Origin of the sequence: Marinomonas sp. MED121 (assembly GCF_000153025.1) — a bacterium.
GTDB lineage: Bacteria > Pseudomonadota > Gammaproteobacteria > Pseudomonadales > Marinomonadaceae > Marinomonas.
Genome location: NZ_CH672433.1, coordinates 222799 through 548860, shown reverse-complemented (window position 1 = coordinate 548860; position 326062 = coordinate 222799). Strand labels below are relative to the sequence as shown.

Sequence of the window (326062 nt, the reverse complement as noted above, 5' to 3'; positions counted from 1 at the left end):
TTACCTACTCTTGACATCCATAGAATTTGGCAGAGATGCCTTAGTGCCTTCGGGAACTATGAGACAGGTGCTGCATGGCTGTCGTCAGCTCGTGTTGTGAAATGTTGGGTTAAGTCCCGTAACGAGCGCAACCCTTGTCCTTATTTGCCAGCGAGTAATGTCGGGAACTTTAAGGAGACTGCCGGTGACAAACCGGAGGAAGGTGGGGACGACGTCAAGTCATCATGGCCCTTACGAGTAGGGCTACACACGTGCTACAATGGCGCATACAGAGGGCTGCGAACTTGCGAGAGTAAGCGAATCCCATAAAGTGCGTCGTAGTCCGGATTGGAGTCTGCAACTCGACTCCATGAAGTCGGAATCGCTAGTAATCGTGAATCAGAATGTCACGGTGAATACGTTCCCGGGCCTTGTACACACCGCCCGTCACACCATGGGAGTTGATTGCTCCAGAAGTAGCTAGCTTAACCCTTCGGGGAGGGCGGTTACCACGGAGTGGTCAATGACTGGGGTGAAGTCGTAACAAGGTAGCCCTAGGGGAACCTGGGGCTGGATCACCTCCTTAAACGATATGAAGCTCTGGTGAGTGTTCACACAAATTATCTGGTAACTCTTTTTAAGACAGGCTTTTTAAAGTCGAAGCAGAAAACGCTAAGCAAGTTACTGTTCAATTAACTATTAATTGATAAAACAGTGTCTGACTTAGCGCTTTGCGCTAATTGCTCTTTAACAATTTAACTTTTTGAATAGATCGAAACACAGAATCTGATTGTATTTATATGATCTTATTTTTGTGTTTCAAAGACGATAATCAAGCGTCAAACCGGTGGAAACACTCTTTAACCTAGAGTGATTTTCAAATCGTAAATCCAGCGAGAGACAAAAGCTCGTTGGTATATAGACCCTTTTGGGTTATATGGTCAAGTGACCAAGCGTGCACGGTGGATGCCTTGGCAGTCAGAGGCGATGAAGGACGTGGTAATCTGCGAAAAGCTCGGGGGAGTTGATAAACAAGCGTTAATCCCGAGATGTCCGAATGGGGAAACCCACCCGCTTGCGGGTATCGTATGGTGAATACATAGCCATACGAGGCGAACCCGGGGAACTGAAACATCTAAGTACCCGGAGGAAAAGAAATCAACCGAGATTCCCTAAGTAGCGGCGAGCGAACGGGGATTAGCCCTTAAGTTAGATTGGTGTTAGTAGAAGGCTCTGGAAAGTGCCGCCGTAGAGAGTGAAAGCCTCGTATACGAAAATGCCCTTTTAATGAAAACGAGTAGGACGGGACACGTGGTATCCTGTCTGAATATGGGGGGACCATCCTCCAAGGCTAAATACTCCTGACTGACCGATAGTGAACCAGTACCGTGAGGGAAAGGCGAAAAGAACCCCTGTGAGGGGAGTGAAATAGATCCTGAAACCGTGTACGTACAAGCAGTGGGAGCGGACTTGTTCCGTGACTGCGTACCTTTTGTATAATGGGTCAACGACTTATTTTCAGTAGCAAGGTTAATCGAATAGAGGAGCCGTAGGGAAACCGAGTCTTAATAGGGCGTATAGTTGCTGGGAATAGACCCGAAACCGGGCGATCTATCCATGGGCAGGTTGAAGGTTGGGTAACACTAACTGGAGGACCGAACCCACGTATGTTGAAAAATGCGGGGATGACTTGTGGATAGGAGTGAAAGGCTAATCAAGCTCGGAGATAGCTGGTTCTCCTCGAAAGCTATTTAGGTAGCGCCTCGTATCTCACCATTGGGGGTAGAGCACTGTTTGGGCTAGGGGGTCATCCCGACTTACCAACCCCATGCAAACTCCGAATACCAATGAGTGCAATTACGGGAGACACACGGCGGGTGCTAACGTCCGTCGTGGAAAGGGAAACAACCCAGACCGTCAGCTAAGGTCCCAAAGTTACAGTTAAGTGGGAAACGATGTGGGAAGGCTTAGACAGCTAGGAGGTTGGCTTAGAAGCAGCCATCCTTTAAAGAAAGCGTAATAGCTCACTAGTCGAGTCGGCCTGCGCGGAAGATATAACGGGGCTAAACTGTACACCGAAGCTACGGATGCTTAGTTTACTAGGCATGGTAGAGGAGCGTTCTGTAAGCCGTTGAAGGTCAAGCTGTAAGGCAGGCTGGAGGTATCAGAAGTGCGAATGTTGACATGAGTAACGATAAGGGGAGTGAAAAACTCCCCCGCCGGAAGACCAAGGTTTCCTGTCCCATGTTAATCAGGGCAGGGTGAGTCGGCCCCTAAGGCGAGGCAGAAATGCGTAGTCGATGGGAAACAGGTTAATATTCCTGTACTTGCATATATTGCGATGGAGAGACGGAGAAGGCTAGGCCAGCACAGCGATGGTTGTCTGTGTTTAAGGCGGTAGGCTGGTGACTTAGGTAAATCCGGGTTGCCTTTAAGGCCGAGAACTGATGACGAGCCCTCTTTTGGGTGAAGTGGTTGATGCCATGCTTCCAGGAAAAACTTCTAAGCTTCAGATATATGGGAACCGTACCCCAAACCGACACAGGTGGTCAGGTAGAGAATACCAAGGCGCTTGAGAGAACTCTGGTGAAGGAACTAGGCAAAATGGTACCGTAACTTCGGGAGAAGGTACGCCGATTTTGGTGATGGCACTTGCTGCTTAAGCTGAGATTGGTCGAAGATACCAGGTGGCTGCGACTGTTTATTAAAAACACAGCACTCTGCAAACACGAAAGTGGACGTATAGGGTGTGACGCCTGCCCGGTGCTTGAAGGTTAATTGATGGGGTTAGCTTAGGCGAAGCTCTTGATCGAAGCCCAAGTAAACGGCGGCCGTAACTATAACGGTCCTAAGGTAGCGAAATTCCTTGTCGGGTAAGTTCCGACCTGCACGAATGGCGTAACGATGGCCACACTGTCTCCACCAGAGACTCAGTGAAATTGAAATCGCAGTGAAGATGCTGTGTATCCGCGGCTAGACGGAAAGACCCCGTGAACCTTTACTATAGCTTCACAGTGAACTTTGAGCCTACTTGTGTAGGATAGGTGGGAGGCTTTGAAACCCGGACGCTAGTTCGGGTGGAGCCACTCTTGAAATACCACCCTGGTATGTTTGAGGTTCTAACTCAGGTCCCTAATCGGGATCGAGGACACTGTGTGGTGGGTAGTTTGACTGGGGCGGTCTCCTCCCAAAGAGTAACGGAGGAGCACGAAGGTGTGCTCAGCATGGTCGGAAATCATGCGAAGAGTGTAAAGGCAAAAGCGCGCTTAACTGCGAGACAGACACGTCGAGCAGGTACGAAAGTAGGTCTTAGTGATCCGGTGGTTCTGTATGGAAGGGCCATCGCTCAACGGATAAAAGGTACTCCGGGGATAACAGGCTGATACCGCCCAAGAGTTCACATCGACGGCGGTGTTTGGCACCTCGATGTCGGCTCATCACATCCTGGGGCTGAAGCCGGTCCCAAGGGTATGGCTGTTCGCCATTTAAAGTGGTACGCGAGCTGGGTTTAGAACGTCGTGAGACAGTTCGGTCCCTATCTGCCGTGGACGTTTGAGATTTGAGAGGAGCTGCTCCTAGTACGAGAGGACCGGAGTGGACGAACCTCTGGTGTTCCGGTTGTCACGCCAGTGGCATTGCCGGGTAGCTACGTTCGGACGGGATAACCGCTGAAAGCATCTAAGCGGGAAGCCTCCCTCAAGATGAGATCTCACTGGAACTTTAAGTTCCCTAAAGAGCCGTTGAAGACTACGACGTTGATAGGCAGGGTGTGTAAGTGCTGTGAGGCATTGAGCTAACCTGTACTAATTGCTCGTGAGGCTTGACCATATAACGCCAAAATGGTTTAGCGTTATATTACGATTTAAGAAGATGGTAAGACATCGCAAGCTGGTTTGAGGCTTGGTTATCGTTAACTTCTCTAATAAAGAGAAGACTATTCAAAAAGTATTGTTAAAGCATAAGCAAATTCGAGTATGAATGAGCCGTCTAAAGAGACACTAAGACTCAAACATCTCAAACAGAATTTCTTGATAATCATAGAGTCATTGAACCACCTGATCCCATCCCGAACTCAGCAGTGAAAAGTGGCATCGCCGATGGTAGTGTGGGAGTTCCCATGTGAGAGTAGGTCGTTATCAAGATTAAAATACGAAAAGCCTGATCTATGATCAGGCTTTTTTTTGCCTAAAATTTATCAAAACATTTTTTATAACTCATTAATTTAATTCGGTTTTGAAATTTAGTATAGGCAAGCCCCTAGGATATTAATGAGAGAGTTTTCTTGATAATCATAACGTCATTGATGATCCCATCCCGCTTCCTAACCCAAATACAGTAGTAAAAAGAGGCATCGCCAATGGCAGTGTGGGAGGGTAATCCCCCCGAAAAATAATAGAGGTCAGTCGTAGAGTTTTCTAATAAGCTAATTACTAGGAGATCACGATGAAAAATAAAACCTATTCAGACAGTCAAATCATGGGCATCTTAAACCAAGCCGAGGCAGGTGTGCCGGTGGCGGAGCTGTGTCGCGAGCATGGCATTGGTAATTCGACCTTTTATAAATGGCGAGCCAAGTACGGTGGTATGGATGCCTCTTTAATCACTCGAATGAAAGAACTCGAAGAAGAAAACCGTCGTCTTAAAAAGATGTATGCCGAAGAAAAACTCAAGGCAGAGATCATACAGGAAGCCATGGCAAAAAAGTGGTGAAGGCTGCTGACCGTAAGCCGATGGCCAAACAGGCTGTGGTGACTTATCACCTCAGTATTGCATCTGCCTGTCGGACGTTTAAGATCAGCGAGACCTGCTACCGTTATCAGCCTAAACTTAATGATGAGAATCAGTTGATTGCTGAGCAATTAATCGGGCTGACCCAAAATCAGCGTAACTGGGGCTTTGGGCTATGTTTTCTCTACTTCAGAAATGTCTGTGGTTATCCATGGAACCATAAGCGTGTTTACCGTATTTATCGTGAGCTACAGCTCAACATGCGCATCAAACCTCATAAACGCTTAGTTCGTGAAAAGCCTGAGCCCTTAGCGGTACCAGAACAAATCAATGAATGTTGGTCAATGGATTTTATGCATGATCAACTTTCAGATGGTCGACGTTGCCGTTTGTTTAACGTGATTGATGACTTTAATCGAGAAGGGCTAACGATTGATGCCGACCTATCCTTACCGGCAGAACGTGTCATACGCTCACTCAATCAGATTATTGAGTGGCGAGGTAAACCTAAAGCGATACGGTGTGATAATGGCCCTGAGTATATCAGTGATAAATTGGCAAGTTGGGCACAAGAAAACAGCATTGAGCTCAGTTTTATCCAACCGGGCAAACCACAGCAAAACGCTTACATAGAGCGATTTAACCGTACAGTGAGATATGATTGGCTGAGTCATTACTTGTACGAAGATATTAAAGCGCTTCAAGATAAAGCAACGCACTGGTTATGGACTTACAATAACGAGCGACCTAACATGGGCATTGGTGGCATTACACCGATACAAAAAAGGCGTTTAACGCAAACTTTAAAGTCTACACCTGAACTCCATTAAAAATGGGGGGATTACCAAAGCACGCGGATTTGGTAAAGTTGTCATCTTTTTTGCGTGCGCAAAAAAACCGCCATCTTCACCAAACCGGTGTTTGAGGCGTTAGACGCTCATAATAATTATAAATAGACGCTACTTTTGCCTGAAAAAGAAGCCAATCCCCGAAAAATAATAGCGTTCAGTCGTAGCGTTTTCTAATAAGCTAATTACCCTAGGATGGGTAACATTTCCCTCGAAATTAGCAGGTGACTTGTTGGTTTTTAGGGTAACTTTATTTGCTCAATTGTCCTTAATGGTAGCTTTGTTGCTTGAGTCATTCTATAAAGAATGAATCTCAATTCATTAATGGGCGGCATGAGTGAAGTACGTTTTTCTGTTATGGCTTTTTATCTTACCTCAATTAGTTAATGCTAAACCGCTTAAAATATGTGGTTCAAGTTTTCCACCTTCAACTATAGTAGAAGACTCTAAGTTAGTAAGTGGTTACTCTGTTGAACTTATTATCGAGTCATTTAAACGCTTAGGTCTTGAATATCATCTTGAAGTACTGCCTTGGAAACGCTGTTTATGGCTGGTTAAGACGAATGATTTCGATGCTGTTATAGATACGAGTATTTATAATAAGCCCATTGTTACAGGTAAGCTGCCTATTAGTTTTAACCAATTAGCGATTTATGTTCGTGATGACTTTGAGTTGGAGCTTTACTCTGCCCAAAAGCTAAAAGGGAAATTGATCGGAATACCTAGGGGGTATACTAGCTACGCTAAAATTGCTCAGGAGCGTGACTGGGAAGTGGAAGAAACAGACAATGAAGAAAATATGTTTACCATGTTAAAAAATAAGCGCTTTGACTATGCGCTTTCAGATACTTCGACAGCGTTAAGTATGGCGGCAAGCGTCGGTGCAAACGTAAGGCCTCTCAACCCTATGGTGACATCTGAACAGTATTACTTAGGCTTTAGTCCGAATAATGCAAAACTCGCGGATGCTTTTGATAATACCTTGATAGAAATGATTCATGACGGTAGTTTGGATAAAATTTATAGTCAGTATTTACCGTATACTTATACTCAAATGAAAAAAGCATCTCAGTTTTCTCCAGATTAGTGTTTAGCTTCTATCTGATTAGCACATAATCAATCCAATTAATTATTGGTCTCTAAAGAATTAGGTTAATTCATGTCTCAAATTGAAACGGCGTTAGCGATTGCCTTAAAGGCTCATAAAGGCCAGTTAGATAAAGCGGGTGTTACTTATATTCTGCACCCACTTCGTATTATGGGAAAAATGCTAAATGATAGAGAGCGTGTTGTTGCCATCTTACATGATGTGCTTGAGGACTCGGCTTATACTGCAAAAAATCTGCTTGATGAAGGTATCAGCTCAGAGGTTGTTGATGCTGTACAGGCGTTAACGAAAGAAGCTGATGCAAAGGGCAACACTATGAGTTATCAAGATTACTTGATAAAAGTTAAAGCTAACTCTTTAGCGCGTAAAGTGAAGTTAGCGGATCTTGAGGATAATATGGATTTGTCTCGTCTTGATACGGTCACCGAAAAGGACCTTAAGCGGTGTGAAAAGTACCAAAAAGCAAAAGCCTTCCTATTAAGCTAAATCATTAAATGCCATTGTTTGGCAGTGGCTTTAGTCTAATAAAACATAAAACCACTGCATCTCTCATGTTTGAATAAAGCCTTATCTTGTTTTAGTGAGAGGGAATTCAAACTGAATGAGAAGGCCGCCCCACTCGGATTCATCTAAGTGCCAATTAGCATCGTGAATTTGTACGATTTTATCAACAATGGACAGACCTAATCCAGAACCCTGTTGGCCAGAACCAACCACTCGATAAAAACGTTCTTTAATACGACTTCTAAGTTCGGGCTCAACTCCAGGGCCAGAATCAGCAATACTCATAATGGCTTTTTGATTAATGTGATCTGCTTGGCAACTAAGTTTTATTTTTCCTGCCTGAGGTGTGTAGCGGATAGCATTATCAATAATATTTCGTAGCAGGCTTTGCATAAGAGGTGAGTTGATTTTTAAGTTGATCACCTGCTCACTGATATCTAGGGTAAGCTGCTGTTGCTTTTGATCCAATTTTAGCTCTTCTAACTTGGCTGCTTGATAGCAAAGTTGAGTGATATCCGTTGTTTCAAATTGACTCTTGTCTAGTTGACCTTCTGTTCGACTTAAAGCCAGAAGTTGATTCACAAGGTGAGTCATTCTGGAAATGCCTTTCTTCATGCTATAAAGGCTAGTCTGGAGCTCTGCTTGAGCGTGTTTTTGTTGATCAATATTTAGACTGTCATCGAAAATACTTTCATCAATGGCGTTTTCAGCATGGATGAGCAAAGAGGCAAGGGGTGTTCTTAATTCATGGGCAGCATCACCCACAAAACGCCTTTCCCTATGGTGAGCCTCATCTAAACGGTCAAACAGACTATTTAGCTCTAATAAGAGCTCATTGACTTCTATTGGCGCTTTATCATCTTCAAGTTTTTCTAAATTACGATAATTTCGTTTTTTGACCGTTTCGCTTAAGGTGTTTAATGGCATTAGGCCTCGTTTAGTAATGAACCAAACAAAAACAATGAGAATAGGAACGAAAATAACGATAGGTATAATATTGCTTTGGGCTATTTCTTTAACTAATTCTTGGCGAACTTCTGTTTCTTCTGCGCCAACTAACCACCATTTGTCTTGGCTAGAGTAAAGGGTATAAGTGCGCCATTGTTCACCTTCAATCTGTGTGGTACTGAAACCTTCGCTAAGGGCAGAAAGGGGAGTGTTAGGTGCATAAGGTGAATTAAATATAAGCTTGTCATTTTGCCATATTTGAAAGGCTAGTTTACGTTCATACTCATGGGAGTCCCTAGAACCTTTTACATTCTTTAGATCTAAGCTCGCGAGAATATTTTGTTTGTTATCTATGGTTTCTCGAGTGATGACACCATGTAGTACTCGGCTTGATTGGGCTAAGTTTGCATCAAAAATCTCTTCTATTTCATGGGCCGCTTCATAATATACAACGAGGGCCGGAATGCTGGTCATTACCAGCGCCCAGAAAGTTAAATTTAGTGTGAGGTAGCGGCGAATTGAGTACTGTTTTTTACCGGGGCTAAACCCTAAAATTCTCATGCTGGTTTTTCTGCCTTGTATCCCATTCCTCTAACAGTTTTAATAAATTCAGGGTAAACTTTTTTACGTAAGTGATGAATATGCACCTCTATGCTGTTTGACTCAACATCTCCATCCCATCCGTATACAACATCTTCAAGTTTTGCTCTGGAGAGTATCTGACCTGGATGATTAACAAATTCCATCAAAAGAGTGAACTCTCGGCGGCCTAATGTTAGGTCCTTGCCATCCAAGGTGACTTGCATACTAGCTGGGTTAATGTGCAAACGCCCAAACTGTATAGTCGGTTCACTATGACCATGATGACGTCGACTTAAGGCACGCATACGGGCTTTTAATTCTGCAATTTCAAATGGTTTGGGTAAGTAATCATCTGCCCCAAGATCAAGGCCTTGTATTTTGTCATCTAAGCTATCATTGGCTGTGAGAATTAAGACAGGTGTATTTAACTGCTGCTTGCGAATGGCGCTCAGTATGTCTAATCCCCCCATTCCAGGTAAATTGAGGTCTAGCAATAATAAATCAAACTGCTCTGTATTAAGGGCTGCTAAACCTTGTTTTCCATCCATTAACCAATCTACTTGATAGCCTTCTCGGGTAAGGGACTTTTTAATCCCTTTCCCTAAAAGCTCATCATCTTCTACCAGTAAAACTCTCATACTAAGTCCCTAATCTTTATTGGTTTTTGGTTATGCTAAGTGGTTTTTAGGCTAACGGCTAGTCTTGACCACATAATACTTTATCAAGCTCAGGTTTGTGCTTTTAGACTAGGCCTGCATAGCGTCTAATAGTAGGTAGTTGCTTAATAATAGCTTTGCTAACCAGGCTTGGCATAACTTGATTAAGTTTGCTAAAAATCTTTTCAGGTAAGCCGATAGCAAGCTCACTTTTATCACTGCTAAGTAGGTGTAACAATTGTTGGGCCACGTCATCAGGTGAATCCATCGCTACATTTAGCTCTTTATTCATGGCAACAATGTTATCTGTGTTTAACTGAGTATTTGTTGCTCTTGGTGACAGGTATTTCACTTTTATATTTGTCTGAGATAGCTCTCGACCTAATGCTTCAGAGAATCCTCTCAGGGCATATTTACTAGCACAATAACTACTAAAGCCTGGATAGCCTATGCTACCAAAGGTGGAGCCGATATTAACGATTTGAGCCTGGGGCTGTTTTTCTAAATGAGGTAACAAGGCTTTGCTAAGTAAAATTGGTGTGAGGGTATTGAGCTTAATAATCTGCTCGATTTTACGTTCAGGTATGTCCTCTAAAAAAGAAAACTGATTATCTCCCGCTGCATTGATGAGAGTATTAACAGGAGTCGACATTTTTTCAATATAAGTAATTAATCTGGCTCTTTGCTCTGAATCGATTAAATCACAACTAAAAAAGTTTACTTGCTCCTCATTGATGTCTGATTGGTTAACTAATTGCTGCTTAAGCACTATTAGCGCTTGTGTATCCCTTGCTACTAATAAAACACTGGCCCCATTTTCAACTAGGTGTTGAGCAAAGCGCTGACCAATACCGCCTGTGGCACCAGTAATAATGGCATGTGTATGTTCGATTTTCATATGAGTACCTATTTATAAAATTGATTGTTAATCTAAGTTCAGTATGCAAATTGATTCTTAAACCAAGCTTAAGGAAACGCTATAAAGCAGATTAAATTCATTTATATTTGACGCTTCTTTAATGCTAACTTTTTATTAATTTCTGCCCATAGCGATAACTAATTTGCGTTGCTTAGGGTCACCTTCAATTGCTCTTCTACCATGCATTATTCGTGTGTTATCAATGAGAATAATGTCGCCATCTTGCCATTGAAGTTCATAGGTGTGCTCTTCTGCATAAGCCGCTAATAAATCAAGCTCGGATTGGCTGACATAGCTGCCGTCGGCGAATTGATAGCTGGGTTTTTCATAATTAAAAGAAGGGCCTAGAAGCGCATTAGCAAATGCTATTTTCCCGTTTTTAATTTGTAGCGGAGACACAACTAGACTGTATTCAAGTTCGCCCTGTGCGTTTAGCTTGCCACTTTGACCTGGGACCATATTCAAAACATCTTGAAGATGATGAAAGTTAATCTCTTGGCCTGGTGCTAACTCAGGATGCTCATTTGCCACATAGGTTTGCCATAACTCCTTCGGTAAAGTTCGAGTCACGCTGATAGGGTAACTAAAGCGTTTTTGCAGAGGCTCAGGTAGTGAGTGATAAAAAGAGACACCATCGCAAAGGGTGGTTTGTGATCCTGTTAAGGCACTTTTTTGACTATAAAAGGCAACAATATGGGGCGGAAATGGTGTATTACCGTTTTCTGTATGAAGCCCTATTGCCAAGGTTCCAGCATCGACTTTTTGGCTCATATTACTGCTGAATTTTCTGGCAGGGTCAAACGTCAGCTTATGACAAAAGTTTGAAACCACCTGGTTGAAAATGTCTAGATTATGTTCAAAACCACGAAAAAGTGCCCAGCCTTGTTCCTCTAAACCAAGTTGGGCTTGAGCCATGTGATGTGCTTCTATGGTCCGATTTTGTTCAGTAGACAATAGAAAATAGGGGTTGTCAGAGGTAAGGGTTTTAGTGTTATTTTGCATTTGAAAAAGGCTATCTGCTTGCATTGTGAATCCTTTATATTGTTTGTGTATGGGATGTCAGCAAGTATGAAGACGTTAACTTAAGCAAAGCTTAAATTTGTGAATGAAACTGTTAGCGTGCGCTAAAATTCCTTCCTTTAAGTTGAGGGCCTTATCAATAACATCTCGATTGATAAAGCCCTTGCCATAAATCTAGGCACTGCTATCCACCGCTTAGGCGCTTAGGTTCAGTCGTCTGCTCACGAGTATTCGCTTGATGTTATTGCGCTTTTTAGTCCTAGTTTGAAAGGGGTAGGGTATTAGGTGATCACTTATGAAGAATATAAGTTAGCAAGTTGCTCTTTATATTGATTAAAAATAAAGTCTCTGCGTACTCTTCCATTGTCTGTTAATAATTGATTTTTAGTAGAAAAGGCTTCATTAGAGCTTACCCAGGCTTTGATTTGCGCATAGTCAGGCAGGCTTGCATTAATTTGGTCTAGTCTAGATTGCACTGCTAACGCATTCGTATTTAACGCGGGAGTAATCACAGCAGAAAGGAATGGCTTTGCATCGCCAAAGACCGCAACCTGAGTAATTTCATTTGAGTGCACCAACTCTGATTCAATCCACTCTGGCGCTATATTACGGCCAAAGCTACTCACTAAAAGATTTTTTCGGCGGCCAGAAATATATAAGTAACCTTCCTCATCTATATAGCCTAAGTCGCCTGTATAAATGTCATTATTTTGCTGACCTTGGCTTAAATCTTTTTGGTGTAAATAACCTAACATGGCTTGGCCTGAGACGATGATCTCACCTGTATTATCAATACGTATTTGGGTATGAGATAGCACTTTACCAACACTACCTAGCTTATTGTATTTTGGGGTATTGAGGCTGACACATGAGGCACATTCTGATAAGCCATAGCCTTCATAAACAGGCAGTCCTAAAGAGTGAGCTTGCTCTAAAGCAGATTGAGCACTTTTCCCCCCACCTACAGCCACGTATTTAAGGCTATTAAAGCAATCAGGATTGGATTTTTTCAATTGAATTAGGCTCTTAAGTAACTGAGGCAGAAGGATTAAACTGTCAGATTGTGTGCGTTCAATACAGGCTGCGAATTGTTCTGAGTTGAACTGAGAGCTTTGTTTAAAGCCTAATTCTGATAAGGGCTCAACTTGTATACTATTACCCATAAATAGGGGTAAATAGACCCCTGTAATGTTTTCTAATAATGTAGCTAGAGGCATCACACAAAGGTGATGCTTGATACCCAAATTTGACAATGTATCAGCTAATGCGAGGCATATGTTTTCAATATTTTGAGAGGATAAGCAAACCCCTTTAGGTTGTCCTGTTGAACCTGATGTATAGGTGATCTTGGCAACATGTTTGAGTTGCTTATGATCTGGTTTATTTGGATTGTTTAAAAAAGAGAGTGAGATGCCTTTAAACTCAAGTGTGTTTTTTATATCAAATGCATGAGGCTGGCTCGTCTGAGATAATACTGCTTCAATACCTGCATCTTGAACTAAATGCTGTATCTGTCCTTGGCTAAAAAATAAAGGGATAGGAATAAGCGTAATGCCTAATTTCATCGCGGCAAGATCTGCGATTATCCAATTAATTGAGTTATCCATATAAAGCGCAATGCATTTAAAGTGAAAAGTTTTTAACGCCTGTGAAAGGTTATCAACTGCTTCTAAAAGTTGTTGATTTGATACTGTCTCAGAGCCAGAAATTAGGGCCGTTTCAGTAGGGTTTGAGCGCGCAGCTTGTTGTAATTTCTCAAATAAAAAATTCATATGATTACCTTAAAATTGATAGATTAATGTGGATAGTCAGCATGGTTTTTGCTGTTTAAAGCTTGAAAGCATTGTTTGGCTTGCTCGATATTAATCAGAGTGATTTTGGGTTGGTTTTCATAGTAGCTTCCCCAACTATGCTGATCTTTACCTAAACGTGTTTTATCGACATCATGGATAACGTGAGCTTTGATGCCTAAGCGTCGATATAAAACCCGAACGACCTTGGTACTGGATGAAACAAGCCATTCAAGGTTTTGTTGGTGAAGGTGTTCTGTGACTTCAGCAAAGAGGGCTTTGCAACTAGAGGCATCGGTTGAGGCGAGATTACCTGTTTCAGCGATGGCATTACGCGAGACGCTCTGGCCAAGATAATGAGAAACAAGGGATTCAATATTTTGCTCTAGGTACGTTTCTATAAAAAGGGGCGAATCACCTGCTAGTCGGTAGCCAAGTGCTGCATCTATCTCATTTTCTTGATTGAAATTTGCTAACAAAAAAGGCGCGAAGGTTTTTAGTTCAGCCCCATGATGTTTTTTGAAATTGCATCTAATAAAATCTTCAACTTGGGAGCGGTGTTTATCATTAGGTAAAACCACTAGGCTTCTATTAGGTTGAGTATCGTTATTTATCCTGCCTAGCTTATTGATAAGTTTTGGCGCTCTGTTTGTCATCGCTAATGACATAGTCCATTGATCAGTATTAGCTTGGCTATTTTGGTTCAATATGGTGTGCTTGCTCATGGCTTATAATCCCTTACAGGTTAACTTGCTGAGCAGAATAGAGATCGAACCTTATATGAAGCTTAAATTGTGTATAGCTAGGAAAATTAGGATTAAATTTATCGTCTTGAAGGAGCTGGAGAATGAGAGTAGGTGGTTAAAGCCCAGCTTTATTTAGTTAGGAAATGGTTTTGATAGGGATTTAGTTAGAGTGCTTTAGTTAGAGAACTTAAGTTAGAGTGCTTTAGCTGAGATGGAGCTTGAAATACCTAAGGTATTATAAGCTTTCTAAAAAAGCTTTTAAGTCAGACTTCTCTTTTGATGAAAGCTTTAACGGCTTAACTATCGCCACACCATCAGAATGCAATCTTTCTTCATCTAGTTCTGAATAATGTTCTATTACTTGAGCTAAATTGCGCAAGCTGCCTTGATGCATGTAAGGAGCTGTCGCTTTTATGTTTCTAAGGGATGGCACCATGAACTCTCCAAAATTTCTATGTTTAAGTACCAAATGTTGAGCCAATACCTTACTTTCACCTGTGTTGTCATCGTTGTAGCGGCCTAGGCTAGAGAAGGGTGATGATTTAATGTTTTTAATGCCTGCATATCTGCCTTTGTCTATTTTTCCTTGATGATCAAAGTAGGGCATACCAATATCTCCGAATTCACCATTACTAAAGTTTGGCCCCATATGACAAAAGTGGCAGTTTCCTTTCCCAATAAATAGCTTTAATCCACGCCTTTCTGCTTGGCCATACTTCGCCATTTGTGTGGTGTTTTTATTAAGTAGGGCTTGTCTAAATTGATCGAATGCACTGGGAGGGGAAATAAGCTGTTCTTGATAAGCGGCTAGCATTTTGCCCACTAAAACCAATTTTCCTTGTTCAGACGAGGTGTTTTTCCAATCTGCTAACTCAGTGAGTGATTGATAAGAAGGGGATTTTTCTAGGTAAGTGACCAGATCTTTGGTGTTAGCCCCCATCTCTTTTGGATTAATAATCGCTCTAATGCTTGCCCCCCAAAGGGTGTCGATATCGCCTCCCCAGCCATACCAATGTTTGAATCTGACATTTAATAAACTAGGTGTATTACGCGAACCTAACTTGAGACCTATTGCTACTGGGATTTGATCTGTAAAAGCATGATTAGGCTGGTGGCAGCTTGCACAAGACACCCCTTTTTTGGCAGAAAGGTTTGAATCAAAAAACAAAGTCTTACCAAGGGTTTGAGCTAAAGCATTTTCAGAATATTTGTTGGTTTTATCTTTGTCAGAGGTAAGGGGCCAAGGGCCAAAGCGACTAATGGTATTTATTTCACTATGACTTAAGTGAGTACTTTCATTACTAACGGCATTGCTTGGGTAAATTAGCACTAATAAGGTCAAGAAAAGTAAGGTTTGGATAAGAGGCCGTTCCTCACTGAAACCGTGATGTTTAAGGTAGGGCATAATGATAAAAAATAGGTTGTTTAAGAGAATCTAAAGTAAAGCTAAAACGCCATAAACCTGGCATATGCAATAGACTGCCTTGTATTAAGTATTGGCCATTGTTTTGGTTGGTAATGCTCGCTTGATAGTTCATGCCGTGCTTATGCATTGGCATTTGGGCATCAAATTTTAGACTACCAATATAGGCTTGTTTGTTATGACAAATATTGACGATTAGATCAAAGGGCTTACTGGTATTGATCTCTTTAGGCTGACTTCTAGCGCTTAACTCAAAGGAGCCAGATGTCAGTAATATCCACGCATTATCAATGGGCTCACAAGTCTCTGCTGCAACAACGCAATGGGAGCTTATCAAGCTAATACTGAATAATAAAAAGCGAAAATGCATCTGAGTCTCACACTGCTTGTTTTGCTAATAGTCTTTATTTTTTAGAGCCCAGCTAGCTAAAGCATGAGCATTTTTATAGGCAATATTCGTTCTCAGTGTCTCTGGGAGTGAATTTAGCCAATCTCTAGACCAATCAGCATGATCGATCACATAATACCAACGTTCAGGTGCATAGGTATCTGTGCCTATCATAAAGCGTAGTGGATATTTATTAAATAAGTTCAACCAGTCTTGTTCAACCGTCCCGTTAGAGGCGTGTTCATATCGAAAGGCTAAGTCAGTTGATAGATTGGGATATGAGGCAAGCATTTCATCAATAACCTCAGGTCTTTCAAAGCCAGAATGGGCCCATAAAATCCGAGCATTAGGGTCTTGGGCGAATAAATTTCTTACCGCTTCAGCATCAGAATGAGCATGTAGAAATATTTTATATTGGGCAGCGAGTCGTACTAGTGCTCGCATGACAGGTAAGTTCGCATCATCACCAAAGATATGAAATTCACCAATCCCAGCATAGGTATTTTGAGCCAATTTTTGTTCTAGCAAATCAATTACCGTTTCATCTTTAAACCAGGTACTGAGTTCTCCTCGTTTTCGATAAGGCCTTAAGACTGGCACAATTAAATCAGGCGCTGCTTGATAGAGTAATTGAGTTCCTTTATCGCTCGAACTAGAGACAAAGGCTTTTTTTAAGCCTGCATCTTTTAGTACTTGTACTGCTTTTTCTGGCGGTAGCATATCCCAAGTATCGTGGCTGTAATGTATATGGGTATCTATTATGGGCAAGCTTTCAGCAATTAATGACTGTGTTTGCATTAATAGAAAAAAGCTTAATAAAGGGGTTGAAAGCCTGCTTAAGGTTAAAGGTTTCATAAAACGGCCCATGTGGTTGAATAAGAATTATTAATACTAAACAAAGCCAAGATAAAATCAATAATCAAATATATTTCAATGAAATATCGATATTTATATGTGTTTTTTGCGTTGCTAAGCCCGATTCAGGCTTAATGAATCGTTATCTTTCAGACTCAAGGCTATGCTATTTTAATGTTTATTTGAATCGCTTGAGGTAGAAGCTTTTATGGGCCATCAGTCTGGGCAAGATGTCGATAACTTTGATCGTCATATTTTAGACATTATGCAGCAGTCTAACCGCACCACATCAGATCATATTGCAGAGCAAGTTGGGCTTTCGCCAGCAGCGGTTCAGCGTCGGATTAAAAGAATGCGTGAGCAGGGTATCATTCGTGCAGATGTTTCAATTGTTGATCCAAAAGCCGTTGGTAAACAGATTAGTTTAATTGTACAGGTGAGTTTAGAGCGTGAACGCATGGATCTGTTAGATAGCTTTAAAAAGAGCATGGCAGATCATCCTTCGGTACAGCAATGTTATTATGTGACGGGTAGCGCAGATTTCATTTTATTAGTGTGTGCTGCGGATATGGAAGAGTATGAAGAATTTACACGACAAGCATTTTTCAGTAATGACAATGTACGTGGTTTTGAAACCAATGTGGTGATGGATTCGGTGAAGTCTGGTTTGTCCGTACCTGTTATCAACAAAGAGAATAAAGTGATTCGATAGCTTTATTCTCTTTGCAAATATCTTAGATTAACCTTGAACGAGTTGCTGATAGAGTTCTGGGTCAGTTGCCCCCTCTGTTCCTATGACCAACACTTGGCTATCTTTATTAAGTCCTAGGGACAATGCTAGAGAGGTATCTTGGTTTGCTAGTATGGCTGCGGCTAATCCTGGTACCGCAGATTCACCGGCTTCAATGGGGGCTAAATCAGCACTGCCCTTTGCTAAGAACTGCATCATTGGCGCGATGGTATTTTCGCTTAAGGTTAAAAAGTCATCGGCACCATTATTGAGAATTTCCCAGGCGAGAGCGGATACCTCTCCACAAGCCAGACCCGCCATCAAGGTTTCCAAGTCCCCATCGACTACAATCGGTTTGCCAGCCTTTGCGCTAAGTTGTAAGCAGTTAGCTTGTTCTGGTTCGACGATAATAATGCGAGGACGCTTGCTTCCCCATAAATCCCAGAAATAACCGGTTACGGCAGAAGCGAGGCCACCCACACCACCTTGAATGAAAATATGGCTCGGAATGGCATTGTCTAGTTGTTCGACAATTTCTGACAGCATGACGGTATAGCCCAAAGCGACATCTTTAGGGATTTCCATATAACCTTCATAACTTGTGTCTGAAACGATAATACGACCTTGTGCCTTGGCTTCACTGTCGGCTAAACGAACCGACTCATCATAGTTACCTGAGATTCGTACTACTTCTGCTCCAAAGGCCTGCATCGCCTGCTTTCGGCCTTCTGAAACATCTTTATGAATATAAATGACGCAGCCACAACCAAACATTTGTGCTCCCCAAGCAACAGAGCGGCCATGGTTTCCGTCGGTCGCACAACTAATGGTAATCGTCGCTAGTTCTTCTTTTAAACTGCCGTTTAATAAGGCGTCTATGCTCGGTTCCGTACCGAGTTTTGTCGCCATTGTTTGTTGAAGTTGACGAGCAACAGCATAAGCCCCCCCCAACGCTTTAAAGCTTTTTAGGCCAAATCGTTGAGATTCATCCTTATAAAAAATGGACTTAAGTCCCTGAGCTTGAGCTAGCTCATCAAGAGAAAGAAGCGGTGTCTCATTATAAGCGGGCCAAGTTTTAATATCGGCTATGGCTGATACAGAGTTAGCCACACTTAAGATGCTTTTTTGTGCTGCACTATAGCGATTATCTTTATGGGCCAATGGATTGGCAAAATGTGTAAGCGTACCCTGTAGTTTTATCATAAGACTAAATACCTAAACCGTAATTGATAGGGTAAATATTACGGCACATGAGTGAGGTTAAACGTTAAACATAAGTCGGGATTTAAGGATATTCTTTAAAATTTGATGAGATTTCTCATTTTGTCGGCATTCACCTAAAACTTAGGCTGAATCGACCGACTAGGGTTTTAGATTTAAATAAAATCTGTGCTGGGCTCGCTAAACTGGTGTCTTTTTTTTATCATGGCCTACAAATTCAAATATCTGCTTTACCATGGCGATCTGCCATCTAGATTAGAAGGACAAACAAATGCTTTTTCATAAAGCGGGATTCTTGCTGACAAGCGCTTTTCTGCTCGCTGGTTGCAGTGGGACTTTTTATATTGATGTAAAAAATATGACAAATGAGCCTGTCTCTTACCTAGATGCAAAAGGAGAGAGCTCAAAAATAGAGCCAGATGCATCAAGTAAGGAAATCTACAGCTTCAATTGTATTCGCTTTGAGCGTGGTGGGCAGATGTACGAGTTTAATTCAGATGTTGCCTTCCCACTTAGGTACGATGATGTCGATTTAATTGCCGATACTTTTCATGCCGCGATAGTCGAAAGCGAGGCAAGCGCCAGTAAAGGAGATAAAAAACCATTACGTTTTTTAATGGATGACGGCCTTGGCGGTACGATCGAATTAGAAGCTGGTTGTAAAAAGAGCATTCGAAAATCTGTGTTTAGTGGTGATTTAGCGAACTTTTAAATAGGCTAAGCTTATCGGTGAACTAAAGAGCGTGCTCTTGCTTGCTTTAATGATATTACGCAGGCTCTTTTGTTTTCCTAAGTTAGCTCAAACGTTATAATGCTAATAACTAAGCATGAGGTGCAGCAATGAGTGAAACAGAACAGTCTATCGGTTTTAAGCGTCTTAAATGGCATTGTCGTCGTGGCATGTTAGAGCTAGATGTCTTGCTTGAACCTTTTTTAGAAGAAGAGTTTGAAAAACTTGATGAAGAAGATAAGCGTCGCTTTTATAAGCTGATTCAAGTCGAAGATCAGGAAATGTTTGTTTGGTTTATGCAAAGAGAAGTACCAAGTGACCCTGATTTAGCCCGCATTGTTAAGATCATTCTTGACCGTGTACAGCCTGAAAACTACAAGGCTTAGCACCTCTCTTTATGACTCAGTACCTTGGCTCTGCTTTTGTTGGGGTTTGGTACTGACAGCTCATATCAAACTTGTGCCTGAACTTTATAACGAATTAAGTTTAGCCCTCGCTATTTTAGCCAGTCTTTTTACCTTGTTTAGGCGATATTATGCTTCTGAAAAAGGTCGGATAAGCATAGTCAATAATCAAGCTCGTTTTGAAACCGCAAACGCTTGCTATCAGGTAGAGTTTGAAGGTTTTAATGGTTGGCGCTTATTAGCAAGAGTTTCATTAGATGCAGATACCGGTATGGCAGCATCTAGTTGGCGTACTGTTACTCTGCATTCTGTTCTAAAGAAGGTAAAGCAGGTTTTTACCTCACCTTCCTTCCTCAGTATCTACCACACGAGTTTAGCATCAGAAGACTATGCATATTTACGCTCTTTTGCCGCTTACCAATGTCAAATGAGTAAGCTTAAGCAAAAGTACGAGGGGCCCAAGGCTAAAAAGAAGTAATGGTTTTCTACTCTTTTTATTAGAAGGCTCTAGCGATTGTAAGTGTTCACTTACTGTGTTGTTTAGTCATGGGGAGAAAGAATCGTAGGACTTGACTCTTGTGCTAAGTCTGGGTGATCCAAAGTGTAATGCAAGCCACGACTCTCTTTACGTGTCATCGCTGATTTAATGATAAGTTGCGCAACCACAGCAAGATTTCGAAGTTCTAATAAATCGTTACTGACTCTGTAATTACTGTAAAACTCATCAATTTCAGACAGCAGCAGGTCAACCCTGTGTTTTGCTCGTAATAAACGTTTATCCGTTCTTACAATACCCACATAGTCCCACATGAAACGGCGTAGTTCGTGCCAGTTGTGGGCAATCACCACATCTTCATCAGAATTAGTGACTTGAGTTTCATCCCAAGCTGGAATCTTATCTTGGCAGGAAGTCAGCTCGCCTTGAGCTAGAATATCTTTTGCTGCTGACCTTGCATACACAATACATTCTAATAATGAGTTACTGGCTAATCGGTTGGCTCCATGTAGGCCTGTATACGAGGTTTCTCCAACTGCATAAAGGTTACGTAAATCGGTTTTTCCTGACTGATTAACTAACACACCACCACAGGTATAGTGAGCGGCCGGAACCACAGGGATCGGCTCTTTAGTCATATCATAGCCATAGCTTAGGCAACGCTCATAAATAGTAGGGAAGTGGGATTTAACAAACTCTGGCCCCTTGTGAGATATATCAAGTAAGACATGATTTACCCCCAAACGTTTGATTTCGTGATCTATTGCTCTGGCGACCACATCCCTGGGTGCTAGTTCTTTTCGATCATCAAAACGAGACATAAAAGGCTCGCCATCAGGTAGCAATAGTCGACCACCTTCTCCACGAACGGCTTCGGAGATTAAAAAGGTTTTGGCTTTTGAATCATATAAGCAAGTTGGATGGAATTGATTGAACTCCATATTTGCAACACGACAGCCCGCTCGCCATGCCATCGCAATACCATCACCCGATGCTGTGTCTGGGTTACTTGTGTAGAGGTAAACTTTACTAGCGCCGCCTGTTGCTAGTGCGACTTTTGCGGCCTTAAATACATCGACTTCACCGGTTTTATGGTTCAGGCTATAAAGACCTATACATTCATTTTTTGTTTGGTTATTGCTATTTACTTTTTCTTTAGTAATAAGGTCAATGGCGACTCGGTCAGGGTAAAAACGAATATTCGGATGCTGACAGGCATTTTTAATCAGGGTGTTCGAAATCGCTTGGCCTGTGGCATCTGCACTGTGAATGATACGCCTATGACTATGGCCCCCTTCTTTTGTCAGGTGATAATTTTCTGTGTCCTCAAAGCGGGTAAAGGGAACCCCTTGCTCTATCAGCCAGTCAATACTTTGTTTTGAATGCTCAACGGTAAAACGTATCGCATCTGAGTCGCCAAGATCGGCACCGGCTATCATGGTATCTTTAATATGAGAATCAACCGTATCCTTATCGGATAAAACAGCCGCGACGCCACCTTGAGCATAAAGGGTTGCGCCTTCATGAATATCGCCTTTGGTTAAAATGGCAACTTGATGATGATCGGCAAGCTCTAATGCTAGGGTGAGTCCAGCTGCGCCAGCACCTACGATTAAAATGTCAGTTTGATATTCACGACTCATTATTTGTTCTAATTCAACAGTAAAAGATTAATGGTACTATTGTTAACCTCGCTATGGGAATACTTGTGTGTTTTGAAAACGACTAGTTCGCTTTTTTTTGCGTAACTTGGGAGTCAATAGGGTTAAAAATGACTGCCTTAGATTGATAATTGGACGTACGCCCTTATCTCTAAGGATTACTTTATCTGCAATTTTCTTTAAAGTGACTGGCTAGACAGTTTAAGTCAAAATTTATATGAACTAGTTATGATTCCAGTGGTCAACCTATAACAATGAGGTTGTTAAGGGCGCTGGAAAATAATGGTTTTGAATGAGGTGCCTATGCAGCACAGTTCATCTTCCGACCAAGAGTTGGTTGAAAGAGTTCAAAATGGTGATAAAAGAGCCTTTGATTTATTGGTTTTAAAGTATCAATACAAGGTGATGGGCCTTATTGGACGATATGTTTCTGATAAACACGAAGTGATGGATGTGGCCCAAGAAAGCTTTATTAAAGCTTATCGTGCCATAGGTAACTTTCGTGGAGACAGTGCTTTTTATACCTGGTTGTATCGTATTGCTGTTAATACAGCGAAGAATTATTTGGTTGGGCGCAATCGTCGTCCCCCCAGTTCTGATGTGGCCTTAGATGACGAAGAGGAATATACCGCTTTCGATGCCTTGGCTGATGTTGATACGCCGGATGCGACCCTGAACAAGGATCGTCTTGAAGCAGCCATTTATGAAACCATTGAACAATTGCCTGAAGAGCTAAAAACAGCGATTCGATTAAGAGAGTTTGATGGTTTGAGTTATGAGGACATTGCCCAAATTATGGAATGTCCAGTTGGAACAGTACGGTCACGTATATTTAGAGCACGTGATGCGATAGAAAAACGCATTCGTCCTTTTATGGGCGGGGGAGATTAAAATGGTGAGCAAGCAAGAGCAGAATGATCGTTTAGCTGAAAGCTTATCAAGCTTATTTGATGATCACTGTGATGCGTCTGAGATCGATGAGATCCTAGAACAAGACGCAAAAGAGTGGCAAATGAAAATGCAATCCTATGCATTAACTAGCTCGGTTTTACACTCAGATAATCATCAAGATTTTGCCGAAATGGATTTGGTGTCTAGAGTAAGAGACGGCATAAATAAACTAGACAATGACGACGCAAGTCTGGGTGAGAATGTTGTTGCTTTAGATAAGTTTCAGGTACCTGAGCAGCCACAAATAGCAACACAAAATAATGCTGCCAATGAACCTAAGGTACATTTTCTTAAGCAAGCGGTTACTGGCCTGGCAATGGCTGCTAGTGTGGCCTTTGTTGTGATAGGTGGCGGCTCTTATTTACTTGAGGGTGAGCCTCAAGAAGCGGCGCCGGCATTTGCACAAGCTCCTAATCTGGCCTTACCTATTGATGTTAAACCTTTGCAACAAGTTAATGTGGAATTGAATTCTGACAATAAACGCTTGCAAAGTTATTTACGCCAACATGCAGAGCAATCAACCATGGCAGCGGGCCAAGGTATGTTGCCTATGGCACGTGTTGTTAGTTATCCGGTAGAGCAGAAGTAAGGTGCGTTTTATATGCTTTTAAGACGCATTAGTTTAGTAACAATCACCCTTGTTAGCTTATTGGTAACCAGTGTTAAGGCCCAAGAAAATCCAGGCTTAGTGCTAATGAACCGTATGGTTGAGGCGTTTTCAACACTAAGCTATGAAGGGGTGTTTGTGCGCTCCCATGACTCTCATATGAATAGTATGCAAGTACGTCATAGTGTGATTGATGGGGTTGAATACGAAAGCCTGTTAGATCTTGATGGTGAAAAGATTGAAGTGATACGCATAGATGACAGCGTGATTTGTGTTTATCCCAATATGTCATTTGCCAATAATGCTGATCCTATTACGACCCCATTTAAACGATTTGAAGAGTTTAATGGTGAAAGGCTGCTCAAGGGTTATAACTTTGTGGTGACAAAGCAAGGCTTAGTGGCAGGTCGTCGTGCTCAAAAGTTAGAGTTAAGACCAAGAGATCAATACCGTTATGGGCATGAGTTCTGGTTAGATATCGAAACGGGCTTTTTGTTAAAACATGACACTTTAAAAAGCAGCGGTAAGATACTTGATCGAGTGCAATTTACCTCTTTAAATGTATCGCCAAATTTAAGTAAAAATGACTTTGTGCCACGCATGGGAACCTATGCAGAGCATGTGATTGAAGTCACCCCTAAGTCAATTCCAAGTCACTGGGTTTTTGATTGGTTACCTGCAGGCTTTGCACCTGTTTGGCGTGGCGCTAGGCAAATCAATGATAATGCTTCTATGATGCTTTTATCTGATGGTATGACTTCCGTTTCTATTTTTATTGAGTCAACAAAGGAAAGTAAACCATTAACGGTAATGAGCATGGGCTCTACCATTGCGGGTGAAAAAACCAGCATGATGAACGGCAAGCCATTTTTGTTAACCGCTGTGGGTGAAGTGCCGGACGCTACTATTCGTAAATTGCTGAGTGTGATTATGCCGAGGCAGAAATAATGGTTGAAGAAAGTGGCATAGTGCTTTCTGTGAGCGAGGGTTTTGCTGAAGTAGAAACAGTTCGTACGAGTAGTTGTACTGCTTGCCAAGCAAAATCAGCCTGCGGACATCATGCGATAGCTAAGGTTTCGTCCTCAAACCGGATGCGTATGATGGTGCAGGACTCTTTTGCCAGTGAAGTCGGCCAGGAAGTCGTTGTAGGAATACCCGAAGATACTTTGTTAAAAGCCTCTATTTGGATGTACTTTGTGCCACTCGTTGGCTTGATTCTAGGTGCCGTTATCCCCAGTGTATTTGACGCCCATTCTAGCGTGTCAGCAGTGGGGTCGATATTAGGGTTAGGAGCGGGTTTGTATTTTGCGAGACAAGCTTCTCTTAAACACGTTAATGATCCAGATTTTCAACCTAAAATTTTGTCCTTAAAAGCTAAACCATTTCAAAATATTGATGTCGTACAACTATAAGCAATTGTTTTTATGGTTGAAACTTGCCATCCATTGATAATTGCTATTCTTAAAAATTTAATTTTCACTTAATAAAAAAGTGCTTTACTCTTTTTTAATATTTAATAAATAGTTGAACTGCTTTGAGGTTATAAAGGAGACTAGCTAATGATAAAACGTTTACACCCTTTTTCTATTGGATTGCTGGGGTTACTTGCTTTAATAAGTATGGGAGCCAAAGCAGTACAGTTACCAGATTTTACTGAGCTGGTGGAAGATTCATCCCCTGCCGTTGTTAATATTAGTACCGAACAGCTTCCTGCAACAGGGCAGGGCCAGGGGCAGTTAAACCCAAATGCAAAAGAATTAAATGAATTCTTTCGTCACTTTTTTGGTCAACAGCCATTAGATAAGCAACCTCAGCGAAAACAACGTAATTCGCTCGGATCAGGTTTTATTATTTCTCAAGATGGTTATGTATTAACGAATAATCATGTCATTGATGGGGCCGATATTATTCATGTTCGTTTAAATGACAGACGTGAATATCAAGCTGAGTTAGTAGGGACTGATAAAAGAACTGACTTAGCCTTATTAAAAATTGAAGCGGATGACCTTCCTACTGTCAAAATTGGTGACTCAGATGATATGAAGCCGGGTCAATGGGTATTGGCAATTGGCTCTCCTTTCGGTTTTGATTACACAGTAACGGCTGGCATCGTCAGTGCATTAGGCCGCAATCTGCCTTCTGATAATTATGTCCCTTTTATTCAAACTGATGTGGCGATTAATCCAGGAAACTCGGGTGGCCCCTTGTTTAACTTAGACGGTGAAGTGATTGGAATTAACTCTCAAATCTACACTCGTTCAGGTGGTTTTATGGGGGTGTCATTTGCGATTCCGTCTAACTTGGTGATGTCAGTGGTAGACCAACTTAAGAGTGAAGGGCGTGTTACCCGTGCTTGGTTAGGTGTGATTATTCAGGATGTGAGCAATGATTTAGCGGAATCTTTCGGGTTAGATCGTCCAAGTGGCGCTCTTGTTAGTCGTGTTATTCCTGACTCTCCCGCCCAAGCTGCAGGCTTAATGGATGGTGATATTATCCTTGAGTTTAATGGTGAATTGATCGAACAATCTTCTGAATTACCTTATCGTGTAGGTGCCCTTAAAGCAGGTGATCTTGCGGAATCTGTGATTTATCGAAATGGTAAAAAAATGGATTTAAGTTTTACCTTGGAAAATTACCCAAGTGATCCCGATCAATTGACACAAACTCAGCAACAAGAAAATCGTTTAGGTATGGTTGTTGGTGAGATTCCAGAGGACATGTTACGTCGATTTAAAATTAAGAATGGTGTTGTTGTTGAACAAGTTCTTGGTGGTTCCGCTGCCCGTAACGGCCTGCAACAAGGGGATGTGATTACTATGCTTAATGGCACTAGCATTGACTCTGTGGAGACATTTATGAGCAGTGTGAGCGATATTCAAGCTAATCACTCTGTGCCAATGCGTGTTATTCGTGATGGTTTCCCTATGTTTATTCCCTTTAAAATTGTGGAATAAAATACAGAGCGATTAAATAGATCTAAAAAAAACCTAAGCAGAGTAGTCTGCTTAGGTTTTTTAATGTCTTTTTTAGTTGCTAGCTACTATCTAATACTCGCTCGCTAAAGTTTTTTGATAAAAATCTTAGAGTTTCTTTGATAGTTATAAAGGCTCTGCTTGGCATTGGGGATAGCCGTTAAACTGTCCGCTTTAAAGCCTCGCTCAATAAACCAATGGGCAGTACGAGTGGTTAGCAAGAAGAGCTTAGTTAAGCCTTGTTTTCGCGCCGTTCTCTCTATGCCTTTTAACAGGCGATCTCCGCGACGACCACCACGATAGCTAGGGTCAACTGCCACACAAGCAAGCTCTCCTAAACTTTCATCTTCAAAGGCATATAAAGCGGCACAGGCGACAATCGCATTGTCTCTTTCAATCAAGATAAAGCGGTCAATTTCGTTCTCAAGTAATTCTCTAGAACGTCTGACTAAGGTGCCATTGTCTTCAAGTGGTGCCAGCAGTGCCATCATGCCACCCACATCGTCTATGGTGGCTTGTCTTAATTGCTCATAGCTGTCTTCGTCTATCATGGTGCCAGCCCCTTCTCGGGTAAACAACTCCCGAATGAGGCCGCCATTTTCATTAAATGAGATAAGGTGTGCTCTAGGCACTGAGTTGCGAACCGCTTGAATGCAGGCTTGAAGCGCTAACTTACTGCCATTATTAGAGGCTAACTTATCAATTAACCTTTCTGCATCTTTGGCTAAAAGTTCAGAAACTAATTCCCCTTTATCAGAGAAAATACCTTCTTCACCATTTAGCATGATGAGCTTGTCAGCCTTTAGTTGGATTGCAGCCTGAGTGGCAACGTCTTCACCTTTAAGGTTGAACACTTCACCTGTTGGTGAATAACCTAGATGGGAAAGGAGCACCATATTATCATCATTGAGAAGACGGTTAATGGCATCCACATCAATTCGTCTCACCTCACCTGAATGGCCATAATCTATGCCATCAACCACGCCAAGAGGTCTGGCGATCACATGATTGCCACTGCATATTTTTAAACGGGCGCCGGCCATGGGCGTGTTTGCAAGTGCCATGGATAGCTGGGCTTCAATTTGAACCCTTACCCCAGCAGATGCTTGAATAATCGGCAATAGTTGCTCTTGAGGCGTAATGCGACAAGCATTATGTAGCTTGCTTTCAAGTTGTTCTCTTTCAAATATTCGGTTTATCTGTGATCGGGCACCGTGAACTATGACGAGGCGAATGCCAAGTGAATCCATTAGTGCAAGGTCACTAATGATATTGGAAAATTGGGCTGATTCAGCCGCTTCACCGGGAATAAAAATAACGAAAGTTTTATCCCTGTGAGCATTTATATAAGGCGATGAATGGCGAAACCAATCAACGTAACTCAAGTCAAAGTTCAGATCGTCAGACACGTTAAACCTCTAGGTCTGGAAGTATTAAATAAAGCGGTGCTAAGTGTAACTCTTTTGATTCATAAATTATGCCTCTAGACAGTATCGTCGGACTAAGGATCGAATTAAATCCTGCATAGGATTAATTTGATCTAAGGCTAAAAACTCATTGGGTTGATGGGCCTGATCAATAGAGCCCGGCCCTAATACCAAGGTTTCCATTCCCATTTGGTTTAAAAAAGGTCCTTCAGTCGCAAAGGCAACGGTATCGGCTTTTTTATTAGTCAGCTTTTCACAGGCTTTGACTATGTCTGACTCTAAGCTAGTGGCAAATGAAGGCACATCTGGAAATAAATGCTCCAATTGTATTTTGGTTCCGGTTTTCTCTGCAATAGCGGGTAGCCTTTGTTGGATCTCTGCCACTAGGGCTTGATTACTCATGCCGGGTAAAGCACGTAGGTCAAAATCGATATCACAACCGGCACAAATGCGGTTTGGGCTATCGCCCCCATGAATACAGCCCAAATTGAGAGTGGGGTAATCTATGGCAAAGTCCCCATTGCTATATTTTTGTTTTAACTCTTGGCGAAAAGCCATCAACTCTGACATAACCGCATGCATAGCATCCATCGCGTTTGTGCCTAAGTTGGGGTTAGATGAATGGCCGCTTTTACCCGTAACTCGGATGCGTTCCATCATAATTCCCTTGTGGGCATAAATAGGTGTGAGCGAGGTCGGCTCGCCAATTAAGGCATATTTAGCCTTTAATTTGTCGCTTTGAACTAGGGCGCGGGCGCCATTCATTGAGCTTTCTTCATCGGCGGTAGCGAGCACAATCAGCGGCTGCTTGATAGGGCTATCACACATGTCTTTGATGGCATCCAGCACAATGGCGAAAAATCCTTTCATATCACAGGTGCCAAGGCCAAAAAGCTTTTGTTCGCGCTCAGTTAAGGTGAAAGGGTCAGATTGCCAACGACCTTCATCATAGGGAACCGTATCTGTGTGACCAGAAAGTACGAGGCCACCTTCGCCTTCACCGAGTGTGGCGATCAGGTTGTATTTTTCCAAAGGGCCGGCGAGCTTGATCACCTCACATTTAAAACCTAAATGACTGAGCCAGCCTTCGAGTAATTCGATGACGGCTTTATTGGACATATCCCAATGGTTTTGACTACTGCTAATTGATGGTGCTTTGATTAGCTGGCCCATCATATCGATTAGTGTTGGCAATGACATAAGTTTCTCCTTGAAGATAATTATTTTGCCTGAACCAAGGGTGAAAGCTACTGATTCTGATAAACTGCCAAAACTTTTTTTATATTTCTTTCTTATTGGGCTCAAATCCGTCTGCTTCAATAAGAAAATTTGGCACTTAACGAGGCTTTACCGTGGCAACTGAACTTGAACTCAAATTGATGATTCAAAAAGAACACCTCAATTTAGCATACGAATTTTTAAATGCTGTGTGTGGCAACCAAGTAGATTGTAGTGCCGAGCCAAGTTTACAGCTGATGAATGGTTATTTTGATACGCAGGATAATATCTTGATGCAATCTGGCATTGCTTTACGTATCCGAGCCATTAATGAACGTTATATTCAAACCCTCAAAACACGCGGTTCTAATCGAATTGGTATGCATGCCCGTGGTGAGTGGGAATGGGATATTAAAGCAGATGTGCTTGAGCTTGAGCGACTTACGGATGAGATGCTGCCACAAAACTTACATGACAGGGCTTGGGTTAAGGGTCTTTTACAAGTTTTCCGAACGGATTTTGAACGTCAAATTTGGTTGATTAAAGAAGCGGATACCCTGATGGAAGTAGTATGTGATCAAGGGGAAGTGACGTCGCCTTATGGTAAGGATCAAATTAGCGAATTAGAACTTGAGTTAAAGCAGGGTGATGAAGTTACCCTGTATGATTTTGCAAGCCGTTTGGCCAAAAGTGTGCCGGTGCAAGTGAGCACAGTGAGTAAGGCCCAAAAGGGTGTGCGACTTAAAAATAAACAGATTGAGCTGCCAGACCCTCTTACTGATGGTGCCAACCTAGTAGATCAGGGCGCTTATTGGTATGAAACCTGGTTAGTTTATTGGGAAGCCATGTGCTTTTATGATGATCTTGCTTATCTTAAGCCAATATATGAAGCCATGGATAAACTAGAGGCCTTTATTAGCCCAGCCCTTGCACAAGAACTCAGTGACTTGGTTAATAAAATGAAAGCCATCAGTAATACAGAAGAGGTTGTGATTGCTAACCTAACGAGTATTTTAGAAACGGGGCAGATTATGCTCGCCATTGCTCGTTGGTTAAATCAGCAGAATAATCACTAGATATCCGTTGGATGGTTTAACTTGATTTTGCTTATTTATTTAAAAGCAGCCATCCATTAAAAATAGTAACGCCTGAAGTTGTTTTAGAGGTCGAGGTGAGAATGCCAAGTTTGTTGCCCCAGAATAATCCAAGTTTGAACTCGTTTTACCAGACATTAACATTGCCGAGTCAAGAATCACGTTTAGCTCAATTGATTGAGCTAAGACCTGAACTCTCTAGTTTCCCTCAAAAAGAGGCGCTAGAGGCTGTTTTAAGTTTAAGTGATTATGTTTTTCAGCAGGCTGGACGTTTTCCTGAGTGGGTTGATGGCTGGGCTAATTTGGATGCTGAGAGCCTGCTACAAGTATCACCTAAGCAAGAGCCCCCCATTCTAGATGACACCTTATATACCCTTGATGAGAAAAGCTTGATGTCTCAGTTACGCTTATTTCGCCATCAATGGATGTGCCGACTGATTTATCTAGATCTATTGCAGCAGATTGACTTAAAAGACCTCACTAAAATTTTAAGCGAGCTGGCTGATGTGTGTGTGCAAACCAGTCTGCGTTGGTTAAAGAATCACTATCAAAATCTTTATGGTGATGCCCTTGATAGTGAAGGTGAGCTGGTTTCCATGATAGTCATTGGTATGGGAAAGCTCGGGGGAGGTGAGCTAAACCTTTCTTCTGATATTGACCTGATCTTTGCTTTTCGTGAGCACGGGGAGACGCAAAATGGTAAAAAATCCATCTCTCACCAAGAGTATTTTACCAAAATAGGGCAAAAGCTGATTCAGCATTTAGACCAAATTACCTTAGATGGTTTTGTGTTTAGAGTGGATATGCGACTTCGTCCTTATGGGCAAAGTGGTGCCTTGGTGCTCAACTTAGATTCGTTGGAGAACTATTACCAAGACCAAGGGCGAGACTGGGAAAGGTATGCCATGATCAAATCTCGCGTGATGGCGGGTGATGAAGCAGATGCCCTTGCGTTTGAGCAGTTAAGGCGTCCTTTTGTTTATCGTAAATATTTAGATTTCTCTGCTATTACTGCCCTGCGTGATTTGAAAAAAATGATAGCTAAAGAAGTCCAGCGCAAAGGTATTGAGCACAATATTAAACTCGGCCAAGGTGGCATTCGTGAAATTGAGTTTATTGTTCAAGCGCTGCAAATACTGCATGGTGGTCGTGACACGGGGTTGCAAACGCAATCTCTTTATCAAGTCTTACCTTATTTAGCGAAACAAGGTTATTTAGAGTCTGAGCAGGTTGATGTTTTATGGTCAGCTTATCAGTTGTTACGCCGAACAGAGCATGCCCTGCAAGCGGTTAAAGATGAACAAACGCAATTGCTTCCTGAAGATGCTGAGCAAAGGTTACGTATTGCCATCATGCTGGGTTACACCGAATGGGCTGCTTTACATCAGGCATTAAGCCTGGCGAGAACTAAAGTGCATGAGGCTTTTGTTGATCTGATTGAAGACGATAACCAAGATGCGAGTGAGACCTCAGACCGAGATGCTTGGCGTTTATTATTTAGAAGTGGTCTGAGCCAAACCTTAGCTCCCCTTAAGAATACTGAGTTTAAAACGGATAAAACGAGCAGCAGTGCTGCTAGCCAGCCGCTTAATCAAGAACATGTTGTGGATCTTATTGCGGAGGTAGATTGGGATGATCAAACTAAGGTTGTTGCTCAGATAAGTCGCTTTTTAACCTCTAAAGCGGTGGCTTTCATGCAACCTATTGGCCAAGAAAGGTTGGCAACTTTTTTTGCGGATTTTACCTATGCATTAAAAGACGAAGCTCACCCTGATGTCATACTAGAGCGGGTTTTCCCTATTCTAGAAGCCATTCTAAGGCGGACCTCCTACCTCGTTTTGTTGATTGAAAACCCAACGGCCATTTCACATTTGATTCGATTAAGTAGAGACAGTGCTTGGTTTAGTGAGTCTATCTCTAACAGCCCTATGTTGTTAGATGAATTATTAGATGGCAACACTCTGTTTTCACCGCCAGATAAAGCCATGATGGAAGATGAGTTAAGGCAAATTCTATTGCGTTTGCCTGAGGATGATGAAGAAGCTCATATGGATGCTTTACGTCGTTTTCGCCGTTCTATCATCTTAAGAATTGCTGCTTGTGATATCACCGAGGTATTACCTTTGATGAAAGTCAGCGACCACCTGACTTGGTTAGCAGAGGTGATAGTCGAGCAAGTGTTACAAAAAGCTTGGTATTACCTTATCCATCGCCATGGTTATCCAACTTATAAAAATGACCAAGCAAAAGTCGAGGCTGTGTTAAGCCCTGAATTGGTTGTGGTTGGCTATGGAAAGTCTGGAGGGTTAGAGCTAGGTTATGACTCTGATCTTGATTTGGTGTTTATCCATAACAGTGATAGAAGCGCTTATACCAATGGTGATCGTAGTATTGATAACCTCACCTTTTACACCCGTTTAGGCCAACGTATTATTCATATGCTCACGAGCTTTACATCTTGTGGGCGCTTATATGAAGTCGATATGCGACTTCGACCATCTGGGAACTCAGGGCTCTTAGTAACAAGCTTAGAGGCGTTTAATGATTATCAGAATAAAGAAGCTTGGATTTGGGAACATCAAGCCCTGACACGCGCTCGTGTTGTCTCAGGTAATCAGGCCTTGGCTCTAAAATTTGAGCAAAGTCGTCAGCAAATTTTGGCAAAAGAAAGAGACCAATCTGTGTTAAAAGGAGAGGTGATTAAAATGCGTGAAAAAATGCGTAAGCACCTAGATACAGGCAAAACCAATACCAGTTTTGATCTAAAACAAGGGGCTGGTGGCATTATTGATATTGAGTTTATGGTGCAGTTTATGGTGCTTGCTTGGTCTCATCGTTACCCAGAGTTAATGCGCTATTCAGATAATATTAGGCAAATCGAAGCCAGTGTTGCTGCCGGTATTTTAACGGCGGATGATGCTAATGTGATGACTGAGGCTTATAAATTATACCGTGCTCAGACCCATAGGCTGACCTTGCAAAAACAAACCCGTGTAATCCCTAAAGAGCAGTTGCAAGCCAACCAAGAAGAAGTTAATAATCTGTGGCAAGCATTTGTCTTAAAAGAGAGTTAACCTCTCTTATTAGGACGCTAATCAATATAAAACAATAATAAGGCTGCTAACTGGCAGCCTTTGCAAATGTATGAGATAGGAGAAAGAGTATGGCAATGCCAACCATGGCAGATAGAGATGGTTTCATCTGGTTAGACGGTGAAATGGTAGATTGGCGTGATGCAAAAATACATGTATTAACTCACACCTTGCATTACGGCATGGGTGTTTTTGAAGGTGTTCGCGCATACGAAACCCCAAAAGGCCCAGCGATTTTTCGATTAGAAGAGCATACTGACCGTTTATTCCGTTCGGCTCATATTCTGAATATGCCAATGCCTTGTACTAAAGAAGAAGTGAATCAGGCGCACATTAAGTCTATTCAAGAGAATAAGCTTGCGTCAGCTTATATTCGTCCTATGTGTTTTTATGGCTCTGAAGGCATGGGCTTGCGTGCGGATAACTTGCAAACTCATACCATGGTTGCTGCGTGGGAATGGCCTTCTTATATGGGCGAAGAGAACCTGGCTAAAGGGATTCGAATTCGTACCTCTTCTTATACTCGTCACCATGTCAACATTACCATGTGTAAAGCCAAGGCCAATGGTAACTACATGAACTCCATGTTGGCATTACAAGAAGCCTTACAATCGGGTTGTGAAGAAGCCTTGTTGCTGGATAACGAAGGCTATGTGGCTGAAGGTTCAGGTGAAAATATTTTCGTTATTCGTGACGGTATTATTTACACCCCAGAACTGACATCTTGCTTAGATGGTATTACTCGTCGCACTATTATGCAGTTGGCTGAAGAGCTGGGTTATACAGTCAAAGAAAAGCGTCTAACACGTGATGAAGTCTATGTCGCTGATGAAGCTTTCTTCACTGGCACCGCAGCAGAAGTTATGCCAATTAGAGAGCTTGATAATCGTCAAATTGGCAGTGGTGCCCGTGGCCCTATTACTGAAAAACTTCAAAGCTTGTATTTTGATATCGTAAAAGGTCGTAATAGCCAATATGAGCATTGGTTAACCTACTGTTAATCAAAGCAATCTTCACTTTCGTGTGAAGAAGAGCGAAAGCATCTTGAATACAAAGCCAACCTTAGGGTTGGTTTTTTTTATGGCTGAACAAAAATAAGGGTTATTTAATTAGGAGACACTCATGTTAAAAAAGTGAAAAAAATAAAGTGAACACCTTTCAGTTTTCTTAATCATGCATCATATTTAAGGAGTTGTATAAAATTTATACAGAAGTTCAGCTATTAATGCTGAAAACTTAATAGGATCACTGTATGCAAGGGAATCGCTCTAAGCTGAGATTTATCGTGGATTTTTGCTTATGAATGCGATTCTACTGCGAATTATTGATCTTCACTTATTCGACTTCCCTGCTTTTAAAAAAATTCTGCGGCGCTGGCTACCTAACGCAGTATCTTCCATTGGCCTACAAAGCTTAACCTTGGTTGACTTGTTAATTATTAGCTCCCTTGGCGAGCAAGCGCTCAGCGCTGCTTCGAGTATGAGTTTTGTCTTTTTATTGCTGCAATCAATTTTTATTGGCTTTTTTATTGTGGTGAGGACCGAGTGCTCCCATGCAATGGGGGCTAAAAACCTTAAGCAAGCCCATATCTGCTTTTCTACTTCTGTTCTTACCTGTACCTGTATTAGTTTGGTTTTAATGACCTTATTGTTGAGCATGGCAAGTTTTATTGCCCAAGGCTATGTTGTCGAAAGTGGTCAGTCTGATTTTGCAGAGGATTACTTGGTATCACGTATTTGGGGTTTACCCTTTATGGCTTTGGGTCTTTGTTTATCTGGGTATTTAGTCTCTTGCGGGCTTTCTACGGTTAACATGTACCGTAACATTAGTATTAATGTGTTTAATCTAGTCACAACATTTTGGGCCGTAGATCAAGGCTATGGTGTTGCCGGTGCTGGTTTTGCAACCGCTTTAAGTCATATCTTGGGCAATGTGATTTTTGCACTTTATTCCGTGTCACGTTTTATTCGATTAGAGAAAATTCAGCTAGAAGGTGTCACTCCCATGCTGATGAAAGCGGTCACTGTGGGGTTAAGCCAGTTCTTATTTATTGGTTACAGTGTGGTCCTACTCGCCATGCTTGCCAATGTCTCTGCTACAGCCTTATTAGTGGCCAGTTTGGTCATGCGTATTTCCCGTATTTATGTGATTCCTATTAGAGGTTTGGGCAGTGTGACAGGGGCAGTTACCGGTGAAGCTGTGGGAGCAGGGAATAAAATGAATGTACGTCGTATTTTATATACAGCATTAGCCACAGGTGTGATGACTTATCTGCTATTAGGTTTGGCTTTAATGCCGTTTTTAAATTCAATTTCCGCTTTATTTATCAATGATATCAGCATGATTATCAGCTTAAGTGAGCTCTTGGTTTTGGTACTGTTAGAAGCACCGCTAGCTGTGTTTATGTCGTTATTTACCCAAACCTTGTTTGGTATGGGGTTGCATAAAACGGTGTTGAAATATACAGCTGTTTATCATTGGCTCATCCTACTGCCTTTGATGGCTATCTTGATTTATTTGGGGATGGACACTTTGATATTGCTTTGGAGTGTTCAGCTGGTGGCTGGGGTTGGGTATTCTTGTTATTTATTTTTTTGTATTAAAGGGCGTCTTTTTGATTAATTGCTTGGCTTTTATTTTTGGCATTAAAAAAACAGACGCAAGGTCTGTTTTTTTATAGTGAGGCTTAACTTTATTGCTTGGCTATTTGCTAGCTATCTATTAGCTATCGGAGGCAGGTTTAGTTGGCCTGCGACGACGTGGTTTACGCTTAGGTGCTAACGGCTGAGTTCTAAGGCCTGGCTCAAGTAAGATTGGCTTTTTGCTTTTAGCGCTGGACTTTTTACCTGACTCATCATTGTGAGCGGGTAAATCCTTTTTAGGCTTTTTAGGTTTCTTCGTTTTAATTGGTCGCGTGTCTAAGCTGGTTTCGGGCACCACATGGTTGGGATCAAACCCCACTAAGGTTTCCCTAGGAATCAACTTTTTAATAAGGCGTTCAATGTCTTTTAACTGATCTACTTCATCAGCACTTACCAAAGAAACGGCTTTACCGGTAGCGCCAGCACGACCGGTACGGCCAATACGGTGTACATAATCTTCCGCCACATTAGGTAAATCAAAGTTAACTACTTGTGGGAGTTGTTCGATATCAATACCACGGGCTGCGATATCTGTCGCAACGAGAATTCTAATATCACTGTTTTTAAAGTCAGCTAAGGCCTTGGTTCTTGCTCCTTGGCTTTTATTACCATGGATTGCAGCAGCACTAATACCAGCATCATTTAATTTTTGTACGATTTTATTAGCACCATGTTTGGTACGACTAAACACCAGTGCCTGTTGCCAGTCTTGGGTCACAATGAGGTGAATCAGTAAGGCTGTCTTCTCTTTTTTGTCCACTGGGTGCAGTAGATGCTTAACCGTTGGCGTTGCCGCATTAGCAGGAGACACAGAGACTTCAACAGGGTTGTTCATCAAGCCTTTGGCAAGCTGTCGAATATCATCCGAAAATGTTGCTGAGAACAGCAGGTTTTGTCGGCGCTTAGGAAGTAGGGCCAACACTTTTTTGATGTCGTGGATAAAGCCCATGTCTAACATACGGTCAGCTTCATCAAGCACTAATACTTCTAATTGATCAAAGCGAATAGCTTTTTGATTATAAAGGTCTAACAGGCGACCTGGTGTAGCCACCAAGATATCAGTGCCTTTGCGTAGGCGCATCATTTGTGGGTTGATTTTTACCCCACCAAAGACCACATCAGAGCGCAAATTAAGGTGCTGACCATAGGTTGCTACACTGTCAGCCACTTGTGCAGCAAGTTCTCGTGTTGGCGTTAATACTAAGGCTCTCACTTGGTTTGCGTTGGCTTTTGCGCCACGACTCAAAATCTCCAACAAGGGTAGAGTGAAGCCAGCTGTTTTACCTGTCCCTGTTTGTGCAGCTGCCATAATGTCATTACTTTCTAGAATGGCAGGAATTGCTTGCTGCTGAATAGGAGACGGCTTGCTATACCCTGACTCTTTAATGGCAGTGAGAATGGGTTTAGAAAGGCCTAGTTCGGCAAAACTCATAGTGCTTACTCGTATCAATGATTATGAATTACTAACGCTTATGTTAGAAAGCGCGCAGCTTAACCTATGTAGGGAACTAGCGCCATGTAAACTCATTATCTTGGATGAAAATTATTAGCAAATTAGAATCTTTAAATGATAGTGATTATCATTTATATTTGTTATAATTTATTTTTGTGAATTATTTAATCTTGCATTTAAGAAGAGATGAATGGCTGACTTACCCGTGTCGATACCAGAAGATAAATTAGCACTTAAGTCCTGTTTAGTGACAGTGCTAAAAGATGCTAATAATCAGGGCTTTAATGAAAACGATATTGATGAAGAAGAAAGCCTTGTTTATTACGGTATGCGCTCCCTGCAAATAATGAACCTCAGCACCTATTGGCGTAATGCGGGCTTAAGCGTTAGCTTCATCGATTTGGTAAGTGTCCCGACACTTTCTGCTTGGTGGCAACTGATTGAGACAAGACGCTGATGCTTTAGTTTTGTCGGGCATCCCTCTATTCTGCCTCTGGGGTGCCCGGCACTTTTGTTTTTAATGCTTACTTGGATTGTGTATCTGCTCAAGATCAGCGAAAATAGCGCCCATTCAAATTTAATGCTCAGATGGCCTTCTTCATACAGCCCTCTTGAAACCAAAGAAGATACTTATTCATGTCAAATGCCGAGTTTATTAAGGAAGTCGATCAAAGACGTACCTTTGCTATCATATCCCACCCCGATGCGGGTAAAACCACCATTACTGAAAAGCTGTTGTTATTGGGTCAGTTGATTCAAACAGCGGGTAGTGTGAAAGGCCGTAAGGGCGATAAGCATGCAACCTCAGACTGGATGACAATGGAGCAGCAGCGTGGTATTTCCATTACCTCTTCTGTGATGCAGTTCCCGTATCGTGATCGCATGGTTAACCTTTTGGATACCCCCGGGCACGAAGATTTCTCGGAAGATACTTATCGTACTCTCACGGCGGTTGACTCGGTATTGATGGTGATTGACGGCGCGAAAGGTGTCGAGGATCGAACCATCAAGTTAATGGAAGTCTGTCGTTTACGTGACACACCTATTCTTACTTTTATCAACAAAATGGACCGAGATATTCGTGATCCGATTGAATTGTTGGATGAAGTGGAGGAAGTGTTAAAAATTAAGGCAGCCCCTGTTACTTGGCCAATTGGTATGAGCACCTTCTTTAAGGGGGTTTATAACCTTTACACAGATACGATTCATGTTTATGAAGGCGGTCGTGGCCACAAATTAACAGATGATGTGCAAATTCAGGGAATCGAATCTGAGGAAGCTAAAGCGCATCTAGGTGACTTGTATGATGACTTCTTAGAGGAGATTGAATTGGTTCGTGGTGCTAGCCATGAATTTGATCATGATGAATACCTAGCGGGTCGTATCACACCGGTTTTCTTTGGTACTGCCTTGTCTAACTTTGGTGTGCGTGAAATGCTGGATGGTTTTGTTAAATGGGCGCCAGCCCCTAGTTATCGTGCTGCTAAAACACGTGATGTTGACGCCCGTGAAGAGAAGTTCTCTGGCTTCGTGTTTAAAATTCAAGCCAATATGGACCCGAAACACAGAGACCGTGTTGCCTTTATGCGTATCTGTTCGGGTACCTATAATCGCGGTATGAAGATGAAACACTGTCGTTTAGGGAAAGATGTCAAAGTCACTGACGCAGTATCCTTTACGGCAGGTGATAGGGAAGGGGTAGAAGAAGCTTTCTCGGGCGATATTATTGGTTTACATAACCATGGCACGATTCAGATAGGTGATACCTTTACCGCAGGTGAAGAGCTTAAGTTTACCGGTATTCCTCACTTTGCACCTGAGCTGTTTCGTCGAGTGCGTTTGAAAGATCCCCTTAAGATGAAGGCTTTGCAAAAAGGTTTGCAGCAGTTGTCTGAAGAGGGGTCAACCCAGCTCTTTATGCCGCAAATCAACAATGATTTGATTGTGGGGGCCGTGGGTCAGTTGCAATATGAAGTGGTCGCTTATCGTTTAAAAGACGAGTATAAAGTTGAGTGTATCTATGAACCAGTTAACGTAGCAACAGCGCGTTGGGTTGATAGTGAAGATGAGAAAAAGTTTGAAGAGTTTAAACGTAAGAACTCAGCTAACTTGGCCATTGATGGTGGCGGACATTTGACTTATATTGCTCCTACAAGAGTAAATCTTATGATGGCTGAAGAGAAATGGCCAGAAGTACGCTTTAGATCGACACGTGAACATTAATTGAAGTGATTGGCCTGCTTGATATACATGCTGGCTAATTGAATGGCTTCACTGGAGTAGTAATGACAGTACAATCTGTAGAACCTTTTGAGTTTACTTTCGCTGCGGCGGCAAAGCTTAAAAACCTGATTGAAGAAGAAGAGAATAATCGCTTGATGTTACGTGTTTACGTGACAGGTGGGGGGTGTTCTGGTTTTCAGTATGGTTTTACCTTTGATGAAGAGTTTCAAGAAGATGATACTACCGTTGAACGTGAAGGCGTAAAAATGGTGGTGGATCCTTTGAGTTTTCAATACCTTGTTGGCTCTGAAGTTGACTATCAAGAAGGTTTAGAGGGGTCTCGCTTTACGGTGAAAAACCCAAATGCAAGTTCCACTTGTGGTTGTGGTTCATCTTTTAGCATCTAACGCACTAAACCTGATTTATATGAAAAGCCGTCTATTATGTCGGCTTTTTTTGTTTTTATTGAATTGTTTTTGGAGGTGTTGTGGATATTGGCGAAAGATTGTTGACGATTCGACGCAACAAGGGTTTGTCACAACGAGATTTGGCGAAACGTGCAGGTGTTACCAATAGCGCCATCTCCATGATAGAGACTAATAGGGTGAGCCCTAGTGTTAGCTCGTTAGAAAAAATCTTGGCGGGTATGGGAATGTCCCTTACAGAGTTTTTTTCTATAAAGCAGAAAGATAAATTGGACTATCAGGTGGTGTATCGTAGTGATGAGCTGCTGGACGTGAGCTTAGATGAAGTGACCACCAAGTTAGTGGGTAAACATTTTTTAAAAGAAAGAAGTATGGGGCTCACGCTTCAAACTTATCCTGTGGCCTCACGGGCTGAGGTTAAGGCGACGAGTCAAATCAGTGAAAAAGCAGGGTATGTGATAAAAGGTGAAATGACCCTAGAAATACAAGGTGAAGTTCACCCTCTTGTTGCTGGAGATAGTTTTTATTTTGAGTCTCATTTTGCCCATCGTTTTATTAATCAGGGGCGAGGTGAAGCCTTGCTGCTAAGTGTCCAAACAGTCACAGACGTTGAGTAGGTTAGTGGCCTTAATGGGTTAGGTTTTAAGGTTCGCAACGTAAACTGCGCCAAGACTAGGCTCGCCAATTAAAATAATTTTTAACCTGTCTCTTTCATTTCGCCATACTCTTAAACCGCTATAAAAGCTATTTTCATTGTCCTTATTTAAGAGAGTTTGATTTTGCATAGCGTCTAAAATAGGGGTTGTTTGATTTTCATCTCCGTCTTGATCGAAGAAATAAAAAAGTGTTGTTTCAAGGCTTTCAAGAAACTGACCGCTATAAGGGCTGCTGATGGCTTCTATGGTTACAGGCTCTATATCTGGAAAGTTCCAATTATTTGCCCTTTGCGTAAAGCGCGCAGCACGCAGTTCTAATCTAAATTCAAACGTTTTTCCGGCTGTGCTTGTGACCGGCATGATGAATCGATAATTAATGATGTCTGTTGGGCTTTGCTTTATGCCAAGGCCGTATTGATTTTTATGACGAGGGCTGGTGTGAGGGGGTTGTTGTAACGCTAGGTGCCATTTATTAGAGGTGAGTTGAAGCTCATCTAATGAAAAAATGGGGAATATAGCTTGTGTTAAATATTGAACCGCGGCTTGTAATAAGCTGGCTTCGATACTCATGTTGGCATCGAGCTTGGTGTAGGTGTCACTGGTAATGTCGATTTCAGTGGCGTGATTGGCAGCGTCACTTAAAAAAACACTGTCATTATCAGGTTTATTAATCTGCACAGAGGATCGGCTTCTGATTTTAACCTTATTACTTGTTTTCGTATGAGGCTTTTCAAGTGCTTGAATAAATATCACGACATTAATCCTAATAACACTAATGGATAATGTATTTATCGGCACTTTGTGGTTAAAGTTTAATCAGAAATGGCTTTTGAGAGGAGAAGGCTGATGAATAAGTTTCACCAGCCTTGAATACGCTAGCGTAGAAGGTTTGAAAGCTTAGGATTTGGTTCTAATGCTTTGCGGTAAAAAAGGGCTACTTTACCGATAGTCTGAACAATTTCACATTTCATGATCTTGCTAGTTTCAGCAATAAGATCACTGCGTACTTCACGGTCCATGATGCTAAAACGGACTTTAATAAGTTCGTGATCTTCTAAGGCGCGGTCGATTTCAGTTAATACAGCTTCTGTTAAACCATTACCTGCAATCATAACAACAGGGTTTAATGCGTGACCAATTAGTCTATATTGCTTTTTTTGAACGTTTGATAGGCTCATATTTAAATTTTCTCATGTTTAGTTGCTCCTCTTTGATGGAGGCTTTAGAGGTTACGAGATATTATAACGGAATATTGTTGAATTTAGGTATGAAGAAACCGTGGCAAGATCAAAAAGTAGCGAAAGCTGGATGAAAGAGCACTTTGATGACGTTTATGTTAAACGTTCTCAACAAGATGGGTATCGTTCACGGGCTAGTTATAAGCTTATTGAGATAAATGATAAAGATAAATTGCTAAAATCTGGCATGAAGGTGGTGGATTTAGGTGCAGCCCCTGGAGGCTGGTCACAAATTGCCGGAAGATTGATAGGTGACAAGGGCCGTGTAGTCGCCTCTGATATTTTGGAAATGGCGCCTTTGCCTGGCGTTACCTTTGTTCAGGGTGACTTTACAGAGGACGATGTGTATCAAGAAATCCTAAAAGCGATAGGAGATGAGCACGCAGATCTTGTAATTTCAGATATGGCCCCCAATATGAGTGGTAATAGCGCTGTTGATCAGCCGCAATCTATGTATTTAGTAGAGTTGGCTTTGGATATGGCTTCTCAAGTTTTACGACCCGGTGGAAATTTTCTCGTTAAAGTTTTCCAAGGTGAAGGCTTTGATGAGTATTTAAAGACGATGCGCGGTATGTTTACTAGTGTTGTAACACGTAAACCTGAGTCCTCTCGAGCGAGAAGTCGTGAAGTTTATTTGTTAGGTAGACAATTTAAAGGTTAATTAGGGAAGGGCTTAGAGCTAGTATATACTAGCGCAAGGTCATTTATTTAAACGTTAAGAGGTGTGCTCTTGAACGATATGCTTAAAAATATTCTGTTGTGGTTAGTTATCGCAGCCGTTTTATTAACTGTATTCAAAAATTTTAATACCACTACTGAAACAAGCAGAATGACATATTCTTCGTTTGTTAGCTCAGTACAAGACGGCAATATTGCCCGTGTTGTGATTGATGGTTATACCATCAGTGGTTCCGACAAAAACGGTGTGCCATTTGAAACTGTGCGCCCTGCCGCAGCTGATCCAAAAATCATGGATGATCTGTTGAGCAATAATGTGGTTGTTGAAGGTCGTATGCCTGAACAACAAAGCATTTGGACTCAACTGTTAGTGGCAAGCTTCCCTATCCTTCTTATTTTGGCCATTTTTATGTTCTTTATGCGCCAGATGCAAGGCGGTGGCGGTGGTAAAGGCGGTCCAATGGCATTTGGTAAGTCTAAAGCCAGACTGCTGCCAGAAGATCAAATCAAAACGACCTTTGCAGATGTTGCAGGTTGTGATGAGGCGAAAGAAGATACTAAAGAGTTAGTGGACTTCTTACGTGAGCCGAGCAAGTTTCAACGTTTAGGCGGTAAAATTCCTCGTGGTATTTTGATGTGTGGACCACCAGGTACAGGTAAAACCCTATTGGCGAAAGCTATTGCGGGTGAAGCGAAAGTGCCTTTCTTTACTATTTCTGGTTCTGACTTTGTTGAAATGTTTGTCGGTGTGGGTGCGTCCCGTGTTCGTGATATGTTCGAACAAGCTAAAAAACATGCACCTTGCATTATCTTTATTGATGAGATCGACGCCGTTGGTCGTAACCGTGGCTCAGGCATGGGTGGTGGTAATGATGAGCGTGAACAAACATTGAACCAACTATTGGTTGAAATGGATGGTTTTGAAGGTAACGAAGGTATTATCGTTATCGCCGCGACTAACCGTCCGGATGTATTGGATCCTGCGCTATTGCGTCCTGGTCGTTTTGACCGTCAAGTACAAGTAGGCTTGCCAGACATTCGTGGCCGTGAGCAAATTCTAAAAGTGCATTTGCGCAAAGTGCCTTGTGATGAAGATGTGAATCCAAAAAATATCGCTCGTGGTACACCTGGTTTCTCTGGTGCTGACCTTGCTAACTTAGTTAACGAAGCGGCATTGTTTGCTGCACGATCTAATCGTCGCTTGGTAAATATGGAGCAGCTAGAGCTAGCTAAAGATAAAATCCTCATGGGTGCTGAGCGTAAGACCATGGTGATGAAAGAAGATGAGAAGCTAAATACGGCTTATCATGAAGCTGGTCACGCTATCATTGGTTATTTGATGCCTGAGCATGATCCTGTCTATAAAGTGACCATTATTCCTCGTGGTCGCGCCCTGGGTGTGACCATGTATCTTCCTGAAGAAGATAAATACAGTATCAGTAAGCGTGGTCTAGAATCGCAAATCTGTAGCTTGTACGGTGGTCGAATTGCGGAAGAGATGATTCACGGTTTTGACGGTGTATCAACAGGTGCCTCTAATGATATTGAGCGTGCAACAAGTATTGCTCGTAATATGGTTACTAAATGGGGCTTGTCTGCTGCATTGGGGCCGTTTGCTTACGAAGAAGATGATAATAACGGTGGTTTTATCGCGACTTCGACTGGCAGCAAGGCAAACTACTTCTCACCTGAAACAGGTATGCGTATTGACGCTGAAGTAAAAGACATTATTAATACTTGCTATCAGAAAGCGACTCAAATATTGGTCGATAATCGCTCTAAACTGGATGTAATGGCTGATGCCTTGATGCAGTACGAAACGATTGATGCTAAACAAATTAAAGAAATTATGGATGGTAAAACACCATCTGCTCCAGATGGTTGGTCTGACCCGAGTGGTGATGAGCCAACACCAGGTGGAGATTCTGCTGTAAAAGAAACCGTTGATATTAATACGGGTGAAATTAAAGATGAAGGTGGTTTTTCTGATGCGCCGGATGCGGCAAACCCGAAAACCAGTGGAGAGAGCTAGGCTCTCTTCTCTTTTCTATTAATCGACTTTTTAAGGCGAATAGGAAACCGATGACAGTGACTGCTTTTGGGGATAAGTCGCTCGACTTATCCCGCCCTCAGATCATGGGTATCTTAAATGTTACCCCTGATTCTTTTTCTGACGGTGGTTCTTTCTCTAATTTAGATGATGCCCTTTTTCAGACTCAAAAAATGTTGTCTGAAGGTGCTTCAATTATTGATGTGGGGGGAGAGTCAACTCGCCCTGGTGCCTTGCCCGTTTCATTACAAGAAGAGATAGACCGTGTTATTCCGGTTGTCAGTGCGATTAAGTCTCGCTTTGATGTGGTGGTGTCGCTAGATACAAGCTCTGCTCAAGTGATGATTGAAGGCGCCACACAAGGTGCTGGCCTAATTAATGATGTAAGGGCTCTGACAAGGGCTAATGCTTTGGATGCAGCAATCGGGACGGGGCTCCCTATTTGTTTAATGCATATGCAAGGTAGTCCACAAACCATGCAACAGAACCCTGATTATTCAGCTGTTTATAATGAAGTCATTAGCTTTTTGTTAGAGCGTGCAAGCATCTGTCAGGGATTGGGTTATGACGCAAATAAAATCTTCCTTGATCCAGGGATTGGTTTTGGAAAAAACCTAGAGCACAACTTAGAACTGATTAATAACATTGACCAAATTGCGAGTCATGGTTTTGAGGTGCTAATTGGTGCATCTCGTAAAAGCATGATAGGTCAGGCTTTGAATCTAGATGTTCAAGAAAGGTTATATGGCACCTTGGGTGCCCATGCAGCAGCATATTCAAAGGGAGCAAGCATTTTTAGAGTGCATGATGTGAAACCGCATTATGAGATGCTTGAGCTTATGTATCGAATTAAGAGAGAAAAATAAATGCGTAAATATTTTGGAACAGATGGAATTCGTGGTCGTGTAGGTGAAGGAGCTATTACTCCAGAATTTATGCTTAAACTTGGATGGGCTGCGGGCCAAGTGTTCAAAGAAAATGGCAATAAAGTGGTTATTGGTAAAGATACGCGTATCTCTGGCTATATGTTTGAGTCTGCGTTAGAGGCAGGCTTAGTTGCAGCAGGTGTTGATGTGCGTTTAGTTGGGCCTATGCCCACGCCAGCAATTGCATATTTGACCCGTACTTTCCGCGCTAGTGCGGGTATTGTTATTAGTGCGTCTCATAATCCTTATACGGATAACGGCATTAAGTTTTTCTCTGCAGCAGGCGCAAAGTTGTGTGACGAGATGGAAGAGAAGATAGAGCACTATCTTGATCAACCTTTAGTTGTCGTGCCTTCAGATAATATTGGGCGAGCAAAGCGTATTGATGATGCTGCGGGGCGTTACATTGAGTACTGCAAAGGTACTTTCCCCATCGGTATGCAATTAAATGGTCTGAAGATAGTGGTCGATTGTGCCGATGGTGCGACTTATCATGTTGCTCCAAGAGTTTTTTCTGAACTCGGTGCAGAGGTTGTGATTATTGGTGATAAGCCTGATGGGCTTAACATTAATGAAAATAGTGGTGCGACTAAGCCAGAGCTATTGCGTGAGACAGTGTTAGCAGAAAAGGCAGACATTGGTATCGCGTTGGATGGTGATGGCGATCGTCTTATCATGGTGGATGCCGAGGGTGGTGTTCGTGATGGTGATGACGTGCTTTATGTGATTGCCAATCATATGAGGCAGACAGGTAAGTTTAGTGGGGGTGTGGTCGGCACCTTAATGAGTAATTTTGGCTTAGAGTTGGCTTTTTCAGAGCAAGGTATTGGCTTTGGTCGAGCTTCTGTTGGTGATAGGTTTGTTAACGAAAAGTTGACTCAGCTTGGCTGGGTGCTGGGTGGTGAGCCTTCTGGCCATATAGTCTGTCGTTCAATTACGACGACTGGTGACGGGGTTGTGGCTGCATTACAAGTATTGCAGGCGATGGTTGAAGGTGAAAAAACCTTACTTGAATTGCTTGAAGGTTTTACTAAATTCCCTCAAAGACTTAAAAATATCAGGGTTAAGTCGCGTTTTTCTCCAACGGAAGTTCCTCAATTACAGCAGGCGATTGCGCATGCAAACGAAAAATTGAATGGTTCTGGCCGTGTTTTATTAAGGGCTTCGGGCACTGAACCCTTGATTCGAGTGATGGTGGAGGGAGATAATTCTGATCTAGTTGACGAATTAGTGACTTCTCTAGCAACACAAGTTGAAGAGTACTCTCAATCCCTTTAATGCTTGTTTTGTCTCTCGAAATGAGTACGAAATAAATCATATTAAACAAATACTTGAAAACAAGGCGGCATTTCATTAGAATTGCCGCCTCAAAATAAGAGGTGCAAGAATGGCTCGCCAGAAAATTGTTGCAGGAAATTGGAAGATGAATGGTTCTTCGGAATCGATTGATCAGCTTGTTGTTGGCTTGAACGCCGCAATAGATAATGCTCCTGTGGAAGTTGTGGTTGCCCCATCTTTCCCTTATTTAGCGCAAGTGGATAACTTGCTAGAAAAAAGCCCTATCAAAATGGCTGCTCAAAACGTATCTGAACAAGGTTCTGGTGCGTTTACAGGTGAAGTTAGTATCTCAATGTTACAAGACTTTGCGGTAGATTATGTTTTGGTTGGGCACTCTGAGCGTCGTTCGGTTTACGGTGAAACAGATCAGGTTATAGCTGAAAAAACGAAAGCGCTTTTGGCATCTGAAATAACACCGGTTCTTTGTATTGGAGAGAGCCTTGAGCAACGTGAGAAGAATATCACTTTAGATGTGTGTTTTTCTCAAATTGATGCGGTACTAAACCTTGTTGGTGTTAATGCGTTTGAACAAGTTGTCATTGCATATGAGCCAGTTTGGGCAATAGGTACAGGACTTTCTGCTTCAGCGGAGCAGGCTCAAGAAGTGCATAAAGCAATTCGTGAGCATATTGCTAAATCTGACGAAGTGGTGAGTGAGAAGGTAAGAATTATTTACGGTGGTAGTGTTAAGGCGAGTTCAAGCTCAGAGCTTTTCACTATGCCGGATATAGATGGAGCCCTTGTTGGGGGCGCATCTTTAAAAGTTGAAGAATTTATTGGTATTGTGAAATCTGCAGGTTAAATGATGGAAGCTTTGGTTTTAGTTGTACACGTGTTAGCCGCTATTGCGATTATTGGTTTGGTGTTACTGCAACAAGGTAAAGGTGCAGATGCCGGAGCGTCTTTCGGTGGTGGTGCCTCACAAACAGTATTTGGTAGTCAGGGGGGCGGTAGCTTCTTTGGTAAACTGACTGCGCTTTTTGCATTAGTATTTTTCTTAACAAGTTTTGCGCTTGCTTATGTGGCAAGTCAGCAAGCGAAACAGGTTTCTGGTCAATTAGACTATGTGCCTGCAGTGGAAGAAATTCAAGATACAGTAACTGTTCCTGATTTAGTTGAGCCTCAAGCCTCTGAATCTGATGTTCCTGTAGTAGAATAATTCAATCTTAACGGATTGGGTTTTTGGTATGCCGATGTGGTGGAATTGGTAGACACGCCATCTTGAGGGGGTGGTGGCCTAAGGCTGTGCCGGTTCGAGTCCGGCCATCGGCACCAATGTTGATTTGTAGTGGTTATGTGTGTATGATGTGCACACTTTGACGCGGGGTGGAGCAGTTTGGTAGCTCGTCGGGCTCATAACCCGAAGGCCGTAGGTTCGAATCCTGCCCCCGCAACCATTGTGTATTGATCTTTCTAAAGGGGTCTATTTACACATAGGAATTCCAACTTAGTTAGTATGAAAATACTAATTAAGGCAATGAGTTAGATTTATATCTGATTCATTTCGAGAACCCCTTTATGGGGTTTTTTGTTATCTGGATATAATAAAATGGGCCTAGTGCCCGTTTTTTGTTTCTGAACTTTAGCATTAGTTAAATCGGAGAAAGTGATTGTCTAGCAAAGATACCATATTAGAGGGCCATATCCGTCCTGTAGTAGAAGGGCTTGGCTACCGTTTTTGGGGATTGGAATATATCTCTCAAGGTAAAGATTCGGTATTAAGAGTATTTATAGAGAGCGACTCCGAAAATGGCACTGATATCGAGGATTGTGCCAAGGTCAGTCGACAAGTGAGTTCAATATTGGATGTTGAAGACCCTATTACAGGTGAATATAACCTTGAGGTTTCTTCGCCAGGTCTTGATCGTCCATTATTCGAGTTAGCTCAGTTTGAGGAATACATCGGAGCGATAGTGTCGCTGCGTTTACGTGTGCCATTTGATGGAAGACGTAAGTTCAAAGGTCAGTTGACAGCCGTTGAAGGGGAAGACGTTGTATTGCGTGTAGATCAAGAAGAGTACTTGTTACCAATTGATCTAATTGATAAAGCCAACGTTGTTCCAGTATTTTAATTTACCCTTTAAAGAGAGGCTAAAAGGATGAGCAAAGATATTCTTTTGGTAGTGGAAGCAGTTTCCAACGAAAAAGACGTACCAAAACAAGTTATTTTTGAAGCGGTTGAAATCGCTTTGGCAAGTGCCGCTAAGCGTCGCTTTGAAGAAGAGGCAAAGATTCGAGTATCGATTGACCAGCGAACAGGTGATTACACTACCTATCGCCAATGGGATATCGTTGCTGACGAAGATTATGCTCAACCTGCCCATGAACTTACTATTGATGACTCGGTAGAGCAAAACTTAGGTTTAGCTATCGGTGAGATCTTCGAAGAAGAAGTCGAGTCTGAAGCATTTGGTCGTATTGCAGCGCAAACTGCAAAACAAGTAATTGTTCAAAAAGTACGTGAAGCTGAGCGTGCTAAAGTGGTTGCCCGTTATAGCGAAAAAGTGGGTAAACCTGTTCATGGACAAGTTAAGAAAGTGACTCGTGATAGTTTGATTGTTGATCTAGGTGAAAACGCAGAAGCGGTATTGCCTAAAGATCAATTGATTGCGCGTGAAACTTTCCGTATGAACGATAGAATTCGTGCTTTGTTGCTTGAAATTCGTGATGACAGCCGTGGTGCTCAATTAATTCTTTCACGTAATGATCCTGCTTTCATGGTTGAACTTTTCCGCCTTGAAGTGCCAGAAATTGCTGAAGAAATGATTGAGATTCGTGGTGCTGCACGTGACCCAGGTCTACGAGCTAAAATCGCTGTTAAAACTAACGACCGTCGTATCGATCCTATCGGTGCTTGCGTTGGTATGCGTGGCGCTCGAGTTCAAGCTGTATCAAACGAATTGAACGGTGAGCGTGTTGATATTGTGCTTTGGGATGATAACCCGGCACAACTTGTTATCAATGCTATGTCACCTGCAGAAGTGGACTCTATCGTCATCGATGAAGATACTCACTCTATGCAAGTAGCTGTGAATGCCGATAATTTAGCTCAAGCGATTGGCCGTAACGGTCAAAATGTTCGCTTGGCATCTAACCTAACCGGTTGGCAGCTAAACGTGATGACAAGCGAAGATGCTGTCGCAAAACAGCAAGAAGAATCCGATAAGCTTATTAATCTGTTCGTAAATAGCCTTGATATCGATGATGACTTAGCCGGTCAGTTAGCGGATGAAGGTTTTGCAACTCTTGAAGAGATTGCTTATGTACCTATGGAAGAAATGCTAGATATTGATGATTTTGATGAAGATCTTGTCAATGAATTGCGCTCTAGAGCAAAAGAAGCATTGTTGAATTTGGCGTTGCAAGCTGAAGAACAGCTAGAAGAAGCAACACCTGCTGAAGATTTGTTAACAATGGAAGGTATGGACAACCATCTTGCATTGGTTCTTGCTTCAAAGGGCATCTGTACAATGGAAGATTTGGCTGAACAATCTGTTGATGATTTGATTGATATTGAAGAAATCAATGAAGAACGTGCGGCGTCACTGATAATGACCGCTCGTGCACCTTGGTTCGCTGAATCTGAATAAATCTGAGTAGAATAAAGGGGGAACTTAATGACAGTTCAAACCGTAAAAACACTATCCGAACTGGTAAATACACCAGTAGAGAAGCTGCTGACTCAGATGAAGGAAGCAGGGCTACCACAATCAAGTGAGAGCCAAGAAGTTTCAGATGCCGAAAAGCAAGTGTTATTGAAACACCTTCAACGTGCGCATGGTGGTGAAGAGTCAGGTGAGAAATCATCTCAACGTATCACTCTACAGCGTAAAAAAACCTCCACTCTTAAAGGTGGTGACAATAAAACCGTGAATGTAGAAGTACGTAAAAAGCGTACCTATGTGAAACGTAATGATGCCGAAGATGAGGCCGCTAAGCAGCAAGAATTGCAAGCTCAGCGCCAAGCTGAAGAGCAAGCTAAATTGGTTGCCGAAGAAAAAGCCAAATTAGCGGCTGAAGAACAAGCTCGCCAAGAAGCGGAAAGAAAATTGGCCGAAGAAAAAGCGGCTGCAGAGCTTGCAGAGCAAAAAGCAAAGCAAGACGTTCAACCTGCTGAAAAGAGTTCATCGGAAGGTAAGAATTCCAACGTAGGAGCGAAAGAGTCCTTGGAACCTGTAAAACAAGCTAAACCAGCACCGAAGAAAAATCATCACATGACTGCCGATAAAGAACCATCAAAAGGTAAAAAAGCAGCACCACAAAAACAAGATGGTAAGCCTAAAAACCGTTTTGGTGCTGATAAGAAGCGTGGCAATAAAAATATCATGGGTGATGATGAGTTCGGTCGTCGCAATAAATTAGGTAAGAAAAACCGTAAAGCTGCACCGCAAGAACACGGCTTCCAGAAACCGACTGCACCGATTGTGCATGAAGTTGCTTTGCCGGAAAGTATTACGGTTGCTGAGCTTGCTGAAAAAATGTCAGTAAAAGCGGCTGCTGTTATAAAGATTATGTTCAAAATGGGCGCAATGGCGACTATTAATGAAGTGATTGATCGTGATACGGCAACCTTGGTGGTTGAAGAAATGGGTCATACTGTTAAGTTCCTTGATGAGAACGCAGTGGAGAATGACATCATTGAAGCGATCGACTACAAGGGTGAAGAAATTAAACGTGCGCCAGTTGTGACTGTAATGGGTCACGTTGACCACGGTAAAACATCGCTACTTGACTATATTCGTACAACACGTGTTGCTGCGGGTGAGTCTGGTGGTATTACCCAGCATATTGGTGCTTACCATGTAGAAACACCACATGGCATGATCAGTTTCCTTGATACACCTGGACACGCAGCCTTTACTTCTATGCGTGCACGTGGTGCTAAAGCAACCGATATTGTTATCTTGGTATGTGCGGCGGATGACGGTGTTATGCCTCAGACTATCGAAGCGATTCAGCATGCTCGTGCTGCTGAAGTGCCTATGGTTGTTGCTATCACTAAGATAGATAAAGATGGTGCTGACATTGATCGTGTTAAAAACGAGCTTGTTGCACAAGAAGTCGTGCCAGAAGAATGGGGCGGTGACGTTCAATTTGTTGGTGTTTCGGCTAAATCTGGTGAAGGTATTGAAGAACTTCTTGAAGCCCTATTGCTTCAGTCTGAAGTACTAGAGTTAACGGCTGTGCCAAGTGCGCCAGGTAAAGGTGTTGTGGTTGAAGCACGCCTAGATCGTGGTCGTGGTTCGGTTGCAACCTTGCTTGTACAAAACGGTACCTTGAAGAAAGGTGACATTGTATTGGCTGGTCTGCAAATGGGTCGTGTACGTGCCCTTCTTGATGAAAACGGCAAGCCAATTGAAAGTGCTGGTCCAGCTATTCCGGTTGAGATCTTGGGTCTTGATGGTACGCCTGATGCGGGTGAAGAGTTCTTGGTAGTATCTGACGAGCGTAAAGCCCGTGAAGTGGCTAACTTCCGTCAAGGTAAATACCGTGAAGTACGCTTTGCACGTCAATATTCAGCTAAGCTAGAAAACCTATTCTCTGAAATGGGCAAAGATGAAGTTCGTACTTTGAACGTTGTCTTAAAAGCAGATGTTCGCGGCTCTCTAGAAGCATTGAATAAATCGCTGCTTGACCTGAACACTGATGAAGTTCGTGTCAACATCATTTCAAGTGGTGTGGGTGGTATTACTGAAACTGACGCAACGCTAGCTTTGGCTTCTGATGCGGTAATCTTTGGTTTCAATGTACGTGCTGATGCTTCCGCTAAGATCTTCATTGAGCGTGAGTCTGTAGACCTAAGATACTACAGCGTGATCTATAACATCATTGATGATGTTAAGCAGGCGCTTTCTGGTATGTTGTCTCCTGATCTTCGTGAAGATATTAAAGGTACAGCTGAAGTGCGTGAGATCTTCCGTTCACCTAAGTTCGGCCTTATTGCAGGTTGTATGGTGGTTGAAGGGACGGTTTACCGTAACAAACAGATTCGTGTATTGCGTGATGATGTTGTTATTTATGAAGGCGAACTTGAGTCACTACGTCGCTTCAAAGATGCAATTAATGAAGTTAGCAAAGGCATGGAATGTGGTATCGGTGTGAAGAACTATACCGATGTTAAAGTTGGCGATAAGATCGAAGTCTTCGAGACTGTTGAAGTCGCCCGTTCTTTGTAAGAGGCTATAATGGCAAGCGAATTTAGTCGTACTAGTCGAATAGGAGACCAGCTTCAAAAAGAGCTGGCTTCTATCATACAGTTTGAAGTGAAGGATCCTCGTTTAGGGATTGTCACTATCAATGAAGTCAGGGTGGCCAAAGATCTTGGCTACGCTGATGTTTATTACACTGTGTTAGGTATGGATGACAAGCCGGAAAAACTGGCTGAGAACCAAACTGCATTAGACAGTGCTAGTAATTTTTTACGCCGTCGTGCATCACAGGAAATTAAACTTCGTGTGATGCCATTACTGCGCTTTCATTATGATGATAGTGTGGTAAATGGTGCAAAAATGTCAGCTTTGATTGATGAAGCAATTAAAGCAGATGCTAAGCACAATCCAGAAAATGACAGTGAATAAACTGCTTAAGATTTAGGTTAAAAGTAAAATGACAAAACGCACATGGCGCCCAGTTCATGGGGTTGTCTTACTAAATAAACCTTTAGGCTTGAGTTCTAATCAGGCTTTGCAAAAAGTTCGACGTCTATTTCAAGCTGAGAAAGCGGGGCACACAGGTGCACTTGATCCTTTGGCAACAGGTATGTTGCCATTGTGTTTTGGTGAAGCAACCAAGTTTTCTCAGTTCTTATTAGATGCGGATAAGCGCTATATCACTAAAGTGGCCCTTGGCGTGAGAACGACCACGGGTGATGCTGAAGGTGATGTTTTGACAACAGAGTCTGTGCCTGACTTAACGGATGAAGCATTGGAATCCATACTTGATCGCTTTCGTGGTGATATAGAGCAGATTCCTCCCATGTATTCGGCGTTGAAGCACGAAGGTAAACCGCTTTATGAATATGCTCGACAAGGTATTGTCATTGAGCGGAAACGTAGAGCGGTCACTATCTCTGATCTGACTATCATTGAAAGAACAGAGAATAGTTTAACCCTAGATATTTCTTGCTCGAAAGGAACCTATATTCGCACTATTGGTGAGGATGTTGGAGAAGCGTTGGGTTGTGGTGCGCATTTATCTGCACTGCATCGCGTTTCGTCGGCAGGTTATGATCCGCAAGATATGTTGACATTGGAAGAGTTTGAGGCGATTGCTGAGGGTGGTTATCCTGAATTGGATAAACATTTATTGCCTATGGACTCTGCCGTTATGCATCTTAATAGGGTAGAATTGTCCGAGGCTGATGCAAGGGACATTCTTTTTGGTCGTGCATTAGCTAATGGCACTGAGTTTGAAGAAGAAAGTTTGGTACGTTTGTTTGCTCAGGCGGATCAAAGATTCTTTGGCTTAGGCCAAATTAGAGGTGAATTTATTAAACCTCACAGATTAATAAATACGAGTGAACAGCAGGTTTAACCCCGTTTTTTACTGTATCTAGGGTGCCTGAAAATATGCTCGGCCACCCTATATTTTTAATAGCATATTATATCGGAGATAAGATAATGGCATTAACTGCAGAATCAAAAGCAGCATTGGTAAAAGAGTTTCAAGTAGCTGAAGGCGATACAGGTTCACCTGAAGTTCAAGTTGCTTTGTTGACTAAGAACATCGAAGGTCTACAAGGTCACTTTAAAGCTCATATCCATGACCATCATTCTCGTCGCGGTCTTATTCGCATGGTAAACCAACGTCGTAAGTTGTTGGACTACCTTAAGCGTAAAGACGCAGCACGTTACACTGGCTTGATCAAAAAGCTAGGTCTACGTCGCTAAGACTGAAGAAAGGCCATAGTTTACTATGGCCTTTTTTTTAGCCTAACTTAGAAAGTTTCATCCCCAAGGGACAGCCTGTACTTCAAATTATTTTTTGCAAAAATTAAATTTAACCCTAGATTTGATTGAGAAATAATCTGAGTACTGGCTCTAAAAGAATGTCTTTGGGTGAAAACAGTTTTTAAATTTAATAAGGAATACTTGTGAGTATTACGACTAAAACTTTTCAGTTCGGTAAAGATACCGTAACACTAGAAACAGGCCGTGTTGCACGTCAAGCAACAGGTTCCGTACTTTGTACAATTGGTGATGTGCAAGTGCTTGCTACCGTTGTTGGTGCTAAAAGCGCACAAGCTGGTCAAAGCTTCTTCCCACTTTCAGTTCATTACCAAGAACGTGCTTACGCTGTTGGTAAAATCCCTGGTGGCTTCCTTAAGCGTGAAGGTCGTCCTTCAGAAAAAGAGACATTAACTTCTCGTCTAATCGACCGTCCTATTCGTCCTTTGTTCCCTAAAGGGTTCATGAACGAAGTGCAGGTTGTAATCACTGTTATGTCGACTAACACAGACACTGATGCTGATATTGCGGGCATGCTAGCGACGTCTGCAGCGCTTTCTGTTTCTGGTATTCCATTTAATGGTCCTATCGGTGCTGCTCGTGTTGGCTTTAATGATGACGACGGTTATGTACTTAACCCTTCTTACTCAGAATTAGATGGTTCTTTGTTGGACATGGTTGTAGCTGGTACTAAAGATGCTGTTCTAATGGTTGAGTCTGAAGCACAAGAGTTGACTGAAGATGAAATGCTTGGTGCAGTATTGTTTGCACATAAAGAATTGCAAGCTGCTGTTAGTGCTATTACTGAGTTTGCTGCAGAAGCTGGCAAGCCTCGTTGGGAATGGTCTGCAGAGCCAGAAAACGAAACACTTAAAGCGGCTATCACTGAAGGTTTTGCTGATCAAGTTGAAGCAGCTTACGGTATCAGTGAAAAAATGGCACGTTACAGCAAGCTAGACGAAGTTCGTACAGCTGCAGTTGAAGCGTTAGTTTCTGAAGAAGCGGGCGTTGAAGAAGCTGATGTAACCAAAGCATTCGCGAAACTTGAGAAAAATACAGTTCGTCGTCGTGTCATCGAAAGCAAGCCTCGTATTGATGGTCGTGACAACAAAACAGTTCGTCCTATCGAAGTTGAAGTTGGCCTACTGAGCAAAACTCACGGTTCTTCTTTGTTCACTCGTGGTGAAACTCAAGCAATTGCAACTTGTACGCTAGGTACGAGTCGTGATGCACAAATGAGCGATGGCCTTGCTGGTGAAAACAAAGATAGCTTCATGCTGCACTATAACTTCCCTCCATACTCTGTAGGTGAATGTGGTCGTATGGGTGGTGTTGGTCGTCGTGAGATTGGTCATGGTCGTCTAGCACGTCGTGGTGTTCAAGCGGTATTGCCTTCAGAAGAGGAATTCCCATACACAATCCGTATCGTATCTGAGATCACTGAATCTAACGGTTCAAGCTCAATGGCTTCTGTATGTGGCGCTAGCTTGTCTATGATGGATGCTGGTGTTCCTCTTAAAGCGCCTGTTGCGGGTATTGCAATGGGTCTTGTAAAAGAAGACGACGGTTTTGCTGTTCTTACTGATATCTTGGGTGATGAAGATCATCTAGGTGATATGGACTTTAAAGTAGCGGGTACCGAAGAAGGTATTACTGCACTTCAAATGGACATCAAAATTGAAGGTATCAACGAAGAGATCATGGATATCGCCTTGAGCCAAGCGCTTGAAGCTCGTACTCATATTCTACGTGAAATGTCTAAAGTGATTGGTTATGCTCGTCCTGAAGTATCACCAAATGCACCTTCTATGGCTTCTATCAAAATCGATCCAGAGAAAATTCGTGACGTTATCGGTAAAGGTGGTGCAACAATCCGCTCTATTACAGAATTAACAGGTGCGTCTATCGACCTTGATGATGATGGTACTGTACGTATTTACGCTGCTGATAAGGCGTCATCTGATGCTGCTTTGGTTCGTATTTACGAAATCACAGCAGAAGCTGAAGTAGATAAGATCTATAAAGGTACTGTCGCTCGTCTAGCTGAGTTTGGTGCATTTGTGACTATCTTGCCTGGTAAAGACGGTCTAGTTCACATTTCTCAGATTGCTGAAGAGCGTATCCGTGCAGTATCTGACTTCCTAGAAGAAGGCCAAGAAGTTTTGGTTAAAGTTCTAGATGTTGATGCACGTGGTCGTATCAAGCTTTCTATGAAAGATGTATCAGAAGAAGAGAAAGCTGCTTTTACTGAATAAGTAAGCACTCAGCTTGTGTTATAAAAAAGGGAGGGCTTGATGTCCTCCCTTTTTTGTTCTTGCCTGATGCTTGTATTACTTTTAATATTCGCTAAGACTTAATTAATTATTTGAGCAATAAAATGTAAATAAGGTCAGTACTGACGCTTATTAATAGGGAGATCTTATGAAATATCGCTTAATTGGTACCTTGATGGCTTCGGCATTTCTTGTTGCTTGTGGTTCATCACCTGAAAAGACAGAAACTCAAGCTGTTGCGGCTCCCGTTGCTTCCTGCTTGTTTGCCGACGGTTCTGGTGGCGCAGCCCCTGATTGGGTTTGTGGTGCACCTATGCCTGGTTATGATTTATCTGCTGTTGGTTATAGTGATAAGTCAGGCGCTGGTCCTAACTTTATGAAGCAGATGGCTGCAACCGCTGCTCGTGTTGAGTTGGCTCAAGTACTTAGTCTAGATATTCAGAATATGATTAAGCAGTATGCTGAAACAACCGGTGCTGGTGATGCTGAAACCGTTGATCGTGTAAATACTTCTGTGACAAAACAGATTACAGATCAAACCCTCGTTGGTTCTAAAATCATTCGCCAAATGCCGACACCAACAGGTGGCATTGTTGTTTTGGTCGCTCTAGATCCAGCTGGTGTTGAACAAGTGACTAAAGACTTGCTGAAAACATCCATGAATAATGATCAAGCTTTATATCAGCAGTTTAAAGCGGGTAAAAGCTTTGATGAATTAGCGGAAGAAATCGCTAAATCTCGTCAATAATATTGCCTTGCTACAAAAAGGCGGACCTAAGGGTTCGCCTTTTTTATGGCTAAAGCAAATGAGTTACCTGTTATTTGGTTAGAATGGCTGAAGGCAACTAAGCTAATGATTAGGTAATTAATTAAACTAGGTTGTTGAAAGTGCTTAAAAAAGCGTTGAAACTAAAAGTTAAGAAAAGCTTTATTTATAGTCGAGTCTTATGCGTTTTTATAATCTCATTGCTAGTGGGGTGTGGCGGCACGACAGACCTTTCAACCAGATTAGATGATTATCTTAAAGATTTAAATCGGCTAGAAATCTTGTCTATTTCTGCTCCTGAAAAACGCTTTCCTCAGGTTTTACTCCCTTCTCATAGTATGAAGCAACAAGTGCTCACTCAGTTTGATATTGGGTTAATCGAATTTTTGTCTTTGCAGCAATGTGATCTCGGGCTTCTAGTTGGTAAGAAAAATAGTGTTTTGGGTAAGGTTATGTCTGATAGTCAGCGCTTGTTATATGAAATAAGTGTGATTAAGGCTTTAAATGAATGTGAGCCTGAGTCATCAGAGCTTAAGCAAAAACTATCTAGTGTTTCTGCTATAAAGCGACGTGAGCTGGCTAAGGCATATGCAAATGCTGTGTATAACTCTCAAGAAGCCGATGTGTTTTTTAGTGTATCAAATGGTTATTTGCCTCTTTCAGAGAATCAATCTGGTTATCAGTCTTTACGTATTTCATTGGATGTCATTGCGCAGTTAGGGAGAGTGATAAATTCAGAGAAAAGTGCGGCTTTTATTTTAAACTCGGGCATTCTTGTTGATTTTGAAAGTCATTTTAAGGCTATAAATGATAGTGAATATGCAGGTAAGTTATTGTTAAGTCTTATTATCTTAACTGACTACCTTAATGTTGTTGCGGATAATCTAACGTCTTTAACAACGGATCCAGGCTTTTGTCGTGGGCCTATGGTGTTTTTAAAGCAGCAGTTTAAACGTCATTATATTGAACTGATTCAACCCTATATGGCACGAGTTAATCGTACCGCTTATGAGGTGTTGGCAAGTCTTGCTGTAATTCGATTAAGTTCGGCAAAAGCGAGTACTGAATTAACGGCTTTTTTGAATCAATTTTCTTTGGAGGATGAGAGTCAAATATGGTCTCTTTATCAGGTAAGCGCAAAACGACATGCCGCTCAATGGAATCGATTGTTGAGGGCGTGTCAGCTCTTTTAGCTAAGCGCTGGCAATGAGGTTGTTGACGCTTTCAACTGCATCATACGGACTTGAGCCCGCTTCCATCAAAGGTTCAGACCCTAGTGCTTTTAATAGGGCAATATTGGCTTGAGGATTATCATTAATGGGCTGATTGAAGCTAATTGGTCGATTAACGGCATGATAACTGTGCTGATTTAAGGTGTCTTCTTCATTGTAAAGCGAAGGGCCTGGTTGAGTGAATAGACTCATTAAAAGTGCAAATTGCGCATTATGAGACACAGAGTTTCCTGGCTGTGTTCTTTGCGTAATTTGGCTTTCAACAATATTAATTATATTCATTCAAACACTCATATTTTCTTTCCTTATCTATCGAGCAATTCTCAGAAAGCTTTAGCCTAATCTATAAAATAACCCTTACTAATTGTGTTTATTTGTTTTAAAGACAAGTATTTGCAGAAAGTAAGTTTATTAATTTAAGGCTAGAGATATACTAGGGGTATGAGAGTAGTCGCTTTTTAATAGTTTAAACTGCTAGCAATATCTGATTGATTTGAAAGCTTGTTAGTTTAATGAATTGTTCATAGCAATCTTTTATAGTGCCTTTTGTAGAGGTTTATAGCTGGAAGCATAAATGCAAGATATCAACCAATTGATTGAAAATGTTAGAGAGAACGAGTTAATCGCTCGTAAGTTCTTTGAAATAGAGCGCTGCATTTTATCGATTGGACGTTGTGATCAGTTTGTTTCTACTTTAACAAAGGAGGTGCAAAAGCAATTTAATGTGCCTTATGTGTGGGTGAACTTAATTAATGAAGCGCCCTTATCACATTTGATGGAAAGTCTTGAACGCACTCCAAACTTGCGCGATCGTGTTATGTTCTCACGCCGAGTACATATGATTGATGTGATTAAATCCTCCGCTAAAACCATTCTGGTGAATGACGATATTAGTGTTTGTCAGGCGATCATTCCACCTATCTATCGTGACATAGTGCACTCCTTAGCTATTTCTCCACTTACCATAGATGGTGCTTTGGTTGGGTTGTTTTGTCAGGCTGACGCCACTAAAGAAAGATATGACCCTCTGCTTAAAGATACTTTTTTGCTAGATCAACTCGCTATAAAAATATCAATCTGCTTAAGTAATGTGACAGCGAGAGAGAAGCTGGAATATCTAGCAACTCGAGACTCTTTGACCGGTTTGCTTAACCGTCGACAATTGGAGCTTATGTTAGATCGAGAGTTTCAGCGGGCAAGGCAAGAGTCACGCGACCTTACTGTTGTTTTCCTTGATTGTGATGCGTTTAAATCTATTAATGACACTCTTGGTCATAACTGTGGTGATGAAGTGTTAGAATATATCGCGAAGCGTTTGCTTAAACATGTGCATAAGCAAGGCTTAGCTTTTCGATTTGCTGGCGATGAGTTTGTATTTGTTTTGCCAGGAAAAGCATTGGATCATGGTTTGCAAATAGCTGAGTCTCTGCACGAATATCTGCAATCAAATCCTTTGCACTATAAATCGAATCTAGTGCCAATCACCATAAGCTTTGGTGGTGCGAGTGTGCATTCAGATAAAGTGAGTAACTATAAGCAGCTTTTGAAACTTGCTGATGAGCGCTTATATGATTATAAAAACAACCGTAAGCGTTCGGTGCCGACGAAAGTTTTCAAGTTTTTAAATCGTCTTAAATAAATGTAATTTTATTACATTATTCTTGTCAATATTCCTTTTTTTGTATGTTTTTTAATGAAATTGTGTAGTAAAATTTCATTAAATTTAGATCGAGTCAAGTTATGTCTTATGCACTTATTGCTGATTTAGGTGGAACGAATGCGCGTTTTGCATTATCTCCTATTGGTGACACCTTAGTACAAGAGATTCAAGTGTTGCCCTGTAAAGAGTTTGACACTTTATTCTTAGCGTTAGATAAATACCTCTCCAAAGTCAGTGTTTCAATCGAGTCACTATCCGCTATTGTGCTTGCGATTGCAGGCCCAGTTAATCAGCCCGTTATTCGTTTTTCAAATAATAATTGGCAGTTCACTCGTGATGATCTGGTTGCTTACTTTGGCCCAGAGAAAAAACTGGCTCTGTTAAATGATTTTGATGCAATAGGTCATTCATTAGATGTATTAAAGCAAGATGATTTAGTGGCTGTTGGTGAAGGCGTTGTGGATACTCAGCAGCCTGCTTGGGTGGTGGGGGCAGGTACCGGACTTGGTGTAGCCTGCGTTGTTCCTCAAGCAGATATTAGCTATGTATTGCCAGGGGAGGGTGGTCACGTTGATTTAACTAGCTGTAACGAACAAGAAGACTATATCTTATCTTATTTGCGTGAGCGCCATCATAGGGTGTCTGCAGAACGTGTTCTATCCGGTATGGGGATGGAAAATATCTATGCTGCGTTAGCGCATAAAGCCGGTAAAGAAGAGCGTTTATCTGCCCCGCAAATTGGCGAGGCGTTTAACGCAAAAGAACCTTTAGCGGTTGCTTGCATGGAGCAGTTTTTCGTTTACTTGGGTCGTGTCATTGGTGATTTGATTTTAAGTGTGGAATCACGCGGAGGGGTATACATCGCCGGTGGTATTATCCCTCGATATATTAACGCTTTTATAGAAAGTGGGTTTCGTCAAGCATTAGAAGAAAAAGGGCGTATGCGCCATCTAGTGAGTGCCATTCCGACATTCGTCGTGACAGCTGAGCACCCTGGCTTAATTGGTTGTGCAAAATACGCTTCATATCTAGTGAAAAGCACCAAATAATGGAGAAAGTAATGAGTAATTCCCGTTTGAAAGATTGTGATGTGGTAATTTTTGGTGGAGGTGGTGACCTTGCCATGCGTAAATTACTGCCTGCACTCTATCACCTAGATATGGATGGTCTATTAACACCAACAACACGTATTATTGGTGCTTCTCGTCGTGATATGACTGCGCAGGATTATCAAGCAAAAGTCAGAGAGGCACTTGATGAATTTGTGCCTTCAAGTATTGATGATAATGAGACTTGGCCTAGATTTAAGGAGCGTTTAAGTTATGTTTCTGTAAATGCACAAGAAACCTCTGATTTTTCTCGATTTAATGAACATGGTGTTGGCGAAAATAAAAAAGATGTGGTGTTTTATCTGGCAACATCCCCAGATCTATTTGGACCAATTTGCTCGTCGCTTGCGAGTGTTGGCTTAAATGAAGATCGTATGCGTGTCGTGCTTGAAAAGCCATTAGGTAGAGACTTGGTTTCTTCACGAGCAATTAATACTGAAGTGAAGTTGAATTTCACCGAAAGCCAAGTTTTCAGGATAGATCATTATCTAGGTAAAGAAACCGTTCAGAACCTGTTGGCTATTCGTTTTGGTAACACCTTGTTTGAACCGCTTTGGAATAGTGCCCATATTGATAATGTACAAATCACTGTGTCTGAAACCGTAGGAGTTGAAGGGCGTTGGGGTTATTACGATAAGGCGGGTGCGCTACGTGATATGGTGCAAAACCATCTAGTTCAGCTTTTATGTCTTGTCGCAATGGAGCCTCCAGGCAGAATGGATGCAAGCTCTGTACGTGATGAAAAAATTAAAGTGCTCAAGGCGCTGCGACCAATTACTGGCGCCAATGCTTATACTAAGACGGTGCGTGGTCAGTATGCAAAAGGTGTGGTTAATGGTAATTCTGTACAGGGTTACTTTGATGAGGAAGGAAGCAACCCTAATTCAAGAACGGAAACTTTTGTCTCCCTAAGGGCTGATATCGATAACTGGCGTTGGGCTGGTGTTCCTTTTTACTTGCGAACAGGTAAGCGTCTTGGTGAGCGTTATTCTGAGATTGTTATTCAATATAAAGCGGTTCCTCATAGTATTTTTAGTGATGAAAGTAATCGCCAGATGCAACGAAATCAGTTAATTATTCGCTTACAACCGGAAGAAAAAATCTCTTTAACTGTGATGAATAAAGTGCCTGGAGCAAGCGAAGGTATGAATCTGCAGCCAGTTGATCTTAACTTAAGTTTGACTGAGGCTTTTCATAATAAACGTAGCCCTGAAGCTTATGAGCGTTTATTGCTTGATGTTATGCGTAACGATGCAACACTCTTTATGCGTTATGACGAGGTGGAAGCTGCTTGGAAATGGGTGGATGGCATTATGGAAGCTTGGAGCCAAACTAGCGAGCGACCTAAAGAATATGCGTCAGGCTCTTGGGGGCCGGCAGCCTCTATGGCATTGCCAATTCGAGATGGTCGTAATTGGCATGATTATTAGTCCTTGTTGTAAATAATGGCTTTGATATTTAACAAACAATTTTATATAGGATAGAGATAATGGCGAGTCAATTAACACCTAGAGAAGTAATGACTTCTACTCCAGTTGTACCTGTGATTGTGGTTGAGAATGTAGAGCAAGCCATTAATTTGGGTAAGGCCTTAGTGGCAGGTGGCGTGCCTGTATTAGAGGTGACTCTTAGAACCGAGGCTGCGTTGGATGCGATTGCAGCTTTGAGAGAGCTGGTACCAGAAGCAATTGTAGGTGCTGGTACGGTTTGTACTCGTGAACAATACGTTAAAGCGGTTGAAGCTGGCTCTCAGTTTATTATTAGCCCTGGAATGACGCCTGATCTATTGGCTGTTGGTAAGGAATACGATGTGCCTTATTTGCCTGCGGTTGCGACTATTTCAGATATCCTTTTAGGGATTGAATATGGCTATGATCACTTTAAGTTTTTCCCAGCTGAAATTAATGGTGGTGTGAAAGCGTTGAAGGCATTTGCTGGTCCTCTTTCTGATATTAGCTTTTGCCCTACTGGTGGTATTAGCCCTGCTAATTATAAAGAGTATTTGGCCTTGCCGAATGTTCTGTGTGTGGGCGGATCATGGATAGTGCCAAAAGACCTTATTGAAGCAGGTAAGTGGGATGAAATAACGGCTTTGGCTAAACAGCTTTAGTATTATTTTTTTTACTAAAAAAGGGAGGCCAAATGGCTTCCCTTTTTTATGGTTTACCCGTTATATTGGTTATAGATTTTCTTCCGCAAATTCAGCTAATCGACTCCTTTCAATACCATTAACATGCATGACGCTGGCGTAATTAAAGTGTTTACACTTCTCCACTAGGTAGGTTAGTCCTGATGTGAGTGGTGTTATGTATTTGTTGTCAATTTGAGCTAAGTTGCCAAGGACAATAATACGAGAGTTACTGCCTATTCTAGTGACGATAGATTTTAATTGGAACTGAGTTAATCCTTGAGCTTCATCTACTATGATGAGCGCATTATTAAAAGATCGGCCCCTCATAAAGTTAAGTGATTTAAATTGAATATTGGCTTTTTGTTTTACATAGTCAATGCTGCTAATTGAGTGTTCATCTGCCCCATGTAAAATTTCTAAATTATCATCAAATGCCGCTAACCAAGGTGCCATCTTCTCTTCTTCCGTACCTGGTAAGAAACCTATATCTTCTGCCATTGGAGGGGTTGAGCGAGCGACAATGATCTTGCTAAAGCGCTTTTCTTCCATGCTAACCTGCAAGGCATAGGCAAGTGCTAGTAGTGTCTTACCTGACCCTGCGGGTCCTGTCATTATCATTAAGTCTGAGTTTTCATGGCGAAGTAAATAGAAGGCCATGGCTTGCTCTAGGTTGCGAGGGTTGATGCCCCAAAAGCTTTGATGCATAAGTGATGCACGATTAAGGTCGAGTAAGTAGATGTATTTCTCGTCAAGGTTGCATATGAATCCAACAAACTCTGAGTCATCAATAATGAACATATTGGTAAAGACTTGTTCGATGGCATCCCTTGGTAGAAGGTGAATGGTGTGTCTGCCATGGTTTTCAGTTTTTACTTTTTCTATAGTGTCCCAAAATTGACCTTCATAGTGGACATAGCCTTTGCTAAGTAAGTCGACATCATCGAGCACTTTATCTTTTTTGTAATCCTCAACTTTTTCAAGTCCAGAGCCTTTGGCTTTGATGCGCATATTGATATCTTTAGTGACAAGGCATACCGAGTCCCTAGGGTTTGTTGCTTGTAAGCTTAAGGCGACATTGATGATGCGATTGTCGTTTGCGTGATCGTGATTGCCGTTTAAAAAAGGAATATTGTCATTTTGCTTGATTTGCTGATCAGGATAAATGGCGAGGCAGCCTGAGAATTTTGATTCGTTGGCGGAAGTGGTTTGAATGGAAACGCCTGCTTGTAACTCTTTGGGACTGGCGTCACCGACAATTTTATCTATGGTGTTTATGGCAAGTCTGGCTTCTCGACTGACGTCTTTATCACGTCTATCTTTGATGATGTCCAGTTCTTCCAGAACTGTCATTGGGATTACGACTTTATGTTCAGCAAAGGCGTATATGGCAAGTGGATCATGAAGTAGAACGTTAGTGTCTAATACAAATACTTTTTCCATATGCATGACTCCTATTGAATCATTATTTAAATGTATCGATGTGTTTAGTTTATCCTTGAAAATTAAAATTGATTGATCAACTAGTCATTTGTGAAATTATTAAAGTGTATAGATCTTTGATATTAAAGATTAATTCACTTTTTATATAACTCAACTTAACGACTAATCTTGTTTTATTATGTTTTAAGTTTAAGACAAATTTGTGACAAATGCCTAGCTTTATCTATTAAAAATCAGATATAAAAAAACCGCAGACAAGCTGCGGTTTTTTGAATGCCTTTACAGATTACTCATCAAGGAAGCTGCGCAAATGTTCTGAGCGGCTTGGGTGACGCAGTTTTCTAAGGGCTTTGGCTTCAATCTGACGAATACGTTCACGTGTTACGTCAAACTGCTTACCTACTTCTTCAAGCGTGTGGTCAGTGTTCATGTCGATACCAAAACGCATGCGTAAAACTTTCGCTTCACGTGCTGTTAGGCCAGATAAAACACTGGTTGTTGCTTCTCTAAGGCCTTCAATTGTGGCTGTGTCAATTGGAGACTCAGCACCATCATCCTCAATGAAGTCGCCTAGGTGAGAGTCTTCATCATCACCAATAGGGGTTTCCATTGAGATAGGCTCTTTGGCAATTTTGAGGACCTTGCGAATTTTATCTTCAGGCATGTCCATGCGAACGGCTAGTTCTTCAGGTGTTGCTTCGCGTCCCATTTCTTGCAGCATTTGGCGAGAGATACGATTCAGTTTGTTGATTGTTTCAATCATATGAACTGGAATACGTATTGTTCTTGCTTGGTCTGCAATGGAGCGAGTGATTGCCTGTCTGATCCACCAAGTAGCATAAGTAGAGAACTTATAACCGCGACGGTATTCAAATTTATCAACCGCTTTCATTAAGCCAATATTACCTTCTTGGATAAGGTCCAAGAATTGTAGGCCGCGGTTTGTGTATTTTTTCGCTATAGAGATTACAAGACGCAAGTTTGCTTCAACCATTTCTTTCTTGGCACGACGAGCGCGGGTTTCGCCAATTGAAATGCGTCGGTTGATCTCTTTGAGTTCAACAATAGTGAGGCCTGTATCTTTCGAAATGTTACGAAGTTTACGTTGGCTACGCATGAACTCAGCTTCGTTTTCCTGTAATGCAGCAGCATAGCCTGCACCTGATGCAATTTGATCAGGGAACCATTGGATATTGGTTTCATTATTTGGGAAGCGTTTTAAGAATTCTGTACGAGGCATGCCTGCTTTACGAACACATACTTGCATTATGATGCGTTCTTGTTCGCGTACTTTATCCATGCGGCTACGAACACGATCAACCAGATCGTCAAAGATTTTTGGAACAAGTTTGATAGGAGCAAAGCAGATGCTTAGCTCTTCTTGCTTTTCTTTAACAATAGAATCTTGGCGTGAGTGATTTTCAAGCAGTGCTAGAAGTTCTGTGTGATTACGTTCGATCTCACCAAAACGACGTGCTGTTTCTTCTGGATCAGGGCCGTTATCAGTTTCTTCTTCGTCTTCGTCATCATCACCATCTTCACTTTCTTCAGTAGACTTATCTAGTTCTTCTTCAGAAACTTCTTCTACAAGTGGTGCATCTTCAAAAACAGGTTCTTCGCCATCACCATCGATAAATCCACTAAAGATATCGCTTAAACGACCTTCCTCTTCTTTGGATTTCTCATAAGCGTCAAGTAGGGTTTGTACTGCACCTGGATAGTAGGACACAGCCGCCATTACTTCACGTGTGCCTTCTTCAATACGCTTTGCGATTGCGATTTCGCCGGCACGAGTTAGTAGCTCGACTGTGCCCATCTCGCGCATATACATACGAACTGGGTCTGTAGTACGAGCGACATCGCCTTCAACAGCGGCAAGTGCGGCGGCAGCTTCTTCTGCTGCAGCTTCATCAGTAGAGTCGCCTTCTTCCATAAGAAGGTTTTCTTTATCTGGAGCATATTCACCAACCACTATCCCCATGTCATTAATCATGGCGATAATTTGTTCAACCTGTTCTGGATCTGAAAGGTCATCAGGGAGGTGGTCGTTAACTTCGGCAAAGGTCAAATAACCTTGCTCTTTACCTTTTGCGATCAGCTCTTTGAGGCGTGATTGTTGATTGTCTGACATTAGACGACCTATGTTAGAATGCGTTAGAAAGAATTAGCCGTAAATTATAGCAAAATCAATGAGATTTATCTAGATTTATAGAGTGTTTACTGAGCAAAAAATCGCAAGTTTTACTTCTTCTTGCGCATTTGCTCAATAAGCCTTCTTAGTTCTTCGCGGCTGTTATTATCCTTTATGGTTTCATTACCCTTACTTTTCAAGCGTGAAATTGCGTTATTTAAACCTAGGCTTTCTTCTTTGCTCGCAATCATGTCTTTAACCTCTTGTTTTGCATTGATTAATTTAGATTTTGTGTGAGCGTCTTGGTGGTTTAAAAGGTAATAAATTTTTTCTGTTTGTTCTTGGTTTTGCCAATTTCCAAGTAAGTGTCCTAAGTTCTTGTCGCTATGTTTGTTAAAAAAGCGCCAAACTTTACTAAAGATCTGCATGTCTAAATCAGGTTGTCTTAGTAGTGGTTCGCTCACTTCAATATCGGCTGCAACATTAGGGTGTAGTAAGAGGCATAAAATAGCGTGTTCTGTTTGGGTTAGTGCTATGGCCATGGGGGGAGGAAGTTCCTCCTGGTCTTGCCATTTTCCTTTACCAAAAGATTTTTTGCTGTTTTTTTTCTTAGTTTGATAACCTGTCTCTGCAGGTGTGCTTGAGTAGTCGTAATGAGGCTCGTCATGATCGTATGCTAGATGCTCTGGTAATGGAATATCATCGTAATCTGTATACTGGGCTTCATCATAATGCTGTTGTTGGGCTGGTTCTGCTGTTCTTTGATATTTGGGCTTTTGTGCTGAGAGTTTGCTGGTATCTATGCCTGCTTGTTCTTCTAATTGCTTAAGAAGAACGGATTTATAGGTGATCTCTGGTAACGCTTGAATTTGTGACATGACGTTTTGGGCAAATTGCGCTTCGCCTTCTTCATCTGCCAATGTTACTTGGTTGCGTGCATGCTCGAAAAGAACATGGGAAAGTGAGCTTGAATCTTCAAGTTTCTCTGTAAACGCATCCTTACCTATATCTCTTACTAAGGAATCAGGGTCTTCGCCTTCAGGTAAGAATAAGAAGCGTACTTGCTTGCCGTCTTGCATCACTGGCAGTGTTGCTTCTAGACCTCTAATCGCTGCGGCGCGCCCTGCTTTGTCACCATCGAAACAAAGCGTAACCTTACTGACCAGTTTAAAGAGCTTTTTAATGTGATTACTGTTGACAGATGTGCCAAGGGTTGCAACGGCATTGGTGATGCCATGCTGCGCTAAAACAATGACATCCATATACCCTTCAACAATAAGAATATGATCCAACTGTTGTGTATTTTGTTTTGCTTCATAAAGGCCATACAGCTCTTGGCTTTTCTGAAAGACAGGGGTTTCAGGAGAGTTTAAGTATTTTGGTTTTTCATCGCCAAACGCACGGCCTCCAAAAGCAATAACTCGCCCTCTAGAGTCACGGATAGGGAACATAATGCGATCACGAAACCGGTCGTAAAAGTGTCCTGCTTGATCCTTCTTTTCAATTAGCATTCCAGCTAATAAAAGTTGTTCTTTTTGATCGCCACTTTTACCCAGTGTTTGTAATAAATTGTCCCAACCAGGTGGTGCAAAACCCAGGCCGAAAACTTTCGCAATTTGTCCTGAAAGACCTCGCTCTTTTGCTAAGTAATCTGTTGCCTTGGTCTTTTGTTCATTTTCAATGAGTTGTTTTTGAAAGAAGCTAGCGCTTTGGGTTAATTGATTAAGCAGGTCTGCATTTTGTTCGTATCTATCAGGGGCACCCTGCTCTCTAGGGACTTCCATACCAGCATCTTTTGCTAATAGCTCTATGGCTTCGACAAAGTCTAGATGGTCATTCTCCATGACAAAGGAGATAGCATTACCACCAGCACCGCAACCAAAGCAATAGTAGAATTGTTTCGCTGGATTGACACTAAATGATGGGCTCTTTTCGTTGTGAAAAGGGCATAAGGCACTGTAATTTTGACCTGTTTTTCTTAAAGTGAGGCGCGATGAAATGATGTCTGTGATATCGACACGTGCGAGTAGCTCATCAATAAACTGATCTGGAATACGTCCTGCCATAAAACAAAGCTCACTTTAGGTTGCTGACCCCAAAATAGCATGAATCAAACTAGTTTGGGGGGAAGACTTAATGGGGGGTTATCCTAAAATGGATTTAACTAGTTTGCTGGCTTGGCCCATGTCGCCACGACCTTGAACTTGAGGTTTAACGATGGCCATGACGCTTCCCATTCCTTGCATTGAGCTTGCGCCTGTTTCGGCAACGGCTTTCTCAATAATGTCTTTGATTTCGTCTTCTGTAAGTGGTTGTGGCAGAAACTCTTGAATTATGCTGATTTCAGCTGTTTCAACATCGGCAAGATCTTGGCGTCCACCTTCAATAAATTGCTTTACAGAGTCCTTACGTTGTTTAACCATTTTATCTAAGATAGCGAGAACTCTCGTATCATCTAATTCGATGCGCTCATCCACTTCAATTTTTTTGCATTCAGCTAGCATGGTGCGAATTAAAGTGACACGAGCCTTTTCTTTGGCACGCATTGCGACTTTAAGTTGAGTTGAGATCTCTAATTTTAGTGCTGACATGGTTTAGCTCCAAAGGGATTGTAAATAAAATTGAAAAAAAAACGGCTAGTAAGAACTAGCCGTTTTTTTAACTGTAAATAACTGAGTCATTTACAGATCAACATTTGTTGCTCTATGCATTGCATAAAACGCAAGCAAAGGCCTAGTACAAACGTTGGAATTTTTTCTGCTCACGAGAAACTTTTTTCGCGTGACGTTTAACTGCAGCAGCAGCAGCACGTTTGCGAAGAGTTGTTGGTTTTTCGTAGCATTCACGACGACGAACTTCAGCAAGAACACCTGCTTTTTCACAAGAACGCTTGAAGCGACGTAGAGCGATGTCAAATGGTTCGTTATCTTTTACTTTTACAGCTGGCATGTATTTACCTATTTTAAAAATGTTTTAAATTTTGTTCACAAAAAACGCGAAGATAATACTCTCATTTGTGCAAGCTTTCAAAAGAAGAATGCGAAATCTTTAAAAGAGCAAAAACTCATGAAAAGCGTTCTGTGAAGACATAATGATTGGTCTCTAATTTATAGATTGACCTAACTTCATCTCTTTTATCTACCTGTTAAGGTATAGCACTAATTTTTAGCGCTTATATATAATATTTGACCTAATAAAGAGTGCTTGGGCTTTGCCAAAGCGAAGAAAAATCACCTGCCTTTTAATTTAATCTATTTAAAACGGTGCGCATTTTATGCCCATTAAGAGTCAAAGTCCAGTTTAATACTAGTTGGTTAAAGCTTAATAACGACAAAAGTGAGATTTTTAAAGCGTCTAAGGATTCATACCTGTATGAGATAAGGTACAATGCGAGACAACTGATTATTGAATGTAAAAGAGAAAAAGCCGTAATGAAAGTGTTAGGTCTTGAAACCTCTTGTGATGAAACTGGTATTGCAATTTACGATACTGAGAATGGCTTATTAGCTCATAAAATCTATTCTCAAATTGCGCAACATGCAGAGTATGGTGGTGTTGTACCTGAACTTGCTTCCCGTGACCATGTTAGAAAAACCATCCCATTAATTGAAGAGGTCTTAGCAGAAGCAGGCCTTAATAAGCAGCAATTAGACGGTATTGCTTTTACCTCAGGGCCGGGCCTTGCTGGGGCTTTAATGGCGGGAGCAACAATTGGTCGTGCATTAGGTTTCTCACTCAATGTACCTACTATTGGTGTTCATCATATGGAAGGGCATCTACTCGCACCAATGTTGGAAGAGAAGCAGCCTGAAATGCCTTTTGTTGCCTTGCTTGTATCTGGAGGGCACACACAGTTAGTTCGTGTTGATGAGATTGGTGAATATAAATTACTCGGCCAATCTCTTGATGATGCGGCTGGAGAGGCTTTTGATAAAGCCGCAAAAATGATTGCTTTACCTTATCCTGGTGGTCCTCAAATAGCCGCATTAGCTGCTAAAGGGAAAGCGCGTGAAGGGTTGAAGTTTCCTCGTCCCATGACTGATAGACCTGGCTTAGATTTTAGTTTTAGTGGTTTGAAAACGGCTTTTTTAACGGCCGTACATAACGCTATGGATGATGGGGAGATGAACGATGAATTTAAAGCAGATGTTGCTTTGGCTTTTGAAGAGGCTGTTGTTGATACACTAGTGATTAAGTGTAAGCGAGCTTTAGAACAGGAAGGGTTGAAGCAGTTAGTTATTGCAGGTGGTGTAAGTGCTAACAAAAGACTACAGGCAAATCTTCAAACTAAGCTGGGTAAAATTAAAGCGAGTGTGTTTAATGCAAGGCCTGAGTTTTGTACAGATAACGGCGCTATGATTGCCTACGCAGGAGCTCAGCGATTGTTAGTTGGACAAACCTCTGATTTAGCCTTGGATATTAGGGCCAGATGGCCGTTATCAGATCTCACATCAATCTCAAAAAAGAATCTATAACCATGATGGATGCAGTATTTATTGAAGGTTTACAGACACAAGCCGTTATTGGGGTTTATGACTGGGAAAAGAAAATCAAACAAACCCTCGTGTTTGACTTGGTGATGAATCATGATAATCGTTTGCCCGCTGCGACCGATGATCTAGAAAAGACGTTAGATTATGAAGCCATTTCAAATTATATAACTGCTTATTGTCAAGAGCATGTGTTTGAGCTAATTGAGACCTTGGCTGAGCGTTTGCTTGAGTCTTTGATGGCGAAATTCTCGTTAACTGAGGTTGAATTAACCTTGAGAAAACCCGGGGCAGTACCCGCAGCAAGCGCGGTTGGTGTAAAAATTAGGCGACGTCTTAGTTAGCTTTTATTTATAAGTAATCTAAAAATGCCCAAGTCTTACTTGGGCATTTTTTTTGTATTAGTTTGTCTCTTCTACTTTTACCAAAGGGTTAAGGCTGCTTTCCAGTTTTGCTATTCGGGTCTGTTTGATTGCTTGCCCTAACTCTGCCCCTTTATGACCTTGTTTCATCATATCTTTAGCGCTAACACTTGCAATATGAGACCTAAGATCATGCCAGTCATTTGAGCAGGTGTCTGTTAGTAGGCTTAAAAGCTTGACGAACTCATTAAAGACTTGAGGTTTTTTGATTGCGGTCAAGGATGTTAGCCACTGATCCCATGCTTCAGCAGTCATCGGCAATCTTGTGTTATGCATAAACTCACTGACAAGGTTTGCATAGTGTTTAAATTGATTGGGACAGGTTAATTGATCAAGTGCAGATGCAAGCTTATTAGGAGGCGTTTGGTGGCAAATATAAGCCCAAACTAAATACTTGTTATCAAGAGTGGGCAATAAATCTTGATTTGCTTGCTTTAATCGCGCAGCGACAGCAGGCCATTCAAAATCAGCCAAAATATGATCAAGTGCTTGGCAACTTTCTAATACGTTAAAAAAGCTTTCAGGGTTAGGGTAGCTAAGTGACTTTTCAAGTTCCCGCCAAATTCGTTCTTGGTTGAGACTTTCAAGTTCTCCTGACTGGCTGATTTTTGTCATTAACGCTAAGGTTTCTGGGGCGATTTTGAATCCAAATTGTGTAAAGCGGGCACTAAAACGCGCTACTCGTATCACTCTTAGGGGGTCTTCAATAAAGGCGTCAGAAACATGACGGAAAATACGATTTTTTAGGTCTTGCTGACCTTGATATGGATCGATTAGATTGCCGTCATTGTCTTTAGCGATAGCGTTGATAGTTAGGTCTCGCCTTGCTAAATCTTCTTCTAAGCTAATGTTTGGCGAGAAGTCACAAATAAAGCCTGTGTAGCCTTGTCCTTTTTTTACTTCTGTGCGAGCCAGTGCATACTCTTCCTTTGTTTTAGGGTGTAAAAACACAGGGAATAGCTTGCCAACTTGCTGAAAATTATACGACAGGAGGTCATTTGGAGTGGCGCCAGTAACGACCCAATCTCTGTCTTTGATGGGGAGCTTTAAAAGCTCATCTCTCACGGCACCACCCACTAAATAGTGAGTAAAAGGAAGTGTTTGCTTTGTCATTTAGTTTTCAGATTGGCAGCGTTCAGGATGCAAGGCTTGCCATTGGGTGAAGCCGCCATTTAATGAATATACTTCTTTGAAGCCTTGCGTTGCTAAGTATTCGGCTGCGCCTTTACTGCTGTTTCCATGATAGCAACAAACAATAAGGGGTGTATCGCTGTCGTGTTCTTTGATATAGCTTTCAAGGTTGTCATTACTTAGATGAACGGCGTTTTGCATATGACTATTTTGGAAGCTCATAGCATCTCGAATATCAACAATGTTTGCTTGTTTATCAATAAGTGGAAGTGCGTCGTGAATGTCTATGCAGGTGTACGTCATATTAGGGGCCTATTAATGGGACATTGTGTGCTGTAGGTTTGCCAATTATCTAGGCATAAAGCGGTTAGGCTTCCACCCCAAACACAGCCTGTATCAAGTGCGTGAATGCGTTTCTTTTTTACGTTGCCTTCTAATGCTGCCCAATGTCCGAATACAATTTGATAATCTTTGGGTAGCTTGGAAGGGAATTTGAACCATTTTTTATAGTCTTTATTGCCTGATTTATTTTCTGCTTCTTTTGATTTTAAATCCAGTTTTCCATTCTTATCGCAAAATCGCATACGTGTTAAGTAATTAACAATGGTACGAATACGATCAAACCCAATTAAGTCTGCTTGCCATTTATTTGGCTTGTTTCCATACATAACTTTGAAAAAATCGTTGGCGTATCCTGAGGTCAATAACTGGTTGACTTCATCTGCATAAGACAAGGTTTGTTCTAAATCCCAGCAAGGAGGAATACCGGCGTGGGTCATGACTACTTTACGTTCCGGATCATGATGGCAAAGTGGCTGAGCCTGTAACCAATCTAAAAGCACATCCCTATCAGGTGCATTTAAAATGTCTGCTAAGGTATCATGGCGCTTCAAGTTAGAGTGCCCGCGAGCTATAGCGAGAAGGTGTAAGTCATGATTGCCAAGGACAACTTTAAGATTATCTCTAATTGAGTATAAGAAACGAAGCGTTTCGAGGCTTTCAGGGCCCCGATTGATTAAATCGCCCGCAATCCAAAGAGTGTCATTTCTTTGATCAAATGAAATCTGCTTTAACAAGCTAAGTAAAGGTTGAAGGCAGCCTTGAATATCACCAATAGCATAGGTAGCCATAGGGTTTCCTAATGAATAATGTTGGGAATGGCAAGTTTGAAAGCGGGTATTTCAGCTTCAAAGTGTTGACCATTCTCATCTAGCATTTGATAGCTACCTTGCATAACACCAACTTGAGAATCTATTACAGCACCGCTTGAATATTGGAAGCTTTCTCCGCTTTCCAGTTGCGGTTGCAGGCCGATAACTCCAGAGCCTTTTACCTCTTGTACTTTATCGTTGCCATCGGTAATTATCCAATGGCGCGAAATAAGTTGTACCTTGTTACTGCCTTCATTGTGAATACTGACGTGATAAGCAAATACGTAGCGTTCATCTTCAGGCGTTGATTGTTCTGGGAGGTATTCGGTTTGAACCTCTATTTTAACACTATGCTTTGACACTGCTGGCTTCCTTGTTATCAAGGTAATTGGCAATTTTAACAAAGTCTGGCACATCTAATCTCTCAGGTCTAAGGCCTGGGTCGATATCTAGTGCATCAAAGTCATCATTGTTCAGAATGCCTTTATAATTATTTCTCAAGGTTTTTCGTCTTTGTTGAAAGCCGAGCCTAACTGCACGCTCTAAGGTTTCTAGACTATCTGCTAAATAAGGTTTTTCTTGATAGGGCGTCATGCGAACAATGGCTGAGTCTACTTTAGGTGCAGGATCAAAGGATTCTGGGCCTACAACAAATAAAGACTCAACTTGGCAATAATATTGGGCCATGACACTAAGGCGACCATATAGGTTGTCTCCTGGCCTTGCAGCTAACCTGTCGACAACTTCTTTTTGTAGCATGAAATGCATGTTATCAATGATGTTAGCTTGGCTTAAAAGATGGAAAATAAGCGGTGTAGAAATATTGTAGGGTAGATTACCTACGACGCGAATATTGCCTTCGGTTGCGAGCTGAGAAAAATCAAACTTCATTGCATCAGCTTCATGAATTCGTAGTTCAGGATAGCGAAATAGATTCACTTTTAAGATTGGAATTAAATCTCTATCCAGTTCGACCACGTCCATGGATTCTGTTGCCGCAATAATACCTTGCGTCAGTGCGCCTTTACCTGGGCCAATTTCAACAATGCGCTGACCTTTTTTAGGGGCAATACATGCCACGATATTTCTGATAACACCGTGGTCATGAAGGAAGTTTTGTCCAAAGCGTTTTCTCGCCTTGTGGGGTTGTGTCTTGCTCATTTAGGAAACTTTTTCGCATTATTTGCCATTTCTATGGCGTGGTTGATCGCAATAATTAAACTGCCCTCGTTGGCATCGCCAGTACCAGCAAGCTCAAGTGCTGTGCCATGGTCAACTGAGGTCCTGATGATAGGTAACCCAAGTGTGATATTGACGGCGTTGCCAAAACCTTTGTATTTTAACACAGGTAAGCCTTGATCGTGATACATCGCCAGTACACAGTCACAGTTTTCTAGGTTTTTAGGCGAGAAAAGTGTGTCGGCAGGGAGTGGGCCTACTAGATCCATACCTTGTTTTTTTAATGTGTCTAAAACAGGAATGATTGTCTCTATTTCTTCCATGCCAAGATGGCCATCTTCTCCTGCGTGTGGATTTAAACCACATACAAGTATTCTTGGGCGTTGGTGGCCAAATCGCGTTTTTAAATCTTTATTAAGCGCCTCAATAACTTGGGTGAGCGACTCTTTGGTAATGGCGCTGCTGACGTCTTTTAAAGGTAGGTGAGTGGTGGCTAATGCCACCTTTAGTCCTTCTGTCGCCAGCATCATTACAACTTGTTCTGAGTTGCACTTTTGCTGAAAAAACTCTGTGTGTCCACTAAAGTGGATGCCGGTTTCGCATAAGACCCCTTTATGTACAGGGGGGGTGACGATGGCATCAAATTGTCCTGTTAAACAGCCCTCGGCTGCAAGCTCTAGCGTTTTTAGCACATAGGGAGAGTGTTGCTTATCAAGTTTGCCTGGAATGACTGCATGCTCATGCTCAAGTGCTAGTAAATGAATCTCTCCTGCCTTATGGGGAGAGCGTGCATCTTCAGCACTATGCTGGATAATATTTGTCTTTATATTTAGGGCTTTAGCTCTTTCTTCTAATACTTTTTTTGAACTGAGTACAACAATGTGAGCGTTAAAGTTTTGTTGTAAAGCCTTTAAGATAATGTCTGGCGCTATGCCTGTAGGTTCTCCACCAGTAATACAGATAGTCGGTAAATTTGAGCTCACTTTTTGGCTCCCTAAAAAGAAGTGCCTACTTTTGAGTAGGCACTTGTTATGAATCTAATTTGTAGAGTGTAACTAAGGCTGGCTCTTTATATCAATAAAGGCAGTGCTTTTTAGTTCATCCAGCCATTGGCTTAAAACTAGATCTTGTTTTCTTGCTATTAAAGTATTCTTTGCATTGACCTGTTTTATTTTATCGCTAATGTCTTGGCTTCGACGGCCTTCCACTTTTAGGATGTGCCAGCCATATTGAGACCTAAAAGGTTTGCTTATTTCTCCAACGGATGTTGCTTTCATAACGGCTTCAAATTCGGGAACCATGGTGCCTTTTGCCGTCCAATCCAAATCTCCACCTTTTAATGCCGAGCCTTTATCTTCACTAAACTCCTTGGCAAGAGTCGCAAAGTCTTGACCCTTCATGAGGCGCTGATAAATTGCTTCCAAAGCCGCTTTTGTTTGAGTCTGATTTCTGATCTCATTTGCGGATAATAGAATATGGCGAGATTTTGTTTGCTCTTGTAGCGCGTTGCTAGCCGTTTTTTTCTCTTTTAGCCAAAGAAGGTGTTGTCCAGCACTGCTTTCAATGGGTCCATATAGTGGACCATTGTTTGCGTTGAGAGATTTAATAAATAACAAAGGCAACTGATTTAGAGGGCGCCAGCCTAAATCGCCTCCTTCAAGTGCAGCTTGTCCACTTGAATAGGCAATGGCTTGATCAATAAAGTCTTGCTCGTTTGTGATTTTTTCTTTAATCGTGAGGATTTGATCTGCACTTTGGCTGCTTGCATTATCTCTGATTAAAATATGCCTAAGATGGACTTGATCATTGTTTTTTGCCAGAGCTTCATCTGAGTTAAGGAAGTCCTCGATCTCTTGGTCACTGATGATGATTCTTTGTCTAACAACTTGGCCTTTAACCTTACCTAATAGGATTTCGTTTTTGATTTGATTGCGGTAGATCGAGTAATCAATACCTTGTTGAGCGAGTGCTACTTTTAGACCTGCTAAATCCAATTTCATTTTTGCAGCCACATTTAAGACGGCTTGGTTCGCTTCTTGCTCACTAATTCTTATGCCTAAGCGGTTTGCATAGTTTGTTTGCAGGGTTTCATTAATCATTTGATTAAGAATCTGGCGGCGAACATTATCGTTGATTTTTCCACCAGGCACTCTGTCCTTGATAATGCTAAAGCGAGTGTTGATGTCACTGTCTAGGATCGCTTTAGAGTCAATAATGGCAGAGATACCATCAACTTTTGTTGCTGCGACACTGAAACTGCTCGCTATTAAAAGGCTTGAGCAAAGTAAGGTGGCAATTTTATTCATTATTCGTATCCAATTTTTCCTGAGTTCCAGTAAGTATCACTTATGCTGCTTGTTTCATTGTCTTTGCCAATGGTGCTTAAGCTGCGTAAGATAAATTTTAGATATAAGCCTTTTTGAAAGTTTTCGTCGTCATCACGCCAGTGTTGATAATTAAATTGTGCTTTGACACAGCAGTTTTCAAACCCAATGCCAGCGACTTTTTTGCTTCGTACATCATCAACTAAATCGTAATCCTCTTGATACATAAGGGTCCAGTTTTGGTCGATAGGAACAATGGTCGAGAACGAGGTTTGCTTAGTATCAATTGCGCGTGTGTCATCATCTATTTTGTATAAATAACTGGCATTGAATCTGACGCCATTTGAAGGTGAGTAACTTGTCGATACTTTTCCTAACTCTAGATCATCTTCTTTTATATCGTAGTTAAGAGACAAAGAAGCATTAAAAAGTTCATTATGTTGATAATTTAATTCAGTGAGGATGGGGCTTTCGCTAGATGTGTCGACATTAGAATAATAAGTGCTGTCATCATCATCGTTATCACTCCCATCGTCTATATCAATTCTTCTATCTGCAAGGTAATAAATTTGTCCTAATTTAAAGGCCCAGCGCTCGTTATTATTTTGATCATAAACACGGCTTTCAACACCAAGGGTAATTTGTTCTGTGTCACCTATCCAATCATTGCCGCTAAAGCGGGTATGGCTAAACGCTTGGGAGTAAGTGAGAGACTTTTCGCTGGTATCAAAGTCAGGGATATCACTCTGATCTTTAAAAGGGGCATTTAAATAGCTAAATTTGGGTTCAAGAGTTTGACGCCACCTTTGTGAGTTGATATCTAAAGTGCGTTCAAAGCTAATGCCTGAGTCCAAGTAATAAGTTAAATGGTTAACACTTGCTGTGTAGTCTGAATCGCTAGAATAGCTATGTAAATCATAGGACCTATATTGGTGTAATACACCTGGTGTTATAAAGCCCCATTGATTGCTCTTTTCAAAATTTATATCTTGGTTGATAACACTTCTTTGGCCATCAACATCACTGCCATCTGGGTCTTCATAATCAGTGAATTGAAATTTCGGTTTATAACTTAGCCAGTCATTATCGTAATTATATGAAGACTCAATTCTAGGTGCCCATTCGAAAGGTTTGTTATTGCTACTTAAAGGGGTTTGATAGCGCTTAATCGCAATAGACGTAGCGAAACTATTTTTTTGATAACTCAGTTTTGCGCTGCGCTCATAGTTATCTTCTTCACCTAAACTAATTGTGCTGACTTCAGGGATTTTGTTTTCAGTTGGATTGTCTTCAAATAGCAAGTAAGCGCTCAGTGATGTGCCAAAAGTTTGGGTAGATTCAAGCTTTCTTAAAGTTTGCTGGTTTTCTTCATCTTGAATGAAGGTTGATTCTTCATAAGTTGTTAGTCCTCTCTCATTTAAATATCTCATTTCCAGATCAAAGCCTTCACCTTGATGTTCGATGAAATGCGGTGTTAGCGTGGCATCTAGCTGAGGGGCAATGTTTAGGTATATAGGAGTGGAAAGGTTTACCCCATCATCACTTGAATAGCCAAAAGTAGGAAATAGAAAACCTGTTTGTCTTCTGCTATCTAATGGGAATCTCATCCATGGGAAGTAAAAAACAGGTACACCGCTGATGCGTATTTGTACATGTTTAGCAGTACCAAAACCTGTATTCGAATCCAGTTCAATGGAGCTACCAAACATTTGCCAACTTATAGAGCCTGGTTCGCATGTTGTATAGAAGCCTTCTTTGATGAAAATGACACCATTTTTAGTTTTTTGAATGTTATTAGCTTCACCTCTGATTTTGCTTTTGTGAAAAAGAAAGGTGGCATCTTCAAATTCCACTTCGCTGCCTGAGACGGAATCACTCATTTCTGCGTTTGACGCTAAAATCAATTGGTCTTTTCCACGGCTTACAACATTACCTGATAGTTGATAATGTTTATTTAGCTCACCATCTATTTGATCTGCTTTTAGCGATTGCTCTGGCTGTAAAATTTCTGCGCCACCTTGAAGGCGCATTTTACCGTCGTTTGTTCTGATAATCAGGTCAGCGAAAACTTTTGTATTGCTTGTATCACTTGCTTGCCATTGATCAATGTAGGCACCTTGACAGTATTGGTTTACTGAGGCTTGTTGCTTTTGGGTAAGTGCTTCTCTCGGAAACCAGTCTAATTCGGTTGCAGAAACAGAGGAAATAAAGAAAATACTGTGTAAAAAAATGAACTGGGTACAAATCTTTTTAGTCATGCGATGTATACTGGTTGCTTCAAACAAATTGTGCATAGCAAGGTAAAAATCCCTTTAGGGGTAATAAGTTGAGCTAGATGATAATCTAACCTGTGCTATTGGGGCTACTGATTCTGGAGAAAAGTTGACATGTGGAAGCTGATTGCGGCTGTTTTGGGGTATTTATGGATGGGGCCACTGGGAATATTGTTAGGTTTAGTGGTCGGGCACTTTGTTGATAGTGGTAAATCCAGTATCGCAAATCTGAATATTAAACGAGGATCAGTGCGTCAACAGCAAGCTGCTTTTTTCCAAACTTTATTTTTATTAATGGGGCGAGTTGCAAAAGCGGATGGTGTGGTTTCAACCGAAGAAATTAAATTAGCCTCTGATGTGATGGATAGAATGGGGCTTGTTGGTGAAGCAAAAAAGCAAGCCATTGAATTATTTAATCAAGGTAAAGAAGCTTCGTTCGATCTGGTTGACGTGCTGTCTAGTTTTCAGCAGGTGGTGGGCGAAAAAAGTGTGCTTACTCGGACTTTAATCGAAATATTGTTGGTGTCTGCTTATGCCGATGGCGACTTTAGCTTACAGGAAAAATCGCTTGTTTCTCAGGTGTGCGCACATTTAGGGATTAGTGTTGCAGAATTTGAACAGCTACACCTCCAGATTAAACAGCAGGCCCAGTTCCGTCAAAATGGTGGTGCGGCTAACCATTTAAATGATAAAGAAATGTTGCAAGCTGCATATGACGCTATTGGGGTAGAAGCAAGTATGAGTGATGCTGAGATCAAAAAGGCTTACCGTAAACTAATGAGCCAAAATCATCCTGATAAAATGACAGCAAAAGGCTTGCCAGATGAAATGATTCTGATTGCGAAAGAGCGTACGCAGGAAATTCAAGCAGCATATGATCTTATCAAAAAAACGCGTAAATCAGTTTCCTGATTCTATTGGGGAGTTGTAAAATAGAGCTTTTTGGGTTGATGGGAGTTGCTTACGTTGCTCCCTTTGTTGAGTGTTTTGTTTGAGAAAACCTCTTACTCTTTGAATTAATTGATTACTGTTAATGTCGTATTGAGTGTTGCTGCTAGCTTTGATTTGAGTGTAAAGAGGCACTTGGTTTTCTCTTTGGGACATGGCTAAATATCTAGCGTCGGCAAATTGCTTATCAAACTTATTTGGTCGAATGTAATAATCTAAAACAGCTTGTTGGCTGTTTTTTAGTAATTGGGCAATGGGAAAAGGGCTCATCTTATTGGGCATGCTGGCCGAAACTAAAAGAAGCGCACCTGATGATAGGTTGTTATTTATACTGTACTTAATTGCATAACTTGCCCCTGTGCCATAACCCAATAAACTTACATTGGGTACTCCCTTATCGCTCGTAAAGGCAATACTGGCTTCTATGCGAGCAAAAACACTCTCCTCATTAGGGAGTTTGATTTCTCCTTCTGTTGTCTCTTCGCTTGCTGGCTCTGTTGGAACTGTTATGGCTTCCTTTGTCATATTGTCAGGTACCTCTATTGATAAGGTGCACCAGCTATTTTGGGTCATACTCATTCGAATGGGTTTTATCACTCTTGGCCAATCAGGGTGCTCATTATTACCGTGGATGAGGATGATGCAGCCCTGCGTGTCATTGCCTTGCGCTTCTCGATATAAGGCAAGAAACGTTTCTCCTTGACTTTCTAATGTTTCAATTTCATTTGGGGTTCTTTGACTTATTTGCTCTGTCAGGGTTTGTATTCTAATTTGTTGTGACGGCGTAAAGCTTCTAGGGATGACTTCTCTTGGCGTTGTTGTCTTTTTTTCCTGAACTGCTTCTGTGTTGTCAGTTTGAGCGGCATCTTCTGTTGTTAAGTCAGATGTTTGGGGGCTTTCTTCTTCTGCTTCATCAGCAGAAAACGCTATGGCAGGAAGGATAAATAAAATAATAAGAAGTCCGTGAGTGATATTTTTAGGTCTCATAAATACTTATCTTTAAAGCCTTGTTAGAATAAGCCAAATTTTAATCTGGAATTAGTGACATGAATGATTTTGTAATAGCGCCATCCATACTTGCTGCCGACTTCGCACGATTAGGTGAAGAAGTCGATTCTGTTCTTAATGCCGGGGCCGATATCATACATTTTGATGTTATGGATAATCATTATGTCCCTAATCTAACGATAGGGCCAATGGTATGTAAAGCATTACGTGATTATGGCGTTACGGCTGAAATTGATGTGCACCTTATGGTTAAGCCTGTTGATGGCATGATTGAAGAGTTTTTAAAAGCAGGGGCGAGTTATATTACCTTCCATCCTGAGGCAACAGAGCATATTGATCGTTCTTTACAAATGATTAAGGATGCAGGCTGTAAAGCGGGTCTTGTTTTTAATCCTGCTACTCCTTTGCATCATATGAAGCATGTAATGGATAAGTTGGATATGATAATGCTGATGTCAGTCAACCCAGGCTTTGGTGGCCAGAAGTTTATTCCCGCAACCCTTGATAAGTTAAGAGAAGCGAGGGCACTTATAGACTCAAGTGGATACAATATTCGCTTAGAAGTTGATGGTGGCGTGAGTGAAAAGAATATTGCTGAGATTGCTGTTGCTGGTGCAGATACCTTTGTCGCTGGATCCGCTATTTTTGGTAAACCAGATTATAAAGTCGCTATTGATTCTATGCGTTCAGAACTTGCTAATGTGGTGCGTTGATGAGAACGCCTAAACATTTCAAAAAGTGGTTTGATGCTTGGCCGCAACTTGTCTGCTTTGATTTAGATGGCACCTTAGTCGATAGCGTCCCTGATTTGACTAATGCGGTAGATGCCTTTTTGCTAGAGCATGGAAAGCAAGCTGCAGGTGAGGGTAACGTTCGTGAATGGGTTGGTAATGGTGCAGCCAGTTTAGTGCAAAGAGCTATGAACTGGGCTTCGATTGATGAAATGCACTATCAGGCTTGTTATAAAACGTTTCTTGTAACCTATAAGGGGGCGTTGACAGAAAAAACACAGCTTTACGCAAATGTATTAGATTTACTTAAAGCGCTAAAACTGAATCACGTACCTATGGCTCTGATTACTAATAAGCCGAGTGCTTTCGTGCGACCTATTCTTGATCACTTTGAGTTAAGTGATTACTTTTCCTGGATTTTAGGGGCGGATACGCTAGAAGAAAAAAAACCTTCGCCCATGCCTTTGATTTACTGCGCTGAAGCTATTGAAGCTGAGGCGGGCCAATGTGTCATGATTGGGGACTCGCAAACGGACAGTCGAGCAGCAAATGCTGCAGGCTTTAAAAATGTATTGGTGACATATGGTTATCATCAAGGAGTTGATCTTAATTCATTAGAGGCTGACCTATTAATTGATGATCTTGTGGAGCTGCTTCTTTAGCTGAAACTTAGGTTAATTGCCGTCAAAATGATTCTGACGGCAATTTTCTTGATGTTTCTGATTCTTCTTTAACCTTCTGGCTGTATCTGTGTTTCCGTCTGAACCTTTAGTGTTTGCGTCGGAAAAGCGAGCTCTGCTTTATGATGGGTAATAATGTCCATTATTTTTAGTAGGACATCTTGTTTAACTTCATGAAAGCGAATCCAGTTTGTTGTCTTTGTAAATGTATATACAAAGAATTCAAGAGATGAAGGTCCAAACTGATTAAAGTTGACTATCATGGTTTGATTTCCGTCTATATCTTGGTGAGCTTTAAGCATGCTTTTTACTTCGGCCATTATGCTGGGAAGTGCATCCACATCATCGTATCTAATGCCTATTTTTTCGTAAATTCTTCGGTGCGACATGCGTGAAGGGTTTTCTACAGAAATTAAAGAGAAAGTAGCATTGGGTACATATAGTGGGCGCTTATCAAAGGTTCTTATTCTCGTTTGACGCCAGCCGATATGTTCGACAGTCCCTTCTATTTCCTTATCGGGTGAGCGAACCCAGTCTCCCACAGAGAAGGGACGGTCTAGATAAATCATCAAGCCGCCAAAAAAGTTAGCCAGTAGGTCTTTTGCTGCAAAGCCGACGGCAATACCGCCAATACCACCAAAGGCTAATATTCCTGAAATACTTACCCCAATCGTTTGTAAGACAACTAAAGTAGAAATAATAAATAAGCTAGCTTTTATTAGCTTGCCAATGGCTGACACTGTTGTGATGTCCATTGGGTGTTTCATTTTGGTGGGAGAAGTAAGAATTTGCTCGCTACGTTTGGATAGTCTAAAAATAAACCATGTCAAAAGCGCAATTAACCCTACTTTTTTGAGCGATTCGATATTGGTATTTGAGAAAAAACCAATTTCATTGCTTGAAGACTGAGAAACGATAAGTATTCCTAGGCCCCAAATAAAATATTTAATGGGCTGTCTTGCTGCGAGTAATAGTGCTTTGTCCCATGGGTTTCTTGTTGATTGTAACTTAAGCTGAATACGTGAGAGTAATTTTGATATGAGAAAATTTGCGAAAAAAGTGATGGCGAGTATGCCGATTATTTTTACAAGCCAGTGCATTTTGGATTGTCCAAGGCCTGTGTAGTCGATAAATATTTCCCAGTACATTTTAACTTACTTCTTTAATCAATTTGATGTTTAAAACCCGATCAATATATAAAAACTTTGCTTATCATGAGTTGTGCTTTGAATAGAAAGGGCCTTTTAGTAAGGTCCATTATTTATGGATACCGTCAATTTTTTAATATTATGTTAAATAAGGATGTCAAATGTCACGTTTTTTTGAGGAATTGTGATTAAATGGCGTTTTTATGAAAAAAAATTGTGAATTACACGCTTTCTACACAATGGTTCAATAAGATAAAAAGTATCTAATTCAGAAACTGTTTATATAACTGATTGGTTTCTATACTAGTATTTTAAATTTTATGTGTGCTCGATAGATAGATCTATCTTTTTTGGAATACGGAATTGCTAGCGAGTTTTTCATCGTTTATGCATGGAGATAGTTGAATAATGAAAATTTTTATTGAGATTCATCTCAGGTTTGTGGCAACGGTCTGGCTGATTCTTATGGCTGTTCTAAGCCTACTTTACCTGATCAATTACATGAAGTTTGATAGTTTGATGTCAAATGTCGTGTCATCGAAATTAGAGGTGATATCGTCTTCACTTGAGACCTCCATTATAAAGGCTGAGCGCTTAGGCATTCATTTAAAGTCCGCTAATAATCTTCCCGATTTGATGGATAGGGCTAAATCTCGTGATGTGAATGTGAAGCTTATTCATATTATTGGGAATAATGGTGAAATAATTTTCTCGACTGACTCGCAACGGGTAGGAGAGCTAGTAGACGAAAACATATCCAAGAGAGCGCTTCGTTCAGCTGAAGCTAATTGGCTTTTGGCCACAGATAAAGACCTTTATAGCGGTTTGCAATTAACGAATGGTTTTGACGAGTTAATTGGTAGTGTCGTGATTCAATATGACAAGTCATCATTCTCAGGCACCTATGCTCAGGTGCGTTTACATTTGTTGGAAATGACTGTCGGAATATTCTTAATCTTCTCTCTTATCGTGTTTCTAGTTATTCGTTTATGTTTTGGTGACATTAGTGGTGTGATTCATTTGATTGAGCAATATACAGGAGGGGAGAAGCGTGTAAAAGAATTCGACGCCCCAGAAGGTACGCTTGCTTTTAAATTGGCTGAACAAATGAAACAAGGCGAGCAAATGAAGGCTCAGGTTGCTAATGAACTAGATGCTATTCAAGCCCTTAAGGGTAAACAAGATGCAGAGGGTTTACCTAAATGAATGAAGTTAAAAGTATGTCAGGCTTTATTAATAGCCGCCTAATTTTGGTAACGGTTTTAAGTGCATTATTCGCTTCTGTTTTGAGTACCTTATATACCCTAATAGAATTTGATTTTGCTTTAGAGCCTGAGCTTTTGAAAAAGGCAAACGCAGTCGCTGAAGTCATACATGATGATGTTCAGTTGGCGACCAGTGTTGGTATACCTTTTGATCAAATTGAAGGGATGGATTCTTACCTCTCAGATACGCTTTATAAATATCCTGAACTGACTTTTGTTGCGATTGTTTCAGAAGAAGGAAGATTACTTTATAACGCAGGTAATACACCAAACTTAAGTCGTATAAAAGCTGAATCATTTAATGTTGAAGGTTCAAGTTTTCTGAATGAAAGTCTGGTAGAAAGACTAACACAAGGGGGGAAAGAGCTTTTTGATATCTTCTTTAGTCAAGCAACATCAGAACATGATCATAGTCGTAATTTATTTAAATTAGATATGACCTTAGAACAAGAGGCCCTTGGTTATGTGGTGGTGGGCTTAGATTCTGGTTTTATACAGTCGCAGTTGACCGATGTCTTTTTTGATGTGGTGATCGTCCTTGTTGCCGTTTTACTTGTGTGCTTTGAAGTGGTCATGGTTGTCGTTATGTTCTATGTCTCGGAGCCATTGAAAGAATCAGAAAGCCTTTTGCAAAGGCAAGCAGAGGGTGACTTCTCTGTTAATGAAAAAGTAGTGACTAAGGGGGTGTTTGGCAATTTCATTGGTAAATTGAACCAAGACTCTAAAGATCTGCAAGCTCAGTTTCAATCAGCAGTGCAAATTGTTGAACGTGAAAACGTGCAAAAAATAGAGGAGGAAGTTTCTGCTAAATCGAGATTGCAAAAGGTTGCGGAAAAATTTCAGTTACAGAATATCCTGAATGTGAAAAAAGGCGATATTGTTGATGCGCGTATTCCTTTGTTTGTTTTCTCGCTAGCGGAGGAATTGCAAAAATCATTCATGCCTTTGTTTGTCTCTGAGCTTTATGACAATGACTCATGGATTTCTAGGGATGTGATGTTGGGTCTACCAATATCTGTGTTTATGTTAGTTATAGCGTTGGCAACGCCTTTTGCTGCCAGTTGGGTAGATAGGTGGGGACAGAAACCTCTGTTTTTAATTGGTCTTATTCCGGCTATTTTAGGATATCTTGGATGTTACTTTGCACAAGATGCTATGGATATCGTAATTGCAAGGGGTATGACTGCTCTTGGTTACGCTGTGATTACTATTAGTTGTCAAAGTTATATAGCGGCTGTTGTGTCTTCAGAGAACCGCGCTAAAGGTATGGCAATATTCGTCGGAGTGTTAATGACGGCGACCATGTGTGGTACAGCATTAGGTGCGATTATCGCGGATCGAGTGGGATATCAACCAGTATTTCTTTTGTCCGCTATCCTATCTAGTTTTGCTGGTGTGCTTGCTTGGAGAATGTTCTCAGGCAAAGTTAGTGCAGCATCTTCCGCAGCAAATAAAGCGGCTAAAGGTGGGTTAATGTTGCTTGCTCGTAATACTAAGTTTGTTTGTATTATCATTTTTTGCGCCATTCCAACCAAAATTATTTTGACGGGCTTTTTGTATTTCATGGTGCCTTTGTATCTCGTTTCTCTTGATGCAAGCCAGTCTGAGATTGGTCGTGTAATGATGGTTTACTCTCTAATTATTATTCCTTTAAGTCCTTTAGCTTCTGGTATAGCGGATAAAACAGGCAAGATGAAGGAGTTGGTTTTATTAGGAACAATTCTGTCGGGTGGTGTCTTGATATCACTTTATGGAGAAGAGTCTTTCTATAAGGTCTTGTTGGCAGTTGCTTTAATGGGTGTTGCGCACTCCATTTTAAAAGCGCCTTTGATCGCGTCCGCTTTAGAGGCTGCAGAAGCTACCCCTGAAGTTGGTAGAACTAAGGTGTTAGGTATTCTTAGAACCTCGGAACGTATTGGTAGTGTTTTAGGGCCTGTGTTAGTTGCAACATTATTAACCATTTACGACTTTGGTGAGGCTATGGCTTTTGTCGGCATGGGAGTATTAGTTTCTGCCTTGATGATGTTTATTTTCTTAAGAGTGCCTGATGTTAAACCTAACTTGGAGACGGAATAATGAAGCTATTATTTATTGCTTTTTTAACTAGCTGGTCTCTTTTTGCCTCTGCCGCTCAAAGCTTTAATGCCAGTAATCCTGCCACTATCTATATGGTGGTATGGAGGGGCTGCGAAGATGCCTGTCGAGGATTTAAAAACTATATTGAAAATAATGATTTGCCTGTGAATTTAATTATTAGGGATGTGGCTAGGGATAAAGGTCGTATTGCTCAATACCTTAATGAAGCTAAGCAGTTGAAGCCGGATCTCGTGGTGACTTGGGGTACGACAGTATCAAAAGGCATTATAGGTACCATGGGTGAATATGGTTCTCAAACAAAATTGGGTGATATCCCTGTTATGTTCATGATAGTGGCTGACCCTTTAGGTGCGGGAATTGTTTCTTCTTATCAGGCGAGTGGTCGAGAAACGGTAACAGGTATACGTAATAGGGTCTCTGAAGATGTTCAGATAAGAGCGATACGTGAGTACTTTCCACTCCTTAAAATGGGTGTTGTTTACTCCAAAAGTGAACTTAATTCTGAATTGAATACAGAGAAACTTCGTAACTTATCAACTGAGATGGGGTTTGAGCTGGTTGTTAGGACGTATGAGCTTGATGACAATAAAGTCCCTTTACCGGATCAGTTTGATGGTGTTATGGCTGAAATGGCGAAAGAAAAAGTTGATGTTGTCTATGTAGGCTCTAGCTCATATAACCTTGAAAACAGAGATGCTTTTACTCAAGCAGCTGTAAGGTATAGATTGCCAGTCGCCAGTGCTTATGACGTTATGGTTTCTGATTCAGACGGTTTAATTGCTGTGGCTAATAAATATTATAATGTTGGGCGCTTGGCAGCCAATCAGGCAAATAAAGTGTTATTTGAAAACGCCAGTCCAGGTACCTTGCCTATTGCTGAATTGAGTCGTTTTTCTATGTTTATCAATATGGATGTTGCTCGAAGTTTATCGTTATACCCTCCTATTCAGCTATTAAGATTTGCTGAATTGATTAATCCAGATTCACATAATGAAGATTAGACTATGGATGAATTACTAGAACCGCAAAGCAGTAATTTGGTTGTCGCCAATAGTAGTGGTGATGAATTTGTCGTAACTAGCATGACAGTAACCGAAGGTTTGTCTGAGCTATCTGTGATAGAGGTTGAAGTGCTCTGTCAGGATGTTTCTCCGGAAGACTGGGTGGGAGATCAGGTGACTTGCTCTCTTTATTCTGCCCCTGGAGATAGTCGAAGCTCTGAACGAGAATACTCTGGTTATGTTGTTGCTGTTAATGGTTTGACTCAATCTATGCAGTCCCGAAGTCGAGGGATGCGATTGACCATCAAGCCTTGGCTTGCGCTATTAGAATACAGTAGTAATTGTCGTGTATTCCAGGAAGTATCGACTCAGGATATTGTTACCTCAATTTTTGATGAGTTAGGTTTCAGTGGCTGTTACACGGTTAATAGTATGCCGTCTTCAACTCGTGCTTACTGTTTACAATATAATGAATCGGACCTTGCTTTTGTGACGCGATTACTTGCTGAGGAAGGTGTGCATTACTACTTTGATGCTGATGCAAGCTCTGGACAAATGATTCTGCAAGATGCCTCAAAGCCTTTTTCTAAAGATGATAAAGCAACACTCGATCATATTGCTAAGCCAAGTGGTGATAATGATCTGGCATCTTTGTGGGAGCTGCAAAATCAAATACATAGTGCCAGCATTGAGCTTGCTGCTTATGATTATAACCAATCAAAGCTGGTTACGAGTAAAGCGCAGTCATCCAAATACAGTTTGTCGGGTAATACTAAGCTAACGCAATATCGCTTTCCTGCTTCAAGTATTACAGGTTTGATGGATGATTTTTCTAGTCCATTGGCGACAACGGAGCGTGCCCAATTAGATTCGAATTACACTATGGTGAAAGCTCGAACCGATACTATTTCGATTGCTGCTGGCCGTTATGTCGATATGAATTCTCATCCAAATAGCGACCAAGAAGGAAGTTACTTGGCGACACGCGTTCGTTATCAATTTGATGCAAATGGATCTTCTGCGTTTGATAAAGAGGCTGAGTTTATTTGTGTGCCCGAAGATCATTTGCATTATCCAAGCATTAAGGAAAAGCCAGTTATTCATGGGTTGCAAACTGCTGTAGTGGCTGGAGCAACAGATGATGAGCCTGCAGCTGATGAGTCTGGGCGAGTTCGTATTAAGTTTCCTTGGGATACTGAAACAGGTGATAAGACCAGTTGTTGGGTGCGTGTTGCCCAGCCTATGGCTGGTAACGGGTATGGTTTTCAGTTTTTGCCTAGAGCCGGCCATGAGGTTCTAGTGAGTTTTATTAATGGCGACCCGGATCAGCCTGTGGTTGTTTCAAGTGTTTATAATAGTACTCACAAGCCTCCTTATCCTACTTTAAATACGACTGAATCAGGTATTAAAACTCAGCAAAAAGGTGAGTCAAATGAGATTCGGTTCGATGATAAGGCTGACTCGGAAACTTTCTATACCCATGCAGCAAAAGACTACACCAATGAAGTGGTAAATGACTCTTTTGAAATTGTCGGTAATGAAAAGTCAGTGGCTGTTACTCAGAGTATTACTCAAACAGCAGACGTGGATTTCTCTGTTACTGCGAAAGAAAATATCGCACTTGCTGCAGATAAAGCTTATACCCTCACCGCTACGGACTCTATTTCTGAAGACAGTAAAGAAATCACTTTAACGGCCTCAGACACACTTAAGTTGGTGGTTGGTGACAGTGAAATTGTTATGTCGAGTTCTTCAATAGATATTAGTAGTGGTAGTGTCACTATTTCTGGCAGCTCAAGTATCTCGATTGAGGGTGGAAGTCTATCTCAATCAGGTACTTCTGTTTCTATTGATTCAGATGCCTCTATGGATTTAAGCGCTGGAGCAAGTCTAACTGCTAAAGCAACCGCCACTCTTACTGCGCAAGGATTGAATGCAACCCTTCAAGGTGATGTTGGTGCAACGGTAACAGGTGCTGCAACAGCTGAAATTTCAGCAGATGGTATGACAACCGTTAAAGGCGGTATAGTGATGGTGAATTAGATGTTAAAAAAGATACCGCTAACTTCATGTGAAAAGATATGGGAAAGATTTAAATCCTCTGATGAAGCAAATGAGATTGTTGATTTAAGCTCTGAGCCAAGTGTCATTATTAACAGTTTACTCGAGGCTGGGCTATATCAAGATTTGGTGCACTTTTATTGTCATGCATTGCCAATGAGAGAAACAATTTGGTGGTGTGTGTGCTCAATAGAGTTAAGGCAAGATGTCCTTACCAAAGCTGAGCTCTCTTTATTTGATGTTTGTAAGGACTGGGTGAGAGAGCCTCAAGAGCCTAAGAGACGTTATATAGAAAAACAAATGCAGCAACTTAAGAATGAAAGCTTTGTTCGTTGGTTGGCTCAAGGCGTTGTTTGGAATGGTAGTGGTAGTATTGCAGAAATTAGTTTGCCTGTTGTAATGCCAGCAGAATTTTTATATTCCAAAGCCATTGCTGGCGCTATCAATACGGCAGCCGTTTTGCCTGAATGGAAAGGTCGAGATAAATTCTATAAACAGGCGTTTGCCAGTGCGTTTGATATCGCGCAAGGTGGCAAAGGCATTATAAACTAGGAGGTTAGTATGGGGTTGGCTGCAAGATTAACTGATACTCATGTGTGCCCTATGGTAACAGGTGTCGTGCCTCATGTCGGGGGGATTATTTCTGGTCCTGGCCAAGCAACTGTTCTTATTGGTAGCCTGCCTGCGGTGTGCTTGGGTGACATGGCTATTTGTGTTGGTCCGCCAGACACTATTGTAATGGGAAGTGCAACCGTATTAATTGGAAGTGTTCCCGCTGCTCGTATGGGTGATACAACCTCTCATGGTGGTTCTATCGTATTGGGATGTCCAACTGTCATGATTGGTGGCTAGTGCGCGCCATTGTTTGGCTCACTAGTGAATAAAAATTAAATATAATTGAGATGATATTTTATGACCCAATTATTGGAAGCGATTTCAGAAGAAGCTCCTTGCGGTGAATATTTAAAAGATAATCGTACTTTGTACCGTGGTTTGAGAAACTTTTTTAATCAGGCGCAATCCTCTTATCGACAATTAATGGAATCTCCAGATGCCTTAAATGATGAAGAGCTGTTAACACAAAATGCATCAAACTGGAGCCAATTATCTGCTGAATGTGAGAAAACCATTGCGACTGTCTCTAAAGATGTTGAAGTAATGTGTTGGTTTGCATCAGCACAGCCTTTTTCCGGGCAGCCGCTTGAGAACTTATCGAATGTTTTGGCTAGTTTTGCTGATTTACTGGTTCAATACTGGGATGACCTCCACCCTAAGCCACCATTGAAAAAACTCAAGTCAGAAGATGAAGCGGGTCAGGCGAAAGAATGGGCTGAATTTAGGGTTAAGCCGTTTCTGCAGTTGGTTGGTGAAAGGGATGGTACTGGCTTGCTTTCAATGCCATTACAAAGTATCGGCTTGATAGGGGCGATAGACTATAGTCGTTATTATGCCGCTGAGCGTGATGGTCAACTGGATAGTTTGAAATCTGAAGCTGCTCAGGTGATTGCATCGGAGAAGAGCCAAGTAACCGCAACTATCTTGTTATTGGGTGAAATTAAACGGCAACTCGTTCTGATTGAATCGACGATGGCTGAAAAATGTCGTGCAGTTGGTGCTCAACCCGTCAGTTTCAGGTTTATTAATCAAACAGTAGATCGCTTGATTAATGCTACCCATTATCTCGTTGGAAATCTCATAGTGCCTTGGCCTCTGGATGCTAAAGTTGAGAGTGCCACTGAGGCAGACGTAGATGCAGCTGCTGATGCGGTGAATGATGTGACTCAGGCTCAAGGTGCTGGAGAAATAAGTATGCCGAATGTTAATACAGTTACAAATGATGTTGTAGCCTTGCAATCGGGAGGGGAAATTTATACCCGTGATCAGGCTTTTCAACAATTACGACAAATTTCTGAATATTTTAGCCGTACCGAACCTCACAGTCCTGTATATATGCTTTTAGAGCGAGCTATTCGTTGGGGTTATATGTCTTTACCTGATCTATTGAATGAAATGGTAGGCGAAGATGACAAGATGATGGGAAGGATGTATCAGTTAGCGGGTTTAGAAAGTGTGGACAAAACCATTATTCCAGATCCGACAATTTCAGCTTCAGAGCTTAGGCATAAACAGCAGGCCGCTCCAGTGAGCTATAATGCACCGCCTGTTTCGGTCCCAAAACCACATGCACCAGAAGCCCCTGTTGCTTCACAGGGTGAGCCAAAAAGTGAGCCTAGCTCAAATGATGGCGAGAGCTCAGGCAATTTGTCTTCATTTGAATGGTAATAAGCGTTTGCCTATGGTTTATCGTGTTGCATCATTTTTTGGGCTATAAATCCTAGTATTAGAAAAAATTGAAATATGAAGAAGTGGTGGATCTTTGGTTGGTTAAATTTACAGTCAATCAATATAGAAGTAATCTGTTTACCAACAAAGCAAAGAAGACGAGAAAATTAGATAAATAATATTAGTATCAATGAAATACTTGTTAGTTAACTAAAGACTTTCGTTGAAATGTTATCAGATAAGACTATTGTTAACTCTCCTTGTAACAGGGTTAGCCTGTAAGAGATAAACTGGCAATAGACTCGATGATTAATTCAAAAAAATTGAAAAATAATTTCAAATAGAGGAAATAAAAGATGGCTACTATTTACATGCGTATTGACGGTGTTGACACAATTAACGGTGCAGCAACAATTGGTGAAGTAGGTGGTAAGAAAGGATTCTTCGCAATTGATTCTCTTTCTTGGGGTGCGGTTCGTGGTGTAACTGTTGACGTGGGTAATGCTAATAATGCTGACCAAGGTATGGTTGGTTTAGGTGAGCTAAGTGTTTCTCGTAGTTCTGATGGCGCAAGCCCACTACTAACGACTTTCTTGTTCTCACCAGGTGCTGAAGGTAAAACATGTGAAATCATGATTACTAAGCCATCTCGTGAAGGTAACGGTGCTGATCCTTATCTAGTAATTACTGTTGAAAAATCTCGTATCGCTAGCTACAACGTAGGTTGTGGTGACGGTTCTTTACCAAGTGAGTCATTCTCTCTTGCTTATGCAACTATGAGCTTAACTTACTACTATGAAGATGATGCAGGTAAAATCCAGAAAGGTGACGTTATTAAATATGATGTTCCTACTGCAACATTGGCTTCTAAAGCAGCTTTATAATTCTTAGGCCTCTCTTGGGGGTTATGATTAAGCTTGTATAGAGATTTTCTTTGCAGGCTTAATTTGCTTTTACTTAATATCAGTTTTGTTTGTTATTAGGAAAGGTTTTTTAAATGACCTTCCCAGCTAATAAAATAGTAATAATGAACTTAGTAATGCTTATTACTAGCGTACCAATAACGGAGAAAAATTATGGCTTTAAACTCACAGCATAAACGGGTCAGTAAAAACCGTGTCAGCATTACTTATGATGTTGAGACAAATGGCGCGGTAGAAAATAAAGAATTGCCTTTTGTGATCGGTGTTATCGGTGACTTCTCGGCTCATAACGATGATAGAGAAGATCTAGAAGATCGTACTTTCTATCAAATTGATAAAGATAATTTCGACACAGTTATGAAGCGTGTTGGGCCTGAGCTTAAGCTAAAAGTAGACAACACTCTTGCTGATGATGATAGCCAATTTGAAGCTGAATTGAAGTTTAACTCAATGAAAGACTTTGAGCCTGACTCTTTAATTGAGCAGGTTGAGCCCCTGAGCAAACTTGCTGAAACAAGACAGCAGCTTAAGACCTTGTTATCTAAAGCTGATCGCTCAAGAGATTTAGAAAAATTACTTAAAGAAGTGCTGCAAAGTGCAGACACTATTAATGCTTTATCAAGTGAACTTGGACTTGAGTCTGATGGAGGAGAAGAATGAGTACTGAATTAGAAAATCAAGCTGGTGCAGAAGGCGAAGAAGGTTCTCTTAGTTTTCTAGATCGTGCAATTGCTGCCACTACGCAGACTCCAGAAGATACAACCAAAGAGCTGTTCTCTGTTCTTGCTGAGCAAGCATTAGGTGGTACTGTTGTTTGGGACAAGAACCTGACAAAAACTATTGAAAATGCAATTGCTGAAATTGATAAGCAAATGTCTCGTCAGCTTTCTGAGATCATGCAGCAGGATGACTTCCAGCGACTTGAAGGGTCTTGGCGTGGTTTGGGTAAACTTGTTCGTGAAAGCGAAACAGGTCAAAGCCTAAAAATCAAATTAGTTGATTTCCAAAAAGATGAGTTGCTTGAGCAGTTTGAAGATGCGCCAGCAGTAGATCGTAGTCCACTGTTTGATGCGCTATACCAAAAAGAATTTGGTACAGCTGGTGGTGAACCTTACGGTTTATTGCTTGGTGATTTTAACTTCTCTCATAAAGATGAAGATGTTTCTTTGTTGCGTTACATGGGTGAAACTGCAGCGGCAAGTCATGCTCCATTTATTGCAGCAGCTAACCCTGAAATGTTTGAAATTGATTCCTTTACAACATTTGATGAAGGTAAGCCTGTCGCTGCAGGTTTTGACTCTCCTACTTATGCTGCTTGGAATGCATTTAGAGAGAGTGATGATGCGCGCTATGTAAGCTTAACTTTGCCTCAAACTTTGGCGCGTCTACCATACGGTGAAAAAGGTCTAGGTACTGATTCATTTAGCTATGAAGAGCTAGGCACAGATGCTGAGGGTAATCCGCTTCCAGAAAGCAATGATCAATTGGTTTGGTCTAATGCTGCCTTTGAGTTAGGTTTGAAGATGAGTCAATCTCATACTGCCTTTGGTTGGTGTACAGCTATTCGTGGTTTAGAGAATGGCGGTAAAGTTGAAAATCTACCTAACTTGACCTACCTGTCTGATGGTGGTGATATTCAACAGCAATGTCCAATTGAAGTTAACCTGACTGATGAGCGTGAGAAAGAGCTGAGTGATCTTGGTTTCTTACCATTAGTGCATTATAAAAACACTAACTTTGGTGTCTTTATTGGTGGTCAGACAACGCAAAAACCTAAGGTTTATGTTGATCCCGATGCGACTGGTAACGCTGCAATTTCAGCGCGTCTTCCTTACATCATGGCGAGTAGCCGTATTGCGCATTACCTAAAAGTAATGGGTCGCGATATGCTTGGTTCTAACTTAGAGTCTGCTGATATTCAAAAAGACTTACAAACTTGGATAGACCAATATACAAACTCAGGTGCTGTTGGTAACGCAGAAAGATCTAAAACACCACTTTGTGAGTCGCGTATTCAAGTTGTAGAGCAGCCTGGTCGTCCTGGTTCCTACTCTGCGGTTGCGCATTTGCGTCCTTGGTTACAACTAGAAGAGCTTACAACTTCTGTTCGAATGGTAACTAAAATACCTGGTTAAGCTTTATAAGTGGTAGTCGATAATGTTGCAGAACGGTTTTCAGGAAGGGTTGAATCGACTTGATACTAAGGACGATGATTTTTTAAGGAAAGCTTTGGCTTTACTTGTTCAATTTGATGAGCATATTTTATCTAACCCTCGTGTATTAAGGGCTTCAATTCAGTATCTGATTACTGAGATTGATAAAAAACTTTCTGAGCAACTTTCTGTGATTTTGCACCATGAAGACTTTAAGCGATTAGAGTCTTCATGGCGCAGTGTTGACTCAAGTGTCCGATTACCTATTAACAAACAAAAAGTAAAAGTAAGACTAATTGATATTTCGTGGGATGAATTATCCCATGATGTAAATTCATCAGTTTCTTTAAAACGTAGTCACCTTTATAACTTGCTAGGAAATAAAGAGTTAAACACATCAGGTGGTCAGCCATTTGGCATGATAGTCGTGGACCATTTCGTTTCCATTGATTTTGACCAAGATTATGATGATGTTTACACCCTAGAGTTATTAGCCAGCTTAGGTGAGGCTTGTCTTTGCCCTTTTGTACTCTCTCCTTCTAATAACTTTTTTGGAGGCGGGGATGCAGATTGGTTATCTGATACTGATAGAGTTGAAAAAATCTTAAATGGGCCTGAGTTTCAGGCTTGGCAACGATTGAGAAAGCTGCCAGCGTCTCGTTTTTTAGGTTTAGCTATGCCTAAAGTTAAGCTTCGAGATAGCTATCAAAACTACTATTCCAATTTTGTTTTTAATGAAACATACCATAAGGATAATGGGCTCTGGGGGAGTGCAGCTTATCTTTTTGCCACTGTTGCAATGAGAGAGTTTCACCGTATTAGTTGGTTTGGTTTTATGAAGTCCCGTTGGCAAGACCAATACTATGGCGCTCTTGTTAATGTGCCGCCAGCGGGGATTGGATCATACAGTACAAAAACACCCATAACCCAAGTGAATTTTATTACTGGTATGGGGGCTTTTTATGCGGATCAAGGTTTCGTGCCAATCTGTCATAGTTTGATGACTGACAAATATTATTTGAGAGGAAATAACTCTATTTGGGATTCTGGGGGTAACGAAACCGATAAAGTGATGGGGCAGTTACAAACAACCTTAATGGTTTGTCGTATTTCTCATTATTTGAAAGTTCAAATTCGAGGCATGATTGGTAACTTTCAAACCGCACAAGAGTGTGAGGTCTATCTTAATAATTGGCTCGATAGGTATTCGAGTAATTTATTTAATGCAGATGAAAAAACGTTAGCAAAATTTCCTTTAAGTAAAGGGAGCGTTACTGTTCGAGAGCTAAATGGTCAGCAGGGGCGTTATGTATGTGATGTACTTGTTCAGCCTCAATATCAATTTGACCACGTTTGTGGAGAAGTTTTGTTATCGACTGATATTGGCCCAGAGGACTTAACGGCTAGAGGAGGTTTGTCATGATTTTTTGGAAAACATTTTTGCAAGAAGAGGGGGTTCCTTATCATGATGAAACTTTGGAAGCAATTCGCTATCAATTAGGTGTTTTACTTAATTCAGAAGCACCTATGTTAAGCCTACCAAAAAATCTAAAGCAGGTTGAAAAATCGACAGTTAGATTTGGCTTAGACAGTATTTACAGCATTAGTAGCCAAATGGACAATGATCAATTCTCACGCTCTATGGAAGGGTGGATTCGAGATTTTGAACCAAGATTGACTGATGTTCATGTAGAAATAGAAGAAGCTGAGACCCACAAAAATATTATTAGTTTTTCATTAATGGCGCGAGTAAGTACGGAGACAGGCAACCATTCGCTTGTATTTGATTCTAATATTTGTCTTGCTAATCAAACTGTTAGCTTAGAGGGTCAAGAAGTTGTCTGATCAATTAATGCGTTATTATGAGCGTGAGCTTGCTTACGTACGTAAATCCCTTGACGAGTTTGTTAGTCAATTTCCTGATCAAGCGTCAAGTTTGAGGCTTAATCAAAGTGCTAATGAAGATCCAAATATTAGCCGTCTAATTGATGCTATGGCATTGCTTACCGCTAAAACTGAAAAACGTATTGATGAGCAGTTTCCTGAAGTTGTGCAAGGTATCTTCTCGCTTCTTTATCCAGGCTACTTGCAGATTTCACCTAGCTATACAGTTTTAGAATTAGAAGCAGATCTTGAAAAATTGACTGATATCGTGTCATTACCGAAAGGGAGCACCTTATTATTACCTGTTAAGGCGGGTGATGAATGTGAGTTTACTTCCGTGAGTGACTTACAAATTTTGCCTCTGGACATTACAAAGGTTAAAGCTCAGGCCGCCCCCTTTAATTTTATTACTCCCGCTCAATTAAAGCATTCTGATTCTGTCATCCAAATAGAACTTTCATCTTTAGAGTGCTTATTTAGCCAAATTACGATGAATCACTTTGATTTCTATGTGCGTGGTTTTGAAAATAACGCCGCTAGCGTGATTGAATTGTTACTACTGCAAACGGAAGTAATCAGTATTTCTAGTGGCGATCAACAAAAAGTGATTGAAACAGAGCGTCTAGAATCACGCATTGCCGATGAAGATTTTCAATGGTTGCCTAAGTATTCAAGTCACTTTAAAGGTTATGATTTACTAAGAGATTATTTTACCTATCCTGATAAATCATCATTTTTTAGACTTAAAAGTCTCGGGCGTGAATTATCTGATTTTGCCACCGATAAGGTAACTGTTAACTTTTTTGTGAAACAGTTACCTGCAGAATTTTTAAGGCTATTTGATAAGAGTGTTTTTGCATTAAATGCTGTCCCTAGCATTAATTTATTTGAAACTCGCGGAGAGCCTCTTAATTACGATTTTTCTAAACTGGCTCTGCCAGTTGTTGCTGATGTAAATGCTGGTAATAATTTAGAAATAGTTACGGTTGAAACCGTGAGTGAAGTGCTGCCAACGGGGGAAATTAATTTAAGCCCTGTTTATGAATCGGGTTATTGGCATGATGATAAATCACCCCAATGGCAGGCTAAACAGTACTGGGATGAGCAAGGCAAACGACATATAGATTTATCTATTAGCTACCCTTATAGCCAGCCAAGCGACTCTATCGTGTTATCTATGATGCTTAAGGTATGTAATGGCAGAATGCCATGTTTAATTCCCGCAGGAACACAAGCGGAGTCTTTAGCTGCAATCGATTTGCCTGGTGTGCTTAAAACCTTGACTGCACCAACCGCCCCCCATTATCCAGACTTAGATAACAGAATGAACTGGCGATTTATTGCGCTATTAAATTCAAACTTTTCTTCACTCTTGCAAGCAGATGACCCAATTAAAGCCTTGCAGCATGCATTAAGGCTTTGCTGTCCTCAAACACTTTGTCCGCAAGCGGATTCAATTAAAAATGTTGAATATCAGCACCTTGTTTCACCTATGACAGTCATGAAACAGACGATTTTTGCTTCTGGTACAGAAGTGACTATTACGCTTGATGATGAATTAATTCCTAATCAGGTCGCGGTGTTTGCTAATGTTCTTAATCAGTTTTATCAGCAGTTTTGTAGCTTTGACCGTTTTATTCAGTTAAAAATTAAACGCTTTGGTAATAGTCAATCAAGCATTGAGTTTGACAAGGTGCATGGGAGTCAGCTGTGTCTGTAGCCACGGCAATGCTAGCCCAACCAAGACGCTATGACTTTATTCAGGTCATACGTCTTTTGCGTCAAATAGCGAAAGAAAAACAATTGCGTTTTATCCCCGAACCTATGCCTGAAGGGGATAGTGAAGATGTTATTGCAATTGAATTAGGTGTTTCTACTTGTCAGGTAACCTTAGGGTTAGCGGCGTTATCAGGTTGTCGAGGTTTTATACCAGACTACCTTTATCAAGAGTTGTTGAATGCATTGCATCAAGAAGAGTACTCATTACAAGTATTTTTAGATGTGTTTAATCATAGATATTACCAGCTTTTTGCCAATGCAATGACTAATAGTCTGCTGTTAAAAGAAGAGCAGGAAATCGTTCAGCCAGCAAATGTTACCGGTCTTAAGCAAAAAGATGCTTTGGCTCAATTGTCTGCTTTGCCACAAAGTCTGACTGATAAATCGACAACAAGTTTATTGCGCTTCAGTGTATTGATTGGCTTGAAAGCGCGTAACTTAAAAACACTGAAACAGTTACTGAGTGCTTACTTTGATTTAGATATTCAAGCCAAAGTAACGGAAGAAAATATTTATAGAATTCCTGCAAATTGCCTAACTAAATTAGGGCAGTTTGATGGACAAAATCAACGACTTGGTCGTGGTTTCTTGCTAGGCAAGCAAGGCGCTCAACATTTTCAATCTTTAGAAATATTAGTGAGGCCTAGAAGCCACCAAGAGTTTCTTGGATTACATGCTAACTGGCATTTTGCTCGAAGCCTTAGGGAGCTGGTGTCTGTTTATTTACGAGAACTAACAGATGTAAAGGTCTATTTATACGTAAAGCGAGCTTATATAAATGAACCTAAACTATCTGCCATAAATGGTGGTATTCGGCTGGGTGAGGCGAATTGTTTATTACCTAAGTATGCACCAGAAGAATATCGAAAAATCCTTCTACAACCAGAGAGATAAATTATGTCCCACGTCAAACTAGGAAATTTAGTTGGTAAGCTAGAGCCAGAATTAAGAAGTGCTTTGGAGCAAGCTGCTGGTGTAGCAATGAAACAAAAAGTTGCAGCCATCGAGGTTGAGCATTGGTTAGTACAAGTGCTTGCCGTAAGAGATCAAGCTTTTGAAACCTTCTTAAAAGTTCAAAATGTTGATTCAAGTGCTTTGTTAAGTGAGTTAACCTCGCGCCTTGATCGCATTCCAAAAGGTGCTGAAGGCCAACCAACAGTCAGTGCTGGATTGAGTGAGCTTATCGAAGCCGCTTGGATGCAGGCATCTGTTAACTTTGGTCATGGTCAAGTTAATGCTCTCCATATTTTATTAGTCTTGGTACAAGCCGACGCTTTTGGGATGAAAAAGGTCAACTTGCCAAGCTTACAAACTGTTTCCGTTGAAAGTCTGCAAACCAAAATTAGTCGACTTCAGCATGTTACTGGTTTAAGTACGACTGCAGCGGGTGAAGCAGGTGCTGCAGCGCAAGGCGGTGGTGAAGGTGGTGCACTTGATAAATATACTATCAACTTAACTCAACAGGCGCGTGATGGGAAAATTGATCCTATTTCAGGCCGTAATGCAGAAGTCCGTCTTGCTATCGATATTCTTTGTCGTAAGCGTCAAAACAACCCTATCTTAGTTGGTGAGCCTGGTGTCGGTAAAACAGCTGTTGTTGAAGGTTTGGCATTAAGAATAGTGAGCGGTGAAGTTCCTCCTGTGATTCAAGGTGTTGAGCTTCATACACTGGATCTAGGCTTGCTTCAGGCGGGTGCGAGTATTAAAGGTGAATTTGAAAACCGCCTTAAAGACGTTATAAACGAAGTTAAAAACTCAGAAACGCCTATTATTGTTTTCATTGATGAAGCGCATACTTTGATTGGCGCTGGCGGTGCAGCTGGACAAAATGATGCGGCAAACTTGCTAAAACCTGCTCTTGCTCGTGGTGAATTTAGATCACTTGCAGCGACAACTTGGGCTGAGTATAAAAAATACTTTGAAAAAGACCCTGCTTTGACTCGTCGATTCCAGGTTGTAAAAGTAGAAGAGCCTAATGCAGTTGATGCTTTGCAAATGTTACGTGGTGTGGCTAAGTCGTTAAAATCTCACCATGGTGTCTTTATAAAAGAAGATGCGCTAGATGCTGCTGTTAATCTATCTATTCGTTACCTTCCTGCTCGTCAACTTCCTGATAAAGCAATTAGTTTATTGGATACCGCGTGTGCACGAATTGCATTAACGCAGGGTGCTAAACCTGAAAAAATTGAAAGTTTAGAGCAAAAAATTCGTTATTTTAATAGCGAGTTGTCTGCCTTGAATGTTGAAGATGCTGTCTTTACTGAAGCAGCTGAAGATAGACAAGCCTTGTCTGATCAGGTCGTTGAGATGGAGGCTGAGCTAGCTAGTCTTAATGATAAATGGAATAAAGAGCTGGATTTGGTCAATCAAATTACAGGCCTAAGTGACACGATTCAAACTCAATTTAAAGATGATGAGATTGATGAGAAAGAGCAAGAGGCATTGCAAGAGCTGCTAAATCAGCTAGAGGAGGTGCAAGGTGAAGAGCCATTAGTTTTCTCTATGGTAGATTCTGGTGTCATTGCAGAAGTTATCTCGAGTTGGACTGGCATACCAGCAGGCAGCATGGTTAAAGATGAAGTTGCCAAGTTGTTGAACTTAGAGAACGCACTGCATGACAGAGTCATTGGTCAAGATGCTGCGATTGGTGAGTTAGCTAAAAGCATTCGAATTTCACGTGCTGGGTTAACCGATAATCGTAAGCCTGTGGGTGTGTTCTTGATGTGTGGACCAAGTGGTGTTGGTAAAACAGAAACTGCGATGGCCCTTGCGGATCAAGTATTTGGCGGTGGTGATAACCTTACTGTTATTAACATGACTGAGTTTAAAGAAGAGCATAAAATCTCTATGCTGTTAGGCTCACCAGCAGGTTATGTTGGTTTTGGTGAAGGTGGTGTATTAACAGAAGCTATTCGACGCAACCCTTATTCTGTGCTTTTGTTGGATGAAATGGAAAAAGCGCATCCTGGTGTGCATGATCTTTTCTATCAAATATTTGATAAGGGGCATATAAAGGATAGTGAAGGTCGCAATGTCGACTTTAAAAATACCATTATCATCATGACCTCAAATGCGGCTGACCAAGCAATCTGTGATATTTGTGATGAGCAAGAAGAACGCCCATCGACGACAGATTTGGTTGAACAAATACGTCCAGATTTACAGGGATTCTTTAAACCTGCTTTCTTAGGTAGGGCGACAATTGTGCCTTATTATCCTTTGAATACGGAAGAGTTGACTAAGATTGCCGAAATTAGCCTTAGACGTATCCAAAATAAACTGGATGAGCAATATAAAGCGACATTTGAATGGGATCAGAGTTTTATTGATTTTGTTGTTTCGCGTAATATTGATCCAACGACAGGTGGTCGTGCGATTGAGCAAATCATTAATCGCTCACTGATGCCAAGGCTTGCTGAAGAATGTATTCAGCGTCTAAGTGAAGGCTTAGAAATTAGCGATGTTAAAGTGAGTGTTACAGAGGGTAGCGGTGAACTTGCGCTAACCATAGACTAAGTAAAGAGGTAACTGTGCAGATTGTTAAAACAAGGTATTCTATTACCAAGTTGTTTCTCAGTTTTGTCATGACTCTTACAACTGGTTCGGCGCTTGCGCTGGACCGTTTGTATTTGGCAACACAAGATTGGCCTCCTTATCAAACCGTAGAAAAAGGTGAGATAGGGGGCGTTGCGGTTGAGCGAGTACAATGTACATTGCGTCGTATGGGGCAACCTTACGAAATAAGAATGATGCGTTGGGATAAAGCTCAGTTGTTAGTTGAAGCTAACAAGATGCATGGTTATTTTTCTGGATCACGAAGCCCATCAAGAGAGCTTTACGCGGATGCGTCAGATCCTGTTATATCAGAAGAGTTATCTTGGTTTGTTTCACCCAATGTGACACTAGATCTCGATGATGAAAGTGCGAAGTATAAGGCACGTTTTAGTGCCAAGTTTAATACAAATAAATGGCTTAATTTGAAAGAGCAGGGCTACAACGTTATTAAAAAGCCCCGTGACTCTGATTCTTTGTTACAAATGTTGTGGCAAGGAGATATTGATGTTGCTTTAGAGTATCGTTTAGTGTTTGAACATTCTATGCAGCAAAAAGATATTCCATTAGATTACTTTCGACGTGTTGCTTATGGCACACAAGATTTGATGGTGCATTTCTCTAAAGATTTTTTACGTAAAAACCCTGTTTTTTTAGGTAACTTTAATAAAGCCTTAAAACAGTGTCTTTGATAGCAGACATGTAAAAGAGCAAATTTATGTCAATAAGTTTACAGCTCGTAGAGCTGCCCGAAAATGAGCAAGTTAATAGCCGACAAATGTCTCTTCCTGATAATGGTGGGACCATCGGGCGATCTTTCGACTGTACGATTCAGCTCCCTGATTTTAATCGTACTTTATCCCGGGTGCATGCTGAGATAGTAAAACACCCTAAGGGTGCGTATCAGATTATCGATCGCAGTGTGAATGGGGTTTATGTCAATAGCCAACTATTGGGCAAAGGATCTCGCCACTTCTTAGCTGATGGCGATACTATTGTAATGGGAGCCTATACCCTATTAATTAGCGATATGGAGTCTTTATTTTCCGAGGAAGAAGAGCCTCCTATTTTGGATAATGTGTATTCTGAGGTGGATGAGCAAAGCTTTTCTGTTGATAGCCTGGATATAGGCAAAGAGAGTAAGCAAACGTCGTCAGCCCATGGTGTGGGTGATTACTTTGAGCAAACTGAAAACGACCCTTCAGAGGAGGCAAATCTGTTTTCCAAGAAGAATGTCTTAGCCGATGATGAGTTTGGCTTTGATCCATTTGAAGATACTGCTTCAGATTCTGAGTTCGAACTTAATGAAGAAAAGCCAGAAAAACTAGTCGATGAAGATGAACATATCGTAATGATTGAAGAAACTGGCGTCAGCTTAGAATCTAATCAAAATTCAAATCTTCTAAACGAACATCAAGTGTTGAATGACAGCATCATGGCTTTAAGCCAAATGGTTGAGCAACAAAAGTTGAGCCTTTCTAGTGCTGTTGCACATGAACGTTTGATGGAATGTTTGGATAAAACCGTTGATCGCTTTTTAGAAGAGCTCGAACCTGATCACTTAGAAGATGTTTTTAATGACTACCTAACGGGCTGGGGTAATCGAGATAAAAAATATTGGAATTTATACCGGAAAAACTTTATCCGAAAGCAAGAAAGACGTGAATTTCACCGTGCCTTTTCTGCATTATTTTTAGAAGAATTAAGAGGCAATAAGTGACACTTTTGAAATTTCCTATCGTCCTAATCGGTATCGCATTATCTATATTAATCAGTGGTTGTAGTAGCAATAGTGCTTCGAGTGCTAATGCAAATGCATTTGTCGCGCCGAATCAGATTGAGTTCAATATAGAGACATTGGATGATATTAATGCCTACGGAGATCAACAGGCGCGACCCATAGTTATTCGAATTTATCAGTTAAGTGAATCGGGTGTTTTTGAAAATACTGAATTTCTTGATTTGTTTTCAAAGGATAGAGAGTCTCTCGCTGAAACCCTTATTGATGTCACTTCGCTAGCACCAATGTTACCAGGCAAAGTGCAGCAGCTTACTTTAGATGTACAACAAAAATCTCGCTTTATCGCTGTGTTAGGTGAGTTTGCAGATTATGCTAATGCAGAAGTAAAAGCCTATGTTGCCTTAGTCGAAACCCCAGAAAAATACCCTGTTTATATTCGTGTCAGTGGTAAAAAAATTGCAATTTCACAACCTGTTGATGAAGCATGGTGGAAAGTATTTTGAGGAGTCTAATTTGAGACGTCATCGCAAGGTAGTTTGGAGTGAAGGGATGTTTATTGCCCCTCAACACTTCCAGCAACAAGAGCGTTATAACCATCACCACCTAGAGCAATATGTATCTTTAACACAAGGTGGTCATAAATATGGTTTAGCGACACTCGAAATTGATCAGCATAGATTACAAATTGGTAAAATTGCTGTTACTCAATGTCGCGGACTTTTTCCTGATGGTACTTATTTTGAGAGTACTAGAGAGTTGTTATTAGATGTTAAGCAAGGTGCATTAGAGAAGTGCGTTTACCTTGCGTTGCCAATGACGATAGAAGGTGAAAACGAATACGGCCAAAGAGAAGAAAATAAGCGTTACTTAAAAGAAAGCGTTAACTTATTTGATGCCAGTGATTCGGGACAAAATTCAGTTGAAACAACGGTCGCTGAGCCAAATGTTAGACTGCTGTTAGAAGGTGATGAAACGGCAGGTATGACTCTCATTCCGGTGGCAAAGATTTTAGAAAGCAGAGAGAGTGGTCAGCTAGTTCTTGATCAAAGCTATATACCTGCTTGTATTCAATATGGTGCATCCTCTTTATTGAAAGAAAGGGTTAAAGAGCTACTAGTGTTGACACAAACTCGTGCTAACTCTGTTGTTCAACGTATTGGAGCGGGCCAAAACCGTAAAAGCGAACAAAGCTTGATGCGTGAATACTTGTGGTTGCAAACACTGATCGCTGGTTACCTTGGTTGCATTTAACGGCAAATAACCCTGAGCTAAGTCTTGATGAGTTTTATGAGGGCTTAGTTAGATTCTCTTCTGAGCTTGCTAGTTTTAAACCAAGTGTTGCTGATGCTCCAGATCCGTTAATTCGAGATGACCTGCAATTGGTGCTAGGTAAACTCTTTACTCGCTTACGTGATCAGCTCTCTATGGTTCAAAGTGATAATGTGGTTGAGTTTGCTTGGGATACTAAGTTATTTGAACGTCGACGCTTATTGAGAACTTCGGTCAAAGACATTCACCTAATGGACAATCGTCGCTTTGTATTGGCGGTGGAGTCTAGTATTGGCACGTCTGCATTAGCGCAGATATTTCCAACCGCCTGTACCTTATGCGGTTTAGGACAAGTTGCAGAATTAGTTCGTAATGGCTTGTCAGGTATTAGTTTGAATGTACTGCCTGTAGCGCCTAATGAGTTAAAACCCAGGGCTGATATTTGTTATGTCGAAATAGATACGCGACATATATATTGGCAAGAAATTAAGGAAAAACGTGAAGCGCTAGCGATTCATGTTGATAGTCGTATTCCTGATTTACACTTGCAACTTTATGTTCTTGGTTGATTTTTATGAATAATTATCTTGATGAAGCAACGGTTGCCGTTGCATCTACGTCAGCAACCGCTAGTAATTCAAACTTCAAAGATGCTGTCTTTTTAGAAAGCTCAAATGCGCTTAAGAATCAAGCGCAGGATGCTGTTGAACTGCAAAACTATGCACACTTTGATAATGCTATTTTAAGTGCTAGTTCTGAGCTTTTAGCTTTAGCTGTGACGGTTGCACGTATGCAGAAACCTGATGATTTGTTTCTGTTTAAAAAGGGTATCAAGCGAATTATTTCTGATTTAAAGCATAAAATAGCAGCTTTAGATTACCCGCCTTCTGTCGCAGATAAGACCTGTTTTTTATTTTGCATTGTGATTGATGAACAAATTCTACACAGCGCATGGGGTGAAGAGTCTAGTTGGGAAAACCAAACCTTAGTCAGTGAATTGTTTGGTATGAGAAATGGTGGTGAACAATTTTATATTGTTGCCGAAAGGGCTTTATCTCAACCTGCTATGTTGATTGATTTGTTAGAGCTTATTTATATTTTTTTAAAAATAGGCTTTCGTGGACAATATCGAGTACATGGTAGCGATAAATTAGAAGAACTTCTAAAGCGTTTAGAAAAAAGTATTTTTGAACATAGAGAAAAACCAGAGTTAGACTTGTTTAAAGCCTCTGATGAAACGAATAAAGCCTTTTTTCATCGTGCTAAAAAGCCTCAGCGTCCAGCAAAATTTTGGCGTCAAGGCGTCTTATGTGCTGTCTCTATTGCTTTGGTATTTGGCGGTATTTCTTATTGGTATCAAACAACTCTGCCACAAAAAGCGCGAAATTTTATTCAGTTAGGTGATTTTACACAAGCCTATTTTAATGAAAATAATGGGCAAGATATTGAATATGTTTATACCAGTACTAGTGAGGAAATGTTAGCGAGTAACAAACCTAATACCTCATCTTCAGTGCCCGTTATAACCCCTGAGTCTGCTGGTCAAGAAAAAGCAAAAACGACATGGCGTTTACAGCTTGGAACCTTATCTAATAAGGCGGCTGCCCAAACTTTTATCAACGAATTAACCTTATACAGCAGCTCTGCTGAGATAGTCGAATGGCGTTCAAAATTTAGAGTTGTGATTAATTTTAATGATAGAAGTGATGCATTTAGTGCATTGGACAAAGTACGTAAAAATGGCATTCCTGATGCCTTCATTGTCACTCTTAAATAAGTCAGTATCAGGCCATAAGGTAGGTTGTAGAAATGATAAAGAATAAAAAAGCTATTTGGTCTTTTATTGGACTATTATTTTTATTCGGTACGTTACAGGCATCATTTGCGTGGGGATTTGGCCTTTTGGCGATGACGCCTTGGTGGCAAGGTGCACTGGCTGTGATAACGATTCTTTTCACTACGATTGTGTCTAGTTATTTGGTCGTTAAAAGTCTGTTTAAAGTCAAAGACCCAAAAAAAGAAGAGTTGAAATTTCAGGCAAACTTTTATCGCGCTTATTTCAAAAAAAGTTTTGATGCACTTTGGCGTATCCAAGCTAAAACCTCTGCTAACCCTTATCATACTCCTTGGTATCTTTACTTAAATGAAAACTATGATGATGATAGAGAGTTAATTCAACAAATGGGCTATGAGCCTATTGAGTTAGAAGAAAAGTACAATAATGAAAATGCTCCTATTAGCTTTTGGTTAAATGAAACCAGCGTACTTGTTTGTGTTCATCAAACAAGTCCTACTGAAAAGCTTCAACAAGCTACAGACTTATTAATAAAACATTTGTTAAAAAAACGCCCTAGGCAGGCTGTAAATGGAGTCATTCTTGGTGTGAGCATCAGGGATTTGCTAGCCAGTGATAGTGGTGGCGTTTCAAACAAAGGTAAGAAAGATAGAAACTTAATTAGGCACTTTAACCAAGCGTTTGGGTTAAATTTACCTATTTATTCTATTTTTACTCATATGGCAGAACTACGGGACTTTTGTGAGATTTTTTCTACTTTAGATGAAAGACAAAGAGACCAAGCTTTTGGTGCTTTGGTACCCAATGTTAGCCAATTAGAATTTGATAAAAAGTGGTTTGATGAATCCTTTGAAAGCCTACAAAAAAGCATATCTGACTGTTTAAGTAATGCCCTAAAGAGCCAGCTGAATACAGACTACCGTGATGCGATTGTTGCGGGTACCTTTCAATTTTCAATTTTAAAATCGACCCTAGAAAATTATTTTAATAGTTTGTTTATTGACCATCAGTTTGAAGGTAAGGCGCTATATTTTAGGGGGTACTTCTTTGCTAATGCGGGTGGAGAGGCCAGACCTATTGACCCTCTTACCATGATGCAAGCCTCTGATCTAGGTTATGAGCAATTAGCTAAACAAGAGTTGGTGAAGAAAAACCTAAGTTTGTTTGGTAAGCGTTTAATGCGTTCTATTTTAGTGAAAGAAGCCGCGATTGTAGGGGTGCAATCAAGACGTGAGTTTACCTATCGTATTACTCGTGTTTTTGTAACGGGTGGACTTCTTGTTATCTTTGGTGGCGTGCTTTGGATACTTAAATCTAGCTTTGATTTTCAGCAGGAAATTGATCAAAAAGCCATCGTTCAGCTGGATAGATATGAAGAGAATTTAGAATCTAATGGCCCTATGCCTGATGATTTATCTTCACCTATTTTTAGCTTGTCTGAAATTAGGGATATTTACCTCTTATACCGAGTTGAAAAGCCTTGGTTCTTATTCTCTTGGCTGCCTGACTCTAGTATTCAAGTTGAGGTAGATAAAGCTTATTTTAAAGAGCTAGAAGATGTTTTATTAGTGCGGATGAGGGATTATCTGCTGAAAGACTTGTTTGTTTATAATAAGTTAGGGGACAAGGTAAAGACGCTTGAACTCTTTAATTTACAGCAGATTCTCTATAGCCCTATTCGTGATAATAGTGAAGTGCTGGTGGATTATTATGTCAGCGCATTAAAAGAGGAAGGAGAAGGGGATACCGTCATTCTTTCTCGTTTTAGAGAGCTTGCTCATGATTTACTGGCAACTTCAGCGGTCCCGCTTCAGGACAATCAAGAGTTAGTGGATTTGGTTAAAACATCTCTTTCTACGGAAGATGTGAGTGAACTCTTATATCAACATATCTTGCAAGAAGAGAGTCTAGCCCAACGTATCGATTTGCGAGAAAAGTTAGGTCAGTCTTATACAAAAGTGTTTAACTTTAAGTCTGGTTTTAATCAATATGTTGTACCTTTCATCTTTACCCGAGATGGTTTCCAAGAATTGATGGCAACTACAGGTTTTCAACTCGCTGATGATGCCATTAAGGGTTATGAAGGGGTGATGGGACGTGTGGGTGAAGCTGAACTCAACCGTATTAATCGTCAGCTTCGCCAACGTTATATTGATGATTATATTAATTTTTGGCAAAACTTTGTTTCAAATATTGAATGGGTGGATACCAAATCTTGGGCAGATTCTAAACAGCAATTGGCATTGGCATCAGATCCTATCTTCTCACCTTTAGTTAGGTTGTATGGCCTGATTGCGAGCAATACAAATGTGAGTACTGTATTGGCACCTAAAGCGGCAAGTAAAGAAGGTGAAGAAGCACCAGCAGATGATGCTAAGCCAAATGAAATGGTCACTAATATTGCTAACGCAATTGAATTGCCTTTTGTGAGTTATCAAAAGCTGATCGAATTAGATGATGCGGGTCAAAGTCGTTTGGATATTGCTTTAACGCAAATGACAAACACCTTGAACTGGGTTTTACAGTCTGATGAGAGCCAATCAAGAGAGCGCTTCTTCTTAGATCAAGTTGCCAAGATAGATACTATTAGCCCAATTGCGCAAATGGATACCTTGAGCCACAGTTACTCAGATCCAATTTTGCCCGCTATGTTAAGAGGTATTGCAACCGTATTTAATCAATTAGCGTTAATTGATATACGCTCGCTTATTAACACGGATTGGGCAGTTGTGAGTAACTTCTATAAAACAAAACTGGTCAATAAATACCCTTATAAGAAAGCAGCGACTGCTGATGTTAGCCTTAAGGACTTTCAAGAGTTTTATGGCCCACAAGGCACTATGGCTAATTTTGTAAATAATTATGCCCAGTACTTTAAGAAAGGCAGTGATGGCCGAACGATGATGCCAAGCTTTCTATCAAGCAGACATCTCATTTTAAACTCAGGTTATGCTGATTCTGTTGATAAAGTGACGAAAGTCAGAGATTTGTTTTTCCAAGATAATGCAGTACAAATTCCGTTCTCAGTGAAAGCCCAGTCAATGACGCCGACCTTAACTGAATTTACTATCCGTGATGATGGTTTGTTATTTTCTTATCGAAATGGACCAACCTTATGGCAAAACTTAACTTGGCCTATGCTAGATAATCAATCTTTCAATCTTGATCTGCAGATGAAAAATGCAGATGGTATTGTTAATCGTAAGCGTTTTGAAGGCTTCTGGAATTGGTTTAGATTAGCTGATTCATTAGATGGCTCAGCGATTACTGGCACGCAAGATGTTTCCCTGCTTTATGAAGACAAAGATAATCAGGTGCGCTTTATCCTAAGAGTCGATAGCGATATCAATCCTTTTGTCGCAAACTTTTTTGCAGGGACTCGTATCCCAGTTAGCTTATAGTGTTTGAAATTACTGACTGGCTAAAGCATCAAACTGCTTATGGCCAGCAAGTAATAGTCTTGGGAAAGAATGTATTTTTAATCCAAGAAATAAAAAGTGCGAACTGGCACAAGCTAAAAATTGCGTTTGATGAAAGCGATAAATACCTTTTATCACAAGAAGCCTTATGGCTAAGACGCAGTGCTCAAAGTCAGTCGGTAAAGTGTTATTTGTCGCAAACCAATTCTGACTTTCATCTACTAGTGATGGATTATCTTGATGGTGAGAGCCTGTCTGACTTTCTAAAAGGTAATCGACAGCTAGATATGCGATCTATTATGTCTTCATTGTGTAATAAACTTAATCAGCTGCACGAGCAGGGGATAGTTCATAACGATATTAAACCTAGCAATATTATTGTTATGGAGAATGAGTCACACCTTATTGATCTTGCAAGTGCGGGTTGGATTAATCACAATTACAGTTCAAAACGTTTTAAATCTTATACCCCTGCATTTATTTTACCTGAGCCCTATTTACCTGAAATGTATATGACTAAGGTGGATTGGTATGCCTATTTTCTGATTTTAGACTTGTTAAAGTCGGGCACAGTTTTAAGCTTGAATGAGTCTAATCAGCGTGCTTTTTTCGAGCATCAGCAAGTGCTTATTCGCTCATATTTATTTGAGCGTAAACTGGAAGTGTTTTTATTTAAGCAACTTAATTCAATTGTTTAAGCTGTTTTTATGTATTTACTTTAACTGTAAGTGAGTACTTACATATATTGTGGAGATGTAGTGAATTTTAATCAATTTATTGGGCAACGGCTGGAGGCATAATTTTTGAAAACATATAATGTATGGATGGCTTTAACAGTATTTCAAAAATTAATGCTAACCCTATTAGGGCTCACTGTTGTGATATTAATTGCAACTTTGGGATTAGCAAGATGGAGCTTCGAAAGAGGCTTTTTAGACTATGCTAACGCATTGGAACAAACTCGCCTTGAGGTTGTATCAGGTAAGTTAACAGAACTCTATTTTGAGGCGGGAGGTGATTGGAATAAAATTCCCACTGAAGTCCTTGAAGCAAATTTGCACCTTTTACCTAAGCGTGAAAATGGGAGACCGCTTCCCCCTTCTAGGAAGGATAATGCTAAGGAAACAAGAGACGATGATAAAGCGAAGTTAGATAATGAAGAAGGCCTTTTTTCTAGTGAGTTTGGCTCTGCCAAAATAGAGGATAAAGACTATTTAACGAATAAGCCTTCTTTAACTGATTCGTCCCATCATATCGGCCAAACTAAGCCACCTAAGCCTAAAGGGGCCAATCAAGCGCAAGGGTCTGGCAGACCAGAAACTTCGCCAACCACAGCGCTTTACGATGAAAATCACCGTTTTGTTGCAGGGGACTGGATGGATGAAACGGAAAATCTAAGTATTGCGATTCCAATTATTGCACTAGGTAAGCAAATTGGTGAGCTGCATAGTATTCCACCACGCTTTTTCCAAAGCCCTTTAGAAACGGAATTTTCTAAGCAGCAATTAATGCGAAGTATCGTTATTGGTTCAGTTGCTTTAATTTCTGCCGGCTTGCTCTCTTGGATGCTTGCGACTCTGTTTTTAAATCGACATCGCTATGTCTTAAAAGCAATTAAATCTCTAACACGTGGTGATTATTCTCCTAAAAAGCTTTTAGTCGGACGTGATGAAGTCGGATTATTAATGGAAGATATTAACTATCTTGCTAAAACCTTAGAAGAAAACCGAGATTCTCGTAGGCGCTGGTTAGCGGATATTTCCCATGAATTAAGAACCCCTCTTACTATCTTGACGGGGGAGATTCAGTCTCTAAAGGATGGAATTAGAGAATTTGATTATGCGCAGATTTGTTCTTTAGAACAGGAAATCAATTTTATGCGCAAGTTAACCGACGATTTATATGAATTGTCAGTATCTGATATTGGCGGTTTAAATTACGAATTTAAAAAGATTGATCTAGGCAATGTGCTGACAACAACGTGTGCGAGTTATAAAAACAGGGCCTTGGCAAATGATATCAAATTTGATGTCTCTTCTTTTGCTCAAGTTTTTAGTGGCGACTCTGCCCGTTTAGCTCAACTTTTTAAGAATATGCTTTCTAATTCCTTAGCTTATACTGATAGTCCAGGCTTAATTGAAATTAAGATGTTGGAGCAGGATGAAGCCGTCACTATTATTTTTGAAGATAGTGCACCGGGTGTAAAACCAGATGACTGTGAGCGTCTGTTTAACCCATTACACAGGCAAGATGAGTCGAGAACTCGACGCCGTGATGGTTCCGGTTTAGGATTAGCAATAAGTCGAAATATTGTGGAAGCCCATCGTGGCACCATTGTAGCGTCTCCTTCTAAACTTGGAGGGCTAAAAATAACAATTACGTTCCCTATTATGAATGGATATAAAAGATGAGCTCCGGGCTAATTTATATTGTTGAAGATGAAATTAAAATTGCACAGATCCTAGTCGATTATCTGGTTAAAGATAATTACGACGTGAAGGTTCTGTATCGTGGTGATGAAGCGGTTGAGCGTATTTTAGAGAGCAAACCAGATCTTGTTATACTTGATGTGATGCTACCAGGTAAAAGCGGTATCAACATATGTAAGGAGCTAAGAGAGCACTCTAATGTACCTATCATGATGCTAACAGCACGTATTGATGAAATGGACCGCTTGGTTGGTTTGAAAGTGGGTGCAGATGATTATGTTTGCAAACCTTTCTTGCCAAGAGAAGTGGTTGCGCGTGTTAATGCTATTTTGCGTCGTGTTAACCGTATTGATGATGAAGAGGAGAAATCAAGCGAATTGGTTTACCGCTCTATTACATTGGATCTTGAATGTTTTAAATGTCACGCCAATGGTCAATATGTGGAGTTAACACCGGTTGAGTATCGCTTGCTGCAAATCATGGTATCTCGTCCTAAACGCGTTTTCTCTCGCGAGAGTTTGATGCAAAAATGTTACAAGGATGATCGTATTGTTAGTGATAGAACAATCGATAGCCATGTGAAGAATTTACGTAAGAAGCTTGCAGCAGCGGATCCAAGTGAAGAAATTATTCATTCCATTTATGGTGTTGGCTATAAAGTAGAATGATATTTACTTTATAGCGTATTAGCCCAAATTGTTATTAGGGGTCATGGCTTAATTCGTCATGACCCTTTTTTATTGAAAGTGAGTAACTTTTTAAAATGAACTCACTTTTCTTCCGCGAAAAAGTACTATTAGTTTATATTCGCTATTTTAACGAGACACTTTTTGTAAAACGGAGTGCTTAGAGTAGTACTGAATACCAGAATACTCGTCCAATTACCCTAACATCTAAAGCGCTTTCCCCACTTAGTTCTTCATCATGGTGATCCGGATTAGCAGAACGAATTCTTAAACCATTAAAAGGTAAGCGATAAAGATATTTTACTCTTAGCATGCCACCGTGTTCTATCGCATACATCTTGCCATCTTGAATCTTAGTTTGACTAATATCTAGTCCAACCGTTGAGCCATTTGGCAGTATAGGCTCCATGCTGTCGCCATTTACTTTACAGCAGGCAACCGTATCACTTGAAACACCAGCTTTATTAAGGGTTGAGACATTAAATCTAAGTTTCTGGGTAGCAATATCTAGCACGTTGTTAAATCCGTTTCCTGCTGACAACTCAATTTCACTGAAAAAAGGTATTTCGACTTCGTTTGGGTTTAAAGGGGTATCACTGTCCCAAGCATCGATGTGTCCAAGGTTAAGATGATTATCTTGTTTGTTTTCTTCTTGAGTTGTCTGCATTTCCCCCATGCCGTATTCGAGCCACTCAGTTCTGACGCCTGTCGCAATTGAGATGGTGTGTACTTTTTCACGACGAGGTTGTGATTCACCATTAAGCCACTTATTTGCAGCTTTAACAGTTGTGCCTGTTTGTTTTGCTAGCCAAGCGCCAGCGCCATGACGCTGTATGCCGGCTTTTTGCAGTGCTATGAGAAGCCGATCTGAAAAAGACAAAGCGATTACCTTCAATTTATGAACCAAGAGTTCAATTATGATTTATTCTTGCAGAACTTTCAGTTCATATGTACTATGTACTTAAAGTACATAAATGATCTTTTAAATGTACTTAATTGGGATTATGAATTAATAGGTTGTCTTTAGTTCATATACCTTGATCAATTACATTTTAGATATGGCAGTTGCAGGCTGCTAGGGGAAGATAGATGACAACTCAGACGGCTCAAGTTGCTTATCCGAAAACACTCTTATTTTCTTTTACAGTAAGTGAAAGAAATCTATTGAAAGAAATAGCAGGTCACTGGATGAAAATGTATGCCTGCCATGAAGTGGATCGTGGCAATTTAGTGGGGCTGCATTTTCTTACTGTTTGGGACCCTTTAGTAAGTCTTGAAAAACTCAGAAAACAGCCCTGTTTTAAAACTGATTCCATAAGAAAAGGCGGTTACGAATTTGATATTGGTAAACAAAGAGATATTCCTTTGTGTGTCTTTGAAATCCAAATGCTGTGCGAAATGGTTAAGGCGGCCGTGGAATGTCGATTAAATCGATTCTTGTTAATAGATAAAGGTTCGATGGCTGATGTTGTGGGAAGGCGCTTAACTTGGTCTTGGATGAATAGTCAGGTCACTATTGCCTTGTCGCATAAATTAGATTTACTGGATCAGGTTGCTGGTTTGTTTTATGGCCATAGCGCTTATCACTCTAGCTGCTTAGAAGTTGAAAAGTTAGTCGGGGTCGAATATGTCTAAGCTGACACCTGATCTTAACCCCCGTGCGATAGCAACAAATGAATGTCAGATATGGCGTCAATCGTTATTAAAAGGTCTTCATCCAGACGATGCAAAATTGCTTAATCTCAGGTTGGCTGAAAAAGATCAAAGCCTGGGTTATTTTGCCGCCAATACATGGCTGAGACAGGTGATAGGGCGTTATCAATTACTGGCAAAACTTTCTGTGTTAAGGCCTCAAGTGGCAAAAGAGGTGAATCGATTAGCTAGCATTGAAAATGAAACGTTGGCCTATACATGGCTGAAAAGTGTGGTTGAGCGCCTAGAGTATTGTGGTTCATTAATTACTGAATTGAGTGGCGATACGTTAGCGGCTTGGGCTTGGAAAAAAAGCCATGATTTTGAAGTGGCACTGATAAAATTGGGTACACAGTCAAACGCCCAAGCGGTGAAAGCCTTTATAAATATTCATCTGCTACAAGCGGGTGGACGTTTTAATGATTGGCAAGATAATGACAAGGTCGCAGGACTGGCTGCGCGCATGATTACAGCTAAGTGGTGGGTAAGGCAGGTAAGGCGGCAATGGGTCATGGTCGAGCAAGTGCTTAGAGAGTGTGGTCAGGTACACAAATATGCCTCACCTTATGTATCCCATTGGACTTTACGAAAAGAGGAGCAAAAACAAGCTAATCAAGCCGCTTTTTTAGAAGGCTGGGAAGCCGTCAATGATCAAGGCCAAGCCTTTACTTTGGCTCAGTTAGCTGAAAAAGGAGTGGCTAATCCTGATAATCGTTTTGCCGAATTAATGGTTCGAAGCAGAGGTTTAGAGGAAATCGCCCTAGAGCAAAATCATGACGCCTGGTTTATTACCCTTACTTGTCCCTCAAAATACCATCCTATTAGTCAGGGAAGACGCAATCAAAAGTATCGATTGGCTAAGAGTCCTTCTGTGCAAGTCGCGCATGCTTATTTAAATCATGTTTGGCAATGCTTTCGAGCTTGGTGTCACCGTCATGGCATTGCTTTTTATGGCTTTAGAACGGTTGAACCCCATCATGATGGCACACCTCATTGGCACCTAATTGTGTACTTAGAGAAATGGCAATCAGAGCCCTTTCTAGCCGCATTCAAACGTTATGCTTTAGCGGAAGATGGTGAAGAGGCAGGAGCAGAAAAATATCGATTTAAAGCGGTAAAAATTGTGCCTGAAAAAGGTACGGCTACAGCTTACATTACAAAATATATTGCTAAAAACATCCATGGTAAACACCTTGATACAGACCATGAGACAGGGCGAGCGGGTGCTGATGCAGCTAAGCGTATCGTGGCTTGGGCAAGGCTAAACCGAATCAAACAATTTCAATTTATTGGCGGTGTCTCTGTCACCGTATGGCGGGAATTAAGGCGTTTGAACCTTGCGGCTGCACCTAGTGCATTTGCGGCGATTTATCATGCGGCAAACCGTGCTGATTATGCTTCTTTTATCAAGCTTATGGGGGGCGTTTTTGCTGGGCGAAAACAAACCTTAGTCACTCATTACAGTGAGCCAGAAGAAAACCAATATGGAGAAATGGTAAGAAGTATTAAAGGTGTGGCAAAAGGTATTGAGGTTGTCATTACTCGTCTTTATGAATGGCGAGTACAGCGTAAGCAGTTGGAGGCTATCGAAGAAACTGTCTCTGAACTTACTTGGACTAGTGTCAATAACTGTACGCCAACCCAATTACGCAAGCATGCTCACATGACTAATCATGCATTTTAAATTTTATCTAAATATAACCTTTTAATTAAACAAACCAATTTAAGTAAAGTAAGGAGAGTTACATGGCATTTCGTATTGAATGTCCTAATTGCCAATCTAAGGCCGTCATTTCTAACAGTAATAATATCGCTAAAGATATTGACCAGGTCTTTATGAAAGAGCTGTATTGCCGCTGTTTGAATATAGAAACCTGTGGTTGTACCTTTGTGGTCTCGGCCTCATTTTCCCATTACCTGAACCCACCGCAACAAGATATTGTGGCTATGGCTAAGGCGATCTTAGAGAAAGAGCAGCAACTTAAGCTGGAAGAAGGGAGGTGTTAAACTCTCATTTAATTTGATGTGAATCGGTTAAGTTTATTGAATAAGCATGAGAACTAGATTTAATGGCAAACTTTGATAAAGCGTTTAATTTACGAAGGCGGCATCCAACTGGCATGTTGCATTTGGTTGCTAACGAAGTGCAAAGCAGACTTACTCGGTTAAGTTATCGTGCAAGCTTAGATGTGAGCTATGGACCAAGCCCTGGTGAAAAACTGGATATCTTTCCTGCGGCCAAGGCGAATGCCCCTGTGTTTATTTTTATTCACGGCGGTTACTTTAGGGCGTTAGACAAAGCTCAATATAGTTATTTGGCACAAGCTTTTGTGAAAGCGGGTTGTACCTTGGTACTGGTTAATTATGACTTAGCGCCAAAAGTGACGGTTAAAGAAATAGTTGATCAAAACGTAAAAGCCTTTGCTTGGGTGCATAAGAATATACATAAGTGGCAAGGAAACCCTGAACACCTTGTTGTTGGTGGTCATTCTGTGGGTGGTTTTTTAACCGCTAAAATCCTTGCTCATGATTGGCCTCAAGAAATAAAACAGAGCATCAAGGGGGCTGTTATGTTAAGTGGGCTTTATGACCTTAAACAAATGCAGCAGTCCTTTTTAAATAAAGTGTTAAACCTGAGTGATCAGGAGGTAGCTGAATTAAGCCCTATCTTGGAAACAGGTGTATTTAACTTTGTTCCTCACATCATTATGGCAGTGGGAAATGATGAAACGAACGAGTTCATTCGACAAACCCAGGTTTATAGTGAGAAGCTAAAAAAAGAGAATTGTAGTTTGGACTGTTTGTTTTTAGAGGGTAAAAATCACTACACAGTGTCGCGCTTATTAAGTCATAAAGAGAATACCTTAATGGAGAAAATATTCACTTTGTTGGTTTGATCCTAAGTTATTCACTCAGTGTTTTTTGAAGATGGATTGCAAAAAGGATGTTGATATTTTGAAGTTGGTTTTATCTATTTTGCTGCTTTGTACTTCGCTACAAATACAAGGGAAAGAAGCTATGTCTCAGGAAAAGGTGTCAAAGGAAAGTGACTTGAAAGCAGCCATATTCATGGAGAGCATGCCAACAGGCTTTGTTGTTCCACCTGCAGAAACACAGCAAGATAGTCTGATATTAGAGCAAATTAATAAAGTGGGTTGGTACAACCTGCATATAGGGCAAGAGGATAATCAAGCTGCTTTCTCATTTAGCATTGGTCATTTTCAACAACATAATCACCCTGAGTTAATTCTAGTTGGCTTGCCTGCCGAAGTCGCAAATCAGCTATTAAATATTGCTGTCGTCAAAATCGTCGGTGCAAAAGAAAGGCTTGAGCCCTATAAAAAATATGATGACTTTACTGAAGGCCTTGCTGTGGCTTTTATTCCTGTTGAGTTAGATTTCTATCGGAACTATCTAGGTTATGCAAACTGGTATTATGGTGACTTACCAAAACCTTACCCTGTCTTGCAAATGGTGTGGCCTGACCGAGAGGGTTATTTTCCTTGGGATGCTGAATTTGATACGAGTTTTAAACAAGCTCAGCCTCTATTAGGTTTCGGGCCAAACAAACCCTAATTAAGTTAGGATTAGTCTGTATTAAGACTAATCCTATGGCTTCTGATTATCTTTCTACCTAATTATCTAGCGTATTAACCGCTTCTTCTAGATTTGCTTCTAACGTTTGAGTATTAGCTTCAATTGCTTGGGCTAACGCTTCCATCGCCTGGCTAAGTTCTGTGATAGCTGAATTTGTTTCTTCCTCAAGTTCAGTAAGAGCGAGCATAGCCTCTTGCTTGAAATTAACCGCGGCATTTTCAATATTAGCCACCAGTGCCAGCTTATTGGCTAAATCATTTGATAAACTTTTTAATAAGCTATCAAGTGTGTTTGATAGGGTATCTGCTTGCTCCTCTAGTTCATTACCCAGGTCATTAACCGCGGTTTCAAATTGGCTTGAGAAGGCTGTCGCCTGATTCTTTACTTGATCGACTAGATCATCATATTCAGAAATAAAGTCGTCTATGTTTGACTCTATTTCTTCAATTGTCTCGTTAAGCTCTGTTTCTACCTCTTCTTTTGCTGCCTCATAATCATCAATTAAATCGTCTGCATCAAGGTCTTCCTCAAGTGCTTGAACAAGGTCATCTCCCAATAAGTTTTCGACATTGCGCTCGATGGCAAATTTAAGTTTGTCATCAGCAAATTGACTGATAAGCGAACCCACACATTCGTCTTTGATTAAGCTTTGTAAGCTAAAAGCATTTGCCATCTGCTTATGGGCTAAATACATTTGGCTTAAATTGTTTACTTCGGTACTGACTGTGTTTGCAAGATAAACCACTTGTTCATCTAATACGCTTTCTAAACTTTTTAATTGGCTACTAAAGCCATTGGCAAACTGTGTGAGATCATCCGTAATGGGAAGCAAGATAAGGTTTTTAATTTCAGTAAGCTTAATTTCATAGTCATTAAGCTTAGTTGTCAGGCTCGTTTGATAGGCTAGTAGCTGAGTTTCTGTACTGCTTATGTTTTCCATAAGGTTTGCTTGATACTCATCCAGACTCGCTTTATAGCTTGCAAGACTTAAATTCAGCTCTTCTTCATATTTGGCTGTGCTAGCGGCAATGCTGGCTTCATAGTCGTTAACTTCATCTTGGTAACTTTCTAAACTGCTATCTAAACGACTGTCTAGGTTTTCAAGATATTCATTCTTACTTTGAGTGATCTGCGCTTGGTAATTCGCAAGGCTGACTGCTTGAGCTTCGTGATAGGCCGCTAAACTTTCTTCTGCTGTTTGTTCGAATTGGGTTAAATCCGTTTTAATCTTGTCTAGTTTGGCTTCTGCCTCATTAATGTTTGTTTCAAGCTGTGTAAGCTCTGTTTCTAAGCTTTCAAGGCTGCTTTTAAGCTCATTAACTTCCCCATTAATACCCTCTTCAAGATGGGTTAGCTCAGATTCAAGTGCCGCTAGGTTCTGCTCTAAAAAATCTAGGCTTTGTTCAAAACTCAACATAAGGTCATAAGTGGCATTTAGATTTGAGTCTGCAACGCCAGCTAAGGTGCCTGAAATACTATTAATATTGGTACAAGATGCGGGCAGTTCTGCAAGGTAACTATCCACTTCTTTAATCGCTGAAGCCACTTGCATATCCTCTAAAAAACCACTGATACGAGATTCAATATGCAGTTGTAAATTGAGTACGCCATCTTGATAGCCTAATAAACTTGCTTGGGCTATTAATAAGTCGCCGGCATAACTGGCACTCAAATTTGGGGTAAGTTCGTCTGATATTTTCGCTAAAGTAGTTTGTATTTTAGCGTCTACTTGTGCTGCTTTTTCTTTAACCTTGGCGCTGATTGCAGTGGTACTACTTTCAAAGCTACCGCCTTGGCCAAAGGCGTTAAAAATATCCTTATTAAAATTAAGACTCATGTCTTTTTCCTTTTATCTATCCGTGATTTTTAAATTGTCTGTTTAATCTCTCTATCAGTTTTCTCTCTGATAAGCGCATGTTACCTCTCAAAAAACACTTAAATAATGCTTTTTAGGACAGGCTTTTGTGATGGATTAAAAATCGCAATTTAGCGGATTTTAGCCGCTGGAACCCTATCTCTGACTGGCTTATTCTGCACCTATCGACAAGGCAAGGACGTCTTAAGGGGCCAACAGGATGGCCCAGGGGAGTAATAAACTTTTCGTCGATCGCTCACAAAGCAATTAGCCAAATGGCTCAATTTTTTAATTAGTAAAAAGGAAGGGAAGCAGAGTTATGCAAAAGCTTGAAGCACTAACACTCTATATCACAGACAAAATGGATTTGTCTGCAGAAGCCATTAGTGCCCAAGTAACAAGCATGGTGCTAAAGCCAAAAGGACGTGATGAAGGCAATCAGGTGTTATTACACAGCCTTTGTTATCAGGCGACATTAAATCTAATTGGTTTTCCATATCAAGCTGAAGAGATTGCTCGCTTTAATGCCCATCTGATGACCTGGCTTGCAGATCATGATGATAGAGAGGCATTAGATGATGCTTACCCAGCTATCTCACTAGATTTACAGGATACACAAACTGCCAATCTAGGGCTGAGTTTAGCCTTTGAGGAGTGGGTGTATATCACTTCAAGCGCTGATGGTGAGCTTGAATATGGCGGTCAAAATTGGTCATTGAGCACTGCTGAAATGGATTTAGCTTTAAGTGCAGAGGTGGCAGCAAGTTTGGTGAGTTTGGCAGATTAAGGGAATCGCTTAAAGGGTCAGGAAGACTCATTAGCCAAGCTCTCTAACCACATGTTGTCGCTAATAAGTTGCCTTCTTTTTAAGGATAAGAAGAAGTTTAAACGTGAGTTGAAAGGAGAAATGGATAGGTCCGAGGATGGTGATCTGACATTTCTAAGGTGTCAGCGTTAGGGCTGGGATAGCCCTAACGTTATGACTAATAAGTGAAATAAAACAGGAAGTTAAAATGGCTTTAGGACAAGTAAGCGTAAGTGACGTCGATTCTGGACAAGGAGATTTTTCCTCACCAGAGCGTCAATTCTTATTTATTGGTAAGGCAGAAGCGAACCTAGATAGTGTTTTATATCTGGATCAAAGCTCTGACTTGGATGTGCTTTTAGGTGCCCCAGCAAGTGCTTTAAAAACCACTTTGGCTGCTGCCAAAGCAAATGCTTCGGCAAATTGGACCGCAGTTGTTATGCCTCGCACTAATGAAGGTGAGTGGCAAACGGCATTTGATATTGCCATGGCGCAGAACATTGTTTGTGAAGCCGTAGTGGTAACAGATGCAATCGCTGCTCAAAGTGAATTAGATGTAATGGCGACTGCGATTGCTGCAACAGAAAACACATTTGGTCGCTCACTCTTTTTTGTGGTGGCAAATGAAGCACCAGATGCCGCAGATAAATGGGATGCTTTTATTAGCGCATTTGAAGCGTTACAGGATGGCGTAGCGTCAGCTGACATTATGCTGATTCCAGAAGTATTTGCAGGTTGGATGGGAACCGTTTGTGGTCGCCTTTGTAATGAAGCTGTGACCATTGCGGATACGCCAATGCGCACACAAACCGGTGCCATTGTGGGTCTTTCTACCTTGCCTTCGGATGTGGATGGTACGGTTTTCAATATGGCTCATGCGAAAGCACTGAATGATGCCAGAGGCACAGTGCCACAGGTTTACCCTGATTATGATGGTATTTATTGCAGTGATGGTATGACGCTTGCGCCTGAGGCCAGTGATTATGCTGTGATTGAGAACCTAAGAGTAGTGAATAAAGTGAAACGCCAAGTACGTATTTTGGCGATCAAAAAAGTCGGTAACCGTGAGCTAAACAGCACACCTTTGTCTATTGCCGCCCATGAAACTTACTTTATGCGCCCCGTTATCGACATGAGTAAGAGCATAACCTCGAACGGTATTTATAAGCCTGGTGAAGTAAAACCACCTGTAGATGGCGATATCACCATTAGTTGGGCGTCCCGTACGAAAGTGCAAATTGCACTCTTGGTTCGACCTTATAACTGCCCTAAAGCGATTCAAGCTTATATCGCTCTTAATCTAACAAGCGAGGTTTAGTATGCAACATATTTCAGGATCAGATATCAATATTTCCATTGGTACTCAGATTGTTAACGTTAAGCAATACACACTTAATGTGGAAGATGGCATCAAACCAACCACAACACGTGGTGTTCCAGATGGTTTTGTACGTGGTGTGGTATCGGCAAGTGGTGAAATCACTCTAGATACTCAAAGTTATAACAAGCTGGTGGAAGCGGCTAAAACCGCAGGTTCATGGCAGCAACTTGGCGTGTTCGACATTGTTGGCTTGGGTAAAACCCTAGACCAAGAATTCAAAACAGCTGCCTATGGTTGCAAGCTGCGCCTAAGCAAAATTCTGGATGCCAGCGGCGAAGGTGGTGACAAGTTGGAACATACCATTGCTTATGATGTGACGGATAGTCGCTTTATCGAAATTAATGGCGTGCCTTATCTAGATCAAAGCTTTATTGAGACTCTAGGTTAATGACGCATATCGACTACCTAGTGGTGCATTGCTCAGATACGCCTAATGGCCGAGAAACTCACGCCCAAGACATCCATAGATGGCATTTAGAACAGGGCTGGGACGGCATAGGTTATCACGCAGTGATTACGTTAAAAGGCGAGGTGCAATGGGGGCGCCCAAGGTATTGGCAAGGAGCCCATGCAGACCCTTTTAATCAGGCGTCACTAGGCATTTGTTTGATTGGACGAGATGATTTTAATTGTGCCCAAATGCGGGCATTAGAAGGCCTTTTGTTGTCGCTGAAATTAGATTATCCAAAGGCAAGTGTCGTCGGTCATAGGGATCTTAATCCTGCTAAAACCTGCCCCAATTTTGATGTTAAAACCTGGTGGTTAGACGTTGAACGAAAAGGGTTGGATTAAGTGATCAGATAAAGGCGGTAGTGGAATGGGATTAATCTCGGGATTTCAAAGCCTTTTGGGTGCCTTAGTGGCACCCATTTCCAAGGCATACCAGGCAAAACAGACCAGAAAAATGGCAGCCGAGTCTGCTCAAGCAAAGCTCAAGTTAGCCGGTCAAGAAAAGCGTTTTGATTTGAATTTGAAAGAAGCTGAATGGGAAGCATTGGCCAAGCAACAAGAGCCTGCTTCTTGGAAGGATGAATACGTGACCCTGATTATCACCTCACCTTTTGTACTCCTTTTTGTTGCGGCTATGGCCAGTGGCTATAGCGGGGATATGCGTTATCTGGACTCAGTAAATTTAGGGCTAGAAAGTCTTAAGTCCTTAGGCGTGGAGTTAGGTGAATTATTAAAAATAGTCGTACTGGCGGCGGTCAGTATTAAGGGCATGGGATTGTTAAGGAAATAGGGAGGCAAACATGGAGAAGTCCACAGTAGCCACCGCTTATGGGGCGTCAATAACCACGACGCTTGCAGGTTTTTCAATGAATGAATGGGTTGCCATGGGTGGCTTGATCATTGGTATCGCAACATTTTTAACCAATTTTTGGTTTAAACGAGAGCACTTAAAACTGGCTCAGAAACAAGTACAAGGAGAGTAATAGTGGCACAGCTAATTGAAATCACCATAGGTGATACGGATTTTGAATTTAAGGTGACAGATAAAGAATATAACAAGTTTGTGGATGCGATGGCCAAAGGTCAAACCGTTCTGCCAGCCTATAACCTTTTATCGTCAACCGTAAAAAGTGAGCAGCACTCAAAGCTAAAAGCTTTGATGGTGAATGAAGACTCTCAGCCTAAAGCCAAATTAGTAATGGATGTGATGGGCATTCTAACCGATGAATTTTCCAGTGACCTGCCTACGGTGGTAAAGCTGCGCAGGCGTTCCGGGACAGCATCGACAGAAACGGCTTCGAGCAACTCGTAACCCTGAGAATGCGTTGGCTTCCTCATGAAGATGATGAACCGGAAAGCCTAGGACGGGCGCTTTGGTTAGAAGAGCGAGAAATGAATAGGGAAACGGCAGCCATTGCTAATGGTATTGCCAAGGCCTTTGCAGGCAAATAGGGAAGTAGCTAGAGGTAAAACATGGAAGCTCTCGAAAAATTACAGCTAAGCCTTGGCAAGCTAAACCAGTTTTCGAGCTCTCTTGGGGGAGTTCAAAACGGGATTCAAGCGTTAGTGAATCAAATGCAAACTGTCTTTGAAGCACCTTATCAAGCGGTTTTAAGTTTAACCACAGGTTTAGAAGACTTAACGCTAGAAGTGCAGAATCTGATAGCAGGCATAGGTGTGGCTGGCCCGACAACAAGTGTTGTCGGCAATTCAAGTATTCCCCGTGATTCTGCAACAAGTTCACTTGTTGCCTCTGTCGAAATTGCGGGCGAGCCAGCCTCTAAATTGCAAATTTTGCATGACAGTCTAGGTCAGATTAAAGGGCAAGTTGCCAGCCTTAAAACCTTAAGTGGTGACAATGTTATGGGCCGTGTATTTGGTGAATCTAATATCTCAGCTTACACGGACTCCTTTTCCACATTGAAGCAAGGCTTGAATGAGCAGCTGGCCCTTTGGCCAGCATTGGATACGAAAGTCCAGGCACTCTCAAATAATTTAATGGCGGAGCTATCACCTAGCTTTGAACCTTATATTGATGAGGTAAAAGCCATGGGAAATAGCCTTGACGGTTGGGCAGATAAATACCCAAACCTCGCGCAAGGCGTTAATACCGCTGAGCAAGCATTAGGCTCCATGATGGAAGTGATCAAGATGGTAGGGGTCGCGCAGGAAATGCTGAACTTGGCCAAAAGCCACGCGATTAGCTTGTCGCAAAATTGGCTGGTTAAAAACCTGATCATTACGCCTCTACTGAAATTACAAGCCGCTGGGGTTTGGATCTTGAATGGTGCAATGAAAGCCATGGTGGCGAGTGGGCCTTTATTATTGGGGCTATTTACCACGCTAAAAGCGGGTGTGCTTACCACCCTACCGGCTATTTGGAGTTTTACCGCTGCTTTATTGGCGAACCCGATTACTTGGATTGTGATAGGGATTGCGGCTTTGATCGGTGCTTTGGTCGCTATGGTGGTGTATTGGGATGAAGTGAGTGCTGCCATTGGGCGATTTACTGACTGGGTATTCTCCGCTTTAAGTCAGGGTTTTAGCTTTATTAAAGGGCTGTTTGCTGACAATGAATGGCTCAAAATGGCCTTCTTTCCCCTTTACGCTGTGATTGAAACGATTGATCTCTTAATTGGGGTATTTGAAAAAATTCCCCAATGGTGGGGCGAGTTTCAAGTCTGGTTGGGTGAGTTGTCTTTGATGCCTGACATGAGCTTTGATTTTACCTTGATTGAAACCATAAAAGGCGCTTGGAGTGAACTGAAAACCTGGTTAGCCAATTTGAATCCTTTTGCTTTTGTTGGTGAATCCGCCGATTGGCTTAAAAACAAATTCAGCTGGCTACCTGGTATGGGAGCAAGTGCAGAGGTTCAAACGACCCAAGGTTTGTCGCAAAAGGTGGCAGAGCAAGGTATCGCACAAGATGCGGCGTTAACTTTGCCAGGCTCAGACCCAGGACAAGCAGGTGAGCAGGGTGGCTTATTTCAGACTATCAGTAATTTATTTGCGAATAGCAGTAAGCAAAACCATGTGGAAAAAATTGAAGTAAATAATTATGGCCAAGGGGTACGCGGGGATGAATTGGCCCATGAAATGGAAATGCAGGTGGGCTAATGGACAGCATAGATTTAAGCATCATAGATGATGACTTGGTATTAAACCAACTGGGTGAACCTGAGTTAAGGGCAGAAGCAGACTGTATTGCACAGGATCTAAGGCACATGCTCAGAGAAAAGGGTTATGCCTTTAGCATGATAGGTGAAAGGAGTCAGGTTAAGTTGGCAACCCTTACCACTCAAGTAGAAATTGAAATGGAAAACGACATACGTATTTATCCAGGGACGGCCAAGGTGGCGTTAGTGGGAGAAGCACTTAACTGTAGTGCGCGTACGTTAAATAACGAGGCGATAGAGGTAACCCTATGAAGGATTTTGAGAACCTACTCAAGGATGAAGGCGTCCCTATAACAGAAACTGAAATCAGCGATGTTTTTAAACAAACTGTCACTGATTCGGGCTCTAAAATCAGTAACGATTCAGCCTATAGCCCTTTTTGGCGATTAATTTCGGCGATTGCGGTGCAGCCAGTAACTTGGCTGGTTAATGCTTTGGTACAAAATGTGATGCCACAGTTTTTCTTAAAAACGGTCGGAGAGGGTTTTATCGACCTGTGGGGCAATAATTATGGCGTGGAGCGTAAGCAAGCACAAAAGCTAGAAGGACGAATTTTATTTACTCGGGCAGATGCCCAAGGGGATGTTGACATTCCACTGGGCACAGTGATTCAAACAGAGCTTTTAAATGACATGGTCTATGGGCTAGAAACCACGTCTGCAGCGGTGCTTGAAGCAGACCAGACGTCTATCAGTGTTGCTGTTCAGGCCTTGGCAGAGGGCAAGGACTATAACCTAGAAACAGGCCATTATGTGAAGTGTGATATCGAAGGTATCACAGTCACTAACCCAGATAGTTGGATTGATGTGGTCGGGGATGACTATGAAGACATTGAAGATTATCGCCTACGTATTCGTAATGCCTTTAACTCCCTAAGTCATTATCACACAGACGGTGTTTATCGTTATCTCATTGCCCAGTTTGCTGGTGTTTCTACCGATATGATCTGGTTTGAACACGAGGTCACACGAGGAGGCGATACGGTTATTCCAGGTGCTGCGGATGCCTATGTTTTGTTTGAGCTTGATGCCCCAGCAGACAGCTATATCGAAATTATCAATCGCATGATAAATGACGAGGGCTATCACGGTCACGGGGATGATTTACAGGTGTTTAAGTTGCCCGAATTGTATGTGGATCTGAGTGTCACGGTTTATTTACCTACCGCTCTACTTGATAGTGAAAGGATGGTTATTTTAACCGGTGTTGAACAGGCTATTGAGGCGGCTTTTCGATCAAACTCAGCTTATGTGATGACACAAACACAGCCTTATTCACGCTTTTCCTTTACCCGATTAGCCAGTGAGGTTTATCAAAACTTTCCAGAAATAGAGAGTATTGAGTTTGATCAAGGGGACATTGTCACTGAGCTTGAAGTACCACGCTTGAACTCCCTTAACGTGCAGGAGGGCTAAGTATGGTGGCTAAATTTGAATTGCCTGTTTGGATTCGAGAGGGAAAGGAGGTTACTAAGTTAGCTGATGCTTTTGGCTCTTTTTGGGACAAGACTGAAGCCTGGATTAAAACACCACTTAATCAACTGGATGCCGAGACTTGCCATGTCTATGTGCTAAAGCTGCTGGCTTATCAAAACGATATTGATCGATTTGCTAATGAGCCTGATGAGCTTTTTCGAAAGCGAGTCAAACATGGGGTGAAAAATGCCATAGATGCCGGCAGTAAGGGAGGCTTTAAAGAGGTTCTCGCACGGTTTGATGTGCCTTTATATGGCCAGATTGAGCGAGCGTCTGAAACCGATTGGGATGTAATTACCCTTTGGTTAGCTGACTCTAGCATGACTCAAAATCCAGAGCTGGCTCATCACATTATTCGACAATATGGCCGAACGTGTCGGCGTTATGAATTTTTGATGCTGGATAGGTTAGATGACGTCAGCATAGAAGGGCTGAGTTTTGGACTTGATAAGAGTATCGAGCAGTTAAACCTAGCGGCGGATTATGTGTTTATGGATAAGGCTGGGGCAGCTCAAGTGAGCCTAGCGCAGCATTTTATTGAACGAAGTGAAGATAGGATAACAGTAATTTAAGGACGAATTATGACAGACATAGTAAATGGAACAGTAACAGATGCTGGGGCGCGTTATATCGCCCAAAAAGCAGCCAGTTTGGAGCCAGTAGTAGTTACTCATTTTATTCTGGCAAATATTCCTGGTGTGGATGAAACTACCCCAGCCGATGCAACGGCGGGCATTCCAGATGAAAGCTATTTAGTGGGTGGCAACATCCTGGTGCAAGACCCCCATTATAACGATGACAATGCGGTGACTTACTCATTGGTATTGGATAGTAGCGTAGGCGATTATGATTTTAACTATTACGGTTTAGTCACTGATACGGGGGAGCTTTTAGCTTACTCCAATATCCCGCTCAATAAAAAACGGGTTGGAATAGGTCAGGTTATTAACCGCAATTTAGTGGTGCCTTTTAGTAATGCCAAACAACTCACAGGGGCCGATTTACCTCTAGCATCTTGGCAGTTTGATTACGAAGCAGAAATGCTTGCTATGCAAACTAGCATAATGCAAAACAGTGCGGCGACCATTTCCGCCTTATCGAGTGCCATTAAAAATCATGAAAGATTATTAACTTTGGAAGGGAAACTATGAGTGAATTAAGCACTGCCACAGCAGCTTTGACATTGGCTGCAAGTGAAATGAAAGGCGCGAAAGAATCGTTTGAATTAGTTAGGCAAGATGCGGATGCTGCGATTGATCAAGTACAGCAGGAGATGGTCTCTACCAAGGCAGAAGTACAAACACACTCTGACGTATTTAGCACCCATGGACGTCGAAACCTATTAATCAATGGTAAACCGCAAGTCTGGCAAGCGGGTGAAACATTTACTGAGACGGGTTATTGCGCCGACCAATGGTTTGCAAATTTGTCAGGGGCTGTTTGTACAAGAGATCCTAACCCAGAAAAAGGAATTATGTTTGCAATTAATCAAGATCAAGGTTTTGGTCAGCTTCATCAATTAATTGAAACGGCTGTCGTTAAGCAGCTAAGGGATAAGCAACTTACATTTTCAGTTGAATTTGCAATAAATAGTGAATTTGATGGTGACTTAGTACTAGAGATTTTTTATTCCAATGCGGGAGATTCTGAAGCAGAGGTAACAAACTCACTAACCTCTAAAAGGTTTACTCCAACTAAAAGTGAAGTCGGGGTTGAAGCTCTGACCTTTACTGTGCCAAGTGATGCACTCGGGCTAAGAGTCGCTATTTTACCTGCTAATGGACAGCCAATTAACTCACAAATGGGGCTTTATAATGCTCAATTAGAAATTGGCGCATCAAATACGGCATTTGAGTTTACAAATTATGCCGATGAATTTTTGAAATGTTGCCGCTTTTTTTACATCTCAAAAGATTCTCATTTTACACGCTATTACTCCGGCGGGAATTATAACGCAGATGTGTATTATCTAGTGCCTATGCGTACTTTACCTTCAATTATACCTGTGTTTTTTGGAGGCAGTTTTAATGTTGCACAATGGCCTTACGAAAATGATACAGAAACAAAATTTCATATGAACTCAGGTGATAGTGCTAGCCCTATATTGGGTTATACCGCAGATGCGAGGCTTTAAAAAATGAAGATAGAAACAGTAAAAACAGTCGGTAATAGTTACTTAGTTAATGAAAAAATTGTTGTCCCTAATGTTAGCGAAAATACTATTTGCCGGAAAGTTCAGGCTTGGCTAGACGCAGGAAATACCCTTATTCCTGAGTTTACAGACACTGAATTAATGGCGTTAAAACTTGTTGAAGCAAATGCTGAATGTACTCGTCGTATTGAGCTTTATTGGAATCAAGTTGGACAGCTAAATGCCGCTCTTGGGGTGTATTCTGATGAAAATGTGGAAGCGTGTAAAAGCTGGATTGCCTCAAATCGTAATGCTAGAGCCGCGTTAGTGGATCGTGTTGATATTTTAACCATTGATGTCACTGATAATACGTATTGGCCTGAGTTGCCATAACTTATGCCCATTTTAATTATGGAAAATCGATCTTAGATTAATGGGCATAGGTTAATAGGCATAAGTGGATAGGTTTAGATTGATAGGTATGAGTGGATAGGTTTGGTTTGATAGGTTGAGTTAGCCTTTTAACTCAATATTTAAGAAATAAGGATAAGCACTTTATTGAGTGTTTTAAGTTTGATCAGCTGTAATGGCTTGATAGTAAAAAAGGAATTTTAACATGAGTGATTTTACAGACTCTTTAGTGGCGATGAAGGATGCAACAGAAGAGCTAGTGCAAGCAAAAGAGGTATTTGAATCCATCTATGAGGGCTATCAAGGTGCCTTAGATGAGTCGATACAAACCCTTCGTAATTTGGAGCGTTATGCACAAGCGGTGGGTAAAAATACCTTGAGCGTGACTGCTGAGGCCATTGTCTCTGATTTAGCTGTGGGTGATGAAATAAGTCTCATCATATCAAATACAAATGATGAGGCCTTGGTATCACTTGATGTGAATGCACAAGGGGCAAAAAGTATTGTTAATGTGACCGCTGCTAATCAGCTTTTTGCGGGAGCTTTAGTTAAGGTACGCTATGACGGCACGGCTTTTTATGTGATTGAACAGATTAACCCTAAGACAGGTAATGCTGTGGCAGACATTGGCAAGCTAGTTACCGATACCACGGATCTGCTTAGTATCGGGGAGGTGGCATTAAATGGTGCAGAGCTTAATCGAACTGAATTCGCGATTGCCTGGGCTAAAATCAAAAACACCTCAAACCTCATTGATCAAGCCACCAAGGATGCTGATCCGATTACTTACGGTGGTTACTGGGGAGAAGGTAATGGAGTCACCACCTTTACTTTACCCATAGTGGGCGGTGAATTTATCCGCATGTTCGATGATGGCCGTGGTGTCGACGCGGGTCGTGGTTTTGCTGATTATCAAAGTGACTTAACTAAAATACCAAATGGAGTCATTTTGAGAGTAAGCAACTTTGGTAATGGTGATGGGTCATATGATCTTAGCGGAACATCGACTTCAGCTAACGGAAATGACTTGCATACTGCACCTCGAGGAAACTCTTCAGAAGTTTATTATGAAACACGTCCTCGAAATATCGCTTATTACGGTAAAACCCGCTTATAAAACGTTATAAGTTGCTATTAAACACACCTAGGCTAATTTGAGCCTAGGTTAATTCAAGGATGAATTATTATGAGTGAAATACTTGATGCCATTAGTGCATTAGGCGATGCCACTGCGGATATGACAGTCGCAAAAGAATCGTTTGAAGCGGTGCGACAGGATGCTGAGCAAGCCATATCGGATCACTTAACAGAAGATAATGCTCACAGCCAATATGTCAAAACCGATAGGTTTGAGCAAGTTAAAAAACTGCCTATTTACCCTGAAGTCATGTCGGACGATAACAGGCTAAATATGATGCTAGAGAATGGTCATTTGATCATTGAAGATGACCAAATAATCAGGTTATACGGCTGGTTAGAGGTTAATACGTCCGATTATGCTGTTAAATCTTTTCCTATAGCAGAAACGAAAACCTACCACTTGAGGTTTAATTTAACAGATGGTTTTTATCTTAAAGATGTGTCAGATGTTGAATATAACCCTGATTCATTGGATGAATCAGATGCCACTTTTGATACCAACTACGATGATATGAACTTGGCGCTCGTTTATAACGGGCTATTAATGAGATGTATTCATACCCATCAACTATCAAAGACAGCTTTATTTAGTGGCGACGGTAGTTTGCTAGTACCTGTTTGCCCAAGGTTAAGAAGTATGCGTTTATTATTTAGCAACCTTGAACCAACGGGAAGTGAGTCCCAAGCATTAAGAATTCCTGCTTCTGTAGAAAATTCTGGACAAGGTTTTTTCAAAACCAATAGCTCAAATAATACATATGATAGCTACTGGACTGACGCAACAGCTATTGCTCTAGATACAAATAATAATGGGAATGACACAAGTGTTTGTGAAAATACGATTGCATTTTCTCCGCGTCTACAAAGGTTTCAAACCAATCAATGGTTTACTGAATTGCATGATTCACATACACATGAGTTCTTATTAAGATCGGAAAGAGGAGTATGCCTGCCTATTTGGCAAACCCATGGTATGAGTTTGAATTATACCAATATCGTTTCTGCAAATATCACAGTGGAGTATCTAAGATGAAAATGTTTAAAGGTGTTTTTGCTTCTCATACAGGTGAATACTTTTCAAAAGATCTAACTGAGTTTTATGTGGACTCTGTGGGTGCTAAGCATGCTTCTCGCCAAAATGCAGCAGATCAAGTTATGTCTTGCCATTTCAATGATGTGTTAGTTAAAGATAATGATGTTTGGCGTGTTAAAAATGCTAATGATGATTACCAAGATGCTTATCAGGCGGTTGATGATGCGAGGCAAGCGGCTTATACCGCGAGAGTGCGCCCGCTACTTGAAGAAGCCGAAATAAAAGCACATCTTGGCGAAAGTGATGAATATGCCCGTTTAATGGATCTTGCAGTGGTTGAGCGAGCGAGTATTCAAGCTGAAAACCCTTGGCCAGAAGTTTTGCCGGATGAAGCCGAAGCCGTCGTTAGTATGGATGAAACCCCATGATTACCCTTATTCTCAACGATACTAAAATCTCAGGTTATGGGGTGAAGGTGACGTGTGAATTAGCTTTGCCAGAGGAGGATCTCTCTGGCCAGAGCTCTTCTTCTGCCACGGCTGAGATGGGCTTTAAACCTAAGCGTTTACGGGTTGCCATGAAGGTAAGGTATGAAGACGCTGCCGAGCTTGCCAATATTGTGCTGTTAAGCACGGCGACAGATGAAGATAAGGGCACTCGTTTGGTTTACAACATTGAAAATCAGACTGCCAAAGCCTTTGCTGTTCGCCAAGTGCGCTTTAGTGACAAGGTTGCAGCACAGGAGCTGGACGATGATCAGGCCTGGTCTGTGTCTTTTGTTTTGGTTGAGCACCTTTCTATCCCAGAAAAAATTGAAGCAAGGAAGCTTGCACAAACTGAACCTAAGGTAGCTACGGCGGATACAAGTGTTGCCTCGGAAGCTCAAAGCAGTGAAACCAGTAATTGGCTCGATAATGTGCTCAAGTATTTGGATTCTGCCCTTGGGGATGAAGGGGCATCAAATGAAATATGACTTTGTGCTTATGGTAAATGGGGAGCGAGTTAATCTCGTTTCCCATGATGTTGCATTGGATGCCATGGCCGCTGGCCGCGCATCTTTTGTGGTGCAGTCAGAGGTAGCGTTAAGTGGCGCAGTTTATTTTAGTTTTGGCATTAATAATGGACAGGAACACGGCCATTTTTATGGCTATATCGAGCGCTCAACGCCAGCCTCGAATCAGTCTCAAACCTTATTTTGTCGAGAAAAATCGAATGTGCTCAGTATGCGAGTGCCATTGGCTTTGCGTAATAAAACGCTTAAGGATTTACTGACAGAGGTAAAAGCGATTACCGGCTGTGGTTTTAGTTTGCCGCAATCTAGTTATGCTTCGACACCTGTGCCTTATTTTGTCAATACAGGTTCTGGTTTTCATTTGATAAATAAAATCGCCCAAGTATTTGTGATAGAGGATTTTACCTGGCAGCAAAAGCGAGATGGCCTTATTTATATCGGCGCTTGGTCTGATAGCCATTGGATTGATGTGCCTGTTGAAGTACCAACGGCGGTATTGGATAAGCAGCTTTCTACTCAAAGTGCTGAGCTAATGGCCATCCCAGGTTTAAGGCCGGGTTATCTTTTAAATGGTCATCGTCTTTATAGTGTGAGATTGCAAGAAGCAAAAATGGTGGTGTCATGGAAAAAGCCTTAACGCGATTAATGCAAAAAAAATATCCAGAGCTTGCTTCAGGTTGGCATTTGCCAATGTGGGCGAAAGTGACGGATATATTATCCCCTTTGGCTAGTGAGGTAGTGACAGAAGAAACCCCAGTTTATTCTGTTTCTGTACAGCTTTTGGATGTAAATGGTGAGGAAGATACTGACTTGCCGATTCTTGAAGAGGTACTTTTGCCAGTGAATGCGGGTGGTGAACAAAGAGGTTTCTGGTCAAAACCTAGTATTGGTACCTTGGTTGAAATTGCTTTTATGTATGGCTCGCCGGCGCACCCTTTTGTGCGTTCTGTTTTCCCCCATGGTTTGAAGTTGCCAAATATGGCGGAGACAGATCAAAGGTGGCAGCAGTCTGAGCAGGCTTATATTCAAGTCAACCAAGATAATGAATGGGAGGCGAAAGGGAAAAATAGCAAGCTTACGATAGAGGAAGATTTAACCGAGCAAATCGGCAAACTGCGTGAAATTATTGCCGCCAAGCACCATGTGGGTGATGAGTCGACCAATATCTATAGCCTTTTGCATGATCTAATGAATACCGTCGCTGACCTTGCCAACGTGGCAAGCTCTCATAACCATTCGTATTCATGGAGTGATCCAGGTGGTGCCGGTACTACCTCGCCACCAATGCAATCCTCAAGTTATAGCCAAGCAAGTACTCAAGCCAGTGAGCAAGCAGGTAAACTGGCTCCGCTGCTAAAGTAAGGTGAGTAGATACAGTTGGAACTAAAGCGAACTTATTTCGCTTTAGTTCTTATGACAAAGTGCGCTTCCTAATGCTACATTGCAGAAAGTCAGATCCTAAAGAGTGCTCACCTTATGAAAAGGCTTGATATTAACCAGTTAGCCACCTTTGTCACGATAGTCGATGCCGGTAATATTACTAAGGCTGCTATTGCCTTGCATCGCACTCAAGCGGCAGTGAGTATTCAATTAAAGAAATTAGAAGAAGTGGCCGGCAAGTCACTGTTAAATCGTGGGTATAACCAATTTACCTTAACTCGTGAAGGGGAAGTATTGCTCTCCTATGCTCGTAAGATTCTAAGCTTATCCGAAGAAGCACTTAATTTAATTAATGATGATGATCTAGAAGGCGTCGTCCGCTTTGGTATTCCAGATGGCTATGCTCGGGCCTTTATTCAGCGTCCATTACGTCAGTTTATTGATCGCTTTCCTAAAGTGAAAATCCAAATCAAAAACGATAACAGCCATAACCTTTATAAGAGTTTACATGCCGGCGAACTAGACTTGATTCTCGTCACTCATGATCCATTAGCATCAGGTGGTGACTTGATTCGACGAGAAAAAATCTGTTGGGTAAAAGCCAAAGATTTAACGCTGGATATGAACAAACCTTTACCGCTTGCCTTGTATGAGCAAGGTTGCTCATACCGCAAAGGAATTATTGATGCGCTCAATCATGTGGAGTTAGATTGGTTTGTCTCGTTTGAATGCCAAGGGGTAACGGGGTTTGATATTGCAATATCAAACGGGTTAGCTATTTCTGCCTTAGCGGAATCTTTGGTAAAAGATGAGTGGAGTATAATTAAACCCGCTTCGAATTTACCAGATTTGGGCGAAGTGGAAATTGCACTACATACACGGCCTGGAGAAATTGATGATGCCATTCGTTGCTTCTCTCAGGTATTAGTTGAGAGTATCAGTAATATCGCTATAAAAAGCTAAACAGCCATCTATTTGAATGGCTGTTTTACGTGATTATATTTAATCAGACAGATTATCTGGGCGGTTACCTTCACGTTCAAAATGAATAGGTAAGGCGCGTCCATAGAATTGCTTTGAATGTTCAGGACGATTAACCGTATCTGGATCTGTCATATAAGTAGGTAGAGCCGTGATCCAAGCACGAGGCCCTTTTACTTGTTGGACTCTATGTAGAGAGTAGCGTCCTTTGAATAATTGTAAGTATCCAGGTTTCCATTCCAATTCATAGACATCTGTTTTATCTCCATTTATCACTCTTTTTACACCTTCAATGTTCTCGTTCTCGATAGAACGAATATTGGGCGCATATTCAAAGGTGCCTCCTTCATCAGGCTGCTCAACTGAGACGCTGACAGTAAACTCGTTGCCATCAAAGTGCCAAGGAAAGTAATCGCCATCTTCAAGTACACCATAAGGGCAACGTGCTAAAGGATCTGCCCAAGGGTATATGGGCCAAATTCCTAAGCATTCACCAATAAAGCGAGTCATGATGTCATTATCATACATAGCCAACATATCTGATTCTTTAGGGATTATGTCAGTATTAATAAAACCAGCGGTGCGATGCTGCAAATAACGATTTGGGTGTTGTTCTGCTAATGCTTTGTCTTCCTTCGTCATATATGGATTATGTTTTTGCTCTGAGCGAAAAATGCAGGGCAATAGTTTTCTTGCCTCTTGTCGCATTCTTTCTTGTGCTTCTGGAAGGACAAAATCTGCAATAACACTGCAGCCAATATCATCCAATTGCACTTTACAGCGTGCTATCAGTGCTTTTGTGGCTGGGTGTTCTAAATCGTGGATAGGGTAGGTTTCTAAATCTACTATGTTAGCTAACTTTGTAAGCTGCTGATCATAGGTTTGTTGTGTCGTATTCGCTTGGGTCATCTTTTTCTGCCTCATAGGTTTTATTTTTTTCTGAGTGCATCTTAGGCATGTGAAAGGGATCGCAGCAAACAAAGAATCTTGCAGTTAACTATCGTAATTTTGAATGTATTTATTAAAACTTCACGTATCGAAAAAATCGATATTCACCATCTGAATAATTCGTTATTCAACTGCCTATAAATTGACTAAATTGTCTGACATGGCCTTAGGCCAAGTCTTAAAAATATGTTTAATATTAGGTGCGAATATGTCTAAAGTTGTTATTGATCAAGCCGCTGTTAGCAAAGAAACCATGAGTGTGGAGGCATCTTTCGCACCATCAGGCAAACCCTCAAACAAGCCCTCTTTAGAAGCCTTTATCGATCTGGAACAGTACCCAATTCATGATCTAACCTCTCCTAAGCGACACGCTTTAGTTGAGAGGTGTAAAGAGGAATTAGACAGGTTAGGCTGTTGCCATATTCCAGATATGATTCGTCCAGAATCAATTGAACGTATGCGTCAGGAAGTAGAGCGTTTACGGGATCAAATCTATCGTTCTCAAAACAGTCATAACCCTTATATGACGAAAGAAAATACGGCTTTACCAGAGGCTCATCCAGCTAGATTCTTTGAGAAACGATCTAGCGGTTTTGTTAACTCAGATATCCTTGAAGAAAGCTCTGATCTAAGAGCTATTTATGATCATGATGTGGTTGTTCAATTCGTTTCAGATTGCTTGGGAGTCGGGCCTATTTACCGTTGGGCTGATCCTTTAGGAAGAAATCCCTACAGTGTTATGGATGAAGGTGATTACTTTCCTTGGCACTTTGATGGTAACGAATTTACCGTCAGTATCTTGGTGCAAGAACCAATAAAAGGAGGTGAGTTCCAATATTACCCAGATCTACGCTCTCCTGAAGAAGAGAATCTTGAAGAGGTTTCTAAGGTATTAGGAGGCGATTTATCTAAAGTGCATTCTTTGGTGCTAAGGCCTGGTGATATGCAAATATTTAAAGGGCGTTTTTCTATGCATCGTGTGACTCGAGTGGAGGGAGGCCAGTCTCGTTATATTGCTTTGCCAACTTACATGCGTGACCCGGATACGGTTAATCGCCCAGAGCATGCTCGCCAATTTTATGGTCGTGCTTTACCTATTCACTTTCAGCGTGAAGCCAATCGTCCCGATGACCTACTGGACTAATCTATAAAAGATAGTGTTGTGCTTCACTTTAGGGTGTTCTCAATTTGAGAGCACCTTTTTTTTTTTGCTGCAAAAAAACATATCTAGAAACGACGACCTAGGTTTAAGTTGTTGATCAAAAAATCGAATATAACTAACTTTAATAGAAAAATAACCAATGGCTGAATGATATGAATATCAATCACATGAGAGCTTTTTTAGAAGTTGCACGTAATGGCAGCTTTCAATTAGCCGCTGAAAACCTTTTTATTACTCAATCAACTGTGAGTGCTCGCATTAAAGTGCTCGAAGATCAGCTCAATACACGGCTTTTTAACCGTAAACGTGACGGCTCAGAGCTCACGCCAGCGGGCCGTAATTTTATTCGCTATGCAACCAAGGTAGTCAAAGCATGGGAGCAAGCGAAACAGGAAATCGCCTTACCCCAAGATATGGAAGGTATGGTGGCTTTAGGTGTGCAGTTAAACCTTTGGCAACAGATTACCCCGGCTTGGATTGAACAAATGCAGAACAGCTCACCAGAGGTAGGCACACGTGTTGTGATGGACTATTCGGATAGCCTTTTAAGCCAATTAGTAGAAGGGGAATTAGATCTGGTTCTGACCTATGTAAATAGGCAGAATGCTGAGTTACGAACTGAATTACTGATGGAAGATATATTGGTTTTAGTCGCATCTGAGCAGCGCAAGGTTCGAACAGATTGGGTAAAAAATTATGTGTTTGTTGACTGGGGTGATGAATTTCGTGAGGCTCATACATTGGCCTACCCTGATGCTCAAGCGCCCAGACTTTCTGTAGGCTTAGGTATGGTTGGTTTAGACTATATCCTTAATTATGGCGGCGCAGGCTATTTCCCTGAGCGTATGGTGAATGAGTTAATTGCCAGCCAGCGCCTATTTTATGTTGAGGATGCGCCCAAGTTTAAGCGCCCTGTTTTTTTGTCTTATTCTAAGGACCCTATTAATCCTGAGCTGGTATCTATGGCGAGAGAGACTTTGCAGTCTGTGCTCTAGGGCTTTAGGTTAGGGGTAAGAATCCTTGAGTAGCTCATCTTCAAATGGGAAGTCTGTTAAGGGAGTAATGCCCTTTGATGTGACACGAACCATCTCTTCAAGCTTAACGCCGACTGAGCCTCCTTTAATACCTGAGTAGCTTTCAACACATAGCACCATGTTCTCTTGGACTAGGCCATCATAGCCACTTCGTGCCCAATCTTCTTGATAATAGATTTTAGGATATTCGTCACTGAGACCGGCCCCATGAAAGGAGCAAACATAACGATTGTCTCTATATTCTGCTTTACGAATAAAAGCCTGCTCACTTAACTCTCTAAAACTGATTCCGGGTTTAATCAGTTGCATATTGTGATGTACTTCGTCATAGGCATGGCGATAAGCATCTCGTTGAGCCTGATTGCCCTTGCCGCCTCCGCATATCCAAGAACGAGAGATATCGGCAATATAGCCTAATGGCCCTATCATATCCGTATCAAAAGCGACCATGTCGCCTTTTTCAATAATGCGATGGCTCGCTTCTTGTAGCCAAGGATTTGTTCTTGGCCCTGATGCCAGCATATTCCCTTCAATCCAGTCTCCTCCATGTGCGGCATTGACCTGATGCATAATCGACCAAAGTTGGTTCTCTGTGATACCTGGTCGTAAGGCTTGGTACATTAACTGCATTCCGTATTGAGCAACTTGAATGCTATGTTTTAAACAATCTATTTCTAACTCACATTTGATGAGCTTGGCTTGTTCAATAATGGGTTCTGCATCATAAACTTGGATAGCTTTATCTGTTAAGCGTTGGCTAACTTGAGGAGACATACGTTCTAACCCCACAGACTCAAGGGGTTCATTAAGTTGCTGGGAAAATGCCTGTAGGTTACTGATTAAGTGCTGTGTATTCGTCGATAAGTCTAACCCGCCATCAAAAGGGGTGAGAAAATCTGAGCCTTGATAGTGAGTAACATTGGGGAATTTTCTCCCTGTCGCTCCGTGTAATTGAATCGGACCTTCGAGTGATAAAAATAAATAACAAGTCGGTATATGTGATTGAAAAAGCTGATATTCATCAAAATTCACCGCATAGCGTAAGCTAACAGGACTGGTCAGAATTAAGACAGACACTTGCTTAAGGCGCATGACTTCGCGAATACGGCTAAGCCTATAACTGAAGAGTTTATTCAGTGATTCATCACTCAAATGAAGGGGCGGAATAATATCAATCACGTAAGGCTCCTATGTTTATTTTGCATCATAGGTGGCTGATGAGATGGCAACAAATCGATTGTTTAATGTCATCCATTGAATAATTTAATACAAGTATGAAAAGCGCCCGTCACGATAATATGAAATGTCTTTGTTAGTTGTAATATGACGGTTTACTGGCATAAAAATAATTTAATGATCTGTTAAAAATTATAAAATATTTTTTAAATGTAACGCCCTCTAAAATTGGTTTATGTTCTGCTCCTAATATTGAGATAAACCAAAATGAAAATAACAAATGTACAGACTCAAAAAGTGCTCGTCCCTCTAAAGAAACCTTTAATTACAGCCATTCATAAAACAGACTCTGTGGGTGTTGTGATCGTTAAAATAGAAACGGATACAGGGCTGGTGGGTGAGAATTATGTGTTTGCGTTAAATAAAGATAGGTTAGATGTATTTGATGCCATGATCAAAAGCCTCACACAATTTTTGATCGGTAATAATCCTGTTTATGTTGAGAAAATTTGGCAACAAATGTGGCAAGACTGTAACCCTGTTGGACAAAAAGGGATTGCCATTTCAGCTATCTCTGCCATAGATACCGCGCTTTGGGATCTCATTGGTAAGCAGGCAAATATGCCACTTTATCAAGTATTTGGTGCCTGTCGTGACAAAGTAAAAACCTATGCAAGCAGCGGCCTTTGGCTTTCTTCAAACATAGATGAATTAATCGAAGAGGCCCATGGCTTTATTGATCAGGGTTTTAGATCTATGAAGCTGAGGTTAGGTAAGCCCGACTTAAAAGAAGATGTAGAGCGTGCGCGTGCGCTAAGGGCGTCTGTTGGTGATGATATTGAAATCTTAACCGATGCGAATCAGTCTTTAACGCCAAGGCAGGCGATTGCGCTGGGCCGTCAATTAGAAGACTTAAATATCGCTTGGTTAGAAGAGCCTGTTCCTGCTCATGATCTAGCCGGCCATAATCGAGTGTTAGAAGCCATAAATATACCTGTGGCAAGTGGTGAAACCGATTACACACGTTTTGGTATGAAAGATATGTTGGATCATAAGGCCGTGGATATTTTAATGCCTGACTTACAACGTATTGGGGGGCTAAGTGAATTTCGCAAGGCTGCCGCGCTAGCATCGGCTTATCATATCCCTGTATCAAGCCACATTTTTACGGAGCAAAGTTTGAGTATCGCTGGGTCTGCTGATAACTGTATTTCAGTTGAGCATGTTGATTGGTTTGCACCGCTTTATCAGGAAAAAATAGTGATTAATGATGGTTTTATTGATATGCCAATGGGTGCTGGGATTGGTTTTAATTTTGACTATGACTTTATCGATCAGAATCTAATTTAGTCTAAAAAGCAGATAGGTGAAAAGGGCTTCAGTGCGTTAATCACTGAAGTCTGATTTAGTTATTGTCTATTAAACCTGCTTCTACTTTAAATCTGCTGCTAAATAACGCTATCTTAAGAGGGAAGCTTTTAAGAAAGGCTTTTAAGTGTGTGATCTTGAATAAAGCTGGTGGCTTTCAAACCCTCAATGGCCGCAATAATGGCTGGGTCTTGTTTCTTATTATCTAAGACGGCCAAATGAATTGTGATGGCAAATTCTTTTGCACCTTCTACACGAAATAACTTTCCATCCTTGATAAAAGGTTCTGCTGTTGAAGACGCAAGATAGGCAGAGCCCCCACGTTCAATAATTTGCACGAGTGCCTGCGACTCTAAAGCGAGTGTAATACGATGATGGGGAACATTTGGGTACTCTCTATTATGTTGTTCTTGAAACTGATGTCCCCAATCAATATAGATATAACCTTGTGTATGGCCATCATTCACATGTCTGGCTTCATTTGACACCATGAGGAGTTGTTCTGAAAATAGCGGTTCGAAATGAAGGCCTGGTGTAAGTTCTGGGTAGAAAACTAAAGCTAGGTCCAATAAGCCTTCTCTTAGTTCATGCAGTAAAAAAATTGAATAATCAGATTGAATTCGGGTGGCTGTTCCTGGCGCATTTTCATTCATCCAATTAAGCCAATCCGAATAGAGTTTATTCCAATAATGAACCGGTATGCCTAAGCTGACGATATTATCTATATCGGGCGGAAGGGAAACTTCCTGCTGTGCTTGTTGCCACGTTTTTACAACCGATAGGGCGTAAGGGTAGAAAGCTTTGCCGCCATTCGTTAAGGCAACGCCATCTCGTTTTCGAGTAAAAAGCTCTCTATTGAGTCTGTCTTCTAATGCTTTTATACGGGCGCTGACTGAGGATTGAGTTATATGTAGGCTTTCAGAGGCTTTTTGAAAGCTACCTGTGGCGGTTACTTCTAGGAATGCACGTAGATTTTCGATATTCATATTATAGGCATCAGTAATTATTGCGATTCTAATCTGTTGAATAATAAATCATATATCAAATGTTATCGAAAGCACCTAGCGTTTAAACTAGGTGCTTTGTTTTAGTTTAGAAATTAAACCTCTTCTTTGGATAGCCCTTTATAGAGGCTAAAGCACATAAATAATAAGACGATAGCAAAGGGGAAACCTGTCGAGACAGTGGCGGCTTGAAGTGAGCCGAGACCACCGCCTAATAGAAGCGCGATCGCCACAAGTCCTTCAAAAGTACACCAGAAAACACGTTGTGGTACTGGCGGATTAAGTACTCCACCTGCTGTGATGGTATCAATGACTAATGAACCGCTATCTGACGAAGTCACAAAGAAGATGACAATCAGAATGAGAGAAATAAATGACACTATGAAGCTCATAGGTAAACCATCTAATAGGCGATATAGTGCAAGTTCAGGTGTCCAGTTGTTCACTACGTCTCTTACGCCATCATAACCAGATGCCATTTGTTCGATGGCGGTGCCACCAAATACGACCATCCATAATAAGCAGAAAAGTGTTGGTGCGATGAGAACACAAAGAATGAACTCTCGAACGGTACGTCCTTTACTGATACGCGCAATGAACATACCAACAAATGGAGACCAAGCTATCCACCAAGCCCAGTAAAAGGTTGTCCAACCATGGTAGAAGCCAGTATCTTCACGGCCAACAGGGTTAGACAGAGGCACACTGTAGTAGAGATAATCGCCAAGACCGATCACGAATTTACTTAAAGTATCTAGCGTAGGGCCAGCGAATAATACGAACAGTAATAGCAGTACTGCCATAATCATATTAATTTCACTAAGACGCTTAACCCCTTTATCAAGCCCTGCGACAACTGAACAGATAGCAATAGCTGTGATGATTAGAATAAGAACCACTTTTACAATTGCCGTTGGTTCAATATTAAAGAGTTCATTTAGACCTGCTGCAACTTGTTCTGCGCCATAACCTAAAGAGGTAGCAAGGCCAAATACGGTTGCAAATACGGCAAGAATATCAATGATATGGCCAGATACTCCCCAAACTCGGTCACCTAATAGAGGGTAAAACGCCGAGCGTAAGGTTAAGGGTAAACCATGGTTAAAACTAAAGTATGCCAAAGAAAGGCCAACGACGGCATACACAGCCCATGCACTTAGCCCCCAGTGGAATGCTGCGGCAGCAATACCAAGTCTGGCAGCTTCTTCACTTTCAGCGACGACGCTAAGAGGAGGACTTAGCATATGAGAGACGGGCTCTAATACGCCAAAGAACATCAAACCAATGCCTATTCCAGCAGAGAAAAGCATAGCCAGCCAGCCAGGGAAACTAAACTCGGGTTTAGCATCGGCGCCGCCAATTCTTACTCTGCCCATTTTAGAGCCAGCAAGAAAGAGGCAAAAGAGTACAAAGAAGTTTACGCTGATGACAAAAAACCAGTCTAATTGAGAGGTAAGCCAAGGTCTTAGTTCATTAAATAGTGTCCCAGCTTCTTCAGAAAAAATGAGCGTGAAAGCAACAAATATAATAATACTCAATGCTGAAACGGGGAAAACCAAGTTATGAATATCCATACCAAATGGTTGGATATTATCCTGCCCTACCTTATAGCTTGTGCTAGATGATAAAGGGGCCGAATTTGCCCCCACATTATTTGGGGCAGTGTTACTGCCTGAATTTTTCATTATAAGAACCCTCGATCGTGTTATTGTTTTTTAGTATTAAGGTTTCGCTATGCCTGCCATGCATGGCATAGTTTTTATTCTTGCGAGTAAGTGAATACAAACTAACTACGGAGTAATTGGCCTGTTTGTTCTTCTATGAGTTTAAGCACACTTAAATGGGGTACTTCTGGACCGTATTTTTCAGTGGCCTCTTGATAGGTGTGATAGACCTGATTGCCTAGTTGCATATCTATGCCTAAGTGGCTGCCCAGTTCAGTAATCAAGCGCATGTCTTTTGTTGCTAAGCCTAATGCAAAAGATTGGTCATAACTGCCATCTAGTACTTTAGGAATATAACTATCTACGACGTAGCTTTGAGCGCAGCTGTTTTGCAAAATCTTGTGTAGTACATCAAGGTTCAATTCAGCCTTTGCTCCCATCATTAAGGCTTCACCTATGCCTTGGGCAACCAAGTAATTCAGGTGAAGCTGAGCAAGCTTGGTCACGTAACCCGCGCCAGAAGGCCCCATACGTATCGCATTTTTTGTGAATGCATTTAGCATGGAGGTAAATTTAGTGAGTATTTGCTCATCAATACCTAATAGCATGGTGAGAGTCCCTGCTGCCGCTCCTTCAGCGCCGCCTGTGACGGGGGCATCAATTAAAGACAAATGTGAAGGCGCAATGGCTTTGACTTTCTCCCATTCAGATAGCTCGTTAGTACTGGTTTCGAACCAAGTGGCTCCAGCTTGGGCGTTTTCTAAGATACCTTCTTCACCAAATGCAATATGGTTTACCTGAACAGAGCTAGGCAATGAAGTGAAAATAACGTCACATTCTTGCGCGACATGTTTAACTGAGTCTGCTTTTCTAGCCCCTTTATCAACAAATTGGCTAACCACTTCTTGATTAAGGTCTAATACAAGTAACTCGTTATGATTTGCCTTACAGTACTCAAGCAGGTTTGCAGCCATGCCTGATCCCATATTACCTAGACCAATAAAACCAATTTTCATGAGTCTGTCTCCTATCACTAGGGTTAGAATTTGTAAGAAGGATCAAGCCGATCACACTTACGTAATAGACCTGGCCACTCATATAGACCGGGTGAAAAGGCTTCGTATTGCTTGGATGCTAGTTTCCATAGTTCAGGGTCACCATGTTCAAGTTCGTATCCAGAGGCTGTTGCTTGTAAGGCAACTTCACAGGTACGAATCAAGTAGTACATGTTCATAAAGCATTCGCCTGCTGTTTCACCAACGGTCAAGAAACCATGGTTTCGCATAATTAGGCAGCTGTTATCTCCCATATTTTCTGCAATACGATGACGTTCATCAGGATCAACAGATAAGCCTTCCCAATCGTGGAATCCTACCTTCCCGTAAAGCATTGATGAGTCTTGAACTAAAAATGGCAGCTCTTTAAAAGCGGTGGCTGCTGTACAGGACTTTGGATGAGCGTGAAATACAAACTTGTTATTGCGGTGGCTATCACTCAGATGAATTGCTCCATGAATGATAAAACCTGCCGTATTTACATCACTTGGCCCTTCTAAGACGCGGCCTTCTTCGTCTACTTTGATTAGGTTCGATGCTGCTACTTCTTCGTAATTAAGGCCAAATCTATGCATATAAAAGTGATGATCCGAACCTGGAACTCTGGCTGTTATATGATTCCAAATGGTGTCGTCCCAACCAAACATATTGGTAAGGCGAAACATGGCTGCTAGGTCAATACGAACTTGCTCTTGCTGTTTCTCAAGTGAGAGTTCTTGGGCTGTGATTGTCATGGTTGTCTCCTGCCATTGTGACTATATGATCTAGAACCTACCCGGTTAATTGGTGAGTTCGAGAAGGATGCTGGTGCAAAGGAAAAGCGTGTTCGCCATTTTCAATGCGCTGAATGTTGCTTGCGATAAGTTTTGCGGCTGAGCGAGCGTAAGTTGCACCGGATATATGGGGCGTAATTGTGACTTTATGGTGGTGCCAATAGGGTGAATCTTTAGGTAACGGCTCCACGCTAAATGTGTCTAATACAGCATGGCTAAGGTGCTCAGAATCAAGCGCTTCAATTAAGGCGTTATCATCAATAATGTCGCCACGACTGATATTGATGAGCATTGTGCCGTGAGGTAGTAAATTGATAAGTTCTTTATTAATAAACTTATGTGTTGATGTATTAAGTGGTAAACAATTTACTAAAATATCTGCTTTTTTTAACGCTGTTTTCAATTGTCTGTGTTCAAAAAAACATGAAATGCCTGTTATTTTTTTTGGGAAAATATCCCAACCACTGACATTAAAACCATTGATATGTAATCGATTTGCAACTTCTTCTCCTACTGCCCCTAACCCAAGTATCGTAATATTAAAGTCCGTTGGTTGAGGAGAGTTATGGCGTTGCCAATGTTGCTCTAATTGTTGCTGACGATAAGTATCATATTGACGATGTTGATTCATAACCCAATAAAGGGTGTAGCGTCCCATATCTTTTAAAACTTCTGGATCGACTAAGCGGATAATCGGTACATCCGGAACGATACTGGCTGCGTCAATGTGTTCAGTGCCAGCGCCTAAAAGCAGTATTCCTTTTAGGTTTTTGTAATTTAAAAGGTCCTCTACGGGATGGTTCCAAATCACAGCATATTTAATGTCATCTCGAATCAAATCTATATCTTTGGTTTTTTTGTAGATATGAATGAGCTTTTTAGGAAAGTGTCTAGATAACTCTTGAAACCATGAAGAGTCATCATAACCATGATTATTTAATAGAATGGACATGATCCGACTCCGCTTTAACTGTCTTGGTGCTAACTTGGTGAAGGCCAAACACCCCAATTAATATCAATGAAATGAAGGCAAACTTTGCCAATGAGAACTGCTCTGCAAACCAAATAGTGCCAATAAACGTAATGATAACGATGCCAGCGCCCGACCAGACGGCATAGGCAATGCTAATCTCTAGGGTTTTAACGCTCAGGTTTATCATGCTCAAGGCAAGTGCAAAAAAGAAAAAACAAAATATGGTAGGCACAAAGTTTTGAAAGCCATGAGATAACTTTAGACATAATGAGCCTGCAACCTCAAAAGCAATACCGATTATTAAAAGTGTCCAACCAGACATTAAACTGCTCCAAAATGAATGAACTCTGTTCAATATCCTCGGAGTAAGAGGGGCTGTAAAACGGAAAAAATAGATGGGGGTTATCGAATAATTTAGTGGCTTTAATCATTATTTCTTTAGCGTCCACTTTTTGAGCTTTCTTAGATATGAATTTACAGAGGGATGTCCTTTAAAATGGAGTGCTTGCAGCTCCAAACTTTGAGAAAGGGCTTTAGCAGAACTTAAGTTACAGACAGACAAGCTATACAGGCTTTCTGGAATTTTTGATAAATGAATGTCGTTTTAAAAGAAGGCGTGAATTTTAGTCTTAGCAGCTATATTGAAATACAAATCTAGTGTTAGAGTTCGCTCGTTAAATAAGATAAAATCCGCGCCAGTACGTCGTTAATTATCTGTGTTCAAGTGTTTGAAAGGGTAATAATTGGGGTAACTCAAACGTTTTATTTTAGTAACGCCTTTGTTTCAAGGACTTGATCTATCTATGCTATTAATGATCGATAACTATGATTCCTTTACGTATAACCTTGTTCAGTATTTTAGGGAGCTTGGTGCGAAGGTAGAAGTCTATCGTAATGATGAAATTACTTTGAATGAGATTGAGGCATTAAAGCCGAGCCATTTAGTGATTTCTCCTGGGCCTTGTACGCCTAATGAAGCCGGTGTTTCCTTAGCTGCAATTGAATATTTTGCTGGTAAAATTCCCATTTTAGGGATTTGTTTAGGACATCAGAGCATTGGCCAGGTGTTTGGTGGTAAAGTAGTCCGTGCCAAACAAGTAATGCATGGTAAAACATCTTCTGTTCATCACACAGATGCATCACTGTTTCAATCATTACCCAACCCTCAGCTCGTTACGCGTTACCACTCTTTAGTCGTGGAGCAAGCATCTTTACCGGCGTGTTTAGAAGTGACCGCTTGGACTCAAGATAGCGAGGGGGCGTTAGATGAAATTATGGGACTTAGACATAAAACCCTTCCGATCGAAGGGGTGCAGTTTCACCCAGAATCAATATTAACGGAAGCAGGTCATGACCTGCTTGCTAACTTTTTAAAGCGATAGGAGACATAATGGATATTCAAAGCGCCATTGCCACTGTCATCGAGCAGCAGCATTTAAGTGCAGAAGAAATGCATGAAGTCATGCATGCAATTATGACTGGAGAAGCGACACCTTCTCAAATTGGTGGCTTTTTGGTTGGTCTGCGCATGAAAGGTGAAACGGTTGCCGAGATTGCTGCCGCTGCCAGTGTTATGCGTGAATTGTCTTCTAAAGTTGAATTATCAAATGTTGATAATATTATCGATACCTGTGGAACGGGTGGCGACGGCGGCAAGTTGTTTAATGTCTCGACGGCATCCTCATTTGTGGTTGCTGCTGCTGGTGGCAAGGTGGCAAAACACGGTAACCGCTCGGTTTCATCAAAATCAGGCAGTGCTGATTTACTTGAAAAAGCGGGTGTTAATTTAGCGCTTTCATCCGATCAAGTTAAAACCTGTGTGGAAGAAGTGGGTTTAGGCTTTATGTTTGCGCCTAACCATCATTCTGCAATGAAGCATGCGATTGTGCCGCGTAAAGAAATGGCTGTGCGTACTATTTTCAACTTACTTGGACCATTAACAAACCCAGCGGGCACCAAACGCCAAGTCATGGGCGTGTTTGATAAAAAATGGGTACGACCTATGGCGGAAGTACTTCAGCGTCTAGGCAGTGTGCATGTGATGGTTGTTCATTCTGAAGATGGTCTGGATGAAATCAGTTTAGCGGCACCGACTTATGTAGCTGAACTTAAGAATAATGAAATTCGTGAATACAGTATCCAGCCTGAAGACTTTAACATTGAGACCCAGTCTATTGCGCCTTTACAGGCTGAGAATGTTGAGCAAAGTCTTGAATTAGTGACGAATGCATTAGAAGGGAAAGGGGTGGTTAACCCTGCTCGAGATATTGTAGCGTTAAATGCGGGTGCAGCCATTTATGTTGCAGGTATCGCGGATGATCTGGTTGAAGGTGTCGCTATTGCAGAAGATGTGATTGGTGGTGGCTTAGCGCGTGTAAAACTAACTGAACTAGCTGCATTTACGCAATGCTATCTAGATAACTAAATTTTAGGAATTGTGGTTAATATGCAAATTGAAACGCCGACAATATTAAAGAAAATTGTTGCTAGAAAGTATGAAGAGATTGAAGAGCGTAAAAATCATACGCCTTTGGATAAATTAAAGGTAGCTGTATCGGCGGCTAATTCTCATAACCGCGCAAGAGGCTTTGCTGCTGCTTTAAAAGCAAAAGTGGCGCAAGGTGATGCGGCTGTTATTGCTGAAATTAAAAAGGCGTCGCCAAGCAAAGGGGTATTAAGAGAGATTTTTACCCCTGCTGAAATTGCGAAGTCTTATGAGAAAGGTGGCGCAGCGTGTTTATCTGTTTTAACTGATAGAGATTTTTTTCAAGGTCATGAGGACTTTTTAGAAGAAGCTAGAAATGCGTGTTCACTACCTGTTATTCGTAAAGATTTTATTGTTGATGAATATCAAGTGTATGAGGCCAGAGCAATTGGTGCGGACTGCATTCTATTGATTGCTGCGTGTTTATCGGGTGAAAAGTTAAGAGAGCTTGACCAATTGGCTCGTGAATTAGGTATGGATGTACTAGTTGAAGTACACAACCAGGCCGAGTTAGATTTAGCGCTTGAGTTCACTAAGACCGAGTTATTAGGTATTAATAATCGTAACTTACATACCTTTGAATTGAGTTTAGAGAATACGTTTGCTTTATTACCTAATATTCCGGCGGATCGCTTTATTGTGACGGAAAGCGGTATTCATAGCCGTGAAGACGTTGAAGTAATGAGAGAAAAAGATGTTCATGCCTTTTTAGTGGGTGAAGCTTTTATGAAGGCAAATGAGCCAGGTGCAAAACTCGCAGAATTATTTGAAGGATAGAAAATGAAAACAAGTGTTGAGTGGAATCAAGACGTACATTTTACCGCTAAAACGGGTTCGGGTTTTACGATTGAAATGGATGGCAGCCAAGAGAAAGGCTCAAGGCCAATGGAGCTATTGCTTGCGGGGCTGGGTGGCTGTACCTCTTATGATGTTGTTAATATCCTTAAAAAAACACGCCAAGATGTGATCTCTTGCGTGGCTGAAATTGATGCTGACAGGGCTGATGAAGTCCCTTCTGTGTTTACTGAGATTCGCGTTAAATTTATCGTGACAGGTCGAGGCTTAAAAGAGTCCGCTGTAGCCAAAGCGGTGAAATTATCTGCTGAACAATATTGCTCTGCTTCTCTTATGCTTGAAAGAGGTGGTGTGAAAATAGTTCATAGCTTTGAGATTAAAGAGGCTTAATTGAGTCGCTTTATTCCCAGGCTTACTAGCTAATAAAAAAGGCCATTAGGCCTTTTTTTGTGTCTTTTATTTATGCTCTCAGACTCGTTTTGTTTATGCCGTTTCTGACATTAGACTGTTTCTACTCAAGCTAATAGAAGCGGTTTTGGCACTCTTCTGACAAGGTGAGCCGTCAATATAGTGAAAGCTGCTGCTAAATTCTTGAATAGACATATGGCTAAAGCTCACTGTGCAGGCATCTTCTCTATGCATGCACACCGACCATTTGGATTTCTCTGGGTAGTGGGATGAATGGTAAGCTTTCAATTGTTCAATACAGGCTTGTTTATCTTGAAAATATTGCCTAAAGGTTTCTTGCCTTGCTTGGGATACTTGAGGAAACTCCACACCGGATGAGGTATAAGGAGATTCAATAATCAAATCGGTTAATTGAACGCCATCCCAGCAAAAACTGATTGGGTGGTGTTGTTCAGGGTTAAATATCACCAAGGTAAAAGGCGCATAATGTTGGCAGTTTAAATGCTTTATATGATCGAGTACCTTGTCTGCCTTGCTAAGACCAAGAAGATCTTTTACAAGCAATCCACGGCTGATTAGTTCTGTGCTAGGGGTGATACCTTGATAGAAATTTAATAGGCAGATACCGACGCCAGAGTCTGTCACACCTATCCAACTGCCACCGGAGTTAAGGTCCGTTGGCATAATATACTGGTTTCCTGAGGTGGTTTTATAACATTCAGGCAATGAGGCAATTAATCGTGTTCTTTGTTCATCACGATTAAAAAACACTTCAAATCCTGTGTTTGTTTTAAGCCAGCTTAGGGTGCACATTGATGATTTCCTGAGTTAATTATCTTGTTGACGTAAAAAGGTAGCAGTGGCAGGTGCAAGACCAAAATGAGCTGGCACTTCGATATCTTGTAAGCGCATATTCATGCTAATAATGGCAATATGATGAATGCTATGACTTGCCACAAAAATGAGTTCTCTGTGTAAATTTGATGTTGCAAAATCTGATTGTGTTTCTGCTAAGCAAACTTCAGAAACAAGGCTCAGTTTTTGCTCAATATCTGATTCATTTAGGTTGATAAGCCATTGGTACAGCTCATCTATTTCTGCAAGTGCTGTGTTTCTTGAGTGCTCAACAGGAGCACCTCTACGACGCCAGTTATAATCAATATGACCCTTTTCTAACCCTTGAATTAAAGCAAAGTAATTATCTATGATGTGTCTTAAATGTTGGCCGATACTGCTTTGCATATAAGGTTGATGTACATGTGTATAAGCCGCATCAGATAAGCGTTCTACCACTTCTTTTGCCTGTTTTAGGCTTTCTAGATTTCCTTTAATGATAGGTAACATCTGACTTACTCGCTTTTCTCATAATGGGATAAATAACTTTTTGCTTGCTCACTGCCCATGTATTTACCAAGCATACGATGTGGCACATCCGGTAAATTTACTAGAATTAGACCATCAACCGTTTGATTGAAGTCTGGATCAACATTAAAACTAACAAATCTTCCTTTTAAGGCGAGATATTGACGAATTAAAACGGGTAAGCCTTTTCCTTTTTCAAGGCGTGCTACTAGGTTAGACAGGAGTTGCAGATCACCTAGACCACTTAATAAACTTAATGACCAAAAAGGTTTTTTACTTGAAGTAAGCGGATTTGTTGCTTTTACAAGCTTGGCCGATTCAATATCATAATAGTGGGTCGTTAAGCATTGAACGATAAGCTGGTGGGTTAGAATTTGATACTCACCACTGATGCTGACAGGGCCAAATAGCGTTTGGTAGCTTGGGTTACGAGCAACGAAAGTACCTATGCCTTTCCATAAAAGTAATAGTGCTGAAAGACTGCGTTGGTAGGGTGCATCTATGACAGAGCGACCCATTTCGATCGACTTTCCTTGTAGTTTAAGAAAATTGTTATCAAAATCGAAGAGAGTGCGGCTGTAAAGGCCTTCGATCGATTTCTTTTCTAATATCTTGTCAACAAGACCTAAGCGGTAGGCGCCTGCGATGGCTTCTTCTTCTTTATCCCAAATAAAGAGGTGCATGTAGTCTTGATCGAAACCGTCTAAATCAACCGATTTGCCTGTGCCTTCTCCCACGACACGAAAGTTACGTTCTCTCATGATACCAATTTGTTGCAGTATAGGTCCCATATTGTCGGCATCACTAATAAAGACACTAAATTGTTTTTGCTCAACCAATAGGCTGTCTTTTGGTAGCGCTTCAATCGCTTGCTTTAATATCTGTGAGTTAATATCAGCTTCTATTGCTAATGGGTTATCAAGCACATTAAGCGGCACATCTTCTGTTTTAGTGCTTTGCTCAATTAAATAAGTGTTAAGACGTAAATAGTTTGTGATGTCATCGGCATTACTTAGCTTGGCAAACTCTGCACTAGGGATGAGATTGCCACCTGTAATAGGAATCTCTTTGCCTTTTTTATTTAATAACTCTCTACCTAATAAAAGTGTTCTAAAACGAGGATGAAGTTTGCCCGCTAGATAAAAAGATTTTGAGTTTTTACCACCAATGAAAATGGGTAAGCAATTTGCCTTATGTTTTTGAGCTAGCTTTCCGACTAACCGATTCCATTCTTTATCTTGTAGCTGATTTGTCTCCTTGTCATAAACTGAAACTTCTCCCGCTGGAAATATTAATAATGCACCTTGGTTCTCTAGGTGTTTATGTGCTTGTTTGATTGCTTTTAGGTTAGCTTTAATGGCTTCCTGACCTTCGAACACATCAACGCCAATAAAGAGGGAGGATAACTCTGGAATGCGTTTTAAAAAGTGATTTGCCATTACCAATAAATCAGAGCGGTATTCTAAAAGAATTTTAGCGAGTATGACGCCTTCCACTCCACCTAATGGGTGGTTTGCAACAATCAATAAAGGGCCTGATTCTGGAATATTGTCTTGGCTAAGTTTATGGGTTTTATAACGAATGCCGAGCGCATCTAATGTATGAGTTAAAAACGTTTCAGTAGAGGCATTAGTGGGTCTATCTAAATAATGCTTATGTAGGTTTTTTAGCCCAGTTACACTTTCAATAGCGGGTGCGAACCACTTTAAGGTTCGTGATCTTGGTAGCAAAAAAGGACTACTCTGCCTATTGGTAATCATGTCATTAGTTGTTGTCATAAAAACGTCTCAAATCAAGTTTTTAGCCCTAGCCAAACGGTGACTAGATAAATAAAAGTTAGTCAGTAGAAGGGTAGTCTTTAACCCAGCGTTTTTCTTCTTGCCATGCTTTATATAATGCTAATAATGACGGCGGTTTATGACCTTCTTTACGTTGTAGATAGCCAATTTTAAAAAGAATTTGATATTGTTCTAATAAAGTTTTGAACGCTTCAAATAAACTGGTTCTGCTGTCCCAAATATGAGTTGCCTCACTACTTGCGCCATTCATTTCTAGAATTTGATAATTTTTACCTTCCATCAGGTCATCAATGTTTTTAAATTTTAAATCTAAACGGCCAAAGTGGTAACCAGGAACACCATCATAAAATTCATCTAATGATTGGGTGAGAGCATCGGTAATATATTCATTTCCGTTTCTGAATATGCTGCCCCGGCTATGACTGCCGGCAAAGGCTAATCTAAAGGCTTCACCTTCAGCGAGTATGGTATTTAACTTGTCCTCATGTCGATCAAGGTAAATGTGGGACAGTTTACCTGCCCGTTTATCAGCCATGATGAGTTGTTTTAAATTACTGACGCCATCACCTATTACCCAAGGGGTGTACTTTAGGGTGATAGAAATGATTTTTCCTTTTTTATGACCTGGGTATCGAATATAGAAAATGCCAGCTTCAGCTTGATATTGAGACCTTTCTTGTAATAAAAATTTTGCTCCCATAGGGAAAAGGGAGAGATAGTCTGTTAGCTGATCTTCATTGTTTATAAGACGTACACCGGCACCGCGACAGCCTAAATCGGGCTTAGCGACTAAAGGGAGTGAAAGGCCTTTTTGATAATATTTGCTTAACGCGGCATTGGCATCTTCTTCTATTGACGCTGTCTCAGTTCGTATATGAGTAATATAGGAGCAAATAGATTTAGCTGATGCTTCTGATGCTAAATCTAATATGTCAGCTTTAGACTCACCAACCATACCTGATAGGGGAATGCTGGGATTGGCAATAAGCGGAAGGCTTAAGCTTCTATATCTAGCACTTAATAATAACCATTGAATAATAACAGGAGTGTACATAGCCCAAGCAGGCCAGAACTCAAAAAAAGAGGTGATGTTGTCGCTCACCTCTAAAGGAGGCATGCCTTCATTAATACCTTTTGGTAGTGGAATGCTGTGTGTTTTCAAACTGAAGGCTCCTTAGACATAGCCTGGCTAACGCGTTTATTTGCAAAATAAAGAATCATAAGTAAAACCGGTGCAAGAGCCCAGCGCCAAGCGGATTCGGTAAGCCAAAGGGCGTCACCAATAAAGAAAATGGCACTATAGATAAAAATACACCATAGAGCTGTTGCGCTCATTACGGAAAGGAAAAAGACTTTCAAATCAATTCTTAATGCCCCACAAGCTAGATAACTGATACTTCTTAGACCAGGAATAAAGCGAATAATAAAAATTGACCAAAAAGCGGTTTTTTGAAGGCGACGACTAATTTCTATTCCTGTTTTTGAATCGAGTCTTTTCTTAGCCCATTGTATTTTATGACTCGACTTCCCTAAGTAATAAAGAATAAGGTCGCCACTGGCAATACCAATAAAAATAGAAAGAAGGCCTGCAGAATAAGAGAGGCTTCCTTCAACACCTAAAAGTGCAGCGCTGATAATAGCGGCATCTTCTAAAATGTATGACATGAGAATAATGCCAATAAAGAGTAATGCTGGGTTTTGAGTCCAGTTAATGAGCATTTCTATCATTAAGTTGTCCGCATAAATTAAATAACTTCAATTAGGACATTGTGGTATATAAAAAGTTCAGTGAAGTGTAAAGAAAGTGAAAGATTTATTGCTCTGTGAGCTGAAGGGATGGTGTCCTCACCAGGACTCGAACCTGGAATAGCCGCTTAGGAGGCGGCAGGTATATCCTGTTTACCTATGAGGACAAATGATTGCGATTTTATACCTTAAATCAAATCTAAGTTCAATCATTAGTCATTGATTACAAACACTTAAATTAGGCGCTACCTATAATATGCTTACTGCTTATTGGACGACTGTCTCCAGAGGCAGTATAAACGCGGTGTTTTTTATTCTGGCCTTTAAGTATTTCTAGCATGGCTTGGTTGCGGCGGCGTACCGAGTTAAGAATTTTTTCATTAGCAAAATTCTTGCCTTTACATTCAACTAACAGGGCTTCGCATTCTTCGACAAGAAGTCGTGTGTCATCGTCACTTGCTTGTTCTGATAGCCAGGTTTTAAATGCGCCAGGAACTGGCTTTCTTGGGTTTATCACCCCAAACTTACAAAGGATTTTGTGTTGTTTTTCACCAAGTTGATCTAGTTCATCAATTGCAGATTGTTTTGCATCTGATATTTCTTGGATTTTTTGAGTGTTGAGTGAACCAAACGCCACTCTTTCTTGCGTGAGTAATTCAAGAAGAAGTTCAAGCAACTCTTTATTACGCTTAAGAACAGGGATAAGAGGCAGCATGGCAGGCTTATTATATTAGGCTAAAACATTGAGTCCATAGCAACCATATTACTTGCTAGTTTCTCAGAGTCGACCTTGTATTGGCCAGCAGCAATGGCTTGCTTAATTTGCTCCACTTTTTCCATATCCATATCTGGCATATTTTGAATTTTGCTTTGATGAGTCTGCATTGATTGTGCTGCACCACTTAACTTTACTGTGTCGTCAGCAAGTGTTCCGCTTTTTTCAGCGGTTATAGAAGTACTCGACTTTTGTTCGTCGTCAGCTTTTTGTAGCCTGTCGTTTTTTGTCACACTGGGTTGATTGCCATACCCATTGATATTAAATGCCATTTTGTTCGCCTCTAAGTTTTGCCTAAAACTTTTTACCTGCCTAACATTTTAATCGGCACACTTCCCTATAACTTTAGGTATTTAATAAATAAATACAAAGTAATTTTAAAGCCTAACCTGATTTACTAATAGTTTACTCGAATCTCACCCTCAGAGACAACTTTACCGTACACAAAACGACCAGAGCTTATGTTTTTTACTTTAATTTGTTGTCCTAATGTACCGTCTTCGGCGGCAATGCCGTTCATTCTTACATTAATTTGCCCACTCTGGGCTGAAATAAGGATGTTTTGACCCCTTTTAACGATAATTGGTAGCTCTGTTAATTGTTTGGTTATAAAGGTATTTATATTTATGTTACGTTTTGCAATGAGTCCATAAGGGGCTTGATTGGGAGAATAAATCTGACCTCTTACTTGAGTTAAATCTACTTTAGCTATGACGGTATTGCTCTCATTGATTGTTTGTTTTCGTCTGATGGGTGTAATTGCTTTAACCGCAGAAACTAAGATTTTTTGCGACACAGGCAGAAATGATTGCCATACTGGTTGATCACAGGATATCGCGTAAGTTGTTCTTTTTTTAGAATTTAATCTTTGGTTTTTGACTGTTATGTCATGTTCGCACTTGGGCAGATAATTGAGACCGCTTTTGTTTTCTAAATTGATTATTATTTCTGCATTGGGGTAGCTTGATGCTAGCCTTGGCAGCTCAACGTTTTTAATGTAAAAATTAATTTGTTCCTCGGTCGATGCAGCAAAAACATTGCAATTTACCAAAGCGAATATGATAGAAAGTAATTTGTATCGCTTCATAGTACTGTTATTTCCATAAAAATTTAAAAGTGGCACCATAAGGGATTAGTAAAATAACAGAATTCACTCTATCATTGGACGATATATTCTAGTTAAGACTTTAAACTTAGATTGAGACATCACAAGTAGGAGGCATTTATGGCCGGAGTTCTCGAAAGCGTTAATCAGCGTACCCAACTAGTTGGGGAGAACCGCCTTGAGTTATTGCTATTTCGCTTGAATGGAAAGCAAGTGTATGGAATTAATGTTTTTAAAGTAAAGGAAGTCTTGCAATGCCCTAAATTGACAAGCATGCCGCATAGTAGCCCTGTTGTTCGTGGTGTTGCTCATATTCGGGGTGGAACAATACCCATTCTTGACCTAGGTTTGGCGACGGGTGCGAGTCCAATTGAAAATATTGATCAATGCTTTGTCATAATTACCGAGTATAACCGACGTATTCAAGGTTTTTTGGTAAAAGGTGTTGAACGTATTGTTAATATGAATTGGAGTGACATTCAGCCACCGCCTAAAGGTTTGTCAAATGACAACTATTTAACAGCGGTTTGTCAGGTTGAAAAGGAAATGGTTGAAATTATTGATGTAGAGCAAATTCTTTCTGAAGTTGCACCAACTAAACAAAATATTTCATCCGGTATTGTATCTGACGACTTCCAATCTGTTGCTGTTAAACATCACATTTTGATCGTTGATGATTCCAGTGTGGCGCGTAAACAAATTAAGCGCTGTATGGAAGATGTAGGCTTTGCAACGACAGTTTTGTGTGATGGTCGAGAGGCAATTGACTTCTTAAGAAACATGGCGGATGACGGCGGAGATGTAACCAAAGAGTTCTCTATGATTATTTCTGATATAGAGATGCCTGAAATGGATGGTTATACCCTCACAACAGAAATTCGAAATGACTCTCGTTTACAAGAATTATTTATCCTCTTGCATACGTCGTTAAGTGGTGTATTTAACGAAGCAATGGTGAAAAAAGTTGGCGCGGATGGCTTTTTGGCAAAATTCCAACCTGATGAATTAGCTAAAATTGCGATTGAGGCAATTGAAAAGCAAGTTGAAGCCAGTTGAAGTGTAAGGGCATAACCTTTGCACTGTTAACTGAATTGGAAGGATATGGTGTCGGGGGCTAGATGCTAAGTAGTACAAATGCTATTACTCCTCAGGGGTATGAACATTTTCGCAATTACCTAGAAAAAGCCTGTGGCATTTTGCTTAGTGATAATAAGCAATACCTCGTGGCGAGTCGTTTAGGTAAGTTGTTAGAGAGAGAGGGGTTCACCAAGTTAGAGCAACTGGTTGAAGCGCTTAAAAAATTTAGCAATGCGAAACTAAAAGAAGAAGTAATTAATGCGATGACCACGAACGAAACCCTATGGTTTCGAGATGCTCATCCATTTAAGATTCTTAAAGAAAAGATATTACCTGAAAAGAATAAAACGGCATTAAGGATTTGGTCCGCTGCAGCATCAACAGGGCAAGAAGCCTACTCGATCAGTATGATTATTGATGAGTATAAAGCTGTAAATCCTGGCTCTTTAAGAGCTGGGGAGAAAATTATAGCGACAGATATTTGTACTAATATTTTGGCCCATGCTAAGCAGGCTGAATATGATCACCTTGCTATTGCTAGAGGCTTGGCAGTTGATAGACAGAATAAGTATTTTGATAAGCTTGAGAATGGGTCTTGGAAAATTAAGTCAAGCATCAGTAGTCGTGTAGACTTTAGGTATTTGAACTTGATTGAAAGCTACAATGCTTTGGGTAAATTTGACGTTATTTTTTGTCGTAATGTTCTTATCTATTTTTCGGCTGAATTAAAACTAGATATTTTGACTCGAATGCATAAAGCCTTGAATCCAGGTGGTTATTTGTTTCTAGGTGGCTCAGAGGCGCTTAGTGGTTTGTCTGATATGTTTGAGATAGTACAGTGCCATCCTGGTATTGTTTATCGTGTTAAATAGACTTTAGTCTTTACTGAAAAGGCCAGCTAGAAATAGCTGGCCTTTTTTTGTTGCTTCTTTCCTTTGCCGTGTCTGCTGTTTCTTTTTGTTGCCGCTTTTTGCCGTTTCGTTCGCCTGCTGTTAATACAAGCCCCCTATTTAGTGTGTTTGATGTGTTTTTTTTAGTTGGCATCATAATTGCTTTTACTAAGAATCCTTTTAATTGTAAGAAGTCTGGGGCGCGTACATGGCTATATCGTTTGAATCTGCTTTTGCCGGTCATGATAAATTTTTAAAATTTCGAAGTGATCGTTCTGCTGTTCTTGCAAACAATATAGCGAATGCTGATACGCCAAACTATAAGGCGCGGGATATTAGCTTTTCTTCTGCTATGTCAAAAGCTCAAAATGATGCTTTAAAAATGCGTTCCACTAACACAAAACATTTTGAACGGGCAACAAAATCAATTAAAGAAGAGGAAAGTCTTTTTTATCGAGTTGCTTCACAGCCTTCCCTTGATGGGAATACGGTCGATTTACAAAGAGAGCAAGCTGAATTTGCGCAAAACTCTCTTAAATTTGATACCAGTTTTATGTTTCTTGACCGGAAAATAAGTTCAATGAAAAAAGCCCTTAATGGAGGCCGATAAGCATGTCTTTAAATAACATTTTTGCTATTTCTGGGTCGGCGATGAGTGCTCAAACAATTCGCTTAAATACAGTGGCAAGTAATATTGCTAATGCTGACTCAGTTGCAAGTTCAGAAGACCAGACTTATAGAGCAAGAAAACCTGTGTTTTCAACCATGATGCAAGAATCTATGCGAGGTTATGGTTGGAATGATGTTTCAAATGATGAGTTTGGGGCGGGTGTGGGTGTTGAAGTTAAGGGGATTGTTGAGTCTGATGCACCATTGCAACCAAGGTATGAACCTGATCACCCAATGGCGAATGAAAGCGGCTATGTCTACTATTCTAATGTGAATCCTGTAGAAGAAATGGCTGATATGATGTCTGCATCTAGGTCATTTCAAACTAACGTTGAAGTGATGAATTCTGCTAAGAGTATGATGCAAAAAATGCTTACTCTTGGTCAGGCGTAGAGGTAGATTATGGCAGATTTTGATGCTGGCTTAAGTGGTCTTATTTCTCAATATGGTACAGATAATGCCAAGGTTAAGGCTGGTGTTGATGTTGAGGCTAAAGAAGATTCGAAGGCCTTAACAGATACCGATGTCTTTATGACGCTTTATATTGAGCAGTTAAAGGCTCAGGATCCAACGGATCCACAAGATACTAATAAGATGGTATCCCAGATAGCAGAAATGAGCTCTTTGGAAGAGCTTTCAACGATTTCCACTCAGTTAGAGTCAATGACAAGTGCTTTGACGTCGAGCCAAGCAATTTCAGCATCCACCTTAGTGGGTCAGAAAATTATGGCAAATACGAATACAGCATCATTGGATGAGGGCGGAACTGTGCCGATTAAAATGACGATTCCTGAAGTTTCTTTGTCAACCACATTAGAAATTAGGAATGCGGATGGTGAGCTGGTGCGTGAAATGGGTGTAAATGAAGAGTCGTTTGTTTGGGATGGAAAAGATAATGACGGTAATGCGCTAGCTGCCGGTGAATATAATTTTAAAGCGCTTTCGATTGATGGTGAGGGTGTTAAAACATCTTTGATGACAATGCTGCCAGCGAAAATTGAAGGTGTAACGATTAGTGGTCCGAACGGTACAGAGTTGAATGTCTCTGGCGTGGGTAAAATTGGTTTAACTGAAGAGCTTGATATAGTTGGCTAAGTGAGAGGGTTATGGGTTTCAATACAGCATTATCTGGTATTAAGGCATCTGCCGATGCGCTAAGCGTTACCGGTGACAACATTGCTAACTCGGATACAACGGGTTTTAAGCAGTCACGAATTGAATTTGGTGACTTGTACAATACAAGTGTTGTTGGTGCAGGTAGTAACAATACAATTGGTTCTGGTGTGAGTGTTAATAATATCGCCCAGGCTTTTTCGGCGGGTAATATTGCCTATACAGATAACAACTTAGACCTTGCTGTAGATGGTACAGGCTTTTTTGTTTTAAATTTAGGTGGTACTCAGGCTTATACTCGAGCAGGTGATTTTAAGCTAGATGCTGATGGCTTTTTGGTGACTAATGATGGCGCAAATGTTGAGGGCTATAATGCTGTAGACGGTATTGTTGGTGGTAACCTTGAAAACCTTCAGGTTCCTACTGATAGGATTGCCCCGCAGGCGACATCTGATATTCAACTCCAGATAAACTTAGATTCAGAGTCGAATGATGTTCCTCCTTTTATTGAGGAAGACTTTGATCCAAACGATCCAGAAACGTATGACTTTACCCAGACTCAGGCTGTTGCTGATGCTGCCGGTAATAATCATATTGTTACCTACTACTATGCTAAATCAGATCTACCAAATACCTATCAAGTTCATGCCAGTGTTGATGGTGCGGCCACTGATGATACCGGGGCTGCTTGGATTCCTGAGCAATATGTAACCTTTAATGGTCCTGAAGAAGGTAAAGATTTTAACTTGGATGGTATACCTGAAGATCCTTTTCAATTGTTGTATATGGGGGCTGCTAAGCCTACAACAGCGGGTGTAACAGGTCTAGTTCAGACGCCGATTGCGGTTACAGGAACATTAAATGGAGTTGCGATTACTGACACTATGCAAGGAGCAAATGTTGTTTCGCCTATTAGTGTTGCACGAGAAGCGTTTGACCCATCTGATCCTGCTACTTATACCTATGGTAATACCAAAACACTATATGATGCCTTAGGTGAAGAGCATACGCTGGGTTACTACTTTATCAAGCAAGGTGAGAATAACACCTTCGAAATGGTGGTAACGGTAGATGGTAAAACCGAATATGAAGATCCTATTACGGGTGAAATGACCTCTTATATTCCAGATGATGTCGTGGTTACCTTTGATACGGCAGGTAATATCTCTAGTGTTGCACAGGGCTTTCCGCCTTTTGCCGTTACACAGCCTATTACATTAGAGATTAAAGGGTTTGATCCGACTAACCGAGAAGCGGTTATCCCTATTGATATGAATGGCTCAACCCAGTTCGCACTAAGCAGTAGTGACGTATTTATGCAAGACGGTTTCACAGCAGGTGAATTACAAGGTGTAATGTTTGATGAAGATGGATTTCTGATTGCGACTTATACTAACCAGCAGACTTCTGTGTTGGGGCAAATTGCATTGGCAACGTTTGATAATACAGATGGGTTAACACCTTCGGGTGATACGTCTTGGGTGGCAAGTTCAGACTCAGGGCAAGCGAATGTTGGTAAGCCTAATACCGGAACCTTAGGAAGTGTGCAGGGTGCTGCACTTGAAGAATCTAACGTTGATTTAACTTCTGAGCTGGTTGCTTTGATAGAGGCTCAGCGAAACTATCAGGCAAACTCGAAAACATTGGAAACAGAAAATACAGTAACACAAACTATTATCAACCTCAGGTAATAGTGATTAAGCCTAGTATCTTCTACTAGGCTTTTATCCGAATAAAAGGGGCGGGCTACACTTGGCATGATGTTTGAATGCTAAGTGTAGTCTTTTTATTTGGAGAGCAGAGAATGGATAGAGCCCTGTATCTAGCAATGAGTGGTGGTAAGCAGATAATGCATGCCCAAACCGTTCGTGCAAATAACCTTGCGAATGTAAATACTACTGGTTTTAGGGCTGATTTTGAGCAAGCTAGGGCCATGCCCGTTTATGGTGAGCACTACGCTAGTCGTGTCTATTCTATGACTGAAAATCCTGCTACACGTTATGAATCAGGTGCCTTGATACAAACCGATCGTCCTTTGGATATTGCTATGCAAGGGGATGGTTTTATTGCTGTATTAGATCACCAAGGTGCAGAAGCTTATACCCGTTCTGGTGATTTACAAATTACGGCTAATGGCCAATTAGTGAATGGCAGTGGTTTGCCTATTATGGGCGCTAGAGGGCCTATTTTTTTGCCTCCTATCGATAAAATTTCAATCGGAGAGGATGGCACTATTTCCATTGTCCCTGAGGGGGGCTCTGCAGCAGAAGTGGCCACAATTGGTCAGATTAAATTGGTTAATCCAGATACTCAATTGATTGAAAAAGGGACAGACGGTTTGCTTAGGGCAAAGGCGGGTACTCCTTTTGAGCAGGATTTCACCGCAGCGCTTAAGTCTGGCTTTTTAGAAAGTAGTAATGTGAGTGCGGTTGAAGAGCTTACTAAAATAATGAGTTTATCTCGTCAATTTGAAATGAATATTAAAGTGATGGATACGGTGCGAAATAATGGTAATGCGTCGGCCCGTATTTTGCAGAGAAATGCTTAATCCTAGTTTTATATTAAGAAACAGATTTTAGAAGAGAGTGTAATATGCATCCAGCATTATGGGTCAGTAAAACAGGTTTATCTGCGATGGATAAACAGCTGTCTGTTATTTCCAACAACTTAGCAAATGTCTCAACAACAGGTTTTAAAAAAGACAGAGCCGTTTTTGAAGACTTGCTTTATCACACAGTGCAGCAACCAGGCGGATTACAGTCTCAAAACACGCAATTACCTTCTGGTCTTCAAATGGGAGCGGGTGTAAGGGTATCTGCTACGCAAAAGGACTTCTCAGAAGGCGATTATAATGTTACTGACCGTGATCTTGATGTTGCTATACAGGGGCAGGGCTTTTTCCAGATTCTAATGCCTGATGGCAATATGGGTTATACCCGTGATGGACAGTTTCAGTTGAACTCTGAGGGAGACCTTGTGACCTCTTCTGGTTTTTTGGTTGAGCCTCAAGTTACGATTCCACAAGATGCTATGTCTGTCACCATAGGTGATGATGGCACAGTGTCAATTGTGAGGCAGGGTGCGTCCGAAAGTGAAGGGGTTGGTCAGCTCTCTTTAGCAGGCTTTATTAACCCTGAAGGTTTGTCATCCATAGGTCAAAATTTATTTGTTGAAACTTCAGCCAGTGGGGCGCCCATTATTGATGTGCCTGGTACATCTGCATTGGGCAATGTTAGGCAGAATATGGTGGAGACTTCAAATGTCAATTCTGTTGAGGAGTTGGTTAGCTTGATTACTGCTCAGCGTGGTTATGAAATGAACTCAAAAGTTGTCTCAGCAGCAGATGGCATGATGAGTTTTGTTATTCAGCAGCTTTAGGTTTAATTCATATGGCTATGGTTCGATTTGCGCTTTTATTTGTTCTCTTTTTAACGGGTTGTGCTTCTTGGGAGCCAGAAGAAACAGCAGAAGAGGCTGTTGAGGAGCCCGTTGTTGAAGAGGTCGTAGAAGAAGACGCTCCAACCGAAGAAGTGATTGAGGAAGAAGAGCCTGAAAAAGTATTTGAACCTGCTCCTGAGCATGCTTATGTACCAGAAGAAAGCGACCCTTTTAATGCGCCAGATATGAACTATGGCCCAAGATCCGATGATCCTTATTATGCGCCTGTTATCAAGTATGAGGCTCAACCTGCTCAAAATGTGACAGGTGGGATTTATAAAGTGGGTATGGGTGATGTGTTTTTTGGTAGCCAAACCGCAAGTAGGGTAGGGGATATACTAACCATTAACTTAAGTGAGACAACGAGCTCAAGTAAGTCTAATGATGCAACACTTTCTAAGTCTTCATCTGCAGAGGTGCAGAACCCAAGAGTTGTTGGGACTGAGGTAAATATAGACTCTGTCTTGCCCGATGGGGGAACAAACTTTGCCGGTAGCGCGGGTGCCAATCAGAGTAATAGCTTAAATGGTACTATTACTGTGACGGTTTATGATGTTTATCCAAATGGTGTTCTCGCAATTCGTGGTGAAAAGTGGGTAACACTGAACCGTGGTGATGAGTATATCCGATTGACGGGCATTATTAGAAAACGGGATATTAAGCCGAATAATACGATCGACTCCTCTCGCGTTGCTGATGCTAGGATTACTTACTCTGGATCAGGTGAAATCGCCTCAGGTAGTGAACAAGGTTGGGTAACACGTCTCTTGAATCGTGGCGTTGTACCGAATTAATTCTGTTTTATGAGCTTTGGATTAAAAACAATGAAATATTGGCTATTGGTGTGTGTGTGTTTGCTATCAGGGCTTGTTAATGCCGATAGGCTAAAGGATATTTCATCTGTTGAAGGTGTGCGTGATAACCAATTGTTTGGTTATGGTTTGGTGATTGGTCTTAATGGTACAGGTGATAACAGTAATTTTACGGATCAGAGTTTTACCGGTATGTTGGCTCAATTTGGCATTGTGCTACCTGAAGGTGTGAATGCCAACTCTCAAAATGTTGCGGCGGTTTCACTAACGGCGACCTTACCTCCTTTTTCAAAGCCTGGGCAAAAAATTGATATTACCGCTTCTTCTATTGGTAGTGCTAGTAGCTTGCAAGGTGGTACTTTGTTGTTATCTACCTTGAAAGGTGCTGATGGCCAAGTCTATGCAATTGCACAAGGAAATCTTGTGGTTGGTGGTTTAGGGACGCAAGGTAATGATGGTTCTAAAACCTCATTGAGCATACCCACTGTAGGGCGTATTCCTAATGGCGCTAGTGTAGAAAGAACCGTTCCTAATAGTTTTAATCGAGGTGATACTTTAACCTTTAATTTGAATCGCCCAGATTTTACAACGGCAAAGCAGGTGTCTGATAGCATTAATGCTTTATTGGGGCCAGGTGTTGCTAAGACGATGGATGCAACCTCTATTCGTGTCTCTGCACCAAGAGATCCTAGCCAAAGGGTAACCTTTTTATCAATACTGGAAAATCTTGAAGTTGAGTTAGGACAAGAGAGGGCAAAAATTGTCATTAATTCTCGTACGGGCACCATCATTATCGGTCAGCATGTAAAGGTTTCTCCTGCTGCTGTGACACATGGTAGCTTGACTGTGACCATTAAAAATCCTCCCTTGAATCAGGCAGCAGTCGAAGCGGCATTGACTGGTGGAGAAACGATTTATGCTCCTAGAGAAGAAATAGTCGTTAATGAAGATAGTGGTCATATGTTTTTGTTTGGCCCTGGTGCTTCTTTGAATGATATTGTTCGTGCAGTCAATCAGGTTGGGGCAGCGCCTGGAGATGTGATGGCTATTTTGGAAGGCCTTAAGCAGGCAGGAGCAATTAACGCAGATTTGGTGGTTATCTAATTGATTCTTTTTGATTAGTATAGGCTCTTCACTATATAAAATGGCTGGATGTTGATATGAATAAAGTTGGTTCAAATGAGTTCTATGCTGACTTTACGGCCTTAGCTAAATTAAAAACCAGTGCTAAGAAGGACCCTGAGGCAGCCTTAAAAAAAGTTGCACAAGAATTTGAATCCATCTTTATCAATATGATGTTAAAGAATATGCGTCAATCAAATGAGGCGATTGGATCGGACTTATTTTCCAGTAATGAGTCAAAACAATACCAAGAGATGCTCGACTCTCAGATGTCACAGTCCTTATCTAAAGCGGGTGGAATGGGGATTGCGGATGCACTTATCAGGCAATTTCAGGGACAAGGTTCTGTTAATACGGCAAGGCCAGGTTCAGAAACCGCTTTTTTAAATCAGGTTGCAACTCAAGATCTTGCTCGTATTCAAATGCTCGCCAAGCATGCTTCTAATGATTTAATTTCCCAAGCTCAAGTTGCCTCGAAAAATGAAGATATCGACTTATCAAAAATTATTGAGAATCTTCAGTTAGATTTAAACTCGGATCAAGCTCCTGTCTCTGCTCAAGAGGTTGCCTTTGCATCACCCAGTGAATTTATCCAGTCTCTTTGGCCTTATGCGCAAGCTACTGCTGAAAAATTAGGTGTGAATCCAAAAGCTATTTTGGCTCAGGCTGCGCTTGAGACGGGCTGGGGAAAGTATCCCATTGCAAAAAATGATGGCACAGCAAGTTATAACTTATTTGGTATTAAAGCAGATGCTAGGTGGCAGGGAGAGAGGGCGCTAGTCACAACGTTAGAATACGAGGATGGTATTGCGAAAAAGCAAGTGGCTCCCTTTCGCGCTTATGATTCTTTTTCTGACAGCTTTAATGATTATGCTGACTTTTTAAGTTCAAGTGATAGGTATAAAGATGCCTTACGTGCGGGTGATGATGTGTCAACATTTGCCGCTAACCTGCAGCAAGGAGGTTATGCGACTGACCCTAAATATAGTGAAAAAATAAAAGGGATTGCTGAAAGTGATTGGTTTAAGTCACTTTAATAAAAAATGCTAATGCTCTCAATTTTTGGTCAAGTTTTTGCATCATAAGTCGATATAAACTAAATAGGAATATTATTTAGTCATAGTTTAGTTCTGACTTAGAGGTGTAAAAAAATGGCTGGCGATCTTTATTCGATTGGCTTATCTGGCGTGTTGGCAAGCTCTGCCCAGATCGTAACAACCGGTCAAAATACCGCTAATGTTAATACTGAAGGTTATAATCGTCAGTCAACTAATCTGTCTACTTTACAAAATGGTGGTGTGCAGGTTGGCTCGACCAAAAGAGTTGTTGATGAGTTTGTTAATACTCAAATGCGAGCGGACACCTCTAATTTTAATTACTTCGAAAGCTACTATCAGCAAGGTACGATTGCTGATGAAATTTTTTCAGATAAAGCGACCTCTTTAAATACCTACCTAAATAATACTTTTGATTCTTTGCAGTCGGTGAATAGTGACCCAACGGATATAGGTACACGAAAAATAGCGCATACCGATTTAAAAAACCTAGTTAGTCACTTTAATGAGTTAGCTAGTTTCTCTCAAGATCAAACGAATTTAGTGAATGAACAGCTAACATCCAATGTTGATATTATTAACGAATATGCTTCTCAAATTGCTGATTTGAACGGAAAGGTACTTGTTCAAGAGACCGTCGGTGGTTCTAAAGCGAATGAGCTAAGAGACAGTCAGGAAGAGATAGCGCGTCAAATTAGTGAGTATTTGGACGTTAAAATTAGTTATGATGATAACGATCTGATGGAACTGCAGCTGGGTAATGGTCAACCATTAGTCTTACAAAATAGCGTCAATAAACTCAGTCTGTCTCCAAGTGAATATGATTCAACCACTTATGATTTAGTGTTGGATTTTGAAGAATATGAGTTGGGTATCGATACGACTGACTTGGGTGGATCTATTGGTGGTTTGATGGACTACCGGGCAAACTTTTTAGAAGAGTTAGATAGGAATTTAGGGCAGCAGGCGATCGTTATCTCGGATAGTGTGAACCAACAAAACCGTTTAGGTTTAGATGTAAATGGAAATTATGGTAAAAGCCTTTTTGACCTTGCTGAAATTAAAGTGAGTCAAAGTCAAAAAAACTCAAGTTTGATTCATCAGGTTGATGTCAGAGTGGAAGAAGGTAAGGCTTCTGAAATTTCGACTGATACTTATGAAATTATTATGACGTCGTCAACTTCTTTTGAGCTAAGAAGTTATGATGTTGATGGTTCTTCAACAGCACCTGCGCAATTTTATGATATGAATCAGGTGGAAAGAACGCCTGATGGCTATTTTTCTATTCCTGGAATTGGTCTCGAATTTAATTTACAGGCCGATGAAAAAATCGGCTTTCGCCCTGGGGATACCTTTCAATTTTCTCCAACAAGTCTTGCTGCAGCGAATATCACGCTTATTTCAACCAGTGGAGATGATTTAGCTATGAATGCGCCTATTCAAGTTGGGAATAGCTCAGACAATTTATCGGATGCGAAAATATCAATTTCATCTGTATCAAATACTGATGCAGGTTTTTCTGCATTTGACCCTGAGGGTGGTTTATATCAGTTTGCTCCTCAAGCTATTCGCTTTACTAGTGAAGATAGCTTTGATGTGTTGGACCAAGATGGTTTGATATTGGCTAAGGTTGCTGGTGCTGAGACCTATGTGGATTTACTGGCTCAGGCTGGGTTAGACGAATCAGGTTATGATGTATCTTTATCGAGCCGTCCAGCTGCAGGTGATACTTTTACTATTTCTTTTAATGAGTCTGGTCGACATGATAATTATAATGGTCGTGCGCTAGCTGATTTACAAAACAAATCTTTAGTCGCAGGCAGTCAGAGCTTTGCAGATGCCTATACTTCAACAGTGGCACGTATTGGTAATCTAACAAATACCGCAAAAACTAATATGGAGTCGAGTGAGGTGATGATGGAGCAAAGTATTGCGCGAAGAGATGAAGTCTCAGCGGTGAGCTTAGATGAGGAGGCGGTAAACTTAATTCGTTATCAAAACTCCTACGCCGCATCGTCTCAAGTAATCTCTGCTGCTGAGAAAAGCTTTCAAACACTATTAAATTCGCTTAGGTAAATGATATGAGAGTCTCTAATAATTTTATCTATGACCAATCGTTAACCGATTTGACTAAATCAAATGAAAGGTATTTGCATACGCAAAGACGTATTGCTGAGAATACGGATATCATGAAAGCCAGTGATGACCCTGTTGGTGCTGCTCAAGTCATGCGTTATGAGGCTGTTAACCTTTTGCTTGATCAGTATTCTGAGAATGCGGTGATGGCTAAAAATAGCCTTGAATATGAAGAGGTTGTGCTTGATGGTATAACTGACATCTTTAATCGCGCCAATATTCTTTTAATTCAAGCAGAAAATGGTGCCTATGGTGATGATGACCTAGGGGCGATTGCGGAAGAATTGCAAATGCTAACTTTGGCCGCTGCTGATTTGATGAACTCAACAGACTCTAGTGGGAATCATATTTTTTCAGGGCATGAGTCAACACGTACGGCATTTGAACTGAAACCGGACGGCCGCTATGAATTTGCAGGTGATGAAGGCCGTAAAAAATTACAGATATCTGATAATGTGACAGTATCTGGTGCGGACTCTGGTAAAACTGTTTTTGAAGATGTTTGGACGCGTAATAATTTTAGTTATTTGCCTTTGGTAGGTGAGGCTGATGTCAGAACTGAAGTTGCAGATCAAGACGTGTATGATGACTTCTTGCAAAAGAATTACAGTGCGATTGATTCTACCCAGAATGTGTTTGCGTTTACGACAGTTGCTGGGGCTGGCCTAGGTGATACTTTTGCTTTGACAAACTCGGCAGGAGAGGTTGTCGCAAGCGGTCCATTTGAAGCCGGTAAACCTATTGATATGTTTGGCATGCGCCTCACAATAGAGGGGGCTGCGGGAACAACAGGTGTCATTTCATTCGATAAACCTGAACGTGATAACGTACTAAATGAAATGAATAAAACGCTTAAAGTATTGTTAAATCCTGAAACCGGTTTTTATGAGCGAAAAGCCGCTTTGCGTGATGCCAGTGTGAGTGTGCGAAACACGATGAATTCGGTTGATACTGCAAGATCCGAGGTGGGAGCGAACCTTAATACCATTGCTCAGGTGGGGTCATATGGAGAAATGAAATCTATTTCTAATAGAGTTGCTCAGGATGAGATTGCTGGACTTGATATTGCAGAAGCTGCATCAGAGTTAGCGCAAGAAGAAGCTGCCATTAGCTCTTCACAGAAGCTGTTTAATCGTTTGTCTAATTTGTCTCTTTTTGATTCTATGTAGTAAGTAGAGGTTTATGAAAAAGTTTGATGTTGAGCGTTGTTTTGGAATAGATATTAATTTTAGTTACTTTGAAATTGATAAGATTATTCAAGTGCTTCAACTTGAGTCCGAAATAACCTCTACATCAAAAATAAAGCGTCTTACAAAACTGCATGGGGATAGGCACAGAATTGTTTCTATTGTTAAGCGTCAAATGCTATTGGACTGCGTGAAACCTGCTTTAGCCTCTAACCTTCTTCCCTATGATCCTTACTTTTATGATAAAAATGTCATAGCCAATACCAAAGACCGTTTATATGATGCGCAAGAACGCCTGTTAGAGGTTTGTTTATCTGTCGCTGTGGGAAAATCTGTCAAAAGCCTTCGAAAGCTTGATGGTCGCTATGATTCTCGGGATGTCAGAACCCGTTATGAAAAAGGTCAAAGTGCTTTTAAGCACTTTCGAAATATCCTTAATGACTATACTCGTGATTACATTCTTGATTTTAAAGAAGGTAAATTAAACGAGCATGGTGAGCAAATAAAGCCTCAGTCTGATACCGACTCTAGCGATTCCAGTGACACATCAGAAAGTGCTTCACCTAATGCAAACCAACCAAGAACTGGCTTGTCCTTACGTCAAAGATCTTTAATGGCACGTGCTGAAAAAAAAGCCAGTGTTGTCACTATTAATGATGAAATCAAAGATGCATTACCTTTATATGAGGATGCGATCGCCATAGTAGAATCACAAGTTGTAATGTTTAAGCAAGGTAGGCCTTTTGAAGAGTCTGTGATCACTGACTTGGTGAATCGTTTAATTGCGTCTTATAAACGAAATCCTAGTGCACTCTTGTGCTTGCGTTTCGTACGTTCACCAGAGACTTATCTAGTGCAGCACCTCGTTGGTTGTTGTGTGTTATCTATACACTTTGCAACGACGTTAAATATGTCTGATGCCTATATTAAGGCAATTGCAATAGGTGGGCTATTATTTGACTTTGGCCGCTTTAAATTGCCGACACCTATGATTAATAAGGCGGGTAAGTTGACTGATTCTGAATTTGAGATGTTTAAAAAGCATATTAACTTTAGTATGAGAGCCATTAAAGCATCAGATTGGTTAGTTAAAATAGTCTATCAAATGGTAGATGATCATCATGAGAAAATTGATGGCACAGGTTACCCTAATGGGAAAGCTGGAGAGGAAATTTCGATTTACGGCAAGGTTGCCGCCATTGTTGATGCTTATGATGCAATGACATCTTCTCAGTCCCATAAAAAGCCAATGAGTCCAGCTCAGGCTTGTAGGAAAATTGCCAGTGAGTCTGATCTAGCATTTGATAAGAGTCTCGTGAAGCAGTTTATTCAGTGTATCGGGCGTATTCCTATCGGAACCTGTGTGGAGCTTTCCAATGGGCGTGTCGGATTTGTTATTACTTTAAATAAAGCGTTAATGCCAAAACTTATTAGGCAGGTTTATTTATCTAAGCAGCAAACTGCTATGGTGCCTCAAGATATTGACCTAGAAGTTACAGCTGGTGATGTATCTATTAAAAAAATCATTGCTGCACAAAATATCAAATTAAAAATGAAAGACTATTTGTTTATATAGGGAGGGTTTCTTTTATAAGTTACTATTCCCTTTATCCCTTTATCCCTTTATCCCTTTATCCCTTTATCCCTTTATCCCTTTGCTTGTCTTTATTTTTTAAGTTGTTGTTTTTAATGGTTTTAATTTTATTTTTAAATTTATTTAAAAATAACTCTAAAGCTTTTTTGATATTGAACGATAAGTACTATCCCTCTTAATTTATATAATGATTGAGTTTAAAAACTTATTAAAAAAATAATAAAAAAAACTAAAGTAAAATCTAATAAAGACGATAACTAATATATCAAGCAAACAACCAAATAATTAAATAATACCAAAGGTTGTTGGGTGAATATCTTGTTTTAGGAGAGAAAGCAATGGCACTTTATGTAAATACAAATACAACGTCATTATACGCTCAGCGTCAATTGGGTACATCAGGTGATATACTAGATAAATCTTTTGAACGTTTGGCGTCTGGTAAGCGAATTAACAGTGCCGCAGATGATGCGGCCGGTCTTCAAATATCTAACCGTTTAACATCTCAGACAAACGGTCTAAACCAAGCGATGCGAAATGCAAATGATGGTATCTCCCTAGCGCAAACGGCTGAAGGTGCGATGGATGAAACTACAAATATGTTGCAACGTATGCGTACCTTGGCAATTCAGTCTGCTAACGGCTCGAACACTGATGAAGACCGTTTAGCGATTCAACAAGAGATTGCGCAGTTAGCAACTGAGATAGATCGTGTTGCTGATACCACTACATTTGGTGGACAAAACTTACTTGATGGTACTTATGCTACCGGTAGTTTCCAGGTAGGTGCTGATGCGAGTCAAACAATCAGCTTTTCTTTGGCAAGTGGTGGTACTAATAATAGTGTTGATATTTCAGCGGCCGGTGGCTTTAACGTACAAGGCCTATCAACTGCAGCTGGCACAACAATTATTACTTCCCTTACCGCATCCGTTTCTTCTGTTGCCAATGCGCAAAGTATGATTGAAATGTTGGGTAGCATGATTGCTGCTGTAGATACCAAGCGTGCTGAGCTTGGTGCGGTACAGAATCGATTCTCTTCTACCATTAGTAACCTGGGTAATATCAAAGAAAATGTGGAAGGTGCCCGTTCACGTATTCGTGATGCAGATTTTGCTGAAGAAACAGCGACAATGACAAGTAATCAGATTCTCCAGCAAGCAAGTACAACTATCTTGTCACAAGCAAACCAAAGACCACAATCTGCGATGTCCCTACTAGGGGGCTAATAAGCCTTAGATATAAGGTTAACCAATTTTAAAGTTTAGTTAGGCTGCTCTGCGAAGGGCTTATCAGCTAGAGGTTTATTGGTGAAGGTTGATAAGTAAGCAAAGTCACTTTTGGCTTTTTGGCAAAGGCTAAGAGGGTTTACTAAAGGCTTCTTTTTAAGAAGTGATTGGCAAGCCATTGATTTGTTAATGGCGTAAAAAAAGCGGCTGATCAGGCCGCTCTACGAAGGACTTTCAAATGCCGGAGGCAAGAGGTTTGGCGATGGCACTTGAAAATATCGCTTCTCTCTCCTAGAAGTGATTTCAGCCAAACATTCGAAGTGTTTGGCTTTTTTTTGTGAGATTGGCAGTCCCACATATATTTATAAGCAATCACTATGCCAAAATAACAAAGGTTTTCGTAATTGTTTGCTCAATAAAAACAGATAATAAAAAGCTAGAACAAGTGATTGTTTTAGTCTTTTTTCGTTTTCTTTCTAAAATAAAAAAACCTTTTAACTTATTGATTAATATAGGTAAGAGGTGTTTTTTTGCCTTTCTTGAGGCGCTTTATTTCCGGTTTAGGAAAAAAAAGTCTCTTTTTTTCTAAAGCTTTCTCTTTTTACGCCGAAAACAATTTTAAGAGGTTTTACGATTATTGGAATCGTGTTTGGCGACACGTGGTCAATATCGGAAAAAAGCGTTTACCTGGCAGGTAAACAATTAGGCGAAACTAGGAGGCTATAATGTCTGTATATGTAAATACAAATACAACGTCTTTGTATGCACAACGTCAGTTATCCAGTTCAGGTAATAACTTGGATACATCTTTTGAACGTTTGGCATCGGGTAAACGTATTAACAGTGCTGCAGATGATGCAGCTGGTTTGCAAATATCTAACCGTTTGACTTCTCAAACAAACGGCTTAAACCAATCTATTCGAAATGCAAACGATGGTATTTCTTTGGCGCAAACTGCTGAAGGTGCGATGGACGAAACAACAAACATGTTGCAACGTATGCGTACTTTGGCAATTCAGTCTGCAAACGGTTCAAACACCGATGAAGACCGATTAGCGCTACAACAAGAAATCAAGGCTTTAACCACAGAGATTGACCGTGTTGCTTCTGATACTACCTTTGGTGGACAGAATCTACTTGACGGTTCATATTCTTCTGGTGTGTTCCAAGTCGGTGCTGATGCTCAGCAAACTATCAGTTTCTCTTTGGCTTCTGCTGGTGTAAACAACAGTGTTGATGTATCAGGATTAGGTGGATTTAATGTCCAAGGCCTTTCTTCTGCTGCGGGTACTACCGTTGTTACTTCTACTACTGCATCTATCTCATCCGTTGCCAATGCGCAAAGTATGATTGAAATGCTAGGTAGTATGATTGCCGCGGTTGATACTAAGCGTGCTGAATTGGGTGCGGTTCAAAACCGTTTCAGTTCAACCATTAGTAACCTTGGTAACATTAAAGAGAATGTTGAAGGCGCGAAATCTCGTATCAGTGATGCTGACTTCGCACAAGAAACAGCTACTTTGACAAGTAACCAAATCTTGCAACAAGCAAGTACCACTATCTTGTCTCAGGCAAACCAAAGACCGCAAACTGCATTATCGCTATTAGGCTAATTCAGTGCGTGATAAAAGCTGGGGGCCACCTCAGCTTTTTGGGTTTTGGAGGGTGTAGTTATGGCAATAGGTTCGAGTGATTTATTTAAAAACTCCATAGATCTGGGTGTTGGGCAGCAGCTTCAACATGCTAGAACCGAGAGCTTTGCGCAAGAAAAAACGCGGGAAACGAAAACAGTCACTCCTCTTAATGAAAGTCAAAATGTTCAAGCGGACGCTAGAAACAAACAAAGGGAAGTGAGGGACAAAAGAGAAAAAGTAGACTTTCAGCAATTAATGGACTCAACTAAGAGTATGGCACAACTAAATATTAAGCTTTCCTTTGATGTTTCAGGCGCAAGCAAAGATAATGTTGTTAAAGTACTTGATCAGGAAACAGGTGAATTAGTCAGGCAAATACCTACTGAAGAGTTTGTTGAGATGTCAGAACGAATTCAAGCTTTATTGAGTGAGTTAGGTGACATTAAGGGTGCATTAGTTAATAGAGAAGTATAGCAATTTAATGTGAAATGTAGGGGCATTGTATGAGTGTGGGAGCCTTAGGTACAGGTTCGGGTATGGATTTAGAGTCTCTTGTTTCTGGACTAGTTAGTTCTCAAAGAGACTCTAAAATCGCTGCTTATGAGCAGAAAATATCTGACTTATCTGTTGAGCTTTCAGCTGTTGGCTCAGCTGAGTCAGTTGCCTTTTCTTTTCATGAGGCCGTTAAAAAAGTAAATGACCCTCGTTTGTTTAATAGTCGGATTGCAGATATTGAGCAACCCGATACGGGTGATGCTTTAGCTGTTGAAGCAAGTGGCAGCGCTAGAAACGGGCAATATAGCTTAGGCGTTGATCAAGTTGCATCTGGTAGCAGGATGGAACTATTACCCAATGTGTTTGAATCCCCTGATGATGTTTTAACTGCATTAGGCGGCACCATGACATTTGCCGCAGGCAATGAATCTTTTACCATTAATCTTGATGGTGGTACCACCTTAGCTGAATTATCAGGCATCATAGCTCAAGCTGAAAAAAACTTTGGTATCTCAGCCAGTATTATCGATACTGGTGAAGGCGATGTTCGCCTTATTATTGAATCTGATAAAACCGGTGATGGGAACGATCTCAATATCTCGGTTAATGAAAGAACACTCGTCGATATCATGGGCACAGACACCCGCTATGATTTCGCATCGCTTCCTCAAAAATATACTGATCTGCTTAAATCGACAAAAAATAACTTAAGCATGATTCCAGATAATCTTATTTCAACTCAGTTTGCTCAAAATGGCATCATTAATGTAGATGGTGTTGAGATTGAGGGAGACAACAATACCTTTGATAAAGCGGTTCAAGGTTTAGAAATTGAAGCTTTGAATAAAACTGAAGGACAAGTTGCCGCCTCTATTTCTACGGACTCAGAAACAATTAAAGAGTCTATTAAGACCCTAACTGACTCCTATAATAAAATGGTGTCTACCTTTAATGATTTAACTCAAATGGGTGGCACGTTACAGGGGAATAGTTTGTTAAGAAACTTAGAATCATCCCTTGTCAGTACCTTAGGTAGAACCTTCGAAGGTGGTGGTGAATTTAGAACCATGTTCGATTTAGGGATAGAAGTAGAAAGAAGTGGCTTGATAAAAGTCGATAGTTATAAATTAGATAACGCAATTAGTTCAGGTTTTAAAAATTTTGCCGATATGTTTACTGGAGAGCGCGGTGTTGCAAAAGCTTTTGATGAGTTGATGCAACCCTATATGGGCGCAAGTGGACTATTTCGCAGTACAGAAGATTCCATTCAGTCTCAAATTACTTCTAATGATGAGTCACGAGAAGCATTTGATTTAAGAATGGAACAATATGAAAAAACATTGCGTAAACAATATTCTTCACTTGATAGTTCCATTGCTGAAATGAATGCCAGTGGTGCCTACTTACGTAGTCAGTTATCTGCATTAGAATAGACTAGAAGAATTGGAGTTAATGTATGTACGTAAACAAGGGTATTCAGGCTTATAAAAAAGATTCGTTAAAGTCTGACCTTGCCGGTGCAGATCCTCACCGTATCATTCAACTTTTGATGCAAGGTGCGCTTGAAAGATTAGCGCTTGCTAAAGGTTGTATAGAAAGACGTGACCTTGAAGGAAAAGCAAACGTATTAACTCGTGCTATTGAAATTATAAATGCCCTAAAAGACTCTCTTGATCGATCTTATAATCCAGAGCTTGCGGATAACCTTGATGCTCTGTATGACTATATGACTTTTAGAATTACTGAAGCCAGTTCAAAACTAGATAACTCTATTATTGATGAAGTTATGGGGTTAATGCTTCAGATTAAAGGCGCTTGGGATCAGATTTCAGAGCTTGATAAGCAAGAAGCCTACCTAGAAAAAGAGAATGAACGATTAGGAAACGGCTAATATATGGAATATCACCAAGCATTAGAGGCTATTTCTAACGATATTGACCGTGCCATTGAGCAAGTGGATATCACTCTAGTGCTTTCATTATGCCAACAAGGTGTGGCACTCATAAAAGAAAATGAACCCTCGCAAAAAAAAGATCTCCCTGCCCTAAAAAGATTTCAAAAAAGTCATGATGACGCTCAAGTTTTGATTACAGATGCTCGTGACAAACTTAAAGCCGCTCTTAGTAAATCTAAGCATGCGAGAAAAAGCATTAAACAGTACAAGGGAGTTTCATCTAATGTCTGATGAACTAAATGAATCAATCGCCTCAATCGAAGCAAGATTACGCTTAAAAGAAGAACGACTGGCTGCGTTGAGGCAGAAAGATGATTTTTTCACCCAACGTTTTCAGCAGAATATGCAGGCACTTGCTGAAATAATGCCGCATATATATGAGAGCTTTCAGGCTTATACGCCAAAGAATCAAGAGCTGTTTCTTGACCAAAATGGTGACTTGAATATTGATTTAGCTCCTGAGAAGCCTCTTTACCAAGGCGATGTGAAGGCTAAAGCACTCGCTAAGATAAAACAGGTAATTGCAGAACCCAACAAAACTGTATTGGATATTACTCGCAGTAAAGATCATCCTGCTAGGCATGTGTTTTATAATAATTTGATTCAGGATGAGTTGGATAAAGGGATTGAGGGTTTGACGCCTCTTACTGAGATCCCTGATTTTGCAGGTTCAGTATTTTTCTTTGGTATTGAATTAGGTTATCAGCTGGAGGCTTTTTTAAGCCTTAAAGAGGTAAAGCACTTATATCTTTACGAAGCGGATGCGGATCTTTTTTATTACTCTCTTTTTGCGATAGATTGGCGTGGTATTCTTGATAAGTTTAATCAAGACGGCAAAACTATTCATATTATTATTGGTTTGAGTCCAAAAGAACTTAGCCAAAAGTACGCCCAGCAATTAACTGAAAATGGCCACTTTATGGCAGGTATGACCTACCTTCATGTTGCCTATATCAGCCCTGAGATCCAAGCCGCTTTAGACTACTTTGTTAAGCATTACTCTACTCAAATAATGGGTTGGGGCTTTTTCGATGATGCCTTGATGGGGCTTGCCCATGGTTTAAAATCTTTGCCCAAATCTAAGTTAGCACGCATTACCCGAGATGAATCAGGTACAGCGAAAGCTTTACCAAACTGGATGAAAGATATCCCTGTTTTTATTTTAGGTAATGGCCCGTCTTTAGATAATTCGATTGAACTGATTCGTGAAGTCAAAGACAAAGCCTTATTCATTTGTTGTGGTACGACCATCAATACTTTGAGTCGTTTGGGCATTAAACCAGACATGCATGTTGATGTTGAACGTATGATACATACTGCGCAAAAGTTCGAATTTCTTGAGGCGGACTATCTTGAAGATATTTTGGCTTTAAGTGTGGATGTAATGCATCCTGACTTCTTTAAATATTTTAAACGAAGTGGGATGGGGTTAAAGCCTGGCGAAGCCATTACCTCTTTGATTTTATCCAAAGCAAGGGCAAGTGGTGATACTAGCGAATACGTCCAAATGAATCACTCAGGTCCCATTGTTGCAAACCTTGCATTATCCTTTGTTAACTTATTTGGCTTTAAAAATGTCTACTTCGCTGGGGTGGATAATGGCTTTAAAGACAAAACAGTGCATCACTCTAAACATAGTGGCTACTACGGTAAAGACGGTAAAGAGACGGGTTTTCAAACTTTTATGGAAGAAAAGTTAGTCGCTAGACCTGGCAACTTTGGTGGAGAAGTTCATACGACTAATATTATGGATGCTTCTCGAGTGCAGTTGGAGTTAATGCTTAAACAGCTTCATAGAGAAAAAGGTTTTACCTGCTATAACCTTTCTGATGGCGCCAAGATTGAAGGGAGCATTCCTGTTCAGCCTGAAGACGCTATGATATTGGATCCAGATATTAATAAAGAAAAAGTGTTAGATGTTTTATACACGACTTTTTTTGATAAAGCCCCTGAACAGATTACAAGTACAGACACTAATAGCCTGATTTCTAAAGATGCTTTTAACGAAGTTGTTGCGTTTTTACAGCAAGGTTGGGATGAAAGTATTCGTACTCGTGAAGATGTTTGTAGGTTATTTTGGACACAGTATCGAACCTTGTTTCTGTTAAAAACAACTATTCATAATCATCTGTATGATATTTTTGTAGGGTCTTTTACCTATTCTGCTTTTGCCATCATTAAATCGATTTATACCTATCAAGAAGAAACCGAAGCAGTCCTTCACAGTAAGGCCATTTTTGATATTTGGTGTGAATTTTTACAAGAAATGCCAGAAATGGCAGATGATGTAAGCCAATTTGTCGATGGTGGATCTGACAATATGCGCTTGTTATATAACGGTTAATTCCTGCTAATGAAAAATCAAAATATGTCTAAATCGCCTTTTATTATTGCCGAATTATCGGGTAACCATAATCAGGACTTTGCTTTAGCTAAAGCCATGATAGAGGCGGCGGCTAAAACTGGTGTGGATGCGATTAAGCTGCAAACTTATACCGCTGATTCTATGACGCTAAATGTCAGAAACGAAGAGTTTATGGTATCTGCTCAAGGCAGCTTATGGGAAGGAGATAATCTGTATGATCTTTATGCAAAAGCCTCCACGCCCTACGAGTGGCATCAACCTTTATTTGATTATGCAAAGTCATTAGGACTAGTTGCTTTTAGTTCTCCTTTTGATATTAATGCGGTTAATTTTTTAGAGTCATTAGATGTACCTATTTATAAAATTGCTTCTTTTGAGTTAACAGACTTGCCATTGATTGAAGCTGTTGCAAGAACAGGCAAGCCTATGATTATGTCAACCGGCATGGCGACAAAGTCTGAAATCGAAGAAGCAGTAAGCCTAGTAAGGTTAATCGGTGATAATGAAATTACCCTACTTAAATGCACCAGCACTTATCCAGCTAAAATAGAGGATTCAAACTTAATTACCTTGTCTGATCTAGCTAGCAGTTTTCACTGCAAAGTTGGCTTGTCAGATCATACGCAAGGTATTGCTGCTGCTGTGACAGCGACCGCATTAGGGGCAAGTGTCATAGAGAAACATTTTGTATTGGATCGAAGCGCTGGTGGGGTTGATGCTGCTTTTTCAATGGAGCCGGATGAAATGTCTTTATTAGTCGAAACTTGTCGTCAGGCATCTTCATCTTTAGGCGCTGTTACCTATGGTGGAACAGCTGCAGAGCAAGATTTTAAAAAATATCGACGTTCGATTTATATCGCGCAAGATTGTAAAGCGGGTGATCAACTCGATAGTTCAAATATACAAATCATTCGCCCTTCTTTGGGTTTAGCACCTAAACATTGGTCTGATGTTCTTGGTCAAACATTAGTGCAAGATGTTAAAAAAGGTGAAGCTTTAACCTGGTCTATGATTCAAAACCAAAATGGCTAATCCTTTAGCATTAATTCGTGCCGATGCATCTCCTAGCATTGGTATGGGGCATAGGGTGAGATGTCAAATATTAGCTGATTTACTTTTAAGCCAGGGTTGGCAGGTTCAGTTTGTGTGCCATATCAGTTGCCAAGAAATGAGTGCTGAAGGTGATCGTATTATTGCTAATGAGAGTGAGTTCCTTACGCTGGCTTTAGAAGCGAATTTAGTGATATTGGATCATTATCAATATGATTCCAAGATGATTGAAGCTCTATATAACACCCAGCCAAGGCTTTTTCTGATCGATGATATGAATGATAGAGGGGCTTTATATTGTCGTTGGTTGCTTAATCCTATTTCTCTAGACTATAGCGCCAATTTGGCGAATTTAATTAACGACTATCAAGAAACACCGAATCTGTTTTTGGGTTTAGATTACGCTTTGCTAAGGCCTCAGTTTAGACAAAATGACAACGCCTCACTCGACAAGTTGCTTATTACTTTAGGGGGTACAGACCCACTAGCGTTAACTTTACCCATTCTTAAAAGTTTAAATTCAATAGGTTTTCGTTCTGTAGATATGCTGGTTATGCTGGGTCAAAATGCAAAGCACGCTGATCAGGTTATTCGTTATTGTCAGCAGCAGAATATTGAATATCATCAGGGTGTAAAAGATGTTGCTAGTTTGATGCGACGTGCAAAAATGGCTCTTTCTGCTGGAGGCAGTACCTTATTTGAATTGGCAGCTATTGGTGTGCCAAGTAGCTTTTTCCAGGTGGCAGATAATCAAACCGAGTTATTAAAAGAGCATGAACAGCAGGGTTGGTGCAGAGTAAATGCTATTAACCTATGCTCTGATAATCAAAGGCAGTTAGTGATTCTACAAACATGTCAGCAATTATTAATTGATTGGTATGATTTAGATTATTTACAAAAAGCTGGGCTTATCTTGTCGCATATGTCAGTTGGAGCCAAAGCTAAGCAGATTGGCGATCATTTATCTGCATCCTTTAAACCAGTTTAAGTTAGCTTTATTAGCTGTTTTAACACGGCTAAATCTTCAGGTGTGTCTAAGTCTTGAACTAGGTGTCTAGGTAACATTACAGGTTTAGATTCTGGGCCAAAAAAGACTGGTGAGTCTTTTAAGTCTTTTGCTCTGGCCCAATAAAATTGGCCAGCATCATGAATCGCCTCCTCTAAGTCTTGAGACCTTGATTTTATATGTTCAGGGTACATAGGTGTGACTTTTCCAGTCTGGGTTATTTTAAGTGCTCTTTGGACAGGAAATGCGAAACTGGTTGCCGAAAAGCTAAATTTAGCCTGAGATAATTTGTGAAAACCTTCAATAAGAAATTGGCTTTTTAACAATGGACAGGTTGCGTAAATTAAGCAGGCTCTGTCTATATTTTCGCCATTATCTTCTAGCCATGTTACCGCATGTTGAAATACGTCCGTGGTTCCCGTGTAGTGGTCCGCTAAGGATGCTGGTCTGATGAAAGGTGTTTCAGCGCCATAATCCCTCGCAACTTGGGCAATTTCTTCGTCATCTGTTGAGACAATAATACGATCAAATAACCCTGATTCTTTCGCTGTTGCAATTGAATAGGCAATAATAGGTTTGCCCTCCAACTCTAAGATATTCTTTCTTGGAATTCTTTGTGATCCACCTCTAGCTGGAATAATCGCAACATTAATCATGGGCTAATCCAAGTCGGTAAAATGAGATAAAGTTTGACCCAAGGTTTGTTTTACACTTTCTTGTTGCTCAAAGCTTAGGCTTGAATATAGAGGAAGTGATAAACAGCATTCGTAGTAGTTTTCAGCATTTGGAAAATCTCCCCTTCTAAAGCCCAGATTTTGATAATAGGGTTGAGTGTGAATGGGAATGTAATGTATTTGTACGCCTATACCTTGAGATCTTAAAGATTGAAAAATTGCCTTTCTATGGTGTGTAAGTTTTGTACTGAGACAAATTGGGTACAAATGAAGTGCAGAATGCAGGCCTTCTTTAAGCTTTGGCAAGTGGATATCTAGGTCAGCAAGTAGTCTTGAATAGTTCTCAAATAGCTGATGCCTTAAGGCAATAAAGTGGTCTAACTTAGCTAACTGGGATAAACCTAAGGCTGCTTGCATCTCAGTCATTCTATAATTGTAGCCAAGAGACTGCTGCTCATAATACCAGCTACCTTGGCCTCTATCAGACAGCTGATTTTCTTCGCGAACGGTCCCATGACATGCAAATTTACGCATTTTGTGGGCCAGCGCAGGTTTGTTTGTAAGGGCTAACCCTCCTTCCGCTGTCGTAATTATTTTGACTGGATGGAAGCTAAAAACACAAATATCAGAATACTCGCAAGCACCTATCTTTTTGTCTCGGTATGAGGCACCAACGGCATGTGATGCGTCTTCAATAATTGAAAAATTATACCTGAGGGACAGGGCGTGAATTTCTTGCATGTCACACGGTTGGCCAGCAAAATGAACGGGAATAACGACTTTGGGTAGCTTTCCTTCTCTTTCTGCAAAGGCTAACTTTTCTGCCAATTTTTTTGCACATAAGTTATAGGTATGTGGATCGATATCGACAAAATCTATTTTCGCATTACAAAAAAGTGCACAATTTGCCGATGACAGAAATGAGTTTGGGGAGGTCCAAACAAGGTCATTTTCCCCAATTTCAAGTGCCAAACAAGCGATATGTAAAGCGGCAGTCGCATTCGCTACGGCGATTGCGCTGTGAGCGCCAGTATAATCACAAAATGCTTTTTCAAAAGCGGGTATTACAGGGCCTTGAGTTAAAAAGTCAGACTTTAATACCTCGACTACGGCATCAATATCAGCACTATCAATACTTTGTTTACCATAGGGGATAAATGACGCTTCTGTGGCTTTATTTAATGTCATAGTTCACCCGTTATTGAAGTGCTTAATTTCATCAATACTTAAAAAGTGTGGGTTAGTACCAGAGTGATATTCGAAACCTGTTTCTACTAACGCACCTTTTTCTTCGAGCTTGTTTTTGTTAAAGCCAATATCATCATGATAAAACTTAATGCTTGGAGCGATGACATAATGATCATGGTATTCAAAGGTGTGATAAGAGTCGTCAGTAGGGCACATTATCTCATGCAACTTTTCACCTGGTCGTATTCCAACTTCTTTAATTGGTGTATTCGGTGCGTAGGCTTTTGCCAAGTCAATAATTCGAACAGAAGGTATTTTTGGAATGAAAATCTCACCCCCATGCATGCGTTGAAAGTTTTTTAGAACGAAGTCGACACCCATTTGTAATGTGATCCAAAAGCGTGTCATTTCTGTGTGAGTCACAGGAATATGTTCAGCTTTGTCTGCCACAAGTTTTTCGAAGAAAGGCACAACAGAGCCGCGAGAACCCACTACGTTACCATATCGTACAACCGCAAATCGTGTTTGGCCTTTACCTACCATATTGTTAGCAGCGACAAAAAGCTTGTCTGATGCAAGCTTAGTTGCGCCATATAAATTAATTGGCGCAGCGGCTTTATCTGTCGAAAGAGCAATGACTTTTTCAACATCATTGGCTATCGCTGCTGCAATGACATTTTCAGCGCCATGTATATTGGTTTTAATACATTCCATTGGATTGTACTCTGCAGCAGGCACTTGCTTTAATGCGGCGGCGTGTATGACAAAATCTACATCTTGCATCGCTTGCATGAGTCTATCTTTATCTCTCACATCACCGATGAAGTAACGCATGCAATCTGCATTGTACTCAAGTTGCATTTCATATTGCTTGAGTTCATCTCGAGAAAAAATGATTAGCCTTTTGGGTTGATAGTTTGCTAATAAGGTTTTTACATACTGTTTGCCAAACGAACCAGTACCACCAGTGATTAAAATACTTTTATTATCAAACATGTGTTTTACCAAGGCTAAAAAAATTACAGAAAACAAATTTATATAATAGTTATATCGGCAATTTTTTTAAGAACATTAACTAAATCAAAATCTTGCCGTTTTTTATTCTGACTCACTGTGTCTAGCACTACATTCTTTAATATGGTCATTTACCATGCCAGTTGCTTGCATAAATGCATAACAGGTTGTTGGTCCAAAAAACTTAAAGCATCTCTTTTTCATGTCTTTTGAAATAGCTTTAGATAGTTCTGTGCTACTGGGAACCTGACTGATAGATGCGGGGTTATTATCTATGACTTTATGATTGCTAAATCCCCAAAAATATTGGCTAAAGCTGCCAAATTCTTTTATAAGTTTTTGAATTTGTTGCGCATTATTAATGGTGGCTTGTATTTTTCCTTGGTGGCGTATGATGTCTGGGTTGGTCAGTAATTTGGCTGCTTCTTCATCGCTCATATTGGCGACTTTATCAATATCAAATTGATAAAAGGCTTTGCGAAAACCCTCACGCTTATTGAGTATGGTGATCCAGCTAAGTCCTGATTGGGCACTTTCTAAGGTTAAGTATTCAAATAGTTTTTGGTCGTCATAAATGGGCTTACCCCAGTCTTGATCGTGATATTCAATATATAGATCAGAAGACAAGCACCAAGAGCAACGCAAAAGTGACATAATAACAACCCAAGTAATAAAGTAGGCCTATATTCTGCCTTACTTTTGTCTTGAGTGAAATTCAACTTGTTCGCCTATGATAGGGTTATCTATTTTATATGTTTACAGATATTGCTTATGAATATATCCGCTAGCTTATTAACTTTAGGGCAAATGTGGTTCTTTAATTTACTGCTATTCCCCCTCATCTATTTATTGCTAAAAAAACTTGATTGGCATGCATTGGTTAATGATAAGGGGTTGCAGCACCGGTTTTTTGCGGTGTGTCTACTGCTGCTTTTGATTTGGCAGGTAAATATCAGCCTTAATCTTGATGTCACCATCCACTTTTTGGGCATTACTACCTTGTGTCTAATGTTTGGCTGGCAACTCGCTTTACTTGCAGGGTTCATCGCACAATTTGGGTTTTTATTTACAGGTGCGGGGCAATTGGAGAGTTTTGGGCTTAATTACTTTATTAATGCTGTTTTTCCAATTCTTTTCACTTGGCGAGTTCATGTGTGGATAGAGTCTTTAAAACCGCAAAACCCCTTTGTTTTTATTATGGGGGCTGGCTTTATGAGTTGCTTGGTATCGAGTGTCTTAGTAGCCATGTTTGCTGGCATTATGTTGTATATGGGTGGTGAGTTTCTGTTTGCTCTAGATTTGCTTGATTATATTAGTTTTTTACCGCTTTTTATATTTCCTGAAGCGGTTGTTAATGGCATGTTTATCTCAGGGTTCAGTATTTTACACCCCCATTGGATGTATGCTTTTAATGATGAGCGTTATTTTAGAAGGCCAGAAGTAGGGCATGAAGTAACCTTTAAAAATACACCAAAAGCATTGGACTTAGATGCACAAGAGATGCAAAACGATAGGCATCAAGAGGATGAAAAGAAAAAAAATGAAAGGACACAAGAAAACTTGGATCTAGATAAATATCGCCCGCCAGCAGGTTGGCAAAATGAGGCGCTTGATAAAGATAAAAAAGAGCAAGACTTGATTGAAAAGGACAATAAAAAGCATGACTAAATTTACACAGAATGATGTACTCATTGAAAAAGAAGAAACGCTTTATGATGGTTTCTTTAAAATGAAAAAGGTCAGGCTAAAACATCGTCTTTTCCAAGGGGGCTGGAGTGCATCCATTGAACGTGAAATGATGGTGAGAGACGATGCTGTATGTGTTTTGCTATATGACCCACGATCAGATCAGGTGTTATTAATTGAACAGTTTAGACCTTGTGCTGTTAAACATGAAAGCCCTTGGTTGCTTGAGTTAGTTGCAGGCATGGTGGAGCCCGGTGAAAAAGATGAAGACGTGGCAAGACGAGAAGCATTAGAAGAAGCTGGTGTTGAAATAAAACGATTAGAGTATATGTTTAAGTTTGTTCCTTCTCCTGGAGGCTTAGTTGAGTATTTACGCATGTATGCGGGGGAGTTTGATGCAAGTCAGGTCGATTTAAGCCAGAGTTTTGGGCTTGAAGAAGAAGGAGAAGACATACGTTTACATCTAATGTTGGCTGAAAATGCCATTGATTTATTAGATTCAGATATAGACAATGCAAGTACCATTATGGGACTCCAATGGCTAGCTTTAAATAAAGACCTATTACGCCAGAAGTGGACATAAAAAATATAATATAAAGCGCTTCAAAACCCCATAAATTAGCTGACTTGCTTCATGAATGGGTAATTATTTCCATGTTTAAAATATTTGTACCTTTTATCGCCCCCTTTAGACCACTATTGGGGCTGATCTCTCTTTTATATCTATGTGTGGTTACATTAGTCCTCGCTGGATTATTACATCTTTTTGCTTTGTATTATTGGTGTTCTAACGGACTGATAAATAAATCGAATGAAGATGCCTTACATCAACTTTATGAAGCCTGGTTTGCGTGTATTAATTTTTGGTTAAAGCATGTCTTAAATGTGCATTGGGAACTTGATGAGGAGCAAGTAAGCCAAGCTAAAAGCTGGAATTTAGTCATTGCTAACCATCAAACTTGGGTTGATGTTTTTGTCGTTTTTGCCCAAATACAAGGGCGAATGCCTTTGCCAAAAGTCTTTATGAAACATTCACTTATATGGTTTCCCTTGATTGGAAGTGCAACCTATATAATGGGGTTTCCTTTTATGCGACGTTATAGCAAAGCCTTTTTAGCCAGGTATCCTCATCTTGCAGGTAAGGATATAGAAACTACACGTCGTTCGTGTAAGCGATTTATGCAAGCACCGAATACAGTGCTAAGCTTTGTGGAAGGAACGCGCTGGAGCAAGGCAAAGCACTTAAAACAAGGATCACCATACCAGCACCTGTTAAAGCCTAAATCTGGTGGTATTGCATTTGTCTTGCAAGCCATGCCAAATAAATTTAGTTCAGTTGTGGATATGAGTGTTATTTATCCACAAGAAAATATTTCATTTTGGGATTTGCTCTGCGGACGTTTACAATCTGCTAAAGTGGTGGTTAGGGAGATCCCATTACCACAGGATGTTTTAAACTCACCAAATTTTGAGCCTGCAGGGATAAATAGACCAGAGTTTAATGATTGTTTTAATCAATATTGGGCTGCTAAGGATAAGCGTATTGGTCATTATAAAGAGGCACTGGAACAAGACGCTAAAGTGCCAAAACAAGCCGTGATTAAAAGTAACTAAAGTATGATAAAAGATGCATATGTTCCCGATTTAAGCAGCTTGCAAATGCTAGGCGAATTAAACTATCGCCGAATTGTACGTATTACACGTGGCAAAGAAGCAGATGCACAATGGCACTTTTCAGTTCACACCATAGGTGGGCAAGAAAGTCGCTTAAGCTTAGTGCTGACCGAGGAAAGTCAATACACTAGCCAGCTGCAATTAAATTTTGGTCAACAAAAAAAGTCAGATTTATTGTTTGATCATGGTGTTGAAATGACAGTACGCTTATATCATGACGTTAAAATAGCGGAAATTACAGATGGTCATCGCCAATACCAGGGGGTTTACCCTTATCCTAATGATGCCATGTTGCACCGAGATGAAAAGTTTCGCTTAAATCAGCAGTTAGCAGATTTATTAGAGCTGTGTTTAAAACATGGATATCGTCTCAATCAAGATGACCTAGTGGCTTTTGCTTAAACCATTTCTATCCTTCCTATTCTGTTAAATTCAAAACGTTTCTAACCGAGCCAAATACCATGCCTTATCTTATTTACCTCCATGGTTTTAATAGTTCTGAGAATGCCCATAAAGCCAGTTTACTTAAGCAACGCTGTGATGCCTTAGGCTTGGGGGAATCATTAATTATTCCAAGACTTAATTGGCAGCCAGAAAAGGCTATTCAACAACTCGAAGCTATCATTGAGTCAAAACTGTCCTTGGGAGTGACACTTTTTGGCAGCTCCTTAGGGGGATTTTATGCCACTTATTTAGCGCATAAGTATCAAGTGAAGAGTGTGGTGCTTAACCCGGCGGTTGGCGCGCCTGTATTACTTGAAAAGCATCTAGGTGTACAAAAAAATTATCATACAGGTGAAGAGTACCATCTCACTGAGCAGCATATTCATCAATTAACCGCCTATGATGTCGCATTAACTCGGCCAGATTTATTTTGGTTAATGCTGCAAAAAGGAGATGAAACTTTAGATTACCAACACGCTCTTGATTATTATCTGGGGGTTAATACGCTTTTAGAGGAGGGGGGGAATCATAGTTTTGAGGGCTTTGAGCGCTATCTTGATCAGCTAATATGCTTTGCTAAGCTTGAATCAAATTAAAGTATTCAGCCTTATATTCCTTTCTTCTTACTTGTACCTTTCTCGACTGTAATCTATCACATGGCAGTGTTAGACTGATGCCCAATATTTTAAACCTTATTCATATATGCTTGTTTTTATAACGTTAACCTGGTGTGTATTAAGATGAATAAGAAGAACCCTTTAGAAGTTGGAATGAAGAATGTCTGCCAATCAATATAATGCGGATTCCATTGAAGTCCTAAGTGGCTTAGAGCCAGTTCAAAAACGTCCTGGTATGTATACAGACACCAGTCGGCCAAACCACTTAGCACAAGAAGTTATTGATAACTCAGTAGACGAAGCGCTAGCTAAGCATGCTGATAAGGTTGAAGTAACCTTACATAAGGATGGATCTTTAAGTGTCGAAGATAACGGTCGAGGCATGCCGGTTGATATTCATCCTGAAGAAGGCATATCAGGCGTTGAACTAATTTTAACCAAGCTACATGCGGGTGGTAAATTCTCTGGAGATAACTACCAGTTCTCAGGTGGTTTGCACGGTGTGGGTGTGTCAGTTGTTAATGCCTTGTCAACCCAGTTAGATGTGTGGGTGAAGCGTGACGGAAAACAATTTCATATTGCCTTTGCCGATGGTTTAAAAACACAAGATCTAACGGAAATCGGCACCTGTGGTAAAAAAAATACTGGCACCAAAGTTAGCTTTAAAGCTGATCCAAAATACTTTGATTCAGCAAAAATCTCTGTCACCAGATTAAAACATTTATTAAAAGCCAAGGCGGTACTTTGTTCTGGCTTACATATGATTTTCATTGATGAATCCGGTGCTGAAACAGTCAAAGAAGAATGGTTCTTTCAAGATGGTTTAAAAGATTATTTAGCTCAGGCTAATGCTGGCTTTGAACTCTTACCTGAATCGCCTTTTGTAGGCGGTATGACGGAAGTAACGCAAGGGGTTGATTGGGCAGTACAGTGGTTGCCAGAAGGAGGGGAATTAGTGACAGAGAGTTATGTCAACTTGATCCCAACCGCACAAGGCGGTACCCATGTGAACGGCTTAAGAACAGGGTTGCTAGAAGCGATTAGAGAGTTTTGTGATTTCCGAAATCTATTACCACGTGGTGTAAAGCTGACTGCTGAAGATGTTTGGGAAAGGTGTAGCTATGTCTTATCCGCGAAGTTGCAAGAACCACAGTTCTCAGGTCAAACGAAAGAGCGTTTGTCCTCGCGTCAAATTGTTGCCTTTATTTCTGCCACTGTAAAAGATGCCTTTAGCCTTTGGTTAAATAAACATGTTGAAGACGGGCAAAAAATTGCTGATATCGTCATCTCTAGTGCGCAAAAGCGTATGCGAGCAAGTAAGAAAGTGGTGCGTAAAAAAATTACGCAAGGTCCTGCTTTACCTGGAAAATTGGCAGACTGTGCTGGGCAAGATACCGTGCGAAGCGAACTTTTTCTGGTGGAGGGTGATTCTGCGGGTGGATCTGCTAAACAAGCCAGAGATAAAGAGTTTCAAGCTATCATGCCACTAAGAGGTAAAATCTTAAACTCTTGGGAAGTGGATTCTTCTGAAGTGCTTGCTTCTCAAGAAATTCATGATATTTCTGTTGCTTTAGGTGTTGATCCTGCTGACGAAGATTTGTCTCAACTTAGATATGGGAAACTCTGTATCTTAGCGGATGCTGACTCTGATGGGCTGCATATTGCGACTTTATTGTGTGCTTTATTTGTTCGTCATTTCCCAGCATTGGTTAAAGCGGGTCATATTTTTGTCGCCATGCCCCCCTTGTATCGGATCGATGTGGCAAAAGAGGTGCATTATGCCCTTGATGATGAAGAGAAAGATATTATCTTACATAAGCTAGCGGCTGAACATAAACGCTCGACGCCAAACGTACAGCGCTTTAAAGGTTTGGGTGAGATGAATCCATCTCAATTACGAGAAACGACTATGGCACCGGATACTAGGCGTTTGATTCAGCTAACCATGGAAGATGCAGATACAACAGGTGAAGCCTTAGATAGATTACTATCTAAAAAGCGGGCTGGTGATCGTAAAATTTGGTTAGAAACCTACGGTAATCTCGCAACCATAGATTAATAACTCCTTTCCAATTGGTTCACCCATTTTTTATTTAGATTTGGGTGAACCTAGTGCCCTTCATTTTGTCCTAATAGCTATATTTTATTCGTGGTAATAATGCCATCTTCGCTGACATATCATAGGTAGTTTTATGAGCTTACTGAGTAAGGTTAATCAATGGGTTTCGGGTGCACCGGAAAAGTCTCAAGTGAATGGCTTAAATAATACTCATGTAACCCATTTATTATCTAGCTTGATGACCATGGCATGGTTTGTAGAAGCTAGAGATCCCTATACAGGGGGGCATTTATGGCGTGTGGCGAAGTTCTCCGAATTAGTTGCCTTAAAGGCAGGTCTCTCAAAAGATGATGCAGCCAGAATTAGTTTGGGTGGTTTTCTACATGATTTAGGCAAGGTAGGGATTCCTGATGCAATATTACGAAAAGCAGACAGGTTAACGGATGAAGAATATGATGTGATTAAAACTCACCCTAACATTGGCTTTCGTATGTTATCAGGCCACCCTTTAGCTGAGCTGGTGAAAGATGCGGTGTTATTACACCATGAGAGGCCCGATGGCCTTGGGTACCCGCAAGGGTTAAAAGCCGATGAAATTAGCGATATGGCGAAAATAGTTGGCTTGTGTGATGCTTTTGATGCGATGACTAGCTCTCGTCCTTATCGTGCTGGCATGCCTCAAGAAAAAGCGTTATCAATTATTGCTAATAATAAAGGCACACAGTTTGATTGTGTTTTTGCAGACGCTTTAATTGCTTTGGGTGAAGAAGGAAAGTTAGCTCATATTATCGGCCACAGTGATGAGGGCATTCCGCTGCAATCTTGCCCTACTTGCGGGCCAACGATTGTCGTGCAAAGTGAGCATAAAGCAGGAGATCACTTACATTGTCCCAAGTGTGCTGGCAGCTTTGAGCTTGCTAAAGACAATGATGAGATTCAACTTAATCAGCTGGGGGTGATGGCCAGCGCCAAAGAGTTAGAACCTAGTTTAGATAATGGGCTTATTGCACGACAACTAGATAACGTGATAACAGGCTTAAGCCATGAAACAATTGAACAGCACCTGCTTTAATGCTGTTTATCGTTAAATAAGAAGACGAGATTTTTTCTCTTTAAATAGAAAGAGAACAGCGACTGGAATGGCACTTAATACGGCAACGAGATGAACATTTTTTGCAATCACTATGCCTTGTTCAGCAATAAAGCTGGTGGTTTCAAGCCAAGGTTGTAGCTGGAGAACAAGTACTAAAATAATTAGGTTGCAGATAAGCGGATTCGACTTCCAATAACGAATCGAACCAAATGCGAATAAGCCGTATAAAATACCAGAGAAGCCCGCATAAGTTGCTAATTTATAGCAGGTGAGTAAGTAACTATCACTAATCACTAAAATGAAAAGAATGCTAACTGACTGTTCTTTGAAGGCTGATTTATGATTCATATCATCCATAAAAAGCCAAATATAGATCATTAAACCCGCCATATTCATTGTTAAATGGCTTAGATTCCAATGTGTAAAGTGAGCACTTACATACCGCCAGAGATCTTGATTCCAGTCGCAAGTCGTGAGCCATAGTGCTGTCCATGACTCACTATAAGGTGCAAAAAATAACATGAGTAGAAATAAGCTTGAGTACAAAGCTTTTAAAGGTGTGCCCAAGCGATTAGATACGTTAGTTTTTATAGATTCAGATGTCTGCATAATATTGTGTCATTGATCACTCAATAGCCCATGGTAAGTACCATAAACACTTACACAATATTACATTAAAAAAGACGATAATTTGACTTTTTTTTACAAATAACGAGATCTTTCAACAAACCTTAAAACGCATAAGCTTGAAAATACCATAATTATCCACCATCCAAAGCTCCCTGATCCGTCACTTGAAGAGCTTGAAGCGCTTATGTTACTAATGCTTACCTTATTATTAAGTACATTAAAAAATCTTAAGTCGTCGCAACGTAACATTAAGTTGCTATCAGATGTAAATGAGGATGGAACGATAACGGTTGCAGAACCGTCGTTTACTATACTGTCTGCAAGCACCACGCTGAAATCTCCGTCATTCGATGGCGATAATAAAATATCAACACTTGAGCATGATATTGGTGAAATGTCTGTGTTTGCTACTTCCCAGCTGATAGATTGGCTTTCGCCAATGGACCAGGAGGATAGGCTAGAGGGTGAAGTGAATTCGAAAATATTATCAGTTGTGACTACTGTGATAACAAGATCATCATAAGCTGTTCCATTATTTTGATCTCTCACTGTTAACCTAAAGTTTAAATCCCTATCACTTGCAGGGTACGCTTCCCCGATAGAAGTCGTATTTTCAATGACATCTTCCAAACGTGGAAGATATCTAATTGAAGAAGTTGTTCCTTCCCATGTTCTGAAGATAGGTCTAGAGCCATCATCTTCCATTGTAGCTTGACTTGAAGATGAATCTCCTAAATCCATTTGCTCCCATGTATACAGAATAGAATCTCCATCATCATCACTTGCAGAACCTTGAAGAATAAAAGGAACACGAGAAGGTATTGTGAAGTCGGACCCAGCATCAGCTGTGGGTGGAGTATTACTTGAAGTTGTTGATGAACTGCATGTTGCACCATAACCTGTTGTAATATATGTGGTTATTTCATCAATTGAAGCTGCGTGAAAATACGCATCGCTATTATCTTGTAAGCTTTCATCTCCACAAATACCTGCATAAGCCATGATGCTAGATCCACTGCCTGGTTCATAAGCGGTGGTTGATGATCTATTTCCACCTCCACAGCTACTTGTTGTGCCATTAAAGGTATGATTTGCATTGAATTGATGGCCAATTTCATGCGCTACATAATCAATGTAAAAACTATCACCTGTTGGAGAGCTAGAACCTGTTAAGCCCTGCGCTTTGTATGTGCTATTACATACGCCTGCGTAAGCTACACCACCACTCGTGGTCGAAACTAGGTGTCCAATATCAAACTTACTAGAATCCCCTGCAGTGGTATCTGCATTTGCTTGAAGGTCTTGTAACCAACCATCGTCTGGGTAGGGGTCTGTATCTGAATCAGTAAATATGTAATCTTCAGTTTCATCAATGAGCTCTAAAGTAATGCCTAAATCTGACTGATAAACCTCATTAACTCTATTAACCATGGTGACAATTGCGGCAAGAGCGGCTGTTTTTGATCCAAAATATTCTGTATATAAACCTGACGCGCTTATAAGTAACTCAAATGTCACTTCATTACCTGAAGAGCTTGCTTTAGCAGAAGGGGTAATACTTGAGGCGCCTTCAGTGTTATTGTTAATTGTTTCTAAAAGGGTATCAGCATTGTTTTTATTAAGTGGAGTCGCATCTTTTGCATAATAACTGGCGTAATCAGACGTGTTACCTATATATTCAGGGTCAATATAAATTAGCTCTCCCTTGTGCCTAAACATTCCGTGAAAACCTAGTTCATTAACATCAAAGCGTCCATTGTTATTTACATCGCTAGTATCAACACCTTTAAACGTTTTGATTTCAGGGTAATTAGCTGCGATGCCTGACTGCATAATGCTGGACTCAGTAAATCGGTAAGTGCTGAATTCACCATTTGGTAATGGAATTTGCAAATCAATATAGCCTAGACTTTCATCTATATTTAGGAGGGCTTGACTGATACCGTCAAAATCTACATCCACTTCTTGCTGACTATTTGCTGAGAAAGTTTGCTTTAGCGTTGTTGCCGACTTTGCTGAAAGAATGCTGGTTTCTTGTGTGCTCATTGTCCAAAAGTTCTGAGCCTGTAACGGAAGTGAAAAAATACTGATGATGAATAGTAAAAAATATGAGGGACGCATAAATCCTTTGCTCTTTAGGCTTGAAATAATTAATTATAATGTTTAATGCATAAGGCTTTAATTTGCTGATTGTATTCGCTTGCAAATTGAAAGGCCGCTTTTCGAGAATCTAAATTTTCTCCTTGCTGGATGAAATCACTTGTATTTTCAATGATACGTTTCCCGCAAATGTTAAGTAACATCTCCAGTTCTTTTGGTTCAACGCCTGGAAAATTAGGAACACGACCACCGAGACTTAAGAGTCGAAAGTCTTTGTTAATCTTTGCTTCAGTTATAGCTTTATTTATTTCCTTTTCTCCAGAACATGCACTGATAAAAAGTAAAACAAATATACTTAAAAATTTCATATAATGACTTTCCAACAAATGAGAAAAAATCTTTTAGCTGCTTATACTAATGTAAGCAAAGTATCATATATCCCAGTATCTCAAAAAAGAAAAAGATAAGAAATTAACTTGCAGCAAGAATAGTGATTTAGCGTTAAAATAGATAAATAAGTGCATTATAAAATGTAGGAAGTAAGTTGTTGTATCCTACTAAGGAATCATTATGACAGAAGAGCAAAATCAAGATGTGATTGATGAAGACGCTCTTTATAATCGTCTTGATCATTATCTTTCTAGCTATGGCTGTGAGCGTTCTCTTATGTGCGTATCTGAGCTGGATGGTTATTTCACCGCTTTGGGTTGTACTAAGGAAAGCTTAGAGCCCGATGCTTGGATATCGGGCATTTGGGGGGTTGATGAAGATCAGCCTAACTGGGCATCACCTGAAGAAGAAGAAGAGTTTTTAAGTCTCGTGTTGCTTATGTATGTCAACACCATGGACTGCCTTGTCAAAGGCGAATTACATCCTGTTTACTTACAAGTAGAAGTGGACGGTGATCAAGAAATCGTGATTGATGAGTGGTGCGTTGGCTTTATGCGAGGGGCACGTTTAACAGGTCTAACTAGAAAAGGCGATAAAGCTTTCTTGGATGAAGTGCTGGCATCGGTCCGCTTATTTGGTACTGAGGCAGGTTGGACTAAGTTAGATAATATGAGTCGTGAAGAAATTTCTTTCTGGCAAGAATTAATTGAGCCATCCATTATGCGTCTTGCTCAGTTTAATCATCCTGAGATTAGTTTGGCTGAATCCAAGAATCCGCCTGTATTGCATTAGAAATCCTTAAATTCAGCGTATAAAAAAGGGAAGCCAGTCGCTTCCCTTTTTAGTGTCTTTAAACGCTGTAAAAGCAATTAGCCCACAACAGTTGCGATAGACTCCGCAAGGTACTCAAGGTTATCGTCTGTGATACCGGCGATATTCATACGGCCCGTATCTGCAATATAGATGGAGAACTCATTACGTAATCTAAGTACTTGCTCAAGCGTTAGACCAGAATACGAGAACATGCCTCTTTGATCTTTAATAAAGCTAAAGTCTTTTGTGCATGATGATTTTGCTAGGCTTTCTACTAACTTATGGCGTAGGTCGTTAATACGATCACGCATAGTCGCTACTTCCGCTTCCCACTCAGCATGCAATGCTTTGTCTTGCATTATGGTATAAACCACAGAGGCACCGTGAGCGGGTGGCATAGAATAGTTGGCACGAATCGCCATACCCACAATAGAAAATGCATTGCTTGCTTCTTCAGTAGTTTCAGCAATGATGCTCATACCACCGCAACGTTCGCGATATATGCCAAAGTTCTTAGAGAAGGAATTAGCAATTAGCATGCTAGGCACACGCTCCGCCATGTATCTTAGGCCTGCCATATCTTCATCAAGACCATCACCAAAGCCTTGGTAAGCAGCGTCAACTAACGGAAGCAAACCTTTCTCAAGTACGAGATCTGTAAGAGCATGCCAGTGTTCGATTTTCAGATCGATACCCGTTGGGTTATGGCAGCAAGCGTGAAGCAAAATGGTATCACCTGCTTTTACTTCTGCTTTAAGCGTTGCCATCATATCGTCAAAACGAAGGCCATTCGTTTGTGCATCATAATAAGGATATGCGGCTATCTCTATGCCAGAGCTTTTAAAAATAGGTAGATGGTTGCCCCAGGTCGGATCACTTACCCAAATTTTAGGATTGGCTAGGTTAGCCCCAATAAAATCTGCCGCGACTTTTAGTGCACCAGTGCCGCCTGGTGTTTGTGCAGAGAAAATACGCTTGTCAGCAATTATCTTGCTGTTTTCACCTAAAAGTAGTGTTTGTACAACAGGTGCAAATTCAGGAGCGCCATTAATGCCAATATAGCTTTTAGAGTCTTCTTGCTCTAATAAAATTGCTTCGGCTTTTTTAACACTATTTAAAATCGGTGTATGGCCAGAATTATCTTTATAAACACCCACACCCAAATCAATCTTTTTAGGATTTGGATCATTACGGTGAGCTATGATGAGAGCTAATAAAGGATCGCCTGGAACCGCTTTTAAGTGCTTAAACATGGTGCTTGAGTCCTATTTTTTAGAGGGCTGGAAAAGCTTGTCTCAAGGGAGTTTTAGAATATTGAGACAAGTTAAAAATCGTCTTTTATTCTGCCGTATTTGCATTTAATTACAATCATTAAATAGGGAATTTTAAATTGAATAAAATTCTATTCTGTAAAGAATTCAATACAGATTATAAAAAGGTGAATAGGGTTTAAATAAAAGTTAATGACTTCTAAGGGAACCTGCTGATTGATCGCATCACGAGAGATCAATGACCCCTCTTGATGTGATCAATAGAAGCGTTACTTTTTGCTTCCATAAAGATGAAAACTTATTCTAATCCTTTAATGATGCCGCTATCGAGTAATTCAATATTATTAGCCGCAGGCTTTTTGGGTAAGCCTGGCATACGCATTATATTGCCAGTTAGTACCACTAAAAAACCGGCTCCAGCATTGATCTGAATAGCCCTTACTGTGACTTCAAAGTCTCTGGGTCTACCATGAAGAGTTGGGTCATCAGATAAAGAGCTAGGTGCTTTGGCAATGCAAACAGGCAAGTGTGTGAGTTCGAGTTGTTCCACATGCTTTAGGTCTTTTTCGGCTTCTTTAGAAAAGGCGACATCAAATGCCCCATACATGGCTTTGCAAACCGCTTTCACCTTTTCAATCACAGGTAAATCTAATTGATAGAGGGGTTGGAAAGGACGATTCTTACTGACCGACGCCATCACAACTTTCGCTAACTCAATCGCACCTTTACCGCCATTGGCATGGTGTGTGGTTTCTGCAAAAGACACATTATGTTGTGCGCATCTGGCCCGAATTAAGGCAATTTCTTCATCTGTATCGGTGGCGAAACGATTCAGTGCAACTACTGGATGCTTATTAAATAACTCAACGCTTTCAATATGTTTATCAAGGTTCTCTAAGCCCTTTTTAACCGCTTCTAAATCCTGTTTGGCTAAGTCATCTTTAGCCTTTCCTCCATGCATTTTCAGTGCTCTGACCGTGGTCACCAATACCACGGCATCAGGGTCAAGCTCTGCAATACGACATTTTATATCGAAGAACTTCTCAGCTCCTAGATCAAAGCCAAAACCTGCTTCGGTAATGGCCCAATCTGCGTGATGCATGGCCATGCGCGTGGCAATAATACTATTACAACCATGGGCAATGTTGGCAAAAGGACCACCATGGACAAAAGCTGGCGTCCCTTCAAAGCTCTGTACCAAATTAGGCTGCAGTGCATCTCTTAATAACGCCATCATAGCGCCAGTGATTTCTAGCTGTTTTGCTTGTACTGGCAGACCTTCAAAGGTGTAACCAATTAAGGTACGATCAAGGCGTTTTTTTAAATCGCTTGCATCCGTTGCTAAGCAGAGCATGGCCATTACCTCAGATGCAGCCGTAATATCAAAGCCCCCTTCGCGAGGGATGCCCTGCATTTTACCGCCTAAGCCAAGTACAATATTTCTCAGGCTTCTGTCGTTCATGTCCATGACTCGACGCCAGACAATTTGCCTAGGGTCTATGTTCAGCAAATTTCCTTGGTAGATGTGATTATCGATTGCGGCTGAAAGTAGGTTATTGGCACTGGTTATGGCATGAAAATCACCGGTGAAATGCAGATTAATCCTGTCTCCCGGCATGATCTGACTATAACCGCCCCCAGTTGCACCGCCTTTCATGCCTAAACATGGCCCTAAAGAAGGTTCTCTTAAGGCTAAACACACAGATTCATTTAATTGAGTAAAAGCTTGGCCTAAGCCGATTGTGGTGGTGGTTTTGCCTTCGCCGGATGGTGTGGGGGTTGTGGCTGAGACGAGAATGAGTCTGCCTTGTTTGTTGGACACTTTATTGAGTGCGGCAAGGTCTACCTTGGCGATGTCTCGTCCATAAGGTAGTAAGTGGTCAGCTTCAATACCTAAATGGTCACTGATTTGGGTAATGGGTTTAGGGGTGAACTCTTGTGCGATTTCAACGTCTGTTGCCATGATTGGCTCCTTGTTGGTGAGTAACGCGCTTAAGTGAGGTTCATTGCCCATTTGTCTAAGCAATCACCTGGCTTTGTCGTACCTATAATCTAACCTCTAGGTTACTTTCTTGATTTGATCTCACTCTCGTTTTGAGGTGAAAGTGCGATCATGCTGCCTGATGACTTAAATTTGAAATGAAGTCCTACACGAAAATCGGCTGTTCGCACATCTTATTAAGCTACAACTCATAATGCTGCTTGTCAAAATCTAGGGCCTTGTTTCTGCTAAATAATAGACTGACTAACCTCATGACCTAGCTAATATTTTAGGCCGTTTTACCAAAGAGAATCAGGCAGAGTAAAGCCTTTACTTGAGCTGGTCTTGTTTTGTTCTTGCCTAATTATGATTTGCTTTTCTAAGCTGTTTCTTCTTTTAATACAGACCAAGAATCAATAATTCCCTCTTGGTCGTAAATGATTAGATTACCAAATTGCAAAAAGACAAATTCGCTTTGTGTTGGCCTTAAAAAAATCCAATCATCTGTATTAAGCTGAATATGCTCAGAACCATTGAGCATTTCTTGATTTGTTGAGTGTCCCCAAACGGGATTAATGCTAAGTCCTTTTGGTGAGATAGGATGGGCTTTCCAGTTACCGCCATAGGTATAAAAAGTTTTACTGCGATTAGGGTTCCAAATTGTCATCAATCGACCTAAGCCATCAACGCCAGGAATTTGAGTATCTTGCATCACTTTGAGTACAGGTGTGGCGATAAAGGCGGCGGCTTCATGGTCAGACAGAGTATCTAAATCAAAATCACTGGGTTTCACTAAGCAAGAGCCTGCTGCGACTTCATTATGTGGGTAATCTCCTTCATCATAATAGCGATAGGTAGGGCTACCTGCTGAGTTTAGTGTGAGTTCATCTGTATGCTTGCCTGAAATTTTGAGCGCTATGGCAAGCTTATCTCGATAGCTTTGCATGGCAGCATCTCTTAGTGCTAGCTTGCTCCCAGGCACTTTCGCTACATGGGGTTCGTATCCCATCAGCCCTGAAAAACTGAGTGCTGGATCGGCGTCAATTTGCTTCAGCATTTTCTCAAAGATAATATCATCGGCGACACCACCACGATGAAAGCCGATATCAAGCTCAATATTAATGAGCATGTTTATTTTTAAAGAATGAGCCAAATTCTGATATTGGTTAAGCCTATGGGGGGAATCGATTAGCCACTGTAATTGTCGTTCTGGTTGAAATTGCTCCTGAGTATTCTTCTTGGGTTGGCGTTCAAATACTTGATAAAACTTTGCCGCGGCATTTACCGGCAGGGGTTTTCCTAAAAGCACATCTGAATGGGGGAGCTCTGTGGCAACTTGATTTAAAAATGGCTGGTGGAAAACCATGAGCTTTTGAGTATTTGCTGTTTCCATTATCAATTTGAGTAGTGGAATTGAAGGCAGAGACTTGGCCACTATACGATAATCAAAGCGTCCAGAAATATGCTGTTTTAATACTTTTATATTTTCAAGTAAGAGGCTTTTATCTATCACTAAACTGGGCTTGGATTGTTGGGCCTTATCTAGGGCAAGACTCATTTTTTTAAAATATTGGCTATGGTTCTCTCCCATATCGTTTGGTTTGAGAAAGCCAAGGCCGGTCAAAGTGGCTAGGCCTAACCCTCCAAGGATAAAGCGACGACGTGATGATTTAACTTGATCAGACATGATGCGCTCCTATGCAATATCAAACAGGCTTTTTAAATAAGGGTTCAAAAATTTACCTTCTGGATCCAATGATTGCCTGATGTCTTTAAAGTTTTGCCAGTTAGCGTAATGGGCGGCAAATTCCTGGCTTTGCATGCTGTTGAGTTTGCCCCAGTGTGGACGCCCGCGATATTTCTTAAAAATAGGTTCTACCGCTTTGAACATGGCTTGATAGTCTTCGTTATAAAATCGATGGACAGCGATAGAGCAGGTTTCACGACCATTAAAAGGGCTTAACCAAATATAATCACTTTTGACGAATCGAAACTCGAACGGGAAGAAAACTTCATCAAAATGCTTTTCGACCATGTCTCTAATTTCTCTGAAAGCTTGAACTGCGAATTCTCTTGGTAAGTGATATTCCATTTCGTTAAAGCGAACATTGCGTTCTTGCGCATAGTTTTGCCATGAGTTGGCTATGGTGACTTCCTTCTCAATTTTTTGCATTTCATGACTTAAAATATACTCTCTAATTCTGGGTGACCAAGCTAACCAATCTCTTAGTTGTTTTAGGGTTTCAGTGCCATCATTTTGGTCTATTTTATCTGTGACAGAGATCGCTTCGTCTGTGATGTTATGGGTATCCAGTAAGCCATAGCCAGAAAAAGGGATATAGAAAAATTCGAAGTTTCGATTCGCCTGAGCAATTTGCTCGGCATTATCGAGAATCTCATCAATAGGTAAGCAAGTTGTTTCACGTCTAAGACGATACTTGGGCATATTTTGTAAACGAATTTGAGTGACTATGCCTAACGCGCCAAGGTTGACTCTGGCAGCTTGGAAAATGTCTGAGTTTGTCTGTCTATCGCAAGACAAAACCTCACCATTGGCTGTCATTAACTCTAAGCCTTCAACAAAGTCAGATAAGCAACCTAAACTCGCCCCTGTGCCATGGGTCGCAGTGCCGAGTGCGCCTGCCAGTGTTTGCTCATCTATATCTGGCATATTTATCATGGCTTGGCCTCGCTCAGCTAATGGTTTACCTATGTCTCCTAAACGTGTGCCAGCCATAATAACGGCTTGATTAGTGCTTTCATCATGTGAGATAACCCCTGTCATACGGCTAAGAGACAGTATGGTATCTTGAGTGGGGACAAGGGGGCTAAAGGAGTGACCTGCGCCAACGGGGCGAATATGGCCTTTGGTTTGAGTAATAATTTGCTGTAACTCAGTAAGGTTTTTTGGGGCAATGCGCGATTGAGGGAAGCACTCTTGAGAGCCTGACCAATTGCGCCAAGGAAGACTTTTTCTGGTGGCTTTCTCTAAATTTTCCCCAGATGTAATTGTGTTGGTTTCTTCTGCTATGCTGATATTAGGGCTTAAGCTAGCACCGACTGCTGTACCAATTAATGAGCCTAATAAGTTACGTCGACTAATCATATTTTGCGTCCTTTTTTGTTCTTACTCTTGCTCTTAGTCACACTTTTAGAAAAGCATGTGAAAACTCGTTTGGTCGTGATTTAACTGCTATTTACTTTGCGCCATAAATTCAATGAGTTGCTCAAACTCTTCAGCGCTGCAATCCATGCACATACCAAATGGCGGCATTCCACCAAAACCATTGACCACATGAGTCAGTAGGGTTTCCATGCCTTTATCGATTCTTGGTTGCCAAGCAATGAGGTCGCCTGTAAGAGGGGCTTGTGTGTCTGGGTTGGCATGGCAGGTCACGCAACTGCGTTGATAAATATCATTTAGATCTTTATTTGAAGGTGCGAGAGATCTTGCTTGTTCAAGCCTGATTGCATCATCTTGCACCTGCTCACAGCCTGTTATGAAAAGTGAGCTAAGGCAGGTTAATAGAAATAAAAAGTAGGGTTTAAGCATGGCTTTTTAACCTTTTTCAAGTTGCTAATTAGAAAAAAACTACTGACTAAAAGGCAGAATGTCTGGGTAAGTAATATGCGCTTGAGTAATTAATTTCTATTTTTGTTGTCAATTACTGAATATCGGATTTAAATGTTAGGTAGTTTTAACGGCAAGAAAAACCACATATGAGGCCAGACCCTGACAATCTCGGCCAATTGTAGAAAAATAAAAATAACGATAAGACCTATGACTCAGACTTTGCGTTCGCCTTTGGCGCCCTTTGCTCGACAAGATTGCGCGATACCCACTTATTTATTTCATTTAATCACCAGCCTTTTTTATCAAAGGGGTTTAAATACGGTGGCATTGACGCTAGATGCTGGTATTAAAGAAGAAGAGTTGACCCATGAAGGCACCTTAATTTCATTCGATCAAAGCATGGTGATTATTGATAATGCGCTAACGCTCAGTGGTGATTCTGCGCTTGGTTTAGCGATCGGTCGTCAAGAAAGTTTGAGTGATTTAGGTATGTTAGGTTATGCCATTGCCAGCTGTAAGAATGGATGGGATGCATTACGTATTGCAGAAAGCTATTTTCAAACCACCACTAACCTGACTCATGTGCAAATGAATTTTGGGGAAAATGAATGCAGGCGTTATTCTCGTCCTACCCATCAAGTCTCTGAGCATCTTTTTAGGTTTTTAGTGGATGAAGATTTATCAGGCCATGTGAAATTAACCCGTGATTTTCTAGATGAGTCTTATGCGCCACTTGCCGTACATTTTGCCTATCCAGAACCTGATAATTTGAGTCTATACCAAGATTTTTTTCGCTGCCCTTTAGTTTTTGATGCACCAGTGAGTCAGGTTCTGATTCAACAAACAGATTTAGAGCGAACGAATCAGTCCTATAACCCAGTTACCGAGAGTCTAGCGATTAAACTTTGTGATGAGATGTTATTGCAGCAAGACTCTAATCGCAGCCTTGTTGGCAAGGTGCATTTAGCATTATTAAGAACACCCGAAAAATACCCCTCTATTCAAGAAGTGGCCGAACAATTAGCAATGAGTGAACGTAGTCTGAGACGACGGCTGACTGAGCTCAACACCTCTTACAAAGAGATCTTCAATACAGTCCGCCAAGAGCTTGCCTTACGCTACTTACAGGATTCGAATCTCGCAATGGAAGATATTGCGCAACTTGTTGGCTTTAGTGATAGCACTAGCTTTTATCGTTCTTTTAAAAAATGGACAGGTAAAGCGCCTTCCAGTTATCGCAGTAACGCTATTTACTCAAGTTCTAACTCAGAATTGAATTAGTCCGATTTTGTCAGGATATGGCCGAGCTGGTTATTCTTCTCTTCAAAAAGATCATGATAGTCTGAAAATCAATGCTTTTAACCACATTTAGTTTGAAATTCGACACTTGAGGCGACTTTTATGAATCTGTCTCAAAGGGCTTGATTAGCCATATTTTTCACTAGAAAGGCTTAAAAGTAGTCAAAACAATAATAAAAAATTAGGGACTATCCATGAATAAATTCAACAAGCTGTTGGTGTGCTTAGCATTATTAGCACCTTTCGCTGCAAGTGCTGCTGTCTATGAATTCACACCTTATGATTTAAGCTTGGTTTACAGTAATAAAGATAAGGTAAGCCTTGCCTATTCAAGCTATCGCTATAACTTTAATGGTGATTATAGCGCTAGCTTAGGAGGCGGGCAGACAGGTGAATCTTTTGCTGATACGAATGTGTACACTTTAGGCTTGCATAAGCAGCTTACCGACAAGTTGGATATCAGTGCACAAGTTTACGATCCCTATAATTTAAATGTTTCTCACCAAGAGGGCTTTTATGACGGCACCAAGGCTTTAATAGAAACTCAAAGTTTGGCACTTACTTTTAAATATCAACTTAATGAAAGTTACTCCCTGATCGCCGGCCCTACCATTAATAAAACATCAGGCAATATGACGATAAATAGTAATATTGCTTCAGTCTCCGCTAACCAAACCCCTGGCAGTGTACCCAGTATCGAAGCTGATTTTGGCTCGGATACCGCGCTAGGTTATCTGGCTGGTGCCGCTTTGGAAATCCCCGATATTGCTTTACGAGCAAGCCTTGTTTATCAAAGTAAGGTGGATCACAGTTTTGATGTAACAGAGACAAGTGACATTATTTTATCGAATACGGGAGGAGCAACAGACACGGCTAAAAGTGGCAGTGATTTTAGTTTACCTCAGGCCATTATATTTGATTTTCAAACGGGTATTGCAGAAGGTACCTTGCTGACTTTCAGTGCCCAGTGGCGTGAATGGAGTGATCAAGTGATTAGCACCTCTGTCGCGGGTGAGTTGGCAAGTTATGATAAGGATGCTATGACCTATAAATTAGGTATCGCTAGGCAGTTTAATGATGAGGTGGCAGCTTACATTCAATATGTTCATGAAGAGCGCCTTGAAGATGACGTAAATCCTTTAGCGCCTAATGATGGCTATCGAGGCATTTTCCTTGCTAGCTCATTTTTAGTGAATGATATTAATCTCATTGCTGCCTATGAGTATGCAATGGCAAAAGATGTGGTCGATGAAATGGGAACTGAATTTGAAGATAATGTCATTCAAGGGGTGACCTTGATGGCAGAATATTACTTTTAATATGCCACTAAAAAGCACTCTTTCGAGTGCTTTTTAGTGGCAGGTTTTACAATTAGGTTTGTTTTTAATAGTCTTTGGCGAAAGACAAACCTTAGTTTAAATAATTTTTTTCTAGGTAACGCTTTAAACTTCTATAACGTTTAAATTGGCTGTGTGTTTCGGTAATGTGGCCAATTCTATGTAATGCATCGAATGAGATATCCACCATATAATGTGTTGGACCTTTATCTTTCATTACTTTTAAGGCCGTTTGAATGATGTTCATGTTCAAACCTGGGTGACTGGGTGAAAACTTTTGAGCTTGTATCAAGCAGTCAATGGCCTCAGAGAACATTCCTTTTTCAAAAAAGTCTAAGCCTTTTTGGTTTTCTTCTTTGGCACGTAAGCGCGCTTTAATGCCAATCGGTTCATCGATAAAGGCATTAACCTTTGCCACTAGGATTCGGTTGTTAGCGTTTTCCTCGATGATTTTATTAAACAAGTTTTTTGCTTCGTCTTGGCGGCCTGTTATGTAAAGGGTTTTTGCTAATTCAAATTCGATTTTAGGGCTTAGTAATTCAGGTTGCTTTTCAATCAAGTCCTGTGCTTTTTGTAATGCATCTTTAGCTTGATCGCGTCTACCTTGACTATTAAATACCTGACATTCCACCAAGCGTCGTTGAAGATTTGTCTCATCTTTATCAGGAAAACGCTTATTAATTTGGCTTAAAATCACGAAGGCTTCTTGCGCTCTTTTTCGTGCCTCAGGTGAATTATCATCAATGATGGATTCAGCCACAATCTGAGCGAGCTGTAAGTGCTGACTTTCAGAAGCATAAATAGAGTTTTTGCTTAATTTTAAGGTGTGTTGACCTGACTTTAGTGCCGTACTCAAATCACCATTAGATAAGCTAAGGTCAACGAGCGACTGCTGCCTAGTTATCACATAGGGCGAGATTTTAATGGCAGACTCTAAGCTATTTTGAGCTAGTTGAGTGAGCCCCATCTGCTTGTAATACACAGCTAATAAATCATAAGCCGCGGTATTATTATGAAAGATAGATACCATTTTATTTAAATGATTAATGGCTGACTCGGTAGAGCCTTCTTCATAGAGTGCTTTGGCTTCAATTAACATTGCCCAATCGAGGTTTCTAGTTTCTTGTAAGCTAAAGCAATAATCCAATACTTCTTTATAACGACAAGATTCAAATAAGGCATCAGCTAATTGTTTTTGACACCAAGATTTATAATGGGTGTTTTGCTCGATTTGCTCATTACAAAGGGCGATGACCTTATCGTGATCGTTTTGTTCTATCGCATTTTTAATATCAAGAAGCTCAGTGTTTTTATTAAACAAATGCTTAATACGCTTGATTAACTCTGACTGATTAAATGGTTTAGTTAAAAACTCATCTGGCTTAGATTCCATCAAGCTCATAATGACATCACGGCTTGTTTCAGCGGAAATAAAGATAAAAGAGGAGGTGGCTTTTAGGTAACCGAGCTTGCGTATTTCTTCTAATACCTGCTGCCCATTTTTACCCTTTCCTAGGTTATAGTTACATAGAATGAGATCAAAAGCCGTATTACGACATGCATCGATGACACCTTTACCATTAGATGTCACACTCACTTTATTAATGTTTAATGAAGCAAGTATCTTTTTAATAGACTGTCGTGAATTTTGAAACTCATCGGCAATAAGCACTTTTAGTGAATGCATAGTAGCCCCCTTACCTTATCTCTAACACCCTAAGCTTTAGTTACAATGTTTAACAAATAGTTTGTTTTTGCTTAGGACTTGATGAAAAAATATTCTTTTTAAAGCAAATCTAAGGCTAATTATTAGATTAACTTCAACAAATGTCAGCAAATGTGAACGAAAAAGCTGGTAAACCCACATTTGGTTACAGAGTGTAAGTAAGAAAAGTTGCAATTAAGTCGATAAAAATGCTGCTATGGTAAAATTAATTCTTTGATTATCAATGATTAATCTATCATTGCTTCATCTGATACTTTTTTATGTTAAGGAAAAAAGTTGAGCTCTTTGAAAGGCGTAAATACTGGCTTAAAACCAGATTGTGAAGTACTTAAACTAAAAGATTTCACTCAAGAGAGTATTCGTGAGTGGCTTAAACTTGCTTTTAATCTGAGTTCTGTGAGTCAGGGGAGGCAATTACAGCCTTTATGGTCTGGCTATGGTGATCTTGTTCAATTCGACTTATTAGTAAATATAAATGAATATGATTCACTTTTATCTGTTGTTGCCAAATGGGTTAAGCCACCTTTAGAGGTAAATCACCCCCGAGGTTGGCAAAGTAATTTAGCTCATCAACGCAAAATAACCTCTTATCAAGTGGAAAAAAATGCTTATGCCTTGTTTAACCAAACGCAAGTTTTAGAAAACTGGCCAACAGGGTTAAGAATGCCGTATTGCTACCATGCTTCTATTGATAATGGGAGTCAGCAACAATTGTTGGTGTTAGAAGATTTGAATCAATCCGGTTTTAGCCAACGTTTTGATCGTTTACCTGTGCCCATGACTCATGGGTGTATTCAGTGGTTGGCAGACCTTCATGGTTATTTTCTAATTGATCGTGAAAAAGGCAAAAATACCCCATTTCATCTTGATAACTTTTTGACCTTGGATAAGTCACTGACTTTTGCACAGGGTTTATATGAACCATATGGCTCTTGGCCCATTGGCAGTTATTGGCATTTAGCAACGCGCCCAGATGAATGGCAAGCAATGCCTAATTCAAAATTAAAAGAACAGGCTGGGTTATTGGATAAAACCTTGAATGAGCTGAGGTTTCAAACCTTAATTCATGGGGATGCAAAAGTGGCTAACTTTTGCTTTTCTAATCCTCAACAAGGAGAAGCATACAAGGTTGCTGCTTTGGACTTTCAATATCTTGGTATGGGCTGCGGTATGAAAGATGTTATTTATTTTTTGGGTAGCTGCTTAACCGAAACAGAATGTGAACAAAATTGGCAAACCTTGTTAGACCTTTATTTCTTTCGCTTGAAAGAGACACTTGCTTCATTAAACTCAAGTATTCCAGTTGATGAATTAGAAACCGAATGGCGTTTTGCTTTTGAGTTGGCTTGGGCTGATTTTCAGCGTTTCTTGGAAGGCTGGTCTCCTACTCATAAGAAAAACACAGGTTTTAGTCGCGCATTAACTGCCAGTGCTTTAAGCAAGCTTTAAAGCTTGCTCTTCCCACTAAACCATTTTAAAGGTACTTAATTTCTAAGTATCTCGATTTAGCGCCTTTTTGGTTTTGGCAGAAGCAATAGCCTCTAAAGGATTATCTGGCCAAGGGTGTTTTGGATAACGGCCTCGCATTTCTTTTTTCACCTCATGGTAGGCATTTTGCCAAAAGTGCTCTAGGTCCTGAGTGATAGCCAGAGGTTTTTGAGCTGGGGATAACAGCTCAATTTTCACCTTGGTGCCTGCAATTTCAGGGGTTTTCAATGTGCCAAACATCTCTTGTAGTTTGACTTTTAAGCTAGGGGGAAAGGCTTGATAATCTAATCGAATCTGGTTTCCTGAAGCGACTTTTAAACTCTCTGGCGCAAGGTTTGCTAAGGCTTGTTGCTGGTTCCAATCCAATTGGTTTAGCAAAATATCCGCAAGGGGAAGCTGGCTTAATTTAGCATGAGTGCTGACACTAGCCAGATAAGGTGCTAACCAAATTTCTAGGGTATCCAGCAGGCTAGTATCATCCACTTTGGGCCATTGGAACTGAGTAATCTGAGCAGGTAAGTTGGGCTGATCTGATTCAGCCATTTGGTGAATAAAGGCAAGTCTATGTCTTATTCTCAGGGCGGCTTTATCCCAGTTTAAAAGGTGTAACCCTAAGCTTCTTATATGTTGACAAACAGCATGTGTTTGAGCCTCTTCAGAAATCTGAGAAAGTGTTTTAGAAACAATGCATAATCCACCAACCATAGTGTCTTGACTAGAAAGTAACCGCTCACTATTTTTAGGCCAGCTAACCTTTTCAACGACGCTGGTGAGCTCATGAAGTGCATCTTTAAATAGGTGAGGATTCAAAGGACTTGCTAGGAAAACCTGATCCTTATTAAACTTGCTGTTACCACCAGTTTCTAAGGCAATGATAAAACCTGCTTTCGCAACGGCTTGGCTTTTATGTAGTTGCGCTAATCGACCATTGGCTAACTTATAATCTTGCCACTGGCTGCTGTTATCTAACCCTTGTTGTTTGGCAATGCGATCTGGATAAGCACAGGCAAGCAGGTAGCTTATTTTGTCTTCTTGTGTAAAGTTTGCTAGATCAGATGCGGCAAGATGGCTTGAGGTTTGCTCAATCTTATTCACTAGGCTTTGCGCCAATTTATTCATTTGTTGTAACAGTTGCTGCTGGGTTTTAGCGACCTTTTGGTTTGTTTTAGTGTGAAAACCTAGGGCTTGTTCACTCAAATCTATTTGCTGAGTTTGGCCGCTATTGCCTTCCATAATAAGCGCACCTAAAAGTGTGCTTAATGTGTTTTCTTTAATCGCGATCCCTGCAAGGATTAATCGACCAATACGGGCTGAAGCGGAGAATTGAGACATGGCATCACCTAGCGCGGTTAGCTTTAAAGCGTCTTGTTTCTCTAAAGCACCTAGTTCTTGTAGAAGCCCAACCGCTTGTTGCCAATGACCTTCTGGAACTGGGGTTAACCAGGTCAAATCTTGGTGGTGGCTGGCTCCCCATTTGGCAAGCTCTAAGGCGAGATTACTAAGGTCTGCTGTGATGATTTGAGGCTGAGCTTGTTCCATGAAGCGGTTTTGTGCATCTTCGCTCCACCATCGATAACAGACACCTTCTGAGGTACGGCCGGCACGGCCAGTTCTTTGAATGCTTTCAGCTTGGCTTACCTTTCTGGTATGAAGACGAGTCAGGCCTGTATTGGCATCAAATCTTGCTTCTCGACTTAAGCCCGAATCGATCACAACCTTCACGCTGGGAATGGTTAAACTGGTTTGCGCTATGGCTGTGGCAAGTATGACTCGTCTCTTATTCGCTTTATTTGAGGAATCATCTGAGTGCTTGTTAAGTGCTAATACTGCTTGCTGAGCTTTAAAGTCTAATTTGCCATAGAGAGGAAGCACCTCACAATGATCCGCCAGTTGATCTTGCAGGCTTGATTCCAGTCGGTTGATTTCACTTTGACCGGGTAAGAAAACAAGAATATCCCCTTCATCATGGCCCAGTGCATGACACACAGTACGACTAAGGTGAGGCAGTATTTCATCTTGTTTTAGACTTAAGTTTTGATAATTGACCGTCACAGGAAAGCTTCTGCCAGGGCAAAATAAACGACGACAACCTAAGGCTTTTTCTAAAGAGGCTTGCTCCAAAGTCGCCGACATGACGAGCAGTTTAAGCGGCTCTTCTTCACGAAGAAAATCACGACTTTCAAGGCACAAAGCTAAAGCTAAGTCTGAATCTAGATTACGTTCATGAAACTCATCAAAGATGATTAAACCTACACCCTCAAGGCTAGGGTCATCTTGCAATAATCGAACTAAGATTCCTTCGGTAATCACTTCAATTCGTGTTTCTTGACTGACTTTCTGCTCGTGGCGAATACGATAACCCACAGTTTTACCTAAGGGTTCTTTAAGTAATTCTGCCATGCGAGCTGCGGCATGTTTTGCTGCTAATCTTCTTGGTTCAAGTACGAGTATTTTCTGCTGCTTTAACCAAGGTTGATCTAATAGGGCTAAAGGCACACAAGTGGTTTTACCTGCCCCAGGTTCCGCTTCTAAAATGGCTTCATCATGATGGTTAAGCTGTTGACGTAAAGGCTCAATAATTTGAGTGATTGGCAGATCTAGAGCAGTAAAATCAAATGACATACAGATTGTTAAATATAACTAAGATAGGGCTATGTTAACTGATTCGCCCTAGCCCTAAAAGAAAGCTGAGGTGGAATTAATAGGATAGGCAAGAGTGATTCTTGTTGTGAAGAGTAAAACAGACAAGGAGCTCTAGGGGGCGCTCCTTGTCTGTATCAAGTATCATTTTACCTATGATTAAGGCTTATGCTTGAGTGACTTTTGCAAAGACCTGATCAAGTATTGCTAATATCTGCATGATTTGATCTCTTGAGATACACAAGGCAGGGCTAAAATTTAGAATATTGTTGTGAGTGTCAAAGCTTCGGTTAGTTCTTCCTATTAAAAGTCCTGCCTTCTTACACTCCGCAAAAATATTAATGGCAACTGACTCATCAACAGGGGCTTTTGTAATAGGGTCAGTGACCAACTCAATACCACATAAAAGTCCTTTTCCTCTTACATCGCCAATGATCTCGTATTTGGCTTTCAAATTTTCTAAACCTGTTAATAAAAGGTCTCCTAACATGGAGCTATTTTCGATTAAGTTTTCATCTTCAATGATTTTCATGTTGGCAATGGCAGCGGCAGGGCCAGCTAAGCAACCGCCATAAGTTGAAATATCTCTGAAGTAACCGAGCTTGTCTTGGCTAGAATTTTCTTGCAGGCTTTGGTAAAGAGCTTCTGTGGTGACAGTGCAAGAAATAGCGGCATAACCAGACGCAACGCCTTTTGCCATGGTGACGATATCTGGTTGGATATCATAGTGTTGGTAGCCAAACCATTTACCTGTTCTACCTAGGCCGCAAACCACTTCATCTAAAATCAATAAAATATCGTGTTTTTTACAAATTTGTTCAACGGCTTTTAGATAGCCTTCAGGGGGGGGAATGATACCGCCGCCTGCGGTGATGGGTTCGATAATGACAGCGCCAACTGTGTCTGGGCCCTCACGAAGAATGACCTCTTCCATTAATTTCGCCGCTTTTATGCCATAGTCTTGATTGTTTTCAAATTGACTGCGATATTCAAAACAATGGGGGAATTCAATAAAACCTGGAACAAAGGGACCATACTGATCACGACGTTGTGATTGGCCTGTGGCACTCAGGGCTGCGAGTGTTGTGCCATGATAATCACGCTCTCTATAGAGAATTTTATATTTCTTGCCGCCATATTTTTTTGCGGAAAGTTGGCGTACCATTTTAAAGGCTTTTTCGTTTGCTTCTGAGCCTGAGCTTGAGTAAAAAACGCGCTGCATACCAGGCATTTTTTCTAATAAATGGCTCGCGAAAATTGCCGCAGGCTTGTTTGCCATAGCACTGGCAAAGAAATTGAGATTCAGTAATTGCTTACTCATAGCTGCCACAATTTCTTCACGACCATAACCTGTATTAGTCACCCAAACTCCCCCTGCTGATGCATCAAGGTACTGGTTACCGTCAATATCCCAAAGGTCCAAGCCTTGGCCTTTTACAAACATAGGGAGGCCATTTTGCACTGCTGCGTCTGGTGCTAAATGGTGCCAAACCTTTTGCTTGTCAAAAGTTTGAATTTCTTCATTAGTATATTCATTCAACTGTGACATGGAGTATCTCCTATTTTATTGGGTTAGTGTCTTGGCGGCTAATTGCGAAAGGTGACCAGCTTTGACTGACAGGCATCAGCTCAAGGCTATTAATATTCAAATGGGCAGGTTGCTGGGCAATCCATAACAAGGTTTTTGCAACATCTTCCGGTTGGATTGCTTGAGTGCCTTTATAAAGGGAGTCATAAGCATCTTGATTTCCACCTGTTCTAACTAGGGTGAATTCACTTTCGGATAAGCCTGGCGCTAAACAAGTCACTCGCACACCTGTGCCAGCAAGATCACAACGTAAATTAAGCGAGAATTGTTCGACAAAGGCTTTTGTGCCGCAGTAAACATTACCGCCTGGATAAGGCCATCTGCCGGCAATAGAGCCAAGGTTAATAATGGATGCGCCTTCTCCTGTTTCGATGAGCTTAGGTAATAGCGCATGAGTGATACTTGTGAGTCCTTTAATGTTGGTATCTATCATGGTGTGCCATTGGTCTAGATCTGAGTGCTGAGCTGCATCTGTACCTAATGCAAGGCCGGCATTATTAATCAACAAATCGATTTTATGAAAAGGCTGCTCAAGCTCATTCATGGCCTTTATGACAGCATCTGTCTCATTCAAATCTAAAGTGATTGTGAGTAAATGACAGCGAGTAGATAGCTCATCACTAAGGCTTTGTAGTCGCTCTTTACGTCGTCCGATTAGAATAAGGTTCCAACCTGCAGCAGCAAAAACACGAGCTGATGCGAGTCCAAAGCCTGATGTTGCGCCTGTAATAACCGCGGTTTTTTTCATACGAATTCCTTATTTAAAAATATGCATGCTGCTGAAGTAGAGGCTAATGCTGGAGAGGGTGATTAATATGGGTAAAGCGATAGGGCGAAAGGATTGAGGTGGTTTGCGTGTGAAGAACCACTGTCCCACTTGTACGCCAATAAGGGATGGTGCTAATAACCAAAGAATAGGTGAGATTAAAGCGGTCGTTAAAATCTCATTAAATGCCATGAGTCCCACAGAAAAAACATCGGAAGCGGTTAAGAAAATAACCAAGGTCGCTCTTTGTACCGATGCTGAAATCCCTGTCATTAATAAAAAGCAGACAACGGGTAAACCGCCGATAGAAGCGGCGGCGCTAAAGCCACCCGATAATACGCCAACACCTGTTGTTAAGACTTTTGAGAAAGGTAAGCTGATGTTTGATGAGTAAATTAAGCCCACAATCATGATGATAATGGTCAGGCTTAAGGCAAACTTTAAAATAGGATCAGGTACCTTTATTAAAATCATTAATCCAATAGGAATGCCAATCAGTGCGCCAAGGCTAAGGTGCTTTAGTAGAGGTTTATGAGCATGGTGCCAAGCACCAGATATTAAGCCGATAGAGCTGATTAAATCTAAAGTGAGAATAACGGGAACATTGATTTGAATGGGCCAGATGAGACTTAAACCTGAAATAGCAATCGCAGCAAATCCAAAACCTGTATAGCCCCTTATGAAGGCGGCTATAAATATCAGGCAGATGGCGAGTTCTAAATGAGGCATCAAATCTTATCTCCGTATTAGGTGTCAGAGAAGTAAGCTGATCTGACGTGCTAATACGGTATAGGGGAAAGAGAGGATGCTGATAGGGCCAGCTTAGAGGGAATATAGTACCAAGGATTAAAAGTGTTCAAATACGGTCTTTAAAGCATGGATGCCTGGCTCTATTTTATGATTCTCTATTGCTGAAAAACCGAGTCGAAAGAAATTCTTAGGGGGTGTTTCATTAATAAAATGCACCGCGCCAGGTTCGATCAAAATACTGTTGCGAGCGGCAAGCCAAGCCACTTCTTCCGTGTTAATTTCTGTTGCTGCTTCTAACCAAAGGGAGGTGGCGCCTTCGCTGACGTTTTTGACCGTATACATGTGCGGAAGGTGGTGGGTAACCGCATCTCGCATGCGTTTAAGTTTAGACGAGTTAATAACGCGTAATTTACGCAGGTAGGTATCGTAATACCCAAGAGAAAGGAATAAGGAGAGCTGGCGCTGAATATTAACCGGTGGGTGGCGATACATAAGGCGTCTTAATGCTCTTATTTCTGAAATCAGCTCTTCATCGGCAACCATGTAGCCAATTCTTAGTCCAGGAGAAATAGACTTTGACATGCTGCCTATATAAATAACTCTATTGTTCTGATCCAAAGCTTTTAACGCGGGTTGTGGGTTTTCTTTCATGTTTATTTCAGCGTCATAGTCATCTTCAATAATCACAAAATCATGTTTTACCGATTTCTCTAATAGGGCTTTTCGTCTATCTTCACTCAGTTCTACGCCGGTAGGAACTTGTGTGCTTGGCGTGATGTAGAGATAGTCGCTTGTATTTAGCTTGTCATCGACGATTATGCCGTCATGATCAACATCCTGCTTTTGTATCTTGCTATCAAACAATGAAAATATATTTAACGCATCACGAAAACCTGGGTTTTCCATACTGACTTGTGTTGTGTTACTACATAAAAGATTGGCTAGTAGGTATAAGGAGTTCTGTGTGCCAATGGTAATGATGATTTCACTTGGCTCCACATAGATGCCTCGTCTTGGAAGTAAGCGGGTGCGGATTTGTTCGATTAAAAGAGGGTCATCAGTATCCACCATGTCATTTATCCAGTATTTGTTCCACTGGCCTGACATGCTTTTTCTCACCGAGTCTCGCCATTGCTCCAAAGGAAAAAACTCTCTCTGAATCTGCCCATAGATAAAGGGATACTCAAATCCTTGCCAATCATTTGGCTTGACTATGTTGCGTTCGTTGCTGGGTTGTTTTTGAAATCTATGTGACCAGTTGGGACAAATCTTTTTTTCTTTTTGCACAATATTAGTGCCGATTGTCTCAGGACTATCGTAATTTGCCGTGATAAAAAAACCTTTACGTGACTTAGCTTCGATATAGCCACTATCAACAAGGCTTTCGTAAATGAGGACGATAGTGTTACGTGAAACCCCCAACATATGGGCTAAATTACGTGATGAAGGCAGCGGCTTATCCACGGGGAAGCTGCCTGTTAACACAAGATCAACTAGGTATTCTCGGATCTGGTCTTGAAGTGTTCGCTCGGTATCAAACTCGATATGAAAGTAGTGTTTAAGCAAGGCCAATCCCCAAATTTAGGTTTCTATTGCTCCAATCTAATGCAAGTTTTAGTCCACAGGCCTTAACTGGACTAATTCTTTTAACTAACTGGATCTATCGCTTTATGGGTCTGTGCTTTTACTGTTGAAACCTACACATCGATTTCATCTTCAAGAGGATTCACAATGAAAGTACAAAGTATTAAGCGAATGATTAAGAAAACCTTAGGCTTATCAATGCTTGCTGGTGGTCTTGTTGCCTCTCAATATGCAAGTGCTGAGACAGTTACGATTGGCTATCAGGGGATGATGAATCCTTGGAAGTCGGTGATTGCAGAGAAGCAATTTGAGAAAGCGACAGGTTTTGCAGTCAAATGGCGTCGTTTTGATTCTGGTGCCAAAGTTATTACGGCTATGGCATCGGGTGATATCGATATTGCGACAGCGGGTTCAAGCCCAATTGCTGCAGCGGTTAATAAAGGTTTAGACATAGAGCTTGTTTGGATTTTAGAAAATATTAATGATGCCGAAGCGCTTGTTGTTAGAAACGGGTCTGGTATCTCATCACCACAAGATCTTAAAGGTAAAAAAATTGGCGTTCCTTTTGTTTCAACGACTCACTTTCATATGTTATTTGCATTGGAGCAATTTGGCTTAACAGATAAAGATGTGAAGCTAATTAATATGCAACCTAATGCGATTGCTGCTGCATGGGAGCGAGGAGATATTGATGCTGCTTTCATTTGGGACCCTGCTTTAGGTCGTATTAAGCAATCAGGTCAAGTCATGATTAGCTCAGGTGAGCTTAGTCGCTGGGGCAAGGCAACATTTGATGGCATGGTGATTAACAAGTCATTTGGAGAAGAGCAGCCTCAAGCGGTAGCGCAATTGATCAAACTCATTGCAGATGCGGATAATGAGTACCGTCAGAATAAAGCAGTTTTATCTGAAAGCTCTACCATGATTAAAAATATTGCCAAAATGACGGGGGGCTCTGCCGCCTCTGTTCCTGGTGTATTAGCGCTTTATCAATTCCCTAATTTATCAGAACAAACCAGCTGTTCTTGGTTAGGTTGTGGTGCAGATGGCGGAGCGGCGAAAGCGCTTAAGTTCACTTCAGAATTTCTTAAAAAAGAAGGTAAGGTGTCTAGTTTAGCAAATGATTACAGTGTCTTTGTTAATCCGAGTTTTGCGTTAGAGGCTTCCAAACTTTAATCGGCTTTCCCCTCTCTATTTCTTAATAGAGAGGGCTTTCCCTATGCAAGAGATAAAACGCAAGCCGGATCTTAAGACCTGCTTGAGTCCTTAAATTTAAATCTCACTTAATTTATTGGAGTATGGTATGAGCCGATTACAAATTCATGATGTATCCGTTCAATTTCCTGGTATGAATGGTGGCGAAAGTGTGACAGCTCTTTCAGAAATTAACTTTCAAATAGAACCAGGAGAATTTGTCGTCGCTCTTGGGGCATCTGGCTGTGGCAAAACCACCCTATTAAACCTTATGGCAGGCTTTATCCAACCCAGTAATGGATACCTTACTCTGGGTGACAGTGATATTTCAGGGTTACCCCGTGTTGCTTGCGGATTAGACCTACAAGACCAGATAACAGGGCCAGGTAAAGACAGAGGCGTCGTGTTTCAAAAGCATGCTTTACTGCCTTGGCTAAATGTATTGGAAAACGCTGCCTTTGGTTTAAAGCTACAAGGTGTTGGCAAGAAAGAGAGAATAGAGCGAGCAAGCTATTTTTTAAAACTAGTAGGTTTAGAGGACTTTCATAAGCATCCCGTTTATCAATTATCTGGCGGTATGCAACAAAGAGTTGGTATTGCGAGAGGGCTAACAAATGATCCCCAAATGCTGCTATTAGATGAGCCTTTAGGTGCGCTAGATGCTTTAACGCGTGAAGTTTTACAAGAGCTCTTGTTAGACGTGTGGCGTAAGACGCAAAAAATGATGTTTTTTATTACGCATAGTGTTGAAGAAGCCCTGTTTATGGCGTCACGTTTAATTATTATGTCGCCAAGGCCCGGTCGTATCACTCACGACTTCTCGCTTGATTTTAATAAAATCTTTCTAGAAACAAGAGATGCTCGACAAGTTAAGTCTATGCCAGAATTTATTGCTATGCGCGAAAAGGTGTTAGGCATAATACATGGTGATGAAGTGTTGAATGGAGGCGCTCACTAATGAAAAATCAAGAATCCATTCATGCATTAGATTTAGCGCCTGTCTCTAAAGCTGAATCAGCACCCAAAACCAAATCAAATTTGATGCAAACGTTTTTATCTATATTTGCGGCAGGTCCAGTTAAACCGGGAGAATCTTACGGCGCACCAGGGCAGGGTAAGAGCTTAGCTATTAGTCTATTTACGACGGCTTTTTTAATTCTTATTTGGCATATTGCCACTTACTTGCAATGGGTTAAACCGCTATTTTTGCCTTCTCCGGTTGCTGTTGTGCAGCGGTTTTGGGAAGTGGCAACCGAAGGCTTTGCAAATGCGACCTTATTGGAGCATACGGGGTGGAGTATGATGAGGGTTTTCTCTGCCTTTTTCTTAGCCTTTTTAACCGCAGTTCCCATTGGTATTTTAATGGGCGTTAATCGCATTGTTAGAGGTCTATTCGATCCTATTATCGAGTTTTATCGCCCTTTACCTCCGTTAGCTTACTTGCCCTTAGTGATTATTTGGCTTGGGATAGGCGAGGTTTCTAAAGTTGTTCTTATTTACTTAGCGATTTTTGCTCCTATGGCGTTAAGTGCGCGGGCTGGTGTAAAGTCTGTGGCAATCGAGCAAATTCATGCGGCTTATTCGATGGGGGCGACCCGTTGGCAGGTGATTCGACATATTATTTTAATCAACGCGTTACCTGAAATTCTCACTGGCATGCGTATAGGTATTGGCTTTGGTTGGACAACTTTGGTGGCAGCTGAAATGGTGGCTGCTCAAGCCGGACTGGGTTTTATGGTGCTAAACGCAGCTGAATTTTTGGTAACCGATGTTGTTATTATGGGCATTATTGTGATTGGAATCATTGCTTATTTATTTGATCTCTTCATGCGATATTTAGAAAGGAAACTAGTCCCATGGAAAGGAAAATAAAGCAGGTCTTTATCTAACTAGAAAATCCAGATACTGCATGGGTAATAGCTTCAGTATCTGGAGTTGTCTTAAGGCCGATTACGCTTTGGCCTTGGCGCTGGTGGCGCTTCAATTTCGATATCGGTTTTACAGTGTGCGATACAGGGCAGAATATAGCCTTGCTCTCGTTCTTTCTGGTTCAAACCAAAAGGCTCTCGTAAACCATAGTCAATCTCACCTGCATAGAGCCTTGTTAAGCACACGCCGCAAGCTCCGTTGTCACAGGCTTTTCGTACCTCTCGACCTTGCCTCGCTAAGCTTTCAATAATGTTTTCTTCTGGGATGCTTTGATAGCTTATCCTTTGGTCGGATTGACTCAAGGTGATCTTAAAGGTTTTATCTTCCATTATCTTTTCTTGCATATGCTCTATTTAGCTCTTGATCAAACTAGCTTGCGGTTATTTCTCATTAACTTTAGCATGCGCATCTGCAAAACCCATGCTTTTAATAGAGTGACGTTATCAGCATAAGAAATGAGTCTAATCGACAATTTGCCAATTTAAAGGGATAAGAATGGAACAGTCCGAATTATTATCACGAACTTTTGATACGGTATTTCCTCTGGTGTTTGTGGTGCTAGTTGGTTTTTTATATGCAAGGTGGCGTGACACGGACATGACGATTGCCAATCGCATCAATATGGATGTGTTTGTGCCCGCTTTGATTTTTTCAGTGATGGCCTCTGGCAGTTTTCATGTGATGCAGTACAAAGGCCTGATTTTAGGCGCGGCTGTTATTGTGGTCGGTTCTGGATTATTAGCTTGGCCCATTGCCAAGTTTATGGGGGTTTCAACAAAAACCCTGTTACCTCCTATGATGTTTAATAATAGTGGTAACTTAGGTATACCGTTAATGGTGCTGGCTTTTGGCGAGTCTGTTTTACCTATTGCTGTGGTGCTCTTTTTAACAGAAAACCTGCTTCACTTTACCTTAGGTATGTATCTTATCAACCCTAAAACTAAGCTGAAAAGCATACTCACCATGCCCATGGTGCTGGCGACTATTTTTGGTTTACTCTTTAGCTTCTCAGGTTGGAGCATGCCTGTCTCCTTATCTGTTCCGATTGATATGTTAGGACAAATCTCAATTCCATTAATGTTGTTTGCTTTGGGTGTGAGAATGAAGGATGTGGATTTAACCAATTGGCGCTTGGGGTTATGGGCTGGTGTTTTATGTCCGTTAACAGGTTTGATTGCGGCTTTAATTTGGCAACAAATTTGGCCGGTAAAAGCAGAGTATTTTGCCTATCTTTTAGTGTTTGCCTGCTTACCGCCAGCGGTATTGAATTATATTGTGTCTGAGTTGTTTCAGCAGGAGCCAAATAAGGTGGCTTCTATGGTGCTGATTGGTAACCTGATTAGTCTGGTTACCATACCGAGTATCTTGCTTTACGTGTTATAGCATTATCTACTATCGAATTAATTGCTATGGCTTTGATTCTTGAGGTATAAGATTCAAAGCTCTACTTAAGAAAGTGTCTTAAGATTGATTAAGCATTTGCTGCACGCTTTTTCGATCTTCAAATACCAGTTTTTCAAACGCCTCTGCATTAATAGGTTTTGAGAAATAAAAGCCTTGATAGAACTCACACCCCAACTCTAATAGCGCACTCATTTCTTCTTGGTTTTCAACCCCTTCCGCCACCACTTTCATGTTTAATTTTTGAGCCAATGAAAGGATGCTGTCGGTAATGTCTTTATCTATTTCATTTAGGTGTAAATCTCTAATTAAAGATTGATCTATCTTGATAACATCGAGCTTTAGCTCTCTTAAGTGGCGAAGAGATGAATAACCTGTACCAAAATCATCAAGAGAAAGGCTTAGCCCCATGTCCTTTAGTTGCTCTACTTTTAATTTGGCAAGATGCTCATCTTTAAAGAGGCAGCTTTCTGTGATTTCAAGTTCGATTAATTGAGGAGGACATTTGCATTCTACGAGTAACTCTTGAACGCGTTCAACAAAATTAGGGTCTTGAAATTGAATCGGACTGATATTAATCGCGAGACGTGTAAATTTGTGAGGCAGTCCCTGATGAAGCCACTTAGTGACTTGTAAGAAGGCAGTTTTTAAAACCCAATCCCCTAATTGGTATATTTGGCGGGTTTCTTCACTGATTGGAATAAAGTCACCGGGGGATATTTCCCCTAGAACAGGATGCTTCCAACGGGCAAGGCATTCCGCTCCTATAATGTCTCCATCCTTGTTACATTGGGCTTGATAAGCAAGGTAGAACTCATTATTTTCGATTGCGCTGTGTAAACCTTGTTCTATGCTAAGACGTTGTTCTGCCTGAATATGCAGCTGGTTCTCATAAAAATGATAAGTATTGCCGCCTTCAGCTTTTGCTTTGTATAAGGCGATGTCTGCGTGTCTAAGAACATCTTGTCCCGTATTTGAATCCTGACGAATAATGGAAATACCAATACTGGCTGAAGTATATAAAAGGTGACCAATGAGAGTATGAGGTTCGGCTATTGAGGTAAGTATTTTATTGGCTAATTGAGTGGCGGCTTCATGGGCTTTTTCTTCAGTATCTGCGATATCTGGAATGAGAATCACAAACTCATCTCCGCCTAAACGTGCCACGCTGGTATCGTCATTTTTAAATTCACTTAAACGTTTTCCTATGGTGACTAGTAGTGCGTCACCAACGGCGTGTCCGAGTGAATCATTGATGTGTTTAAACCTATCGAGATCCATATAAAAAAGCGCCCCGATAGTGGGCTGGTGCTGAATTTTGATAATGGCGTTATGCAGGATATCAGAAAGGTGTCGGCGATTGGATAAGCCAGTGAGTAGGTCAAAGTAGGCATACTCTCTAAGTTGCGCCTCTGCACTTTCTCTTTCTTTCCAAAGTGCCATAAATTGTTTTATTAGTAATCCGAACTCATCTTTTTTAATCTTAATCGGCGGGTTATCTATCGCCTTGTTATTGTACTTAATTGAGCTAATCCAAATGGTGAGTTTTGTTAGAGGATGAGTGAGAACCTTGTAGAAAAATGCTAATAATATCAGTGATAAAATTAAGTTTTTTATCAAACTTAATAAAAAAACATTGGTCGCTCTACCGATAAAGCTTTTGGCCACCGCTTGGGAGTCAAGGGTGATACTTAAAGAGCCAACATTGATATTTTTAGGTGAGAAAATAAGGGGGATGGAAAGGTGGCCTTGCTTACTAAATAAATAATTTGCAAGAAATTGAGTAAACTCATTTTCATCACTAGGCTGATCAACATCACTGGCCAGCTGACTATCAAAGTCATCCATAATTTCAGCTTGGATAATATCAGGGTGAGAGAGCAGCCCTTTGATTACTTGCTTAGCTAGAGGCGAATTGAGTTGGTAAGCTGCCTGGGCTGCCGGATCATGTGAAAGCAATAGAATACTACTAAAGCGATTATGAATTTGTTGCTTTTCACTTTCGAGGTCTAAGAAGGCTTGTAGCACACCAAATACCAAGCTCAAAATTAAAGAGGCTATGATAATTGTTTGTGCATGCTTAACGGACGCTCTGTCTTTAATACGAATAGCCACTTTATAGTCTTTCCTTTGACGCTACATACTGAAAATACAAAATATAAAAGATCAATAAGAGACAAAAATCTGAAATTAATCATACGCCTTTAAAACGTCATTTTACAAGATGATATGTTAGCGTTTTCGAATGTTCGCTTTAACCTAAGATTTTGCCATAGTATCAGCTCACTTCAATCGGATAAAAAATTATCAATCTAGTAAATATAGTTTATATGTCATACTAATGCCTTAGCTCACACTATCAAGGAGATCCTTGTGCAATCTGATCCAAAGGCATTATTGAAGAAGAACAAAGAATTGATTCAATCTAATGACCTAAAAGTAACATCTCATGTTCAAAGGCCTCAAGAAGATTGGTTTTTACATACTGTTATGATTGAAGGTTACGAGGTTCCATTTCGTTTTAAGCGCCAGGGAAAATATCAAAACTTAAAGGGCGCGAGAGTTAACCTTACCTATTACCCCAGTACAGAAAATGTTGCGGGTATTTCCCTAGAAGTTATGAGAGTCGTAAGAATTAAAAGAAGTTAGTACTTACAAACTTTATTTTATTAAATTGATAAAAACCTTTTTGTTACTTTATTGTCTATAAGATGAAGCATACTTCTTCGGGCGAATGTTAGTGAGTTTGATTGTGTAAACAAAATGAAATGAATGGATTTTGTTAAATTTCAGACTGGTTTCATGATCAAATTTATGTCAGCATTCGCAACAAATTTTTTAGGTGATAATTATGAACTCAGTGAAACAAGGAATAATCTTCAGCATTTTTGCTGCTTTATTCTTGCTGCAGTCCATTTCTGAGTTATTGCCTATGCATGAAGATGCGAATTCTCAAGTGATGTCGTCACTTACTTTCCAGTCGTTACACACAACTTCTTCTGATGAGATTCAGTTTAACTCTGCCAGTCCTATGCTTGAGCATAATAATATGGCGAGTATGTCTGTTTCACCTCATTCTGACATGACAGGAAACTGTGAAATTCATTGTCAGATCATGGGACAAGATTGCGCTGAAATCATGTGTGCCAGCTTGGTTTATGATGCCCTTATCAAGCCCTCTTTGCAGTCTTCTGCCATGCAAAGTGTTAACTTCTATTCTCATTCAGAGCATTTCAGCTTTAGGGCTAACTCCCTCTATCGGCCTCCGATTAACACACTTTCTTAATCATTATTTGTGATGCAATAGCGTATTTGATTTGGCCTCAGGCTTGTCTTAGATAGACGACGCTTGCCAAAAATCCCACTGCTCTAATGTATCGCATTGTTTTTGGCCTTATTTCGATGAAATACGCCAAGTTCTTCAATGTTAAGAAAGGAGCCTGGTTAATGTATTTAGCTAAGCGTCTGAGTATTCAGTTACTCGTTTTAATGTCTGCTTTTACCCAGCAAGTAACAGGGCAGACCCTATCAAATAACCGTTTGGAAGTGAGTGAAAAACACCTTCTAACGGAGTTAATTACAGAGGCGATTAGTCGTGATGAATGGCTGGATGCCAATCAATTATTTGTCTCTTCTTTACAGGCCGAATCCATAAAAAGTGGTGAACTAGCTAACCCTAAATTGAGTTTAGGTTTAGCCAATATGCCTTTAGATAGCTTGGACTTTAATCAAGAGGCAATGACTCAGTTAAAGTTCTCTATTAGCCAAATGCTACCAAGGGGCGATAGTCTGGCGCTGAAAAAAGAAACTTGGCAACAAAAGGGTCACCTTGCTCAGGTACAGCAATACCAAAGAGCGGCACAAATAGAGCGGGATGTGTCCTTATTGTGGTTGGCCATATTTGAAGCCAAGCAAAGCATTGCCTTGATTGAGGCTAATCGTGGTTTGTTTGAACAGCTGTTGGAGGTGTCTCAAGCGAGCTACTCGTCAGCATTAGGACGGACTAGCCAAGGGGATATCATCAAGGCTGAATTAGAGTTAATACGCCTTGAAGATAGATTAACGAGTTTAGCCCTGACCAAACAAGCGAAATATGCGCAATTAAGCCATTGGCTAGGTGATCTTGAATCATGGCCAAAGCCGAAAAATTTGCCGCAAGTGAATCTCAAACAAGCGCGCTTTTATCCTGCTGATCCAGTTTACTTAGATAACAAAGGCCACTTAGATGACAAAGGCCACTTAAAGAAGAAAGAGCACACGCTTAATCGCTCAATATCGGATCAAACTCTGATTAAACAGCTTAATCAGCATCCAAGTCTAGTGGCGCTAGATGAGAAAGCTCAGCTTGCTCAAGTGAATATGTCATTGGCTAAACAAGCTTATCAGCCACAATGGGGGCTAAACGCAAGTTATGGTTATCGAGATGATGCAGACAATGGCATGTCTCGCAGTGACTTTCTTTCACTTGGTGTCACCTTAGATATGCCTATCTTCTCAAAAACGGCACAAGATGCGGGAGTGAAGTCGAAGCAACTGGCGCTTAATGCTATTGCCTTTGAACAAGCGTTAGAGCTCAAACAAATGCTAGCAAAATACCGTGTCATTCAGTCTAAAGTTGCCAAATTAAATCAGCGTGATCACTTGTACCAATCCGCCTTGATACCTCAATTAAAACAGCAAGAAGACATCTTATTAGCCGCTTATAAGAGTAATGAAGGGCCATTTTCTGATGTGATTAAAGCTCGCATTGAAAGCTTAAACGCCAAGATTCAAGCCCTTGTTATCTCTGTTGCTCTGCAAAAACAAAAAGTCGAATTCAATTATTTATTTGCCACAGCCAACGACTTTGGGCTGGGTGCAGGTTTAGCCGCCTCAACGTCTTCTTACTAGGAAATAGCATGAAACCTTTTTTAAAAAATAGCCTAATCATAGGCGTGAGTTTATCCATTGGGGCCGTATCAGCGTTAACCGCTTATACATATTTTCAACCCCTTAACGCTATTGATAGTTCTTTAGCTGAAATGGCGATAGACGAGCCCTTGTATTGGGTTGCCCCTATGGACCCAAATTATCGTCGTGATAAACCAGGCCAATCGCCGATGGGAATGGACCTGATACCTGTTTATGCCAATGAGGCCAATCAAGATTCAGGTGCTGGGACAGTGCAGATCTCCCCCGAAGTTATCAACAGTTTAGGCGTACGTACTGGCGTGGCGAGTCTTAATCGACTCAATCTAAATGTGAGTACGGTTGGTTATGTACAATATGATCAAGATAAAATTCAGCACCTTCACCCTAGAGTCGAAGGCTGGATAGAAGAAGCCTATATCAAAGCCAGTGGTGAAAAAATCACTCAGGGTCAGCCTTTATATCGTCTTTATTCTCCTGCATTAGTGAATGCCCAAGAAGAGTATCTTTTTGCGTTAGGGCGCAAGGATAAAAGCTTAATCAAAGGCGCTAAAGAAAGGCTACTAGCGTTGAACTTCCCGCCAACAGAAATTAAACGATTAACGCGAACGTTAAAAGTACAGCAAAGCGTTACCTTTTTCGCCCCTAGTGATGGTGTAGCAGACTACCTAAATATGGTTGATGGCATGTTTATTAAGCCTGGCATGGAGCTGTTATCAATCGCTTCATTGGATGAGGTATGGGTCGAAGCTGAGGTGTTTGAAAAGCAAACCAGCTTAATTAAAGAAGGTCTTGCTGTGCAAATGTCATTGGATTATCTACCCGGTAAAAGCTGGTTAGGTGTGGTGGATTATGTTTATCCAACACTGGACCTTGCTAGTCGGACTTTAAGAGTACGCATGCGTTTTGATAATCAAGAACAAGCGTTAAAGCCTAATATGTTTGCCAAAATTAACATCCTTATTGATGAGGCTGCACCAAGCTTACAGGTGCCAAAAGAAGCTGTTATCAGAGTAGAGCAGTCTAACCGTGTGGTGCTAGCGCTTGGTGAAGGTCGCTTTAAATCTATTAATGTGGAAATAGGTCGTACAGATAAGGATTCTATCGAAATCGTTTCAGGTTTGTTTGAAGGGGATGAAGTTGTCACCTCAGCGCTCTTCTTACTGGATTCTGAATCGAGTAAAAGCTCAGACTTTAAACGCTTTAATTACCCTTCATCGTCTGTCATGGACATGAGTGAAATGGATCATGGCTCAATGGATCATAGTCAAATGCAAATGACCTCACCTATGAATATGTCAGAGGAGGGGAATAAACCATGATCAAGTCCATTATCTATTGGTCGATCAGTAATCGATTTATGGTGCTGCTAGCCACCTTATTATTATTGGTGTTAGGTCTTATCTCCTTAAAAAATACGCCTGTAGATGCGATTCCTGATACCTCAGATGTACAGGTGATTATTAAAACCAGCTTTGCAGGGCAAGCGCCACAAGTGGTGGAAGACCAAGTTACTTATCCACTGACAACCGCCATGCTTTCTGTACCCGGTGCGCAAACTGTCAGGGGTTACTCCTTCTTTGGCGACTCCTATGTGTACGTGATTTTTGATGATGATACGGACATGTATTGGGCTAGAAGCCGGGTATTAGAGTATTTGAGTCAGGTTGCCCCCTCTTTACCTGCGAATGCCAGATCCCAATTAGGTCCAGATGCTACGGGTGTTGGCTGGATTTATCTTTATGCCTTGGTGGATAAAACAGGTCAGCATGATCTTAGCCAATTAAGAAGCCTGCAAGATTGGTTCTTAAAGTATGAACTGCAAACCGTCCCTGGTGTGTCAGAAGTGGCGACGGTAGGCGGCATGGTGAAGCAGTATCAGGTCAAGGTAGATCCAGATAAATTAAGGGCCTTTGATATGCCCTTAGCCCATATTCAGCAAGCGATTAAACGAGGCAATCAAGAGGTTGGTGCCTCTGTGATTGAAATGGCTGAAGCAGAATATATGGTTCGCACCTCAGGCTATATTCAAGGGGTTAAGGATTTAGAGCTTTTGCCGCTAGGCGTAAACAAGCAAGGAACACCACTTTTATTACGTGACGTGGCGGATATTCAGGTTGGGCCGCAAATGCGGCGCGGTGTGGCTGAGCTTGATGGTGAAGGTGAAACCGTTGGCGGCGTCATCGTCATGCGCTTTGGTGAGAATGCACAAACCACAATCCAAGGCGTTAAGAGCAAACTCGAGAGTCTCAAGGCAAGTCTCCCTGATGGGGTAGAAGTCGTGACTGTCTATGATAGATCTGGCCTGATCGAAAGTGCGGTGCAAAACCTTTGGGAAAAACTTGCCGAAGAGCTGGCTGTAGTTGCTATTGTTTGCGTCATTTTCTTATTTCATGTGCGCTCTTCTTTAGTGGCTGTGTTTAGTTTGCCCGTGGGTATTTTAGCGGCTTTTATCATAATGAACCTGCAAGGCATTAATGCCAATATCATGTCTCTTGGCGGTATCGCCATTGCCATTGGCGCCATGATAGATGGGGCCATCGTCATGATAGAAAACATGCACAAACACATGGAGAAAACCCCGTTAACGAAAGAGAATCGTTGGCAAATAGTGGCACAATCTGCCAGTGAAGTGGGTCCCGCTCTATTCTTTAGTTTGCTCATTATTACTGTGAGTTTTGTACCGGTTTTCACCTTAGAGGCGCAAGAAGGCAAGATGTTCGCGCCTTTGGCTTATACCAAAACCTATGCCATGGCGGCATCGGCCTTATTAGCTGTGACCCTAGTTCCTGTGCTCATGGGCTACTTTATTCGCGGCAAGATATTACCTGAGCATAAGAACCCGGTTAATCGACTACTTACCTTTTTGTATTTGCCCGTGCTTAAGACAGTGTTGGCTTACCCTAAATCGACCTTGGCCTTAAGTCTTGTGGTGTTTGCTGTGGGGATCTGGCCCCTAGATAAGTTAGGCAGTGAATTTATTCCCCCTTTGGATGAAGGGGATCTTATGTATATGCCGACCACTTATCCTAGTGTGTCTATTGCCCAAGCTAGGCAAATCTTACAACAGTCGAATAAGTTAATTCGCACAGTGCCAGAAGTGGAAAGGGTGTTTGGCAAGGTGGGCCGCGCGGATACGGCAACAGATCCAGCGCCGCTGACCATGATAGAAACCTTTATTAAGCTCAAGCCAAAGACGCAGTGGCGTGAAGGTATGACAACGCAAAAGCTCAAAAAGGAGCTGGATGGTCTGATTCAATTTCCGGGCTTAACCAACGCTTGGGTCATGCCCATTAAGACACGTACCGATATGCTAGCAACTGGCATTAAAACCCCTGTGGGGATAAAAATAGCAGGGCCAGAGCTCGCGGTTATCCAAGAGATAGGCCAGCAAATAGAGCGCATCATAAAAGATGTCCCTGGGACAGCATCGGTTTATTCCGAAAGGGTTGCGGGTGGCCGTTACATCAAGGTGGATATTCGCCGTGAAGAAGCCGCAAGATACGGCATGAATGTGGCCGATATACAGGCAGTCGTTGCAACCGCTGTGGGAGGCATGAATGTCTCTCAGACGGTGGAAGGGCTAGAGCGTTATCCGATTAATGTGCGTTACCCGCAAGACTATCGTGACTCACCTGAGCAGTTATCTTTGTTGCCCGTGATTACCCCATCAGGTCAGCGTATTGCTTTAGGAGAGTTGGCCCATGTGTATGTGCAAGATGGACCGCCTGGCATAAAGAGTGAAAATGCCCGCTTAAATGGCTGGGCCTTTATCGATATTGAAGGCATGGATATTGGCCGTTATGTGGAGCAGGCTAAAGGCGTTCTTGCTGATGAACTGAGCATACCTGCTGGCTATTCCATTAGTTGGTCTGGCCAGTATGAGTATATGCAAAGGGCGAAAGCCAAGCTGACTTATGTGGTGCCTTTAACCCTGCTGATCATAGTCGTGCTGCTCTATTTGAATTTTAAAAATATGGTGGAGGTTGCCATCATAGTGGGCACCTTACCAATGGCGATTATCGGTAGCCTTTGGTTGATGTACCTTGAAGGTTATAACTTTTCTGTTGCTGTGGGAGTCGGCTTTATTGCCTTAGCAGGGGTCGCGGTAGAGATAGGCGTCATCATGCTGGTCTATCTCAATCAAGCCTATCAAGCCATGTTAACCAAGCATGCAGAGCAACAGCAGAACCCAAGTGTCCTTGCCTTACGTCAAGCTGTACTTGATGGCGCGGGTCTCAGAGTTCGACCTGTGATGATGACAGCTGCCACCATCATTGTTGGCCTGCTACCCATTATGTATGGCACAGGTACTGGTTCAGAAGTGATGAGCCGCATCGCAGCACCTATGGTTGGTGGCATGATCAGCGCCGTTATTCTCACCTTATTAGTCTTACCCGTTGTCTACTTTTTATGGCGTAAGCACAGCATTCAAAAACTTGAAAAAGCTTAATTTTAATAACCCTTGGAGAAATATATGAAAAACATCTTATTAGCCCTAGTGATCAATATCTTTATGACAAGTCCATTGTGGGCCAATGTAACCTTGGAGCAGAGCTTTCCTAAAAATGGTGCCATGTTTATGCAATCACCTGATAAGGTGCAGCTAAAATTTGCCAAAATGGTCAATCTTAAATCAATTCGTTTATTTGATGCGGCGGGTAATGTGAGTGTGTTAGCCGTGGGTGATGGTCGCCATAAAACTTTTTTTAGTGCTCCTATGATGCCGCTTAACAAAGGTAATTATCGAGTGGCTTGGAGTGCTGAAAGCCATGATGGCGAAGCGAAAACAGGCACATTCGATTTCATGGTGCATTAGGCTTAAGCTGATTTTATTAGTTGTCGCTTATCTAGAATGATAAATAACTAAAATCATAAATATAAAAACAAACAAAGAAGGGCACCTACTTAGGTGCCCTTCTTTGTGTTAGCACTGATTGTTTTGTTATTAACCATAAAATAAAGACATAAATATTCATTAAATTCAGGGTTTGACCTGGGTCTTACTCCAAGCTTTATAGTGATATGAGTTTTAGCTTAATTGTGAGGAGGAGTGATGGAAAAGTTAAGTCAAAGCCCAAAAATCATTCAAGAATTTATTATTGAAGGTGCAGGGTGTGCAAGCTGTGTGGGTAAGATAGAAACGGCCATTGCTAAGGTGGCTGATGTGGACTTTGTTGCCATGAACTTTGTCGATAGGAGCGTGCAAGTAAAAGGTAATGCAAAAAGTGATCTGATTGTAAAAGCGGTGGAAGATGCGGGCTATCACGCTAAGGCTTCTAACGCTCAAACAGCACAGGCTAGCCAAGAAGAGAAAGAGCAAGCAGAGGCACTTTATTATAAAAAGTTGATGAAGCAGTGCTACCTCGCCTTATCGCTAGGTGTGCCATTAATGTTTTATGGTTTGTTTATCGGCGAAATGACAGTCACATCAAGCACAGAGCAAATCGCTTGGCTGCTTGTTGGTTTACTGACGTTAGCTGTAATGCTTACCTCAGGCAGGCACTTTTATCTTGGGGCTTATCGCTCTTTTAAAAATCATAATGCCAATATGGATACTCTGATTGCTTTGGGTACAGGCACGGCTTGGCTTTATTCTATGGTGGTGGTGCTAGCACCTGATATTCTGCCTTTAATGGCACGTCATGTGTACTTTGAAGCCAGTATGATGATTATCGGCCTGATTAACCTTGGATTAGCATTAGAGCTTAAAGCCAGAGGAAAAACCTCAGAAGCCGTGAAGCGTCTAATCGGTTTGCAGGCTAAATCGGCTAGTGTGATTCGTGATAATCAAGAGATAAAAATAAGCCTAGAAGACGTTAGACTAGGCGATAAAATCAAAATCAGACCCGGTGAAAAAATTCCTGTAGACGGCATTATCCTTGAAGGTAATTCAAGTCTAGATGAGGCTATGCTAACGGGTGAACCTATGCCTGTGGCAAAAGGGCCAGATGATGAGGTTGCAGCAGGTACCATCAATACCAAGGGAAGTTTTATTTTTAAAGCCACGCGTATTGGTAAAGACACGGCCCTAGCGCAAATCATTCAAATGGTTAAACAGGCGCAAAATGCTAAACCGGCAATTGGTCGATTAGCGGATACTATCTCCGCTTACTTTGTGCCAAGTGTGATGATATTAGCGGTAGTCACTGGGCTTATTTGGCTTAACTTTGGACCTGACCCCGTGGTGGCCTTCGCTATAGCCAGCGCCTCTACTTTACTCATCATTGCCTGTCCTTGTGCCTTAGGTCTAGCGACGCCCATGTCTGTCATGGTAGGTGTCGGTAAAGCCGCAGAAGCAGGTGTCTTGATACGCAATGGTGAAGCCTTGCAAACCGCTTCTGATTTATCTGTCGTGGTATTGGATAAAACCGGCACCATTACCCAAGGTAAGCCTGCAGTCACTGATATTGAATGTTTTGACGACTTCACCCAAGAAGAGATTTTAAGGTTTGCAGCAAGTTTAGAGTTAAATTCTGAGCATCCTTTAGGCACGGCAATTGTTAATTCAGCCAAAGAGAAATCCATTTCTCTTGCTAGTGTAGATAGCTTTAATACTATGAGTGGTAAAGGGGTTGTGGGTCGAGTAGAGCAGCATTCTCTGGTCTTAGGTAATCAGCGCTTTTTGTTAGAGGAAGGGGTCGATATCAGCTCAGAGCAAGACTTAGCTAAGGCTTATGCAAGCTTGGCAAAAACACCTTTGTATTTTGCGATAGATGGCAAATTAGAGGCCATGATTGCAATCTCTGACCCCATTAAATCTGATTCGATTTCGGCGATAAAAACGCTGCAAGGGCAAGGCCTTAGAGTCATCATGCTAACGGGAGATAATACTCATACGGCAGCTGCAGTCGCTAAACATGTGGGTATTGATGAATACTTTGCCGATGTTTTGCCAGCAGATAAGGCTGACATTATTAAAAAGCTTCAGGCTCAAGGTGAAACTGTCGCCATGGTGGGTGATGGTATTAATGATGCTCCTGCACTGGCGTTAGCCAATGTTGGTTTTGCCATAGGCACGGGGACAGACGTGGCAATAGAAAGTGCGGATATCACCCTAATGCGTGGTGCGCTAACCAGTGTGGTGGATGCGATTGATATCAGCAAAGCCATACTGAAAAATATTAAGCAAAATCTATTTGGCGCTTTTATTTATAACTTAATAGGCATTCCATTGGCTGCAGGTGTGCTTTATCCCTTTTTTGGTATTTTACTAAGCCCAGTGATTGCAGGCGCTGCTATGGCCTTATCGTCAGTGACTGTGGTGACGAACGCTAATCGATTACGTTTGCTGAAGACCTCACAGACAACCTTACAAAGAGGAGAGATAGCATGATACTGGTGAATTTAATTGGACTTGTACTCATTGCATTTATTGTTTGGTGGTTCTGGTTATATCAGCCAAAACCACAAGTATTTGATACCCAGCATCAGGTGATTAAGGTTAACTCTGGCGTTTATCTTCCGGCTAAATTGATGCTTAAAGCGAATCAGGCCGTGCAACTTAGATTCTTAAGGGAAGATGAGGCTGCTTGTTCTCAAACCCTAGTGATACCGGATCTAGGCATCAGTGTTGATTTGTCGCTGGGCAAAGAGACACGGGTCGATTTGCCGCCGTTAGCGAAGGGAGAATATGCTTTTCATTGTCAGATGCAGATGTATCGTGGCCAATTGCTGGTGGCTTAACCTTACTTTTACTTAAATTAGCCAGTTTCTCATTAGCCTAGCTTCTAATATCTTAGTTAGTAAGAAGGAGAGTAAAGTGAAAACTTCACTCTCCTTTTTTATTAATAACTAAATGCTTTAGGGGCTACGCTTTAGGGGCTAATTAAGGTACTCAAAAAAGCACTTAAACTTAAAATCCCCAAACCGAGATAAATCTCAATTTTTAAAGAAGAGGCCATCTTCTTTGTACCATGCTTTGTCTGAAAATCAGGTACCAGCTTAAATTTATGCCACGCCGCGAGCGCTAAGATCGCCAAGACTAAAACGAGTTTGATAGCCAATGCTGCTCCCCAATTAGAGATTAATAATTCCAATTGAAAACCAGTAATGACATACACCAGAGTGACGCCTGCTAGCAGCAAGAAAGGCATGATAAAGCTGGCGTAATAGCCAAATCTTTCTAGTAGACCTTCGACAAAATGTGCTTTTTCTAAGTTAACCAAACACCATAAAGGGTAGAGGCTGCCTAACCAGAGAAAAGCAATGAGGATATGTAAACTCAAGATACCTTTTTCAATCAGACCCAACTCAGCAATATGGCCTGTAAAAGCAAAGGATAAGCTGATGCTGGCTAGCATGCAGACTAACAATATTCGGTTGATGAAAAGGTAATATAAAGCTGCAAAAAAACAGGTTAGTAACCCATAATTTAACGCCATACCTAAGCCAGAATCATACAAGATGCTTATCATCAGGGGGTCGAATAATCCTGCTAAACCTTCTTCTGCAAAGGCGCCAACCCTCACCCAAAAGAAGCCCAGGCTAGCAAACAGCAAAACGAGTAGGCTAATTAAAAAATAAGATTTTAAGCATTTGATAAAATGAGTAGATAAGGTCTTTTTGAACGAGCTTGTTTGGCTCAATAAGAGTCCAAATGCGGATCCTACAAGGCCAGATAACGCAAGATATAGGGCAAGTCTGAAAATTAAGCTAATGCTTTCCCACATAATCGTCTCCTTTAAAATTTAGTTAAGTCCAAGGTGTGTTTTAAGGTATCAAACATACCTTGGGCGTTAGTAAGGACTATTATTTTTGGTTAAAGCTAATCTTGCTTTTCATTTTATGACCATCATTTCCTAGGGAAATCCATTCTAGTTTGTATTGGCCCTCTTCTAATTTGGGAAGCGGAATGGAGAAATAAGTATTGGCTTTTGCACTTGGCTTAAAGCTAAGTGGAATCTTTTGTCCTTGATACTTAAGGGACAACTTAATTAAGCGGGAAGGTTTTTTAAAGTTTAATTCAATGGCTGTAAGAGGTGTGTCATAGCTGGCATTGTCAGCAGGGATAGAGGTTAGCATTTTGGCATGGGCAAGTAGGTTGCTGCTTGCAAATATGATGCTAAAGCCAAGCATTAAAGAAATTAGTGTTTTCATGGTATTTATCTCGTTTGAATAAAAAAATTAGAACTTATATTTCATAATGAATTAAACAAATGAGACTTTGGGTGGCCGTATAAGGCGGGATAAAGGCGTGTCAGGCCAATGTATGAAAATGGTCTGACTATCTGAAAGAAGCGGTAACCCTGTGTTTTTCTCAAGATCTAACATCAGGGCTGAACAGGTGTCTATATGGCAGCATTCAAGCTTAGCCGAAATGGTTTGGCTTTTTCTACATTCGGTTTCTAAAAATGCTTGCGAGTACAAAGGATTAAATGTGCGATCAGAAGAAAGCTGAACATCTTCTGAATTAAGAGCGTTAGCATGACCAAAAGGTGACGCTTGGGCACTCAAGGATAATAAGCATAATATCATTAAGCTCAATACCTTAAACCACATATAGACACCCTCATTTCATTAGACCTTAAATATAACAGCTCACTCTCTTTATAACTAGGTTTCAGGGTCTTTGATCGTCGCTGAGTTTGGCTCAGAATAATCGATATAATCTCTTTTCTTTCTGTGTCGAGACTTTTATGATGGCGCAACTTAGAGTCACATGCCTAGCATCTTTTTGATATGAATGGCTTGAGTAAAATCACATGTGGCCTTTAAATCAGACCTTTAATCTAGACATTAAGAGAGACAAGACAATGCAAAAAACTGACTCGAAAAGTTGGTTTAGCCTAATAAAGTTAGTGGAGTCCAGTGCTTGGTTCCAAGGCTTTATCATTAGCATCATTATTATTGCTGCGTTAACCGTAGGTGCAAAAACCTATGCTCTGCCGCCAGCGGTTGAAATAGCCATTAATTATCTTGATAGCTTTATTACTATCTTTTTCTTAGTCGAAATTATTTTGCGCTTTGTGGCCTGTGATAATAAAAAAGCCTTCTTCAAAGATCCTTGGAATATTTTTGACTCTATTATCGTAATAGGTAGTCTTTTACCTATCTCGGAAAGTGACATGGTACTCGTTGGACGCTTGTTAAGAGTATTTCGAGTATTGCGTCTGGTGTCCATCATTCCAGACCTGCGCTACCTGATAAATGCCTTATTAAAGGCTATCCCAAAAATGGGTTATATCGCCCTGTTAATGTTTATCATTTTCTACCTATTTGCTGCGGTAGGTGCCATCTTCTTTGAAGATGTTAATCCGACGCTTTGGGGAGATATTGCCACGGCTATGCTGACGCTATTTAGGGTGGCGACCTTCGAAGACTGGACGGATGTCATGTACGAAACCATGGCGGTTTATCCTTTTAGTTGGATCTACTACATCATCTTTATCTTCTTAACGGCTTTTGTATTCTTAAACATGATGGTGGGTGTGGTACTTGATGTCATGACGCAAGAAACCAATAAACAAGAGCATGATGCCCAAGAACAAAACCATGCTGAGTTGATGAATCAGATGCAGCAAATGCAACAACAGATTGTCGCGTTAAATGAAAAGCTTGATGACAAATTGAATGAGAAAAGCGATAAAAGCTAGTATTTAACTGGCTTTGATTAGTTAAATAAGAAGAGGGCGAAAGCCCTCTTTTTTTGTTCTAATTGCTCATTAAAACTAAGCCTTGGCCCTAAAGTTCCAATGCTCATTGGGGCCTTGATTATTGATCATCTCTTGAATAGCTTCGTCTATATCCTTGTCATGTGGCTCGTAAAATCGGCACATGGCGAGCGCTTTGCGTAAGTTAATATTAGTGCCTAAATATTCCATCAACACTCTTGAGCTAGTAGGCATACGCTCATCACTGGCCGATACGCCTAAGCGCAAACCATGTAGCCAGCTGATGCGATTTTTAAAGGTAGGGAACATGATGGTTTGGGTAATTTCATTAAAGGTGAGTGATTCATAATCCATCATAAAAATACGGTCGGAGAGGTAATACGCTATGCCGAGATATTTGCAATGGCACACCTCTTTATCCCATTTCTCTTTGCCTTCTATTAACCTTTCTGTGCGTTGAAAAACGACCTTCTCTCCTTGTTTCTCAAGACACACAAGAGACCTTAGGATTTTGCCTGGATTGCCCATAGAGTAGTAATACTCAAAATAATAACCTAGGTATTTTTCTAGTTCAGGGCTCGACTTTTGTTGCAGCTGATTAAGGTGATCCAATTCGATACTTTCATCTGTATGAGTTACTTGCCTTGGACTGACCTGTACTAACCTTTCGAACTGGCTATGGGGTAAATGTAACTCATGTTCGGCCACATCAAAAAACTCACAAATACGACGCAAAGTGTTGGCGGCGGGTTTGTGTTTGCCGCTTAAGTATCGATTGAACTGAGGTCGGCTTATTCCTAAACGTTGGGTTACTTCGCTTATGGATTTGTAATAACTACAGAGCAGTCTCAAGTTTTGAGCAAAATCTTCATTCATGATTTACCGACCTAAGCGAATTCAAACATCAAGGAGTGAAATAAGCATAGCAGGGCAAGGAGCGACTAATAAAGACGCACTTTGGTGTACTAGTTGCGCCAAAGTGCGCCAATTAAGGTCAAGGTGTCAAATACCTCAAGCGAAATCCATTTGTTTTACTAAACCTCAGCAGCTGATTTATCTGCCCTTTAAAGGCATAGAGAAATGAGCGCCAACTTCCTAAATAAGAAAAAGATCGAGGAAAAGAGTATGACAAATCAACCAAAACTGAGCTTTTATGGCGGCCCTTGGACGTCATTTTTACCCATATTAAGCTTTGTTATTGTCGCAATTTATGTTGCTACTGCGCTGGAAGAAGCGACTATTCAAGGTATGTGGGTGGGCATCTTAGGCGGGCTTTTAGGGACCTTCTTATTAGCTAAAGATAAATCCCTGTATAGCGAAACTATTATGAAAGGCATGGCGAGTAAGGTGGCGATCGCCCCTGTCGCCGCTTGGATTTTTGCAGGTATCTTTGCCACTGTTTTAAGGTCATCGGGTCTAGTGGATGGCATTTTGTGGGCGGCTTATCACACTGGCGCAACAGGCACTGTCTTTGTGGCAGTGAGTTTTATGGCCAGTGCGCTTTTTGCTACCGCAGCCGGAACGGGGTTTGGCACCATTGCCGCAGGTATGGGTGTCTTGTATCCAGCGGGTGTTTTGTTAGGTGCTGATCCTTTCTTGATGGCAGGTGCTATCGTTGGTGGTGGCGCTTTTGGTGATAACCTTGCGCCTATTTCAGATACCACAATTTCTTCTGCAGCCAGTCAAAATACAGATATCGGCGGCGTGGTTCGTTCTCGTCTTAGATACTCCTTAACCGCGGGTGCGATAACGTTAGTTTTACTTGTTGTTTTTAGCCTCTTAAGTACAGGGTCGTCTGTTGGTGTGCCTTATGAGCAACTGGCGGATCATATGGACCCTAAAGGCTTAATCATGCTGATTCCTGCTTTAGCCGCTATCTATGTGGCGATGAAAAAGGGCGATGTGATTTTTGCCACGACCATAGGTATTTTACTTGGCATGCTGGTGGCTGTGCTATCTGGTCTTAATACCTTAGAAGCCTTTGTCTCCGTAAAAGATGGTGCTTTAATTAATGGTGTCGCTGGCTGGATGGCAGACTTATCTATCTTAGTTTTACTGCTCGCGGGTGGTATTCGCCTTATGTTAGATGGCGGTGGTAGCGATCGATTAATCAACTTATTAAAAGGCATGGTAAATAGCCCTCGTGGGGCCGAGGCATCATCGGCGGGTTTATCCCTTTTCTTGTCTTCTATGATGAGTATTAATGCCCCTGCCATTTTAGCGGTTGGCCTTTCTTATGCTAAACCTGTGGGCGAAAAATTCGGTCTGCACCCTTATCGTCGTGCCAATATTATCGATAGTATGGCCTGTACTTTGGTTTACTCATTGCCTTGGTCTGCTGCCCTGTTATTTGCTTCAGGTTTATCTTTTAAAGCCGCAGAATCTTTTGAAGGTGTCCCTGCATTAACACCAATCGAAATGACACCATGGATCATCTATGCCTGGGTGCTATTAGTTGTTATGACTTTCTCTATTATCACGGGTTGGGGGCGTCGTTTTGCTGATGAGAAATCAGACACTGAGCTTGCGCTTGAGAAACAAGCGAATGAAGAGAAAGCGGCTTTAGCTAAGCAATCCTTTGAAAAGAATGCCAAGGCTTAAGCATGATGAAAAATAGCAAGAGAGCCAGCTTAGGCATTATCACAGGGTCAGGGCCAGAAGCTGGCTTGGACATGTGGAATAAGGTATTAAAAGCCAATAAAAACCTAATGGGAGAGGCATTTAAAGGGGATTTAGATGCGCCTATGGTGAACATTATCTCAGAGCCCTTATTAGGGCTCTCTATGGAACTTGAAAAAAATGATGACAAGGTATGGAAGACCTTGTCTCAAGTGGCAAATGAAGTGGCACAACAGGTGGATTACTATGCCATTGCTTGTAACACCTTAAATTACTATCAACCGCAACTAGAAGCTTTAGCCTTGAACTCAAAGTTGGTGTCTTTTTGTGATGTCATCAAACAAAAGCTAGAACAAGAAGGCATTAAAAAGGTCGCTTTATTAGGCGCAGATTCTGTGACTGATCTTGGCGCTTGGTCTCCTTATCGACAGCTTAAAGAGGTTGCTGAGGTGGAAGTGCCAGACCCTGAGCTAGGTTTACATCAACTGATTTATGATGTGAAAACCTATGGTGGTGACATGCCTTTCATTGTTAATTCATTTACTAAGCTGGTGGATTCTTTAGATGCAGATTTAGTGCTACTTGCTTGTACCGAGCTGCCTTTGATTCCCATTAAAACGCACAAACAACTTATCGATGTGACAGACCTAGTCGCACAAGAGTTAGCTAAGTTATCACAAGCACAATAGCCATGTGGCTTTGATGTTAACAGGCTGTCACCCACATGCCTGTTAACATGTTTTGGGGCCTTATTAGGCCTCTTTTTTTATTGTGGCAAAATATTATTAGGGCTTTAACCAATTCAAATATTTTGGATTGGTTTCCTTCATATCCCGATACAACCACACCATGCGATCCACAAACCAAGCTTTGAAAACCATAATCCAGAGGTTTCCTAGCATGAGTGCCCAAATATTTAAGCTGTATAAACCATAGAAAAAGAAAGGCAAACCAAGGCCTGATAAAACTTGTAATAAGAGGGCTGGGGTGAGGTGATAATGAGGAATCGCCACCTTGTTTCGTGCTAGATAGATACGTTCACCAAAGGTGCCCATAGAGGCCCAGTTGTTGGTGTTAGTTGGTGCGTTAAATAGCCTTGGGTTTAGCCAAACCCAAATAAAAGAAAGCAATATGGGGATAATGCTGTAATAGCCAATCCACTCTCTAGACCAAAATGCGATAGAGATAAGCGGAAGAATTGAAAACCTTGTATAAACACTCCAAGGATTCGAATGACGCTTCCATGTCTCGTCATCCATGCTCATCAAGCGTTCGGTTAAGCGGGTTAAATCCATTTTCTCTCAGCTCGTCTTGTTAGCAGGGGATAATCAAGGTTTTATTTTAAGCGCAATGATCTGCTCTGAAAGCTTTCACCATTTCTGGAAAGTTATCATAATGTGGGTTGTTAATCTCAAAGCCAGATTCTGGTTCAAGTGCTAGGCCTTTTTCATAGTTAATAAGGCTCTTGTCATAAAGCTCGCAGCCCTGTGTGATCTTGCTGGTGGAGATATAAAAATTCGCTAATACAAATTCGGCTTTTGCCACTTGGGTTAAATGCTCAAGCTGAGAAAATAGCTCGATAGAGTGCTCAGCGTGAAAAACAGCTTTACCCTTTTGTGGGTCAAAGTCTGGAGCTACCGAGTGGAAGTTTGGGTTAGTCGGGTTCGCATGTTTTTTATATAAGCTAGACAGAAAAATGTGAGATTCAGCCATGCCAAATTTATCATTAAGCGCGGTGAAGTCTTCTAACGCTTCTTCACCCAAACGTTGGGCTGCATAGACCCTATCTTGATTCATTAAATAGTAAGCATAAGAGAGTTTTTGATCTGGGTTATCAGTATAGGGGGTTAATGCGCTAGAACAGCCCACTAAAAAGCTTAAAACGCTGACTAACAGACAGACTCGAATTAACATGCTTTTACCTTCCTTATGTATTGAATTTAAGCAGAATACGACACTAGGTGTTTGAAGTGAGACAATCAAGTTTCTTTTTGAGGCTATGCTAAAACTAATAAGCAGCTTGTCCTAGGTAAGATAGAGGTAAAATCTTGTATTAGGCTAAGGTAAATTACTCGGTGTAAAAGAAAGGCTAATGTATTGATGACAAAGATTTTGTGTTTTGGTGATTCAAATACTTGGGGTACAAAGCCCGAGGGTGGGCGTTATGATGACCATGAACGTTGGAGCTTTCTGCTCGGGGTTTATTTGAACATGCCATCTTCTGACTCTATTAACCAAGAAACTGAGAGTAAATACCTTGTCATGGAGGCAGGCCAGCCGAATCGCACCTTGATTAAAAATGCTCCGTTTGATGGGGATAAATCAGGGCTTACTTACCTCAAACCTCTGTTAGCCATCCATGAGCCTGAACTTGTGATCATCATGCTAGGTACCAATGATTTAAAAGCTAAGTTCAACTTGTCTCCAGCAGACATTGGCGCAGGCGCGGGTACGCTTATTGAACAGATTCAAGCCTTTAGCCAAGAGGCTATCTCTCATTCATCTGCAACTAAGATCTTACTAGTTTCGCCGCCAGAAATTAAAGAAGTGCCACCTTATGTCTCTGTTTATGCTGGAGGTGCGCAAAAATCCCAATTATTAGCCCATGAATTTGCTACTCAAGCAAAGCAGTATCAATGTGATTTTCTTGATGCTAACCAAGTGATTAAAAGCTCTGATGTGGATGGTATTCATTGGGGTGCTCAAGCGCATGAAAGCTTGGCCTTATCCATTGCTGAATATATAAAACAGAGGATGTCGTTTAGTCATTCTTCGAACTAATTGTTGTTTATAAGGCTAGTTGTGTTTAGAAATAGCCGTGTTAAGAATTGGCTGTGTTTAAAAAGATATCAGGTGCCAATAAATAATCATTCACCGTCTTAATATTCAAGGCATCATTATTCTGTACCTTAGATAAGGCGGTTTTTTCATCTAAGCCTAAATCTAACCAACGCCTAGTTAAGCGCGTAATAAGCGTACTTTCATCCACTTCTAAAAAGAGAGATAAATCAAAGTCTGCTTTAAGGTCACGCCAGCCTTCTTGATCTAAAAGCAGGTAATTCCCTTCGATCAGAATATATTTGTCTTGGCTTTCAATGGCTACAGCAGAGCCAATAGACGCATCTAATTCACGATCAAAGCGCGGGGCATAAATGCTTTCCTGAGAATCTGAGCTTCCCTGTTTTAGTCTCTGTATCAGGTGTTTTAAACCTGAAAGATCAAAGCTAGCAGGGGAGCCTTTTCGTGAGAGTAAACCTTGGTCAGAAAGCACCTCATTACTTAAATGAAAGCCATCCATCTGTACGATTTTAGCCCCTTGTAAATGCGACAATAATTGCTGGGAGAGGGTCGACTTTCCTGCACCAGGGCAAGCTGATATCGCGATCATAAAGCGTCGCTTATCGGCTGACTTTTCTTTAATAATCTGGATGACTTGATCTAAGTGATTGAGTGAAATAGGCAAGATAAAGACCTCCCTTTATTAGGTGTGATATGGTTTTTATAAATGTAGGAGCTGAGCTCTATCATTTTGAGAGAGGAGAAATTGGTATGTACTTTGAATCAGTCTTGAGAGCTATTTAACTGTGTATTTTACCATATGTTGAAAGCTCTTCTCGAATACGTTTATTGATATGCTCCAATGGAGCTAAGTTGTCGTTATGCCTTTCACACATTAAATAACGGTGTATTGATAAATCGTAACGAGTTCTAAAGCCTATGACTCCTAGAAGGCACTCAACATCTTTGGGTTCAAAAAAAAGGGATAGAGGTATTCTAATTTTTTCGTGATAGTCGAACCCTGATAGTGAGGTTAGGAATTTAATAGCAGACTTCTTTTGTTTATCCGAACCAATAAGTCCAAAAGCAGTTGCTGTTAATAGCCATATATCTGTATAAAAATATTTAACATTTACTGTTTCATTTTCTAAGTGTACCTGCTGAATTACAATGCCACCTTCAATACCTGGCGTGTCTATATGAGACCAAGTATTTAGCTTTCTTTGATTTTCCATCGATGGTTTGATTAAACCCTTAGAAATATCCCATGAATTAGTTGAGCTGTGAGCCATTACAGACTTGACTTGTAGTTTTATTGTTGTCATTTCTGAATCAATAATTACGTCATAACCGTTATCATCAACATCGGATATATAGACTTTGAGGTAATAATTTCGAAAAGCAGCAGCTAACTGAAAGTCATATGAAAGTCGATTCAGCAATAACGCCTCTCGACGAGTAGAGTTCTTTGGTTGATTGAAAAACTCTTCTAATTGATTTTCAAATACTTTCATTGCGATTACCTGACTAAATTTTTGTGTGGTTTTATTTCAAGAAAATCAATTTTTTAGTCTTTTGATTAAATTAACGTTATTTTTTAAGGTAGGCACCCTTTTAACAAAGAAATATTTTTATATCGAATATCACAAACTAAACTGTCAATCAAAAATATCACCGTATATTACTAAGAGCTCCGTTTATGCTTAGATTAATACTGAAAGCATTTTCCCATTCTTGGTTGTTTTGTTTAACTAAAACAACAAATTACTATCATGTTTTTTTCATATCAAGAGAACTTTATTGTGATATAAATGAGTCTTTGGCAAAAGGTTTTTTTATTAAAGGCCTGCTAATTTTATAGCCTTACCAATCATCACTGCTATTCTCGATCTCTTGTGCTGCAAGCTCTGCGGGAATCAGAATATAGTTAGGCTCGACCTTCTTTCCTTGTAATAACTGGTAACCAATTTCGACGGCTTTTTTGGCCATCAAGCTAGGTTTTTGCATGGCTGTGGCAGCCCAATTGCTATTGCCCGATTGAATTAGTTTAACGGCAAAAGGTGCGCCGTCCACAGAGGCAAGAATAAAGTCATCACGACCTGCTTGTTTAGCAGCACGCACAGCGCCTAATGCGGTTGGGTCATTAATACTAAATACACTGTCAATCTTTGGATAAGCTTCCATTAAATAGGTCATGGCTTTCATGCCGCCATCTATGCTGCCTGTGCCATTTAGCTGATCATTTAACAGCACTATCTTTGGATAGGCGTGGATCGCTGATTTACAGCCAGCTACACGCTCAACAACAGAAGAAACGGCTACACCATTAATAATGACCATATTACCTTGGTAGTTCATACGCTTGGCGAGATATTCACAGGCAATAACGCCCGCTTGAATATTATCTGTGGTGATAGTGGCATCAGCACCACGTGCTTTAACGTCTACTGCAATCACCTTGATACCGGCTCTTTGTGCTTTGGCTATGGTGGGGGCTATGCCTTCTTCATCTGCGGCTGTAAGCAGAATCAGATCGACGTCTTGCTCGATAAAATAATTAAGCTGGGTAATTTGACGCTTGAGATCATAAGCGTCTGAGCGAATCAACATTTTTACTGGCTGACCCACAAGGGATTCGGCGCGGCTGGTCGCAGACTCAATCAATTGCACAAAATAAGGGTTACCTAAATCCGCCACACTGATGCCGATGGATTGTAATTTGGCTGGGTTAGAAGCAGTTGCGGAAAAACTGGTAAAGCCAAGGGCCATTAAACAAACAAGGAGAAAGCTACTGATAAGTGTCAGTCTTGTTTTTATCTTACTGGCAAAACTTAGCATTAAGTCTTTGGCATGTGTGTCCAGTTTCATCTTGTTTCTCATACTATTTAAACGAAGGTCCTGTTTTATATTGCAGTAAAGTTAGGCCCTGATCTTGTCTCATTAGACGACGAATCAAGGCCTATGCCAAGGTTTCTGCTATTTAGTTTTTTTGTTATTTAGCTTTCTGCTATTCAGTTTTTATGGTGGCTAGGCGGCTTCAATTTCCATTGCCCCCGTCATAATAGCAACCGCATCTGACATACTATGGCTTTGTGGCGTGACGATACCCGCACACTTGCCAAGACGATGGATGTGGATACGATCGGCTACTTCAAACACATGGGGCATATTGTGGCTGATAAGCACAATGGGTAAGCCTCTATCACGTACTTCCTTGATTAAGTTTAGGACGCGACGAGATTCTTTAACCCCTAACGCTGCAGTTGGTTCGTCCATGATAACCACCTTACTACCAAAGAGGGCAGAGCGAGCGACGGCGACCCCTTGGCGTTGGCCACCAGAAAGAGACTCAACTGCCTGACTCATATTCTGAATCGTCAACAGACCAAGTTCGGTCATTTTTGCTTTAGCGTTATGTTCCATGGCTTTTTTATCTAGCATTCTTAGATACTTACCTAAAAAACCGGGCTTGCGAATTTCACGGCCTAAGTAGAGGTTATCCGCAATATTTAGGGCAGGAGAGACGGCCAAATTTTGATAGACGGTTTCTATGCCTAATTCGCGGGCTTCCATAGGGGTATTAAGCACAACCTTTTGCCCATCTAACCAGACCTCGCCTTCATCAGGCACCAAGGCACCTGAGAGGGCTTTAATCAAAGACGATTTACCCGCACCGTTATCACCGATAACAGCAAGAATTTCTCCTGGGTAAAGCTCGAAATCTGCATTATCTATGGCGGTCACACTGCCATAACGTTTCACTAGACCTGAGGCTTTTAACACGGGTGTTTGTTGATAATCTATGCTCATTATGCCGTTCCTCTTCGAATCCATTGGTCAACGCCAACGGCTAAGATGATTAATATCCCCACGGTAAATTCTTGCCAAAGTACATCGACACCAGCAAGGGCTAATCCGTTTCTAAATACACCGACTACTAGGGCGCCAATCAAGGTGCCATAGATTGAACCACGTCCACCAAAGAGACTACAGCCACCTATCACCACAGCAGTGATACTGTCTAAATTGGCGGTGTAACCAGCTTGTGGGCTGATCGAACCAATACGGCCAATTAACACCCAAGCTCCGACGGCACAGACAATACCTGCAAGCACATAGACTGACATTAGGATGCGATTGGTTTGAATACCGGCTAAGCGCGCTGCATCTGGGTCATCCCCTGTGGCATAAACATGTCGGCCCCAAGAGGTCCAGTTAAGGGCGTACCAGATTAAAAAGAAGAGCCCCAACATGAGCAAGGAGCCGTAGGTTAGCCTTGCGCCAAAAAAGTTAATGGTTTCTCCTGTCCATTGTAGAAGCGGGGCGATAGAGGAGATGTCTTGCGAACGAATGGTTTCACTCTTGGAATACCAAAGGTTAATGGCGAAAAAGACATTCCAGGAACCTAGGGTGGCAATGAAGGGGGGGATTTTTAATCGAGTAATGAGCAGGCCATTAATAAATCCCGCTAGGGCACCGACAGAAATACCAAGGGCTAGGGCTAACCAAGCTTCTAGGCCTAAATCTATGGCCATACGGCCCATCACCACAGAGCAGAGCACCATGATAGCGCCGACGGATAAGTCGATACCTGCGGTTAAAATAATCAGGGTTTGAGCGACCCCAATAACACCGATTATGGTTACTTGTTGCAGAATAAGCGACAAGTTAAAAGGGTGTAAAAAGCGGTTACCAATTAACAGGCTAAAGCCAAAAATCGCTAATAATAAAACGATGCTGGGAGCCGCAATAGGGTAAGTGTGAAGAAGCTTTTTAAGCCGCAATATAGGGCTTTCTTTCACCGAAAAATTTGCCACATACCCAGCGGTGTTATCTGCCACTTGATCGTGTTCAAGGACTGGCGTTGAGGTATTGGGTTTAACAGAACTCATAGATTACTCCGAGCAGTAAAAAGGCCTTTAGTCGGGTATGCATTACCTGACTAAAGGCAAGGAGATGGCTTTCAATTCAAAATGCTATTTGATCTAAGGAAAGTTAACCCCAGCACATGGCAAGGCCAGTGTTTGAGTTAATTGATTGAACATTCTGAGTTGGATTGTCTGTCACGAGCTGCACCCCAGTATCGAAGAAATCTAACCCGTCAGAAGCACTAGGGCGTGTACCTGTTTTAGCGAACTCAACAATAGAGGTTACTCCTTGTGATGCCATCTCTAATGGGAACTGCATGGAGGTTGCGCCAATTACATGGTCACGTACGTTTCGTACACCAGGGCAGCCGCCATCGACAGAAACTATGGTGACGTCTTTCTCAAGCCCAAAGGATTTCAAGGCTTCATAAGCACCCGCTGCGGCAGGCTCATTGATGGTGTAAACCAGATTAATACCAGGATCTTTTTGTAGTAGGTTTTCCATGGCGCGGCGACCGCCTTCTTCAGAGCCTTGAGTCACATCATTGCCGACAATTCTTGGGTCGGTTTCATCCCCAATACGGCCTGCATTTTTAATGTCGATACCAAAGCCTTTTAAGAAACCTTGGTCACGGGCAACATCCACAGTAATTTGGCTAGTGCTAAGATCCAGCAGTGCAATACGGGCATCTTTGGCTTTCTCGCCCATTCGCGCTTTTGCCCATTGGCCAATCATTTCACCTGCTTTAAAGTTATCTGTGGCAAAGGTCATGTCTGCAGCATTGGCTGGACTTAGTGGGGTATCTAGGGCAATAACCAATAGACCTGCATCACGGGCTTTTTGGATGCTAGGTACAATACCTGCTGGGTCACTTGGGGTAATGAGAATGCCTTTTGCGCCAGAGGCAATGAGGTTTTCAATGGCTTGAACCTGTGATTCATTATCGCCGTCATAACGGCCTGCAAAGGTTCTTAATTCAACTCCAAGCTCACTGGCTTTTTGTTGTGCACCTTCTTTCATTTTGACAAAGAAAGGGTTGGTATTGGTTTTGGTGATAAGACCAATAATATCGCTTTCAGCGAGTACGCTGGTGGATAGACTGGTAAGGGCGATAACACCTGCAAGCTTGCGCAAAGAAAATTTCATGATAGTGACTCCAAAATTGTTTTTGTTGTTTTATGACTGACAATGGTTGCCAGTGACAGCGGTTTATTTGGCTGCTTAATCACTATGTAAAACAAAAACTAATGGCGAATTTCAGAATGAAAATTTCTTTGTAATAATTGAAATATAAGCTTAACCTAGCTGAAATATTTCCTTTAGAGTATTGATATTAAAGGGCTTTTGAAGGAATTGGTCTGACGCTAATAAATGATACTCTTGCTCTAATTGGACTTTTGGTAAACCGGACATTAATAAAATAGGTTGGCCTATTTGATGGGCAAGGCTGATGCCGTTTATCTCGCCTGCTAAATTGATGTCCGACAAAATAAGGTCGGCGCTGTCATACTCCAGCATATCCAACACATCTTCTGCGCTTTCAAAATGGCTTACCGATAAGCCTAAACTTTGTAATTGATCTGCAAGCACATTGGCGACTTGAAGGTCATCTTCCACAAGCCAAATTCTTTGCCCTGCTTGCATTGGGAAAGATGTTTTTAAAGGTTGTTCTAGGGGGGGGGCTGACGCTTTTTTTGAAGGTTGTTCTAGGAGCTTTTCTGACGCTTTTTTTGAAGTGAGGTCTGAATAATTATCATTAAACAGATCTGTATTTCTGATTGTTTTGTCATTAAGAGAGGAAGTCTCATTTAATGGCTCGGCTTTCATCAAGGGCAAAATAAGGCGTACTTTAGTCCACTGATTAGGTTCTGATGTGATCTCAAGCTCTCCGCCACTTTGTCTAATAAAGCCATAAATGGTACTTAATCCTAACCCACTGCCTTTACCTATGGGTTTAGTGGTAAAGAAGGGTTCGATAATTCTGGGGATAAGTTCAGGACTTATCCCAAGGCCTGTGTCTTTTATCTCTATCATGATAGCTGCTTGAAACTTCTGGCTTGACTCTAGGCTTTCATCTGTCTTGATGAGTTCGCATGATTTGGTCTCAAAGCTAAGCTCGCCGCCGTTTGGCATGGCGGCGCTACTGTTCAGGGCGAGATTTAATAACGCATTTTCAAGTTGGGAGGCATCGATCAAACAATGGGCATTTGGGCAGTTAAGTTTTTGTACCACCTTGATGTTTTGACCAGCACTATAGTCAATAAGATCTAGCATGCCTTCAATTAAAACATCTATTTGAGTGGCTTCAGGAAAAAGCGGTTGGCGGCGACTAAAGGCTAAAAGCCTTTGTACTAGGTTGCGACTTTTCTCTGACACTAACTGGGCTCTATCTAAATACTTTTGCTGATTAGGGTTAAATGGGCCGGAATCTGAAAGCATTTCAAGGTTGCCCATAATTGCCGCTAAAAGGTTATTAAAGTCATGGGCGACACCGCCTGTGAGTTGACCAAGCATATCCATTTTTTGTGCTTGATGTAGTTGTTGTTCGACATTCTTACGTTCAGTGAGATCGCTATAGAGGGTCACGAAACCGCCTTCTGGCATGGGCTGGCTACGAAACTCAATCACCTTGCCTGAACTAAAATGCTGCTCAAACTGCTTGCTTGTATGGTATCTGTCTTGGGTTAAGTCTTGTACTAGAAAGTCTGGATCTGAGCTTGGGTTCTGTTGATGAAGTAAGGCTTGTACTTGTGTGATCGGCATTCCTAAATAAAGCTGGTCTGGCTGAAATGAAAATAAGCTTTCGTATCTTGGATTCCATGCCACTAATAAACCTTGGGAGGAGAATACACTCAGACCATCATTGATATTATTGAAGATGGTTTCTAATAGGTCTTTTTGCTTGGACATCTCGGCGGTCATTTCTTGGCGGCGTATCGCATCTTGGCGGAACACATCAAAGGTATCAGCGAGCGTGCCTATCTCATCATTACGTTTAATCTTGGCTTGCTTTGAATCGATACTGCCTTGGGCCAACAAGGACATTTCGGCTGTAACAACCCCAAGATCATGGGTGATACCACGGCTATAAAAATACAAACGCGCTAGGCCTAAAAGCAAAAAGATAGAAATGCCTAAGATCCAACTTTGGCCATAGCTCACTACATCTGCCACTGACTGTCTTTGCTGACTCACTTTCTTCTGTAAACCACCAACAAAGTGACTCACATGCTGGCTAAGTTGTTCAGATTTGGCTCTGACAGAAATCAGCAGATAGTTTTTTCTTTCCTGTATGGCGGCAAGCCTCATATGGGCTTGGTGCAAGCTTTGGGCGGTTTCGACCACTATGGGTGAGGGATGATTTAAAAAATCGAGCTCATCAATAATGAAAGAAGGCGTGAGTTTAGGTCGCTCGATAAGATCCAGTAGCCAGCTTAGACCCACGTCTGATTCAATGGTAAGTGGCAATTGAGATTGAGCCAGTGCTCGAATTTGAAACTGAAGGGCTAGACTATCTTCTCGAATAAAGAGCTCTTCTTCTACCAAGGAAATAAGCTCAGTTAGGCTAGCTTGAAGTACCTCAAGTCGAGTAAAAATATCCTCTTTAAACTCTGTGTCAGCTAAGGTTTGGGCCACTGTGCTTAGCTCATAAAAGCGCTGTTCTATTTTCTTTGCTTCACTTTGTAGCTGAAAAGGGCGGCCCGATTCTGCTGTGTAAGGGGCAATGGCGGCGAGCTGGGCAACCCCTTCCGCTAAGGTGAGTGCTGTGCTTATCTCGGGTAAGGTTTGTGCTTCAAATTCAGATAAGGTGGCTTCACTTAAACGCATGGCTTGCCAACCAATCGCCACCATAAAAAAGGCCACCAGACTGATCGCTAAGACGGCGATGGTGGTTTTATGACGTAAACTGGTTAGTCGCATTTTTGCCCCTGCTTTAAGTTGAAGAGAGCTAAGTTAAAAATTTTAAGCTGAAAAGTGCTTCGTTATACAAATTCTATATTGGATAAAATAACTAGGACGTCATGGGTTCATTCGTTCGTACAGGCCCTTGGAATAAATAGCCTAGCCCTCTTTGAGTTTTGATAAATTCTGGGGTTTTAGGGTTCGCTTCTATTTTTCGACGTAGACGTAAAATCAAAACATCTATGGTGCGATCGAACACCTCGGTTTCTAACCCTCGGCTCATATCTAAGAGCTGTTCTCGAGTAAGGATTCTATCAGGATGAAGCGCTAAGGCTTCTAACAGTGAAAACTCACCTAAAGTCAGCACCACTAAATTGCCTTTATTATCCTGTAATTGGCGTGCGGTGAGATCTAATAACCAAGGGCCAAAACTCAAACATTGATGTGCTTCTTCTAACGTATGGGAAAGTTGATTGGCAATTGGAGGTGTTAGCTGAGTAGAACGTCTTATCAGTGCATGAATACGTGCCATGACTTCGCGCATGCTAAAGGGCTTCATCATATAATCATCAGCGGCCAGCTCTAGTCCGAGAATACGATCTGTTTCATCGCCTATGCCGGTTAGCATCATGATGGGGACTTGATGTATTTCTCTGACTTCACGAGCCAGTTGTAGCCCATCTTCATCTTGTAGGTAAAGGTCCATGATGATGAGGGAAACAGGCTCGGCTTCAAGCTGTTGCCACATTTGTTCGCCATTCTCTGCTAGCAAAGCAAGGTAACCTTTTTGCTGTAGTGCATCAGATAATAAGGTGCGGATATCAGCATCATCATCCACAACTAATACTGTCTTTTTTAGGGTCTCAGACATGCCCAGAGTCTCTTCCTTTTTTATCATTATTATGAAGTACTTATTATTTAAACATTATCAATTGAGCTTAGGGAGCCTGCGAATAAGCCCTCCCGCCTCAGCGTGTGGATAAAAGCCCCTAGATTTATAGCGAGGAGCGCAACTTAATAGTGATTCTATTGATAAGCTCTTCAACATAAAGATAGGTCTTTTAGACCACGCCCTTCGGGTCTTTCAGAAAAAGTCACACCCTGTGTTGTCACTTCTCGAAAGGTACCTACATTACGTCAAAGTAACGCCTTGTGTGATACTTTTTCTGAAAAGACTGAGAAGAGGTGACTTAATCGCAGGCTCCCTTAGGCACAGTATTTGTTTATTGTCTTATCATTAACATGGTTAAGTTAATGGAAAATGAACAGATGTCTTTAAGTTTATTCAATTTCACATATTTATGACGAATTTTATTATTGAGGTGAGTTTGGCTTTCTAGCTTAAAGAGATTGATTCTCTAAACGAAAAATAGAAGGGGCTTGTTGAAAGTAGCGTGACCAAAGGCGTCTGAACTGACGGCTATCTTCAAAGCCGCACTGGCTAGCAATATTTTCGATAGGAAGATCTGAGGTTTGTAGTAATTGCTGAGCCAGATTTAATCTCAGTTTATAGGTGTATTCTTTAGTGGTGACCTTGGCTTCTTTTTTAAAAAGTCGCGCTAGGTGTCTGGTACTGCAATGGGCGATTTGAGCCAGTTCATGCAATGACCAATTTTTAGCAGGGTTAGATTGAATAGCATTTTGTACTAGGTGTACTTTTTGATGGAGATGATTCCTGTGTTCAAGCCAAGGAGAAAAGCTAGGGTCTTGGCTGCCACGTCTTGAAAATAGCACCATGTATTGGGCTATATCCGCTGCTAATTGCGCTTGATTATCTTCTTGTACCAGATAGAGGGCGAGATCTATTCCAGCGGTCACACCAGCACTCGTATAGGTATTATCATCCACAACAAATAGACGATTTTCCAATACTTGATTAGGTGTTACGAGTGCTCTTAAATCATCAAGATGAAGATGGTGTGTGGTGCACTTTTTATCTTTAAGTAGACCTGCTTTTGCCATGATAAGAGAGCCCGCACAAACACTGATGTAACGCTCAAACTTATGTTGCTTTAGCCATTGGCAGGCAGAACGAATTGCGGTTGTTTCAAGAGGGATTTCATCACCTACTAAACCTGCAATAATCAACCAAGCATTGGCTTGGATTGTATCCGGCAAAGGGGCAAGATTTAGAGGTAAACCTAGTGAGTTGCTCGCACCGCTTTCTGGTCCGACAAAATGCAATTGATATAAGGGGTCTCCACCACGTTTTTGATGAATACGATTGGCATATTGAAAGACTTCGGCTGGCCCAATCGCATCTAATAAGAGGGTATTGGGCAGCACCAAGATATAAATAGGTGTCATCTTAGTCGCTCTATTAGGTAACAGGTTTGGTTTTAAATAAGCTGGCTAAAAGTTTAGCGCCAAAGGTATTCACCAACAGGCCTATAACGACCAAGCTAATGCCTATCCACTGGGCTTGGCTAATGCTCTCATTCAAAATTAATGCAGCTGAAGATAAACCAACAACAGGTACGCCTAAGGTTAAAGGGGCAACTTGTGCTGCTGGGTATTTCTTAAGTAGATAGCTCCACAAACCATAACCCACCACAGTGGCTAGAACGGATAGGTATATCAGGGCAATGGCAGATTGCAGGCCAAAGTGACTTAGGCTGTCAATAATCAGGCTTGGACCTTCAATAAAGTAGCTGGCAATAAAGAAGGGAATAGGTGGAATCCAAGCGCTCCAGATAATGAGGTTTACATTCGCCGCATGGCCTTTTTGTGAAATGGCTTTATTGGCAATGTTACCCATGGCCCAGCTAGCAGCGCCTGCTAAGGTAAGGGCAAAACCTAATACTGTCATGGTTTGAGAATCATGGCTTTGGGCGATAAAGATAAGACCTAGGGCAGCAATGAAGATGGCTAAAACTTGATAGCCTTTGATACTTTCTTTAAGAAATAGCATGGCAAAGACCAAGGTAAATAGGGCCTGTGACTGTAAGGCAAGGGAAGCAAGGCCAGCTGGCATGCCGTTATCCATGGCGGTGAATAAAAACGCAAACTGTAAAAAGCTTATTGGCAAAGCATAAGCAAACCACCACTTGATTGGTGTTTTAGGGCGTTTAAAGAAAAAGGAGCCGACTAAAGCAACCAGTAAGAATCTTAGTCCACCTAATAAAAGAGGGGGGATACCTTCAATTCCCCAGGCAATGACGACAAAGTTAAAACCCCAAATAAAAATGATGGCGAGGGCTAGTAAAATGTCTTTGCTGGTCATGGGGAGATCCTTTTAAATATAAATGACACTAAATTCACTTTATCACAGAGTTTTGCCTTTAAAACCCATGGGGCTAACAGAATCTGCTGTATGGTCGTATCTGTATGGTTTTAAACATACCCTGTGAATAAAGGACGAGTTTAGCTTTTATGAGGGCTTTAAATCAGGTGTGATTGGGCTTGGTAGCGGGTCAATAAGGACATATTTTTAAGGATATAGAAAGAAAAAACTACCTCTCCCATTGGGTGATCAACATGGGAAAGGTAGGTTAAACCGAAATGGGTTTATAAAAAGCTGATCAAGCCTTTTAAGCTGAAAGAGATGATGGTTAAAGTAATCAGGCCTAAAAGATACAACCTAAGAAACCAAAACCATTGCTTTTGTTGTTTCATACTTAGCTCCCTATGCTATCAGTCAAAATGTTTCTCATAAGATTAATAACCCTCTTCGTAATCTTCTACCTTGCCGGAAAAAACACGGTATCCCCATAAGGTATAAGCGCAGATCAAAGGCAAAAAAATGACGATGCCATACACAAGAAAGCTTAGGCTTGAATCTGGTGCCGCCGCTTCCCAAAGTGTCATTTGTCTTGGCACTAGATAAGGGAATAAGCCCACAACTAACCCTGCAAAGCCTAATAAGAAAAGCCCTGCGCTACACCAAAATGGCCAGCTTTCGTGCTTGGCTTTATGGTCACTGGCAAAGCATTTCCAAGCAATATAACTTAATACCGCAGAGGCTAGAGGCAGTGGGCTTAACCAAAGGAAATTAAGGCCGTCAAACCAGCGAGCACGGATTTCAGCTTGGTCCAGAATTGTCCAGATACTGACTGCTCCCATGGCTAGGATAACGAGTATGAGAAGCAAACGTCCTTGTTTGGCGACTCTGAGTTGAATCTCGCCACGGCTTTTCATATAGAGGTAGCTGGTGGCGAGAAGGGCATAACCTGCCATTACCGCAAAGCCTGTTAATATGGCAAAAGGGGTAAGCCATATTAAACTATTGGCTTCACTGGCGTTGGCAGGAATGCCTTCTACAACCGCACCTAGGATTAAGCCTTGGCAAAATGCCGCTATGGTTGAGCCACTGCTAAAGGCAATATCCCACCACTTTTTAGAGGTATCAGACTTAAAGCGATATTCAAATGCCACACCCCGAAAGATTAAGGCAAATAACATCAGCATGATGGGGAGGTAGAAAGTCGATGTAATCGTCGCATAAGCACTGGGGAAAGCGGCAAACAAAATGACACCCCCAAAGACTAACCAAGTTTCGTTACCATCCCATACATGGGAGATAGAGCGCATTAAATGGTCTCTTTCTTCATTGTTATCAAACCAAGGAAAGAGAATACCTATGCCCAGATCAAAGCCATCTAGCAGTGTGTACATAAAGATGGCAAAGCCCAAGATGAGAAAATAGAAAAGTGCGTAATCCATTATTTATCTCCTTGTTCTTGGTGTTTAAGGTTTTTAACCCACGCTAGTGCATAGCCAGGTGCTTTCATACCAATGAGCTGTCTTTCTAAATCGGCCATTTTTGGCGGCCCTTTCTTGATCAGTTTACCCATAAAGTAGAGATACACACCTAATAACAAACTATAGATGACAACAAACATGATTAAGGAGAAGAGGACTTTTTCAGCGGGTAATAAGGACGTCACATCCATGGTGCGAACTAGCCCATGAATTACCCAAGGCTGACGCCCCGTTTCGGCCACATACCAACCTGCTAGCACTGCAATGACGCCCATGGGAGTAAAGGCTGTGGTGAGTAATAAAAAGGCTTTGTTCTCGTAGAGCCTATCTTTATGGCGCAGTAATAAGCCACATACGGCGATAAAGAGCATACCAACACCAATGGCGACCATGACTCTGAATGACCAGAAGACAAGCGGTACATAGGGCCTGTCTTCAGGGGGAACAGACTTAAGGCCTTGCACACCGCCATCGAGACTATGGGTAAGTATGATACTACCTAGGTGTGGAATCCCAATTTCATAGTCGTTTCTCTCTTCTTCCATATTTGGCATAGCAAATAGGAGCAATGGAACCGGTGCCTCCCATTCGGGCCAGATACCTTCCATCGCCGCCAATTTAATGGGTTGATGTTTAGCGACATTAAGGCCATGTAAATCACCCACGTAAGTTTGCAATGGGGTGAAGATCAACGCTGACCAAAGTGCCATAGATAGGCCTTTTTTAGCGAAGTTAATATGCTGTTTTTTCAATAAATAATAAGCGCTGATGCCTGCTACTAAAAAGCTTGCAGTGATCATGGTTGCCAATAGCATGTGGGCCAATCTATAGGGCATAGACGGATTGAAGATGACTTCGAACCAGCTAGTGACATGAAATTTTCCAGCGACGATTTCGTAACCTGCAGGGGTTTGCATCCAAGAGTTAGCGGCAATAATCCAAAAAGCTGAGATCCAAGTGCCGATCGCAACGATCAAGCTGGCACTAAAGTGCATCTTAGGGCTCACCCTTTGCCAACCAAATAGCATGACTCCCAAAAAGCCTGCCTCAAGGAAAAAGGCGGTTAATACTTCGTAGGCCATTAGTGGGCCTATGACAGGCCCCGCTATATCTGAAAAACGTGAGAAGTTAGTGCCGAACTCATAGGAAAGCACTATGCCAGACACGACACCTGTACCAAAGGTAATAGCGAAAGGTTTGATCCAAAATTTAGCTAATTGCAAATAATAGGGATTATGGGTTTTAAGCCATAGACCTTCCCAAATTGCAATCAAGGTGGCTAGACCGATTGTGATACTGGGAAAGATAATGTGAAAACTCACGGTAAACGCAAATTGAATCCGTGAGAGTATTGCGACATCAAGTTCCATAAATACCTCAAGTAAAGAGTTAACTAACTTTCTTTATTTTCTGACTTGCTTGTTTCAAAAGGCTTGGCATTAGGGCTAACCCAGTAATAGATAGTAGAGTTATGACTTCGATCAGTAAAAGATTATTATTCATAGCTAATGCCTTATTTGATTAATTTAAATAAAAAATGTTTGAGTTGGATCAAGTTTTGCTATTGATTAGCCATACTTATAGCAATACCAATGCCAAGAAGTTATCAGATCTATAAGTCTATGAATTTAAAGGTTTAATGTGTTTTTATGAGCGCTTTGAAAAAATAACTGTAAACTAGGTTTACAGGTTTAAATTGAAATATGTTAATCAGGTTGACAGTGTGCCGACATTAAATGTGATTTTTGAAATGGTTATCTTGCTCACCAGTGTTTGTGGTCTGATGGCAGGGTGTTGGCTTTATTGGCGTGCTGCTGGTAAGCGAGACCTAACGGCTTTATCGGCTTTTGCCATCATGATGGCACTTTGGTGTTTTGGTCATTTGGCCATTGCCCACGATATGCAATCTCTTGGTATCTTTCTCATTTTAGCTAACCCTTTGATGCCAACCTTCTTTCTTGATTTTAGTGTGCGCTTTGTGTCTAGTAGCCAGATTCAGGGTGAATATAGTCATAAATTTAAACCTTGGTTAGCCTTACTAAGTAACAATCTCAATAAGGTTTATTTAGTTAGCTTTCTTGTTTGTATGACTAGCTGGTGGCTAAGTGGTGCCATTGTCATAGAAAAAGCAGGGCTATTTCTCTTTGTTTTTACTGACTATGGTTGGTTTAACCTGGTTTATACCGTCTTGTTGGGCGTACTTGGTCATGCGGTTTTACTTTACGGCTGGCTGATTCATAAGGGCAATAAACGCCGTTCTATCCTTGTGCTCTTTATGGTGAGTGCTTGGGGTCTATTATTAGCCACCAGTTTTATTTTCCCATCGGTTGGTGTAGATGCCTTCCCTTATCCCATGATGCTCTTGCCGACTTACATTTTGCTGCTTGTTTATGCTGTGGTGCGCTATCAAATCTTAGCGGTCAATGCGTTCGCCAACCGTGCCTTGCTTTGGTTGGCTATGATGTTGAGTCTCTTGATACTCATTGCTTTCATCAGTGCCACCGCCGCACCTTTAGGGATGCAAGCCTTAGCTGAGGTGCCTGCTTGGCAGTTATGGTTATATTCTTTAACGGTTCTTCTATTAAGTGCCCTTATTTATCCCCCGCTTTCTCGTTTGGTGGAGCGTTTGATTTACCCCGGCTCTCGTTTGAATGAAGACCTTTTAGATATTTGGAGCCAAGCCCTTAAAGGCGCGAAGGATTGGCCTCAGTTGATTCAAATTGGTGAAACCTTGTTGAAGCAACAGCTTGGGCAGTCGGTAGACGTCTCAATCGAAATTAATAAAGATCAGATTATTACGCTTGATACAAACTCAAATGCTAACCAAACAGCGCTGCAAAAAGAGGCTCAAACAAATGAAATTAAGATGCAACTTTTAGTGCGAAACCTGTATCAAGGTTGGCAGTTTGAGTTGATTGCTTGGCAAGATGTAAGTCCGGGGATGCGCTTGTCAGGCGAAGTATTTGCCTCTTTGTTTACGACTCGTTGTGGCTTGTTGCAGCAAAGCCTTGAACTTGCTGAGGCAGAAAGGCAAAGGTTAGATGAGCAGCATTTGGTAGAGCTTGGTGGTTTGTCAGCGGCAATGGCCCATGAGTTACGTAATCCGTTAAATATCATTTCCATGGCGTCTATGAGCACAGATGATACCATCAAGCAGCATATTCAAACACAGGTGCAAAGAGCGGATAGGTTGATCAGTGATTTACTCTTGTATTCGGGCAGTCTGAATTTGGACTATTCCCCTTTGTTATTAAAACCCTTGTTATTGAGCTTAGAGCATCAGGCTGAGCTTGATAATGTTCAAGTGAATTTAGACATGCCAGATGAGCTCACCTTAGAGGTTGATATACAAAGAATCCAACAGGTGTTTATTAACTTGATGGATAACGCCGCTGCATTTTTACGTAATCAGCCAGATGCCAAGCTCAGAATAGAAGCAAAACGCTATGACGCCAGTAATCTAGTGCAGATTCGGGTGCATAATAATGGGCCTGAAATTGCTGCAAATATGGATGCTCAAAGCTTGTTTCAACCCTTTGTAAGTAAGCGTTCTGGTGGACATGGCTTAGGGTTAGCGATAGTAAAACGTATTATTGATGCTCATCAGGGGGAGATACGTTGTCGTAGTGACCTCAATTGGCCTGTTAGTTTTGAAATAGATCTGCCATTACATGCAAATAAAAGCCAAAAGCAACTATCAAATCAATCCTTCATGCCTGATCAATAGTGGCTTTAGAAGATGTTTTGCCAGTAATAAGCATTAAGTAGAAAGAATTAAGTAAAAGGTAAATAAATGGATACTGGGGCAAAGATTTTATTAGTGGATGATGAACCCGCGTTTTGTCAGCTGGCACAAATTTGGTTGGAAGGCTCGGGTTATCAAGTAAAAACCGCGGCTGATCTTGCTTCAGCTAAAGCCAGTTTAGCTAGTTTTGATGCGGACCTTGTCTTGCTAGATTTAGCCATGCCACCTCATTTTGACCCTCACCAAACTTTGGCTGCCATTCCTGACCTTATTTCACGCCCTGTTATTGTGATTACAGGAAATGCCGAGCGAGACCTTGCGCTTAAAGCGATCGAAAATGGTGCTTGGGATTTTATTGCCAAACCCCTAGACCCTGAAATGCTAGCGATTGTTGTTAAGCGAGCCTTGACTAAGCATGGGCTGGATAAAGAAGTTCGAAGCCTTAAACAGCTTAAACTAGCTGGGCCAGTGAAAAGTGCAGCAGAGTCTTATATTGGCGTGTCGACTTCGGCGATTAATATTCGCGCTTTGATTGAGCGTATTGCCCCTACTGAAGTTCGTGTTCTAGTGACAGGCCCTTCTGGTACGGGTAAAGAAGTGGTCTCCAAAGCTATCCATGATATGAGTTTGCGCAAAGATAAGGCGTTTATTTCTGTGCATTGTGGGGCCATTCCTGCGGACCTTTTAGAAAGTGAGTTATTTGGTTATCAAAAAGGCGCCTTTACTGGGGCGGATAAAGATAAAGTTGGGCTTTTATCTTTAGCTGATGGCGGTACGTTATTTCTGGATGAAATTGGTGAAATGCCAGCACCTATGCAAATTAAATTGTTAAGAGTGCTGCAAGAAGGGACTTTCTTTCCTGTGGGGGGAAGAGTGCAGCAATCCATCGATGTGCGAGTGATTTCAGCCACCAATGCTGATTTGATGGAGAAAGTGAAAGAGGGCGAGTTTAGGGAAGACCTTTATTATCGTATTAAAGGCATCACGCTTGAGACTCAGGCTTTGGATCAACATAGGGAAGATATTCCTCTCTTGATTCAAACGTTTCTCGCTCAAAAAGAAACGACTCATGCGGATTTAAAAACAGGCTCTTTATTATCAGCTCAGGCGCTAGCTTGGTTTGTAGCCCAGACTTGGCCTGGCAATGTGAGAGAGCTTAAAAATGCTTTAGAAAGCGTTGCCTCTATTGCTCAAAGTGCTGAAATTAAAATGGAAGACATAGCTTTGCTTTTTCCTATGGGACAAACGGAGAGTGTGCCTGCTTCTAACCCTCTGATCTCTTTGGATTCCAGCTTGGATGAACAGGTTAAACAACTGGAAATTGCTTTAATCAAATTGGCTTTGCAAGAAAGCCTAGGAAATCGCAGCCAAGCGGCAAGGCAGCTTGGTATTTCAAGACAAGGCTTATTGAAAAAGATTGAAAGGTATCAGTTGGGCTAGAAGTGTTGATTAAATGTATTGAGAGCAAAGAAGGGGCTTTAAGAACCTTCTTTGCTCTTATCTCTCTTTAACGCTTCTTATTTAGTTGCTTTTCTTCTTACTAATAACTTCGCAATTCAACTCGCCATTTTCGACTCTGACTTTTAATTTCTCGCCTTTTTTCGTTTGGCTGATGTTTTTAATGACGCCTTCTTCATTGCTAGCAATCGCATAACCACGAGACAGGATTTGTAACGGGCTAACCAAGTTGAGCTTTTCCACTAAGGAGGCAAAGGTTTGCGTTTTTTGTTCTAGGTTTTGCTTTAGTGCTTGCGATAACCGACGTTGATAATCTTCTAATTGCTGATTTTTAAGTTTGAGGGTTTGTGCTGGGCTTGCATTACTTAGCCTAGTATCTGAGTGCGTTAGTTTTACCTTATGCTTATTGAGCAGGGCTTGCATGCTTTGTTGCATACGTTTTTCTAGCTGAGTTAACTTATCTTGCTGTAATTGAATGCGCTCACTTGGATGACGCATTCTTTGGACTAAATGATCGAGCTTTTGTTGTTGTGTTTGTAACTGACGTTCAAATGATAAAGTTAAGCTATTTTCTCGTGATTGAATTTGTCTAATCAACTGATCTGAATCTGGGCTTAACAGCTCTGCTGCTGCAGTGGGTGTTGCAGCACGGACATCGGCAACAAAATCAGCAATGGTGAAATCTACCTCATGGCCGACGGCTGAAATAATGGGGGTTTTAGCATTAAAAATGGTTCTGGCTAAGGTTTCATCGTTAAAGCTATAAAGATCTTCTAGTGAACCCCCACCACGACCAATAATGATGGCATCAAAATGATCGCTAGCATCCATTCTAATCAATTGTTTGGTGAGATTTTGCGCTGCGCCTTGACCTTGTACTAAAGAAGGGATGATGGTGAGCTCGGTTAAAGGGAAGCGGCGCTTAAAGGCGCTGATCATATCTCTTACCGCAGCGCCAATAGGTGAGGTGATAATTGCCACACGTTCGGGTGTAACTGGGAGAGGTTTTTTATGCTCTTGTTTGAACAGACCTTCGGCTTCTAGTTGTGCTTTTAGTCTTTCGTAGGCCTGTTGTAAGGCGCCTTCGCCACCAGATTCCATGGATTCTACGGTTAATTGACAATCTCCCCTTGGTCCGTAAAAAGTGACCTTGGCTCTGAGTTTGACTAAATCACCATCTTTAGGCTTAAAACCTACAGAATTATTACGGTTTTTGAACATGGCACAACGAATTTGCGCCTTGCTATCTTTTAAAGAAAAGTACCAATGACCAGAGCCTGGGCGGGCTAGGTTGGATATTTCCCCTTCGACTAAAACCCAAGGTAAGCTGGCTTCTAATAGGCTTTGTATTTGACGATTTAATTGAGAGACACTGAAGGCGACCTCATTTTGTTTCTCGGCTGTAAAAAAATTCATCAATCTCTCATTGTTTTGATTTACCGCGAGGGCTTTCTCCGTTAGAATTACTTGCCATCTAAATCTACCCCAGTTGGCATTGGAAACCCTCCCATTATGTTACGAATCGCGCAAGAAGCTCTAACGTTTGACGACGTATTGCTTATACCAGGCTATTCCGAAGTTCTACCCAAGGATGTTAGCCTTAAAACCCGCATAACAAAAGACATTGAATTGAATTTACCGCTTGTTTCTGCGGCGATGGATACGGTTACAGAACACCGTATGGCTATCGCGCTAGCGCAAGAAGGTGGTATTGCGATTGTTCATAAAAACCTTTCTGTTGAAGAGCAAGCAGCTGAAGTACGTCGTGTTAAGAAGTACGAAAGCGGAATTGTTCGTGATCCGGTTACTATTAACCCTGAAGCCAGTGTTCGTGAGTTGGTTAAATTAACTGCCAGCCATAACATTTCCGGCGTACCTGTTGTTCAAGGCGATGATCTAGTAGGCATAGTGACTAGCCGTGACGTACGTTTCGTGAAAGATTTCGAACAATCTGTTGCTGATATCATGACGCCGAAAGAGCGTTTGGTAACAGTTGAAGAAGGCGCTTCAGCGGGTCAGGTTCGTAAACTATTACACGAACACCGTATCGAAAAAGTACTGATGGTAAATGCTGAGTTCGAACTACGCGGCATGATCACAGTAACGGATATCGATAAAGCAACGGCTTATCCTAATGCATGTAAAGATGACCAAGGTCGTTTACGTGTGGGTGCTGCTGTTGGTACGGGTGCTGATACTTCTGATCGTGTGACGGCTTTGGTTGAAGCAGGTGTTGATGTGATTGTTGTTGATACCGCTCACGGTCATTCTAAAGGTGTTATTGATCGCGTACGTTGGGTGAAAGAAAACTTCCCTCAAGTGCAAGTTATTGGTGGCAACATCGCTACAGCAGAAGCTGCTATTGCCTTGGCAAAAGCGGGCGCGGATGGTGTTAAAGTCGGTATAGGCCCTGGCTCTATTTGTACTACCCGTATTATCTCTGGTGTCGGTGTACCTCAAATTTCTGCTGTTGCCAATGTTGCAGCGGCGATGGCTGAGTATGATGTGCCTGTTATTGCTGATGGTGGTGTACGTTTCTCTGGTGATATTGCGAAAGCAATCGCAGCCGGCGCAAGTGTGATCATGGTTGGTGGTTTACTTGCAGGTACTGATGAAGCGCCAGGCGAAATTGTACTGTACCAAGGTCGTTCATTTAAATCTTACCGTGGTATGGGCTCTTTGGGCGCTATGGCACAATCTCAAGGTTCAAGTGATCGTTACTTCCAAGATGCGAAAGACGGTGTTGAGAAATTAGTGCCAGAAGGTATTGAAGGTCGTGTCCCTTGTAAAGGTCCTATGGTTGCGGTTGTTCACCAAATGATGGGCGGACTGCGCTCTTCAATGGGCTACACAGGTTCGGCTGATATTGAAGAAATGCGCACTAAAACGCAATTCTCTCGTATCACAGGTGCAGGTATTCGTGAAAGTCACGTACATGATGTGACTATTACTAAAGAAGCGCCGAACTATCACGCCGGCTAAGCGTGAAAGAAAGTTAAACTGAGATGGGGCGAATTAATCGCCCCATCTTTATTTTAAGAAGCTTAGGTTTTTATCAAAAACTCATTCAAAGACCTAGCTCAAAGACCCTAATGTCTATTAAAGAGTTAAAAAATTATGTCGCAAAATATCCACGCTCATAAAATTCTTATTCTTGATTTTGGTTCTCAGTACACTCAATTGATCGCCCGTCGTGTGCGTGAAATTGGTGTTTATTGTGAAGTCCGTGCTTTTGACATGGAAGATCAAGAAATTATCGAATTCGCTCCAAAAGGCATTATCCTAGCGGGTGGTCCAGAATCTGTTACTGAAGCAGGCTCTCCCCGTGCACCAGAATCTGTTTTCACCTTAGGTGTGCCAGTTCTAGGTATTTGTTATGGCATGCAGACTATGTCAGAACAACTAGGTGGTAAGGTTGAAAGTTCAGAATTACGTGAATTTGGTTACGCACAAATTCGCACACATGGCGATACTGGCCTATTAACTGACATTGTTGATCATGTTGCTAACAATGGTGTTCATCTTCTTGATGTGTGGATGAGCCATGGTGATAAAGTGACTGAAATGCCGACTGATTTTGCTTTAATGGCATCAACAGAAAGTTGCCCAATTGCAGGTATGGCAAACGAAGCGAAAAAATTCTACGGTTTACAGTTTCACCCTGAAGTAACACACACGAAGCAAGGTGGCGCTTTATTATCTCGTTTTGTGGTTGATATTTGTGAGTGTGAAACACTCTGGACACCCGATAATATTGCCACCGATGCGATTGAACGCATGCGCGAGCAAGTGGGTGATAAACAAGTATTGCTTGCGCTATCTGGTGGTGTTGATTCCTCTGTTGTTGCTGCGCTTCTTCATAAAGCCATTGGCGATCAGCTGACCTGTGTTTTCGTTGATAACGGCCTATTGCGTTTGAACGAAGGTGATCAAGTAATGGCTATGTTTGCAGAAAACATGGGTGTGAAAGTGATCCGTGTTGATGCAGAAGATCTTTTCTTATCTCGCCTTAAAGGTGAAGCAGATCCCGAAGCTAAGCGTAAGATTATTGGTAATAGTTTCATTGAGATTTTTGATGAAGAGTCATCAAAACTCAATGAAATTGAATTCTTAGCGCAAGGTACTATTTACCCTGATGTGATTGAGTCTGCTGCGTCTAAAACAGGTAAGGCACATGTTATCAAATCTCACCACAATGTGGGTGGATTACCTGATGATATGAAGATGGAGCTCGTTGAGCCACTACGTGAATTGTTTAAAGACGAAGTGCGTAAATTGGGTTTAGCCTTAGGCCTACCTTATGACATGGTTTATCGTCATCCTTTCCCAGGACCTGGCCTCGGTGTTCGCATTTTAGGCGAAGTTAAAAAAGACTATGCTGATATCCTGCGTCGCGCAGATGCTATCTTCATTGAAGAATTACGCCGTTCGGGTTGGTATGATAAAACAAGCCAAGCATTTGCTGTATTCTTGCCTGTTAAATCGGTAGGTGTCGTGGGTGATGGTCGTCGTTATGAGTATGTTGTTGCACTTCGTGCGGTTGAAACCATCGATTTTATGACTGCGCGTTGGGCGCACTTACCATACGAGCTACTAGAGACTGTGTCAGGTCGTATTATTAATGAGATTGAGCACATTTCACGTGTGACTTATGATGTTTCATCTAAGCCACCTGCAACAATCGAATGGGAATAATTTTCAATCGGTTGATGTAAATGCTTAAAAAAACGGCCCCCTTCTAATCTAAAGGAGGCCGTTTTTTCTGTGTGTAGAAAAAATGGATTTATTGTGTTGAGGTGGGAAGGTTTGTTATTTAAAGGTATAATCTTCCGAATTTTTGACAGTTAATAACTTAAGTATAAAATCAAGGGCTATAAATGGAAGACGTAACATTACAAATTGACCGGATTACAAGTATCTTCATACTGATTGGTGTATCTGTGTTTATTCGATTCTTACTTGAGCTTTTAGGGCAGCGTTGGATAACCACAATTGCTCATACTGCAACATTAGTATTACTCCCAATTATTACATTTGTTATAACAAAAGTAATTTCAGGCAATATTGCTTTGTCTCTTGGTATGGTTGGTGCGCTTTCTATTGTTAGATTCCGTAATCCAGTACGTTCGCCTTTAGAGTTATCAGTTTACTTTGGTGCTATCACAATGGGGATAGCAGCATCTGTTAATATTAAATGGCTGATCCTTTTAGTCGGTGCAGTAATTGTATCTGCTTTAGTACTTACTTGTATTCACTATATTAGCCGCTTTGTTTTTAATAGAAACTTCTTTAATGCATCATTTTCAGAAGGAAATTCATTAAGTACATTAGAGCTCACTATGTCTGAAGATTTAGATGTTTTGGATGAGAGCCAGTATTTAAAAGTGAAGCGTTTTTCAGGTGATGAATTTCATTATGTTCTTGTAGCTAGAAAACTAAGTGACTTACAAGGCATGCTATCTAAGCTTAATGGGTCAGATAGTTTGAAAAATTACCAACTGCACAAGTAAGGATTTAATTTAATGCTTAGGCTTATATTCACCTTTGTTCTGCTTGTTTTTGCAGTTAATGCAACAGCTGCCTGCAATTTTACAACAGCCAATTTTTTGTCTGAGCTTAATAACCCTAAATCGATTGAAAAAATTGAGGTGAGGGTTCCAAAAAGTGCAAAATTTGCACGGAACTTTACCAAAATACTAATTTCGAAATCTAAGAATATTCCGCCAGAACTTAAGAAAAATTTTAAAGCTATTGTGACTGTTAAGTATGAGTTTGGTAGTTGTAGTTATGACGCTAAAGTCAAGCAAAATGGTGACTGGAAAGACCATGTTAGCTTTATTGATGGCGGCCAACCACTTCGTTCTTTAAATGTAAAATTAAAAGAAGGTAATATCCTCAACGCTGTAAAGTTTAAACTTTTATTGCCAGAAACGCGTAATAACCTTAATGAAGTTCTCGGTTCAGTTTTTATGCGGGAGCTTGGTTTTATTTCACCTGAAACATTTCAAGTAAATACTGAAGTGAATGGAGTGAGGTCTCTTATGTTATTTCAAGAAGACCTTCGTAAAGAGCTTCTTGAACGCAACAACCGAAGAGAAGGGCCCCTATTTGAAGGTGATGAAAATCTGCTATGGTCTTATGAAGGGTTTGAAAATTTCGAGCTCGAATCGTTGGCTTTATCTCGTGTGAGTAATGATAAGTGGTTTCTAAAAGGTGGGAGCTCTCAACAAATAACATTGTCAGCATACTCTCTTCTACAAACAGCTTATTTAGACTACTCTCAGAATATTGAGGCCAGAAAAGATCATATTATTTTTCCAAATAATAGAGAGTCGAGCGTTTTTGATGATTATTTCTTTGCCCTGTTTGCTATGAATGGCATGCATGCGCTTCGTCCACATAATAGACGCTATTATTTCAATTCTTTTACCAATTTATTTGAGCCTGTTTATTATGATGGGAATATAAATTTACATGAGAAAGTAAGCTCTAAAAAAGCTGAGGCTTATATTATAAATGCTTTTAAAGTGGGTTATAAATTTCCATATCGAAATACATTTCTTGATAAAAAGTTTGCTAACACTTCTCTTGATGAGTTTAAAAATAGAGTCGTTATAAGTGATGAAGAGGCAAAACGTTTTTTTGATAAAGCACTTTCTCAAACAAATATTAGTATTGAAAGTTACCAAAAAAAAATTGATAAAAGAGCTGTTTTTTCTAGCGAATTTGAAGTTTCAGTATCTATTCAAGATAGTTATTTGAAGAAGCAGAAAGAGTTTGGTGTAAAGCAAACGAATATCACACTGTCTGAAATTACAGAATCAGGTTTTAACGTATTAAACGTTAATGGCGAAAAACATTCGCTCACAGTGGAAGAACTTGCATTAGTTGTTTCTGATAATGAGCTTAAGGACTCTCGATATACCCTATTTCCTAATACAATATCAAATGTTGAAAAATTAGATTCAGAAGTAACACGATTGCAATTGTTTGGTGGAGATATTTTGCATTCTAAAAACCTTTCCCTTGAAATAGATCAAGTTGCTAAGAAAATTCAAATACAACAACAGACTTCTAAGGATTGGGTATTGTTTCGTCATGTTAGTCTAAAAAATTGGAGTATAAGTTTTACTGGATCTAACAAGAGTCTGCCATCAGATGAAGCACAAACTCAAAGGTTCAATCGATATGGCATGACTGGTTGTTTGAACTTTTACCAAACTAAGTTTGAAAGTGTAAAAGTCAGTGCAGTTGATGGGGCATGTGAAGATAGCGTTAATATTGTGAATTCAAACGGAAATTTGGATTTAATTAGGATTACACGAGCCTATGCTGATGCTATAGATATTGACTTTTCAGAAGTAAAAATTGATAAGGTTGAGGTGAGCGGTGCTGGTAATGATTGCTTTGATGTTAGTGGTGGTCATTACAACCTTAATCAAGTAACACTCTCGAATTGCGGTGATAAAGGCATTTCCGTGGGTGAGAAATCACAATTAAATGCTAATAACCTTGTTCTTGATAATGCAGTATTAGGAGTCTCATCCAAAGATTTTTCTGAAGTGAAGATTAATCATGCAATATTTAACTCAGTGGGTGTGTGCTTGGAGGCAATGCAGAAAAAGCAAGAGTTTGGTGGTGCCCGCTTACTGGTAGAGTCATTAGAATGTGAAGGAGAATATATTCAAGATTCGAATTCAATAATCCTTCGAGAGGTACTATGAGTTTTCGAAAAGAGAAAAAGTATCGATTAACATATAGTGATATGTTGACTTTAAAGGCAAAATTGAAAGGTCATGGTATGACTCCCCTTTATCCAGCGAGGTTAATTAGTAGTTGTTATTTTGATACTCATGACCTTAGGCTTTATGAAGAATCAGAAGAAGGTGTATTACCTAGAAAGAAAATTAGGGTTAGGTGGTATAATAAGAACAATTCTTTTACTAAAGAGGTCAAAGTGTCATCGATAGAAGGCCGCTTTAAATATACTGAGAGACTAAGTTCATTATCGTCATTCTCAGAGCTAAATGATATGACCTTTTTTGATCAAGTGTATGGTAGCTTAAAGCCTGCTATTGTAGTTTCATATGAGAGAGAATATTACTCTTTGGGGACTCTAAGGGTAACTTTTGATTCTCAGATTAAGTATACAGATTGTCGGCTTCAGACTTTACCTAGCTATAGAGATGATGAGTGTGTAATGGAAGTAAAGGTGCCGATTGATTGTGAAGATGATTATATTGAAAGTATCATTTCCCATTCAACAGCTCGGTTTTCTAAGTACTCAAGAGGGTTACTTTTTTCTGATGGATCTATGTAAGCTGGATTAGACAAATCTATCTAAAGGTCTAAATGACTTTCCAATTTATAAATAAAACGGCCCTCTTCTAATAGAAGGGGGCCGTTTTTATTTAGACTTTAGTCAGTAATTAACAACAAGGTGTTTTATGAAATTCCCTAATCCTTTAATCGAAGCCAAGCTTATAAAGCGCTATAAGCGTTTTTTAACCGATGTTATTTTGCCTGATGGCAGTGAGATAACGGTTCATTGTCCTAATACGGGTTCAATGAAGCGGTGTATGCCTGAAAATGCACGCATCTGGATTTCAGATAGTCAGAATGACAGGCGTAAATATCGCCATACCTGGGAGTTGGTTGAAATTGATAATCAGCATCTTGCCTGCATTAATACGGGTTTACCGAATAAGCTAGTAAAAGAAGCCATTGATAATGGTGTGATTGAAGAGTTGCAGGGTTATCAAAACATTAAAGCAGAAGTGAAATATGGTGAGGCTAGCCGTATCGATTGGTTGCTATCCAATAATGAGGGGAAAGAGCTTTGTTATGTGGAAGTGAAAAATGCCACTTTATTAGAAGAAGGGGAGCTTGGTGAGGGCGGGCATGGTTATTTTCCTGATGCAGTGACTGATCGTGGTCGTAAGCACCTTTTTGAATTAGTCAATATGGTAAAACAGGGGCATAGAGCGGTACTTTGTTTTTGTGTGAGTCACACTGGTATCAATAAAGTCTCACCAGCAGCGCATATAGATGAGAAATACACTCAAGCATTGAAGGAAGTGATGGCGCAAGGGGTAGAGGTTATCGCTTATCGTGCACGAATCACTCCTGAAGAGATTGAATTAACACAAAAACTGCCTGTTATTGTTTAATAAATAAACAAATAGAAAAATAAATGCAATTATTTGCCTAAACGGTCAAAAAGCGCTTGCCATAAAAACTGAGATGTATATTATACGCATCCACTGACACGGGGTAGCAAACAAGACTACACCGACAAGCTACCAAGTAGCTAACTACAAACGTTCACTCTTATTTAGAAAATGTTTAGTAAGTCAGACGCTCTTTAAAATAGTTAATCAGATAATTTGTGTGGGCACTCGCTAGAGACTTCAGCAAGTTACTCGAGTTGTTAATTGCTACGGTAATTGATGTTCGAATGACTACAAAAATTTAGAAGTCTTACGAGAGTCGATACTAAAACGCTTTATGTTTGATTCATTAGTTTGGATCAAGTTTTAAAGTCAGCAGTAAAGATTTGAGTGAGCAATGATTTTAAACTGAAGAGTTTGATCATGGCTCAGATTGAACGCTGGCGGTAGGCTTAACACATGCAAGTCGAGCGGAAACGATGTAGCTTGCTACAGGCGTCGAGCGGCGGACGGGTGAGTAACGCGTAGGAATCTGCCTAGTAGTGGGGGACAACCTGTGGAAACGCAGGCTAATACCGCAAAAGCCCCTGAGGGGGAAAGGAGGGGATCTTCGGACCTTTCGCTATTATAATGAGCCTGCGTGAGATTAGCTAGTTGGTGAGGTAAAGGCTCACCAAGGCGACGATCTCTAGCTGGTCTGAGAGGATGATCAGCCACACTGGGACTGAGACACGGCCCAGACTCCTACGGGAGGCAGCAGTGGGGAATATTGGACAATGGGCGCAAGCCTGATCCAGCCATACCGCGTGTGTGAAGAAGGCCCTAGGGTTGTAAAGCACTTTCAGAAGGGAGGAAAGGGTGTTGCTTAATACGTAATATCTGTGACGTTACCTTCAGAAGAAGCACCGGCTAACTCTGTGCCAGCAGCCGCGGTAATACAGAGGGTGCAAGCGTTAATCGGAATTACTGGGCGTAAAGCGCGCGTAGGTGGTTTGTTAAGTCGGATGTGAAAGCCCAGGGCTCAACCTTGGAATTGCACCCGATACTGGCAGGCTAGAGTACGATAGAGGAGTGTGGAATTTCCTGTGTAGCGGTGAAATGCGTAGATATAGGAAGGAACATCAGTGGCGAAGGCGACACTCTGGATTGATACTGACACTGAGGTGCGAAAGCGTGGGGAGCAAACAGGATTAGATACCCTGGTAGTCCACGCCGTAAACGATGTCTACTAGCCGTTGGGTTGTAATGACTTAGTGGCGAAGCTAACGCGATAAGTAGACCGCCTGGGGAGTACGGCCGCAAGGTTAAAACTCAAATGAATTGACGGGGGCCCGCACAAGCGGTGGAGCATGTGGTTTAATTCGAAGCAACGCGAAGAACCTTACCTACTCTTGACATCCATAGAATTTAGCAGAGATGCTTAAGTGCCTTCGGGAACTATGAGACAGGTGCTGCATGGCTGTCGTCAGCTCGTGTTGTGAAATGTTGGGTTAAGTCCCGTAACGAGCGCAACCCTTGTCCTTATTTGCCAGCGAGTAATGTCGGGAACTTTAAGGAGACTGCCGGTGACAAACCGGAGGAAGGTGGGGACGACGTCAAGTCATCATGGCCCTTACGAGTAGGGCTACACACGTGCTACAATGGCGCATACAGAGGGCTGCGAACTTGCGAGAGTAAGCGAATCCCATAAAGTGCGTCGTAGTCCGGATTGGAGTCTGCAACTCGACTCCATGAAGTCGGAATCGCTAGTAATCGTGAATCAGAATGTCACGGTGAATACGTTCCCGGGCCTTGTACACACCGCCCGTCACACCATGGGAGTTGATTGCTCCAGAAGTAGCTAGCTTAACCCTTCGGGGAGGGCGGTTACCACGGAGTGGTCAATGACTGGGGTGAAGTCGTAACAAGGTAGCCCTAGGGGAACCTGGGGCTGGATCACCTCCTTAAACGATATGAAGCTCTGGTGAGTGTTCACACAAATTATCTGATGTAACCTTTTTTAAGACAGACTTTTTTAAGTCGAAGCAGAAAACGCTAAGCAAGTTGCTGTTCAATCATTAGATTGAAATAACAGTGCCTGACTTAGCGCTTTGCGCTAATTGCTCTTTAACAATTTAACTTTTTGAATAGATCGAAATAACAACACTCTCGTGTATTTATATACGTTAGTTTGTTATTTCAAAGACGATAATCAAGCGTCAAACCGGTGGAAACACTCTTTAACCTAGAGTGATTTTCAAATCGTAAATCCAACGAGACACAAAAGCTCGTTGGTATATAGACCCTTTTGGGTTATATGGTCAAGTGACCAAGCGTGCACGGTGGATGCCTTGGCAGTCAGAGGCGATGAAGGACGTGGTAATCTGCGAAAAGCTCGGGGGAGTTGATAAACAAGCGTTAATCCCGAGATGTCCGAATGGGGAAACCCACCCGCTTGCGGGTATCGTATGGTGAATACATAGCCATACGAGGCGAACCCGGGGAACTGAAACATCTAAGTACCCGGAGGAAAAGAAATCAACCGAGATTCCCTAAGTAGCGGCGAGCGAACGGGGATTAGCCCTTAAGTTAGATTGGTGTTAGTAGAAGGCTCTGGAAAGTGCCGCCGTAGAGAGTGAAAGCCTCGTATACGAAAATGCCCTTTTAATGAAAACGAGTAGGACGGGACACGTGGTATCCTGTCTGAATATGGGGGGACCATCCTCCAAGGCTAAATACTCCTGACTGACCGATAGTGAACCAGTACCGTGAGGGAAAGGCGAAAAGAACCCCTGTGAGGGGAGTGAAATAGATCCTGAAACCGTGTACGTACAAGCAGTGGGAGCGGACTTGTTCCGTGACTGCGTACCTTTTGTATAATGGGTCAACGACTTATTTTCAGTAGCAAGGTTAATCGAATAGAGGAGCCGTAGGGAAACCGAGTCTTAATAGGGCGTATAGTTGCTGGGAATAGACCCGAAACCGGGCGATCTATCCATGGGCAGGTTGAAGGTTGGGTAACACTAACTGGAGGACCGAACCCACGTATGTTGAAAAATGCGGGGATGACTTGTGGATAGGAGTGAAAGGCTAATCAAGCTCGGAGATAGCTGGTTCTCCTCGAAAGCTATTTAGGTAGCGCCTCGTATCTCACCATTGGGGGTAGAGCACTGTTTGGGCTAGGGGGTCATCCCGACTTACCAACCCCATGCAAACTCCGAATACCAATGAGTGCAATTACGGGAGACACACGGCGGGTGCTAACGTCCGTCGTGGAAAGGGAAACAACCCAGACCGTCAGCTAAGGTCCCAAAGTTACAGTTAAGTGGGAAACGATGTGGGAAGGCTTAGACAGCTAGGAGGTTGGCTTAGAAGCAGCCATCCTTTAAAGAAAGCGTAATAGCTCACTAGTCGAGTCGGCCTGCGCGGAAGATATAACGGGGCTAAACTGTACACCGAAGCTACGGATGCTTAGTTTACTAGGCATGGTAGAGGAGCGTTCTGTAAGCCGTTGAAGGTCAAGCTGTAAGGCAGGCTGGAGGTATCAGAAGTGCGAATGTTGACATGAGTAACGATAAGGGGAGTGAAAAACTCCCCCGCCGGAAGACCAAGGTTTCCTGTCCCATGTTAATCAGGGCAGGGTGAGTCGGCCCCTAAGGCGAGGCAGAAATGCGTAGTCGATGGGAAACAGGTTAATATTCCTGTACTTGCATATATTGCGATGGAGAGACGGAGAAGGCTAGGCCAGCACAGCGATGGTTGTCTGTGTTTAAGGCGGTAGGCTGGTGACTTAGGTAAATCCGGGTTGCCTTTAAGGCCGAGAACTGATGACGAGCCCTCTTTTGGGTGAAGTGGTTGATGCCATGCTTCCAGGAAAAACTTCTAAGCTTCAGATATATGGGAACCGTACCCCAAACCGACACAGGTGGTCAGGTAGAGAATACCAAGGCGCTTGAGAGAACTCTGGTGAAGGAACTAGGCAAAATGGTACCGTAACTTCGGGAGAAGGTACGCCGATTTTGGTGATGGCACTTGCTGCTTAAGCTGAGATTGGTCGAAGATACCAGGTGGCTGCGACTGTTTATTAAAAACACAGCACTCTGCAAACACGAAAGTGGACGTATAGGGTGTGACGCCTGCCCGGTGCTTGAAGGTTAATTGATGGGGTTAGCTTAGGCGAAGCTCTTGATCGAAGCCCAAGTAAACGGCGGCCGTAACTATAACGGTCCTAAGGTAGCGAAATTCCTTGTCGGGTAAGTTCCGACCTGCACGAATGGCGTAACGATGGCCACACTGTCTCCACCAGAGACTCAGTGAAATTGAAATCGCAGTGAAGATGCTGTGTATCCGCGGCTAGACGGAAAGACCCCGTGAACCTTTACTATAGCTTCACAGTGAACTTTGAGCCTACTTGTGTAGGATAGGTGGGAGGCTTTGAAACCCGGACGCTAGTTCGGGTGGAGCCACTCTTGAAATACCACCCTGGTATGTTTGAGGTTCTAACTCAGGTCCCTAATCGGGATCGAGGACACTGTGTGGTGGGTAGTTTGACTGGGGCGGTCTCCTCCCAAAGAGTAACGGAGGAGCACGAAGGTGTGCTCAGCATGGTCGGAAATCATGCGAAGAGTGTAAAGGCAAAAGCGCGCTTAACTGCGAGACAGACACGTCGAGCAGGTACGAAAGTAGGTCTTAGTGATCCGGTGGTTCTGTATGGAAGGGCCATCGCTCAACGGATAAAAGGTACTCCGGGGATAACAGGCTGATACCGCCCAAGAGTTCACATCGACGGCGGTGTTTGGCACCTCGATGTCGGCTCATCACATCCTGGGGCTGAAGCCGGTCCCAAGGGTATGGCTGTTCGCCATTTAAAGTGGTACGCGAGCTGGGTTTAGAACGTCGTGAGACAGTTCGGTCCCTATCTGCCGTGGACGTTTGAGATTTGAGAGGAGCTGCTCCTAGTACGAGAGGACCGGAGTGGACGAACCTCTGGTGTTCCGGTTGTCACGCCAGTGGCATTGCCGGGTAGCTACGTTCGGACGGGATAACCGCTGAAAGCATCTAAGCGGGAAGCCTCCCTCAAGATGAGATCTCACTGGAACTTTAAGTTCCCTAAAGAGCCGTTGAAGACTACGACGTTGATAGGCAGGGTGTGTAAGTGCTGTGAGGCATTGAGCTAACCTGTACTAATTGCTCGTGAGGCTTGACCATATAACGCCAAAATGGTTTAGCGTTATATTACGATTTAGAATGATGGTAAGACATCGCAAGCTGGTTTGAGGCTTGGTTATCGTTACTATTCAAAGAGTTATTGTTAAAGCATAAGCAAATTCGAGTATGAATGAGCCGTCTAAAGAGACATTAAGACTCAAACATCTCAAACAGAATTTCTTGATAATCACAGAGCGTCTGAACCACCTGATCCCATCCCGAACTCAGAAGTGAAAAGTCGCATCGCCGATGGTAGTGTGGGAGTTCCCATGTGAGAGTAGGTCGTTATCAAGATTAAAATCTAAAAAGCCTGATCTTATGATCAGGCTTTTTTTTGCCTAAAATTTATCGGTAATCCCCCCATTTTTAATGGAGTTCAGGTGTAGACTTTAAAGTTTGCGTTAAACGCCTTTTTTGTATCGGTGTAATGCCACCAATGCCCATGTTAGGTCGCTCGTTATTGTAAGTCCATAACCAGTGCGTTGCTTTATCTTGAAGCGCTTTAATATCTTCGTACAAGTAATGACTCAGCCAATCATATCTCACTGTACGGTTAAATCGCTCTATATAAGCGTTTTGCTGTGGTTTGCCAGGTTGGATAAAACTGAGCTCAATGCTGTTTTCTTGTGCCCAACTTGCCAGCTTCTCACTGATATACTCAGGGCCATTATCACACCGTATCGCTTTAGGTTTACCTCGCCACTCAATAATCTGATTGAGTGCGCGTATAACACGTTCTGCTGGTAAGGATAGGTCCGCATCAATAGTTAACCCTTCTCGATTAAAGTCATCAATCACGTTAAACAAACGGCAACGTCGACCATCTGAGAGTTGATCATGCATAAAATCCATTGACCAACATTCATTGATTTGTTCTGGCACCGCTAAGGGTTCAGGCTTTTCACGGACTAAGCGTTTATGAGGTTTGATGCGCATGTTGAGCTGTAGCTCACGATAAATACGGTAAACACGCTTATGGTTCCATGGATAACCACAGACATTTCTGAAGTAGAGAAAACATAGCCCAAAGCCCCAGTTACGCTGATTTTGAGTCAGCCCGATTAATTGCTCAACAATCAACTGATTCTCATCATTAAGTTTAGGCTGATAACGGTAGCAGGTCTCGCTGATCTTAAACGTCCGACAGGCAGATGCAATACTGAGGTGATAAGTCACCACAGCCTGTTTGGCCATCGGCTTGCGGTCAGCGGCCTTCACCACTTTTTTGCCATGGCTTCCTGTATGATCTCTGCCTTGAGTTTTTCTTCGGCATACATCTTTTTAAGACGACGGTTTTCTTCTTCGAGTTCTTTCATTCGAGTGATTAAAGAGGCATCCATACCACCGTACTTGGCTCGCCACTTATAAAAGGTCGAATTACCAATGCCATGCTCGCGACACAGCTCCGCCACGGGCACTCCTGCCTCGGCTTGGTTTAAGATGCCCATGATTTGACTGTCTGAATAGGTTTTATTTTTCATCGTGATCTCCTAGTAATTAGCTTATTAGAAAACTCTACGACTGACCTCTATTATTTTTCGGGGGGATTACCGCATTACACCGATACAAAAAAGGCGTTTAACGCAAACTTTAAAGTCTACACCTGAACTCCATTAAAAATGGGGGGATTACCATCAAAACACTTTTTATAACTCATTAATTTAATTGGGTTTTGAAATTTAGTATAGGCAAGCCCCTAGGATATTAATGAGAGAGTTTTCTTGATAACCACAGAGTCATTGATGATCCCATCCCGCTTCCTAACCCAAATACAGTAGTAAAAAGAGGCATCGCCAATGGTCGTGTGGGAGTTCCTCTTTGTATACTTCAACATCCCCTAGTTGGCATTAAAGACAATAAATACTTTATGTCTAATACAGCTAGTTATCAAGATGACTTCAGCCACTGAATTAATCTAGGTAACCCCGCTTCCTATTCCAACTACAGAAGTCGCTCTTTATTAGCCAGGCTACGCATAACATCGCCAATGCTTTTTATAGAGAATGAGGGGGGGCTTCTTTGTAGTTTTAAACATCGCCTAGCAGGCATGAAAGATCATAAATACTTTATGCCCAATACAGCCAGTTATCAAGATGACTTCAACCACTGAACTTATCTAGGTAATCCCGCTTCCTATTCCACTACAGAAGTAGCTCTCTATTAGCCACGCTACGCATAACATCGCCAATGCTTTTTATAGAGAATGAGGGGGGTCTTCTTTGTAGTTTTAAACATCGCCTAGCAGGCATGAAAGATCATAAATACTTTATGCCTAATACAGCCAGTTATCAAGATGACTTCAGCCACTAAACCTTATCTATAGCCATGATTAGCATTTCTTGATAATCACAGAGCCGTTGATTGATGACATGGGTTGCTTATCGTTCAAAAACAATCTTACCGCTGGTCATTGTCATGACAGGGGATATGCTGGCAATTTCTGTTTCTGGGATGCTCATAATATCCTTGTCTAAAACCACAAGATCAGCGAGTTTGCCGACTTCGAGAGAGCCTAACTTGTCTTCCATAAAGAGAAGCTTTGCATTGCTTATTGTGTGGGCAATGAGAGCGTCTTTGCGTGAAATACGTTGTTTTGTATTCCAGCCAGTGCCGCCTGCTATGTTCTGGCCTGTGACTACCCAACCTAAAGTGAGGAAGGGGTTATAAGGCGCTACGACAGCGGCATCAGAGCCTAGCCCCCAAAGAACACCAGAGCGTTGAATACTGCCAAGAGGCGGTGCATTGCGTGTTGAGGATGACATCATGGATTGGGAGTGAACGGCTAAGGCAATGCCCAGTTTATTGGCTTTTTCTAACAAGCCTTCATCCATGCCGTTTGCATGGGCGATGGTCCAACGAAGATTAGTGACATTGGGTGTCTCTTCAGCGATATCTTCTACTAGGTCTATAAACTGCTTAGCGGTGGTTTTACTCTTTATATGTTCATGTATGGGCCAGCCAGATTTAGCGCCTGCTATGGCAATATCGCTAAAGGGCCCCCAAGTGCTATTGTTCCACGATTTTTTGGTTCTAATGGTGTCGTAAACAGGGTTATAGATGTGCTCGCCTAAGCCGATCAAGCCAAACTGATCGCTATTTGATAATGGCTTGTGATGGCTTGATTTAATTAAAGCGATAGCGTCTTTAGCCGTTTTGCTGTTTCTAGCGGTATAGCGAAGAGAGTGAAATACCCTAACAGGTAAAAGACCTTGTTGAGCGAGTGCTCCAACTGGGGCTAACTTGCCATCGGATTCTCTACCAACATCATATACCGTGGTAATTCCCATTTGGTTTAGCACCTTCATATAAGTGAGGATAGCTTTCGGGCTAGAGCTTTTGTTGTACCAGCTGACTTCATTTGTGAAGACTTTGACCTTGTCTCTGCCTTTAACTCTAGCGCTGCTTGAGCTGATATTGACTGCTTTTAATGCTGCGGTGTTGGCATAAGCTGTTGAGTAGGTTTGCATTAAGAAAATGGGGTTATTTGGTGCTGCTTGGTCTAGCTCAGCTAAAGTGAAAACCTTGCTATCATCTAAAAATTGTTCATTTGTCCAGCCACCTATTACCGTAATCCATTGGCCTTTGGCGATGGATTGGCTTCTTTTGTGAATTAAATCCAAAGCTTCTTGTTTACTACGAATACCATCTAGCCTGACTTCATATTGATAATTCCATACACTTCGAACAAAGTGGAAGTGATTATCTATCAAGCCAGGAATAACCGTTTTTCCATTGAGTTGAATGGTCTGTGTATTGGTGCCTTTATATTGATTAATTAAGTCAGAACTACCAACAGCGATAATTTTCCCGTTAGCAATAGCAAGGCTATTAGCGCTGGAAAAATCTTGATCCAGCGTTAATATCTTACCGTTTGTGAGTATGGTATCAGCATAATTTGCTAGGCTATGTGAGCTAAATACAAGGTTAATTAAGAAAATCAAAGACAGTCTTTTAACTATTGTGATCATCATGTAGCTGCTTTTTCATTGGACGAGCTTTTAATGATAGCTGGAATTAAACTTTTTCAATATAAATAAGGATTTCTCCCACTTTAAATCCAAATTTCGTCATATCTGTTTTATTGAAAAGACGGTTTTGATCCAGTAAAAACATCCAATCATCCAATGTGACAGTATAGTTTTCGCCTTCAACCTCAATCTCAAGGTCATATTGCCAATAAAGTGCCGAGCCTTGGGTGCGACCTTGAGCGATACCAATAACATCAGCAGCTTGTCCTGTGTATTGGTTGTCAGCAATCTTCTCTAGTTGCCAGATTCTGATAGACTTCTCACCATCATCAAACTCAAACCATTCTTTTATTTCACCTTTGTTACCTTGCCAATCCGCTAGCATTTTTACATCAAAGCGTCTTAATAAGTTCCCTGATCTGTCTAATACCATGCCATAAGCAACAAGCTCACCTTGAAAAAAAGTTTCTAATTTAAGCTCAGGAGAACTGCCGATATGCTTATCTAAACTGGGTGAACTACAGGCTATGATGGTCAGACTTAGAAAAAGGAAAAAGGCTGTTTTAATTAACGTCATTACTGTGATGCTCCCAATAGCTGTTGTCTTAATTTAGGCTCCGAGGTGTTTTCGGATAGCCAAATTGCCATAAAGGCTGGGCCAAATGTTGTGTCTTGAATCTCGCCTATCGGTTCAAGGTTAAAATAAAACTGACTTATTCCTTGTGAGTCTAATTTAAGAATCAAGCTGTCTTGTTTCTGCACGTCTGGAAATAAGCTGGCTAAGGGCTTAAGCCATTTAGCAATCTCTTCATTTTGGTAATCAAGGTGCTCCCATTGGTCCTTGGTCGCTTCGACTAAGGCTTTACTTGATATGTCTTTTTGATAAATCAGCTTTAGCGCAATTTCCTCTTGGTCATTTAAATCTGCTTGCTGATTGGTAGCGTAGAGCTCAGCTTGATATAAGGTCCAAAATAAATAGGTCATCTCCCCTTGGCCTAATTTTGTTAAATGCTCAATGGGAGTGGCATAAGCCTTTGTACTGATGAGTAAGAGTAATAACCAATATTTCATAAATCACCTAGTTTGATAAAGCCCCAGACCTATTAAGGCGCCGATAAGTCATGACAAGCAGCGGAAAAGTGATACTCCAAGTAATGGCTAAGCTGGTTAAGGTTTCGCTTGCTGATAGATCGCTTGTTAACGCCCCTGTTTTTATTCCACCCCAATAACTTAAGCTGCCTCCAATCGCCCCTATTATGGCTAGCAGCCAATAGGCTTGTTTGGTAAACCAAGCAAAGCTGTGATTAAAGCTGATGCTAAACATCCCCCAAAGCAGGATCAGCCAAAGAGGAAAAAAGTGTCCATTGGCTTTAAAGGTGCCAAGATAAAAATGCAGGCTATCAATGCAAACCCCAATAACAATCAGTATGAGTAATCTCGCATCAGCCTTAGGGCTGGGTGATAAATAAAAATTCAAGCAAATGAAAGCAAAAATAATGGGGGCAGCATATGGGGTGAAAAAAGCGGCTGCCAACCAACTTGCTTGAAATAAAACGAGATTAATAAGCCAAAACAACTTCATCTTCAGCGCCCTGATATCTTGGTTTTCTCGCGACGATATGGTGAGTACTAATGACTCTTTCTAGGAAAGCGCCTTCACAATAACTAAAATAAAATAACCAGAGGCGTTTAAACTCTTCGTTATAACCCAGTTTTTTTAGATTATTCCACTCTTCTTCAAAGGCTTTTCTCCAGTCATCTAAAGTGCGCGCATAATGTAAGCCGATATCATTAATTTGGTGAACAACCATGTCGGTGCTTTTTTCAAAGTGACGCGACATTTCAGCAATAGAAGGCAGGCAGCCTCCTGGAAAAATATATTTTTGGATGAAGTCCACGCCTTTGCGATATTGGTCATAGCGAGTATCAGCAATGGTAATAGATTGCAGTAACATCTTACCGTTAGGCTTAAGCAGGTTTGAGCAAGTGGAAAAGAAAGTCGGTAGGTATTCATGGCCTACTGCTTCAATCATTTCAATAGAGACTAGCTTGTCGTATTGGCCATCGAGTTTACGGTAGTCTTTTTTAAGTAAAGTAATCTTATCTTCTAGGCCAAGTGCACTCACTTTTTTCTGAGCAAAATCAAACTGGGCATCTGAAATAGTCGTAGTCGTGACTTTGCAGCCGTAATTTTGTGCCATATAAATGGCAAGGCCACCCCATCCCGTTCCGACTTCAATTACATGGTCTTTTTCAGTTAAGCTAAGGCGTTCGCAAATGGTTCGCATCTTGTTATCTTGGGCTTGGCTGATAGTTTGAGCCTCTTCACTATAGATGGCTGAAGAGTATTGCATTGATGCATCTAAGAAGCGCTCGTATAAATCATTACCTATATCATAGTGAGCCAAAATATTGCGTTTAGAACCCTGCTCTGAGTTAGTGTTTTTACGTCTTAGTAACAGGTTTTTAAACTTAGAAAGCCACTTCATTTTGCTTTCTATCTTATCTAATTCTTGTGAGTTTCTAGCCATCACCTGAATCACCTTGGTCAGATTGGGGCTAGTCCATTTAGCATCGATAAATGCTTCAGCCGCACCTATACTGCCTCCAATGAGAATATCTTGATACAAGCTCGCATCATGAATAATCATTTGGCCTTTCAGCTTTGAATTCGTGTCTCCAAATAGATGGCTGTTGGACCCTTCAACCAATTCTAATTGCGCCCCTTCTAGGTGTTTGAGTAGACCAAAAACAATTCCTCGATAATGAGAAAGCTTGCTACCAGTTAGATTGACACTGGGTGAATTTTTACTAAATTCTTGTCTTTGTTTAATAATATTTTCCATGTAAAGCCTCATATCATAATCATTAAATTAGGTCTTAGAGCTTGAATCTGGGTGTGAAACAAAAGGTACGCGTTTGATAAAAAGCTTGAGCGCTTGCCAATAAATACTGACAAGAATTTTGAGTGTCATTGAGGGTAAAGACACTAAGGTTGCTCGTAATTGTTTTGCTTCTAACGCCTGTTTTTTTAGGGTTAAGGTGGCATCAAATACCTTGCTTGTTTGATGATTTTCAATGTGTACCATGGCTTTATTTTCAGGTGGTGTAATTTGCCAATGGTAGTCCATATCCATTTCCATAAAGGGTGATACATGAAAGTCTTTTTTTACCTTCATCTTTGAACCTATTGGAATGAGATAATAGTGCCTTTCACGCCATGGGGTATTACTGACTTCAGCCAACATATATTGGCACTCATTCTTTTTGTTGTAGCAAAAGTAAAAATTGATTGGACTAAAATAGAGACCAAAACAGCGACATTGTGCCAGCATCATGACACGCTGTTGTTGTGACCAATCACCGCCTAAGCTTTTAATCTTGGTTTCAATGCGTTGCTTTAAGCTGCCGTTTTCGTATTTGATATAATCTTTTTCTTGAAAGCGAATGGCATGAAACCAATGCTTACCAAATAACCGGCTCATTTTATTCGCTTGTTCTAATTCATCTAAGTCTAATCCCATCATATAAATACGATAGCTAAACTGATGAAAGATTTTGGCATAGCGTCTATGACGAACGCTGCCAGAATAGATACCACTGTTAAGAGGCGCCTTTTCGCTGCTTGTCATAGTGATGCTCCAAAGCGCTTTGTCACATCTATTGCACTTTTTACGCCATCTTCATGGAAGCCGTTGTACCAATAAGCGCCAACAAAATGGGTATTTTTTTGACCGCATATAAGGTGTCTTTGGTTTTGCGCATTCACACTTTGAGTGTTAAGTACTGGGTGGTGATAGGTGAAGGATTGAATAACTTTATCTGCATCAATTGCCGCGTCTTGATTAAGTGTGACGCAGAAAGTCGAATCGCTTTTGATGCCTTGTAATATATTCATAATATAGGTGACACAAGCAGGATGATCTGAGGCTTTATCAAGCCTGTAATTCCAACTTGCCCATGCCAGTTTTCGTTTAGGCAGTAGCTTGGTATCAGTATGTAAGGTCACCTGATTTTGACTATATGGAATACCTGCCAATATTGCTTGTTCGTCTTGACTAGGGTCGCCCAGTAGCCCTAATGCCTGATCTGAATGGCAAGCAAAGATAACCTCGTCAAACGTTTTCATCTCACCATTATTAAAGGTGATATGCACTGCATCTGTCTCACGGATAACTTGACTAATCTGGCTATTTAACTGGATTGGCTGTTTTAGCTTACCTATGATTTTGGTTACATAGCTACGTGATCCACCTTCGACAACATACCATTGAGGACGGTCGACAATGTTTAGAAGTCCATGATGAAAGAAAAATTGAACAAAGAACTTAAGCTCGAACTGTTCCATTTCTTGTAAACTGGTTGACCAAATGGCAGCGCCCATTGGCAAAATGTAATGCTCAGCAAAAAAGTCTGAAAAATCGTGCTTTGCTAAAAACTCACCTAAAGTCTTTGCTTGGCTAAAATCATTAGCATGAAAAACGCTTTTGCAAAGGCGATTAAACTTCACAATCTCAAAAATTAGCTTCCAGAATTTAGGTTTTAGTAGATTACGTCTTTGTGCAAATAGGGTATTAATTGTGTGTCCATTATATTCAAACCCTGATTTTGGGTTATGGACACTAAAACTCATTTCTGTCTCTTTTTTGTTGACTCCAAGTTTGGTGAGTAACTTGATGAAATTGGGGTAGGTTCTGTTATTGAAAACAATAAAGCCCGTATCAATCGCGAATTTTTCACCCTTGTGCTCGATATCTATGGTCGCTGTATGCCCACCAACATAATGGTTTTTCTCATAGACAGTCACATTGTGTTCTGAATCGAGTAAATGAGCACAAGTAAGTCCCGAAATTCCAGAGCCTATAATGGCAATATTCTTCATTTTTTATACCATCCTTGCTGCAAGTCGTTGCCAAAGTGTAAGAGGGAGAAAGCTTAAGCATTTCATTAGGAACACAAAGAAGAAGGGAAAATTAATTTCTGCTTTGCCCTTTGCTATTCCCTGAATAATTTTGTCTGCTGCTTGTTTGCTATTAACTAACATAGGCATAGGAAAATTATTCTTTTGGGTTAAAGGGGTGTCTACAAACCCAGGGTGAACCGTGGTGACCTCTATATCATGCTCTTTAAGTGAGATTGAAAGGGTTTTACCTAAGTAGGTTAAGCCTGCTTTTGACGTGCCATAGGCTTCGGCTCTTGGCAGAGGTAAAAGTGCGGCACTTGAGCTTATGAGCACTAAGCGCCCCTTTTTATTGACTTTTTTGAGCCACTTTTCTAGCCCATGTGCGACCGATATAAGATTGATATTAATAACTCGCTCAAACATTTTTGCATCAAAATTCAAACTGTCATCTATGTATTCGCAATCGCCTGCATTAAAAATCAGCATGTCTATCTGTGAGTCTAAATCGGGGTAATCTTGATACTGAGTAAGGTCAAAACATAGGCTTGTGATATTTTGATTTAGTGATATTAATTGCTTTAATTTAGAGGGATTTCGGCCACAAGCGATGACCTGATGACCAAGGTTTGCATAAGCGATCGCGAGTTGGTAACCAATACCTGAGGTTGCGCCTGTTATCATAATTTTCATGCTTGGCTCGCTCTATTTTTAATGCTTGTAATCAAGCGTCCTAAAAGAGGGATTTGCTCGTATAACATGGCACCAAGGTCTAAATAATCTCGATGAAAAATAACCTTGTCGTCTTGGCTTTTTATGTGTGAGTGTCCTTGTACCTTGATCGGTCTTTTCTTATTTAATTTTTGATGGCAAAAGGTCATGGTCCAATAAATAGCGGCCTCATTTTCTGCCTCCAATACTTCTTCAACCACAAATTGACAGTGACTCACTTTGGTATAGAGTTCGTCAAAATAATTAAGAAGCTCATCTAAACCCTGTAAATGGTGCATAGGGTCGATAAACTCTATGTCTTGGTGATACACCTCTTTTAGCAAGTGCAGGTTATTTGTGCCGAGTTTGCTATAAGTTGTTATAAAGTTATCTAGCCACAAGGTGCTTGCCATTATGAGTGCCTTTTTATTTATTGCGGTTTTAGATTGTCTAATTACCAATACGGGACGAAAGGTTATTTAGATCACTTTATTTGTATTATTTTTTGCAGAAGAGCATTTAATTAATCGTCCTAGATAGCAAGATGAATCACGTCTAGTCATAACGAAAAAATGAGAAGTTTTTAGGCTTCTCATTTTATAACTTATTTCTAATATATTGTTTTAATTAAGATTAGTTAATTTTTATAAATTTGCATCTGTTATTGCTAGTAAATTAACTTACCCAGAGGGTTGAGCAGTTTTGAAAAGCCTTGGGTGAAATACAATGAGTCACTGACAAGGGTTAAACACACACATCCTTCTTGGGTGATGGGGGAGTGGGTATGATCTTTATCTAACCAGATAAAGTCACCTTTTTGGTAGCGACCCATATCGTCTTCAAAGCTGCCTTCTAATAAGAGGGTAATTTCAATACCAGTATGAGTGTGTTGAGGGATCTGCCCCCCCTTATCAATTTTTAGTAGGCTTAAACGTCTCTCATCGTCATTAAATTGAAAACGTGCACGGGATACTTTTCCAACTCCTTGCCAAGGCGCTGCATTTAATGAGTTAAGTGCTCTTGGTAGAGGGAGTTCTCCGTCTTTATGACTGATAATTCTGGCATTCTGAGATACTATATTTGACTGATTTAAAGCGTCTTCATAGGAATCATTATGCTGATTTAAGTGCTTTAATCCTTCCGTCAATGTCTCTTCTTTGAAATTGCTTTGTTCAGCTGTGCCATCAACATCAAGTGACATAATGTCATCTAACATTTCGATGGATAGGGCCATATTAAGGCTTGAACTTGTTGTCTCTTTAAAAGGTTCTATGTCTTCCAAGTTATCTTGCTCAAAGACTTGCTCTGCTGCCGCTTCGGTAAGTTTTGCGACCTCTTGTTGACAGTGTTCGCACATTTGAACATGACTTGCCACGATTAAAGAAATGGAGTCTTCAAGGTCCCCTTGGGCGAAGGCAGTTAAAACAGCGAGAGTGGGGTGGTAGTTAATCATGGTATTTATCTCCCATTTGCTGTTTTAGTTTTGACAAGGCGAGTCGCAGGCGTGATTTAACTGTACCTAAGGGAATACCTAACTGCTTGGCAAGTTGCTCTTGGGTTAACTCTTGATAATAAACCCCTTTGATAATGGACTGTTGGGCTAAGGGTAAATTATCGACATAGCTTAATACTTTTTCATTTAACAGGTGGTCTTTGAAGTCAGCTTCATCAGCTAAGGCTTCTTCCGCGTCTGTCGGCCAAATATCATCCGACAGTGAAATCTCGTCTTTATGCTTAATTTTTCTTAGGGTATCAAAACAGGTGTTTCGCATTAGAGTGTAGACCCAAGTAGTGGCAGCACCTTTACTTGAATGAAATAAATGTGCCTTTTTCCAAACGAGTGTCATGGTATCTTGTACCAGTTCATTCGCCATGGCATCACTGTTTAATTTGCTCAGACCAAAGCGTTTTATCTTGGGCGCAAAAAAATGAAAAAGCTCAGTAAAAGCTTTTTTATCTTTATGCTGGGCGACCAAGTCTAGGCAAACGCACAGGTCTGTAGCTAATTGGGGTTGGGTAGCGATAGAGTTTTCCTTATCTGTCCCAAAATTATTTATGCTTAGTTGCATAGTAAACCAGCCATAGTGATCATTTATAGTCCAATACGTTGTTATTGAAGATTTGGTTCACTTTTTTATTCTTTTTTTCCTTGAATATACGTCATTAAAAAAGTTGTCAGTGCTGAAAAGCTATCTGGTTGAATAAAATTGGCTTTAACCTTGTACGGAACAGGGAGTATTTCCAACAGCCTAGCATTGACCCATTGAGCACTTTCAAAGTGAGGGATGGGGTAAAGTAGGTTTAAATCTTGATATTGATAAAAAAGTTCTTTTAAGGTGGCTGCAAGAATGGGCTTTGGTGGTTTTTTGCTGACCTCAGGGCTAAGGGGCCAATGCTGCCTTGGTAGGCACTCACCTTGAAGCAATCCGTCTTCTTGATAAGAAAAACTTTGTAAGCTGACAAGAAATTGCCCTTCAACATCAATAAGTAAAACGCCATCTTCCCCTTGGTCAAAATCCACGACTTTAACCAAGGTGCCCCAATGGCTAACAGGAGATTGTTTAACGGCTTTTTTTTCTATTTCAAGCGAAACGTTTTTGTCGTCTGATAAATATGAGTAGGGCAAGGCAATAACAAAGCCTGAACCATCTAATGATTGGGTGACCATGGTGAGATACTTTGCTTCAAATATTCTTAGCTTTTGTCTGCCATTTGGCAAGATAAACATTTGCAGAGGAAAAATCGGCATTGTTGTGAGTGGCATACTGGGATGAGCAAGATTGGATGATGACATAGACATAGTGACACTCTTATGGGCTTTTAGCTTAATACGAGCGAAATAGAAAAATGGATCACTTTTATAGATAAAGAGGGTTATGATACTTTTGTGAAATTAAATACAGTGTTAAGGAAACTGTGATTAAGTCACTTCTTATCAGAAAAATTGTCAAACAAGGCGTCACTTTGACGTAATCTAGGTACCTTTCGAGAAGGGACAACACAGGATGACACTTTTTTCTGAAAGACGCAGAAGGGCGTGGCCCAAAAGTCTTATCTATAAGTTGAGAGCCTGATCAATAGAGTTACGATTAAGTTGTGACTCTCGCCTTAAATATCAGGCGTTTTATCAAGATGCTGAGGCGGGAGGGCTTATTCGCAGCTTTCCTAAATAATCATTAAGGTTTGCATGGGCGTATTAATAGAATATTTCACTAGTACAACGGGTATTGTGATAAATTTTTTTATACTGATTAACTTTTGTCTTTGTTCATATGAAAAATATGTAAAGAGGTGGGGGGCGTTAACAGGAAAGTATACAACTCAGGGGCGTATTACTTGGTCAGAATATAGTGGATCTCAACCAAGTAGTTTTTTTGGTAATGGTAATACGGGTGTTCATGCGATTATTACTTATTCCTACCGAGTGAAAGAGCAACTTTATACAGGTACTGTTTTTTCTTTCTTCTTCCCTAAAAAGTTAGCAGAATACTACCCAAAGGGAAAAAAGATAACGGTTTATTATGCCCCTAAAGATCCAAGTTTTTCACGAGCAGATAGACCCCCACATCATTTTGTTATAGTCATAAAAACCGTATTTCTATATTTTATTGTTCCTGTAACTCTGATTGATAGCGTTTCTTTTTATATATATTGGCTTGTAACACAAACGCCATAAGTTATGGTATTTATAAGTTTAAACTAACTCATTATTTTTCTAAGTATAAGGACCTCACTTGGATATTAAAATACGGCATTTAGACAAAGCAGATCTTCCGGCAATCAGAGAAATATATCGCTATCCTAGCGTGCTAGAAAATACTTCCCAAACCCCTTATATAAACCCAGAATTCATTGATGTCATATGTGAACGTGAGAGCAGCTACAACCTTGTTGCTGAGGTGGATGACGCTAAAGTGTTAGGTCATGTGTCTATTATGACGTCAAATAAAATGCGGATGAAGCATGCGGCAACCTTGATGATTGCTGTACATCCTGACGCCCATGGTAGAGGGATAGGCAAAGCTTTGTTGGCTGAGATGCTGAATCAGGCGGATAACTGGCTCAATCTCGTTCGCTTGGATTTAGAAGTTCATAAAGACAATGAAGCGGCTATCACGTTATATCAAAAACTAGGGTTTGAAATTGAAGGGGAAAAACGTTTTAGTGTGTTTAAAGACGGTAAACTATCAAACCTATTATTAATGGCGCGAATTCGACCCAATTTTAAGCAGTAAAATCTCACTTTTAATACTCAAGGACACAATGCAAGATTTAGAAACACTGTTAAAAATAGTGAAACGTAAAAGTGCTTTAGATCAGGGTAATACTTGGTCAAATGGTTCTTCGACCTATTTAGAGGAAATAAAAAAAGAAGTCGATGAAGTTATCGAAGAAATGCCTAAGCAGCGTGATTGTTATTTGCAGGATGAATTAGCTGATGTGCTATGGGACTATCTAAATGTCTTGCAAGCAATTGAGCAAGAAAGAGGTATCAGCATAGACTCAGTTTTAGCGCGAGCATGCGATAAATATGAAGAGCGTATTTCTGGTTTAGAGTCTGGTAAAACGTGGGCAGAGGTTAAGCAGGGACAAAAGCTCGCCTTGGCCAATGCTCAAGCAAAGTGCCATAACTAATTTGATAAAGCTAACAGAGCTCATGGAGGAAAAATGTTACTAGAAAATCCGATATTAGAAGTTGCAGTATTAGATGTGAAATCAGGTCAAAGTGAAAATTTTGAAATGGCTTTTGCGAAAGCGCAATCCATCATTGTGAGTATGACTGGCTATCTTTCTCATCAGTTACAACAATGCATCGAAAACCCGAACCGTTATATTCTATTCGTTAATTGGCAGACTCTTGAAGATCATGAGGTGGGCTTTCGTCAGTCCCCTGAATATCAAGAATGGAAGGCTTTATTACATCACTTTTATGACCCTTTTCCTGTGGTAGAGCATTATCAGTCTATCTTCGAAGGAGACGCTGAGTGAAATTAGTTCTATTAGAAGAAAAACATCTGACTCATTTGTTTGACTTTGAGCTCGAAAATCGTGCTTATTTTGAAACCTTGATTGAATCTAGAGGTGATGATTTTTATCGTAAGCCCGCTATTCTTGAGCATATTAAGCAACTTATTGCCGACTACAATATCGGCGAGAAGTATTCTTGTCTGATTTTAAAAGATGAAAAGGTACTTGCTCGAGCAAATATTAAAAGTATTGATGATGAGCGTGCTACCGCAGAGGTGGGTTATCGTGTTGCTGAAATTAGCGCTGGTCAAGGTGTCGCTAGTTTTGCGTTAAAAAGTTTGATTCATGTTGCGAAAACGCAACTTGGTTTAAAAAGCTTAACCGCTTGGGTGATGGGTAATAACCCAGCTTCTGCCAGAGTGCTAGAAAAACAGGGCTTCCAGCCTCAGCAAAAAATACAAAATGCTTATTACTTTGATGGTCGCTATTTAGCAACGACTGAGTATTGCCTCCAACTCGATGAGTGATTGGCTACGGCTCTCTGATTGCTTTGATCGTCACAAGGCTTTGATCGCATAGGGTTTTGCTTATTCATCCCCACGCTTTTTATCTCATAAAACAAAATCGCCCAGCATAGCTGGGCGATTTAACAAGGTGAGGCCGCTGTTAGAATTGGTTTTTAATCATCACCCTAGTGTTTATGGTGATGATGTTCATGGTGATGCTCTTCGATGTTATCTTCATGAATGTCCGGATCTTGTTCATAGACTACGCCCATATCTTGGCGGATTTCATCCATGGTTTGCACCAATTCAATGGTGTGTTGCCAGGTGTAGTTAGGGCTTTGAATCAGCTCTTCTTCAAGACAACGATTGACTTCATCAACTTCAAATTGATAACCCATGCCAGGAAAATCAAAAGCGACAGCTCTTTCTTTATTGTCATTTGACATTAGGCGGCACGACTTGGCTTTATGCCAGTCCGTGTCTATTTCTATATAGCCTTTGCTACCACTCAAGACGGCTCGATTAGGGCCATGAGAGATAATAGAAGATTCTAACATGGCAAGTCCGCCATGATCCCAACCTAGGAGAAGCTGACTAATAACATCCACGTCAGTTTCACTGAGCACTGCCTGGTTTTGTATGAAATCAGGTTTACCCCAGAACAGTTGGGCAAGGAAAATAGGATAAATGCCTACATCAAGTAAAGCGCCGCCGCCTAATTTATGATTGTTGACCCTGTGTTCTGGATTAGTTGGCGCAACAAAACTAAGGCTGGCTTGAATGCTGTTTACTTGGCCAATTTCTTCATCAGCCACCCAGTCGATCACTTGCTCAATCACAGGGTTGAAGCGCGTCCACATGGCTTCCATGACAAATACCTTCTGCCTTTTAGCTAGAGCAAATAGCTCTTGGGCTTGATATTCGTTCATTGCAAAGGGTTTCTCACATAAGACAGCTTTACCTGCCAGTATGCAAGCCTTGCTCAATTCATAATGATGGACATGGGGAACCGCAATATAAATAGCATCAACTTCATCACTATTAATAAGTGAGTAGTAGTCCTGCAAGGCTAATTCAATATCAAACTCTGTGGCAAAGGCGTCTGCCGTATCTTTATTGCGAGATGCTACTGCTCTTAGCTCTCCAGACTTGGTAAAGGAGAAATCTCTGGCAAAATGATGGGCAATTTTTCCTGTGCCTAATATGCCCCAACGAATATTTTTCATATGTTTCTCCTCAAGGGATAAAGCGCATCCTTATTAAAGAATTACGCTAGAGTGTTATCTTTTATACTAGTTTAAAGCGTCTTCTAATGCTGCTAAACGACTTTCTAAATCAATCACCTTATCTTCAAGGTAACCTACTTTTTCTTCTAATTCTTTATTATTACTTTCAATTACTTGAGGATGAGCTTCAAACTCTGCTGTAACAGATTGGGAGACATGTTCACTAAAGCAGTGACTAAAGCGTGACTCACGTTTTCCAGGCTCCCGCGGGAGTTGTTGTACATATTGGACACCTGCTTTATCACTAAGATTCTTTAAACAGGATTCAACTTCAGCAGAGTTTTCAAACTGACATAAACGGCCACTGCGAGACTTTAATTCACCGGGTGTTTGTGGCCCACGTAAAAATAAAAGACAAATGATGGCAAATTCTTGCTTATTAAATTGTCTATCTGAAAATTCAGTATTACAAAATCTATGCTGAAGCTTAGCGCTTCGGCTATTGAAGTCTGAGCTATCTATCACCATGGCTTGATTAATTAAAGTATCAATTGCAATTTGAACCTCACCTTGTTCATAGTTTACAACAGGGTCTCGATTAGACTTTTGATTACAAGCATTTGTTAAAGCATTTAAAGATAAAGGATATTGATCCGGCGTGGTAACTTGCTTTTCCATCAGGCTACCCAGAATTCTAAGTTGCATATCATCAAGTAAAACTATGCTCATACTTCATCCTTATAAATTATGTTCTTTAGCCTCTATTTTATTGTTTTTAAATGAAAAAGGCATTTTTATTAAAAACAATAAAGTGAGTTTTTCAGGTTTTTTTTCAAAAAAATTAGCGTATTGGGGATGACCTGTTTTTAAGTTTTGTTCTCCTTCTTTAGCGTCATGTGTATAGCTATTAAAAAGACGATCCCACAAGCTTAAGAAAAAGCCGTAGTTTGAATTAGCCTCCTTTGGATTTTGTGAATGGTGAATTCGATGCATATCTGGTGTGACAAGAAAGAGGCGAAGGTAAGTGTCCATGACTCTGGGGAGACGTCCATTTGAGTGATTAAACATAGCGCTTGCGTTTAGTAAAATGTCAAAAATCAAAACCGCCTCATAAGGGATTGAAAAAACATATATAACCACTGCCTTATATAGTAAGGATAAAAATATTTCAATTGGATGAAATCGAACGGCTGTTGAAATATCTATTTGAGGGTCGGTATGGTGCACCTGATGAATACGCCATAAAAAAGGCGAAATATGACTAACCCTGTGCTGCCAATAAATCGCCAGATCCAATAACAGAATCGCCAGAACAAGGCTAATAAAAGGAAAAGCATCTAGAGCGATGATATGTAAAAAAGCGCCGTCATGTGCCGTAATGGCAATGAAAGAAAGAATGACAGGCTGTGCTATGCGCACCAAAAGGGTGTCTATAAAAAATAAACTAAAATTATGGCCCCAACGGGGGGCTAATTTAAGGGGGATGACCTTGGGCTTGATACTTTGCCATGATAAGAAGCTTGTGAAGCACAATAGAAAAATGAGTACTCTTAAATCGTAATCTGTCATGGTATTTTGCATATAGCCCTAAGTCGATCCCTTTCTCTTAAGTGCCAATAAGTCAGAAAAAGTTCCACTGAATCTATTGGTAAAGGGTTAGAGAAAGGGTAAAGCGAGTATCTTAAATAGGTTTAAAAGCCTTTTTAAGATAGTGAACTTAGTTATCTACAGGATCAATGCAGATGGATTTTTTTATGCTGAATCTTATGTACTAGGTCACTTTTTACACGTCCTAGCAGCTCGGCGATTACATTTAGATTCATTTTATCAAGGTTTTGAAAATGAAAACAATCACTGCCAATTTGCGCAGGAAGTAGTCGTTCTGCAAAATGCGTTAATAATTCTGAATCAGGAATATAGAGGCTAATATAGCCAGGCCTTGCGGCTAAACCAAAAAGTCCCTCATGATCAATTTCAAATAACGGGATACCAGATTTAAAGCTAAGTGTGGCATCAGGAGCGATTAGGCTCATTAATGACACTATCTCCTGGAAATCATCCTGAACTTGAATCGGTAACTTATCGAGATAGTCTTGCAGTATTACACTTGGTGGGAGCTCTTGCATACTAACCTCTCTTTCGATTAACACACAAAACTTTAGAGACTAAAAAAGATAAAAAAGCCCTTTGAAACAAGGGCTTAATGATCTTTTATCTAATTGGGAAAGGCACTTAAATGAACTTATAGTACCTTTAGCAGTCTTGTCAGTGCTTGGTCGAGTTGTTGATGGGAACAACCAAAGTTTAGGCGAATAAAGTTAGAATTGCCAAACTGTTTTCCATCCGAAATCGCGACACCAGCCTTTAAAAAGTATGCTTCAGCATCCTCTAATTTAAGGTATGAGACATCTATCCAAGCCAAATAAGTGGCTTCAATTTTGCTGATTTTACATTGGGTATGGGATAATTTTTGATAGATTAAATCTCTGTTTTTTCTTAGGTATTTAATTAAATCTTGGTGCCAATCTTGGCATTCTGTATAGGCCGATTTAGTCGCATTAAACGCTAATAAATTTGGATCTGGCATGATGCCAGAACGGGCTAAATTGAAAATGTTACGTAATGTTAAGTTTTGTATTACAGAATAAGCTAACCCCAATCCTGCCACATTATAAGTCTTACTCGGCGCCATTAAGGTGACGGTGCGATTGGCTGCATCTTCATTTAGGCTAGCAAAAGGAATGTGTTTTAAGCCTTCATCTAAGATAAGGTCACAATGAATTTCATCAGAGACAACCGTTAAATCGTGTTGCTTTGCTAAGGCATGTATTTTCGTTAATTCTTCTCTATTAAAGACGGTGCCACCTGGATTGTGGGGGTTACAGAGTAAAATAAGTTTTGACTTGCTGTCAGCACAAGCTTTTGCAAACGCATCCATGTCTGGTAGCCAACGATTTTCTTCTAATGTCATTGGGATTGCATGAATGGTGCGATTCGCAAGTTGTGCGGCTTTCGTTAAATGAAAATACACTGGGCCTGGAATAATGACCCCTTCATCTTCTTTGGTAAAGGCTCTGACGGCCACATGTAAAGCACAGACTAAGCCAGGAAGATAATTAATGTCTTTTGATTTTATCTGCCAAGTGTATTGTTTATATGCGTTATCAATAATGGCTTGATTTAATGAGTCATCCGCTTTGGTATAACCAAACACGCCATCACTGACTCTTTCTTGTAGGGCTTGAATAATGGGTTTTGGCGATTCAAAGTCCATATCTGCAACCCACATAGGGATGATGTCCCCTGGGAATTTCTCCCACTTAATACTTTGTGTATTTTGTCTGTCTTTCGCTTTAATCAGTGTTGTTTCTTGTAGGTCAAAATCTGACATTAATAGCTTCCTTTCAAAAGGGGAAATTAGATAGGATATAGCGTCATTAATTGGCTATTTTAGTTATTTACTAAGCCTTGTTTTTGTTAACTTTTGTCTGCTCATCAATCTACTGCCTTGTTTGTTATGGAGCAAGTGTTATAAATGCATTTAGCATGAAAAAACTTAAGTGCGATTGGAGGTATTTGCCTGTATTGGTAAATATAAGTTTGATGAAAATTTACACAACTTATACTAAACCGACATATACCAATACAAAAAATCCTTGTCCTAAAAATGTGTTATTATAAAAATCATTAATAAAAACAAATAGATAATTTATTTCTTTAATATTTAGTTAAGGATCAGCTTGCTTGACCCTTTTAATCATTACGTCCTAGTATGCGATTATTGAACGCGCATTTAATAAAAAGGTAATTTGATGCCTAAAGTTGGAATGCCAGAGATTAGAAAACCGCAGTTAATCAAGGCGGCTATTGAAGCCATTGATGAGTTAGGTTTTGCTGGAGCAACCGTCAGTGTTATTGGTAAAAAAGCGGGCGTTTCGCCTGCTATCATTAACCATTATTTTGGTGGTAAGAACGGTTTATTAGAAGAGACTATGAGGAGCTTGATTCGCGAATTCTTTGATATTTTGAATAGCGAATTGAAAGCCAATGAGTCTTCGTCTTGTAAGCAACAGGTTATTGCCATTGCGAATACTTGTTTTAGTCAGTCACAGACCAGTGCCCAAGCGATGAAAGCTTGGATAGGTTTTTGGGCTTCTGCCATGCATACAGAAAATTTGGCGCGTTTACAAAAAGTATATGCTCGACGTTTAAATAGCATCTTGGTTGTGACCTTAAGGCAATCCTTTGATGTTGAAGAAGCGAGGCATATTGCAGCCACTTTAGCGGCTTTAATTGATGGAATGTGGCTTAGAAGTTGCTTAGCAGGAGATGAAAAGCATTCATCAGAAAGTTTGATTGAAGAATATCTAGAAGTTGTTTTCAAGCGTTAAATACAGAATAGAAAAGCGTTAACACGTTAGAAGTACATATAAACACTACTCAATAAATTCGGTTGTATTTTTAGAGGGCACTCGCCTTGTCTGAAATGCTATCAAAGCCCAATGGGCATATAAAGAAGAGAGGAAATTATGTTATCTAAAGTTAGTAAGTCTCTACTTGTAACCTCAGCTGTGGTTGTCTCTAGTGCAAGTCTCGCAGCTAATTGTTCAACTGTTCGTTTCTCAGACGTAGGTTGGACTGATATCACAGCAACCACTGCTGTTACTTCTGAAGTACTTCAGGGTCTAGGTTACAACACAAAAACTCAACTTTTATCCGTTCCTGTTACTTATACATCTCTTGCCAATGGCGATATTGATGTTTTCTTGGGTAACTGGATGCCAACTATGGAAGCGGATATTGCGCCTTATTTAAAAGCAGGCACAGTTGAAGATTTAAGAGCTAACTTGAAAGGCGCGAAATACACACTGGCGGTTAGTAAAAATGCTTTTGATGCAGGTGTAAAAACCTTTGCCGATCTTGCTAAGTTCAAAAAGAAATTTAATGGCCGTATCTATGGTATTGAACCAGGTAATGACGGTAACCGTATTATCCAGGACATGATTAACTCAAATGCGTTCGAATTGAGTGACTTTCAGTTAGTCGAGTCAAGTGAAGCTGGCATGCTTTCTCAAGTTGCACGTAATACACGTCGTGATAAATGGATTGCTTTTCTTGGTTGGGCTCCACACCCAATGAATGCCAACTTTGAGATGGAATATCTAGCCGGTGGCGATGACTATTTTGGACCTAACTACGGTGGTGCAGATGTACATACTAATGTGCGTAAGTCTTACACTCAAGAATGTCCAAATGTTGGTAAGTTCCTAAACAACCTAGAGTTTTCACTCGCAATGGAAAACGAAGTGATGGGCGCTATTCTTGATGATGGGAAAAAGCCTAGTCTAGCGGCAAAAGAGTGGCTAACAAATAATCCAGGTACATTAGATGCATGGCTTGAAGGTGTTAATACTCAATCAGGTGGCAACGGACTGAGCGCGGTTAAAAGCCACCTAGGTCTTTAATAACTAGAATAATAATATAAAAAAGGCCCAACTCATTTTTGATGTTGGGCTGATTATTTAGAGGGTAAGAGAATGAATTGGGCAGAGGTAATAATATGAACTGGCTTACGGAGAATAAACTACCACTCGGAAGCTGGATGGAAGCCTTTGTTGATTGGCTAATCGATGTGGCGGGTGTATTTTTTGACTTTTTATCTGAGGTTCTTGAGACCCTTATTTTAACCTTGGTTGGTGCAATTGAATGGATGCATCCACTGGCCGTCATTGCTGTTGTATTAGTGGGGGCTTGGTTTTTACATAGAAGTATTGGCCTATTAGTATTCATTAGCTTGGCTTTACTGCTCATTCTGAATCTGGGGTATTGGGTCGAGACGATTCAGACCTTAGTGCTGGTGGTTTCTGCAACCTTTATTAGTGTCTTGATTGGAGTGCCTTTAGGGATAGCTGCGGCTCATAGGCCATGGTTGTATACCATCATGAGGCCAATACTCGATTTGATGCAGACAATACCGACTTTTGTTTATTTGATTCCAACCCTTATTCTATTTGGTTTAGGTTATGTGCCTGGTCTTATTTCAACCATTATTTTTGCGGTCGCAGCGCCGATTCGTTTAACTTATCTTGGTATTAGTAAAGTGCCGAATGAGTTGATTGAAGCGGGTTTAGCTTTTGGTTGTACAAAATCAAAACTACTTTATAAAGTTGAATTACCAGCCGCTATGCCAAACATCATGGCAGGTATTACTCAATGTATTATGTTGTCTCTTTCTATGGTGGTAATTGCTGCTTTAGTAGGCGCTGATGGCTTAGGTAAACCTGTTATTCGTGCTTTGAACACGGTAAACATTTCGCAAGGTTTTGAAGCGGGGATTGCAATCGTATTGGTGGCAATTATGCTTGATCGAATTTGTAAATCTCCATCCAGTGGTAAAGAGGTATAAGCATGGCTGTTATCAGTATTCAAAACTTAGATGTTGTCTTTGGTGATAACCAAGCTGCTACTTTAAGTTTGATGGACAAGGGTAAAAGCCGTGAGCAAATTTTAGGCGAAACCGGTGATGTGGTAGGTGTTCAAAATGCCACGATTGAAGTTAACGAAGGCGAAATTTGTGTGTTAATGGGTCTTTCTGGCTCAGGGAAATCGACCTTATTAAGAACCTTAAATGGCCTTAATAAGGTTGCTCGTGGCAAGTGTTTGGTGCGAGACGGTGACGAAATGGTTGATATGGCCACCTGTAATGAAACAACTATGCGTCATATGCGTACACATAGGGTCTCAATGGTATTTCAAAGTTTTGCACTTATGCCTTGGCTAACCGTGCTTGAGAATGTTGCCTTTGGGCTTGAAATGCAGGGTATGCCAAAAGCTGAACGTCTTGAAAAAGCCATGCAGCAACTAAAAATGGTGAGCTTAGATAAATGGGCTGATAAAAAGCCGGATGAATTATCCGGTGGTATGCGTCAGCGTGTTGGGCTTGCTCGAGCATTTGCCATGGATACCGATGTTCTCTTGATGGACGAGCCTTTTTCAGCTTTAGACCCTCTGATTCGAACTCAATTACAGGACGAATTGATTGAACTGCAAAAAAGCCTGAATAAAACGATTGTATTCGTGAGCCATGATTTGGATGAAGCTCTTAAAATAGGGACTAAAATTGCCATCATGGAATCTGCGAATATTATTCAAGAAGATATCCCAGAGCAAATAGTACTAAACCCAGCAACGCCTTATGTGGAAAAATTTGTTGCCCACACGAATCCTCTTAATGTGCTTAAAGGTGACTCTTTAATGACACCTATAAGCAAGCTTGAGAAGGAGGGTGAATTTTATCAAGCAGAAAAAGGGCTTAACCTAGAGTTATCAATCACGGGAGCCCTTAATGCGATAAGCAGTGCAAAAGGTGATCATTTAGTTGTTGATTGGTCTGAAGGGCTTGATGTTAGGCAGTTGGCATTAGATTCCATAGTGCTTGCACCGTCTGATATTAATATGCGCGAAGCCGTGGAAATAAGATATCAAACACAACAATCATTAGTCTTACAGAAGGATGGTGCCGTAGTCGGTGTATTAGGAGATCATGATTTTTATCATGCTCTTTTAGGTAAGCACTTTGCAACCAGTGAGAGTTAAAGCAAGCTCCCTTTTGACATAGTTAAAAGCATAAGTTTAGCAATGAACTTATGCTTTTTTTTATGGCTAGCCTAGTTAACTACATTAAGTCGATTCAAAGTGAGCAAGCCTTTGAAACCTTTATTTAGGTAGCGTCATCAAGGTAATTTGAATTGCGATAATAAGTACCAAGCTGCCGTTAAAGCGATTTAGCCAGCGCCAAAAACTCGCTTTTTCTAAATAGGGGGCGAGTAAACGGCCAACTAAAGTTAAACTTAAAAACCAAATAATCGATGCGCTAATTCCTCCCCAAATAAAATGATAGGTATTGTCTTGCCATTGGTTTGCCAAACTACCCATTAGGATGAGAGTGTCTAAATAAAAATGTGGGTTGAGCCAGGTGACCGCCATCGCGCTAGCAAAAAGCAGGCTAATGGGGAGTTTACTTTTTGCTTTTGTCAGCAATAAACTCTCATCTGCAAAGGAAGCTTTAATACGAGATAAGCCAAAATAGGTTAAAAATAATACGCCTGCAATTCGCGTTATTTCGAGAAGAATAGGGTATTGCTGAATAAGCATGCCTATTCCGAATGCGCCAAGCGCAATAGAAACAGCATCACTCACCATAAATAACAAAGCAATACTGAATGCCCAATGCCTTTTTAATGCTTGTTCTAAAAGAAACGCATTTTGAGCGCCAACGGCAATAATTAAGCCCCCTCCCGTGATAAAACCACTCATAAAAGCTGCATTCATTTAATAACTCCAAAGTATCTAGTAAGTATCTAGGTGAAAAACTGGTAGCAGAATATCAGTGAAAGATTTATAAATATAATTAATGAAAATAATATAAAAGTAATTTTTTTAATTTTTTATCTGGTGAAATAATGGACTATAAAGCAATCGAATGTTTAAGGCAGGTTGTTGAATCCCAAGGTTTTGAAAAAGCAGGAGACGTATTGGGTTTAACTCAGTCTGCGGTTTCGCAAAAAATTAAGCGTCTAGAGCAAAGTTATAATAGTGTTCTGCTGATACGTGATAAACCTCTGCGTCTCACCGCTCTTGGTAAAAAACTTAATATGCATTACATCAAGGTTCAACTGATGGAGCAGGCGCTGGTTAGTGAAAGTTCAGGCGATCAAAGCTTACAATGCCTCCCTATTGCGATTAATAATGACAGTTTAGCGACTTGGTTTATTCATGTCATAAGCAAATTCTCTAAAGATGAGAACCGACGTTTACAGTGTAAAATCGCTGATCAAAGCTTAACAAGAGACCTATTAAAAAAAGGTGAGGTAGTGGCTGCGCTCAGTGATACTGGTGCATCTATTGCGGGGGGAGAATCTCTCTATTTAGGTTCGATGGATTATATTTTGGTGGCGAGTCCTAAGTTTATTGCAAACTATTTAGGCCGTCGCTTTACTGCTTTAGATATTGCTAAGGTTCCCGCACTAATTTTTGATGAAAACGACCAGCTTTGGTCCAGTTACCAAACGCAAATATTAGGCTTAGAGGGCAATGCTAGAGCTTGTCATTGGCTACCTTCATCGCAAGGTTTTGTACAAATGCTATTAAGTGATAATGTGTGTGGTCTGGTTCCTAAAATACAAATTGAACAAGAACTTAAAGAAGGGCGTTTGGTCGAATTAATGCCAAAGAAAAGGTTAAAAGTGCCTCTTTTCTGGCATTGGTGTGGTTTAGATTCCGCACTGATTTCTGAATTAACAGATACTGTAGTACGTCAAGCTAAGCTTAATTTAAGCTAATTCATGTTTAGTGGCTTTGACACTTTAAATAACCGGCTTGATATGTATTTTTATTCTAGTTTTGTTAGACTTTCTGCAACACATTAAAAGGACTCACCATGATTCGTAAATGCTTATTTCCAGTGGCAGGCTATGGCACACGCTTTTTACCTGCAACTAAATCTATGCCTAAAGAAATGCTGCCGATAGTGAATAAACCACTAGTGCAATATGGAGTTGAGGAAGCTGCCGAAGCGGGTCTAAATAATGTGACTTTTGTAACAGGTCGAGGAAAGCGCGCTATTGCTGACCACTTTGATACAAGTTATGAATTAGAGCATCAAATAGCAGGAACTAGTAAAGAAGAATATTTAGTCGATATTCGCCACTTGATTGATAATGTTAACTTTTCTTATATTCGACAGAATCAAATGCTGGGCTTAGGTCATGCCATTTTAACCGGTGAGCCGTTAATCGGTGATGAAGCCTTTGGTGTGGTTTTAGCTGATGACCTTTGTATTCAGGAAAATGAAGGTCAAGAAGGTGTATTAGAGCAAATGGTGAAGCTCTATAACCAATTCCGTTGTTCTATTGTTGCTATTGAAGAAGTGCCTGTTGATGAAGTAAATAAATATGGCGTTATTGCAGGGGAGAGTATGGGGGATGGACTTTATCGGGTAACAGATATGGTGGAGAAGCCGGCTGTTGATGAAGCGCCTTCCAATCTTGCTATTATTGGTCGTTATATTTTGACGCCGGATATTTTCGAAAAACTAAGAACAACACCCCCTGGACGAAATGGAGAAGTGCAAATCACAGATGCTTTGATGCAGCAAGCTAAAGAAGGCTGCGTGATGGCTTACAAATTTAAAGGTCGTCGTTTTGACTGTGGCAGTGTTGACGGCTTTGTTGAAGCAACTAACTATTGCTATGAGAATATTTACAAGAAAGGTTAATTTGATTTAGATTAAATTAACACAAAAAAACCAGCATTTAGCTGGTTTTTTTGTCTAAATAGCGCTTTTTTACTTTAGCGTCTATTTTAGAAGTGCTTATTCAATACGGGCAATAATGTTTTGAACAAACGTGGATTAGCACAGATTACACTATCACTCACATCAGGTGAGCCATTGAAGTCAGCAAATAAACAACCTGCCTCTTTTGCAATAAATAGCGGTGCTTGTGTTTCCCAGTCGTAAAGTTTCATCGCCCAAACCGCATCTAATTTACCTGCTGCAACGTTTGCTAGCATTAGTGCTGGAGAGTCCTGCATCATGACGCGGGCACCTTTCTCAGCAACCTCTTTAAGTGCATTGAATTGGCTATTGGCTAGACCAGAAAGTTTATCTGTCCCAGGAAATTGGCTACCTAGCGTACTATTTGCGAGTGAATTTACTGAAGATGTACGAATACGAGAATTATTTAAATAAGCACCACGACCTTTACTTGCGTAAAACTCATCACGAGTTGATGAATTGATCACGAGTGCATGCTCTACTTTTCCATTTTCAACATAGCTTATGCTTAATGCATGACCTGAAAGGTTGCGTGAAAAGAGATGCTGGCCTTGAATGGCATCAATTATCCATTCGCCTTTTTCACCGCTCTGAACTTCACCTTGAAGGCGAGTTGAAATGGTTTCAGTTGGGTAGGCTTTTGCTAGAGAGTGCACAATTGTTTTTTCTGCACCAATACAAATATCTTTGTATGCTTGTTCAGGGTTTTGCCCCTGTTCTTTATCAAACAAGATTTTATCTTGTACGTGAAGGATAAAATCAACTGCAGCACGGGCTGCTTTTAGAGCGACATTAATTCGAGGTTGCATACAATACCATTACATTAAAATAGGCATCAGTCGTAAACTGATACTCATAAGCTATCGGAAAAGTGTTAAAGAGCGTTTCAGACTTGCTAACTGTATTTATATACTGAGCATGGAGTCTGAATGATGGCGCGGATTCTATCCGATAATGGCTTAAATGACTAGGTTATTTTGATTAAAAAGTAACCGCTTAATGGTTTAATTTAACTTTGCTATCGCTTACCCGACGTTTGATGATCTGTTATTATGCGGCCTTTAATCTCATCAAGTAGAATTGGTGAATAATTATCTATTGAAAAGAGCATATTCCTAACATGAATAAGGTACGAATCGTATTAGTTAACACCTCTCATCCAGGTAACATTGGCGCTGCTGCTAGGGCGATGAAGAATATGGGGTTAGCTAGACTCTACCTAGTAGCACCTAAGGTTTTTCCGAGTGATGAGGCAGATAGTCGTGCTTCAGGTGCAACAGACATTTTAGAAAACGCGGTTGTGGTTGATACCCTTGAAGAAGCAATTGCCGATTGCCAACTTGTTGTAGGTACAAGTGCAAGGGAGCGACATATCCCTTGGCCTTTAGTTGATCCTAGACAAGCAGCTGAAATGGTTCACGAAGAACAGCTTGAGTCAGCTTTTGTTTTTGGTAGGGAAGATAGAGGGCTCACGAACGAAGAGCTTCAACGTTGCCATTATCATGTGCATATTCCCTCTGTTGAAAGTTTCAGTTCTCTCAATCTGGGTGCCGCTGTGCAAGTATTGGCTTATGAACTTCGTATGCGTCACCTTGCTCTACAAGATGCGCCGATAGTTGCCTCAAAATGGGATGTGCCAGCCGCCACTGCAGATCAACTTGATCATATGCTAACCCATTTAGAATCAGTATTATCAAAAACGGAATTTTTAGATCCAAAAGCACCAAGGCAAGTCATGACGCGCTTTAGACGTTTATTCCAGCGTGCTCAATTAGATCAACAGGAAGTAGGTATGTTACGAGGGATGCTAACCTCTGTTGATAAATTGGATGATAAAATTAAATAATTAAAAAAGGCGCCAAGGGCGCCTTTTTTATTACTATCTTTTTCAATAAGTTAGAGTTTAGTTTACTTTGGTTTCAGGGCGACCAGCCTCTTGCCAATGGGTGTGAAACTTCTCTCCACGAGTTGTATCTGCTCTTTCATAAGTATGGGCACCAAAGTAGTCTCTTTGTGCCTGTAGTAAATTAGCAGGCAGAACTTCAGAACGGTAACCATCAAAATAGGCTAGGGCAGAGAAGAAGGTTGGTGCTGGAATACCTGATTGTGCTGCTAATACCACCGAGTTTCTTAAGCCAACTTGTCTTTCTTCTAACTGATCTGCGAAGTAATCAGACAGTAACAGATTATCTAGTTCAGGCTCTTCAGTAAAAGCGTCTGCAATTTTCTGCAAGAAAGAAGCGCGAATAATACAGCCACCGCGCCAAATTTTTGCAATATCGACAAAGTTAAGTTTCCAATCATATTCTGCTTGCGCTGCACGCATAATCTGAAAACCTTGAGCGTAGGCACAAATCTTTGCACTATAGAGGGCATCATGAATACTGGCTTCGACATGCTCTGCATTGACATCAGCAAGGTCTGTGATGCCAACAAGAGTGCTCGCAGCTTGGTACCTTTGGCTGGTAAGTGTGCTTAATGCTCTTGAGTAAACGGCTTCACTAATGATGCCTGCTGGTACACCCATCTGAGTTGCACTAATAGCTGTCCAGCGGCCAGTGCCTTTTTGCCCTGCACTATCTAATATTAGATCGACCAGAGGTTCACCGGTTTTAATGTCGTCTTGTTGGAGTATATCTGCTGTAATTTCAACCAGATAGCTATTTAAAACGCCTTGATTCCACTTTTCAAACAACTTGCCAATTTGTTTAGGGCTATAGCCCAAAATAGAACGAAGAAGGTGGTAGGCCTCACAAATAAGCTGCATATCAGCATATTCGATGCCATTGTGAACCATTTTCACATAATGCCCTGCTCCATTTGGCCCAAGATAGGCTGTACAGGGTTCTCCCTCAAAAACAGGTTTGCCAGGTGTTCTTGTTTCTATTGGGTTACCATTAGCATCTACTTTGGCTGAAACTGCTTCCCACATAGGTTTTAAATACTGCCAAGACTCAGCGTCACCACCTGGCATTAGAGAGGGGCCAAAACGTGCACCCACTTCACCACCAGAGACAGCGGTACCAAAGAATTTAAGCTGCTGCTTGTATTCTGCTTCTCTTCTAATGGTATCTGTCCATTGGCTATTACCGCAGTCGACGACGATATCATCTGGCTCAAGTCCTGCTTGAATCAAATTCTGACATACGTCATCCACAGCTTGCCCTGCAGGTACTAAAAGTACAATCACTCTAGGGGTTACTAGATGTTCTAGCATCTCAGTGAGTGAATTGCAGCCAATGATTCTTGCTTTTTCAACATCTGCTGGTCGTTCAGCAATTTCACTAGAAAGTACATCCTTTACTTTCTTAGTGTCTAGATCGAAGCCTGCAACACGATAGCCATGATCGGCTAAATTGAGGGCAAGATTTTTGCCCATAACACCTAAACCAATAAATCCTATATTGCAGTCCTGAATCATCTTAACCATAAATTTTGATCTACTTTGTGTGGAGGGAGGGGGATTCAGGTGCAAATTTTACCACGAAGATGTGCTGATATACGTCATATATCAGGTGTTGAAACAAAAAAAACTTCATTTAAGTGAAATTTTAAGAAATTAAGCGATTTTAACCTCTCAATCCTGACTTTTAGGTCAAATAAAAGGTAATAAAACATCAAAAGTGTAAAACTTTAAAGAAATAGCAAAGAAAAGTAATAAAACAACAAAAATGATAAATATTTTTATCTTTTTATTGGTTTAAGATCTATTTATTTATCTATTGACTGTGCCTATATTCTTCATTTAGTGATTTTTTTTGTTAAAAATCAAAAGCTTGAATATAGGTTTCAATTTTTTTAATGAAATTGAAATAAAATAACAAATCGTTATAACAATATTTTTTTTTATATTGATTTGTTACTATAAATGCAAATTAGCTTTTGCAAATAAAAAAGACGAAATTCAATTCGTATTTGTTCATAGAGGAAAACTAAAAATGAGTTCGGCAACTGAGCTTCCAAAGATTCACAAAAATATAAATACGCCGGCGCTTGTTGAGCAAGCCTTGGCAAATGGTGAAGGGCAACTAGCAGACAATGGCGCATTAGTCGTTGAAACGGGTGCTCGTACTGGACGTTCTCCAATGGATCGCTTTATTGTGGAAGAAGCATCTAGTAAAGATTCTATTCATTGGGGACCTGTAAACCGTCCTTTCCCTGAAGCGAAATTTGCGCCGTTATGGGAACGTGTAGAAACTTATTTAAATGCCAAAAACTCTTATGAATCCAACATTCATGTTGGTGCAGGTGAAGAGCATTATTTACCTGTCATTATGCGAACTGAAACAGCATGGCACCATTTGTTTGGCCGTAATCTTTTTATTCGTCCTGAGACTTATAACTTAGCCAATAAAGATGAGTGGCAAATCATCAATGCGCCTGGATTTGTATGTGAACCTGAGCGAGATGGAACCAACTCTGAAGCGTGCGTTATTTTAAACTTTGCGGCTAAAAAAGTACTGATTGCTGGCATGCGTTATGCTGGTGAAATGAAGAAGGCCATGTTCTCTGTACAGAACTACTTGTTGCCTGCCAAAGATGTATTGCCTATGCACTGTGCTGCTAACGTGGGGACAGAAGGTGATGTAACCTTGTTCTTTGGTTTGTCAGGTACAGGTAAAACAACCTTATCAGCTGATCCAGAGCGTTTTTTGATTGGTGATGATGAGCATGGTTGGGGTAAAGATACCGTATTCAATATTGAGGGCGGTTGTTATGCAAAATGTATTGACCTGTCTGAGAAGAATGAACCTTTGATTTGGAAGGCTATTAAGTTTGGTACCATAGTTGAGAATGTTGTTCTTGATGCAGAAACACGTGTAGCAGATTATGCCGATACCTCTTTAACTCAGAATAGCCGTGCTGGCTATCCTCGTGAGCATATTGAAAAGCGTGCAGCGGGTAACCGTGCGGGTGAGCCAAATGCTATTATTTTCTTAACTTGTGATTTGACCGGTGTTCTTCCGCCAGTTTCTGTACTCACAAAAGAAGCTGCGGCGTATCATTTCTTAAGTGGCTACACTGCTTTGGTTGGCTCAACTGAAATGGGTGCTGGAAGTGGTATCAAGTCTACTTTCTCTACTTGTTTTGGTGCGCCTTTCTTCCCACGCGCAGCGCACGTTTATGCGGAGCTACTGATTAAGCGTATTGAAGAGTTTGGCAGTAAAGTTTACCTAGTCAATACTGGTTGGACTGGTGGTGCTCACGGTAAAGGCGGTAAGCGCTTTAGTATTCCAACAACACGTGCTGTTATTTCTGCAATCCAAACTGGTGCGCTAGAAAATGCTGAATTAGAGCAACTAGATAAATTGAATCTTGCTGTTCCTAAGCAAGTTGAAGGTGTTGATTCTGTATTATTAAATCCAAGAAATACATGGGAAGATAAAGCGGCATACGACGCTCAAGCGCAAGATCTTATTGGTCAATTTGTAGATAACTTCGAGAAATTTGAAGGTGTCTCAGAGACGATTGTGGCCGCAGGGCCAAGTCGCTAAGACGCTATATCGATTTAATCAATGATCTGATTAACGAAAAAAGCCGCTTTTGCGGCTTTTTTCGTTATCAAAACCTCGAAAGCATCTAGTTGTTAAACTCAGCTTGGGTTAGTCTAGACTGATGTTTATTGATAGTCATTGCCATTTAGACTTCGTTGATTTTAATTCAGATCTTGATGATGTTATTGTCAGGGCATATGCTGAAAAAATTCAATCCTTTATTGTCCCGTCAACAACTTACGTAAGTTGGGATAAAGTTCGTCAGCTGGCGCTGGAGCGTTCTTCTGTGCGAGCAGCGTATGGCATTCATCCTTATTTCTTGGCACAAGAAAAGTATGCCAGTTTGGATGAGCTGGAGGCATTTTCAGAATTAAATAAGGCTTTGGCCATAGGTGAAATTGGCTTGGATTATTGGCCTGGCAGCGTGAATTATGAGATTCAAAAGCGCTTTTTAATAAGGCAATTAGACATAGCGCAAAATTTAAAGCTCCCTGTTATTCTCCATGCGCGCAAAAGTTATGATGAGCTTGCAGGCATATTAAAGAAGTTTTCAGTGCAAGGCATTGTCCATGCATTTACGGGCAGTGAAGTACAAGCGAAGCGCTTTATAGAGCAAGGTTTTTTGCTGGGAATAGGAGGCAGTGTTACCTATCCTAGGGCGCAAAAAGTAAGACGGATGTTAAAGAATCTTGCTGATAAAGACTTTGTACTCGAAACAGATTCGCCTGACATGCCTTTGTCAGGTTTTCAGGGCCAACGAAATGAACCGGCTCATTTAGCTAAGGTCGCAGCGATTGTGGCAGAGATCAGAGAGCAAGATATTAGTAAAATAGCAGACTATACATCTGTTAATATTGTTAAGTTATTTAATAATTGGAATTAGAGGAAAACATCTTGCCTAACGAACAAGACATCAATGCACCCATTAAAATCTTATTGCTAGGAAGTGATACAAATATTGGTCAGGAGTTTTTACAGTTTTCCAGCAATCTCGCAGAATTTTCTCTAACACCTTGTTCGCAACAAGCTTTTAACCAAGATGATTTTTGGAGTTTAGAATTATCGCAATTCGATGTGGTACTTGATGCGTTAAGTTTGGATACGGAGCCAAAGAAAGCCTATCTTGAACAAATACTTGCCTGTAACAAAGCTTTGTTGGGTTTAGATACTAATATGTTTATGTTAAGCGATGTTGAAGTCTTTTCTGGCTTGAAAGGCACAGCTTATGATGAGAGTGAGTTACCTGATAGTGAGACAGCTAAGGGAAGGCAGCTCACTCAAATTGAAAGTGCAGTATTAAATGATGAGGTAAATATTGTTTTAAGAAGCAGTTGGTTATTTGGTGGTAAAGACGAAGACTTTGTCGCCAATATTCTTACCTCGTTTAAGGCGGGAGAACAAATTCTTTTACAAGATGATGTGATAGGTAACCCGACGCCTATATCTGATTTAGTTAGGGTTGCATTCTCTTTGATAAAGCAAAGGTATTATGGTGCAAAAAATGCGGGTGTTTATCATTACTCTTGCGCTGAAGAAATTAGCTGGTTTGGGTTTGGTGAAGCAGTATCAGTGAATGCTACTCAGTTTAATTCTCAATTGCAGGTTTTCTTACAGCCAATAAATGAGTATCAAGCTGAATCAAGCGATCTTGCTTCTTTACGTAAGCATTCTTTGTCTTGTCGAAAGATTTTTAACCATTTTGGTGTAAAACAGCGTCCTTGGCGTGCAAGTTTAAGGAACTTAGTGAAAGAACTTTATCAAATGAATTAGATCTGGCAGACTGAAACTGATCCATAAAGAAGGTTTAATGGGGCTTGTAAGGTGTATAAAATAAATCATAAGGTAATATTTATTAGTGTTTTGACCCAATTAGCGTTTGGCTTTTTTTGGTTGACTGCAGCACCTACGCCTTTTATTTCTGATGAGCCTGATGTGAGTTTGGGGGTTATCGCCTTCTTTTGTGTACTCTCATTTTCATATTTCTACGCTTGGCTGATTAGTAAGATGCGTTCTACGTCACGATGGCAAATGGGTGGCATTGCCATCTCACTTTGGTTGTTTTGTGTTATGCCAAATATTTTAATTACTCAGTTTTTGTTTGATTTGAATTTTGATCAAAAAATCTACTTGCTTGCATTTAGCATGATTGCCTCTTTATCGAATGCAATTATTTTGCCTTTCTCTCGGTCCTCTAGATCTATCTTTAAAGGCTAATCTTAAAAGCTAAAAAAAGAGTATAAAAAAACCAGCTATATGCTGGTTTTTTTATACTCTTTTTTAATCTTAGCTAGACGTTAGTTTGTGTCTGTTAATCTGTAAGGTCACTAAATTCATTATCTACATCAAGATCAACCGCTTTAAGGTAGCCCGGCATTTTGATCTTATTACTGTCAATTTCCAAATCATAGCCTGTCAGAACGCCCTTACCAAAATGGTAAATCGGTTTACTTTCACCATGAATAGCTGCTTGGTTGTAATCCCTTGCCGCTTCTTGTGTCTTGGCTAGCTTGTCATGATAATTACGCATGGTTTCTTCATCATAACGTTTTGTTAGCATTTTCAGTGTTTGAGCTGGTGATAATAAAACCGCAGTTCCGTTATTACCGCCAAACCCTTTTGAGTTTAACAATGCACCTTTAAAGTGCTCTTTACCGTAAACTTCATGTTTTAACTGGAATTTTAAGCCATCAGTGTAGACGTCATCTGCAATGCTCTGTGTGGTTGTAAAGCCAGGTAAAATGCCGTGTTCCCAAACACCTAGAGACAAGTGAAGTTGGTCACCACCTGCTGTGCCTTGGGAGTGGCCAATAAAGGCCTTCATGGCTGTCACAGGGATGCTCTTTGCATTGAAGCTGGTTGCTGCTTGGCTAAGAACATGTGATTCGGTAATTCTATTTTGTGGGGTGCTAGTACCATGGGCTTGGATAAAAGTATGGTTTTTTAGGCCATCTTCGCCAATGATTTTCTTCAAATATCCCATGGCTTTACCCATGGTTAGATAATTACCAATACCTGGTGCTGAGATAGATTTTTTGTGTCCATCGGCATAGGCATATACGGCAGGTACGGAACCAAAAATTTGTGCGCCTAGTTCAATTGCTAATGCATCATCCATAATCAGTGTCCATTGGCTAGACTCGCCAATAGTAAAACCTGCATTATTGCCGAATGGTCTGCAGCTTTGTGTATGATCAGGCTCTTTTTGATCTTTAATCGCATCAAGTGCGAGAAGGGCGCTGTCTTCAGCTAAAGCCCCCATTGTTCTAAAGCCTTCAATGATTTCTGGCGTAATGGGCGCATCGCTGCCACCGACAACGGCGACACGAGTTTTACCTGATTTAATTCCCTCAACGGCTTTTTCTAGATTGAAGAAATAAGTGGCACAAGCTCCAATTGAGGTGCCAATAGACCCTACGCTACCTAGCACATAAGCATTAACAAAATCGGCTGGCATTTGAGCGTAGCCAAGTGGAAGATGCTTAGAGGTTGTACGTTTACCCATTAGCGCAGACTTAAGCATGCCACCAAAGCCCAAATCATCCATTTGACCAATTGAGTTAGCAGCATAAACGGCCACTTGATCAGGGGGAACAATATCCTTAATGCTTTGCCAAGGAATACCACTACTTGATAGTGCATCTGATGCACCGTATACCGTCATTTGTAGGCCACGAGGATGGTTACGAGATTGATATAACTTTGCTGGATCAAACCCTGTTGGTAACTGTCCGGCGGCTTTAACTGATAGGGATTTGGTATCTTTAACAAATGCCTCAAGGTTACCCTTTACAACGACTTCACTGAGAGTTTCAGACAGTTTAGTTACTTGCCATTGCTCAGGCAGGTTGTCAGGCAAAGAGCGTGTTTTGATAGTGAACTGAATGCTTTCTTCTGCGCCGCTGGGTAATAAGGATGTACTCTTATTAATTGACACATTATCAACATCAAATAATGAAGGATGGATTCTTCTAATAAGAGTTTGAGCCAGAACCTCTTCGCTGATTTGCTCAACAAGTTCTTCTGGTGTGGCTAGCTGAGTATCGCCTTTATACCAATGCCCATGATGGAAGTAGGCTGTATTGGTCAAATTTGCGAGATCTAATAATACCTCTTGCTGAATTGGCTTTGGTAATAAATCAAAAACAATACGGCGGTATGCTTGGTGTGAAGATGTGCGACCAGCCGGGTTAATTCCGCCAAATCCAACAATTACAGGTAAACGTGCCAATTCAATTTCCTCGATTCAAATATGAATTAAAGTGGTGTCATTGTAATAAAGCCGATAATGCTTAGCCACCTAGAATTCAAAAATAAGTTAATGAATTTAATGGTTTATAATTTACCTGCATTTTATTTTTTTCTATTATGTTTTGGGGTTATTTGCTAGCCCCGGCAACGACTATTTCTTGATCAAAGCGCCATAATTTGTTGTAACTGATGAGGGACTTTATTTCTTCAACATACGCTTGCCCACGTTGTGAATACGATAGGAGTCCTTTAGCTAGATCTAAACCAGATATGTTTTTCTTCTGCTCTCGTAGACTTGCACGCTCTTTTCTTAAGGCTCTATACGCCGCGTTAGAATTTAAGTTATCGATATAAGCAAAAACAGATTCCCTCGCACTTTTGAATTTTTGAACTTCATGGTCAGCATCTTCATCGCGGGATTCTGGTACTAACCCACAACCAATTTTAAAGCACCATTGGCCAAAGTAGTTGTTACCTTTTAGAGCAAAACGTGAGGTTCCCCATGCTGACTCGTTGGCTGCCTGAGCAAGTACGAGAGATTCTGGGATGATATCAAGGTGTGGGTAGAGTTCAGCTAGATTATCCGGTGTATATACCCCCACTTTTTTTAATTTAAAGATTTTTCTTAGTGCGGCAAGCCACCTTTTTTGTTCTCGTGTTGGAGGCTCTGAGCTTTCAATAATACGAGTTAGCTCATTTCTATCTCTGATAAGTAAGGCATTTTTTTCTGCAGCAAAAGGTACCAAGTATTGGAAAAAGGTTTCTTTCCTTTGCTTGATATCCGAAATTTCAGCAAAATTCGGCTTGATTGGCATAGGCTGAAAAGGCGTTGCTTTAGTAATTTTAAGCTGATTTTCTAATAAGGTTTCTGTCTCAGAAGATTGAGTCGGTTCAAGTTCTTGCTCATCAGGGTGTTTTGGGTCGAGTTTAAACCAAAGCACGATAATGACAGCAAAAGAAATCAGCCAAAGAATTTTTCTGTCCATAAAGATAAAAACCTATTTAAGCAAATTTGAACGAATTAATTGATGTATGAGTCAATTCTGTAAACTTAGAAAGTCTATTATCTCTAAAAAGCGGTAATTTTTACAGACTTGTTTCTTTGAAGTGAGAAAACTTCATTTTTCTGTCATTAAGGATTAGATAGCCAAGGACTACCTTGGTATTTGTAGGAGGTGAAACTGGGCTTTTATTCTGAATAAAGAAGAGAGGGTTCACAATTTGTAACTTATTTAACAAGTCAATTGCCTGCTTCGTCCGTGCTTATCTTTGGTGTGTATGGTTAAATTCATTTAATCAATTTTTACCGTTAAGACGTTAGCTTTAGCCTCTCAGAGCGAAAGCTAGTTACAAGAGCAATTATGTCATCACGATTTGTTAGTCTATTTATCCCATTAATGGTGGCTCTAGCGAGTTTGTATCTGAGTGTTTATGTCGAAAAAATCCCTCCTGTTTGGCAGGCTTTATTAGAATGGTTACCTTATATTTTTGTTAGTGTGGTTATGCTTCTTGCCTGGCATTTTAATAAGGGCTTAATTCTATTAGTCAGCTTAATCCTCATTTTGCCTCTATTGCCCTTCGATAGTCTGGGCAACAGGGGAAATGCTTCAATCTATTTATTAGTCAGTACGATTAATCTCACCCTAGTTAGTCAGTTGCAAGAAAGAGGTTTTTTTAATCGATTTGCCTTTAATCGTATTGTTTTTGTGGTTATGCAACTGCTTTGGTGCTTTGCTTTAGCTAAAGAATGGATTCATCTTCCTGGCATTAATTTATATCTGGTTAGCCTTCATCAATTGAGTTTTGCGCTGATATTATTTGCTCTAATTTATGTTTCCTGTTTTATCTTTTTAGCCTGCAAATGGTGGTTTAAATCCGATACTTTTAGCGGTGCAATATTAGTCTCTTTACTGTTACTTAGTTTAATGCACTTCTTGGCGCTAACGAATAAACAAATAGCCTTATTGCACACGGGCATTTTTCTTATTTGGAGTATTTATTTATTAATTGACAGCCACAAAATGGCTTATGTTGATGAGCTTACCCAATTGCCTGGTCGCCGGGCTTTAAACGAAAGGCTACTAGGGCTCTCAAAAAATTATGTTATTGCCATGTTGGATGTTGATCACTTTAAGAAATTTAATGATACCTATGGGCATGATATGGGAGATTTGGTGCTAAAAAGTGTTGCTTACAATATGGATAAGGTAGCAAGTGGTGGGAAGGCTTTTCGTTATGGTGGTGAAGAGTTTGCGGTTGTTTTTGCTAATCGTAAAAAAGACGAGGTACTGTCTGCATTAGAACAGGTTAGAGAATCCATAGAGGCTGAAAAAGTAGCTGTGTATGAGTGTAAAAAAGAGGCTTATAAAGATGTCTCTGTCACTATTAGTATAGGTGCTGCTTTATCTAACTCTGAGCGAGATGCCCAAGAGGTGATTAAGCAAGCCGATCAACTTCTTTATAAGGCTAAGAAGAAAGGACGTAACTGCGTTGTGATGGAATAATCAAATTGATTTAATTTGTCTCCCCTAATTTATTTCTTATCAGGTTAATCTCTAAAGTCTAAAATAAAACTTGACCATACGGTTCATTTTTCTTGATCTGTGTGAAATATAAGCATATACTCCCAAAGATTGAAAATAATGTTTCGCTAGTCAGTTTATTGAAACTTAGTGTTGATCTCGCTAGTGGTCACTTGTAAGTGGTGTCAGTATTAATAAACATTATTCAAACAGAATATTTCATGATGCTTAATGTTTTAAAGCATGTGAGACAAAAGAGCCAACGTGGTGCAACAGAATATTCATTAACGAATGCCTATAGTTATTGTTTGATTCTGTTGTAGGGGTAAAAGGGGGAGCAGCCAAGCTTCCCCTTTTTTTATGCTCCAAAACGAATTCTGCCATTCCTATTAGTATTTTTCTCCTTACATAATCCGCCTATGGTAAGATCTTTTTTTAACAAGATTCAATTTTAGTTTATTGCTTGTATCATCTGACAGAGGGCATCGCTTCGTGGAAGAAAAACGCGCAAAAGATCAACTTAAAGCTCATATCCGTGCGCAAAATCAAGAGCTTATTTTATCAACTGCAGAACGAGTATTTGCAAGGCAAGGTCTAGCGAAAACAACGACGCAAATGATTGCCAATGAAGCCGGATTACCTAAGGCAAACATTCATTATTATTACCGTTCTAAAAAGGATCTATTAGAGGCTGTGCTGGGAAATATCTTGCAGCTTTGGCTTGAATCGGTAAGTTGTTTTGTCTTAGAAGATGGTCCTAAAGCCTGCCTAACACGCTATATCAGTGAAAAAATAGATCAGTCTCGTATTAATACGAATGCATCTAAAGTTTTTGCAATGGCCTTGATAGGGGAGGAGCCTTTTGTTTTAGACTATTTAAATGCGCATTTTGTTGCTGAGCTTGCCAGAGAGAAGCAAACGATAGAAACCTGGATTAAGCAGGGGAAAATGAAATCAGTTTCCGCAGAACACCTATTTATTAGTTTGTGGGCTTTAACTCAAACTTATGCAGATTTTGATGCGCAAATTAAAATTGTATTGAATAAGTCAGAGCTCGAAGAAGAAGATTATGAGCAGGCTAAAGTATTTGTAACCAATATGATTCTCAGTAGCTGTGGTATTGCTGATTAATTTTTAGATTGGAGTGAGGTCTTGATATGACGCTAGAGAGTGGCATTACATTTTTTATTGCGATATTTATTTTTGGTATTACGCCAGGCCCTGGTATTTTTGCTATTTTGGCGAAAAGTATGACTCAAGGCGCTAAATCTTGCTGGTGGCTGTCAGTGGGGATGAGCATCAGTGATATTTGTTATCTCATCATGGCATGCTTTGGGCTTGCTAGCCTTGCCTATGCATGGGAAGAAGTATTCTTGGTGATTAGAGTGTTAGGGGGGGCTTATCTCATTTATCTAGGTTGGAAAATGTGGACGAGTGTGCCAGCTCTAGCACAAGAGTTAGCTGACCCTAACTTAAAAGTTGAAAAAAAGACGCATCTATCTTCTTTTGTACAGGGCTTTATGATTTCTGCCTCCAACCCAAAAGTCATTTTATTTTATATCGCATTTTTACCTACTTTTATGGATGTTACCCAGTTAGGCGCTCAAGATATAGCGATTGCAAGTGTACTGACATTTGTTGCACTAATGTTGGGTTTAACCATGATTGCTTTGATGGCAGCTCAAGCAAGAAAACACTTAAACTCACCAAAATCTTTAAAAATAGTTAACCGTACTGCGGGATCTATTATGGCCTCAGCGGGTCTTTATGTTGGTTTAAGGGGTTAGGGTTAGTTGTATTAAAAAAGGCGGCTAAATCTTTTGATTTAACCGCCTTTTATTTTTCATGTGAGTTCTATCGAGTGCCGTAGATACGGTCACCAGCATCACCAACACCCGGTCTAATATAGGCGTGGTCATCTAAGCACCTGTCGATAACACCAATATACATAGGCACATCTGGGTGCTCTTCTTTAAAGGCTTGAATCCCTTCTGGCGCAGCAAATAGACAAATGAATCGAATGTTTTTTGCCCCTAAGTCTTTCATTTTTTGAATCGCGGCTGCAGCTGAATTGCCCGTCGCTAACATTGGGTCAACCACTATGATGGTTCTTTGGTCTATAGAGTGCGGCATTTTTAAATAATAATCGACAGGCTGTTTCGTCTCAGGGTCACGATACATACCAATATGACCAACACGAGCAGATGGTGAGAGTTTCAGCACTCCTTCGGCTAATCCGTTGCCCGCACGCATGATAGTGACGATACAAAGCTTTTTGCCTTTCAAAACAGGGCTCATTGCTTTTTCAAGTGGTGTTTCTACTTCAACTTCTTCTGTTTCAAGGTCGCGTGTTGCTTCATAACCAATAAGTGTGCCGAGCTCTTCCACTAACATTCTAAATTCACGTGTTCCAGTGGTTTTGTCCCGAAGGCTGGTCAGCTTATGCTGTACAAAAGGGTGATTAATAAGGTGAATATCTGAATAGTTTTCTAGAATTTTGTGGCTGCTCATAACGGGGTCCTTATGCTATTTAGGCTTATAAAACCAAGCGCTAAATTGTATGGCTGTAAAGAGGAAAAGCGCTAAACGCTTTGCGGCAAGATTATGAATTAATCCTGACCTAATAGATAGATCAATCTCTTGATTCGTGTCTTGGCTTATCATATCTCTTATCTGGTTTGATTCTCCAGTATGTCTTGTATTTGTTTTATTTGGCATTACATAAAGAGATAACTAACTTAAACATCATGAGAAAAGTAGATGACTCGCTAGTATTAAATCATGATTAGCATGTTTCTACAGAGTCTCAATATTGAGTAGATTGAGAAGAGAATGAGCAACGAAGATAAGATTCAAGACGATATTGATATTATAGAAAAGCAAGATGTTAGCCTAGATGAACTAGATAATGACGAAGTCACTTTAAGTGATCCAAAAACCTTGGCATTACCTGAAGATGTGCTGCCAGAAACCATTTATATTTTGCCTCTGTCTAGTCGCCCATTTTTCCCAGCACAGGTTCAGCCTGTGGCTGTTGATCTTGATCCATGGGAAGAGACACTTGAAAGAATCTCTCTAGACTCACAATCGACTGTTGGATTGGTTTATACCGAAAGCGTTACTGATGGGGCGCCGCTTACACAAGATTTTAAAGAAATTGGCTGTGTGGTGAAAGTGCATAAACCCACCCCAGAGTCAGGTAAAATGACCTTCTTAGCGCAAGGTTTAAAGCGTTTCGAGATTGTTGAATGGTTGGATAAAGAAGCGCCTTACCGCGCTAGAGTAAAATATCTAACAGATAGTAAGGTGAATGACGATGAGTCAAAAGCCTATTCGATCTCCATTCTTGACTCTATTAAAGAGTTGATCAGAGTTAACCCGCTTTTTAGTGAAGATTTAAGACAATACCTTGCTCGTTTTTCATTTAATCAACCAGGTCTTTTGGCTGATTTTGCTGCTTCAATTACCTCTGCAGAAGCGGATGAGCTGTATCAAGTATTAGAAACTAGACCCGTACATGCTCGAATGCACCTTTCTCTTTTGCTGCTAAAGCGTGAACTTGAGATTGCGCGCTTACAAAATGAAATTAGCGCAGAAGTAAATGACAAAATCAGTAAACATCAAAGGGAATTCTTTTTAAAAGAACAACTTAAGGTGATACAAAAGGAACTGGGTCTATCCAAAGATGATAAAACCTCTGATATTGATAAGTTTAGACAAAGGTTAGAAGGTAAAACCTTATCGGAGAAACAATGGGCAAAAATAGATGAAGAGTTTGAAAAGCTTAGCGTTCTAGAGTCGGGTTCCCCTGAATATGGTGTTACCCGTAACTATCTTGATTGGGCTACAGCCTTACCTTGGGGAATTTGCTCTCAAGATAATATGGATATTGTGAAAGCCCGCCAAGTGCTAGAAGATCACCATACCAGTTTGGATGATGTAAAAGATCGTATTATTGAGTTTTTAGCTTTGGGTGCTCATCGTGGTGAGATGGGGGGCTCTATTATGTTGTTAGTTGGGCCGCCTGGCGTCGGTAAAACCTCGATTGGCAAATCTATTGCTGCTTCTTTAGATCGTGAGTTTTATCGCTTTAGTTTAGGTGGAATGCGTGACGAAGCAGAAATTAAGGGTCATAGACGTACTTATATTGGAGCCTTGCCTGGTAAGTTTGTGCAGGCATTGAAAGATGTCAAAGTGGAAAACCCCGTCATCATGCTAGATGAAATTGATAAAATAGGGGCGTCACATCAAGGCGATCCAGCCTCAGCCCTGTTGGAGGCGTTGGATCCAGAGCAAAATGCTGAATTTTTAGATCATTATTTAGATATGCGAATTGATTTGTCTAAGGCGTTATTTGTTTGTACGGCCAATCAACTTGATACTATTCCAAGTGCTTTGTTAGATCGGATGGATGTGATTCGCTTATCTGGCTATATAGCAGAAGAAAAGCTTGCTATTGCCAAGCAACACCTATGGCCAAAGCTACTTAAGAAAAATAAATTACTTAAAAAGCAATTAAATATAACCGATGCAGCATTAAAGCTATTGATCGAAAATTATGCCCGAGAAGCCGGTGTCCGTGGCCTAGATAAGCTCTTACAAAAAGTATTGAGAAAGTGTGTTGTCCAATTGATGACTGAAAAAGTTGACAGTATTAATGTGGGTATCAAAGACATTGAAGCCTTATTGGGAGCACCTTATTTTAAAGCAGATTCTTCAATTCGTGGTGTCGGTGTCGTGACTGGCCTCGCTTGGACTTCTATGGGGGGGGCGACCTTACCGGTAGAGGCAAATCGAGTACATGAATTAAATCGTGGTTTAAAGTTAACAGGAAAGTTAGGTGATGTTATGAAAGAGTCGGCTGAAATTGCTTATTCTTATGTCGCTTCACATACTAAAACTTTTAATTTACAGCCAGAATATTTTGATAAAAGTATGATTCATTTGCATGTGCCAGAGGGTGCTACACCTAAAGATGGACCGAGTGCGGGTGTAACTATGGCAACGGCCCTTATGTCTTTGGCAAGAAATGAACCGATTAAAAAAGGCTTAGCTATGACGGGCGAGCTAACACTGACGGGTCAAGTGCTGGCCATTGGTGGTGTAAAAGAAAAAATTATTGCGGCTAAGCGAAGTAAAATATTTGAGGTGATTTTACCTGAGCCAAATAGGCGCGATTTTGATGAACTTCCTGAGTCAATTAAAGAGGGTATGACAGTGCATTTTGCTCAGCGCTTTTCGGATGTGGAAAAAGTCGTTTTTGTGAAGGCGAAGAGTGCTGTTCACTAATTTGCTTCGTTAATACCGCGCTTAAATCTCCTCCTTGGCTTCTTCTTGTTGCCAATTCATGAGAAAATCTCGCTTCTAGAAAGGCACTGACTTTTGTGAGTGCCTTTTATCCTTATTAAAATGCGCTCCATAGCTTGTATTTCAAGCAATACTGCATTTTCTAACTGCAAACCTTTATACCAACGGAGCACACTGAATGCCGCTTGAGGCAAGTTTTACTTCTGGATCAACCTTACGCCATGTCGTTGTTATGTCTGCAACGGGAGCTTTAGGTCTCATCTCCATGTTTATGGTGGACTTGATTGATATCCTGTTCTTGTCCATGTTGGATCAAAAAGAAGTCGTTGCTGCAGTGGGCTTTGCTAGTTCCATCATGTTTTTCACCATTTCAATTGGCATTGCTGTATCTGTTTCTGCAACCGCGATGGTATCTCGAGCTGTTGGTCGTGGTGATAGGGAGCAAGCGCAACGTCGAGCGACGAATGTGCTGGTGTTTGGTGTGCTGCTGTCTTTGCTGATTGTTTATTTTCTCATGCCTCGTATTCCGCATTTGCTCTATTTCTTAGGGGCGAACGGAATAACTTTGGATCTGGCGACAAGCTATTTAGAAATTTCTATATTAGGCATGCCAGCTATCATGGTAGGAATGATTGGTTCTGGCATTATGAGAGCGCTAGGTGATGCAAAGCGCGCTATGTATGCCACATTAATCAGTGGCCTTGTTAATGCTGTGCTAGATCCAATATTTATTTTTGCATTAGGTATGGGGTTAGACGGTGCTGCGATTGCGTCATTAATTGCACGTTGCTCCATGGTGGCGATTGCTTATTATGGCTTAGTTCATGTGCATCAAACTTTGTCGCGATTTGATTGGCTTTATTTTTGGCAAGATTTAAAAAAGATTGTCTGGATTACCTTTCCTGCCATGCTAACGAATATGTCTTCACCCTTAGCGAATGCAATTGTTACTGAGCATATGGCGACTTTTGGTGATGACGCTGTGGCTGCTTATTCCATAATAGGTCGTATTATACCAGTCGTCTTTGGTGGTTTGTTTGCCTTATCTGGCGCTGTGGGGCCAATCTTAGGGCAAAACTATGGCGCGAATAATTTTGCCCGCATGCAGCAAACTTTAACCAGTGCGGTGATTTATAGCCTGAGCTATTGTTTGCTTTTGTGTTGGCTTTTATATGCCTTACAGTTTTGGTTGGTGGATGTTTTCAGTGCAGGTCCAGAAACAGCTAGCTTAATCTCATTTTTTGCCACTTATATTTCTTTTAGTTTCTTTTTTCAAAGTTTACTTTTTATTGGGATTGCGACCTTTAATAATTTAGGTAGCCCTAAAACTTCAGCATGGCTTAACTTTGCTAGGGCCACTTTAGGTACCTGGCCCTTGATTATATTTTTTGGTTGGTTTTTTGACGCTAGAGGAATATTTATTGGTCAAGCCTTAGGCTCTATTATATTTGGTTGTATCGCCTTTACTTTGGCAAGGCGCTACATTGTTGCCTTAGAGGTTAGTTCAAAATAGGTGCGCTTAGTGTGCCTCTAAACTAGCCCATACAAGGTATTCTTGGTTGCCATCCCCACCTTTTATTGTGCTTTCAATATAACAATGTAGGGTAAAGCCAAGATCTTGAATAAGCTTTGTCATTTTTTCTTCTAGTTCACTGACGGCTTTAAGATCTTTGACGATACCGCCTTTGCCAATAGCCTGTTTGCCAACTTCAAATTGTGGTTTGATTAATGTAATAAGGTGTCCGCCTTGTTTTAGCAGGGCTGGAAAGTTTTGCAGTATTTTGGTTTGTGAAATAAAAGATACATCCATAACAATGAGGTCAAACCCTGTATCTGGTAAGTGAACACCTAGATCTTGTTTACTTAAGTTACGAGCGTTGACGCCTTCGATGCAAATGACATTAGGGTTCTCTTTTAACCTAGAATCAAGTTGGTCATGGCCAACTTCTATCCCTACGACTTTCTTTGCTCCTGCTTGTAAAGCGCAATCGGTAAAGCCGCCTGTTGATTGACCAACATCGAGAACATTAAAGTTCGAAATATCCAGTTTCGAATGTTTAAGCGCACCTTCTAATTTTAAGGCTCCTCTTGAAACATAGCGATCAGAAGCATCAAGCGTCAGTTTGACTTCGGTATCTTGTACAACTTTTAAACTGGCTTTGTTAGCGATTTGCCATTGACCATTAAGTAATATCGAGACCTTATTTCCTTTTATAAAGGCTTGGGCTTGAGCACGAGATTTACATAATTGCTTTTGAGTAAGTAGTTGATCAATTCGAATCATTAGATGGACTTAAGTGGATTAATTAAGCCTGTGATCTTATCAAATAAGTAAAATTAACCATAGGCTTACATCCTGATTGTTGAAGGCATAAAATAGGGGATATATGGAAGTTTAAGAGGCATATTATGCAAATTTCAGATTTATTCGATCAGATAGAACAGCTGCCTATGGTGCCTGAAGTTGTACAAACTCTTATTATGGAGCTGAATGATCCTGATATTGACTTGAATGCAGTGGCAAGTGATGTCGCCAAAGATCAGGCGATTTCGTTAAAAGTTTTAAAAATTGTTAATTCAGCTCATTTTGGTTTGAATCGTAAAATCGCTTCAATTGATGAAGCGGTTGTTATGATTGGAATGGCTAAGTTAAAAAATATCGTAGTGGCCTCTGGGTTAACAAGTAGTATCCAGCATGTTGTTGGAATGGATATGAAGAAATTTTGGCAAGAGTCCATATATATTGCGGGCATAGCCAAAGAGTTAGCCATTTTGACAGAGGAATCTGACCCTGATACCGCCTTTACCGCAGGCCTATTATCAACAATAGGGAATTTGTTAATTGTAATGGGTGCACCTTCTTCTTCCATTTCAATTAAAGAAAAAGTTGATGCAGGTCTTAAAATATATCAAGCTGAGCTGGATGTTTTAGGTTTTTCAAGCGGAAAGCTTGCTTCAAAACTCATTGAAAAATGGCAGTTTCCTGAAGTATTAAGTCAAGCGATCAATGCGTACCAAGATCCTAAAAATTTAGCAGAAGAGTCACGCCTTGCCTATATCTTAAATTTAGCAAGATATCTTGCTGAAGAGAATCTCAAAGGCAGTGATTTTGATACTATTATGCTAGGTTTTCCACATGAAGTTGCTAATGAAATTCAGGTGACCCATCAATTAATGGAATGTCATCTTGATAGTATTTTTGTTGAAATTTCAGGCTTAGATGAGCTACTAAATTAATTAAAATGGTGCCAATAGGGGAGAGGATGCAAACACTTATTTCTGCAAAAGACTTGCTTAAAGAATCTGATAATCAAGATTTAATTATATTAGATAGTCGATTTTATTTAACTGATTTAGCTAAAGGGAAAAAGGAGTATGATTCAGGCCATATTCCAGGGGCTATTTTTATTGATCTTCATCACGATTTAGCCTCCCCAGAAACGGAATTTAGTGGGCGACACCCACTGCCTGCAAACACTGATTTTAGTGCTTTTATACAGTCACTTGGTATTGATTCAGATTCTAAAGTCATTGTATATGATGATATGGCTGGTGCTATTGCCGCTAGAGCTTGGTGGATGTTAAGCCAAAATGGCATTGAAACAAGAGTGCTTGATGGTGGTATTCAAGCTTGGTTGTCAGTAGGAGGAGAATTAGAGTCTAATGCGGCTTTTCCTCAAGCTACAGCGAACAGAATAGACGTACACTTTCCATGGGCTGTCAGTGAAGAAGACGTGCTTGAAAATATGGAAGCTGAAATCTTTCAGCTGGTGGATGCTAGGGCAAGTGATAGATACGAAGGTCAAAATGAAACAATGGATCCATTGGCTGGTCATATTCCCGGAGCGATAAATAGACCCTTCGCAAACAATCTAAACAAAGATGGATTGTTTTTAGCGTCTAAGGAATTAAGCTCTGAGTTTCAATCTTTAAAAGAAAATATTGAGTTAGTACATTATTGCGGTTCAGGTGTCACGGCTTGTCATAATGTATTGGCTAGTGTTGAAGCAGGGTTAGAAGATAAAAGAGTTTTTGTAGGCTCTTGGAGTTTATGGTCAAAACGTATGTTAAGGCTCATGTCTGAGCAAACAGAATAAAAGCTTACTCATTAAATAGATGAGAAACGATGTAATAAGGCGTCTCTCATCTATTTATGATTCATTAGATAAAAGCTAAAACTATTTAACTTGATATCTATGTCGAATATAGCTTACTTCGGTGTCACTCCAGCGATAAAAATTTGAACCTCTTGGGTCTTTTCACCAAAGATATGTTCTTTTACCAAGTGAAGAAATAAATCCGCTTCTTTAGCTGTGACTATACCGTCTATTAGCTGAATCCCAATACCTTCTTGGGTAAAGAAAAAGTGCCAAGTATGGCCTTCTATTCTAGCTTCTCCTTCGCCATTTTCGAAAGATACCTGCTCCCACTTATAATCATTTGGGATAAAGCAAGATAGCTCCTTTCCCTGGTCTCCGTAATTTAAATCTGGAATGTAACCTTGGCGATCAACAAGTTCAAATTTCATAATACATCTCCTTTAAGACTTACTTGAGAGTACTCCTAAGTTAGTAACTAAGCTTGTGTTTTTTTGAAACGCTTATTCTTTGTTTACTTAGATCAAAGAAGCTGTTGCTTCAGAATTTGATAGAATGAAGCGTTTAGAATGCTTATAATCCCTCCATTAATTAATAATTTTAGCGCTTAATTGTTTCTTCATTTAAGTGTGTGAAGGATGCAGAATGAAAATTGCGGTTGCAGGCACAGGTTATGTTGGTATTTCAAATGCTTTATTGCTGGC

At 41.0% G+C, this 326062-nt stretch carries 300 protein-coding genes, 3 tRNA genes and 6 rRNA genes (1 of these 309 cut by a window edge); 193 read left to right on the top strand and 116 right to left on the bottom strand.

Features of this window, described 5'->3' with window-relative positions:
* The 6 genes from MED121_RS21025 to MED121_RS20995 form a co-directional block, all read left to right on the top strand.
* A 16S ribosomal RNA gene (locus MED121_RS21025) occupies positions 1-565 on the top strand; the annotation flags it as partial.
* Between the two features lie 353 nt (positions 566-918).
* A 23S ribosomal RNA gene (locus tag MED121_RS21020) occupies positions 919-3807 on the top strand.
* A gap of 199 nt (positions 3808-4006) precedes the next feature.
* A 5S ribosomal RNA gene (gene rrf / locus MED121_RS21015) occupies positions 4007-4121 on the top strand.
* Between the two features lie 301 nt (positions 4122-4422).
* A protein-coding gene (locus MED121_RS21005) for an IS3 family transposase (RefSeq protein ID WP_085987767.1) occupies positions 4423-5537 on the top strand; the annotation gives its coding sequence in 2 pieces (ribosomal slippage) (positions 4423-4675 and positions 4675-5537; 1116 coding nt in all).
* 355 nt (positions 5538-5892) lie between these two features.
* Positions 5893-6642 carry a transporter substrate-binding domain-containing protein gene (locus MED121_RS21000; RefSeq protein ID WP_009835798.1) on the top strand — a complete coding sequence of 250 codons (750 nt, stop codon included), beginning with the start codon at positions 5893-5895 and terminating at the stop codon, positions 6640-6642.
* Between the two features lie 72 nt (positions 6643-6714).
* On the top strand, positions 6715-7149 hold the full coding sequence (locus MED121_RS20995; protein WP_009835797.1) for a hypothetical protein: 435 nt from the start codon (positions 6715-6717) through the stop codon (positions 7147-7149).
* A gap of 81 nt (positions 7150-7230) precedes the next feature.
* Here the strand turns inward: MED121_RS20995 and MED121_RS20990 are convergent, their stop codons facing one another.
* From MED121_RS20990 to MED121_RS20950, 9 genes are all read right to left on the bottom strand, one after another.
* Entirely contained in the window at positions 7231-8589 is a 1359-nt protein-coding gene (locus tag MED121_RS20990; protein WP_165474634.1) for an ATP-binding protein, read from the bottom strand.
* A gap of 83 nt (positions 8590-8672) precedes the next feature.
* A complete protein-coding gene (locus MED121_RS20985) occupies positions 8673-9335 on the bottom strand; it encodes a response regulator transcription factor (RefSeq protein ID WP_009835795.1) in 663 nt (220 codons plus the stop codon).
* Positions 9336-9438: 103 nt separating this feature from the next.
* Positions 9439-10251 (bottom strand): SDR family oxidoreductase, encoded by an 813-nt coding sequence (locus MED121_RS20980; RefSeq protein WP_009835794.1) that lies wholly within the window; start codon positions 10249-10251, stop codon positions 9439-9441.
* 135 nt (positions 10252-10386) lie between these two features.
* A complete protein-coding gene (locus MED121_RS20975; RefSeq protein ID WP_009835793.1) occupies positions 10387-11298 on the bottom strand; it encodes a TauD/TfdA family dioxygenase in 912 nt (303 codons plus the stop codon).
* A gap of 287 nt (positions 11299-11585) precedes the next feature.
* Positions 11586-13064 (bottom strand): AMP-binding protein, encoded by a 1479-nt coding sequence (locus MED121_RS20970; RefSeq protein WP_009835792.1) that lies wholly within the window; start codon positions 13062-13064, stop codon positions 11586-11588.
* Positions 13065-13087: 23 nt separating this feature from the next.
* Complete coding sequence (locus MED121_RS20965; protein ID WP_009835791.1) at positions 13088-13807, bottom strand: thermostable hemolysin; 720 nt, start codon at positions 13805-13807, stop codon at positions 13088-13090.
* A 256-nt stretch (positions 13808-14063) separates the two neighbouring features.
* Positions 14064-15233, bottom strand: a complete 1170-nt coding sequence (locus MED121_RS20960; protein ID WP_009835789.1) for a cytochrome c peroxidase — start codon at positions 15231-15233, stop codon at positions 14064-14066.
* Complete coding sequence (locus MED121_RS20955; protein WP_009835788.1) at positions 15220-15621, bottom strand: hypothetical protein; 402 nt, start codon at positions 15619-15621, stop codon at positions 15220-15222. Before MED121_RS20955 ends, MED121_RS20960 begins: the two co-directional genes overlap by 14 nt.
* Positions 15622-15645: 24 nt before the next feature.
* On the bottom strand, positions 15646-16494 hold the full coding sequence (locus MED121_RS20950) for an amidohydrolase (RefSeq protein ID WP_207382844.1): 849 nt from the start codon (positions 16492-16494) through the stop codon (positions 15646-15648).
* 208 nt (positions 16495-16702) lie between these two features.
* On the opposite strand from MED121_RS20950, the gene MED121_RS20945 reads away from it, so the two are divergent.
* Positions 16703-17206 (top strand): Lrp/AsnC family transcriptional regulator, encoded by a 504-nt coding sequence (locus tag MED121_RS20945; RefSeq protein ID WP_009835786.1) that lies wholly within the window; start codon positions 16703-16705, stop codon positions 17204-17206.
* Between the two features lie 27 nt (positions 17207-17233).
* Here MED121_RS20945 and MED121_RS20940 read toward each other — a convergent pair whose 3' ends face one another.
* Entirely contained in the window at positions 17234-18427 is a 1194-nt protein-coding gene (locus tag MED121_RS20940) for a diaminopropionate ammonia-lyase (RefSeq protein WP_009835785.1), read from the bottom strand.
* Between the two features lie 289 nt (positions 18428-18716).
* Between MED121_RS20940 and MED121_RS20935 the strand changes: the two genes are divergently transcribed.
* From MED121_RS20935 to MED121_RS20925, 3 genes are all read left to right on the top strand, one after another.
* Entirely contained in the window at positions 18717-19157 is a 441-nt protein-coding gene (locus tag MED121_RS20935) for a hypothetical protein (protein WP_009835784.1), read from the top strand.
* Positions 19158-19285: 128 nt separating this feature from the next.
* The gene (locus tag MED121_RS20930) at positions 19286-19561 is read left to right on the top strand and encodes a succinate dehydrogenase assembly factor 2 (protein ID WP_009835783.1); all 276 of its coding nucleotides are present in this window, start codon (positions 19286-19288) and stop codon (positions 19559-19561) included.
* Positions 19533-20057, top strand: a complete 525-nt coding sequence (locus tag MED121_RS20925) for a hypothetical protein (RefSeq protein WP_131471011.1) — start codon at positions 19533-19535, stop codon at positions 20055-20057. The genes MED121_RS20930 and MED121_RS20925 overlap by 29 nt, the downstream gene beginning before the upstream one ends.
* A 62-nt stretch (positions 20058-20119) precedes the next feature.
* Here MED121_RS20925 and nadB read toward each other — a convergent pair whose 3' ends face one another.
* Entirely contained in the window at positions 20120-21718 is a 1599-nt protein-coding gene (gene nadB / locus MED121_RS20920; protein ID WP_009835781.1) for an L-aspartate oxidase, read from the bottom strand.
* 321 nt (positions 21719-22039) lie between these two features.
* Between nadB and rpoE the strand changes: the two genes are divergently transcribed.
* The 5 genes from rpoE to MED121_RS20895 all read left to right on the top strand — a co-directional run bounded on the left by rpoE (position 22040) and on the right by MED121_RS20895 (position 26248).
* Positions 22040-22627 (top strand): RNA polymerase sigma factor RpoE, encoded by a 588-nt coding sequence (rpoE, locus tag MED121_RS20915; RefSeq protein ID WP_036181450.1) that lies wholly within the window; start codon positions 22040-22042, stop codon positions 22625-22627.
* Position 22628: 1 nt separating this feature from the next.
* Complete coding sequence (locus MED121_RS20910; RefSeq protein WP_009835779.1) at positions 22629-23276, top strand: RseA family anti-sigma factor; 648 nt, start codon at positions 22629-22631, stop codon at positions 23274-23276.
* A 12-nt stretch (positions 23277-23288) separates the two neighbouring features.
* The gene (locus MED121_RS20905; RefSeq protein WP_009835778.1) at positions 23289-24242 is read left to right on the top strand and encodes a MucB/RseB C-terminal domain-containing protein; all 954 of its coding nucleotides are present in this window, start codon (positions 23289-23291) and stop codon (positions 24240-24242) included.
* A complete protein-coding gene (locus MED121_RS20900; protein WP_009835777.1) occupies positions 24242-24706 on the top strand; it encodes a SoxR reducing system RseC family protein in 465 nt (154 codons plus the stop codon). Before MED121_RS20905 ends, MED121_RS20900 begins: the two co-directional genes overlap by 1 nt.
* 147 nt (positions 24707-24853) lie before the next feature.
* Positions 24854-26248: a DegQ family serine endoprotease gene (locus MED121_RS20895; RefSeq protein ID WP_009835776.1), complete on the top strand. Its 1395-nt coding sequence runs from the start codon at positions 24854-24856 to the stop codon at positions 26246-26248.
* Positions 26249-26352: 104 nt separating this feature from the next.
* On the opposite strand, the gene argA is transcribed toward MED121_RS20895, so the two are convergent.
* Together argA and argE are read right to left on the bottom strand one after the other, a co-directional pair.
* On the bottom strand, positions 26353-27675 hold the full coding sequence (gene argA / locus MED121_RS20890) for an amino-acid N-acetyltransferase (protein WP_009835775.1): 1323 nt from the start codon (positions 27673-27675) through the stop codon (positions 26353-26355).
* A gap of 66 nt (positions 27676-27741) precedes the next feature.
* Positions 27742-28893 (bottom strand): acetylornithine deacetylase, encoded by a 1152-nt coding sequence (argE, locus tag MED121_RS20885; RefSeq protein ID WP_036181301.1) that lies wholly within the window; start codon positions 28891-28893, stop codon positions 27742-27744.
* A gap of 152 nt (positions 28894-29045) precedes the next feature.
* On the opposite strand from argE, the gene MED121_RS20880 reads away from it, so the two are divergent.
* The 4 genes from MED121_RS20880 to MED121_RS20865 all read left to right on the top strand — a co-directional run bounded on the left by MED121_RS20880 (position 29046) and on the right by MED121_RS20865 (position 35719).
* Positions 29046-29987 (top strand): CYTH domain-containing protein, encoded by a 942-nt coding sequence (locus MED121_RS20880; RefSeq protein WP_009835773.1) that lies wholly within the window; start codon positions 29046-29048, stop codon positions 29985-29987.
* Between the two features lie 101 nt (positions 29988-30088).
* Positions 30089-33079, top strand: a complete 2991-nt coding sequence (gene glnE, locus MED121_RS20875) for a bifunctional [glutamate--ammonia ligase]-adenylyl-L-tyrosine phosphorylase/[glutamate--ammonia-ligase] adenylyltransferase (protein ID WP_009835772.1) — start codon at positions 30089-30091, stop codon at positions 33077-33079.
* A gap of 89 nt (positions 33080-33168) precedes the next feature.
* Positions 33169-34098: a branched-chain amino acid transaminase gene (locus MED121_RS20870; RefSeq protein WP_009835771.1), complete on the top strand. Its 930-nt coding sequence runs from the start codon at positions 33169-33171 to the stop codon at positions 34096-34098.
* A gap of 298 nt (positions 34099-34396) precedes the next feature.
* On the top strand, positions 34397-35719 hold the full coding sequence (locus tag MED121_RS20865; protein ID WP_009835770.1) for an MATE family efflux transporter: 1323 nt from the start codon (positions 34397-34399) through the stop codon (positions 35717-35719).
* Positions 35720-35818: 99 nt separating this feature from the next.
* On the opposite strand, the gene MED121_RS20860 is transcribed toward MED121_RS20865, so the two are convergent.
* Positions 35819-37171, bottom strand: a complete 1353-nt coding sequence (locus MED121_RS20860) for a DEAD/DEAH box helicase (RefSeq protein ID WP_009835769.1) — start codon at positions 37169-37171, stop codon at positions 35819-35821.
* A gap of 211 nt (positions 37172-37382) precedes the next feature.
* On the opposite strand from MED121_RS20860, the gene MED121_RS20855 reads away from it, so the two are divergent.
* From MED121_RS20855 to MED121_RS20840, 4 genes are all read left to right on the top strand, one after another.
* The gene (locus MED121_RS20855; protein ID WP_009835768.1) at positions 37383-37649 is read left to right on the top strand and encodes an isochorismatase; all 267 of its coding nucleotides are present in this window, start codon (positions 37383-37385) and stop codon (positions 37647-37649) included.
* A gap of 179 nt (positions 37650-37828) precedes the next feature.
* Positions 37829-39415, top strand: a complete 1587-nt coding sequence (locus tag MED121_RS20850) for a peptide chain release factor 3 (RefSeq protein WP_009835767.1) — start codon at positions 37829-37831, stop codon at positions 39413-39415.
* Positions 39416-39477: 62 nt separating this feature from the next.
* Positions 39478-39822 (top strand): iron-sulfur cluster insertion protein ErpA, encoded by a 345-nt coding sequence (gene erpA, locus MED121_RS20845; RefSeq protein WP_009835766.1) that lies wholly within the window; start codon positions 39478-39480, stop codon positions 39820-39822.
* A gap of 80 nt (positions 39823-39902) precedes the next feature.
* Positions 39903-40457 (top strand): helix-turn-helix domain-containing protein, encoded by a 555-nt coding sequence (locus tag MED121_RS20840; protein ID WP_009835765.1) that lies wholly within the window; start codon positions 39903-39905, stop codon positions 40455-40457.
* Positions 40458-40475: 18 nt separating this feature from the next.
* Here the strand turns inward: MED121_RS20840 and MED121_RS20835 are convergent, their stop codons facing one another.
* The gene (locus tag MED121_RS20835; protein WP_009835764.1) at positions 40476-41249 is read right to left on the bottom strand and encodes a hypothetical protein; all 774 of its coding nucleotides are present in this window, start codon (positions 41247-41249) and stop codon (positions 40476-40478) included.
* A gap of 122 nt (positions 41250-41371) precedes the next feature.
* The gene (locus tag MED121_RS20830; RefSeq protein ID WP_009835763.1) at positions 41372-41674 is read right to left on the bottom strand and encodes a YhbY family RNA-binding protein; all 303 of its coding nucleotides are present in this window, start codon (positions 41672-41674) and stop codon (positions 41372-41374) included.
* Between the two features lie 100 nt (positions 41675-41774).
* Between MED121_RS20830 and rlmE the strand changes: the two genes are divergently transcribed.
* The 17 genes from rlmE (at position 41775) to MED121_RS20745 (ending at position 58904) form a co-directional block, all read left to right on the top strand.
* Positions 41775-42395 (top strand): 23S rRNA (uridine(2552)-2'-O)-methyltransferase RlmE, encoded by a 621-nt coding sequence (gene rlmE / locus MED121_RS20825; protein ID WP_036181298.1) that lies wholly within the window; start codon positions 41775-41777, stop codon positions 42393-42395.
* 69 nt (positions 42396-42464) lie between these two features.
* Positions 42465-44444 (top strand): ATP-dependent zinc metalloprotease FtsH, encoded by a 1980-nt coding sequence (gene ftsH / locus MED121_RS20820; RefSeq protein WP_083789432.1) that lies wholly within the window; start codon positions 42465-42467, stop codon positions 44442-44444.
* Positions 44445-44494: 50 nt separating this feature from the next.
* Entirely contained in the window at positions 44495-45328 is an 834-nt protein-coding gene (folP, locus tag MED121_RS20815; RefSeq protein ID WP_009835759.1) for a dihydropteroate synthase, read from the top strand.
* Positions 45329-46666, top strand: a complete 1338-nt coding sequence (gene glmM, locus MED121_RS20810; RefSeq protein ID WP_009835758.1) for a phosphoglucosamine mutase — start codon at positions 45329-45331, stop codon at positions 46664-46666.
* Between the two features lie 109 nt (positions 46667-46775).
* Positions 46776-47528, top strand: coding sequence for a triose-phosphate isomerase (gene tpiA / locus MED121_RS20805; RefSeq protein ID WP_009835757.1), 753 nt, complete (start codon positions 46776-46778; stop codon positions 47526-47528).
* 3 nt (positions 47529-47531) lie between these two features.
* Positions 47532-47885, top strand: coding sequence for a preprotein translocase subunit SecG (gene secG, locus MED121_RS20800; RefSeq protein WP_083789435.1), 354 nt, complete (start codon positions 47532-47534; stop codon positions 47883-47885).
* 30 nt (positions 47886-47915) lie between these two features.
* Positions 47916-48001, top strand: a tRNA-Leu gene (locus tag MED121_RS20795).
* Positions 48002-48046: 45 nt separating this feature from the next.
* A tRNA-Met gene (locus tag MED121_RS20790) sits at positions 48047-48123 on the top strand.
* 213 nt (positions 48124-48336) lie between these two features.
* Entirely contained in the window at positions 48337-48798 is a 462-nt protein-coding gene (rimP, locus tag MED121_RS20785) for a ribosome maturation factor RimP (RefSeq protein ID WP_009835755.1), read from the top strand.
* A gap of 27 nt (positions 48799-48825) precedes the next feature.
* The gene (nusA, locus tag MED121_RS20780) at positions 48826-50316 is read left to right on the top strand and encodes a transcription termination factor NusA (RefSeq protein ID WP_009835754.1); all 1491 of its coding nucleotides are present in this window, start codon (positions 48826-48828) and stop codon (positions 50314-50316) included.
* Positions 50317-50343: 27 nt separating this feature from the next.
* Positions 50344-52902, top strand: a complete 2559-nt coding sequence (infB, locus tag MED121_RS20775; protein WP_009835753.1) for a translation initiation factor IF-2 — start codon at positions 50344-50346, stop codon at positions 52900-52902.
* A gap of 9 nt (positions 52903-52911) precedes the next feature.
* Positions 52912-53304, top strand: coding sequence for a 30S ribosome-binding factor RbfA (gene rbfA, locus MED121_RS20770; RefSeq protein WP_009835752.1), 393 nt, complete (start codon positions 52912-52914; stop codon positions 53302-53304).
* 28 nt (positions 53305-53332) lie between these two features.
* A complete protein-coding gene (truB, locus tag MED121_RS20765) occupies positions 53333-54259 on the top strand; it encodes a tRNA pseudouridine(55) synthase TruB (protein WP_009835751.1) in 927 nt (308 codons plus the stop codon).
* 86 nt (positions 54260-54345) lie between these two features.
* Entirely contained in the window at positions 54346-54615 is a 270-nt protein-coding gene (gene rpsO, locus MED121_RS20760) for a 30S ribosomal protein S15 (protein ID WP_009835750.1), read from the top strand.
* 203 nt (positions 54616-54818) lie between these two features.
* Positions 54819-56927 (top strand): polyribonucleotide nucleotidyltransferase, encoded by a 2109-nt coding sequence (gene pnp / locus MED121_RS20755; RefSeq protein ID WP_009835749.1) that lies wholly within the window; start codon positions 54819-54821, stop codon positions 56925-56927.
* 166 nt (positions 56928-57093) lie between these two features.
* On the top strand, positions 57094-57693 hold the full coding sequence (locus MED121_RS20750; protein WP_009835748.1) for an LPP20 family lipoprotein: 600 nt from the start codon (positions 57094-57096) through the stop codon (positions 57691-57693).
* A 140-nt stretch (positions 57694-57833) separates the two neighbouring features.
* Positions 57834-58904, top strand: a complete 1071-nt coding sequence (locus MED121_RS20745; protein WP_050764631.1) for a DUF3080 family protein — start codon at positions 57834-57836, stop codon at positions 58902-58904.
* On the opposite strand, the gene MED121_RS20740 is transcribed toward MED121_RS20745, so the two are convergent.
* The gene (locus MED121_RS20740) at positions 58905-59225 is read right to left on the bottom strand and encodes a hypothetical protein (protein WP_009835746.1); all 321 of its coding nucleotides are present in this window, start codon (positions 59223-59225) and stop codon (positions 58905-58907) included.
* Positions 59226-59517: 292 nt separating this feature from the next.
* Here MED121_RS20740 and MED121_RS20735 point away from each other — a divergent pair, with 292 nt between their 5' ends.
* The 4 genes from MED121_RS20735 (at position 59518) to MED121_RS20720 (ending at position 63822) form a co-directional block, all read left to right on the top strand.
* Positions 59518-60582 carry a GGDEF domain-containing protein gene (locus MED121_RS20735; RefSeq protein WP_009835745.1) on the top strand — a complete coding sequence of 355 codons (1065 nt, stop codon included), beginning with the start codon at positions 59518-59520 and terminating at the stop codon, positions 60580-60582.
* A 101-nt stretch (positions 60583-60683) separates the two neighbouring features.
* Positions 60684-61652, top strand: a complete 969-nt coding sequence (gene glk, locus MED121_RS20730) for a glucokinase (RefSeq protein ID WP_009835744.1) — start codon at positions 60684-60686, stop codon at positions 61650-61652.
* Positions 61653-61663: 11 nt separating this feature from the next.
* On the top strand, positions 61664-63142 hold the full coding sequence (zwf, locus tag MED121_RS20725) for a glucose-6-phosphate dehydrogenase (protein ID WP_036181294.1): 1479 nt from the start codon (positions 61664-61666) through the stop codon (positions 63140-63142).
* Positions 63143-63201: 59 nt separating this feature from the next.
* Positions 63202-63822, top strand: coding sequence for a bifunctional 4-hydroxy-2-oxoglutarate aldolase/2-dehydro-3-deoxy-phosphogluconate aldolase (locus MED121_RS20720; RefSeq protein WP_009835742.1), 621 nt, complete (start codon positions 63202-63204; stop codon positions 63820-63822).
* Positions 63823-63891: 69 nt separating this feature from the next.
* Here MED121_RS20720 and MED121_RS20715 read toward each other — a convergent pair whose 3' ends face one another.
* The 5 genes from MED121_RS20715 to rpsU all read right to left on the bottom strand — a co-directional run bounded on the left by MED121_RS20715 (position 63892) and on the right by rpsU (position 70363).
* Positions 63892-65283: a PhoH family protein gene (locus MED121_RS20715; protein WP_009835741.1), complete on the bottom strand. Its 1392-nt coding sequence runs from the start codon at positions 65281-65283 to the stop codon at positions 63892-63894.
* 286 nt (positions 65284-65569) lie between these two features.
* Entirely contained in the window at positions 65570-67414 is a 1845-nt protein-coding gene (gene rpoD, locus MED121_RS20710) for an RNA polymerase sigma factor RpoD (protein WP_009835740.1), read from the bottom strand.
* A 110-nt stretch (positions 67415-67524) separates the two neighbouring features.
* A complete protein-coding gene (dnaG, locus tag MED121_RS20705; protein WP_009835739.1) occupies positions 67525-69480 on the bottom strand; it encodes a DNA primase in 1956 nt (651 codons plus the stop codon).
* Positions 69481-69558: 78 nt separating this feature from the next.
* Positions 69559-70005 (bottom strand): GatB/YqeY domain-containing protein, encoded by a 447-nt coding sequence (locus MED121_RS20700; RefSeq protein WP_009835738.1) that lies wholly within the window; start codon positions 70003-70005, stop codon positions 69559-69561.
* A 142-nt stretch (positions 70006-70147) separates the two neighbouring features.
* Positions 70148-70363, bottom strand: coding sequence for a 30S ribosomal protein S21 (gene rpsU / locus MED121_RS20695; RefSeq protein WP_009835737.1), 216 nt, complete (start codon positions 70361-70363; stop codon positions 70148-70150).
* 482 nt (positions 70364-70845) lie between these two features.
* Between rpsU and tsaD the strand changes: the two genes are divergently transcribed.
* On the top strand, positions 70846-71889 hold the full coding sequence (gene tsaD / locus MED121_RS20690; protein ID WP_009835736.1) for a tRNA (adenosine(37)-N6)-threonylcarbamoyltransferase complex transferase subunit TsaD: 1044 nt from the start codon (positions 70846-70848) through the stop codon (positions 71887-71889).
* A 5-nt stretch (positions 71890-71894) separates the two neighbouring features.
* Positions 71895-72248, top strand: a complete 354-nt coding sequence (gene folB, locus MED121_RS20685; RefSeq protein WP_036181433.1) for a dihydroneopterin aldolase — start codon at positions 71895-71897, stop codon at positions 72246-72248.
* Between the two features lie 57 nt (positions 72249-72305).
* Here folB and MED121_RS20680 read toward each other — a convergent pair whose 3' ends face one another.
* The 8 genes from MED121_RS20680 to lptD form a co-directional block, all read right to left on the bottom strand.
* Positions 72306-73439: a tRNA nucleotidyltransferase gene (locus MED121_RS20680; protein WP_009835734.1), complete on the bottom strand. Its 1134-nt coding sequence runs from the start codon at positions 73437-73439 to the stop codon at positions 72306-72308.
* Entirely contained in the window at positions 73440-73760 is a 321-nt protein-coding gene (glpE, locus tag MED121_RS20675; protein ID WP_009835733.1) for a thiosulfate sulfurtransferase GlpE, read from the bottom strand.
* Positions 73757-74587 (bottom strand): symmetrical bis(5'-nucleosyl)-tetraphosphatase, encoded by an 831-nt coding sequence (locus MED121_RS20670; protein WP_009835732.1) that lies wholly within the window; start codon positions 74585-74587, stop codon positions 73757-73759. Before MED121_RS20670 ends, glpE begins: the two co-directional genes overlap by 4 nt.
* A gap of 8 nt (positions 74588-74595) precedes the next feature.
* Complete coding sequence (apaG, locus tag MED121_RS20665) at positions 74596-75024, bottom strand: Co2+/Mg2+ efflux protein ApaG (RefSeq protein ID WP_050764630.1); 429 nt, start codon at positions 75022-75024, stop codon at positions 74596-74598.
* The gene (gene rsmA, locus MED121_RS20660; protein ID WP_009835730.1) at positions 74957-75769 is read right to left on the bottom strand and encodes a 16S rRNA (adenine(1518)-N(6)/adenine(1519)-N(6))-dimethyltransferase RsmA; all 813 of its coding nucleotides are present in this window, start codon (positions 75767-75769) and stop codon (positions 74957-74959) included. Before rsmA ends, apaG begins: the two co-directional genes overlap by 68 nt.
* On the bottom strand, positions 75766-76770 hold the full coding sequence (gene pdxA / locus MED121_RS20655; protein ID WP_009835729.1) for a 4-hydroxythreonine-4-phosphate dehydrogenase PdxA: 1005 nt from the start codon (positions 76768-76770) through the stop codon (positions 75766-75768). The genes rsmA and pdxA overlap by 4 nt, the downstream gene beginning before the upstream one ends.
* 72 nt (positions 76771-76842) lie before the next feature.
* Positions 76843-78093: a peptidylprolyl isomerase gene (locus MED121_RS20650; RefSeq protein WP_009835728.1), complete on the bottom strand. Its 1251-nt coding sequence runs from the start codon at positions 78091-78093 to the stop codon at positions 76843-76845.
* Positions 78093-80405, bottom strand: coding sequence for an LPS assembly protein LptD (gene lptD / locus MED121_RS20645; protein WP_009835727.1), 2313 nt, complete (start codon positions 80403-80405; stop codon positions 78093-78095). Before lptD ends, MED121_RS20650 begins: the two co-directional genes overlap by 1 nt.
* 93 nt (positions 80406-80498) lie before the next feature.
* Between lptD and djlA the strand changes: the two genes are divergently transcribed.
* A complete protein-coding gene (gene djlA / locus MED121_RS20640) occupies positions 80499-81296 on the top strand; it encodes a co-chaperone DjlA (RefSeq protein WP_009835726.1) in 798 nt (265 codons plus the stop codon).
* Here djlA and MED121_RS20635 read toward each other — a convergent pair.
* Positions 81285-82319 carry a DUF3530 family protein gene (locus MED121_RS20635; RefSeq protein WP_009835725.1) on the bottom strand — a complete coding sequence of 345 codons (1035 nt, stop codon included), beginning with the start codon at positions 82317-82319 and terminating at the stop codon, positions 81285-81287. The genes djlA and MED121_RS20635 overlap by 12 nt on opposite strands.
* Before the next feature lie 59 nt (positions 82320-82378).
* On the opposite strand from MED121_RS20635, the gene rpe reads away from it, so the two are divergent.
* Both rpe and MED121_RS20625 read left to right on the top strand, forming a co-directional pair.
* Positions 82379-83053, top strand: coding sequence for a ribulose-phosphate 3-epimerase (gene rpe, locus MED121_RS20630; protein ID WP_009835724.1), 675 nt, complete (start codon positions 82379-82381; stop codon positions 83051-83053).
* Positions 83053-83733 (top strand): phosphoglycolate phosphatase, encoded by a 681-nt coding sequence (locus MED121_RS20625; RefSeq protein WP_009835723.1) that lies wholly within the window; start codon positions 83053-83055, stop codon positions 83731-83733. The genes rpe and MED121_RS20625 overlap by 1 nt, the downstream gene beginning before the upstream one ends.
* A gap of 68 nt (positions 83734-83801) precedes the next feature.
* Here the strand turns inward: MED121_RS20625 and MED121_RS20620 are convergent, their stop codons facing one another.
* Complete coding sequence (locus tag MED121_RS20620; RefSeq protein ID WP_009835722.1) at positions 83802-84899, bottom strand: mechanosensitive ion channel family protein; 1098 nt, start codon at positions 84897-84899, stop codon at positions 83802-83804.
* A gap of 408 nt (positions 84900-85307) precedes the next feature.
* Here MED121_RS20620 and MED121_RS20615 point away from each other — a divergent pair, with 408 nt between their 5' ends.
* From MED121_RS20615 to MED121_RS20500, 25 genes are all read left to right on the top strand, one after another.
* A complete protein-coding gene (locus MED121_RS20615) occupies positions 85308-86105 on the top strand; it encodes a hypothetical protein (RefSeq protein WP_009835721.1) in 798 nt (265 codons plus the stop codon).
* Positions 86102-88240: an MFS transporter gene (locus MED121_RS20610; protein WP_009835720.1), complete on the top strand. Its 2139-nt coding sequence runs from the start codon at positions 86102-86104 to the stop codon at positions 88238-88240. Before MED121_RS20615 ends, MED121_RS20610 begins: the two co-directional genes overlap by 4 nt.
* Positions 88240-89262 carry an ABC transporter substrate-binding protein gene (locus MED121_RS20605; protein ID WP_009835719.1) on the top strand — a complete coding sequence of 341 codons (1023 nt, stop codon included), beginning with the start codon at positions 88240-88242 and terminating at the stop codon, positions 89260-89262. Before MED121_RS20610 ends, MED121_RS20605 begins: the two co-directional genes overlap by 1 nt.
* Positions 89263-89265: 3 nt before the next feature.
* Positions 89266-91305 (top strand): type VI secretion system tip protein TssI/VgrG, encoded by a 2040-nt coding sequence (gene tssI, locus MED121_RS20600; RefSeq protein WP_009835718.1) that lies wholly within the window; start codon positions 89266-89268, stop codon positions 91303-91305.
* Entirely contained in the window at positions 91306-91875 is a 570-nt protein-coding gene (locus tag MED121_RS20595; protein WP_009835717.1) for a hypothetical protein, read from the top strand.
* Between the two features lie 9 nt (positions 91876-91884).
* On the top strand, positions 91885-92175 hold the full coding sequence (locus tag MED121_RS20590; protein WP_009835716.1) for a PAAR domain-containing protein: 291 nt from the start codon (positions 91885-91887) through the stop codon (positions 92173-92175).
* Between the two features lie 60 nt (positions 92176-92235).
* Entirely contained in the window at positions 92236-93606 is a 1371-nt protein-coding gene (locus tag MED121_RS20585) for a type VI secretion system ImpA family N-terminal domain-containing protein (protein WP_009835715.1), read from the top strand.
* Positions 93607-93962: 356 nt separating this feature from the next.
* Positions 93963-94490 carry a type VI secretion system tube protein Hcp gene (locus MED121_RS20580; RefSeq protein ID WP_009835714.1) on the top strand — a complete coding sequence of 176 codons (528 nt, stop codon included), beginning with the start codon at positions 93963-93965 and terminating at the stop codon, positions 94488-94490.
* Positions 94491-94682: 192 nt separating this feature from the next.
* On the top strand, positions 94683-95189 hold the full coding sequence (gene tssB, locus MED121_RS20575; RefSeq protein WP_009835713.1) for a type VI secretion system contractile sheath small subunit: 507 nt from the start codon (positions 94683-94685) through the stop codon (positions 95187-95189).
* Positions 95186-96664: a type VI secretion system contractile sheath large subunit gene (tssC, locus tag MED121_RS20570; protein WP_009835712.1), complete on the top strand. Its 1479-nt coding sequence runs from the start codon at positions 95186-95188 to the stop codon at positions 96662-96664. Before tssB ends, tssC begins: the two co-directional genes overlap by 4 nt.
* Positions 96665-96686: 22 nt before the next feature.
* Positions 96687-98105, top strand: a complete 1419-nt coding sequence (locus MED121_RS20565) for a type VI secretion system contractile sheath large subunit (RefSeq protein ID WP_009835711.1) — start codon at positions 96687-96689, stop codon at positions 98103-98105.
* A complete protein-coding gene (tssE, locus tag MED121_RS20560) occupies positions 98102-98527 on the top strand; it encodes a type VI secretion system baseplate subunit TssE (protein WP_009835710.1) in 426 nt (141 codons plus the stop codon). The genes MED121_RS20565 and tssE overlap by 4 nt, the downstream gene beginning before the upstream one ends.
* Entirely contained in the window at positions 98520-100286 is a 1767-nt protein-coding gene (gene tssF / locus MED121_RS20555) for a type VI secretion system baseplate subunit TssF (protein ID WP_009835709.1), read from the top strand. The genes tssE and tssF overlap by 8 nt, the downstream gene beginning before the upstream one ends.
* A complete protein-coding gene (locus MED121_RS20550; RefSeq protein ID WP_009835708.1) occupies positions 100277-101239 on the top strand; it encodes a type VI secretion system baseplate subunit TssG in 963 nt (320 codons plus the stop codon). Before tssF ends, MED121_RS20550 begins: the two co-directional genes overlap by 10 nt.
* Positions 101240-101242: 3 nt before the next feature.
* Positions 101243-103861, top strand: a complete 2619-nt coding sequence (tssH, locus tag MED121_RS20545) for a type VI secretion system ATPase TssH (RefSeq protein ID WP_009835707.1) — start codon at positions 101243-101245, stop codon at positions 103859-103861.
* 14 nt (positions 103862-103875) lie between these two features.
* Positions 103876-104589: a transporter substrate-binding domain-containing protein gene (locus tag MED121_RS20540; RefSeq protein ID WP_242603229.1), complete on the top strand. Its 714-nt coding sequence runs from the start codon at positions 103876-103878 to the stop codon at positions 104587-104589.
* Between the two features lie 26 nt (positions 104590-104615).
* Positions 104616-105617, top strand: a complete 1002-nt coding sequence (locus MED121_RS20535) for an FHA domain-containing protein (RefSeq protein ID WP_009835705.1) — start codon at positions 104616-104618, stop codon at positions 105615-105617.
* Positions 105614-106141 carry a type VI secretion system lipoprotein TssJ gene (gene tssJ, locus MED121_RS20530; protein WP_009835704.1) on the top strand — a complete coding sequence of 176 codons (528 nt, stop codon included), beginning with the start codon at positions 105614-105616 and terminating at the stop codon, positions 106139-106141. The genes MED121_RS20535 and tssJ overlap by 4 nt, the downstream gene beginning before the upstream one ends.
* Before the next feature lie 10 nt (positions 106142-106151).
* Positions 106152-106889: a type VI secretion system baseplate subunit TssK gene (gene tssK / locus MED121_RS24805; RefSeq protein WP_347372389.1), complete on the top strand. Its 738-nt coding sequence runs from the start codon at positions 106152-106154 to the stop codon at positions 106887-106889.
* A complete protein-coding gene (gene tssK / locus MED121_RS24800; RefSeq protein ID WP_347372388.1) occupies positions 106847-107476 on the top strand; it encodes a type VI secretion system baseplate subunit TssK in 630 nt (209 codons plus the stop codon). The genes tssK (MED121_RS24805) and tssK (MED121_RS24800) overlap by 43 nt, the downstream gene beginning before the upstream one ends.
* Positions 107477-107481: 5 nt before the next feature.
* Entirely contained in the window at positions 107482-108684 is a 1203-nt protein-coding gene (gene icmH, locus MED121_RS20520; protein ID WP_009835701.1) for a type IVB secretion system protein IcmH/DotU, read from the top strand.
* Positions 108685-108716: 32 nt separating this feature from the next.
* Complete coding sequence (gene tssM / locus MED121_RS20515; RefSeq protein ID WP_009835700.1) at positions 108717-112103, top strand: type VI secretion system membrane subunit TssM; 3387 nt, start codon at positions 108717-108719, stop codon at positions 112101-112103.
* Positions 112103-112819: a protein kinase gene (locus tag MED121_RS20510; protein WP_009835699.1), complete on the top strand. Its 717-nt coding sequence runs from the start codon at positions 112103-112105 to the stop codon at positions 112817-112819. Before tssM ends, MED121_RS20510 begins: the two co-directional genes overlap by 1 nt.
* 105 nt (positions 112820-112924) lie before the next feature.
* A complete protein-coding gene (locus tag MED121_RS20505) occupies positions 112925-114532 on the top strand; it encodes an ATP-binding protein (protein ID WP_131471010.1) in 1608 nt (535 codons plus the stop codon).
* Positions 114529-115218 carry a response regulator gene (locus MED121_RS20500; RefSeq protein ID WP_009835697.1) on the top strand — a complete coding sequence of 230 codons (690 nt, stop codon included), beginning with the start codon at positions 114529-114531 and terminating at the stop codon, positions 115216-115218. The genes MED121_RS20505 and MED121_RS20500 overlap by 4 nt, the downstream gene beginning before the upstream one ends.
* A 178-nt stretch (positions 115219-115396) precedes the next feature.
* Here MED121_RS20500 and MED121_RS20495 read toward each other — a convergent pair whose 3' ends face one another.
* Entirely contained in the window at positions 115397-116116 is a 720-nt protein-coding gene (locus MED121_RS20495; protein WP_050764629.1) for a helix-turn-helix transcriptional regulator, read from the bottom strand.
* A 209-nt stretch (positions 116117-116325) separates the two neighbouring features.
* Here MED121_RS20495 and MED121_RS20490 point away from each other — a divergent pair, with 209 nt between their 5' ends.
* The 5 genes from MED121_RS20490 to MED121_RS20470 all read left to right on the top strand — a co-directional run bounded on the left by MED121_RS20490 (position 116326) and on the right by MED121_RS20470 (position 120504).
* Positions 116326-116871 (top strand): hypothetical protein, encoded by a 546-nt coding sequence (locus MED121_RS20490; protein ID WP_009835695.1) that lies wholly within the window; start codon positions 116326-116328, stop codon positions 116869-116871.
* Entirely contained in the window at positions 116864-118612 is a 1749-nt protein-coding gene (locus MED121_RS23925) for a replication endonuclease (protein WP_009835694.1), read from the top strand. The genes MED121_RS20490 and MED121_RS23925 overlap by 8 nt, the downstream gene beginning before the upstream one ends.
* A gap of 62 nt (positions 118613-118674) precedes the next feature.
* Entirely contained in the window at positions 118675-118935 is a 261-nt protein-coding gene (locus MED121_RS20480) for an ogr/Delta-like zinc finger family protein (protein ID WP_009835693.1), read from the top strand.
* A gap of 62 nt (positions 118936-118997) precedes the next feature.
* A complete protein-coding gene (locus MED121_RS20475; RefSeq protein WP_009835692.1) occupies positions 118998-119825 on the top strand; it encodes an alpha/beta hydrolase in 828 nt (275 codons plus the stop codon).
* Positions 119826-119883: 58 nt separating this feature from the next.
* On the top strand, positions 119884-120504 hold the full coding sequence (locus tag MED121_RS20470) for a DUF4262 domain-containing protein (RefSeq protein WP_165474633.1): 621 nt from the start codon (positions 119884-119886) through the stop codon (positions 120502-120504).
* A gap of 58 nt (positions 120505-120562) precedes the next feature.
* On the opposite strand, the gene MED121_RS20465 is transcribed toward MED121_RS20470, so the two are convergent.
* Positions 120563-122362, bottom strand: a complete 1800-nt coding sequence (locus tag MED121_RS20465) for a hypothetical protein (RefSeq protein WP_009835690.1) — start codon at positions 122360-122362, stop codon at positions 120563-120565.
* A 337-nt stretch (positions 122363-122699) separates the two neighbouring features.
* On the opposite strand from MED121_RS20465, the gene MED121_RS20460 reads away from it, so the two are divergent.
* From MED121_RS20460 to MED121_RS20360, 22 genes are all read left to right on the top strand, one after another.
* A complete protein-coding gene (locus tag MED121_RS20460; RefSeq protein ID WP_009835689.1) occupies positions 122700-123167 on the top strand; it encodes a phage tail protein in 468 nt (155 codons plus the stop codon).
* A gap of 226 nt (positions 123168-123393) precedes the next feature.
* The gene (locus MED121_RS20455; protein ID WP_009835688.1) at positions 123394-124503 is read left to right on the top strand and encodes a DUF2586 domain-containing protein; all 1110 of its coding nucleotides are present in this window, start codon (positions 123394-123396) and stop codon (positions 124501-124503) included.
* 1 nt (position 124504) lies between these two features.
* The gene (locus MED121_RS20450; protein WP_009835687.1) at positions 124505-124954 is read left to right on the top strand and encodes a phage protein; all 450 of its coding nucleotides are present in this window, start codon (positions 124505-124507) and stop codon (positions 124952-124954) included.
* Positions 124954-125358 (top strand): N-acetylmuramoyl-L-alanine amidase, encoded by a 405-nt coding sequence (locus MED121_RS20445; RefSeq protein ID WP_009835686.1) that lies wholly within the window; start codon positions 124954-124956, stop codon positions 125356-125358. Before MED121_RS20450 ends, MED121_RS20445 begins: the two co-directional genes overlap by 1 nt.
* Positions 125359-125383: 25 nt before the next feature.
* Positions 125384-125806 carry a hypothetical protein gene (locus tag MED121_RS20440; RefSeq protein ID WP_009835685.1) on the top strand — a complete coding sequence of 141 codons (423 nt, stop codon included), beginning with the start codon at positions 125384-125386 and terminating at the stop codon, positions 125804-125806.
* 10 nt (positions 125807-125816) lie between these two features.
* Positions 125817-125999 carry a phage holin gene (locus tag MED121_RS20435; RefSeq protein WP_009835684.1) on the top strand — a complete coding sequence of 61 codons (183 nt, stop codon included), beginning with the start codon at positions 125817-125819 and terminating at the stop codon, positions 125997-125999.
* 2 nt (positions 126000-126001) lie between these two features.
* The gene (locus tag MED121_RS20430; protein ID WP_009835683.1) at positions 126002-126328 is read left to right on the top strand and encodes a putative phage tail assembly chaperone; all 327 of its coding nucleotides are present in this window, start codon (positions 126002-126004) and stop codon (positions 126326-126328) included.
* 8 nt (positions 126329-126336) lie between these two features.
* Positions 126337-126468: a hypothetical protein gene (locus tag MED121_RS24760; protein WP_009835682.1), complete on the top strand. Its 132-nt coding sequence runs from the start codon at positions 126337-126339 to the stop codon at positions 126466-126468.
* A 21-nt stretch (positions 126469-126489) separates the two neighbouring features.
* Positions 126490-128133, top strand: a complete 1644-nt coding sequence (locus MED121_RS20425) for a hypothetical protein (RefSeq protein ID WP_009835681.1) — start codon at positions 126490-126492, stop codon at positions 128131-128133.
* On the top strand, positions 128133-128444 hold the full coding sequence (locus MED121_RS20420) for a DUF2590 family protein (protein ID WP_009835680.1): 312 nt from the start codon (positions 128133-128135) through the stop codon (positions 128442-128444). Before MED121_RS20425 ends, MED121_RS20420 begins: the two co-directional genes overlap by 1 nt.
* Positions 128441-129607 carry a baseplate J/gp47 family protein gene (locus MED121_RS20415; protein WP_009835679.1) on the top strand — a complete coding sequence of 389 codons (1167 nt, stop codon included), beginning with the start codon at positions 128441-128443 and terminating at the stop codon, positions 129605-129607. Before MED121_RS20420 ends, MED121_RS20415 begins: the two co-directional genes overlap by 4 nt.
* Before the next feature lie 2 nt (positions 129608-129609).
* Positions 129610-130239, top strand: coding sequence for a phage tail protein (locus tag MED121_RS20410; RefSeq protein WP_009835678.1), 630 nt, complete (start codon positions 129610-129612; stop codon positions 130237-130239).
* 9 nt (positions 130240-130248) lie between these two features.
* Entirely contained in the window at positions 130249-130818 is a 570-nt protein-coding gene (locus MED121_RS20405) for a phage tail protein (RefSeq protein ID WP_009835677.1), read from the top strand.
* Positions 130815-131801, top strand: a complete 987-nt coding sequence (locus MED121_RS20400; RefSeq protein WP_009835676.1) for a hypothetical protein — start codon at positions 130815-130817, stop codon at positions 131799-131801. The genes MED121_RS20405 and MED121_RS20400 overlap by 4 nt, the downstream gene beginning before the upstream one ends.
* A gap of 3 nt (positions 131802-131804) precedes the next feature.
* Complete coding sequence (locus MED121_RS20395; protein ID WP_009835675.1) at positions 131805-132191, top strand: hypothetical protein; 387 nt, start codon at positions 131805-131807, stop codon at positions 132189-132191.
* Between the two features lie 223 nt (positions 132192-132414).
* A complete protein-coding gene (locus MED121_RS23920) occupies positions 132415-133326 on the top strand; it encodes a hypothetical protein (RefSeq protein WP_009835674.1) in 912 nt (303 codons plus the stop codon).
* Between the two features lie 69 nt (positions 133327-133395).
* Entirely contained in the window at positions 133396-134382 is a 987-nt protein-coding gene (locus MED121_RS20385; RefSeq protein ID WP_009835673.1) for a hypothetical protein, read from the top strand.
* Positions 134379-134810, top strand: coding sequence for a hypothetical protein (locus MED121_RS20380; RefSeq protein ID WP_009835672.1), 432 nt, complete (start codon positions 134379-134381; stop codon positions 134808-134810). Before MED121_RS20385 ends, MED121_RS20380 begins: the two co-directional genes overlap by 4 nt.
* Positions 134807-135355, top strand: coding sequence for a hypothetical protein (locus tag MED121_RS20375; protein ID WP_009835671.1), 549 nt, complete (start codon positions 134807-134809; stop codon positions 135353-135355). The genes MED121_RS20380 and MED121_RS20375 overlap by 4 nt, the downstream gene beginning before the upstream one ends.
* The gene (locus tag MED121_RS20370) at positions 135345-136031 is read left to right on the top strand and encodes a hypothetical protein (RefSeq protein WP_009835670.1); all 687 of its coding nucleotides are present in this window, start codon (positions 135345-135347) and stop codon (positions 136029-136031) included. The genes MED121_RS20375 and MED121_RS20370 overlap by 11 nt, the downstream gene beginning before the upstream one ends.
* Complete coding sequence (locus MED121_RS23915) at positions 136016-136756, top strand: hypothetical protein (protein WP_009835669.1); 741 nt, start codon at positions 136016-136018, stop codon at positions 136754-136756. Before MED121_RS20370 ends, MED121_RS23915 begins: the two co-directional genes overlap by 16 nt.
* A gap of 114 nt (positions 136757-136870) precedes the next feature.
* Positions 136871-137737: a LysR family transcriptional regulator gene (locus MED121_RS20360; protein ID WP_009835668.1), complete on the top strand. Its 867-nt coding sequence runs from the start codon at positions 136871-136873 to the stop codon at positions 137735-137737.
* Positions 137738-137776: 39 nt separating this feature from the next.
* On the opposite strand, the gene MED121_RS20355 is transcribed toward MED121_RS20360, so the two are convergent.
* Positions 137777-138664, bottom strand: coding sequence for a hypothetical protein (locus MED121_RS20355; protein WP_009835667.1), 888 nt, complete (start codon positions 138662-138664; stop codon positions 137777-137779).
* Positions 138665-138911: 247 nt separating this feature from the next.
* Between MED121_RS20355 and MED121_RS20350 the strand changes: the two genes are divergently transcribed.
* Both MED121_RS20350 and MED121_RS20345 read left to right on the top strand, forming a co-directional pair.
* Positions 138912-139847 (top strand): hypothetical protein, encoded by a 936-nt coding sequence (locus MED121_RS20350; RefSeq protein ID WP_207382843.1) that lies wholly within the window; start codon positions 138912-138914, stop codon positions 139845-139847.
* A gap of 170 nt (positions 139848-140017) precedes the next feature.
* Complete coding sequence (locus MED121_RS20345; RefSeq protein ID WP_009835665.1) at positions 140018-140860, top strand: LysR family transcriptional regulator; 843 nt, start codon at positions 140018-140020, stop codon at positions 140858-140860.
* A 9-nt stretch (positions 140861-140869) separates the two neighbouring features.
* Here the strand turns inward: MED121_RS20345 and MED121_RS20340 are convergent, their stop codons facing one another.
* A complete protein-coding gene (locus MED121_RS20340) occupies positions 140870-142078 on the bottom strand; it encodes a Xaa-Pro peptidase family protein (protein ID WP_009835664.1) in 1209 nt (402 codons plus the stop codon).
* Positions 142079-142342: 264 nt separating this feature from the next.
* Here MED121_RS20340 and MED121_RS20335 point away from each other — a divergent pair, with 264 nt between their 5' ends.
* Entirely contained in the window at positions 142343-143425 is a 1083-nt protein-coding gene (locus MED121_RS20335; protein ID WP_009835663.1) for a mandelate racemase/muconate lactonizing enzyme family protein, read from the top strand.
* 128 nt (positions 143426-143553) lie between these two features.
* Here the strand turns inward: MED121_RS20335 and MED121_RS20330 are convergent, their stop codons facing one another.
* From MED121_RS20330 to MED121_RS20305, 6 genes are all read right to left on the bottom strand, one after another.
* Complete coding sequence (locus MED121_RS20330; RefSeq protein WP_009835662.1) at positions 143554-144429, bottom strand: LysR family transcriptional regulator; 876 nt, start codon at positions 144427-144429, stop codon at positions 143554-143556.
* 113 nt (positions 144430-144542) lie between these two features.
* Positions 144543-146132, bottom strand: a complete 1590-nt coding sequence (locus tag MED121_RS20325; RefSeq protein ID WP_009835661.1) for a BCCT family transporter — start codon at positions 146130-146132, stop codon at positions 144543-144545.
* Positions 146133-146233: 101 nt separating this feature from the next.
* Positions 146234-147127: an NAD(P)-dependent oxidoreductase gene (locus MED121_RS20320; RefSeq protein WP_009835660.1), complete on the bottom strand. Its 894-nt coding sequence runs from the start codon at positions 147125-147127 to the stop codon at positions 146234-146236.
* A 23-nt stretch (positions 147128-147150) separates the two neighbouring features.
* The gene (locus MED121_RS20315) at positions 147151-147900 is read right to left on the bottom strand and encodes a class II aldolase/adducin family protein (RefSeq protein ID WP_009835659.1); all 750 of its coding nucleotides are present in this window, start codon (positions 147898-147900) and stop codon (positions 147151-147153) included.
* Positions 147901-147937: 37 nt separating this feature from the next.
* Positions 147938-148891 (bottom strand): glyoxylate/hydroxypyruvate reductase A, encoded by a 954-nt coding sequence (locus MED121_RS20310; RefSeq protein ID WP_009835658.1) that lies wholly within the window; start codon positions 148889-148891, stop codon positions 147938-147940.
* Complete coding sequence (locus MED121_RS20305) at positions 148872-149234, bottom strand: multidrug efflux SMR transporter (protein ID WP_009835657.1); 363 nt, start codon at positions 149232-149234, stop codon at positions 148872-148874. Before MED121_RS20305 ends, MED121_RS20310 begins: the two co-directional genes overlap by 20 nt.
* Before the next feature lie 481 nt (positions 149235-149715).
* Here MED121_RS20305 and MED121_RS20300 point away from each other — a divergent pair, with 481 nt between their 5' ends.
* The 4 genes from MED121_RS20300 to MED121_RS20285 are packed head-to-tail and all read left to right on the top strand — an operon-like array spanning position 149716 to position 152582.
* On the top strand, positions 149716-150294 hold the full coding sequence (locus MED121_RS20300) for an aminodeoxychorismate/anthranilate synthase component II (RefSeq protein ID WP_009835656.1): 579 nt from the start codon (positions 149716-149718) through the stop codon (positions 150292-150294).
* 8 nt (positions 150295-150302) lie between these two features.
* Positions 150303-151337, top strand: coding sequence for an anthranilate phosphoribosyltransferase (gene trpD, locus MED121_RS20295; protein ID WP_009835655.1), 1035 nt, complete (start codon positions 150303-150305; stop codon positions 151335-151337).
* 21 nt (positions 151338-151358) lie between these two features.
* Positions 151359-152174 carry an indole-3-glycerol phosphate synthase TrpC gene (gene trpC, locus MED121_RS20290; protein WP_009835654.1) on the top strand — a complete coding sequence of 272 codons (816 nt, stop codon included), beginning with the start codon at positions 151359-151361 and terminating at the stop codon, positions 152172-152174.
* 3 nt (positions 152175-152177) lie between these two features.
* On the top strand, positions 152178-152582 hold the full coding sequence (locus MED121_RS20285) for an OsmC family protein (protein ID WP_009835653.1): 405 nt from the start codon (positions 152178-152180) through the stop codon (positions 152580-152582).
* Positions 152583-152675: 93 nt separating this feature from the next.
* Here MED121_RS20285 and MED121_RS20280 read toward each other — a convergent pair whose 3' ends face one another.
* The 9 genes from MED121_RS20280 to flgA form a co-directional block, all read right to left on the bottom strand.
* Complete coding sequence (locus MED121_RS20280) at positions 152676-153413, bottom strand: NRDE family protein (protein WP_009835652.1); 738 nt, start codon at positions 153411-153413, stop codon at positions 152676-152678.
* Positions 153414-153428: 15 nt separating this feature from the next.
* The gene (locus MED121_RS20275; protein WP_009835651.1) at positions 153429-153944 is read right to left on the bottom strand and encodes a DinB family protein; all 516 of its coding nucleotides are present in this window, start codon (positions 153942-153944) and stop codon (positions 153429-153431) included.
* A gap of 5 nt (positions 153945-153949) precedes the next feature.
* Positions 153950-155740 carry a GNAT family N-acyltransferase gene (locus tag MED121_RS20270; RefSeq protein ID WP_009835650.1) on the bottom strand — a complete coding sequence of 597 codons (1791 nt, stop codon included), beginning with the start codon at positions 155738-155740 and terminating at the stop codon, positions 153950-153952.
* A 58-nt stretch (positions 155741-155798) separates the two neighbouring features.
* Positions 155799-156923, bottom strand: coding sequence for a hypothetical protein (locus MED121_RS20265; RefSeq protein WP_009835649.1), 1125 nt, complete (start codon positions 156921-156923; stop codon positions 155799-155801).
* Complete coding sequence (locus tag MED121_RS20260) at positions 156920-157489, bottom strand: VTT domain-containing protein (protein ID WP_009835648.1); 570 nt, start codon at positions 157487-157489, stop codon at positions 156920-156922. The genes MED121_RS20265 and MED121_RS20260 overlap by 4 nt, the downstream gene beginning before the upstream one ends.
* 109 nt (positions 157490-157598) lie before the next feature.
* Positions 157599-157674, bottom strand: a tRNA-Arg gene (locus MED121_RS20255).
* 71 nt (positions 157675-157745) lie between these two features.
* Complete coding sequence (flgN, locus tag MED121_RS20250) at positions 157746-158222, bottom strand: flagellar export chaperone FlgN (RefSeq protein ID WP_009835647.1); 477 nt, start codon at positions 158220-158222, stop codon at positions 157746-157748.
* Between the two features lie 20 nt (positions 158223-158242).
* Positions 158243-158554, bottom strand: a complete 312-nt coding sequence (gene flgM / locus MED121_RS20245; RefSeq protein WP_009835646.1) for a flagellar biosynthesis anti-sigma factor FlgM — start codon at positions 158552-158554, stop codon at positions 158243-158245.
* A 125-nt stretch (positions 158555-158679) separates the two neighbouring features.
* The gene (gene flgA / locus MED121_RS20240; RefSeq protein WP_036181287.1) at positions 158680-159369 is read right to left on the bottom strand and encodes a flagellar basal body P-ring formation chaperone FlgA; all 690 of its coding nucleotides are present in this window, start codon (positions 159367-159369) and stop codon (positions 158680-158682) included.
* 138 nt (positions 159370-159507) lie between these two features.
* On the opposite strand from flgA, the gene MED121_RS20235 reads away from it, so the two are divergent.
* The 23 genes from MED121_RS20235 to pseG all read left to right on the top strand — a co-directional run bounded on the left by MED121_RS20235 (position 159508) and on the right by pseG (position 184195).
* Complete coding sequence (locus MED121_RS20235) at positions 159508-160443, top strand: chemotaxis protein CheV (RefSeq protein WP_009835644.1); 936 nt, start codon at positions 159508-159510, stop codon at positions 160441-160443.
* 62 nt (positions 160444-160505) lie between these two features.
* Positions 160506-161336: a protein-glutamate O-methyltransferase CheR gene (locus tag MED121_RS20230; protein WP_009835643.1), complete on the top strand. Its 831-nt coding sequence runs from the start codon at positions 160506-160508 to the stop codon at positions 161334-161336.
* A 226-nt stretch (positions 161337-161562) separates the two neighbouring features.
* On the top strand, positions 161563-161964 hold the full coding sequence (flgB, locus tag MED121_RS20225; protein WP_009835641.1) for a flagellar basal body rod protein FlgB: 402 nt from the start codon (positions 161563-161565) through the stop codon (positions 161962-161964).
* A gap of 2 nt (positions 161965-161966) precedes the next feature.
* A complete protein-coding gene (gene flgC / locus MED121_RS20220) occupies positions 161967-162416 on the top strand; it encodes a flagellar basal body rod protein FlgC (RefSeq protein ID WP_009835640.1) in 450 nt (149 codons plus the stop codon).
* 9 nt (positions 162417-162425) lie between these two features.
* A complete protein-coding gene (locus MED121_RS20215; RefSeq protein WP_009835639.1) occupies positions 162426-163118 on the top strand; it encodes a flagellar hook capping FlgD N-terminal domain-containing protein in 693 nt (230 codons plus the stop codon).
* Positions 163119-163129: 11 nt separating this feature from the next.
* A complete protein-coding gene (locus tag MED121_RS20210; protein ID WP_009835638.1) occupies positions 163130-164827 on the top strand; it encodes a flagellar hook-basal body complex protein in 1698 nt (565 codons plus the stop codon).
* Positions 164828-164940: 113 nt separating this feature from the next.
* A complete protein-coding gene (gene flgF / locus MED121_RS20205; protein WP_009835637.1) occupies positions 164941-165684 on the top strand; it encodes a flagellar basal-body rod protein FlgF in 744 nt (247 codons plus the stop codon).
* A 44-nt stretch (positions 165685-165728) separates the two neighbouring features.
* The gene (flgG, locus tag MED121_RS20200; RefSeq protein ID WP_009835636.1) at positions 165729-166514 is read left to right on the top strand and encodes a flagellar basal-body rod protein FlgG; all 786 of its coding nucleotides are present in this window, start codon (positions 165729-165731) and stop codon (positions 166512-166514) included.
* Between the two features lie 11 nt (positions 166515-166525).
* Positions 166526-167368, top strand: coding sequence for a flagellar basal body L-ring protein FlgH (locus MED121_RS20195; protein ID WP_009835635.1), 843 nt, complete (start codon positions 166526-166528; stop codon positions 167366-167368).
* Between the two features lie 30 nt (positions 167369-167398).
* Positions 167399-168490, top strand: coding sequence for a flagellar basal body P-ring protein FlgI (locus MED121_RS20190; RefSeq protein ID WP_036181284.1), 1092 nt, complete (start codon positions 167399-167401; stop codon positions 168488-168490).
* Between the two features lie 56 nt (positions 168491-168546).
* Complete coding sequence (gene flgJ / locus MED121_RS20185; RefSeq protein ID WP_009835633.1) at positions 168547-169545, top strand: flagellar assembly peptidoglycan hydrolase FlgJ; 999 nt, start codon at positions 168547-168549, stop codon at positions 169543-169545.
* Between the two features lie 114 nt (positions 169546-169659).
* Complete coding sequence (flgK, locus tag MED121_RS20180) at positions 169660-171639, top strand: flagellar hook-associated protein FlgK (RefSeq protein ID WP_009835632.1); 1980 nt, start codon at positions 169660-169662, stop codon at positions 171637-171639.
* Between the two features lie 5 nt (positions 171640-171644).
* Positions 171645-172868 (top strand): flagellar hook-associated protein FlgL, encoded by a 1224-nt coding sequence (gene flgL, locus MED121_RS20175; RefSeq protein ID WP_009835631.1) that lies wholly within the window; start codon positions 171645-171647, stop codon positions 172866-172868.
* A gap of 13 nt (positions 172869-172881) precedes the next feature.
* Complete coding sequence (locus MED121_RS20170) at positions 172882-174462, top strand: HD domain-containing phosphohydrolase (protein WP_009835630.1); 1581 nt, start codon at positions 172882-172884, stop codon at positions 174460-174462.
* 356 nt (positions 174463-174818) lie between these two features.
* Positions 174819-175709: a flagellin gene (locus MED121_RS20165; protein ID WP_009835629.1), complete on the top strand. Its 891-nt coding sequence runs from the start codon at positions 174819-174821 to the stop codon at positions 175707-175709.
* Positions 175710-176434: 725 nt separating this feature from the next.
* Positions 176435-177322, top strand: a complete 888-nt coding sequence (locus MED121_RS20160) for a flagellin (protein WP_009835627.1) — start codon at positions 176435-176437, stop codon at positions 177320-177322.
* A 60-nt stretch (positions 177323-177382) separates the two neighbouring features.
* A complete protein-coding gene (locus tag MED121_RS20155; protein ID WP_009835626.1) occupies positions 177383-177817 on the top strand; it encodes a flagellar protein FlaG in 435 nt (144 codons plus the stop codon).
* A gap of 29 nt (positions 177818-177846) precedes the next feature.
* On the top strand, positions 177847-179271 hold the full coding sequence (fliD, locus tag MED121_RS20150; RefSeq protein WP_009835625.1) for a flagellar filament capping protein FliD: 1425 nt from the start codon (positions 177847-177849) through the stop codon (positions 179269-179271).
* A 23-nt stretch (positions 179272-179294) separates the two neighbouring features.
* Entirely contained in the window at positions 179295-179729 is a 435-nt protein-coding gene (gene fliS / locus MED121_RS20145; protein WP_009835624.1) for a flagellar export chaperone FliS, read from the top strand.
* Between the two features lie 3 nt (positions 179730-179732).
* The gene (locus MED121_RS24485) at positions 179733-180023 is read left to right on the top strand and encodes a hypothetical protein (protein ID WP_009835623.1); all 291 of its coding nucleotides are present in this window, start codon (positions 179733-179735) and stop codon (positions 180021-180023) included.
* A complete protein-coding gene (locus MED121_RS20135) occupies positions 180016-182136 on the top strand; it encodes a 6-hydroxymethylpterin diphosphokinase MptE-like protein (protein WP_009835622.1) in 2121 nt (706 codons plus the stop codon). The genes MED121_RS24485 and MED121_RS20135 overlap by 8 nt, the downstream gene beginning before the upstream one ends.
* Before the next feature lie 9 nt (positions 182137-182145).
* On the top strand, positions 182146-183189 hold the full coding sequence (pseI, locus tag MED121_RS24230) for a pseudaminic acid synthase (protein ID WP_009835621.1): 1044 nt from the start codon (positions 182146-182148) through the stop codon (positions 183187-183189).
* Complete coding sequence (pseG, locus tag MED121_RS20125; protein WP_009835620.1) at positions 183182-184195, top strand: UDP-2,4-diacetamido-2,4,6-trideoxy-beta-L-altropyranose hydrolase; 1014 nt, start codon at positions 183182-183184, stop codon at positions 184193-184195. The genes pseI and pseG overlap by 8 nt, the downstream gene beginning before the upstream one ends.
* Here pseG and pseF read toward each other — a convergent pair.
* From pseF to MED121_RS20105, 4 genes are all read right to left on the bottom strand, one after another.
* A complete protein-coding gene (gene pseF, locus MED121_RS20120; RefSeq protein WP_009835619.1) occupies positions 184192-184869 on the bottom strand; it encodes a pseudaminic acid cytidylyltransferase in 678 nt (225 codons plus the stop codon). The genes pseG and pseF overlap by 4 nt on opposite strands.
* A 3-nt stretch (positions 184870-184872) precedes the next feature.
* Positions 184873-186075 carry a UDP-4-amino-4,6-dideoxy-N-acetyl-beta-L-altrosamine transaminase gene (gene pseC, locus MED121_RS20115; RefSeq protein ID WP_009835618.1) on the bottom strand — a complete coding sequence of 401 codons (1203 nt, stop codon included), beginning with the start codon at positions 186073-186075 and terminating at the stop codon, positions 184873-184875.
* A 3-nt stretch (positions 186076-186078) separates the two neighbouring features.
* Positions 186079-187071 carry a UDP-N-acetylglucosamine 4,6-dehydratase (inverting) gene (gene pseB, locus MED121_RS20110; protein ID WP_009835617.1) on the bottom strand — a complete coding sequence of 331 codons (993 nt, stop codon included), beginning with the start codon at positions 187069-187071 and terminating at the stop codon, positions 186079-186081.
* Positions 187072-187173: 102 nt separating this feature from the next.
* The gene (locus MED121_RS20105; RefSeq protein WP_009835616.1) at positions 187174-187743 is read right to left on the bottom strand and encodes a DNA-3-methyladenine glycosylase I; all 570 of its coding nucleotides are present in this window, start codon (positions 187741-187743) and stop codon (positions 187174-187176) included.
* A gap of 117 nt (positions 187744-187860) precedes the next feature.
* Between MED121_RS20105 and MED121_RS20100 the strand changes: the two genes are divergently transcribed.
* From MED121_RS20100 to MED121_RS20070, 7 genes are all read left to right on the top strand, one after another.
* Positions 187861-188757 carry an energy-coupling factor ABC transporter permease gene (locus MED121_RS20100; RefSeq protein WP_009835615.1) on the top strand — a complete coding sequence of 299 codons (897 nt, stop codon included), beginning with the start codon at positions 187861-187863 and terminating at the stop codon, positions 188755-188757.
* Positions 188750-189358: an NUDIX domain-containing protein gene (locus MED121_RS20095; RefSeq protein ID WP_009835614.1), complete on the top strand. Its 609-nt coding sequence runs from the start codon at positions 188750-188752 to the stop codon at positions 189356-189358. Before MED121_RS20100 ends, MED121_RS20095 begins: the two co-directional genes overlap by 8 nt.
* A gap of 71 nt (positions 189359-189429) precedes the next feature.
* Complete coding sequence (locus MED121_RS20090; RefSeq protein WP_009835613.1) at positions 189430-190389, top strand: acetyltransferase; 960 nt, start codon at positions 189430-189432, stop codon at positions 190387-190389.
* 3 nt (positions 190390-190392) lie between these two features.
* Positions 190393-190851, top strand: coding sequence for a DUF1249 domain-containing protein (locus MED121_RS20085; protein ID WP_009835612.1), 459 nt, complete (start codon positions 190393-190395; stop codon positions 190849-190851).
* A 59-nt stretch (positions 190852-190910) separates the two neighbouring features.
* A complete protein-coding gene (locus MED121_RS20080) occupies positions 190911-191489 on the top strand; it encodes a YqiA/YcfP family alpha/beta fold hydrolase (RefSeq protein ID WP_009835611.1) in 579 nt (192 codons plus the stop codon).
* A 181-nt stretch (positions 191490-191670) separates the two neighbouring features.
* Entirely contained in the window at positions 191671-193569 is a 1899-nt protein-coding gene (gene parE, locus MED121_RS20075; RefSeq protein ID WP_009835610.1) for a DNA topoisomerase IV subunit B, read from the top strand.
* A 133-nt stretch (positions 193570-193702) separates the two neighbouring features.
* Entirely contained in the window at positions 193703-194641 is a 939-nt protein-coding gene (locus MED121_RS20070; RefSeq protein ID WP_009835609.1) for an HD domain-containing phosphohydrolase, read from the top strand.
* A 12-nt stretch (positions 194642-194653) separates the two neighbouring features.
* Here MED121_RS20070 and rrtA read toward each other — a convergent pair whose 3' ends face one another.
* The 3 genes from rrtA to MED121_RS20055 form a co-directional block, all read right to left on the bottom strand.
* Positions 194654-195184: a rhombosortase gene (rrtA, locus tag MED121_RS20065; RefSeq protein WP_242603234.1), complete on the bottom strand. Its 531-nt coding sequence runs from the start codon at positions 195182-195184 to the stop codon at positions 194654-194656.
* Between the two features lie 180 nt (positions 195185-195364).
* A complete protein-coding gene (locus MED121_RS20060; protein ID WP_009835607.1) occupies positions 195365-197338 on the bottom strand; it encodes a reprolysin-like metallopeptidase in 1974 nt (657 codons plus the stop codon).
* Positions 197339-197442: 104 nt separating this feature from the next.
* Entirely contained in the window at positions 197443-197760 is a 318-nt protein-coding gene (locus MED121_RS20055; protein ID WP_009835606.1) for a hypothetical protein, read from the bottom strand.
* Positions 197761-197962: 202 nt separating this feature from the next.
* On the opposite strand from MED121_RS20055, the gene MED121_RS20050 reads away from it, so the two are divergent.
* Complete coding sequence (locus tag MED121_RS20050) at positions 197963-198574, top strand: UPF0149 family protein (protein ID WP_009835605.1); 612 nt, start codon at positions 197963-197965, stop codon at positions 198572-198574.
* A 77-nt stretch (positions 198575-198651) separates the two neighbouring features.
* Here MED121_RS20050 and MED121_RS20045 read toward each other — a convergent pair whose 3' ends face one another.
* The 5 genes from MED121_RS20045 to MED121_RS20025 form a co-directional block, all read right to left on the bottom strand.
* Complete coding sequence (locus tag MED121_RS20045; RefSeq protein WP_009835604.1) at positions 198652-199848, bottom strand: amino acid aminotransferase; 1197 nt, start codon at positions 199846-199848, stop codon at positions 198652-198654.
* A 316-nt stretch (positions 199849-200164) separates the two neighbouring features.
* Positions 200165-201829 (bottom strand): formate--tetrahydrofolate ligase, encoded by a 1665-nt coding sequence (locus tag MED121_RS20040; protein WP_036181279.1) that lies wholly within the window; start codon positions 201827-201829, stop codon positions 200165-200167.
* A gap of 397 nt (positions 201830-202226) precedes the next feature.
* Entirely contained in the window at positions 202227-203534 is a 1308-nt protein-coding gene (locus MED121_RS20035; protein WP_009835602.1) for a DSD1 family PLP-dependent enzyme, read from the bottom strand.
* A gap of 9 nt (positions 203535-203543) precedes the next feature.
* On the bottom strand, positions 203544-204953 hold the full coding sequence (locus tag MED121_RS20030; RefSeq protein WP_009835601.1) for a D-arabinono-1,4-lactone oxidase: 1410 nt from the start codon (positions 204951-204953) through the stop codon (positions 203544-203546).
* A gap of 87 nt (positions 204954-205040) precedes the next feature.
* A complete protein-coding gene (locus MED121_RS20025) occupies positions 205041-205400 on the bottom strand; it encodes a c-type cytochrome (protein ID WP_009835600.1) in 360 nt (119 codons plus the stop codon).
* 228 nt (positions 205401-205628) lie between these two features.
* Between MED121_RS20025 and MED121_RS20020 the strand changes: the two genes are divergently transcribed.
* Positions 205629-206702, top strand: a complete 1074-nt coding sequence (locus MED121_RS20020) for an AraC family transcriptional regulator (protein ID WP_009835599.1) — start codon at positions 205629-205631, stop codon at positions 206700-206702.
* Between the two features lie 212 nt (positions 206703-206914).
* Positions 206915-208039 (top strand): outer membrane protein transport protein, encoded by a 1125-nt coding sequence (locus tag MED121_RS23910; RefSeq protein WP_009835598.1) that lies wholly within the window; start codon positions 206915-206917, stop codon positions 208037-208039.
* A 91-nt stretch (positions 208040-208130) separates the two neighbouring features.
* Here the strand turns inward: MED121_RS23910 and MED121_RS20010 are convergent, their stop codons facing one another.
* Positions 208131-209744, bottom strand: a complete 1614-nt coding sequence (locus MED121_RS20010; protein WP_009835597.1) for a response regulator — start codon at positions 209742-209744, stop codon at positions 208131-208133.
* A gap of 315 nt (positions 209745-210059) precedes the next feature.
* On the opposite strand from MED121_RS20010, the gene MED121_RS20005 reads away from it, so the two are divergent.
* Entirely contained in the window at positions 210060-211232 is a 1173-nt protein-coding gene (locus MED121_RS20005) for an oxidoreductase family protein (RefSeq protein ID WP_009835596.1), read from the top strand.
* A gap of 42 nt (positions 211233-211274) precedes the next feature.
* Here the strand turns inward: MED121_RS20005 and hrpB are convergent, their stop codons facing one another.
* The 5 genes from hrpB to MED121_RS19980 form a co-directional block, all read right to left on the bottom strand.
* Positions 211275-213893, bottom strand: coding sequence for an ATP-dependent helicase HrpB (gene hrpB, locus MED121_RS20000; RefSeq protein ID WP_009835595.1), 2619 nt, complete (start codon positions 213891-213893; stop codon positions 211275-211277).
* A 184-nt stretch (positions 213894-214077) separates the two neighbouring features.
* A complete protein-coding gene (locus MED121_RS19995; RefSeq protein ID WP_009835594.1) occupies positions 214078-215460 on the bottom strand; it encodes an aminotransferase class III-fold pyridoxal phosphate-dependent enzyme in 1383 nt (460 codons plus the stop codon).
* Positions 215461-215470: 10 nt separating this feature from the next.
* Positions 215471-216247 (bottom strand): SDR family NAD(P)-dependent oxidoreductase, encoded by a 777-nt coding sequence (locus tag MED121_RS19990; RefSeq protein ID WP_009835593.1) that lies wholly within the window; start codon positions 216245-216247, stop codon positions 215471-215473.
* Positions 216248-216256: 9 nt separating this feature from the next.
* Complete coding sequence (locus MED121_RS19985) at positions 216257-216994, bottom strand: sulfite exporter TauE/SafE family protein (protein WP_009835592.1); 738 nt, start codon at positions 216992-216994, stop codon at positions 216257-216259.
* 117 nt (positions 216995-217111) lie between these two features.
* Positions 217112-218581 carry a PLP-dependent aminotransferase family protein gene (locus MED121_RS19980; protein ID WP_036181381.1) on the bottom strand — a complete coding sequence of 490 codons (1470 nt, stop codon included), beginning with the start codon at positions 218579-218581 and terminating at the stop codon, positions 217112-217114.
* Between the two features lie 165 nt (positions 218582-218746).
* On the opposite strand from MED121_RS19980, the gene tauA reads away from it, so the two are divergent.
* The 3 genes from tauA (at position 218747) to MED121_RS19965 (ending at position 221665) form a co-directional block, all read left to right on the top strand.
* Positions 218747-219775 carry a taurine ABC transporter substrate-binding protein gene (tauA, locus tag MED121_RS19975; RefSeq protein ID WP_009835590.1) on the top strand — a complete coding sequence of 343 codons (1029 nt, stop codon included), beginning with the start codon at positions 218747-218749 and terminating at the stop codon, positions 219773-219775.
* Positions 219776-219902: 127 nt separating this feature from the next.
* Positions 219903-220751: a taurine ABC transporter ATP-binding protein gene (locus MED121_RS19970; RefSeq protein WP_009835589.1), complete on the top strand. Its 849-nt coding sequence runs from the start codon at positions 219903-219905 to the stop codon at positions 220749-220751.
* A complete protein-coding gene (locus tag MED121_RS19965; protein WP_009835588.1) occupies positions 220751-221665 on the top strand; it encodes an ABC transporter permease subunit in 915 nt (304 codons plus the stop codon). Before MED121_RS19970 ends, MED121_RS19965 begins: the two co-directional genes overlap by 1 nt.
* A gap of 68 nt (positions 221666-221733) precedes the next feature.
* Here the strand turns inward: MED121_RS19965 and MED121_RS19960 are convergent, their stop codons facing one another.
* On the bottom strand, positions 221734-222051 hold the full coding sequence (locus MED121_RS19960; RefSeq protein WP_036181276.1) for a 2Fe-2S iron-sulfur cluster-binding protein: 318 nt from the start codon (positions 222049-222051) through the stop codon (positions 221734-221736).
* 166 nt (positions 222052-222217) lie between these two features.
* Here MED121_RS19960 and MED121_RS19955 point away from each other — a divergent pair, with 166 nt between their 5' ends.
* Complete coding sequence (locus tag MED121_RS19955) at positions 222218-223105, top strand: AEC family transporter (protein WP_009835586.1); 888 nt, start codon at positions 222218-222220, stop codon at positions 223103-223105.
* A gap of 78 nt (positions 223106-223183) precedes the next feature.
* On the opposite strand, the gene MED121_RS19950 is transcribed toward MED121_RS19955, so the two are convergent.
* Positions 223184-225238, bottom strand: a complete 2055-nt coding sequence (locus MED121_RS19950; RefSeq protein ID WP_009835585.1) for an EAL domain-containing protein — start codon at positions 225236-225238, stop codon at positions 223184-223186.
* Positions 225239-225496: 258 nt separating this feature from the next.
* Here MED121_RS19950 and MED121_RS19945 point away from each other — a divergent pair, with 258 nt between their 5' ends.
* The 8 genes from MED121_RS19945 (at position 225497) to MED121_RS19910 (ending at position 235717) form a co-directional block, all read left to right on the top strand.
* A complete protein-coding gene (locus MED121_RS19945; protein ID WP_009835584.1) occupies positions 225497-225772 on the top strand; it encodes a hypothetical protein in 276 nt (91 codons plus the stop codon).
* A 202-nt stretch (positions 225773-225974) separates the two neighbouring features.
* Positions 225975-226409 carry a hypothetical protein gene (locus MED121_RS19940; protein WP_009835583.1) on the top strand — a complete coding sequence of 145 codons (435 nt, stop codon included), beginning with the start codon at positions 225975-225977 and terminating at the stop codon, positions 226407-226409.
* 161 nt (positions 226410-226570) lie between these two features.
* A complete protein-coding gene (locus tag MED121_RS19935; RefSeq protein ID WP_050764626.1) occupies positions 226571-228013 on the top strand; it encodes a TolC family protein in 1443 nt (480 codons plus the stop codon).
* 8 nt (positions 228014-228021) lie between these two features.
* The gene (locus MED121_RS19930; protein WP_009835581.1) at positions 228022-229353 is read left to right on the top strand and encodes an efflux RND transporter periplasmic adaptor subunit; all 1332 of its coding nucleotides are present in this window, start codon (positions 228022-228024) and stop codon (positions 229351-229353) included.
* The gene (locus MED121_RS19925) at positions 229350-232484 is read left to right on the top strand and encodes a CusA/CzcA family heavy metal efflux RND transporter (RefSeq protein WP_009835580.1); all 3135 of its coding nucleotides are present in this window, start codon (positions 229350-229352) and stop codon (positions 232482-232484) included. The genes MED121_RS19930 and MED121_RS19925 overlap by 4 nt, the downstream gene beginning before the upstream one ends.
* A 24-nt stretch (positions 232485-232508) precedes the next feature.
* The gene (locus MED121_RS19920) at positions 232509-232850 is read left to right on the top strand and encodes a copper resistance CopC family protein (protein WP_009835579.1); all 342 of its coding nucleotides are present in this window, start codon (positions 232509-232511) and stop codon (positions 232848-232850) included.
* 237 nt (positions 232851-233087) lie between these two features.
* Complete coding sequence (locus MED121_RS19915; protein ID WP_009835578.1) at positions 233088-235367, top strand: heavy metal translocating P-type ATPase; 2280 nt, start codon at positions 233088-233090, stop codon at positions 235365-235367.
* Entirely contained in the window at positions 235364-235717 is a 354-nt protein-coding gene (locus tag MED121_RS19910; RefSeq protein ID WP_009835577.1) for a cupredoxin domain-containing protein, read from the top strand. Before MED121_RS19915 ends, MED121_RS19910 begins: the two co-directional genes overlap by 4 nt.
* Before the next feature lie 131 nt (positions 235718-235848).
* Here MED121_RS19910 and MED121_RS19905 read toward each other — a convergent pair whose 3' ends face one another.
* The 3 genes from MED121_RS19905 to MED121_RS19895 form a co-directional block, all read right to left on the bottom strand.
* Positions 235849-236703: a CopD family protein gene (locus MED121_RS19905; protein ID WP_009835576.1), complete on the bottom strand. Its 855-nt coding sequence runs from the start codon at positions 236701-236703 to the stop codon at positions 235849-235851.
* Between the two features lie 79 nt (positions 236704-236782).
* A complete protein-coding gene (locus MED121_RS19900) occupies positions 236783-237130 on the bottom strand; it encodes a copper resistance protein CopC (protein ID WP_009835575.1) in 348 nt (115 codons plus the stop codon).
* 51 nt (positions 237131-237181) lie between these two features.
* On the bottom strand, positions 237182-237508 hold the full coding sequence (locus tag MED121_RS19895; RefSeq protein ID WP_131471009.1) for a hypothetical protein: 327 nt from the start codon (positions 237506-237508) through the stop codon (positions 237182-237184).
* Positions 237509-237786: 278 nt separating this feature from the next.
* Between MED121_RS19895 and MED121_RS19890 the strand changes: the two genes are divergently transcribed.
* Entirely contained in the window at positions 237787-238626 is an 840-nt protein-coding gene (locus MED121_RS19890; RefSeq protein WP_036181273.1) for an ion transporter, read from the top strand.
* Between the two features lie 75 nt (positions 238627-238701).
* Here MED121_RS19890 and MED121_RS19885 read toward each other — a convergent pair whose 3' ends face one another.
* Positions 238702-239520: a helix-turn-helix transcriptional regulator gene (locus MED121_RS19885; RefSeq protein WP_009835572.1), complete on the bottom strand. Its 819-nt coding sequence runs from the start codon at positions 239518-239520 to the stop codon at positions 238702-238704.
* A 204-nt stretch (positions 239521-239724) separates the two neighbouring features.
* Between MED121_RS19885 and MED121_RS19880 the strand changes: the two genes are divergently transcribed.
* Together MED121_RS19880 and MED121_RS19875 are read left to right on the top strand one after the other, a co-directional pair.
* Entirely contained in the window at positions 239725-241245 is a 1521-nt protein-coding gene (locus MED121_RS19880; protein WP_009835570.1) for a Na+/H+ antiporter NhaC family protein, read from the top strand.
* 2 nt (positions 241246-241247) lie between these two features.
* Complete coding sequence (locus tag MED121_RS19875) at positions 241248-241952, top strand: aspartate/glutamate racemase family protein (protein WP_009835569.1); 705 nt, start codon at positions 241248-241250, stop codon at positions 241950-241952.
* A gap of 96 nt (positions 241953-242048) precedes the next feature.
* Here MED121_RS19875 and MED121_RS19870 read toward each other — a convergent pair whose 3' ends face one another.
* Positions 242049-242558 (bottom strand): DUF6653 family protein, encoded by a 510-nt coding sequence (locus tag MED121_RS19870; RefSeq protein ID WP_009835568.1) that lies wholly within the window; start codon positions 242556-242558, stop codon positions 242049-242051.
* Between the two features lie 46 nt (positions 242559-242604).
* Positions 242605-243177 (bottom strand): hypothetical protein, encoded by a 573-nt coding sequence (locus MED121_RS19865; RefSeq protein WP_009835567.1) that lies wholly within the window; start codon positions 243175-243177, stop codon positions 242605-242607.
* Between the two features lie 186 nt (positions 243178-243363).
* On the opposite strand from MED121_RS19865, the gene MED121_RS19860 reads away from it, so the two are divergent.
* Complete coding sequence (locus MED121_RS19860; RefSeq protein ID WP_009835566.1) at positions 243364-244044, top strand: SGNH/GDSL hydrolase family protein; 681 nt, start codon at positions 243364-243366, stop codon at positions 244042-244044.
* 40 nt (positions 244045-244084) lie between these two features.
* Here the strand turns inward: MED121_RS19860 and MED121_RS19855 are convergent, their stop codons facing one another.
* The 12 genes from MED121_RS19855 to MED121_RS19800 all read right to left on the bottom strand — a co-directional run bounded on the left by MED121_RS19855 (position 244085) and on the right by MED121_RS19800 (position 258884).
* Positions 244085-244726 carry a kinase-related protein gene (locus MED121_RS19855; RefSeq protein WP_009835565.1) on the bottom strand — a complete coding sequence of 214 codons (642 nt, stop codon included), beginning with the start codon at positions 244724-244726 and terminating at the stop codon, positions 244085-244087.
* A 115-nt stretch (positions 244727-244841) separates the two neighbouring features.
* Entirely contained in the window at positions 244842-245555 is a 714-nt protein-coding gene (locus MED121_RS19850) for a hypothetical protein (protein WP_009835564.1), read from the bottom strand.
* Between the two features lie 349 nt (positions 245556-245904).
* Positions 245905-246909: an ABC transporter substrate-binding protein gene (locus MED121_RS19845; protein WP_009835563.1), complete on the bottom strand. Its 1005-nt coding sequence runs from the start codon at positions 246907-246909 to the stop codon at positions 245905-245907.
* Between the two features lie 159 nt (positions 246910-247068).
* The gene (locus MED121_RS19840) at positions 247069-247851 is read right to left on the bottom strand and encodes an ATP-binding cassette domain-containing protein (protein ID WP_009835562.1); all 783 of its coding nucleotides are present in this window, start codon (positions 247849-247851) and stop codon (positions 247069-247071) included.
* Positions 247851-248933: an ABC transporter permease gene (locus tag MED121_RS19835; protein ID WP_009835561.1), complete on the bottom strand. Its 1083-nt coding sequence runs from the start codon at positions 248931-248933 to the stop codon at positions 247851-247853. Before MED121_RS19835 ends, MED121_RS19840 begins: the two co-directional genes overlap by 1 nt.
* 103 nt (positions 248934-249036) lie before the next feature.
* Positions 249037-250056, bottom strand: coding sequence for a sugar ABC transporter substrate-binding protein (locus MED121_RS19830; protein ID WP_009835560.1), 1020 nt, complete (start codon positions 250054-250056; stop codon positions 249037-249039).
* A gap of 150 nt (positions 250057-250206) precedes the next feature.
* The gene (locus tag MED121_RS19825) at positions 250207-252831 is read right to left on the bottom strand and encodes a PAS-domain containing protein (protein WP_009835559.1); all 2625 of its coding nucleotides are present in this window, start codon (positions 252829-252831) and stop codon (positions 250207-250209) included.
* A 91-nt stretch (positions 252832-252922) separates the two neighbouring features.
* A complete protein-coding gene (locus MED121_RS19820; protein WP_036181270.1) occupies positions 252923-253684 on the bottom strand; it encodes a response regulator in 762 nt (253 codons plus the stop codon).
* 470 nt (positions 253685-254154) lie between these two features.
* Positions 254155-255120 carry a helix-turn-helix domain-containing protein gene (locus tag MED121_RS19815; protein ID WP_009835557.1) on the bottom strand — a complete coding sequence of 322 codons (966 nt, stop codon included), beginning with the start codon at positions 255118-255120 and terminating at the stop codon, positions 254155-254157.
* 13 nt (positions 255121-255133) lie between these two features.
* A complete protein-coding gene (locus tag MED121_RS19810; protein WP_009835556.1) occupies positions 255134-256036 on the bottom strand; it encodes an O-acetylserine/cysteine exporter in 903 nt (300 codons plus the stop codon).
* A gap of 434 nt (positions 256037-256470) precedes the next feature.
* Positions 256471-257475: a cytochrome d ubiquinol oxidase subunit II gene (cydB, locus tag MED121_RS19805; RefSeq protein WP_009835554.1), complete on the bottom strand. Its 1005-nt coding sequence runs from the start codon at positions 257473-257475 to the stop codon at positions 256471-256473.
* Complete coding sequence (locus MED121_RS19800; RefSeq protein ID WP_009835553.1) at positions 257475-258884, bottom strand: cytochrome ubiquinol oxidase subunit I; 1410 nt, start codon at positions 258882-258884, stop codon at positions 257475-257477. Before MED121_RS19800 ends, cydB begins: the two co-directional genes overlap by 1 nt.
* 326 nt (positions 258885-259210) lie before the next feature.
* On the opposite strand from MED121_RS19800, the gene MED121_RS19795 reads away from it, so the two are divergent.
* Complete coding sequence (locus tag MED121_RS19795; protein ID WP_009835552.1) at positions 259211-261241, top strand: sensor histidine kinase; 2031 nt, start codon at positions 259211-259213, stop codon at positions 261239-261241.
* Positions 261242-261307: 66 nt separating this feature from the next.
* Complete coding sequence (locus tag MED121_RS19790; protein ID WP_009835551.1) at positions 261308-262699, top strand: sigma-54 dependent transcriptional regulator; 1392 nt, start codon at positions 261308-261310, stop codon at positions 262697-262699.
* Positions 262700-262780: 81 nt separating this feature from the next.
* Here MED121_RS19790 and xseA read toward each other — a convergent pair whose 3' ends face one another.
* A complete protein-coding gene (gene xseA, locus MED121_RS19785) occupies positions 262781-264133 on the bottom strand; it encodes an exodeoxyribonuclease VII large subunit (protein WP_009835550.1) in 1353 nt (450 codons plus the stop codon).
* 96 nt (positions 264134-264229) lie between these two features.
* Between xseA and guaB the strand changes: the two genes are divergently transcribed.
* From guaB to rrf (MED121_RS19740), 9 genes are all read left to right on the top strand, one after another.
* Complete coding sequence (gene guaB / locus MED121_RS19780) at positions 264230-265699, top strand: IMP dehydrogenase (RefSeq protein WP_009835549.1); 1470 nt, start codon at positions 264230-264232, stop codon at positions 265697-265699.
* 135 nt (positions 265700-265834) lie between these two features.
* Positions 265835-267412 (top strand): glutamine-hydrolyzing GMP synthase, encoded by a 1578-nt coding sequence (guaA, locus tag MED121_RS19775; RefSeq protein WP_009835547.1) that lies wholly within the window; start codon positions 265835-265837, stop codon positions 267410-267412.
* Positions 267413-267594: 182 nt separating this feature from the next.
* The gene (locus tag MED121_RS19770) at positions 267595-268227 is read left to right on the top strand and encodes a DUF4956 domain-containing protein (protein ID WP_009835546.1); all 633 of its coding nucleotides are present in this window, start codon (positions 267595-267597) and stop codon (positions 268225-268227) included.
* A gap of 12 nt (positions 268228-268239) precedes the next feature.
* Positions 268240-270441: a hypothetical protein gene (locus MED121_RS19765; protein ID WP_009835545.1), complete on the top strand. Its 2202-nt coding sequence runs from the start codon at positions 268240-268242 to the stop codon at positions 270439-270441.
* A complete protein-coding gene (locus MED121_RS19760) occupies positions 270438-271037 on the top strand; it encodes a polyphosphate polymerase domain-containing protein (RefSeq protein ID WP_009835544.1) in 600 nt (199 codons plus the stop codon). Before MED121_RS19765 ends, MED121_RS19760 begins: the two co-directional genes overlap by 4 nt.
* A 127-nt stretch (positions 271038-271164) precedes the next feature.
* Complete coding sequence (gene sfsA, locus MED121_RS19755; protein WP_009835543.1) at positions 271165-271887, top strand: DNA/RNA nuclease SfsA; 723 nt, start codon at positions 271165-271167, stop codon at positions 271885-271887.
* 405 nt (positions 271888-272292) lie between these two features.
* Positions 272293-273833: ribosomal RNA gene (locus MED121_RS19750) — 16S ribosomal RNA — on the top strand.
* A gap of 352 nt (positions 273834-274185) precedes the next feature.
* Positions 274186-277074 (top strand): 23S ribosomal RNA (locus MED121_RS19745).
* Positions 277075-277253: 179 nt separating this feature from the next.
* Positions 277254-277368, top strand: a 5S ribosomal RNA gene (rrf, locus tag MED121_RS19740).
* A gap of 72 nt (positions 277369-277440) precedes the next feature.
* Here rrf (MED121_RS19740) and MED121_RS19735 read toward each other — a convergent pair.
* From MED121_RS19735 to MED121_RS19670, 13 genes are all read right to left on the bottom strand, one after another.
* Positions 277441-278555, bottom strand: a protein-coding gene (locus MED121_RS19735) for an IS3 family transposase (protein ID WP_085987748.1) whose coding sequence is annotated in 2 segments (ribosomal slippage) — positions 277441-278303 and positions 278303-278555 — 1116 coding nt in all. Because the reading frame shifts where the segments join, the coding sequence is not laid out codon by codon here.
* Positions 278556-279452: 897 nt separating this feature from the next.
* Positions 279453-281045 carry an amidohydrolase family protein gene (locus tag MED121_RS19725; RefSeq protein ID WP_009835540.1) on the bottom strand — a complete coding sequence of 531 codons (1593 nt, stop codon included), beginning with the start codon at positions 281043-281045 and terminating at the stop codon, positions 279453-279455.
* 43 nt (positions 281046-281088) lie between these two features.
* A complete protein-coding gene (locus MED121_RS19720) occupies positions 281089-281619 on the bottom strand; it encodes a DUF3833 domain-containing protein (protein ID WP_009835539.1) in 531 nt (176 codons plus the stop codon).
* Positions 281619-282113 (bottom strand): chalcone isomerase family protein, encoded by a 495-nt coding sequence (locus tag MED121_RS19715; protein WP_009835538.1) that lies wholly within the window; start codon positions 282111-282113, stop codon positions 281619-281621. Before MED121_RS19715 ends, MED121_RS19720 begins: the two co-directional genes overlap by 1 nt.
* 7 nt (positions 282114-282120) lie before the next feature.
* Positions 282121-282624: a DUF2878 domain-containing protein gene (locus MED121_RS19710; RefSeq protein WP_009835537.1), complete on the bottom strand. Its 504-nt coding sequence runs from the start codon at positions 282622-282624 to the stop codon at positions 282121-282123.
* Positions 282602-283888, bottom strand: a complete 1287-nt coding sequence (locus tag MED121_RS19705; protein WP_009835536.1) for a cyclopropane-fatty-acyl-phospholipid synthase family protein — start codon at positions 283886-283888, stop codon at positions 282602-282604. The genes MED121_RS19710 and MED121_RS19705 overlap by 23 nt, the downstream gene beginning before the upstream one ends.
* Positions 283889-283915: 27 nt before the next feature.
* On the bottom strand, positions 283916-284674 hold the full coding sequence (locus MED121_RS19700; protein WP_009835535.1) for a DUF1365 domain-containing protein: 759 nt from the start codon (positions 284672-284674) through the stop codon (positions 283916-283918).
* Entirely contained in the window at positions 284671-285924 is a 1254-nt protein-coding gene (locus tag MED121_RS19695; RefSeq protein WP_009835534.1) for an FAD-dependent oxidoreductase, read from the bottom strand. The genes MED121_RS19700 and MED121_RS19695 overlap by 4 nt, the downstream gene beginning before the upstream one ends.
* Before the next feature lie 3 nt (positions 285925-285927).
* Entirely contained in the window at positions 285928-286635 is a 708-nt protein-coding gene (locus tag MED121_RS19690; protein ID WP_009835533.1) for an SDR family NAD(P)-dependent oxidoreductase, read from the bottom strand.
* The gene (locus tag MED121_RS19685) at positions 286632-287066 is read right to left on the bottom strand and encodes a nuclear transport factor 2 family protein (RefSeq protein WP_009835532.1); all 435 of its coding nucleotides are present in this window, start codon (positions 287064-287066) and stop codon (positions 286632-286634) included. The genes MED121_RS19690 and MED121_RS19685 overlap by 4 nt, the downstream gene beginning before the upstream one ends.
* A 254-nt stretch (positions 287067-287320) precedes the next feature.
* Positions 287321-288106 (bottom strand): ChrR family anti-sigma-E factor, encoded by a 786-nt coding sequence (locus MED121_RS19680; RefSeq protein WP_009835531.1) that lies wholly within the window; start codon positions 288104-288106, stop codon positions 287321-287323.
* Positions 288099-288722, bottom strand: coding sequence for a sigma-70 family RNA polymerase sigma factor (locus MED121_RS19675; RefSeq protein ID WP_009835530.1), 624 nt, complete (start codon positions 288720-288722; stop codon positions 288099-288101). The genes MED121_RS19680 and MED121_RS19675 overlap by 8 nt, the downstream gene beginning before the upstream one ends.
* A gap of 65 nt (positions 288723-288787) precedes the next feature.
* Complete coding sequence (locus MED121_RS19670; protein ID WP_050764625.1) at positions 288788-289453, bottom strand: LON peptidase substrate-binding domain-containing protein; 666 nt, start codon at positions 289451-289453, stop codon at positions 288788-288790.
* A gap of 387 nt (positions 289454-289840) precedes the next feature.
* Between MED121_RS19670 and MED121_RS19665 the strand changes: the two genes are divergently transcribed.
* From MED121_RS19665 to MED121_RS19645, 5 genes are read left to right on the top strand one after another with little or no spacing between them, the layout of a single operon-like run.
* A complete protein-coding gene (locus tag MED121_RS19665) occupies positions 289841-290329 on the top strand; it encodes a DUF3592 domain-containing protein (protein ID WP_009835528.1) in 489 nt (162 codons plus the stop codon).
* Positions 290330-290387: 58 nt separating this feature from the next.
* Positions 290388-290888, top strand: coding sequence for a GNAT family N-acetyltransferase (locus MED121_RS19660; RefSeq protein WP_036181266.1), 501 nt, complete (start codon positions 290388-290390; stop codon positions 290886-290888).
* A gap of 28 nt (positions 290889-290916) precedes the next feature.
* Positions 290917-291288: a MazG nucleotide pyrophosphohydrolase domain-containing protein gene (locus MED121_RS19655; protein WP_009835526.1), complete on the top strand. Its 372-nt coding sequence runs from the start codon at positions 290917-290919 to the stop codon at positions 291286-291288.
* 33 nt (positions 291289-291321) lie between these two features.
* A complete protein-coding gene (locus MED121_RS19650; RefSeq protein WP_009835525.1) occupies positions 291322-291642 on the top strand; it encodes an antibiotic biosynthesis monooxygenase in 321 nt (106 codons plus the stop codon).
* Positions 291639-292148 (top strand): GNAT family N-acetyltransferase, encoded by a 510-nt coding sequence (locus tag MED121_RS19645; RefSeq protein ID WP_009835524.1) that lies wholly within the window; start codon positions 291639-291641, stop codon positions 292146-292148. Before MED121_RS19650 ends, MED121_RS19645 begins: the two co-directional genes overlap by 4 nt.
* Before the next feature lie 164 nt (positions 292149-292312).
* Here MED121_RS19645 and MED121_RS19640 read toward each other — a convergent pair whose 3' ends face one another.
* From MED121_RS19640 to MED121_RS19620, 5 genes are all read right to left on the bottom strand, one after another.
* A complete protein-coding gene (locus MED121_RS19640; RefSeq protein ID WP_009835523.1) occupies positions 292313-293353 on the bottom strand; it encodes a Gfo/Idh/MocA family oxidoreductase in 1041 nt (346 codons plus the stop codon).
* Between the two features lie 66 nt (positions 293354-293419).
* Positions 293420-294082: a YceH family protein gene (locus tag MED121_RS19635; protein WP_009835522.1), complete on the bottom strand. Its 663-nt coding sequence runs from the start codon at positions 294080-294082 to the stop codon at positions 293420-293422.
* A 9-nt stretch (positions 294083-294091) separates the two neighbouring features.
* Positions 294092-294922 carry a sterol desaturase family protein gene (locus MED121_RS19630; protein ID WP_116371678.1) on the bottom strand — a complete coding sequence of 277 codons (831 nt, stop codon included), beginning with the start codon at positions 294920-294922 and terminating at the stop codon, positions 294092-294094.
* A gap of 164 nt (positions 294923-295086) precedes the next feature.
* Positions 295087-295479 (bottom strand): DUF1801 domain-containing protein, encoded by a 393-nt coding sequence (locus MED121_RS19625; RefSeq protein ID WP_009835520.1) that lies wholly within the window; start codon positions 295477-295479, stop codon positions 295087-295089.
* Positions 295480-295595: 116 nt separating this feature from the next.
* Positions 295596-296744, bottom strand: coding sequence for a PatB family C-S lyase (locus MED121_RS19620; RefSeq protein WP_009835519.1), 1149 nt, complete (start codon positions 296742-296744; stop codon positions 295596-295598).
* A 421-nt stretch (positions 296745-297165) separates the two neighbouring features.
* Between MED121_RS19620 and betI the strand changes: the two genes are divergently transcribed.
* The 4 genes from betI (at position 297166) to choV (ending at position 300949) form a co-directional block, all read left to right on the top strand.
* Positions 297166-297744: a transcriptional regulator BetI gene (gene betI, locus MED121_RS19615; RefSeq protein WP_009835518.1), complete on the top strand. Its 579-nt coding sequence runs from the start codon at positions 297166-297168 to the stop codon at positions 297742-297744.
* Positions 297745-297882: 138 nt separating this feature from the next.
* Positions 297883-298818 carry a choline ABC transporter substrate-binding protein gene (locus MED121_RS19610; RefSeq protein WP_009835517.1) on the top strand — a complete coding sequence of 312 codons (936 nt, stop codon included), beginning with the start codon at positions 297883-297885 and terminating at the stop codon, positions 298816-298818.
* Between the two features lie 95 nt (positions 298819-298913).
* Positions 298914-299759: a choline ABC transporter permease subunit gene (gene choW, locus MED121_RS19605; RefSeq protein ID WP_036181360.1), complete on the top strand. Its 846-nt coding sequence runs from the start codon at positions 298914-298916 to the stop codon at positions 299757-299759.
* A 2-nt stretch (positions 299760-299761) separates the two neighbouring features.
* On the top strand, positions 299762-300949 hold the full coding sequence (gene choV, locus MED121_RS19600) for a choline ABC transporter ATP-binding protein (RefSeq protein WP_009835515.1): 1188 nt from the start codon (positions 299762-299764) through the stop codon (positions 300947-300949).
* Positions 300950-301069: 120 nt separating this feature from the next.
* Here the strand turns inward: choV and MED121_RS19595 are convergent, their stop codons facing one another.
* A complete protein-coding gene (locus MED121_RS19595) occupies positions 301070-301684 on the bottom strand; it encodes a LysE family transporter (protein WP_009835513.1) in 615 nt (204 codons plus the stop codon).
* Positions 301685-301815: 131 nt separating this feature from the next.
* Between MED121_RS19595 and MED121_RS19590 the strand changes: the two genes are divergently transcribed.
* Both MED121_RS19590 and galU read left to right on the top strand, forming a co-directional pair.
* Complete coding sequence (locus tag MED121_RS19590) at positions 301816-302694, top strand: ArgP/LysG family DNA-binding transcriptional regulator (RefSeq protein ID WP_009835512.1); 879 nt, start codon at positions 301816-301818, stop codon at positions 302692-302694.
* Positions 302695-302792: 98 nt separating this feature from the next.
* Entirely contained in the window at positions 302793-303629 is an 837-nt protein-coding gene (galU, locus tag MED121_RS19585) for a UTP--glucose-1-phosphate uridylyltransferase GalU (RefSeq protein ID WP_009835511.1), read from the top strand.
* A gap of 86 nt (positions 303630-303715) precedes the next feature.
* Here the strand turns inward: galU and MED121_RS19580 are convergent, their stop codons facing one another.
* Complete coding sequence (locus MED121_RS19580) at positions 303716-304498, bottom strand: inositol monophosphatase family protein (protein WP_009835510.1); 783 nt, start codon at positions 304496-304498, stop codon at positions 303716-303718.
* 311 nt (positions 304499-304809) lie between these two features.
* On the opposite strand from MED121_RS19580, the gene MED121_RS19575 reads away from it, so the two are divergent.
* Positions 304810-305535, top strand: coding sequence for an RNA methyltransferase (locus MED121_RS19575; protein ID WP_009835509.1), 726 nt, complete (start codon positions 304810-304812; stop codon positions 305533-305535).
* A gap of 57 nt (positions 305536-305592) precedes the next feature.
* Here MED121_RS19575 and gndA read toward each other — a convergent pair whose 3' ends face one another.
* Entirely contained in the window at positions 305593-307119 is a 1527-nt protein-coding gene (gndA, locus tag MED121_RS19570) for an NADP-dependent phosphogluconate dehydrogenase (protein WP_009835508.1), read from the bottom strand.
* Positions 307120-307627: 508 nt separating this feature from the next.
* Here gndA and MED121_RS19565 point away from each other — a divergent pair.
* The 4 genes from MED121_RS19565 (at position 307628) to MED121_RS19550 (ending at position 311398) form a co-directional block, all read left to right on the top strand.
* Complete coding sequence (locus tag MED121_RS19565; RefSeq protein ID WP_009835507.1) at positions 307628-309184, top strand: phosphoenolpyruvate carboxykinase; 1557 nt, start codon at positions 307628-307630, stop codon at positions 309182-309184.
* 121 nt (positions 309185-309305) lie between these two features.
* The gene (locus MED121_RS19560; protein ID WP_009835506.1) at positions 309306-310067 is read left to right on the top strand and encodes a TatD family hydrolase; all 762 of its coding nucleotides are present in this window, start codon (positions 309306-309308) and stop codon (positions 310065-310067) included.
* An 11-nt stretch (positions 310068-310078) separates the two neighbouring features.
* Positions 310079-310954, top strand: coding sequence for a sugar nucleotide-binding protein (locus MED121_RS19555; protein WP_036181359.1), 876 nt, complete (start codon positions 310079-310081; stop codon positions 310952-310954).
* 51 nt (positions 310955-311005) lie between these two features.
* Entirely contained in the window at positions 311006-311398 is a 393-nt protein-coding gene (locus MED121_RS19550; protein ID WP_036181260.1) for a hypothetical protein, read from the top strand.
* A gap of 94 nt (positions 311399-311492) precedes the next feature.
* Here MED121_RS19550 and MED121_RS19545 read toward each other — a convergent pair whose 3' ends face one another.
* Together MED121_RS19545 and MED121_RS19540 are read right to left on the bottom strand one after the other, a co-directional pair.
* Positions 311493-313412, bottom strand: a complete 1920-nt coding sequence (locus MED121_RS19545; RefSeq protein WP_009835503.1) for a beta-ketoacyl synthase — start codon at positions 313410-313412, stop codon at positions 311493-311495.
* Between the two features lie 148 nt (positions 313413-313560).
* Entirely contained in the window at positions 313561-314418 is an 858-nt protein-coding gene (locus tag MED121_RS19540) for a glucosaminidase domain-containing protein (RefSeq protein ID WP_009835502.1), read from the bottom strand.
* A 375-nt stretch (positions 314419-314793) separates the two neighbouring features.
* Between MED121_RS19540 and MED121_RS19535 the strand changes: the two genes are divergently transcribed.
* From MED121_RS19535 to MED121_RS19525, 3 genes are all read left to right on the top strand, one after another.
* Positions 314794-315936, top strand: a complete 1143-nt coding sequence (locus MED121_RS19535) for a GGDEF domain-containing protein (protein ID WP_036181259.1) — start codon at positions 314794-314796, stop codon at positions 315934-315936.
* Positions 315937-316446: 510 nt separating this feature from the next.
* Entirely contained in the window at positions 316447-317085 is a 639-nt protein-coding gene (locus tag MED121_RS19530; RefSeq protein WP_009835500.1) for a TetR/AcrR family transcriptional regulator, read from the top strand.
* Positions 317086-317111: 26 nt separating this feature from the next.
* A complete protein-coding gene (locus MED121_RS19525) occupies positions 317112-317741 on the top strand; it encodes a LysE family translocator (protein WP_009835499.1) in 630 nt (209 codons plus the stop codon).
* Positions 317742-317808: 67 nt separating this feature from the next.
* On the opposite strand, the gene upp is transcribed toward MED121_RS19525, so the two are convergent.
* Positions 317809-318465, bottom strand: coding sequence for a uracil phosphoribosyltransferase (gene upp / locus MED121_RS19520; RefSeq protein ID WP_009835498.1), 657 nt, complete (start codon positions 318463-318465; stop codon positions 317809-317811).
* A gap of 321 nt (positions 318466-318786) precedes the next feature.
* Here upp and lon point away from each other — a divergent pair, with 321 nt between their 5' ends.
* Together lon and MED121_RS19510 are read left to right on the top strand one after the other, a co-directional pair.
* The gene (gene lon, locus MED121_RS19515; protein WP_009835496.1) at positions 318787-321243 is read left to right on the top strand and encodes an endopeptidase La; all 2457 of its coding nucleotides are present in this window, start codon (positions 318787-318789) and stop codon (positions 321241-321243) included.
* Between the two features lie 196 nt (positions 321244-321439).
* Positions 321440-322774, top strand: coding sequence for an MATE family efflux transporter (locus MED121_RS19510; protein WP_009835495.1), 1335 nt, complete (start codon positions 321440-321442; stop codon positions 322772-322774).
* Between the two features lie 6 nt (positions 322775-322780).
* Here MED121_RS19510 and MED121_RS19505 read toward each other — a convergent pair whose 3' ends face one another.
* Positions 322781-323545, bottom strand: coding sequence for a TlyA family RNA methyltransferase (locus tag MED121_RS19505; RefSeq protein ID WP_009835494.1), 765 nt, complete (start codon positions 323543-323545; stop codon positions 322781-322783).
* Between the two features lie 125 nt (positions 323546-323670).
* On the opposite strand from MED121_RS19505, the gene MED121_RS19500 reads away from it, so the two are divergent.
* The gene (locus MED121_RS19500; RefSeq protein WP_009835493.1) at positions 323671-324498 is read left to right on the top strand and encodes an HDOD domain-containing protein; all 828 of its coding nucleotides are present in this window, start codon (positions 323671-323673) and stop codon (positions 324496-324498) included.
* Between the two features lie 26 nt (positions 324499-324524).
* On the top strand, positions 324525-325358 hold the full coding sequence (locus tag MED121_RS19495; protein WP_009835492.1) for a sulfurtransferase: 834 nt from the start codon (positions 324525-324527) through the stop codon (positions 325356-325358).
* A 113-nt stretch (positions 325359-325471) separates the two neighbouring features.
* Here MED121_RS19495 and MED121_RS19490 read toward each other — a convergent pair whose 3' ends face one another.
* Positions 325472-325789 (bottom strand): hypothetical protein, encoded by a 318-nt coding sequence (locus MED121_RS19490; protein WP_009835491.1) that lies wholly within the window; start codon positions 325787-325789, stop codon positions 325472-325474.
* A 214-nt stretch (positions 325790-326003) separates the two neighbouring features.
* On the opposite strand from MED121_RS19490, the gene MED121_RS19485 reads away from it, so the two are divergent.
* Positions 326004-326062 carry the 5' portion of a nucleotide sugar dehydrogenase gene (locus MED121_RS19485; RefSeq protein WP_009835490.1) on the top strand. Its footprint extends 1111 nt past the window's final position, so 59 of the gene's 1170 nt are visible here — the first part of the coding sequence; its start codon is at positions 326004-326006; its stop codon lies beyond the right edge, outside the window.

Coding starts and splice junctions, on each gene's coding strand:
- choV (WP_009835515.1), top strand. CDS start 299,762: ATGGCTGTTATCAGTATTCAAAACTTAGATGTTGTCTTTGGTGATAAC.
- MED121_RS20445 (WP_009835686.1), top strand. CDS start 124,954: ATGACGCATATCGACTACCTAGTGGTGCATTGCTCAGATACGCCTAAT.
- MED121_RS20095 (WP_009835614.1), top strand. CDS start 188,750: ATGACTAAATTTACACAGAATGATGTACTCATTGAAAAAGAAGAAACG.
- MED121_RS19960 (WP_036181276.1), bottom strand. CDS start 222,051: ATGGAAGATAAAACCTTTAAGATCACCTTGAGTCAATCCGACCAAAGG.
- MED121_RS20305 (WP_009835657.1), bottom strand. CDS start 149,234: ATGTCTGGTTGGACACTTTTAATAATCGGTATTGCTTTTGAGGTTGCA.
- MED121_RS20325 (WP_009835661.1), bottom strand. CDS start 146,132: ATGAAAAATTCAGGCAGTAACACTGCCCCAAATAATGTGGGGGCAAAT.
- MED121_RS20020 (WP_009835599.1), top strand. CDS start 205,629: ATGACTCAGACTTTGCGTTCGCCTTTGGCGCCCTTTGCTCGACAAGAT.
- MED121_RS20855 (WP_009835768.1), top strand. CDS start 37,383: ATGGCTGACTTACCCGTGTCGATACCAGAAGATAAATTAGCACTTAAG.
- MED121_RS20955 (WP_009835788.1), bottom strand. CDS start 15,621: ATGCATTTTCGCTTTTTATTATTCAGTATTAGCTTGATAAGCTCCCAT.
- MED121_RS19905 (WP_009835576.1), bottom strand. CDS start 236,703: ATGTGGGAAAGCATTAGCTTAATTTTCAGACTTGCCCTATATCTTGCG.
- MED121_RS19495 (WP_009835492.1), top strand. CDS start 324,525: ATGCAAACACTTATTTCTGCAAAAGACTTGCTTAAAGAATCTGATAAT.
- MED121_RS20320 (WP_009835660.1), bottom strand. CDS start 147,127: ATGAAAATTGGTTTTATTGGTCTAGGTAATATGGGATCAGGCATGGCT.
- MED121_RS19825 (WP_009835559.1), bottom strand. CDS start 252,831: ATGCGACTAACCAGTTTACGTCATAAAACCACCATCGCCGTCTTAGCG.
- MED121_RS20090 (WP_009835613.1), top strand. CDS start 189,430: ATGTTTAAAATATTTGTACCTTTTATCGCCCCCTTTAGACCACTATTG.
- MED121_RS24760 (WP_009835682.1), top strand. CDS start 126,337: ATGCGTTGGCTTCCTCATGAAGATGATGAACCGGAAAGCCTAGGACGG.
- MED121_RS20385 (WP_009835673.1), top strand. CDS start 133,396: ATGAGTGAAATACTTGATGCCATTAGTGCATTAGGCGATGCCACTGCG.
- MED121_RS19895 (WP_131471009.1), bottom strand. CDS start 237,508: ATGATATTATGCTTATTATCCTTGAGTGCCCAAGCGTCACCTTTTGGT.
- MED121_RS19675 (WP_009835530.1), bottom strand. CDS start 288,722: ATGCAACTAAGCATAAATAATTTTGGGACAGATAAGGAAAACTCTATC.
- MED121_RS20425 (WP_009835681.1), top strand. CDS start 126,490: ATGGAAGCTCTCGAAAAATTACAGCTAAGCCTTGGCAAGCTAAACCAG.
- MED121_RS19705 (WP_009835536.1), bottom strand. CDS start 283,888: ATGGAAAATATTATTAAACAAAGACAAGAATTTAGTAAAAATTCACCC.
- MED121_RS19720 (WP_009835539.1), bottom strand. CDS start 281,619: ATGACGTTAATTAAAACAGCCTTTTTCCTTTTTCTAAGTCTGACCATC.
- MED121_RS20870 (WP_009835771.1), top strand. CDS start 33,169: ATGGCAATGCCAACCATGGCAGATAGAGATGGTTTCATCTGGTTAGAC.
- MED121_RS20500 (WP_009835697.1), top strand. CDS start 114,529: ATGAGCTCCGGGCTAATTTATATTGTTGAAGATGAAATTAAAATTGCA.
- infB (WP_009835753.1), top strand. CDS start 50,344: ATGACAGTTCAAACCGTAAAAACACTATCCGAACTGGTAAATACACCA.
- MED121_RS19830 (WP_009835560.1), bottom strand. CDS start 250,056: ATGAAATTTTCTTTGCGCAAGCTTGCAGGTGTTATCGCCCTTACCAGT.
- MED121_RS20590 (WP_009835716.1), top strand. CDS start 91,885: ATGGGGTTGGCTGCAAGATTAACTGATACTCATGTGTGCCCTATGGTA.
- MED121_RS20635 (WP_009835725.1), bottom strand. CDS start 82,319: ATGAGACCTAAAAATATCACTCACGGACTTCTTATTATTTTATTTATC.
- MED121_RS19835 (WP_009835561.1), bottom strand. CDS start 248,933: ATGAGTTCTGTTAAACCCAATACCTCAACGCCAGTCCTTGAACACGAT.
- MED121_RS20230 (WP_009835643.1), top strand. CDS start 160,506: ATGCTAAGTAGTACAAATGCTATTACTCCTCAGGGGTATGAACATTTT.
- fliD (WP_009835625.1), top strand. CDS start 177,847: ATGAGTGTGGGAGCCTTAGGTACAGGTTCGGGTATGGATTTAGAGTCT.
- MED121_RS19640 (WP_009835523.1), bottom strand. CDS start 293,353: ATGAAAAATATTCGTTGGGGCATATTAGGCACAGGAAAAATTGCCCAT.
- MED121_RS24485 (WP_009835623.1), top strand. CDS start 179,733: ATGGAATATCACCAAGCATTAGAGGCTATTTCTAACGATATTGACCGT.
- MED121_RS19845 (WP_009835563.1), bottom strand. CDS start 246,909: ATGAAACTGGACACACATGCCAAAGACTTAATGCTAAGTTTTGCCAGT.
- MED121_RS20410 (WP_009835678.1), top strand. CDS start 129,610: ATGGTGGCTAAATTTGAATTGCCTGTTTGGATTCGAGAGGGAAAGGAG.
- nadB (WP_009835781.1), bottom strand. CDS start 21,718: ATGAGTCGTGAATATCAAACTGACATTTTAATCGTAGGTGCTGGCGCA.
- MED121_RS19625 (WP_009835520.1), bottom strand. CDS start 295,479: ATGCAAGAGCTCCCACCAAGTGTAATACTGCAAGACTATCTCGATAAG.
- MED121_RS19725 (WP_009835540.1), bottom strand. CDS start 281,045: ATGATGATCACAATAGTTAAAAGACTGTCTTTGATTTTCTTAATTAAC.
- MED121_RS20945 (WP_009835786.1), top strand. CDS start 16,703: ATGGGCCATCAGTCTGGGCAAGATGTCGATAACTTTGATCGTCATATT.
- MED121_RS20960 (WP_009835789.1), bottom strand. CDS start 15,233: ATGCCCTACCTTAAACATCACGGTTTCAGTGAGGAACGGCCTCTTATC.
- MED121_RS20260 (WP_009835648.1), bottom strand. CDS start 157,489: ATGATAGAAATGCTCATTAACTGGACTCAAAACCCAGCATTACTCTTT.
- MED121_RS19620 (WP_009835519.1), bottom strand. CDS start 296,744: ATGTCAGATTTTGACCTACAAGAAACAACACTGATTAAAGCGAAAGAC.
- MED121_RS19525 (WP_009835499.1), top strand. CDS start 317,112: ATGACGCTAGAGAGTGGCATTACATTTTTTATTGCGATATTTATTTTT.
- MED121_RS20105 (WP_009835616.1), bottom strand. CDS start 187,743: ATGTCACTTTTGCGTTGCTCTTGGTGCTTGTCTTCTGATCTATATATT.
- MED121_RS20860 (WP_009835769.1), bottom strand. CDS start 37,171: ATGAGTTTTGCCGAACTAGGCCTTTCTAAACCCATTCTCACTGCCATT.
- MED121_RS20480 (WP_009835693.1), top strand. CDS start 118,675: ATGGCATTTCGTATTGAATGTCCTAATTGCCAATCTAAGGCCGTCATT.
- MED121_RS20475 (WP_009835692.1), top strand. CDS start 118,998: ATGGCAAACTTTGATAAAGCGTTTAATTTACGAAGGCGGCATCCAACT.
- guaB (WP_009835549.1), top strand. CDS start 264,230: ATGTTACGAATCGCGCAAGAAGCTCTAACGTTTGACGACGTATTGCTT.
- rrtA (WP_242603234.1), bottom strand. CDS start 195,184: ATGTTATTTTTTGCACCTTATAGTGAGTCATGGACAGCACTATGGCTC.
- rbfA (WP_009835752.1), top strand. CDS start 52,912: ATGGCAAGCGAATTTAGTCGTACTAGTCGAATAGGAGACCAGCTTCAA.
- MED121_RS20435 (WP_009835684.1), top strand. CDS start 125,817: ATGGAGAAGTCCACAGTAGCCACCGCTTATGGGGCGTCAATAACCACG.
- MED121_RS20900 (WP_009835777.1), top strand. CDS start 24,242: ATGGTTGAAGAAAGTGGCATAGTGCTTTCTGTGAGCGAGGGTTTTGCT.
- flgA (WP_036181287.1), bottom strand. CDS start 159,369: ATGAAGCGATACAAATTACTTTCTATCATATTCGCTTTGGTAAATTGC.
- nusA (WP_009835754.1), top strand. CDS start 48,826: ATGAGCAAAGATATTCTTTTGGTAGTGGAAGCAGTTTCCAACGAAAAA.
- MED121_RS19715 (WP_009835538.1), bottom strand. CDS start 282,113: ATGAAATATTGGTTATTACTCTTACTCATCAGTACAAAGGCTTATGCC.
- MED121_RS19810 (WP_009835556.1), bottom strand. CDS start 256,036: ATGACCAGCAAAGACATTTTACTAGCCCTCGCCATCATTTTTATTTGG.
- MED121_RS20100 (WP_009835615.1), top strand. CDS start 187,861: ATGAATATATCCGCTAGCTTATTAACTTTAGGGCAAATGTGGTTCTTT.
- MED121_RS20045 (WP_009835604.1), bottom strand. CDS start 199,848: ATGTTTAAGCACTTAAAAGCGGTTCCAGGCGATCCTTTATTAGCTCTC.
- MED121_RS19985 (WP_009835592.1), bottom strand. CDS start 216,994: ATGCCTCATTTAGAACTCGCCATCTGCCTGATATTTATAGCCGCCTTC.
- secG (WP_083789435.1), top strand. CDS start 47,532: ATGGAAGCTTTGGTTTTAGTTGTACACGTGTTAGCCGCTATTGCGATT.
- MED121_RS20215 (WP_009835639.1), top strand. CDS start 162,426: ATGGCAGATTTTGATGCTGGCTTAAGTGGTCTTATTTCTCAATATGGT.
- MED121_RS19850 (WP_009835564.1), bottom strand. CDS start 245,555: ATGAAAGTATTTGAAAATCAATTAGAAGAGTTTTTCAATCAACCAAAG.
- pseC (WP_009835618.1), bottom strand. CDS start 186,075: ATGACATTAAATAAAGCCACAGAAGCGTCATTTATCCCCTATGGTAAA.
- MED121_RS20930 (WP_009835783.1), top strand. CDS start 19,286: ATGAGTGAAACAGAACAGTCTATCGGTTTTAAGCGTCTTAAATGGCAT.
- MED121_RS20025 (WP_009835600.1), bottom strand. CDS start 205,400: ATGCTTAAACCCTACTTTTTATTTCTATTAACCTGCCTTAGCTCACTT.
- MED121_RS23920 (WP_009835674.1), top strand. CDS start 132,415: ATGAGTGATTTTACAGACTCTTTAGTGGCGATGAAGGATGCAACAGAA.
- hrpB (WP_009835595.1), bottom strand. CDS start 213,893: ATGTCATTTGATTTTACTGCTCTAGATCTGCCAATCACTCAAATTATT.
- guaA (WP_009835547.1), top strand. CDS start 265,835: ATGTCGCAAAATATCCACGCTCATAAAATTCTTATTCTTGATTTTGGT.
- MED121_RS20995 (WP_009835797.1), top strand. CDS start 6,715: ATGTCTCAAATTGAAACGGCGTTAGCGATTGCCTTAAAGGCTCATAAA.
- pseF (WP_009835619.1), bottom strand. CDS start 184,869: ATGATTAATGTTGCGATTATTCCAGCTAGAGGTGGATCACAAAGAATT.
- parE (WP_009835610.1), top strand. CDS start 191,671: ATGTCTGCCAATCAATATAATGCGGATTCCATTGAAGTCCTAAGTGGC.
- MED121_RS19860 (WP_009835566.1), top strand. CDS start 243,364: ATGACAAAGATTTTGTGTTTTGGTGATTCAAATACTTGGGGTACAAAG.
- rpsO (WP_009835750.1), top strand. CDS start 54,346: ATGGCATTAACTGCAGAATCAAAAGCAGCATTGGTAAAAGAGTTTCAA.
- tpiA (WP_009835757.1), top strand. CDS start 46,776: ATGGCTCGCCAGAAAATTGTTGCAGGAAATTGGAAGATGAATGGTTCT.
- glpE (WP_009835733.1), bottom strand. CDS start 73,760: ATGACGTACACCTGCATAGACATTCACGACGCACTTCCACTTATTGAT.
- MED121_RS19490 (WP_009835491.1), bottom strand. CDS start 325,789: ATGAAATTTGAACTTGTTGATCGCCAAGGTTACATTCCAGATTTAAAT.
- MED121_RS20235 (WP_009835644.1), top strand. CDS start 159,508: ATGGCCGGAGTTCTCGAAAGCGTTAATCAGCGTACCCAACTAGTTGGG.
- MED121_RS19665 (WP_009835528.1), top strand. CDS start 289,841: ATGGGCGTATTAATAGAATATTTCACTAGTACAACGGGTATTGTGATA.
- MED121_RS20905 (WP_009835778.1), top strand. CDS start 23,289: ATGCTTTTAAGACGCATTAGTTTAGTAACAATCACCCTTGTTAGCTTA.
- MED121_RS20300 (WP_009835656.1), top strand. CDS start 149,716: ATGCTATTAATGATCGATAACTATGATTCCTTTACGTATAACCTTGTT.
- tssE (WP_009835710.1), top strand. CDS start 98,102: ATGATTTTTTGGAAAACATTTTTGCAAGAAGAGGGGGTTCCTTATCAT.
- MED121_RS19540 (WP_009835502.1), bottom strand. CDS start 314,418: ATGGACAGAAAAATTCTTTGGCTGATTTCTTTTGCTGTCATTATCGTG.
- pseI (WP_009835621.1), top strand. CDS start 182,146: ATGAAAAATCAAAATATGTCTAAATCGCCTTTTATTATTGCCGAATTA.
- argE (WP_036181301.1), bottom strand. CDS start 28,893: ATGTCATTGCCAACACTAATCGATATGATGGGCCAGCTAATCAAAGCA.
- flgM (WP_009835646.1), bottom strand. CDS start 158,554: ATGGCATTTAATATCAATGGGTATGGCAATCAACCCAGTGTGACAAAA.
- MED121_RS19815 (WP_009835557.1), bottom strand. CDS start 255,120: ATGACACCTATTTATATCTTGGTGCTGCCCAATACCCTCTTATTAGAT.
- galU (WP_009835511.1), top strand. CDS start 302,793: ATGATTCGTAAATGCTTATTTCCAGTGGCAGGCTATGGCACACGCTTT.
- MED121_RS20155 (WP_009835626.1), top strand. CDS start 177,383: ATGGCAATAGGTTCGAGTGATTTATTTAAAAACTCCATAGATCTGGGT.
- MED121_RS19650 (WP_009835525.1), top strand. CDS start 291,322: ATGTTACTAGAAAATCCGATATTAGAAGTTGCAGTATTAGATGTGAAA.
- MED121_RS19500 (WP_009835493.1), top strand. CDS start 323,671: ATGCAAATTTCAGATTTATTCGATCAGATAGAACAGCTGCCTATGGTG.
- folP (WP_009835759.1), top strand. CDS start 44,495: ATGACAGTGACTGCTTTTGGGGATAAGTCGCTCGACTTATCCCGCCCT.
- MED121_RS20715 (WP_009835741.1), bottom strand. CDS start 65,283: ATGGAAAAAGTATTTGTATTAGACACTAACGTTCTACTTCATGATCCA.
- tssB (WP_009835713.1), top strand. CDS start 94,683: ATGGCTTTAAACTCACAGCATAAACGGGTCAGTAAAAACCGTGTCAGC.
- MED121_RS19630 (WP_116371678.1), bottom strand. CDS start 294,922: ATGACAGATTACGATTTAAGAGTACTCATTTTTCTATTGTGCTTCACA.
- erpA (WP_009835766.1), top strand. CDS start 39,478: ATGACAGTACAATCTGTAGAACCTTTTGAGTTTACTTTCGCTGCGGCG.
- MED121_RS20355 (WP_009835667.1), bottom strand. CDS start 138,664: ATGACCCAAGCGAATACGACACAACAAACCTATGATCAGCAGCTTACA.
- MED121_RS23925 (WP_009835694.1), top strand. CDS start 116,864: ATGTCTAAGCTGACACCTGATCTTAACCCCCGTGCGATAGCAACAAAT.
- lon (WP_009835496.1), top strand. CDS start 318,787: ATGAGCAACGAAGATAAGATTCAAGACGATATTGATATTATAGAAAAG.
- tauA (WP_009835590.1), top strand. CDS start 218,747: ATGAAAGTACAAAGTATTAAGCGAATGATTAAGAAAACCTTAGGCTTA.
- MED121_RS20680 (WP_009835734.1), bottom strand. CDS start 73,439: ATGACAAAGCAAACACTTCCTTTTACTCACTATTTAGTGGGTGGTGCC.
- trpC (WP_009835654.1), top strand. CDS start 151,359: ATGCAAATTGAAACGCCGACAATATTAAAGAAAATTGTTGCTAGAAAG.
- MED121_RS20070 (WP_009835609.1), top strand. CDS start 193,703: ATGAGCTTACTGAGTAAGGTTAATCAATGGGTTTCGGGTGCACCGGAA.
- pseG (WP_009835620.1), top strand. CDS start 183,182: ATGGCTAATCCTTTAGCATTAATTCGTGCCGATGCATCTCCTAGCATT.
- tssM (WP_009835700.1), top strand. CDS start 108,717: ATGATAAAGAATAAAAAAGCTATTTGGTCTTTTATTGGACTATTATTT.
- MED121_RS20085 (WP_009835612.1), top strand. CDS start 190,393: ATGATAAAAGATGCATATGTTCCCGATTTAAGCAGCTTGCAAATGCTA.
- MED121_RS20195 (WP_009835635.1), top strand. CDS start 166,526: ATGGCTATGGTTCGATTTGCGCTTTTATTTGTTCTCTTTTTAACGGGT.
- MED121_RS20395 (WP_009835675.1), top strand. CDS start 131,805: ATGAAGATAGAAACAGTAAAAACAGTCGGTAATAGTTACTTAGTTAAT.
- MED121_RS19670 (WP_050764625.1), bottom strand. CDS start 289,453: ATGTCTATGTCATCATCCAATCTTGCTCATCCCAGTATGCCACTCACA.
- MED121_RS19565 (WP_009835507.1), top strand. CDS start 307,628: ATGAGTTCGGCAACTGAGCTTCCAAAGATTCACAAAAATATAAATACG.
- MED121_RS20865 (WP_009835770.1), top strand. CDS start 34,397: ATGAATGCGATTCTACTGCGAATTATTGATCTTCACTTATTCGACTTC.
- MED121_RS19690 (WP_009835533.1), bottom strand. CDS start 286,635: ATGAAAATTATGATAACAGGCGCAACCTCAGGTATTGGTTACCAACTC.
- MED121_RS20625 (WP_009835723.1), top strand. CDS start 83,053: ATGAGAACGCCTAAACATTTCAAAAAGTGGTTTGATGCTTGGCCGCAA.
- MED121_RS19760 (WP_009835544.1), top strand. CDS start 270,438: ATGAGTTTTCGAAAAGAGAAAAAGTATCGATTAACATATAGTGATATG.
- MED121_RS20935 (WP_009835784.1), top strand. CDS start 18,717: ATGCTTTTTCATAAAGCGGGATTCTTGCTGACAAGCGCTTTTCTGCTC.
- tsaD (WP_009835736.1), top strand. CDS start 70,846: ATGAAAGTGTTAGGTCTTGAAACCTCTTGTGATGAAACTGGTATTGCA.
- rsmA (WP_009835730.1), bottom strand. CDS start 75,769: ATGAGCAAGACACAACCCCACAAGGCGAGAAAACGCTTTGGACAAAAC.
- MED121_RS19595 (WP_009835513.1), bottom strand. CDS start 301,684: ATGAATGCAGCTTTTATGAGTGGTTTTATCACGGGAGGGGGCTTAATT.
- cydB (WP_009835554.1), bottom strand. CDS start 257,475: ATGGATTACGCACTTTTCTATTTTCTCATCTTGGGCTTTGCCATCTTT.
- MED121_RS20280 (WP_009835652.1), bottom strand. CDS start 153,413: ATGTGCACCCTAAGCTGGCTTAAAACAAACACAGGATTTGAAGTGTTT.
- MED121_RS19505 (WP_009835494.1), bottom strand. CDS start 323,545: ATGATTCGAATTGATCAACTACTTACTCAAAAGCAATTATGTAAATCT.
- MED121_RS20440 (WP_009835685.1), top strand. CDS start 125,384: ATGGGATTAATCTCGGGATTTCAAAGCCTTTTGGGTGCCTTAGTGGCA.
- MED121_RS19770 (WP_009835546.1), top strand. CDS start 267,595: ATGGAAGACGTAACATTACAAATTGACCGGATTACAAGTATCTTCATA.
- MED121_RS19920 (WP_009835579.1), top strand. CDS start 232,509: ATGAAAAACATCTTATTAGCCCTAGTGATCAATATCTTTATGACAAGT.
- MED121_RS20210 (WP_009835638.1), top strand. CDS start 163,130: ATGGGTTTCAATACAGCATTATCTGGTATTAAGGCATCTGCCGATGCG.
- flgL (WP_009835631.1), top strand. CDS start 171,645: ATGAGAGTCTCTAATAATTTTATCTATGACCAATCGTTAACCGATTTG.
- MED121_RS20375 (WP_009835671.1), top strand. CDS start 134,807: ATGATTACCCTTATTCTCAACGATACTAAAATCTCAGGTTATGGGGTG.
- rpsU (WP_009835737.1), bottom strand. CDS start 70,363: ATGCCAGCTGTAAAAGTAAAAGATAACGAACCATTTGACATCGCTCTA.
- MED121_RS20735 (WP_009835745.1), top strand. CDS start 59,518: ATGCAAGATATCAACCAATTGATTGAAAATGTTAGAGAGAACGAGTTA.
- MED121_RS19635 (WP_009835522.1), bottom strand. CDS start 294,082: ATGAGCATAGTTTTACTTGATGATATGCAACTTAGAATTCTGGGTAGC.
- MED121_RS20310 (WP_009835658.1), bottom strand. CDS start 148,891: ATGTCCATTCTATTAAATAATCATGGTTATGATGACTCTTCATGGTTT.
- MED121_RS20405 (WP_009835677.1), top strand. CDS start 130,249: ATGACAGACATAGTAAATGGAACAGTAACAGATGCTGGGGCGCGTTAT.
- MED121_RS19765 (WP_009835545.1), top strand. CDS start 268,240: ATGCTTAGGCTTATATTCACCTTTGTTCTGCTTGTTTTTGCAGTTAAT.
- MED121_RS19970 (WP_009835589.1), top strand. CDS start 219,903: ATGAGCCGATTACAAATTCATGATGTATCCGTTCAATTTCCTGGTATG.
- MED121_RS20285 (WP_009835653.1), top strand. CDS start 152,178: ATGAAAACAAGTGTTGAGTGGAATCAAGACGTACATTTTACCGCTAAA.
- MED121_RS23915 (WP_009835669.1), top strand. CDS start 136,016: ATGGAAAAAGCCTTAACGCGATTAATGCAAAAAAAATATCCAGAGCTT.
- MED121_RS20910 (WP_009835779.1), top strand. CDS start 22,629: ATGGTGAGCAAGCAAGAGCAGAATGATCGTTTAGCTGAAAGCTTATCA.
- MED121_RS20535 (WP_009835705.1), top strand. CDS start 104,616: ATGTCAATAAGTTTACAGCTCGTAGAGCTGCCCGAAAATGAGCAAGTT.
- MED121_RS20270 (WP_009835650.1), bottom strand. CDS start 155,740: ATGACAACAACTAATGACATGATTACCAATAGGCAGAGTAGTCCTTTT.
- MED121_RS19840 (WP_009835562.1), bottom strand. CDS start 247,851: ATGAGCATAGATTATCAACAAACACCCGTGTTAAAAGCCTCAGGTCTA.
- MED121_RS20330 (WP_009835662.1), bottom strand. CDS start 144,429: ATGAATATCGAAAATCTACGTGCATTCCTAGAAGTAACCGCCACAGGT.
- betI (WP_009835518.1), top strand. CDS start 297,166: ATGCCTAAAGTTGGAATGCCAGAGATTAGAAAACCGCAGTTAATCAAG.
- icmH (WP_009835701.1), top strand. CDS start 107,482: ATGAATAATTATCTTGATGAAGCAACGGTTGCCGTTGCATCTACGTCA.
- dnaG (WP_009835739.1), bottom strand. CDS start 69,480: ATGGCAGGACGTATTCCAGATCAGTTTATTGATGAGCTACTCGCACGT.
- MED121_RS20335 (WP_009835663.1), top strand. CDS start 142,343: ATGAAAATAACAAATGTACAGACTCAAAAAGTGCTCGTCCCTCTAAAG.
- MED121_RS19955 (WP_009835586.1), top strand. CDS start 222,218: ATGGAACAGTCCGAATTATTATCACGAACTTTTGATACGGTATTTCCT.
- MED121_RS20400 (WP_009835676.1), top strand. CDS start 130,815: ATGAGTGAATTAAGCACTGCCACAGCAGCTTTGACATTGGCTGCAAGT.
- djlA (WP_009835726.1), top strand. CDS start 80,499: ATGTGGAAGCTGATTGCGGCTGTTTTGGGGTATTTATGGATGGGGCCA.
- tssH (WP_009835707.1), top strand. CDS start 101,243: ATGTCCCACGTCAAACTAGGAAATTTAGTTGGTAAGCTAGAGCCAGAA.
- tssI (WP_009835718.1), top strand. CDS start 89,266: ATGGATGAATTACTAGAACCGCAAAGCAGTAATTTGGTTGTCGCCAAT.
- MED121_RS20620 (WP_009835722.1), bottom strand. CDS start 84,899: ATGTACTGGGAAATATTTATCGACTACACAGGCCTTGGACAATCCAAA.
- sfsA (WP_009835543.1), top strand. CDS start 271,165: ATGAAATTCCCTAATCCTTTAATCGAAGCCAAGCTTATAAAGCGCTAT.
- MED121_RS19910 (WP_009835577.1), top strand. CDS start 235,364: ATGATACTGGTGAATTTAATTGGACTTGTACTCATTGCATTTATTGTT.
- MED121_RS20985 (WP_009835795.1), bottom strand. CDS start 9,335: ATGAGAGTTTTACTGGTAGAAGATGATGAGCTTTTAGGGAAAGGGATT.
- MED121_RS20055 (WP_009835606.1), bottom strand. CDS start 197,760: ATGAAATTTTTAAGTATATTTGTTTTACTTTTTATCAGTGCATGTTCT.
- MED121_RS20315 (WP_009835659.1), bottom strand. CDS start 147,900: ATGACAATCACAGCCCAAGAACTCTCACTTGAGAAACAGCAAGAGCAA.
- MED121_RS20165 (WP_009835629.1), top strand. CDS start 174,819: ATGGCACTTTATGTAAATACAAATACAACGTCATTATACGCTCAGCGT.
- MED121_RS20370 (WP_009835670.1), top strand. CDS start 135,345: ATGAAATATGACTTTGTGCTTATGGTAAATGGGGAGCGAGTTAATCTC.
- truB (WP_009835751.1), top strand. CDS start 53,333: ATGACAAAACGCACATGGCGCCCAGTTCATGGGGTTGTCTTACTAAAT.
- MED121_RS19990 (WP_009835593.1), bottom strand. CDS start 216,247: ATGAAAAAAACCGCGGTTATTACAGGCGCAACATCAGGCTTTGGACTC.
- MED121_RS20615 (WP_009835721.1), top strand. CDS start 85,308: ATGAAAATTTTTATTGAGATTCATCTCAGGTTTGTGGCAACGGTCTGG.
- trpD (WP_009835655.1), top strand. CDS start 150,303: ATGGATATTCAAAGCGCCATTGCCACTGTCATCGAGCAGCAGCATTTA.
- MED121_RS20345 (WP_009835665.1), top strand. CDS start 140,018: ATGAATATCAATCACATGAGAGCTTTTTTAGAAGTTGCACGTAATGGC.
- MED121_RS19935 (WP_050764626.1), top strand. CDS start 226,571: ATGTATTTAGCTAAGCGTCTGAGTATTCAGTTACTCGTTTTAATGTCT.
- MED121_RS19890 (WP_036181273.1), top strand. CDS start 237,787: ATGCAAAAAACTGACTCGAAAAGTTGGTTTAGCCTAATAAAGTTAGTG.
- MED121_RS20040 (WP_036181279.1), bottom strand. CDS start 201,829: ATGGCAACAGACGTTGAAATCGCACAAGAGTTCACCCCTAAACCCATT.
- MED121_RS19820 (WP_036181270.1), bottom strand. CDS start 253,684: ATGTCTGAGACCCTAAAAAAGACAGTATTAGTTGTGGATGATGATGCT.
- MED121_RS20895 (WP_009835776.1), top strand. CDS start 24,854: ATGATAAAACGTTTACACCCTTTTTCTATTGGATTGCTGGGGTTACTT.
- MED121_RS20030 (WP_009835601.1), bottom strand. CDS start 204,953: ATGATTAGTCGACGTAACTTATTAGGCTCATTAATTGGTACAGCAGTC.
- xseA (WP_009835550.1), bottom strand. CDS start 264,133: ATGAATTTTTTTACAGCCGAGAAACAAAATGAGGTCGCCTTCAGTGTC.
- folB (WP_036181433.1), top strand. CDS start 71,895: ATGGATGCAGTATTTATTGAAGGTTTACAGACACAAGCCGTTATTGGG.
- MED121_RS20850 (WP_009835767.1), top strand. CDS start 37,829: ATGTCAAATGCCGAGTTTATTAAGGAAGTCGATCAAAGACGTACCTTT.
- MED121_RS20050 (WP_009835605.1), top strand. CDS start 197,963: ATGACAGAAGAGCAAAATCAAGATGTGATTGATGAAGACGCTCTTTAT.
- MED121_RS20380 (WP_009835672.1), top strand. CDS start 134,379: ATGAAAATGTTTAAAGGTGTTTTTGCTTCTCATACAGGTGAATACTTT.
- MED121_RS19885 (WP_009835572.1), bottom strand. CDS start 239,520: ATGAATGAAGATTTTGCTCAAAACTTGAGACTGCTCTGTAGTTATTAC.
- MED121_RS19510 (WP_009835495.1), top strand. CDS start 321,440: ATGCCGCTTGAGGCAAGTTTTACTTCTGGATCAACCTTACGCCATGTC.
- MED121_RS20565 (WP_009835711.1), top strand. CDS start 96,687: ATGTTGCAGAACGGTTTTCAGGAAGGGTTGAATCGACTTGATACTAAG.
- glk (WP_009835744.1), top strand. CDS start 60,684: ATGTCTTATGCACTTATTGCTGATTTAGGTGGAACGAATGCGCGTTTT.
- flgC (WP_009835640.1), top strand. CDS start 161,967: ATGTCTTTAAATAACATTTTTGCTATTTCTGGGTCGGCGATGAGTGCT.
- MED121_RS20750 (WP_009835748.1), top strand. CDS start 57,094: ATGAAATATCGCTTAATTGGTACCTTGATGGCTTCGGCATTTCTTGTT.
- MED121_RS20420 (WP_009835680.1), top strand. CDS start 128,133: ATGGACAGCATAGATTTAAGCATCATAGATGATGACTTGGTATTAAAC.
- MED121_RS19995 (WP_009835594.1), bottom strand. CDS start 215,460: ATGTCACAGTTGAATGAATATACTAATGAAGAAATTCAAACTTTTGAC.
- MED121_RS19535 (WP_036181259.1), top strand. CDS start 314,794: ATGTCATCACGATTTGTTAGTCTATTTATCCCATTAATGGTGGCTCTA.
- MED121_RS20060 (WP_009835607.1), bottom strand. CDS start 197,338: ATGAGCACACAAGAAACCAGCATTCTTTCAGCAAAGTCGGCAACAACG.
- MED121_RS19575 (WP_009835509.1), top strand. CDS start 304,810: ATGAATAAGGTACGAATCGTATTAGTTAACACCTCTCATCCAGGTAAC.
- MED121_RS19610 (WP_009835517.1), top strand. CDS start 297,883: ATGTTATCTAAAGTTAGTAAGTCTCTACTTGTAACCTCAGCTGTGGTT.
- MED121_RS20670 (WP_009835732.1), bottom strand. CDS start 74,587: ATGGCTACCTATGCTATTGGTGATATTCAAGGCTGCCTTCAACCTTTA.
- MED121_RS20830 (WP_009835763.1), bottom strand. CDS start 41,674: ATGAGCCTATCAAACGTTCAAAAAAAGCAATATAGACTAATTGGTCAC.
- MED121_RS19680 (WP_009835531.1), bottom strand. CDS start 288,106: ATGATTAACTACCACCCCACTCTCGCTGTTTTAACTGCCTTCGCCCAA.
- MED121_RS23910 (WP_009835598.1), top strand. CDS start 206,915: ATGAATAAATTCAACAAGCTGTTGGTGTGCTTAGCATTATTAGCACCT.
- MED121_RS19655 (WP_009835526.1), top strand. CDS start 290,917: ATGCAAGATTTAGAAACACTGTTAAAAATAGTGAAACGTAAAAGTGCT.
- MED121_RS19965 (WP_009835588.1), top strand. CDS start 220,751: ATGAAAAATCAAGAATCCATTCATGCATTAGATTTAGCGCCTGTCTCT.
- MED121_RS19685 (WP_009835532.1), bottom strand. CDS start 287,066: ATGGCAAGCACCTTGTGGCTAGATAACTTTATAACAACTTATAGCAAA.
- MED121_RS20650 (WP_009835728.1), bottom strand. CDS start 78,093: ATGAATAAAATTGCCACCTTACTTTGCTCAAGCCTTTTAATAGCGAGC.
- MED121_RS19700 (WP_009835535.1), bottom strand. CDS start 284,674: ATGACAAGCAGCGAAAAGGCGCCTCTTAACAGTGGTATCTATTCTGGC.
- MED121_RS19800 (WP_009835553.1), bottom strand. CDS start 258,884: ATGGAACTTGATGTCGCAATACTCTCACGGATTCAATTTGCGTTTACC.
- MED121_RS19560 (WP_009835506.1), top strand. CDS start 309,306: ATGTTTATTGATAGTCATTGCCATTTAGACTTCGTTGATTTTAATTCA.
- glnE (WP_009835772.1), top strand. CDS start 30,089: ATGCCAAGTTTGTTGCCCCAGAATAATCCAAGTTTGAACTCGTTTTAC.
- MED121_RS20990 (WP_165474634.1), bottom strand. CDS start 8,589: ATGACCAGCATTCCGGCCCTCGTTGTATATTATGAAGCGGCCCATGAA.
- pseB (WP_009835617.1), bottom strand. CDS start 187,071: ATGTTTGATAATAAAAGTATTTTAATCACTGGTGGTACTGGTTCGTTT.
- MED121_RS19870 (WP_009835568.1), bottom strand. CDS start 242,558: ATGGATTTAACCCGCTTAACCGAACGCTTGATGAGCATGGATGACGAG.
- MED121_RS20605 (WP_009835719.1), top strand. CDS start 88,240: ATGAAGCTATTATTTATTGCTTTTTTAACTAGCTGGTCTCTTTTTGCC.
- MED121_RS20490 (WP_009835695.1), top strand. CDS start 116,326: ATGACAACTCAGACGGCTCAAGTTGCTTATCCGAAAACACTCTTATTT.
- MED121_RS19925 (WP_009835580.1), top strand. CDS start 229,350: ATGATCAAGTCCATTATCTATTGGTCGATCAGTAATCGATTTATGGTG.
- MED121_RS19710 (WP_009835537.1), bottom strand. CDS start 282,624: ATGAAGTTGTTTTGGCTTATTAATCTCGTTTTATTTCAAGCAAGTTGG.
- MED121_RS20580 (WP_009835714.1), top strand. CDS start 93,963: ATGGCTACTATTTACATGCGTATTGACGGTGTTGACACAATTAACGGT.
- MED121_RS20415 (WP_009835679.1), top strand. CDS start 128,441: ATGAAGGATTTTGAGAACCTACTCAAGGATGAAGGCGTCCCTATAACA.
- MED121_RS20275 (WP_009835651.1), bottom strand. CDS start 153,944: ATGTTACCTATCATTAAAGGAAATCTAGAAAGCCTAAAACAGGCAAAA.
- MED121_RS20465 (WP_009835690.1), bottom strand. CDS start 122,362: ATGAGTCTTAATTTTAATAAGGATATTTTTAACGCCTTTGGCCAAGGC.
- gndA (WP_009835508.1), bottom strand. CDS start 307,119: ATGGTTAAGATGATTCAGGACTGCAATATAGGATTTATTGGTTTAGGT.
- MED121_RS20460 (WP_009835689.1), top strand. CDS start 122,700: ATGCAAAAGCTTGAAGCACTAACACTCTATATCACAGACAAAATGGAT.
- rpe (WP_009835724.1), top strand. CDS start 82,379: ATGAATGATTTTGTAATAGCGCCATCCATACTTGCTGCCGACTTCGCA.
- MED121_RS20190 (WP_036181284.1), top strand. CDS start 167,399: ATGAAATATTGGCTATTGGTGTGTGTGTGTTTGCTATCAGGGCTTGTT.
- flgK (WP_009835632.1), top strand. CDS start 169,660: ATGGCTGGCGATCTTTATTCGATTGGCTTATCTGGCGTGTTGGCAAGC.
- lptD (WP_009835727.1), bottom strand. CDS start 80,405: ATGCACAATTTGTTTGAAGCAACCAGTATACATCGCATGACTAAAAAG.
- MED121_RS20965 (WP_009835791.1), bottom strand. CDS start 13,807: ATGAGCAAGCACACCATATTGAACCAAAATAGCCAAGCTAATACTGAT.
- flgF (WP_009835637.1), top strand. CDS start 164,941: ATGGATAGAGCCCTGTATCTAGCAATGAGTGGTGGTAAGCAGATAATG.
- MED121_RS19580 (WP_009835510.1), bottom strand. CDS start 304,498: ATGCAACCTCGAATTAATGTCGCTCTAAAAGCAGCCCGTGCTGCAGTT.
- MED121_RS20170 (WP_009835630.1), top strand. CDS start 172,882: ATGAAAAAGTTTGATGTTGAGCGTTGTTTTGGAATAGATATTAATTTT.
- MED121_RS19900 (WP_009835575.1), bottom strand. CDS start 237,130: ATGAAAACACTAATTTCTTTAATGCTTGGCTTTAGCATCATATTTGCA.
- MED121_RS20010 (WP_009835597.1), bottom strand. CDS start 209,744: ATGCATTCACTAAAAGTGCTTATTGCCGATGAGTTTCAAAATTCACGA.
- MED121_RS19915 (WP_009835578.1), top strand. CDS start 233,088: ATGGAAAAGTTAAGTCAAAGCCCAAAAATCATTCAAGAATTTATTATT.
- rpoD (WP_009835740.1), bottom strand. CDS start 67,414: ATGTCAGACAATCAACAATCACGCCTCAAAGAGCTGATCGCAAAAGGT.
- MED121_RS20160 (WP_009835627.1), top strand. CDS start 176,435: ATGTCTGTATATGTAAATACAAATACAACGTCTTTGTATGCACAACGT.
- MED121_RS20450 (WP_009835687.1), top strand. CDS start 124,505: ATGCAACATATTTCAGGATCAGATATCAATATTTCCATTGGTACTCAG.
- MED121_RS20135 (WP_009835622.1), top strand. CDS start 180,016: ATGTCTGATGAACTAAATGAATCAATCGCCTCAATCGAAGCAAGATTA.
- MED121_RS20700 (WP_009835738.1), bottom strand. CDS start 70,005: ATGTCAGCACTAAAATTAGAGATCTCAACTCAACTTAAAGTCGCAATG.
- MED121_RS19695 (WP_009835534.1), bottom strand. CDS start 285,924: ATGAAGAATATTGCCATTATAGGCTCTGGAATTTCGGGACTTACTTGT.
- MED121_RS20720 (WP_009835742.1), top strand. CDS start 63,202: ATGGCGAGTCAATTAACACCTAGAGAAGTAATGACTTCTACTCCAGTT.
- choW (WP_036181360.1), top strand. CDS start 298,914: ATGAACTGGCTTACGGAGAATAAACTACCACTCGGAAGCTGGATGGAA.
- MED121_RS20740 (WP_009835746.1), bottom strand. CDS start 59,225: ATGAATATAATTAATATTGTTGAAAGCCAAATTACGCAAAGAACACAG.
- tssC (WP_009835712.1), top strand. CDS start 95,186: ATGAGTACTGAATTAGAAAATCAAGCTGGTGCAGAAGGCGAAGAAGGT.
- fliS (WP_009835624.1), top strand. CDS start 179,295: ATGTACGTAAACAAGGGTATTCAGGCTTATAAAAAAGATTCGTTAAAG.
- MED121_RS19590 (WP_009835512.1), top strand. CDS start 301,816: ATGGACTATAAAGCAATCGAATGTTTAAGGCAGGTTGTTGAATCCCAA.
- MED121_RS19865 (WP_009835567.1), bottom strand. CDS start 243,177: ATGTTAATTCGAGTCTGTCTGTTAGTCAGCGTTTTAAGCTTTTTAGTG.
- MED121_RS19790 (WP_009835551.1), top strand. CDS start 261,308: ATGGATACTGGGGCAAAGATTTTATTAGTGGATGATGAACCCGCGTTT.
- MED121_RS19930 (WP_009835581.1), top strand. CDS start 228,022: ATGAAACCTTTTTTAAAAAATAGCCTAATCATAGGCGTGAGTTTATCC.
- flgB (WP_009835641.1), top strand. CDS start 161,563: ATGGCTATATCGTTTGAATCTGCTTTTGCCGGTCATGATAAATTTTTA.
- flgN (WP_009835647.1), bottom strand. CDS start 158,222: ATGCTGCCTCTTATCCCTGTTCTTAAGCGTAATAAAGAGTTGCTTGAA.
- MED121_RS19875 (WP_009835569.1), top strand. CDS start 241,248: ATGATGAAAAATAGCAAGAGAGCCAGCTTAGGCATTATCACAGGGTCA.
- MED121_RS20940 (WP_009835785.1), bottom strand. CDS start 18,427: ATGATAAAACTACAGGGTACGCTTACACATTTTGCCAATCCATTGGCC.
- MED121_RS20980 (WP_009835794.1), bottom strand. CDS start 10,251: ATGAAAATCGAACATACACATGCCATTATTACTGGTGCCACAGGCGGT.
- MED121_RS20455 (WP_009835688.1), top strand. CDS start 123,394: ATGGCTTTAGGACAAGTAAGCGTAAGTGACGTCGATTCTGGACAAGGA.
- rpoE (WP_036181450.1), top strand. CDS start 22,040: ATGCAGCACAGTTCATCTTCCGACCAAGAGTTGGTTGAAAGAGTTCAA.
- MED121_RS19940 (WP_009835583.1), top strand. CDS start 225,975: ATGAACTCAGTGAAACAAGGAATAATCTTCAGCATTTTTGCTGCTTTA.
- MED121_RS20975 (WP_009835793.1), bottom strand. CDS start 11,298: ATGCAAGCAGATAGCCTTTTTCAAATGCAAAATAACACTAAAACCCTT.
- glmM (WP_009835758.1), top strand. CDS start 45,329: ATGCGTAAATATTTTGGAACAGATGGAATTCGTGGTCGTGTAGGTGAA.
- MED121_RS20350 (WP_207382843.1), top strand. CDS start 138,912: ATGTCTAAAGTTGTTATTGATCAAGCCGCTGTTAGCAAAGAAACCATG.
- flgG (WP_009835636.1), top strand. CDS start 165,729: ATGCATCCAGCATTATGGGTCAGTAAAACAGGTTTATCTGCGATGGAT.
- MED121_RS19880 (WP_009835570.1), top strand. CDS start 239,725: ATGAGCGCCAACTTCCTAAATAAGAAAAAGATCGAGGAAAAGAGTATG.
- flgJ (WP_009835633.1), top strand. CDS start 168,547: ATGAATAAAGTTGGTTCAAATGAGTTCTATGCTGACTTTACGGCCTTA.
- MED121_RS20970 (WP_009835792.1), bottom strand. CDS start 13,064: ATGAATTTTTTATTTGAGAAATTACAACAAGCTGCGCGCTCAAACCCT.
- MED121_RS20610 (WP_009835720.1), top strand. CDS start 86,102: ATGAATGAAGTTAAAAGTATGTCAGGCTTTATTAATAGCCGCCTAATT.
- MED121_RS20360 (WP_009835668.1), top strand. CDS start 136,871: ATGAAAAGGCTTGATATTAACCAGTTAGCCACCTTTGTCACGATAGTC.
- MED121_RS20595 (WP_009835717.1), top strand. CDS start 91,306: ATGTTAAAAAAGATACCGCTAACTTCATGTGAAAAGATATGGGAAAGA.
- MED121_RS20950 (WP_207382844.1), bottom strand. CDS start 16,494: ATGAAACCTTTAACCTTAAGCAGGCTTTCAACCCCTTTATTAAGCTTT.
- MED121_RS20080 (WP_009835611.1), top strand. CDS start 190,911: ATGCCTTATCTTATTTACCTCCATGGTTTTAATAGTTCTGAGAATGCC.
- zwf (WP_036181294.1), top strand. CDS start 61,664: ATGAGTAATTCCCGTTTGAAAGATTGTGATGTGGTAATTTTTGGTGGA.
- apaG (WP_050764630.1), bottom strand. CDS start 75,024: ATGTGCCAGACTTTGTTAAAATTGCCAATTACCTTGATAACAAGGAAG.
- upp (WP_009835498.1), bottom strand. CDS start 318,465: ATGAGCAGCCACAAAATTCTAGAAAACTATTCAGATATTCACCTTATT.
- MED121_RS20035 (WP_009835602.1), bottom strand. CDS start 203,534: ATGTCTGATCAAGTTAAATCATCACGTCGTCGCTTTATCCTTGGAGGG.
- MED121_RS20585 (WP_009835715.1), top strand. CDS start 92,236: ATGACCCAATTATTGGAAGCGATTTCAGAAGAAGCTCCTTGCGGTGAA.